The sequence below is a fragment of the Nitrosomonas sp. genome (genome assembly GCA_031316255.1).
Lineage (GTDB): Bacteria > Pseudomonadota > Gammaproteobacteria > Burkholderiales > Nitrosomonadaceae > Nitrosomonas.
Genome location: JALDQW010000001.1, coordinates 1 through 461,373, shown reverse-complemented (window position 1 = coordinate 461,373; position 461,373 = coordinate 1). Strand labels below are relative to the sequence as shown.

Below are 461,373 nucleotides of genomic sequence, written 5' to 3'. Positions count from 1 at the left end.
GCATTAATCATTTTCAAGCTTCATTTCGCACTCTACGCCGATAGAAATAAGGGGTCAATCTTTTTTGATTTAAATCAAGACAAATTCGAAAAAGTACTGATTTGCGACTTTCTGGCATCAAATGGTGAACGCAGTCGTCAAAACCAGGAGGGTTAATACGACCATAAATCAGTCAGTTAGACTTCATGTGAGTGATGATGTCTTTGGTTTCCGGTCTTATGCCTCTCCACAGATAAAACGATTCAGCCGCCTGTTCGACCAGCATGCCGATGCCGTCGGCCAGGTGCTTTGCACCCTGTTGTGAAGCATATTTTAGAAATCGTGTGGGATCGGCGCTGTACATCATGTCATAGGCAAGCGCGCCGGCTGCAAAAATTCCAGAGGGCAATTCAGGCAGTGCATTGTTAAGACTGGCCGATGTTGCGTTGATGATAATGTCAAAACTTTGACCGGAAAATTGATTGTAATCGCCGCCGGCGATTAGGCCATACTGGGTAAACTGGTTTTTTAAGTCCAGAGCTTTTTGCGGCGTACGGTTTGTAATGGCGAGGATGGCGGGTTTTTGTTGCAGCAGCGGCAATATGACACCGCGCGCAGCGCCGCCGGCGCCCATCAGCAGGATACGTTTTCCGGTAACCGTGACGTTTAGGTTAACGGTGATGTCTCGAACCAGTCCCGCGCCGTCAGTGTTGTCTCCCAGAATCCCGTTGTTTTCGAATTTGAGCGTATTGACCGCCTGGGCAATGTCGGCGCGTTCCGTCAGCTGTGTTGCGAGCTGGTAGGCTTCCAGTTTGAACGGTACGGTGACATTCATACCTTTGCCGCCTTGCCGAAAAAAATCGTTCACCGTTGCCTCAAAGCCATCCAATGACGCCAGAATTGCTTCGTATTGCAGATCTTGCCGGGTTTGTTCGGCGAATGCGGTGTGTATCAGCGGTGATTTGCTGTGCGCGATGGGGTTGCCGACGACGGCGTAACGGTCTGTCATTGTTGATAAAGAAGTTCGTTTATTGGCTGACCAGGGTATCTGAACGTGCGAAAACCCAGGTGCGGGTAATATGCAGAATATCCGTATCCCGGCTGATGTCCGGTGGGAACGGCGCAAAACCGTTTTTACCCGCGAGCCTGACTATGCGGATGGCGGCGTCGTCGAGAATTTTGAAGCCGGATGACCGGTTAATGCCAATGGATTCAAGACTGCCGTCGGCGCGAATGCCAACAGTCAACTGCAGGTTTCCATAAATTTTTTCTCTTTTGGCATCTTCCGGATAATTCAGGTTGCCAATACGCTCCACTTTGAGGCGCCAGTCTTCAACATAACGTGCAAAGCGGTATTCAGTGGTGCGCGCACCGACAAATCTGCGTTTAGGCCGTTTCTGATAGGCATCATGATCCTCTGCAATTTGTGCTTTCAGGCGCGCAATATCCAGGCTGCGCTGGAGTAAATCGGTTGAATTCAGGTCCGGTGTTGAGATTTGTTTCTCGGGTTGGTTCTGATTTGTGTCAGTCTGTTGAATACTTTCTTCACTTTGCAAAGCTGTCATTAGTTTTTGCGTTTCCTGTTCCAGTTGCTTGACCTTTTCTTCCGCTGCAATGGTATCCCTGACGGGTTTACTTTTTGGTATTAACGGGAAAGGTGTCTTGGCGCGACGGTCTTCGTCGATATTACCGCCGCCATCAAGATTTGCTTGCGCGAGTAACTGGGTGTCGGTTGGCGCCAGTTTGGTTTTACTGTTGATCAGCACAACTTCCAGTGATGTGGCGATTTTGTCGAAATCGGGTGTCGGGAATTTAAATGTTACGCCAAATAAAATGGTGAGATGCAGTATTAACGAAAACAGCATGGCGTTTACCAGACGGCGCGTTTGCTTGCGCTCAAAGCTGACCACCGATAATTCGTTGTGTATAGCGACTGACAAAGATTGAAACCTTGAAGGTGAATTTAAATCTGCACTATTTTAGGCAACAACTCAAAACTTGTCACATAAATTAACCAAAATCATACATGCTATTGGATACGATACTCATGATTCCAGCTTTTCGACAAATTTTGCGCGCAAGGTGCGATCCAGCAAGTCGATATTCTGGATTTCCAGTTTTACATAGGAATCCGGTGTCATGTTGGGCAGGGAAGGTATCCGCATTATCAACGGCATATGATCAAACTTGACGAGATTTTCTTTAATCACCAGTGCATTGATGGTCTGTATGTTTTCTTGTATTAACCAACGCAGACACCAATAGTGTTCCATTGAACGCTGGAAATCACCGTAAATGCTATGTGCATTTTCAAAATCCCGCATTGCGATTAGCAAATTTTCGCTGTCACGGGTATAAGGTGGCGCTTCTCCATTGATCATTGCGATGAGTTGCCACTGGTTGATTAAGTCTACATAACGGCGCATCGGTGAGCTGATCCATGCGTATTGTGCAACACCAAGCCCCTGATGCGGCGCCGGGGAAGTACTCATTTTTACCTTGCCGTTACTTTGATTGCGATAAATACCGGCGATCCCGGCTTCAGCAAGCTGCCTGCCCCATTCTGTGTTGGCGTAAATCATCAGCTCGGACACAACTTTGTCTATGGGCGAACCGCGCCTGCGTTCCTTAATGGTGACGTGGTCATTCTCGACATCGAAGCTGTAATCAGTTTTGTCATTATTGGAATCGTTGGCTTTGCCGCGTAATGCTTCCATTTTGCAGGCAAAATGCCATAAAATGCGCAACTCCGCTATAAATGGATGATTTGAATCATCTTGTGTCAGGGTATTTTCATTAAAATATGTTTCCAGTGTTTCATGACGCAGATTTTTCGCAATTTTTATTTTTTCGATACGGCTCTCAATGCGGGTGACGGTATAGTCATCCGCGACATCCAGATACAGTGAAACTGCTGGACAGATTCTATTCTCACTTAATGTGTAATGCTGAATGGCGGTGTCAGGCAACATGGTTATTTTCCTGCCGGGCACATAAACTGTTGACAAACGTTCGGATACAGTTTTGTCCAAGGGCGAATCCGGTTGTATGCCCAATGCGGGCGCTGCGATATGAATGCCGATACGGAAGCTGCCCAGTTTCAACGGTGTAATCGAGAAAGCGTCGTCGATTTCTGTGGTGGAAGCGTCATCGATACTGTAAGCGGAAACTTCGGCAACCGGCAAATCGTTCCAGTCATTTAAATCCTGTTGCTTATCCGCATCACTAAACCCGGTTCCGTTGGGAAAATGTTCCCAGAGAAATTGATTGAAATGATAGTCATGTGACGATGGGATTGCCCCGCATTTTTCGAGTAGTCCGGGTGGCGACAATTTCATTAGCGCGCATGCTTCTTCCAGCGCCTTCCACTCGATTGTGTTTTTATCGGGGTTGTACAGCAAATTGGTGATAATGGGATTGAATTCTTCCGGAAGGGTGGTGTTACTCAGTTGCTCGATATATCGCGCTTTAACTTCAGCCTGAGCGCGTTTTCTTTCCTGACTGGCAATAGCCGCCTTGAGCGCATCCGGCGGTGCGGCTTTGTATCGGCCTTTGCCTTTTTTGTAAAAATACATCGGCGCATTGTGCAGCAAGATCAATGTCGCTGCGGCCTCTACCGGATCAGGGTTGTGCCCGAAATATTCTGTTGCCAGAACGTCGCTTTCAAATTCGGTGTCTTGTACACAGCATTCCCAGAGAAAATCGGGATCCAGTTCATCCGCGATCTCATGGGCTTTCTCCATAAACTCGATCAATGCTGGCGTTTCAAATCGGAGCAGCACAGACGACGCCTTTATTTTTGAGCGTTTTCCATGTGCCGCCTCTACTTGTAATGAAGTGGTATTGTCAGCCAGGATTGTCCCGACCTTGAAACTACCGGATTCTTCATAAAAAACATTCATAAAATTAGATGATTTTTATAAATTAACTTGGATAGATAATTGTTCAAGAAGTTGCTTTACATTAAGCATGTTCAAAGCAGGGTAATAAATTTGAGTATTGCATTTGTTTTGAGAATCTGATGAAACCCTTTTATACTGATTATATACGAGTGAAATGAATTGGCATGGAAAAGACAACAAAACAATTTGTTATTTTCTGACGGTTGCTCATTGTAATGAATAAATCGGTGGAGGGGGTATGGATTTATATCGAGTAAGCTTGATATTGTTCTGTATTGCAGTGTTGTTGACCGGGTGCGCACAGCAGACCTTGCAGTCAACGCAGTCAGGCGATAACTTTTTACCACACACCCGAGAATGGGAGCAAGAAACCGGCGTTCCTTTGTTAAGCGGAATGGGAGCGTACCATCATGCGATTTCGACGCGGAATCCGGGTGCGCAACGTTATTTTAATCAGGCGCTTGTTTTGAGCTTTGCATATAACCATGCGGAATCCGTGCGTGCGTTTCACGCAGCGCAGAAACTCGACGACCGCTGTGCAATGTGTTATTGGGGAGAAGCGTTGGCATTGGGGCCGAATATCAATGTTACCCATCATGGCAAAGTTGTAATGGCAGATGAGGCGCGTGTGCAGGCTTTTGCCGCGATTCAAAAGGCGGTTGCGCTCAAACACCATGCCAGCGAAAAAGAAGGGGATTATATTGATGCGCTGGCGACGCGGTATAACGGTGATCTGTCGACGACACGCGATCAACTCGATCAAGCCTACATGGAAGCCATGCGCGATCTTTCCCGGAAATATCCGGTTGATGATGATGCGGCGAGCTTATACGCGGAGTCCATGATGAATTTAATGCCTTGGGATTACTGGCTCGACCCGGATACACCCAAGGCGCTGACCGCTGAATTGATCAAGGTTCTTGAAAATGTGCTCGAACGGTCGTCACGGCATCCACTCGGTATTCATCTTTATATTCATGCAGTTGAATCGTCATCGAATCCAGGCAGGGCTGAGCAGGCGGCGGATGTATTACTGGATCTGGTTCCGGGCGCTGGCCATCTCGTTCATATGCCTTCGCATACATATTGGCGCGTTGGGCGCTATAGCGATGCCGCAAAGGCGAATATGAAAGCTGCTGCCGTTGATGAGGCGTATATTGCAGCGTGCAATGCTGGCGGCTTCTATCCTGCGGCATATTATCCGCATAATCTTCATTTCTTGTGGGCGGCGTACAGCATGGAGGGGCGCAGCCGGGATGCATTTGAAACAGCGCACAAAGTGGCTGAAAGTATATCGGAAGAACTGGTTGATGAATTTCCGGTAGTCGAGTTTTATAAAACAATTCCTTTGCTTTCATTGACAGGTTTTGGTAAATGGCATGAGATTCTTGCCGAACCACAGCCGCCTGCCCATCGGGTTTTGTCCACTGCGATCTGGCATTACGCGCGTGCATTGGCCAATATTCGACTTGGCCGCATCGATGCCGCGCGTACAGAACATGCCAGACTGATTGAATTGAAAACGAATGCCAGCATTACTGCGCTGGATGCAATGGACTATCCAGCAAGCAGGCTATTGCAGATTGCCGATTTCTTGGTTGCGGGCGAGCAGTTCATGGCGCAGGGCAAGCAATTGCAGGCAATTTCTGCATTTGAGCATGCTGTCGCCATCCAGGACGGTTTGCCATATATGGAGCCGCCGTATTGGTATTATTCAACGCGTCATACATTGGGTAAAGCGCTGCTCACATCGGGAGACTTTGCGCGTGCAGAAGCGGTCTATCAGGAAAATTTAAAGAATTATCCAAAAAACGGCTGGGGTTTGTACGGGTTGATGCAAAGTCTCAATGCGCAGGGCAAGTCATCGGATGAGGTAATGAAAGCGTTTGAAAACGCATGGCGGCATGCCGATGTTGCGCTCACGGCTTCACAATTTTAAGTGGACTGATTGTGTTGCCGGTTCAATAAACTATATGACATTGATTTTGAATTAATCTAGAATTAAGGGATTAAATTGTCTACTGTCTGGATGAAGATTTGAAACCCGAAACAAACTGTCTATTAAACTTGATCTTTATGTTTAAGGAGTTGCTGGATACTGTGTTTGAGCTCCGAGTCCGGTAATGTATCGGCGAAACGGCTGAGGCTTGCGATGCCTCGGTGGCTGATTCCGGGTTTTCTGGATTTAAGCGCTTCTTTCTGACGCAATGCGGTATGATCGAGACAATCAGGTTTTTGAACCATAATTTTGATTGATGATACTTTCCATCCCTTATTTTGCATCTTAAGCAAGAGAGAAGGTGAAATATGCTTAAGTTTGGTGGCAACGGATGCGTTTTCGGCCAGCAGTGTTAGCTGTCCGTTTGAAAATGGGCCGAGTTTGTAATGTTTGCTTAAATGAGCGGGAATAATGGATGCCGCTGCGAACATTCGTTCCATTTTTTTGATTTGGCCGGCGCGATTAAATAAGTCCGCGTGTTCGGGATTTTTACCCAGGGCGCGCAGATATGTCTTTATATTTTGAGAGGTCATGGATTTTTAAAAAATTTCCATTGTTCACACTATGAATATTATTTTGATTTCCAGTCAATCGGTTCAGGCAAAGAAACTGGTATTGACTAAGGTACATCTTACAGTACTGGCTGGTGTATTTCTAATTTCCGTGCTGTTATTGGCGCTTGGTTTGAATTTTGTCTCATTGCGCTATGCGGATCGAATAGAATCGCCGGTATTAAAGGCCCTGCTTGTCAGTCCGCAGGAAGAAAGGCATCAGAAAATGCAATCGCATTTGCATGATGATCTAAATGTTATGGCGATTAAACTGGGTAAGATGCAGGCACAGTTGTTGCGCCTGGATGCGTTGGGTGCTCAGCTGCTCGAATCCTCCGGTGTGGAACCCGAAGGTTTTATGCTGGAACAGTCGCCGGGTCAGGGCGGCGCTTATGCCGATTTGCACACGGAATCCATTTCATTTGGCGAGTTCGATAGAAAACTGCATGAATTGTCCGATATGCTCGAAGAACGCTCTGACAGACTGGGTGCGCTGGAATCATTCATACGAGTCGAGAAATTGTCAAAAAGAGTATTGCCCACCGTAATGCCGGTTGATACCGATTGGTATTCATCCGGATTCGGGGTTAGGATCGATCCGTTTACGGGGAGACGCGCTTTTCATGAAGGCGTCGATTTTGCTGCAAAAAGGGGTACACCCATCCGTGCAGCGGCCGGTGGCGTAGTTGTTTATTCCGATAGGCATTCCGAGTATGGTAAGATGGTCGAAATAGATCACGGTGATGACATGATTAGCCGCTATGCCCATGCTTCAAAATTGCATGTTGAAGTGGGTCAGATTGTCACTCAAGGGCAGAAGATTGCAGAAGTAGGCAGTACCGGGCGTTCAACGGGGCCGCATTTGCATTTCGAGATCAGACATAAAGACGTGCCGCAAAATCCATCCCGATTTCTCAAAAAACCGGGTTGATATTTTGAAGCTGAAGCGAAATTAAACGCCCGCTACCCGACAAAGCACACTGTGTATGTTGATGAAAATGTTGATGTGCTCAAAGTCGAGCGAGTTGCTTGGATTTGTGTAGCGTATGTGTATGCGTTGTTTTTTCTAAAGAAGAGTGAGGCATCGTGTCTCGCTCTTTGTTTTTCCGGATATTAATTTTTATTACAGATTGTTATGTTAGGAAATCTACTTAAAAAGGTTTTTGGTAGCCGTAACGACCGTATTGTTAAGCAGTACTCCAAAACGGTTGATGTGATCAATTCACTTGAAGAGGAAATTGAAAAACTGTCGGATGCGCAATTGCGCGCCAAAACCGAAGAATTTAAACAACGTATCAATGACGGAGAGACACTGGATGAGATTTTGCCCGAGGCGTTTGCGGTAGTACGCGAAACGGGTAAGCGAGTGCTGAAAATGCGCCATTTTGACGTGCAATTGATTGGCGGTATGGTGTTGCATGATGGAAAAATTTCGGAAATGCGCACGGGTGAAGGTAAAACGCTCGTAGCGACGCTGCCGGCATATTTAAATGCACTGTCCGGTCACGGTGTTCATGTCGTGACGGTCAATGATTATCTGGCCAAACGCGATGCAGGCTGGATGGGCAAGATCTATGAATTTCTGGGTATGAGTGTCGGCGTCATTTATGGGCATATGCCGCATGACGAGAAAAAGAAGGCTTATGCCGCGGATATTACCTATGGCACTAATAACGAGTATGGTTTCGATTATTTGCGTGACAATATGGTTACGCATCAGGCTGAACGTGTTCAGCGTCACCTCAATTTCGCCATCGTGGATGAGGTCGATTCCATTCTGATTGATGAGGCGCGCACGCCGTTGATTATTTCCGGTCAGGCCGAAGGCGACACAGAAATCTATATACGTATCAACAAGCTGATTCCGAAATTAATCCGTCAGGAAACAGAAGACGGGCAGGGCGATTATAGTGTTGATGAAAAAGCGCATCAGGTGACATTGAGTGAAGAAGGCTTTGAGCATGCTGAAAAGCTGCTGGCAGAAGCCGGACTGCTTAAATCGGGTTCGAGTCTGTACGACCCGGCAAATGTCAGTTTGATACATCACTTGACAGCCGGTCTGCGCGCACATGCGCTGTATTTTCTGGACCAGCATTATGTGTTGCAGAATGGTGAAGTCGTAATTGTCGATGAGTTCACCGGGCGTTTGATGGCTGGCAGACGCTGGTCGGATGGGTTGCACCAGGCTGTTGAGGCAAAAGAAGGTGTGACCATTCAGAAGGAAAACCAGACACTGGCGTCGATTACGTTCCAGAATTATTTTCGCATGTATCATAAATTAGCGGGTATGACTGGAACCGCGGATACCGAAGCCGCCGAATTTCAGCAAATCTACGGTCTCGAGACTGTGATTATTCCAACGCATCGGGCAATGGTGCGGGATGATCGCATGGATCTGGTTTTTCGTACCATGGATGAAAAGTATACTGCTGTGATCGAAGGAATACGAGAATGTTATGACAGTGGACAGCCTGTACTGGTTGGTACAACATCCATTGAAAATAACATTTTGCTGTCCAAATTGCTGGATCGTGCAAAATTACCGCATCAGGTGCTGAACGCAAAGCAGCATGCCAGTGAAGCCAATATCATTGTTCAGGCCGGACGTCCAAAAATGATTACCATTGCGACCAATATGGCAGGGCGGGGGACGGATATTGTTTTAGGGGGGAATCCCGAGCCGGAAATTGAAAGTATACGAAATGACGAAAAACTGAGCGATGCCGAGAAAGAAAAGCGGATTAAGGATGTCTATGATAAATGGCAGGTGGTGCATGATGATGTGCTGCAAAAAGGCGGATTACATATTATCGCTACTGAGCGGCATGAGTCGCGCCGGGTTGACAATCAGTTAAGAGGCCGCTCAGGCAGACAAGGCGACCCAGGGTCAAGCCGGTTTTATTTGTCGCTTGAAGATCCTTTGTTGCGTATTTTTGCCTCTGATCGTGTTGCGAGTATCATGAATCGTCTCAAAATGCCCGAAGGTGAAGCGATTGAGCATCCCTGGGTTACGCGGGCGATCGAAAATGCGCAGCGCAAGGTAGAGGCGCGAAATTTTGATATCCGTAAACAGTTGTTGGATTACGATGATGTGGCCAACGATCAGCGTAGCGTTATTTATCAACAGCGCAATGAATTGCTGGAAACAGAACATGATATTACGGAAACCATTACTGCTGTCCGTGAAAGTGTGCTGACCGGCTTGTTCAGTCTGCATATCCCGCTGCAAAGCGTCGAGGAACAATGGGATGTGCCGGGACTGGAAAAAGCGCTGGCGTCCGAGTATCAATTGCATTTGCCAATACAGAAATGGCTGGATGAAGAAACGGACTTGCATGATGAAATATTGTGCGACCGGATTATTGATATTGCAGCACAACATTATCAGGGCAAGGTCGATCAGATCGGCGCGGGAATTATGCAGCAATATGAACGCGCGTTAATGTTGCAAATTATTGATGCGCACTGGCGTGAACATCTTGCCGCATTGGACCATTTGCGACACGGAATACATTTGCGTGGCTACGCACAAAAAAATCCTAAACAGGAGTATAAACGCGAAGCATTCGAACTGTTTACCAATATGCTTGAAGAAATCAAGGCTGAAGTAACTAGAATACTGATGACTGTTCAGATTAAAAACGAACAGCAAGTTGAAGCGGTCACCGAAACAATGAAGTCACCCGAGAAAGTTGAGTATCATCATGATGTTGCCGCAGATAGTGTGGGTGGTGACCAGGGTTCGGATGATAAAATACAGCCTTTTGTACGTGAGGGCGATAAAGTCGGGCGCAATCAACCGTGTCCTTGTGGTTCGGGCAAAAAATACAAGCATTGTCACGGCAAGATTAAGTAGTCATTTTCCATATCTGAATTTTGAATCGGTTGGATCCAAATTTGGGAGAAAGTTTTTTACTATTTCCCTATCATGCTTATGGTATAATTCCCAATTTATTTAACAGGCTGTCCTGAAAAACAAATTGCCTTGAATGAATCTGGAAAGAGAGGGCCGAAGCCCCTTTTCAGCAGGCCTTTAGTTAAGTACAAAACCAAAGATCATGAAATGTCTTGAGACAGTTTTAATAAATAATAAATAGTTGGGATGTCTGAGAAATGCATTTTTTTAAGATTCAATGTTTAGATATCTGAAGAAAAGTGCCGGGTAGGAATTTTTGTTAACGGTTTTGCATATACAATAAACTGATATTGCATGAAAAAATTAATTGATGGAATTTTAAAATATGGCAGATAGTTTCAGCATTAATAGTGAAATGAGTGGAAGAAGAAAGTTCTTGGTTGCTGCGACATCTGTAGCAGGAGGGGTAGCGTGTGTGGGAGTCGCAACGCCTTTTGTTAAAAGCATGATGCCGAGTGAACGTGCCAAAGCAGCGGGAGCACCGGTTGAGGTTGATATTTCCAGACTTGAACCAGGAATGTTGATGATGGTTGAATGGCGTGGGCGTGTAGTCTGGATTCTCGATCGTACACCGCAAATGTTGGATACGCTTGAGAAACTTGAACCACAGTTGGCAGATCCGAATTCAGATAAAGATCAGCAACCGGAGTACGCCAAGAACAGAACCCGATCAATCAAGCCTGCAATTTTGGTTGTGGAAGGTATTTGTACGCATTTGGGTTGTTCTCCGGTCTTCAGGAAAGATATTGCGCCGGAAGACCTGGGACCTGATTGGCTGGGCGGTTTCTTTTGTCCGTGTCATGGTTCGAAATTCGATTTGGCAGGCCGCGTATATAAGAGCGTTCCTGCACCAACGAATATGGTGGTTCCACCACATGTGTATTTAAGTGATAACGTCCTTTTAATCGGGGCAGAAAGCAAGGAATCTGCATAAATGAACGAACAAAAAAATTCTTTTCTTGGGTGGATCGATAAACGATTTCCAATGACAGTGACATGGAGAGCACATCTCTCTGAATATTATGCGCCAAAGAATTTTAATTTCTGGTATTTCTTTGGCTCATTGGCATTGTTGGTATTGGTCAACCAGTTGATTACTGGTATTTTCCTGACCATGAGTTACAAGCCTGACTCGAGTCTGGCATTTGCATCAGTCGAATATATCATGCGTGATGTTGAATATGGCTGGTTAATCCGCTATATGCACTCTACTGGAGCATCAATGTTCTTTGTGGTCGTTTATCTGCATATGTTCCGTGGCATGATCTACGGCTCATACCGGAAACCACGCGAATTGTTATGGCTGATTGGTATGGCTATTTTCTTCGTGTTAATGAGTCTCGCATTTACCGGTTATATTTTGCCATGGGGACAAATGTCTTACTGGGGTGCGCAGGTGATCGTGAGCATGTTTGAAGCCATCCCGGTTATTGGCGAAACATTGCATAACTGGATTCTGGGCGACTTTATGCTGTCGGATGCGGCGCTCAATCGTTTCTTTGCATATCATGTGGTGACCTTGCCCGTGCTCATTGTTGTATTGGTATTTGTACATGTCATCGCATTGCATGAAGTGGGTTCAAACAACCCTGATGGTATCGAAATCAAGGAAAACAAAAACCCTGAAACCAAAATCCCTGTCGATGGTATTCCATTCCATCCGTACTACACCGTGAAAGATATTTTCGGTGTTATTGGTTTTCTGATTGTGTTTTGTGGCATTATCTTTTTTGCACCGGAGATGGGTGGTTATTTTCTGGAATATAATAACTTCATCCCGGCAAATACATTGCAAACACCCGATCATATTGCACCAGTCTGGTATTTCACACCTTATTACTCAATGTTACGTGCGGTAACTGTCAATTTCCTGGGAATTGAAGCGAAGTTGTGGGGTGTGATTTTGATGGTTGCAGGTGTTGCCGTTTTCTGCTTCCTGCCATGGCTGGATAGAAGCCCAGTTAAGTCAATCCGTTACAAAGGACCAATTTTTAAGACATTTTTGACATTGTTTGTTATCAGTTTCTTCGTATTGGGCTGGCTGGGTACACAACCGCCAACTCCTTTTTATACGTTGTTAGCGCAAATCTTTTCGGTTATTTATTTTGCTTTCTTTGTTCTGATGCCAATATATAGCAAAATAGATAAGACAAAACCTGAGCCTAAAAGAGTAACCAAATGAATAAAATAAAAATATTTTTACTTGTCCTGTGTATGGTTCCGATGGCCCTATTTGCTGCAGAGCCTGGAATGCCATTAGATAAAGCGCCAATTGATTCCAGTGATAATGAATCGTTGCAGCGTGGTGCTGAAACATTTGTAAACTACTGTCTGACTTGTCATGGCGCCAGTTTCATGCGGTACAATCGTCATCGCGATATTGGGCTAGATAACGAAGCCGAGGTACTCAAGAAATTGATACTGACAGGGCAGAAAGCTGGTGATCTGATGTTGACAGCCATGCGTAAAAAAGAAGGGGAAGAATGGTTTGGTGTTGCCCCACCTGATCTATCTGTTATAGCCAGATCGAATGGTGCTGATTGGTTATATACCTATCTGCGTGCATTTTATCGCGATGATACGACAGTGCCTGGTTGGAATAATTTAGTCTTTGATCGAGCAGCAATGCCGCATGTGTTCTATGAACTTCAAGGCGAACAAAAGCTTGTAGTGCAAACCATCGGCGGAAAAGAAGTGAAAAGCCTGGAATTGGTTAAACCAGGAACAATGACAGTATCGGAATATGATAAATATGTTGCTGATTTAGTGAATTATCTGGTTTACCTGGGAGAACCAATCGCAAATGAACGCAAGCGCTTGGGAATGTTGGTAATGATTTTCCTGTTTGGTATGCTGGGTTTAACTTACCTGTTGTATAAAGAATATTGGAAAGACATTCATTGATTGAAAAGTTTTTCATAACTAAGAAAGTTTAGAGAATAATAGCTATGATGACTTTGTATTCAACGATCACATGCCCATATAGCCATCGTTGCAGAATCGTTTTGCACGAAAAGGATATGGACTTTGAAGTCATTGATGTTGATCCAAATAACAAGCCTGAAGACTTGGCAGTCATGAGTCCATACGGAAAAGCACCGATCCTGGTCGAACGGGATCTGGTGCTTTACGAATCAAATATTATTAATGAATATATTGATGATCGTTTTCCGCATCCTCAGCTCATGCCTGCCGATCCTGTGATGCGCGCGCGCGCCAGATTATTGCTGTATCGTTTTGAGCAGGAATTGTTTTGTTATATCGATTTGATTGAAAGTAATGATGCCAAAGCTGCGGAAAAAGCACGCACTTCTGTTGCTGAAAACTTAACAATGATTGCACCGATATTTGAGAAACAAAAATTCATGTTGGGTGACGAGTTCTCTATGCTGGATGTTGCTATCGCGCCGTTGTTATGGCGACTTGAGCATTATGGGATTAAATTACCCAAACAGGCTGCGCCTTTATTAAAATACTCGGAACGATTATTCAGTAGACCTCTCTTTATCGATGCGTTGTCTGCATCTGAGAAGGTCATGCGAAAATGAAACTTCCATCAACAAAGCCATACCTGGTTCGTTCGATCTATGAATGGTGCAACGAGTGCGGGTATACGCCATTACTATCGGTCAAGGCTACGCTGGAAATGAACTTTCCAGCGGATATTATTAAAAATGATGAAATCATTTTTAATATTGGTCTCGGTGCAGTACACAATCTTGTTATCGGTAATGATATAATCAGCTTCTCGGCAAGGTTTAATGGTGTTGCAAGAGAAATAATTTTTCCTACGGATGCCGTTAAAGGTATTTTCGCAAGAGAAGTTAATCAAGGCATAGCATTTCCCGAAGTTCAACTTGAAGCTGAACAAACGAAAGCAAGAACCATCGACGAAACGCTAGATAAGCAACTGAAGCCTGAGAAAAAAACGATTGGAAAAAAAGGCAATACCAAATTGCGCATAGTAAAGTAAACCTAAACCCTCAGTACAGTTTCAAGTAAGCCGGCATAGCTCAGATGGTAGAGCAGCTGATTTGTAATCAGAAGGTCCCGAGTTCGATTCTTGGTGTCGGCACCATAAAATCAATGGCTTGCAATCCATCCGCAAACCATTTTCGTTTCTGGGGTTACACGGGGGTTACATTGCAACAATATAGTAACCCTTACTGAGACCACTTTTTCCTTCTTTCCAAGCGGTCAAATTAGATATTTTGTACCTGACTTGTGCTGACGGGATACATTCATTGAGAATGGTGCTTTACCAGCAAACGAATAGCAGCTTTCGACCCTTATGAGTCACTCTCCCAATTTAGCAAAATGACAGCATAGCAAGAATAAGCGGTCGATTCTGTTGCAGCAATTCGATCTATTGCTGAACCTTTGAAAAATTGATGGTAATGTACAAACCCATGTCAACCTCATGCATTATTTCTCGGACTAGCGCAATAAAACTGGTTAACTATTGGATAAAAGTTAAGGAGTTTTAGTGTGTCACACTGTGCAAGCTCCAACAAAGGTGTGTGATGCGTCTTTCGCTATTGTAAAACTTCTTACATCACCTATCCTAACTTAACCCCTATTAATCCTTTCTGCTGCATGCCAATTATTTCCTAGCGACGTTTTTCTCAGAAACTCTATTACGACCTCAAATAGCCTTTTTGAACATATGTATCAGTTAAAATCTGTATCATCGGACACATCCCAATATTAGCTCACCCTGATAATGACTCCATTTGAAATCTGACATTGTGAATTAGCCTGAAAAACGCGATAATGCACTAACTTTATTATCTCTTGCAACAGAGCCATAATTATCTTAGGCGCCACCCCAAAATCTGAGAAGTGGTTCTTTCAATGGGAAGAACAAATGGTCAACAGTTTTATTTTATTTCCAGTTTGCCTAAAGCTGCATGTCTTGATAGCTGCAACAATTTTCAGTCTTTTTGTCAGTTCTTCGGCTATATCCTACAGCGAATGCGCCGAATATAATATTGCTAGTCCAGGAACAGTTCATGTACGACCTGCTGATAGCGTAACCGAGAAGGAGCTTGAAGCACTTCTTGGTAGGTTTGGTTTCTCTGCCATAAATGGTTCGCTACATGGCTCGGGTGTTAGTTATTGGATTGATGTCGAAGTTACACACGAAGAAGCGTGGATCGCTATTTTCAGAAAGTTGTCTGCTATCTCGGTCGCATGTAGGCAGTCACTAGTATTAGTGTCGGTGGATGCCGACGCATTAATTGGGAAAGCGATGTATGAAAACTCTCGGCCACGCGCTCCAACTGGAAGTGCAAACTTGCATATAGAACAACTAGATTTAGATTTTTTACTTGGCTATTTTACAAAAATCTTCGAGCAAAAGAGTGCCGATGTTAATATCTTAAAGAGAGACCAAAATCGCGCCCAACTAAGCATCAAGTCGCTCCGTGGCGAAGTGATAATAACCGAGAAATACTGGGAGCATCTGAAGTTAAATCTGATCTATGTGCCTCAACCTGAGGCGATGATGGTCTACCTCATCGTGGACGGGTATTATGCGACAGGAGCAGGAGACCGAATTCCTACCGATAGTGCATATCAGTCTATGGAAAGAGAATACTATCAACCGTTATTGAGATACACGCAAAATTTGATAACTAATTTGCAGGAGATAGCAAAAAAAGGGGGGGCAAGTGACACGAACTAAATTACGCATAACCTTAGGCATTTTTTTTATTATTGCACATACTTACATCCTTTTTATATTGTTTGTGGCTTTTTTATCGAACGGCTTCACGTATAACGAGTTTATTACGACTGGAGCCATTGTTCTGCCCGTATTTGCCGGTTACAGCATGGCGATTTTTAATTTCATTAGAGATCAGAAAAGTTCCGTAATCATGAATTCGAAACAATTGGATAGTTTGACATTGTTTGCGTATATCTTTGTGCCAATCACGTTCGTGTTGTATATCTCGATCATTGTCTATCTAAAAGCAACTAACACTGGAATCGCTAATTTCGATCAATTTCAAGGTCTGCTTGTGGTAGGTGAGACCGTGTATGCGATGACCACATCACATATCCTTTACACACTATTTGGCGGATTAGAAAAGAAATAGGGTTTCTCTCGGATGTGGAGGTTTTTTCCAAGCTACCACCGTTCTTGAGAGCGGGCTCAGTGCCTATACCTAAGCCGGACAAGCCGGAACCAAAAAAGTTAAAATCTGCGTAGCCAACCTATCAAGGAGACGTTGATCATGACACACCTGACCGAACGTTATCAATCAGACCTGCTTGGCGTGCTTTCCTGCTATGACAGAATGATTATAACTGGTGCCTTGCCGGGTGCTTGTTACGCAGGTGGCATGACCAGTTTTCTGAATTTCCGTCATATCAGGATATTCGATTACGCCAAGTTATTTGCCGATCCCTGGCGCGAACGCCTTCGTCAATGCGCACATGAAATAGCTGATGCACAGAATGTATCTATCGAGCATGTAAACAAATCGCATATTCGTAAAGAAGACCTGGTCGCTCAAGTGATCAAGCAGCGTGGTAAGCATCCCGGGTTGGTGCACATTCTTTCGGCGATGGAAGCGTGCTCTGCTTATAAACCCTGGCATGTGCATATTCTGGTCCAAACTGAACAGCCATTCTGGTTCAAAATGAACATTTCCACTAAATTTTTGTTAGCCTCTCAAATTATTTTTTCTTCCATCCCCATAAATTCAAGGATAAACCCTTCGGGTGTTTGCTTCGCATACATCCTTGAGTTTACGGGGATTGCAGAAGTCGTTTAGTATGAGGCTTAAGGTGAATAATGCTCAATATTGAATTCTTACGTTTGCCTTTTTCTATCCTTAATTATCGCGAAACAGATTTCCCGGAATTGGCGTTCAACCCGCCGGAATGGCTGTTCAATCTCACCGGAATACGCAGCATGACAAAAATACTCATAAGACCTTTCTTCGACCAACCTCTGGAAAATGTTTGCATTATTATTTTTACTTGTCAATCGGCATGTAAAACTTACCAGAATTTTGGATAAATCGGCGTTGAAAAGTTTCCACTCTGAGATGATAAATTACCGGCATTTTGCTGGAGAACTTTGGAGTGATAGAGATGGATATAATTGCCGAAATCAGAAGGCGACATTTTGTCAGTAAAGAAAAAATCAGTTCAATTGCCCGTTCATTGGGGCTGTCCCGTCCTACAGTCAGGAAACATTTAAAGACGGAGGCTGAACCGGAATATCGGCGTCAAACGCAATATGCGCCGAAGCTGGGTGAATTTAAAGCGTTATTGACCAGTTGGCTGGAAACAGAGGCATTACTACCGCAAAAGCAGCGTCGAACAGCAATGCGATTATATGAAGGTTTGATAATTGAAGGTTATACAGGCGCTTATGACAGTGTTCGGCGTTTTGTAAAGCAATGGAAAGCAGAGAACAAGGATACGCCGACGCCTAAGCAGGCGTTTGTTCCTTTGGCGTTTAAACCCGGCGAAGTCTGTCAATTTGACTGGAGTCAGGAAGTTGTTGAGCTGGTTGGGCTGGAACAAATCGTCAAAGTGGCGCATTTTCGTTTGTGTTACAGCCGCAAAATGTTTGTCGTCGCCTATCTCAGAGAGGCGCAGGAGATGCTGATGGATGCGCATAATCGTGCATTTGCTTTCTTTGGCGGCGTGCCGCTGCAGATGGTTTATGACAATCCCAAGACGATTGTGGATACGGTCTTGACCGGCAAGGAGAGGAAGTTCAACCGGCGGTTTATGGCGTTGGCGAATCATTATCTGTTTGAACCCGTTGCTTGCACACCGGCTGCTGGATGGGAGAAAGGCCAGGTAGAGAATCAGGTCGGTAATGTCAGAGAATGGCTGTTCACCCCACGCGTAAAGTTTGCAACGCTGGATGACTTGAACCGCTGGCTGGCGCAGCGTTGTCATGAGCTGTCTAACAGGAAGCATCCTGACTTTGCACAAACCATTGCGGAATGTTTTCAGTAGGAACAATCATTATTGCGTCAAATCACAACACCATTTGCCGGCTATGTTGAGCATCTGATGAAAGTCTCCAGAACCTGCCTGGTGCGTGTTGACCGGAATCAGTACAGTGTACCGGCCCAATGGTCTGGGCAAGTGGTTTCAGTCAGAATATTTGCCGATCACCTTGACATTGTGGCAGAAGGTAGAACGATTGCGACGCATCAACGCAGTTTCCTGCGCGATCAGTTGGTCTGCGACCCATGGCATTATCTACCTTTACTGGAGAAGAAGCCCGGCGCTATCCGGCACGGTGCGCCATTCCAGAACTGGGAATTGCCGGAGGCAATCCACCACGTACGAGAGAAACTTCGCAAGCAAGACAAAAATGAGCGTGCTTTTGTTGATCTGTTATTACTGACCCGTGAAGCGGGTCTTGATGCGCTCGAAACAGCCTGTGAGCTGGCATTGGAATCCGGTGTCGTCAATGCCAGTGCGCTGCAGAATGCAATCCGGCGTCTGATTGAGCCGGTTCGTCCCAAGGCACTGAATACCGGTGATACCTTACAATTAATCACTGAACCACTGGCTGATTTCCAGCGTTACGATCATTTACTGGGAAATCGCCATGTCCACTGATCTGCTCACCCAACTCAAAGCACTGCATCTGTACGGCATGGCGGAAGCCTGGTCTGAGTTAAGCGCTGAAATGCCGCAACGCAAGCCAGTATCGCCGCAAGCTGCGTTAAGCCAGCTGATCGACGCCGAAATAGCCGAACGCCAGCTACGCAGCCTTAAATACCAGATGAAGGCTGCAAAGTTTCCAATCCACCGCGACCTGGTGAAATTCGACTGGGATGAAACACCGCTCTCACGCCAACAGATAGAACAGCTCTCAACGGCTGCTTTTATGGATGATGCGCATAACCTCATCCTTATTGGTGGCACCGGTACCGGCAAAACCCATTTGGCCACTGCTCTGGGCGTTGCCGCTATTCATCACGGCAAACGCATACGATTCTATAACGTCGTGGATTTGGTCAACCTGCTGGAGCAGGAAAAACAGTTGAATAAAACCGGAAATCTGGCCAGAAGACTCATTCAGGTAGACGCCGTCATCCTCGATGAACTGGGTTATCTGCCTTTCCCGGAATCAGGTGGCGCCTTACTGTTTCATTTGATCAGCCAGCTTTATGAGCGTACGTCACTCATTATAACCACCAACCTGAAATTCAGTGAGTGGGTGCAGGTTTTCGGAGATGCCAAAATGACCACTGCACTGTTAGACCGCATTACACATCATTGCGACATCCTGGAAACCGGTAACGATTCGTACCGTTTCAAGCATCGAAAACAATGCATAGAGACCGATTAACCAACTAAGCAAGGTGGAAACTTTTCGACGCCGATGACTGGAAAATTTTCAATGCCGATTGACATTTTTACTTCATCGACGAAGAGGTGGGGCTGTGTTATCTGCGCGTACCCACCTGGTGTCCTTTCCGCTTGCAGTTTTATTGTAATGGTCATGCTTGGCTTGAGAACAAGCTGCTCGCAAACAATATTGGCTATGCGATGGCCGATAATGCATTCATTCGCATTGATGATTTTGCCAGAGCACAGTCTCTGTCAGACCAACTCAAACCTGATGATCTGCACCGCATTCTGGATCGTTATGCCAAAATGTGTTGCCCGGTACAAGAGGAATTCCAACAACTCTATCACTGGAGTCTCATGCAAACCGAATACGCAACCGACTTGGTATTTCGTTCTGATACCGTCCTGCAACCCCTTTTTGAAGACATATCCCGGCAAGCAGTCATCGCAGTGAAGGCCGAGCATGTATCCTCTTTCCTTGGCAAAAAGATTACACCGCAACTGGCGCAGGAACTTGGTTCTCGCTTGTCCACTCGCATTGAGGGAACCTGTATCAAGCACCGCATGGGCAGTGCATCAGTCAAAATATACGACAAGTTCAAACGTGTGTTGCGTATTGAAACAACAACCAACGACGTTTCCTTTTTTAAACACCACCGCAAGGTTGAACACCGGGACGGCTCTGTTACACGTGAGCTCGCCCCACTCAAAAAATCCATTTACAGCATCATTGATTTGCGCGAGATTCTTCTCGGCTGTAATCGCCGCTACCTTGATTTTCTACCCTCACTCCATGATTTCTCCAATGGACGCCGTGCCTTACGGCAACTGACCGAAACAAAAATAGATCATGGCACTCAGGTTCGTGGCTTCAATTTCTTCGATGCAACTGAACAAAATTTGTTACGTGCCATTCAACGGCCTGAGTTCAATATCCATGGTCTTCGCAGAGCTGACCTGAAGAAACATATTCCTTCAGTTTCAAATGGAAAACTATCTCGCTATCTCAAGCGCTTGCGCATCCTGGGTCTGATAAAACGTGTCGCCAAAACCTATCGATACTACTTGACTCGTATCGGCCGATCAGCTATCGCAGCCTGCGAAAAATTAACAGAATTCACCATCGTGCGAACACTTGCCGAGGCACGATAAATACAAAATTCTTATCATAATTTGAGATGATTTGACTGATAAGAGACTAAACAGATAAAACGAGTAACTTATTTTCCCGTGTTTACTATTGATAACATAATCTATCGAGAGTTAACGATCGTAGTACCTACTCTATTTTCCTAACATCTGAACCAATTTTTCCTAACATCTGAACCAATAAACTGGCTAACTTTTACCTAAAAGTTAGCCAGTTGCAAAAACCCTGAAAAACCATGCCCACTCAGCCATACAGCCTATTTTCGTGCCTCAAAATAAAAAATAGTGATTTTAATTTCATTAAGTTTCATGCTTATAAATATAAAAGTTAGGATTTACTGAATGCTCGCTTTTAAAGGTTGATCAGCCGTCCACTGGAAACAGGCCACAGACTGGTTTTGGCCGAATGGCGACAGTACGGTTTGATCGTGCTTTAAGCCCAAAAGTGTCAGGTCGCATGTAAACCCATACGCATTATCGGCACACTCTTTTGCTTTCTTTCCAGGCGATCAAATCAGATATTTTGTACCTGATCTTGCTGCCTATTTTATAGAAAGGAATGATTTCCTTCTTTGTGCAGCGCCATGAGGCAAGCGTATTCACTTTTACGCCGATAATTTGTGCGGCCACGACCGGATCAACCTCTTCCATATTTTCGCCGGACTTGATTATTTTGCTTAGGGTCAAATTTGTTTCACTCATCTCTCTAACTCCACTGCTTCTCGAGTAGTCATGAATTTTTATCTGCTCAATTACCGGTAGATGGCTAGTTGGTTGTTAGTTCAAGATCACAAAAACCAGCACAACCGAAATCAACACCAGAACTGCTGCCAGTAAATTCATGATGGCCGCTTGCCTGGAAATTCTGGTGAGATCGCGGAACTCATGATTGATGGCTATCCTGATTTTCTCGCTGATCAACTGCATGCATTGTTCGGCGGTCTGGTCATTTGAGTTGCTGGTCTTGTTTTGTTGCGCAGCGATCAATGCATTGGCTTTTTTGCTGGCGTATGACTGCCATTGATTAAAATTTTCCTGCAGAATAGCTTCGTACTGGTTTAACAGTTGTGCATGCGCTTGCTGATTTTGTTCCAGCAGCACTTTGTTCAAGGTATGCATCATCAACACCGGATCGTCCTGAGACAAGGCAATGCCGTGTTCTGATGCGATTCTTTTGATGAGCACGTCCAGTTCGTCATTCATGTCAATACGGCGGCAACGTTTTCGATGCTGGCAAAGAGCTGCTTTTTAATAATGTTCAAACGCTGGCGCACCATGATCGGGAGATTCTTGTCTTCCAGCGCTTCACTGAATGTCTGCTTGGATTGCAGGATTTCGCTCAAATCCTTGCCAAAGGTTTCGGCCTTGTAGTGCGGCACACGGATAATCGCGGATACACGTTTTTTGTTATCCTGGTATACCTTCATATCCTCAAACCGTTTGCCGTTCATGACAATCTCGCCCCAATAGGGATTAAGCCAGACAACAAACAATGCTTCTTCAGGAAACTGTTTCACCAGATGCGCAAAACCGTTGAGTGTATCGAGCATGGCCTGACTGCCGGTAATAACGGTATGAACAACCAGTTCATGCCCCATGTCCAGCAACAGTGCCGGAATCTGGTTGCTGATCAGGTAATGCGACATCGGCACAAACGTACTGGCACCGTTATCAATAATGACATCGTTTTCCGTATTGGCGATAAGCTCAATCAGATCATCAAACTTTCTGGGATCAATCTCATCATTGTTCATTACATTAATCCGGTGCACATTCAATTTCTTGAATCCATGAAACGTGGCATTGACCGGATCGGTGTCAATGCACAAAGGATTTTTCCCTTTGGCGAATTTATGTTGTGCGAGTGTAGAAGCAATAAACGATTTGCCCACACCGCCCTTGCCTTGCAGAATCATATGTATTTTAGCCATTAGATCAGATCCTCCTTGTTAATTGTTGAACTGAAAGTAAAGCTGTCTTCCTGAGAAACACCTGCCGGTGTTTTAACCGGCTTTACCGAATGATGCTGTTGTTGTGATGTGTCGTGTATGTGTTTCTGGCAAAGATTCCTGAACCAGACATATGAGCAAACCAGTTTTTGTTCTGCACGCAGTGTCGACCAGATTTGATACATCGACCACCCATCGGTCAGTGCTTGGTTGATTTCCCCCTTTAATGCCAGAAAGGTGGGCAAATGTTTATTCTTGCGGCCTGGTTTGTCCTGTTCTCTTTTGGATACCCGTTCAGACAATGAGAATTTCATAGCAGTTACCCTGATTTCATCTTTGGCGAAAATTTAATTTTAATTTTTTAAATTTTTTTTGCGCCACGCAAAAAATTTATTTTACTTACCAAATACTTTTCATTTGCTTTCTGTTTACTTATCAGATCATTACAAATAGTTGTTTTATTGTTAATTATTGTAACAATAAGTACGCATATAGTATCATTATAATGATTGTTATACGATTTGCAAACTATTTTTTTAGTGATACTATAACCCCAGTTTACTAAAAACGCAGGGCAGGATATGTGAAGTTAGCTAACTTCTGCCAAAGTTATCTGCTTCACCTGTCTTATTCGCACATGACTGTGCTCAACGAATCCTGCTCTGCGAGGCTAGAAAGAGAAACTGTATGAACGATAAGCGCAACAAACATCTGCGTGTTCCGGTAAGTTCACACGAAGAACAGGCAATTAAAAGCAAAGCCCGCAACACAGGTTTGCCGGTTGCGCGTTACATGCGCCAGGTATGCCTGGGCCATACCGTTCAGAGCACTATCGATCTAGTACAGGTCAAACATCTGCTAAAAATCAACGGCGATCTCGGCAGAGCTGGCGGGTTACTCAAATTCTGGTTAAGCGACGACAAGCGCGCAGTCGGCATGGACAGAAAGGAAATCTTTTCTGTATTAAGGGAAATCAAGGAAACCCAGGCACTCATGAGCCGGGTTTTAAAGAAACTAATCACCAGACAATAACATTTAGCCGCTAAACCTTATGATCGCAAAACATATACCCGTCAGAACCCAAAATGCCAGCCGGTTTGCCAGGCTTGTGAATTACATTACCGACAGCCAAAGCAAAACGGAGCGTGTCGGGGTTGTGCGTATCACAAATTGTGCGTTTGAGAATATGGATGATGCTGTCATTGAGATTCTAGCTACGCAGCGTATGAACATGCGCGCCACATCCGACAAAATCTATCATCTGATTATCAGCTTTCAACCGGATGATAGAGTGAACGATCAGAATCTCGCTGAAATCGAAGAAAGATTATGCGAAGGTCTTGGCTTTAAAGATCACCAGCGCATCAGTGTCGTGCACCACGACACCGACAACCTGCATATCCATGTTGCCATTAATAAAATTCATCCAGAGCGATTCACAATTCACAATCCCTACTTTGACTACGCAAAGATTGCCGGTCTGTGCGAACAACTGGAATCTGAATTCAATCTTGCGCACGATAATCATCAACGAGTCAATCGTCACATCGACATGGAATCCAAAGCCGGTGTCGAGAGTCTGCTGGGCTGGATTCGGCGCGAATGCCTTGATGACATCAAAAACACAAAAACCTGGCAGGATTTACACCAGGTACTTTACATCCATGGTCTGGAAATCAAGGAACGTGGTAATGGTCTGGTGCTTGTTTCTAGCAATGGTGTTGCCGTTAAAGCGAGTTCAGTTGACCGGTCTTTATCAAAACCCAATCTGATCAAACGGCTTGGCGCTTTTGAACTTGCAGCAGATAGCCTGGAAACATCACAGTCACAAGAGCACACACAAGTACAAGCGCAGACCAGAACCAAAACACAGAATGCCAAAACATCAAAAGTAAAAACCAAACACTATCAACCCAGACCGCTGCAAAACCATGTTGATACTTCCAGATTGTATGAGCGCTATCAGCAACAACAAACCAATGCAGCTTCTTGGCGCAAAGAACAATGGCTTATATTGCGGGAACAGCGCGATCTGTTGATTGAAGGCACCAAACAGAAAGCAAGATCCAAGCGCGGCATCATCAAACATGTGCAGACTGGGCCGCTTGGCAAGAAAGCCTTGTATGCAACCGTAAGTCTCCAATTCAAAACAACGCTGAATGAAATCAAACGCGATTACCGCGAAGCGTATACGCAATTAAAAGCCAATACTCGCAGAATGGCATGGCTTGACTGGCTAACGATTGAAGCTAAAAGAGGCAATACCGAAGCGCTAGCAATATTGCGCGCCAGAAGCAACAGACGCAACGGAACTAGCTCAGTTTTGCGTGATTCCATTGCTGGCAATAAATATAATAACGACAAGTCCAGAACAGATGGTATTGAGTCCGTGACCAAAGACGGTACGGTGTTTTACATAGCTGGTACTACGGCTGTGCGTGATGACGGCAAACGGTTGTTTGTTGCATCGAATGTTTTGAATGATTCCCTTGTTGACGTGTTGCAGTTTGCTATCAAAAAATACGGCAATCACCTGTCGGTTAATGGCTCTGATGATTTTAAAAAGTCTATTGTGCAGACTGCTGTTCAGAACAAAATTCGCGTTACGTTTGACGACCCTGAACTTGAACGGCACCGCAAACAATTATCGAAACAAGTTGTATTTCAGAAACGATCCAAAACTTCAACGCACCGAAGGAGTCTGTGATGAACAAATACAATTCCGGTTTCCAGGAAAACAGAAACGCAAAGAAAGATACTCTGATCGTCCGCTTGCTGGGTATTGTGTTTCTGATTGGAGGGTTTCAGGTTGCAACGCAATACTTTGCACACCAGTTCAATTATCAGGATCAGCTCGGATCACACTTTAATCAACTCTATGCACCCTGGTCGATTGTGGTGTGGAGTAATCAATGGTATGACCAGCATCCGGGTATCTTTGATCTGGCTGCCGGTTACGGCATTCTGTTCTCCAGTGTCGGGTTGATTCTGGTATTGATCGTCAAGATGATGCTTGCTAATTCTTCACGGGCAAACCGCAATCTGTATGGTTCAGCCCGATGGGCGGAAAAAAAGGATATCGAAGCCGCCGGATTGTTGTCTTCCCAAAAAAACAAAGGCGGTGAAGCGGTTTATGTCGGTGCCTGGCGTGATAAGTCCGGCAGAACGCATTATCTCAAACACAGCGGCCCGGAACATGTACTGTGTTTTGCACCGACTCGTTCGGGTAAAGGTGTGAGTCTCGTCATTCCAACTTTGTTGTCCTGGACACAAAGTACCGTCATTACCGATCTCAAAGGCGAGCTCTGGGCTTTGACTGCAGGGTGGCGCAAGTACTATGCAAACAACAATGTGTTGCGTTTTGACCCAGCATCTACTTCAAGTTGTCGCTGGAATCCACTCGATGAAATCATCATTGGCAGCGGTACCGAAGTGGCCGATGTGCAGAATCTCGTGAACCTGATCGTTGATCCTGATGGTAAGGGATTGGAAACGCACTGGCAAAAGACTGCACATGCACTTTTGGTTGGATTGATTCTGCATGTGCTGTATCAATCGGAAAGAGAAGGTGCGCCAGCCACACTACCGGCTGTCGATGCCTTATTGTCCGATCCAGACCGTGATATTCGTGAACTCTGGATGGAAATGATCATGCCGGAAGGTGATCACGCACATCCGGTTATCGCTGCCAGTGCCAAGGACATGTTGGATCGCCCTGAAGAAGAAGCCGGTTCCGTGTTATCAACTGCCAAATCGTATCTGGCTTTATACCGTGATCCGATTGTGGCAAACAATATCAGCGAATCGGATTTCTGTGTTCGTGATTTGATGCACCAGAATAATCCTGTCAGCCTCTATATTGTTTCACATCCGAACGACAAATCACGGTTGCGTCCGCTAATCCGCATCCTGATCAATATGATTGTTCGCAAGCTTGCTGGTCAGATGGTATTCCAGAATGGTGAACCGGTTACGCATTACAAACACCGGCTGCTGCTTATGCTCGATGAGTTTCCAAGTTTGGGTAAATTGGAAATCTTCCAGGAATCGTTGGCGTTTATTGCCGGTTACGGTATCAAGGCGTATCTGATCTGCCAGGATATCAATCAGCTTAAAAGCCGGGAATCCGGTTACGGCCATGATGAAGCGATTACTTCCAATTGTCATATCCAGACTGCATTCGCACCCAATCGTATTGAAACTGCAGAACACTTATCCAAACTTACCGGCCAGACTACGGTGATCAAGGAACAAATCACGACAAGTGGCCGACGCTCATCAATGATGCACGGTCATGTCACACGTACACTGCAGGAAACACAACGTGCTTTACTAACACCGGACGAATGCATGCGCCTGCCGGGTGCCACTAAAGATGCCAAAGGCAGAATTACCAAACCGGGTGACATGATCATCTATGTTGCCGGATACCCTGCCATTTATGGCGTACAGCCTTTGTACTTCCAGGATGAAACATTTGCCGCACGCGCAAAAGTTGACCCGCCGTTATCAAGCGACCGGCTGATCGGTTCTTATGAAGATACTGATTCTGGCACAGGTACTGGTGTTGGGACTTCAGGGTTGCTGCAATGAAAAAGCCAATCAAAGTCCTGGCTATTAGCATGCTGACACTCAGTATCGGTATGTTTGTGCTGAGCATTGTCTTGCGGTTTGGCGGATTTTATATCAACACCACACCAAGTCTGCCGGTTGGTTTGTACCGGATTGTCGATGAACCGGTTTTAAAAGGTGCATACGTTGCGTTCTGTCCACCGCAACGCGATGTGTTTGATTGGGCTGTCATCAGAGGCTATATCAATCCGGGTAATTGTCCCGGCGGTTACAGTCAATTGCTCAAACACGTACATGCCGTTGCCGGTGATGCGGTTTTGATTGATGAGACCGGTATTACGGTTAATGGTCAATGGTTGCCGAACAGCGCGCCGTTATCCACCGATGCCTATGGCGCCGCATTACCGCAATACCGTTTCAATGCGGCACTCGGTGAATCCGAATACCTGCTGTTATCCGATATGAATCCTCATTCATTTGATGCACGCTACTTTGGCGTCATCGACCGTGCACAGATTGTGCATGTTGTACGCCCCGTTTTTACCTTCAATCTTCAAGAGGAGTAATTGCCATGAATAATCCTGCAGATGATGACACGAAATCTGATATCGCTGATACCAGTCTGAGCGACTGGAAAATGAAACGTCAGGTGATAGCGCAAAAGCTGATTGATGCACAAACACCGGGATTTCAGGCTGAATTCGATCCCGATGAAGCGGAACTGCTTGGCGCATTCAAAGAAGATGCCTTGAGTGAATTTGAAGCGCTGGATAGCAGTATCGATCAACCGGAATCTACTGATGGAGGGCAATAACATGGACAAATCCAGAAAAGCCTACCATGAGCAGGTCGCCGAGAGTCTGATCGCACGACTAAAACAAGGCGCAGCCCCATGGCAAAAACCGTGGCAGCCGGGCGATCCGCTGTTATCGTTTCCGCATAATCCAACCACCCAAAAACGTTACCGGGGCATCAATGCCTTGTATTTGATGAGCCAGGCTTATGCCGATCCACGCTGGTTGACGTACAAGCAAGCTGCTAGTTTAGGTGCTCAGGTGCGTAAAGGTGAAAAGAGCACCTGGATTCAATATTGGAAGTTTACCGATGAGCGTATCAAAAAAGACGATAACGGCAAAACGATACTTAACAGTGAAAGCAAGCCCGTCAAGGAAACCGTCAAGCTTGAACGTCCGCGTGTGTTTTATGCCTCAGTATTCAATGCCGAACAGATCGACAATCTGCCGGAGTTGGTCATCGAACCACCGAGTTGGGATCCAATTGAGCGTGCAGAACTGATATTGCAGGCATCCAGCGCAGCAATTGAACACGGCGAATATGACCGGGCCTTTTACCGGTCAGTAACCGACCGGATACACCTGCCGCACAAACACCAGTTTGAAACACCGGATCGCTATTACGCTACCGCCTTGCATGAACTCGGCCACTGGACGGGCCATGAATTACGTTTGAACCGCGATCTAGCGCACCCCTTCGGCAGTGAAGGCTATGCACGCGAAGAGCTGCGTGCCGAGATTGCCAGCATGCTGCTCGGCCATGAACTGGGTATCGGACACGATCCCGGTCAGCATGCCGCGTATGTCGCATCATGGATTAAAGCTTTGGAAGAAGATCCCACAGAAATATTCCGCGCTGCAGCCGATGCAGAAAAAATCCAGGACTATGTGCTGGCATTTGCACGGCAGCAGGAATTACAAAGTCAGGAGGCCATCAAAATGGATGAAATCAGACAAAACATCGCAACGTATACCGCCAATCTCGCACCCGATCTTGCAACAATAGCACAGCAAAACAATCGGCAGTTACAAAAACTGATCAGGCACCTGCCGAGACAAGAGCAAAACGCCCTTTATCTGGTCGCCGACGCACTGAAATTCTGCAGAAACTTAAGCATCGATAATCTCGAGTTTGAGGAAACGTCACAGGACAAACTGGGATTGTCCATCCCCGCCGACTGGAACGGGCGTGTACAGGTTCAAGGTAACGTTTTGAAAGAGAATAAGAATGAAGATGGTGTTGGCACCAGTCATGTGATACCTGCAAAAGATTTGGGTATCGATCCTGAATTCTGGGGTGTTTATGCGCAGCATAACGATCAGACCTGGGCCTGGATGGCGGATTTCGATGTGGAACAACTTGCCATCAATACAGTGGAAAAGCTCGCACTGATCGATGCCATGTCCGAGCGCAACGAATATGAAAAGGGCGTAAAACTTGCCCGCATTGATGAATTGCGGATTCGTAACAATTCGAACAGCACCGAGGAAGAAATTGACGCAGCCAAAGAGCAACGTAAACATGCTGAAGCACTGGCAATGCAAAATGATGCAGGCTTTAACAGAAGGAGGCAGTCTATGGAAACCGATCCAACCAATGCCGTTCAACAAAATACGGATGAGTCGATTCAAAAAAATCAAATCCAACATGCTGTTAAAGAAAGTGTAAATCAATTACGCCAATACCTGGCTGTGCCGTACAGTGAAAAAGACCGGGCCAAAGCCGCCGGTGCGCGTTGGGATAAAGCAGCCAAAGCATGGTATGTGGGTGAAAATGCAGATATCCGCGCATTACAGCGCTGGATACCGGAAAATGTTCCAGTGCAGCAAAACCCTGCCATCGATGCGCAAGCTGAGTTTGCTTCTGTGCTTCGCGATAATGGGTGTATTGTGGACGGTAATCATCCCGTGATGGATGGGCTGTCACACCGTATAAAAGTTGACGGTGATCGACCCGGTGAAAAATCCGGATTTTATGTGGTGCATATGGATGGTCATCCTGCCGGATATTTTAATAATCACCGCACCAAAGCCGAGATACGCTGGAAGGCAAAAGGGTATTCATTAACCGAAGCGCAAAAGGCAGCCTATGCTGCACAGGTTGCGATCAAACAACAGGAACGTAAAGCCGAGCAGCATGCGCAGCATATCAAGGTTGCACAAGCCGTCAAAGAATTACTGGCCATTGCTTTGCCTGCCAATGCTGATCATCCTTACCTGCAGGATAAAAACGCAAGGCCAAATGGATTAAAAGTCGTGCCGCAAACACCGGATGGTCTACCACAAAATTCCATCATCAAAATCTGCCAGGATCGGCAGGATGTCAAAACGGTGCGTGATGACCATCCCGACAGTCTTGTCTTTGTCGCGGGTAATCTGTTGCTGCCGATTTATGATGTGAATGGAAACATCTGGAGTGCACAGACGATTCAACCGAACGGCACCAAGCTGTTTGTAGCAGGCAGTCAGAAGGAAGGCCACTTCCATGTAGTGGGTTGTAACAGCGAAGGATCTGCGGTATTAAAAGCGCTGGATAACGCCAAAGCCATCATCATCGCTGAAGGTTATTCCACTGCCGATACCGTATCGCAGGCCATGAATTGTCCTGTTGTGGCGGCATTCGATTCAGGCAATCTCATACCGGTTGCACAACAGTTACATGACAAGTATCCAGGCAAACCCATTGTTATTGCCGGTGATGACGATCAACACCTGGCCGCCCTCAACGGCAAAAATACCGGCAGGGAAAAAGCCCAGGAAGCTGCACAATCAGTTAACGGTGTTGTGGTGTTTCCGGTCTTTGCACTCAACGAACAAACATCGCAGAAACTCAGCGATTTTAACGATCTGGCTAAAAAAAGCGCATTGGGCATGCAAGCTGTCAAGCGCCAGGTAGGTGCAGCAATCGAGAAAGCAATTCAGCTTAATACAATTCAGAAGCATGCGATTCAAAAACACCAACCCCAATCTCAACACGTCAAAACCCAAAGCCAGCAACAGACCGAAACAAAAGCAAAATCACAAAAACGGGCATTGGTTTAATACTGACAGGAGGATTAATCATGCGTGCTAATCAACAAGCCATTCCTGTAAATTCATCCAGACCCAATACAGGTGATCTCTATGACAACATTGAAACTCGTCCCGATACCAGCGAAGCACAAAAAGAAATCGGTAGAAACGCTTACATCGAACTGCTCGAATCTCAAGCTCGATGGGCAGGTGGCGCCATACTGGGTTGTAATTTCCCGAAAGACTTTAAAGAACAGGGCGGAACCACGCTCTTAAACCGGCAAATCAAATCCGCTCATGAACTTGCCGTGATGGCGCAGATTCTTCGCGATCCACGCTTTGAAACTCTGCGTATATTTTATACGCGACGAAACCGTGTCATTCATCATACCGCCATCAGCTCACGATTACCTTCATCGGTTTATCTGGACAAGATTAATGGCACTGAACATCATCTGGGCAACTGGGTGAACAATACTCGATTTAAAGTACAGGCCGATGGCTACTGGCTGCTGCATAATCACCCCTCTGGGAATGCCACCGCATCCTGGCATGATGAACAATTTACCGCACAACTGGCATCCCTGGTACCGGGATTTAAAGGTCATGTCATTATCAACACCAACCAGTACAGCGTGATCAACCGGAAACTTGAAGTCAGCTTCTTCAACTGGATGGGCATCCAGGCCGGTGGTTACCAGGATACTGCTTACAAGCAGCACGACTGCCTGTTGGAAAACATCGCTACGCCGGATGATCTGGCAAGAATCGGCATGGCGTTTAAACACAAGGATCAATACTTCAGCCTGATTGGCACCAATGCTACCGGTGCCGTTCAGTCGATCAGCGAGTTGCCGGTATCGATTCTGGAGAAATCACCAAAAATGTTATTGGCAAGACTGCAGAAATTTACACGCAATTCCGGTGTGAGCTCGGTTTTTATAATCACCTCTGACAAACATTTCAATCATCCGGTATTGTTGAAAGCTTGTGAAATTGGGGTTTTACGTGATGTTATCGGTATCGACATCAATAATAACGGCGATTACCGTTCCCTCAGGGAAACAATCGTTATTGCAACAGGTATCAGCGATGAAATCAGTGCACTGTACAGAAAATCCAGAGCTTTGATTACGGAAGATGACAGTCTGCATGATCTCAAAAGCAAAACAAGTAAACCAAACATGACCATACAAAAAAACCGTCGTGTACGTGGCCGGTAAAAAAAGATAAAGCAGGATAAATCCAATGTGCGGTGGCATTGAAAACCATGCTGTCAAGATTTACTTCCCAAATCCGCAAGCACGTTTGCCGGTACGGTTGCGCAGTGGAAATGTAACCTGGGTTATCTGGGGTAACCGTAAAAAAGAAGCGATTCAGTTCGTACCGTTCTGACATTCGAGCATTAGCATGGGCTAGGGTAGCTTGGACATCATATAATGTTCCGCCATTGTTAATAATAAGAAAAGCCACGGTATGCCGAATTTCAAGACCTAAAAAAAGAAACAATATTTTGAATCTGAAATAAAGCTCCTAAGTTTGTAGCTCTTGAAGGAAACGAGAAGGTCGTTGTGGTTTGGCGCTACCCCAAGGCATTATTCTAAGCTGAGGATAGGTAATATAAATCCAACGTTTTGCCCTTGTAACCGCAACAAAAGCATTATTTCTCTCTTCATTTATTTCTTTAAGGGTAGTGGCCCGGTAATCAGGAAAAACACCCTCACACATACCCATAATAAAAACAATATCCTTCTCCAAGCCCTTCATGGTGTGAACAGTACTTAAAGTAAGCCCGACAGGATTATAGTCATCGACAAGCTGACCTAATGCTATAGCGTTACGGAACGCAGATAAAGAATCTCCCAGTCCTTTGCGCTTGAATATAGTCCAGCTCTTTCTGAAATCTTGCAGTTCTTGGAGAGAACGCTCGAGCTCCCCATCTTCCTTAAGTGATGGTTCAACAATTAGTTCTTCAATTAACTTTTTAAAAGTCTGATAAAATTTTGGGATGTTGGGCTGATCCAGATCAATATCCTGTATTGCTTCTAAAAGCTTTGCCTGAATTTCTGAGAATGGAATATCTGATGACCGAGCCGCTTTAGCAAATTCTCTCAAGATTTCAGCGCTTCCCCATGATGTGGGAGTCTGTATTTTCAAAACTGCACAAAGCTTTTTACCATCGACCCAGTCCTTAGGGTTAAGTCGAATACGAATTGCCAAATCAAGCACCTTACCAAAAATTGATGATGGCTCAGTTTGACGTTCTCCCTTTTTTAGGAAAAAGGGAATTTGCTTTTCATGAAGATGCTTTTCAAGTGACTGGAATACAAAACGATTGCGAGCGATAACAACCATATTCCCTAAGGAAATCTCACCCTCGATTTCATCATCGTATTTTTGCTGCATAAGCTCTTCGATTTTGTCGCATATCCATTGGGATTCCGTCTCCTCGTTCTGGAATACAAGGATTTCCTTTCTTCCATCCAGAACGAAATCTGATGCAACCTGAGAGTCTGGTTTCAACTTATTTGCGAGAGAGATTACTGCTTTTGAGCTACGATAATTTTCTTTTAGAACATATTTTGCTGGAGAAAAATCCTCGACAAACCTTTCGCATAGATATTCATGAGATGATCCATTGAACCCATAAATCATCTGGTCGGGATCACCCACCATCATTACACTTTTGATTTGGTCGCTACAAAGCGCCTTGATAAATTCGTATTGAGCTTTATTAAGGTCTTGAGCCTCATCCACACATATATGCTTGTATTTAGAGCGATAAATTTGCCCACACCAAGACTGTTCAAGAAGAATTCGGTGCGCATAAACTAATATGTCATCAAAATCTAAACCGCCGCTTTGAATGAGGGCAGATTGATATTCTTGGAAAATACGCCAGAATGATTCGTCACTTTCGTATTTCTCGCGGATTTCAGCTTCTGTCAATAGTTCACGCTTCGCTATCGAAAACTGATCGAGATAGTTTTGAATGATTCTCTCACGATCTCTTCTTGTTCGCTCGTCGCTAACGTTCAAGAAGGTATCAATATCAATTTCTTGATCGCGTAACGACTGGAGAAAAACAGCTTTCCTGTCTTGATCCCGCTCATAAATATGCAATTCTGACGGCAACCCAATAGTATGCCCATATTGATCGACAATTCTTTGGGCAACCGCGTGGATGGTAGCTATCCAGCAACGATCTTCAATCTCATCAAGGTCTTCCAAACGATTCTGCATTTCTTCAGCAGCTTTGTTTGTAAAAGTAAGAGCAATAACGCCGTCTTTACGGGTATTCTCCAATACATGCCGCACCCGTTCGGTTAAGACTCGAGTTTTACCAGACCCTGCTGAGGCTAGTACCTGCATTGCTTGACCAATTGGAGCTTTAACAATATTCGATTGCGCATCGGAAAGATGAGTCATTAAAACGCTCCTTTCCTAATATTTTCAAATAATTCTATGATCTTGGGTGGAATTTTATCTAACTCTAATTCGCATAATTTTAATGCTATGACAGGGGCGAATTTAGGTTTTTTTGAATCAAGAATGTCAGTAAGAGCCTTGTCATATCCATCTGCTGAGTTGTAATCGCGAAGGTCATCGGAGTAGATAGGCTGATTGCATGTCGAACAAGTAGGGCTATCAGTTTTTATTCTGCCTTGTGAAGTCCCATGCCGCTTTTTAATCCAGTTGGTTATTGCTTCATTTCCATCCACTTCTTTAATTGCTTCTTCTACGATATTCCTATAACCTGATGATATCAAATAACCTTCAAAGTCAGTATTATCAAGAATCGTGATATTTGGGCAAGTCATGATGTCAGTCTGACCAAACACATCTGTATAATGCTTTTTTAGGTCTTTAATTGTACTATCTTCGCCATCGCTGAAAATAAATGCCGGAACCAATAAGTCTTTAGAGAAGGACAAGAAAGGACGATATTTCTTACCAGACCCACCAACGCCAACAAAATTCACATCAAGCTGGAATGATTCATTTTTGAAATAGTGGTGAAACAACATTGGTAGTGCTTGTTCTTCGGTTTCTCCTTCACATAACACCAACGCCTTGGTGAATAAAATTTCCCCTCTGGAATGAATAACCTCTCTCTGCAAACGACGTAAATCCTCCGGATCTAGCTCAGAAGATAATTGTACTGATGCAACATTATCCTTATATCTTTTGAGTGATCGTAACTCTGTCGGTTTTGCCATTGCAGCCAGATATGGGGAGTGTGTGCTAACAATTAATTGGCCTTTAGATTCCGAAAGCTGGCGATATAGTGTTTTTTGAGCATTGGGGTGAAGATGCGCTTCTGGCTCTTCAGCCGCAAGAATTGGGAAAAAAGGCTCTGATTCTTCAAGATGTTTTGCTTCCGTCAAATCAACAAATGATTTTACGGCTAGCATTGATGCCCAACTCCTAGTACCCATCCCATGGTATTCCATTGAAAATGAATTGGCTGGATTTTCACCAAAGTGAATGGAGAAGTGCTTTGATAGGTCTCTAATTTTTTTGGGAAATGGCGTTACTTCGGCATTACCTGAATGACTAAATGATTGATTCAGATTTTCCAAATGTGCCTTGAGGCTCTTAAGTTCGTTGCTTTTGCTGACAGCCTCATCATTGACGTCTTTGATAAGTTTTTCAATAACAACAATGTCAGCGGAATCGTATTCAACACTCGAAAGGACTTTGCCCACGAACGAGGATTTTTCCTTTAATTCTTGATGGATATCTCTTTGTGCTTCAATTGATATGAAAGGAAGACTAACTAAGCGAGTGGCTAATTTTGATTCCTTAACCTTTTCTGATTGCCAATTGCTCTTATCTGGCCATGTTTCCAAGGTAAAACGAAGAGTGTCATAACCTCCTTTTGTTAAATTCTGTTTTGAACGAGTGCGAATGGCAACAAACTGGTTTCCATTGGGTTCAGCCTTGATTTTATCCCCAAACTCAGTTGCCCACATTTCATTAAAAATCTGTGTTCTATTACCATTACCCTCAACCGGAACAATTCTAATATCAACGAGTATTTCATTTACTCTTTGATCGTTTGTATCAATATAAAAGTCTTCTTCAGACAGAAACCTTGCATAGTCGCCAATAGCAAGCTGAAGAGCTTTTATTAACGAAGTTTTACCAGAATTATTGGTACCAATTAGTACTGTTATTCTTGGTAATGAAACTTCAAGATTCTTAATGCCTCTAAATCCCGCAATTCGTATTGCATCAATGAGAATACTCATAAAAACCTCGCTCAACTTTCATCTTATAGCACCACTTTGTCCATAAACGATTCAAAGTTATCCGCTACAGTAAAACCAACCGTTTCACCAAGTGCTTTGAAGTGAGCGCGGCCACAGTCGATTTTTGCTTTTTCAACGGGACGTAGCATATCGCCTAGGATGGTTCCTTTGGTTTCCACGACAAAGTAGAGTTTTTCGCCATCGTCATGATCGACCAAAACTGCCCAATCGGGGTTATAGTTGCCAAGTGGCGTTTCAATCTTGAACCAGCTTGGCAGCTTAGCGTAAACCTTGACATCCTTGCTTTGCTCGAAGGATCGCGCGAATTCGGCTTCCACTTCGGAATCGTAAACCACATGGTCATAGACTGATTTTTGGGCTTCCAGCATGTTTTTGTTGAGGTAGCCGATCAGCTCCTTGTCCTCGAACAGCTCTTGCGCGTAATAGTGGGCATCGCCGATCTTTTCATATTTGATCCCGTCAACGATGAAGTGACGCATCTGCCGTTTGATGATGGCACTCACTTCATCGACAAATTTTTGCGGGTTGTTCTTGAAATCCTGCAAGCGTCCGCACTGGGTCAAAATGGCCACTAATGTTCGGCGGGTGAGATTGGTTTCGTTCTGAAGATAACTCACGATGTCCGGCAATTTGTAATCTTTGGCATCATAAATATGGTTGGTTTGACTGGTTTCCGCCGTGCCGATACCACCGCGCTCGATTTTCGTCAGGCCCTTTTCATAGATGAACTTGGTCTTCCCAACAATCAGGTGGTTTTTGATCTCTTCAACGCACTTGCCAATCAAGGCCTCAACATCGAATTCTACCCTGAAGGTGGTTTTATATTTGATGCGCTCCCAAAGCGCTTTGAATTCTTCGCCAACATAAACAGATTTGTTAAGTGCCACGGGCTTCTTGTCACCGGCGTTCTTGATATTGAGATTGCCCGCCACCTTTTTAAGCACGGTCGTAATCAGGCTGGCATGGCTTTGGAAATCTTCCGGCAAATCGACCGCGTTGTTTTTTATATCGGTGCGGAGTTTGTCCTTTACCTTGCCGCTTTTATCGACATATTCGGCATCGAACAGGTGGTTCCAGATTTTTTCAGACGCATCGGCCCCAAGGTAGGCCTGCTTTTGGTCTTCGGTTTCGATAACGATATTAGCGAAGAAATGTTTTTCGACGACGCCAAAACGAATACCTTCCTCTTCCTCGATCTCTCTTTGCAACTGGCTGACAAAATCCTCATAAGATTCATTAGCCATGACCGTGAGCGTATTGACCTCAAAGCCTTGCACCCTATCCCCGTCCTGATTGACCGCCAGACGCAAGCCACGGCCAATTTCCTGCCGTTTTTTGATTGCCGATTTGGTTTCGTTGAGCGTGCAAATCTGGAAGACGTTGGGATTGTCCCAACCCTCTTTGAGTGCGGTGTGTGAAAAAATGAACTTTAATTTGCAGCTAAAACCGAGCAGCCATTCCTTATTTTTCATTATCGTGTTGTACGTAGATTCGTCATCTGCGCTTGAACCACCTGTACCATCTTTCGACTCTTTACTGTCCTTAAAATGCCCTGACTTTTTATCGACCGAGAAATAGCCGTCATGCACGGCTTCCACCAAACTTTCGGTATCCACTTCCTTGAACAGGGAATTGTATTTCGGCTTCTTGATGAGCTGTCGATATTCTTCCTCGAAGATCAGCGCATATTTGCCTTTCTGCGGGTTGCCATCCTCGTCATAAAAGCGGTAATTGGCCACCTTGTCGATAAAGAACAGACTCAAAACCTTGATGCCTTGTGGCGTGAGTTTCAGCTCCTTGTCCAGATGCTCCTCAATGGTTTTGCGAATTTGCAGGCGTTTATATTCATCGGGATCGACATCGCCCGACACTTCGCCCAAACGTAAGATGTCGGGCTTGCTGGTGAAGTCGATATATTCATTGCCGGGCTCGCAATAAATATCGTTGACCACATAGCCGTCATACACATCACGGCCACCGGAAAGCGTGAGCAAATCATCGCCGCTGCGCACCTTCTTGGTGATGCGTTTGACCTGCCCGTTTTGCATGGCGTCAAATTCGATCTGGGCGGTGATCGGGCTTTTCTTGTGATCGACACTGAGCAGCCGGATATAGGCTTTATTGTGGCCATCCTTCACATCAATCGAAGCCACTTCAATCTGTTTAACCAATTTGCGCTCATAGGCATCAATCGAGTCCAGCTTGTACATCAGATTGTGTTTGTCCTTGTGCGTGGCTGAATAGCGGATCGTGCATAAGGGATTGAGCGAGGTAATGGCCTCCTTGGATTTCGGGGTGGTATCGACGCTTTGCGGTTCGTCAATAATGACAATCGGGTGGGTATCGCGGATAAACTCAATCGGCTTCATGCCGTTCATCCTGTCATTCGGCCGGTGAATGATATTGGCTTTGTTCTCCTTGTCCGGATCGGTAAAGCTTTTGCGGAACGCATCAATGTTGATGACCATGATCTGGATGGTGTCATTGGTCGCAAAGCTGCGAACTGGGCTTAAGTCGCTAGAATCGTAGACAAAGTAATCGCAAGGCGTGTTGTCGTAATATTCTTTGAAGTGCTGCTCGGTCATTTCCAGCGATTTGTGAACACCTTCCTTGATCGCCACGGACGGCACGACGATGATGAATTTGGTAAAACCAAAGCGCTTGTTGAGCTCAAACACCGTGCGCAAATACACGTAGGTTTTGCCGGTGCCGGTTTCCATCTCGATGGTGAAATCCTTCGCGGACAGTGTATCGGTTTGTTTCAAACCGTTTTTAAGCTGGATGGTGCGGATGTTTTCCAGCAACTCGTCATCGAGAAGGCCAAGCTTGTTACCGATACCCAATTCGGTCTGGGTGGCAAACATATCGCTTTGCGGCCCCTGACTGACCTGTGACACGGTAAAGTTGGTTTGAAGTGTATCCTGCCCATCGAAGATGTCGGCCACGGCCTGAATGGCGTCTTGTTGGTAGTCCAGATCGGCGCTGAATTTGATTTTCATAGCTGTCCGTCCTCCCTTACAGACTTTTCACGTCATCGATGCCGTGTTTCTTTAAAATCTGGATCGCATTGGTTTTGACCACATCATCCTTGAAGCCTGCATCCTTGAACACCACACGCATGACTTCCGGATCGAGTTCGGCTTTCAGGCTGCCAATGCCTTCAACAACATCCAAAGTGATGTCATCGTCCAGACAAATGACCAAAGCTCCGAAACCGATGGAGTAGACGGTTTTGCCGCCTATTTCGCGCTGTTCAATCGGAATCGTGAGATCAAGGCCGTATTTGAGCAGGATTTCATAGAGCACATCCTCTTCGCTACGGTCGTCCTTGATGTTGTCCACGGATGAGAGCAGGGTGTCTTCCAGATTGTCGAAGTTCGCGTCCCACGGCTTGATATTGGTTGAACCCAGTTTGAAGACCTTGAAACCGATGTCGAGATTTTCAATGCCATCTTTATCGGCGTTATCCGCCTTAATCTTGTCACCGGCACGGCGGATACGCTCTTTGCCGATGTCGGCGATGGTTTTATAACCGGCTTTGTAGGCTTCTGTGTTCTCATCGCAAGGTTCTGGCAGTTGCACCATAATGAATTTGCGACTGCCATTGTCTTGGGCATTCAAGTCAATAACGGCATGAGCTGTAGTGCAAGAACCTGAGAAAAAATCTAAAAATATTTCATCTCGTTCCTCCTTATTTTCGGCCATTGTAATTATTCTCTTAATAAGAGTTGTTGGCTTAGGAGTATCGAACAATCCAGTAGTATCATGAAAAATTGCCCTGACTTCTGACTTTGCTCCTATATTATGTCCAGCATCATGATGGCTCCATATTGTGGTTGGAACGACGCCATCTTGAACTTCTGATAAAAAACCCTTGAGATATGGTCTCGATGTTCCATCTTTCCCAAACCAAATCCTATTATCATTTAAGAGTTCTTGAAATTTTTCTTTTGTAACAGACCAGCATCTACTAGGCGGAGGTGAAAACTCTAAACCCGCGGGGGATTTAATAACATAGTCATTCTTCGCTGAATACGTCTTTACTGATAAGTTGGTTGAATACCAGTCCCCACGAGGATCGTTATCTGGATTAGAGTATTTAGCATTTAGTTCTTCAGGCCTCGGAAATAAATTTGGAGTCCACAAAATCTTATTCTTACAATAGAGAAGTATGTGATCGTGCATGTCAGAAAGATATTTTGCGTCATTTGCAGCACCATATTTTTTTTGCCAAATAATATTATTTACAAAATTCTCCTCCCCAAAAATCTCATCACACAATTTCCGGAGATTGGCGACCTCATTGTCATCAATCGAAATAAAAATCACCCCATCATCGCGCAACAGGTTTCTGGCCAACTTCAAACGCGGATACATCATATTCAGCCAGTTGGTGTGATAGCGGCCTGATGTTTCGGCATTGGTGCCGAATTTGCGGCCTTCGCTGTCTTTCTGGCCGGTATATTCCAGATAGGTGTCGAGATTGTCCTGATAATTGTCGGGATAGATGAATTCTTTGCCGGTGTTGTAAGGCGGGTCGATATAGATCATCTTGACCTGCTTGTGATAAGACTTTTGCAGCAGTTTCAGAACTTCCAGATTGTCGCCTTCAATGAACAGATTTTGGGTGGTGTCCCAGTTTTTGCTTTCTTCCTTGCAAGGGCGCAGCGTGCCAGTCGATGGCGTTTGCGCAATGCGGCGGGCTGCCGCCTTACCGTGCCAAGTGAAGTTGTAACGCTCATCGCCCGCTTCCACGGCGTCGCCCATAATGGTCCGTAAGGCGTCAAAGTCGATCTTGCCTTCACTGAAGATATCGGGAAACAGGGTTTTGAGTTGTTCGATATTGTCCTGTACGATGTTCAGGCTACTGCCGTCGCTGTCCCGATCCAGTTTTTTCATGCTGTTTTCCATCTGTTCAAACCTTTGCTTTGTCATGTTCTAATTCTTCCGCCAGCTTCTTGATCTGTACGTTCAGTTGTACCTTCCGGTTAAACTGGCTCTCGTTTTTCAAGGCCGCCCGCAGTTCGGCCAGTTGTTGTTGTGCTTGCCGAATGCGACATAACAATTCGATCCGCTCTTCTCTGGAAAGCGCATTTTCAAGGGTATAAGTCCCATTCAAATGGGCGCAATTCAAGGCGATAATCCGCGCGGTCAAATCGCCATAGAATTCATAAAAATTGTTAAAGGAGAAGCGGGTCATGGCGCAACTGTCCACAAAGGCCTGTTCGGCCTCGGTCAAATTGGCTAGGTCCATCCACTCGGTTTCATAAAAAGCTTCCACCGTGATTTTCTCGCGGTCGGCCCGATTGATGCGTTTATCGGCAATACTCAAGGCGATGCGGGAACCGTCCACAAAGACCAGCAGAATAGGGTAGGGGATGGCCCGTTGCATCACATGCGCAATGCGCTTGTAGGCTCTTGGATTTTTGAGATTGATCTGAAGAATGGCCACTTCCTGATAATCATGCTCATCATCCTGATAGCGGGCAATATTGATCGTTTCCGGCTTCAAGGTGTAAAGCCAGTGGATATCGTCAATGTCTTCGGTGAACGCCTTTTTATCGGCGGCATTCAGCGGCGCATTCTCATAAAACAGCTTTTTGTAAACCCGCTTGCCCAGATGGCAGGCTTCCGGAATGGCCAATTTCTGATAGAAGCCGTCGATCATGCGGCCTCTTTGATAATCAGGTAGCTGACGACTTCAAAATCCTCGATGCCTTTGAAGCTGTCTTTGGTCAAAACCGTACCACCACGGCTGAACAGGCTTTCCACGCCTTTTTCTTCGGCTTTGCCGATGATGCTGCCGACCGCCAGTTCCAGAGCATGGCGATATTGTGCCATGTCCTTGCCGTCCCGCGTTGCATCACGGAAACTGTTCAGCGCCTTGGTATTGGGCCGATGCCAGCCCAAGCCCTGTTTTTTCAGAATATCGAGTATCTTTTTGGCCTGCACAAAGTTGTATTTGATCTGGCCGGCCTCCGTGACATACACCAGATAATAGGGAGAAAGCGCATAAGAATCGTCATGCGTGACCTTGCCAGTAATGTTTTTCAGGCAAAAGATCACACCCGCTTCAATGTCCGGATCGCGCAAGGCGGGATCAATGGATGTTACAGCAAAAAGGCCGGTCGGGGCGGATTCCAATGTCGCCATCTGGTCTTTCATGTAGGCCGATAAATCCATTCGAAAATCGTTCAGGGTCAAATCGGTAATGGATACGCCGCCGGTCATATCTTCCAGATCGACCACATTATCCTGAAGCTGCTGAAGCTGTTTGCGGCGGTATTCCAAATCATTCATGCGTTTTTTGTCATCATACTCGATGACGTTTTCCTCGCCGGTCGCCGAAATATCCAACAGCACCATGCGTCCGCTGACCCGTGCTTCCAAATTGATATATTCGTCGAGCTCCATGTTCGGCCAGAAATTGACCAACTGAATGGCCTTGTTTTTCGAGCCCAGCCGGTCCACCCGTCCGAACCGCTGAATAATCCGAACCGGATTCCAGTGAATGTCGTAGTTAATCAAGAAATCACAATCTTGAAGGTTTTGGCCTTCGGAAATACAGTCTGTGGCAATGAGTAAATCAATCTCATGCGTGGCTTTTTCGTCAATCTTGTGACGCTCCTTGGCCACCGGCGAAAAGGTGGTCAAGATACTGTTCAGGTCTTTGTTGAGGTCTTTCAGGGTCGTTTTATTGGTGCCGGTTCCCGTGACCAAGGCGGCATGAATGCTGTGGGTTGCTCTCGCCCATTCGGCCAGATGCTCGTAAAGGTACAGAGCCGTATCGGCAAAGGCGGTAAAGACAATGACCTTTTTATTACCTAGGTTGACCGGATTTTGGCATTTATGTGCAATGATCTCTTTAAGCCTATGCAACTTGGCATCCCGCTCGGCCTCAATCATGCGAGCTTCGTGGAGCAATGTGGTCAGACGGTTTTGATCTTCTTGTAAATCCTGTTTCCACCGGACTGCATCAATGTCTTGTATTAGCACCTTGACCTTGCGCCCAATCAGGAAGGCCTCGAATTCTTCGGCCTCGATCTCAACATTTTCGATGTTGAGTTCTTCAATATCGTCGCCTTCATGGTTGTCAATTTTCTGAATCAGGAAATTGATCTCGTTCAAAAGCTTTTCCAAGGTCATGGCAAAGGAATTGATCGAGCTTTCCATGCGTTTGAGCAAATTTACCCGCATCAGGTGGATAAGGCTTTGCTCCCGATCCACCTGTTTGAAAACGGACGCACCGTCTTTGACCTTCATGTCGTATTTACGGCTGTATTCCTCGCGTTTTTCCATGCGCACGTATTTCAGCGGTGCATAGGCGCTCAAATGCAGCCGTCGGATGGTGCGGTTGATCTCTTTCAGGGGCGGAAACTGGCCATCGCGGTCAATATCGGCCTTGATGTTGAGTGGCTTCAGGCGATCCGGAAATACTCCGATTTCGGCAATGTTGTAGTATTTTTCGATGTGCTTGCGGGAACGGGCAATCGTAATCAAATCCAGCAATTTGAAATAGTCGAAGTTCATCCGTTCGAGCAGAATATCGACCTTGCGCTCGGTTTCGTCCAGTTCCAGCCATTGGTTAAAGCGGGTCTGGGCCTTTTTAAGCGTCTGCTCGATACTGGCAATCCCTAAAGACAAAAATGCATCATCTATGCCTTCCGTGATGAAAGCGACCTGATTTTTCAAGTCGTTCATCCGGTTATTCACCGGCGTGGCCGATAGCATCAGGACTTTAGTTTTAACTCCAGAACGGATGATTTCATCCATCATGCGAGAATAGCGGGTCAAACCTTCTTTACGGGAATTGTTGTTCCGGAAGTTGTGGGATTCATCAATGACCACAAGGTCGTAATTGCCCCAATTCAGGGTTTCCAGATTGATCTCGCCGGACTTGCCGTTCAAACGGGTCAAATCCGTGTGGTTGAGCACATCGTAATTGAACCGATCCCCTGACAGAATATTCCGCTTGTCATTGACGGTGTAAATCGTCCAATTCTCCCGAAGCTTCTTCGGACAAAGTACCAAAGCCCGATCATTACGCAATTCATAGTATTTGATGATCGCCAAAGCCTCGAATGTCTTCCCAAGGCCTACGCTGTCGGCAATAATGCAGCCATTGTATTTTTCCAGCTTGTCGATGGCTCCCATCACACCATCGCGCTGAAACTTGTAGAGTTTGTTCCAGACCAGTGTTTCCTTGAATCCGGTCTTTGTCTTGATGATGCGCTCTTCGTCCAGCTCTTCGAGAAAATCCTTGAAGATATTAAACAGCGTCAGGAAATAGATGAATTCAGGCGACTGGTCTTCAATCAAGCGACTTAATTCGGCCAAAAGATGTTCTTTGATGTCATTGACCGTCGCGGGGTTGTCCCAAATCGAGTTAAACCACTCCAACAAGGCGGCTGTGCCGCTTGCTTCCGTCAGGCACGTATTCATGTCGTACTTGTCGGATTCCGAGAAACCTAGACCAGAGGTCGTGAAATGTGAACTACCCTGAATAGCGAGAGATGGGGCATTGTCTATTTGAATATGAAATAAATTCTGATTGAGGATGTGCGGATTGTTAACGACTTTGATCTCCGCCTTTTTGTCTAACCAATCGGCACACTCCTTGGCAATTTGGGTTTGATTAAGGCGGTTTTTGAAGCGGCGTTCAAAGGCATCTCCATTGAGGCTCTGAAAATTTAAAGTTCCTTCTTTGGTAGCTTCAATTTTCGAGAATAAGAGCCTAACTTTTTCAACGCGAGAAAGCTCATTTTTCAGAGCTTCAAAGCCGTAAATCGAAAACAGGCCAGAAATGACAGAAAGGCGGGCTCCAATTTTGAGGTTGTTTTTAAGAGCATCCCCGACCTTTCCATTTTTTTTATTATCTAATAGCATCAATAATCTCTAAAGGGCGACAAAAGTTTTGAAGTCTAAACTTCACAATGCGTTATTCAATTCGGCTCAAAATAAGCACCTGTGCTCAACGAATTGGTATCTACTCCGTTGCCTGTTTCTTCTTATCTTCGATCCAGCGTTCAATGTCTGCGGCCTTGAAATGCCAACTGCCTTCGACTTCAAAACTCGCTAATTTGCCTTCAGCAGCCAGCCTATAGGCCGTCTTTTCCTATAATTTCAATAATCGACCACTTCTTTCAAGGTCAGAATTTTATCTTTCATGGTTGCTTCAACTAAATCTCACCTTGAGAGAATAAGCGAAAATTACAAAGTCAACAACCGCGAAAAACACCTTGCATCAAATGGTTATTCTCTCGTTTGCTGGCATAAATGCGCCAAATTCAAAATTGAAATGCAACCAAGGACACCTCGTTGGCCGTCATCCACTGGCGAAACAGTGGTCGTGATTGAGCGGCGAAATGCTCACGGCATCCAATCGGTGGACGGTTGGTCAAGGTTTCCAAAGGGCATTGAAAGCTCTTTGGTCGATGGGGGTTCAGCGAAGTCTCCCATTGACCATGGGGGTCTTGGGGGCAGCTTGGAGGCTACCCCAAATGGTGATTGAACGGCCACACGTTCTCTGGTGCATGAAGGCTCGATGCCGACAATGCACCACATCAGCGCTTACCTGAAAATTTTGCAGTGCAATATTTGATGTTTAGCGTGACCGAGAGGAATGCAACGGGAGAGCGGCAACGTCTCCCTTGCCAAGATGGCGCTGAGCTAAAAAATGGAACGTTTTGTAGTACAGTGCACATCTTGCATGCGTGTAACAGGCAGCATTCAAGTGTAGTAGCGTAAATCTAAACTGATAGACACCTTGAAAAACGGGTAACTGTCAGATTAAGTTTGAGTTAACTCAGGTGTATTGATACCAGACTTCCATTTTCAGATAAATAGCTCATCTAACTCTTGATGATTTTCACTTCTGATCCTTCGCGATATTGTATTGTTACAATCTTACCTATAGGCGGTTTTTTACCGAAAAATCGAGCATCATGCTTTACATATCCTTGCCCAGTATTTTGATAAATAATATTTTCTTTTTTATCTATAAAAAGTAACAGTCCTTCATAGGACTGGTTCTCCTGTGCTAATTCTGAAAGGAATAGATGGTAAATCCCAGGTTTTATATCGCCTTCAACTCTTTTAATTAAGCCAGTTGTTTTCCATTCCTGATCATATTTCTGAAGGACTCTACATCCGTTCATAACAATAAGGCGATACATATTACGGTTCTCTTTTCGTATAAAAAAGCTCTTCCAACCAATCTGCCCATTTAGCAGCCTTGGCAATCAGATCGATGCGATACCGGTTGTTATATTCTGGCGTTCTTGAATGATAATTTGCTGCCTTTGTCCAGATATCACCTTTGTCATTTTTGATATGCTGACGAACGCGCCAGGCGGCTAAGTCATAGGTATAACATCCAGCCTGTGCAACATGATCGGCGGTGATGCCGTATCTGGATAAATCTTGAAGATACGCGGTATTGAATTGCATTGTTCCGACATCATGCGTGCCATTACTGTTTTCTACCCATTGGCCGGGTTTGCCACCTTCTTTTTCCGCGATGGCCAACAAAATGTTGGCTGGAATTTCATATTTTACCGCAGCAATGATGGAACAGACGACGCGTTCCTGCATATCTGGCGGCAAATCAACCATATCTCAATAATAGCGTGGTTGTGGTGGATAATTCACCGGCTGTTGCTGGGGATATTGCGGTGGTGTCTGCTGTATCGGTTGTTGCGGATACGGTGATTGCGGGGCTTGCGCTTGCGATACTTCAAACATGTAGATTTCCACACGCCGGTTACGTGCGCGGCCTTCAGCCGTATCGTTCGATGCAATTGGTTCGTACTCGCCCCGCCCATCGATATGAATGCGGTTTACAGCAATGCCTTGACTCACAAGATAATTGCGCGTACTGGCTGCACGATTAACCGACAGCGGATTATTGATCGCATCGGTGCCGGTGCTGTCGGTATGACCGATGATTCTGGCTTGAGCTGCAGGATTGCTCATCATTCCAGCGACCAGGCTATTCAATACAGGACGCATTTCCGGTTTGATGTCAGCTCGCCCTGTGTCAAACGAAAAGTCCCCCGGTACGTTCATCTTAAGTTCATTGCCGGGTGTTTGGGTGACTTCAATACCGGTTCCTTCAGTTACCTGTTCCATTTGCTGGCGCTGTTTTTCCATATGCGATGACCAGACATAACCGCCCAATGCACCAACGCCTGCGCCAATACCCGCACCCAGTGCCGGATCACCGGCAATAGCACCAATGATGGCGCCAGCGGCAGCACCGATACCGGTACCCGCCGCCGTGCCTTGTGCAGTCCTTCTTTGTGAGTCTGTCATGCTGGCGCAGCCAGCCAACAGCACTGCTATTAGAACAATTAAAATCGATTTCTTCAAGAACATGTTAGAACCCCAGCTGTCTGCCATATTGGTTGTTGATCATATGCGGCCAGTTCCCAGCCGTTGCGCACTTGCCCAGAAACTTGCCGCGTGCGCTAAAAGTCTTGTTCAGGCTAATGCCGCCATGACTGTTGAATTTGATGATATCGAAGTAATCCTGAACAAAACCTTTACAACCGGAAACAACGCCGGAGCCTTGCAGCATTCCGGCCATGCAAAGCACTGTGCTGCAGGAATCTTTAGCCTTTACAGGCGCGGCAAACAAAAACATCAACATAAAAATCGTGAGAATCTTTTTCATCTATCGGCCTCCTCTGGAAATGTAATTGCCGCTACTCTCGGCATTCTGCCCGGCTTTAACCGCATTCATCAGTGGCTCAATTCCCTTGATAGGACTGTTTCTGCGTAATGCCGATACACCATAAGCGGTTATTGCTGCAGACGTTCCCGCTGCCGCTACCAACCCGCCAGCGCTGTAACTGCCAATTCCGGCAGTCGAACCGATACTGCTGCCGGTCACGATTCCTGAAATCAGTGGAGGGAGTTTGGAAATCAACACCCATAGCGCAATGGTAAAAACCAGCATGACTGCGAGTTCTTCATAATTCAACACATTCTTGCCCATTTTGGAATAAAAACTGGATAATAGATCGCTGCCAATGCCCACTATAAGCAACATGACTAGTAACTGGATACCGACACCGAGAACTGTTTTAAAGTAATTGATAGCAATGTCTGTTGTCCATCGGGCACCACCAAAGCCTAATAGGAAAATTCCGGCATATAACAATACCCATGCAGAAATCAATAAAAGCAGCATATTGACAGCAATTACTGCAATAATGACAAGAATTGCTAGCGAAACGATAAGTGCTATCAAACTATCGATTGGTTGCAAAACAGTTAGATTACTGGTTGCCTGGTTCCAGATTAAAATGCCGATATTCATAACGCTAGTGTGACTAGTGTTTCCCGGTAGCCCTGCAGCAATGTTTCCTAATTGCTGCATTGAACTGATGATGGTTCCTGCAATGTTATGCCCGGATACCGCATTGGTCAGCAACCAGAAAAAGAATCCGGTAAAAATGATAAACCGTGTGAATTCCGCAAAAAACTCACCGATATCGGCTCTGCGTAACAGCATCATACCGAATGTCCACACCATCGAAATCAAAACCAGTGTCCAAAATAAGCGCTCGGCTGCACCCTGAATGACGTTTTGCCAGGTTTTAACTTTGCCGTGAAACTTTTCGACAACCTGATCAAGCACACTCTGATTGGTCACTGGATCGATATAGGCCAATTCCGCAAACGCCGCAGAAGAAAACCCTAACAACACAAAAGCAATTACTAAAGCCACGCCTGGATTTTTTGACATTACACTATCTCTTTATAATGTTTATAACAGTTACTCGGTGTTATCTTCATGGTTAAGAAACAAATTCGGATCAGATAACCAATCTTTGCCTTGAGGCATTTCACTCAATTCTTTCTTCGGTTCTTTCAACTCAAGCTGGCCGTCTCCATCCTTAGAGCAACCAGGCAGCGCTACCAAAGAAAACAAACAAACCACCAAGCTGATTATGCGAATATTTTTCATGACACTCTCCTTGAAATGAGAAATTAGAATGCATCCCTGACCAGCCAGTTTCGCCCAGTCGGTAATGTTTGCGGACTCAATCGTTTTGTAGCTGTTTCCCGCGACGCCTGCCACATGGCTTCCTGATCGACTTTGGCTTGGTTCTGGGCATTGATGGCGTTATGTTGCGCGATCAGCAAATGACGGATTTGCAGCAACTGGTTGGCCTGATGGGCTGCAAGCTGATTGGCATATTGCAATGCTTCCATTTGTCCTTCAGCGGTTTGGGTGCGTTGCTGCAGGATTTGCAGTTGGGCGGCATCGAGTGGTATCTGTTGCGAATGATGATCAAGGCCACGTAGTACAGCGTCATTCGCACTCTTTTGCGCATCAGTGCTGGCTTCCTGTCCCTGCTTTAATATGCCCCACGCTGATTCGGTGCAATTGCCGTCGAGATTGAAACACGGTGAACTGCGGTAGTAATTGACATTACGGAATCGTTGCAGATAACCGTCCAATCCGCCATAACGCTGACCGTAATAGCGGATGGTGTCGGTCATATGCATGAGCTTGTTCATCGTATACTGCGCCTGTGCCCAGACATACGCCGGTGGCGCCAGGGTATTGCGGATCATGTTTTCGTATTGCTGCAATTGCGTTTGGTACTGTTGTATCTGTTTCAAGGTCTGCGATACATTTTCTATCGCGGCAACTGTGGTTTGCTGGATGTTGGCCGCATCGATAACGGGAATGCCGCCAGCATTGGCGTTTGTGTTAAACATAGCTAAGAGAGTTACAATGATTCCTGCAATTTTTTTGCAAAGAGAGAAATGGTTGGATTGGCTTCTACTGATTGTCATTAGTGATTACTCCTTGCATAGTCAAATGATTGATAAGGCTTGTTGAACACCATGTCCTTGGTCACGATGATGTTGAACCGGTATCCGGGTCTGATTTCAAGCGTTGGTGAAATATTCATGTTTTTGCGAATCAGATTGGCGGTAACCAGTCCAAGTTGCTGACCGAGCGACTGGCTCATGATGCTGCCCGCATTCTGCCGCCCGAATGCACCGCCCGAATCGCGCTGGCTATAGGCAGTACCGGCTACAATCGCGGACATGATCAGCGCTGATCCGAAGATGCGCAGATAATGGTTGTTAACCTGATCCTTGAATCCGGCATAACCGATACCATCGGCCCCGGGCATCGCACCGATATCCATCGTCTTGCCATCCGGAAAGATAATGCGCTGCCAGGCCACCAGCACGCGAGCCTGACCGAACTCGACTTCACTCGAATAAGTACCCACGAGGCGCGAGCCTTGCGGAATCAAACGGTATTTGCCGACCGGCGAGTCATAAATATGCTGACTCACCTGTGCCATGATTTGTCCGGGCAATTCGGAATTAATGCCGGAAATCAAGGTTGCCGGAATCACAAAGCCGGTTTGCAGGATATAAGGCGATTGCGGTTTTTTAACGTCGCTGTCGAGTTTCCAGCGTTCATCGCCATTGGCTGAATCGAAACGCGCATAATCATTCACATTGCCGGTTACCGGATCGTTTAGCAGCATCGGCGCTGTATCATCATAGTCATCACCGATACCGGCGCCACCACCAGCACCCAATCCGCTTTGACCTTGCCGCAAATGCGCAAGCCGTGCATGATATGCAGCGGTTGGGTCTTCACGCAGATTCGCATCGATCTGCTGGCGTACTCTGGCCATTTCAGCCAGTGCTTCCTCACGAGATGGTGAGCCGCCGGTATTAGTGTATTGCGGTGCGGAAGCAGCACTTCTGGGTGCAATTACATTGACGCTGGTTTTGGCTTTGATTGCTTCTTCAAGCTGTTGACGCTTGAGCAGGCGGATATGTTCAAGTTCGGCATTGTGCGAAGCATTGGAATGATCCAGAGACGGCGGCGCTGGCGGCAAATCCAGATCGGCTGGACGCTCAATAATAATTGCCTCGCGCCAATCTTTGATAAACCGGTCATCTGGTATATCTGAAGTTTCCTGCTGAACTTTGGGCTCGATAATGCCGCCGATATAATCCTTGGCAATCAGGTTTGCAAAATTACTGCTCGACTGGGCATCATGATTACTGTCGAAATCATAGGCACTGTTACGGTCAGTTGCGCGGTTCATCGCCACAATGCCCATGAGCAACATAAAAATCAGCATGATGGCGCCAAAGATATACAGCGGCAGATTGTTGACGCGGCGCACGCCAACGCTTTTGGAAACCACATCTGGCGATGATTCAGGTGACAGCAGTTTGGAATGATTTGTCATGATGTCTATATCCCAGGCTTTCCGTTACCGTTTATTCCTTGCGTACCCACAATCCCGCCGGTTGAATCTGTTCGGACTGGGCAATAAATGCGCGTGTCAATTGCTGATCTTCAATCAGAATGCTGACATGATACAAATCACTCGATTGATCGATGATGTAACCGAGTGCCAAGCCATTATTCCGTGTGGATTCATCAAATGTTGGTGTGCTATTTGAATTCTCGGATTCTTCTGGTGAATGAATTGCGGCCAAAAAGGAATTTGCCGGGCTGGTGCTTTCCAGGACAGCAAACCCATCGCTGCGTAGCTTATCGATTAACACCTGCCCGAACAGATCATTGGCGTTATGGCGTAAATTAAACTGTGTGGTTGCCGCCGGATAAAGCCGTCCAATCTGGTCGGCCACATCGTCGGCCATGACTTTGCTGTATTGACTGAATGCCGGTGACGGATTCTGTATGAAACTGCCATAGGGTTGTGTTGTTGCACAGCCACCCAGTAATAGCAGAATAACTGTACAAATCAGAACAGATTTGTTGATGGAGCATCTACTGGGTTTGGCAACATGAAATTGTGGCAACATGATCAATTCCCCCGTGTAATCGTGATACGGTTTTGATTGTCGCCGACACCGGCCACCAGAATTGCCTTGTCAAACACCGCATCGACGATGTAGCGGTCGCCTTGTAGACGATAATTGACCATGACGGTGTCGTCTTTTTTGAACAGGCCGCCTTCTTTATTCAGCAGCAATAACGTCGGCGCTTCTGTCTGCGCCATGACCTTGGGCATCTGGATGATGGTTTTCTGACCGTCGTTATACACACGCACCGGTTTCCATACCGCATTGCCGGATACTGAATACGCAAAATCGAGATTGCCGAGATACTCTCCGGTTTCCGGTATTACGCGAGACTGTCGGATTTCAAGTGCGCGGTTCTCTTGGGCTTTGATCGCATCCCATTTAGCCAATGCGTCTTCGGGGTAAATGAAACCGACACGCGGCATGAATTCGCGCCGGTGTGAACGCAGTCGTATGTGGTAGGTTCTGCGATTGGTGGTAACCACAAGTGAAGTCTCCAATCCCACATCCATTGGCTTGACGATCAAGTGTTGCACTTCGTTGGATCCTTGCCCGGTAATCGCCGGTTCTATGAGCCAGCGCGCCTGATCGCCCAGGTGGATGGAATTGACCTGCTCACCCGGTTGTAATTCAATATCGCACACCTGTAATACCGCACAGACGATGCTCGGTTGTTGCGCACCGAACAGGAAACGGATTGAACCATCAGTACCTGCAACCGGCTTAATGCCCTGAGCGCTGTTTGCCTGCCATTTCTTTGCCATCGCGATGGCTTCACGCTCCTGCTGCGTTAACTGCGGATTCTTGCCGCTGAAATAGGCTTCAGTCAGGTTGCTGGCGGAAACGGAAGCAACATCTGTAATGATTAAAAAAATGGTGACTAAAGTGATTATGCGTTTCATGATGGAACCTCATTACGATTGCCGCGACCAGGAGAAATCCTGGATGTAAATACCCAGCGGATTGTTGCGGATTTGTTCTTCAGTGGTACTTTGCGTTGGTGGACGGTGATAGACTCGTAACAGTGCACGCATCTTAAACGGTGCTTCCAGTTGGTGACCTTGTCGGTCATACACCTTTTCCAGCCAGTCAACCTGCCAGGTTTCTGGCGATTGTGGAATCACGGAAATGATTTCCACACTCACGGTTTGTGTTTCCGCACGTTTGAACGGACTGCTGGATTCGGTGCCGTTAAACCATTCATTCGCTTTGGCCATTGCCGGATCGTTGGTTTTAAGCATGGCGTATGCTCTGAAGATGGCCTTGCGCTGTAATGCGATATCCGGTGTCACCATCCTGACATCGTTAATGAACGATGCGAGAGATGCATGTACCACTCGCTGATCGGCAACGGCTGCAACATCAGCACGAGAGACCGCAATTGCTTCGCCGAGTTTATTGACCTGAACGACATACGGAATAAACTTCGATTGGCTGCCAATATAAATCATGCCGCCAACACCGGCCAGTGCAATCATCAAACAGAGAATCGCGAGCATCTGCCACATGTTTCTCGACGATTGAACAGAACGCATATGATCGTTCCAGGTACGCCGGGCTGACAGATACGGATTCTCCGATTCACCAGTACGGCGTCCGCCTTTAATGAAAGATGATGAATCGATCTCATCATCGGCGCGGATTGGTTCACCGGATTTGCCAGTAAGGCTGAATTTTCGCTTTTTGATTTTTTCGGTCAAATCACTGATGGTACTCATGCAGCCACCCCATAATCCGATAGTTTGAGTCCTTTCATTGCCAGCCACTGATTCACCCAGCCATCGCCGTATTTGGCACAGAGATTTCTAATCGTAGCTATCGATTCCTTGTCGGTCGAACCGACGAACGCGAGTGCCAGTGGGCCAAGTGCGAGTTCATACAAGCGTCTGCCGTTTTCCGATACGGTGTAATAGTGTTGTTTGGGTACGGCAGTCGCGAGGATTTCAATCTGGCGAGTATTCAATCCCATGCGCCGGTACAGTGCTGCCGCTTCTTCATCACGCGCGAATACGTTGGGCAAAAATATTTTGGTGGCAGTCGATTCGACAATAACATCGAGTATGCCGCTGTTGGCGGCATCCGATAAACTCTGTGTTGCCATCAATACCAGGCAATTGTTTTTACGCATGACCTTGAGCCATTCACGAATCTTTGCGCGAAATACCGGGTGACCCAGCATGAGCCATGCTTCATCAAGCAGGATGGCAGCAGGCTGGCCTTGCAGGCTGCGTTCAATGCGCCGGAACAGATACAGCAGTGTTGGCAGTGCATATTTCTCACCGAGATTCATGAGTTCTTCAATCTCGAATGTGGTAAAACTCGATAAATGCAACCCGTCTTCCTCGGCATCGAGCAGATGGCCCATCATGCCGTCGATGGTGTATTGCTTGAGTGCCTCGCGTATGGCTTCATCCTGGATCGTTACCAGAAAGTCGGATAATGTGTGCGAGCCACTCTGGTGCATGTTGGTAATCGCGAGACTGATTTCGTTACGCTGCTGGGGTGAGACAGTAATTCCGTTTAATTCCACCATCGTGCAAATCCACTCCAGCGCCCAGGCACGGTCGCCTTTGGAGTCGAGAAACTGTAACGGACAAAACGCGAGTGCTTCATCATCTCCGGCCACAGTAAAATGCTGCCCACCAACGGCTTTGGTCAACGGATACATCGACAATCCCTTGTCAAAGCAGTAAACTGACATGTTCTTATAACGTCTAAGCTGTGCGGCAATCAGTGCCAGGTGCGTAGACTTGCCCGCACCGGTCGGACCAAACATGAAGGTGTGGCCGAGATCACGTACATGCAGGTTTAATCGGAATGGGGTGGCGCCCTGTGTGACGCAATGCATGAGTGGAGGTGAGCTCGGCGGATACATCGGACACGGTGCCTGGGATTTGCCCGTCCAGATGGTATTGACCGGCAGCAGATCGGCGAGATTCATCGTGTTGATCAACGGACGGCGTACATTCTCAACGCCATGGCCGGGCAGACTGCCGAGATACGCTTCCATGGTATTGATGGTTTCTATTCTTGCGGCAAAGCCCAGATGATTGATGGCTTTTTCCACTTTGCGTGCGGCATCTTCCAAAGCGGCACGGTCTTCCATCATTAAAACAACGACACTGGTATAGTAGCCTTGCGCAACAAAACCGCTGTTGGTTTCCGCAATTGCCGATTGCGCATCTTCAGTCATATTGAGTGCATCCTCATCCACATGACTGCTTTGCAGGTTGAATACCTGATCGAAGAAACCGCGTATCTTTTGTTTCCACTTTTTGCGGTATTGATCCAGATGCGCCACCGCTTCATGCGTATCCATAAAAATGTAGCGTGATGACCAGCGGTAGACACCGGGTAGCTCCGACAAGATATTAAGCATTCCGGGCGTTGATTCCAGCGGAAAACCTTCAATCGATACCGTTTGTATAAAGTTGCGCCCAACTTTGGGTACGACACCGCCCCACATTTCCTGACCGCCGAGGATAGTATCGAGATACATCGGATTGGATGGCAAAACCATCGGTTGATCGTTGCCGGTAATGCACAGTTGCAGCCATGACAGGAAATCATCCAATGTGGTTGTCGTGCCGTCTTCATTGACTTGGCTTTTGCTTTTTAAACGCGTCAATTCAAACGAGGAGGACAACCGCGATTCAAAGTTGGCGCATTCGCGCTCAAAATACTGCAACAGACTGTTGGTGCGTGATTTGAAATCTGGATTATCCGTGTCGTCATCAAACATGAGTTCGACAAACTTGCGCTGCGCGAGCATCGGTGGCAGGAATGTCAATGTGACGACAAAGCAGCTCTCGTACAATTCACCGATTCGCTCAAACAATTCACGGCGTTCCTGATCAATCGCTGCCGTTACCGGATCGGGATAATTCGACAGGCCTTTGTCCGAATACCCGAGTACGGGCTTGCGAATGGCATCTACATGAATCATCCAACCGTTACCCAACCGTGATAACGCCTGATTGATGTGTAATGACACCTGTTCACGCTCGACATCCGTGCTGCTAGCGGTATCGGCGCCGCAGAATTGCCAGGCAGCCATCAATGCACCGTTTTTGCCGACAATGACACCGTCTTCCACAACAGCGGCATACACCAGCAAATCGGCAAAGCCGGTATCTTTGGAACGGTATTTGTCGAGTTTGAATGTTTGCTCCGTCTCACGGATGCGCATGAATAGCATCAACAGCAGTAATGCGCCCAGTACAGCAATCAGTATGGTTATCGCGGTGATCATTGGAACTGCTTTTCCATATGTGGCGGGTTGACGGTAAATGGCGTGCTTCTGGCCGGATAATATTTTTTGTAGCGCAGCTGGCGAAGATACACATGGCGCAGTTGTGGGTCATGTTTGGCCATCAAGCGAAGCGCAAACAATGCGAAGATCCACAATGCAATACCAAACAGCGTGGTCTTGATTTCCATTGCCGCAAAAATGGATGTGGCGGCAATCAGGATTGAGAACATTACCAGTTCCCGGTCACCGCCCATGAAGAGATTTGGACGGTTACCCGATTGTCTGATCGGTATGGTTCGTAACGCCATGTCATACCTCCTGGATACAGGAATTCATCACTGCCTGATAGAGTTCAGGCGATTTTTATTGCTGCTACACTTGCAAACTGTTGTGCTGTTTTATTGCTTTGTTGTTCAGTTCCTTGGGTTCTCCAATGCATCAGGTGCTGTCAGAGAATCTGCACGATTTATTTCATAAACCTCATCAACCGGAATCACAGCACCCTGGAACAGATTGGTCATGATATTGTTGGCGCCTACCAACAACGCCATGACTAGTACGATAAAAATCAGCGTGCGGAAGAATGCGTTCAATTCACCGCCAAAGATTAAAATGCCACCGGCAACAACAATGCCGACGATAGATAAAGTGAATGCAACCGGGCCGGTTACGGAATTGCGCAGATTTACCAGCCACGATTCATACGGTAATGCACCACCGGCGCCAACGGCTGCCAGGGTGTTATTGGCGAACAGGAGCAAACCCAGAAACATGAGAGTCAATAGTGCGTAAAACAAAAAGGGATTATGGTTGTTCTGAATCAGCTTCATGATTAACTCCTCAAACAGTATTACAATCGCCGGGTCTGGTAATTCCCTCTTTTAAAACCGTAGACTTCAAGTATTTCGTGCACCTGTCTGCCATGCTTTGTACGAGCGATATGGATTACCACATCGACCGCTTCTGCGATGAGCGGCTTGATTTCAGCAGGTGCGTGGTTGTTTCTTGAAATGAGTGATTCCAGGCGCGTCAGGCCGGACAAAGCATCATTCGCATGCAACGTGGCAGCACCGCCTTCATGACCTGTATTCCAGGCATCGAGCAAATCAAGGGCTTCAGCACCTCGGACTTCACCGACGAGTATGCGATCAGGGCGCATGCGCAGTGTTGTTTTGAGTAACTGCGTCATGTCGACATCGAGTGTGGTGTGATACTGCACAAAATTCCGGGCAGCACATTGAATCTCGCCGGTATCTTCCAGAATAAAAATACGCTCATCCGGATCGTTGAGCACCATCTCAAAGATGATGGCGTTGATCAATGTCGTCTTGCCCGAACCGGTGCCTCCAATTACTAGGATATTGCGATGTTCGTGAACAGCTTGTTTGATGACATTGCTGTGTTTGGGAGACAGCACGCTGTTTTCGACATATTGATCAAGCGTAAATATGGCAACCGCTTTTTTACGGATGGCGAAAGTGGGGGAGGTAACGACCGGTGGCAGTTGTCCGGCAAAACGGGAATTGTCGAGTGGAAATTCGCCTTCGATAATCGGATTGAACCGGGTGACTTCCTTGCCGTGATATCCGGCAACGGTCTTGATAACCGCCTCAGCCTGTGCAGGCTGAAGATTGCCGATACAGGTGATCTTTTGGCCGAGCTTCTCCTGCCAGATACGCCCGTCGGCATTGACCATGATTTCCACCGTATCCGGGTCTTGCAGGGCAGATACGATTTCACGGGCATCGCGCTCTAACTTGCGTTTGGCGCGTTCCTTGACCGACATCGCCGACATGGACGATGAGGGTGCATTTTGAGAATCGGATATCGTTGATACTGATGTGTCTTGCATGGCTATATTTACACCGTTCAGTACATATTATGTGTAACAATATAACCATTCCAATGATATTGCAAGTATTATTTTATCGTTTTTTTTATTTTTTGTATCATTTTTTTGTTTGCCGTATCCCACTGCTTGACCTGAAACGCCTGAAAATCATTGAGTACAGCATGTATTCTCTGATATCCATTGGGCAGATCAGAAAATTTGTATTTTGAAGACGGCAGCAATGCCGCCAATTCCTCGTCACTTTCCTCGTTAACTTCCAGAAGAAGCGGCAACGGTGTTTCCAGCGCATCGGCAATGGATTCCATAATCCTGAGAGACGGATTGCCTCTATCCAGGGTGAGATCTTGCATGAACGATAAAGAAATACCCGATTTCTCAGCCAGTTGTTTTTTGGTCATCCCCTTTTCATCGAGAATGCGCAAAATATTTGTCAGTAGAATTTGATTGTACAAAGATACTCCAAAGTGTTTGTGTCAGTACGTTTAGCCGCTAATTGGCAGCCTAAGCATTTACATAAATGATACAATAAACCATTATGCTATAGGTGGTATACTCATTGCTTAATCAAACAGGATTTAGTCATACTATAATTCTCAAAATCTGATTTTATAATTATAAGGACAAAATGTCTGATTCATCACACGCCGCAAAACCATCGGAATTACCCATTAACCTCATCGATGAAGACACGGAGCAGCCCAGAACCATTTTTGATGAAAAAACCCTCAATGAACTTGCAGCTACCATCAAGCTTCGCGGCGTAAAAACGCCGATATCTGTACGTCCCAATCCCGCCAAAAAGGGTCGCTACCTCATCAATCATGGTGCAAGACGTTACCGCGCATCGAAGATTGCAGGCAAAAAAACAATACCGGCTTTTATTGATTCCGACTATACCCACGCCGATCAGGTTATTGAAAATATTCAACGTGACAACCTGACTTCACGTGAGATTGCGGATTTTATCGGGCGCGAACTTGCCGGTGGAAAATCCTATGGAGAAATTTCTGCACAAATTGGCAAATCCAAATCGTATATTTCCCAGCATGTCACTTTACTGGATTTGCCACCGCTGATCTCTGATCTGGTGAATAGCGGCAGAATTAAAGACATCACCGTCATCAACGAACTCGTCAAGGTTTACCGAAAACATCCCCAGGAAATCGCTTTATGGTTAAAAAACGAAGATCAGGAGATTACACGGAGTACAATTAAACTGATTCGAGAATGCTTGATAAGTATAGAAGGTGTTAAAAAAAACAAGCCGGATGATTCCGGAACACACTCCGATGGAACTCTCACATCCAGGCAGGATTTAAATGAAGCACCCAAAAAGGAAGTTCTGTTAGGAAGAACCGATTCCCTGGAAATGCTGTTCAACCAGTTTTATCAAAATTTCAGAAAAAGTACGAATACAGAAAAGATATTTAATCAGCTAACAATGACAGAAAGAAAGCAGTTGGGTACGTTACTCAACAAAATCCTCCGCCTTGCCAATGATTACCGCGGATGATTGACATGAAACAGAGATTGCTTGTAATGAATGGACAAAAACTCGTACAGAACGAAGCCGATGGGGAATGGAAAACAATTAAAGTAACCAAGGCTCCTAACTTAAAAGCTGGTATCTACAATATCTATTTGGCGAAAGAAGCTGAAACAACAAACCACAGCTATGAAGGTTTGATAGTACACATTGACAAAGACTTCTTTTACCAAAAATCCGGAAGTGAATTTATAAGACACCCATCCAAATATTTTTTAAAACTGCCGGAAATCGGTAAAAATATTACTGTTCAGTATGACAATGAAGCTACACAAACTAACGAAACTATGTCCACCAAAACTAGAAAACTTTCTCATTAAGGACATAATTTAATTGTACGGATGACGAGTTGTAGCGCTTGATGTCTGCTTGTCAATTAGTGTTGAATTTTAGCCAGTTTTATTGATAAATCAGCATCATATATTATCATTATTGCTCTGTAAGTTATTGTTGATAAGGATAATGATTCTTATGATCTAGGGTTTGAATTGGAAATTTAACATGCTGCTTGATAAAGTAGGACATCCATTTAGTTCAAAAATAGGTAAATTTTCGGCGCTTTATTTTGACACTAGCGAGTGAGGGATGAGGGATGATGGATTATTGGGGGACATAAACTATGCTAGAATTCCCGATGGAATAAAGATTCGGATTTTTCTGGATATTTGATGACTGAAGGAAAAGTTTGCCAGTTGTTACATTGATACTATCAAGATTACTTAAGTTAAGCTTAATTAGTATTTATCCAAGACTGAATATAAAAATAAATTTTTGAATATAAAGGTAATTTAGTGTTATGGATTTTATAAGTGTCGATGAGGCAAAGTCTCGAACACTGATGTCTTGTGTGAGGAATTTTCCTGTTGCTCTTCTTTGGTCGGCAACTGTCATGCTTGGTATCCTCAGCGCTGAGTATATCCAAGAATTGTTTGAGTTAGCAGAAGTTTTTTTAACTGGTTCGGAAGAAAAAAATGATGGCCTCGCAGAATTTCTGCAAAGAAAAGTAGAACTGGCATCAATTAGTTTCTTGTCACTATTACTTTTGATTGAGCTAGTATCTTGCTTTGATCATATTCCTAAAAGTTTACGAAGATTCCTGGTTGCCTTTTCTCTTGTAGGGATATTTATGAGTGGGGCGGCATTAAAAGCTCCAGAATTAGTTATTCCTAATATTTTTGTTATTTTTTTTATCGTCCCTTTAACGCTTTATCGGGTGATTATATTGATAAGTGTTGATCGCAGATAACTTTTTTATGGCGCTAGGTGTTGATGATAATATAGTGTTTAAATATTTGAGATAAATTTTTTTAAACATAAGGCTGGTTGAGGAATTCGGGTTTTTTAATAAATATGATATATACTACCTCTTTATAGGTTTTATTGTTGTTTTTATGCCACAGATTTTGTTTATAATTTATAAAGTGGTATTTCACACAAGTTATATATCTACGTTTTTGTAATAATTGTGTTTTTGGTTTTGGGTGAATTTCATTCTTTTCTTGAATTCAAGACGAGAAGTAATTTGTTTTACAATAAATTGAACTTTTGATAGCGAGTGATCTACTCGCTGAGACATGGAATAAACTATGTTGACAATTCTTGAACTATTTTTGCTCATTATCGCTATCGGTAGTATAGCGTTTATCATGCTATATCATGTATATATCAAAGGGCATTTTGAGTTAAAAAATGGAAAATTTCTTAATATTTACAGTGCTCCAGTTTTTTTAAAAGCAAATTGTGGTGTTTTTAAGCAACAAAAAAATGGAGTTTCTGTGGATCCAGTAACTTGGGATGATGTCTCTAAAGCAAATGAGAAAAATATAAATGATGCAGATATTCGCAAATTCATTAGCAAACATCCTCACAAATATGTGTTTGTCCCCGAAGAAATAAATGAAGAGAATGCTTCCAATTATCAGCTTGTTATGGCAGATGGTGATTCAATGAAGAGCAAAGGCATAAACGATTGCGATATGGTTTGGATAAAAAAACGCCCGGAAACACCATACGAGATTGGAGATATTGTACTTATAGCTCGAAAAAACAATGGCAACATAGAATTTAAAATGAGGGAGTTGCTGAAAAATAAAGGGGCGGGAGATTGGGAAACATGTTGTGGACTTAATAACGATAAGAACACTCATAAAGAACAATATTTTTTAGGTAAGGCATTGTTGCAATAAGTCGCACAGATTGCTAATTCTAGAATACTTAAAAGCCAAACATAATCACCTGGTTTTTCGGTGGCCGCCCATCGCCAACAGGTTATATTTGGCATTCTTGGGCTTATGCATTGTTGTATAAATTCAAAAGAGGGAAAGTGGTTTGTTGTCGGAAGGAGGACGATCAAGAAGCGTATGCGAACCCAACTTCTAGAGATCAAGCATTCGCCTCGTAAGCGTTTCACATGCCAATACCTGAAACTGACGTATGGTTAAGGCGAATCCTTACGGGTCACTTGAACTACTGCGCTGTTCCAGGAAATGGCGGCAGTTTATACAGTAGTGTATACATGGACACCTACGGTATGACGAGCTTTCAATTAATGTTTGAGCAGGTAAAGATTGCAGCCTTACATCCGGATTTGATGTGAAGTATATTGCTTCTGTTCCTAATGGAATACGCTGGTCGGGGTTCTACCTTTTTTGCGCACTAAGTGTGCTTGTCACACTCCGAACTTTCCCAACCGCGGTCTAACCAATTTCGCCAACATGTCATGATTGTCCGTGCAATCTGCAGTAGTTTATCTCCTTAAACTCGTTTTCGATGTGACATTACCAATACACTTTTATTTGGCCACCTTGATCAGGCTTTAGCAGCGGATGCTGCCGAAGTGTGATTGGGGTGGTATTTAGTGTTTCTGGCAAGTAACTCCTAAATATTGCGAGCATTTTTGTTCGCCGGGCAAAAACCTTGCCATACCATTCCGGCGCAATTGTTTGCGCAACACAATTTTACTGCGGTCATCAAGGCCGTGAATCTGAAACACTTCTTTCTAGACCAATGCCAATTGTTGTAATCCTCATGTGGGACGCTCCTTTCTTATTTAGTCGACCCTTAAATACTCCCAAGCATTTGATATCAATCACAAATATATTTTCTTGTACTGATCAAATCAACCGAAAAATGTTACAATAAGCACTTATTTCTGGTTGAAATCACTAGTGTCCCGTTAACCGAAGCCAATATTTGTTGCAACATATTGATATAAAATGTCATTTTTATTCAAAAAATCGCTTGAGACATGGAAATGTTTTTCTTTTCTATATCAATTGGTTAATGCCCTTAACGGGACAGCAGTGGGTTGAAATGGTGATTTATCGATGCTCACACCCAGTAAAACTTTTCATAAACCGAGTTTGTTTGAAACTGACCTGTCAATGCGTCACTACTTTGGCACTTTGATGCCGTTTAGGGTGGTTGGCGTCCAATCCATTACTTTTAGTGCACTATTTGGTGCATTTTTGCTCTGTTATAGACATTTGAGGCTAATTTATATATTATTGTTAAGCGAATCTTGTGGAATTAGAAAAACTAATTGTGAATATAAGAATGCTAACTCCTCGCTTGTTATTGATGCCTGTTGTCAACAATCGATACCTACAGCCAAATCACATTGGCTAAATTTTATACGACAAAAACACCGATTACAGCAGCCGATATGCTTAACGATAAAGTCTTGTCGTTCTTTGAGCAGTATGAGCTTCCCTTGTTACGTGTGCTAACCGATCGAGGGACTGAATACTGTGGCACAACAGAACGCCATGATTATCAACTATACCTGGTGCTCAACGATATCGACCATACCAAAATAAAAGTCAAATCACCACAAACTAACGGTATCTGTGAACGTTTCCATAAAACCGTTCTGCTGGAATTTTATCAGATTGCATTACTATAATAATGAACGCACGCACACACCAAGGCAAAATGTGTTGCGGAAGAACACCGATGGATACGCCCATTGATGGCAAAAAATTTGGTAAGAAATTTTACTGAATTGGCCTGACAGTCACTTCCGATAAATCGGTAACTTTCAGACAGATTTGAATTGCTACAATTTATTAGAAGCTAACAAATTAGTGTCCCTTTCGGGGATGGTTGAAACCCCTCGCCTTATAAGCGAGGGTTGTTTAGTTTACAATGAATTGTTTTTAATGAGTTTTATGATGCTAGAGGTTTTGCAAAGGTCTCGGTTATTTCTTTTTCTTAAATTGCACAATTTCACCTGGTTTTGTTAGCCCGCCAGCTGCAAGCATAGCGCTTGTGGCCGTATTCACCGAGTTTCTAACCGGATCAAGATCAAGTCGCGCATAAATCGCCGTTGTGTTTTGATTCTTATGATTAAGAGATTTGCCAATAATCGCCAGTGATGCGCCGGTCTTTGCTTGCCAGCTTCCCAGTGTGCGCCTTAAGTCATGAAGTCGCAAATCTTTTATTCCTGCACGTTTTAATATGCGCTCCCATCCTTTTCTTGGTTCCTGAAGATGTCCTGATTTGCCGATACCGGGGAAAACAAATTCACTATCATCTGATTTTCGGTTTTGCAAAACCTCAGCCGCTTCAGGTGAAAGTGTTACCGTTTGGGGTGTATTGTTTTTTGTTGCTTCTATACGCCATTCAGCTCGGTCAAAGTTAATATCACTCCATCTCATCGAGCAGACATTTGATCTGCGTGCACCGGTTAATAGCGAAATTAAAACATAATCTCTAATCGTTCCATTTGGCTCTTCTGAAAGCGCCTGAAAGAATCTTGGCAGTTCATCACTTTGAATGAATCGGTCTCGACTTTTTTCTTTGTTACGCCTGATCCCAATAGCAGGGTTGTTTTCCCAAAGTCCTGCTGATATTGCCCATCCAAAAACACTTGAAATTAAGGCCAATATTCTGTTGGCAGCAATTGGTCCTGATTTTGTTGTTATATTGTTATGAAGTAGCGACACTGTTGCTCGACTAATTTCTGACAACTTTTTTTTGCCCAAATGTTTTTCAACATGTTTTTTATAATTATCCAGATCATCCGCCCACGTTTTTTTCTTTGGTTTGGAGTGTCTTTCTAAATATTCGGTAAATAAATCACAGAAATGAAATTCTGATTTCAATTTGCGTTTAGCTTCGGCCGGGCTTTTGCCATCAGCTATAATCAAATTGATTTCCATGGTTTTTCGCCTTGCTTGATCAATCGTCATGTCGGGGTGGCGTCCCAGCGTTATACGTTCAGGATTGCCACTTTTTATACGTTTAAAGACGCTGAAAGTTTTTATGCCCGTCGATGATATGCGTAAGTGCAAACCGCTCACCTTTGTGTCATGATACGTGTCGCGCTTGCCTTTTTGTGGTAAGGGTAGGGTATCAATCTCCGCTTTTGTAAAGTTGAATTTTTTGGTCATGGTAAATTGGGGTTACACCGGGGTTACATTCCAGGTGCATTTTAGTGCATTTATATCAATATGTGCAAATGCTAAATTTGCCCTTAACGCCTTGTTGCATAAAGATTCGCATATTTATATAAATTTTCATAAATACAGATAAATACAAAGAATTGGTGATTTGTAATCAGAAGGTCCCGAGTTCGATTCTTGGTGTCGGCACCAATAAATTCAATAAGTTACACAAAATAACAAAAAAATAATTTATTTGTGTAGACGCTATGTAGACAGAAGATTGAAATAAGTTACGGAAAGAAAATTACTACTGAGAAATTGGTTATTGAGTCAATTAAATTTGTAACCAGGTGCATCAAAAATCAGTATCTTGGCATCGGAATCATAATTCGTATTTTCAGCTTTCTGCAAAGCTTTATTGAAATGACTTTATATTTATTAATTACAGTTAGCTGTAGACAATTTGTTGGTAGATCTCTTAAGTACTTTTTATTCGTTTAACTACCTGATTCATTGTATAGTGAACGAATTGAGATCCTAGCTCTGTAAGCTGATACTGCTTAGTGTCTTCAAACGCCGATTCCATAGTCCTTGAACTATTATTTCTATTTTTGCCTTTCGTGCTTTGTTTGACAAAATGGCCATCATATGTTGTTTCACGATATTGACGAATAACGCCACCAGTACTCAAGTCACGGATCAACAACTTAAATAGATCAGCTTCGGCACTATCTTCGCGTGGAACAATTTTGCTAACTGATTGCCAAATACCAAGACGTGTAACGCCTGGATGCTGATAAATCGCACGAATAACTTTAAAATGAATTTCATGATATTGATCCAACCAATCATTGAAAAGTCTTACTTGATCGTCAGGGCAAAGATGCGAAGCGGCGGCATTAGATATTAGATTAACTACATATTCTCTTTTTTCTTTAGTTTCCGCATTATCCCAAGAGTGAAATGCTCTACGAACAAGACTCAAATATTTTTCAGATTGAATGCGCTCGTCAAATTCTTCTGGAATTGATTCAAGTCTTCCAGCCATTTCGTCTAATGCAATCATAAGTTGCTCTATCTTAGATTTATGAACTTTTAGCCATTCTTCATATAATTGGTTTACATTTCCTTGTTCATTTTCGCCATGAGTTGCTGATCCAGAGGTTAAAAGACTTCCAATCCATGGAATGGCGCTCATTGCATTAGCAACAACACGACAATATTTTTGCCACTTATTCCTGTTCTTTATTAACTCTAAGTCGTATGCAATGAACTCTTCTGATCTAATTATATTAAAATGTTTTTCTCCCATACTTTAACCATAAATTTGTAGCATTAAATAAACATAACCTAACACAAAATATTAAATTAGGAGTTGAGATTATAAGCTTGATTTCTAAAATCTTTTTACTGTTAGCACAATATTGCCATCAAATGTAAAATACAAATCATAGGTTTTTGTAATCTTTGAATAACAGAACTCTTCACTTTACCTAAATGCAAAAATGAAATAGCAGTTATTTTATGTCGTTGTATTAATTTTTTTAAAAATGACTACAAACTTGTGAAGAAAATACCCAGGAAACTACAGAATTACTTAAAAAAGAAAAATAAAAGTATTCTAAGAAAAATAAAGCTTGAATCAAATTATTTAAAATCTATAGCTTATAGAAAGAAGCGTATTGAAAAAAAATTTATATACGATACTTCTATTCAGGCCTTAAGAAAAAAGAAGAAAAAATTTCAAACGAAGTTTTATAAAAAAATAAAATTTGATTCTAAATTTTTGCCAATTGTAATTGATGGACATTTTGGTTTAGAAAAAAATTTTGATGAATTTATTAAAATATCTTCTTCTTTTATTGATTCTCAATCAAAATTGATACTTTTCAATTTAGATAAATGCACACGGATTTGGCCGACTGCGGTAACTTTATTATGTTCCTTCAAACAATGGACAGAAATAACAGCAAAAGAGGGCTATATACCGTCTTTATCATCGACTGAGCCACAAGATGAAACTGTTAATTCATATCTACAACATTGTGGATTTTACGATTATGTTAATGTAGAAGAAGATGTGAGTAAAAATAATGCAATAGCATATGATGATGAAATAGTCAAAATAAAAAGGGAAAAAAAACCATCAGAAATTAAATCCAGAGAAGATGCAATTTGTCGTGTACTTGAGAAATATAGTTTATTAACAGAAGACCAAATTGAGATTTTTGATTGTATTGTATTGATTGAGGCCTTTAATAATGTAACTGAACATGGACATAGCCATAAGGATGATGGTTGGTGGACACTTACCCAATATCATAAAAGAACTGGAATAATTTCTTTATGTCTCGCTGATAATGGTATAGGTATTAAAAATTCATTACAAACAGGGCCGCAAGGAATTGAAATAAAGAAAGAAATTAGAAGCGATGATGACGGAAAATATATTTTAATGGCATTAAAAGAAAATATAAGTGGTGCAATAAGAGCTTCAATTAAAGACGCTAAAGGAAAACTACCGTTTACAAAACGCTTTTCAAAAGGTTCGCGTAGAGGAAATGGTTTAAATAGGATAGTAGAAGCCTGCTTAGAGTGTGGAATAGGGATTAATCTTCTATCACAAAGAGGCTATTTAAGTATTAATTCACAAGGAAAAATAATGAAATCTGGAACTGCAAATTCACGTATTTTTGCTGGAACACTATATCATTTTGTTATTCCAGCAAAAAAGATACTTGAGAATTAGACATGAAGTATGTTGATGTAGGTAAAGAATTTTCTTCCAGCCTAACTAATAGAGATGAATATCAAAGAGATGGAAAATTTACTGGGCTAGATTTTCGAACAAAATTTCTAAATGGACTAGATGATAAAGAACAATGGGAAAATGATAATGTATTCATTACATTAGATTTTGGAAATGTGAAAAGAGTTGGGCCCTCCTGGTCTAATGAAGTATTTGCATATTTCACAAAATTTGGAAAAAAAGAACATATTCTTAAAAAAATAAAATTAGAGAATATAAGTCGAGTGAAATTAGCAATAATTATGAAAGAAATAGAAACTGGTTATAACCAATAATTACGTTTTTACAAAATTGACAAAATCCGAGGGTGTTCAAAATTCTGTGTCAGTTTGCCAATCACCTAACGCGCTTCGCTTGTTGACCACTGAAACCGGTGACCGATCGACACAATTCGTGTCGATACGCTAACCAGTTTCAGCGGTGACATAAAAATCTGTATTAAATTCATAAATCCAACGCCGCATCCAAACGACCCTCAAAATATATCGCTAACTGGGATAATGTCAAATTCCAGTTCTGTATCGGCATCGTCCATTTCTTGCTGGCATTTTTAATTCCGACATACAGTAGCTTTAGTAGACTGTTTTCATTCGGAAATCCACCTTTGGTTTTTGTCAGTTTGCGAAATTGGCGATGTACGGCCTCAATGGTGTTGGTTGTATAAATCACACGGCGTATCGGTTCAGGATATTTGAAGTATACCGATAAATTTTCCCATTTGTTGCGCCAGGATTGAATCACGATGGGATACTGTTTTCCCCATTTGGCTTCCAATGCATCAAGCGCATCTTCAGCTGCATCAATGGTCGGCGCTTTGTATACCGGTTTCAGGTCAGCCATGAATGCTTTTTGATTTTTTGACGCCACATATTTCATCGAATTGCGGATTTGATGAATAATGCATAACTGAACCTCGGTTTCTGGAAAAATACTGTTGATTGCCTCAGGAAAACCCACGAGTCCATCAACGGCGGCAATAAGGATATCCTGTACGCCACGGTTATTTAAATCTGTCAGTACGGAAAGCCAAAACCGGGCGCCTTCGCTTTCCGATACATACAACCCTAGTACTTCCTTCTTTCCTTCAATGTTTAAGCCAAGTACGGTATAAACTGCCTTGCTGACATACCGGCCATCGTCTTTCACTTTGTGATGTATGGCATCCAGCCACACGAACGGATAGTGACTATCCAATGGCCGTTGCTGCCATTCCCTAAGCTCCGGAATAAGCTTGTCAGTGACTGCACTGATCGTCGCCGATGAAACGTCAATGCCGTATATCTCGGCAATATGCCCAGAGATATCCTGATAGCTGGAGCCCAACGCAAATAACGATAGAATTTTGCGTTCGATTTCATCGGTAAGATGAGTCTGATGCTTTTTAACCAACTGAGGTTCAAATGTACCGTTGCGGTCTCTGGGTGTTTCCAGTTGAAAACTACCTGATGCTGATTTTACAGTCTTTGGCGTCGTGCCATTCTTCCGGTTCTGTTCATCCCCGGATTTGATATGCTGTTCAAGTTCCGCCGCCAATGCAGCTTCAGTGAGTTGTTTGATCAATGGCGTTAATATGCCATCTTTTCCATTCAAATTCCGCCCCGCTTTCAAGGATTCCAAGGCTTCTTCAAAATCAAATTGCACTGTAGTCTTGTTCATTCGTCACTCCTATAAAATTTAATACTAAAGGAATGACACAGAATTTCTAATACTCCCCAAAATCCAAAACTATAGCATTATCAGTTCTTTTAATTATTTTTTTGCAGATATTATTTATTTTTTTTATTGGCTATCTTTATTCTATACATACCTGCAAGAAAATATCTGTATTTACATTAACTGAGTGGCAACAAATAGCAATTATTTCTTATGGTGGTATTGGAATTACTCTTGGATTTTTATATTTTGTATTAAAGATAATTATCGATACAGAAAATGCCAAGAAAGATAGGATTAGGAATAGGTTATTATATATTCACGAAGAATTAATTCAGACTGACAAGTTAATTGAACAGATATTAAATTTTCAAATAAATGATGAAAATGAGCTAAAAAAAATTCGATTTGAAATCAATAAAAAATTTTCCTTATTAATAAATAATTATATTGAAAATAATGATAAATTAATAGGTTTTACAAATGAAGAGCTTGATAGCATCATTGCTGTTCATTCATTTGTTGATAAAAGCAAAATCATATCCAATGAAGAATTAAATTCACTCAAAGAATCAAACGTATCAGCTGAGCGTCTAGATTACTTAGATGTATTTTTAGAAGCAACAACTATGTGCATGCAAAAATTAGAAAATTTATAAAAAAATAATCACTTAGAACATCTATCACGTACAGTTATTAACAGAACTCCAAGGCGGCTGCGCCGCAAATGTGTCCTCGCGGTCGCTGACGCTCCCACTCGGACTCTTTGCGGCATGCCGATTCATTGATTCAGTACCCACTGAACATCTTTCAATGCGCCATTGATGCAAGCGTGTCGGCAGTTGAATGGAGTCGGTTTCTACGCCACAGATTTTTTGTCCTATCGGATCGCCATACTTGCCTGGTTCCATGCAATCTTCTTTCATTAGCCGGATCGGGTTATCTTTTCGTTTGGCAGATGTGCCGCCCATTAACTGTATAAACTTCCACCATTCGTTTTCGTCGGCTGCCTGCTGTGCTTGTAGCAGGATGCCTTCAGGTGCACTGTTAATTCTGCGCAATTCTCGCCAAATACTGACCGGTGCGCCGCCAATTTGCTGAAATTGCCGGATTCCCCAGGTGGACGCCCAGGCTTCAACCCGTTCGGCTGCTTCCTGTATCGGGTTGCCGTCAATGTCTTTTTCAAGGCCGTGGCCGTCGATATTTTTTGATATGTATTTGGCGATATAGCCTACTGCTGTGCCTTTGCTTTTATCAATAGTAACAGCTTTGAATCGGTGCTCACTTGCGCCGGGTTCGTTGCCATCGGTTTGCAGTGCGTAACGACAGATAATTTCTCGAACTTTTGCTGTATGTTCAGGTGGCATAAATAGCAGGATGTGCCAGTGTGGTGTGCCGTCATGTTGCGGCTTTGCAATTCGAAAGCCATAGGGTTGTATATTCTCACGATCCAGTTTTGCACGGATTCTGGCCCAGACCTTATTGAGATGTTCTTGTGCCTGTTCCGGTGTGGTGCCGTCGTATTTGGGATTTTGTTCGCAGCTTTTGGATAACTGTCAAATTTCACCCTAATGGAGCCACCCGTTTTCGGCCCAGACTGTGTGAAAACCCAATTGGTTATATAATTATACTTTCCAGTTAATTGGAGTATTCCATGAGTAGGTTCATTGAGGGCGAAGCACGGACTCAAGCTACTTTGTTTCCAGAAATACTCGACGATTACATTGCAGAAGAAAATGCCGTTCGAGTAATTGATGTATTTATTGACAGCATTGATCTGTCAGGCATGGGCTTCAAAACGGAACCCAAATTCACCGGTCGACCGTCTTATCATCCGGCAACCATGCTAAAGCTCTATGTCTACGGCTATCTTAACCGAATTCAATCAACTCGTCGCCTGGAACGTGAAGCTGGACGCAATGTTGAGCTGATGTGGCTACTTGGTCGTTTGGCACCTGACTTCAAAACCATTTCTGATTTTCGTAAAAACAATACTAGAGAGTGTCGTCACGAGATACTAGCCCAAATAGCGATGCATCGTATATGGACAGCCGCCAGAAACGATGCAGCATTCTTCGCATATCGTGTTGCAATGCCTCTCCAACGCTTTAGATGTAAGAATGCATTTTCCACTAAATGTCGATATTGGTATAAGTTTTTATCATGATTACGCGGGCGAATACGATTTTTCTTCGATGGAATTACTGGTTCTATTTGTTTAGTCTCACAGTGTTCAACTATCTCATTGGTATCATAAGCCCGATCAGCCAACAAATAGTCGGCATTGATGCCTCTGATTAATTCAACAGCTTGTGTACAATCCGCTGTGGTACCGTCTGTAATAAACATTCGGACCGGCATACCATGCGCATCCACGGCCAGGTGTAATTTCGTGTTGAGCCCCCTTTTGTGCGATTCATCGCTTGGTTCCCGCCTTTCGCGCCAGATGCATGCGGATGTACTTTAATATGACTGGCATCAATCATTAACCATTCGTAGTCCGGATCATTGACCAGTAATTCCAGTAACTTTTCCCAAACCCCTTTGTCCCGCCATCGGCAAAATCGTCGATGCGTGTTCTTCCAGTCGCCGTAATCCGGCGGCAAATCCCGCCAGGGTGCGCCCGTACGTAAAATCCAGAATACCGCGTTGATAAACTGACGATTATCTTTTGCAACACCTCCCCACGATCGCCCTGGCAAATGGGGTTCCAGTAACGACCAGACATGATCTGACAGATCATGTCTACGATGAGCTTCTGACATATTATTACCATTTATAATAATCACTTACAGCATAATTATATAGTAATTTCTAACTTGTGACGACACTATCTAAGGCGATACGTTTAGTCTGCCGTGATTTTGTGATGGTTTGCCGCAAACTGGATTTATTTAGCGACGCATTTGTTGCCATTGATGGTAGTAAGTTCAAAGCCGTGAACAATTGTGACCGAAACTTTACTCGCGCCAAATTAAAGCGCCGACTGGAACAGATTGATGAGAGCATTGACCGGTATCTGGCTCAGATGAATAGTGTTGATCGACAGGAAACCACTATAGCAAAAGACAAAACTGAGCGGCTTGAAAATAAGATAACCAAGCTCAAGAAAGAAATACAACGACTCAATAAAATCGAAGAGCAGCTGCTCGCTACACCCGATAAACAAATATCACTGACTGATCCAGATGCACGCTCCATGATAACGCGTGGGTCTGGCATAGTGGGCTACAACGTACAGACTGCAGTAGATACAAAACATCATCTAATCGTTGCGCATGAGGTAACCAATGTCGGCAATGATCGTGCGCAATTGGCGAATATGGCTATGCAGGCAAAAGAAGCAATGGCAACTGATGAACTGGCCGTTGTCGCCGATCGAGGTTACTTTAACGGTAAAGAAATAAAGGCGTGTGAAGACGCCGGTATTCAAATTTATCTCCCAAAATGTGAAACATCTGGCAATCAAGCCAAAGGTCTTTTCGGTAAGCGTGACTTTATTTATAAACCTGAAGATGATGAGTATGAGTGTCCTGCCGGTGAACGCGCCATCTATCGATTTTCATGCGAAGATAAAGGAAAGTTGATCAGGCGATATTGGTCATCGGCATGTATTAATTGTTCGATAAAATCACAATGTACAACTGGGGAAAATCGGCGCATCAGTCGATGGGAGCATGAGGCTGTACTTGATACTGTCGAGGATCGAATTAACAAAGAGCCCGAACGAATGACGGCAAGAAGAAATACAGCCGAACATCCATTTGGGACAATAAAATTATGGATGGGCTATACACATTTTCAGACGAGAACCCTAGAACGTGTCAGTGCGGAGATGAGTCTGCATGTTCTGGCTTATAATTTGAAGCGCGTGATTAATATTATGGGAATCGGAACATTAATCAAGGCATTGCAGGCGTAATGCCTGTATTTGCCTATAAAAAGGTCTTCGCTCAATGTTTTACAGAGACTTCTGACGAAATGTCTTCAAAGAATGCATAGCCGCAAAATAATGATGATGGCTGGTTCTAACCGCTTAGATCATTTTTAAGCACCACTATGATTGCAAGATTGGCTACAAAAACACGGATTTTGAGTTTTCACACAGTCTGGGCCAAAACCGGTCAGTTATTTTCTTTTAATAAATTACTTATGAGAAATGATCAGAAACCTTAAGTGAGGTTTTGTGCTTATTGGCATGAATCTAGCTGAAATGAGTATTCAGTTTGGTTGCAAGTTAAAACCTGTAAGTGAAGATACCTTTACTTACTATAAAAGAGCTAAATTAGAAACGTATGATGCTATTCTTTAGCAGTGACGGATAAGACATTTGTAGTTTGGTATAATCGTGCTTAAAAGAGGTAATCTTAAAACCTAATTCTGTTTATTTTAAAGAAATTTTTATGGTTAATTTTTATAAATTGAACAATGCTTTAATGTTGAAGCATAAAATAATTTTTTTTGGCTTAGGATTGCTGCTGTTATATAGCGTCAATTTATCAGCCGATGCATCATCCTTGGTTAGTAAAACCGAGAAAGAGCAGTTGAGGGAGATTGTGAGGCATGTACTCGAATCCAATGAAGTCTTTGTGGAAAGACTGCCAAAAGATTATTTCAAGGATTTGATTCACGGACAAAAACCAATTGCAACTATGGTTACATGCGCTGATTCTCGGTTGCATACACACGCACTTGATATTCATCCTGACGGCGATATCTTTCTGGTACGTAATATCGGCAATCAGGTTACTACTTCCGAGGGCTCGATTGAGTACGGTGTACGGCATTTGCATACCCCGGTATTATTTATTATCGGACATTCGTCTTGTGGCGCGGTCGAAGCAGCAATGTCCAGACCCTCGAATCTTGAGCCATCGATTTGGCGCGAGCTTGAAACAATCAAGGTTGCAGGCAATAGAGCGGATGACCATGTTGAAGTTAAAGTAAGCGTGGAAACAAATGTTCACCATCAGGTCGCATCGGCACTGAAAAAATACGAAAAGGAAGTAGAAGACGGTCATTTAACCGTTTTTGGCGGTGTATATGACTTCCGTAATGATTATGGCCGTGGCAGTGGCCGCCTGGTAATCATTAATGTTAACGGGGAAACCAATCCCTTTGAAATTGAGAAGATGAGGCTGTATGACTTCAAGAAAAGCTCCAACAAGCACGAGCAGAATAAAGGACTGGTTACCGTTCACCATTAGGAATCGCAAATCTGTTTCTGTCCCTTTCGTTTGACGGTGCCTCAATAGTCACTCCATTGTTTGCTTATAGCAAGCCTTGGAGAGTATCCAGTAACACAGAGCAGCTCGATGGAAACAATGGGTTATTGCTATCACCTCTTATCGCTAAGCTATTTGACCAAGGCTGTATTTCTTTTTAGCTAATGGTGATTTAATTTTTACAAATAATGAAGTGGTTATAATGTTGAACCTCTGGGGAATAAATCTGCCTATAAATGTAGAAAGTTTTAGTAATAAGCAGATTGAATATCTTCAGTATCACAATCAAAATGTTTACAAGGGTTAACGGATTACTCAAAAGGAGCACGTTTAAATTCGCCTACTAGTTCAAGTTTTAAAAATTAATCCTCCACTATCTAGTCGGCCGCTTCGGGTTGAAAGCTGACTGTACTATTTATTTGTGCTTTTGGTCGAAATACCAGGCCGTGCGTAAGATCATATAAATAGATTATTGGCGAGAATTACATCGCTATTTCCTTTAATACATCGGGGTGACGCTCCGCGATTTCGATAAGTTTCTTAGCTGCGCCACTCGGTTTACGGCGGCCTTGTTCCCATTCCTGTAATGTTCTAACGGATACACCCAGAAGCTGGGCAAATTCAGCCTGAGAAAGTCCTGATTTTTTGCGTGCGGATATGACAGGAGACATGACAACACGTCCTTTTCCGGCTTTCATCTGACGGACAGATTCCAGTAATTCTGCGCCTATGTCTCGATTTTTTTCAAACTCTTCCAGTTCTTTGTCAGTCAATGGTTTTTTCGATTTCATGCTTTATTTCCTTTAAAAGGTATTGCCAAGTTAACTTTCCGGTACGACCGAAACACTGTGATTGCAGGCTTTAAGCTACTGTTACTTTTTTCCAAGACGCAAAAGCACATTGTCTTAAATCCCGATAATCACTGGCAGATACCAGATGACGGCCAAGATTAAATAGATTGTACACAGCAGCATGGACCCCCAAGAATCGCTGCGCCTGCACCATCGATTTGAACTGGCGCATACCTCGTTCTCATACCCGAGTTGGCTGGTGCGAAAGCTCAGCGCGATTGTTGGCGTATTGAGAAGTATCGTGAATTGTGTCGGGGACAAGTTCTCGGTGGGCAACGCCATAGCTTCTCAACTTATCAGTGACGATTTTCCTCGGTTCATCTTGGTGTTTCTTGAGAAACCGTTTGAAGAATCGCTTGGCAGCTTTTCCATCCCGACGCGCCTGAAGCAATATATCGACCACTTCACCGTCTTGATCCACCGCACGCCACAAATACATTTGTTTACCTCGAATCTTTACGAATACTTCATCAAGGAAAAACGTATCACCGTACCCTTGATGACGATTCTTCAGCTTCCTGGCATAAACCATGCCAAATTTGTTGCACCATAAACGAATCGATTCATGGGTTACAGTTATCCCCCTTTCAGCCAACAAATCTTCTATATCACGATGACTTAAATTAAAACGATGATAAAGCCATACTGTGTATTGAATGATTTCTGCTGGAAATCTGTAGCGTTTGTATAGTGCCGTTGTATTCTTCATCCCGTAATTATCACTCAGGTGAAGTTAATTTGGTGTTGTCAACAAATAGAATTGTCCGGTTTTATAGCAAATAAACTGTCCGCTTTGCAATTAAACGCAGTGAACTCCTCTCGATGTTCATTGCGAAGCTGTGGCGGCGGATTTACGCAACAGCTTTTCATCATGTTTTATTTCCTGGCCTGCTTTATCGTACTGGGCAATTTTCCGCGGCCCATGCAAGATCGCTAACTTGCCGTCGGGATAGCGCAGTACTGTCACCTTGGCCTTCACGTAATGACACCGATGTTGATTGGCAGGAATTTGCAGCTTCAAGTTGTTGAAGCTGACGCAATTGTCATGACCCACGACACGCTCATGACGCTCGCACAGGAAATCCTCAATTTCTCCACCGATCCAGGGTACAAATGCTGATCCATCTACCGCAGCAGGCTGCTTGAATTCATCGTTAAAAGCAGGCATATAGACTTCCTGCAGATAACGGTTTGCCGTTTCCATGTCGGCGATGCCTGCCAGCGCCAGTTCCTTGGGTAAACGTTCTTGATGGGTGCGGAACATGCGCTCACTGCGTCCACGCGCCTGTGGCGAGTAGGCCGCGATCATTTCAATTCCGAGCCGCTTCATGGCTTGTCCAAACTGCGTAAGATTATGTTTGTCTACTTTGCCACCAGCCTCTGGTGTATGCCAGTAGTGACTGCCTCGGTCTGAATAAAAGGAACAGAACAATCCTTGCTTCTCTATCACCGCCTGAACGCCTCTGAAGCTGCTGGCAGTGCCTTCTTCCTGAACAAAAAACATCGAGTAATGTTCACTGGTTGCATCGTCCATAGTGACGATTAAATCCCATTTCTGATTGGCTACCCATTCATGGGTGCTGCCATCCTGATGAATCATCATTCCGGTCAGTGGTGAGCGTTCACGACGTTTTCGATGCGCGCCACGCTTTGATGTACGTTTGATCAACCCAGCTTCTTGTAACCGGCTCTTAACCCACGTATAACTGCGTGTGCCACCGTCCTTGCAATACCATGCATGAAAATGCCTGGCATTCCAGCCAGAATAACGGTTGCGATACTGTTCCGTTAAACGCATCACTTCATCCACTGGCGCACAGCGGTGCGATGCCTGGGTCAGCCGCTTGTCCAATAACGCATCCAGACCACCTTCGTCGTATTTGTTCATGTAGCGCCGAAATGTGCGATCACATACACCAAGCAGCTTTGCTGCTTCGTCTTGCGTGATACTCCCACTTTTATAATTCCCATAGGCTTCCTCAAATCTCATCTTCCGTGTCTCCTGTAGCCATTCTGTCCGTTTCATCCTTGTCCCTCCTGGGACTAAGATAATCCGGACAAATCATTTGCTACATACCCGGACAGTTTATTTGTTCTCTACAGTGAAGTTAATTTGGCAGTACCAAACTAAAGAGTTAGTGACCAAACAACCGGGCAAGTTCAGCACCCGGGTCTTCGGCGCGCATAAAGGCTTCGCCGACCAGGAAGGTGTTGACATTGTTTTGACGCATTAATGCGACATCATCAGGTGTGTGAATGCCGCTTTCAGTGACGATGATGCGCCCTTCGGGTATTTTTTCCAGGAGGTGCAAGGTTGTGTCGAGGCGTGTTTCAAAGGTGCGCAGATTGCGATTGTTGATGCCGATCAACGGTGTTTTTAACTGGAGGGCCAGCGCCAGTTCTTCGGCATCGTGCACTTCCACCAACACCGACATGCCGAGTTCGTATGCCAGCACTTCAAGTTTGCGCATATACTCGAGCGGATTTTGGTCAAGATTTTCTGCGCCAAAATCGTTTTCCATGGTGAAAGAAGCAACAATCAGTAAAATACAGTCCGCGCCCATTGCGCGTGCTTCGGCAACCTGGTACTCATCCATAATGAAGTCCTTGCGGATGACGGGCAATTGACAGGCGTTGCGTGCCTGCTGCAGGTATTCCGGGGTGCCCATAAAATAGTCCCGGTCGGTCAGTACCGATAAGCATGCAGCACCATGTTTTTCGTAAGATTTGGCAATGTCGGATGGCGTGAAACTCAGATGAGGGGCATGCTTGGCTTTGGGGCCGCGCAAAACGCCTTTACTTGGACTGGCCTGTTTGATTTCTGCAATCACGGCTGGCGCTTCAGCGATCAATTTGTTTTGAATTGCGGCGACGAAATCGCGGGTGGGCGTTGCGGATTCTGCTTCTGCCATCAGTGCTGTAAATGGTTTTTCAGCTTTGGCGGCGGCTATTTCCTGAACTTTGGTGGTAAGAATCTTTTTTAAAATATCTGACATGCTGTTTCTTCGGTTAAGCGGTTATCGGATTTTGATTGGAAAATGCGATCAGTTCATGCATTTTTTGCAAAGCTGCTCCGCTTTCAATTGCGCGCTGTGCGGAATAAACACCGCGTTCAAGCGAATTCGCTATGCCGGAGACGTAAATGGCTGCGCCGGCATTCAATAAGACGATATCGCGCGCCGGTCCCTTTCTGTTTTCCAAAACGGAAACCAGCATTGTTTTTGCCTGATCGCTGTCACTGACTTGTATTGACGAAATGGGTGCGGATTGCAGGCCGAAATCTTCGGGTTTTACCGCATATTCGGTTACCTGTCCTTGTTTCAGTTCCCCGACACGGGTTTCCCCGCTGATTGTGATTTCATCCAGGCCATCGTCCACGCCGTTGACTATCATGACATGTTCGCTGCCAAGTTGCTGCAAGACATGCGCGAGCTGTGAGACCAGTTTGGCGTCGAACACACCCAGAACCTGGTTTTTTGCGCCGGCCGGGTTGGTCAGCGGGCCGAGAATATTGAAAATGGTTTTGATGCCCAGTTCGCGCCGAACCGGGGCGGCATGTTTCATGGCACTATGATAATTGGGCGCAAACATAAAACCAACGCCGATTTTACGGATACTGTCGGCGACTTGTTCCGGTGTTTGATTCAAGTTGACGCCAAGTGCTTCAAGTACATCCGCGCTGCCTGATTTGCTCGAAACGGAACGCCCGCCATGTTTGGCCACACGAACGCCAGCCGCTGCGCTGACAAAAGCGGCTGCGGTGGAAATGTTGAAAGTATGCGCCGTATCGCCGCCTGTGCCGCAGGTGTCAACCAAATGTTGACAGTCGCCCACATTAACCGGGGTGGCAAATTCGCGCATGACTGTTGCAGCAGCGGTTATTTCGCCAATGGTTTCTTTTTTGACACGCAACCCAGTGATGATTGCGGAAATCAGAATGGGAGAGACTTCTCCCTGCATGATTTGACGCATGAGTGACAACATGTCGTCGTGCTGAATTTCTTCATGAGCGATAATTTTGTTTAAAGCTTCTTGCAGTTTCATAGAATGGGTTTAATCAATGTTGCGTTTGCGTTAAAAAATTTCTCAGTATGTCATGACCATGTTCGCTCAATATCGATTCGGGGTGGAACTGAATGCCTTCGATCATTAAAGTTTTATGTTTTACGCCCATAATTTCGTCATCTTCGGTCCAGGCGGTTATTTCCAGACAATCCGGGAGTGTAGCCCGGTCTATGACGAGCGAATGGTAACGCGTTGCCGTTAAGGGATTGGGCAAATCGCGGAAAACACCTGTGTTTTTATGATAAATAGGTGAGGTTTTGCCATGCATGAGTTTTTTTGCATGGATAATTTTTCCGCCGAATGCCTGGCCTATACTTTGATGGCCCAGGCAAACGCCAAGCACAGGCGTTTTTTCACAGAATTGTTGAATGACCGATAAAGAAATGCCCGCTTCATTCGGCGTGCAGGGGCCGGGCGAGATAACAATGCGATCCGGGGACAATTGAGAAATCCTGTCCACGGTAATTTCATCATTACGGTATACCTCAACGTCTTCACCGAGTTCCGAAAAATATTGCACCAAGTTGTAGGTAAAAGAATCGTAATTATCAATCATTAATAACATGTTTTTTAACTTTATATTTATAGATATTATTATGTGTGAATTATAATCGCTGGCTCGGCTCTACTGTTTTATCCTGTTGAACAGGCAGATTTTAGCAGTTCGACCGGTATTTATGGTGTTGATTTTTAGTGTGAATGAAAAAATTACTAGCAATCATTCAGTAGTGGCTGGAAAATCAAGACTGTTACGCAAATGGTATTATGTTGCGATAAAACTTATTTTTATCCGGAGTGTCAGTATCAGATTAATCGTATCTTAATCGCAGTAGTTCTTTGGAATTACCGCTGAATGAATTTTTTAACAGGTCATATAAATGTCGAATCTACCGCAACGCACGCATATATATCAGAATCACCATATGGACAGTACACGCTGGGATTATTTTGAACCCCGGGATAATGATATTGTTATTGCCACATCGTATAAGGCGGGCACAACATGGACGCAGGCCATTGTTGCGCATTTGCTTTATCCAGATGGCGACTTTCCCGCAGCGCCGTTTGAAATGTCGCCCTGGCTGGATATGCGTATTTTTCCGCTTGAAGTGGTGCTGAATAAATTGAAAGCCCAGCAGCACCGCCGGTTTATCAAAACCCATCTACCATTGGACGGACTGGTTTACAATGAAAATATTAAATATCTCTACATCGCCCGCGATGCGCGTGACGTTTTTATGTCGCTATGGAATCATTATCGGGGGATGAAAGATGAAGCATTCCTGTTAATGAACAATCTGCCGGGCCGGGAAGGTGACGAACTGCCGCCTTCCCCGGAAGATATTCATGTGTTCTGGAAAAACTGGATAACGCGCGGCGCGTTTGCATGGGAAAGTGATGGCTGGCCGTACTGGTCGCATCTGTCAAACGTTCAGTCCTGGTGGAATTTCCGCCATTTGCCTAATATCGAATTGTTTCATTATGGTGATATGCTGGCGGATACCGAAGGCGAAATCCGCCGCATGGCCGCATTTCTTGAGATAGAAGTGCCTGACAATGCCTGGGAGGGTATCGTCAAGGCTGTATCTTTTGCCGAGATGAAACAGCAGGGTGAATTATATGCGCCGGGGGGTGGACAGCTCTGGAAGGGTGGGGCGAATACCTTTATGCACAAAGGTACTAACGAGCGCTGGCGTGATGTGCTTGCCGATGATGAGTTGGCGCAGTACGACGCGGCTTGTGACAGGGCGCTGACCGCTGAATGCAGGCAATGGCTTGAACATGGCGGCCGGATTTGACGCGCTGAAATTACACCAAATTGTGCGAATCTTTCGATATGAATGATACCGCAAGCGACCCGGCGCTTCATGTTCCCTTGCCGGAAGGGCAGCCGGTATTGCGCATGGTGCCGATGCCGTCGGATACCAATCATGCCGGTGATATTTTCGGCGGCTGGATCATGTCGCAGGTCGATATTGCAGGCAGTATTTCCGCGATCCGGCGTGCGCGCGGACGGATCGCGACAGTGGCCGTCAATTCGTTTGTGTTCAAGCAACCTGTGATGGTCGGCGACCTTGTCAGTTTTTATGCCGATATCCTTAAAGTGGGGCGTACTTCAATTACCGTCAATGTGACTGTTTATGCGCAGCGCGGCGTGCGTGAAGGCGGCGAAGAAATCTGCATTAAAGTGACGGAAGCGGTATTGACCTATGTGGCCATCGATGACAACCGGCGGCCCAGAGTCATGCCGGAAGCCTGATGACTATTATGAAACGATCAAGGCCAGATGCCGCGCATCAGGGTCGCATTCGCAACACGCTCGATGGCGGTCGCTAAAGCCACTGTGCGAAAATCCGGGCAACCGAGTGGTTCACCGGTAATTTTATCCAGGCATTTTTCCTCGCCAACGACAAAACCCTGCCAGCGTTTGAATACCGTATCCACACAATCATACATTTTCCGGTTCAGCTTGCCGTTGACTGTTTCCAGGTCCCATTGTTCGTTGGCGTGATTTTGCACCCATTCAAAATAGCTGACCGCCACGCCGCCAGCATTGGCAATGATATCCGGGATCAAATAGACGCCGTTTTTGTGCAGGATTTCGTCGGCGGTCGGTGTTGTCGGATTATTGGCGGCTTCGACAATCAGTCTGGCTTTGATTTTGTGGGCGTTGCCCGCATGAATCTGGTTGCTGACTGCTGCGGGAATCAGGATGTCGCAATCCAGTTCGATCAGTTCTTCGTTGGTCAGGGTCATGGTGTCCGGTACGCCAACCAGGCTACCATGTTCTTTTTTGAATTGCAGGACTTCATCCAGGTTAAGGCCGGATTCGGCATAAATACAGCCGCTGCTATCGCTTAACGCCACAATCCTGGCGCCTCTCCGGCAGAATTCCTGCGCCGCAACCTGGCCGACATTGCCAAATCCCTGAATGGCAACGCGCGTTCCCGCAATTTCGGCAATTTCCGGAATAAGCTGTTTCGACAGAAAGCGTTCAGTGACATACAGACAGCCGAGGCCGGTCGCTTCCTTGCGGCCGAATGATCCGCCCAGTTCGATGGGTTTGCCGGTTACCACCGGAAGATTGTTGCGACCCGGATTCAATACATCGTAGGTGTCATAAATCCAGGCCATGGTTTGTTCGTTGGTATACATATCGGGCGCGGGAATATCGGTATACGGCCCGATCACTTCCAGCAATTCGGAAGTAAACCGCCGGGTAATGCGCCGCAACTCGTTCTGGCTGAGTGCCTTGACATCACAACAAACCCCGCCCTTGGCGCCGCCGAATGGAATATTGATCAATGCACATTTCCAGGTCATCAGCTTGGCCAGAGAAATGACTTCTTCTTCGGTGACCTCCGGGTGATACCGTATCCCGCCCTTTCCCGGCCCAAAAACAAGGTTATGAATCACGCGGTAACAGCGGAATGTTCGCACCGAGCAGTCATCCATTTCAATGGGAAAATGAATAATATGAACCCGCTTGGGTTGCTTCAGAAAATCAACCAGCCCGCTTTGCAAATGATGGATATACTGACGCGCCCGGTCAAACTGCTGCTCGCTGATAATCAGCGGATCGAGAATTTCTTCGGCCATGGTGAGTATCGTACTGACATGTGTTGATGATTTTATGCATCATATCATGTTGATTATTGCGGTATCGATACACAGCAAAAGGTTGCTGCAAAGCCAGTGGTTTTTTATTTGTACAGAAGCTGGTGGGTTAATGAGAACAGCAAATATCGATTTATTAAGATCGTGTTATTACGCGGATATCATGTCTATTTTTATGAGCTGGATGCGATATCTTCTGGGCTGTACACAACTTATTTGTTAACGGACGACTGTGCCTCAAGGCGCTCTGCCAGCCATATTTTGATAATTGCCTGACGTGTAACGCCCAAACGACTTGCTTCTTTATCCAGGGATTCAATCATCCAGGCGGGAAAATCTACATTAACTCGCCTGTGCGCTCGAAGCGGCCGCTGTGCTTTTGAAAGATCAAGTGTAGCGATGATATCTTTATCATTATAAAAATCAGAATCAAATTTCTTGGCTTTCATATATTGCGACCTCTTCAACGCGTGATCGACGAACAGAAATGATCCGAATGCTATGACCTCTCGGTGGTTTCAATCAAATCGGAATCTTTCCAGAGCGCCTGAGCATCGACAAAATTGATACCATGCTTTTTCTGGTTGTTCAGACTTTTTCGCTCATCATTTTCAAAAATGAACATAGTATAAAAATTATACCATTATCCTATTGATGAGAATTGCAGTAGCTACTCTATTTGCTCAAGGGTCATTGGATTGGTGGGGTGATTGGAATGTATTGTTTACAGCGATGAAGTTGGTAGATTTAATCTTGACTACTTTTCTAGCCCTGGCCCCTGTGTCGGACGAGCGTCTCATTCTTGGACAAAAACTATAAATTATAGCCCCACATTTCGTGCGCATTTCGGAAGGTTGAATGTGGCTCTTTCTCAATCAAATATCGGCGCCATCCCGTACGACACTCCGGATGATGCAGGAGGGCGGGGATGGCATTCAAGTCTAGCTAACCAGACTCCAGCCGCTGATCCCATGAGCCACATTTCCATCCGATTTCAAGATTAACTTATGGTTTTATGGCGTCATCCTGCAAAATACGATGATAGGCCCCAGGATTTCCTATTGTGGTATTTCGCAGATTGTATTGTTTCTATCTTCTACGCAGGTGCCTCCAAAACCCACAATACTTTTAACCATGTCATCGCAAGCGGGGCCAAACTCATGAGGACAGACAAAAACTGAATTTTGTGCGCGCGGTACTTCATCAATCAGTACCAACTCATAAGAAGAACTCGATCTTTGTAATTTGAAATTTTTGTTTCCTGGATTAGCTGGCCAGCCATTAATACACGCATCCAAGTCTTCTGGTTCGGCGGTAGTTAAACAAAACTTGAACCATGGGTCGTCTAATGGGCCAACGGTATTGCTTTTACTTACAATTTCTTTTGATAACAATGGTTCTGCGTTAACCATTGCAGCTGGCTGCAGAAAAAACAGGGTGATTAACAGTGTAGTCATAAAACCAGCAAATGTTTTTGAAATTTTAGTAGAGGTGTTTTTTAAAATTAATCTCATGATATGTCTCCTGAATTGATTAAAATAAAAACGCTTCTTGAATTATCGAAGCATGCAAACAATATAAATTTTTTATCATAATTAATCTGTGGCAAATAACACCTAAGTCAACATAAAACAAAATCAGCGCACAAAAAGGGGTTACGCACAAAAAGCAAAAAGGAGGCTTGTATTGCTACAAAAGTATGTTCAGGATCAGGTCGCGAAAACCAATGAAAGGAATTTGTGGCTGTTCAATGGGATTTCATACTCCGGTGATAAACCTGGCGATTGTCTAAATGTCGACGAATACCCGTGCATACAAGCAGTTTTGTTGATAGATTTTCAGCGTGGGCTGAAACAATCATTGTTTCCAACCAACTGTGCATATTTCAACCAGTTAAAGGTTGGCCCGGGGTCTGTTTTTCGTCCCGGCGCAATATCTGCATGCCCGGCGATGTCCGTGATCGGATAGTGCTTCTGCAGGCAACGGGTCAAAGCGGTTAATGCGCTATACTGCGCGTCGGTGAACGGCGTTGAATCGCTGCCTTCGAGTTCGATGCCGATGGAAAAGTCATTGCATTGATCTTTGCCGCGCCAGCATGAAGCGCCTGCATGCCAGGCACGCTTGCTGCAGGGGACGAATTGAATGATTTCGCCTTCGCGGCGGATGAAAAAATGACAGGATACTTTCAGGCTGGCGATGGTCGCGTAATACGGGTGTGTTTCCGGATCGAGCCGGTTGGTGAACAATTCAATCACGCCATCGCCGCAAAATTCATCGGGCGGCAGGCTGATGCTGTGAATGACCAGCAGGGTGATTTCAACACCTTCTGGACGGTCGTCGCAGTTGGGAGAAACAATAAACCGGAAGCTGTTGTCTCGGTGAAGACAGCCGTCAGCATCAATTTTCATGGAATGGTTTAAACTAATCCGTGTATGATCATAGAAATTTGATTGCATGATACCCGATAACAACACATACTCCAATTTGAGATCAGGCAGATTTATTACGCTCGAAGGCATAGACGGCGCCGGCAAGTCTACGCAACTTGAATTTCTTGCCACGGCGTTACGCGCCAGAGGTTTAACGGTTATTGTGACCCGGGAACCGGGCGGCACGCCGCTCGGTGAACGATTGCGGGACTTGTTGCTCGACCAGTCGTCCGCCATGCATCCGGAAACGGAAACGTTGCTGATGTTCGCAGCCCGGCGCGAGCATATCGACAAAGTGATTATGCCGGCGCTGGTTGACGGCAGTTGGGTAATCTCGGACCGCTTTACCGATGCGAGTTTTGCCTATCAGGGCGGCGGAAGGGGACTGGCTTGGGAGAAATTGGCGCTATTGGAACAGTGGGTGCAGGATACGCTGCAACCCGATTTAACCTTTTATTTTGATGTGCCGGTCGAGCTGGGCAGGGAGCGTGTCAGTACGGTGAAAACGCTCGACCGTTTTGAACGGGAACAGCAGGATTTTTTTCAGCGGGTGCGTGACGCTTATCTGGCGCGTGCGCAGCAATTTCCCGCGCGTATCCAGGTTATCGACGCCCGTCAATCCGTTAACGCAGTCAAGGCGGCGGTTGAAAAAGCACTTGAGCCGTTGTTTTCGCAGGATTCGCGATGAGTCAGCAACTGGTCTGGCAACAGCAAATCTGGCAAAAATTAATGCACAACCGGGCATTCCGGGGACATGCGTTGTTGCTCAAGGGCAAAAAAGGTATCGGCAAATTCACATTTGCCCGGTTGATGGCCAAATCGTTACTCTGTCTGAATCCAGGCGCAGGAAATACCGCATGTGAAAACTGTGCCAGTTGCAGCTGGTTTGAGCAGCGCACGCATCCCGATTTTAGGGTGCTTCTGCCGGAGGCGTTGTCTGAAGCGCTGAATGTGCAGACGAGTTCTGTTGATCATTCGCTGCATGAAACGGGCGACCAACAAGCTGCTGCGAACAAAACGGCAAAGAAACCCGGTCAACAGATCGGCATCGATCAGATCCGCAAATTGAATGAACTGGTATATCTATCCGGCCACCAGCACGGTTATAAAATTGTACTGATTTATCCTGCAGAAACGATGAATACAGCAGCGGCCAGTGCGTTATTAAAAAAACTGGAAGAACCGCCTGAAAACACTTTGTTTATTCTGGTTTCGCATCAGCCTCAACGGTTGCTGCCGACGATACGAAGCCGTTGCCAGCAAATTGCCATGCCGGTACCGGATACGGCGACGGCAAGCCAGTGGCTTGAACAGCAATTGCAGCAGACCGGGTGCAGTGAACCGAAAGATGGCCTGATGTTACTGGCGTTGTCCGGTTTTTCGCCGCTGTCTGCGCTGTCGTTTCAGGATAAAATATTGCAACACCGGAAATTTATAGAAGAAATCAGCACGCCACAGCGTTTTGACCCGCTGACAATGGCTGAAATGGTGCAGAATCAGGATTTGGCTGTGACAGTCGATTGGCTGCAGAAATGGTGTTACGATCTCGTGTGTTTCCATGCTGCCGGGAAAGTGCGCTATCACGCGCATCTGGAAACACGTATTCAGCGCATTTGCGGGCAGTTGAATCGACAGGCATGCATGGCGTATCTCCGGTTCTTGAATACGCGCCAGCCATTGTCCCGTCATCCGGTCAACGCTCGCCTGTTTCTCGAGGAAATTTTTATCCATTACGGCAAACTGCTCACCGCTTCATCGACCTTTCCCGTTTTTGCAGATTGAGTTGCCAGACTAAGCTGCGATTGGCAAACCGGCTGACTACGAATTTAATCGATATAAAACAATCCCCGGTGACGCATCATTTGCCAGTCTGATTCATTATTCTGGCGGCATATTCCAAATATGAAAGACGGCGGCAGTACCGGGAATTTGAAACGCAGGTCATAAAACCAGTAGCACAGTGCGTCGTCAGCCTGGTCAATGCGTTCCAGTAACGGGAACTGGGCAAATGTGCGGAAAGGTTCAAACGCCGGGTGCAACCAGGCTTGCCGTATGTCAGACGCGTGTGCTGAGTCTGTCCCGAATTGGTTTAACAACTGCCAGCTTTTCTCTGAGACCGGACGATAGGCCGCAGCCATTTGTGGCAACAACCACAGATCTGCATCGTTCTGTCGTGGATCGTCTTTTTTGATGAGATTGACGCGCGCGATATGGTAATTTTCATTTTGCCGGATGATGATTTTCCAGTGAAAGGGCGATAACGGCTGTGGCAACACGCTGATGCGCGCATGAGGCAGGGTGCGGGCATAGGTATTAGCGATGCCGACGGCGTGCGAATGCAACATCCATAAAAAGAAAACATATCCCGTCAATCCGGTCAGCGCGACTATTGCAGCGGTTTTTTTGTCCGGATAAAACCATGAAGCCAGCAGACCCGCGATAATGATCAGGCTGAACCAGGGATCGATGACAAAAGCCAGTGACAGTGAATAGCGTTCGGTTGAAAGCGGCGCAAACAGCATGAGTCCGTACGACGTGATTAAATCTCCGGCAATGTGAATGGCCAGACCCAGACATGCCGGTAAAAAAAATTGCCGCCATGAATATTCACGGAATAACCATGCGCACAGATATGCGATCAGCAACGCCCATAACGGCAGCATCAACAGCGAATGCGTCGGACCCTGGTGCCAGTTCAAATAGGTCAGGGTATCGATTAGGCGTAACGCAAAATCGATGTCTGGGAAAGCCGCCGCAGCAAAGCCGGTGGCAACCTGCAAACGCACCGGTAAACGGGGCGTGCCATGCGGGTGTGAACATTGACGCTGCTTTGCGGGCGCCGCCGCCCTTGCCAGCAGCGCGCCGCTCAACGCATGCGTGAGCGGATCCATTGTCTAGCCGGATTTCGAGTGCATCTGGACTGTTGCATTTTCGGCTGGCGTGTTGGCTGGTTCGACGGATACGGTTCGATCCGTATTCATGCTGTTCACGGCCATTTCCGGGATCGGTTTGGGTTTTTCCGGTGATGCGGGTTCAGTTGATGGACGGGTTTTTTTCTGCGTCTGAGCGAATACCGTATGATCGAGTATTTCCGCCATTTGTAATTGATACGTCAGAAATGAGCGTGTGCGTTGCGATTGATCCGATTCGTCAAACATCCAGTGGGTAAATGTCGCCAGATAGAGCGTAGTCAGCGCTGTTTCTTCCAGCGCGCGGCGTAAAAAAGTGGCGTCACGCTGTGCTGCTTCACGCATCCACTGTACCGTGCGGCTGATGCGCATAATGGCGGGTATCTGGATATGAATATGGCCGGGTTCGAGCTTGGCGCCTATCATCTGCCGCGTTACGGCGCGATGCGCAGCCATCGCGTCAAGCCATGTCATGATTAACCGGTGCAACTGTTTTTGCGTACACAAGGAAAGAAATTCTTCCTGCTCGGCCACTTTGAGCATAGCGCCGTCGGCACGGTCAAACCAGGCGTCGATCAGCTCTTCCTTCTCGCGAAAATAGCATCGGATGTCGTCCAATGTGATATTCAGTTCAGCAGCAATATCAAAAAACCTGACCGCCTCCCAGGACGAATGCTCGGCGATTTCTACCGCCTTGTCGACAATGGCTTCGCGAATGTCGCAATAATCGGTCATGGCTTGGTTCTCCTAAAAAAAGATGCTGTCAACCAACTTGACAGGGGGTGTTCGTGAACAGAAACAATTCACTCTTTCTTTGTTAATACCCTCTTGTGACTATAGCATAAACGCTGGTGTAATGAATGTTCGGCGGCTGTGTTTAGTACGCTTTCAACTTGATATTGCCGGGTACAGCTACTGTGGTGTTATGCAACAGGGTGCACAGTACACAGGGAAGGGTTATTCCCCATACAAGTGCTGTAACGCGGTTGCAGGTTGCCACGGTATCGTTCTGTGGGTGAGCTTTTCAACGCCCATGGACTACGTTTTGTCTTTGATAGCATGCGATTTTGGTCTTCGATCTTTTTCCAAATGAGCCTAAAGTTCGCTTATACTATCTATTCACTATTGTATTCATATATTAATTCATGCGCATGTCACAATACGCTGATGCTATTCGCATACAACTGTCTCGCGGGCCGTTATCTGCGCAACAACTCATTGTAAATATTGGTGTAAGTCAGCCGACTATTTCTCGCGCGCTGAACAGGCTTGGTGGTGAAATCGTTCGTATCGGAGCCGCACGATCTATTCAATACACTCTACGTGATAACACGCGCGGACTATCGGATATTCCGATTTATCGGGTTGATACAAAAGGCTTGCTCCGGCAACTGGGAATCCTGATTCCAGTTCGCCCGGAAGGGTTCGTCATGCGCCAGGAAGACGGTGTGGCCCTGCACAGCAACGGCCTGCCATGGTGGTTGTTTGACATGCGTCCCCAGGGATATCTCGGCCGGACGTACGCCGCTCGTCATGGCGCTGAACTTGGACTTCCGGTGCGGCTTAAAGATTGGAACGATACTCATGCTTTGCGGGCGCTGCTTGTGCACGGTCATGATGTGGTAGGGAATCTACTTTTAGGCGAAATCGCAAAAGACCGCTTTCTCGCTGCTCCCGTTCCTGATTCAATTCTGGAGGGTCAGAAGGCCGCGGAATATGTTCGATTGGCAGCCGTTCACGGTGAAATTCCCGGATCGTCAGCCGGGGGCGAGCAGCCAAAATTCACCGCCTATGTCATGACGCCAGATGGGCCACGGTACGTTATCGTAAAGTTCAGCGAACTGACGGATGAGTCTGTGAGCGAGCGCTGGCGGGATCTTCTGCTGGCCGAACATCTCGCGCTTGAGACGCTGCGAGAAGCCAACATTCCTGCTGCCAAAACACGGATAGTCGACCATGGCGGGCAGCGTTTCCTCGAGGTTGAACGTTTTGACCGCATTGGCAGCCTGGGTCGCTGTGCGCTGTACTCTCTGGCTGCGCTGGATGCCGAGTTCGCCGGAGCGGAAGGTGACTGGCCCGTCATGGCCAGACGTTTGGCGGTTGGCGGCCATATTAGCCAAGAAGCAGTGGACTGTGCAGATATCTTGTGGGCTTATGGTACGCTGATCGGCAACTCGGATATGCACAGCGGCAACCTGTCATTCGTCTCCGAACATGGTCGGCCATATTGCATTGCGCCAGCCTACGACATGACGCCAATGGCTTTTGCGCCCAACACTGGTGGTAGGCTACTTGAAACCATCCCCGAAGCGACTTTTCGCGTCAATGTGCCCAACGAAACCTGGCGTCGGGTTGAAGGCCTTGCGCGCGCGTTCCTCGCCCGGGTCATGGTGGCAACAGGGTTTAGCCGCCGCTTTGATCCGTGCATCGCCGCGCTGAAGCAGCACATCGAAACGACCAGCGCGAAGATCGAACGGCTGGGGTGAATCTGTAACATCATCACTAAACGGCCGTTTGATGTGTGTTTAAGGCCGCCTGGATAGTGTCAAAGACAATCTGATTGGCGTTGATTATTCGGGGGGTTTGGGCGGCAACTTCTTTTCCATTGCGGTCAGAATGCCACGAAGGATATTGATTTCTTCTTTTTCAAGCTGTGTGCGTGAAAATAATCGGCGTATGCGCTGCATCAGTTTTTTGGGTTGTTGTGGATTCAGAAAATCAATTTGAATCATTACTTTTTCGAGATGCTGGTGGAACAACGCGATTTCATCCAGTGTGGCTGGCGTGTCCTGAGGTTTTTTACACGGTTCCACGTCCGGCAGCGCCATGCGCAGCTCATAAGCCATCACTTGCACTGCGCTGGCGAGATTAAGCGATGCATAATCGGGATTGGTCGGGATGAAGATTTTTAATGGGCATTGACTGACTTCGGCTGCCGTCAGCCCTGATGTTTCGGCGCCAAAAACCAGCGCTACCGGGTGGTGCTGCGCTTGTTCCAGCAAAACCCTGGCGCCTGCCCGGGCGTCAAATTTTTCATGCGGAAGTTCACGTGACCGGGATGTCAGTGCGGCAGCGAGTACCGTATCCTGCAACGCAATATCAAGACTGCTGCATACTTGTGCCTGACTGAGCAGATCCCGGGCGCTGACTGCGCGAATGTCGGCTTCCTTGTCTGGAAAGGACAGGGGATTTACCAGATATAACGATTTCAGCCCCATGGTTTTCATCGCACGAGCAGTTGCGCCAATATTGCCTGCATGGCTGGTATGACTGAGTACGATGCGGATGTTGTCTAACGGGGATTTGGACATTTTTCTGAAACGGTAGCCTGATAGTTTCGATTCTTGCGAACAATAGCGCCGATTGTTGTTGGATGCAATTGATAAAATTCCCCGATTTCCCGCTGGCTGTATGCGCCTGTTTTGTACGCCGCAATAATTGCTGTGTTGCGGTAACTGGCAATGGCAATCAATCTTTGGATTAAGGTGAATTTCCAAGAGAACATCTTTGACTAACGACAGGTGGTCTTTTAACTGAAATAGCTCCAGACCTTTACACGCATCAATACGATCATTCTTGGCTGCAGCCGGAAATATTTCTTTAAAGTGTGCCGGCTTCAAATTGTTAATGTTATACAGCTGACCCCGGGCCCCGTGAGCCTCATTCCCGTCCAATGTCTATATATACTGACTGCTTGAGATGTGACTTGTCATCCTGAAAAATACAATGGTAGGCCCTGACTTGCGTTTTGACTCTGACTTGCGTTTTGACTCTGACTTGAGTGCCTGTGCGGTGGATTGTCGAGCGAACCTTTGCCGGCTCGGGATTCAGACGTTTGTCCAAAGATTATAAAATACCTACCAATTCCGCTGAAAATATGGTACATATCGCCATTCTGGTGTCCAACTTTCCAGGGCTACTTCTCCCGGCGTCTTTCAAAGCATTATTCATTCTTTTGAAGCATCTTCATGTTTATTCGTTTCTTCGGGTACATTTTTCTCTCTGACCAGAAAATATGTAACCGAAACCGTAATAAATGAGGTCACTGCGGCGAGCGGGCTGGTGATAAAGCCTAACAAGATGCACATCACCAAAAGCCAGATTAATACTTCCAATGTTTTGTTCATTGCTTACATCCTTATATTCTGTGGTTTTTATGCGTCCTAAGAATTCGTTATTTTCTCTGCCAAAAGACGAATGAATCAAATCTTGATACTGTAACATTAAAATAATCGAGAATTTTATAAAACCGCATAAAAAACTTTTTTTCTAATTTCACAAAGAATTCACATTTTAATCACAAAATCTTTATGTCACTTGAAATAAAATCTTTCCAAACGATAATTGGTAAAATTTTATTGGGGAGGATTTCTTACTTTTTTGTGGATACTAGATCAATCTATATAAACATTGGCGGCATATAAAATCATAGTCGTCTATTCAGTGTTTATATATATTCATAATGTAGTTGCCACACATCTTTTTTCAACTTTTCTTAATCATTAAGATGCCCGTAACGGACATCATTTTTTACAGTAAAGCACTCAAGCTTCAGCTGAATAATTCTTTTACCTCAGAAGTTAGTCAGTTTTTTTTAAAGCTTGAGTTATCAAAATATTAATTATTCTAATTCTTATTTTCACTCTTATTAACTATTAGAAGGAATCACCATGACATTGTTACTAAGAAATTTGCAAACGACTTGTTTGTTTCTTTTTTTGATAAGTGTAAGTATTTTATGGGCGAACAGCGTAACTGCAGAAGTGAGTAATGCAACAAAATTTAAAAAATCAGCGGTAAGCGCAAATAAAGAAGTCTTAATGGCCCAGAAAAGCGCCGGTAAAGCTGAGAATAAAGATTTCGTAATTGGCGATACCGGGCACTTCCTAGGTGACTTCGATAACTTAACCCGGCTAATGGAAAATCACGAAACGCCACTAACTGCCTATACACCTGATTGGTTAGAATTGGCCGTAGAGCACCGTACACGTTTTGAAGGATATGATCATGGTTTTACTAGGGCAATTTCTAACGGCGATGATAACCAGCAGGTTCATCAACGAACACGGTTTTTGCTAGGTATTAACCGGAAAGAACCACTAGGATTCACGTTTGAGCTGACCGATATACGTGCGCCGCTGGCGCATTACGGACAGGCGAGTTCGCCAGTTTTTGCAAACCATTTCGATTTCACTCAGCTTCATGTCAATATGCGAACTGACAATTTTTTCAGGACAGGCTTGCCTGGAAAACTTGAAGTGGGCCGTATGGTGATGGACTTCGGGGAAGGTCGCCTGATTGCAGGGCACCGTTTTGGTACCTTAACACCGACATTTGATGGTGTTCAATTAACTGTTGGTGAAGGTGACAAAGGCTGGGGGCTGAGGATGTTTGGTACGTCACCCGTCAACCGAAAAGCAAACGAACTGGATGATTTTTCACCGGTAACCTACTTTTCTGGTGCACAGATTACCAATCGCAATTACCCATGGGCGAATTTTGATGTGTACTGGTTTCAGTTAAATGAGGGACACAAAGCCAGACAACGCGATATTTCGACTCCGGGTTTCAGGCTTTTTGCTCAGCCAACAATGAATCGTATCGACTATGAAATTGAATCGACATATCAATTTGGCAGTGTTCAAAATAAACATTTTTTTGCTCATCGGCATCACGGGGAGATAGGTTATAGTTTCGAAGTAGCAAAAATGCCTGCCAGGATCCTTTACCTCATCGACTATGTGTCAGGGGACCCCGATCCGAACAAACAGTTTGACTTCCTGTTTGCAAAACGCCGTGTTGAGTATGGGCCTACCGGTATTCTGGGCGTGTTTTTCCCGTCAAACATTTTCTCACCTGCGGGTTTCCGTGCCACACTCCAGCCCACGCCTACAGTCAGGCTGATGATGTCTCACCGCGCATTCTGGCTTGCGGATAAACGAGGCGTATTTGTCGGTTCCGGATTACAGGACGTAACGGGTAATTCAGGAAGCTTCCTGGGCAATCTGTTCGACATCAATTTAAGATGGGATCCGAAATTCAGCTACCTGAAACGTATGTCTTTTGACTTCGGGTACACGCATTTGTTTAAAGGCGATTACTTCGATAAAGTACAAAATGGCGTAGCAGGTGGCAGCGATACCAATTACGGGTACACACAAGTTACTTTTAAGTTTTAACGTACAAGCAACTAACTGGCTGTTTCCGAAAACAATTGCAGTCCCTTGCCAAAAAATGGCGAGGGATTGCCAGGTAACAGCATAGATCATCTAAACTATCTGCAATAACATAATTTTAAGAGAGTGTAGATCGCTGCCAGAGCATCGTGCATAAATTCAAAGTCTTTATTAATTGTCTCCAAATCAGCACCCTTCCGAATGCAATTTCACTCGTTTCTCCCCAAGTGATCCCGGTAAATCCAGGTCGCGAAAATCAGTTCACAGAGGAACAAACTGTCACAGTTGGACAACTATGCCATCGTCATGGTGACAAGTTATGACGATCGGGTTGCGGAATGAAAAGCCCGTCCTGTATGATGACAAATCAATAATCAGAGACTCAAATTCATGTTTCCGAACAAATCTCAGAATTTGGGAAAGGATTGTATTACAATGTGTTCCAGCCTTATTTTTCAATCCTATTCAACAAGTTATTGGCAATCCTATGGTAACAATTCTGGTTAAATCAGGCCTCTTTGCTGGCCAGTCAATGGAGCAGCTGTAGAGAATATTAGGTGAATTCATTTAATACGCCATGCATTTATCCAAAAAAGTCAAACACCGGTTAAATCAACTCAAAAATGATACTTACGCGCTATATCTGGCTGCACAAGATCCTCGAACGCCCTGGTACGTCAAAATCATGATTGCCGCTATTGTTGGATATGCATTAAGCCCCGTTGATTTGATCCCTGACTTTATACCTTTCTTCGGTTATCTGGATGACTTGATCGTATTGCCGATTGGCATTGCATTTGCGATCAGGCTTATACCGCATCAAGTAATGGCGGATTGCAGGGCACGTGCACTTGCACTTGAGGTCGAGAATAGTCAATTACCAGTCAGCTGGACAGCCGGAATCGTGGTTATTCTGCTCTGGGTTTTTATAATGGTTATTTTTAGTGCGTGGCTCTATACCTTGTTCGCTGAATGAAGAATGCTTTCAATCTGATATAACTCATACCCGATCATGTGACTGATTTTTATTTTCTCTTTTTTGCAGCGTATTTTGCTGCCATAGTTTCAGGTCTTGCCGGTTTTGGTGGCGCATTGCTGCTGCTGCCGGTACTGATCGAAACTGTGGGCATCAACCATGCGGTGCCATTGCTCAGCATTATTCAATTGACCGGGAATTTTGCAAGAATCGGTTTCAATTTTGATGTGATTCAATGGAAACCGGTTGGATTTTTTCTGTTAGGCGCAATTCCTTCAAGCATATTAGGTGCGCTGTCATTTATAGCGTTGTCTCATGATTGGGCTATTCGTTGTATCGGCTTTGCGATTCTGTTTTTTGTATTGTTCAAGTTCCAGAGTGTTGTTGATATAAAGACAGGGCCATTTGTAATGGTCGCTGGTGGCATGATAACAGGGTTTTTATCCGGTATCGTTGGTAGCGCCGGACCGCTTGGAGCGGCTGTGTTTTTGTCCCTCGGATTGCCGCCGGCAGCGTATATTGCCAGTGAGAGTTTATCTGCTTTGGTGATACATAGCGTTAAATTGATAACCTATCATCATTATATTATGCTTGACTCAAGCATATGGGTGCTTGCTGTTTTGATGGGACTGGCTGTGATCTTGGGAACATGGACTGCAAAAAGAGTGATAGATCACATTCCTCGAAAATTGTTTGAACGAGGCGTTGCCTTATTGTTGCTATTGTTGTCAGTGTCAATGATTTTTCAGCCCTGGTAACATGACTACTGCATTAACTGACTGAATATCACCACAAAGGATCACCTGTCCGCCATATCTAAAAATCAAGTGCCCCATCATATCCGAATCAACCAGAATTAAATGGATAACAAAAGATGGAATTATCAAGCAAATGCCGCCTCGCCTGCGTCCCGTCGTTGCGTCCGGGTGCTCTGAGCCTTAATTTCTTAGACTTTCTACCATCAGAACGGAGTCACTATTAGCCGTCCTGAGTCAAATCTTTCATTGCAATACCCGCCATATGCGCACACACAAAAACGCGCAGAACGACACTCATATTTCATAGGCAAGATCTCATTGAGAATCAATTCACTATCAATAGTCGTCAATAGTCAATAGCAAAATCTTTGCCATCAAAATTCATTCCTGGATGACGAAAACTTATCCGGGCTACCCGCTTGCTTGCGACTTGCTGTTTGACCCCGGCTTGCTGTGTAAGCGTTTAGTCCCACCATCTGGAAAGCAAATTTCATAATGGTTAACTTCAAATATTTTATGGAGGATAACCAATGACAACCCAAGAGCAACAGATACGTTATATCAAAGCATGGCAGGCGAGCGGTTTGTCGCAAGTGGCTTATTGCCGTGATCATGGATTGAACAGTAAGACATTTGGGAATTGGCTGTGGGCTTATCGTGTTGGGGCAGAACACAATCAATCGGCTACGCTGATACCGGTGAAGATCACGTCAACTGCACCGGTTTCAGATTATCTGAAACTGCGTTGTTCAGGCGGTCATACACTCGAACTGCCGTCAGATGTATCACCACAATGGCTCGGTGAATTGTTGAGATGTCTGGATTGATTGCGCATTCTGGACAAATCTGCACAACAGGGTCAAGTCTTGCATTACCACAATTAACGCTATAACCTGAGAACAATGGTCATTTTTTTAACTGCTTTAATACGCGGTCGATCAGCAACTTGCCAATCATCCAGAATCTGTACAGCCCAGGCTTAGGGTCTTTCCACGACCAATAGGCGTAACTTCGGCATATTGGTAAGGACCTAATCCATTCTAATTTACCTATTTCTCGTGAGGCCAATTTATCTTGAAAAGACCACAGATCAAGCAGTAAATCCACCCAGTATTTACGTTCTAATTGGGGCCTGGTTTCAATACCGCTTAGGTCATCAGCAATTAAATTTTGATAGGCCAGATGAGGTAAGTTGAGTCCACAAGACTGTAGGTGACTTATTGAGGTAAAAGGTCTGGCATTGAAATCGATGAGATAAAAAATACCTGTATTTTTATCTTCTAGCCATTCTATGCCGAATATACCATGGTTGTCAATCGGCATTGAAAATTTTCCAGTCATCGGCGTCGAAAAGTTTCCACCTTGTTTAGTTGGTTAATTGGTTTTTATACATTGTTTTCGATGTTTGAAACGGTAAGAATCATTGCCGGTTTCCAGGATGTCGCAATGATGTGTAATACGGTCTAACAATGCAGTGGTCATTTTGGCATCGCCAAAAACCTGCACCCATTCACTGAATTTCAGGTTGGTCGTTATAATGAGTGAAGTGCGCTCATACAGCTGGCTGATCAAGTGAAACAGGAGTGCGCCACCTGATTCCGGGAAAGGCAGATAGCCCAGTTCATCAAGGATGACTGCGTCAATCTGAATGAGCCTTCTGGCCAGGTGTCCGGTTTTATTCAGTTGTTTTTCCTGCTCCAGCAGGTTAACCAAGTCCACAGCGTTGAAGAATCGAATGCGTTTGCCATGATGAATAGCGGCAACGCCCAGTGCTGTGGCCAAATGGGTTTTGCCGGTACCGGTGCCACCGACCAGGATGAGGTTATGTGCATCATCCATAAAAGCAGCCGTTGAGAGCTGTTCTATCTGTTGGCGTGAGAGTGGCGTTTCATTCCAGTCGAATTTCACCAGGTCGCGGTGGATTGGAAACTTTGCAGCCTTCATCTGGTATTTCAGGCTGCGTAGCTGGCGTTCGGCTATTTCGGCATTGATCAGTTGGCTTAATACGGTTTCCGGCGATATTTGCTTGCGTTGCGGCATTTCAGCGCTTAACTCAGACCAGGCGTCGCTCATGCCATACAGATGCAATGCTTTGAGTTGGGTAAGCAAGTCAGTGGACATGGCGGCTTCCAAGCAAATGATCGTAACGCTGGAAATCGGCCAGCGGTTCAGTGGTTAGTTGTAAGGTATCGCCGGTATTCAATGTCTTGGAACGAACTGGTTCAATCAAACGCCGTATAGCATTCTGCAACACACTGGCATTGACAACACCGGATTCCAACGCCAGTTCACAGGCTGTCTCAAGTGCATCAAGACCGGCTTCGCGGGTCAATAACAACAGATCAACAAAAGCGCGTTCATTTTTATCTTGCTTCTGAAGTTTCTCACGTACGTGACGGATCGATTCCGGTAGTTCCCAGTTCTGGAATGGCGCGCCGTGACGGATAGCACCGGGTTTCTTCTCCAGCACGGGCAAATAATGCCATGGATTACAGATCAGCTGATCGCGCAGGAAATTGCGTTGATGCGTCGCAATCGCTTTTCCCTCCGCCACAATATCAAGATGACCGGCAAATACTCTGACCGAAACCACCTTCCCGGACCATTGGGCCGGTACACTGTACTGATTCCGGTCAACACGCACCAGGCAGGTTCTGGAGACTTTCATCAGGTGCTCAACATAACCGGCAAATGGTGTTGTGATTTGCCGCAATAACGGTTGTTCCTGCTGAAAACATTCCGCAATGGTTTGTGCAAAATCAGGATGCTTCCTGTTTGACAGCTCATGACAACGCTGCGCCAGCCAGCGGTTTAAGTCATCCAGCGTTGCAAACTTTATGCGCGGCGTGAACAGCCATTCTCTGACATTACCCACCTGATTCTCTATCTGACCTTTCTCCCAGCCGGCCGCCGGCGTGCAGGCAACCGGTTCAAACAAATAGTGATTCGCCAATGCCATAAACCGCCGATTAAACTTTCTCTCTTTGCCCATCAAAACCGCATCCACAATTGTCTTGGGATTGTCTAAACCATCTGCAGCGGCACGCCACCAAAGAACGCAAATGCACGATTATGCGCATCCATCAGCATCTCCTGCGCTTCCCTGAAATAAGCGACGACAAACATCTTGCGGCTGTAACACAAACGAAAATGCGCCACCTTGACGACTTGTTCCCGCCCACCCAGATCAACAACTTCCTGACTCCAGTCAAATTGACAGACTTCACCGGGTTTAAACGCTAAAGGAACAAACGTTTGCCTGGGTGCCGGGGTATCCTTGTTCTCTGCTTTCCACTGCTTTACAAAACGCCGAACGCTGTCATAAGCGCCTGTATAACCTTCAATTATCAAACCTTCATATAATCGCATTGCTGTTCGACGCTGCTTTTGCGGTAGCAATGCCTCTGTTTCCAGCCAACTGGTCAATAACGCTTTAAATTCTCCTAGCTTCGGCGCACATTGCGTTTGACGCCGATATTCCGGTTCAGCCTCCGTCTTTAAATGTTTCCTGACTGTAGGACGGGACAGCCCCAATGAACGGGCAATTGAACTGATTTTTTCTTTACTGACAAAATGTCGCCTTCTGATTTCGGCAATTATATCCATCTCTATCACTCCAAAGTTCTCCAGCAAAATGCCGGTAATTTATCATCTCAGAGTGGAAACTTTTCAACGCCGATTTTCCGAAAATTCTGGTAAGTTTTACATGCCGATTTACACTAAGATCAAGTTTTTCTGATTTAGGCTGCTATGTTTATTGCCCTCATAGAAGGGCTTTAAAAAATAAGGTGCATTATTTTCTGGCACCCACACAGATAATTGCTCTTTGTCTGGCTCGCTTATCGACGGGATAATTGGAACGTCGGCTTCTTTGGCAACTGCATAAAGTTGATTTTTATTTATAATCTGCAATAACGCATCGTGACTATTATTCCAAAATATGTAGTGTGGACGTAATAATTGACGGTTTTCAGCGAGCAAAAGCGCATGCTCATCACTCGTTGGGAATAATATCAGTTGTGAAGTTTGTTGTTTGCCATAGTCAATCAACCAATCTAACAAATCATTACTGGCTCGAATATGACAAAGGTCAATTAATTCACAGCATGATGAATATCTAACTGGCTCTTCTTTTTTAAAAATCGCTGCAATAACCTTTACGCCGCCCGCAGCAAGGCCGCGGATTGTCGCCAGTCCGGTTCCAGTTTTACTCAACACAAGCGCTTTGGGGATATTGTTTTGCTTTTTCATGCGTTTCGATATCCTATATTGCTCCGCCAACTTACCAATTGCTTAAAATTCGTTATATTGTCGCGCACAATGCAATGGCGAGAGTAGAAGGGGTTACGTAGAAGAACTGTAGAAGGGGTCAAGTCTTGCATTCTTGCAATTAATGCTATAATCTGTATTTCTTTCAAACCTTGAAATGAACCATGTCAAGACCATTAAGAATTGAATTAGCCGGTGGTGTGTATCATGTGACTTCGCGAGGGGATCGCCGGGAGGAGATTTATCTGGATGACGCTGACCGGATCAATTGGCTGACATTGTTTGGTCATGTCTGTAAACGGTTTAACTGGGTTTGTCATGCGTATTGTTTGATGGACAACCACTATCATATAGTTGTTGAAACGGTTGAGGGGAATTTGTCCAAGGGGATGCGGCAGCTCAATGGTGTTTATACGCAGAACTTTAATCGTGCGCACAATCGTGTTGGACATGTTTTTCAAGGGCGTTATAAAGCCATTTTGGTGGAGAAGGACAATTACTTGCTTGAACTGTCGCGCTATGTTGTATTGAATCCTGTGCGGGCGGGACTGGTAAAAAATGTTGAACAGTGGCCCTGGAGCAGTTATGTAGCCATGATCGCGAAAAACAGTAGTCCTGAGTGGTTGCAGACGGACTGGATACTGGGGCAGTTTGGCAAGCAACGCAAGCGGGCAATTGCAGCGTATATCGATTTTGTGCGTTCGGGTGTGGGGTTGCCGAGTATTTGGGCAGATTTGTGTGGGCAGATTTATCTTGGCAAAGAAGAATTTGTCAAAAAAATGCAGCAACATGCGCAATCCGATCAAAACATCAGTGAAGTTCCCCGTGCACAGAGAAGGGCGCTGGCCAGGCCGCTTTCATATTATTCATCGTTTAGTGACAGGAATGAGGGGATTACAGCCGCATATCAAACAGGTGATTACACAATGAAGGCTATAGCGGATGAATTTGGCGTGCATTATGCAACTGTCAGCCGGGTTGTTAAAAAAGCGGAATATTTGCATGCTTCACTTGACGAACAGGAATCGTAAAGCGCATCATAAAATTCAATTAAAAGTCCAAGACTATTCTAATCGCTTGCCGGTCTGACAATATCAGAAATACGGTTATGTTTTCAACAGAGATCAACCAATGAAAGATAAATTCTGAATGAAAAAACCTGCCTCCGATATCAGGCTTTTTACAAACTTGCTATGCCGTTTGGTGCTCGAACCATTACGCAAGTTTGTGTTAATACCCATTATTGCGGCGGTGATCAGTATCGTTCTTATAGGCCGGGTCACTGACTGGTGGACCGGTGCTAACAGTTATTATATTTATCTGGTGGGTGATTACAAAAATGAACAGGCAATTGCTGATGTATTTGAAGGGTTTCGGAAATCATCATGTAAAAATGATGATTCTCAAACCATTATCAAAGTTATAAACACCATACCTGTTAAATCCAGGTGCATTGATGATCAAGGCGATCCTGACAAAGCGCGCCAAATTTCGTCTGATCTAGCAACGCGCAACGATACACTTATGGTAATCGGTCATGTTAAAAGCACACAAACAAAAGCGGCATTATCAAGTTATCTTATCGATGCAAACCCTCCGATTCCGGTAATCCTGACCATGGAAACCAACCCGCAATTGATTCCCAACAATTACATCGATAGTGAATTTTCTGATGATTATCCTCCGGTTTTTCGTCTGTGGCCGACAGACGATGAGCAGGCAGCCAAAGCAGGGCAATTTGCAATTGACAATAATCATTCTGTATTGTGGGTTGTGGAGGATGAACATAATCCGGTTTATTCCAAGTATCTGGCATCCCGGTTTGTTCAATGGGTCCAGGAAAATAATGGCAAAGTAGTATTATGGTCGACTAACATGTCGGTGCCGCCTGCAGAAACACTCAGAAAGCTTGAGATTGATTTTGTTTTCTTTGCCGGAGACTGGTCAAATGCATTGATACTGATCAATCAGATCAAACATATATTTCCACATCATCAAAGGCCAACTTTATTTCTGAGCGATGCTTCAGTCAATCAGCAACTTATCACTTATGGCAAGAATGATCTGGACGGATTGAATATTTATCTGACTTTTCCACTCCCTTCAACTGAGTATTTTGAGAATGGCTTCAAGGTAATCGGAGAAGATGCCAGATCGATTGTTAACACGTTAATTGATGAAACAAACGAGCATTTCATTGCCGACCGTCGTGAGAATGCCGCACTTAAATACTGGGCTTTGCATCTCCTGAACAGACACGAGGTTGAAGATGCGCGCATTGTACTCAAATCAAGAATGGAAAATGCTGTACGTGACGATAAGATATTCGACTTTAAGAATGCTGTAGACAAGTACCAGTTCGCAAGTGATAATGGCAAAAATCTTCTGGCGCAATGGCATATCTGGAGTGTGGAAAAAACACAGAAAGAGGGTGGAGTGCATTATCAGTTCATCGATTTCAAATAAGGGTACCTCTAAAAATTCAGAGTTTTAAACAAGACGAGGCGAGAACAAAAAATATTGACGCAGCATATGATTGATATGTAAGGAGATATTTTTTGTGAACAACAAAGTATTGTGACAAAATATGGATTTTTAGAGATGCCCATAAGTATATCGCCCAATCAACCCAGAAAACTCAATCCGAATTCAAAAGTAAACCGATCTCGCGCAGTTTTTTATGTCGGTTGTAATAACTGGATAAGCCCATAATATCATTCATCTTTTTAAGATGAAATAATAGGATTACATTTCACGGGTAATGTAAAAGTTCGGGGTTTATCCTATGGTCCTTCAAACCATCCCTGATCTGATCTCGCATATTTATCGTGATTAATATACGGATTTATTGCGAATATTTGTATTCCGCACAGTACACGTTCAGAAATAGCAGAGAAATCTAAAGATTTAACTTTTACGATCGTATAACTCCTAACGAAAATTACAGGAGATGAACATGGAAAGTTGGATCGAGACAAGCAGCGGCATGACACCAATCCTGGACGCCGATGGTATAACCGTAATCGGTTACGAAACAACCGACGAATGGGGTACAACCACTTTCTATGATCTGCAAGGTGCGATGACAGGTTATCAAACTGTTTCGAGTTACAGCGACGGTTTGGGTTATACCTCGACGGATACCTTTACTTACGATGCAAGCGGGAACCTGGCAGGCTCGTCACATAGCGACAGCAATGGCTTCAGTTCAAGTAACAGCACAGCCACCCTGAAGGATGAGTTCGGCAACATTACAGGCTATGTCGACAGCGGTAGCTGGTCAGACGGCATCATGTCGGAAAGCTGGGAATACAACTACGACAGCAACTGGATGTTCCAGGGCGGCACGCGTTCCGATGGCACCACCACCTGGACTTACGATAACAACTGGAACATCATTAGCCAGAGTATGGATGTCAGCGGCATGACACCAACCCTGGGTGCCGATGGTGCAACCGTCATCGGTTACGAGACAACCGACGAATGGGGTATCACCACTTTCTATGATCTGCAAGGTGCGATGACAGGTTATCAAACTGTTTCGAATTACAGCGACGGTTTGGGTTATACCTCGACGGATACCTTCACTTACGATGCAAACGGGAACCTGACAGGCTCGTCACATAGCGACAGCAATGGCTTCAGTTCAAGTAACAGCACAGTTACCCTGAAGGATGAGTTCGGTAACATTACAGGCTATGTCGACAGCGGTAGCTGGTCAGACGGCATCATGTCGGAAAGCTGGGAATACAACTACGACAGCAACTGGATGTTCCAGGGCGGCACACGCTCCGATGGCACCACCACCTGGACTTACGATAACAACTGGAACATCATTAGCCAGAGTATGGATGCCAGCGGCATGACGCCAATCCTGGGTGCCGATGGGGTAACCGTCATCGGTTACGAAACAACCGACGAATTCGGTACCACCACTTTCTATGATCTGCAAGGTGCGATGACAGGTTATCAAACTGTTTCGAGTTACAGCGACGGTTTGGGTTATACCTCGACGGATACCTTCACTTACGATGCAAACGGGAACCTGACAGGATCGTCACATAGCGACAGCAATGGCTTCAGTTCAAGTAACAGCACAGTCACCCTGAAGGATGACTTCGGCAACATTACAGGCTATGTCGACAGCGGTAGCTGGTCAGACGGCATCATGTCGGAAAGCTGGGAATACAACTACGACAGCAACTGGATGTTCCAGGGCGGCACACGCTCCGATGGCGCCACCACCTGGACTTACGACAACAACTGGAACATCATTGGCCAGAGTATGGATGTCAGCGGCATGACGCCAACCCTGGACACCGATGGTATTACCGTCATTGGTTACGAATCAACCGACGAATGGGGCACAACCACTTTTTATGACCTGATGGGCGCAATGACCGGATACCAGACTGTCTCAAGTTACGATAATGGATATGGCTCTATTTCAACGGACATCTTCACTTACGATGCAAACGGAAACCAGATAAATTCATTCCATAGCTATAGTGACGGCTCAGGTTATGCCTCAACCAGTACACAAACCACCCTAAGGGATGGCTTCGGTAACATCAGGGGCTATGTCGATAACGGTAGCTGGTCAGATGGCATCATGTCGGAAAGCTGGGAATACAACTACGACAGCAACTGGATGTTCCAGGGCGGCACACGTTCTGATGGCGCCACCACCTGGACTTACGATAACAACTGGAACATCGTTAGCCAGAGTATGGATGTCAGCGGCATGACGCCAACTCTGGGCGCCGATGGCGTAACCGTTATTGGTTACGAAACAAGCGACGAATTCGGTACAACCACTTTCTATGACCTGATGGGCGCAATGACCGGATATCAGACTGTCTCGAGTTACGACAATGGTTATGGCTCTATTTCAATGGATACCTTCACTTACGATGCAAACGGGAACTTGCTAAGCTCAACCTATAGCTATAGTGACGGCTCAGGTTACACCTCAACCAGTACGCAAATCACGTTAAGGGATGAGTTCGGCAACATCACGGGCTATGTCGACAGCGGTAGCTGGTCGGACGGCGTCATCTCGGAAAGCTGGGAATACAACTACGACAGCAACTGGATGTTCCAGGGCGGCACACGCTCCGATGGCGCTACCACCTGGACTTACGACAGCAACTGGAACATCATTAGCCAGAGTATGGATGCCAGCGGCATGACGCCAACCCTGGGTGCCGATGGCGTGACCGTCATCGGTTACGAAACAACCGACGAATTCGGTACAACCACTTTCTATGATCTGCAAGGTGCGATGACAGGTTATCAAACTGTTTCGAGTTACAGCGACGGTTTGGGTTATACCTCGACGGATACCTTCACTTACGATGCAAACGGGAACCTGACAGGATCGTCACATAGCGACAGCAATGGCTTCAGTTCAAGTAACAGCACAGTCACCCTGAAGGATGAGTTCGGCAACATCACGGGCTATGTCGACAGCGGTAGCTGGTCAGACGGCATCATATCGGAAAGCTGGGAATACAACTACGACAGCAACTGGATGTTCCAGGGCGGCACACGCTCCGATGGCGCGACCACCTGGACTTACGACAGCAACTGGAACATCATTGGCCAGAGTATGGATGTCAGCGGCATGACGCCAATCCTGGACACCGATGGTATTACTGTCATTGGTTACGAAACAACCGACGAATTTGGTACAACCACTTTCTATGACTTGCTGGGCGCAATGACCGGATACCAGACTGTCTCGAGTTTCGACAATGGTTATGGCTCTATTTCAACGGATACATTCACTTACGACGCAAACGGGAACCAGATAAGTTCATTCCATAGCTATAGTGACGGCTCAGGTTACACCTCAACCAGTACGCAAATCACGTTAAGGGATGAGTTCGGCAACATCACGGGCTATGTCGACAGCGGTAGCTGGTCAGACGGCATCATGTCGGAAAGCTGGGAATACAATTACGACAGCAACTGGATGTTCCAGGGCGGCACACGTTCTGATGGCGCCACCACCTGGGCTTACGATAGCAACTGGAATGTTATTGGCAGTTCTATTTCTGACACCATCGCACCGAGTAACTTGGGTAATGGTATTTTGCTCCAGAATGATGGCGGATTTAATGGAACAGCCGATGTCGGCGACACGCTGGTATTTGACTTTAGCGAGGCAATTGGTAATAAGAACACTATCGAATCTTTTTTTAGCAGCAATAGTACATTTGGTAATGGCGTTATATTGGATTGGTTACCTACTGATTCGACATTAAACGTTACTTTGGGTATGGATGAAACTTATAATGCAGGTACCGAGATCGTGATTACTGGCGTTGAGGATATTGCCGGTAATAGTGCAGATATTACTTTCTCGTTTATATAATTAAATCAAACTGACTTTATTTGAGGTGAGTTTATGACAGCGTTGAAACAATTTGATTCGGATACAGTTCTAAAACGCCAATCTGCCCAGCTAGAAGCTATGCAACAGCAACATAAAATACAGCTTGATAATGTACGGAAACAGCAGGAAATGCAGTTGGAAAGCCTAAAGCGTCAACACAAAATGGAGCTTCGGGCTTTCTCGGCTCAGCATCAACCAAAGATTTAGTGACAAGGAAAAGCCACTGGCAATAACGTGGCAAATTGAAGTGATGGCAAATCGTCGGAGCGGCGTAGGTTATTTGGTCTTAATGACAGGTTTTATGCTCAGATACATACACAGCAAAGCCGCTACGCCGATTTGAAGGGAGTATTAGAAATTCTGTGTCATTCCTTTAGTATTAAATTTTATAGGAGTGACGAATGAACAAGACTACAGTGCAATTTGATTTTGAAGAAGCCTTGGAATCCTTGAAAGCGGGGCGGAATTTGAATGGAAAAGATGGCATATTAACGCCATTGATCAAACAACTCACTGAAGCTGCATTGGCGGCGGAACTTGAACAGCATATCAAATCCGGGGATGAACAGAACCGGAAGAATGGCACGACGCCAAAGACTGTAAAATCAGCATCAGGTAGTTTTCAACTGGAAACACCCAGAGACCGCAACGGTACATTTGAACCTCAGTTGGTTAAAAAGCATCAGACTCATCTTACCGATGAAATCGAACGCAAAATTCTATCGTTATTTGCGTTGGGCTCCAGCTATCAGGATATCTCTGGGCATATTGCCGAGATATACGGCATTGACGTTTCATCGGCGACGATCAGTGCAGTCACTGACAAGCTTATTCCGGAGCTTAGGGAATGGCAGCAACGGCCATTGGATAGTCACTATCCGTTCGTGTGGCTGGATGCCATACATCACAAAGTGAAAGACGATGGCCGGTATGTCAGCAAGGCAGTTTATACCGTACTTGGCTTAAACATTGAAGGAAAGAAGGAAGTACTAGGGTTGTATGTATCGGAAAGCGAAGGCGCCCGGTTTTGGCTTTCCGTACTGACAGATTTAAATAACCGTGGCGTACAGGATATCCTTATTGCCGCCGTTGATGGACTCGTGGGTTTTCCTGAGGCAATCAACAGTATTTTTCCAGAAACCGAGGTTCAGTTATGCATTATTCATCAAATCCGCAATTCGATGAAATATGTGGCGTCAAAAAATCAAAAAGCATTCATGGCTGACCTGAAACCGGTATACAAAGCGCCGACCATTGATGCAGCTGAAGATGCGCTTGATGCATTGGAAGCCAAATGGGGAAAACAGTATCCCATCGTGATTCAATCCTGGCGCAACAAATGGGAAAATTTATCGGTATACTTCAAATATCCTGAACCGATACGCCGTGTGATTTATACAACCAACACCATTGAGGCCGTACATCGCCAATTTCGCAAACTGACAAAAACCAAAGGTGGATTTCCGAATGAAAACAGTCTACTAAAGCTACTGTATGTCGGAATTAAAAATGCCAGCAAGAAATGGACGATGCCGATACAGAACTGGAATTTGACATTATCCCAGTTAGCGATATATTTTGAGGGTCGTTTGGATGCGGCGTTGGATTTATGAATTTAATACAGATTTTTATGTCACCGCTGAAACTGGTTAGCGTATCGACACGAATTGTGTCGATCGGTCACCGGTTTCAGTGGTCAACAAGCGAAGCGCGTTAGGTGATTGGCAAACTGACACAGAATTTTGAACACCCTCGATTTGAACCGTACCCGCGAAATCCATCATGACCCGAAACTGTCCAACGGGAAACCGGGTATACGGAAGCAGTTATGCCTTCAAGTCAACATAAATTCTGCTTGCTAAACTGGAGAAATCCAAATGCGGGCGGGGTTGGTGAAACCCCGGAAATTAAGCTTGTCCCGGGCAAAATTACGCTCCAAACTGATACTGATCAAACTTGTCGTTATTTGCACACCCCAATTCAACGAATAAACCGTTTTCGCAAAAAAACGGTGGAGGCATGAATAAGGATTCCTAAAAAACGTGTACGAGTCGCCTGTGATTCTCATGTGTGCTTGATTATGGACCTGACCCGGACCTGGTTAGCGCCTCTTTATGTTATTAATTGCATGGGTAACATAATCGATTGAAACCGCTTCTCCGAAACCTACATTTAGATACCGATTAAATTGATTCAATGTGATACCAACATGATCGGTTAACGTAAGCATAAGTCTAGCTATTGAGCCAGTAATCTCCTTTCCTGTGGTTTTCTCACTTGAGCGTTGGCCGTTTTCTTTGAAAGCATTAGCCAAATCTTGAAGTTGAGTGAAATCTATATCTACCAGTCGTGTTGCTATCACTCCGACGACAATAGGATTACCGTCTTTCAGGATAATGCACGGACCACCAGAATTGCCTCTATTTATTGATGCATCAATTTGAAATGAATAACGTCCGTTTATTATATCTTTCGCGGATATCATGCCTTTGTGTGTTACGTGATATCCAAGTCCTAACGGAAATCCACACATCAAAGCATCATCACCCTCTGCTGCGTCATCATATGCACCTAGCTCTAACCCAAAGTTGTAGTCAAATACATCATCTGAAAGTTCACAGATTGCGACATCCCAGGAGCGGTCTTTAAAAACTGGGATTAACTTGACCTTCTTTCCGTTTATTTCAACGATAGGTTCTTCCGAATTTTCAACTACATGAGCACATGTAATGACATGTTTCGATTTGCAAATAAAACAAGTTCCAATTATTTCTTCTTTTGAATAAACAGGAAAAATTGCTGGCTTAATCGAAGCTATGACTTTTCGCATGGTATTTCTTAGACATCCAAAATGGCACAATATATTACGTCAATTATGAAATCAAACACGATAAACTGCGCGCAATCTCATTGTTCTTTGACAACTCGTCAATTCGGCTTCCATCATAACAAATCCAGATTATTAGTGAATTATTGAAAATAGTGACTGCTCGGTTTTGGTCGTTAGCGGTTATTTCAACATGCCATGCTGATTGTCAGTACAAGTACATGCTCAGTTCTCTTTTTGAATACACAGGTTTAAACTCAAACTTTCACACATAACAATACCTACTCAACTGAAATAATCGCCAGCATCTGCCCCGTTGTCACATAGGCGCCTTCCTGACAAAAAATTTGCTGGACTGTGCCATCTGCGCAGGCTTCAACGGTAAATTCCATTTTCATCGATTCAATCACGATCAGCGGCGTACCTGGTGTTACTTGCTGTCCTTCCTGAGCGAGTATTTTCCAGACAGTTCCCGTAATATGTGATGCTACGACGTGCGTGCCTTCAGGTAAATCCAGTTCGCTTTGCGCATCCGCGTCATCGAGCATGTCTTCGTTCGAATACGCCTGCTGACCGTTTTGCCGCCAACGGTCGCGCTCCGCTTCAAATGCAGCCTGCTGATTAACCTTGAACGCCTGGATGGATGCGCTGTTTTCCTGCAGGAACTGGTTGTAGTGTTTCAAACTGAACGTCGTTTCTTCAATTCTCAACCTGAATTTTCCACTGATAAAGTCTTTACGCAACTGCAAAAGCTCGTTTTCACTGACTGGATAAAAGCGGATTTGATCGAAAAAGTGCAGCAACCACGGCTTTCCGTGCTTAAAATCAATTGTCTGACGATACCGATTCCACATTTGCACCGTGCGGCCAACGAATTGATACCCGCCTGGCCCCTCCATGCCATATATGCATAAATAGGCGCCGCCGATGCCGACGGCGTTTTCCGGCGTCCAGGTTCTTGCCGGGTTATATTTTGTCGTGACCAGACGATGGCGCGGGTCAATCGGTGTTGCGACCGGCGCGCCAAGGTAGACATCGCCCAGACCCAGCACCAGATAACTCGCTTCAAACACGATGCGTTGCACATCCTCGACACTGTCCAGGCCGTTGATGCGGCGAATGAATTCGATATTACTCGGACACCAGGGCGCATCTTTGCGGACGGATTGCATATACTTATCAATCGCCTGCCTTGTAGCGCTATCGTCCCACGATAACGGCAGATGCACGATCCGTGCGGGCACTTCCACTTCCTCAATCGCAGGCAATTCCGCTTCAGTGCTAATCAAGAAGTCGAGCAGCCGTTCGCGCGGCAAGGCGTGTGAATCAAAGTGAATCTGAAGCGATCGTATCCCCGGCGTCAAATCGACGATGCCTTTGAGAACGCCAGCATCCCGCGCACGCTGTATGCAGTTCATCATCACATGTGCACGCAGTCTCAGATTGAAATCAAGCTCCACAGGCCCATATTCAATCAACAGGTATTTGTCGCCTGCCTGACGGTAAACCACTTCGGGCGTATGCCCATGCCCTTCGATCCTGTGCAGCACGGGGTTGTCCGGTAAAAACGATGTGATTGGTTCCGCCGTATTTTCCGGGAAGCGCAGCTGTTCAATGGCGGTATTCAGATTTTGTTCCATAGCCGCCGCCTGTTTTATCGACAGCGGAATAAAATGTATCGTATCACCCGGTTTCAATTGCCCCAGCTTCCATAATTCGGCATGGGCCACGGTTGCGGGACAAACAAAACCGCCCAGACTCGGACCATCCGGTCCCAGAATGACCGGCATATCGCCGGTAAAATCGACTGCGCCAATCGCATACGCATTGTCATGAATATTGGAGGGATGCAAACCGGCCTCACCGCCATCGCTGCGCGCCCATTGCGGCTTCGGTCCCAGTAATCGCACGCCGGTACGATTGGAATTATGATGCACGGTCCATTCGGTGTTAAAAAACATCTGGATATCTTCATCGGTAAAAAAATCCGGCGCACCGTGCGGACCGTATAAAACACCGATTTCCCAGCGATCTGTATAAAACGGATGACTATCCTGCGTCAGCAAACGCTGTTTATGATGATGCGTTTCCTGAATGTGCAACACATCGCCGCTACGCAATGCGCGTCCGGCATGCCCGCCAAACTGTCCCAATGTAAAAGTGGATTGACTGCCCAGGTATTCAGCAACCTGAATCCCGCCCTGCACTGCAAGATAAGTACGGCAACCATGCGCTGTGGTTTTTCCAAACTGCAGCACCGCCCCGGCTTTAACTGCATGTGACCGCCAAAGCGGCAAGGCTTCACCATCAAGCTGCACCGCAACAGGCGCACCGGTGATTGCGATGACACTGTCGCAGTTAAACCTGAGCGTCGGGCCGGAGAATGTTATTTCAAGTCCGGCCCGATCTTCCGTATTATTCACCAGGCGGTTCGCCAGCCGAAAAGCGAGCGCGTCCATCGGGCCTGAAGGCGGCACGCCGATATGCCAGTAACCCAGCCGGCCGGGATAGTCCTGTACCGTCGTTTGCACACCCGGACTGAGAACATCGACGGACTGCGCATGATAGTGAAAACCGTTTAAATAACGCGTGCCGTAGCGCCCTTCATAAAATGCAGTGCTGCCGATTATTTGCCGAAGATAATCCAGGTTGGTTTCAATCCCGTGTAAAGCAGTATTATCGAGCGCTTGTGACAAAGCGGTAATCGCCTGCTCGCGGGTGGATTCATGCACGATGATTTTCGCCAGCATCGGGTCGTAATACGGCGTCACTTCAGTGCCGCTGTCTACCCAGGTTTCAATACGCACGTTAGACGGAAACCGCACGGCGGTCAGCATGCCGCTTGACGGTTGAAAATCCTGGGCGGGATTTTCAGCGTAAATACGCACCTGAATTGCTGACCCTGTCGGTTTTATTTCAAACGAATCAAGCGGCGGTAAATCTCCCGAAGCCTGACGCACCATCCATTCAACCAGATCAATCCCGGTAACCGCTTCGGTAATCCCATGTTCCACCTGAAGACGGGTATTCACCTCAAGAAAGTAGAATTCGCCGCTGGCCGCATCGACAATATATTCTACGGTGCCGGCAGATTGATAGTGAACGGATTCACCCAGACGAACCGCCGCTTCACTCAATGCATTCCGTAATTGCGTTGTCAGGTTGGCCGCCGGCGTTTCTTCAACGACTTTCTGATTACGCCGCTGCATGGAACAGTCGCGTTCGCCAAGTGCGATGACCTTGCCCTTGCCGTCGCCAAAAATCTGTACCTCGATATGCCGCGCATTTTCGATATACTTCTCCAGGAAAACACCCGCATCGCTGAAGTTCTGTTGCGCCAGAAATTTAACAGCATCGTAAGCATCGGTTAATTCTTGCGTGTTCCAGCATAACCGCATGCCAATGCCGCCGCCACCGGCGGTGCTCTTCAGCATCACCGGATAACCGATATGCGCCGCGGCATGCAACGCTTCATCCAAACCGCTTAACAATCCGGTTCCCGGCAACAACGGCACTTTGTTTTCCAGTGCCAGCTCACGGGCGGTATGCTTGAGTCCGAAAACGCGCATCTGTTGCGCGGTAGGCCCGATAAAGCGAATATGTTGCAGCGCACACTGATCGGCAAAATCCGCATTTTCACTCAAGAAACCGTAACCGGGGTGGACAGCCTGAACTTTCGCCTGTTGCGCCACAGCCAGTATTTTGTCGGCACGCAAATAGCTGTCGGCCGCCGGGCCGTCGCCGATGCAATACGCTTCATCGGCCTCGCTCACATGACGAGACATTGCATCCGCCTCAGTATAAACCGCCACACTGTTAATTCCGATACGACGCAGGGTGCGTATAATCCGGCAGGCAATCGCGCCGCGATTGGCGATTAAAATCTTTTCAAACATCATCTGCTCCTCGATTCACTTTTCTCGCTGTAGACCACTGAAATTCGATCAATTCCAGATCAACAGGCGCACCGGCGTCGGGTTATAGGCATTACACGGGTTATTCAGTTGCGGACAATTTGATATCAGCACCATGACGTCCATTTCGGCACGCATTTCAACATACTTGCCGGGCGCAGAAATGCCGTCATCAAATTCGAGTTCTCCCGCTTCGGTGACCGGAACATTCATGAAAAAATTGATATTGCTCGGCAAATCACGCTTGTTCATGCCGAGCTGCCCGCACTGCGGGTCATGCGCCAGCGCGTGCAGGAAATTATCACGGCAATTGTGCATGGGATATTTTTCCAGCGCGTAACGCACCGTATTGCTTTCCGCCGCACAAGCGCCGCCCAGTGTGTCATGCCGCCCGCACGTATCTGCAACTAGCGTCAACATGACATTACCGAAATTGGAAAAAAGTCTGCTGCCCGTTGTCAGATAAATTTTGTGCTGACGGCGTAGGGTATCGGTGACACTGTAGCGCTCCAACGCGTCATGCGCATTGAAAAAAAGCGTATCGACAGCCTGGTTGCCTTCCAGATCCACAATTCGCAAGACCTGCCCGGCATTCACCCGTTTGACCCAGGGTTCGCCTGCCGAACAGATTTCATCCACAACAGCATCTGCGGGATCCAACCCACTTTCAGTTAAACCGTGTAATTGGTTATGCGCATTCATGCATCACCTCCGCAGCATGCGTAAAACCGTTGGGTATTTTGACTCGCCCGCTGGTTTTCGGCGATTTGCATACATTCAGTTGCTGCACCGGCCGGTTTTGCAAACAATGCCAGACTGACCGAACCCGGCTGATAGGACTCAGCCGGATCCAACGGATGCGGTGCGGTTGAGAGCACCATCAGCGTATTCATCTCGAATGTCAGATCGATAAAATCGCCTGTTGTGCTGTGGCCTGAGTGGAAAGCCAACTCGCCTGCTGCATCGGCGGTCACTTTGCTGAAAAAATTAATGTTGGACACGATATCACGGCGTCCCAGCCCCCACTTGCCCAATTCGATCAATAGGTTGTCAAGTCCGTTGCGATACATGTTATTGCGATGTTGCTGATAGCGCGCAACGCCATATTTTTCCCGTATCAATTCCGCATCGCTCAAACCGCAGACAGTATCATGCCAGCCCGCCGTATCTTCGGTGATACAGCAGAATATCCTTCCCATATCGGAATGGCAGGCATGACCCCTGGTTAAATAAAAAGTATGCTGCGACTTGAGTGTATCGGCCATGTTATAGCGTTCCAGTTTTTCTTCCTGGTTATAAAACAGTACCGCCGCGTTTGCGCCGCCATTAATATCCGTCAAACGCAACGTCATTCCCCGGCGCACAATGCCGGACCAGTGGCAGCCGCCCGGAATGGTTTCTTGCCATACACTATGTTGATGTTGATCCATTGTTGACTCCTAATTGAATGTCAATGAAATGCCTGGAAATCAGAGTGTTCTTCTGACTCATAAGCAAAGCTATGAAGTTTATGTACTTTCGAATTTAATTACAGCGCACCTTCTGAATCAGAAGGTATAACGTCGTGATGCCCAGAATGCCGCCCAGCACCAACGGTATCGCCCACAACTGCCACCAGGGCGCATCCGGTGAAACCGCATAAGTGCGCGGCCATGCGATATTGATCAATTCAAATACCGACCAGACAAAAGCCACGGTATTAATCACCAGCCCCCATGCACCGAGTTTGAGTTCACCCAACGATGGATCCCATCGTCCACTGAGCCTTGCGAACAGAGCAACCCCCGTCGTCATCGCAAACATGGCGTAAAGTCCGCCCGTTCCAAAGGCAATCACTGTTGCAACCGCGCCATCGTTAAGTCCGAGCAGCAAACCCAGACTGGACAGCGTGACAGTAAAAAGAATGGCATTACGCGGCGTCCTGTCGGCGGTAACGGTGCTCAGCATGGCGGGCATATTGCCTTCACGCGCCATCGAGAAAACGATACGTGACGTGTATTTAACGACAGATGCGCCACAGGCCAGAAAAGCGATCATCACAATTCCGGAAAAGGGTTTTTCAACCCAGTCTCCAAAACTGCTTGCGATCAGCGGCGTCACCGGATCAGCCGTTTTACTGGCATTAGCCAACGCATTATGATCAAAAGCCAGAATCAAAGCCGCTGAATTGAATAATACGACAGCGCCAACGGCACTCAAGGCAAGAAATATGGCGCGCGGCACCATGCGCTTGGGTTGGTGCGTTTCCTCGGCTGTCGTGGAACACGCGTCAAAACCGATAAATGCCCATCCCGCAATAGCCAGCGCGGCAAGAAAAGCCGCTGTTTCTGTGGGTGCAGTGCCGGTTCCCATATGTTGAAACAACTCCGAAAAACCGTGCTGGCGGAAAAAGAAGAATAACAACAGGGCAATACCGAATGAGCCTACGATCTCGGCATAAACACCCATCGCGATCAACGTCTTGAACAGATTGACATGCGCCAGATTGAGCAGCATGCAGAGCAATAGAAAAACCGCGCCCCAGAACACCATCGATGACCCGCTGCCATCAAGCGCGCCCCAGAAGGTCGCCAGCCAGATCCCGCCGGTATACGCCGTTGTGGTTAACATGGCAATCGTCGAACTGACGTAAATAACGCCTGCGTATTTCCCTGTCGTTACACCGCCCAGTTGCCGCGCCCATTTATAGGCGCCGCCCGCAATCGGATACTGCGAAGAGAGTTCGGCATAAACCGTCGCCACCAGTAACTGCATGACCAGACAAATAATCAGAGCCGCAAACCAGCCGCCACCCGTAACTACGGTTTGCACGCCCATAATGGCATAAAGACCGACTACGGGCGACACGACCGCAAACCCCATGGTGAAGCTATTCCAGACACTCATGCTGCGGTTGAGTGTTCCCGCCGCAGCTTGTGCTTCGTCAGTTGGTAAAAGGTTCTTTTGCGATGAAACAGACATAACGATGACTCCTATTCAACGGATATAAAGCCCGGGCACAGACCGAGAAAATATGCATGCACGTATGCATACGTTTATCTCCCGGGCTTTTATCCCTCCGTGGAATCTCGTTATCTAGGTAGATAAAATTGACGAGACCGGAAACTCTCGAACCAGCCACCCCATCAATTTAATTCATTCAAAACTTTTAAATTGACAAGGCCGGAACCCTAGTTTCCCATTAATTATGACTTTTTAGGATAGCAAGGTTATTGGAAGAAATCAATTGTCGTAAATATCCAGCGCTTGTAAAATAGAAAAATATGTTGTCAAACAATGATCTCAGACCACACCCGCCTCATGCGCCTGTTGGTCGGCATGATAACTGGAACGCACCATCGGACCGCATGCTGCATGGGTAAAGCCCATATCGGTTGCCGCCTGTTCAAATTCCTTGAATCCTTTCGGGGTAACGTAACGCAAGACCGGCAAATGGCCGATACTCGGCTGCAGATATTGCCCAATAGTCAGCATCTCGACTTGGTGCGCTCGTAAATCCTGCATAACACCCAGAATTTCTTCGTCAGTTTCACCAAGCCCTACCATCAATCCGGATTTTGTCGGAATTTCAGGAAACCGCTTTTTAAAATCCTGCAAAAGCTTGAGCGAATGGGTGTAATCCGCACCGGGACGGCATTGCTTATAAAGCCGCGGAACGGTTTCCAGGTTATGATTCAACACATCCGGCGGGCAACTGGCGAGCTTTTCAAGCGCAACGTCCAATCTGCCCCTGAAATCCGGCACCAGTATTTCAATTTTCGTCTGCGGCGCATGCTGACGTATTTCGCGTATGCAATCCGCAAAATGCTGTGCACCGCCATCGCGTAGATCATCCCGGTCAACGCTGGTTATGACGACATATCTGAGCCTCATCGCCGCAATCGATTGCGCCAGATGCAGGGGTTCTTCAGGATCCGGCGGCTTTGGCCTGCCATGCGCCACATCGCAGAACGGACAACGCCGCGTACACAAATCGCCCAGAATCATGAAGGTCGCTGTTCCTTTGCCAAAACATTCTCCGATGTTGGGACAAGAGGCCTCTTCGCAAACGGTGTGCAGCTTTTTCTCCCGAAGAATGCGTTTGACCTCATAAAATGCCTGGCTGTTTGAAGACCGCACGCGAATCCAGGAAGGCTTGCGCAAAATGTCTGCTCGCGTTTGCGGATCGATTTTGACAGGATTACGTGCTGTTTTGTCTGCGCCTTTCTGGCGTATTTCTGAAGTCATAGTAAAGATTTATTTCCTTTCTTTAATTTGGAATGTTAACAACCAGTTCCTTTTGCAAATGATCCGACAATTTAAGGCCGAGTACTTCCAGTCCATCCGCAATTCCCAGATCTTTGGTCTGTGTCACCTGCAATCCGGCGTAACCACAGGGATTGATTGCCGAAAATGGCCGCAAATCCATGTCGATATTCAATGCAACACCGTGATAACAGAAGTTTCTTTTTATTTTCAAGCCAAGTGAAGCGATTTTTGCATTGCCCACATAAACACCTGGTGCATCAACACGACCGTGCGCTTTGACATGATATTCGTCCAGCAACGCGATCACAGCGTTTTCCATGCGCCTGACCAGTTCACGCACGCCCAGTTTCAAACGCCGAATATCCAAAAGCAGGTAGGCAATAAGCTGTCCCGGGCCATGGTAGGTAATTTGACCACCGCGGTCCGACTTTATCACGGGTAGCTCATTGCTAACCAATAAATGTTCTGGCTTGCCGGCAATGCCTTGCGTATAAACTGCCGGATGCTGTAGCAGCCATATTTCGTCAACTGTCTGCGATGTCCGCTTGTCGGTAAAATCCTTCATTGACTGCCATGCGGATTGATAATTGACCGTACCCAATTGCCTGATTATAAACCGGTGACTCAACGCATCATGATCATTCAGCTGCAAAATATGATTTACCTGCCATCAAAGCACAACCGATACTTTCGGATGTCCCGTTAACGCCCGATAGAGGTCATCCAGTTGACGACGCGAAGTCGCGCGAATCGTGCAGGTAATACTGAGATAATTCCCGCCTTTGCTCGAACGAATCTCCATGGTTTTTTCATCAAAATCCGGCGCATGGTGTTTTACGATCGTCAACGCGACTTCAGTAAAATCCTGTTCAGCTTTGCCCATGATCTTAATCGGGAAATCACACGGGTATTCAATTAAAGAATCTTCAGACATGTCATGGAACTGCTGCTTAAAATTATCAAATGTGAAGCGGTTAACTGACTACGCCGCCACGCATATGCGTTGCTTTATATTGCTGATAAAGCTGGTGTAATAGCGTAAATTTTGCACCGGGCCTGCCTGTGCCGACCGGCTTGTCATTTAAACGCGTTACCGGCATAACTTCCCGGGTTGAAGAAGTCAGCATGATTTCTTCTGCGGCAAACATTTCGTCTTCAGTGATTTCCCTTACTTCATAAATGACATTATTGTTGGCAGCCAGTTCAAGCACAACATCGTAGGTAATTCCAGGCAGCATTAGATGACTTTTGGGCGGGGCAAGTAACACCTGATCCTTCACAATAAAAATATTGCTTGCCGAGCCTTCGGTCAGGTAACCGTCCCTGATCAGAATCGTCTCTGAAGCGTCAGCGTCCACAGCAATTTGCCGCAACAACACATTTGGCAGCAGCGAGATGGATTTAATATCACAACGCACCCAGCGATTATCGCTGGCAGTAACTGCCGCAGCGCCATTTTCCAGTAATTCCGGTGATGGCGGCAGCAATGGATTACTCATCATAAAAATCGTTGGCGGCACTGGCGGAAAAGCGTGGTCGCGCTTGGCCACGCCTCGGGTGATATGCAGATAAACGGACTGGTCTTCGCCATCATTCTTGGCAATAACCTGTTCGATGAGATCGCCCCATTTGTCATTTGTATACGGGTTTTTCAATCGAATACCGTCAAGGCTATGTTGCAGGCGATGCAAATGTTCTGTCAATCGGAAAGGTCTGCGTGAATAGACGGGGATTACTTCGTAAACGCCATCACCAAAAATAAAGCCTCTGTCCAATACAGAAATACAGGCTTTTTCGATTGGCATAAATTGCCCGTTCAGAAATATCATATGGATAGCGTTCTAATTAAAAAGCAGCATGAAGCTGTCCCACGCGCGGCCAAAAAAATTTCCCAGGCTCACATCTTCCAGCGCAACCAAAGGATAACTTTCTACCAGCTGACCATTCAAGGTGAATTTGACTGTTCCTACTTCCTGACCTGCACTGACCGGTGCAATCAAAGGCTGTTTATATTCCATTGTTGCCTTGAGATTGTCCGCCTGTCCTTTTGGAATTGAGAAGTACACATCACTGTTAAAGCCTGCTTTTAACATATCCTGAGATCCCTTCCACAGTTCGATCGATGTCAGGACTTCACCTTTTTTGTATAAATGCACGGTATCGTAAAACTGGAAACCATAATTTAATAAGCGCTGGCTTTCCATACTCCGCGCATTTGCAGACTTGGCGCCCATAACGACTGAGATCAGGCGTCTTTTGTCACGTTTGGCCGATGTGATCAGGCAATATCCGGCAGATTTTGTCCATCCGGTTTTCATTCCGTCAACATGCGGATCCAGCCATAACAAGCGGTTACGGTTTGGCTGGGTAATACTATTGTAGGTATATTCCTTAAGTGAATACAGCGGATAGTATTCCGGGAAATCGCGAATGATTGCCGCTGCGAGCAATGTCAAATCATGAACGGAAGTATAATGATTGGGATCAGGCAGGCCCGTCGTGTTCATAAAATGCGTATTTTTCATGCCGAGTCGCAATGCTTCCTGGTTCATCATTTGCACAAATATTTCCTCGGAACCGGCTATAATTTCCGCCAATGCTATGCAGGCATCATTACCGGACTGCACGATCATTCCACGAATCAATTCATTAACGGTTACTTCTTTATTTGGCTCAATAAACATGCGTGACCCGATCATGCGCCAGGCTTTTTCCGAAACCGGGACAGCCTGATTCAGTTGTATACTGTTTTGTTTAAGTGCAGAAAAAACAATATAGGCCGTCATCAATTTGGTCAAAGATGCCGGTTCAACACGTTCATGTACATTCTGGCTGGCCAATATCTGACCGGATTGATAATCCGATAACATATATGCCTTGGCAGCAATCGATATTGAAGGTTGTTGCGCTAACACTTGTGCTGGTATGAATGGCAGTAATATGGCCAGAAATATCAATAAGGGAAGAAAGCGTTTCATGAATTTATACGCAAAATTTTTATTATAGCCTGCTCTGGGTATTTCATAAACCAACCTTTACGTAAAAAGATTGAACTCCAAATACTACTCCTCGAGATTCAACGGCAGAATGGCAAAACACTTCCATTGATCTCTGCTGCGCAAAGACTGGCCATAATACAAATCTCTAGGAATTGCCGAATCATACAGCATTTGGTTGAATGCATGTTAAATGACAATGTCAATTTTATTCAACTTGTGCTAATCTACTTCATTGATTTTCAACATAAATTAATTCCTATGAAAAAAACAGCTGTATTATTTCATGGACTTGGCGGCTCAGAATCGAGCTTCTGGATTCCTTGGCTGAAAACTGCACTGGAACGGGAGAGATTTGACGTATGGACGCCATCGTTGTCTGAGTGTGATAGATTTGATGATTTGGATAATTGGGTTCAGGAAGTCATTAACAAGTCGCGCTGTCGCGATTATGATTTAATGGTGGGTCATTCTGCGGGTGGTTCGTTGATTCTGAGGCTTCTTTCGCGTTCGGATTTTACTGCAAGACATGCGATTTCTGTAGCCGGATTTATCAAACCGCTTTCCGACAAACTGCCATATGATTTAACGTATCCTGCCGGGTTTGACATTGACGCGATTAAAGCAAATTGCCACAAATTGACATTCATCCACTCAGACAACGATCCCTGGGACTGCGGCCAGGAGCAAGGCGAATTGATGCGTCAAGGTCTCGGCGGGACGCTGGTTGTCATGACAGGAGAGGGGCACTTCGGTTCGGAATATATGAAACAACCGTATGAGTCTTTTCCTTTTTTACTCGGTCAGTGTTTGCTTGGCGATGCGTAAACCTATGAATCGACCCTGGCAGCTTGTCTGAGCGAGTATTAGTTCAGACTAACCGGAATCTCGGTAACCTTGTCAGATTCATGAGACATAATCATAATGGATACTCTCCGATTGCGCATTCTTCCTTCGATTGTATCATTGGTATCCACCGGCCGGTTTTCTCCATACCCGAGTGCTGTCATTCTGTGTCCATCAACGCCATTTTCTATAAATAATCTGATTACACTGCTCGCCCGGGCAGTTGACAATTCCCAATTGGATGGGAAAAAAGTTGTATTAATCGGCTGGTTATCGGTATGCCCTTCGACTTGGATTTCATGGTCATGATTCATTAATACCTGCGCAACAGCCCTGAGTGTTTCACTGGAGTGATCAGACAATAATGCTTCTCCAGGAGAAAAAAGAACGCTCGCATTAATTTCTATCGTAATTCCCAAGTTACTCTGTGTAACTCTAACTTTACCGTTACTAACAAGCGGTTCCAATACCTGCAAAATACTTTTTGCAATTGACTGCATTTTTTCCTGTTTTTGGATACGTTGTATCTTATTCTCTTCAATGATTTTTATCATCCCGTCTTGTTGTTCTTCTTTTTTAATAATGGGTTCCAAATGGGTTGGCTGGGCGGCGCCAGCACTGGCGGTTGTATTTTTAAATGCAGTTATTAGAGAACCGCTCAGTATTTTATATTTACCCTCATTAATGGAGGAAACTGCATACATAACAACAAAAAATGCAAATAACAGCGTAATAAAGTCTGCATAAGACACCAACCAGCGCTCATGATTCTCATGCACTTCTTCGTCTTTGAACGTTTTTCTCGCCATAGCAGGTAATCAATACTTTAAAATATCAACCCGAACAAATCCTATTCATCGTTCACGCAGTAACTCATTAAACGATTTTCTATCAGCCTCGGGTTCTCACCATGTGCAATGGCAACCAGGCCGTCAATCAGGATTTCTCGCATTACAAGCTGTTCATTGATAATGCTTTTTAGCTTATTTGCTACAGGCAGGAAAAACAGGTTGGCCAAGCCGACGCCATAAATTGTCGCTACAAATGCAACCGCAATACCGCTACCCAGAAGACTCGGATCAGACAAGTTTTCCATGACATGAATCAGCCCAAGGACTGCGCCCAGAATGCCTATGGTTGGTGCGTAACCTCCCGCTGCCTCCCATATTTTTGCCGATTGCCGCTGATATGAAATCTCCGCTTCAACTTCAATTTCCAGTATTTCCTTAAGCTTTTCTGGTTTGCTGCCATCGGCGAGTAGTTGCAGTCCTTTTCTGGTCAATGGATCTGTTGCAGATTCAGCATGGCTTTCAAGTACCAGGAGGCCTTCTTTACGCGACAAGTACGACCAGTTGACCAATTGTTTGATCAAAATCTGCGAATATCTTTTAGGTGGAAAGAACACCCACTTGGACATCTTCATTCCATTCATTAAAATCTTGACGGGGCTTTGCAATAAAACGGCGCCTACCGTGCCACCCATAACTATAATGAAAGCAGCAAGCTGCATTAATGCACCGATGTGACCGCCTTCTAAAATCTGGCCGCCCATAATAGCGGCTAATGCAAAGATAATTCCCGCAATACTGCTAAAATCGATTCTTGCTTTATCATTCATTTCGTTGCCAGTCATCAGCGAAAGATTTCACATTTCAGAGATTTCTTAAACGACTGCGCAGACGTGCAATTGCCTGAGTATGAAGCTGGCAAACACGTGATTCACTCACACCTAAAACTTCGCCGATTTCCCGCAGATTCATTTCCTGCTCATAGTGCATGCCCATTACCATTTTTTCACGTTCGGGCAAATTGTCGATCGCCTGGACCAATAGTACTCTTAGGTTCTCATCGATTAATGTATTTAAAGGATTGCCTTCCTCATCAATAAATAATCGATCCAGGAAGGGTTCTTCGTCCTCCTGCTGAAAATCCTCATAATAAATGAGTTGCGCACCACGCGCACTTTGCAATGTTGATCGATATTCTTCCAATGATATTTTCAATTCTTCAGCAAGATCTTGTTCACTGGGCGCACAACCATTCTTCTGCTCAAGTGTATTGACTGCTGCTTCAATTTGTCTCATTTTTTTTCGTATACTGCGTGGCAGCCAATCTGCATCGCGCAGTTCATCCAGTATTGAACCGCGGATACGTTGTGCTGCATAACTTTCAAACTGTCGACCATAAGAGCCTTCATAGCGACTGATTGCATCCAGCAAACCAATCATCCCTGCTTGTATAAGATCATCCACCTGGACACTGGCAGGTAGCTTTGCCATCATATGATAAGCAATACGTTTGACCAGCGGCGCAAATTCATCAACAAATTCTTCTTTACTCTTAATTCCAGTCGCTGTATACATAATCATTAAACCGTAAAATTAGCCATACTCAGATGGCTTGTGTGAATAAGTCGCTGCATAAAACTATCAACCTCTCCGTCAAAATGGTCCATGCAAGTGGAATAAATCACATTATCAGCAAGTTGCCTGAAATCGTTGGCAGCCTCGGATGCCGGAAAAACATTAAATACAGGTTGGCAAAGTCGGTTTGCTTGATACATTTTCTCACTCATTACGGTGAAACCAACGAATTCAAGTGAAACCGAAAGATACTGGTGCACGATGCGAGAGAAACTATCGAAAACAGCGCGTGAAGCAGGTGCTGTATCGGCTTTATTGACAAAAACCAGAAAATGTTTCTTGGCATATTCCTTGCTCATCATCTTGATCAATGCATAAGAACCCATTAACGAAGTTACCGAGCCCGACAACACAACCATGACTTGCTCTGAGGCTAGACTTAGCGGTAAAACATGTGTCTCTCCGCCCAATGCGGTATCAATTAAAATGACATCGATCGAATCGGACAGTTGACTAAAGCTTTTAACAAGCTCTTGCTGACCCGCCAGATCCAGCTTGGGCAGCGCGTGAATCCCCCTCAATGCGGATAAAACAAAAATATTTTCAGGTCCCCTTAAAATTACCTGATCCAATCTTCTGTCCAGATTAATGGCATGTATCAGATCAAAGCGAGCTTTTAACCCGAGCTTGGCGCAAATATTATTCGGACAAGCATTTTCATCTATCAGCAAAACGCGTTTACCTTTTTCAGCTAATGCTGATGCCAGATTAATCGTCACTGCTGTTTTGCCGACACCTTTGGCGCTACCCGTTACCGTGATAACGCGTGTCGAGGTATTTGTCCGTAAAGACATCAAATCGCGCAAACCAGTTGCTTGATCCTTTAAAAATCTAGTCATGGCCGACTCCAGCATAAATTCTTGAGTCCGGTTCATCCACGTTATTATTTCTTGCCATAATGAGTGCAAATTCGGCATCTTGTAACGTAAATGCCGTATCACTGGGCTTTGCGCTGAAAATTCGATGAAGTAAGTAACGCGGATTGGCTGAATGAATATCCTCTGGCACTTTCTGACCATTCGTTACATAGTGCAGTACCAATTTGCGCCGTATTACCGCATCCAGCGCAACACCCATGCCAGCAGCCTCGTCCAGCTTGGTGATGATGCATCCGTATATGCCGTACTTCCGATAAGCTGTGATAATTTCATCCAGAGTTCGGTCGCTTGACGCAGCACTCATAACCAGCATTTTTTTTACGTCTACATCAGCTTTACTCAACATTGCAATTTGTTCGCCCACCATCTGATCACGATGGCTCATGCCTACTGTATCAATGAGAACAATATGTTTGTTTTTAAGCGCTGATAATGTCAGCTGCAAATCATCTGCATCTTGGATATTTCTGACAGGCAAGCCTAATAACCGGCCGTAGATTCGTAACTGTTCATGTCCTCCAATCCGGTAACTGTCTGTTGTCAGTAAAGCCACTTTCTCGGCGCCATGTCTGATGACGCATTTTGCCGCTAATTTGGCAATTGTCGTTGTCTTGCCCACCCCTGTGGCACCGACCAGCGCGTACACGCCACCTTTTTTAATCATTTCATCATCCGGGGCGGCATGTAAATTAAATTCTAATGCGGATATTGCCTGTTTCATGCTTTGTGCATAATTCGATCCTTCCGATAACTTGTCGACCAATCGGCGCGACAGTAACGGGCTAAACCCAACATTCAGTAAAGTGCGCAGAATCTTCATTTTTTCTGGACTACGTTGCGCAGTGTTTCCCCATGCGACCGTTGCCAATTGCTCTTCAAGCGTATTTTTCATTGCATGAATTTCTTTCATCAGGCTGTGCACAAACTCTTCGGAAACTACATTTTCCGGAATGCGTTCAGTTAATCTCTGATTCGTGCCAGTTGATGCAGATTGAGCGGTATAAACATGATTATCATCAACCGGATCACTATGGCGATGCTCTGGTTCGCTTTTATTCTGTTCTTTCGAGTGGTCGGTTTGCTGCGTATCAACCAGGTTTGACATATCTGTATCGGCCAGCGCCATAATTTCCACTCCAGCCGGAGTCTGCCTGTTTGATAGAATAATCGCCTCGGCTCCAAGATCTTCTTTAACCTTACGCAGCGCCTCCCGCGAGGTTGCGGCTATATAGCGCTTAACTTTCATGATTGACCTCCAATAATGGAAGTGATTTTGATTTTTCTGGTTTCTGGTATTTCTGAATGTGCAAGAACTCTAAGCTGCGGCACTGCACGGCGCAGAAACTGCGAAAGCAGGCTGCGAATCGCGCCTGGCACCAGCAGTACAGCAGGCAGTCCCAATTTTTCCTGCTGTGTAACTGCCGCTTTTGCTTCTTTCAACAACATATCCGCCAGACCCGGCTCCATGCCGCCACCTTCTTTACCACCTGTTTGCACAACCTGCATCAGAATATTTTCCAATTCATGGTGCATGCTCATGACTTGCAATTCTGCTCCAGCTGGAAAAAATTGTTCAACAATGGCGCGCCCAAGTGCATTGCGCACGAGTGCGGTCAATTGCTCGGTATCCTGTGTGGTTGCAGCATGTTCTGTCAGCACATCGATAATCGTGCGCATATCTCGTATGTGCACACTTTCCACGAGCAGGTTTTGCAGAATTTTTTGAACAACTGCAAGCGGCAGCAGCTTGGGCACCAGATCTTCGATTAATTTTGGTGTTTTAACGCTTAAATGATCCAGTAACTGTTGAAGCTCTTGCCTGCCCAACAACTCGGATGCATGTGAGTGAATCAAATGATTAATATGCGTTGTGACGACGGTGCTTGCATCAACAACGGTATAGCCATTGGCCTGTGCCTGTTCTTTCAATGAGGCCTCAATCCAGACTGCAGGCAGTCCAAATGCCGGATCCGTGGTTGCCGTGCCAGGCAGTTTCATAGTTACTCTACCGGGATTAATCGCCAGATACATGCCATTGTACGACTCACCCTGTCCAATAACTGACCCTTTCAGTGTAATTTGATACGCGTTGGGGCGAAGTTCAAGATTATCCCGAATATGGACAACCGGTGGGAGAAAACCGATTTCCTGCGCGAATTTGCGGCGAATACCATTGATCCGTTTGAGCAAATCGCCTTGTTGCGCCTTGTCAACGAGCGGAATAAGGCGATAACCAACTTCCAGACCCAGCATATCAATGGGCGCCACATCGTTCCAGCTTGCTTCTTGTTGTTCAGTAACGGGTGCAACTTCGGTAACAGACTGTTCAGCTTCCTTGGCGGCGGCATTCGTTATCATAAAATACGCGCCCAGGCCCAGAATGCTGGCCAGTAGCAGAAATACAAAATGCGGCATACCGGGCACCAATCCCATGACACCCAGAATACCCGCTGTTATGATTAATACCTGGGGTTGATTGAAGAGTTGACCCAGGACCTGTTCGCTGAGATCCTCCTCGGTCGTCACCCGGCTGACCACTAAACCGGCAGCTGTTGAGATAACCAACGCAGGAATTTGCGCAACTAGTCCATCACCAATCGTCAACAGCGTGTAATTTCGTGCAGCCGTATCCAGGTCAAGATCATGCTGCAACATTCCAACCACCAACCCGCCAACAATGGTAATCAACATCACCATAACACCTGCAATAGCATCACCACGAACAAACTTGCTGGCACCGTCCATCGAGCCAAAGAAATCCGCTTCTTTGGAAATAGCGGCACGACGATTACGCGCTTCTTCCTCCCCGATAAGACCAGCATTCAGATCTGCATCTATCGCCATCTGCTTGCCCGGCATCGCATCAAGGGTAAAACGCGCGCTTACTTCCGCAATCCGCCCCGCACCTTTGGTAATTACAACAAAATTGATCACTACAAGAATAATAAAAACAACCAGGCCAACCGCATAATTGCCGCCAACAAGAAAATGTCCGAAAGCTTCGATGACTTTGCCGGCAGCATCCGGGCCTGTGTGACCTTCTAATAATACAACTCGTGTAGAGGCAACGTTTAAAGACAAACGCAACAGTGTCGTTATCAATAAAACCGTCGGAAATACGGCAAATTCAAGCGGATTCTTGGTGTACAGACTGACCATTAATACAATAACCGCAAGTGCAATATTGAATGTAAATAAAATATCCAGAACAAACGGCGGTAGAGGAAGCACCATCATGCCAAGAATCATGATGATCAAAACTGGACCAGCCAGCGCTTTAAGATTATTTCCAGTCATCAAACCGGAAAATGTCATTGTGTCATTCATAGTATAAAATTACACCAAAAGTCCAGAGCAGCATTGCTCAATAAAACCATCGAATTCCTTTCTTATTCCTCATTACCTGGTGAGGCTATCTCCAATTCTTGTGGTATGGCGATTTTTCCCAATGGCTCCGGAATATCGCCACCATAATCCTGATATCGTTTAAGCTGAAAAACATATGCCAGGACTTCTGCTACAGCGGTATATAGTTTCTCAGGGATCTCGGTATCCAGTTCGGCGTGGTGATACAGCGCACGTGCCAACGGCGGTGCCTCAAGTATAGGCACATGATGTTCCTCACCGACCTCCCTGATTTTCGCTGCCAGCAAATGCACGCCTTTGGCGACTACTATAGGGGCACGCATCGAATTGCTTTTATAACGTAGCGCAACTGAATAGTGTGTTGGGTTCGTCACAATGACATCCGCTTCGGGTACTTCAGACATCATCCGCCGCCGGGCGGCTTCACGTTGCAGACTGCGGATGCGGCCTTTAACGAGAGGATCACCTTCACTTTCTTTAAATTCCCGGCGGATTTCCTCTTTTGTCATTCGCAGTTTTTTGGCATGGCTCCACAACTGAAAGGGCACATCAATCGCTACAATCAGAATCATTGCACCGGTAATCAGTAAAAAGCTCAGCACCAACAATTCACCCGTACGTGTGATGCCAGAACTAACCGGGACCGCGATCAATGCCAGTACAGCATCCTTATTACCCCAGATAACGAGCGCTGCTACACTGCCGACAACCAGGGTTTTGGCAACGGCTTTCAGCAACTCCGTCAAACCGTGCGCTGAAAAAATCCGGCTAAACCCCGAAATCGGGTTGAGCCGTTTAAAATCCGGGATTAGTGCTTTAGTACTGAATAACCAGCCACTGAGTAGCATCGGCGAAAAAAAAGCCACGATAATCAGCAAGATCAACAAAGGTCCTAAGGACAATAGGCCTTCAACTGCCAATTGAAAAAAACGATTAATCATCAAGTCCGTATGGAACGCCAACTGCCGTTCCATTTGCATACCTTCGCGCATGATGTTCAGCAGCTTTTCAATCAGACTGTTGCCCATAAAGATTAAACCCGAAGCCGCCGTTATCAATAAGGTAAACGTTGTCAATTCCTGAGAACGCGCAACCTGGCCATCCTCTCGCGCTTTCTGTATTCGCTGGGGCGTCGCCTCTTCGGTACGTTCTAAATCACTGTCTTCAGCCATTACACTTCCAAATTTTTATTGACGCATTATCAGTGTGTCGTGATGAATTCAATGTAGAAAAAAAACAACTTTTCTACCCGTTAATTTGGCAAGCAATCATTTTAAAAATATCAACTAATTGATTATAAATAGGTTTAATCGATGATGGCTTTTATTGAAATGCCTTGCACTAGAGAATGTTTTGACTTGGCTGGTGTGGAAGTTAATGTTGATGACTATGATGTGGAAAGCAGTGTTGCGACATAAATGGTTGTATAGGTCGCCTGATTATCGTGAGAGCGTATGCGGCTTCTTTTTAGGACATTCCGGTCAGTAATTTTAGGCAGTGGGTTAATCCACAGGTTTGCGGGTAGATTTGTATTTTTTTAAATGAATAACATTTTCAGTATTATTATTTTTTCGCGATAGCAATATTTTTTCAGGCGCTTGTAGTGCAGTTAATAATCCATTTTCTCCATAAACGCTATCCCACATTTTTTGCGAAATCTGTTTACAGGCAGCCAATGGATTTTCCGCCTGCTTGCATATTTGATCTATTTGCCACTGTTGTTGTGTAATGCGTTGCTTGAGGTGATCCGGGACTTGCGCTAACAAATCATCAATTAATTGCTGGCGCATCAATTCAAATTTTTCTGGATCAGTTTTTGCAATATGAGACCATTTTTCAAAATCGAAGTCTGTTATAGACTCGCCGGGTGGATGTTCGTTATTTTTCATTTTCTTTAGGTGTTGTACGCTATAAACTTGATCGGAAAAACTGTGGTAATTAACTTACTCGGCAAGACAGCCGTAATGATTGAGGAAATAAAATAACATACAGAACTATTATCAATAGTTCGCCGGTGAATGAAGACGCCAAATCCAGAGAATCCGGAAATTAATGTGCAAGAATATTGATAACGCATTACCCAAATTCTAATTTCGCTCAAAATCGTTGTTGACCGGTTTGACTGCGCTTGAACAAACTATTCAATTTCATACGCCATGCAACGCTTTTGTCTACAATATTGAGTCATGTGCATGCTGTTTGGCAGTCAGTTCCTGTGCAAAAGCCTGTTTGATTCGTTCAATCAAAGTGATGTAACAGTTTCCCAAACAACGCTTCATTCAAGCTATAGGGCTTATTTTCATTCATGCGGGCAAGATTGGAGCGTGCCAGTTTTGCGCTGCCAAGAAGATAAAGACGGCGTGCTTGTGCACTCATGCTTCCAACAATTTCGCGTAAGCTGAGACGGCCTGATAACTGTGCCATTGCCTGATTATGCAATCTTATTCAATAAGTTATCGAAAAAATCGTATTGTAACAATTTTGGTTGAATCGGGCCTCCTTGTTCATCAGTTAACGGGTCAGCAGTGATATCAAATATAACAGCTGAAGTCGATACCACGAAAACTAAGCTTTTTATATAAACCGAGATTGTCAATAAAAATCTTTGCTAAAATTTGTTATGACACATTACAACTATTTTTTTGTAATCCCTAGAAAACCACATGAATAATTCAGAACCTATGACACCTCTCAAGCCACATTTGACTTTGCGCGTAGGCATTACTGGACATCGTCATACAAGCAAAAAAAGTAAAGATGATGACAAGAATAATGATGTATTAAGATATCCTTTATGCGAAATAAAGAGAGTAAGTCAACAAATCAGAGAAACACTAGAAGCACTTCAAGGAATAATTATCGAAGATATTTATCCAGAATTTGATATGTTCTATAGCAAATCTCCACCACAATTTCGCTTTTTTTCCGCACTTGCAGAAGGAGTCGATCAGGAAGCTGCAAAAATAGCGATTCAATTAGATAAAAACCCAGAAAACAGTAAGAAGCTCACTCCCTACACCCTAGAATGCATCTTACCTTTTTCCAAAGATGAATATAGAAAGGATTTTTCTGAAGAATCACTCACAGAATTTAACAATCTTCTGGATAATGAAAATGTAGCAGCGGTTTTCGAGCTAGATGGACCTAAGGATAATCGCGCAATAGCGTATGAATCTGCAGGGGTTTTAATGCTTGAAAATATAGATATTTTAATTGCAGTTTGGGACGGTAATCCGTGCTCACGCGGTGGTACTTGCGCTATTGTGGAAAAGGCGCAAGCTAGAGGCATACCTATCGTTTGGATTCAATCCGACACGGACAACTATCCAAGCTTCTGGTGCTATGAATATGGCCTGGCCAAAGGTTTTGTTCCTATTACTGAAGAATCGATTTATGATTTCAAAAAATTAAATGATGAAATTAGACGGCTTATCGCGCCACCAGGATTAAAAGAAGAAATAGACAAAGAGGCGAACAAACTTCTCAAAAGGTTTTTTAAAGAAGAGCATTTGGAGAATACTGATCAAAGTAAAGTTGATAAGATTTTCTGTAATTTTGGAAAGTTGTATAAAAAATTTCGAGACGTAATTGCTAATAAGGAATGCCCTTATAAATCAAATACAGAAGAGCCTGATGAAACAGATGATTGGAAACGTTTTTTTGATTGCCCTGAAACTGGTCTTTTAAAAAGTCAGGTAAAGGATCGCCTACATTTAAATCATAATATCATTGATGCTGAAGCTGTTTTCTGTGCAAATCAATATCGAAGTTCCTATATAGCAATGTTCTTAATGGCTGGCGTTGCAATAGCTGTTGGTTTGTTGGCTATTTTTTCATCTGACTGGTTCTTAAAGGGCGTATGGACCATAATAGAATTATTGATAATTTTATCAATAACGCAAATCTTGAATAAGGGCAATAAGAATCATTGGCATCAACGGTTTTTAGATGCACGAATGATTGCTGAGCAACTTCGCCATGCTCGTTTTCTCACTTTAGCTGGCCGTTCAGCAGGAGGTGTCCGGCGCTCTGTTACAGGAGAGACTCCGTCAGAGCGAATGACAGAGTGGTACATACGTGCCATACTCCGAGAGTTAGCCATTCCAAACATAAGAGTCGACAAAAATTATATTAAAGAAATTAAAAAGACCATGACGGAAAGTGAACTGAAGGGACCCAATGGTCAGATATTCTATAACGAATACAATTATGTTAAGTTAAATAGTCTAGACCATAGGCTGCACAAATGTGGTGAGGGGCTGTTCTGGGCTACTTTTTGGATATGTGGCATATATCTGATTTTTTTGTTTCTATATTGGCAATTCCTATCTGATATCCCTGAACATTATGCGTCTTTGCTTAAAAATCTTAAAAACACGTTTACGTATTTTGCGGCTGTTTGTCCTTCATTCGCTGCTGCTTTAAGTGGTATACGATATCAAGGAGATTTTAAGGCTTTTGCCGCACGTTCTCTTGCTACCAAATCACAACTGGAAGAAATTTGTAAAATTTTGGATAATGAAAATCGTGTTATAAATCTATCTGCTGTAGGCAATCGATTTAAAACATGCGCGGATATTATGGCGCATGACATTGGAGCTTGGAGGATGATCTATAACCATCGCCCCCTAGAGACACCCGGATAAAAACGAATTATTTTGTTCAAGACAACAAAATTAGATTAACACAGTTAAGCAACTATAAATTTGGATAGTTCATAATTACGATATTAATAAATCATATTATTTGATGTCCTTTATGGGACTAAACTTTGCAAGATATCAAATGCTATCACCCAGTTCTTATTTTATGTAAAAAGAATCAATCAACTATTTCTATGTGATTTACACTCAATCCGTAGTGTGGGAAAAATACAGCTCTATTTAATAAACAATACTTAGTCTGGCGGAAACAAGAATGGATGATCGGAAACAAAATAGATTCTGGAATCAGCTGCTTGCGCTCATTTCAAAAGGAAATGTTGTTCCTATTGTGGGTGAAGATCTGTTGTTCTTATCGCCTCCTACAGAAAACTATCTTTATAACGAACTTGCTTTACGTTATGCGAACTATAATGGATTAGACAAACAGTCTTTAGACTTAAGTTCCACGGTGCGAAGTCACCCAGAGTTTCGGAGTAACCCATACGACATATACCAAGAAATAGGAGATGAGTATGAGTCCTTAAATCCTGCTATTCCTAATGTACTGAGTGAGCTTGCAAAAATCAAACATTTCAATTTATTTGTAAGCACTACTTTCGACAACTTGTTAGAGCGGGCACTCAATCAGGAGCGATTTGACGGCCGAAACCTGACGCGGGTAATTATCTATTCGCCGAAAAATATTCCAAATGACCAAGAAATCTCAGACGCTTTAAAAAGTGGCTATCCTGTTGTATTACAATTATTTGGCAGTTACAAGTGTCCCCTTCAATTTGCACTGACTGAAGGAGACAAAGTTGAGTATATGCATGCGCTTCAATCATCCGAATATTGCCCAAAGCGAATTCTACAGGAATTACAGGACCGACCATTGATCATGATTGGAAACAAATTTCCAGACTGGCTCACTCGTATTTTTTTACGGATGATGCGTCGAGTTTCACTGGATCACCGGGATATACCCAAACAATATTTTGCAGGCCATGAAATAACCGACAACCCTATCCTAAATTTCTTTTTACGTCGGTTCACCACTAATTCAGAATTAGTAGAAGAACAAGATCCAATACAATTTACTCTTGATCTATCTGAAAAATGGCAAGAAAAGTATCGCGAGGATAACTCGTCACATAGCACATCAAACCCAAGCCTCATTGACACACCCATGCCACGAAATGCGGTGTTTATAAGTTACTGCGCCAGCAAAATTGATGGCAGTATTTCACAGGATTGTTCATCGGCAATATCATTAAAGAAAGCACTTGAAAATGCTGGAATCAGTGTTTGGCTTGATCATGATCAACTCCAGGCTGGTGATGAATACCAACGAAAAATAGAACGATATATCAACACCTGTTCCCTCTTCATTCCTTTAATCTCGGTTACAACAGAATCCCGCAATGAGGGATTTTTCAGAAAAGAATGGAGTCTGGCAATAAAAAGGTTGCCCGACTTTACTGGCTCGGATCGCAATTTTTTGTTACCTGTTGTGCTGGGAGACATCGACCCTTATAAAGCAGCCGTACCAGATGAATTTAAGCGTTATCAATTTTATCGCTTGTCCAGCGATGAATCAATTGAAGAATTCATTGAAATTGTTAGAGACATTTATGATAAGGCTCACAGTTTCATGGCATAAAACAGTTAATGATGAAATAGACAATACAAATGGATTCGACCAACACTGATTTAAATCGGGATCATCCGTGGCCCGGATTGAAAGCATTTACTGAAGACAACGCTGCATACTTTTTTGGCAGAAGGCAAGAAATTGAAGATTTATCTCGTATAGTACGACAAGAAACACTCACAGTATTGTATGGAAAATCTGGCCTGGGAAAAACCTCGATTCTTCGGGCTGGCGTATCACCGATGTTACGCAAATCAGGTTTTCTTCCAGTTTATATTCGTCTAAATCACTATGAAGAAACGCTCCCCTTAGAAGATCAGGTAGAAGTTTTCATAGAAAAGGCTATAGCATCAGATGGTATTGAAGCTCCTTATCCGATTCGAGAAGAAACCTTATGGGAATATTTCCATAAAAAAAATAACGACTGGTGGGATCAAGACAATCAATTGCTAAAACCAGTTCTGATATTTGATCAGTTTGAGGAGATTCTTACAGTTGGGCAGGAAAACCCAGTGCGGACTTCGCGTTGTTTAAGTTTTCTGACTGAACTGGAAGACTTAATCGAGAATAGACCCCCAGCGACTTTGCGCGAGCGTTTCAGAGCTGAAAAGGGCTTGGCAAAGAACTACGATCTGGATCGGATAGATTATCGGGTTATTCTTTCGCTCAGAGAAGACTACTTGGTGGACCTGGAAGGCTTACGGGAAAAACTAAGATCCATTATGCTTAATCGGTTCCGTCTATTGCCGATGACTGCCGAACAAGCCATGAGCGTCATCCTAGAACCTGGCGGCCACTTGATCGATACTGATGTTGCTTTTCAAGTTATTGATTTTATTTCTTCTGCACAAAAAATATCTCCGATCGGTATTCAAAACCCGTTTTTTAGAATACAACAGATTGAACCCACCCTTCTTAGCGTTATATTGCAGGAATTAAATAATCATCGGATTCATGCAAATAACGACAAGATTACTTCGGAGCTACTGTTGCAGTATCGTCCGGAAGATATTCTCTCGGAATTTTATGAGTCTGGATTAAAAGGGTTGGATTCGAATATTCGTCGTTTCATTGAGAAACACTTTATTACAGCATCCGGCGCCCGGAATCGCATAGCCGAAGAAGATGCTATTGAACGCCATGGAATATCCAGAAATGCAATTTCAACGTTGATTAACAGAAGAATTATCCAACGGGATAAAATCGATGAAATTACATGGCTGGAACTCAGCCATGATGCACTAACCCCGGTTGTCCAGCGTCATGCAGAATCATATCGTCGGCAGCAGCGTTTTCGTAAAGCCATGCTACGGATAGGTGCTGTCATAGTGGTTGTCGTCGGACTTGGTGCGAGTGCGTATCTTTATCAATCATTCGAGCAAGAATTACAAACCAGAAAAGCTGCTACATTAGCAGTGGATATCGCTACTGAGCTTGAAAATACTGGTAATATGTCAATAACCAGCAAGCAGTATCTTATAGACCGGTTGGAAGAAAGCTTCGATGAATTGAAAGGCTATGCCAAGAATTCCGATTTTTTGCAACAGCAGGAAGCACTTTTTTTAGCAAAAAGCGCCATTATCCAGTTTGAACAGGGATATTTTGAACGCGCCACTAAAAGCACTGTTGCTGCGAAAAAGTTATTGTTTGCCAAAAATTCTTTAAAAGAGGAAAACAGCGAACCGACACTCATAAAAATTCAGGTGATGCTTCTTGAAGCAGAGGCCATGTTTTATAGAGCCGACTATGTCAAAGCACACCAATCACTTGACCAAGCAAAACAGCTTATTGATTTTTATAATCCTATAGATGATGTAGACAAAACATCGTTAACGCTATTAGCGCAACGCCTGAGCCGTATTCGCATTCAAACTTTCTACTCTGAAAATAAAATAGACGATTTTTTAAAACTTCTAGCTTCCGCGCAAAACCAGATTAGAACATTATTAACACGCACTGCTTTAACAAAATACCCTGAAATTAAACGAGGCTTATATACCGAACTTTTTAATCTGAATATTCTGGATCGCAATTTGGCATCACAACTTAAGATTTCTAATTCAAAAGAAGTGTATATGAGATTCAGAAGCGATCTCGAACAAGCATTACCATTTTTTCAAAATAATAATGACCAGCACTGGCGGTTCTATAACGCCTTGAGTCATCAAATCAAAGCAGACATGCACGAGGATGCAAATGAAATAAATGAAGTTCGGGCTTCATACAACATTGCGGTTAACATTCTCTCCGGCTTGGTACAAAAAAATCAAGACAATCTGCTATATCGATTTCATTTGGGAAGAATTCTGCTGTCACGCGCTCAATTCTCAGAAGAAAGAGACAGCCTTCAGGCCAAGTTTGATTTAAAGACGGCCCGGTCTTTGAGTTTAACCTTGAGACGAGATACACCGCACCCTTATCTTCCACTTACGTTAGCGCTACGGGCAGATTCAGTTCAACTCCGGCTTGAACGGTTTGCAAAGGAAAGAAATGCGTTTGATACCGCTTTTGCAAGATTGATGGCTAGGATAGATGCTTACCGTTCGCAGTTTACTCGACACAACGATTTAGATGACAGAATAATATTAGCTTATTACTGGAAAATAAGTGAGTTAAAAGATAATACCAATCTGGAAACGATTACCGAAGCGTTATCGATGGTTGAGCAAATTTTGTCACTGCTTGACGAACTGGGGGCTAACGGTGCGGATAGTGCTTATCTCTCAATTCAGCGGTATTGGATATACCAGGCCGCATTATTTTTGACAACGAACAATTCTGAAGTAAATGACAAATTAATCTCCTATTCCTACGCTGCTGAGGAACAGTTTGATAATCTCAACAATTCAGCGTTAATAAGTGTCAAAACCTGGCTATTAGCACAACGGGGTAATCTCTACTCTCAGTCTGATCGTCATAAAGAAGCAATTGGGACATACAAAAACCTTGTGCAGTTCGGTCTGCAACAGGCTAAACTGTATCCAGACAATAAGAGCAATATCATCAATACAATTTACGGCATTACTCGTCTGATTAAACTGCAAAACATACTTTCGGACTGGCCTGGAGTAATTGAGTCGGCAGAATTACTTTTTTCGGTTTTTGATCCTGAAACCGGGAAACAATCTGTAACATATCCTGAAGATATATTGCGATTCTGGAAAGACAGTCATGATGCATTAAAAGCTGCAAAAAAAGCTATGGAAGAAGTTCTCGCCAGTAACGGCCTATCTGATGAAAATGAGAATCATAGTATTAGTCTCGATACGCCGAATTCAGAATTATACTTGTCACAAAAACAGCTCAACAATATATTAGAGTTATCTTCAAAAGCAATGGAAGAACTCAGTGCTATGACCGTTTCTAATAACAGTGGCGATTATTCCCTTTCAACATATTTTCCTGACCTGAAATCGCTCGACATTAGCGCTCCGTCCAGGAGAGACAATGACAATCGTCAAAGTAATATACCGTTTGGTTGGCAAGCCACTCCCATTTATAGCGCCCCATGGTCTTATACGCTTGAAAATGAACAAGTTCAGCCTTATTCAAAGCGCCTTAATGCGCAAGTTTTGCGTATACGTTACACGCAACTGCCCTTTTACTCTTCAGGGAAACTGCTAACGATAGAGTCCTTAGACAAGGAAGATCGTTTACGCACCAGTTATTTTCTGGAATCAGAGCAAACAGATAAGTTATTAGAGCTTGATGGTACGTCACCCCCCATCCATGAAGCAAATGCAATTTTTCCAGTACAACTGAATACGATTGACGAGGTAGCAGCTTACTTGCGTTTTTTTACAACCTTTGTACATGGCGATGAGGGTTCTTTCCTCCTGGTAGAATCTATTGACGAAATCCCCTGGTCCCAAGAAGTGCCTGCAGAGGAAAAAATTCGGGCGGCCAGCAACCTGATACGCCCTGTTTTCATCTGGCGTGAAGAAAACACGGACAATTGGTACGCAACTGCAACGGTTAATTATTCAAATGCGCTTTTTCATGCCAAATTTAAAATTGAAAATACGGGAAAGATTGATATGCTAGGTGATCGTCCCGTTGCGGCAAATCTTCCTTTAGACATCTTTAAGATTGCGCGTAATAGTGGTCGATTTAATCATTTCGTCGAGAATCTTTATCTCGAAATAATTCAGGCTATTAACATAGAAAATGTCGATGATGAAGTTAACCAATTGCTTGCATTACTTGAAGAAACCTCTAAGATGAATGAAGCGCATAGTATAAGCATTGCAGAAGAATTAATATCGTTGGCACAGGTAACGTCATCTGCCACATTTAAATTCTACGAAACAATTCACTCGATATTTGAACGACTGCCAGATGTCCCTTCTCGAATTACAGCAAAGGCTCACCAAATTATTCTTGAAATTGTCACTCAACAAAAGAATAAAATTACAGAATTAGCACAACATAAAAAATCCAATATTCATAAATTACCCGGTGAGTACGTTAGTCTGTCTTTCTATCAATTGTTTGCCGGTGACTTTCAAGGTGCGCTAACTTCATCTCAGAAAGGACTGGAACTCGATTCAAACTACTTGCCGCTTTATACGAACTATGCACATGCATTATTATTTCTGGGTTATGAAAATGAAGCCACTGCTGTTTATCGCGAACACAAAGGCAAAATTATTAAAAATACAGGAAAAACCTGGAATGAAATTATAATAAACGATTTTAATCGACTTGAACGTGCAGGTATCTCTCACCCTGAAATGAAACAAATCCGCAAAGAATTACAAGTCATTTAAATGTATGATATTTTTCTGTGGCCTCGATAATACCAGTGAAATCTGTGTCAATTATTGCATCTGCTTAGTCGGCCCTTAAAGTATCGTCAAGTATATGATATTCATAGTGATTATCTGGGTTTTTGCTGTCCAAGACGACCAGAAAATGTAAGAATGAGTACTTGTTTCCCGGTTTGACTGCGCTTGAACACACTGTTCAATTTCATACGCCATGCAACGTCTTTGGTTTGTATGCGTCCGGCATGGGCAATCAATCCAGACATTTCAACAATTCACCGAGCCATTGCGGGGATACATCTGTTGGTAATTCAAGTATATGACCGCCTGAACAGTAAGCGTTTAGCCCTACCATCTAGAAAGCAGATCTCATTCTGGTTAACTTCAAATATTTATTGGAGGATAACCAATGACAACCCAAGAACAACAGATACGTCATATCAAAGCGTGGCAGGCGAGCGGTTTGTCGCAAGTGGCTTATTGCCGTGATCATGGATTGAACAGCAAGACATTTGGGAATTGGCTACGGGTTTATCGTGATGTGCAAAAAGACAATCAACGAACTTCGTTGATACCGGTGACGATCAGAACAACCACAACACCATCGGATTATCTGAAACTGCGTTGTTCAGGCGGTCATACACTCGAACTGCCGGCAGATGTATCGTAAGCGTTTAGCCCTACCATCTAGAAAGCAGATCTCATTCTGGTTAACTTCAAATATTTATTGGAGGATAACCAATGACAACCCAAGAACAACAGATACGTCATATCAAAGCGTGGCAGGCGAGCGGTTTGTCGCAAGTGGCTTATTGCCGTGATCATGGATTGAACAGCAAGACATTTGGGAATTGGCTACGGGTTTATCGTGATGTGCAAAAAGACAATCAACGAACTTCGTTGATACCGGTGACGATCAGAACAACCACAACACCATCGGATTATCTGAAACTGCGTTGTTCAGGCGGTCATACACTCGAACTGCCGGCAGATGTATCACCACAATGGCTCGGTGAATTGTTGAGATGTCTGGATTGATTGCGCATTCTGGACAAATCTGGATGGTTGTGGAGCCTGTGGATATGCGCCGGGGTATTGACGGATTGTCGCTTATTGTCCAACAGGCATTGGGGCATTCACCCTGTGCGGGTTCAGCTTTTGTATTTTGCAACCGCGCACGCAACCGGATGAAGGTGTTGTTGTGGGATGGCACTGGCGTTTGGTTATGTCAGCGCCGTTTGCATCAGGGCTGGTTTGTGTGGCCGAAGCTGGGAGATCGTTGTTTTGAATTGAGTCAATCACAGTGGCAATGGCTGACAGCAGGTGTGGACTGGCAGCGTTTATCGGCATTGCCACCTGCTCATTTGCGCGCATAAAATCAGTCTGATAATTCAATATTTACAGCAAGTTAGGCTGGTTTTTTGGTATAATAACAGCCATGAAATCACTGGCGCAGCTTGATCAATTAAACCTTGATGCGGATACCAAACAACAGGTCACCGGTATTGTTCAAGCATTACTTGATCAGGCGCAACAAGAGATTCGTGCACAGGCATGCAAGATCGAGGCATTGACCATGGAGCTGGCGCATTTGCGCCGCATCCGTTTCGGCAAGAAGAATGAATCGTTGTCAGTGGTGCAGCTCAGTTTATTTGAAGAATCGGTGCTGGCTGATATTGCAGCCGTTGATACCGAAATCGAGCAGATTGAACCGGCTGTAAAAACAACACCGGCAAAACCGCCGCGTTCCCGTGCAGGCCGCCAACCGTTGCCTGATCATCTGCCACGCATCGAACACCGCCATGAACCGGAATCCTGCCAATGCGGACAGTGCGGCAACACGCTGCTCAAAATCGGTGAAGACGTCACCGAACAACTCGACGTAGAACCGGCCAAATTCTTTGTCCATCGTCACATTCGTCCGCAATATGCATGTAAGGCCTGCGAAACCGTCACCGCAGAACCGGTGCCACCGGCAGTCATTGACGGCGGCATAGCGTCACCGGGGTTATTGGCCTGGGTGATCAGCAACAAATACCTTAATCACCTGCCGCTCTATCGCCTGGAACAGATGGCTGCACGTGAACAAGTTATACTTTCGCGTTCCACATTGGCCGAATGGGTCGGCCGTACCGGTGTTGCGCTGCAACCCTTGGCAGACCAACTGAAATGGCATCTTTTGCAAGGAAACACCCTTCACGCCGATGAGACACCGGTTGCGCAACTGGAACCCGGCAACGGTAAAACCCGCAAAGCCTACCTGTGGGTCTACCGCAGCAATGACCTCGATCCCGGGCCGCGCATTGTTGTCTTTGATTATCAAATAAGTCGCAGTGGCCGGCATACGCAAGACTTTCTGCAAAACTGGCAAGGTCATTTGCTGGTCGACGACTATGGCGGGTACAAAGCCTTGTTCTCTCGAGAAGAGTCGCCTTGCATTGAACTGGCATGCTGGGCACACGCCAGGCGCAAATTCTTCGACCTGCATCAGGCCAATGACAGTCCGATGGCATTTGAAGCATTGCAGCGTATCGGCGAACTGTACGCAATCGAGGCCGAAGGCAAACAGCTGACCATCGAAGCGCGTCAACAGCTGAGAAAACAGAAAAGTCTGCCGGCACTCGATGCCTTGTACGACTGGCTGATGCAAACTCGAATGCAAACTGCCAACGGCGGCGCATCCGCCAAAGCACTCGACTACACACTCAAACGCTGGCCTACTCTAGTACGCTACGTACACACCGGCCACCTACCGATCGACAACAACCCGGCGGAAAATGTCATTCGTCCCATAGCTGTCGGCAAGAAAAACTGGCTCTTTGTCGGTTCTGAACGTGCCGGTCAACGCGCTGCCACTATTCAAACCCTGCTTGGCACCGCACAACTCAACGGCCTCAACCCAGCCGCATGGCTCAAAGAAACACTCGACAAACTTCCAGCCTGGCCTAATAGCCGTATCGATGAGTTGTTGCCACTCGCGCCGGAATTTATCGAGGCATTAAAACGAGAAAAATTCTAGATGGCCGTGCCGGACGCATACCCTGAACAACGCAGTTTCAAATGATCTAATGCCGGCACTGTTGTCTTGATCGTTACCGGTATCAACGAAGTCCGTTGATTGTGTTTCTGCACATCACGAAAAGTCCGCAACCAATTTCCAAATGTTTTGCTGTTCAATCCATGATCACGGCAATAAGCCACTTGCGACAAACCGCTCGCCTGCCATGCTTTGATATGACGTATCTGTTGTTCTTGGGTTGTCATTGGTTATCCTCCAATAAATATTTGAAGTTAACCAGAATGTGATCTGCTTTCTAGATGGTAGGGCTAAACGCTTACTTTGGTTTGTCAGTCGGTTTCTGTGCAAAAGCCTGTTCAGAGTTCTCTTCTACGTCGGGCAGTAACTCGGCGGATATAAGCGCTACAGTGCTCAGGATTGATCGCCGGGTTTTCTGAAATTTCCCAAGCGGATGGATAGCTATAGTGTTTAATGTACGGCTGAAACAGAGGGCGAAAGAAATCACAATCTTCTTTAACAAACCAATGCCGCCAATTGCCGTAGTGCTTTGTTCTTGGAACGTGGCTGTATACTTCTGGAACGATTGCTTCTCCTTTACTGGTCAGGCCAAGGTATTGATCCATTTCACCGAGGGTATCATCAACCAGATCTTCATAACGGACAACAAGATAATCTTCCAACAATAATTCGAATGAGAGTAACCATGCAAACCGATCTTCAAGATACTTCATTGTATGCATGAGAGGCGGAAAGTTGCCTGTAGTTATCACTGCTTCCAGTAATGAACGCACTGAAATAGCGTGAGGATTTTTTTCCTTTTCTTCAAACAAGCCGATCAAATAATTTAGATTGGCATCGTTTGCCCAAATGTTTCTTTCTTGTTGAATAAGAAATAAAAGACTGCTGATTAACCAATCCCGTGGGTCTCTTATCAATAATAATTTTTTATCAAAACAAAAAAAAGAATAATAATCAGGATTGAAGTCGGGCGTTGGTAAGCCCAGAATTGTTTTGGCTAATACATAACGATTGTTATCGCCTGATTCTTCTTTATACACTGTTTGCTCAAAGAGCTCCCGACAGTTTTCTGGAAGCGACGGGCGGATCTTGTAAAAAAGAGCGGTGGTTCCAGTTTTATATTGTCCAAAGATAACAATCTTGATAGGGTTTTTCATAAAAAGATGTCAGAAAGCAAAAGATTAAACTTTTCAATCTAGCATAAAAGACTCGGGAGTCAAAGGGGATAGAGCTAGGGGGCGTTCTCAATTAAGTCAGATAATGGTGACCGCCAAGCTCTGACAGTCACCATGCCAGTCACATTGGTATTATTGAAAGGTATATGCTAGGTCATACTCTACACCGACACTGCCGCCACCCTCAACACTAACTGTGAACCCCAGGAATGACCCATCATCTGGATTCCACCAGAAAACCACACTTCCACCAACTCCTGCGGTGGCTTGTAAAGCAACACCATGTGAGGGTCCGCCGATTTTATCATAGTCAACACCCCAATAACTGAAACCTAGTTCCCCATCCAAGCCTATCGACGGCCCAAGAGATAATCCTACAGATAAGAAGGGCTTACTTGGAGGCGCACCAGGACCGTCAGTTTGATCAATATTTATCCCAACCGATCCGTTAGCTCCACGATAATAGGATGCATCTGCACCCAATGAAATTGAGAAAGATCTTAGCCAAGGCCAGGTACTGTTTGAGCCGCGTAACTCAGACATGCCTGTTTCCTGCATGACATGATTCTGGAGAGGGCGGTTGGCATTGTATGCGTTCTTAATCTCATTTTGATACCCAAGCTGCTTAAAGTTATTGAGAATTTCCATGGCTTTGTTGATCAGTTCTGCATTTTCCTTCAACAGTCTTTGTGCCTCCTCAAGGTGAGATGCAAGGAAAAGACCTTCCGTATTTAATTCGCAGGCGTTCGGGTCATTTTCTAAATCGCCAGCAAGATTAATAGAGGTACTTCTGTTGTAATTTTCTGGGCAGGAATAACAGGAGTTGCTGAGAAAATGTTGAAAAGATCCTTCCTGACAGCCTGGCGCCCCCCTTTTTGTGGCAGCTGTATAAAGGGGACTTCTTTCGCAGGCCTGGGGTGAATCAACTGCAAAAACCGTTCTATTGTATGAAGCAGGACAGGAATAACAAAAGCCGTCACCAATATTCCAGAATTGACCGCTGGGACAGTCTGTACCTATAAGTCCGGTGGCTCTGCTATGTTTAGTGGCAGTCGCATAGATATTTGTATCAGCACAAGCTCCTGAACCTTCTACATTCGGATCAGCTGTTCTATTGTAATTCTCCGGGCATGAGTAGCAGGTGTTATTAAATATATGAAGAAACGATTCACCCAGTCCATTCCCCATCGGATATTTGCTGGGGCAGGTTACCGTGCCGGTCTTTGTTGCTTTGACATTGCGATCCAAATTGTTTGCTTTGGCATAATCAGTAATTGTTTGTGAGGTGGAAAAATCTTGTATACCTGTTGCTACGGACTGTTCCACACTTGATAATGTTGCTTTGAATGTTTCAGTCGCAGGATTGTTAAATTCATTACTTTCTGCTTCGGAAGTGAGGAATTTTTCAACGCCAAGCAAGAAAAACTGATTGTGATCCGGATCGAATTTAAGCCGTACGTTGACATAAACGCCATTACCATTGATCCTAACCCGTGGTAAAAGCAGTATGTTGTCATTATTCTTGTTAAATACAGCAATATTTGTTACAGACTGTGCAAGGTGAGTTGCATTTTTAAGCTGGAATATGTTTTCAGAAGGAATATGTTCCAGACAGACATCAAACAGTTCCGGCTCTTCAAACATGGCCTCAACTGGAAAACAAACAATTCCACTTGTGGGTTCATAAGTGGTACTTTCGCTGACTAGCGTATTTAGATATTCTAGTGGAACAACATCATCTTTTGCTTGGAGCGCGGATGAAGCCAGTAGAGCAAAAACGAGTACAAGAATATTAGTCACAATTGACCCCTTTTATTATTGTTATTTATGGGTAATATTTTTTAAGCAAGTTCTTTCGGGGAATTGTACCATTCTAAATGAAATATGTAGAGTCTATTGCACGGTAAAAATGGTGTCAGACAAGTATGTATAAATATTATTTATATTCATAATGTTACTTTTCATTGGTTTGGGGCTGGTCGACAGTTTTGTGACACGCCGAACACGCAAAGACAATTTTCTGAATCAAATTGCTCCGTTGATAGATTGAGCGCCAGTTCAAACATGATTAGGTGACTACTCGTGTCAATAACAGCAGCTACTCGTATATTCAAATTGCTGTCTTTTGTTTCCACTGATCTGCATTAATTTGATACACCGTTATTTTGCAGATATCACCAGTTTATTACTGCTTATTCTGGTTAATGGCAGTTGCCCGGAAACTTTATAATTCGTTGCATTGGTTCCAATTCGAATATGGCGACGCAGATCTAAAAATTTAAATTGAACTGAGCCATAAAAATTGGAAAACAATGTGGAAATTGATAGCGACTTAGACAATGCCATAATGCATCAAATACTTAAACGTTATCAATTCAGACAACTCCTAAACAGCGTTATTCCTTAACCACTCTGTCTGTCGAAAAACGGCTAATACGAAAACGTGATATTTCGAGAAATCAGGCCTAAACATATTCTGGAGGATAAAGCCCATGTCTAGCGACGGCAATCAAATGGATTTTCTTGCGTGTATAGACTCACTTCCCGCCATGCCGGCGATTGCGCAAAAAATACTTGCGCTACCGCTCAATACTGATCATGGCGAGGCTGAACTGCTTAAGCTAATTGCGCAGGACCCGCAAACCTCCGCAAAAATTATCGGGCTGTCTAACACAGCGTTGTTTGGAGCGCCGGGTAGTATCAATTCTGTGAGAGATGCCACCATGAGGCTGGGTATGACACAGGTCAAAGCAATTGCTGTCAGCATGGCAACCTTATCGTCATTGACAAAGCAATCCGAGGGTAAGTTAAAATCTGCGGATTTATGGGTACACAGTTTGGCCGTCGCGAATGCTATGCGCATTATTACACGGTATATGCTGCCACGTAAGCGGCCAATGGAAGAAAAAATATTTCTTGCCGGACTATTACATGATATTGGATATTACGTGCTAAATTATATCGATATCGGTATCAGCAATGCGCTTTATGAAAAACTGAATGCGGATACAAGCATGCCCCTGCTGGATATCGAGAACAATTTACTTGGCACACATCATGGTGAAATCGGCGCCCAGCTTGGCAAGCATTGGGGATTGCCAGAAGAGATTATTGCCGTAATGCGTTTCCACCACATGCCGGAAAATGAGCAGGCGCAAATCGGTCAACCGCTTGTCAGTCTGGTTAATATTGCCGAAAAATTGCTTCCAAACTTCGGTATTACGGAGCATACGGCTCAGGAAGTTACCGAACAGGAATGGAAAAGTATCCATGTCGATCTGGATAAGGTCAATACAATTGTCGAAGAAATTGGTCATGTTGCCGAAAAAACCAGACAACTTGCTGATGCCGCCTAATCATTCGGGCTAACCGCATGAATGTAACTCGCGGCACTTCCAATTTCGATACTTAAATGCAATCGATGATCTATAAACACCGGTTAACAGAAGAGGAAAGGATTTTGGATCGGAGATAATGCAGGTTAAATTACCAAGCATTTATGCGATCAGATCAAGCAATTTTCCCGATTGATTCTGTTCAAAATTGTTGGCGTATGCTTCGTTAACCTGATTGATAATGCGTTGATTATCAGGTGAATGACCGTTACTTGCTTTGTCATGGTTGTTTCTTTCTGAATTTTGGCTGGATATTTCTGCACGAGCTTCAGCCGCCATTGCAGCTGCGGCCACCGCTACTGAACGATCCTGGGAAGATGGCTGAGCAGGGGCGAGTGCTGCGCGCTGGATTTGTTCCGCTTTTTGTAATGTGGCTTCGGGATCTCCAGGTACCCCAGAAGTATCGATTTGTACTTCGCCGCCTACCGCGTAAAGTTTGCCATCAGGTCCGCGTTGGTAGTCAAACGTTGGGCCGCCTTTTGCAATTCCGCCAGCAGCAGCCAAATGAGCAAGTTCGTGTGTACGTACTTCCTGGTCGCGAGTTCGTAATTCACTGATCTGTTGAAGAATTTCTGGATTCTGCTGCGCAGCGGAAGTTGCGGCAGTTCCGTTTGGGGTGGCTTCGTTGGCGACATCCTGCTCCGGCCGAGGCTTTTCGTCGCTATGATTTCGTGATGGATTGCTGGCAACGCTGTTAAAAGCAAAAGATTGATGAAAGGCGTTGTGTGCGTGATTAATTTCCATCGGTTTACGAATCTGATTTTATTATGGATACTGCAAAATCGGCGGATAGCTTGTTTTTCTTTAGAGTCAGTTTTGAAGATGGTCTGATCGGTTAACTGTTTTGCGTATTCTGAACACCTTGACATGCTATTCCGATTCCGGGTTTTTTCTACATTTTACTGGGCGGTCTGGCAGGAGCGATCTGAATTTTCTAAAATGACCAATGCTGGTCAGCAATGAACACGATGCAATCGTGACCGCCATTTATCACTCAAATCACACTCTGGGCAACGTGGTGCCGGTTCTGGTTTGAGCTTGATGGCAAGTGCTATACCCAGAAAAATGTGTCAGGGCTTTGACTTTACTGATACTGAGAAAACATTTGCGCAGATAGCATTGATTGTTATTTTCCTGCCCCCGATAAAGCCGAATCTATAGGTTCCGGTTTATGCAATAGGAACCCTTGAGCATAGTCGATGCCGAGTTCGCGCACACGCGTTAATACTTCCGGTTTATCTACAAATTCTGCGACTGTTTTCAATCCAACTATGCGGGCTACATCAATAAAGCAGCGAACTGCAACGTCGTCCAGTGGATTGCTCACTATGTCTTTAATATACTGACCATCGATTTTCAAGATATCAATGGGAAAGTGTTTTAGATAACCAAAGGACGAAGCACCGGCGCCAAAATCATCGAGCGCTACACGTACGCCTAACCGGCCAACTTGTTCTATGAATAGCGAGGCATCGGCCATGTTGGTTACGGCGGCGGTTTCGGTAATTTCCAGGCAGATTTTTGAGCATATGGCCTGCTTGGCTTTATTCAACATTTCTATTGCCTGGCGATGAAAAATGCGATCGCCGATGGATTGTCCAGACAGGTTGATGCTGAGCATGTTGATAGCGCTAGCCGCTTTAGCGCGCCTGGAAAGCCAGTTGATAACTTGATGTAAAACCCAGCGATCGATACGGGAAGCCAAATGGTATCTTTCCGCAGCGGGGAAAAAAGCGCCGGGTAGCGCCAGGGTGCCGTCAGGGTTCTCCATGCGGAGCAATACTTCTGCATGAATTCCGTTGTTCGCATCGGATAAATCGTCGAGACGTTGCACATACAATTGAAAACGATTTTCATCAAGCGCGCACTCGATACGACTGGCCCATTGTACTTCAACCTGTCGCGCCTGCATGACTTGATCGCTATCGAACCAGATGTGTACGCGGTTGCGTCCGGCTTCTTTTGCAGCGTAACATGATGTGTCTGCCGCCTGCATGAGTTCTGCGGCAGTCTGCCAGCAACTGTCTACCGTGACCAATCCGATACTGGTGCCGATGCGGAATCGATGGGAAGTGTATTGAAAACGGAAATCTTCCATTTTGTCGCATATTTGCTGGGCTACACGTTGCGCCTGTATGGCGGTGCAGTGTTCCAGAATGACTGCGAATTCGTCACCGCCCAGTCTTGCCAAGGTATCGTTGGCGCGCACGGTTTTTTTTAATAACAGGCTTATTTGTTGCAGTAATACATCGCCGGCCGTATGGCCGCAAGTATCATTGACCACTTTAAATTGATCTAAATCGATATACATCAGCGCGTGTTGCATCTTATTTTTATGCGTGCTTTGTAATAGAAGATGCAGGCGAGTTTCAAATTCTGCGCGATTAATCAATCCGGTTAGTGTATCGTGCGTAGCCCGGTAGCTGATTTCACTATTTAAGCGGCGCTTTTCAGTAACGTCTCGAAATACGAGTACCGCTCCGAGCAATTCGCCTCGCGCATTACATATAGGCGCAGCGGAATCTTCAATACCGTATTCATTTCCATTACGCGAAATCAATACCGTGGAATCGGTAAAATTAGTCACTTCTCGTTCTGCTATACAAAGAGTAACGGAGCTTTTCATAGGTAGACGAGTTTCTTCGTTGATGATACGAAAAACCTGAGTGATTGGAAGTCTTTTTGCTTCTTCATTGGTCCAGCCGGTCATGCGCTCGGCAATGGGATTCATCCATTCAGTATTGCCTTGAACATTGGTTGTAATGACGGCGTCGCCGATAGACTTCAGTGTTATATGCAACAATTCGCGTTGTTCGGCCAACTCCTCAGTCAGTATGCGCAGCCGGCTCACGTCCCAACTGACGCCAATCATTTTCAGCGTCTTGGTTTGCTGACCGCGCTTTATCCGTGCAGCAGCGCGGAGGTGGCGGATGCTGCCGTCATTTAAAACGATTCTGAACTCGGTATTGAATGGTGTAATACCGACAATCGCTTTCTCGATAGCTTTCTCCGCATTGGCCCGATCATCCGGATGGACATGCTTTACCCATAAATCATAGGCTGCAGTCTGGTTGGTTGGAAGTAGGCCGTAGAGTTTATACATCCACTCATCCCATTTTAAAGTGCCTTCGGTAATGTTATATTCCCAAATGCCAATTTCCCCGCTATCGGTGGCAAGTGCTATGCGGTTATGGGCTTCTTCAATTTCCAAGCGCTGATTTACCCGCTCGGTAATGTCTATGCGGATGGAAATATAGCGGTCTATTTTACTCGTAGCATTCACGAATGGTGTGATAACGCTATCCACCCAGTAAAGTGATCCATCTTTTGCGCGATTGCAAATTTCACCCCGCCAGGATTTGCCTGCGGAAATATCCCGCCACATTTCGGTAAAGAATTCACGTGAATGAAAACCTGAATTGATAATACGGTGGTTCGAGCCTATGAGTTCTTCGCGACTGTACTGGCTGATTGCACAGAAGCTTTCGTTGACTTCTGTAATTTCTCCTTTTGCATTGGTGATGGACATAATAAACTGTGTGCGAATCGTATTAAGCAATGCATTATTTTCTTGCATCAGAATTTTGTGCTCAGTGACATCTTCCAATGAACCAACAAATCCCGTGATGATCGACTCGGCCGAGATAATCGGTTTTGCCCGGGCGTGCACGAATCGGACCACACCTTTTTTATTGATAATGCGAAATTCAAGATCAAATTCCATTCCCATGTTTGCATGGGACTTCCATACAGAAAAAACATGCGCCTTATCGTCAGGATGGATTCCATCCTGCCAACTGTCGCCCAGACTTTGTTCAAGTGTGAAATCATAAATTTCTTGCCAGCGGGCATTGGTGTAAGTGCAGCTGCCGTGTACATCAGTAGAAAAGATGCCTATCGGTAACGCTTCGCAGAGTTCACGAAAACGGGTCTCGCTTTCGGATTGTTGACTGGCCAGATGCGCATGTTTCAAGGCAATCGCTTGAGCCAATTGTGCCCGTCGTTGGTTCAGGATTGTTGTTGCTGTTTCGGCCAGATTGAAGAGTATCTTGCGTTGCTTGGCGTTCAGTCGGCGTGGTTTATTGTCAATAACGCAAAGTGTGCCAACATTGGCGCTCTCGCTAAGACGCAGAATAATGCCGGTATAAAATCGGAAATCATGGTTCGAGTAAACGATAGGGTTTTCGCGAAATCGAGGATCATTGGTGATATCTTCCACTTCAAGAATGCCGCCATCATGGATGCCATGGGTGATAAGGGCCATTTTGTGCAATACATCGGCATCGCAAGCGAATTCGACATTAGCCTTAAACCACTGTAGTTCGGAATCAACAAGGTTTATCAGCGAGAAAGGTGTTTCGCATACCAACGATGCGGTATGAAGCAATGCATCCAGTTCGGAATCCAGCGGTCTGCCCGATTGTTCAAAATTGATCAGTGCCCTCAGAGGAATCGATTCGTTCCCGGAGAAAGATTGGGTATCCATGATAAACAGCAACCAATTGAATTAGAATATATGGTTCATCCGTGTTTGGGTCTGCTTGAAATATAAAAGTAATTGAATGACGCGCAAGGAAACTGTATTAAACATTTTAAAAGTGTTCGTCATTGCGCCCTGTCTGCTTGGTGTCGCGATCAATTCTATGCTGAAGATATGTTATTGTACCAGTCAGTTGTATGCTTACCCAGCCGGTTTCTTCAGATGTGGCATGGAATACGATGCCGGATGCTTTCCTGTTCAAAATCCGCTTTGGCAAAGACGCCGCAATTGAGTATCCAACGAGTCACCAATTCTGCTGGTGTTACGTCAAAAGCGGGGTTGTAAACCGGTGAGTCCGGCGCGGCCCATAATATTTGACCGAACACACCTTTGACCCCAGATACTTCGCTTGCGTTCCGTTGTTCAATCGGTATCTGATTACCATCTGCACAATGCCAGTCCATGGTGGTATAGGGGCCGGCAACATAAAAGGGTATGGTGTGGTATTGCGCAAGAACGGCCAGCGCATAGGTGCCAATTTTGTTCGCGAAATCGCCATTTGCCGCAATCCGGTCGCAACCGACAATGATTTTCTGCACCTTATTCAACTGCATCAAGTGTCCGGCCATGTTGTCGGTAATGAGTGTATAAGGGATGTCCAGTTTTTTTAATTCCCATGTGGTCAATCGGGCGCCTTGCAGTAGTGGACGGGTTTCGTCCACGTATACATGAATCGTTTTGCCTTGCTGGTGACATTTTCTGATAACGCCGAGTGCTGTGCCGATGCCTGCTGTGGCTAGACTGCCGGTATTGCAATGCGTCAGGATATTATCTCCATCTTGAATCAATGCAGCGCCGTTACTCGCAATATCCTCACAGAGTTGAACGTCTTCATTATAAATTTCAATGGCAATGTCCAGTATCGCCCCGGACGTTTTCTTTGACTGTATGCCTGCGATCATACGATTCATGCACAGCATCAGATTGACAGCCGTCGGTCGCGCGTTATATAGCGCATGCGCCTCATCTTGCAATTGTTTTAGCGTAGATCCTTTTACTGCCGATTGTCCCAGGCTTAGTGCCGCGACAACGCCGATCAAAGGTGCGCCACGCACTTTTAGGGCTTTGATGGCGGCAATGGTTTCATGCACTGTATCAAGAAGAATCCAATCTTCCTTCAAAGGCAGTACAGTCTGATCCAGAACCCATAATTCTGTCTTATCTGGGGTATGGGTAAAACGCAGTGCTAACGATTCCAGGTGGGTCACGGTTTAATTCTCCTGAGCTGATAAACAGTAAATGCGGAAACAGGTTTTGACAATTTCAGCCTTGTCAATTTTTCAGGCAACCTTTTTATCATGAGCAATGTCACAGTAACTGATTTCCGATATGTTTACGCATTGTTCTGAGCGCGGAAATTTCGTCGTCAGGAAGATAGGTTAATGTTCCCAATGTATTTGCTTTCCAGAGAATCTCCGAGGAATGTTCAATGCGTTCCATGCCTCTCCAGGCTTCTTCAAGACTTTCTCCCCAAGCCAGTGCACCGTGCCGTGATAGAATCAGTGCCCGGTACTGTGGGAGAAAGTGTTTTAAATTGTCGCCCATGGCCTGTGTTCCTGGTCGTGCATAAGGGACGAAAGGGATGTCGCCACAACTGAGAATGACTTCACTCATTGCGTGAGAGGGCAAAAATTCCAAATCGGGCCTGGCAATAGACCAGGCAATCGCTGTCGGTGGATGCGCGTGGACGACCGCTTTGGCTTCAGGGCATTGTTGATAGACTTCCAAATGCATGAATTTTTCCGAGGAAGCCTTTCCTTGCAGGGTTTGACTGTCCAGGGTTATCAGTGCCATATCCTCAGGTTTCATAAAAGCTTTTGCAACACCTGAAGGCGTTATTAATACCATATTTTCATTCACGCGACAGGAAATGTTGCCATCGGCAGCAGCAAGCATGTTACGTTGGTGAAGGCGCTGCGCGATGGCAATGATAGTTTCACAAATCGAATGGTATTGATTTATTTTTGTCGTTTCATGCATATGCAGTTAGGCTTTGCTATTCGGTTTCGGCAATGATATACGTATTGAGTTGCTATACGTTTCCACTTGATAGGCTTCAGTGTACTCGATTGTTCTGAAAAATTTAGCTAAACTGGTCATTCAATCAAGTGAAAAAGGTTAACCATTATTGTATTCCCTTTGGATAAGTCATGTACGCTGCTCTGTTACGATTAAACAGAATAATTTTTAGTTATCTGATTATTAACATTATTTGCCAGACTTTAACATTTATAACGATTAATTATGAACGTTTTCAAATCAAAAATTGACAAGTGGCTGTTATTTTGTCTGATTCTATCCATTATTGCCTGTCTGCTGGGCGCATCAGTGATGCTAAAAATAGGAGGAACATTCAATTATGCATTTGCCACGACCATATTAATTTTCGGTGCTGGCTTTCCGTTATGGCTACTGGTTTCAACCCGGTACAGTGTGAACTCGGAAAATCTTAAAATAGTAAGTGGTCCGTTTTCCTGGGACATTCCAATTCAATCGATTATGTCTGTGGAAGAAAGTCAGAACGCAGTGGCGAGTCCGGCACTGTCATTTGACCGCCTGGAAATAAAATATGGCGAAGATAAAGCCATATATGTTTCGCCGGTTGATAAGGCAGCGTTTATCCAGAAACTGGGCAGTTGGAAATTAAACGTTGCTGATCAGGGCGATCAGCAACGGACAGGCGGAAAAACTTCACAATCCCAGAAGAAGAAAAAACAGCGAAAACCCATAAAGCAGGGTGGTGTCAATAAATAATGCGTGTCTCCAGTTCTGCTGTTTGAGTTTTTCGGATTCACGCCGTTCGTGTTTTATCCTAGAATAGGCCATACACATTTTTCCGCTAATAACTTGAAAAAATAAAAAGACACAATGAGAAAAAGTTTATTTGCTGTGCTTTTGATAGGGTTTTTTGGTGTTTGTGAACCTGTTTATGCTGAATGGGTGATGATCAATTCTAATCCAGACAAAGGTGAGAAGCATTATTTTGATCCGACAACAGTCCGCAACAGTGGTGATCATTATAAAAAAGTATGGGTTTTGTCGAGCTATGATGAAAAGCAAAGGGGCGGGTATCAATCGTTAAAGACTTTCTACGAATTTGATTGTGAGATTGAACGAGCGCGTTCTTATACCATGCTGCTTTATTCAGGTGTCATGGCAGCGGGAAACACAATTGGTGCACATCATGATGAATTAAAAGAATGGTTTCAATACCCCGAGACTTCATTTTTTAAACGAATTTCCACAAATATCTGTAATCAGTGAATTTGCCGAAATTTGATGGCTGAATAATAATCTAATTTCAAATATCCATTGGAATTGCCGTTGAATGTTAAGTTTTTATGTCTATAACCTGCTTAACTCAATTACTGGGGGTTTATGTGAAAAGGAAACAATTAATGCGTTTGTCGGTTTTAATTATGCTGTTGCCTCTTTTATCGGGATGCTGGATGGCTGCAGCAGCAGGTGCGGGCGCATATGGTGGTTATAAAATGAAAGAAAAAGGCTATACCGTGCAAAGCCCGATAACCAAAAAGAAAGAATCAGAAAAAAATGCCCAATAGTTTTTAAAGTTTTCCGATTTTTTCTTTTCTTTCTGCTTTAGTTTTGGTATCTGCTTGAGCGTTTTCTTTATTACTGAAGCTTTCATAAATAAGCAAAGCGGCGCCAATGAAAATGGCGGAATCAGCGATGTTGAATGCCGGCCAGTGATAATCGCCGACATAGAAATCAAGAAAATCGACGACATGCCCCAGTGTTATGCGGTCCCAGAGGTTGCCGAGAGCGCCGCCAAGAATTAAGCTCAGGGATAAACAAAACAGTTTTTCCGTGTTGTATTTATTCAGTAGATAAATAATGACAACTGATGCGACCAAAGCTATCGCGCTTAAGAACCAGCGCTGCCAGCCCGAAGCTTCACTTAGAAAGCTGAATGCAGCACCAGCGTTGTAGGTTAATACCAGATTAAAAAATCCTGTTACCGGAATCTGTTGACCGTAGGTCATGACCGATTCCACCCAGTACTTTGTTGCCAGGTCCAATGCCAATACAATCAGGGCGATAGTCAATGAATAGTGTAGTTTCATTTTGGTATTAGCGATCAGTTTCTCAGATAATTTTTGATGTTCAGGGCTGTTAAAACGTATTGTATATTCAAGCGTATTGTCTTTCTTCGCCCGTGTTATAGAGATTGGATATGCAACGTCCACATAAAGTTGTATGCTCAGTATCTTGACCAACATCTATTCGATAATGCCAGCAACGCTCACATTTCTGATGGCTGCTCGGGGTAACGCGCACACTGATCGTTTGCAATTCATTACTCTGTACCAGGGACGATTCCGAAGTGATTAAAACAAATCTCAAATCGTCTCCAAGTGATTGAAGTAAGGTGTAATCGTCTCCGCTTGCTTGGATTTCAACAGTGGCAGCCAGTGATGAACCAATTTCGCCTTGCGCTCTGGCGTCTTCCAGTTTTTTGAGCACATTCGCGCGCAGCGAACGTATCCTGGTCCAACGCTCAAGCGTCTGTTGTGAATCTGCTTGTTCGGGAAAACGATGCCAGGTGTGCAGCAAAACACTATCATCCGGTTGTCCGGTCAGGTGTTCCCAGACTTCTTCTGCAGTAAAGCTAAGAATAGGTGCAAACAAACGCACCAGACTATGAGCGATATGATGGAGCGTACTTTGCGCCGCGCGGCGCGGCTTTCCATTTTTTGCGGCGGTATAAAGACGGTCTTTGAGAATATCCAGATAGAAACCACCGAGGTCTTCGGAACAGAAATTATGCAGCTTGTGCACGGCCTGATGAAATTCATACTGGTCATAGATTTGTGTGAGCTCGTTTTGGAAAGCATTAGTCAATGCCAGCATGTAGCGGTCAATTTCCAGCCAGTCTTCAATAGCCAGCATGTCTTTTTCCGCGTCGAAGTCTGCCAGGTTGGCCAATAAAAAACGCAAGGTATTACGTACACGACGGTAGCTCTCAACGACGCGCTTGAGAATTTCTTCTGAGATGGACAGTTCTCCGGAATAATCGGTGGATGCAACCCACAAGCGTAGGATGTCGGCGCCATAGGTATCCATTACTTTTTGAGGCGCAATAACATTTCCTTTGGATTTGCTCATTTTATGGCCATTGCCGTCAACCACAAAACCGTGCGTGAGCAATGCGCGATAGGGTGCATGACCATCTATGGCGCAACCGGTTAGTAGCGAGGACTGGAACCAGCCGCGATGTTGATCCGAACCTTCGAGATATAAATCAGCCGGATACTGAAGCAGCGAATTGGACTTGACGACAGTATGATGTGTTGTGCCTGAGTCAAACCAGACATCGAGTGTATCCGGAAGTTTCTGATAATCTTTGGCATCGTCTCCCAGCAGTTCTGCTTCATCTAGCGAGAACCAGGCTTCTATGCCCTGCTTTTCTATTTTCAGGGCAACCTGCTCGAACAATTCCTGAGTGCGCGGATGTGGTTGATGCGTAACCTTATGAACAAAGAGCGCCATCGGCACCCCCCAATTACGTTGACGGGAAACACACCAGTCCGGGCGGTTTCTGATCATGGCCTCGAGACGCGCTCGTCCCCATGCCGGGTAGAACCGGGTATTGTCCACGGCATCTGTGGCAAGATCACGCAATGTTTTTTGCTGCTCAGCAGAACCAGCGTTTTGTTTCAGGTTCATACCAATAAACCACTGCGGCGTTGAGCGAAAAATAATTGGTGTTTTATGCCGCCAGCAGTGCGGATAACTGTGTTTGATTTTTTCCAGGCAAAGTAAGTGTTTGCTGGATTGCAGCGTATCAATGACGACATCATTTGCCTTCCAAACGAATAGGCTGCCGACAATCGGTTTGTCTGCTGCAAATTTACCAGCACCGTCAACCGGACTGTCACTGGGTAAGTCATATTGCTGGCCAATAAAATAGTCATCCAGACCATGCGCGGGTGCAGTATGAACCAGGCCGGTACCGGCTTCAAGGGTAACATGCTTTCCGCAAATGATTTTGACGCTGCGGTCTTCAAATGGATGTTGTAACGCCAAATGCTCTAGTGCTTTTCCCTTGCACTGACCTAATGTTTTGTCATTCAAGCCATATCGCTCCAGGCAGGCTTGCTTGAGTTCTGTTGCCAGTATCAGCATTCCTTGCGCTGTTTCAACAAGATCATAGTCAAAGTCAGGGTGAACGCAAACGGCCTGGTTGGCCGGCAGTGTCCAGGGGGTGGTTGTCCAGATCACGGCCATGACTGAATTATTGGATGGGATATTGGTGTTGAAGATAGTATTCAGAGCATCGTTCGATTGGATGACCTTAAATCCAACATCAATTGCCGGAGATGTTTTGTCTTCGTATTCGACTTCAGCTTCTGCCAACGCCGAGCCGCAATCAATACACCAGTTAACAGGCTTTTGTCCCAGGTAAAGATAACCGTTTTGATAAATGCTTCCCAGTGCTCGGATAATACCTGCCTCAGTCTGGAAATTCATGGTGAGATAGGCCTGGTCCCAGTCGCCGAGGACGCCTAAACGGATAAAATCCGCTTTCTGGCGTGCAACTTGCTCCGTTGCGAAAGCACGGCAAAGTTCACGGATTTTATCTGCGGATAGCTGCTTGCCATGCTTTTTCTCGATTTGGTGCTCGATGGGTAAGCCATGACAATCCCAGCCCGGAATATAGGGCGCATCGTAGCCTGCCAGTGTTTTGCTTTTGATAATGATATCTTTAAGAATTTTATTGACGGCATGTCCAATATGGATATCACCGTTGGCGTATGGTGGGCCGTCATGCAACGTAAATTTGGGACGCCCTTTGCTGGCGGTACGGATTTTTTGGTATAGGTTTTTTTTCTGCCAGGATTCCAGCATGGTGGGCTCGCGTTTGGCAAGATTGCCCCGCATGGGAAATGGTGTATCGAGTAAATGAAGTGTTGTTTTATAATCAGTCATGAAAATGTTCAATATCGTTGGCTGCGCACGAATCTTGGTGTCTTATATTGCAATCGAATAATATACGAATAAGTATGAACTGTTGCTATTTTATGACATGCTGTTGTTTTTTGTATGAATTAAGTGTGTTCATTTGCGAGTTTCAGTGTTTAAATCGTTTATTCTGTCTTGACATTCATTTGATTAAAATAGTTTTTTGCTTCGAGGATATCTTTTTTTATCTGTTGAATGAGTAGCTCCAAGCTGGGATATTTTTCTTCATCGCGCAGTTTGTGAAGAAAATCAACCTGCAAGTGATAACCGTAAATGGTTTGGTCAAAATCAAACAAATGGACTTCCAGAACCGGCTTGCCGTCATTGTGTATAGTTGGTCTGACTCCAAGACTGGCTACGCCGGGAAGCGCCAGAGAGGGTGCGGATTTAACTGCGCCATAAACGTTTACAACAAAAATACCGGTTAAAGGCGGCTGGTTATGTTTGATCTGGAGATTTGCGGTCGGAAAACCCAGTTTTCTTCCTAATTTGTCGCCATCGATTACACGACCGCTCATGCTATAGGGTCTACCTAAAAAACGACTGGCTTTTTGCAGGTTACCTTCGTTGAGTACTTGTCTGATATAGCTGCTTGATACGCGCTGGCCATCAATTAAAAAGCTTGGCATTTCATCCACTTCATATCCATACTGCTTGGATAAAGCGTTGAGCATGCTGAAATCTCCCGCGCGCCGCGCACCAAAACGAAAGTCGTCACCCACGAGCAACCATCGGACTGAAAGCTCTTTTTGCAGGAGTCCGGCAATAAATTCTTCGGGATTAATTTTTGCGAAATCATAATTGAACCGGTATACTCGAACATAATCAACATCGGATTTGGCCAGTTGTTCAAGTTTTTCTCTGAAGCTGGTTAAACGAGTGGGTGCTTGGTCGGGCGCGAAAAATTCGCGCGGATGCGGTTCAAAAGTCATGACACAAGCAGCTAATCCAAGTTTGTTAGCGGCATGCTTCAAACGAGATAGCATTGCTTGGTGGCCTAAATGTACGCCGTCAAAATTGCCTATAGTCAGCGCAAGCGGTGTCTTTTTATTTGGTGAAGGTTTGCTTCGCCAGATTTGCATGTAAAGTTACCTGAAAATTAACAATTTTAGCTTGGTTTTGCCAAACTGGTCTAGGTCGTCGTCAAATTACAATCATTTGACAACAATTGATGCTGGTTTTAATCCGGTGTTTTGTGTTGCTGCTAGGGAACGATAGGGCAGTAGTGTTTTTGCACGAATACTTACGGAGACAGAAGAGATGAATGCTTCATTAACTCAACAGGATTACGGGTCAGATCCGGTATCTGTTCGTGAAACCGATCAATACCGTGCCGAATATGTGCACGCGTTTGTTCAAAAATGGGATTCGCTGATTGACTGGAATGCGCGAATCCAATCTGAAGGTTCTTTTTTTATTGATCTGCTCAAAGAAAGAGGTTGCCGGCAAGTTCTCGATGTTGCAACTGGAACCGGTTTTCACTCTGTCCGGTTGCTGGAAGCCGGATTTGAAGTGGTCAGTGCGGATGGAAGCGCGGAAATGCTATCCAGGGCATTTGATAATGGGCGTTCACGTGGACATGTTTTACGCACTGTGCAGGCTGACTGGCGCTGGCTTAACCGGGATGTTCACCAGAAATTTGACGCGATTATTTGTCTGGGTAATTCTTTTACGCATTTATTTGATGAAAATGACCGCCGCAAAGCACTGGCAGAATTTTACGCCGCGCTGCGTCATGATGGCGTGCTGATACTGGATCAACGTAATTATGACGCATTATTGGATCATGGCTTTTCAAGCACCCATACTTACTATTATTGTGGAACAGATGTTTCAGTAAAGCCGGTACATACTGACAAAGGGCTAGCGCGGTTCGAATATCGATTTTCCGATGGTGAAAAATTTTATTTGAATATGTTTCCACTCAGAAAAAGTTATACGACGCGTTTGATGCACGAAGTCGGTTTTCAGCAAGTAGAAACGTTCGGAGATTTTCAGGAAACCTATCGTGAAAACGAGCCTGATTTCTTTGTCCATATCGCCGATAAAGCCTATCAAACAACGGATGAATAGCACAATGAATTCAACAACTCAGTCTGCAGCCGTCAATACGGCGCGGGCATATTATAACAGCGAAGATGCCGATCATTTCTACAGCACAATATGGGGTGGCGAGGATATCCATATCGGTTTATATGAAACGGCGAATGAATCAATTAGCGCTGCAAGCCAAAGAACAATACAAACCATGGCAAGCTACTTGCCGTCATTGAAGGCCGGGGATTGGGTTCTTGACTTGGGATCCGGATATTGCGGTGCCGCCCGCTATCTGGCAAAAACCTATGGTGTGTGTGTAAAAGCATTGAATTTAAGTGAAGTCGAAAATCAGCGTGCTCGCGAATTAAACTCATCTGTAGATTTGTCCGAAAAAATTCAGGTGATTGATGGCAGTTTTGAAATGCTGCCGTTTACAACAGCAGACCGGGATAAAGGTTTTGATGTGATTTGGTCTCAAGATGCGATTTTGCACAGCGGACAACGTGAACACGTGATGGCTGAGGCGTTTCGTGTATTAAAGCCGGGTGGATATTTTGTTTTTACTGATCCGATGCAGGCAGATGATTGTCCGCAAGGCGTGCTGCAACCCATACTGGATCGCATTCATTTGAGTTCGCTGGGTTCGCCCGGGTTTTATCGCCAGGCTGGTGGCAATATTGGGTTTGACGTGGTCAAATTTGACGATTTTACCGATCAGTTGATCAACCATTATCAGCGTGTACTTGAAGAAACTGAAAAGTACTCGGATGATCTGGCTGATAAAGTTGATCCGGCCTATATTCAACGCATGAAAACCGGGTTGGGTTACTGGATAGAAGGCGGCAAAAACGGTTATTTAGCGTGGGGGATTTTCCTGTTGCAAAAACCTGAGACTGTTGTCGGCGTATAAGTTTAAATCGCACATGCAATGGTGAAGGCAGGTATTTGGCTCAATCTTCTTTTTTGTTTTCATTAATGTTATCGGCAAACCATGCAGGCAGAATCCTTGTGCAGTTTTATTGTGCGCCAGTTCATGGTCAGTCCATTCAGCAATTGAATCCGGCCGCTGAGCGTAACACCAATATTTAACAGAATTTTTATTGTTTCGGCAGCCTGTATGCTGCCAATAATGCCTGTCAACGGAGAAAAGACGCCCATTATTGAACAGGGCATATCTTCGGTCTCACCCTCTTCGGGATAAAGGCAGTGATAGCAGGGGCTGCCTGGTCGGCGCAAATCAAAGACTGAAACCTGTGCTTCAAAACGAACAACTGCACCGGAAATCAGTGGTTTCTGATGGATAACACAGGCTTTGTTGACACTGTGGCGTGTTGCGAAGTTATCACTGGCATCGACTACTGCATCAACTTCGGCTACCAGTTGAGTCAGTTCTGTATCTTGTACAAATTTTTCAAGCGCAGTAATCTGAACTTCCGGGTTGATGCCGGTTAATGTCCTTTTGGCGGACTGAGCCTTGGAAAGGCCAATTGATGCTGTATTATGGATGATTTGACGCTGAAGATTGGTTAAATCCACTGCGTCGCCGTCGCACAGGGTGAGTTTACCAACGCCGCTGGCAGCCAGATAAAGCGCTGCCGGCGAACCCAAACCACCTGCGCCGAGGATAAGCACATGTGAATCGAGTAATCTTTCCTGGCCTGAAATATCAATTTCAGGCAATAAAATATGGCGGCTGTAACGGAGCAGTTGATGATCGTTCAAAACATAATTGCCCCGGTGTGATTACATTTAGGAACGGCTTTGAAGCTATACTAACTGTCGGATTTATCTCCATTTTTTTCAAGTGATTCGGTAGTAATGCCTTTAAAGTAATTCATCGCCTGGGTTAACAATTGATCCTCTTCGGAACCGAATTCAATTGGCCCGGTTTGCTTTTTAGTCGTTTCTTTTTTTGGCTTGCTTTCTGATTCTTCAGTTGTTTTTCCGGTTTCCGGTTTTTTCTTGCTTTCTTTCTTGCCATTGGTGATATGACGATTCAAATCAGCTTCGCGCAAACGCCGATCGTCACTTTCTGATTCGTCCAGGATATCAGGGGTAATGCCAGTTGCCTGAATGGAATGACCATTTGGCGTATAGTAAAGTGCGGTTGTTAATTTGATTGCAGTATCATTTCCTAACGGCAAAACAGTTTGCACTGATCCTTTTCCAAAGGTTTGTGAGCCCATGACAACGGATCGCTTATGATCCTGCAGGGCACCAGCAACAATTTCAGAAGCTGATGCGGAGCCGCCGTTGACCAGTGTGATCATGGGTACTGTTTTGACTTGGGGAGGTAAATCTTGCAGATAATCCCTGCCATGTCCGCGCAAATAATACTCTGGATTGGCATGCAACCTCATTTTTGCATCCGCTGTGCGGCCTTCCGTGTAAACGACCAGCGCATTTTCAGGCAGAAAAGCGGATGATACGGCAACAGCGCCATTTAATAAGCCGCCTGGATCATTGCGTAAATCAAGTATAAGCCCTTTCATGGATTCTTCTGTATTTTCAGCAAAAAGGGTTTTAATGGCCTTGGCCAGATTCTCGCCAGTATGTTCCTGAAACTGTGTAATACGTATATACGCATAACCCGGTTCGATCAATTTGGATTTGACGCTTTGAATTTTGATAATGTCGCGTACTAACGTGAAAATCAAAGGCTCTTTTTCGCCTTCCCGTATAATTGTAATGGTGATGGAAGTTTTAGGTTTTCCACGCATCAGTTTAATCGCTTCGGTCAATGACATGCCTTTTACAGCAGTATCGTCCAGTTTGACAATCAAGTCATTTGTTTGGATGCCGGCCCGGAACGCAGGGGTGTCTTCAATGGGGGAGATGACTTTAACGAGTCCGTCTTCCATCGTGACCTGGATACCCAGTCCACCAAATTCGCCATGGGTTCCGATTTGCAGTTCTTTGTATTCATCCTTGTCGAGATAGGATGAATGCGGGTCAAGGCCGACCAGCATCCCGTTGATGGCTTCGGTGATCAGACGCTTGTCTTCAACAGATTCTACATAGTCACTTTTAATACGCCCGAACACTTGGGCGAAGGTGCGCAATTCTTCGATAGGTAGCGGATGTATGACTTCTGCTGAATCTCTTTTGGCAATAGCGGAAAAATTCAAGCTGAGCATCACGCCCGTGACCGCGCCAACGAAAACTAAACCTGCTTTTTTAACTATGTTACTCATGATGCTGTCTCCGCACTTAACGAATAAATTCAAGTGATTGTAATTTCAATTTTTAAAACGATTTAACGCATAATGTATACTATTGATGTTACTGATCATACAATAAAAATGCGTGAAAAGTATTCATTATTCATTTCTGAACAATATATTCTTGCTTGTTTTTAATGATCTTGGCAGTATTTGACCAGAACTATTGTCAGTAGTTTTAGTATTTCATTCTATTTTTATCCAGGTCAATGGGTCAAATGCTTTACCTTTGTGCCGCAGTTCAAAGTACAAGCCGGAATCTGGGTTGCCGCCACTATTTCCGACGATGGCAATGGAGTCGCCGCTGTGTACGCTATCGCCGACTTGCTTTAAGAGGGCTTCGTTATTGCCATATAAACTCAGATAATCATGTGAGTGGTCGATTATCATCAGATTTCCAAAACCGCGCAACCAGTCGGCAAAGACAACGCGTCCAGAGGCAATAGCCTTTACACTGTCGCCTTGTGGCGAGCGGATAAATAGCCCTTTCCATGTGATATGTTTTCCGGAACGTTGACTGCCAAAACGGTTGGTGAGCTTTCCGCGTACTGGAAGACTCAATTTGCCTTTAAGGGTCTGAAAGGGTGCATGGCGGTGTGCTGGGTCCGGAAGGTCTGTGTTATAGTGCGTGCTGCTCTTGTCATGTTTAAGTATTTGATTGATCTCATGAATTAATCTCGCGACACGCTTCTCATCCTGTGTAAGCTTGTCAATTTCGTTTTGCTGTTGAGTAATTGCTTTGGAAACGCGTGCTAAGATTGCTTGATGGTTTAATTTTTCTTGGCTGAGTTTTTTCTTTTGTTGGGTATGCTCGGTTTGTATGGTGGCTATTTCATCTCTTTTCTCGTGAGCGATACGGGCGAGTTCTTGAAGTTGGTTTAGTTTATCATGAAGGTTGTTGATATTCTCAGTACTGGACCTGGATAATTGTCGGTAGTAATACATGTCGCGCGCGGCCTGATTTGGATCGTTCTGATTTAATAGCGCGCGGAAATAGTTTTTCTCATATCCCAGGTATTGCTGATACAGTAACGCGCTCAATTGGCCCCGTTCCGACTCTAACTCATTGTGAAGTTGTTTGTGCTTTTTCAAAACCTGCTTCAGTTCATCATCAATTTTTTGTTGATTAATTTTTAACTCAACCAATTTACGATTTAGGTTGCTGATAGATTGTTCTGTAAATTGCAGTGCGTCCGCCGCATTTTGCTTTGTTCTTTCATGCGCGGTCATTTCCATTTGTAGCGCGTTGATACTTTTGCGCAGTGTTTCCAGTTGTTTCTGATTATCAGCTGCTGCAACGGGCGAGCAGAGCAGCATTATGATGCCTAATAGAACCGATTTATGGCGTTGACGAGTGTTAACGGGCTGAGCTGATTTCAAGTATGAATGCGCGCTATTTGAACGGCAGAGTGTAAATTAACGGTTTGGTATAAACAGGTGACAGATTTTGAGAATGTCAATTATCCGGTAGATTTTCCTTGATTGGCAACTTTTTCCATGGCTTCTTGTATTTCGGATTGATCGCCGAGGTAGTAGTTGCGGATCGGGTTTAACTGGTCATCAAGCTCGTATATTAATGGAATTCCTGTCGGTATGTTGCGCTTCAAAATCTCCTGATCCGAAATGTTGTCAAGATATTTTACGAGTGCACGCAAGGAATTGCCATGCGCGGTAATGATGATATTTTTTCCAGATAGAACTTGTGGCGCTATGATTTCTTTCCAGTAGGGTAGGAATCGAGCAACAGTATCTTCGAGACACTCTGTGCGGGGTAATTCTGCTTGGGTAAGGTTCTTGTAACGTCGGTCTGTACCAGGAAAACGCTCATCATCGACAGACAATTCTGGTGGCCGGGTGTCATAACTGCGCCGCCAGATCAAAACCTGTTCATCGCCGTATTTGGCGGCCGTTTCGGCTTTGTTCAGGCCCTGCAGTGCGCCATAGTGCCGTTCATTGAGACGCCAAGTATTGTGAATGGGCAGCCACATCAAATCCATTTCGTCGAGTGTGATCCATAACGTGCGTATGGCGCGTTTGAGCACCGAAGTATATGCGATATCGAAGGTAAACTTATTTTCGCGGAGTACTTTTCCTGCGTTCCGGGCTTCTTCAATACCTTTAGGTGTTAAATCAACATCTGTCCAGCCAGTAAACCGATTTTCTCTATTCCAAATACTTTCTCCATGACGAAGAAGGACGATTTTTTTCATGTTGTGTTGTTGTTTTGCGTTCTTTCTTTTTAAAAAAGGAGCTGCACATTGTACTATATTTCGCCTTTTTAAGCAGCATCTGTCTGATTCCCGGTGTGAAATAATTTTCTGTGCAGAATCGATTGTATGTTCAATACAACACGATTCAATCATTAACCGGAAAAATGTAAAAATGTATTTTTTATAGTCCGATGAGACATATTCAATAAAAGAAAAACTATTTGTAACAAAAAAAGAAACGAGAAAGAAGGATGAAAATAAGCGCTTGATGTTAATATGCGACCGTATGTTAATTCTGCTTGAGCATTGCGAACAAAGCGGCCTTTGTGAGTTTCTGATAAAATTGGCCCATTACACCAAAGCATAGGGAATAAAAGCGAACTTATGGAAGAATCATCACTATTTCAACAATATTTTTTACTCAGAATTGAGAACATATTTTTTGTTATTGCTGCAATTGTCAGTGCGGCGATGCTGATATGGCCTGCATTTACAAAACGAGGCACAAAAGAAATCGATACACGCAAGGCCATTGAGTTGATAAATTATGAAGATGCAATTGTGCTGGATGTGAGAGATGACAGTGAATTTGCAACAGGCCACTTGCCTAATTCAAGACATATACCCACCGAAAAGATTGAAGATCGCTGGGTTGAATTGGAGAAATTCAAGGAAAAGCCAATCGTCGTAATCTATAAAAGTGGTATACGCTCCAATCATGCGAGTAATGTGCTGAATAAAAATGGATTTGCCAAGGTGCATAATCTAATGGGCGGTATAGATGCCTGGAAGCGCGCAAGTTTGCCAATTGTCAAGAGGTAAAAATGGTCAAAGTCGTTATGTACACTACAGGTTTTTGCCCCTATTGCAAAATGGCTGAAAATTTGTTGCGCGCCAGGGGTGTGGGAGAAATTGAAAAAATACGGATTGATTTAGATCCAGGACAGCGTAATCAGATGATGGGAAAAACGGGCCGCAGAACAGTTCCGCAGATTTATATTGGGGAAAGGCATATCGGTGGATACGATGATTTGGCGCAATTGGATCATCAAGGCGAGCTAGTGTCCTTACTGACGCCGTAATCGCATGATTTTGATTTGAAACTATAAGGTGAGAATAGAGAAGCTATGAGCGAACAACAGCAACCGGCCTTCAATATAGAAAAAATTTATGTAAAAGACTTGTCACTTGAAATACCGAATGCGCCTAGTATTTTTCTTGAACGCGAAGCGCCGCAGGTTAATCTGCAACTAAACACAAAAAGTGAAGTGATCAAGGATGACCTCTACCAGGTTCAGGTGATGGTGACAGTTACGGCCAAAGTTAAAGATAGCGTCATGTTTTTGGTAGAGGTACACCAGGCGGGTATTTTTAGGATACAGAATGTGCCTGAAAATGAAATCGCGCCAGTATTGGGTATTGGATGTCCGAATATAATCTTTCCCTATTTAAGGGAAACGGTTTCAGATATAGTCAGTCGGGCTGGATTCCCGCCGGTTATCCTGAACCCGGTCAATTTTGAAGCAATTTATACCCAGAGCCAGCAGCGGGCTGAATCAGGATCAACTGAAACAAAACAATAAAGTATCATTCAGATTACATCATGAATAATTTGAAAAATGAACAGCGTATATTCCTCCCGGGACGGAAACGAGCCGATATTTTCAAGTATTGCTTGGGTATCTGTCTGACGGTCACTGTTTTTGTATCACCGCATCAAGCAAATGCAGGGATAGATTTTTTTTCGATTGCTGAGAATGCAACCGTTATGTTTGACGCGCCTTCTGTAAAATCCGGTAAATTGTTCGTGGCCAGCGCAAATTTACCGGTTGAAGCGGTTGTTAATGTTGAAGGCTGGGTTAAAGTTCGCGATAGTAGCGGTGGCCTGGCTTGGGTTGAGAGGGCAGCATTGAGTGATCAACGTTTTGTTATCGTGACAGTGCCTATGGCTGATGTCTATCAAATGGCTGACGAGCATACTGAATTGATTTTTCAAGCTCAGGAAAATGTTGTGATGGAATGGTTGAATGCAGATACCCCGGGGTGGGTACGAGTGCGTCACCGCGATGGACAAAGTGGATATGTTAAAGCCAATCAGGTTTGGGGTTCATGAAAATCGCCATCTTGGGCGCGGGTGCCTGGGGGACGGCGCTGGCTATCCATCTGTCGGCAAGGCATGAGGTTACGTTATGGACAATCGATTCAAATCATTTATCAGAACTGGCGTTAAATCGTGTAAATTTGAGTTTTTTTCCGGATTTTCCATTGCCGGAAGGTATACATCTTACTGATGCGTTAGATGAAGCGCTGGATGCAGCAGATCTTGCTTTGGTCGTTGTGCCTATAGCAGGTTTTCGTGGGGTGTTGCAGGGTATTGCTAAGATCAGCGAGAATGTGCCTGTTATCTGGGGGTGTAAGGGGTTTGAATCTGCAACATCCAAGTTACCGCATCAGGTTGTTGCAGAAGCGTATTCTGGCCGTATGCCATGTGGCGTTATATCTGGTCCGAGTTTTGCGCAAGAAGTGGCGCAAGGACTACCAACTGCTTTGACGTTGGCTTCGGAGGATGATCGTTTTGCTCATCAAATGGCCAGTCAGCTCCATAGTACGAACTTGCGGATTTATACCAGTCAAGATGTGGCCGGCGTAGAAACAGGTGGCGCTATCAAGAACGTGATTACCATCGCTGCTGGGATATCCGATGGAATGGGCTTCGGACATAATGCCCGCGCGGCATTGATTACGCGTGGTTTGATGGAAATTACCCGGTTGGGATTGGCTCTTGGCGGGAAAATGGAAACATTTATGGGATTGGCTGGAGTTGGTGATTTGTTACTTACCTGTACCGGAGATTTGTCAAGGAATCGACGCGTCGGATTATTTCTAGCCGAAGGTAAGTCTTTGCAAGATATTTTAAGTGAACTGGGTCATGTTGCCGAAGGTGTTTATACAGCGCAGGCCGTCCTGGATTTAAGTAGAAAACTAAATGTCGATATGCCGATAACGGAAGCGGTTTGCAGCATACTACACGAAGGTACACCGGCAAGAACGGTTGTAGAAAGACTGTTGAACCGCGAGCCCAAGGCGGAAATTTGTTGAATATTGGCTTTTAGAATAAAGCTAAAGAATTGTTTGTATATTTATACTATCTCTTTATTTATTAGAATGGACGGGATATATTAAGAAATGTGTATTAGTGCGATAGTTCAGTTTTAGGGAATTTATTTTGCTGTGATAGTGATGTAAATCTCTTGACCAAGTGCAGATGGCTTGATATAAGAGCGTTTGTGCAGTAATTGCTTGTGATTTAATGACCAATAAACTTAGAAGGGGAATTATATGAACAAATCCGAACTCGTAGAAGCAATAGCAAAATCTGCTGACATTTCAAAAGCTACTGCCGGTAGCGCTTTGGATGGCGCATTATCTGCAATAACGTCTGCACTAAAAAAGAATGACACGGTTACTTTAGTCGGATTTGGAACTTTTAAGGTGGGTAAAAGGGCAGCCCGTACCGGCCGGAATCCTCGTACTGGGGCTGCCATTAAAATCAAGGCGGCCAAGGTTCCTAAATTTAGTGCTGGTAAAGCACTTAAAGATGCAGTAAACTAGCGGCCGATTAAGAAACAGGGTGCTTAGCTCAGCTGGTAGAGCGTCGCCCTTACAAGGCGAATGTCGGCGGTTCGATCCCGTCAGCACCCACCAGTTTAAAAAAATTGAGTTAGGAGTGGTAGTTCAGTTGGTTAGAATACCGGCCTGTCACGCCGGGGGTCGCGGGTTCGAGTCCCGTCCACTCCGCCAGTGTTTTCCGATGCACTTCATTGCGGACCAAATTGGTTTAACTGAAGTGCATTTTTAACATTTGCGCAATGAACGTCAATCTGAAACAATTAGACATCCTGTCTAATTTTCCATTTTTTATCATATCGGGTTTTTAAAACTGTGTTTGATTTTGTCAACCGAAAAAAACGTATTGTCCAGGTGGTTCTGTTGATAGCTGTGTTGCCATTCATGTTTTGGGGCGTGCAGTCCTATCGCAGTGATGGCAAGGAAGGTTATGTTGCGATTGTGGAAGGTGAAGAAATTCAACGGCGAGAGTTTGAACAAGCTTTACGTGACCACCAGGCGCGACTTCGCGCCATGTTCGGCGGTAGTTTTGACAGCGCGATGCTTGATAGTTACGAAGTTAGAGATGCCGTACTTGAGCGATTGATTCAACAACGTTTGTTATTTCGAGAAGCAGTGACGAATGGCTTTACGGTACTGGATTCGCAATTAATCAATGAGATCAGCCAGATACCAGAGTTTCAACGAGATAACAAGTTTTCAAAAAAGCAGTATGAGATTTTTTTGCGTAATGAAGGCTTGAATCCTGTTGGATTCGAGTCACGTGTGCGTCAGGATTTGCTGTTGCAACAACTTCTTGATGGATATAGTGATAATGGCTTTGTTTCAGATAAGGCGGTCAGTCGTGTCATGTATTTGAGCGAGGTGCAGCGCGAAATCAACCAAGTACAAATTAAACCCGATGACTTTCTGTCGCAGATCGAACCCTCGGCTGACGAGATTGAGGCCTATTATGATGCGCATCGTCACGAATACTTTCTGCCTGAACGTGTACGTGTTGAATATTTAGTATTATCCTTTGACGCGTTAGCTGAAAATGAACCTGTGAGTGATGAGGCTGTTCGTAATTATTACGATGAACATCTAGAAGAATACGGTCAACCTGAAGAACGCAAAGCAAGCCATATCTTAGTGGCTGTTTCAGCAATTGCTGAAGATGAAGTAAAACAGGAAGCGCGTGAGAAAGCTGAGGGTATTCTGGAACAGGTATTACAAGATCCCGGGCGATTTGGTGAACTTGCCGAGGAATATTCAGATGATCCGGGTTCGGCCGCTCGAGGCGGTGATTTGGGATTCTTTGGCCGGGGCGTTATGGTCAAGGCGTTTGAAGATGAGATTTTTCAAATGCATCCGGAAGAAATTCGTGGTTTGGTGGAGACTGATTTTGGTTTTCACATTATTCAGCTCACTGAGATCAAGGAAGCAAAAACAGCTGATCTGGAAGAAGTGCGTGGAAAGATTGAAAGAATATTGAAACTGCAGATGGTCAGTAGCATCTTTGGCGAGGCAGCAGAAGATTTCAGTAATATCGTCTATGAAGAAAGTGACAGTCTTGAGCCCGCTGCAGCAAAATTTGAATTGAAGCTTCAGCAAAGTGACTGGATTAACAGGCATTCAAAAGAACCAGCCATACTAGCCAACGAAAGATTATTGAGCGCTATTTTCTCTGAAGAAGCAGTACTTGACGGACGGAATACAGAAGCGATTGAAGTGATGCCGGATACTTTGGTGTCTGCGCGCGTATTAGAGCATCGTCAAGAATCAGCGCAATCATTATCCGTTGTCCGTGATGAAATTGTCGAACGTTTAAAACAACAGCTTGCTGCTGAGATGGCTATTGAGGCGGGTCGTGAAAAACTCGAAAACCTGCTTGCAGGAAATGAAGATACGATAGATTGGGATGAATCCAAACAAGTATCCTATATGCAATCCCAGGGTTTAGGTCACGAAGCCGTACGTGCAATATTTAAAGCTGATGTTGATACCCTGCCGACATATACCGGTGTAGAGGATTCGCAAGGCGGTTACAGTTTGATACGTATCACTCAAGTTATTGAGCCGGAAATGGCCGATGAAGAAAAACGTAAAAACTTTAGTAATCAGTTGCAACAAATGCTCGCCCAAGAAGAGGTGTCATCGTATTTGGGTGGCATCAGGCAGCGTTACGATGTAACAATCAAGCAAGACAGTTATTAATGAAATATATCAGGTATCATGTTGTGTCATGATACCTGAATATTCCAGTATATTTTTTCTGTATTTAATCGTTAAGTGAAAAAGCCACGGTGTTAAATCCGGCGTCGACATAGGTGATTTCACCGGTGATTCCACTGGCCAGATCACTGCATAAAAAAGCCGCTGCATTGCCGACTTCTTCAATAGTAATATTGCGTCGCAAGGGAGCAACTTTTTCGGTATATCCTAATAATTTTCCGAAATTTCCAATTCCAGCTGCTGCCAGTGTTTTGATGGGACCGGCAGATATTGCATTAACGCGAATTCCTTTAGGACCCAGGCTCGAAGCCATAAAGCGTACATTGGCTTCAAGACTGGCTTTGGCCAATCCCATGACATTATAATTCGGCATTACTCGCACTGCACCCAAATAGCTCAAAGTCAATAATGAAGCATTTCTGTTTTGCATAAGTGGTAATGCGGCTTTTGCAAGTGCGGAGAAACTATAGGCGCTGACATCATGTGCGATGCGAAATGCTTCGCGGTTGACGCTTTCCAGATAGTCTCCCGTGAGTGCTTCCCGTGGTGCAAAAGCAACGGAATGGACGATGCAGTCCAGGCCATCCCAGTGTTTCTGCAAGTCTTCAAAACATTTTTCAATCTCACTGTCACTGGTTACATCGCAGGGAAATAATAAACTACTGTCAAATTCAACGGCCAATTTTTCAATTCTGCTACGCAGATCTTCACCCTGATAAGTAAACGCCAATTTTGCACCTTCGCGTTGCATGGCTTTGGCAATACCGTAAGCGATTGATCGATTGCTAAGTAGTCCGGTAATAAGGACGCGTTTGTTATTGAGAAATCCCATGAAACTTCCTTGTAAATTTTTTGTAAGGGTAAATTATAGCCGAAGCTGACTGCCGGTTGAATGTGCTAGTCTGAATTTGAGAACGTGAAAATTTATATTGATTCTGTTCAAAAACCTGATACTTTACTTTATATACGTTTTATACTTTCTTACACTTTCTTAAACGGGTATTGTTTTGTCTGAAAAGCCAGTCAAAAAATTTATATCATGAGGCTGCGTATTAATGAAATTAGGACTGCGGTTTTCTATCCGGCAGTTGTTATTTTAGTCTTGTTAACTGCATGTGGTCAGATCTGGAACAACCCTTATCCAGCTTCTGATGAAGGAAAGAACATTCTTTATAATGTTTTTACGGAACGACCCAAGCACCTTGATCCGGTGCAGTCATACAGTTCCAACGAAATACAATTTACTGCACAGATCTATCAGCCACCACTCCAATATCATTATTTGAAGCGGCCATTTACTTTAATTCCGTATACTGCCGCAGAAATGCCGGTGGTTACTTATTACGACCATGATGACTATCCGTTACCGAATGATATCGAAGTGGGCGATATAGCCTATACACAGTATGAGATTACCATTAAGCCGGGAATTATTTATCAACCGCATCCGGCATTTGCGACTAACGAACACAATGAATGGCTTTATCATCAACTGGATGATCAAGCACTCGCAACAATCTATAAATTATCCGATTTTCCAGAAACGGGATCGCGTGAATTAAGGGCGCAAGATTATGTTTACCAAATAAAACGGCTCGCTCATCCGAAGTTACACTCGCCAATTTACGGGTTGATGGCAGACTACATAATGGGGCTTCGCGATTACGCCGTTGTTCTTAGAAGTGCACAAAGCAATTTGCAGGAAAATGAGCATTTCTTAAATCTTGATGAGTATACGCTCGACGGAGTGGATGTCGTGGATGACTATACTTACAGAATCAAAATAAACGGTAAATACCCGCAGTTTATCTATTGGCTGGCAATGCCTTTTTTTGCGCCCATGCCGTGGGAAGCGGATTCATTTTATTCGCAAGCAGGTTTGATCCAGAAAAATATTACGTTGGACTGGTATCCAGTAGGAACAGGACCGTATATGCTGACCGAAAATAATCCAAATTTGCGTATGGTGCTGAAAAAAAATCCCAATTTCTACGGAGAAATTTATCCCGAAGAAGGTATGCCGGCCGATTATGAAAATGGACTGCTGGTCGATGCAGGCAAGCCCGTTCCTTTTATCGACAAGATTATTTATTCGCGGGAGCGGGAGGGTATTCCGCGCTGGAATAAATTTTTACAGGGATATTATGATGCATCCGGGATTGGTTCTGATAGTTTTGATCAGGCAGTACAATTGGTCGGACAGGGTGAAGCGACTGTAACCGACGCGATGGCGCAACAAGGTATACGACTTGAAGCGACTGTGGCGGTTTCCACGTTTTATATCGGATTTAATATGCTTGATCCAGTTGTGGGGGGAGGCAGAACCGAAGAATCGCGTAACGCGGCACGAAAACTCAGGCAGGCGATATCGATAGCAGTGGATTATGAAGAGTTTATTTCAATTTTTGCCAATGGCAGAGGTTTGCCGGCTCATGGCCCGATTGCACCGGGTGTGCCTGGTTATCGGGGGGGTGAAGTGGGTATGAATCACTTGGTTTATGACTGGAGCAACGGTGCGCCGCATCGCAAATCAATAGAAGTTGCGCGATATTTACTTGCTGAAGCGGGTTATCCAAATGGCATAGACAGAGAAACAGGTGCGCCGCTTGTATTGTATTATGATGTAACTGCCCGCAGTACAGAAGATCGATCAATACTTGATTGGATGCGTAAGCAGTTCCAGAAATTAAATATTCAACTGGTTGTAAGAAGCACGGATTATAATCGTTTTCAGGATAAGATTCGTAAAGGAAATGCACAAATTTTCGAGTGGGGATGGCATGCAGATTATCCTGATCCTGAAAATTTTCTTTTTTTGCTCTACGGTCCGCAGCGGAAAGTTGGGAATAGCAGTGGAAGTGCTTCGAATAATGCAGCCAACTATGATAACCCGGAATATGATCAATTATTTGAACAAATGAAAGATATGGACAACGGGCCCGCACGTCAGGAAATCATAGATCGAATGGTTGAAATTCTGCGGTTTGATGCACCTTGGCTATGGGGATACCACCCCAAAGAATACGGGTTGTATCATGAATGGTATCAAAACGTAAAACCGAACAGAATTTCGAATAATAATGTGAAATATTATCGTATTGATGCTGATTTAAGAGAGCAAAAGCGGCGAGAATGGAATAAGCCGGTACTATGGCCTATCGTAGTTGGATTGGTGTTGGTAATTGTAATTTTAGTGCCTGGTATTTCCGCTTATCGGCGGCATGAGCGTAGTATGGGAATTAAGAACTTAAGGTCTGGAACAAGCTAGTTTTCGTTTATGCTGAGCTATATTATTCGTCGCATTTTATATGCAGTGCCAATTCTTATCGGGGTAAATCTTCTGACTTTTACCTTATTCTTTGTGGTGAACACGCCTGATGATATGGCGCGCATGCAGCTTGGAATAAAATATGTAACACCCGAAGCAATTGAAAAATGGAAAGTTGAACGCGGTTATGACAAGCCTCTGTTGTTTAATCAAGCGCAGAGTGGTTTAGACCAATTGACACAAACCATTTTTTTTGAAAAATCGATAGCTATGTTTGCGTTTGATTTTGGAAGATCGGATGAAGGGCGGGATATTGGTCACGAAATCAAATCACGCATGTTGCCAAGCTTTGCAATTGCGCTGCCGGTATTTGTTTTGGGATTATTCTCCTATATTACATTCGCCCTAATCATGGTTTTCTTCAGGGCGACATATATCGATTTTTGGGGTGTGGTTTTATGTGTGGCTTTAATGTCAGTTTCAAGTCTTTTTTATATCATCGGGGGGCAGTTCTTGGTGAGTAAATTATGGCATCTGGTGCCTATTTCGGGATTTGCATCCGGCCTGGATGCCGGTAAATTTTTAATTCTACCGGTAATTATTGGAGTTATCAGTAGTGCTGGCGCCAATACGCGATGGTACCGCACTATTTTTCTCGAGGAAATGGAGAAAGAATATGTGCGTACTGCGCGCGCCAAAGGATTGTCCGAGCATTTGGTGTTATTCAAGCATGTACTCAAGAATGCCATGATACCCATATTAACGGGTGCGGTTGTTATCGTGCCATTGTTGTTTTTGGGTAGTCTGATTGTAGAATCGTTTTTTGGCATCCCTGGTCTGGGGAGTTATACCATTGATGCAATTAATTCTCAGGATTTTGCGGTCGTCAGGGCAATGGTTTTTCTGGGTTCTGTGTTGTACATCGTCGGTCTAATATTAACCGATATTTCATATACTTTAGTAGATCCAAGAATACGCTTTAACTGAAAATCAGGTTACAGGTTAATCGTTAGATTGAAGTTTGCTTTCATTACACGTAGCGTTTTAAATTTGCACAATTTTTTACAATAAGTAATTGACTTATTGTCGTGATATATTCATAATCACCGGTTTCGTTTGGAGGGGTTCCCGAGCGGTCAAAGGGATCAGACTGTAAATCTGACGGCTCAGCCTTCGAAGGTTCGAATCCTTCCCCCTCCACCAAATGGGAATCAATAGTAGAGCGATAAAATAAAGAATGGGGGTCGCATGCCATTTGTATTTGGGTGGCTAGAATTAGCTCCTTTTTGAATGTATGCGGGTGTAGCTCAATGGTAGAGCAGAAGCCTTCCAAGCTTACGATGAGGGTTCGATTCCCTTCACCCGCTCCAAAATGGAGTTATGGGTAATTAGGATTAGGTAATACGCAATTGCCCATGTAGCTCAGTGGTAGAGCACTCCCTTGGTAAGGGAGAGGTCGCCAGTTCAATTCTGGTCATGGGCTCCAGAGATTGTATTAATATTAGTTTAGACAGTAAGCTTAGAGGGAACAGGTCATGGCAAAAAGCAAGTTTGAACGTTCGAAGCCGCACGTAAATGTGGGAACGATAGGGCATGTGGATCATGGTAAGACGACGCTGACGGCGGCGATTACGACGATATTGACAGCAAAGTTTGGCGGAGAGGCGAAGAGTTATGATCAGATAGATTCGGCGCCGGAAGAACGTTCAAGGGGTATTACCATCAATACGGCGCATGTGGAGTATGAGACGGATAAACGTCATTATGCGCATGTTGACTGTCCTGGGCATGCTGACTACGTTAAGAACATGATTACTGGAGCCGCGCAAATGGATGGTGCGATACTTGTAGTATCTGCAGCGGATGGACCGATGCCGCAAACGCGAGAGCACATACTGCTTGCGCGTCAGGTTGGTGTTCCCTATATCATTGTTTACATGAACAAGGCGGATATGGTGGATGATGCCGAGTTGGTGGAATTGGTTGAAATGGAAATCCGTGAGTTGCTGTCGAAGTATGATTTTCCTGGGGATGATACGCCGATCATAGTTGGATCTGCGCTGAAGGCGCTGGAAGGCGACCAGAGCGAGATAGGCGAGCCGTCTATTCTTAAGTTGGCGGAAGCATTGGATACTTATATTCCTGAGCCGGAAAGGGCGATTGATGGCGCATTTATTATGCCTGTTGAAGACGTTTTTTCGATATCGGGCCGTGGCACTGTGGTAACAGGCCGTGTTGAAAGAGGGATCATTAAAGTTGGCGAAGAGATTGAAATTGTAGGGTTGAAGCCAACGCTGAAAACGGTTTGTACAGGTGTTGAGATGTTCAGGAAGCTGCTTGATCAGGGTCAGGCGGGAGATAATGTTGGCGTATTGTTGCGAGGCACCAAACGCGAAGAAGTTGAACGTGGGCAGGTTCTGGCGAAGCCGGGAAGCATATCGCCGCATACCAAGTTTACGGCCGAGATATATGTATTAAGTAAAGAAGAGGGTGGCAGGCATACACCGTTTTTTCCTGGTTATCGTCCGCAGTTTTATTTCCGGACGACGGATGTGACAGGCGCGATTGAGTTGCCGGCGGGCACAGAAATGGTGATGCCGGGTGACAATGTGTCGGTGACAGTCAATCTGATCGCACCGATTGCAATGGAGGATGGTCTGCGTTTTGCGATCCGTGAAGGAGGCAGAACGGTAGGTGCCGGTGTGGTTGCTAAGATAATTGAGTAAAATTTTAGTAAATTAGGTATTTGGTTGGTGGTAAGATTTGAAGGACTGGTTTAAAACCCTAACCAGAACCCTATGGTAAATAAGTTTTCCGTGTTTAAAAAGGCCAGTAGCTCAATTGGCAGAGCGTCGGTCTCCAAAACCGAAGGTTGGGGGTTCGATGCCCTCCTGGCCTGCCAAGTATTTTCAAAATATTCTCTCTATAATTAGAAGAGTGTGAGGGATTTTAGAACGTGAACAAATTAAAGCTTGGGCTGGTATTTATTTTCATTTTGACTGGTGTTGTCGGTTTCACTTATTTGAGTGAAAGCGCAATGGTCATACGTGTATTGTCTGTACTTGTGGGACTTTTGCTGGCCGCATTTGTGGCCCGATATACAACCCAAGGTCAAGATTTCTATGCATTCTGTAGAGAGTCGTCTGAAGAAACAAAAAAGGTAGTGTGGCCAAACCGTAAGGAAACACTACAGACGTCAGGTCTGGTTTTTGCATTTGTGGTTGCAATGGCATTGTTCTTGTGGCTTGTTGATGCGGCATTGATGTCAATTGTTAAGCTTATGATGAATCAGGATGTTTGATCGCATTCTTCAGAGAAAAAGATGAGCAAAAAATGGTATGTAGTACATGCATATTCTGGTTTTGAGAAAAGCGTACAACGTGCATTGATTGACCGCATTAACAGAGCGGGTATGCAGGATAAATTTGGGCGCATACTTGTTCCTGTTGAAGAAGTTGTTGAAATGAAGGGTGGTCAAAAAAATATTAGCGAGAGAAAGTTTTTTCCTGGCTATGTGCTAGTTGAAATGGAAATGTCTGATGAAACATGGCACTTAGTCAAAAATACCGATAAGGTTACAGGTTTTGTAGGTGGCACTGTGATGAAACCAACGCCTATCAGTCAAAAAGAAGTGGATACCATACTTCATCAAATTCAAGAAGGTATAGAAAAACCCAAACCAAAAATACTGTTTGAGATGGGTGAAGCGGTACGTGTCAAAGATGGTCCGTTTACTGATTTCCACGGTAATGTGGAAGACGTGAATTATGAAAAAAATAAACTCAGAGTGTCTGTGTCTATTTTTGGAAGACCTACGCCTGTAGAGTTGGATTTTAATCAGGTGGAAAAATCTTGACAGGCCATGACAATCGATGATGCTAATTAATACCAGCTTGTATCCAAACTTATAGAAACGCATTGGTTGCATCAAAATCAGGGGAGAGTTTAAAACTCGCAATTACCCAATAGGAGAAAATGTAGTGGCAAAAAAAATAATTGGTTATATTAAATTGCAAGTACCTGCGGGTAAAGCTAACCCAAGTCCGCCTATAGGTCCTGCGCTTGGGCAACGTCAATTGAATATCATGGAGTTCTGCAAGGCTTTTAATGCAGCAACTCAAAAAATTGAACCGGGACTGCCGGTTCCGGTTGTAATAACAGCATATGCAGACAAAAGCTTTACTTTTGTAATGAAGACAACACCGGCTTCGGTGCTTATCAAAAAAGCGGCTGGTGTTGGAAAAGGAAGCGCCAAACCGCATGTGGATAAAGTCGGGAAACTGAGCAGAAGTCAAGCTGAGGAAATTGCTAAAACGAAAATGCCTGATCTGACCGCAGCAGACATGGATGCCGCTGTACGAACTATTGCGGGTAGTGCGAGAAGTATGGGTATTGAAGTCGAGGGTATATAAATGGCGCATTTATCGAATCGTTATAAAGCTATTGCAGCTAAAATAGACCGTAATAAGACGTACTTGATTGAAGAAGCATTGGGCATGATTAAAGAAACAGCCAATGCCAAATTTGATGAATCGATTGACGTTGCAGTCAATCTGGGAATTGATGCAAAAAAATCTGATCAGGCGGTTCGCGGTTCAGTCGTATTGCCGGCAGGAACGGGAAAGACTGTCAGAGTCGCCGTGTTTGCGCAAGGAGATAAAGCTAAGGAAGCCGAAGAAGCCGGCGCAGATATCGTAGGGTTTGAAGACCTGGCGGCAGAAGTAAAAGCAGGAAATATCAATTTTGATGTGACCATTGCAAGTCCAGACGCCATGCGAGTGGTCGGGCAACTTGGTCAAATTCTGGGGCCGCGAAGTTTAATGCCGAATCCAAAAGTAGGTACTGTAACAACGGATATAGCGACTGCAGTAAAGAATGCAAAAGCAGGACAGGTGCAATTCAGGGCGGACAAGACCGGAATCATACATTGTACAATTGGCCGTGCATCGTTTGAAGTTGATGCATTAAAGAAAAATCTGGCAGCATTAATTGAGGCGCTGAATAAAGCCAAGCCAGCGGCGTCCAAAGGTGTCTATCTTAGGCGCGTGTCAGTGTCGAGTACTATGGGTGTTGGCGTACGCGTCGATCAAACAAGTATATTGCAGCAATAATGAACTTTGGGCCGCCGAGTTGTGTTAGGAAGATATGATTCGGTGGATTATCAAAGACCGCTGGGGTAACCTTTAGCTATAGAATGGCTAATATTTAAAGTAAAGTTCTTAAACTCAATGCGTTTGTGATGTTAACTGTAATAAATGAGTCAACTTCTAGAGCGTATAGAACCCAGCGTAGATGGTGTCCCCAAAACAGGAATTGTTTTTCCTGGTAAAAGGTCGCCAGTGTACAGTGCAGATGATGTTTGTTGTAAGCATTGTTGAATCATCTGTGCTGAGATTACTGATGGAGAATGAACCTTGAGTCTTAATCTTGAAGAGAAAAAAGCCATAGTGGCTGAAGTCAGCGCGCAGGTTGCAAATGCGCAGGCCATTATCATGGCTGAATACAGAGGAATGGAAGTCGGCCAGATGACACAACTGCGGGCGAAAGCGCGCGAAGCAGGTATATATTTTCGTGTCATTAAAAACTCATTGGTGCGGCGTGCAGTTGCAGATACAGCCTATGCTGGTCTTGCCGAGCATATGGTGGGTCCACTTGCTTATGGTATCAGCTCGGATCCTGTGGCAGCAGCAAAAGTCCTGCATGAGTTTTCAAAAGATAATGAAAAATTCGTGATTAAATTGGGTGCGATGGGTGAGAGCGTGATGTCTCGAGAAGATGTTATGGCCCTTGCCGTGCTTCCAAGTCGCGATGAATTATTATCTAAGTTGCTGGGAACAATGCAAGCGCCAGTGGCAAAATTTGTACAAACACTCAATGAAGTGCCAACAAAATTTGTGCGTGGTCTGGCAGCAGTTCGCGATAGCAAATAACGTCGCGTTTCTATTCGACAAACCTCTCATCGTTAAAAATATTTCAGAAATAACCAGGAGAAAAAATAATGGCAGTATCCAAAGATGAAATTTTAGATGCAATTGCGAATATGACAGTGCTTGAATTGTCAGAACTTATCAAAGAAATGGAAGAAAAATTCGGTGTTTCAGCTGCAGCAGCAGCTGTTGCAGTTGCTGCACCAAGTGGTGCGGGTGGAGGCGGCGGAGCGGCCGCAGCCGAGCAAACCGAATTTACAGTTATGTTAACTTCCGCAGGTTCAAGCAAAGTAAATGTTATTAAAGTGGTAAGAGCAGTAACTGGCCTCGGATTAAAAGAAGCAAAGGATTTGGTAGATGGTGCGCCAAAACCAGTTAAAGAAGGTGTTTCAAAAGAAGATGCGGAATCGATTCAGAAACAGTTAACAGAAGCTGGTGCTACCTGCGAAGTTAAATAGTTTTATTGTTAACTGTGATGAGGCTGGCAAGCAAAAATTTTGTTGCCAGCCTTTGATATTTCATTCGGTCGATTTATTTTTGTAAAATAATTGATCAGTTTTTTTATTTTTCATAATTCGTCCTTCTTATCTCCCGGAGAAAATTAATGGGTTATTCGTTTACTGAGAAAAAACGTATCCGTAAAAGTTTTGCAAAGCGGGATAGTGTTTTACCTATTCCATTTCTTCTCTCTACTCAGCTCGAATCCTACGCTTCTTTCTTGCAAGCAGATACCCCGCCCAATAAACGTAAAGACCAAGGTTTGCAGGCTGCCTTTAATTCAATTTTTCCAATTGAAAGTCATACTAAAAATGCACGCCTGGATTTTATCAGTTATGAACTTGGCGCGCCTGTGTTCGACGTTAAAGAATGTCAACAACGGGGATTGACTTATGCGTCATCAATGCGTGCAAAAGTAAGATTGACGATTCTGGATAAAGAAATATCCAAACCGACTGTTAAGGAAGTAAAAGAACAGGAAGTGTATATGGGGGAGATTCCGTTAATGACAAATACGGGATCTTTTGTAATCAATGGTACCGAACGCGTTATTGTTTCTCAGTTACATCGTTCTCCAGGCGTGTTTTTTGAGCATGACCGTGGCAAAACGCATTCTTCTGGAAAACTGCTGTTTTCTGCACGTATTATTCCTTATCGTGGCTCGTGGCTTGACTTCGAATTCGATCCGAAAGATTGCTTGTATTTTAGGATCGATCGCCGCCGTAAAATGCCCGTTACGACATTGCTTAAAGCGATTGGCTATACGGTCGAGCAAATTCTTGAAGAATTCTTTATTTTTGATGGTTTTTCATTTAAAAAGAATACGATTCTATTCGATCTTGTGCCTGAGCGGTTGCGAGGCGATGTATCCAGCTTTGATATTAAAACAAATGACGGCACAGTTATCGTTCAAAAGGATAAAAGAATAACGGCCAGACATATCAAGGAATTGCAGGATGCCAACATTAGTCAGCTTGAAGTGCCGGAAGATTTTTTACTGGGCAGAATTCTTGCACATAATGTGATTGACAAGGAAACAGGAGAAGTTCTGGCTTCTGTTAATGATGAGATTACAGATGCCATGCTGACTCGATTCGGTGAAGCGGGTATCAGTAAAATTAAGACATTGTATGTCAATGATCTTAACTATGGCCCGTATATTTCGCAGACACTTAAAATAGACGAGACGGTTGACGAAACATCGGCACAGGTTGCGATATATAGAATGATGCGGCCAGGTGAACCACCTACTGAAGAAGCTGTAAAAGCATTGTTTAGCAGTTTGTTTTATTCCGCCGATCGCTATGACTTGTCCGTCGTGGGTAGAATGAAGTTTAACCGTCGGGTTGGACGTGAAGAACTGACGGGTTCTCAGACTTTATCCAATGAAGATATTATCGCAGTGATAAAAATTTTGGTAGAACTGCGAAATGGGCGTGGAGAAATTGATGATATCGATCATTTGGGCAATCGTCGCGTTCGTTCAGTCGGTGAATTGGCCGAGAACCAGTTTAGATCCGGCTTGGTTCGTGTTGAGCGTGCCGTCAAAGAGCGGTTGAGTCAGGCCGAGTCTGAAAACCTAATGCCGCATGATTTGATTAACGCGAAACCGGTATCTGCTGCAGCCCGTGAGTTTTTCGGTTCCAGTCAGCTGTCCCAGTTTATGGATCAAACCAATCCGTTATCCGAAATCACGCATAAACGTCGTATATCCGCTCTGGGCCCTGGTGGTTTGACGCGGGAACGCGCCGGTTTTGAAGTGCGCGATGTCCATCCAACACATTATGGTCGAGTCTGTCCGATTGAAACACCTGAAGGCCCAAATATTGGTTTGATCAATTCGCTGGCTTTATATGCGCGTACCAATGAGTACGGTTTTATCGAGACTCCGTATAGAAAAGTAAATGAAAGTAGTGTAACCGATGAGATAGACTATCTTTCTGCGATTGAGGAAGGCAATTTCATGATTGCCCAAGCAAATGCGGAACTGGACGGCGATGGACAATTTGTTAGTGAAATCGTATCTTGCAGGCATAAAAACGAGTTCGCACTTTCATCTCCTGAGCGTATTGAATATGTAGATGTGGCGCCAGCCCAAATTGTTTCTGTAGCTGCATCGTTAATCCCCTTTCTGGAGCATGATGATGCAAACCGGGCATTGATGGGGTCGAATATGCAGCGTCAGGCGGTACCCTGTTTGCGGGCTGAAAAGCCGCTTGTCGGTACGGGTATTGAACGTGTTGTGGCTGTTCATTCAGGAACAACCGTGCGTGCAGAGCGTGGCGGGATCGTGGATTACGTCGATGCAAGTCGTATAGTGGTACGTGTTCATGACGCTGAAACGAGTGTTGGAGAAGTCGGTGTCGATATCTATAATCTGATTAAATATACGCGTTCAAATCAGAATACCAATATTAATCAGCGCCCTTTGGTCAATATAGGCGATCAAATTGAAAAAGGTGATGTAATAGCGGATGGCGCTTCTACAGATCTGGGTGAACTGGCGCTGGGTCAGAATATGCTCGTCGCATTCATGCCCTGGAATGGTTACAATTTTGAAGACTCGATTCTGATCTCGGAACGAATTGTTTCTGAAGACCGTTTTACCTCTATTCATATCGAAGAACTCTCTGTCGTCAGTAGAGATACCAAACTGGGTACTGAAGAGATAACAGCCGACATTCCAAATTTATCTGAACAGCAGCTCAGCCGTTTGGATGAATCCGGTATCGTATATATCGGTGCAGAAGTGGAAGCAGGGGATGTACTGGTTGGTAAAGTAACGCCAAAAGGAGAGACACAATTAACGCCAGAAGAAAAGTTGTTACGTGCGATTTTTGGCGAAAAGGCTTCTGATGTAAAGGATACCTCTTTGCGGGTGCCATCTGGTATTTCGGGTACGGTTATTGACGTGCAAGTATTTACACGGGAAGGTATTGAGCGTGATAAGCGGGCCCAGCAAATTATTGATGAAGAACTGGATCGCTATAAAAAAGATCTGGCGGACCAGATGCGTATTGTAGAAGAGGACGCTTTTGAGCGGATAGAACGTTTGTTAACCGGTAAAGTTGCTACAGGCGGTCCGCAAAAGATTAAAAAAGGAACAGCGATTACCACTGAATACTTGCAAGGTATTGATCCGCATTTCTGGTTTGATATTCGTTTGTCGGACGAAGATGCAAGTACTCAACTTGAACAAATGCGTGAAAGCATGGTTTTGAAACGCAAGGCGTTTGATGACGCATTTGAAGAGAAAAAGAAAAAACTTACTCAAGGCGATGAATTACCACCAGGTGTTCAGAAAATGGTGAAGATTTACATCGCTGTTAAAAGGCGTCTGCAGCCTGGGGATAAAATGGCTGGGCGGCATGGTAACAAAGGGGTGATTTCAAAAATAGTACCTTTGGAAGATATGCCGTACATGGCGGATGGCACACCCGTGGATGTTGTGTTAAATCCGCTGGGCGTACCGTCGCGTATGAATGTCGGTCAGATTCTTGAAGTTCATCTGGGTTGGGCGGCAAAAGGTCTGGGTAAAAAGATTGACAGAATGTTAAATGAACAGAAGAAAGCCGCTGAGTTAAGGACGTTTTTGGATAGGATCTATAATAACAGCGGGAAAAAAGAAGATGTTAATTCATTGACTGATGATGAAATTTTTTCATTGGCAAGAAATCTGACAAAAGGTGTTCCATTTGCAACACCTGTTTTTGATGGCGCCACTGAAAGTGAGATTAAAGACATGTTGGAACTGGCTGACATACCCAGATCAGGTCAAATTACACTCTATGATGGTCGTACTGGCGAGGCATTTGATCGTCCCGTAACAGTGGGTTATATGCACGTGTTGAAACTGCATCATTTGGTTGACGATAAAATGCATGCGCGTTCAACAGGGCCCTATAGTCTTGTTACGCAACAACCACTGGGCGGTAAAGCTCAGTTTGGTGGGCAACGGTTCGGTGAAATGGAAGTCTGGGCGCTGGAGGCATATGGCGCTGCTTATACATTGCAAGAAATGTTAACCGTTAAATCTGACGATGTGACGGGACGGACAAAAGTTTACGAAAGTATTGTTAAGGGCGATCACAAAATTGATGCGGGTATGCCGGAATCATTCAATGTACTGGTAAAAGAAATACGTTCTCTGGGTATGGATATTGATCTGGAACAAGATTAATTATCTAAAACAACAACAAGCACTTATTCTGCAAATACCAGCAATAGCACGTTAATTACATTACTGGAATTTTGCTTAACCCTAAATTTTCTGTTCCCTGATAAACAGGAGTGACAAATGAAAGCACTGTTAGATTTATTTAAACAGGTTACCCATAAAGAAGAATTTGATGCAATTCGGATTGGCTTAGCATCACCTGAAAAAATTCGTTCATGGTCATATGGCGAAGTTAAGAAACCTGAAACGATTAACTATAGGACATTTAAACCGGAAAGAGACGGCCTTTTCTGCGCCAAGATTTTTGGTCCGGTGAAAGATTACGAATGCTTATGCGGGAAGTATAAACGACTGAAGCATCGTGGCGTAATTTGTGAAAAATGTGGTGTTGAAGTCACATTATCAAAAGTTCGCCGCGAACGCATGGGTCATATTGAGCTGGCTTCGCCAGTAGCACATATCTGGTTCCTGAAATCTTTGCCATCACGATTAGGTATGGTGTTGGATATGACACTGCGTGATATTGAACGCATTCTTTATTTTGAAGCCTATGTTGTAACTGACCCCGGCATGACGCCGCTCACGCGTTGTCAGTTATTGACCGAAGATGACTATTTGGCAAAAACCGAGGAATATGGCGATGATTTCAGCGCCAGTATGGGTGCCGAAGCCGTTCGGGATTTACTTGGAAATCTTGATATTAATGAAGAAATAGAGAGCTTGCGCCGTGAAATGGAAAGCACAGGCTCCGAAACAAAAATCAAAAAAATTTCCAAACGTTTGAAAGTTCTGGAAGCGTTTAATAAGTCAGGAATTAAGCCGCAATGGATGATACTCTCGGTGCTACCCGTGTTGCCGCCTGACTTGCGCCCATTGGTTCCCTTGGATGGCGGGCGATTTGCAACCTCGGATTTGAATGATCTCTATCGCCGCGTCATAAATCGAAATAATCGATTAAAGCGTTTATTGGAATTGAAGGCGCCTGATATTATTGTACGTAATGAAAAGCGCATGCTGCAGGAATCGGTCGATTCATTGTTGGATAATGGACGGCGCGGTAAAGCGATGACCGGTGCAAATAAGCGTGCATTGAAGTCACTTGCAGATATGATTAAAGGCAAGGGCGGACGTTTCCGGCAGAATTTACTGGGCAAGCGCGTTGATTATTCAGGTCGTTCTGTCATTGTGGTGGGGCCGCAACTTAAATTGCATCAGTGTGGTTTGCCAAAAAAAATGGCGCTCGAATTATTCAAGCCCTTTATCTTTAATAAACTCGAGGTAATGGGTATTGCCAGTACCATAAAGGCTGCCAAGCGCGAGGTGGAAAGTGAGAGTCCGGTTGTTTGGGATATTCTGGAAGAAGTGATTCGCGAACATCCCGTGATGCTCAATCGTGCCCCGACACTTCATCGCCTTGGTATTCAGGCATTTGAACCTGTACTCATTGAGGGCAAGGCTATTCAATTGCATCCATTGGTTTGTGCTGCGTTTAATGCTGACTTTGATGGTGACCAAATGGCGGTTCATGTGCCATTGTCGCTCGAAGCGCAGATGGAATGCCGTACGCTAATGATGTCAACCAATAACATTTTGTCTCCGGCGAACGGTGAACCGATTATTGTTCCTTCTCAGGATATTGTGCTGGGGTTGTATTACACGACGCGAGAGAAAATGGGCGCGCGTGGTGAGGGTATGTTTTTTGCGGATATCAGGGAAGTTTCGCGTGCTTATGAAAGCCGTCAGGTTGAATTAAATGCCCGAATTACTGTACGTATTAAAGAAACTGATACCGATGCTGATGGTGAGCAGCGTGAAAAAATAACCCGCTATGAAACAACAGTAGGGCGTACCCTGTTATTTGAAAATTTTCCGCCAGGTTTGCCTTTTTCGTTACTGAATAAGACACTCAAGAAAAAGGAAATCTCGAAATTGATTAATGCGGGTTTTCGTCGATGTGGGTTACGTGAGACGGTGATTTTTGCTGATAGACTCATGTATGCCGGCTTTAGTTATGCAACTAAGGCGGGTATTTCAATCTGCTCGGATGACATGCTGATTCCTAAACAGAAAAGCGATTTGATTGCAGCTGCAGAAAAGGAAGTGAAAGAAATTGAAGGACAGTATACGTCAGGTTTAGTAACGCAGGGCGAGCGGTATAACAAAGTTGTCGATATTTGGGGACGTGCTGGTGATCAGGTGGCCAAAGCAATGATGGAGCAGCTTGGCGTCGAGCATGTGCTGGATACAGACACTGGTGAGGTGAAACTCAATGAATCCGGCAAGGAAGTATTGCAAGAATCTTTTAACTCAATTTATATGATGGCTGATTCCGGTGCGCGTGGTTCCGCTGCCCAGATCAGGCAGTTATCCGGTATGCGTGGATTAATGGCCAAACCGGATGGCTCGATTATTGAAACGCCCATTACAGCGAATTTCCGTGAGGGCTTGAATGTCTTGCAATATTTTATTTCAACGCATGGTGCGCGTAAGGGTCTGGCAGATACCGCGCTCAAAACAGCGAATTCAGGTTATTTAACGCGCCGCTTGGTTGATGTTACGCAGGATCTTGTCGTCACTGAAAACGATTGTAATACCGGTGAGGGTGTCAACATGAAGGCGCTGATTGAAGGTGGTGAGATTATTGAGGCACTACGTGAACGTATTCTTGGCCGTGTTATTGTCAATGACGTTGTCAATCCGGAAAATCAAGAATTAATTTATCCCGCCGGAACATTACTTGATGAAACGGCTGTTGATCTTATTGAGTCCTATGGAATTGACGAAGTAAAAGTACGCACGCCATTAACCTGCGACACGCGATATGGTCTCTGTGCAAAATGCTATGGTAGGGATTTGGGTCGCGGATCGCTTGTAAACGTTGGTGAAGCTGTCGGAGTAATTGCAGCGCAATCAATTGGCGAACCCGGCACACAGTTGACCATGCGTACCTTCCATATTGGTGGTGCTGCATCGAGAACTGCGGTTGCGAGCCAAGTGGAAAGTAAGTCCAGTGGTGTCGTTCAGTATTCATCTACAATGCGATATGTAACTAACGCGCAAAATGAGTTAATTGCCATCTCACGCAGTGGTGAGGTCATTATTACGGATGAAAATGGTCGTGAACGTGAACGGCATAAAGCACCTTACGGGGCAACTTTACTAGTCCGTGACGGCGAACATGTTAAGGCCGGTCAAATTTTAACGACGTGGGACCCGCATACGCGCCCGATTATTACAGAGTATACTGGCAAAGTGCGCTTTGAGAACGTTGAGGAAGGTGTAACCGTCGCCAAACAAATTGATGAAGTGACTGGTTTGTCCACACTGGTTGTCATTGATCCAAAGCGGCGGGGTGTCGTTCAATCTAAAGGATTACGTCCTTTAGTGAAGTTTCTCGATGACGACGGTCAGGAAATCAAAATCCCGGGTAGTAATCAGCCGGTCAGTATCACCTTCCAAATCGGTTGTATTATTACCGTGCGAGATGACCAACAAGTGAGTGTCGGTGAGGTGCTTGCGCGGATACCGCAAGAAACATCAAAAACAAGAGATATTACTGGTGGTCTGCCACGTGTTGCAGAGTTGTTCGAAGCACGTTCGCCAAAAGATGCGGGGATGTTGGCAGAGGTTACCGGAAATGTTTCTTTCGGTAAGGATACCAAGGGTAAACAGCGTTTGGTTATAACAGACATGGAAGGTATTGCGCATGAATACCTTATTCCCAAGGATAAACATGTCATGGCGCATGATGGACAGGTTGTGAATAAAGGTGAGGTCATTGTCGATGGTCCGGCCGATCCGCGTGATATTCTGCGTTTGCAAGGTGTTGAGGCGCTGGCGCGCTATATTACTGACGAAGTGCAGGATGTTTATCGCTTACAAGGTGTTAAAATTAACGATAAACATATTGAAGTGATCGTGCGTCAGATGTTAAGAAGAGTCCAGGTAATTAATGCAGGTGACTCATCGTTTATTCCCGGTGAGCAGGTTGAACGCGCAGATTTGCTTAATGAGAATGAACGCTTAATCGCAGAGAAAAAAATGCCCGCAACCTATGAATATATGCTTTTGGGTATTACCAAAGCATCGCTGTCGACAGATTCATTTATATCTGCAGCGTCTTTCCAGGAAACAACGAGGGTATTAACAGAAGCAGCCATTATGGGTAAGAAAGACGAACTGAGAGGACTCAAGGAAAATGTTATTGTTGGTAGATTGGTTCCTGCAGGCACCGGTTTGTCATTTCACAACACAAGAAAAAAACAGAATGTATTATCTGATTTAAATCAGGATGTAAGTATTGCAAGTGAAAGCAACGAACAGACTATTTGATCCGATTGTGTCTGTTGGATGCGACAAACTTCTTGACAGTGTTAAGGTGACTGAGTAGTCTAGGGGAGCGAAGGAAGGTAGGGCAAGTGCGTTGAATTGGGGTTCGGATACTGGAAGGGAATTTGCATATTTATGCGTGGGATTGGGAGGTATGCGCGAGGTATGTTGGGTATTTGGAAGCGCAATTGTTGCACTGAAGAGAAGAAGAAAGAAGTAAAAATAAAACTGGAAATAACAGAAAGACAAAGGAGAGAGAGATGATTTCCAAGGTATGGCTAAGATTGGTCATGTTTGTAAGTGCATTTGCGCTGGCGGGTGCGGTACAGGCGATACCAAGTGTTCCTGACGTGACGTATGAAGCACTGGGTATAGACAGAGGTGCGAGTCCGAAGGAGTTGCATGAAGCATTGGTGAAGCGTTATAAGGATCCTGAGCAAGGCGCGGGCAAGGGCACGATGGGTGATTACTGGGAGCCGATTCCGTTGAGCAGATACATGGATCCTGCGACATTTTATGAGCCGCCGACCTCGATGAGAGACAAAGCGGATCGTAAAGAGTGTGTGGAATGTCACTCGGACGAATCGCCGGTATGGGTCAACGCATGGAAGAAGAGTACCCATGCGAATCTGGACAAAGTGCGTGCATTAAAGCCAAGCGATCCGACATTTTACAAGAAAGGCAAGCTTGAAGACGTAGAGAAGAATCTGCGTTCGATGGGTTACCTGAAGGAAGGCGAGCAGCTGAAGGAAGTGAGTTGTATAGATTGCCATGCTGGGATCAACGAGCAGGGCAAGATAGATCACAGCAAAGACCTGATCATGCCGACGGCGGATGTATGCGGCAAATGTCACTTGCAGGAATTTGCGGAACGCGAATCAGAGCGTGACACGCTGATCTGGCCGAACGGACAGTGGCCAGATGGACGTCCATCGCATGCGCTGGACTACAAGGCGAACGTAGAGACCACGGTATGGGCGGCGATGCCACAACGTGAAGTAGCCGAAGGCTGTACCATGTGTCACATGAACCAGAACAAATGCGACACCTGTCATACCCGTCATGAATTCTCAGCGGCGGAATCTCGTAAGCCGGAAGCCTGCGCGACCTGTCACAGTGGTGTAGACCACAACAACTGGGAAGCGTATTCCATGTCCAAGCACGGCAAGATGGTAGCGATGCTGGGCAATAGCTGGAACTGGGAAGTTCAACTCTCGGATGCATACAGCAAAGGTGGCCAGACAGCACCGACCTGTGCGGGCTGTCACATGGAATTTGAAGGCGAATACGCGCACAACATGGTGAGAAAGATTCGCTGGGCGAACTATCCATTTGTACCTGGGATAGCAGAGAACATCAACAGCGAATGGTCAGAAGAGAGACTGGATGCATGGGTAGTAACCTGTACTCAGTGTCACTCAGAGCGTTTTGCACGTTCGTATCTGGATCTGATGGACAAAGGCACCTTGCAAGGTCTGGCGAAATACCAGGATGCACATGCAGTAGTCGAGAAGCTGTACAACGAAGGTTTGCTGGCAGGACAGAAGACCAACCGTCCGAATCCACCGGCACCGGAGAAACCGGGATTCATGATCTTCACGCAATTATTCTGGTCGCAAGACAACAACCCGGCCTCGATGGAGTTGAAAGTGCTCGAGATGGGTGAAAACGACCTGGCTAAAATGCACGTTGGTCTTGCACACGTCAATCCAGGCGGTTGGACCTACACCGAAGGCTGGGGACCGATGAACCGGGCGTACGTTGAAGTACAAGACGAAAACTTCCGGATTCGGGAAATGGTCGCGTTAAAAGAACGTGTTGCCAAACTCGAAGGCAAACGCACCAGCTTACTGGATCTGGACGGTACAGCAGAGAAAATCTCGTTGGGCGGTTTAGGTGGCGGCATGCTGCTGGCAGGCACATTAGCCTTGGCAGGATGGCGTAAACGTAAGCAAAGCGAAGCTTGATACCCGCAGAGACGACCGGCCGCGACACGCAAGTGAAGCGGTCGGGGGATAAACTACTCCCGTCATTAGGCATACTCCTGGTGACGGGAGGTTTGGTTTTTCTGGGGTGGTTTGCGTACTTATGGTTTGAACCGGTAGCAGCACCGTATCAGTACCAGAAGCAATCCTCAGGGAATCCGCAGCAGTATCCCGAACTGGAACTGGATGCGTGGCCTGAACTTAAAATCAGCCGGTATGACGTCATCGTTCCGGATGTTGAGAAACCCATAGCGCAGGCAACAGTAGCACAACGGGACGGCGCAGCGCCGGTGCTGGTCAAATGGGAGAACCACAGCAAAGAAATCCTGCACGCATTAGACTGGAAATCATCCGAACTGAGTGCGCTGGCCAAAGCCATTGGCCAATACGCAGAAAAAGATGCGCTTATTTTAGCCTGGTGGGACATCTCGCAACAGATCAACCTGTTGAGCGGACACGAAACCCTGTTCACCAGCCACCTGAACGAGCCGTTAATCATACCGCAGCACTGGTATGAATATATGGACACCATAGATGCGTATGAACAGGCGTTCTGGCAAAGCAAACCCAGCCAAAGCGAACTGGAGCAATTCGAGCGATTTAGCCGGGCATTAACGGCCAAAGCGGAAGAAGGCGTAGCCCAACTTCGCAGCCTTGTTGGAACGGACCGGGAAGCCTACATCATCGTTCATGTCACAGACCTGTATAAACTGGGTCTCATGTACCCGGATAAAATTGGTGTTGCCTACCAGAACTTTCCAATGACGGGCAACATCCATGGCATGATCAACCACATGAAAGTACAACTGAAGGAAAACGACTTTGACACCTATACCCTACAATCGATAACCGATACGCAAATCAGAGTCTACTTTCTGAGCGACGCACAAAGCAGTGAAACCCTGCTGGCGCGAATGCTGCCGTTCACAGACAAAGACGCGCCGATGGAGCTGGAAGCACTGCAACTGGTATACCAGCAGGGCGGTTACTGGGTATACAAAATTCCGGGCAACGAAAGCGATGGATTGATACAATAAAGACAGCGTAGACAGAGACAGCTAAAATAAGCAACAACAAGAACAAAAAAAGCACGCGGCATCCATATAAGCATTTACACAAACGGGTGATCGCGTACAATACGCGGCTTAAGAACTTGAAATAAGAAAAGTACAAGGAGGAAGGATGAAACACCCAATAACGTACGTACTGGCTATACTCGCGACATTTGTGTTTTTCACGGGGACAGCGGTAGCGGATTTTGAGGGGCGGCAGAAATGCAGCTCATGCCACAAATCACAAGGTAAATCATGGCGCGAGACAGCGCATGCCAAAGCGATGGAATCGCTGAAGGCAGGCGAGCGCAAGGAAGCGAAAGAAAAAGCAGGCCTTGACCCAGACAAGGACTACACCAAAGACAAAGACTGCGTAGGCTGCCATGTTGATGGCTGGGAGCAGAGAGGAGGATACACCATAGAGCGGCCGAGACGTCAACTGGCGGCAGTAGGGTGTGAATCCTGCCATGGTGCTGGCAAAAGATACAGGGGCGATCACCGAAAAGGCGGGCAGCAATTTGAAAGAACAGGCAGGACCACCGAGCGCAAGCGACTGGCGGACAGAGGTCAGGACTTTCATTTTGAAGAAGCGTGTGCGGGGTGTCACCTGAACTATGAAGGTTCGGGCTGGAAAGGCACGAAAGCACCCTATACGCCATTCACACCAGAAGTTGATGAGAAATACCGGTTTGACTTTGACAAAATGGTAAAAGACGACAGTGCGATGCATGCGCACTACAAACTGGATGGTGCATTTGTCGGCGAACCGAAATTCAAGTTTCACGATGAATTCCAGGCCAACGCCCAAGAGGGTGAGAAAGGCGACGAAGACGACGATGACGATGATGATTAACAGGAGACCTGAATGACTGCATTACAAAAAGGAGCGATAGGCACCCTGTTAACGGGGGCGTTACTGGGGATCGTTCTGGTGGGTATAGTATTTGGCGGAGAGGCGGCGTTATCGACAGAAGAATTCTGTACGAGCTGTCACTCGATGACGTATACCCAGGACGAGCTGAGAGAATCGACCCACTATGGGGCATTGGGAGTCAATCCTGGGTGTAAGGACTGTCATATACCGCAGGGATTCAAGAACTTTCATTTGGCGGTTTATACTCATGTAGTAGATGGTGCGCGGGAATTATGGCTGGAGCTGGTGAATGATTACTCGACGTTGGAGAAGTTTAACGAACGTCGGTTAATCATGGCGCATGATGCGCGGATGAACCTGAAGAAATGGGACAGTGTGACGTGTCGTGATTGTCATAAGAATCCGGATCCACCTGGAGAGGATGCACAGGCTGCGCATAAGAAGATGGAAACAGAGGGAGCGACGTGTATAGATTGTCATCAGAACCTGGTGCATGAAGAAGCCCCGATGACGGATCTTGATGCGAGTCTTGCTCAGGGCAAGATGGTATTGAAGGCCGATGAAGATGATGACTGGGATGACGACGACGATGACGATGATGACTGGGATGATGATTATTAAATTGATATAGTCAAAAATCTTAGTTTTAATTGAATAGTCTGCTAGACTATTCAGTGGGTTATATAAGAAAAATAAATAACAAATCGTTCTGTAAAAATGTAATTTTAGGATGTGCTGATTTTAATTTTAAATACAAAACACCTAAAATTACATTGAGTTTGGGCTGTTTGACATGCAGCTATATACGAAAAAAAATTTGAAAGAGTGTGCAGATTCAAATTTTATAACCCGCCGCAGGCGGGTTTTTTTATTTTGTTGAGGTTTAAAAGAAATGTTGGATCATTTTCCAAAAGCCGGTATTAATTATCCACATAGGGTGCGTGATTATTCTATACCGGCTTTTACTTTCTTTTGTTGCGCAGTGAGCTTAGTTATTGATGGCAGCGGTAGTATGACCATGCAAAATACATTAGGTGTTATTGCGTGGGTATTTCTTGTCATACTTTTAGTGGGTGAGAATAAAGAAATTAGAATGCAGGTCGCTGTGGCTGTTGCCTTTGCTACTGTTGGCGAGTATTTCGCTTCTATTTATATGGAAGGGTATACCTATCGCTTTGAGAATGTTCCATTATATGTGCCCCCGGGCCATGGCATGGTATATTTGACGGCGGTCAAGCTTGCACGCTCTGGGTTTTTTCAAATGTATGCGCGTAAAATTGCTGTATTTGTATTTGTCACTGGTGGATTGTGGGCGTTGTGGGGTGTCAGCGGTATTCCAGAGCAGGGAGACCAAGTCGGTGCGTTTTTATTTGTTATTTTTGTTATTTGCGTTCTTAAGGGTCGATCGCCCTTGGTTTATCTTGGTGCTTTTTTTATTTGCACGTGGCTTGAAATTATAGGCACAGCAGCCGGGACCTGGAAATGGGCGTCTATTGAACCTGTTTTCGACTGGACTCAAGGCAATCCACCCAGTGGTGTCGCCGCCTGGTATTGTCTGGTGGATGCCGTTGCAATAGGATTATCACCCAAGCTTTTAAATGGATTGCAAAAAATAAATATGTGGTATAAAACTACAATCGCGAACCGGATATGACGGGCCGAACACAGGTTTGATTATCAACTATCTTAAAATTACCAATTAAATTAACTGAGGAAAGTTTGTGACAGTTATTCGATTACCGGATGGTTCGGAACGGGTTTTTGATGACCCTGTAACCGTTTATGATGTGGCTTCTTCGATAGGATCTGGTCTTGCGCGCGCGGCGATCGCGGGTAAGATTAATGGCAAACTTGTTGACATTGACAGCCCTATAGAGTGCGATAGCTCACTGGCCATTGTCACGGATAAGGATGCAGAAGGATTGGAAATTATTCGGCATTCAAGTGCACATTTGCTGGCACATGCTGTTAAGGAATTGTTTCCTGATGCACAAGTGACAATCGGTCCGGTCATCGAAGATGGCTTCTACTATGACTTTTCTTACAAACGGCCATTTACGCCTGAAGATCTTCAAGCCATAGAAACCAGAATGCTGGAAATAAGTAAGCGCGACATCAAGATAAAAAGAACGATCTGGGAACGATCGGATGCGATCAATTTTTTCAAACAACAGGGCGAGCATTATAAAGCTCAAATTATAGAATCCATTCCCGGCGATGAAGATTTGTCGCTATATTCACAAGGGAATTTTACTGATTTATGTCGTGGCCCGCATGTACCGACAACCGCCAAATTAAAAGTGTTCAAATTGATGAAAGTGGCGGGTGCATACTGGCGTGGTGATTCCAATAATGAAATGCTGCAACGAATTTATGGAACAGCATGGCCGACAAAGGAGGACCAAAAGCAGTATCTGCATCGATTGGAGGAAGCTGAAAAAAGAGATCATCGTAAAATTGGGAAGCAACTGAATCTGTTCCATACACAGGAAGATGCGCCAGGCATGGTGTTCTGGCATCCAAAAGGCTGGGCGCTTTGGCAGCAGATCGAACAATATATGCGAAATATTCAGAATAGCAATGATTATTTGGAGATACGAACACCACAGGTCATCGATAAGGCATTATGGATACAATCTGGCCATTGGGATAATTTTCGCGAGAATATGTTTATTACTGATGCAGATGAACGTAGTTTTGCGATTAAACCAATGAATTGCCCGGGTCATGTGCAGATATTTAAACAAGGATTAAGAAGCTATCGGGATTTGCCAATCAGATTGGCGGAATTTGGTTCATGTCATCGTAATGAAGCTTCTGGTGCATTGCATGGGATAATGCGTGTAAGAGCATTTACGCAGGACGATGCGCATATTTTTTGTACTGAAGATCAAATTCAGGGAGAAGTTGTAAAATTTATTGATTTACTAAAACTTGTTTATGCTGATTTTGGGTTTACAGACCTGTTAGTTAAATTGTCGACAAGACCGGATAAACGAGTCGGTTCAGATGCTCAATGGGATAGATCAGAAGCCGCATTGGAAGCTGCTCTTGAAGAAGCCGATCTCGATTGGGAGCTGCAGCCGGGCGAAGGGGCGTTTTATGGACCTAAAATAGAATTCTCATTAAAAGATTGTATCGGGCGCATTTGGCAGTGCGGTACATTGCAGCTGGATTTTTCTATGCCGGAGAGACTCGGGGCTGAGTATGTTGCTGAAGACAACTCAAGGCAGGTGCCAGTAATGTTGCATCGGGCGATCCTTGGATCGCTTGAGCGGTTTATCGGGATACTCATTGAGAATTATGCGGGTGCATTTCCGCTTTGGCTTGCACCGGTGCAAGCTGTTGTACTCAATATATCGATGGGTCAGATCGAATATGCTAAAAAAATAACTGATGAACTTAACAGTAATGGGTTCAGAGTCAGTCAAGACTTGAGAAATGAGAAAATAACCTATAAAATCCGTGAACATAGTATACAGAAGCTTCCGTATCAGATCATTGTGGGCGATGCAGAAGTGAAAACAGGTCAAGTTTCGGTTCGAGATCGTGCAGGGCAGGATTTGGGGCAAATGACTGTGTCAAAATTGATAGAACGCCTTAAAGAAGAAGTCATTTTAAAGGTATAATGTTTTCTTTTTAATTTATTGGAGAATTGCCATAGCACAAGAAAAATCAGTGCGCATTAATGACGAAATAGATGTGCCAGAAGTGCGTGTAATCGGTGTTGATGGAGAACAAATAGGTATAGTCAAGCTTGCCGATGCGAATGAATTGGCTGAAGAAGCAGGTGTCGACTTGGTTGAGATTGCACCCACGGCGCAGCCGCCTGTATGCAGGTTAATGGATTATGGTAAGTTTCGTTATCAGGAAAGTAAACGAAAACATGACGCGAAACTGAAGCAAAAACAGGTACATATTAAGGAAATCAAGTTTAGACCCAATACAGATGAAGGTGATTATCGTATCAAATTGCGTAATTTGATCAATTTCCTAAATGATGGGGATAAAGTTAAAGTGACGCTGCGGTTTCGAGGTCGGGAAATGGCGCATCAAGAATTTGGTGTCCGGTTGCTTGAGCGGATCAGAGACGATCTGGAGTCGCATGCGGTTGTAGAGCAGTTTCCAAAGATGGAAGGACGTCAGATGGTCATGGTGTTATCTCCCAAGAAAAAAGATACAAAACCAAGTAAGGCAAAATCAGATACGACTGATGCTACAACACCATCGTAGTTTTTTTCATGAATTTATTTCGTGCATTTGGGTTGAAAGGCCCGTAGTACATAAAATGCTTGCGTGCGAGTGTAGTGTTGTAAAAACGGAAAGTTGAAAACAACATGATATAAACAAGTGATACTGGGTTTGAAAGTTTTCCAGTATGGAAGCACCCAGAGTCATATTAAAAGGAGGGTTATATGCCTAAAATGAAAACCAAAAGTAGTGCTGCGAAGCGTTTTAAAATACGTTCAAGTGGAAGTATTAAGCGTGCCCAGGCTTTTAAACGACATATTTTAACTAAAAAAACAACTAAAAATAAACGCCAACTCAGAGGAATTGCCACGATTCATCCAAGCGATGCAGCGTCAGTTCATTCGATGTTGCCATACGCATAAAGGAGTTAAAGATGCCTAGAGTAAAGCGTGGCGTTACAGCACATGCACGACATAAAAAAATTCTGAATTTGGCCAAGGGCTATCGTGGGCGCCGAAAAAATGTATATCGGGTTGCCAAGCAGGCGGTCATGAAAGCTGGGCAATATGCCTATCGAGACAGACGCCAGCGTAAGAGACAATTTAGAGCATTATGGATAGCACGTATTAATGCTGCAGCACGTGAATGTGGATTATCCTATAGCGTATTCATTAATGGCTTGAAAAAAGCAAAAATTGAAATTGACAGAAAGGTTTTGGCTGACCTTGCTGTATTTGATAAACCCGCTTTCGAGAAAATTGCCGAACAGGCAAGAACTGGCCTGGCAGCTTAATCAATTGAGACCTTACAGAACAGGGAGGTTGGGATTTTGCCCATACCTCCCTTTTTCTTATATGATCAGATTGATATCAGCAAAAATTTTGGGTTCATTTTTATGAATAATGTAGATGAAATCGTAGGAGAAGCTAGCCGCTTATTCAATGCAATTGAAGATGAAGTTGAATTGGAACAAGTCAAGGCGCGTTATCTAGGCAAGAACGGCGAATTGACTAATTTGTTAAAAGGGCTGGGTAAGTTACCTTCTGAACAGCGTCCTGTCGTGGGTGCGCAAATTAATCAGGCCAAAAATCAATTAGAAACACTCCTAAAGGAGCGCCGGCTGTTTTTGCAGGAAAAAAGACTTGAGCAAAAACTGAAAGAAGAAGCACTTGATGTCACAATGCCGGGACGTGGACAGGGGAAAGGAGGACTGCATCCCGTAACCCAAACGTTAATGCGGATTGAATCCTTATTTCATTCTATCGGATATGAAGTAGCTTCCGGTCCAGAAATAGAAACCGACTTTTATAACTTTACTGCGCTCAATATTCCTGAAAACCATCCTGCAAGAGCAATGCACGATACGTTTTATATCGATAATGGGGACTTGTTGCGCACGCATACGTCGCCGGTTCAGATACACTTTATGCTGGAAAATAAACCGCCAATAAAATTGATTGCGCCCGGCCGTGTCTATCGTTGTGATTCAGATGTAACGCATACACCTATGTTTCATCAGGTTGAAGGATTATGGATCGATGAACAGGCAAATTTTGCATCACTTAAAGGCGTATTGGCAAATTTTATGGAACACTTTTTTGAGCGAGACGATTTGTCAGTTAGATTTCGGCCATCATTTTTCCCATTTACAGAACCCTCTGCTGAAATGGACATCAGCTGTGTTAAATGCAACGGAAAAGGATGTCGAATCTGCAGCCATACGGGTTGGCTGGAAGTTTTAGGATGTGGGATGGTACATCCCAATGTACTCAAACATGTCAACATTGATCATGAGCGCTATGTTGGTTTTGCTTTTGGTATGGGCGTGGAGAGGCTCGCAATGTTGCGGTATGGTGTCAGTGATTTAAGATTGTTTTTTGAAAATGACTTGCGTTTTTTAAAGCAATTTAATTAATCAATTTTTTTTGTACCGTTTTTTAATAGCAGAATGTCATGAAATTTTCAGAAAACTGGCTGCGTACTTTTGTAAATCCGGATTATTCCAGTGATGAGCTGGCACATGTTTTAACCATGGCCGGACTGGAAGTCGAAAATATTGAACCTGTTGCGTTGCCGTTTGAAAGCGTCGTTGTTGCCGAAGTGCTCCACGTTGAAAAACATCCGGATGCAGATCGATTGAATGTTTGTCAGGTTAATGTCGGTGATCATGCAGATAAACCGTTGCAGATTGTTTGTGGCGCCTCGAATGTTGAGGCGGGAATTAAAGTGCCATGCGCATTAGTCGGTGCACAACTGCCGGATTTTACAATTAAAAAAGCAAAACTACGTGGTGTAGAATCATCCGGTATGCTTTGTTCAGCACGTGAGCTGGGTATCAGAGATGTTGCCGACGGATTGTTATTATTGCCTGCCAATGCGCCGGTAGGGCAGGATTTTCGTGCGTACTATGAACTGGATGACAAAGCTATTACGTTAAGCCTTACACCGAACAGAGCTGATTGCTTAGGTGTTTATGGTGTCGCGAGAGAAGTTTCGGCGTTGACTGATACAGAACTAGTATCTTTCAAAACCGAGCCTGTAGACGATGAAATCGATGATAAACATGAAATCCATATTCATGCCCCGGATGCATGTTCGCTCTATTGTGGTCGAATTGTCAGGGGCATTGACCCTGACGCGGAAACGCCGCTGTGGATGAAGCAACGGCTGGAGCGCAGTGGTCTGCGTTCGATTAATGCTGTGGTTGATATCACAAATTATGTGTTGCTCGAAACAGGCCAACCGATGCATGCTTTTGATCTGGCGAAACTTGATGGCGATATTCATGTGCGCTATGCGAAATCTGGTGAAACAATCCAGTTGCTCAATGAGAACCGTTTAGAATTGACTGCTGATATGCTGGTCATTGCCGATGATCATAAACCGCTTGCACTTGCGGGTATTATGGGCGGATTAGGCAGCGGTGTTGTTGACAGTACAGTTGATGTTTTCCTGGAATGTGCTTTTTTCAGTCCAGATGTGATTTCCGGTAAATCTTTTCGGCTCGGATTTGGTTCTGACTCTGCGCATCGATTTGAGCGCGGGGTTGATTTTGCACAGACCCGTAATGTGCTAGAACATGCAACAACACTCATTCAGTCGATTTGCGGTGGAAAAGTAGGCCCGGTAACTGAGGCTCGATTCCAACTTCCCCAACGGCTGCCGGTTGCAGTCAGAGTTGACCGGGTGCAGCGTATTCTGGGCATTACTTTGGATAACGATCAGATAACAGCGTATTTTACACGTCAGCAACTCGATTTTTCTGAAAAAAATAATGTGTTTACGGTCACGCCGCCGAGTTATCGCTTTGATCTGGCGATTGAAGAGGATTTTATCGAAGAATTGGCCAGGATGCATGGTTATGACGAAATACCTGCACAATCTCCTAAAGCCGGGCTGGCTATGCTATCAGCACCCGAAACGGTTCGCACACCAGCACAAGTCAAGCAGATGCTTGTGATGCGTGATTATCAGGAAGTCATTAATTATGCTTTTGTTGATAAAGCATGGGAGACCGATCTAATCCAGAACAAGGCGCCTATTGCCTTAAAAAATCCTATTGCAAGCCATTTAAACGTGATGCGCAGCAGTTTAATGGGCGGCCTAATTGCTAATCTGCAATTTAATATAAATCGTAAGCAAGACAGGGTGCGTTTGTTTGAACTGGGTTGCTGTTTTGAAACCAGTGCAACTGGACAGCGCTGCTTGCAAATTGATAAGCTCGCAGGATTAGGCTATGGAAATATTCATGCGGAGCAGTGGGGTGAGCCATCCCGAACATTGGATTTCTTTGATGTAAAATCGGATATCGAAATGATTTATCAGTTGCAGAAAATAGAATTTAAAGCAATTGCTCATCCTGCATTTCATCCCGGCAAGTCGGCTCAAATCATGATGGGTGCCAAGCCTGTTGGATGGTTAGGGGAACTACATCCGCACTGGCAGAAAAAACATGATTTCTCGAAGCCGGTGATCTTATTTGAATTACTATTAGACAGTCTCTTGCCGGTTCCGCTTGCACAGGTGAGAGAAATGTCGAAATTCCCACCGATCAGGCGAGATGTTGCGGTAATTGTTGATAATCATATTAATGTACAGACGATCATTTCCGGTTTATATGAAAAGAAGCCGGCGATTGTTACCGAAATTGTATTATTTGATATTTATCGTGGGAGCACCGTTGGCGAAAATAAAAAAAGCCTGACGTTCAAGGTAATGTTGCAAGATACGGAAAAAACATTAACTGATGAAGAAGCAGATAGTGCTATTTCCAGTTTGCTTGGAGTTCTGGAAACGAAGTACGATGCAACACTTAGGAGTTAAATGCGCTATTTTATCTGAGACCAACGATTAACTAAAACAATTGTAACGGTTAATCATTTTAATCGTAGTTGTTATACTATGCTGATTTCAATCAAGTATATTAAATAGCGAAAAGCTGTGATGCTGTGATGGTGACGTGGATAGAAAATATCTTAATGACGGTTAAGTCAAACATAGTAAACACTATTATTCAAGAATCTTTGTTTAATAATTTCGTGGAGAAAAATATGGCTCTTACAAAAGCTGAGCTTGCTGATTTGTTATTTGAAAATGTAGGACTGAATAAACGCGAAGCCAAGGATATGGTGGAGTCCTTTTACGAAGAGGTACGAGCAGCTCTTGAGAGGGGGGAAGGTGTAAAATTGTCTGGGTTTGGGAATTTTCATTTACGAACAAAACCTCAACGCCCCGGAAGAAATCCTAAAACAGGAGAAGAAATACCGATAACAGCACGTCGTGTTGTAACGTTTCATGCCAGTCAGAAACTAAAAAGCATGGTTGAGCAGAACTATCATGGACAACAAAAAGACAAATAATCATTTTCCGCCTATTCCGGCAAAACGCTATTTCACAATTGGTGAAGTGGGTATATTGTGTGGCGTCAAACCGCATGTGCTCCGTTACTGGGAGCAGGAATTCACTCAGTTAAAACCGGTCAAGCGTCGGGGTAATCGGCGCTATTATCAGCATCAGGAAGTTCTCCTCATTCGTAGAATCAGAGAACTTCTTTATGACCAGGGGTTTACCATTAACGGCGCACGGAATCGTCTCGGACAGTACGAGGTACAGTCACAACCGTATCGGGAATCAACTGAAGATTCTTCTTCAGAATCCTCAGTTGACTTGAATTATGTCCGGAATGAGATTAAAAATATCCGGTCTATTCTGCTTTCTTCACCATAACGGTAAATGAACCTAAAGTTTTTTTAGTCTGGCTTGTTTGCTATAATTCCCAATTGACGGGGCGTAGCGCAGCCTGGTAGCGTACTTGCATGGGGTGCAAGTGGTCGGAGGTTCAAATCCTCTCGCCCCGACCAATATCTGAATGGACTTTGAACATATTTTCAGGATTTATTACTGAAGAATTTCTAGTTTTACAGCTTTCTTTGAGATTGCTTTATATTTTGTTAAAACAGCTTTATTTACGTTTGGCGCGTATTTTTTTGTCGCTTAAATTATTTGCTCATTCATTAGACTTATAGAAAATGCGCATTTTGCTTAGTAATGATGATGGCTATTTTGCACCCGGGCTAGCATGTCTGGCTGAAACATTGGCCAGTGTAGCAGAGATTATTGTGGTAGCGCCTGAACGTGATAGAAGTGGTTCGAGCAACTCTTTAACGCTTGATAGGCCGTTGTGCTTACATTGTTCACATAATGGGTTTTATTATGTGAACGGTACACCCACAGATTGTGTACATTTGGCGGTGACGGGCATGCTTGATATCTTGCCGGACATGGTTATCTCGGGCATTAATAATGGCGCGAATATGGGTGACGATACTATTTATTCCGGTACTGTCGCTGCCGCGACTGAAGGATTCTTGTTGGGTGTGCCTTCATTAGCGGTGTCTTTGGCTGATGTAAATGGTGGTCATTACGCGTCAGCAGCACGTATCGTGGTTGACCTGGTCAGGCGTTTCAATAGAAACAAATTAAATATACCCATCTTGCTGAACATTAACGTTCCTGATATTGAATATGAACAAATCAACGGTATTCATGTGACTCGGCTTGGCCGCAGGCACAAGGCTGAACCAGTCATAAAATCTTCAAGCCCACGCGGGGATACAGTGTATTGGGTCGGCGCTGCCGGCGCAGCACAAGACGCAGGCGAGGGAACGGATTTTTTTGCTGTACAGCATAACCATGTTTCCATAACGCCACTGCAGATTGATTTAACACGATTTGATCAGATGGAATTTGTGACGCAATGGCTGAAAGACTAGTACGCTATCCATCTGATATCGTCAGGTACAGCGTTGCCGTGGTGTTATGCGCTAAGGCGCAGTACGCAGTAATGCGTTGTTCCCTAGCCACGTGCTGTAACACGGCTGCAGGATGTCACGATAAAGTCTATTGGGTGAGCTTTTTAGCCACTCATAGCTGTATTGTGCTTCTTGGTGATAGAGCGCTCTTTCCTGCTAGGCACGTCTTGCTCTTTATACTGAGAAGTTCACTGAACCGGGCATATTGTATCGATAAATCTCCAGTAGACACGTACTTTGTATCCCGTTAACGCGGCCTTAAAATTTGAAATGAGCAAGAGAATACTTGGTATATACAGGTATTTTAAGAATGTGTATGTATGTGCGTTATTAAAAAATTCGTAATTCTGATGAATAGTAATCTGTGAGTACGCATCTTTCTGGAATTGGCATGACTTCACAGCGAACGCGTATGCGGATGATTGAGCGTTTGCGTAATCAGGGTATTGCTGATGAAGTCGTTTTGTCGGTGATGGGCACTATTCCACGTCATCTTTTTATCGAAGAGGCGCTGGCGAGTCGAGCATATGAAGATGTTTCTTTGCCCATCAATTATGGTCAAACAATTTCTAGTCCATGGATAGTTGCGCGTATGAGCGAATTGTTGCGCGCCAATATACACATGGATAAAGTACTGGAAATTGGTACGGGTTGCGGTTACCAGACAGCCATCCTGGCACAACTTGCGCAGCAAGTTTATTCCATTGAACGAATTGGTCCATTATTGACACGTACACGAATACGCTTACACAAATTACACATTCGAAATATTAACTTGAAACACGCGGATGGATTGCGTGGATTGCCTGAAGCGGGTCCTTTTGATGGTATTATTATGACTGCGGTTACGACGCATATACCGCAAGACCTGTTGGAACAATTGGTTGTGGGTGGGAGAATGGTGTTTCCAGAGGGAAGCCAGAAACAAAATTTGTGTGTAATTGAGCGAAATGTGCAGGGATATACAAAAACCACATTGGAAGAAGTGAATTTTGTGCCTATACTGTCCGGTATCATAAAAAAATAGTGATGCTGAGAAAATTGCCATGAATAATGATCATCAAACACAATTGAAAAATTTTGCTGGTTGTAAGAAAGTAGTGCAGCGCACCTGCTGGCTGTTATTATTTTTACTTATTGGGTGTGAGACGACGAAAGGGCCTGCGCCTGTAGTCGAGCGAACCGTTAAGCCAGAAAAGATGGCTGGGATCTCCGATGAAAGGCATTCAAATGAAAAGCAAATAGATCAATTTTATATCGTACAAAAAGGCGATACTTTTTACAGTATTGCGCTTAATCATGGTATTGATCAGAAAGCGTTGGCTGAGTGGAATAATATCACCGATCCAGGTAATATCAGGCCCGGTCAACGAATCAATTTATCCGTACCTTCAAAAGAAGCGGAACCGGTATTGTTTGCTGTTCCGCAACATGAAACTCTGCCGATGGTTGATTCAACACCAGATTTATCTGCCGATAAAAGTCCTGCCGCTGGTGTAGCCTATGAGCCCGATATACAGCAAAAAGTAAAAACATATCCCAAGGCATTAAAATTGCCCTACTCTGAACAAAATGTGGCTCGATTGCAATATTCTGTAAATCCGGCCTTTAATCAGCAACGTACTGATTACGCATCAGCTGCGGCAACATCAAGTACACGGATAGAAGATGCTTCAAAATTTGTTCAGCAAAACACGGAATCATTAAATGTGCCTAGTGCGGAGTGGGTCTGGCCTGCAACGGGAAAAATACTGTCCTCATTTTCAAGTAATTCAAAAGGACTGAAAATAGGGGGTCATATAGGCCAGTCGATATTGGCGACGGCTGCAGGTGAAGTCGTCTATAGTGGTAATGGTTTGCGCGGTTACGGTAACCTTATCATTATCAAGCATAACGACGCACTGCTTAGTGCTTATGCACATAATAGCCAATTACTTGTAAAAGAAGGCGAGGTTGTCGTGCAAGGTCAGAAAATAGCGGAAATGGGTAATACTGATGCCGATACTCCGCAGCTGCATTTTGAAATCAGGCGGCATGGCAAACCCATGGATCCGTTGAAATTTTTGCCGCCTGATCCGGGTTAAATTCATTTTCGGTAATTTTCTGGAAGTATAAATAGGGCCTGATCAGCCTGCCAGTTTTGCTTCTTTTATGTTCGTTGATGTCTTCGCTGACCATTCATCTCAAGCCTTCCAGACAACTGGTGAGTATACTCATTGTGGCACACTGTTCAGCTGCTTTATTAGTATGCACATTATCACTATCATCCGATATCAAATTGATCGGTTTCCTGTCTCTGATTATCAGTTTGTATTTTTATTTAAAACATGATGCACTTTTGGATTCTGCAAATTCTGTGACGTCGCTTAGTTTTTCTGACACAGTCGACTGTAAGTTAAAAATGGTCAGTGGACAAACAGTGGAATGCAGCGTATCAGGTTCGACGTTTGTATCATCCTATTTGACAGTACTCATTCTTCATTCAAAACAATGGCGGCTTGCGCGCAGCGTGGTTATACTGAACGATGCTATCAACAGGGAAGAATTCAGGCGTCTAAGAGTGATGCTGCGTTGGAAATGGAAGCAAGTTTCAAAATAACAGGCATGAAATAACCGGCGGGTTATTTCATGCCTGTAATAATTTTGCAGAGTATCAGCGGTGTTTAGCGCATTTGCCACGCCGTATAAGTGGTTTCACGTTCAAAATTGTCCCAGATGTATGGGGGCCTGATGATCGGAGTCGTTGGTATTAGAAAGGTTGCGATGTCAACCGCTCCGATAACGCTGCGTCCAACACTGTGAAACAGGCCGGTAAAAAATCCGGCTGTCATTCCATAAGTGGCGCCGTGCCTTCGGCCCGTAATTATCATGGTCTTTGGGATTTCTACGACCCCTGTCACCGCATTCGCTATTCCGATGCCGAGTTTTTCGCCAACTTTTGTCGGATAATTTTGTGCCATCGCCAAATTTGGTAAAGAAAATAATGCACTCAGCAGGATGAGTGTGTTGATTGTTTTTTTCATGAGTCAGCCTTTTAATTGTATATAGAATTGCAATTTTATAATGTCTTGAGATGGATTAGAAAGATTCTAGGCGTTCAATACTGTTAAAGAACAATCCCGGTTTGATACTATTATTTTCTGGAAAAAAACAGTTCTCCATTCGATTAATCCGGTTTTTGTTTCAAGAAACGCATTATCCTTTCGACTTCCGAGCCGATTTGATGGGATGGATAATTTTTATTTTCCAGTTCAGTTCTAATTAAAAAGGCCATTTCCAGAATCAAAAGCTCCATTGTATTTTTATCGCCTTTTTGTAAGGCATGCTGGTATTCTTTTTGAAATCGGTCGATGGCGTTCATCATCTTGGTATTGTTTTCGTCTCTTTCTAAAATGGACGCGAGTTCATATTTTAAGTTGCTTGACAGCACAACAGTGGGCGCTTCTTGTGCTTGAATGGTTTCAACCGGGGACAGTTTCTGAATATTAATTGAAACCATAATGAGCGCTATGCCTGAAATAATTGAGGTAAATACAAAGCGTCCAAACCGATATTCTTTTCTAAAAAATTTGACTGTTGTGGAATATTTAAATCCACGGCGGATTAATACTGATAATCCAATGATAAACAGAATGGCACCAATTGCCATAATAAAGGGTACAATCGGATTCACGTTTCATTACTCCCTGAATAAGCTAGATTCTTGATCAAATACAGTATATTGAAATTCAAATACCTGTTTTTTTTATTATAAATAAATATGGCTAGTGTTATTGTCAAACTATAGCCTGGCATCAATGCTGTATTTTAGCTCAAAACACGTGCCGGAAGTGGTGTTAGTTTTTTTATGATGTATACAACGGGTTGCTTCATGCACGGAATGAACTGACGAGAAGCAACCCAAGTACATTTATTGCGGGGGTGGTGGAGGCGGGCTACCGGGTGGCGGTGGTGGCGGTGTAAACCCGGACGGTGTTGGTGAAATTTTAATCGGTTGTTGACTGGCAGGCGGTAACTCACTGGTGATTTTTCCTGATACAGGAACGCGATGGCCTTTGGCATACATGCACTGAATGTAGCCGATATCGTAGCGGTATTGGCTTTCGTAACCGGAAGTTCTGGCAGAACCTGTACCAACCAGTCCACCAGCCAATAATCCTGTTCCTGCGCCTATCCCAGCGCCTTCGCCACCGCCAATAGCGGCTCCAGCGGCGGCGCCTAAGCCAGTGCCAACTGCGGCACTTGCCATTCCGCTGGACACCGAAGCATCTCTTGGGCTGGTGTAACCAATTTGCGCATAAGCATAACGTCTGCAATCATAGTCGTCAGCACGAAATTGCTCAAAGCTCTTGCTGGAACCTGGCAATACCATTACGCTAGGGCCGGTCGGCATACTGGCACACGCAGTCAATGCGACAATCGGTGGCAGAAGTAGAAATTTTCTAATGTTATACATATCGTACCTCATGATATTTATTGTGCAGGCGGTTGAGGATTTACACGCAGCCAGCCACCAGGGCATTGCTTAACATATGGATAATAGCCATCTGTGTCTTGGCAGTAATACCAGTATTGAGTGTGTTGTTGAGACGCAGTCGAATCCTGTTGTTGCTGAATATAAACCGGGGGTGTTGAAGGCACGATGACGGGCTGTGTCATGGGCACAATAACAGGTGGATAGCTATAGTATGGTGGATAAAAGAACGGGTCGTAATAACCGAATCCATAGTAACCCGGATAACCCAGTTGTATGCCAAAGTTAAACCGGTCAATCCGCCCGCCATGTGCTGATGCCAGATGACTGAACAGTGCACCAGATAGCCCAAATGCGATTAAGATTAGAATCGATTTTTTCATAGAGTGATTCTCATGTCGCGTGTAATAAATTCGTGTATGTGTATAAGAAAAAATACAACCAACTTGCCGTGCTGAAAGAATCTTAAAACAAACACATCATTCGTACAATAACAGTTACGCCGGAAGCAAATATTAATACCGCGGCGGTGGATAACCAGGCGGCGGTGGCGGGGGTGTTGAAGACGGGTAGCCGCTAGTGTAAGGCTGTGGATTGTTTCTGATATTGCCTGAAACCGGAACATGATGACCTTTTGCATACATGCATTGTATGTAAGCGTTATCATAACGTTCTTGAGCGATATACCCGGATGTTCTTGCGGTACCTGAACCGGCGAGTCCGCCTGCCAACAGGCCCGTTCCCGCGCCAATGGCAGCGCCTTCACCGCCACCAAGTGCAACACCGGCTATTGCACCTAGTCCCGCACCTATAGCCGCGCTGTTTAAACCACTGCTGACCGCAGCATCTCGTGTTGTGGCTCCGCCGACCTGTTCATATGCATATTGTCTGCATTCGTAATCATCACTTCGAAATAGATCAAAATTTTTACCCGCGCCGGGTAAAACCATGACGCTAGGACCCGTGGGCATGGCGACACAACCAGTCAGTGTGAACAGGATTAACACCATGGATAATTTGGGATTAAGGAATTTTGATTTCATGTTCTTTTTCCGTATTTGATGCTTATTGTGGTGCTGGTTGGGGGGCTACTTGAAGCCATCCCTCTGGGCATTGCTTGACATAAGGATAATACCCTTCAGGATTGCGACAGTAATGCCAGTAATTGGTTTGAGGTTGCGTGGATGTGGCTACGGGCATTTCTCTTTGAATATATACAGGAGGCGATGCGGCAATTGCAGATGAGGGGTAGCCATATGAACGGGGATAATAGTAACGGTTGCCGTATCCATAGTTGTAGGGATAGCCATAAAACCGAGCGCCATAAAAGGCGGGACCATAAAAGCCTGGTCCATAAAACCCTGGTCCATAAAACCCGCCGTAACCAATTCCAAAATTAAAGCGATTGTGGCGATGTCCGAAATGGCTATGTCCCCCCCCAAAATGACTGTGTCCACCACCACCTCTAAAGTGCCCACCACCGCCGCCACCGAAGCTGCCTATGCTGCTTCCATGTCCACCACCACGCGCCCAAACGGTACTGTTTGCGGTGAATCCTATCGCAATTAAAACCAATATTATTCCTGTCAGCCTTTTCATTGTTATCCACCGTCTGAGGGTTATTTAAGTATTCCACAAAATATGGTTAAGTCATCAATAAAAATTTCTTCGTAAAAATTGTAGAGTGCTCAGCCTGAATGAAAACTGAACGTAGCTACTCAATCTGCCCAATAGTACGGAAAGAAGGTATCATATTAGAGTAAAATTGCTGTTGATAGTTTTAATCAGTATTGGAAAAAACTTTTATTTACTATGAGGAGAAATTTAATATGTCGCAGAAATACCCGGTTATTGCTGTTACCGGATCATCTGGCGCAGGTACGTCAACCGTTAAAAATAGCTTTGAGCATATTTTTAGGCGGGAAAAGTTAAAAGCTGCTGTTGTTGAAGGTGACAGTTTTCACCGTTATGATCGTGAAGCCATGAAGCAGGCGGTCGCAGATTCAGAAAGAGATAATGGTCGTGCAATCAGCCATTTTGGTCCTGAAGCAAATGAATTTGAAAAACTGGAAGCATTATTCAGAGAATATGGAGAAAGTGGTTCGGGGCAGACGCGATTATATCTGCATAATGAAGAGGAAGCTGAGCCCTGGAATCAGAAACCTGGCACATTTACACCATGGTCACCGATTCCACCCGGTTCGGATTTGCTTTTTTATGAGGGATTGCATGGCGGCGTAAAAAGCGATACTGCGGATGTTGCAAAATATGTAGATTTGTTGGTGGGTGTTGTACCGATTGTAAATCTGGAATGGATACAAAAGATCTTTCGCGATACCAATGCGCGTGGTTATTCTGCAGAAGCTGTTACGCACACCATCTTGCGACGCATGCATGACTATGTGCATTACATTACTCCGCAGTTTTCACGTACACATATCAATTTCCAACGCGTTCCAACAGTGGATACTTCCAACCCATTCATCGCACGCGAGATCCCAACTTTGGATGAAAGCATGGTTGTGATCCGTTTTCGTGACCCGGGTAGTGTAGATTTTACAAATCTGCTGTCAATGATTCATGATTCATTTATGTCCCGCCGCAATACAATTGTCGTTCCAGGCGGGAAAATGGGGATGGCGATAGAATTGATATTGACGCCATTAATATTGGAGATTGTAGCGAAAAGCAAGGCGTAGTTTTGCCAAATTCGCCGTGGTTAATTTATGGATCAGGTTTGAATGGCTATGCGGTCGATTGAGCCATTGATCTGATTCAGAATTAATCAGTATTTTAAAATTCTATACCTGTCACTTTTGTAGATACTCAGTCTGACAGTTTTGTGAAAGTCACATTTACCCATGACTTCAACCCTGCTCGCCGATTTGAATCCTCAGCAACTGGAAGCAATTACCTTGCCGTATCAATCTGTGCTTGTTTTGGCAGGCGCTGGCAGCGGTAAGACACGGGTATTAACCACGCGGATTGCTCATTTGATTCAAACAGGCCAAGCCAGTCCTTACAGCATACTGGCAGTTACTTTTACCAATAAGGCCTCCAAGGAAATGCTCACCCGTATTAATGCCATGTTGTCGGTCAATACACGCGGCATGTGGATAGGAACATTTCATGGGCTATGTAATCGTTTGTTGCGGGCGCACTACCAGGAAGCTGGATTACCTCAGGCATTTCAGATTCTCGATGTGGCCGATCAGTTGGCCTTGATTAAACGTATTCTGAAAACATTGTCGGCTGATGACAAACGGTTTCCACCACGTCAGGTACAGTGGTTTATCAATAACGCAAAGGAGTCCGGTTTGCGTGCGGCTAATGTAACTGTGGATGATCCATTTTCAAGACGTTTACTGGAGTTTTATTTGGCTTACGAACAACAAAGCAACCAGGAAGGCGTGGTGGATTTTGCCGAGCTATTGTTGCGCAGCTATGAATTGCTGAGCCGGAATGAGATATTGCGTGATCATTACCGGGAACGTTTTAAACATATACTGGTCGACGAATTTCAAGATACGAACCGGCTTCAGTATAACTGGCTTAAGTTGTTGGCGGGTGTCGGCACGGAGAATGCCGCAGCCGTTTTTGTCGTGGGTGACGACGATCAGAGTATATATGCATTCCGTGGAGCCGACACCAGTAACATGAGAGACTTTGAAAGCGATTTTGGTATATCGAAAGTCATCAGACTGGAACAGAACTATCGTTCACATGGCAATATACTCGATGCTGCGAATGCATTGATTGAAAATAATACTGAGCGTCTAGGAAAAAATCTTTGGACAGCACAAGGCCAGGGAGAGCCCATACGGGTTTATCGTGCATTTAACGATTTTGACGAAGCCAGCTTTATTGTAGATGAAGTCAAAGCATTACATGCAGAAGGCATTGCGCTTTCACAAATTGCGATGTTATACCGCTCCAATGCACAATCAAGGGTGCTGGAGCATAGCCTGTTCAATGCTTCGTTATCGTACCGTGTTTATGGTGGACTGCGTTTCTTTGAACGTATGGAAATCAAACATGCGCTGGCTTATTTAAGGCTCATCGCTAATCCTGAAGATGATAATGCATTACTGCGCGTTATTAATTTCCCTGCACGTGGCATCGGTGCACGCAGCCTTGAACAATTACAGGATCTTGCGCGCCAGCAAAATGGTAGCCTGTGGGTAGCCGCACTGCAGAAATGCGGTGGAGAGGCGATTGTTGCTGATAATCGTGAAGTCACTGAAAAAAATCAGAAGGGTGTGGCGGGATTCGTTAGATTGATTCAAGTGATGCGTCAGGAGTGTGAGAACCTGCCGCTGCCGCAAATAGCAGAACGGATGCTGATTCACAGTGGACTGGTGACGCATTACAAATCGGAAAAGGAAGGTGCAGACAGGCTGGAAAATCTGCATGAGCTTGTCAATGCCGCAGTCAGTTTCGTTCATGAAGCTGAAGATGATAGTTTGACAGCATTTCTTGCACATGCTTCCCTGGAGGCAGGCGAGCATCAGGCGGGCAGCGGTCAGGATGCACTGCAATTAATGACTGTTCATGCGGCTAAAGGCCTTGAGTTTCATTCTGTTTTTTTGAGTGGACTGGAAGAAGGATTGTTTCCGCATGATAACAGCTTGAACGAAACAAACGGTGTTGAAGAAGAACGGCGCTTGATGTATGTTGCCATGACGCGCGCGCGTCGCCGTTTGTATCTGAGCCTGGCGCAAAGCCGCATGTTGCATGGACAAACACGTTACAATATTCCATCCCGCTTTTTGGATGAAATTCCTGACACTTTTTTAAAATGGATCAAACCACCCGCTGAAACCAGTTTCCATTTTAATCATTCAAAAAATGTCAATAAGCCGTCAAGCGCCAAATCGTTGTCCGGAGCGAAAAATTTCGAGTCGATCAAACAGCAGGCAACAGTTGGTGGACAATGGCAAATTGGTCAGGCAGTGATGCATGCCAAGTTTGGCGAAGGTGTGATTCTTGATTACGAAGGCAGTGGCAGCGATGCACGAGTTCAGGTGAATTTTGATCGGACTGGCACCAAGTGGCTGATGCTGGAATATGCAAAATTGACACCAGTCTGACGTGCATCGCTAATTTTTCCAATTTACAAATGAAATCTGAGATGGCGGGGTATTGGCTATATTAGCACGCAACAACCTGTATATCCGGTTCTATTGTTTTGAGCATATGCTCTATACCGCGCAGCGTTCCAGTAATCGCACTTGGGCAAGTCCCGCACGCGCCCTGATAATGTATCTTTAAAACGTTACCTTCCAGACCCAGTACATGCAAGTCTCCGCCATCGTGCTGCAGATAAGGTCGTATTTCCTCGTCGAGTAAAATATTGATTTTTTCAAGCCGTTGTTGATCTTCAGGGCTTAATTGGGCGAGCATATCATTGGCGGTGGCGACGGTATCCGCGGACTGTTCACTTGCGGCGGGTGCGGCGCGAATCGGATCGGCTACTTCCCGAGCCAAGTCCTGCCAGTTCGCTTCTCCGTCTTGAGTGACAGTGATCCAGTGATCGATATAAAAGACATTGGTCACATGATCTATTTCAAACAATGCAGATGCCAGCGGGTCATCTTGGGCAGCTTCGGCATTGTCATACGAGCGCGCAATTCCCCAGGTTAAGGGTTCTTTAAGAATAAACTTGAGTGCGTTTTTATTCGGGGTACCTTCAATATCAGCAATTTTTGGCATATTGTCTAATTACGGCTAAATGTTATTTTAATAACAACTGTATTAAAAAATAATGATGAAAGACTGCCTGGTATTGATTAAGCTTTTCCAGGGACACTCTGAGCAGGATCATTGCCTGATTCTGTTGAAACGCTGGATATGGCATTCAGGGCAGCATGTAGCGTATGCCAAGGCAAGATCGCGCATTTTACGCGTGTCGGTAAATCTCTGATTCCGGAGAATACAGTTAATCGACCAAGATGATGCGGATGGTCTGGGTCGAGTTTTCCTGTCGCCATTTCGCGAAATTCATGAATCAGGGTTTCGGCGTCAGAACAGGTTTTGCCCTTGACTGCTGTAGTCATCATTGAAGCTGAAGCCTTGCAGATTGCACAGGATTCACCCTGAAAAGCGATATGGTTGATGTGATTGTTTTCAATTTGCAGGGCGATATCCAGCCGGTCACCGCATAAAGGATTATGTCCGACGGCGTGATGACTGGGGTGGTCAAGAGTGCCGTAATTCCGGGGTTTTCGATTATGATCGAGAATAACTTCCTGGTAAAGTGATTTAGAATTCATTGTTATAGAAAAACTTTTTGTACGTTTCGAATGCCCGTCATAAGCGCATCGACTTCTGATTTCGTATTGTAAAAAGCAAACGAGGCCCGGGATGTTGCTGGCACATTGTAGCGTTGCATTATAGGTTGCGCACAATGGTGTCCAGTGCGCACAGCTACGCCGTCTTCGTTCAATAGCGTGCCAATATCGTGCGGATGAATGCCGTCGAGCGTGAATGAGAGTACGGCGGTTTTCTGTGCAGCGGTGCCGATGATTTTTGCACCTTTTATTTCGTTGATGCAATCAGTGGCGTAGGTTAATAATTCCAACTCGTGCGCTGCAATCTGATCCATACCAATTGTACATAAATAATCAATGGCTTCACCAAAGCCGATTGCAGCAGCAATGGGTGGTGTGCCGGCTTCAAATTTATGTGGAGTGGCAGCGTATGTTGTTTCCTCAAAGGTAACTGATTCAATCATGTCGCCACCGCCTTTGAATGGCTGCATGGCTTCAAGCAGTTTTGCCTTGCCGTAGAGCATACCGATTCCCGTTGGGCCGCACAGTTTATGAGCAGAGAAAACATAGAAGTCACAGTCCAGTTCCTGTACGTCAACCGTCATATGCGGTGCAGCCTGTGCGCCATCAACCAGAATCGGTACGTCATGTTGACGGGCGTAGGCTATCAACTGTTTAACTGGAGTGATAGTGCCTAATGCATTGGAAACATGAATCAAGCTGACAAATCGCGTGCGTTCATTAAAAAGTTTTTTATATGCATCGATATCGAGTTCACCGGCGTCATTAATCGGCACCACGCGGATAATAGCGCCTTTCTCTTGAGCCAGCATCTGCCATGGCACAATATTGGAATGATGCTCAAGCGTGGTCAGGATGATCTCGTCGCCGGCTTTAATGAATTTGCGGCCATAACCGTGCATCACCAGATTAATAGAATCTGTGGTGCCACTTGTAAAGACAATTTCCCGGTCTTCACGTGCATTGACAAACTGCTGTATTTTGCGGCGCGCTTTTTCGTATTCCAGAGTGGCCACTTCAGATAGATAATGAACTGCTCTGTTAATATTTGCATGTTGCGCGGTCTGGTAATAAACGAGCCGATCGATAACCTGTTGAGGCATTTGACAAGATGCGGCATTATCCAGATAAACGAGGGGCTTGTTACCTACTTTAATGTTGAGAATCGGAAAATCTGAGCGAATTCTCTCTACATCCAAAATAGCATTCATCCCGGGTTTGATAAGGGGGGTTGCTTTGGCCATGATTTAGCTACTTTGTGTTTGATTGAGTACTATCTGTTCGAGTTTGTGCTTGAGTGATTTCACAGGTATATGATCAAGGATTTCCGCCCCGAATGCATACGTTAACAGATTGCGCGCAACTAATTCAGGCAATCCGCGGCTTTTCAAATAGAAAATCTCTTCATTGTCCAGTTGACCCACTGTGGCGCCATGCGCGCATTTAACATCATCTGCAAAAATTTCCAGCTGAGGTTTGGTGTCAATTTGGGCCTTCCCACTGAGCAAGAGATTGCGGCTTGATTGGGAGGAGTTAGTGCGCTGAGCATTTGGGCTAACAATAATTTTTCCATTGAAAACAGCACGGGACGAATCGTCGGCAATGCATTTATGTTGTTGACGGCTGGTGCAATTGGGTTTTAAATGATCAATGCAGGTGTGTGTGTCGGCTAATTGCGTATTTGCAACCATAGTCAGACCATGGACAGCGCATTCTGCTGCTTCTGATATAAAACTGATGTTCAGGTCGTATCGTGAAATCTGTGCACCCAGCGTGATGCTAGTTGCTTGATACCGGCTGGCATGATCAAGAGAGACAGCACTGTTAGCCAGATGAAAAGCATTGGGATTTTCGCGCTGAATCCGAATATGTTGAACCTGTGCATTGGCGGCGAGATTCAGTTCGACAACCGAATTGGTGATATATGAGTCATTTGCTGCACTATCCTGTAGCGCAACATAATCTTCAATAATGGTGATTTCACTGTTTTCTTTGCCAACAACGAGAACGCGAGGATAATTGGTCGTTTCTTTTTGTGTAGCAATGAATAGCAAATGAATCGGTTTGCTGACTGTGATATTTTTGGGCGCCACGATGAATGCACCGTCCTGTAAAAATGCTGTATTCAAGGCGGTAAAAATATTATTTTTCAACTGAATTTGTTGCCCCAAATGGTGCTTGATTTCGGTGACAGGATGAGTTGTGAGTGACGAAAGGTTGCCAATAATGAGCTGATCCTTACCCAAAATATTGGAAAGATCCGGTGCAAAATAACCGTCAACAAATACCAGGCGATTATTTGCTTCTTCAATGAGAAATGGCTGAATATCATTTAATTCAAGTGCGGAATAAGCCTTGGCGGGTTTGAATGGTAATTTCGCCAGCGGCGAAATATCCGTAAAACGCCATTCTTCATCTTTTGTCGTTGGCAGCGTTAGTTGCCCGGCTTGATCAATTGCTTCTGCACGTAATTGCTTTAGCCAGGATAATTTCTCATTTTGCTGTGATTCATGCGACAAAATGTCAACGGACTGAGCAGTGAATGAGTTTAAAAGGCAAGTGAGGTAGTCGTTTTTTGCAATTTCGTTCATACAGAAGCTCCTGCACTGTTTTCTGTATTGTTATGCAGCCAGTCATAGCCATGGGTTTCCAGTTCCAGCGCCAGTTCTTTTCCACCGGTTCGGATAATGCGCCCAGCCTCCATAACATGGACATAGTCGGGCACAATATGTTCCAGCAAACGTTGGTAATGGGTAATCAAAATGATGGCGTTGTCTTTGTTGCTGAGGTGATTTACACCCTTGGCAACTATTTTAAGGGCATCAATATCTAGACCTGAGTCGGTTTCGTCAAGAATACCGAGCCTGGGCTCAAGCAATGCCATTTGCAGGATTTCATTACGTTTCTTTTCACCACCGGAGAATCCTTCGTTCACACTGCGGTCGAGAAAATCGGGTTTCATTTCCAGCAGTTTCATTTTTTCACGGACAAAATCGTCAAATTCAAGCGGATCGAGTTCCTCCTTGCCGCGTTTGACTTGTACAGTATTGTAGGCAAGGCGTAGGAACTGGCTATTAGCAACGCCTGGAATTTCTATGGGATACTGGAAGGCTAGAAATATACCCGCTTGCGCACGTTCTTCTGAACTCAACGCCAACAAATCGTGTTGTTCAAACTGAATGGCGCCTTGTGTAACCTCGTAATCGGGATGACCCGCCAATACTTTGGCAAAAGTACTTTTTCCTGAACCATTTAACCCCATAATGGCATGTATCTCGCCACTTTTAACGGTCAAGTTGATGCCTTTGAGTATTTCAGTGCCCTGTGTGCTGGCATGCAAGTTTTGTACATCCAGTATGGTTTGACTGTCTTTATTGATCATCCGACGCTACCCTCAAGTTTGAAGCTCAGAAGTTTTGTGGCTTCTACAGCAAATTCCATCGGTAACTGCTGAAAGACTTCCTTACAGAATCCATTGACAATCATGGAAACTGCTTCTTCAGCATCTATACCACGCTGGGCAAAATAAAATAACTGATCTTCACCAATTTTTGACGTAGATGCTTCGTGCTCTACTTTGGCGCTGTTATTGCGTACCTGTATATAAGGGAAAGTATGCGCGCCACACAGATTACCGACCAACATGGAATCACACTGGGAAAAGTTACGTGCATTTTCTGCGGTCGGTGCGATCCGTACAAGTCCACGGTAACTGCTGTTTGATTTGCCAGCGGAAATTCCTTTACTGATGATTGTGCTCCGGGTGTTTTTTCCAAGATGTATCATCTTGGTTCCAGTATCGGCCTGTTGATGATGATTGGTCACTGCAACTGAATAAAATTCACCAACCGAATTATCACCACGCAAAATGCAGGATGGATACTTCCAAGTAATGGCGGCGCCTGTTTCGACTTGTGTCCAGGAAATTCTTGAATTCACACCTTTGGCCAGACCCCGCTTGGTGACAAAGTTATAGATGCCGCCAATTCCGTTTTCATCACCGGCGTACCAGTTTTGCACGGTAGAGTATTTGATATTTGCATTATCCATGGCGATCAGTTCAACAACTGCGGCATGCAGTTGGTTGGTGTCAAACTGGGGCGCCGTACAACCTTCCAGATACGAAACCGATGCGCCTTCCTCTGCGATAACAAGTGTGCGCTCAAACTGTCCTGATCCTTCGGTATTAATACGAAAATAGGTGGACAAATCCATCGGGCATTTAACTCCCTTGGGGATGAAGCAGAAAGATCCATCGGTAAAAACCGCTGAATTCAGTGCCGCATAAAAATTGTCGCCTACAGGTACAACGGTGCCGATATATTCCCGCACCAGGTCAGGATGTTTTTGCACGGCTTCCGAGATGGAGCAAAAAATAATACCGAGCTCGGCGAGTTTTTCCTTGTAGGTTGTTGCGACAGATACGCTATCAAAGACAACATCCACAGCGACACCTGCAAGCGCCGCGCGCTCATGCATCGGTACACCCAGTTTTTCAAAAGTGCGTAACAGCTCTGGGTCAACTTCATCCATGCTGGCCAATTTTTTCTTCGGCTTGGGGGCAGCATAATAGCTGATCTCCTGGAAATCTATTTTTGGATAATGAACATTTTGCCAGCTTGGTTCGGACATCGTTAGCCATTTCTGGTAGGCCTTCAAACGAAAATCCAGAAGCCAATCGGGTTCATTTTTCTTGGCTGAAATTAAACGAATAGTCTCTTCATTGAGTCCTTTGGGTGCAATCTCCGACTCAATGTCTGTAACGAAGCCATGTTTGTATGGTTGATTAACCAGATTTTGTAATACAGCACTCATCGAGTTGTTTCCTTTATTGATTATTTCTGCAGGCTATAGTCTGTGTAGAATTTAATTTGCTGTAATAACAGATAAAATTGGATCATTGTTTTATTTATGTTTTCTCAGATTCCTTTAGGCTGAAGCTTTCACCGCAACCACACGCATGATCTATATTGGGATTGTTTAACTTGTAAAAACTGCTCAGGCCCTCATGGACATAATCAATTTCAGATCCGTTAACAAATGGCAAGTCGTTCTCATTTACGACAACTTGTGTGTCTTGCGATAGAAAGAGCCTGTCATCTTTCTTAATTTCGTCGGCCAAGTCATATGCATAGGAAAAACCAGAGCAGCCCGATTTTTTGATACCGATGCGTAATGCAATGCCGCTGCCGCGTTTTACGATTTGTTGCCGGATCTGTCTGGCAGCGCGTTCAGTTAATGTAATTGTCATAATAATTATTACTATTTTTGTGTTTCGGTGATGAATTTATAATTATAAAATCCGTCGGTTTTTTAACTGTGGTGAATAATTGATTAACAATTTATTCTCCTCACAGTTTGCTGCCGAGTTTTTTTGCTATTTAGCGTATGACAAGCTTTAACTTCAACTGTTCTGGGACAGTGATCAAAATATCATGCCAGTTTGAATCGCAATTCTGAATTAAATTTAAAAGATAATGACTTAAGCTGCCGTTGAGCCGCGCATATCAAAAAGTGGCACAACCTCTTCTTTTTGCAGTTTCTTTTGGTTGTCAACCAGTTCCTTAAGTGTGACCGCGCCTAAATACTCGAAAATCAGATCGTTCAGTTTTGCCCATAGATCATGTGTCATACATTTGCTATCGTTATGACAGTTTTCTTTGCCGCCGCACTGTGTGGCGTCTATAGGTTCGTCAACAGCGAGAATGATATCTGCGACCGAAACTTGCTCGAGCTCCTTGGCCAGGCAGTAGCCGCCGCCAGGACCGCGCACGCTGTCGACAAGTTCAGATTGGCGCAGCTTGGCAAATAACTGCTCAAGATAGGATAATGAAATTTTTTGGCGCTGACTGATATCCGCCAGTGTTACGGGGTTGTTGCTTTGTTGCATGGCAAGGTCTAAAAGGGCTGTGACAGCAAATCTGCCTTTTGTGGTTAGTCGCATAATTAATGCTCCTTGGTTGTTTGGGGATGGATTAATAATGAAAAAGCACTAAATAAAATTTCCAAGTGGCAAGTACTTGATCAATTTTGTCAACTATACAATTCCTGATTGAATTAGTCAACTATATTTTATGATAATCAACCCGCAGTAAATTAGGAGCGTATTAGCTTTTTTCACCCCATCGCGGGATTAATTGATGTTCGATAGCCAAGTGGTCAAGTATACGCGCCACAATAAAGTCGACCATATCCTGTATCGTTTGAGGATGGTGATAAAAGCCAGGATTGGCGGGTAGGATTATGGCGCCGGCATGGGACAGTTTGAGCATGTTTTCCAAGTGTAGGGTGGAAAAGGGTGTTTCACGTGGGACCAGGATCAATTTTCGTTTTTCTTTTAGCATGACATCCGCTGCGCGTTCAATCAAATTTTGGCTGATCCCTGCTGCAATAGCGGCCATTGTACCCATGGTGCAAGGACAGACAACCATTGCATCGGCGGGGTTTGTGCCTGAAGCTACTGGTGAAAACCAGGCGTCGCGTCCAAAAACCCGTAACTGTCCGGTTGAGACGTTAAAAAAATGTTTAAAAAATGCTTCGGCTTCCTTGGGTTGAGAAGGCAGCGTGATATTCATTTCCTGCTGCGCAACAATTTGGGCGACTTTGGAATAAAGCAGATAAACATGTAATTCATGCTGCAATAGCTTTTCCAATAATCGTATGCCATAGGGCATGCCGGATGCGCCTGTTAAGGCAAGGGTGACAGTGCGAGGCTTGTTCATTTGCTGAATCTTAACCCGGTTGTATAGCAGAGATTTCTGATTAAATTATATTTCTAGCGTAATACTGGATTCATTATAGTGTTCATTTGACTTGCAATTAAATTTAGTCGTTAGATTATGCACGTCAAGTTATCAGACAGGGCTCGGGAAGACCTATAGCTTATCATCATCAGGACTGTTGGCCATTTCCTGTTCATGCCGTTCAATAAAATCTTTGGTGCCGTCTATTCCACGTAATTGCAAAACATAATTACGGACGGCCGCTTCAACCAGCACTGCAAGATTACGACCGGCGGCAACAGGAATAATGACTTTAGGGATATCTACATTCATTATTGTTTCATTCAGATTGCTGATCGGTAATCTTTCGAGTTGATACGCTTCGGTACTGGTTGTATTTTGCAAGTGGACAATCAATTTCATGTTTTTGTGACGACGGACGGCTGTTTCGCCAAAGATGGTGCGTATATTCAGCATTCCAAGACCACGGACTTCGAGGTAATCACGTAAAATTGGCGGACAACGTCCTTCAAGTGTTTCTGGCGCTATGCGACGAAGTTCGACGACATCGTCAGCAACAAGACCATGACCCCGACTGATGAGTTCAAGTGCCAGTTCACTTTTTCCGACACCACTTTCGCCGGTAATCATCACGCCCATTCCCAATACATCGAGTAGTACGCCATGCAAACAGCATGATGGCGCCAGTACACGTCCTAGATGAGAACGTAGTAACCAGATAACTTCAACGCTGGGAAATGGCGAACCCAAAAGTGGTGTTTTGGTTGTGTCAGCCATATTGCGGATGGACTCGGGCGCAGTTGCGTTATCCGCAATGACGATGCAGACGAGGTTGCTTTGTTTTAAAAGGTCCAGTTTTTTGTCGAGATTAAGAGCGTCCAGTTTGTTGATATAATCAACCTCGTTGCTACTAAGCACTTGTATCCAGTTGGGATGTATAAAGTTAAGATGGCCGATCATCCCTTGATTGGATTGTGAAATCCGATCGGCACTCAGAATTTTTACTCCTTCATCACGACCGGCTATCCAAGTTAGTTCAAGTTTCTCTTTCTTGTTTTTATAAAGTTCGGAAATACTAATTTGAGACATTCGGCATCCACTCTGCAATCAGTTTATGAATTTCCGCAGCATCTTTGGTTTTTAATATTTTTTCACGAAACTGCTTGTCACTGAACATTTGCGCCAGTTCGCTTAAGATTTGTAAGTGTTTGTCAGTTGCTTTTTCCGGAACCAATAAGATGCAAGCAATATTAACAGGTTGACCATCGGGTGCATCAAATGGAATGGCTTCTTTCATTGTGACCAATGCTGCCACTGCTTCACGCAGTCCTTTAATACGCCCATGAGGTATTGCAACACCTTGTCCCAAGCCGGTCGAGCCCAATTTTTCCCGTGCAAAAAGACTGTCAAAAACTTGGTTTCGTGCGATATGGATGGTGTTTTCAAACAATAAACCGGCTTGTTCAAATACCCGTTTTTTGCTTGCCACGTCCAGGTCAATTATTACGTTTGTCTGGGGTAGTAATTGTGAAATTAGATTCATGAATTTTTACGAAAAGATAAAATTTACAGTCTTCAAGGTTTTGATCCGGTTTATTCAGGCTCTTGATCTTTCAAATTGCGATGGTTTCTTTTTTCTAGGTTTTTTTCTTTGTATTTGAGAACCTGTCGATCAAGTTTGTCTATCAAGCTGTCGATTGATGCGTACATGTCGGTGCCATCCGCTTCGACGAAGATATCTTTTCCGCGAATATGCACATTGGCTTCTGCTTTTTGTTTATGTTTCTCAACGGATAAAATCACACTCACATCAATAACATGATCAAAATGGCGGGTAATTTTGCTGATCTTGGAATTGACATAGTCACGCATCGCTGGGGTTACTTCGACATGGTTACCTGTAAGTTTTAGATTCATGTTGTTTCCTTTAAATTATTTAAAATGTCTTACGAAGGTTTGCTGGCGGTATTTGCATGGATTCGCGATATTTGGCGATCGTTCTGCGTGCTACAACGATGCCCTGTTCTTCCAATACACCTGCAATCTTGTTGTCACTCAGTGGTTTCTTTGTATTTTCTTTTTGAATAAGTTGCTTGATTAATGCTCTTATAGCTGTTGCTGAACAGGCGCCACCTGTATCGGTTGAAACGCTACTGCCGAAAAAATATTTAAGCTCGAAAATGCCGCGTGGTGTGTGCATGAATTTCTGCGTTGTAACACGAGACACTGTTGACTCATGGAGTCCTAGGGATTCGGCGATTTCACGTAATATCAGTGGTCTCATAGCGATTTCGCCATGCTCAAAAAACTGCTGCTGTCTTTCAACGATGGCATTTGATACTTTTAGAATGGTGCTTGAGCGTTGTTGAATATTTTTGATGAGCCACTTTGCTTCATTTAATTGGCTTGTAAGAACCTGTGATGATTCATCATGTTTTTGTTTGAGAATATTCGCATAAAAATGATTAATATTTAATCGTGGAATCGCACCCATATTCAGACTGGCAGTCCAAACGCCATGAACTTTGCTCACGATGATGTCCGGTATAATATACCGCGTGCTGGTGGAATCAAAATCCGAGCCGGGTTTGGGATTTAGGTTGGTGATCAATTTTTGAATCGCGCGTAAACATTTGTCATCACACTTTAAAAGCTTTTTGATTAAGGTGAAATCATGTGAAGCCAGTTCATCCAGATATTGCGTGACTATTCTAATCGCTTGATTGCGATGCGGCGTATCCTCAGGCAGGTTTTTTAATTGTAATAGCAGGCATTCTTGAAGATTGCGCGCACCCACTCCAACTGGATCCAGGTCTTGTAGAGATGTAAGCGCCTGATTAAGATCATCAATACTAATACCTAATTCTTCTGGCAAAATTTCATGTAACTCATCTAAATCCAGCTTCAGGTAGCCATCATCATCCAAGCTGTCGATTAACAAACTGACGATTTTTTTTTCTCTATCTGATATTTGGCTAAGAGAGATTTGCTGATTAAGATACTCTCTTAAGTTAAGTGGATTGGCAGCCAACTGGGGCATTTCATATTCTTCATTTTGCACATTATGAAGGGGGCTGCCGTTTTCAGGCCAGTCCAAACTATGATCCTGATCTGTTTGGAGCGTATTATTTTCTTGTGATGTTGTATCTTGTTGTGAATCATCTTCAGATTCCTGTGATTCAAACGGTTTTGTATTCCAGCTTTCACTCAATTCCAGCAAAGGGTTTTCCTGGATCATGCGATCTATTTCCTGGTTTAATTCAAGTGTTGATAATTGCAGCAATCGTATAGATTGCTGCAGCTGCGGAGTTAGATTAAGTTGTTGTGATAATTTTAACTGCAGCGTTGGTTTCATAATTTTAGGAAACAGCTTGCCTGAATAATTAAAGTAAAAAAAGTTTTGCGTATCACAACTGAAAATGCTCCCCCAAATAAACCTTTCTTACATGTTCATTATAAATGATTTCATCTGGCTTGCCTTGTGCCAAGACTTTTCCGTCGCTGATGATATAAGCGCGATCACAAATTCCTAACGTTTCTCGAACGTTATGATCTGTTATGAGCACACCGATATTACGTTCTTTCAGGAAATTGATCACTTTTTGGATATCCATAACGGCAATAGGATCAACGCCTGCGAAAGGTTCGTCCAAGAGAATAAACCGGGGATGAGAGGCAAGTGCGCGTGCAATTTCAACCCGTCGGCGTTCTCCGCCGGATAAACTGATCGCTGGACTGTTACGTATATGGCTGATATGTAAGTCATGCAATAAATCATCAAGTTGCTGTTGTAATTGTTCATCGCTCAAGCGATTTAATTCAAGAATAGCGAGAATGTTTTCTTCAACAGTAAGCCGTCTGAAAATAGAGGGTTCTTGAGGTAAGTAACTTAAACCCATATGCGCTCTTTTGTGCATTGCAAGTTGGCTTAAGTTGCTGCTATCCAGGTAAATATTTCCATTATCTAGGGGAACCAGTCCTACCATCATATAAAAACAGGTGGTTTTTCCAGCACCGTTAGGACCTAATAAGCCGATTACTTCTCCGCTTTTAAGTGAGAAAGAAACGTCGCGAATCACTGTGCGTGATTTGTAACGTTTTCTTAAATTTTCAGCCTTTAGTATACTCATAGTCCCATCGATAAGGTTATAAACAATTATTCTGGGGACAGTTCGGTTTTGGGTTTTTCTGATTTGTTCTTTGGCTGAATGGTAATGCGTACGCGGTTATCGGTGCCTGTTTCGACACCACGCTCTTGACTACCCATTACCTGGAAAAACTCGTTACTCATATTGTATGAAATATAATCACCTTTAACTTCGTCCTTTCCGCGTTTTAGACGGGCTTGTCTGAATAATTCTATTTTGTCTGTTTTACTATCATATTCGACACGCTTGCTCCATCCTTCAATATATTCATCGACATCATCACGTTTTTGGCGAAAGCTGACCAGATTGCCTGTCGCGGTGGCATGGCGAAATCCATTAACGTCTTCTTTCATGATAACTTTGTCAGCGCTGATGTGAAGTGTGCCCTGTGTCAAAATAACATTGCCTGTAAAAATACTGACGCGGGTGGAGTCCTTACGATTAATATCCTCAACAGTCGCACGATCTGCCTCAAGATAAATCGGCTTGTCACGATCGGCGCGTTCGGCCAATGCGTAGAATGAGTAAGTTGAAAACAAGCAAATAATAATGAGATATTTCATGGGTTTAAATATTATTGATTGACTGCACGTACGCGTGACAAAAGTTCAATCATTCCTGTTTGGTTATCGAGTTCTAAGCCAATTGCATTTATTGTCGTGTTAAGTCTCGAGATTATGACTTCTTTATCAGTTTTTACGATATCCTGGCCAGGAATGAGATGGAGCATGTCTGTTTTTAGTGTTATTTTCTTTTTGTCTTTATCAAATCCCCTCATTGCAGTTACATTACCGGTTAAGAAAATATTTTCTCCATTGTTATGTATTGCGGCATAATCGGCAAATACAAGAAAAGGTTGTTTTTCTGGCTTGGAATGAACAAAGCGAATATGTTCCAACTCTGTGAGATCCCGGTTCAGGTAATGGAGCATTTTTTTAGCATGAAAAGTACTATGCGTGTTTTTGTCGTGTTCAATGCGCAGGCCAGAGATATTTTCAATAATGTAATCCGGTTCGTCGTAAAAATCGGCGTCAGTAGTTGGCGATAGCGGCTTGGTTACTTCATCCAGCCATAGCGTTAATGCAACCAGACCGATCAATAGAATAGTGGAAAAACTGAAATATGGGCGCCGAAACATGGAAATATGAACTCAGATCATAATTGTTGATATACAATTTTCAGGAAATTATGCAGTTCAAATCTGAGTTTGAATTGAGTCGTTTTGAGGAGGAAATAGTCACAATTAAATACAAAATGATTCAAATCTGAATTATATCAGAACTTACTTTTATTAATGTATGTCCTTATGATAAGAAAATTTATTCCTGGGAATGCTAACAATCAACAAACTTTTGTTGCTCCCCTGGCATATTCTTATGAGCATACCTTAAGTGAATTAAAGTGAGTTATTTCAATAGAAGATAACGATTGAGTTGAAATCTTTGAAGTCGCCTTTTCTATATTACGCAGTGTCTTTTATCGTTTAATTGAACAGAATATAAAATGTAATGCATGCAGAAGCTATAAATTTTGAAAGTTTTGATCATATACAAGATGAAGTATGTGCGCAGCGTATTGAAGCTGCAAGGCGTATTTTAGGTAAACGCCTGGTTATTTTGTCACATCATTATCAACGCGCGGATGTGTATCGCCACGCAGATTTGACTGGCGATTCACTGAAACTGTCTTATCAGGCCTCGCAGACCGATTCGGATTATCTGGTATTTTGTGGCGTACATTTCATGGCTGAAGTCGCTGATATTTTATCAAGTGATGAACAGACCGTAATACTGCCTGATATGGCTGCGGGTTGTTCTATGGCTGATATGGCGAATCTGGCAAAAGTGGAACGTGCGTGGCGCGAACTTGCTGAAATTTTTCTGCCAGATGAAAAAGTAACGCCAGTTACCTATATCAACTCTGCTGCCGACCTGAAAGCTTTTTGTGGAGAGCACGGCGGAATTGTTTGTACTTCCAGTAATGCGGGTAAAATTCTTGAGTGGTCGTTTCAGCAACGCGAAAAGGTATTGTTTTTTCCTGATCAGCATTTGGGCCGGTGGAGTGGTCACCAACTGGGTATCCCGCTGGACGAGATGGTAGTATGGGATTTCGATGAACCCATGGGCGGCTTGACGCCAGAGCAAATCAGGCAGGCCAAAATTTTATTATGGAAAGGGCATTGCTCGGTGCATCAAATGTTCCAGCCACAGCATATACTTCGTTTTCGTAATCAGCATCCTGATGGAATAGTCATCTCTCATCCCGAGTGCAGTTTTGAAGTATGCAGCGCATCGGATTACGTCGGTTCGACTGAATATATCATCAAAACAATTGCGAATGCCAAGGAGGGCACGCGCTGGTTGGTGGGGACGGAATTGAATCTGGTGAGCAGGATTGCCGAAGAATTTAAAGCGCAGAATAAAATCGTACAATTCATGTCTCCGCTGGTGTGCATGTGCTCGACGATGGCGCGAATTGATCCGCAACATTTGACATGGGCATTGGAGAATCTAGTCAACGGTACTGTTGTGAATCGCATTCAAGTACCGGAAGCTGAATCAAAACTGGCAAAACTGGCGCTTGACCGGATGCTTGCTATTTCCTAGCGGGTTGGTCAATCAGTTGCTTCAGCGTGCTTTTAAATTGCACGAACAGTATTGAAACGAGGCGGGCATGCAGCCGATCCGCGATACGAATGCCCGCAAAACTGGGTTTTTAGAGATCATCAAAAGCAAGTAACTGGTGAAGTAAACCGTTAAACCGGTTCCTAAATGAGAACAATTTTTACATTGGCGAGTGGACGCTCGGGTACCCGCTATCTAGCCTATTTTTTTAAAGACAATGTAAAAAATTGCTATAGTACCCATGAACCCTATCTAACCTTCGGTAACCCCGTTCTTTTTGGTAAACCGATTGCCTGGAATACGTATTTTGAAGACGAAAAGTTATTGCCGCTTTTGCAGCAAAAAAGCGCTTTCATAGCAGGGGTAAAACAGCCTGTTTATTTCGAGTCGAATCATGCTTTTTTAAAGAGTTGTCAGCGATACGCATCGATTCTGGTTGACGAGCCGGGTTTTATTCATTTAGTGCGAGACCCGCGTTATGTGGCAAAAAGTGAATTTATACGCGAGCAGTTGATTCAACGCATGCATACGCCCTTTGCATACTACAAAATGAATGGAGAATATTATTTTCGCTGGGCCTTAACGGGTAAAGAAACAATTTTCGATTATTATAAAGGCATGTATATCAGCCGTTTCCAGTTTTATTTGCTGCAATGGATTGAAATTGAGTTCAGAGCGATGCGGTTACTTGAGGAAAACGGCTGGCGGGACTGTGTTTTCTTTGTCGAAGTTGAAAAAGATTTGAAAAATGAATCTGCTATGCGCTCGATGCTGGATTTTTTTGGTCTTGAGACAAATCGTGTTGAACTGAATATGAATCATAGAACCAACAAAACGCCTTTCCTCGGCAAGACCGCATTGACTGCTGAAGATATTGAAGCGTGTAAACAGGTTATGTCGAGATTGCCGCAGCAATATTTGTCCATGTTAATGCAAGCGCCATATAAAAACTGTGGATGGACAGACCTATTCCTGAGCTCCGATTAAAGTGGATAGAGTACTGAGTGTTATTTCACAAACGCATATTTTGAAATAGGTTGAATATGGGTTGTGATACCTGCCGGACAAGGGATTACGTTGGGTTGTGTGATTTTGCCGATGGTTATATGGACATTGTGGAGGGTGGCATGATAAACCGGTTTTTAACGGATTAAGCGATCAAGCAGGATATCTTCAATATTACGTCGGGAGCAATCACCGCCAGGTCCAGATGGGCAGTTTTTGTCCAAATTACCTCAAGTTCTGGTGTCATCAGATAAACCGGTTAACTGCCCCAGATTCGCAAAGACTTCATCCTGGGAAATCGTGTGCCCGCTTTGGATATCTTCTTCACCCTGAGCAATCAGCTTGAGCAAACCTATAGCGTTGCGCATGTTTTCAAAACTTTCGGGATCTTGCAGCACAGCCCTGGGTTCGCCGTTCTGGGTGATGATAATGGGGCGGTGCGTTTCGTTAATCTAATTCAACAGCTCTGCCGCGCGGGATTTTAATTGTGTTACCGGTTTGATATCAGTCGATATTTTCATGGTTTTTTTAGTGTGGTACGTTATTCAGTCCGTAAATGGTACCGTATTTTTCGTGTTTGGCGTATAGAAAACAGTGCCATATGGGTTTTCTTAACAAACGTTTGCGTTGGAAAAGAGGGGTCAAATAGGGGTGGAATGTGTATTCGCATCAAAAACAAAAGTTTTTTCTTGATGTGCGACCCTGGCTAGTGTACTTTTTAATGGTCACTGGGGTCTTTAAATTTAAGCCCTGACCTGCGCGATGTGTGGAACAGCGTGAATGTATGATTGCAAGACCTTGTGTCATTGGTACAGTGTCATTGGTACATATGGTGGAGCTTAACGCTTACGAAATATGAAACACTCCGGCTCATTTAATTTGAGTCTAACCAGACAATATCAGGATTTTTCATAAAGCCGGCGTGGTACTCGTGGCTTCGAAGTAAAAGTGTCGAGGCTTCGGGCCATGCCGTCCATTATCCTGTCCCATCTATCATCGAGTAGCTGCGATCGGACAATATGTGTCTTCTCATCAGAGTCCAAAAACAGCCTTCGAGTTCTATGGGTGTCGTTTACTTCAGATAGGAATATTCGTAACCGGTCTTGCAGCGCGTCCCGGCGCGAGCCGGAACGATTTGTCTCAGATAATATTAATTGTTTATCCAGTGTGATGCCGGATTGTTTCAAGGCCGCCAAATATGTCTTGTTCAGTGGCGCACGCAGCGCTCTGAGCGCTTGAATTTCATCTCCGGCAACCAGGGCATTATGACTGATTGCGCTACGCTGCTTGAGTATATGACTTGCCAATGAGTTTGGGTCGTGACCACCTGAACGAAGCGCCAGCCTGGCGCCGGTCAGTCGCTCAATGGACGTGAGCATTGCATGAAGCGCAGCAACGAGGTTTTTATGCGATGAGCGGAAAGCGTTCCAAATGTTATCGTAATCTGCGTTTGCTGAAATTGGCTGTGGGTTTCGAGTAACCCTGGTAGCAATGTGGAAGTCGGTTCGTGGAGGATCATTAGCCAGTTCAACATACGCGATGTATTCTTCGTTTAACATCATCGCAAAATCACAAATCCCGGCGTCATCAAGCTGCAGTTCCTGAAAATGATTACACCAGGCCCAGTATTGATCGGCTCTCTCGCGAAAGTACTCGGCGGCATAGTAATACGTTTCCTTCAAGTCAAGCATTGCGGTTTAGTCCTTTGCATCCGAGGATTGGGCATTGATGAATCTTGCGAGCGTACTGAGGGGCGCTAGATCGTATTCTGAGTCCGGCAGATTGTTGGGCGAGAATTCCGCTTCGACATTGCTTCCCCCGAATTTGGCCAGCGCCGACAAAGATAAACCGCTTCGGGCAACGGACACAGCGGCTGACGGGGGTAGGCGATTGTTTCCAATGAGGTCTGCTACATCGTCCCATGGAATATCCTCTCCATTAGTACTGTCATCCTCGACGACTATAGACGCTAACAAATCTGAAATAACCTGCTCCGACAGACGTTCATTCGCGTTAGCGCCAGTGGCATTCCAGAGGTGTTCGAAGCGAGTGGTGAGGTCAGACGCAATACGAGCAGACCGGACATAAATCGCAAGTTCTTCTGAATTGAAAGCACTCGTCGCCGACCAGCTATTTGAGCCACAAACTACGTGACTATCATCTATCAACAGTGTTCTTGAATGCAGTCTGGATTTAAGCGGATAGGCATGACACGAAATGCCGTGCGCCCGCAGAAATGCGATATCGTCGCTGCCGCCTTCAACCGGAAAGTATCGTCCGTCGAACATCACTCGAACATCCACAGCGCGTCGATGTGCCTCAACCAGGGTTGAGAGCAAGGGAAAAAGGGAGGAAATATGCATCACATTGATGGATGGAGCCTGTAGCCAGGCCCGCCGTTCGGCCTTTTGCACCAGTCGAAGCACAAGCCGGACATATCCGGCGCTCGTCAATAATGAGACAGGCGTCGTCTCCTCCATATCCAGGATTGCCTGATCGGACCGATAAAGGCGTGCCGGATCTCCGGGGCGACGTATATTTCCATTCGAACTGGTTCTGGACACACTCTCAATTGCGGTACGAAACTCTTGCACAGCAAGTTGGTTGATATCCGTGCCGGGTGCCAGTGCGTCAAGGAGGCGGATCCATCCCCGGAAATTTTTCGGCCGCGCGGCTGTTACGGGTAACGCATCCGGATTGTCGTCTTCAATGAAAGGTCGCGCCAACGCCGCCGATTTTTCCGACACTATGCCAAGCGCGGTCAGTTTTTCCAGAGTAGGCATTCGATTGACCTGACGCGCCGCAACGATGACTTTGGCTGTAGCGGCGCCTATGCCAGGAACCTGCCTAAGCTCGTCTTCAGAGGCGGTTGAAAGAAGCAATTTCTGCCGGTAGCTGTAACGACGCAGTCCCGTGATCGGGTCCCGCGAAGCCGCGTCTGCGATCAGAACCAACGGGGAAAGATGCTCCCCATTTATCACACTCGCGATTCGACGATTCGCCCATCTGTCGACCTTCGTGAGTAGCAAGGCAATCTCTGACTGCGACTTCCCTCGAATAGTCTCATAAAACGGTGCGTGCTTCTGTGGATCGTCCAATACGTCATTAAGCCACATCTCCGTTACGTTGTCTGTTCCTCTGACAGTGCTCATATAGATCCGCTTCCCAATTCCCAAAGGTGGTCAAAACGATCCGCAAAAATACGCGCTGCAGACGGCGAAGATATCGCCAGTGACGTTTCCTCATTAAGTCGAAAGGCTGCAGGCGTCCAATTGTGACTCCCGACTATGACAACATCATCGAGAAGGATTGCCTTTGCATGTTGTTGTTGGCCGCAGGGGTCGCACAGTTGCCTGACGCGAACATCGCGACGCCGCAGATATGTTGCCGCGACTTCGTTCAGATCTCTCGGTGTTGGATGATCCACAAGAATCTGCGCCAGGAGAACGCGAACATCCAGGCCATCTGCTGACGCTTCAGCAATCGAGTTCAATAGGTATCGCACCTCACCAAACGTGTCCTCCTGGGGTCGCACGTCCACAAGAAACTGAAGTACTAAAACGCGCGACTTAGCATTCTCTAGTGACTGACGCAGAAATCGAATATATTGAGAATTCTGAAGCAGTCGAACTTGTTGGGCATCGACGAGCATCTTTCCCTATCAGTCTTCGGCAATTTCCACGGCGCTACGCGCCGCTTTGATTCTTGCATGCATCGCAAACAGCTTCCTTGATGTCTTGTTGAACTGTTTATGGAGATTCTCGATTTCCCAGATAGTGTACGTTTCGAGATCGAGCGCCAAATCGTCGCCAAGTAATTCCCTGAGTCGCCGAATAATAGCACCGCGCCTTGAAGCGATATCTAAAAATTCGAGCTCGGAGATCTCTAACTTATCTTTCTCAAACACTGAGTAGAACTCCTGACGTGAGGTTGCGGCGCCAAGTGATCTGACTAGAATGAAAAGAGACCTCCAGGCGCTCTGAAGATCCCCTCCTTTTTTTCGTTTGCCGGGTGTAGTTACACCTGACTTTTTAATTATAGTCATCATTCTGCGCCCTTACAAAAAAATTTTCTTCTGCCCAGGTTTTCCATTAAAACTCAATTTTTAATCAAACTGTAACGGTTTGGTTACTTGTTTTAGTGTAAGCGTTTAGCCCTACCATCTAGAAAGCAGATCTCATTCTGGTTAACTTCAAATATTTATTGGAGGATAACCAATGACAACCCAAGAACAACAGATACGTCATATCAAAGCGTGGCAGGCGAGCGGTTTGTCGCAAGTGGCTTATTGCCGTGATCATGGATTGAACAGCAAGACATTTGGGAATTGGCTACGGGTTTATCGTGATGTGCAAAAAGACAATCAACGAACTTCGTTGATACCGGTGACGATCAGAACAACCACAACACCATCGGATTATCTGAAACTGCGTTGTTCAGGCGGTCATACACTCGAACTGCCGGCAGATGTATCACCACAATGGCTCGGTGAATTGTTGAGATGTCTGGATTGATTGCGCATTCTGGACAAATCTGGATGGTTGTGGAGCCTGTGGATATGCGCCGGGGTATTGACGGATTGTCGCTTATTGTCCAACAGGCATTGGGGCATTCACCCTGTGCGGGTTCAGCTTTTGTATTTTGCAACCGCGCACGCAACCGGATGAAGGTGTTGTTGTGGGATGGCACTGGCGTTTGGTTATGTCAGCGCCGTTTGCATCAGGGCTGGTTTGTGTGGCCGAAGCTGGGAGATCGTTGTTTTGAATTGAGTCAATCACAGTGGCAATGGCTGACAGCAGGTGTGGACTGGCAGCGTTTATCGGCATTGCCACCTGCTCATTTGCGCGCATAAAATCAGTCTGATAATTCAATATTTACAGCAAGTTAGGCTGGTTTTTTGGTATAATAACAGCCATGAAATCACTGGCGCAGCTTGATCAATTAAACCTTGATGCGGATACCAAACAACAGGTCACCGGTATTGTTCAAGCATTACTTGATCAGGCGCAACAAGAGATTCGTGCACAGGCATGCAAGATCGAGGCATTGACCATGGAGCTGGCGCATTTGCGCCGCATCCGTTTCGGCAAGAAGAATGAATCGTTGTCAGTGGTGCAGCTCAGTTTATTTGAAGAATCGGTGCTGGCTGATATTGCAGCCGTTGATACCGAAATCGAGCAGATTGAACCGGCTGTAAAAACAACACCGGCAAAACCGCCGCGTTCCCGTGCAGGCCGCCAACCGTTGCCTGATCATCTGCCACGCATCGAACACCGCCATGAACCGGAATCCTGCCAATGCGGACAGTGCGGCAACACGCTGCTCAAAATCGGTGAAGACGTCACCGAACAACTCGACGTAGAACCGGCCAAATTCTTTGTCCATCGTCACATTCGTCCGCAATATGCATGTAAGGCCTGCGAAACCGTCACCGCAGAACCGGTGCCACCGGCAGTCATTGACGGCGGCATAGCGTCACCGGGGTTATTGGCCTGGGTGATCAGCAACAAATACCTTAATCACCTGCCGCTCTATCGCCTGGAACAGATGGCTGCACGTGAACAAGTTATACTTTCGCGTTCCACATTGGCCGAATGGGTCGGCCGTACCGGTGTTGCGCTGCAACCCTTGGCAGACCAACTGAAATGGCATCTTTTGCAAGGAAACACCCTTCACGCCGATGAGACACCGGTTGCGCAACTGGAACCCGGCAACGGTAAAACCCGCAAAGCCTACCTGTGGGTCTACCGCAGCAATGACCTCGATCCCGGGCCGCGCATTGTTGTCTTTGATTATCAAATAAGTCGCAGTGGCCGGCATACGCAAGACTTTCTGCAAAACTGGCAAGGTCATTTGCTGGTCGACGACTATGGCGGGTACAAAGCCTTGTTCTCTCGAGAAGAGTCGCCTTGCATTGAACTGGCATGCTGGGCACACGCCAGGCGCAAATTCTTCGACCTGCATCAGGCCAATGACAGTCCGATGGCATTTGAAGCATTGCAGCGTATCGGCGAACTGTACGCAATCGAGGCCGAAGGCAAACAGCTGACCATCGAAGCGCGTCAACAGCTGAGAAAACAGAAAAGTCTGCCGGCACTCGATGCCTTGTACGACTGGCTGATGCAAACTCGAATGCAAACTGCCAACGGCGGCGCATCCGCCAAAGCACTCGACTACACACTCAAACGCTGGCCTACTCTAGTACGCTACGTACACACCGGCCACCTACCGATCGACAACAACCCGGCGGAAAATGTCATTCGTCCCATAGCTGTCGGCAAGAAAAACTGGCTCTTTGTCGGTTCTGAACGTGCCGGTCAACGCGCTGCCACTATTCAAACCCTGCTTGGCACCGCACAACTCAACGGCCTCAACCCAGCCGCATGGCTCAAAGAAACACTCGACAAACTTCCAGCCTGGCCTAATAGCCGTATCGATGAGTTGTTGCCACTCGCGCCGGAATTTATCGAGGCATTAAAACGAGAAAAATTCTAGATGGCCGTGCCGGACGCATACCCTGAACAACGCAGTTTCAAATGATCTAATGCCGGCACTGTTGTCTTGATCGTTACCGGTATCAACGAAGTCCGTTGATTGTGTTTCTGCACATCACGAAAAGTCCGCAACCAATTTCCAAATGTTTTGCTGTTCAATCCATGATCACGGCAATAAGCCACTTGCGACAAACCGCTCGCCTGCCATGCTTTGATATGACGTATCTGTTGTTCTTGGGTTGTCATTGGTTATCCTCCAATAAATATTTGAAGTTAACCAGAATGTGATCTGCTTTCTAGATGGTAGGGCTAAACGCTTACGTTTTAGTGAGTGTTTGCCGGATTGATTTGCAGTATTACTTGGATTTCGTTCAGATCCCTTGCGTCGTCGCTGGTTACGATTTTTGAAACATGCTGTGGTTCAAAATACATAAAAACAAGTGCACACTGGCATCCAGACCAGAAACTCAGTAATCTGAATCTGGACGCATTGATTGGCTTTTGGCCGTAATTGGATATTGTGTTTAATGCTCAAATCCCCTATCTTTAGCGCCTTAAATTAAAATTTGTTCAAGGAATAACGATGAATCCATTACACTCAGTCAAAAGCACGATAGCCATCGGTTTTTTTCTAGCAATTGCTATTGCTTTCGGATTAGGAAACGGTTTGGGCGGATTAAATTTAACGGTCTGGCTGCATGTTCTGGCGGGCGTCTGCTGGATTGGTCTGCTGTATTACTTTAATTTCGTTCAGGTTCCTGGCGTCAGCGCTGCATTGGCGAACCCTAACGGCCCGCAACCCGCCGCAATCAATAAATACATTGCGCCCAGAGCGCTGTTATGGTTCCGTATGGCGGCAGCGGTCACCTGGTTAACCGGAATGAGCGCACTGGCGCAAATTGGGGGTGGTGTGCAGGGCATTATTAATGCATTCACGCTGACAAATGGCATGGCGGTTATTGGTCTGGGTTCGTGGTTGGGCACCATCATGTTGTTTAACGTCTGGGTGCTGATCTGGCCGAACCAGAAGAAAATTCTTGGTCTGGATGGCAAGAATCATAGCGCCGAGGTTATTGCCAGTGCTAAAAAAACAGCGCTTCTGGCGTCACGCACCAACACGGCGTTGTCGGTTCCGATGCTGCTTTGCATGGTGGGATATGGCCATGGATTAGTGTTCTTTTGATGCTTGCGATAGGTTATAGTTTGAATTTGATAACTTTTTCCCGCAATATGGCTGGATTGATTGCGTCATGAATCAAGTCAATCGTGTCTGATTTTTTGATCGAGCATTCGTTTCATTTTTTTACCCACTGCTTTTTAACCCCGAGCCTGCTGGATTAAAGAAATCTGATGCATTCCTTACCTTACTGGCGTCTGTCAGGCTTTTATTTTTTTCATTTTGCAGTGATTGGCGCGTTCGTGCCGTACTGGAGCCTGTATCTTCAATCGCTTTCCTTTAGTGCGCTGCAAATTGGCATTTTAATGTCGCTGTTGCTGGTGACGCGGATTTTTGCGCCTACTGCGTGGGGCTGGCTGGCGGATCATACCGGCCGGCGCGTGATGGTGGTGCAACTTGCCGCGCTGGGTGGTTTTGTCTGTTTCATCGGTTTTTTCTTCGGTCAGTCTTTTGCCTGGATTTTTCTGGCGATGCTGCTGATGAGCTTTTGCTGGAGCGCGGCATTGCCGTTGATCGAAGCGGTGACATTGTCGCACCTGGGCGATAAAACCGACCGCTACGGTCAGATTCGCTCCTGGGGTTCGGTGGGGTTTATTCTGGCGGTGGTGGGTATGGGCTATCTGCTGGATGCCGCTGAAATTATCTGGTTGCTTTGGGTGGTGCTGGCATTAAAACTGGGGATACTGGTTTTTTCACGCAGCATCCCGGAAACCGAGGTCATCGGCGGCAGCGTGGATCAGGACTCAATCCGGCAGGTTTGTCAGCGCCCGGAAGTACTGGCGTTTCTGGTATCGAGTTTATTAATGGTTTTTGCGCATGGCGTTTATTACACGTTTTACTCGATATATCTGGTGGAACAGGGTTATGACAAGGGGTTTGTCGGCTGGCTCTGGGCAATCGGGGTAATTTGTGAAATCGGCGTGTTTTTTATCATGCCCTGGTTGATGCAGCGTTTTAGTCTGAAGCTAATCCTGGTTTTCAGTTTTGCATGTGCCAGTGTGCGATTCCTGATGATCGGCTGGGGCGTTGAATGGGTGGCGGTGATTATATTTGCACAGGTGTTGCATGCAATAACGTATGGCGCGCATCACGTGGCCGCTATCATGGTGGTGCATCATTTCTTTCACGGACGGCATCAAGCGAAAGGGCAGACGATTTATACCAGTGTTGCCTACGGTATGGGAGGAACTTTGGGCGCTGTGTTAAGCGGTTATACCTGGGATGGCCTCGGCGCTGAAATTACGTTTACGATCAGCGCGGTTTCAGCTTTGCTGGGGATGATGCTGGTGGTATGGAAAATGAATGGGGTAAAGCGTTAGCTTACCGACTATTTTGGAGTGTCGTCATGTGTAATGTTGAATTCCGTGTATGTCCGCAACCCTGATAAGGGCTGTGAAGGAAAAATATCTTGACTTTCTTCTTTTCTCTTCCAATATTGCTCTCTAAACCCAGGACGAATGAATTTGTTACAATTCGATTATTATGTGATAGTCAGTCTGTTTTAATTTTTGATCGTTAGTGTGATTCTGATGTCAGCAATATTTATTAATTACCGCCGTGAAGATAGTGAAGCTTATGCCGGACGAATTTACGACCGGCTGAAGGTTCATTTTGGCAGCGAAAAAATATTCAAGGATATAGAACATATTGCACCAGGGGATATTTTTGCAGAAGTCATCCAGGAAAAACTCGATACAGTCAAAGTTGCCCTTGTTTTGATTGGAAAAGACTGGCTGGATACCAGGGACAAGAACGGACAGCGCCGTCTGGATGATCCGGATGATTGGGTCAGGCTTGAAATTGCCACCTTATTGTCACGCAATATTCGCATTATACCAATACAGGTCGGCGGAGCGGTGTTACCTGAAATAGAAGAATTACCAGAACCCATTGTGGCGCTAAGAAAACGTAGTGCGCTTGAAATTAGTGGCGCTCGATTTGACGATGATATTGTCAAATTAATCAAGGTATTAGAAATAAAGGAAGGCATAAAAGCATTGCCCAAACCGAAGAAAGCAAACTCAAATGCTTATATATTGGCGGGCGGTCTTTTCGCAGCAGTAATTGCAGTTGTAGTAGTCATGAGGACTTTTCTGGATAATCCCATTAATCAAATGACAAATGGCGGCGATGAGTTTGTTCATTCAGATGAAGGTGATAACGTTACCGTTAACGCTGATATTTTTCATGGCAATGGTGACATTAATGTTCGTGATACGGATATCTCTACTATAAAAAGTGAGGGTATTACTCACGAAAAATATCAGTATGCATCAAAAATCCAAGAAACAGAAACTTATGCGAAACTGAATCAGGATCAATCACCCTTTAGAGACTGTAGTGTATGCCCAGAAATGGTGAAACTAGAATTTGAGCCATTTCATATGGGAAGTAATACTGGAAATCATAACGAAAGTCCAATGCGGAAAGTAAATCTTTCCGGTCAATTTGCCTTGTCTATTAATGAAGTTACTTGGTCAGAATGGAATTTATGTGTTGCAGATGGTTATTGTTCACAGTTATCTGCCGAACAATCAGATTCCAAAAAGCCTGTTTCTGGTGTATCTTGGAAAGAGGCTAATTCATATACACGTTGGCTAAGCTATAAAACAAATTATACCTATCGGTTGCCAAGTGAAGTAGAGTGGGAATTTGCCGCGAGGACTGATGATGATTCAAGTGGTCTACAGCATATGATTGGCAATGTTTGGGAATGGGTGGCAGATTGTGGCCTTCCTTATGAAGGTGAGGTCCAGACCACTTCCCCTGTCAAAGATCCAGAAGGATGTGTTCAAAGGGTATTAAGAGGCGGAAGTTGGAAAAATAATTTGATGGAAGTGACTGCTTCTTCACGAAAGATAGTGCCATTAACTGCACGTGCTAGTGATTATGGTTTTCGTGTGGCACGGTCAATGTAATCGTCAACTTATAGGAATGGGGGAAAAATGAAAATTATCACAAAAACTCACTTTTCAATGGCTGTTTTATTTTTAACCGTTTTACTATTAACTCAACATGTTGCTGCAGAAAATATAATTGAAGAAGAAAATATTGCAACTACTCTCAATCAAAGCAAAAAAGGCGGCATTATCATTATCGATGGTTCAGGAAGTATGTGGGGACAAAGAAACGGTGAGGCCAAAATTACTACAGTAAAAAAATCACTAATAGATCTCTTTAAAAACAAATTAACTGATAACGCTAGAGTAGGGCTGATGTCTTATGGACATAATAGAGAGGCGGATTGTGAGGATATTGAGGTACTTGTGTCACTTCAGTCAAGCAAGCTGGATCGTGAGAATTTGATAAAAGCTGTTGTGAATTTAAAACCACGAGGGAAAACGCCATTATCTGCTTCGATAAAACAAGCAGTTGAAAGCCTAAAAGGTCGTAAGGGTGAAGGTTTGGGCACTTCAATTTTTCTTTTTAGTGATGGCCAAGAGAGCTGCAATCAAAATCCTTGCGCTATTGCACACTCACTCAAAGAGCTTAATCCTGCTATAACAATTAGCACTGTCGCTTTTACCATTGCTGAAGAAGAAGGCAAAGAGCAGCTTAAATGTATCGCTGAAGAAACAGGTGGTTCATATTTTGAGTCTGATATTCCCGAGCAACTTCAAAAAGCGATGAATGTTGTGGCAGCTGAACTTGACTCAGATTCAGTGTTTGGTTTGCAGCTTAAAGTAGAGGGTGGAGAGCTCCGGGGTACTGAACTTGAATGGACAATTCTGTCTGTAAAAACAGAAACGCCTAGATTTGAAGAGAATTATTCGGGTGGTGTCATCGATGATATTGAGCCTGGTGAATATGAAATTTACGTGCGTGGACTTGATGCTGATGTGTTTGGCAGTGTACGAGTCGAGGTTAAACCGGATAAATTGACGATCGCAACGGTTCCCTTAAAACGTGACGAGAAGGAGATCAATGTCATTGGTGAGGGTGATATTCCTGCAGGAAGTAAGATTAAGTTTACATGGGATTTTATCGGTAATGATGGTGACCTTATATATATTATGACGCTTAGCGCACCAGACTTGGAAATAGAAACAGACGAGAAAAAAATTTTTCGTGTGAACGTTAGTGATAAAAAACAGTTGTCGGTACCGATAAATCCGCGAGAATATGAATTGCGTTATTATGACATCGAGAAAAAAAGAGTTATTGCGCGAAAAAAATTTACAGTAGGTCCACCTGGCATTAAATTAACAGTTCCAGAAAAAGTCATTGTTGGTGCCGATGTGAAGGTTGAATGGTCAGGCCCAAGCTCACCTGAAGATATTTTATTTGTTGCTCCCCGAGATTTACCAACATACATAAAACCAAGCGATTTATCCTATACTGCGAGTGCAGAAGAAGGCGAAACGCTTACATTGCCAACGCCTGCCAAAGAAGGATTATGGGAAGTCCGATACTTCAGCTGGGATAATGAGGTTTCCATTAGCTTTGCTGAATTCGAAACTGTTCTGCCCGAAGTAACACTAAACGGGCCACATCGGGTACCGGCTGGCAGTCCAATCGAAGTTGAATTTACGGGGCGAGGTGGTAAAGGAGATATCGTCTTTTGGTCAGAGCCTAATGAACCTGTTGACCTATACTATAAATATGAACATGAAGGACGGCAGGATGCACTTGAAGATGATATTGAAGATGGTTCACCTTTATTGATGGTAGCTCCAACAAAACCAGGTGACTATGAGATCAGGTTTTTTAATGTTAAATATGGTGGCTTATTGGCGCGACATTCTATTGAAGTTACACTACCTAATGTTATTCTTGATATTCCTGAAAGTATGCAGGTGGGAACACGTTTCGAGGTTGTGATTAAAAATAGCCCAAATGCGCCGGGCGATATCGTTTTTTTGGCTTCAACTGAATGGGAGAAAAATACGATACCTAAAGATATATCATATCATCACGCATCTAATGATAAATCAATTGTTATAACCGCGCCTCGGCAACCGGGTAAATATGAAATTCGATATTACAGTTACAGTAACGGAACTGCTCTTGTTACAAAGCAATTCGAAGTGTATTGAGATAAATGCACTCGTCATTTCTGAGTTGTTGGTGTGCTAATGTGATGAAATTGTATAGCGTTGGTGAGAGATAATGCTGTTGTTACAGATCGAGTCGTTGCGAGAGGATGTCAGTTGTTTAGTAGGGACATCATATTGAAGCGTGGCAGGCGATTACAGGCTGCTGTATTATCGTTGCATGGATTGAACAGCAAACATTTGAGAATTGGTTGCGTGTTTACTGATGTCAATTCACATTCATACTTAAGATTGCGATTCCATAAAATTCCTCGCCATACACAAATCCTTCCAGGCCTTGGCTTTTTCGGGCAGTGCGCGTAATAAATACGCCGGATGATACGTTACAATCAATGGAATGCCTGAATAGTCATGGATTTTGCCGCGCAGATTGGCGATGCTGTCGTTGCTGTTCAGTAGATTCTGTGCGGCGACTTTACCCAGTGCGACGATCAGCTTTGGCCTGATTAATTCAATTTGTCTTGTGAGATAGGGGGCGCACTGCCGCGCTTCATCGTCGCTGGGATTTCTGTTATTGGGCGGGCGGCATTTGACGATGTTGGTGATATACACATTTTGCCCGCGTTTGAGCCCGATGGCGGCCAGCATGTTGTCGAGCAGTTTTCCGGCTTGACCGACAAACGGTTCGCCCAGTGTGTCTTCTCGTGCGCCGGGGCCTTCGCCGATATAGAGCCAGTCCGCGTTTTGATCGCCTACGCCAAAAACCGTTTGCGTGCAGGTTTGCCGTAATGCGCAAGCTGTGCAACCGGCTACCGTTGACGCCAGTTGCGTCCAGTCCATTTGTCCGATTTCGGAATTCTGTTTACCGGGCTGTTCCGAAGCATGCTGCCGAGTTATCGCAGCATTGGTTGTTTCCGGCGGTGAATCCAGTGCTGCTGCATTTTGTCTCAAACGCCATAGCGGCGTCAGTCCCAGTTCGCGGAGAATGATTTTGCGCCGTGTATTCATTGTAACCAGGGCACCTTTAAAAATTCATAGTTTTAAACAAGACAAGGCGCGAGCAAAAAATGTTGACGCAGCATATGATAGATATGTAAGGAAACATTTTTTGTGAGTAACGAAGTATGGATTTTTAGAGGTGCCCTTCATAGCATCAAGCGCATCACCAATGCATCCTCGCGTCCGCACATGGCCGGATAATAACCCTTGCGCGTGGCGATTTGCTCGAAACCGAGTTGTTTATAGAGTTTGGCGGCGCCATGATTGGATTCGCGGACATCGAGCAGCATCGACTTCGCGTTGTTTTCGCGGGCAAGCTCGAACAGGTAGTTTAACAGCTTTCTGCCCAAACCTTTGTTTTGCCACTGGGGGTTTATGCCGAGTGTCAGGATATGCGCTTCATCCGGCCCTATCATCATGATGCTGTAGCCGAGAATGGCGTTGTTGTCTTCCATGACCCTGCAAAGATAGCCCGATTGAATCGAGTCGGCGAAATTTGCCGGTGACCACGGAAAAAGAAAGATTTCGCGTTCGATCAATATGATCCGGGTCAAATCCGATTCACGCATTTCCCTGACACTTGGATTCAATTGCGTGGTTGCAGTCATCGCTCGCTTTCCTTGAGTGCTACTTTGTTACGAATATAAACCGGTGCGGCTTGCGCGGGATCGGTATTAAACGCTTCAAGCGGTCTGGCGGCAGCAAGTTGCGCGATTTCCTGGGCATGGGGATAGCGGCCATAATCGATTTTTAAAAGATCCGGTGCATAGCGTTCCGATAATACGCGATCGTACTTGTCAAATCCACTGCCGCAGCCGATCCATTGTGCGCCGGATACTGCCGGTGCATGTTCTGGCGCGCATAACATCGGTTCGCTCACAGCTTGCCAGTTATTCGCGTGTCTGATGTACGCGGCGTGATAAATTTCGCCCATGCGCGCATCGAGGGCCACAATGACTTTATCGTGTGTGCTTTGCTGCGCGACCGCTTCAAGCGTGCTGATGCCAATAACCGGTAAATTTGTAGCAAATGAGAGTCCCTGCGCCACGCCGCAGGCGATTCTGAGTCCGGTAAAAGAACCGGGGCCCGCGCCGAAGGCAATGCCATCGATACCGGTTATTTCAAGTCCCGTTTCGTCGAGGATTCTCTGAACCATGGGCAGCAATAATTCTGAATGACGCTGTCCGGCGTGCGTTTCTGTTTTGATGATTTTCCCATCCAGAAAAAGTGCAACAGAACAGTATTCAGTGGAAGTGTCGAAAGCAAGGATCTTCAATATTGTGAATAACGTAACAAGAACATAGGAAACTCTAGTGAAGTGGCCACCGGCCAAGGGTAGTATAGCGGATACCCTGGTCAGTTTGCTTCGATTGCATCAGCAGCCATTCCTTGACATGCCATTGTATGGGCTGCTGGAAATCAACCGGCGTGTGACAGGTCACTTTTCTGGCAAGCGTAATATGGGGTTTGAATGCGCGGCTGTCAAATTCAAACCCCGCATTTTGCACCGCATTTTTTATCGCATCGACTAACGTAAAGAGTTCCGGCGGATAAATGTCTGCGTGCGCATAAATGATCTGGTTGCGCTTCCAGAATCGGGTTTTTCCGATTGTCAGATTAAACGTTTTAGCCGTTATATTTCCGACCGCGGTTTTAAGTGCCGTTATTTTATCGATATCGGTTTTGCCGAGGAATAACAATGTCAGATGAATGTTTTCCGGTTTTATCAGCCGTCCGCCATCGTGTTGAATCAGTTTTTCCACGACCTGGCCAAGCGTCTTTTGTATTTTCTTTGAAGACTGTAGGGCGAAAAACAGGCGTGCGTATTTCTCGTTCTTGTTGTTAACGATATTATTCATGGTGTCAATCGTCACTGCTGGCCGGCTCGCTTGGTTAGTTCGCTTAATCAGATCGCTTAATCAGTTCGATTAATCAGGCAGACGGCTTCGGCCATAATGCCTTCCTTGCGCCCAATTGCGCCCAGGTGTTCGGCAGTCTTGGCCTTGATGTTGATGCTGCTTTCAGGCATGCCGAGATCCTGTGCAATATTTACAATCATAAGCGGAATATGGGGCGCCATTTTTGGCGCCTGCGCGATAATGGTTGCATCGATATTGATGATGTCATAACCGCGTTCTCGCAATAACTGGTTAACTTTGCGCAATAATTCGCGGCTGTCGGCATTCTTATATTGTGCGTCCGTGTCAGAGAAATGCCTTCCGATGTCACCCAAGGCGGCAGCGCCCAGCAATGCGTCGCACAGCGCATGAAGCAGCACGTCGGCATCGGAATGACCCAGCAAACCCTTTTCATGCGGAATGGTGACGCCGCCGATGATCAATTTCCGGTTTTCAACCAGCTGGTGCACATCGGAGCCTTGTCCTATTCTTATGGCGTTCATTGTTTTTCCTTTTTTTGTAGAATGAGTTCGGCGAGTTCCAAGTCCTGGGGATAGGTGATTTTGAAGTTGTAGGCTTTGGTGTGTACAAGCTTCGGTTGAAATCCCATGGCTTCGATAGCGCTGGCGTCATCGGTGATATTCATGGTGACTGTATTGCTCAGCGCATCCATGAGCATGGCGTATCGAAACATTTGCGGCGTTTGCGCCTGCCACAGATTTTCCCGGGGTTCTGTGTGTATGACACGGGTGCTTGTGTCGCTGCGTTTGAGTGTGTCGGCTACCGGTATCGCCAGCAGTCCACCGACAGCATCGTCTGCAATCTCACTGATCAGCTGATTGAGTTGATCGTGTGTGAGTAACGGCCGCGCCGCATCATGCACCAGAATCCAGTCATTGGATTGCAGGGAAAACTGTCCGGAAGCGGTGCTTAATCCATTCAGTACACTGTCGGCACGCGTTTCCCCGCCGCAATAAAAAACACTCAGCTTGTCTGAAAATGCAGCCCAGTCGTATTTTTGCCATTCGGGATCATTCGGTGACAGCACAATAAAAACACGCACAATGTGATGCGACGTGCACAATGTCTGGATTGCATGATAAATCATTGGCTTGCCGGCCAGGTTTAAATACTGTTTGGGCAACTGATTTCCCATCCGCGAACCATATCCGGCAGCCGGGATAAGGGCAAAGTAATTCGGCATTAAATCGATAGTCAGAATTGAAGAAATGAATACATCCCGGTATTTTAATAAAGAAACGCTGTCCACGAAATGAAAACAGTCATTTTGCAGCAATAAATGGCCTGTAAATGGTACGGACGTGAAGATTTGTCTTAGATTACTTTACAATATATCTTTTAGAATAATTACCGGGAACAAGTGTAATGGAAGCCGAACAAATTAATGCATTAGCAGATCAGCTAGACGAACTTGATACGCGTAGGAATGACTTGCGGAGGTATCTTTGACTACGAGGACAAGAAAACAAAGCTGGACGAGTTAAACCGCTTGCTTGAAGATCCGGCGATCTGGAACGACGCCAAGCAGGCGGAACAGGTTGGCCGTGACAAGAAAGCGTTGGAGGATGTGGTGCTGACGCTGGAATCCATTGATCACCAGTTGAGCGATGCGCGTGAGTTATTTGCGCTTGCAAAAGAAGAATCCGATGAAGAAACGCTCAACAGTGTTGCTGCGGATACAAAAACATTGGAGGAGATTGTTGCAAAGCTGGAATTTCACCGGATGTTCTCCGATCCCATGGATCCGAACAACTGTTTTGTGGATGTGCAGTCAGGGTCGGGTGGCACGGAAGCACAGGACTGGGCGGCAATGTTGGAGCGCATGTATTTACGCTATTGTGAACGGCAGGGGCTGCAGGTTGAAGTGCTCGAGGAATCGCCGGGCGATGTGGCGGGAATTAAAAGCGCCAGTCTGAAAGTGACCGGTGAATACGCGTATGGTTTTTTGAGAACCGAAACCGGGATACACCGGCTGGTCAGAAAGTCGCCGTTTGACTCGGGCAACCGCCGTCATACCTCATTTGCCAGTATTTTCGTTTATCCAGAGGTCGATGAGTCTTTTGAGGTGGATATCAATCCTGCGGATTTGCGTATTGATACCTTTCGCGCCTCGGGTGCAGGCGGGCAGCATATCAATAAAACCGATTCTGCGGTGCGCATCACGCATAATCCGTCAGGCATTGTGGTGCAATGCCAGAGTGGCCGTTCCCAACACAAGAACAAGGCGGAAGCGATGTCGATGTTAAAATCCAGACTCTATGAAGCCGAACTGCGCAAACGCAACGAAGAAAAACAAAGCATAGAAGATACCAAAACGGATATCGGCTGGGGGCATCAAATCCGCTCCTACGTGCTCGACCAGTCGCGCATCAAGGATTTGAGAACGAATGTGGAGGTCGGCAATACCCAGGCGGTTCTGGATGGCGATCTCAATCAGTTTATTATGGCGAGTTTGAAGGAAGGGGTGAAATAAAAAGCACGATTTGGACACTATAATCATTGTGAAATCTCGGTGGCCTTGTTTGTTTCTTAGATCGAAATAAATGGTAGCGGTGTATAAGGCCCTGGATTTTATATATGCGTGACATGGATTCTTTAATAATCTGAAAAAAATTTTTACAGTAGAGATATAAAATGAACAATAAATTCTATCAATGGCGCTTTTTCCGGTCGGGCGGGTTCGATCAGGTTTGTCTAGATTGTGCGGATGATTTGAAATCGCTCGAAACGCTTGATCAAAAATTGTGGGCTGCGCTAAGTTGTCCTACGAATAATCTCGAAATCGATAGCAAAACACTCGAATTAATCGATACAGATGGCGATGGCCATATCAGGGTGCCAGAAATAATAGCTGCGGTTAATTGGACGACCACTGTATTGAAAAACCCGGAAGATATGATGCACGGGAGTGAAGTGTTGCCGCTCGCAGCCATTAATGAGAACGATCCAGAGGGTGCTGTGCTATTAGCGTCCGCACAACAAATATTAAGTAGTTTGAATAAAGCAGATGCTATTGAAATAACTATTGCGGATACAGAAGATTTAAACAAAATTTTTTCCAATACGCACTTTAATGGCGATGGCATTATTACACCTTCTGCAACACCCGATATTGATTCTGGAACAGCTATCAAAGAAATCATTGAATGCGTAGGGTATGAAGAAGATCGTTCAGGGCAACCGGGTGTCTCGCTGGAGAAAGTTAACCACTTTTTTACGGAAGCTCATGCTTATGTACAGTGGTGGCACGAAGCGGAAAGCCAGGCTTCTCTAATCCTGCCCCTCGGTAGTGCAACAGCTGCCGGAAAAGCCGTTTTCGATCAAGTCAAGGACAAAGTAGACGACTATTTTACTCGTTGCCGGTTAGCTGCTTAAGATCAGCGCGCGGATGAGCCGTTGAATCCTGCGATAAAAGAATATGAGGCATTGGCCAATACGAATGTTTCTGAAGCAAATGGTCAAATTGCTGCACTGCCGCTTTCCAAGATAGCTGCAAACCGACCACTTTTACTTGAATCCGGTATTAATCCTGCCTGGTCACAGACAATGCAGGTGTTTTGGGATGAAGTGGGCAAACCGCTGTTGGGAGAAAAAGATAGTCTGGAGCATGAAGAATGGGTGCAGATCCGACAAAAATTTGCGGCCTATGAAGCCTGGATGGATGCTAAACAAGGACAGGTGGTTGAATCTCTGGGAATAAACCGGGTGCGCACCATGCTCGATAGCGGCCTTCAGGGGAAAATTACAGCGCTAATAGAGCAGGATAAAGCATTGGAGAGTACATTTGACGCGATTATTTCTGTAAACAGATTAATTCGTTATCATCGGGATTTATTCCGTCTTTTGAACAACTTCGTTTCGTTCAGTGATTTTTATGCGCCAGGCTATCAGGCTATTTTTCAGGCAGGCTCCTTGTATATTGATGGTCGTAGTTGTGAATTCTGTCTTAAGATCTCCGATATGGACAAGCACAGCACGATGGCCAACTTGAGTGGCACTTATCTGGCATATTGTGAATGCAACCGTCGGCAGGGTACAGACAAAATGATCATAGTCGCCGCTTTTACCAATGGCGATGCCGACAATTTAATGGTTGGCCGTAATGGTGTTTTTTATGATCGCCAGGGAAATGATTGGGACGCTACCATCATCAAAATTATTGAACATCCGATCAGTGTCAAACAGGCGTTCTGGTATCCTTATAAACGAATCGGAAAAATGATTAGCCAGCAGATCGAAAAAATGGCCAGCGCCGGAGAAAAGGCTGTTCAGGATAAAGCGTCAGCAGGTTTGTCTGAGGTCGTCCAAACTGGAGAATCCGGTAAATCAAATGCGGTGCCGTTTGATGTCGGTAAGTTTGCCGGTATTTTTGCTGCGATTGGTTTGGCCATTGGAGCAATTGGTACGGCCATTGCCGCTGTAATTACCGGTTTTCTAAGTTTGACCTTGTGGCAAATGCCGCTTGCAATAGCCGGCTTGCTTTTGCTTGTTTCCGGTCCATCGGTGATCATTGCATATTTAAAACTGCGTAAACGTAATCTTGCGCCTTTACTGGATGGAAACGGATGGGCTGTTAATACGCGCGCTATTATTAACATTCCGTTTGGCGCTTCCCTGACAAAGATAGCGGCATTACCGCCTGGCGCCGAACACTCATCAGTTGACCCATTTGAAGAAAAGAAAAGTCCCTGGAAGTTGTATTTATTTATTTTAATTGTGCTGGGAAGTTTGTTTTATGTATGGGATAAAGGTTATGTTCACAAAGGCCATATTGAACGACTTCAAAAACACATTATGGGTGATGCTTCTAACGGAGAAGCAGATAAACCATCATTGGATGACTTAACATCCAAGTCTATTGCCCAATCAGAAAATTTACCGGAAGCTGAGCCGACGGCTATAGTGAATGAAAATGAACAGGCTCATGTCGCCGGGGAAGTGCTATCTGATAATCCGGATAAAATACCATCTGCATCAGTTGTTCCTATGGAAAAACCCGCGCAGAAATGATCTGATCAATAGTCGATAAAATACAGACTGGTGGGTGGTTTCAGCCGGTCTGTAATGTGTCATAACATGTGAAGAAAATGAAATTGAGAAATGCGCATCGGCATTGATCTGGGGGGCACCAAAATCGAAGGCGTGGTGCTGGATGATAGCGGCAATGCGCTGTTGAGAAAACGTGTGGCCACACCGCAGGCTGAAGGTTATCGGGCAATTCTGAATGCGGTGGCGCAACTGGTTGAACGGCTTGAAACAGAGATTGGCAGGCGTTGTCCGGTGGGTATCGGCACACCTGGAGCGATTTCTGCGGTAACGGATTGCATGAAAAATTCCAATACGGTCTGCCTGAACGGGCAGCCATTGCTGGCAGATCTGCAAACGCTGTTAAACCGGCCGCTGCGTATCGCCAATGATGCCAATTGTTTTACCCTGAGCGAAGCGCTCGACGGCGCCGGAAAAGGCTATGGCGTGGTATTTGGCGTGATTATGGGAACCGGCGTGGGTGGCGGCGTGGTGTTCAGCGGCCAACTGCATCAGGGCTGTCAGCATATCGGCGGGGAGTGGGGGCATAATATCCTTGAGCGCGATGGGCCGGATTGCTATTGCGGCCATAAAGGCTGTGTTGAAACGCTGATTTCCGGGCCGGGCCTGGCGGCTGACTATCATCGTCATGGCGGAGACAGTGCATTGACTGCCGGGGATATCGTGGAACTGGCGGCGCAAGGTGATGTATTGGCCGAAGTCGCCATGCAGCGGTTTTTTGACCGGTATGGCCGCGCGCTGGCGATGGTGGTCAATATACTCGATCCGGATGCCATTGTTCTTGGCGGCGGCTTGTCGAATGTGCAAAGACTCTATTCAGAGGGGCGTGAACGCCTGGCGCACTATGTGTTTAATGACGAATTCATCACGCCTGTATTGAAGAACGTGCATGGCGACAGTTCCGGCGTACGCGGCGCCGCACAGCTCTGGCGTCCGCATGAAATGGATTATCAGGCTCGGTAATTTCCCGCTCAGGATTTTTCCGCATGATGCAGCGTCAATAGATAAACGCTCTCTACCAGCCGGGTCAATCCGCGCTGCTGAAAACGCGGATTGTCCGCGAGCACGTCAATCTGTGTCAACAGGCGCACTTCGGCGCTCGGCTGGTACAATGCGGCGACTTCTTTGGGTGGCACTGCATAGGGCGGCCCCTGCATTTCAGACTGCGGATAGTCGAGACCGACAAGCAGAACTTTGCTGCCGGGCGGCACGATGCTGCAGAGTTTGTTTGCATAGCGGCAGCGTGTTTCAGACGGCAGTGCAACCAATGATGCACGATCATAGATGGCGCATATATTTCCTAAATCCTGTTTATTCAGATCAAAAAAATCGCCGAGGAGGATATGGATGTCGCTGGCCGCGTAATGGTCAAAGCGTTTATCGGATGTGCCGTCATGATTTGGAATCAATTGATTTTCTCTGAAGAACGCCTGCACGGCGCGCGCGCTCAATTCAACGCCTAAAACGGAATGTCCCTGCGCGCGCAGCCATAACATGTCACGCGTTTTTCCGCAAAGCGGCACAAATACCCGGCTGCCAGCAGCAAGTTGCAATGTTTTCCAATATTCAAGCAAATACGGGTTAACACTATCCTGATGAAAACCAATCTCGTTATGCTCCCATCGCTTTAGCCAGTAATCTTTGTTCATATCTGAACAATTCGTCTGTTCATAATGTAATCTGTCAATTAAAGCCAAATTTCTCTTTGTCGTTACCGAAAAGATTCTTGAGTGCTGGAACTATAATCTGCATTCTTATTTATTCGTTCGATAATACAAAAAGTTACGAGGTAGTGATGGAAGCGACAATGACGATGGAAAAACAGCCTTCTTCGATCAAATCCAAATTTAAAGCGGCAGGAATACATTTGGCGATCAGTGCCATCATATTTCTGATACTCGCTTATTATATTATTTTTGAATGGTATCCATTACCCTACTTTACCGCGGACGGCGGCTGGCAGGGTATCCGCATTATAGCCTTGATCGATCTGGTGCTGGGCCCCTTGATGACGCTGATCATTTTTAATCCCAAAAAATCCAGACGGGAGATCCGTTTTGATCTGGGCGCGATTGCGCTTGTTCAGGCAAGCGTTCTTGCCTGGGGTATATATACCGTGCATAACGAACGGCCAGTCGCCATAGTCCACTGGGATGGCGAGTTTTTCAGCATGCCCGCTAAAAGTTATCATGAGCAGGGTATTGCCTTGGCACAACTGACACAATTTGGCGCGGAAAAACCCGTATTGATTCATGCCCGTCGCCCGGTTGAAATTGAAAAAATACATCAAATCCTGACATTGAGTACCGAAAAACAGCTTGCGCCGTTTGAACAGTTCCAGCTTTATCGCCCGTTTAAAGAAAGTCGCCGCGCGATTTTTATTGACCAGCTAAATATCGACGAGATTATTTCTCACAATGAAGCAATGCGTCAGGAACTGGATGCTTTTTTAGCCAGAACGGGTTATGAGAAAAATGATTTCGTTTATATGCCGCTCAACGCCCGTTATCATAATGTGATCCTGATCTTCTCACAGGAAGGAGATGTCATGGGTACCTTGAATGCACCCTACAAGGGTGAAAAAGGGCGTTAGCAGCTGAGGTCAATTATTTTAAACAATGCTGTTTCTGATCTATCTATAGGGCGACTCTAAAAATTCAGAGTTTTAAACAAGACGAGGCGAGAACAAAAAATATTGATGCAGCATATAATTGATATGTAAGGAAATATTTTTTGTGAACAACGACGTATTGTGACGAAATATGGATTTTTAGAGATGCCCTTTATTGAGGCAAGCCATGAATACACGAAAAGAAAAAGAGCTGGTTGAAATTAAAAAAAGTATTATCAAGACACAATTTGTCAGTATGATTGCAGTAACCCTGATCGGGCTTGGGGTTTACGGCATTTTTGTCGCGAAGGGCAATGCTTTCCATCCCGTCCTAAACAATCAGGAAATACTGAATGTCATGTTGGCTGTTGGCATCATTTTGGAGATTCGACATATTTTTCAGCTGATACCGCTGCTGAAACGGCATGCAGAATTGAAGCGCGGCGTTGGTGTATAACAGAGGTTATGATTGGTTATGGCGAAGCATGTATACAATGGCGTGACGATTGAATGTGTTCAAGGAAATATTGTTGACCAACCGGATATGGGTGCAATCGTCAACGCAGCGAATGCCGAACTCAGAACTGGGGGTGGCGTGGCGGGCACTATCCACCGTAGTGCGGGGCCAGAACTTGAAGCTGAATGCCGGCAATTTGCACCGATTCGGCCAGGAGAAGCGGTGATAAGCGGCGCGCATTATCTGCCCAATCGCTATATCATTCATTGTCTTGGGCCGGTTTACGGTGTTGACGAGCCATCCGACAAGCTATTGGGCGACTGTTATCGATACGCGTTACGGCTGGCCGATGAAAATGGCGTTCAATCCATTGCTTTTCCGGCAATTTCTACGGGGATATTCGGCTACCCGCTGGAGCCAGCCGCCAGCATTGCGATTAAAACAACGATTGACACTCTCCCGGGTCTGATAAACGTTAAGCATGTCCGTTTTGTTTTGTTCAGCGACGCCGATCATCAGTGCTTCACGCGGATAATCAAAACGATTGCCGAAACGGGGTGACAGCGCGTTGACAATTAAAAGCGCGCGTGGCTGGGTGGTGTGGAAAACAGCCTGATAATGATAATTACTATTTCAACTTGACAGCTCACTTGTCGTTAATAATAATGACAATCGAGTTGTCATTATTATTTTGAGCGTGCCTAAAATGCCGGAAAGAACCGAAAAGGAGATTTACCAGATTATCTGGCTGATACGCAGGCTTTTTCGCGCTTTTGCCCAGAAATCAGGTGAAAATCTTGAAACATTTGGTATTTCTGTTGCGGACAGGGCGGTGATGGAATTTCTTTATCCCGAGAAAAAACTCTCAGTTCCGGAAATCGCGAAGCAATATAACGTGTCCCGGCAGCATGTTCAGGCCACCGTGAATTCGCTGCTAAACCAGGAGCTGGTGATAAGCCAGGAAAATCCGTGTCACAAACGCTCTCCTCACATAATGCTCAACGAGAACGGACGTATGTTATTTGAATCCGTTTTACGGAAAGATGAAGAAACGATCGAGGTGTTGTTTTCTCATCTGGAAAAAAATGACGTGCAAATTACCCTTAAAACGCTGCAATCTTTACTTGCAAAATTGAATTGAGGAGTCGGTGATGTCAAACATTCATTTGAAACAGGTTTTTTATACGGTTGGTTTGTTTCTAGCGGCCTCCATTGCCGGGTTATGGTCATGGAATACATTGTCGGAATTATTTAATTGGCCGCCTGTAGCGTATAAACATGTTCTTGCGATTTTTATTTTGCTCATGATTGTGAGGTGGAGCCTCTTTACGGGGCGTCGCAACTTTAAACCGTTATCCGCGGATAATCCCGAACATTTGCATCAATAATCAGACTGTTTGAGTGCGGTGACTGTTTGGTTGCTGCACTTTTAAACAGGTGATCGAGGACTATGACAAAAGTACAACTCAAACACCGTTATGCCGGCTTGGTAGTGCTGTTAACGATACTGGTTACGTTATCGGGTTGTATGCATCAGCAGTTTGTCAGCGAATCCTATCCGCGTTGGGGGGAAGAGCATCGCATTGCCCGTTCTGAAAGCAGCGAACCTTTGATTTTGCGGGTTCTTGCGCCGCAGGAACCCGTTCAGCCAGCCGCATGCATTTTGCTTGTACATGGCATGAATGAGTATATTGGGCGTTACCGCGATGTTGCGCTTCATTTTTCCAGGAAATTCCTAGTTGCCGGTTTCGATTATTATGCGCATGGTTTGTCTAATCCGGTGTTGCAACAGGCGGATAAGGCATTGGTTGCAGGTGCCGGCAAACAGGACGTTAGTCAGGCTTATTTGTCGCAAACAGATTTATACGATCTCGATCCCATGCGCCGAGATTTTGGCCGCGCACTTGAAAAAACGATTCAGCGATGTGATGCTGAAGGCGGGTCTGAAAAACCGGTATTTATTATTTCGCACAGCCTCGGTGCTTTGGTGACTGCAACATACTTGATGCAGTTACACAGTGATACGGATTGGGCCGAGCGGATACAAGGTGCGGTTTTTCTCGGGCCTGGTTTTGCTGTCAGTGAATTACCGGGTTGGCGAGGCTGGCTGGCCAATCCATTGATCAAATTGTCTTTTCATGCCAAAACGCATTTTCTGAACCCCGGTGACGAAGCTTTGCCGATGTTGTTGTTCAATCAAACACTGTCGCTGGTGATAGTGCCTGTATTAGATGGTTTATTAGAGGTATTGTCATGGCCGGTGCTGCGGAATATTGCGACACCTTCGACGCCCGTGTGGATTGTGGACTATCTCACAGACAGCGAAGCAGAGAAGCAACACCTGAGAACCGATGGCTGGATTATCCGGCGCACCCTGTTGCGGTATGTCAAAGGGGTGGAAAAGGAAATTGTCGAATTTCACCGTCGGATGGCTTCATTTAGCGTCCCGTATTATTTGATTTATTCCGGACATGATCCCGTTACCGCGTTCTGGGGCGGTGCGGCGTTTATCGATGCAACAATACGCAATCATCCGGATAATGCGCATTTGCTATTGGCTGATTTGCCGTATCATCAGCATTTATTCTTGAAAGAACCGCGCAGAAGTGAAATTTTACAGCATATTGGACAGTGGCTGGATCGGCGCATTGATGCCCAACGGCAGAGAGAAACAGAAGACTTCAATCAAAAATAATTGCTAACGCATCCCTGGTCACAAAATCTTTTTCTCTGAAACATTCTGTGTTCAGACCGCAATTCATTAAACAGACCGGTCAAGATGCGGTAGCATACTGCTTTTGTTAACACCGAGTAAATCGATGGATTGCCATGCCTGTTAATATTCCCAATTTATCTTCAGAACATTTATTGCCGGTGCCGGGTATTACGCTGGGCATTGCAGAAGCGGGTATAAAAAAAAGCCGCCATAGAGATTTGCTGGTCATTGCGCTTGATCGCAATGCCCGGGTGGCAGGTGTTTTTACACAGAATCGTTTTTGTGCTGCACCAGTCGTTGTTGCAAAAGAACATTTGGCATCCCATTGCACTCATGCGCTGGTAGTGAATACGGGAAATGCCAACGCCGGTACCGGACAATCCGGACTTTACCATGCCCGGACAACATGTGAGGCGCTGGCTGGTTTGCTCGACTGTCAGCCGCAGCAGATTCTGCCATTTTCGACCGGGGTGATCATGGAACCTTTGCCGATTGACGCCATTGTCAACGGTTTGCCGGCTGCAGTGGCAGACCTTAAAGTGGATAACTGGTTTGCAGCAGCACAGGCGATCATGACGACAGATATGGTACCCAAAGGTGTGTCGAAGCAAATCGAACTCAACGGCGAAACAGTGACCATCACGGGTATTGCCAAAGGTTCGGGCATGATTCGTCCGAATATGGCGACCATGCTTGGCTTTATTGCGACAGACGCCAGGATCAGTCATTCGCTGCTGCAGGAAATGGTGCGGTATGTTGCGGACCATTCGTTTAATTGCATTACGGTCGACGGAGACACGTCTACCAATGATGCGTTGATGTTGATTGCAACCGGCTGTGCAGGAAATGCCGAGATTTGCGAGCCAGAGCGTGTTGAGTTTGAGCGGTTGCAGGAGGCGGTTACTTCGGTTGCGCGCTCGCTGGCGCAAATGATTGTGCGCGATGGAGAAGGCGCGACCAAATTCATCACCGTACAGGTGGAAGCGGGTGTGAATGCGGTGGAATGTAAACAGGTTGCGTATGCCATTGCACATTCACCATTGGTGAAAACCGCGTTTTTCGCATCCGATCCAAATCTGGGAAGAATTCTAGCGGCAATAGGGTATGCGGGTATTGATAATCTTGATGTCAATGACATTCAGCTCTATCTCGATGATGTGATGGTCGCCGAAAAAGGCGGCCGAGCGCCGGGATACCAGGAAGAAGACGGACAGCGCGTGATGAAACAGTCCGAGATTACTGTGCGGGTCGTATTGAATCGCGGCGGCGCAGCTGCTACCGTATGGACCTGTGATTTTTCCTATGATTATGTGAAGATAAATTCGGATTATCGAAGCTGAGTCGTTACATCGAAACGCGTTGTATGCCAATGAATGAGCTGGAAAAACTTTGCAGTCGTGCAGAAATACTGCTAAACCGTCTGGAGCGGCTGCTGCCGGTTGAGCAACCTGAAACAAACTGGCAGTCCGGCGTTGCTTTTCGATGGCGAAGACAAGGTGATCATGGATTTATTCAACCGGTTATAAATCCGCACGGCATTACGCTGAATGCCTTGCACGGTATCGAGGCCCAGAAGCGGCAGATTGACCAGAATACCCGTCAGTTCGTACAGGGTTTTTCTGCCAATAATGTGTTGTTGACGGGTGCGCGCGGCACAGGCAAGTCATCTTTGATCAAGGCGTTGCTGAATCGCTATGCTGATGATGGGTTGCGCCTGATTGAGGTTGAGAAACAGCATCTGGTTGATTTGCACGATATTGTGGAAATGATTTATCGTCGACCCGAACGCTTTATTTTATTTTGCGACGATCTGTCTTTCGAGAAGGATGAACCGGGATATAAAGCGCTGAAAGTCGTGCTGGATGGTTCGGTTTCCACAGTTTCCGATAATGTGCTGATTTATGCGACTTCAAACCGGCGCCATATGGTGCCTGAGTATATGCGGGATAATCTTGATACCCGCCATCTGGGTGAGGAAGTGCACCCGAGTGAAACAATCGAAGAAAAAATTTCCTTGTCGGAACGTTTTGGTTTGTGGGTATCCTTCTATCCGTTCGATCAGGAACAGTATCTGGGTATTGTGCGTCATTGGCTTGCCGATTTTGGCATAGAGAAAATGACTGCCGAAATACGTTTGCAGGCATTGCAATGGGCGCTGGGGCGTGGTTCACGCAGCGGGCGGGTGGCCTGGCAGTTTGCGCGCGATTTTGCGGGGCAGCAGCAATCAAGCGATTCCGAAAGCCAATGTTCGTAAATCATGAAGTCTGACTCAACGGCCATAGTAGAGGTTGCGGCGGCAGTGATTATGCAGCAAGACGGCAGTTTTTTGCTAACATGCCGTCCCGAGGGAAAGCCGTATGCCGGATACTGGGAATTTCCCGGCGGAAAAGTGGAGGCCGATGAAGCGCCACTACAAGCGCTCGACCGGGAGTTGCAGGAAGAGCTTGGCATACAGGTGCTGCAGGCCGTCCCCTGGATTACGCGTATTTTTACGTATACGCATGCCACCGTTCGTCTACATTTCTACCGCATCCTGCAATGGCACGGAAATCCCTGGGGACGTGAAAACCAGCAACTGGCCTGGCAATCGCCGCAAAAAACGACGGTTTCGCCCATGTTACCGGCGAATGAGCCGGTTCTGCGGGCCTTGTCGCTGCCGCCGGTTTATGCGATTACACAGGCATCCCGGATCGGTATAGAAACTGCTTTGCAGCAAATCGAGCAAGCGTTACATCATGGATTACGCATGATTCAGATTCGCGAAAAGGATATGGACAGTGAAACATTGTCCGCGTTTTCAAATAAAGTCATTGCACGGGCACACGAAATGGAAGCACAGGTTTTGATGAACAGCGATATGGCGTTGTCCGGTCAGTTAGGCGCCGATGGCGTGCATTTGACCGCTTCGCAATTAATGAACTTGTCTGAACGTCCTGATGCTCAAGCAGGCTGGTGCGGTGCTTCCTGCCACAATAGCGAGGAACTATATCAGGCGGAAATTTTGGGACTTGATTTTGTTGTACTGGGACCGGTTCTGCCGACTTTAAGCCACCCGGAAACGGCCGCGCTTGGGTGGCGCAAGTTTGCAGCCCTGATCCGTCATTATCCACTACCTGTATTTGCATTGGGGGGGTTGGGGCTGGATGATCTGGCAATTGCCCAGGAACTGGGTGCGCATGGTATTGCCCTGATGCGCGGTATCAGCGAACTGTAGATTCACGCTGGTGCTATAATTGCACTCGCAGAATTTGACAACATATTATTGTTTGTCAGCCGCTTGCCGTTCGTTCTCTTCGCGCTCTTCGTTGGACGGTTCCGAGTCAGGTATACGGTACGATTCCATTGCCCATTGCGCCAGATCCATCGTTTTGCAACGCTCGGAGCAGAAGGGACGGAAAGGGTTGTCTTGATTCCACTGTGCTGATTTGCCGCATTGTGGACAATTGACGGTACGTTGTTTCATAGCAAAATATTGTAAGCGATATTCGAATCATAGCCAAATAAAACGACTCAATAGACGCCCCGATCTACGAAACAAGAGACATGTCTGAAAAAAATCATTTGCCGCCCGCCATATTTCTGATGGGGCCAACGGCCAGCGGGAAAAGTCAGATTGCGCTGGAAATCGCCGAGCGGTTTCCGGTTGAAATTGTCAGTGTTGATTCTGCACAAGTGTATCGTTTTATGGATATCGGCACCGCAAAGCCCGACCAGGTGGCGCTGGCCAGGGCGCCGCATCATCTTATCGACTTGATTGATCCAACTGAGCATTATTCCGCAGCGCGATTTCGCAGTGATGCACTGAATGTCATGCATGACATCACCAGTCGCGGCAGAATTCCCTTGCTGGTTGGCGGCACCATGCTTTATTTTCAGGCATTGTTGAACGGCCTTTCAGTTTTGCCGGAAGCAGACGAAGAATTGCGCGCTGTAATTGAAGATGAAGCCAGATTATCGGGATGGCCGGCGATGCATGCGAAACTCAATGAACTGGATGCAGAAAGCGCCATGCGTATAAAACCCACCGACAGTCAGCGTATCCAACGTGCGTTGGAAGTCTGCATGCTTACCCGTCGGCCCATGTCTGAAATCCTTAAAGCGCCGAAAAAAACCGTTTTGCCTTATCGTACCATTATGCTGGCTTTGCAGCCTTCAGACCGCAGTCAACTGCATCACCGTATCGCAACGCGTTTCGAAAATATGCTGCGCCAGGGTTTTGTCGATGAGGTGTTAACTATTCGCAAACGGTTTGATGTCAGTCCAGAATTGCCGTCAATGCGCTGTGTCGGTTACCGGCAGGCGTGGCTTTACCTGGATCGGCAGATCAATTTTAAGGAACTGAATGACATGGGCATAGCGGCAACGCGGCAACTGGCAAAGCGACAACTGACCTGGTTACGCAGTATAATACGTGCACATGAAGTTGCCGGGTTTGACTGTATGGCAGGTGATTTGTTTGGTCAGGTGTATAAATTCATAAATACATTTGATTTTAATAAAAATTGATCTATATTTCATTAGGTTATAGTGCGAAGCAGGATTGGTTGACGAGCGTTAATATTGATAAATGTCAATATGCTCATTTGGGTTTTTGAGACAATCCCGGATTAACCGGCAATCAGCTACTGTTTCTTGAACTGATTTTATTTTAATAATTAAAAAGGAGAGACAATATGAAATATGCAGCTTTGGTTCTTGTTCTGGCGGCGTTTACATTGAGTGCATGTGGGGAGCCCAGAAGAACACCCGATGGACATTTGATGGATAGACCAACACCGTCAGCGTATGATGCCGCTGATTTTGATACCAGTCCAAGGGAATCAGATGATTAATACGCGACAGAAATGAAAGAATACTAGGTTTTTCCGGTGCTATGTTTAGCGCCTGGTTATCAGTTAATGAATCCATAGCTGGCCATTGTGTGTTGTTGTGTGTACGCATGGGTTCATTAGCTTGATTTCGGCAATGTGTTCAATAAATTACTCCTCAGTCCATATCCTTATCCTAGTACTCCTTCAACTTAATATCTGCGAGTACAGCGCTCACAAGATATTTTGTCACAAGGCACAGCACGCAGCGAATGGTTGTTCCATTGGTAAGTGCTGTAACACAGTGACAGGATATCTTGTGCGCGCCCTGCGGGTTAACTTTTCAGTGCCACTGACTGTGTTAGGGCTCTTGACAAGGGAATAACCATTGCCTGCAAGCCCTGCCTTGCCAGTAACACTGAAAAGCTAACTGTATCCGTAGATATTAAGTTGAAGGAGTACTAGATTCATCGTTAAATCTATTGAGTCTGCTCGTTGTTGTTTAACTTTTAAGCCTGCCAGCTTTTCAGTATTTTCTTGTTTGCAACTGTGTAGCAGCGCTATGATATGTTGTAGTATATTTGCTATTATTTTATTGACTCAATAATGGTAAGTTTACTTTGATGTTTGGTATTACCGTCAGTGCAAGGACTGGTGGCGTGGGTGTGCTTTTTGTACCCTGTGCATTGCACATAGCACTACGACAGCGCTGTATCCGGCAATATCAAGTTGAAAGAGTACTAGAGGCATTAGCTAAAGCATTTAAAATATAGATAACTTCATTAGGAACTCAGTCTATGTATTATCGTTATAAACTACCAATACTTTTTATGATCATCGGTTTGTTCTTGCTGGCAGGTTGCGAAAATTATGCTGAAAGAACGCATGAGTCGTGGATTCAAAAACCGGCAGGTATAACCTACGATGATTCGTTTATTCATGCCAGAATTTCCTATGCAGTCCACACCGACCCGGATTTGCAGGGCAGTGATGTCGAGGTTAAAGTTGATGATGGCAATGTGCTGTTGACAGGGACAGTTGCAAATAACAACCAGATTACAAAAATCAACATGATTTCCTGGATGGTTGACGGTGTCAAGGATGTTGATAATCAAGTGGTTGTCAGATAAGCGGGATGAAATCTACATAACACGTCCACAAAAAATATTCAAAAAAAGCCCCGCCAGACTAAACGTTTACCGGGGTTTTTTGGATTTTCAGATCAAATAGATTCAATTGAGCGCAGGCATTGTATATGACTGTATCAAATGCCGCGCAGTAATTCATTGATTCCGGTCTTGGAACGGGTTTTTGCATCGACCTGTTTGACTATTACTGCGCAATAAAGGCTGTATTCCTTGTTAGCCGACGGCAGGCTACCGGATACTACGACAGATCCAGGTGGAACGCGTCCATAGGTAACTTCTCCAGTTTCACGGTTATATATCTTGGTGCTCTGGCCAATATAAACACCCATCGAAATCACAGAATTTTCACCAACAATAACGCCTTCGACGATTTCAGAGCGCGCACCGATAAAGCAATTATCTTCGATAACAGTGGGATTGGCCTGTACGGGTTCGAGTACGCCTCCAATGCCTACCCCGCCGGACAAATGCACATTCTTGCCAATTTGGGCGCACGAACCGACAGTTGCCCAGGTGTCGACCATCGTGCCTTCATCCACGTAAGCGCCGATATTGACATAGGATGGCATGAGCACAACATTGCTGGCAATAAACGCACCCTTGCGCACCGCGGCGGGTGGAACGACGCGAAAGCCGCCATCACGAAAATCGCGTGAACTGTAATCGGCGAATTTTGACGGGACTTTGTCAAAATAATTTGAAAATCCGCCTTTGATAAAGCTATTGTCCTCAATGCGAAAGGAAAGCAGCACAGCTTTCTTGATCCACTGATGCGTGACCCAGTTATCGTCAATTTTCTCCGCAACGCGAAGTTTGCCACTATCCAGCATGTTTAAAACCTGTGCAACGGATTCCTTGAGATTAGCGCCCACATTGCGCGGCGTGATTTCGGCGCGGCGGTCAAATGCTTCTTCGATAGTGCTCTGTAATTCTTTCATAATTTTTCCTAGGTTAGATATTAAGATTTCTAATTTGGATGTGCTTAATGCGAGTACGCCAGATTTTCCAACAGGCTTTTTATCCGATTACCCGCTTCGATACATTCTGCCAATGTTGCAACAAGCGCAATACGTACATAATTTTCGCCCGGATTGATGCCCTGAAATTCCCGGCCCAGATAACTGCCCGGTAAAACGGTAACATTATAATCGCGATGCAGCAGTCTGGTGAATTCAGTGTCGCTGACAGGCGTTTTGTACCAAAGATAAAAACCGGCATCCGGCATGTTTACAGTGGTGGATTGTTGTGATGACGTCTCAGCAAGCATGGCGGTAACTTTGGAGAATTTTTCCAGATACATGCGGCGGTTTTCCTTGACATGCGTTTCGTCATTCCAGGCGGCAGTGCTGGCTGCCTGTGATGCCGGATTCATGGCGCAACCATGATAAGTGCGATATAACAGATACTTGTCCAGGATCTGTGCGTCGCCGGCCACAAATCCCGAGCGCAAACCCGGCACATTGGAGCGTTTGGATAGACTGTTGAAAACGACAAGTCGCGGAAACCCTGTGCGTCCCAGCTGTTGTGCTGCATCAAGTGCGCCAAGCGGCGGCTTGTTCTCGTCGAAATAAATTTCCGAATAGCATTCGTCGGCAGCGATGACAAAGCCATGCCGGTCGGACAATTCAAACAGCTTGCGCCATTCATCCAGCGTCATGACGCCACCCGTCGGATTGTTGGGGGTGCAAACGTAAACAAGCTGCGTGCGCGACCAGATATCGTCCGACAGTTGTGCAAAGTCCAGTCTGAAGTTGTTTTCCGGGGTTGTATTGATAAACTGCGGTAAGGCTCCGGCCAATAATGCTGCGCCTTCATAGATTTGATAAAACGGATTGGGGCAGACGACAAAGGGTTTTTCAGTTGCAGATGTGTCAATTACGGTTTGCGCAAAGGAAAAAAGTGCTTCACGGCTGCCGTTTACGGGGATGACTTCAGTATCCGGATTGATTGCGGGTATCTGAAAGCGGCGCATAATCCAGTCTGCAATACTCTGGCGTAATCGCAGTGTGCCTTGTGTCGTTGGATAATTGGCAAGCCCGTCCAGATTGTCAATAACGGCCTGTCGTATAAAATCAGGTGTTGCATGTTTGGGTTCGCCGATATGCAAGTCGATTGTGTCTAATGCGGTGTTGCGCGTCACGCCATCGAATAATTTACGCAGTTTCTGAAACGGATACGGTTGCAGGTGATTAAGGTTTGAATTCATGCGTGTTGCAGGCTTTTTTTATTTATTGTTCAGATTTGGTCAAAGACATTAGGATAGTTTTGACTCGGTTTTATTTGTTTTTATTCAGATTATAAAACGTGCGTGTTTGAAAGGCCAATTTCTATTAACCTGCGGTTGTGAGAAATCACAACCGACAACGGCTTAGTTCTACTTTGTCAGATTCAAATGACCCCAAAAGTGTATCAAACTGATGTATAATAACACTTTGTTTAATAATTATTAATCACGATCATGTCGTGAAAATACTAAACGGTCACTCCAATTTGCCCTTCAGGGGCTTCCAGAAGCGCTTAGCGCACATTTATCGTTATTTTCATCATTTTTTGTATCGGCGACGCGCGATGCGTCAGCGACATTCTATGGCTACCTGCGTGGACTGTTTCAATCTGAACGAGCAAATATGTTACGCATGGGCGAAGTCAATGAAGTTGACCACCAGGCGATGCAACACATGCTGACATCAGACGCGATTGACTGGAATGGATTTGGCGAGCAGATTGCGATTGAGACGGATGCGTTGTTGGGTGGTTCTGCTGCTGTTTTGATTATCGATGAAAGCGCTTTTGCGAAGAAAGGCGAATCATCAGCAGGTGTTTCCCGACAATGGAATGGCCGTCTTGGTAAGGTAGACAATTGTCAGGTTGGTGTATTTGCCAGTTTGTGCCAAAACAGCATGGCCAGTTTGATTGATGCGCGCCTGTATTTGCCACAACATTGGATGAGCGATTCGGATCGTTGCAAGAAAGCAGCAATACCTGAGGCATGCCAGTATTATCAAAGCAAATGCGAGATTGCATTATCAATGATCGAAACAGCCAAACAACGCGGTGTGCGTTTTGGTTATGTCGGCATTGATGGCGGCTATGGCAAGGATCCTGCTTTCTTGCGTGGTGTTGATAAACTTGGCTGCACATTTGTCGCTGATGTTCACTGTCGGCAGATGGTTTATCTTGAAGACCCAAAACCGGGCATTCCTGCCTGGAATAGCCGTGGCAGGCAACCGAAACGCCTGAAAGCACAATCTGAGGCGATACGTGTTGATCAATGGGTATCAGAGCAGCCGGATGCAGTATGGCGGCGCATTAAACTGCGCGAAGGCGAGAAAGGTATGCTGGAAGCGGAATATCTTCATGCATTTGTATGGGTATGGGATGGCAGCGAGAAACAAGCGCATCGCTGGCACTTGCTGGCAAAGCGGGAGGTTGGCGCTAGCGAAATATCGCATTATAGCTTATCCAACGCGTCACTTGAAACACCGTTACAGCAACTGGCGCAAGTACAGGCGCAGCGTTTCTTCATTGAGCACAGCTTTCATGAAGCAAAAAGCGAATGTGGCATGGCTGATTATCAAGTGCGCCGGTGGGATGCATGGCATCATCACATGGCGCTAGTCATGCTGGCAACGCTATTCTTGGTCAAGCAAAAGATGCTTGGGCGCAAGCAATGGCCGATGTTATCCTTCAATGACCTGGTGACCGCATTAGCGCACATGCTGCCAAAAAGACAACTTACCACCGAGGATCTGGCAGATGTTATTCATAAGCGGCACCGGCGACGGCTCAGCGCTAAAAAGTCTTTTGCTAGGCGAAAAGTGGCTTTTGGGTAATCTGACAAAGTAGAATTAGGGATGATGCATATTCTTGCATGTGTAATAGTGAAATTAAAACTCTGTTGGCGCTGAGTGTGATATGATAATAATGTTGTAATGGAATATTGTTTTAAGTCAATCAGTTACGTTTTTTGTTATAACTGTATATGCTTAATTCAAGAAATGTCATATAACAGAAGATAGGCCCTACGAATTTGTTTACCCTTTACGAATAATGTCCCGGCAGTCATCATCAGATTTCCTTTAAAAATAAAATGTTGCAATAAATAAAAACCAAAATTTTATGGACAAACGGTATACATAATTCATCTGGTCAATATTAATTAATATACATTCCTATGGAGGAAATGCTATGAAAAAATTTTTTTATGTGCTTTTAATTTCCGCAGTATTGCTGTTTTTTGGTTGCGAAAAGGCTCAAGAGACTGCAAGTAAAGTAGCAGAAGATGTCAGTGAATTTGCATCTGAGGCAGTTGAGGCAACTAAAGAGGCGGCCTCCGATGCGGCTGAACTTATATCAGACGCTGTAGAATCAACATCTGAAGCTGTTTCTGATGCATATGATGCGACATCCGATGCTGTATCAGAAGCTGCTGAAAGTTCAGAAGAAACAATTGATGAAGCAGCCGATGCCATTGAAGATGCCGCTGATGATGCCGGAGAGACCATCGATGATGCCATTGATGATGCCGGTGAAGCCATTGATGAAGCCATTGACGATGCCGGTGAAGCTATTGACGAAGAAGATGAAGAATAATTAATCGATACATTTGTAACGTGTTGGATGACGTGGCTTTGCATAAGCGCCACATCATCCGATAAGTGCCATTATCATTCGCTCATGGGAGGCTGCGTTACCTCAGTGAAAGCGGGAGTATTAGAAATTCTGTGTCATTCCTTTAGTATTAAATTTTATAGGAGTGACGAATGAACAAGACTACAGTGCAATTTGATTTTGAAGAAGCCTTGGAATCCTTGAAAGCGGGGCGGAATTTGAATGGAAAAGATGGCATATTAACGCCATTGATCAAACAACTCACTGAAGCTGCATTGGCGGCGGAACTTGAACAGCATATCAAATCCGGGGATGAACAGAACCGGAAGAATGGCACGACGCCAAAGACTGTAAAATCAGCATCAGGTAGTTTTCAACTGGAAACACCCAGAGACCGCAACGGTACATTTGAACCTCAGTTGGTTAAAAAGCATCAGACTCATCTTACCGATGAAATCGAACGCAAAATTCTATCGTTATTTGCGTTGGGCTCCAGCTATCAGGATATCTCTGGGCATATTGCCGAGATATACGGCATTGACGTTTCATCGGCGACGATCAGTGCAGTCACTGACAAGCTTATTCCGGAGCTTAGGGAATGGCAGCAACGGCCATTGGATAGTCACTATCCGTTCGTGTGGCTGGATGCCATACATCACAAAGTGAAAGACGATGGCCGGTATGTCAGCAAGGCAGTTTATACCGTACTTGGCTTAAACATTGAAGGAAAGAAGGAAGTACTAGGGTTGTATGTATCGGAAAGCGAAGGCGCCCGGTTTTGGCTTTCCGTACTGACAGATTTAAATAACCGTGGCGTACAGGATATCCTTATTGCCGCCGTTGATGGACTCGTGGGTTTTCCTGAGGCAATCAACAGTATTTTTCCAGAAACCGAGGTTCAGTTATGCATTATTCATCAAATCCGCAATTCGATGAAATATGTGGCGTCAAAAAATCAAAAAGCATTCATGGCTGACCTGAAACCGGTATACAAAGCGCCGACCATTGATGCAGCTGAAGATGCGCTTGATGCATTGGAAGCCAAATGGGGAAAACAGTATCCCATCGTGATTCAATCCTGGCGCAACAAATGGGAAAATTTATCGGTATACTTCAAATATCCTGAACCGATACGCCGTGTGATTTATACAACCAACACCATTGAGGCCGTACATCGCCAATTTCGCAAACTGACAAAAACCAAAGGTGGATTTCCGAATGAAAACAGTCTACTAAAGCTACTGTATGTCGGAATTAAAAATGCCAGCAAGAAATGGACGATGCCGATACAGAACTGGAATTTGACATTATCCCAGTTAGCGATATATTTTGAGGGTCGTTTGGATGCGGCGTTGGATTTATGAATTTAATACAGATTTTTATGTCACCGCTGAAACTGGTTAGCGTATCGACACGAATTGTGTCGATCGGTCACCGGTTTCAGTGGTCAACAAGCGAAGCGCGTTAGGTGATTGGCAAACTGACACAGAATTTTGAACACCCTCGTGAAAGCTCGCCCACAAAACCTATGATACTTTCGCGGACATGACTTATCATCGTTTTATCGGCCAAAGCGTGATGCAGTTAGTGTTACATCAGCCTGAGACCAGGCTTTTTTGAAGCGCGCCTCGACTAATTCTGCATCTTGTGTTTTCTGTTGCGCACGCAGTGACTGCATTAAACCGAATAAGGCCCAGCCATTTTCCCGTCTGTGACGTAAATCGTCCCAGTACACCGTTTCTGCTTCCACGGCGCGTCCGGCTTCCAGCAAAATTGCGCCCAACGCCAACCGGGGCGAAAAATGCCACTCGGCAGGTTCTGTATAAACCAGCGCATCTTCCAAATGCACCGCCTTTTCAAGATGCGCAACAGCGGAATCGAATTTTCCCTGTGCTGACGCTATTTCACCTGCCAGAACTTCAGGAGCGATTTTTAAAATTGTTCGCGGTGTGTTTTTAGAAAATAGTGGGCCGTCGAGTTTTTCGTCCCGCAAAATAGTTTGCACTGCCTGCAGGGATTCCTGTGCCTGTTCGAGTTGACCGGATGCGACAAACGCCAGGCCACGCACATAGTGCCAGGTGCCTCTCAGAAAGGCGTTGGCAGCAGGAGGCGCAGGTTCTTCCAGTACTTTATCCCACAGCCCGAAACGAGCGTATGTCCAATAGGGAACCATACGAAACACGGCTGTGAATGGGTATTCTTCCAGAGTAGTATCGTCGATTTTTTCGGCCAGTTTTAATGCGGATTCAATGGCCATTTGGCTTTGTCCACCTGCTGTTGCGGAAAACCATAAAAAATGTATATTGTGCGGATAATAGCCGATTGTATACAATCCCTCGGCCTGGCTTTGCCTGATATAGTCTTCATCGGCAGCCACGGCAAGCTGGTTGCTTCTGACCGCGTCTGCATACCGTCCGACCCGATGATAAATATGTGACGACATATGCACCATATGGCCAGCTTCTGGCATCAAAGTGAGCAATGTATCAGCTGCCTTTTCAGCTTTCTCCGGCGTTGATGTCGGCTCCATCAGGTGTATATATAGATGCAATGCTGCAGGGTGATTTGGGTGAAGCTGCAAAACCTTTTCAGTTAACGCCACTATCTCAGCTGTACCGGCGTATGGCTTCCCATCAGGCATCCAATAGCTCCAGGGGCGCAGATCCATAACCGATTCTACATAGAGCATTGCGATATCCGGATCATCAGGATACTGCTGATGAACGGCTAGCATGGCTTGAGCATATGCTTTATCGTTTTCTGACCGCTGCTCCGGATTGCCTGTATAACGCAGTTCAAGTGCCTGAATTAGCGCCAGTTCCCTGGGTGTCGCATATTCTGCAAGAGATTTGGCTTGATTGATCAGTTTTTTCGCTAGGGGCTCATCATCAGGATTCATCGGAGCATTGATATTGGGTCCAAGTACCAGCGCTTGTCCCCAATAAGCCATTGCAAGCGTTGGATCAAGCCGTGCAGCTTCGCGAAATGCCCGGCTCGCTTCGGCATGGTTAAAGCCGTAGGTCAGATTGACGCCTTGGTTAATGAAAAATTGTGCTTCTTTGTTTTTTGTATTGACAGGAAATGTATGCGCGCCCAGGTTTTGCAATTTTGGTTTAATTTGATCGCCTGATGTCGCCGCAAATAAACCCGCCGACATTGCTACAATCAAAAGTATTCCAGCCAGGTAAATGAATGTTCTGAATTGCATGATACGCTCCTTGATAAATAAAGCGGTTTCTGATAAACCCGCGGAACACTTGATACGGCAACCGCAGATTCATTTCAGCCGTGATTGGAAAAGCACTTAAAACCTGTTCAAGATTTTGGTTAATGGATATAGTGGAAAGCTAAAATGGGCGAGAAAACGCAGTTTATACGTCATAAATGAGTATTCTGAGACCATTTTTAACACAGTAGAACCAACCAATTAGTGAATTCTTGAACAGATTGTTAATTCATTGTTCCGCTGTAGTCGGATCGATTACCGTTTTGATGCGGGATATTCTGTCAGCAGGAAACTCGCCTTGTTCCGCATGTGCGCGGATAGCGGCCTCATCAGGTGCAATGTAGACACAATACACCTTGTCATCGGTAACAAAGCTTTCCAGCCATTGCACGCTTGGCCCCATCTGATTCAAAATACCGCATGATTTTTGTGAAATTGCCTGCAAATCTGCAGTAGTTAACAAGCCTGCGCCGGTAATATTGCGTTCTATAATATATTTTGGCATTTGTTTTCTCCTTATAAAAAAGCGACCGGTCGTCTTTACAAAAGACGATTCTTAAACATACTTGATCTTTTGTTTAGTTATGAAGTCTTAACGAAAATCGAGCTATATCATGCTCTAAAAAAATCACCCAGCAACGCCTGACAGCACTGCAACAAAGGATCTGAGGTTTTCTCTATCTTGGCTCTGAGTAAAGCGCCCTGCCAAGTATTGATTAAAAGATCCGCCATGTCCCTGGCGGGCTTGTCTTTTCTGACAGCACCCTGATCCTGAGCCTTTTCCAGACCTGATTGGAGCAGATCTCGATAACGGTTAACCGCGGTCTGCAATGACTTTTGGCAAATATCGCTTGTGTCGCCAATTTCACCCATTAAATTGCCCAACAAACAACCACCCATGAAGTCTTTACTCTCCAGCTCTGCGATCAATTCATCAAAATAGCGCTGTATCGCTTCTAGTGCATTTGTATTTGAATTTTTTAAATGTGCAGCTAATTGCTCAAGAAACGGATCGATATAATGCTGAATCACTTCAGCACCGAAACGCTCCTTGCTTTCAAAGTAACTATAAAATGAACCCTTGGGAATATTGACTGCATCAAGTACTTTCTGTAGACCGGTGCCATGATATCCCTGATCCATCAACATCATAACACCTTGATTCAGTAAATTATCCTTGTTGATATCTTTTTTCATTGATTTACGCATAAATTAATAATACGACCGGTCGTCTATTTTGTCAAACAAAAATTTGTAACTATTTACGGGAAAAGGGAAGCGACTCTCTTTATCGTATCTGAGCTGATTATCAGTTTTGAATAATATTTCATATGGGGATGTTGACACCGATCGAAAATTGACCAGGTAATTCACGTATTCAGCTTAAATTTTGTTGCTGCCAAGTTAATTGTACTTGAGTGATAATAGTAGAATGAAAAATTCAGCGACCCTATACAAACGACATTGATTTCGACCAGAAATCATTCAATACACCGTGTGGCTCCATCATCTGTTTAATTTAAGTATCGTGATATAGAAGCCTTGTTAGTTGAAAAGGGAGTCGTGGTAACTGGTGAATCAATTTGTTTGGGATACATCAAGTTTTGCTCCAAATAGAGTATATAGTTTGTTATGGGATGATTTATATCCATGTCGGTGCCAGATATTGGTTTTGCCATAGATCAAGTATTTTCATCGATGCTGTGTAATTTCGCTGTGTAACTGTCCCGTTCCTGTCAAGCTTCTTAAATAGACTGGAAGATCACTTTGGGCAGTAGCTGCATATTCCGACTAAAGTTGAACAGCCATTCTGGTTTTAAATGAACACGTATTCTGGCATAACTGAACAACCATTCCGGTTAGCCTCAAAAAATATTTTTTCTTCCATCCCCATAAATTCAAGGATAAACCCTTCGGGTGTTTGCTTAGCAAACATCCTTGAGTTTACGGGGATTACAGAAGCTGTTTATTATGAGGCTTAAGGATAAGAATCCCCAATAATGAATTCTCATGTTCGCTGTTTCTTACTCTTATTTGGTAAGGAGACATGTTTCCCGGAATTTGCGTTCAACACACCGGAATGACTGTTCATTCTCACCGGAATACGCAGCAGCATCAGATGGATGCTTGGTGCATGGTTGATCGTTACGCCAAGTTTGCCACATAAAAATATTGGCGTTTGCTGCATCCAGAATTGGGTTGACCCGTAACAGCAAAGCAATATTACGATTCTGTCACGTTACGAATTCGGGAAATACTGCTGAATCTGATTTTTTCGATTACTCTGAGAAATTTTCGACTCACCGACCCCCAACCATAAAGTCCGGCGATCAGTGTCATCAGTGGTAAGTCCAAGAAAAGTATGGCTCGCCAAAACGGATAAATCTGGGCACTGGATTATGCAAGTTCGTATTTGAAGCTTTTTAATCAAATTTAGAGTCACAAAAAAACTTGGAATGCCGTGTGTGTTCTACATTCCTGTAAGTTTCAGCAGCTAGACCTCATGAGATTTAGATTTAGATTTATTCCAATTGTCCCAGAAAAACCATAGAAGGCCTCCGGGTAACAGTACAGCTGCTAACAATATTTCTATTAAGTAGTCTTTGAAAAACAAATATATGCGTTGACTCAAAGTTACTTCGACATCGATTTTTTTGTCGAAAACTCTAATAGATCTCCGTGTAGTTTCTCCATAGACATCTATCAATGCCGCTAGAGTTAAATGTAGCTCCTGTTGTCCTCCTGATTTTGGTTTAATTTCCCATTTCCACTTAGTAATTTCTGTTCGTGTGATACCTTGTTCTTCCGGCGTTATAGCTAAAATATTAAAATTTAAGCCGGTCAAACGAGCTTCCATTCGATCAGAAACACGAATTCTATCGCCATCTTTTATACCTTTTTCTTCAATCATCTGCTTTAATTGTTCGATTGTTTCTTTCATGCCCAGTAAGAGTTGGATTTGGCGTGTTTCATCAATATTCATTTTTTCGGGGGGGTTAAAAACGATATTTCCAAATTCTAGTGTCGCAAGGATTTGATCGATCACGGTTAGGTCTCTATCGTAACTCTGCTTTTTAATAGATTCTGGATTCATATCTATAACGATGACACCGCCATCTTCATCTTGTATTACTATTTTGTGGTTTTCTGAATTAGTGTGTATAGGTGATGATGGGCTTCCTCCGCAAGCAGCCAGCGTAAATAACAGCGCTAGAATCGATAAAATATACTCAAACTTCATCTTTTATAAACCTTTATTAAGCAAGATACTGAATAAGCTTGAAGCAGTTAGTCCCGTTCAAGTAACACGGGGGGCTACAAATACATCTATAGGAAAATTAACAGATTTTTGAAATCATAGCTACAGAAAAATAGTTAATGATTTTTTAATAACAAAAGCCACAGTTTTCCGTTACGGTTTTTAGAATCCTGCTGCCCTCCGGAGCCATGCGTCGCTCTCACTACGGCTTGAGTGACGACAGGGCTTCGGAGGGCAGCAGGATTAGAGCCTGTCCTCTGGTGAATGCTGAGCTCGCTTTTGTTCCCGCCTTTCTTCCCTGTCTTAATAACTTGCTAAAAGTTGCGTGCTAGCGCGGCTGCACCTGCGTGAGCGGGGGCAGCGCAGCGCTTTAGGTTACTGTCTACGTTCAAATTTGACATTTCATGAATCTTGTATAACAATATCAATAACATTCAAATGAAGTGTGTATGAAATGTTTATAAGTTTTATGGGATTATGAAATGAAAGCAAGTGACTTAGTAGCTTCTTGGACAAAACGAGATAACAAGCGCCTAACGCAGCGACAATTCTCAATTCGATTGCCAGTGCATATTGCGGCACGTATTGCCGGTTTGTGCGATATGTTTCCCACCAAAACGCGTACCGACATCATGGCTGACTTACTCGATTCTGCACTGGAAGAACTGGAAAAATCTTTAACACACGACCATTCCCCAGAAGATTGCGAAATTGATGTGATTGATGGCATGGGAGTTTATCCTGATACTGGTTCTTATGGTCAATACGCGCAGGCGGTCAATAAACACTATGAAGAGCTTGAAAGAGAATTGGGCAATGAACATCCTTCAAGCCTGCTGGCTTATTGTGTACTTAGACCCATGAGACACCAAGATGAAGAAGACTGCTAAATTCCTTCTGTATGGTTTTGACACCATAGAATGTGTGTATTACCTGCGCAAAAACTATGATTCAAGCCTGAATTTTGAGCAGTTGGCCATTGAAAAAGAAGCCTTGCGTCAATTGAAACGCTCTGAGCCCAAAGTTATCAATCTTGGTGGTATTGATTTTCTACTGCAACCTTATGGCAGTTCATCTGGATTTCCTTTTGTAATTTCTAACCCGGATTTCAAGGTTTCATTCGGTGAATTCAATAGTCCTTCGTTTTCCGTCAAGTTTTCCAGTCTCGCGTTATGGCGTGAAGGTGCGTTTGCATTGCACCAACGCTTCATGCAATGGGCGAAAGGTTTGGGCTTAATTGCTGTTAGGCAAGAAGGGCTTTCACGTGTTGATTTTAGCTTTGATTACCATTTGCCGGTTATTGATTTTGATGAAGATAGTTTTATATCACTTAACGACAAAGATACAAAGCATCGGAATAAACGAAAGAATCAGACTTTCATGCTGGGTAAATCCGATATTGTGCTGAGAGTTTACGACAAAATTGCTGAAATAGAGGAACAAAGCGGCAAATCATGGTTTTTTGAATTATGGGGGATTGCTGAAAATGTTTGGCGCATTGAATGGCAAGTCAGGAAAGACATTCTGAAACGATTTGGTATCCGAACCTTTGCCGATCTGCGTGATAATCAAGGCGATATATTGCGCTACCTGACGAATGAACATACTACCTTGCGTGAAAAGAATGATGACAGTAACCGCTCTCGCTGGCCTTTGCATCCATTATGGCAAGATCTGCAAGCACAAATTGAAGAATTAAACTGTACCGGTGTATATCGGGAAATCGATCAGCAGGCCATGCTCAATGAACGGTTGATGCGGATAACGATTAGTATGTACGGCTATTTAAAACGGATTGCCGCTATCCACTGTCTGCAAACCGGTGAGGACATGATTTCGGATGCTGAAGCCATGAATCGATTGGAAAATCTGATTGCTCGTGTTCATGAACCGATGACATGGAGAAACGATGTTTCCAAGCGCATGGATTCAATCAGAATGGGGCAATGGTAATGACAACGCTCTTACAGATCATTATCGATTTAATCAATATTCGTAAAAACCGAATATTGAATGCTGCCCAATTATGCATGTCTGAATTTCAGTTTAAAGTATTCAGAAAAACATTGTTAGACGAACTCGGTAGAAGCGGTTTGGAAAAGGATTTGGCAAGGGCATTAGCCGAGAAGCAGCGCAAGGAACGGTAAGGCATGGGCAGGAATAGACTATGCAAAAAAGGAGGTGCCATCATGAATGAGCATCGAACACGATTTAGATGTATCTCTAACTTTTGATTCAAACTATGATGAAGATACCATCATGGAAAATGAATTGGTTCTGATTCAATCAATTTTGCCTGAGTTGCTGCAGGATATTATGATTCAGACAGAAATCAACAAGGAGTAAACACAATGCGGATTGCGCTCTATGCTCGCGTTTCCACGGTAAAGCAAGCGGAAAAAGACTTGTCCATTCCCGATCAGTTGCGGCAAATGCGCGACTGGTGCAAAGCCAACGGTTACACTGTAATCATGGAATACGTCGAGCCGGGCGCATCCGCTACCGATGATAAAAGGCCGGAGTTTCAGCAAATGATCGCTGAGGCAACACTGAAACCCAGCCCTTATGATGCGGTTGTTGTACATAGCTTGTCACGTTTCTTTCGGGATTCGCTGGAATTTGGCCTATATGAGCGCAAACTTAACAAAGCCGATGTCAAACTGATTTCCATTACCCAACAGACCAGTGACGATCCCAGCGGAGAAATGGCGCGAAAGATATTCAGCATCTTTGACGAATACCAGAGCAAGGAAAACAGCAAACACACTCTACGCGCGATGAAGGAAAATGCCCGTCAAGGTTATTTCAATGGTTCGCGTCCGCCGTTTGGCTATAAAACTATAGAAGTTGAAACCATCAGCAACAAAACCAAAAGAAAGAAACGCCTTGCCATTGATGAACAGGAAGCGGCGACAGTCCGCAACATCTTTGATCTGTATCTGAATGGCTATCGCGGTCAGTCGATGGGATCAAAACAGATTGCGGTTCATTTGAATGAACGCGAACTTACGTTGCGCGGTACGCAATGGGCGCGTAATCGTATCCATGAAATCCTTTCTAATCCGGCCTACAAAGGCGAATTCATTTTTAACAAGCGCGATTCAAAAAACCAAAAGAATAAACCCGAAAGCGAATGGGTACGCATGGCGGTTGAGCCGATCATTGAGCAATCCATCTTTGAAGCTGTGCAGGCTAGAAAAGCAAGTCGTGCGCCATCCAAAATACCGCCCAGAATCGTTAATTCGCCGACACTGCTAACCGGCCTGCTTAAATGCGGTGAATGTGGCGCTGCCATGACACTGGCAACCGGAAAAGGTGGTCGTTACCGTTATTACAAATGCAATACCAGAATCAGCAAGGGCAACACTTTATGCGATAGCCGCAGCTTTCCAATGGATAAGATTGATGCGCTTGTTCTCAATGCGCTGGCTGACAAGGTATTTGATCCCACGCGAGTTAAAGCAATGCTATCCGACATGAAAAAGCAGATCAAGGCCGCACAGGAAAATCAGGATGACGGATTAAATAAGCTGAAAAAAGAACTGGAAGAAATCAAAACCGCAACAGAACGGCTTTATGAAGCAGTAGAAAAAGGGTATTTGCCGCTGGATGCTTCGTTACAGGAACGCTCCCATAAATTGCATGCCAGAAAACAAGAACTATTGATACAAGTTGCAGGTTATCGCCGTCAGCAACAATTACCCGAAATCAAGCACAATCAGCTAGAAGCGTTTACCAAAGCGCTTAGGAATAAGCTGCTGGACAAATCAAGTGGTTTCGGCAAGGAATACTTGAAACTGCTGGTCAGCGAAATTCGTATCAAAGATAATCAGGCGGAAATTACCGGCAGTTATTCGGCGCTTGCACATGCTATTGCTGAATCAAACAACACCCTTCAAAGAGTGCCCAGTTTTGCACCAAATTGGCTCCCCGACCAGGGCTCGAACCTGGGACTTGCGGATTAACAGAAGCAGGAAATAGTGAATGTTTTATGGTTATGGCAAAGCCTCAATGTGCCATTTTTCTGGACTGCTTGGGTGATTCAATAGTGGACGATGTAAACCAAATTTCTTGAGATATTCATCTAATGTTCCGGCTTTTTTCGCTGTTAGTTTTAGTGTTAATCTATCTAAATGGCCGCTATTAAGGTCTGCTGCTACACCGTCTAAATGCTTTGAACGACCAGCGCCACATTTACACGGCTCGCCACACGGTGCTAAACCTGCAGAAACCATGGCTTTTCCTGAATTACCAATTTTTGCTGCAACTAATAATGATTTTACATTTTTTTCGGTAGCGGCTTGGTCGGGTTCAAACCCTTTTTTCCACTCAATTCCCTGTTTTATCGGAATACCATTGGCTTTTGTGCGTAGAAAATCACTAAAAACAATTGTGTTCCATGTAGTTTTAGCACTTGAAAAATGTGTCCATGAAATGGTTCTTTTACCTGCATCAACATTGGCTGGCTTGGTACTTTTATAAGCATTGTAGAGGAACATGTGGGCAACATGATGTTTTTGTTGCCATGCAACTGTTCTACCATTGTCTTTTGAAATTGTGATGCCGTATGTTTTTGAAGCATCGTCTAAAAATGCTTTTAAGCGTTGTTCGAATGTTTTTCCTTTAGGTTCGAACACTGTTACAGGTGTAGCAGTTCCCGTTGGTATTTGTGCCATAGTAAATCTTCCTATGCTGATTTCAATTAATGTAAATAGCGCGTAGTTTATTTGTTTCTTTGCTCAGGCCCATTAATATAATATGTTCAACATCACCTTCGCCACGTTTGAACAGGACAAGATTTAAGTCATTCCAGTTGCTTGATTGCTTTCCCAGTTCATCGGTAAATATGTCTAACGTAATACCCTCTGAAATGGATTCTTGACCTTCGATCACTATATTTTTCAATAATGGTGTCATATAGGTTGAGAACTCATATTTCGTTGACAAGACAATTTGATTGACTTTACCTAAAATAAATCCTCTGCCGTCATCAGCTGATTGCCATTCCTGCTCGCGCACTATCAGTGGTAGGCTGGTTAAGGTATACAAATTTTCCACCTTATTATCATTAATCGATGTACGAATCTTTAGTGCCTGTTCATTTACCGAAACGGTGCTATTGGAATTGCATGAAGTTGTTAAGATAGAAAATAGAAATAGAAAAATACAAGCTGTTGAAGATGAGATTTTAGACATTCTATTTTTTCCTTTATTTTAAAAGCAGAGTCCGTTTAACTTTACGAAGCAATATTGAATCGACCCGGTTTTTCTGGAGATTTTTAAGCTTGAGTCAGACCACATAAACCGACAACTTCAGTTGGTAATAATATGTCATTTCAAATTCTGCCGGTGGAATATTTCCGATCGATTCCAGTAAACGATGATTGTTGAACCAGCCAACCTATTCCAAGGCAACAAATTCAACTTCATCAATATTGCGCTAGGGTTCGCGATAATGAATGATCTCTGTTTTATATAGTCCATTAATCGTTTCTGTCAGTGCATTGTCATAAGCATCACCAGCTCAGTTCTCAGTGGCGTTGTCACGATTCTGTCACGTTACGAATTCGGGGAATACGACTGGGTCTGACTTATTCGATTACTCTGAGATGGCCTACCATCCAACCGACCCCCAACCATGAAGTCCGGCGATCAGTGGCATCAGCGGTAAGTCCAAGAAAAGTATGGCTCCCCGACCAGGGCTCGAGCCTGGGACCTGCGGATTAATAACCCTAATTTAGCACTGTTTCAAACTGCGCCCGGTTAATCTCAATTATTTATAAATAAAAGTTGTGATAATCTGATCTATATAATCTTTTAATAGTCACTGTAATTTCCTTAAATTTTATGGAATTAACTAATTTTCTCAGTCGTATAATTGGCGCGGTTGGTACGCTTATTACTGGGTGGTATGTGATTGACCCTACAAAACAACCAATTTTTGAAGTGATCTTACTAGTAGTAATTCTAGGTTTTGTGGCATTAATTATGTTTTACGATGCTTGGAATGTTTTTAGACATCTCAGAAAAACATATAAACAGAATAGTCCCAGAATTACAGCTGATTTATGTGAGAAAATAAAAGAAGCAGGTCGCATAGCAATATTTTCTAGAGATATTAGCTGGGTTATTCCCGGCAATCGAGAGTGGAGGTGTCAGGTCCATAATCAATAATTTCTGTTTTTGCGAGAGTGGAGGTGTCAGGTCCATAATCAATAATTTCTGTTTTTGTGAACAATAGTCCCAAAAGTAGTTCTTATTTTCTTCATTAGCGATTCCAAGTCCTGCTAGTTCTGTTGCATTGAATAAGGATGCAATCACCGTATTGGAAGAACAGGTCGGAAAGCATCAGCAATACTGTTTTACGTAGCGCGGCAATCCTATCCGTTGGGACTTGACCAATGTGGCCTGGGTTAACGCGATAACCTTAATCATAAATTACATTTGCATTGAGCATTTCTTATAATGTTTTTGTGGTTATTGTGGTCATGTTTCTTGAGTTTGAAGAATTTAAATGATGCTGATTTTGAAATCCAGGAAGCCTGATTTTTAAATTGACTGCAAGGTGACTACACTACTTTCATTCTGCCATGCTGAGGCCCAAAATGGGTGCAACTGAAACAGAATTTTGAACACCCTCTTCACGCATTGACAGTTCCTGGAACCGACGTTCTTTCTTATGGGCGCCTCTAAAAATTCAGAGTTTTAAACAAGACGAGGTCAGTTTTTGTTGATAGCAAAAAATATTGTCGCAGCATATGATTGATATGTAAGGAGATATTTTTTGTGAACAACAAGGTATTGTGACAAAATATGAATTTTTAGAGATGCTCTTATTACCCTTGAGGAAAGAGTTTCCCAGGGTTCAGAATATTATTGGGATCGAACAACGATTTAATATCCTTCATCAGTCCGAGTGTCGATGGATCAATTTCCTTGGCAATAAAATCGCGCTTTTCGCTGCCAATCCCATGCTCGCCGGACAGGGTGCCATTCAAACGAATCACCAGATCAAAAATTTTGTCCAGGCACTGCGCTGCGCGGGCGGCTTCATCGGTATCATCGGGATTGATCAGCAGGTTTACATGGATATTGCCGTTGCCGGCATGGCCAAAGTTGACATTGGCGATTTGGTACTGGTGACTGAGTTGCGCCAATGTATTTAAAAACTCGGGCAGTGTATTGACGGGCACCACCACGTCCTCGTTAATTTTTTTTGGCGCAATTTCGCGTAACAGGGGCGATAGCGCTTTGCGTGCTTTCCAGAGTGCCGCGATGTTTTCGGCCCGGCTGGCTTGTATCAGGCCGTCCGTTTTGCAGGCATCAAGGATGGCGGAAATGGTTGCAGCAAGCTCATTTTCAGAGCCATCCGCTTCAATCATGAGCATGGCATTCGCCTGTTGCGGCAGCATATCGGGATAACGGTTGCGTATCAGGTTTAGTGATCCGGTATCCAGAAATTCCAGTGCGCTCGGAAGCTGAGGCAGTGACATGATTTGTACAATTGCCTGAGTGCAACTGTTTAAATCATGAAAATAAGCGGTTATCCCTGCAACAGCGCCAGGTAACGCAGTGAGCTTTAGCGTTGCTTCTGTGATTACGGCCAGGGTGCCTTCCGAGCCAATGAGCAGGCGTGTCAGATCGTAACCGACAACGCCTTTGGTGGTATAACATCCCGTTCTGATGATATTACCCGCAGCTGTTACGGCCTTGAGTCCCAGCACGTGGTCGCGCGTTGTACCGTATTTTACGGCGTGCGGGCCACCGGCGCTGGTGGCAATATTGCCGCCGATACTGGAATACATGGCGCTTGATGGATCCGGTGGCCAGAAAAAACCATAAGGTTTGGCAGTGTCTTGTACGGTCTGATTTAGCACGCCTGGTTCCGCAACAAGGACGCGATTGGCGATGTCAACGGAAATGATTTTGAGCATGCGCTCCAATGACAAGGCGATTCCACCCTGTTCAGGAATGCTGCCGCCAGCGGTGCCTGTTCCGCGTCCACGGGGTACCAGCGGTACTTTGTATTGATTGCACAGGGAAACTATCGCCTGGACTTCGCTTGTGCTGAGTGGAAAGACAACAGCCTGAGGCGGGAAAACTTTGCGGCTGTTGTCGTAGCCATAGGTATAGCAATCCACGGGATCGGTATAAAGCCGGTCAGGCGGCAACATTTTTTTTAGCGCGGATACGAATTCGGCGGACAACATGCTTTTTATTTGCGTACGATTCTTGTAAATTCAAATTTTCCGCTAATTACTACTTGTTTACTGCCTGTCCCTAGTTGATATACTCGAAAACTCTGACGACTTTTGCAACGCCAGAAGTTGAACTTGCAATTTCCGTAGCGCTATCGGCTTCTTCGCGTTTTACCATGCCAAGCAGGAATACGATGCCTTTTTCAGTGACGATTTTGACGTGATTGATCTGGAACTTACCCGAAGCAAGAAAACGGCTTTTGACTTTTGAAGTAATGTAAGTGTCCTTGCTGCGGGAGGCCAATGTGCTTTTTTCGCCGATTGTAATCTCATTGATTATATTGCGGACGTTTTCGATACTCCTGACCAGTCTGCCTGCTTCTTCCTTCATTGCTTCATTGGGTGCTTCTCCGGTGAGTAGCACGATACGATTAAAACTGGTCACGTTGACATGAAGCTGATTACCCAGTTGTTCGTAAATGCGCCGCGAACTTTTTAATTCGATCGATTCATCTTCGATGAAGATGCCACTGGTTCTGCGGTCTTCTGTAACCATTGCCGTTGTACCGGCACCCGTGCCAACACCGACAGCAACCAGAGGCGCGCAACCGGCGAGCAATGGAAGCAAAAAAACCAGAAAAAAACATTTGTTTTTGTAGATAAATTGCATTACGTCGTCTCCTGACATTTCTATGATTTTATGTTTGATAATACAATAAAATGAACTGAAGCAATAAACTAAAGCATGATGGGAAAGACTGTGAATGACAGCCAATTTTAAATCCGGTTTGCGATTGTTTCAGCCGGATTGAGATATTGATGTTTCTGATAAATAAGTGACTTCGTGATCAATCGGAGTGCGTCAACGGCATTCTAAATTTATGGAAGCGCCCTCTATTTTTTAAAGGCGCCATGCCGCTATAAATTTCTTGTGGTGGAAATCTTGGAATCTCTTTTATTGGAAACGCCAGCATGTTTATTGAAGAAACGGGATAAATTCATTTGTGTATGTTATTGAACCCGTCTAATAAATATGGCAACATGCGCGGTAAATACTTAAAATAAATTAACACTATGACATATCTTGCAAAATTAAAAATCATTTCGCTGCTGTCACTGGGCATTTTTCTTACGGGTTGCGCTTCCATGAATAGTCAGGAGAACCCGGATCCGTTTGAATCGATGAATCGTGCTGTTTTCGATTTCAATGAAATGGTCGATGACAATGTGATCGAGCCGGTAGCCAGAAACTATAAACGTTTTGTACCTCAACCCATACAACTGGTTGTCGGTAATGCATTCTCAAACGCGAACGACGTGGTAGTGACTGCAAATTCGATTTTGCAACTGAATTTTGAAAGTGCTGCAGCGAGTGCAACACGCTTCGTGATTAATACGACGTTTGGTTTGTTTGGTGCGATTGATATTGCCAGCGATATAAGTGCGGCAAGCGATATTAACCTGAACAAACGAAATGAAGATTTTGGCCAAACGATGGGGCATTATGGTGTAGCTACGGGACCTTACCTGGTGATTCCATTAATGGGGCCGAGTACGATTAGAGATGCCGTTGGCATGGGTGTCGATAGTCTAGTTGCGCATCCTGTTACGACAATTGTCTATCTAAACAGTGTCGATGTGCTCGATGCTGCGGTTAGAACGCCGGTTGCGGTTGGTATGTCGCTTGATGCGCGTGCGAAGTTACTCGACGTTGATAAAACGATGGAAGAAGCCGCGCTGGATAAGTATGAGTTTGTTCGGGATGCTTATTTGCAGCGCCGGGACAGTCTGGTTAAAAACGAAGACATTGAATTAAAAGATTAAATTATAAGATCAGATTGAATAATGATCGTTTGTTTCCGCTTGCCGATTATAGTATTCATGTGAACCGAAAAAACAAGGCACGCTCAGATAAGGAAATTTTCTGAGCGTGCTTTTTTATTCAAATTTTGCATTATTGGTTTTTGGGCGGATTCATGTGGAAATATCAACATCGGTAGAAAGCAATCGCTATCAATTGTTTTGATAAAAAAATGGTCTGAGACGCAAGTTTAGAGATGGAAGAATGAAAAAATATCAATGCAACATATGTGGTTATATGTACGATGAAGCGGTTGGTGACCCCGCGCATGGCATTTTGGCAGGTACACGCTGGGAGGATATTCCTGAGAGCTGGACTTGTCCTGAATGCGGTGTTTATAAAGCAGATTTCGAGATGGTGGAGATTTAGGGTATGGGTCATTCAGTGATCATTATTGGAAGTGGACTTGCCGGTTACGCAGTGGCGCGAGAACTAAGAAGATTGACCGTCGATCAACCAGTTATACTGCTTTCAGCCGATCATGCCGGCTTTTATTCCAAGCCGATGTTGTCCAATGCACTGACAACAGGGAAGACACCCGAGTCTATCATCAATAGTGATGCGGAGAAAATGGCTGCTCAGTTAAATATAACGATACGGTCAAATACGCATGTCACAGGAATTGATAAGGCGAATCGATCGATTCTACTGGCGAATCAGGAACAGTTGTTGTATAGCAAACTTGTATTAGCCATAGGCGCAGACCAGGTGCGTCTTCCTTTTCAGGGAAGTGGTGCAGATAAAATTCTAACGGTTAATGATGTTGACGATTACCGGCATTTCCGTGATGTGCTGATTGATAAGAAAAAGGTTGCCATTATTGGGGCTGGGTTGATTGGCTGTGAGTTTGCCAATGATTTGGCGTCTGCGGGTTATCAGGTTGATGTGATTGATATTGCAGCGCAGCCTCTGGGGCGGCTACTGCCGCCTGAAGCGGGTGCTTATCTGAAGAAAAAACTGGAAGCTGTCGGCGTGGTGTTTCATCTGGATGCCAAAACTCAGTGTGTTGAGCAAACTGATGACCGGCTGTGCCTGGTTTTGGCAAGTGGTGAAAAAATAACAGCAGATATCGTGTTGTCTTCAGTGGGATTGACGCCGCGTATCAAGATGGCGCAAGAAGCCGGATTAAGTGTTAATCGTGGTATTGTGGTTGATCAAATGTTGCAGTCAAGCGATGAATATATCTATGCTCTGGGCGATTGCGCAGAAGTGTGCGGCAAGGTGCTGCCGTTTGTGATGCCCATAACGCATGCGGCGCGCGCCCTTGCAGCGACGCTGGCGGGTAATCCCACAGCGGTCAAATATCCTGCCATGCCGGTTCTGGTTAAAACACCGGCCTGCCCAACCATTGTGTCACCGCCCGAGGCTGGCTCAGCAGGCAAATGGCAGGTTGAACAGGATGAGGACGGCGTAAAGGCGCTTTTTCTGGATGATTCAGGCGGCCTGTTGGGATTTGCGCTGCTGGGTAAAGCAACACAAGAGAAAAACGATCTGGTTGCCAAATTGCCCTCCGTTCTGGATTGATTACGTTTTTAAAATTTTGGCGATATGAAATTCTTATTTGATTTATTCCCGGTTATACTGTTTTTTATCGCGTTTAAAACCCATGATATTTTTGTAGCAACAGCTGTTGCCATAGGGGCGACTTTTGTCCAGATCGGCTGGGTCTGGTATCGACATCGCAAAGTGGATAACATGCTGTGGATCAGTTTGGTTCTGATCATCTTATTTGGTGGCGCTACACTGCTTTTTCAGGATGAAACATTTATAAAATGGAAACCGACCGTACTGTACTGGTTGTTTGCCATTATTTTGTGGGTGTCCAGTCTGGTGTTTGGCAAGAATCTTATTCGTATCATGCTGGGAAAACAAATTGAGTTGCCATCTATGGTGTGGCAAAAGCTGAATATGAGCTGGGTTGTTTTTTTTATATTTATGGGATGTGTTAATCTATACATCGCGTTCAGCTTTTCGGTGGATACCTGGGTGACATTCAAACTGTTTGGCTCGACGGGGTTGATGCTGGTTTTTGTGGTATTGCAAATTGCTATGTTGAGAAAACATCTGAATACAGCGGTACCATCAATGCCCGAAGATCGCGTTATGGAAGAAAAACCGCTTCAAGAGAATATTGAAAATAAAATAAACAAAGATTAACATGCTATACGTTATTTATGGTCAGGATGTGCCTGACAGTCTTGAGCGCAGGATGACAGCGCGGCCTGCTCATCTTGAACGGTTGAGGGATTTGCAGGATGCCGGGCGATTGGTGCTTGCCGGTCCTTTTCCTGCAATAGATAATGCTGACCCGGGGCCGGCAGGTTTTTCCGGTAGTCTTATTGTGGCAGAATTCGAGTCATTGGAGGCGGCAAAAACATGGGCCAACGCGGATCCCTATGTAGCAGCAGGTGTTTATCGTGCTGTTTCAGTCAGTCCTTTCAAGAAAGTGTTCCCCGAGTAAAAAAATCAGGTTTGTGATGTATTTATCGTCTTAAAAGCGTATACTTAGCGACATTATATTATCCAAATTATACATAAAGGAAATTTCATGCGTTTGACCAAATTTTCCCAAATTTTAATGATTGGTTCTTTTGCTTTAACAGCCATGACGGTTCAAGCACAGTCGGCTGGAACAATGGCGACGGTGAATGGTGTGAACATACCACAATCACGTCTCGATTTAATGGTCAAGGCGAGCGCCATGCAGGGACAGGAAGATGGTCCTGAATTGAGAAAAGCATTGCGAGAAAATCTGATTACAGAAGAAATACTGGCCCAGGAAGCGGTGAGAAAAGGGCTCGATAAAAAACCGGATGTCATGGCGCAAGTTGAAATTGCCAAACAGGCGGCATTGATTCGTGCATTCCAGGCGGACTATATCGAAAACAACAAGGTAGGCGATGATACCTTGAAAAGGGAATACGATATGCTAAAAGTCCAAATGGGGGACAGGGAATACAGAGCACGCCATATCCTTGTGGAAAAAGAAAGTGAGGCCAGGGATATTATCGCGAACTTAAAAAAAGGCGGTGATTTTGCCAAGATTGCTGCCGAGAAATCAATCGATGAAGGCAGTAAAATGAGTGGCGGTGATCTTAACTGGAGTCCTTCCGCAGCCTATGTCAGACCATTTGCTGAAGCTTTGGCAGGGCTTGAAAAAGGAAAATTGACCAACGATCCTGTGCATACCTCTTTTGGATGGCATGTTATTGAATTAATCGATACGCGTCCGATGGATGTTCCACCATTTGAAGAAGTAAAACAGAACATTCAACAACGTGTTTTGCAGCGTGAATTTGCAGCATATGTTCAGGAATTGCGCAGCAAAGCAAGAGTTGAGTAGTTTTCTGGATAATTTGTTAAAGGGCACCTCTAAAAATTCAGCCTTTTAAACAAGACGAGGCCAGTTCTTGTTGATAGCAAAAAATATTGACGCAGCATATGATTGATATGTGAGGTGATATTTTTTGTGAACAACGACGTATTGTGACGAAAGGGGTAAGCAGGCAATCCGCTTTGCGGATGCTCGCAAATATGGATTTTTAGAGTTGCCCTAAAGCTGAATAGGGGTGGGGTGGTCCTGATAGTTTTTTTTCGATACGACCATTTCCACTCGCGTTGATAGCGAACTGAGCAGTTCATAGCTGATTGTTTCAGCAGCACCTGCAATTTTTTCTACGGGCAAACCCTGCCCCCATAGTATTACCGGGCTTCCAACCCGGACATTATCTGTATCTGTCAAATCGACTGCAAGCATATCCATAGATACTTTACCGATTAATCGGCATATTTGATTATTTACAAGTACTGGTGCGCCGGTAGGTGCATGGCGCGGATAACCGTCTGCGTAGCCGCAAGCAACAATTCCAATTCGCATGGGCTTTTCTGCCTGAAAACTGCCGCTATAACCTACGATGTCGCCTGTTTTAAGATGATGGGTTGCAATAATTTTGCTGACTAGCGTCATTACAGGTTTTAATTTGAAATCGGCGGCTGAATATGTTGCGAAAGGTGATGCGCCGTACAACATCAACCCCGGACGTATCCAATCCCGGTGCGCCTTTGGGTAACGAATAATTGCAGCTGAATTGGCTAGAGAACAGGGCCTTAGCATTTGCCGGGTGACCTGATCAAATCGCTGCAATTGATGACGGAAACGCGCATTGTTTACTGTGCCATCGGCTGTTGCAAAATGCGTCATTACGGTTATTTGCGATATGGCTGGATTGTTGGAGAGTTTATTAAAAATATCGAAAAACTGCTCTGGAGAAAATCCCAGGCGGTTCATTCCGGTATTGATTTTCAGAAAAACCCCCAGCCCGCGATGCTTGCAGTTTGATAACATGGCAATCTGTTCATGATGATGAATGACAGCACTCAATCTGTATTTCTCAAACAAAGCAAGTTCCTGCGTAGAAAAGAAGCCTTCAAGCAGCAAAATTGGATGACTAAAACCTGCTTCTCGCAAACATATTGCTGCTTCCAGTTCAAGCAATGCGAAACCGTCCACATTTTTCAAGGCGTGTGCCGTATGCAACAACCCGTGTCCGTAGGCATTAGCTTTGACGACAGCCATGATTCGTGCATTGGGTGCATATTGGCGGGTGATTGACAGGTTATGCCTTAAGGCTTCTAGGTCGATATAAGCTTGAATGGGGCGAGGCATCATGTTTTTTGGTTTCGGGAAATTTGAAGAAATATTTTTTTGGCAAGGATCGCGTCGAGTCAATTCATAAGCTGAGCAAAATGAACGTATGGGCATATGCCCACAAAGTCCTGTTTGCCGAGTCTGTTCGAATTGATATATCTGCAATAATCATGACACAAAAGAACATTATGATAATCCATATTCCTATTTTTTCGAATTTTTGATGATTTATGTTTTACGACTTTACACTGTTTCATGGTATAAACCACTTCTAGTGATCAGCTTATTACATATTTTAAAAAAACAATAAGATTAGTAGAGGAACAATTTGAACCGCGGTTTTTATACCATTATGGCTGCGCAATTTTTCTCTTCCCTTGCGGATAATGCGCTGCTGGTTGTTGCCATTGCTTTATTGATCGATTTGCATGCACCCGACTTTCTCACACCGTTGCTCAAATTTGTTTTTGTATTGTTTTACGTTATTCTCGCGCCATTTGTTGGCGCATTTGCTGATTCCATGCCCAAGGGACGGGTCATGTTCATCAGCAATTCCATCAAAATTATAGGGTGTGGCTTATTATTTGTTGCGATGCATCAATATTCTGCACTGGCTGCATATGCCGTGGTTGGACTCGGTGCCGCCGCCTATTCTCCGGCCAAATACGGCATATTAACCGAACTGCTGCCGCCGGAAAAACTGGTCATAGCGAATGGCTGGATAGAAGGATTAACCGTTGCATCAATTGTGCTAGGTACCATGTTGGGGGGTATTTTAATTACGCCGGTTGTTTCTCAGGTGTTGCTTTCGACAAATTTACCTTTTGTACATACAGCGACAGAAGTCAGCATTTTAATTGTGGCTGTAATTTACCTGATTGCAGCAATTTTCAATCTATTTATTCCGAATACCGGTATTGATCATCGTATTCCCAACAAAAATCCGTTTTATCTGATACATGAATTTGCTCACTGTGTGAAATTGCTGTGGACAGACAAACTGGGACAGATTTCATTGGCGGTTACCACATTATTTTGGGGTGCAGGTGCGACACTGCAGTTTATTGTCATAAAGTGGGCGGAAGTGGCATTGGATTTTCCGTTGAATAAAGCGGCGCAGTTGCAGGGCGTTGTTGCATTGGGAATCGCCATTGGCGCTGTTATGGCAGCACGCGCAGTGTCGTTGAAGAAATCCTTGTCTGTTCTTCCACTTGGCTTTGCAACAGGATTGGTGGTTGTGATTATGATATTTGTTCATGATCTGTGGACGGCAATCTTTCTCTTAATTTTGATTGGGGGTATGGCCGGATTTTTTGTGGTGCCCATGAATGCCTTGTTACAGCATCGGGGTTATATTTTAATGGGGGCGGGCCATTCTATCGCGGTACAAAATTTCAATGAAAATCTGGGCATAATGATGATGCTAACGTTCTATGCGTTATTGATTTTTTTCGATGTACATATCGATGTCGTCATTGTGTTGTTTGGACTGTTCATGTCGGGCACTATGGCACTGATCCGCAAATGGCATGCATACAATCAGAGTATTGAAGATTCGCTGCATTTGATTGGTACACGGAAGCTGCACAGGCGCTGAGTATTTCGAAGACCAAGTCTTTCAATAACGATCAAGAAAATGATTGTGCTGATGAGAGAAAAACCGTCTGTATAAGGATGGGTTGAAATTTTAGCGTATTCCCCCACGTAGTGTTCAGTGACCTACTTTGGGAGAAATCAATGCGTTTTGACAAATTAACTACAAAATTTCAGCAGGCGCTGGCCGATGCGCAGAGTATTGCAGTCGGGCAGGATCATGCCTATATTGAACCCAGCCACCTGTTGCTCGCATTATTGCAGCAGGATGATGGCGCAACAGTATCGTTATTGCAGCGTTGTGGGACAAATGTTGCCCCGTTACGCGAAGCCCTGAAAGAAAACATTCAACGCTTACCCAAGATTGAAGGAACTGGCGGTGAAGTCAATCTGTCGCGGAATTTGGCCAGCCTGCTCAATCTGGCGGATAAAGAAGCGCAAAAACGCGGAGACCAGTTTATTGCTTCGGAAATGTTTTTGCTGGCATCACTCAAGGATAAGGGCGAAGCCGGTGCGTTGCTAAAAGAACATGGCGCCAGTTACGAAGCATTGGATCGGGCGATTATTGCAGTGCGAGGCGGCGAACAGGTTAATAGTGCGGAAGCAGAAAGCAGTCGGGAAGCGCTCAAAAAGTATACGCTTGATCTGACCGAACGCGCCCGCCAGGGGAAACTGGACCCCGTTATTGGTCGTGACGATGAAATTCGTCGCGCCATACAGGTATTACAGCGGCGCACGAAAAACAATCCGGTTTTAATCGGTGAACCCGGTGTTGGGAAAACCGCCATAGTGGAAGGCCTTGCACAGCGGATTATTAATGGCGAAGTACCTGAAAACCTTAAAAACAAACGCGTGCTGTCGCTGGATATGGCCGCATTGCTTGCGGGCGCCAAATATCGTGGAGAATTTGAAGAGCGACTGAAGTCCGTGCTGAAGGAGTTGGCGCAGGATGAGGGAAACACAATCGTTTTTATCGATGAGTTGCATACCATGGTGGGCGCTGGCAAGGCTGAAGGCGCCATAGATGCTGGCAATATGCTCAAGCCTGCCTTGGCGCGTGGCGAACTGCATTGTGTGGGTGCAACGACGCTGGATGAGTATCGCAAATATATTGAGAAAGATGCTGCATTGGAAAGAAGATTCCAGAAAGTTCTGGTAGCGGAGCCGACTGTTGATGCGACCATCGCCATTTTGCGTGGCTTGCAGGAAAAATATGAAGTTCATCACGGGGTCGATATCACCGATCCTGCTATTGTTGCTGCAGCCGAATTATCCAATCGTTATATCACGGACCGTTTTCTCCCTGACAAGGCGATAGACCTGATCGACGAGGCGGCTGCGCGTATCCGTATGGAAATTGACTCCAAGCCGGAAGCGATGGACAAGCTCGACAGGCGTCTGATACAACTCAAGATTGAACGTGAAGCGATTAAGAGAGAACAAGACGAAGCGTCACTTAAACGGCTTCAACTGCTTGAGGAAGAAATTGCGCAAAAGGAACGCGAATATGCTGATCTGGAGGAAATCTGGAAAACGGAAAAATCCCAGATTCAGGGCTCCCAGCATGTCAAGGAGGAAATCGAAAAGGTTAAGCTGGAGATAGACGCAGCTACGCGTAAAGGCGACTGGCAAAAAGTATCAGAACTGCAATATGGGCGGCTACCGCAATTGGAATCGCAGTTGAGGTCACAGGAGGGTTCAAAGCAAAAAACCGAAACTGAGAAACCCAAGTTGCTGCGGACACAAGTCGGTGCCGAGGAAATTGCGGAAGTCGTTTCCCGGGCGACGGGAATACCGGTTTCCAAGATGATGCAGGGTGAACGTGAAAAACTGTTGTTTATGGAAAGCAAACTGCATGAGCGGGTTGTTGGTCAGGATGAAGCCGTGCGCTTGATTTCGGACGCGATACGCCGTTCACGCGCCGGTCTGGCCGATCCAAACCGTCCCTATGGCTCGTTCTTGTTTCTTGGGCCCACCGGTGTCGGCAAGACTGAGTTATGCAAGGCGCTGGCCGGCTTTCTGTTTGATTCTGAAGACCACCTGATTCGTGTGGATATGTCCGAGTTCATGGAAAAGCATTCCGTGGCGCGCTTGATTGGCGCACCGCCCGGCTATGTGGGGTACGAGGAGGGCGGCTATCTGACGGAAATTGTGCGCAGAAAACCTTATGCAGTCATTCTTCTGGATGAGGTTGAAAAAGCGCATCCGGATGTGTTCAATGTGTTGCTACAAGTGCTTGACGATGGCCGCATGACCGACGGTCAGGGCAGAACCGTCGATTTCAAGAATACGGTTATCGTCATGACGTCTAATCTGGGTTCACATATGATTCAGGAAATGCATGGACAGGATTACCGGATGATTAAGGATGCGGTAATGGGTGAAGTGAAGACACATTTCCGTCCGGAATTTGTCAATCGTATTGACGAAGTGGTCGTGTTTCACGCGCTTGATGAGAAACATATCAAATCGATCGCACAGATACAGTTACAGTATCTTGAAAAAAGACTGGCTGCTTTGGATATGCAGTTACGGGTCAGTGAAGCTGCGCTTGCCGAACTGTCGCAAGTCGGTTTTGACCCTGTTTTTGGTGCGCGCCCGCTTAAACGTGCGATTCAGGCGCAAATTGAAAATCCGCTGGCCAAGGAAATTCTTGAAGGGCATTTTGCGGCCAAAGACGCAATTAAGGTTGATTATGTGGATGATGCCATGAAGTTTTCCAAGTCGAACCAGAACACGCGTTCATAGCCTGCTTCTGAAAAAAAGTGTTCTACACTTGATGCAATGACATAATCGATAATTTGTGTTTAAAAGAAATGATGATATTCAGGGAAAGCATATCTGCATGGTCAGTTTCAGGTAAAATATATGATTTTCACTGGATAGATAGTCATGTTTAAAGGTAGCTTGGTTGCCATCGTGACGCCGATGTTTGAAGATGGCAAATTAGACCTGGAAAGCTTTCGTGCCCTTATCGACTTCCATATAGAGCAGGGCACTGACGGCATTGTTGTTGTCGGTACGACCGGTGAATCACCTACTGTAGACTTTGAAGAACATCATCTGTTGATGCAAACTGCAGTTGATCATTCAGCCGGGCGTATTCCCATTATTGCCGGTACAGGTGCAAATTCAACGCGGGAAGCTATCGATTTGTCTGTTTATGCAAAAGATTCAGGCGTTGATGCCTGTCTGTCCGTAGCGCCCTATTACAACAAGCCGACCCAGGAAGGGTTGTATCAGCATTTCAAGGCGATTGCTGAAGCGGTTGATATTCAGCACATTCTATACAACGTGCCGGGTAGAACCGTGGCCGATATCGCCAATGAAACCACCCTGCGGTTGGCGCAAATTCCGAATATAATCGGCATCAAGGATGCAACCGGCGATATCGGGCGTGGAAGCGATCTACTGCGCCGGGCACCGGCGGGTTTTTTGATATTGAGTGGCGATGATATCAGTGCATTGGCGTTAATGTTGCTTGGCGGGCATGGCGTTATTTCCGTGACCGCTAATGTTGCACCGAGGCAGATGCACGACATGTGCCAGGCGGCGGTAACAGGCGATTTTAAAACAGCGCGGACGATTAATAACAAACTTATGCGCTTGCATACGGACTTGTTTGTTGAGGCGAATCCGATTCCGGTTAAATGGGCGGTAGCTGAAATGGGACTTATCGGCAAGGGAATTCGTTTGCCGTTAACCCCATTTTCTGACCAGCACCATCAACTTGTCCGGGATGCCATGCGTTTGGCCCAGATACAGGATTGAAAGGAATAAAATGTCAAATATACGGCGGCTAAATGTAATCATGTTCTCTATGGTAATGACGTTTTTAATGACGGTTTCGGGTTGCACGTTATTTCCGGAGCAAAAACAGATCGATTACAAATCTGCCGGCAGAATGCCGCCACTGGATGTGCCGCCCGATTTGATAGCTCCCACGGCTGACGAACGCTTTTCCATACCGGATTCAGGAACGACATTTTCCACATACAGCAATGAACGTGGTATTAGGCCAGATGCCGGTACTTCTTCCTTATTGCCGATGTCGGTACAGGACGTTCATATAGAGCGGTCGGGAACACAGCGTTGGCTGGTTATTCCGCAACCGCCTGAGTCGGTCTGGCCTGTCGTCAAAGAATTCTGGCAGGAGCTGGGTTTTCTCATCAAACAGGAAATACCGGAAGCTGGAATCATGGAAACGGACTGGGCGGAAAACCGTGCCAAAATACCGCAGGATCCGATCCGCAACGTTCTTTCGAAATTTCTGGATTTTATTTACTCGACGGCCGAGCGCGATAAATTCAGAACGCGACTAGAGCGTACCGAAATGGGAACGACAGAGATCTATATCAGCCACCGTGGCATGGATGAGGTGCTGGAAGGGGGCGCCACAAATCGCTCCGTCTGGCAGCCGCGACGATCCGACCCGGAACTCGAAGCCGAAATGCTGGCGCGTTTGATGATGCGTTTTGGTGTAGAAGAAGAGCGTGCTAGATTTGAGTTAGCCACTTCGGGTGGCAGTGTTCAGGAAAGAGCCTTTATCGACAGAGAAGCAGGCAATACATTGATTGTCAATGAGGCATTTGATCGCTCATGGCGGCGTGTTGGCCTTGCACTGGACCGCATTGGTTTTACGGTCGAAGATCGAAACCGCCTGGACGGCGTTTATTTTGTTCGATATGTTAATCCCGATACTGACAGCTTCAAAAAGGGCGATGATGAAGGCCTTTTGTCAGGAATCATGTTTTGGAGAAGCAAAGATAATACTGATGCCAGGGCCGCCAAGTATCATATTCGGGTCAAGGAAATAGGCACCAGTAGCAGCCACGTTTCCATATTGAATGAAGACGATACACCTGTTAGTCAATCTGTTGCGAGCAGCATTCTTAAATTGTTGCATGAGCAGTTGAGATAACCAGGGTTTTGGCAACGCGACCTTAAACTACAGCCTGAAACTAAAAAACCGCCGATAGGCGGTTTTGAAAGGCTTCATATAAAATATGAGATACTTTCTTATTTGTTTTCAGCTTCAGCAATTGCTTTTTCAAAGTTTTCTTGTTCAGTAACAGGCAGCGCTTGTCCACCTGGGCCACCACATGCTGCTAAAAAGAAAGATGCCAAAACCAATGCTAGAAGAATTTGTTTCATTATTGAATTTTCCTTATTAAAATTAAAAGTTCGAGAACAAAGCAGCATATCGACTTAATTCCAAATACTCAAGCAGTTTAAACAATAATATCTTTCATTAATGATCGATATATTAATGCTACCCTGCCTAGTATAAATCTTTTAGGAGCAATATACTAGCCAGAAGTAGACCCCAATTTTTGGGCAGATAGCTTAGGAATTATTTTCCATGTACCAAACTATCTCTTGTCGCTTCACTGTTGCGAATATTAGGCGCGATATCTTCAAGTGTATTGGTGTGCATTTTTAATGCAATAATCGATATGACAGTGTGAGTCAATTCAGATTTGAGCCAGTTCTTTCCATGATTTCGCAAGGACCATCCGAGTGGCTTGCTTATGACTGAGTAAGCGAAAAACCCAAGTTATCCATGATTAATACGCCATGATCCGTTTTATTGAAAATAAATTTTATCGAATGAAGCTTACCGAATTTCTCGATGTCACCATCAAAATCAGTCAATGGGTATTCGAATGATTCTAGCGATGGCTCCCAGCTGTCACCCCAATATTTGTTCAAAGATTTTAATTTCATAAAATTGATTTTCAGCCTCGGGGCAATTTTCTTGACTGCATCGGAAGAAATACTTAACCGGTTATTCCGCGCATCTGTCAATTGAATGGTAAAGTTAAGCTCACCTTTACTATCATCATTGAGATCATTTTCCCCAGTATAATTACCTTTATTGTTAACTCCCAGTTCTCCAGGGTTCCCGGCCGCCATGGATAACAGTAACGATTCAACTTTCTGAAGGTCCATGGGGTTGTCCAGGATTATTTCGTAACTCTTATCATGCTTGTTAGTATCTGCTCTTGAATCCCAGCCCAGAATCAGGGCGTTATTCTCCTGGGTATTCATATCTCTGAATTGCAGCGGTTCTTCTCGCCATATTTCCAGATTCAGCGCCTTAATAATTCCCAGTTTTGCGGTAGTCAAATCAATATCTTCCTCAAAATCAGCGATAATTAGATTTTTCGAATCTTTGAAATTATTAAGATAAATCGTTGGCGGCACCCAGTCCCGGATAACGGATGCGTTTTTGAATATCGGTAAATATTCCTTCTTCCGATTAAAAATCGTTTCTGCAAACGCTGAAATATATACTTTTGCTATCTGCCTTTGTTCTTCGGCTGCGATCACCGAATTGACATCGAGTAACCAGCTAAAGGGCAGCTTGAGGTCTTTGTCTCCCCATACGGTATTGAATTGACTATGGTTCGCCCGATGTATATACAAACCGGCGTTGAACCAGTAATTATTGTCTGTAAATTCAATGCGTTGATACTGGCGGAAACCGAAAAAACTGGCTTGATCACTGTCATGCGATCCATGCAAGCTTAAATAGTTGATATTTTTCAGCGCCATTCGCCTGAAATACCGTGTGTCTGTCGGCGCGATCTCGACAATTCCTATAATGTTGAAATTAAAATCAAACTCCAGATTAGCATTATCCGGAAAAAAGGAAAGTGTGTTAAACGATGCCGCTATAGCAACGGCCTCGCCACCTCTGCTATGTCCGATTAAAATAATTTCGTCTATTTTTATTTTTCCGAATAAATCATGAAATTTGTCTTGATTCCAGCTTCTCCATTGTTCCAGATGTTTCAGTAATAACCATCCTCGCACCGGCATTTCCTGTCCTTTGAAATCACCCGACCAGGTTGCATTAACAAAATTCTGATCGACAGAAACGACAATGAATCCCCGGCTCGCAAGTAATTCTCCCAGATAAGCGTAGCCTTGATCCGAGAATTTCTCCATACTGCTGTTGCCATGAACAATAAGAATTAATGGAAACGGTCCATCGCCTTCCGGCATCCATACGCTCCCATTGATCGGAAATTCATCCAGACCGAATCCCCAGAATTTTTCACGCCATTTTGCTTTCGATCCGTGCCAGGCATAAAGAATCGATGAAGCATCGACGGGTTCTGTACGATACTGGACATTACCCCGAAATTCGAATCTTTGCTTGTCCGTACCGCTGCCATAGGTAAAATTCTTGACGGAAGAATCCCCGGCCAAGGATGGGTTTTCGATATTCGTTAATTGAGAAACATTTATTTGTTGAAAGTCCGTATCAGACTGATTATTCCCTGTCGATGTCATCCAGTGAATGCCGAAGATATTAATTCCCATTCCCACAACAAACATCATGGCGTAGGGCCAGGCAAGCCGAAATGGTTTTTTGAGCGGCCTGTTGTTAATGAAATAATTCAGCGATCCAAAAATAAAAACCTGTGCGATAACACCCAAGCCTATTACGGGATAATATACCGATTCCGGAAAGAAAAATCCGCCTTCCGGAAATAAAAATCCACCTAGTCTGATGAGATGAAAAGAAGCAAAAGCGGCGAGTAGAATTGCAAATAGCGAGACGGGAATTTTGTTGAGACCAAGTCGCAGACCGGTAAACAGGAAACGGAAGAATATAAACAACAGGAATGATGCAAGCGCAAAAGCGGCGCCCATCAGATACGAATTGATCGCGGTATCAAAAAAGTAGCCGGCCAGAAAGGCTATGAATAGAATCAGAACAACAATTCCATTCAACGCGCCAACCCAGAACACGTTATCAGGATGACTTTGCAAATGAGTATGTTTCAGAAAACTTTTCACTACTATATATTTTTATTTAATAAGTCATTTAATATTTACTAGCCCGTGACCATAATCCACTTTTGCGAGTAGTATATGGCAGGACGCATGGCGCGCAGGATACGAGAAAACAAACAATGCAAGACTCGGTACAACCAGAAACCGCAAAATTTCACAGCCCCTAGTACGCTATTAATTTGATATTGCCGGCTTCAGTGTGCATGGCAAGGTGTGCCTTCCAGGAAATGGTCGTTCTATTGCCAAAAGGCACACCGTATTTGGGCGATTATTAGCTCATGGGTGGGCAAAGTGCTACGGACCGGCGACCATTCAGGTACTACGCAACTTGCCGAGCGGCGTGGTGGGGCATAATTACAATGCCAATGATTTTGTCAAAAGATCTACTTTCTGTCTCTCTACGAGACACGCTTGAATTCAATTGCCCGTACTATTTCACATGGCGACGGAATTGTACTGAAGAGAATTACTCCTGGTGTTAATCCTGAATAAAAACGGCTCCTGATAACTGGCAGGAGCCGTTTGATGGTTAATTAACCAATTATTGTTTGCCGGCGGGAGCGCCCAGTCTTTCGCCTGAATCAGGATCTTCATACAAGCTTGGTGGATATTGACCTGGTTTTCCTTCACCGCCACCGCAACCGACTAAAAACAGCGCAAATATTGCTGCAATAAACAAAGAGTATTTCATGTTTAAAATCTCCTATTTTTAAAAAATTTATGACGAATTAAATTTGTGTTAAACAGCTCTTCTGTCCTTCTCATATTGAAAGACCATAAACTTAATACCAGATTAAAATAACGCTGTCTAGTATCTTTTGATAAAAGTTGAGTGGAAATTTTTCTGAACCAAATGTTGTTAAATGGAATCTGTGATAACTACATAGCCATTAACATACCATTGATAAAGGATTTTTTCCGTTTCTTCATCCACCTGGTTTTTGGAAAATCGATTCTGGCGATAAACGAGTCCGGATAAAATTTTTTTTACAGCTGGAGAAACTTTGTACGCTTCTCCGTTAAGATAAATATGATGGCGGCTCGTCAACATTCGGCTTTTTAGACTGAACTGAATATTTTTCTGTTGAATCGTTTTTCTGAACGTTTTGTATGGAATTGGATGCACGGGACGGTCGAAAAAAATATGCGCTTTGGGTTCCGTCAAGTAGACACCCAGGAATTCTAAGATATCCGATTTGTTCCATTTGATTTTTTTCAGAATTGCGCCAGCTTGCTGCTGCATTTCGCGGCTGATTTCCAATGGATTGTTTTGTTGTTTCAAATCGCGGTCTGTATACCAGCCGTCAGTTTCCAGAGCATCCTGGAGGTAGTTTAAAAACTGAGCCATCAATTCATGATGACTGGGTGCACGAAACCCGATGGAATAAGTCATGCAGGGATCCACGGCGATGCCGTGATGCGCGTAATTGGGCGGAAGATAAAGCATGTCGCCAGGTTCCAATAGCCATGTTTGCTCTGCCTTAAAATTTTGCAGAATTTTAAGGGGTGCGTTGGATAGCAGCTTCTTGTCATAATCTGCAGCAATTTCCCAACGCCGGCGGCCTGGTCCTTGCAACAGGAACACGTCATAGGAGTCATAGTGAGGTCCGATGCCACCGCCAGCAGGAGCGTAACTCACCATCAAATCATCCATGCGGGCGAAGGGAATAAAGCTGAATTTCAGTAATAAATCATAGGCCGAAGGCAAAAAATGATTGACATCCTGCACCAGTAATGACCACTTGTCCTCAGGTAAGCGGGAAAAATCCCGGCCTGTCAACGGTCCATGTTTTAATTGCCATTGTCTGTTGTTATTGATGACCAGGCGTGACGGTACTTCATCATTTTTGGCGAGTTGAACGAGTTCCTGGCGGGTGAGTAATCCTTTAAAACCGGGCAAGGCCTTGCGCACCAGCAGTGGTTTTTTTTGCCAGTACTTCTGTAGAAATTCATCAGGCGTGAGATTGCCCAGAGAAATATAAGGTATGGGCGTGTTAATGATCTGTCCCCCAGAGCTGTTGCAGGCGTTCATCGCGTCCGCAGTTATTGCGATAATAGCTGTAACGCAATGGATTCTTGAGGTAATAATCCTGATGGTAATCCTCGGCCGCATAAAACTCGGTCGCCGGTAAAATCACGGTGGCGATCGGTTGGTCAAAACGCCCGGATGCCTGCAGGGCCGCTTTCGACGCTTCTGCGAGTGTTTTTTGCTCGGGGTTCAGATAAAAGATAGCGCTTCGGTATTGCGGGCCGATATCGCAAAACTGGCCGCCTTCGAATACTGGGTCAATTGTCGGCCAGAATGCGTCCAGTAACTCGGCATAACTGATCTGCGTCTTGTCGAATTGAATTTTTACCGCTTCTATATGCCCGGTTTTACCGGATACAACCTGTTTATACGTTGGATTGACAACGCTGCCGCCGATATATCCCGAGGTTGTTTCAATAACGCCGGGTAGCTTGTCAAAATCTGACTCGGTACACCAGAAGCATCCGCCGGCAAAAATGGCAACGTCCAGATTTTCATCTGAAACCGTCTGTTTGTCCAATCGGTTTACTGTGTTCTGCGGTTGCTGGCATGCCGAAACCAAAAGCACAAAACCTGTTATCAGGGTAAGGATAAAATTGGAACGATGAAATGACATCATGGATTTCAACCTCTCAATGGCGGTAATGATTCGGGATGAGCGATAAATTTAAGTGCAAGACCGTTATTGCACCAACGTTCTCCGCGCGGCTTGGGGCCGTCATTAAACACATGGCCCTGGTGTCCGCCGCATCGAGCGCAGTGATACTCGGTTCTTAAAATAATTAACTTGAAATCGCGCTTGGTGCCGATATGTCCCGGGATGGGTTGCGTAAAACTCGGCCATCCGGTGCTGCTATCGTATTTATACAGGCTTTCAAACAGCGGTAAATAACAGGCCGCGCAAAGATAAGTGCCTTCACGGTATTCACTGTTCAATTCGCTGCTACCCGGTGCTTCAGTGTGCTCTTCAAATAAAATTTTATAGGCATCCGGTGAAACCAGTTCCCGCCATGCCTTGCGCGGCTTTTTCAACCGTTCGACGATGACCGGACTGTTGGCAGCCAGCGCCTGCTCCGGGCGGTAAAAAACAGCAAGCGGTGAAGCTGCTGTTATCCCCAAACTCATTAAAAACGTTCTTCTTTTCATATCGCCTCCTTGCGACTTGTCGGTACCTGAAAAATGTTAATCTAAAAAGATAGACAAAACCTGAAGAAATCAATTCATGCCTGCAGAATTTCACTTAAATCCTGTATCATCACATCTTTGGGTTTTATTTATTTTACTGTTTACATGAAAATCACTTTTCTAGATTTTGAGCAAAATATTGCGGAATTTGAAACGAAAATAGAGGAGCTGCGTTTTGCACAGGGCGATTCCGCACTGGATATTTCTGCGGAAATTGAACGTTTAAAGGCCAAAAGTGAGGCATTGACCAAAAGCGTCTACGCAAAATTGACACCCTGGCAGATATCACAAGTTGCGAGGCATCCACAACGCCCGTATACGCTGGATTATGTCGAACATATCTTTACCGATTTCGAAGAATTGCACGGTGACCGCAATTTTGCTGATGATCATGCCATAGTCGGCGGATTGGCGCGGTTTAATGGGCAGACTGTGATGATCATTGGCCATCAAAAAGGGCGCGATACCCGTGAAAAGATACATCGTAATTTTGGTATGCCCAAACCCGAGGGTTATCGCAAAGCGTTGCGTTTAATGCGGTTGGCCGAGAAATTTTCAATACCGTTGATCACCTTTATCGATACGCCGGGCGCCTATCCCGGCATAGATGCAGAAGAGCGCGGACAGTCTGAGGCGATTGGAAAAAATCTTTACGTGCTGTCGGAGTTAAGAGTGCCCATCGTCTGTATTGTGATCGGTGAGGGCGGATCGGGCGGCGCTTTGGCGATAGCCGTCGGTGATATGGTGCATATGCTGCAATTTGCCACGTATTCGGTTATTTCACCCGAAGGCTGCGCATCCATATTATGGAAGAGCGCCGACAAGGCGCCCGAAGCCGCTGAAATCATGGGAATTACTGCTGAACGATTGAAAACAATCGAGTTGATTGACAGCATTATCAATGAACCGATAGGTGGCGCGCACAGGGACTATTCGGCAATGATGCAATCGGTTAAAGCGGTCATCCAGGAATCGCTCAGAAAGCTGCAAGATCACTCTGCCGACACATTAATAGAAAAACGTCTGGAACGGTTGATGAAGTATGGCGCATACAAGGAGGCTAAAGTCGAATAATCCGGACGCTATTATTGATGATGTGCGTGAAGTATTGCAGGCGTATGTAAAGCGGGACAATAATCTTGTTGTAGGCCTTAGCGGCGGAGTGGATTCCGTTGTTTTACTGGATGTATTGGCAACGCTGTCTGGCCAGATGGCATTCAAGCTGTCTGCGGTTCATGTGAATCACGGAATCAGCAGTAATGCCGCCGATTGGAGTCATTCTTGCTGTCAGTTGTGTTATGCATACGGTGTACCGATTTCTGTTTTCTACCTTAAGATAAAAAAAGCACCTGGGACGAGCCTGGAAGCGCTTGCGCGGGACGAACGTTACCGGATCTTTGACCGTTTGTATGGCGATTATTTGGTTCTGGCCCAGCACCAGGATGATCAGGCGGAAACAGTGCTGTTGCAATTATTCCGCGGCGCGGGCGTTAAAGGTCTAAGCGCAATGCCGGTCGTGCGAAAACAGACTGCCAAGACAGCACCTGCGATTTTAAGGCCGCTGCTATCACTTTCCCGCAGTGCGATAGAACATTACGCCCGGCAGCGTCGGTTAAACTGGATTCATGATGAAAGCAATGACGATATCGCCTTCAATCGAAATTTTCTGCGTCATAAAATCCTGCCGGTGCTCAGTCAGCGTTACCCGAACTATGCCAGAACGTTGCAACGCACGAGTGAACATATGGCCGAAGCAGTTCAATTACTTGACGAATTGGCTGAGGCAGATGCAATGCGTTGTGTTATTTTCGGTAAGCTGAACACTGCGGCAGTGCGTGAATTAAGTCTTCCGCGCGCAAAAAATCTTTTGCGATATGTTCTGCGGCAACACGCTGTAAAACTTCCCAGTGCAGAGAAGCTTAACGAAATTCTGAATCAGTTGCGTACTGCCAGAAGAGACGCGCAGTTGCATCTGACGTTTGGCGATACTGAAATCCGCGCTTTCAAGGAATTGATTTATATTTTACCCAGGCGTAAATTACCGCCAAATCCTGTGCAGATTAGCTGGCAGGGCGAGTCTTGCTTGAAGCTCAAAGCACTGGACGGAAACCTTTGCTTTGAACAGATTGTGGGCCAGGGTATCAGTGAAGAAAAATTAAGACGTGCGCCGGTATTGATCAAGCTGCGCGAAGGCGGGGAGCGCTTTTCTCCCGATTGTAACCGGCCGCGGCGGAGCCTCAAGAATTTGATGCAGGAAGCTGCTATTCTGCCTTGGGAACGATTTGCATTGCCTCTGCTGTATTGTGGCGAGCGGCTGGTATGGGTTCCGGGTATCGGTATCGAATGTGAATTTCAGGCTGAGCCTGAGGAAAAAGGAATTGTTCCTGAATGGCGGCCTGAACAGTATAAACAGAAAACGTTTTAAATTTCATTGTAGCAAAATATTTTTATGATTTTAGTGACTGGCGGGGCGGGGTTTATCGGATCGAATTTTATTCTGGACTGGCTTGAACGGTCTGATGAAGCCATTATCAATCTGGACAGATTGACGTATGCGGGAAATCTGCAAAATCTGACGGCTCTGATGAATGACGTCCGGCATGTTTTTGTTCAGGGTGATATTGGCGACTCGGAACAGGTGTCAAAACTGATCATGCAATATCGGCCGAGGGCGATCATCAATTTTGCCGCTGAAAGCCATGTTGATCGTTCTATCCATGGGCCTGCGCCATTCGTACAGACCAATATCGTCGGGACTTTCCAATTGCTGGAAACGGTTTTAGCATACTGGAAAACGCTGGATCAACCGTCGAAAAACAATTTCCGTTTTTTGCATGTCTCGACCGATGAAGTGTATGGTTCTCTGGATGCGGGCGATGCCGCGTTTACCGAAATGCACCGCTATCAGCCGAGTAGTCCTTATTCCGCCAGTAAGGCGTCCAGTGACCATCTGGTTAATGCGTATCACAAGACTTACGGCTTGCCGGTGTTGATTACCAATTGTTCCAATAATTACGGCCCTTATCAATTTCCTGAAAAACTGATTCCGTTAATGATCGCCAATGCGCTGGCGGGCAAGCCGCTGCCAATTTATGGCGATGGCAGGCAGATACGTGACTGGCTTTATGTTGCCGATCATTGCAGCGCGTTATGCCGCGTACTGGAGGCTGGGAAGCCCGGAGAGACGTATAATATCGGCGGTTGGAATGAGAAAGCCAATATCGAGATCGTGCAAACGATTTGCGGATTACTGCAGGAATTGGCGGAACCGTCTTCAGGTACGAGTTATCTCGACCTGATTACCTATGTAAAAGACCGGCCCGGTCATGACCGCCGATATGCCATCGATGCCCGAAAGATTGAGCAAGAACTCGGCTGGACGCCCGGAGAAACATTTGAAACCGGCATCCGCAAAACGCTGCAATGGTATCTGGACAATCAGGATTGGGTAGCCAGCGTTCAGACTGGTGCATATCGGGAATGGATTGAAACAAATTATGGTCAGCAACGACAATGAAGATACTGTTATTCGGAAAAAATGGCCAGGTCGGCTGGGAACTGCAGCGCAGTCTGGCGCCGCTGGCGTCAACGGGCGAGCTGATTGCTTTGGGTACGGACAGTCAGGAAATATGCGGCAATCTTGCTGACCCTGAGGGTATTCGGAAAACGGTGCAAACCGTCAAACCGGATATGATTATCAATGCAGCCGCATATACTGCCGTCGATAAAGCAGAAAAGGAATTCCAGTTGGCGCAAACTATCAATGCGCATGCGCCAGCCGTTCTGGCGGAAGAGGCCAAGCGTCTGAACGCATGGTTGATCCACTATTCGACCGACTATGTTTTTGACGGCAGCGGCGATCAACCGCGTACAGAGACCGAAGCCGCCAATCCGCTGAATGTCTATGGCAAAACAAAGCTGGCGGGGGAACAGAACATCATTGAATCGAATTGCCGTCATATCATTTTGCGCACCAGTTGGGTTTACGCCACCTATGGCAATAATTTTATTAAAACGATACTCAAGCTGGCGCAGGAACGCGATCATTTGCAGATTGTCGACGACCAGATTGGCGCGCCAACGGGCGCTGAGCTGATTGCGGACGTCACGGCACATATTGTTCGATCTTTGAGGAATCATGCAGACAGTCCATCTGTCAGCGGCCTCTATCATTTGACAGCACAAGGCTGTACGTCCTGGCATGGTTTTGCGAATTTTATTCTCAGACAGGCTGCAACGGCAGATGTTTCCCTGAAAACCACACCGGGAAATCTGCATCCTATTGCCAGCGCAGATTATCCGACGCCGGCAATACGTCCGCTTAATTCACGTTTGAATTCGAAAAAGCTGCAACAGACGTTTAGTCTCTGCCTGCCCGAATGGCAGGATGGCGTGTTAAGAACGTTAACCGAGATACTCGCGAATCGTTTGTCTGTCGTTCGATAACCAGATCTCCACCCATTCCGGTTCCCGGTGAATTTAATTATTAATGTAATAAAACTGTAACAATAATGTAATAACCTCTCCTTCAGCGTTTTCAATGGAGTAAAAATGAGACTGTTTGGAGAAAAGAGAAAAAAGTATTTGCCTAAAATCGGGCAAAGAATTAACGCATTAAGTTACGGATTCATCGCAGCTGCTTTGCTGCTGATCAGTGCTACACAGGTGCAATCCGCCCTGACACTGTATGTCGATCCGGAAACCAACCAGGTGTATACGACGCCCGGCAAGAATCGGGTAAAACTTGGTGATTTTGAGCCGGTGAAACAGGCTGAAAAAGCACCTGCCGAGCAATCCGCCTCTCAGGAAGATTCCAGAGTGCTTGAGACAAGAATCGACCAGAAAATGGAAGAACTCAAGGCCATGGAAGCCCGGCTGGAAGCACAGCAGCAGGCGATACAGGCAGCCGCTGATCAATCTCAACCTGCAATGGCGGCTGCCGCCGTCCCTGAGCCTGAAAAAGAGAAAACCGCCGCCAAAGAAGAAAAAAAATGGTATGACAAAATCAGAATTGGCGGTTATACCCAGTTCCGTCAAAGTGCGGGTTTAGGTGGAGATCTGGAGAATCTAACTTCTCCGGGTGATAAATCTATAGAGCCGGATACCAACTTTTTTATCCGTCGTGCGCGTCTGGTATTTCAGGGAGATATTACCGATCATTTGTCGCTCTACATGCAGACAGAGTTTGCGGGCGGTGATGTTTCGGTCAGGGATATGTACGGCGATATATTTTTCGACAAGAAAAAGGAATTCCGTATCCGTCCGGGCTTGTCCAAAATACCGAACAGCTTTGAGTTATTGCAGTCTAGCCGCGACCGTGTGGCTTTCGAACGCGCAGATGCGCTCAGTACCGGGGTTCGGAATGAACGGGATACCGGTATTTTCTTTTACTGGACGCCTGAACATATCCAGAAACGGTTCAGTTTCCTGAGAAGAGGGCTAAAAGGCTCGGGTGACTACGGGGTTATTGGCTTTGGCGCATATACCGGCCAGGGGCTTAATGAAAGGGACAAAAACGATAACGTACACATTGCCGCCAGGGTGACCTATCCGTTCCAGTTCAGTAACGGCCAGATTTTTGAGGCCGGTGTATTTGGCTATACCGGAAAATTTGTCCCAGATGTGGCGGTAAATTCAGGCGCCGGTATTCTTGCTGCGCCAGCCTTCAATAAAAAGGGCCACCGGGATGCGCGTATCGGGCTGCACGCCGTTCTATATCCGCAGCCATTCGGCCTCCAGGCGGAATGGAACTGGGGTAAATCGCCGCAGTTGAGTGCCGATTTTACGCAAATTGAATCGGGTAAAATCAATGGCGGTTATGTTCAGGCGATGTATAAATACGACAGCCCTTGGGGCGCGTGGATACCTTATGTGAAGTGGCAGAAATACAGAGGCGCCGAAAAATTCCAGGCCAACTCGCCATTTGTCAGGCTCAATGAAATTGAGGCCGGCATTGAATGGCAAGTCCGTCCTGAGGTCGAATTTGTTGTCGCGTATGCGCATATGGACAGAACCAACGTCAAGAACCTGATTCATGTCAAGGATGCGAATCTGTTACGGTTCCAGTTGCAGTGGAATTATTAGAAGCATGAACCTGTTGGGTGGATGAGCGGTTATAAACCGCGTCATCCGCCTTGTTATACTTTATCAATATTCATCAAACTTTCCACATCCGCCAGTCGGCAGGATGTGCCGGCAAGGCGCATCTAGTCGTGAACGATGTGCTACATTCTTGGTTCATTTCCAACACAATGGTGAATAATGTCGGTGGACGGCGTTTAACAGGGTTAAACTTGTCGCACCCTACAAACATAGCAAGGCCAGCAATTCGTGGGTCAGCGGAATGGTGTCAGTTTTGATCATGCCCGAATATATGCCGGATTACACCGGAATGAATGAAGCGTACGGCGCATGGTGGCCGGCGACACAGCTTTGTAGGGTGGACAAGTGAAACGCCGTCCACCAACATCATTTATTACCCAGTTTTTTAGGGTGGATAAGCAAAGCGTCATCCACCGGTTGTCATGGTGGAAGGCGCTACGCTTTTCCACCCTACTTTTTAATAAGGTGTATTCAAACAGTTATAATCACGCGTATTACAGATTATGTACGCGGAATTTTCTGGAAGATGAGCGATATTTTTTTATGTTACTCGAGGACGGATGCAACGATTGCCAATCGGCTGGTGGAGCGGTTGCAGGCGGAAGGCTGGTCGGTGTTTATCGACCGCAATACGCATGTCGGCCGCCGCTGGCATAAGGAAATCGAGCGGGAACTGCATGCAGCCAGAGCTGTGGTGGTACTCTGGTCGGTTACATCTCGTGACAGCGATTACGTGCTTGAGGAAGCGGAGTATGGCAAGCGCAAGGACATTCTTTTTCCCGCTTTTATAGAGAATGTCGAGTTTCCTTACGGATTCGGCCGCATCCAGACGGCCGATCTGGTCGGCTGGGAGAACGGCCAAGACCATGACGGATTAGTGCAACTGCTGATTCCGTTGCGGCTGCATTTGAATAATTCTGCACCCGTTTCGGCTACCATTGCTGCCGAACCCAAACAAATTATTGCGCCATCCCTATCAGTGCCAGGTCAAACATTCCGCGACAAGCTGAAAATTGGCGGCGATGGACCTTTGATGATGGTCATTCCCGACGGGCGTTTTTTGATGGGGTCGCCAGAGGATGAACAGTACCGATCTGATGTTGAAGGGCCACAGCATGAAGTACACATCGCGCAACCATTTGCGATAGGTGTGTATGCGGTGACGTTTGACGATTACGACCGATTTTGCCAGCATGCCGGTAAGGAGAAACCAGATGATAGGCATTGGGGACGGGAAAACCGGCCTGTAATCAATGTTTCCTGGCGCGATGCGCAGGATTACTGTGCATGGCTGTCAGAACAGACGGGACGTGATTACCGGCTGCCGAGTGAGGCCGAATGGGAATATGCCTGTCGTGCGGGTAAGAAAACACCGTATCATACCGGAGCAAACATTAACCGGGATCAGGCGAACTTTGACGAGAACATAGGCAAGACAATACCGGTAGGCAGCTATCCCCCGAATGATTTCGGCTTGTACGATATGCATGGTAATGTCTGGGAATGGTGCGAGGATATATGGCATGAAAACTATAAAGGTGCGCCATCCGATGGCTCGTCCTGGGAAAAAGGAGACGGTGATATTCGTGTGGTGCGCGGCGGTTCCTGGTTCTATCTTCCAGGCCTCGTGCGCGCCTCGGTGCGCAACTTCGCCCCTCCCGACTCCCGGCTCGACTATCTCGGTTTTCGGGTGTTGTGTTCGTCCCCCATCGATTAGCGGTGCGCTGGTGCGCTGAACACTGAAACGCCGAATTGCTGTTCACCGTTAGCACGTAGGTTTGGGTAAGGAATGAACCCAATACCCCACTCAGTCGGTAGGATGTGCCGGCAAGGCGCATCAAATCGTGAATGATGCGCTTCATTTTATTCAGCACATCCTACATAATAAGGTGTATTCAGGCGGTTATAATACTGTGCACTACGGATAGTAGTACGCGGAATGCGCTGAAATATGGAAGATAAGTTCAGTATTCATGTCTCGGGGTTTCTGTTAGAATTTTTTTGGAAAAAAATGATTCTAATTTGATGGGAAGCATAAATATTTTGGGCTTGCCACATAAACTTGCTTTCTACAGCATTAAGGGAGCAAATTGCATTTAAAACATGAAACTGAGATAATTTTTTACCCAATATCACAACGGACATTTTTGTGGATAAGATTTTTATATTTGGACTTGCCCGGTCAGGAACGAGTTGGTTAGGCAGTATTTTTGATGCTCATCCTGATACGATTTACAGATTTGAACCGGATGCTTCACTGTTCGACCAGAATCTCCCATATATATTCAGCGATGAAGAAGTGCCGGAATATTTGGAACGGGCAAGAAAATATGCGCTTAAACTTCACGATGTCAAAGATGTGAGGACGAACGGGCGTCCTCCTTTTTTTAGAAAAACCTATCGGCCTGCTTTATTGCATTTTCTGCGCATTTTATGGTCCTACATGGCCAGATCGTTCGGCCGCCTGGCTGGAACGCGCATAGCCCGAAAAATTATAGTTCCGGACTTTATTGCAAATAGACAGAACATGGTTTCTGTTGTCAAGTGTGTTGATAGCCCAGGCCGCCTGTTTCTTATGGCGTCGACTTTGCCGGAGTGCAAGTTTGTCTTTATTATTCGTCACCCCTGTGGCGTTGTGAATTCCTGGCTTCGTGGTGCCGAGCAAGGAAAAATTACAAAACCAAAGGCATATGATGATTGGTTAAAAATCAATGGCGCTAGAAGAAGAGGTCTAGGTAAAACCGACCTTGCCGCGCTCTCGCAACTGGAAATAGGCAGTTGGTCATGGTTGCTGCACAACGAAAGTGTGCTGGAACGAACAAGTCAATTGCAAAATGTTCGTTTGGTCAACTATGACGATTTATGCCGGGACCCGGTGTCTAAAACGAAAGAGTTGTTTGAATGGTGTGGACTGGATTTTAATGAGCAGGTTCGTGGTTATCTGAACAAATCACTTTCTAATACTGATACCCAGCAAGATTATTATGCTTTGGTTCAACAACCGGAAATAGCCGCCAATAAATGGAGAACCCAGCTCACTGATGAAGAAAAAATGCGAATCAAGGAAATTGTTGCTGACTCGGAAGCGGGGAAAATCTTTTATCAGACTTGAATGACAGAACAGCTTCTAGGTCAGACCGACGTAAGTCACCCAGTCTTATCCGTTGGCTCCCTGTCCAGTGCATCAACAAGGCAAAGCCGCTAGGGCGTTTTAACCTTACGCGCGAAATCCATCATGGAAGCAATTGCACATTAAAATCATCCATTTTGCCTGCAAAACTGGACGGAGGGAGGCGAACCCCAACACATAATCGTTGGCGTTGCTGCGTCACACCAATCCGCTGTTCGCCAGATCAATGTAACGTGAGGTAGCTGCGCAAAGCGCCATTTTCCCGTGATGTTTAACGGAAACAAGTTTCAGCCATGAGTTTCAAAGCTCTGCGTTCCGCCTTACTGTAAATCAATCCGTATTTATCCTTGACATGCTGCCAGCGGCGGCCGTATTCGCACCAGAAATCCTTATTGGGCGGTAGCCATTCATGCGGGGCCTTGTCGGATTTGGCCTGGTTGGTGGCGTCATCGACAACGAGCAGGTTGTCAAAATCGTTGGCGAAGGTGCGGCGCAGCGCGCGTGTCCATTTGGCTGCGCCATGCCGGTGCGCATGCGCAAGCGGCACGATATGATCGATGTCGACGTCGGATGCTGTAGTGAATTTTCGTCCGGTGTACGGGCCGATCCACAGGCCGGTTTTCACCGTGCAGCGTTTGGCGTTTTTAAATGTTACCGGAATTCTACTGCTTGCGATGAGCAGTTCCTGGCGGGTGTTCTGACAGTCTTTGTCCGCATCGATCCAGTGCGGCCAGTCCTTGCGCTGGTAGGGTGTTTCGGGTGTGGGAAGACTGTCGGGATAACTGTCCTGCTTGCTGAGTTGCTGACACCCCGACAACGTAATCAGCGTGAGAAAAATAACAAGAATGCTGATTTTCAATGGCATATTTGCGTGTGCTGGGTTTCCGGGCATATGACTAGGGACGTGTTCTTTTTCAGGCGATTGGATTTGGAATGGTATATGCGGTATTCTTCGTAAACGCTACGCCAAGTGAGCATCAATGCGGTGGGCAGCCGATAAAAGCAGTTGAAAAATGACTTGACCCGCAGCAGTGAAACAGCCAGTTTCCCGATTAAAATTTTCCCGAGCATTTTGAGTCAATGAATGTACAAAAAACAATAAAAATTAGTCTGATAACCGTCTTTATTTTTATTTGCCTGAGCTTTAGCCTGATAGCATCCGGCGGCAATGACACGATCCATCACCGGATGGATGTGACCATCGTGCCGGAAACTTCCGAAATCAGGGTTGTTGATCAGATAAAAATGCCGCAACACTATCAGAATAATGGCGCAACCGCCATTCGTTTCAGCCTGCATGCGCACTTGAGCATCGATGCCGTGGAAGGTGGACGGGTTACGGCAGCAAATTCGGGCGCACTAAAACGCGCACCCGTGCCGCTGAAACACTATCTATTGACGCCAGACGCCTGGACTGAACCGGTAACGCTACGCTACAGCGGCAAAATCGATCATGCCGTGCAGGGGCCGGGGCAGGAGTATGCGCGCAGTTTCAGTTATACGCCCGGCGTGATTTCATCCGAAGGCGTTTTTCTGGCCAATTCGAGCGCCTGGTATCCGCAGTTTGAAGATCCGATGGTGTCGTTTCGTATGACTGTTCGTATGCCTGAAGGGTGGGATGTCGTCAGTCAGGGGTCACTGGTCAGCGAACAGCGGGACGAGCCGGGCGCTACAATTACATGGCAGGAATTGAATCCACAGGACGATATTTATCTGGTCGCGGGGCGGTATTACCGCTATACCCAGTCGGCGGGTTCAGTAACTGCGCTGGTTTATCTGCGTGAAGACGATGCTGCGCTGGCGCAGAAATATCTCGATACCACTGCGCAGTATATCGGTATGTATAACAAGCTGATCGGACCTTATCCTTATGACAAATTCGCGCTGGTTGAGAATTTCTGGGAAACCGGATACGGCATGCCATCGTTTACTTTGCTGGGGCCCAAGGTCGTCCGCTTTCCATTTATTCTGCATTCGTCGTATCCGCATGAAATTCTGCACAATTACTGGGGCAACGGCGTGTTTGTCGATTACGCCAGCGGCAACTGGGCGGAAGGATTGACGGCGTATCTGGCCGATCATCTGGTCAACGAGCAGCGGGGCAAAGGCGAGGAATACCGGCGCGATGTGCTGCAGAAATACGCCGATTTTGTCGGCAAGGAAAAGGATTTTCCGATTGCACGGTTTGTCTCGCGCCACAGTTCGAGTTCGGAAGCCGTCGGATATGGCAAGACCATGATGTTTTTCCATATGCTGAGAAGACAGGTTGGCGATGACGATTTTGTCAAAGTGCTGCGGCGATTTTACAGCCATTACATGTTCAAACAGGCATCCTTTGAAGATGTACAGGTACAATTCAGTCAAGTCACTGGTCGGGATTTTTCCGCGTTGTTTGACCAGTGGGTGCAACGCACTGGTGCGCCGCAATTGGTGCTTCAGGAAGCCATGGCAGAAAAAACGCCGCAGGGCTACAAACTCAAAGGCGTTTTCAGTCAGGTGCAGGACGGCGAGCTTTATCAGTTGCAAGTTCCGATCGCCGTGTACCTGCAGGGTGAAGCGCAGGCCTATCAGACACAAGTGACGATGAATCAACGCACACAGACTTTCGAAATGGATTTTGAGGCGCGCCCCTTGCGCGTGGAAGTCGATCCGCAATTTGATGTGTTCCGGCGACTGGACAGCCGTGAGATTCCGTCAGCATTGTCACAGGGGTTTGGTGCTGAAAAACCGCTGCTGGTCTTGCCCACTGATCATGATACGCAAATGCAAAAGGCATATGAACAACTCGCTGAATACTGGCAAAAAACGCAACCCGGCGCGTTTGAAGTAAAACATGACCGTCAATTGGACAGACTGCCCAAGAACCGGACTATCTGGATCATGGGTTGGCAGAATCGGTTTGCCGGAGATGTCGCGAAGGCATTGGCGGATCATTCGGTTCAGGTTGGCGAACAGGGGCTTGCATTGAATGGTCAGACGTTCACCGAGCATGCCCATTCGGTCGTGTTGACCGCACGGCAGCCGTCCAATGCGGATGAAACGCTGTTGTGGGTTGCGGCTGACAGTCCTCAGGCGGTGGCTGAGCTGGCCAGAAAACTGCCGCATTACCGCAAATACAGTTACCTGGCATTTCAGGACGATGGGGGCGATGATCTGGTCAATATCCACAAGGGCCAATGGCCGGTGATTGCCTCGCCGTTGTCGCGGATTGTTGAACAGCAGGATGCAGAATCAATCGAACCGGTGGATTCGCAGGCGATGGGCGCATTGCAAAAACGCGCAGCGCTTGCGCAATTGCCGCCCGTATTTTCAGAGCACCGGATGATGGCCGATATTGCGCATCTGGCGAGTGAAACTTTCAAGGGACGGGAACTCGGCAGTACGGAACTCGATGAAGCCGCTGATTATATAGCGCAGCAGTTTCAGCAGGCAGGCTTGCAGCCCGGCGGTGATGACGGCAGTTACTTCCAGGTCTGGCGACAGGATGTCGGCGCGCCGAAGGGCAACATTACCCTGCGCAATGTCATCGGTTTGCTGCCCGGCAAAAATCCGCAACTGACGACGGAAAGTCTGGTCATTGGCGCGCATTACGATCATCTGGGTACGGGCTGGCCCGATGTGCGCGAAGGGAATCAGGGAAAAATTCATTACGGGGCGGACGATAATGCCAGTGGCGTGGCGGTTATGCTGGAACTGGCGCGGCAGGCCGGGGCAACATGGCAACCGGAACGCAGTATAGTATTTGTCGCCTTTACCGGCGAGGAAGCTGAATTGCTCGGCGCAAGACATTATGTCGGCAATGCAAAACAATTTCCCGCAGACAAAATAGCCGCCATGCTCAATCTCGATACCGTGGGCCGTCTGGGTGAAAACCCGGTAACGGTTTTCGGTGCCGGCAGTGCGCGTGAACTTGTGCATGTTTTCCGCGGGGCGGGTTTTGTCACGGGTATTCCGGTCAATTCCGTGATGGACGATTTTGGTTCGAGCGATCAGGCCGCGTTTATCGAAGCCGGTATTCCGGCGGTACAGTTTTTCGCCAGCGCGCATGAAGACTATCACGCGCCCGGCGACACCATAGACAAAATCGATTCCTCCGGTCTGGTCAAGGTGGCGTCGATTCTCAAGGAAGCCGCAGAATATCTGGCCAACCGCATTGAGCCATTGACTGTGACTTTACCCTCCGCTAATGCGCGCAGCGCACAACAAACAAACGAACCCAAAACCAGACGCCGCGCCAGCCTAGGCACTGTGCCCGATTTTTCCTATCAGGACGGGGGCGTGCGCATAGACAGCGTAATCGCCGATTCGCCCGCGCATCGCGCCCAACTGCAATCAGGGGATGTTCTGGTGCAACTCGCCGATCAGCCGATTAGCGATCTGGCGTCATATTCCGAGATTCTGAAAACGCTTGAGGCAGGGCAGACAGTCGAACTGCATTATCACCGCGAGGGGCGGCTGCATAGAGTCGAGGTGATCTTGGGTGTGCGCTAACTTGTTGTTTTGACGACCGTAACTATCAGTGAACTTTCATGAAACAAATATGTTCTCATGGTTAGGCTAGAACAGAACAAGTGATGTGGAAATGTGCTTTTTTTGCAAGAAACGACTTGACATGTAAACTGACAAGCTCACTGAACACGACAATATCAAATTGAAAAGTCCTGGCTGTATAAAAGTAAGTTAGAATCAATTAAAATAAAAACCGCTGTGGAAAGGTTATGTGTGGTTTCGAATCGGTGATATCTGTACGCTTTTTATAATTTTGAATCGTATCCTTGGATTTTCCATGAAAACAAACATCATTCTTGTTCTCTTATTGACGCTTGGCCTTGGCGCATGTGCGCAGTTTCCTTCTCAACAGGGGGATGGAAAAACAGGGAAGTCCATGACGCCTGCAAAAACTGCTGAATCCGGCGATTCCGGAAATGCCGGTGATGAAGAAGAAATCAGTGAATCCAAGTTGCCGAAGCTGGAATTAACCGCACCGATTTTATTTGATTTTTTACTCGGTGAAACTGCGCTGCAGCGCGGCAATCTCGATATTGCGGTCAGCCGTTATCTGAAATTGGCGCAAACGACGCGCGATCCGCGTATCGCCAAACGTGCCAGCGAGATTGCGCTGCATGCGCGCCATGCATTTGCTGCGGAAAGGGCAGCTTCCATGTGGGTTGAATTTGATCCGGATTCGCTTGATGCACGTCAGACACTGGCGGCTATGCTGGTCAATCTTGGCAAGCTGGATGCAGCCTTTCCGCATCTGGAGAAATTGCTGGCTTCGGACCGGGAGAATGCCGGCAGTGCCTTTATGCAGCTCAATCAATTGTTATCCCGCAATTCAAATAAAGCGGAAACACTGCGATTGATACAAAAACTGGCGGCGCCGTATCCGAAATTTCCGGAAGTACACTTTGCGATCTCTCAGGCCGCCTGGTTCGCGGGTGAATATGATACGGCGCTGGTGGAAATGGATGAAGCGCTTTCATTACGGCCGGATTGGGAAATCGCCGCTGTTCAAAGTGGCAGAATGCTTCAGCGGCAGTCCAACATCGATGCCGCCAATTTTTATCGCGATTACCTGAAAAAATATCCAGAATCGAATGAGGTGCGCATCGCCTATACCCGGCTGCTGGTTGAATTGAACGAAAAGGATCTGGCGCGCGAACAGTTACGGATTCTGTTCGACAATAATCAGGATGACGCAGAAATCATGGTGGCAATCGGCTTGATTTCAACTGAACTGTATGATTTCGATATGACTGAAATCAGTTTGAAAAGGGCGCTTGCATTAGGGTATGAGGACACCAATGCGATTCATTTTCATCTGGCCAGAGTTTACGAAGAAATGAAACAAACAGATCTGGCCATGGATTTTTACCGTCAGGTAAAAAGAGGCGGACGTTATCTGCCTGCCCAGATTCGTTATGCCGATTTACTCGCACAGAAAGGGCAGCTGAGTGAAGCGCGATTGCATATTCAACAACTGCCGGCGGCAAACGATCAGCAATCTGCACATTTGATTCTGGCCGAGGCACAGATTTTGCGCCGGGTGGGTTCGCACCAGGAAGTGTTCAAGATTCTTGATGCCGGACTGGAGAAACTGCCTGACTATCCCGAGCTGCTCTACGACCGTGCGCTGGCTGCTGACAAAATTGGCAAATTTGATATTCTTGAAAAGGACTTGCGGAAATTGATCAAGCTTCGGCCCGATAATGCACATGCGTATAATGCGCTTGGTTACAGTTTTGCCGAGCGCGGCATGCATTTGCCGGAAGCCTTGATGCTGATTAAGAAAGCGGTCGAGCTCTCTCCGGATGACCCGTATATCATGGACAGTCTGGGGTGGGTTTACTATCGCATGGGCAATATGATGGATGGTTTGAATTATCTGAACCGTGCATTTTCCATCAGTCAGGACTCGGAAATAGCAGCGCATCTGGGAGAAGTGCTCTGGGTTCAGGGCGCGCACGATGATGCGGAGGATATCTGGAACTCGGCGCTGGAAAAAGACCCGGACAATGAGGTGTTGATGGAAACGATAAAACGCTTGAAACAATAATGCGCTGTATCGTTTTGAGTGCTGAAATAAATATTTTTTTGAATCTTGGCGATTTATTATCGTAAAAAAGCAAGCGCTTCCACGCGCCGCTCAATTTTTTCCATCATCTGAAAATAAGCGGGCGAATCAAAATTGCCATACTGCTGTCTGAAAACAGGTCTGGACAGGAATTCAGGGAGGTCAGCCCACATTGGCATGAGATCCTTGTCGTCTAATCCCTGAACGATCAACTGTTGTATCCAAAGCGCATCCTGCTGGCTGGCGGTTGCGCGCTCGCCAAATCGTGTTCCGGCACGGTCCGCAGCGATATCGTTGAAGGAAAAACCGCTGCCGCTGCGTTTGTCTTCAATTTCTTTATAAAGACCTATGGCATCGGATAACGCGGTATCCGAATATGCGGTGATGGCGGCTGAAACGATAAAATGCTGCGCAAAATCCTGCCGGCCATCCAGCGTTACGGTGTGGCCTTTGTGGTGAGGCCGGCCGGCCGCTTCGGGCACGATGTATTTCAGCGGTAACCCCAACACATAAAATGTGGCGGCCAGGATGGCCGCACGGTTTTCTATTTGCGCCTGCCGATTGGTTGAATGTTGCATGGCCATTTGCATTAACGGTTGCAGAATCTGGGACAGTGTTTGTTTTTCACCTTGTCGGTTGTTCTGTAACAGCAGTGTATAGTAGCGATGGACTTTTTCCTGTTCCGATTTGTTGAGAAGCGGTAAGGCGTGATCAGATTGTTTGGATTGACCTTGCCACAGATACGAGACATTAATCGTGGTGGGTGTGATCTCTACACCTTTGATTGCCTTGATTCCATCGCTATATTTTGGATGGCGCTGCAACCACTGGATACTTTGAGCGACCAGGAATTGGCTGATGAAATCCGGTATTTGAATTTGTCCGATGTTGACTGATTGCAGTTGTGGCAATACATCGGCTTCGATCAAAGTGGCCTCAAGATTGATATAGCCCGTTATTGCCTGCAGGGGCAATGGCAGACTTGTTTGAATATGCATTTTCTGATTGACTGTTTTGATGCGTGCCCGACCATTTGTGAAATGCTTGGCCAGGTAATTAGCGGCAATATCGATATCATCCGAACGGATGCTGACGGTTGACAGTAGCTTTTTATGCGCATGATGACGGTGCCGGTCGAATGTTTTTTTTGCGCGTTCGATATGTTCGGGTGTAACCCTGATTTGGCGTTCCACGCGGGGCTGGCCGTCGATTATCAGAAACAGGAAAATGCCCAGTAACAGTGGGAGCGCAAGCAGAAAAACAGTCATTAACAAAATCAGTTTCCGGATCATTTTATGATGTAACTTGAAGATAAAATTGACAGTGTTGTGAGTAAAAACGCTTTTATTGGCTAATGTGCACGATTAGAAAATATTACAGTTATAATCGTTATCTCATTTCTGTCGAGCATGTGTTACCTGTATACTATACGGACTGCAACGATTTAGATGGAGTTTTCTGCATTCAATTGAGAACATAATTAAGCGATAATGACGCGCTGTTTGAATTTTGAAAATGTTTTGATAACGGTATGAATTTTATCAATACTAATCTATCTGTATAATTACAACAACCAACCGATCAACAGATGTCGACGAGACTACATGAAAATGTCAAATACATCGTCTGTTCTTGAATTCAAGAGTAGTACTTTTTTTACGCCCATCTTAATTCTTTTCAGCAATGAAATCGCGGCTATAGAACAAACCCTACAAAAAAAAATCAGTTTGGCCCCCGATTTTTTCAAAAATTCCCCGCTAATAATTGATGTGCGGGAGTTAAATAAATCGGCTCTGGATTTTAATGTTGCTGAGATTGTTGACATGTTGCGCAAGATTGGTTTGTTTCCAATTGGATTGCGCGGAGGGAATGATCAGCAAAACAAGCAGGCGCAAAAACTGTCGATACCCATTGACGCAGGACGCGATCTTGAAAACAATCATGCTGTGCATGAGAAAAAACCATCCAAAGAATCCGATGATCAATCGGCCGGTCCTGTTTCAGTCAAGCTTGAAGGGGAACAGGAAAAGCACGAAGAAAATGATGCATCAAAAATTGCTGACGAGTCGAAGAAACAGGAATCACCGGCTGCACCTGTCAGAGCAATGATTATTACCCAACCGGTTCGTTCAGGACAGCGGATTTATGCTCACGGTGATTTGGTGGTGATGTCGCAGGTCAGTGCCGGGGCTGAGTTGATGGCTGAAGGCAATATTCATGTTTATAATACATTGCGTGGCCGGGCGTTGGCAGGGGTGCGAGGGAATAAAAGTGCGCGGATATTCTGTCTGGATTTGCAGGCTGAGCTTGTTTCAATCGCGGGAGATTATAAAACAAGTGAGCATATGACCAAACAATTACAAAAAAAACCGATGCAGATTTATTTGCAGGATCATGCGTTAATCATTAAGGAGATTGTCTAGGGAATGTTAACAATAAGTGAAGTCTTACACGCAGTGTTAACATCCTCTGGTTATTTTAGCTAAGGAGACTCAATTGGCGAGAATTATTGTTGTGACATCAGGAAAAGGCGGCGTTGGTAAAACGACAACGAGTGCTGCAATTGCTATGGGGCTGGCAAAAAGAGGGTATAAGACGGCGGTGATTGATTTTGATGTCGGGCTGCGCAATCTTGATTTGATTATGGGATGCGAACGCCGTGTTGTTTATGACTTTATCAATGTGATTAATGGTGAGGCAAGTCTTAACCAGGCTTTGATTCGTGATAAAAACTGCAACCTGCTTTATATTTTGCCCGCGTCTCAAACGCGTGACAAAGATGCTTTGACGCTGGAAGGTGTTGGCAGAGTACTGGACGAGTTATCCAAGGACTTCAATTATATCGTTTGCGATTCGCCTGCGGGTATCGAAAAAGGTGCAAATCTGGCGCTTTATTATGCGGATGATGCGTTTGTGGTCACCAATCCTGAGGTTTCGTCGGTGAGAGATTCGGATCGCATGCTGGGGATTCTGGCCAGTAAATCGCGCCGGGCTGAGAACAATGAGGAGCCGATTAAAGAGTATCTGTTGCTGACACGTTATGATCCCAGTCGGGTGAGGTCAGGTGAAATGTTGGGGCTGGAAGATGTGCAGGATATTCTGTCATTGCAATTGCTGGGGATCATTCCCGAGTCAAAATCGGTGTTGACAGCTTCAAATGCAGGGGTACCCGTAATACTCGATGAAAAAAGCGAAGCGGGTCAGGCCTACGAAGATGTTATTGCGCGTTATCTAGGAGAAGACCGTCCGCATCGCTTTATAGAAGACAACAGAGGATTCTTCAGGAAGCTTTTTGGAGGTAGATCATGAGTTTATTGGACTATTTCAGAGCATCCAAGCCTAAATCTGCGGCCATTGCAAAAGAGAGATTGCAGATTCTGGTTGCGCATGAGCGAACTACGCGTAATCGGCCATCATATTTGCCGGAATTGCAAAAAGAACTGCTCGAAGTGATTCGTAAATATGTGCATGTCGATCAGGAGGCCATTTCAGTAAAATTTGAACAGGATGAAAATCAGGAAACGCTGGAACTGAATATTGTTTTGCCTGATTTTACACAGGAAAATAAAAGTCTAAATATCTGATATGAAATTGGTCATAATAAGTAACTGGCTGCCGGGGCGGTGATTGTTCAGGATTCGTGATCAATTTGAATTCAGTCTCATTCTTAAAATTTACCTCGATTGATCGGACTGGGGTGTTGGATTAATGTTTGTGTTTGACCGTTATCCGATAGAAGGTCAGTGGTGGAAGCTGTTGATTATTATTCTGCCGATACTCGCTGGCTGTTCCACATTAAAAACGCAACCAAGCATTGCTGTACGCACGGTTATTTTTGAACCGGTGACAGATTCGAGAGATGCGGCGGCTGCGGATTTCAAGCTGCTCGGCAGAGTCGCGGTACGCAATGCGCAGCAACGGTTCTCCGGTAATGTACACTGGCATCACGCAAGACTGGAAGATACAATCTTGTTATTAACGCCACTGGGTCAAGCGGTTGCCGAGATCAAAAGGGATGGCCATGGCGTGAGTCTGGTGACTTCAAAACAGGAAACATTTCATGCCCGGGATGTGGAAGAATTGACCGTTGAGATATTAGGGTGGCGTTTGCCTCTGGACGGATTGCAGTATTGGATTCAGGGTTTTTATTCGCCATTCAGTACGGCGTCTGTTGATTTTGACAACGATGACCGGATTATTTCAATCCGCCAGGATGGATGGGAAATTCTTTTTACACGTTACGCGGCTGAATCTACAGATCACTCCGGAAGGGTTCAAATACGCCCCAGAATTGTCGAATTGCGATTCGATGATTTAAACATACGGATGGTGATCGATAACTGGGTTGAGGTTTGACAGGCCTAAAGCATTATCGATAGACTCTATTTTGCTTATGGGCATCTCTAAAAATCCATATTTCGTCACAATACGTCGTTGTTCACAAAAAATATCTCCTCACATATCAATCTATATGCTGCGTCAAGATTTTTTGTTCTCGCCTCGTCTTGTTTAAAACTCTGAATTTTTAGAGGTGCCCTTATGACAGTGTTGACATTTCCCGCGCCCGCCAAGCTGAATCTTTTTCTGCATGTCGTAGGCCAGAGACCGGACGGTTACCATTTGTTACAGACCGTTTTTCGCCTGCTGGATTTTTCGGATGAATTAAGTTTCAGACTGCGTGATGATGGTCTGGTTAGACTGGTTACGCCAGTGGATGGGATTTCTGAAGACCAGGATTTATGCGTACGGGCAGCGAAGCTGTTGCAACATGAAAGCGGTACCGCAATGGGTGTCGATATTGCGTTAAAGAAACGGATTCCCATGGGCGGTGGGTTGGGTGGCGGTAGCTCTGATGCGGCGACTACACTCATGGCGCTCAATCGGTTATGGAACCTGGGATTGAACAAGGCAAAACTGCTGGAATTGGGGTTGCAATTAGGCGCAGATGTTCCAATATTCATTTTTGGGCAAAATGCATTTGCCGAAGGTGTTGGTGAGAGATTATCTGCGGTACAATTGCCGGCAGCATGGTATTTGGTGCTTATACCGCCTGTTCATGTATCCACCGCAGAAATTTTTTCGAATAAGGAATTGACACGAAACACAATTCCTATCAAAATACCGCCCTTTTCCATCTGGCAAGGACATAACGATCTGGAGCCGGTGGTTTGTAGCCTTTATCCGGAAGTGCTAAGCAGTTTAAAGTGGCTAAAGCAGCTGGAAAATACTACAATAGCGGCAATGAGTGGATCAGGTGCTTGTGTGTTTGCGGAATTTGCATCAGAATCTGAAGCAAATGACGCGCATGAACGTATTCCAGCTGATATGACAGGTTTTGTGGCGCGCGGATTGGATCATCATCCGATGTATAAGCCTGAGAAAAAAAACTGGGGAGTCGCCAAGTGGTAAGGCACCGGATTTTGATTCCGGCATTCGTAGGTTCGATCCCTACCTCCCCAGCCATTTTTATCATTTATCATATTTGAGGCTATTCGGTGAATAGCCAGAATATAAATAATTTTCAGTGAGTTGAAGCAACACCAACAAATTAAATAGACTGATTTTGTACAGTGTTTTCGTTTCTTCGTATGACCGAAGAACGATAAGCGATCCTGAGTTTCCAGCCAAACATATATCAAATAGATAACAATGTCTTACGACAGCTTGATGGTTTTTACCGGTACCGCCAATCCTAAATTGGCGCACGATGTAGTGAAACATCTCAATATTCGTCTTGGGCGTGCGACGGTTGGACGCTTTAGCGACGGTGAAATTATGGTCGAGATCCTCGAGAATGTGCGCGGTAAAGATGTTTTTGTCTTGCAGTCCACATGCGCGCCCACCAATGACAGCTTAATGGAAATATTGGTCATGGTGGATGCGCTTCGGCGCGCTTCGGCAAGCCGGATAACTGCCGCTATTCCCTATTTCGGGTATGCACGTCAAGACAGACGGCCGCGCTCGGTAAGAGTGCCGATTACCGCCAAGGTTGTCGCCAATATGCTGACAACAATTGGCGTGGATCGCGTGCTGACAATGGATTTGCATTCTGACCAGATCCAAGGTTTTTTTGATATTCCTGTCGATAATATTTATGGCATGCCTATATTGTTAGGAGATGTCTGGAAACACAATTATCAGAATCTAGTCGTGGTTTCCCCGGATGTGGGGGGCGTTGTGCGGGCGAGACATATGGCAAAACGTCTGGAATGCGATCTTGCGATTATCGATAAACGTCGTCCCAAGCCCAATGAAGCCAAAGTAATGAACATTATTGGTGAAGTCCAAGGAAGAACCTGCGTCATCATTGACGATCTGGTCGATACAGCCAATACGCTCTGTAAGGCCGCAGATGCCTTGAAAGAGGAAGGCGCGGAAGCGGTGATTGCCTATTCAACGCACCCGGTATTGTCAGGTAAAGCTGCAGAGCGTATTAGAAATTCCAACCTGGATAAGCTGGTGGTGACGGATACCATACCGCTGAATGAAGATTCAATCGCATGTGAAAAAATCTGTCAGTTGAGTATTGCGAGCCTGTTGGCTGAAACAATGGTACGCATCAGTAATGAAAGCTCTCTGAGCTCATTATTTATGGAGTAGCGAAATTTACGCTTTTTTTAATCGATTTGTTTGGTCGCGGACAAATCACTTTTGTGGAGAAATAGAATGAAAATAGAAGTCGGCGCGGAAAAGCGCACGTTGCAGGGAAAAGGTGCGAGCCGCCGCCTGCGTGGTTCTGGCAAGGTGCCGGGAATCATTTATGGTGGAAATGGCGAGCCTCTATCCATTGAAATGGACCATAACGATATGTTCCATAAACTCAAGATGGAAGCTTTTCATGCTTCGATTTTGACTTTGAACATAAGCGGCAGTAAAGAACAGGTATTGTTGCGGGATGTGCAGATGCATCCCTACAAACCCGTCGTGTTGCATGTTGATTTTCAGCGTGTTGATCCGAAAAAGAAAATTCATATGAAAGTGCCATTGCACTTTATCAATGCTGAAGTTGCGCCGGGTGTTAAACTATCGGGCGGAATAGTCAGTCATGTTCTGACTGAAGTAGATGTCAGTTGTTTACCTAAAGATTTGCCTGAATTTATTACAGTTGATTTGATTGATCTTGTTGCAGGACATACCTTGCATTTAAGTGATATAACACTTCCTGAAAATGTTGAAATTACTGCTTTGGCAAAAGGCGATGATCAGGCAGTAGCAACTATTGTTATTCCGCGTTCAGTATTGGCTGATGAGAAAGCGGCAGAAGAAGCTGGAGAAGCAGCAGCAAAAGAAGAGTAGTATTCTGATCCTATTGGATAACAACAAAAATCTGCTGGTCTTGATTGCCCAGCAGATTTTTGTTTTATGTAACGCTGTAAATCGTGGTTATGCGCATGAAACTGATAGTTGGTCTTGGTAATCCCGGAAAAGAATATGAAAGCACACGTCATAATGCCGGTTTTCACTGGATAGATTGCCTTGCGGATGAACTGAAGATAGCACTTAAACCCGAAGCACGTTTTCAAGGCTTATGCGCACGCATAACACTGGAGAATAAGGATTTATGGCTGCTTGAACCACAAACCTATATGAACCGCAGTGGCCAGTCTGTAGCGGCATTATGCCGGTTTTATAAAATTTTGCCTGAAGAAATTGTGGTTGTTCATGATGAACTGGATTTGTTGCCCGGTGTGGCTAAATTGAAACAGGGCGGGGGGCTTGGTGGACATAACGGGCTTAAAGATATTGTAGCCCAGCTCGGTACCCGGGATTTTTGGCGATTGAGAATTGGTATCGGACACCCGGGTGATCGTGACGCCGTTGTCCGGTATGTTTTACATTCACCGAGGAAGGAGGAAGTCCCATTGATTAATGAAGCGATTGATCGAAGCCTACAGGTCTGGCAGTTGATTGCGCAAGGTGATTTCCAGTCCGCAATGTTGAAACTGCATACCAAATAAACAGTTAATGGTTGTAATACACCAACAGAATGAATTTCAAATGAGAATACAATTATGAGTCTGAAATGCGGAATTGTAGGTCTTCCCAATGTAGGAAAATCGACTTTATTTAACGCGTTGACCAAAGCGGGTATCGCTGCGGAAAATTATCCATTTTGCACGATTGATCCCAATGTAGGTATCGTTGAAGTTCCCGATCCGCGTATGGAAAAACTGGCTGATATTGTCAAGCCACAAAAAATTCAATCTGCAATTGTTGAATTTGTCGACATCGCCGGGCTGGTTGCCGGCGCATCCAAGGGCGAAGGGCTTGGCAACAAGTTTCTGGCGAATATTCGCGAAACGGATGGTATTGTGAATATGGTGCGCTGTTTCTCCAATGATAATGTCGTGCATGTTGCTGGCAGGGTAGATCCCGTTTCGGATATTGAAGTGATACAGACCGAACTGATCCTGGCCGATCTGGCGACTGTCGAGAAGGCGTTGTTACGCGAGTCCAAGGTTGCCAAATCCGGGAACAAAGACGCGATAAAATTATGTAGTTTTCTTGAAATGGTGCGCGATCATCTCGATCAGGAGAAACCGGCACGTTCACTTGAACTTGACAAGGACCAGCAACAATTGCTCAAACCGTTATGCTTGTTAACCGCCAAGCCGGCAATTTATGTGGCCAACGTTGACGACAACGGCTTTGAAAATAATCCGCTGCTGGATCAAGTAAAAGCATTTGCGGCAAATGAAGGCGCGCCGGTTGTGGCGATATGCGCGGCACTGGAATCCGAAATTGCGGATTTGTCAGATGAAGACAAGACAGTCTTTCTGGCGGATATCGGTCTTGAAGAGCCGGGGCTGAATCGCTTGGTGAGAGCCGCCTATGATCTGCTGGGACTGCAAACCTATTTTACGGCAGGTGTGAAAGAAGTGAGAGCCTGGACCATACATAAAGGCGATACCGCGCCGCAGGCTGCCGGCGTAATTCATACCGATTTTGAAAAAGGCTTTATCCGTGCAGAAGTAATCGGTTATGACGATTTTGTTGCCTTTAATGGTGAACAGGGTGCAAAAGAAGCGGGAAAGACGAGACTGGAAGGAAAGGAATATATCGTTAAAGATGGCGATGTAATGCATTTCCGGTTTAATGTTTAACAGGGCTGAAGGCTGATGGCTTTACCGCATCAGTAGCTCAGCTAATGATGATGCAATTGCGCTTTTTCTTGGCTTCGTACAACGCGGTATCTGCAGCCAGATAAAGCGTTTCAGGCTGTATATTTCTGGCATTGGGACAGATTTTACAGCCTATTGTTATTGTTAAATATTCATGTACTTGATTGCGCTCATGCCTGATGTTCAGTGCGATGATATCGCTCTGTATTTGGTATAATATGTCTTCAATTTGTTTTGTATCCATATTGCTGAAAATGATGCCAAATTCCTCTCCGCCTAGTCTGAAAATAAAGTCGTTTGGACGTTTGAGTTTTTGTTTAATCGCGTGCGCCACTTCAGTCAATGCGTGATCGCCGGCCTGGTGGCCGTAAAAGTCGTTATAGCTTTTAAAGAAATCGATATCAAGAACACATAGTGAAATTGATGTCCCTGCCCGTTGAGCAAGCTTGAGTTGCTGTTCCAGGATCTGATCAAAGTGGCGGCGATTAAATAGCGAAGTCAGTTTGTCGGTAATGGACAGCTCTTCCAGATGTTTTTTGTCGGTAATATTTTGCAAAATATTGGTGTAACCGGAGTTGTTGGAATCTTCCAGAGTCGGAATCAGCTTGGAATGAAGCCAAATTTTTTCGTTAGGATGATTAACTATTTCTATTTCTCCTTCCCATAATTCTTCGGTCTGGATAACTTTGGTAATCGTTGCGTAACGTGGATCTTTTTCTTGAGCAGGTAAAAAATAATAACTTTGTTTGCCTACAAAATCTGCTTTTTTACCGTTCAAAACGCGGCACAATGAGTTGCTAATGTCTTTGACATAACCGTTTTTATCCAGATAGGCAATCATAATATTTTGATCGATTAACGCAGCTCGCTGATCGATGGTCTTTTGTATGGCATAAGATTTGAGACTAATAATGATGCCGAGCCACATTGCGATCAGAATGGCAAGAAATGTTAACAGTAAGAGTTTGTTCTTGAAATTATCAATAGATTCAGCCATTAAATTGTTGTCTGACAGGAGTTGGTCGCGTTGATAGATAGTCATCTGATTGAGTAATTCGATAATTTGCTGACTCATGGGAATAGCGAGTGTTCTCAACAAATGATTGGCGCGATTCCAGTCTTCGCTTTGCCTGATTGCGAATACTTCGTTGGCAAGCAATGTGAATTCTTTTCTATTTTTGGTCAGTTCGGCGAGTATCTGTTGTTGCGGTGGCAACAATTGATTTTGCATTGAAACGAGCGCATTAAATTGTTGTTCATTATCCAGTAAGACTTGATTGAAATCGTGAATGAAATGTATTTGCTCGGTCAGAACATATGAGCGGATATGCGCGAGCGCTTTTCCCAAAGTATGACGAAATTTGAATAGTGTTACGAGAATCATTTGGTGTTGCTGGTTGATAGTGGCGCTTTCTTCTGTATCAATTATATCCATGACTTTATCGGTCATTGACAGTGTAAGCGGCGTAATTTTCTCGGAAAGCAACTGATTCGCCGGCAGATTGGTATCCATATGGGAAATTTCAAGAATTTTAAGTTGAATATCTTCAAGTTGACTGAGAGAGTCTTTCAGTTCCGTCAGGCGAGTCTTTTTTCCGGGCAGATTTCCTTCCTTAGAAAGCTGCATCATTTGTTCTTCAGCAATACGTATTTTTACCCACGTCTTGAGTAATTCATTTTTGAAGTGTTCTTCCTTGAGTAACATTCCGCCACGTAATGACCCTAGTGTCTGATTGATATAATTTTCCATGGATATGCTCAGATAAACCGTTGGCAGGCGTTTCTGAGCAATGGCTTTGGAAGTTTTCTGCAATGTAATGATCTCATTTAGACTGATTATGCTGATCAAAACGAAAATCAGGACGATCAGGCCAAAGCCCATAGCGATCAGTTTGTTTGTGGAGTGGTGTTTCGGCATGGGGCGTGCGGGTTAAAAATAAAATGTGTATATGTATTAAATTAAGTTTGAGTTTGCTTTATGCACAACCCGCTTTTTGATTATATGGACTATATGAGAAATTTCGACAGTTATGCTATGAGGATAGAGCCAGAAAAGATTGTGTCTGAATAGACTATCCATTTTTCTGGGCGGCAAGACATATAAAAGCATATAAAAAATGTGTTTTTTTCGATTCTGAAATGCGGTAACAAGTGAGTGATATTTTACCTCAGGTAGTGATGTATGGTTTTGATATTTGCTTTGAAGCCTGTTTTATGATTTAAAAGTAAGCTTCACAAAATTTGATCAGGAAGTTCATTTTCGACAAGTTTTGCCCAGTATGCGGCGCCGAGCGGTAAAATCTCATCGTTAAAATCGTAGTTTGGATTATGCAGCAGGCAGTTGCCCTCTGAACTGCCATTGCCAATCCAGATATAACAGCCGGGTATTTGCTGAAGCATAAACGCAAAGTCCTCAGAACCCATGCTCGGGGTGGGTTGGGTGTTAATGTTGCTTTTACCTGCAACATCGGCAGCAGCACGAATCGCACTGGCCGTTTCGTCGGGACTGTTCATCGTTACCGGATAGCCCGGATTCTCGGGATTAAAGCGGATTTTTGCATTCATGTTGAAACTGTCTGCGACTGTCCGGGCAAGATGGTCGATTTTCTGTTCCAATTGAGCGCGAATAGTGTTCTTGAAGCAGCGGAATGTTCCCCGTATCACCGCCGAATCAGGTAGCGCGTTCCAGGTGTCGCCACCATGAATCTGGGTGATGCTGACGACAGCGGCTTCGGCAGGGTCAATCTGACGGCTGACAATGGTTTGTAACAGGGTAACTAAATGTGCGGCGGCAACAAGAGTATCGTTACCTAGGTGCGGCATGGCGGCGTGGGTGCCCTGACCGACAAGGTTGATTTCAAAACAATCAAAAGAAGCCATCATGGCGCCGGTTTTGACTGCAAAATGACCGGCCGGGATATCCGGAAAATTGTGCATGCCGAAAATCCGTTGTGCTGGAAATTGTTTGAACAGACCGTCGCTGATCATTTGGTGAGCGCCGGCCCGGGCCTCTTCTGCCGGTTGGAAGATAAAATAAACCGTTCCATCAAAACTGCCGTGACTGGCCAGGTAACAAGCGGCGCCGAGCAACATGGCGCAGTGACCATCATGACCGCAGGCATGCATTTTGCCGTTATGGCGGGAGGCATAGTCAAACGTGTTTTGCTCTTGAATAAACAGCGCATCCATATCGGCGCGCAGGGCGATGCTGTTGGTACTGCCGCCGCGGCGTAAAATCCCGACAACACCCGTTTTGGCCAGGCCTTGATGTGTTTCAATACCGAATTGTTGCAATTGCTCGCAGATCAGGTGTGCTGTGCCGGTTTCTTCAAATGCTGTTTCCGGGTATTGATGGAACTGTCTTCGCCATTGGCGCATTTCGGTGTGTAATGCAAGGATTTCGGATTCAATATTCATGACCAAAGTCAGAGAGTGATTAGGCCGACTATCATAAAACCAAACAGGGGTGAAGGAAAGGGAGAACGCTGTAACAAATTGTTATAAATCTATAGTTTGTATAGCCTGCAGTAGCTGGTCATGGTGTTGTGCTACTTATGATCATCATTCATTTTTCTCGAGTTAAATCAATAAGCCAGCGTTCGTTGTAATGAAGATAATTCTCAAAGCGGGATAGATTAAGCGCAATTTTAGTGTTGTCGCATCATAAATAATCGGCAATGACGGTATATAATCGCGTATTTCTTAATGTGTTTCCGGTAAATATAATTTTTATCGAAGCAAGCGTCGTTTCTCCATCTAAACAGGCATGTTGGCACTAACGTTCAGACTATGCTCCATACATCCGGGCTGATTGCATGAGAGTTCAGGATTTTGATTTTGACTTGCCGGCTGAATTGATTGCGCAATATCCTGTCCATAAACGTGTCGACAGCCGTTTGTTGTATCTGGATGGCATTGGCAACCGCTATCATGATGCGCTGTTTGCCGATCTCCCGGAGTATCTGCGCGCCGGTGATGTGATTGTGTTTAATGACACCCGTGTGATCAAGGCGCGGTTATTTGGACAGAAAGACAGCGGCGGGAAAATTGAGGTCATGATTGAACGCGTACTCGACGATCATCATGCGCTGGCTGTGATTCGGGCAAGCCATGCACCTAAGCCGGATAGTGGATTATTGCTGGCGGGATGTGTTCCGGTAACTGTTTTGGCGCGTAATGACGGTTTTTATACATTGCGGTTTGAACATGAAACAACGGTACTTGAACTACTTGAATATCATGGACAGATGCCATTGCCACCTTACATTGATCGTGAGGCTTTGGCGGCAGATGAATCGCGTTATCAAACCGTATATGCAAAAAATGCCGGCGCAGTGGCTGCGCCAACCGCTGGTCTTCATTTTGATGAAACCATGCTTGACCGGTTGCGTGCAATGGGGGTAATTATCGCTTATGTGACGTTACATGTCGGCGCGGGCACTTTTCAACCGGTACGTGTGGACAATATCGCTGATCACACCATGCACAACGAGTTGTTTGAAATTCCAAAAGAAACGGTAAATGCCATAGGTCATGCCAAGTTGAATAACGGCCGAATAATGGCTGTTGGCACGACTTCGCTGCGCGCGCTTGAAGCCTCGGCGCAGGTGAATCAGGGACAGGTTGCCGCAGGGTGCGGTGAAACCAACATTTTTATCACGCCGGGTTATTGTTTTCAGGTCGTTGACCGGCTATTGACCAATTTCCATTTGCCGCGCTCCACACTGCTGATGCTGGTTTCGGCGTTCGGCGGTTTGGAAAATATCCATGCCGCCTACCAGCATGCTATCGCCAGTCAATACCGTTTTTTCAGCTATGGTGACGCCATGCTTATAGAGAGAAAGTCATGAAATTTGAATTGCACTGTAGCGATCAGGCCGCGCGCCGTGGTACTTTGACGCTTGCACATGGTCAGGTGGAAACGCCTGCATTTATGCCGGTAGGCACTTATGGCGCAGTCAAGGGCATGTCGCCCGAGACGCTGCTGCAGATCAATGCACAAATCGTACTCGGCAATACCTTTCATTTATGGCTGCGGCCCGGTCTGGAAGTCATCGCAGCGCACGGCGGACTGCATGCATTCATGAACTGGCATGGACCGATATTGACGGATTCCGGCGGTTTTCAGGTATACAGTCTTGGTGAATTACGAAAAATTACCGAAGATGGCGTGAAATTCAGGTCGCCAGTCAATGGCGACCGGTGTTTTCTGACGCCTGAAGAATCCATGCATATCCAGCGCATATTGAATTCGGATATTGTAATGATTTTTGATGAATGCACGCCATTTCCCGCCGATGAAAGCACGACAAAAGCATCGATGGAGCTCAGTCTGCGCTGGGCTGAACGCTCAAAAATAGCGCATGGCGATAACCCGAATGCGCTATTCGGCATTGTTCAGGGCGGCATGTATGAGAATCTGCGCGATCAGTCGCTGGACGGATTGACAGCCATTGGCTTTGATGGCTACGCGATTGGCGGATTATCGGTCGGCGAACCCAAGACGGATATGCGGCGAATTCTTGAACATACCGCACCATTATTACCCGTCGACCAGCCGCGATACCTGATGGGTGTCGGTACGCCCGAAGATATTGTTCATGCAGTTGCCCAGGGGATTGACATGTTCGATTGTGTGTTGCCGACACGCAATGCCCGTAATGGCTGGCTATATACGCGCCAGGGAATTATCAAGTTGCGTAACAGCCGTTACCGGCTTGATACAACGCCACCCGACGAACACTGCACATGTTATACCTGCCGCAATTTTACACGTTCATATCTGCATCATTTGCAGCGTATTAATGAGATACTCGGCGCACATCTGAACACCGTGCACAATCTGTTTTATTACCAGCAGTTAATGACGGAAATACGAAGTGCAATCGAAACAGGCTGTTTTGAGCAGTTTGTTGAAAAATTTACTCGGGAATTTCAAGGATAAGCGCGCATCATGCTAATATGTGGGTTTTTTTATTAATTTGTTTTCCGGAGAAATATCATGCTGATTAGTGAAGCATACGCGCAAGCAGCCGAATCTGGAGCTTCTGAAGCAGGTTGGGCTAATCTTATTTTGTTAATAGGTATTTTTGTCATATTCTGGCTTTTACTTATCCGTCCGCAAGCCAGACGCGCCAAAGAACATAAGCAAATGGTCGAAGCCCTCCAAAGAGGCGACGAAGTCATTACCAATGGCGGGATACTCGGCTTAATCCTCAATGTCAGCGAAAGCTATGTTGTTGTTGAAATTGCGCCTAATGTTGAAGTGATTGTATATAAAACTTCCGTGCAGACACTGCTGCCCAAAGGCACGCTGAAAAGTATCGAACCCTCCAAAGGCGGAAAACAATCCAGAAAAACTGCAAAAGGCGCTTCTGCACCTGCTCAGGAAGATAAAGCTTCTGAAAACACCGATACGCAGGACAGCAATACTGACGAATCAACCAAATCTGGCGATAAAAACTAAAAATTTATTTATTGCTATACGACAGGATGGCTTCAGCTGATTCCGAGCGGCCATCTGTTTCAAAATGTTTCACTTTTTTTCTACTCATATACTGAATAATCATGAACCGCTACCCGCTTTGGAAATATCTGATTATTGCGGTTTCCTTATTACTTGGACTGCTCTATACGCTGCCGAATTTTTTTGGCGAATCGCCTGCTGTACAAATATCCCCGCTCAGAATGACATCCCAGGCAGACACAACTTTGCTGCATCAGGTTGAAGATACCCTGAAAAGAGCGAATATCCCCAGTGATGGTCTTTTTCTTGAAGAAGGCAGCATCAAGGTGCGTTTTGAAGATACTGACACACAAATCAAGGCAAAAGATTTGTTGCAATCAGCATTAGGCGACGAGTATATGGTCGCACTCAATCTGCTGCCGAATTCTCCGCAATGGTTGACGAATCTGGGTGCATTGCCCATGTATCTCGGGCTGGATTTGCGTGGCGGCGTACATTTCATGCTTGAAGTTGATATGGAAGGTGCAATCAGCAAATCGCTTGACCGGCATAGTAATGATATCCGCAGTGCATTGCGTGAAAAAAGAATTCCCTATGCGGGTGTTGAAAAACTGGGAGAAACGTTAACCATCAAGTTCCGTGATGCTGAATCACGTGCTCAGGCTTTGGAAGAATTAAAATCCGCATATGAGGATCTGCATTTTAGAGAGGAACGGGTTGGCAATCGTTTCCATCTGATTGCTTCGATCAGGCCGGATGCATTGATTCATATGCAGGATTCAACGGTCCAACAGAACATCACGACATTGCGTAATCGCGTCAATGAACTGGGGGTGGCAGAGCCGATCATTCAGAAAGCCGGTGCAGACCGGGTTATTGTGCAGTTACCCGGGGTTCAGGACACTGCCAAAGCCAAGGAAATACTTGGCCGCACGGCGACACTTGAAATTCGCATGGTCGATGATGAACGCGATCTGGATTCTGCATTACGGGGGCAGATACCGTTTGGCACAGAGCTTTATCAGGAACGCGGTGGCGGACCGATACTCGTGAAAAAACAGGTGCTGTTAACCGGTGACCGTATTACCGACGCACAACCCGGCTTTAATGAAGATAACCAGGCCGCGGTGCATATCCGGCTCGACAATAATGGGGCACAAATTTTCAAGAATCTAACCCGTGAAAATGTCGGCAGACGTATGGCGATACTGCTGATTGAACGCAACCAGACCGAAGTCGTCACTGCGCCGGTTATACGCGAGGAAATCGGCGGTGGCCGTGTCCAGATCAGCGGAAGCATGAATACTTTAGAAGCGCGTGATATCGCACTGTTGTTACGTGCCGGCGCACTGGCTGCGCCGATGGATATTATCGAAGAACGCACCGTCGGGCCGAGCCTCGGTGCAGACAATATTGCCAGAGGATTTAATTCGACGCTGTACGGTTTTCTTGCGGTGGCGATTTTTATCATGATGTATTACATGGCGTTCGGTGTCATTTCGGTACTCGCGTTAAGCCTTAATCTGCTGCTGTTGGTCGGCTTGTTGTCCATTTTGCAGGCGACACTGACCTTGCCGGGTATGGCTGCACTTGCCCTGACTGTTGGCATGGCGATCGATGCCAACGTACTGATTAACGAGCGGATACGCGATGAATTACGTGCTGGTATATCGCCGCAACTGGCAATCAATGCCGGTTATGAACGTGCAACGGGGACCATTATGGATTCGAATATCACGACACTGATTGCCGGTATCGCCTTGTTTGCATTTGGATCGGGTCCGGTTAAAGGATTTGCCGTGGTACTTTGTCTGGGTATTTTGACATCGGTGTTTACCGCTGTCTTCGTATCACGCGGCCTGGTTAATTTCATGTATGGCAGCCGCCGTAAGCTTGAGGTTGTACCCATTGGTAAAATCTGGATCCCGGATACTGAAAACGCAAGAAACCGTTTCAAATATGAATTGCCTGTGGAACCGACTGCTGCTTCTGCAGGGGACGTGGTGGGCTCATCAGAAAGCGGGGATAGTGATGTACAAAGCCGTACTGATAAACCTGTGATACGGAAAAAAGCAGATGAAGTGCCTGAGAATCGAGAAACGGAAGTCGTTCAGGAAGAAGTTGTGCGTGAGAAAGTAACCTCAGCAGCACAGGTACCGCCACAAAATACATCAGCCAATTCACGCGGTAAACGAAAAACGTCTGCCCGGAAAGCAAAAAAGAAGTAATTTGCCCGAAAGAATTTAATAAAGGAATCAACAATGGAGTTTTTTAGGTTTAGCCGTGATATCCCCTTCATGAGCTGGAGGCGGATCGCTGCTGCTATTTCAATATTGACATTTATTCTTTCAGTCTTCTTTATTGCTACAAGAGGACTGAATCTGGGCGTTGATTTCACGGGGGGCACGGTGCTCGAGGTCAGCTATGAACAAACTGCTGATTTGACCAAAATAAGAGCTGTGCTGGCTGAACTCAACATGACGGATGTGACGGTGCAGAATTTTGGTACCTCCCGCGATGTCATGATACGTTTGCCAGTGATGCCGGAATACTCAAGTGCACAATTGTCGGAAACCGTTCTGGATGCGCTACGCGCGGCTGACAGTACGGTTGAAATGCGCCGTGTTGAATTTGTCGGGCCGCAAGTCGGTAAGGAGTTGCTGGAAAACGGCGCATTGGCCCTGCTATTCGTTTCGCTCGGTATTGTGGCCTATCTGGCGGTACGTTTTGAATGGAAGTTCGGTATAGCAGGTATTGTCGCCAACCTGCACGATGTGATTATTATTCTGGGATTCTTTTCGTTTTTCCAATGGGAATTTTCATTGACAGTGCTGGCCGCAGTACTCGCCATACTGGGTTATTCAGTGAATGAATCCGTGGTTATTTTTGACCGGATACGTGAAAATTTCCGTAAGCTTCGCAAGGTGCCGGTAGAAAATGTTATCAATAATGCCATTACCAGAACGATGGCACGGACAATTATTACGCATGGCAGCACTCAAATGGTTGTCATCACCATGCTATTGTTTGGCGGTGAAGTATTGTTCTACTTTGCTCTGGCCTTAACCATCGGTATTTGGTTTGGCATTTATTCGTCCATAATGGTTGCCAGTCCGATTCTGATGCTGTTGGGGGTCAAGCGTGAAGACCTGGTAAAACCGGAAGAAAAGAAACCGGAAAACGACGGTGCTGTTGTCTAGATCCACATATAATCCGGCAAATTAATCTGTTTTACAGGAAGAGCGAATTTGATTGCGGAAATTATTGAATGGATCGTGAATACTGTGGGTAGCCTGGGCTATCCCGGAATCTTTCTCCTCATGTTACTGGAATCGAGTTTCGTACCTTTTCCAAGCGAAGTGATCATGATTCCCGCCGGTTACCTCGCCTCAAAGGGTGAGATGCACATTATTATTGTTATTCTGTGCGGTGTATTCGGCAGTCTTCTCGGCGCCCTGGTTAATTATTATCTGGCGGTATGGCTGGGACGGCCTTTTCTATTGCATTATGGCAAATATGTCATGTTCAATGAGACCCATTTGCAAAAAATGGAAACCTTCTTTAAGCGGCACGGGCATATTTCCACGTTTACCGGCCGGCTGATTCCGATGGTGCGTCAGTATATTTCGATACCCGCAGGGCTCGCGCGCATGAATCTTTCAGTATTCTGTTTTTATACCAGTCTTGGCGCGGGTATTTGGGTAGTTATTCTGACGTTGCTTGGCTATTTTATTGGTGAAAACGAAGCGCTGATCAAGGAATATCTGCGGGATATCATCGTTACGCTGTTTGTTGCCTGTGTCGTTGGCGTGGGAATTTACTGGCAGCTTCAGCGCCGCTCCAGCTAATCTCCTTTTAATTATGAAACCAAGCTCTCCTAAGTCGACTTTAGTCAAGAAGTCCGGGCGTCTGACGATCCGTAATGCAACATTGAAAGATGTTCCTGCACTGGCAACACTGGTCAGAAAGGTATATGAAGGTTCCAGTATTCCTGTGTACACCGAGGCGGCGTTGAGAGGGCAAATTAATAACTTCCCGGATGGTCAGCTGGTTGCTGTTTATGACCAGGAAGTGGTTGGGTATTGCGCCAGTTTTCGTATTTCAGGAAAGATTGCACTCAAGCCACATACCTGGATTGAAATAACCGGTAACGGCTTTGCCTCGCGGCATAATCCTGAAGGAGAGTATTTGTACGGCATGGAGGTTTGCGTTGATCCGGGTTACAGGGGATATCGGATAGGACAGCGACTTTATTTTGCACGTAAACAGCTTTGCCAGGAATTCGGGTTAAAAGGAATTATTTTTGCAGGGAGACTACCCAGTTACGAAAAAAAAGCCAAGCGCTATCCTGATGTAGAGGATTATGTACAACAAATCGTACAGAAACAACTGAACGATCAGGTACTTTCGTTTCAATTGCATAACAATTTCGAAGTGCTTGGCGTGATAAAAAATTATCTGCCGGAGGATCGCGCCTCAATGGGATATGGCGTGCATCTTATCTGGCGCAATCCCAGTGTTCCGGAAGAGTCTGAAATCAAACGCCATAAGAATTTTGGCGGACGGGTGCAGGAGACAGTGCGCGTCGGTACTGTGCAATACTTGATGCGAAAAGTGAGTTCATTTGAAGAATTCATCAGTTTTGTCGAGTATTTTGTGGATGTGATCGCCGACTACAATGGTGATTTTGTCGTTTTCCCCGAGCTTTTTACTTTGCAGTTGCTGTCCATCGAAGATCAGCACCTGTCGCCGGCTGAATCTATCGAAGCATTGACTAAATATACCGATCGTTTTACCAAAGCAATGCGCGATATGGCGCTACGCTACAATGTCAATATTATCGGTGGATCGCACCCTACGAGTATGCCATCGGGGCGCGTTGAAAATATTTCCTATATTTTCCTGCGGGACGGTTCTATCCATAAACAGCCCAAAATTCATCCGACACCCGACGAAGTCTACTGGTGGAATATTGAAGGCGGCGATACGCTGAATGCAATCGAAACAGACTGTGGGCCTATCGGTGTTTTGATCTGCTACGATGCCGAATTTCCGGAACTATCGCGATATCTTGTTGATCAAGGGGTTTATATGATTTTTGTGCCATTTTGTACGGCTGTTCGCCAGGGATATTTGCGTGTCCGTTATTGCAGTCAGGCGCGTGCGGTCGAGAATCAAGTTTATGTGATTTTGTCCGGCAATGTAGGGAATCTCCCTAATGTCGCCAATATGGATGTTCAGTATGCGCAGAGCTGTATTTTGACGCCATGTGATTTTCCGTTTGACAGGGACGGTATTGCTGCCGATACCACACCGAACGTGGAAACGATCGCCATTGCCGATTTGCGTTTTGATTCACTGCGCACCGCCCGCAATGCGGGAACCGTGCAAAACTTGAAAGACAGACGCCACGATCTGTATTCCGTGCACTGGCGCGGCAAATAACATCTATCAGATTTCGGTACTGATTTTCAGAGTCCTCCGGCATTTGAAACTGTCGGGTCCTTTCGCTTTCCAACCGCGTTAGGGCGTGTTTTTTTCACGTGCTATCGCACGCTTTAGTTCTTCAATCTCCGGCTGATTAAGTGTCTCTGTTTTTAATAGTTCTTCAGCAGACTTGTTCAGCAATGTTCTGTTGGTTTGCAGAATTTTGATAGATCGTTCCAAAGCATTGTCAACGAGTTCGCGTATGGCACTATCCACTTTGTTGGCGGTTTCCTCGCTGTAGCTACGGGGCTGGGGGATGACAGCATTTGGCTGCAAAAAAGGAGATTGTTCACGATCATAAGCCACATGCCCCAAAGCTTCACTCATGCCATAACGCAACACCATGGCCCGTGCAATATCGGTGGCGCGCGCCAGATCATCCGCAGCGCCGGTTGATACTTCATTAAACACAATCTGTTCAGCAGCGCGCCCGCCTAATAATACCGACATTTTGTTTTTTAACTCTTCTTTTGTCATGAGATAACGGTCCTCGGTCGGTCGCTGGATAGTATAGCCAAGCGCGCCAATGCCACGTGGAATGATGGAAATCTTGTGTACTTCATCCGAACCCGGCAATGCCAAAGCGACCATTGCATGTCCAAGCTCATGAAACGCCACTACACGGCGCTCTTCAGGATTGAGCAGACGATTACGTTTTTCAAGGCCTGCAACAATACGTTCGATGGCATTGTTAAAATCATCCATTGTCACCGTAATCGCATTGCGCCGTGTCGCGAGCAAAGCGGCCTCATTGACCAGATTAGCCAGATCCGCACCTGTGAAACCGGGGGTCAACGCCGCAATCTGCTCAATTTGCACATCGTTATCCAGTTTCACTTTTTTGATATGCACTTCGAGAATCTGCTTACGGCCCAGTTTGTCCGGACGGTCTACCAGTACCTGTCGGTCAAAGCGTCCGGCGCGCAGCAGCGCCGGATCAAGAATTTCCGGCCGGTTGGTGGCTGCCAGCAATACGATGCCACTGGTGGAATCGAAGCCATCAAGTTCGGCAAGCAACTGGTTTAACGTTTGTTCTTTCTCATCCTGTCCACCGCCCAGCCCAAAAGCGCCGCGAACACGGCCCAATGCATCGAGTTCGTCAATAAATATAATCGCAGGCGCCATTTCCCTCGCATGCTCAAAAAGATCGCGTACACGCGCAGCGCCCACACCGACAAACATCTCAACAAATTCGGAACCGGAGATGGAGAAAAAAGGTACGCCCGCCTCGCCGGCCACTGCGCGCGCGAGTAATGTTTTACCGGTTCCGGGCGGCCCAACCAGCAAAATGCCTTTCGGCGCGCGTCCGCCAAGCCGGCCATATTCGGCCGGATTCTTGAGGAAATTGATAATTTCAACCAGTTCTTCCTTGGCCTCATCCACGCCTGCAACATCATCAAAGGTCACTTTGGTTTCTTTCTCGACAAATACTTTGGCGCGGCTCTTACCAATTGACATCATGCTCCCGCTCGCGCCACCAGTCATATGACGGATGACAAAAAGCCAGAGGCCGACAAATATCAGCATTGGCAGCAGCCAGGACAACAGATCGCGAATCCAGGTGCTTTTTACAATACCCGAATACTCAACATTGTATTTTTCCAGCTCTTCTGCGAATTCAGGTTCTACACGTGTGGTGACAAAGTCTTTGAAACCATCCGCGTGTTGTGTCTTGAGCGAACCATAAATGTACTGGTCAGTAATCGAAATCTTCTCTACCTGACCTTGTTCCAGAAAATGCTGGAAACGGCTGTATGAAATCGGTTCAACCTGGGTGTATTGAATGTAAAGGCTTTGTAGAAACAATACACCGAGCACCGCGGCGATGACATACCAGAAATTGATTTGATCGTTTTTGTCCATAGAAGTGTTTATAGTCTCGCGGGCTCATGTTCTAATAATAAGTTTATGCTACTTTCCCGACATGCGCTTCTTACCTTGATATATTGTAGTATGTCCCCTTCACAAAAGCCCTATTTTGTACAAAGCCATATACATACTTGAAACTTTTGATCGCCAGAGTTAACGGGATTTTATTTCGGATGTGGATCAAAGCGCTGCAGGACATGCTGCATCATGCTTTTGGTGAGTTCTTCCTTTCCATAAAACACGATCCCAAGATTTTCTTTGTGCAACAATGCAGATTCGTCTTCATTATCGGTGCGCAGCACCACTTCGATATCAGGATTCAGCGTGCGCGCTGTTGTTACCATTTGACGCACATTGAGTAGATCAGGTACAGCGACAACAAGCATCGCAGCATTAGCAATATGCGCTTGAACAAGCACTTCAGGTTCGACCGCATCGCCTGAAACGGCTGCAAGTTCCTGATTGCGTAGATCCTGAATCAGTTCGCGATTCTGGTCAACAACGATATACGGGATATCCTTTTCACTCAGCACATCCGCAATGCGTTTGCCAACTTGCCCGTAACCGACCAGCACCACCTGGCCTTTAAGGTAACGGCGCTCAGTACTCATCGGCAACTCAGCAAATGGATCGTCACGCGAGGCCAGACGGCGCGCCAGTCTGGAATGCTGGAACAACCAACGGCTGACGGGAGCTATAACTGCAAAGGCAATCGGATTAAAAGCGATGGAAATCAGTGCTCCAGCAAGCACCAGACTGAATCCTTCGGCAGGCAACAATCCCAGCGATAAGCCCAGGCCAGCGAGAATGAACGAGAATTCGCCAATCTGGCCAAGGCTGGCGGCAACGGTTAATGCTGTATTCAGCGGATAGCGGAATATCAGCACCAGAAGTAAAGCTGCAATAGACTTGCCGACTACGATAATGGCAACCACACCGAGCACATGAAATGGCTTGTCAATAAGTATGACAGGATCAAACAACATGCCAACCGAGACAAAAAACAACACGGCAAACGCATCACGCAAAGGCAGGCTTTCCTCAGCGGCACGGTGACTGAATTGCGACTCGCGCATTACCATCCCTGCAAAAAAAGCGCCGAGCGCAAACGATACATGGAAAAATGTCGCGGCGCCATACGCAATGCAAATGGCGAAAGCGACAACCGCCAAAGTAAATAATTCACGTGAGCCCGTCTGTGCAACCTGCCACAACAACCATGGCAGCAGCCGGCGCCCAACAACCAGCATCAGCGCTATAAAAACAGCAACTTGTAATAATGTTAATGCAACTGTCTGCCAAAGTGGAGTATGCGCATCGATATCATTTCCTGCGCCGCCCAGCAAACCCGCGAGAGAAGGCAGCAAAACCAGAATAAGCACAGTGACCAGGTCTTCTACAATCAACCATCCTACTGCAATACGGCCATTCATGGTTTCCAAAAAACCACGCGATTCAAGTGCTCTTAACAATACGACAGTACTGGCGCAGGATAACGACAGTCCCAGAACCAACCCAGCGCCCATGTTCCACCCCCACCACGATGCAAGCATCATGCCCAGCAGGGTAGCAACAGTCATTTGTACCACTGCGCCTGGCAGCGCGATGCGTTTAACGGCAAGTAAATCTGCCAGGGAAAAATGCAGACCGACTCCGAACATCAACAGCATCACACCAATTTCAGCCAGTTCAGTAGCGATTGCCGCATCTGCGGTTATTCCGGGTATTGTGGGGCCAAGTACGATACCGGCGAGTAGATAACCGACTAATGCCGGTATTTTGAGTCTTTCTGCGATAAAACCGAACACCAGCGCCAAGCCGAAACCAGTAGCAATGGTTGTGATTAAGAGAAGGCTATGATCCATACATACTCCATTGGTAGATGGCCGTTCTTGGAAATAAAATTATTTGCTTTAATTTGGATTTTTACGTATTCCGGTTACTTTATCACGCATTGATATTTGATTTCATAGAAAGCTTCGGTTGCAGCATTACGTCCTTTATAATGGAGCGCGTACAATAATTCTTGATGTCAATCGATCATGTGAAAACAACCGACACGCAGCAACCCGAGCTTATCCAGTCACTTCTTAGGGCGAATGTTTATGACCATCCGGTAAAAAAAATTCGGCTCATCGAAACGCATATCTCGTGGGTTATCCTAACCGGAGATTATGCCTACAAAATAAAAAAACCCTGCAATCTTGGGTTTCTTGATTTTTCAACATTGGAAAAACGCCTGTTTTACTGTAAAGAGGAATTGCGACTGAACAGCAGACTGGCCGCACCCATTTATCTCGGTATTGTGAAGATAACAGGAAGCCCTAAACACCCTGCCATTCAGGAAACAGGCGATGCAATTGAATACGCTATCAAACTGATCCAGTTTCCTCAACAGGCACAGCTCGATAATATGCTGACTGATGGCAAGCTCGAGAACCGGCACATTGATGCATTCGCGCACCTAATAGCCAGGTTCCATAAAAATGCCGAGATTGCTCATCCGGATACCTGCTTCGGCAATCTGGAGCATGTCTATCAGCCTGTTGAGAGAGTCTTCAGCACTATCAGAGACTGTCCGGATGCGAGACAATATGACAGACAACTTTCCAGGCTGAAAGAGTGGAGTCAATCGTTTTTTGAAATAAGCAAACCGCTTTTTGGACAGCGCAAATGCGAAGGTTATATTCGTGAGTGTCATGGAGACATGCATTTGCGTAATCTTTTATGGCTGAATAACCAGCCATTGGCGTTTGATTGTCTTGAATTTGATCCGGATTTGCGCTGGATAGATACTTTGTCTGAAGTCGCGTTTCTGATTATGGATCTACAAAACAGAAGACAGCCGAAATTGGCGCAACGTTTTCTAAACAGCTATCTGGAACTCTGTGGCGATTATTCAGGTCTCGGGATATTTCGTTTTTATCTGGTCTATCGTGCGCTTGTCCGTGCTATGGTAGACATAATCAGGGCAGGGCAGCCGGGTGTTTCTGTAGCTGAGAAGCAAGAAGCTGTAACCGAATTTTATACTTACATAAAACTTGCACTATTTTATATTCACTCCAAGAAGCCTGTATTGATCATTACGCATGGCTTGTCTGGCTCAGGAAAAAGCACACTATCGCTGCCTCTGCTCGAGCAAATCGGAGCTATACGTATTCGTTCCGACGTAGAACGAAAAAGAATGTTTGGATTGTTCGATGGATTGAACAGCACTGCAGATACGCAACGTAATGTTGACGGGGGCGGTGTCAGCCAGGAAATCTACTCTGTTGAAGCAAACATCAAAACCTATAAAAAACTGAAAGCACTTGCTGATGCTGTATTGGATTCCGGGTTTCCTGTGATTGTCGATGCAGCTTTTCTCAAATACGAAGAACGACATGCTTTTTTGAAATTAGCGCGTGACAGACAAACCCCATTTATTATTCTGAAATATACCGCATCTGCAAATACATTGCGTCAACGGATTTCCGCAAGAAAGTGTGATGTTTCCGATGCGGACATTGCTGTGCTTGAGCATCAGCTGGCCACATTTGAACCGTTGCGATGCGATGAGTTGCCTTATCAAATTACAATTGATACAGAAAAAGAGTCAAACATTGAAAAGCTTATTCTCGATATCAAGGAAAAAAGCCGTTAGTACAGCCCCTAACACATCAACCATATTACTTTGACGGATGAAAGTATATTTTAATGAGGTGTATCGATACCAGCTAAGAAATATATTGCCCGTTTGAGCAAGGAAGAACATAAAGCACTTACGAAATTGGTAAAAACGGGAATCAGAAAAAAGCAGGATGTTGATGATATGACTTACAGAAAGTCGCATAAGGGCACCTCTAAAAATTCAGCGTTTTAAACAAGACGAGGCCAGTTCTTGTTGATAGCAAAAAATATTGACACAGCATATGATTGATATGTAAGGAGATATTTTTTGTGAACAACAAAGTATCGTGAAAAATATGGATTTTTAGAGATGCCCATAAGTACGAACAGATTTGTTAGTCTTTAAATTAAATACTAATCGCCATTGAAATTTTTCGGCGATCTTCTGGCGATGCTATGTGATAAAGCACGTTTGGAAATTCTAAACGAAGTGGTCTTGGCATAGACAGAACGGGTTGATAGGATGTGGTCAGATTCGGGATTATAATTTCCAGGATATGAGTCCAACTTGAGGCGCATCACGATGAATTCAGAAACGGCTGGAACGCTTACTTCAAAAGCTGAGATCATCCATATTCCCAGTCATGGTGTAGGGCTGTTGGCCGGCGACAAGGAATTGTTTATGCCGTACGCCGACTTCCCATGGTTTAAAGATGCGTTCGTTGGCAAAGTACTCAATGTGACAGAGCCGACACTGGATCATTTTTTCTGGCCTGATCTGGATGTGGATTTGGACATCAAATCGATTGAGAACCCGGAAGAGTTTCCGTAGGTTGTGAAATCTTAGGGTAAAGGGAATTCGAATCTGTTGGGTATGTGAATGTTGTATTGCAAGACCTGGTGCCGTCTTCGCTGAGTCTTACCCAGTGATTATTGGGATCAAGTATCATACCCGGTGGTGTGTCAAATCCTGGGAGGGTGGGCTGGTTTTGGCCTGAATAACGAATCATAGTGCACGGTTTTTGGCAGTATTTCATCAAATTACGTGCATTTTTTTACCAAATTACAGAGTATTATTCAATATAATCATGTTGTTAGTGTTTGTGAGTGAGCTCTAATTAGGTGTGTAAAAAAACACTTTCTTCTTCGGTCAAATCATTTAATTTATATCCTTCCATTATTTTAGGTAAAAACTTTACATCCGATGATTCCATTGAAATGCATTAGAAAAACCATTCCCTAAAACTGATGTGGTACTGTATTGAAATCATGCTATTGAATTTATAAGCAAAGATCAATAGTGGAAAAACTAATTCTTGAATTTGAATTTATCCAATTGAAATACCCAAGATTAAATAAAAAATTATGAATATACTTTTCATTGAAGATCATGTGCTTGTAAGAGAATCGCTAATTTATGTATTTAAACAGTTGCGTGAAGATGTATTTGTGATTGAATCATCCAATATTTCTGATGCGATACAGTTGATTCAGAAAGTAAAATCATTGGATATGGTCATACTTGATATTGGATTGCCTGGAATAGATGGCTTATCGGCCTTGCCAAATCTACGCGAGATATTGGAATCTTGGGTCCCGATAATAGTGTTAACTGGGTCCGATGAATCGGATATATTCAGAAAATCAAAAGAAAAAGGAGCGACAGATTGTATTCATAAAAACTGTAATAGACATGAATTAATTAATCGATTAAGTATTTTTGTTGATGTTTCCACGGTTCAAATGCGTGCAAATTTTTCAGAATCATCCGTGAACTCAGTGCCCTCAGAGCAAATTCATGAGTCGATTGAATCTTTGACGCTACGTGAAAAAGAAGTCTTAGAATTAGTCGCAAAAGGAGATCAAGATAAAGTCATTGCCTACAAATTAGGAATTTCTGTTGGTACAACAAAAAACCATATTAGCAAGATCCTGCTTAAATTAAGTGTACCAAATAGAATGTGTGCTGTGCTAAAAGCAGTAGAAATGAAATTACTCTCTTCTCTAGTTTAAGCTTCTTTTTATTGAATTTTTGGTTAAGAGGTTTTGCATAGTAGAACGCAATTCTGGTATTTGAACAGGCTTATGTAACAATTGAAAACCACTGGAAACAGCTTCCTGCAATCTGTCTGGCGAAGTATCTCCTGTAAGCAATATGACTGGTAACTGGAATGAAAATTGATTTTGTATTTTTCTCGCAATCTCAATACCTGATTCATTCTCAGCAAGTCTGTAATCAATTATTAATAAATTCGGTTTTATTCGATCAATTTGAATTCGCCTTAAAACTTCAACTGAAGTTGTTGATGTAATTACCTTACATCCCCAGTAAGTTAATAATCCACGCATACCTTCCAATATCGATGTATCGTCATCCAATATTAGGATCATGTTTCCTTGAAAGAAAAACTCAACAGCATGATCAATGTAAGGTGTTGTAGCTGTTTTCCGTGTGAAGCACACACGTGGTACAGTAATCGAGAAACAACTCCCATGACCCAACTTTGACGTTACTTTTATTTCATGATTCAGAAGATTTGCAAGCCGCTTGACAATGGCAAGTCCTAGACCAAGACCCTGCCTTCTATCTCTTTCCGGATTATCTATCTGATGAAATTCAACAAAAATCTCTTCAAGTTGATTCTTAGGAATACCGATGCCAGTGTCACAGATCAGCATTAGAATATTATCTCCGTATGGTCGAGCTGCGACCAGCACGCGCCCATTTTTGGTATATCGAAGCGCATTGTTGATCAGATTGCGCATGATACGTTCTAGCATTAATGGGTCACTAAGTGTCGTTTCTCGCGTATGGCGTATTCGTAAAGTGTTGTGGTTTTCTTTTGCAATAGTAGAAAATTCTGATTCTAAGCGCATAAACATTTCAGTTAATTCAATCGGTTCAATGTTTGGTTTGATGATATCCGCATCTAATTTCGAAACATCAAGCAATGCACTAAGCATGGAATTGACGGCATTAATGGATTCGCCCATCTGAACGATCAATTTCTGATTATCTTTATGTGCACGACCGGAAAGCTCGGCAAAAAATAAATTGAGAGCGTGAATAGGTTGGCGTAAATCATGACTGGCTGCAGCAAAAAAGCGGGTTTTAGCAATACTGGCCTGTTCGGCCAGTTTGCGTGCTTGGTCATGTTTCTGGCTTAGTGTTATATTTTCGAGATTCAATTTTAGCGTGGTTGAGTAAATTTTTCTGAGTCTAAAACAAGCAACTACACCACAGGCCACTGAAACTAAAATGATGAGTCCAAAGCCAACGACATTTTCGTTTTTCTGGAGGATGAGTGGTGTTATCAGTGTTATTCCCGCAGGAGTCATGAAGGCAGTAACTGCGGGTAAATAATTAAACCATAAAAACATTATACCCATTGCACCAAAATAAGTTGTCAGTGACATGGCTAGCAACGTAAAGGGTTGCTCGGGATCTATGAACAACAGATTGCCCATTCCCAAAGAAAGTCCTGTAATAAGTCCATCAATGAGAAAAATGAGCTTTATTCTAGAAATACCTGCCGTGCTTATTGTTTTCAATTGCCGTTTAAAGTGTCTATAGATCAATAACCTAACGCTACCGACAATATTAGAAGTGATAAACCAGAGTATGAGTACAGAATAAGATTCATAACTCCATAGCGCCAAAACAACCACAGAAGTAGCAGAGAACCAGGCGAAGAAAATAAAGAAGCCATGATCCATGATTGTTTTTATTTGTGTGATTTGTATCTCATCTTGGATGCTTCGAGTTTTTTGTTCAATATTCTTCATGTGTAATTTGAATTCATTAGAAGGACTAAAATTCATCGTGAGCATATTCTACTGAATAAAGAATTCAATGTAATATTTCCAAGGACATGTGTTGCATGACATATTTCCGGAAAAGATGAGTACCCGCCTGATAACAATAAAATTCAGATTTGAAGGTAAAACAATTTATTGAGCATCAATTTTCAATTCTTCACGTTATTTTGCGTATATTGATCAAACACATACTTTTGTAATGTGTCTAATTCACTATTTTTAAAAGATTATTTTTGTTGAATACTGATATGCAATATTCGGAAAATATCTATCGGTAAACGAATATTTGGGTACATAAATTATTACTAAAAATAATTTATTAGTTAATTCATATCTTAGTATTCTGGAGAAATATCATGACAATACATTACACAACATGCAGCAAACCAACACTTCAATCAGGGATGCATTTTTTACCTTCGACTGAACGCGTTCTGTCTCTTTATTTAAGACGCGTTGAATGCCTTGATGAGACCGAGCATGAAGGAATTTGGCCGTTCGTAGGCGAAGGAATTGCCAACGATGCCATGCGATTGCGAGTACTTCTTACTTGGCAACGAGGCGCGGAGGCTCCTCAAGCACAATGTATGTTGCCCGTCTTGGATCTGGGTAGCAATTATCAGGATGGAACAGTCGTTAGTTTTAATGAGCGCCTAGCTAGCTACCCCGTATCATATGGTCACCAAAAGTTTCCACATAGATTTCCTTTGACAGTAAATGCGAGTCTTGTCTTGCTCGAAGAAGACTGGGGAGGACAGATGGACGAGGTAACTGAGAAAGTTCTTCATGATATTGGTAGTTTCGTTAAAGGAGAAGTAGCAACTGCAACATCTACTGCGGTTGGTGGCGCGGTCGGTGGCGCAATTGGCACGGCACTAGGGCCCTTGGGTACTGCAGTCGGTACGGGTGTTGGCGCCGCAGTAGGTTGGATCGTACAACAAATTGGTGCTAGTCTCGATTCACTTAAAACAGATGCTTTTCCCCCACAGGATGTGTCGATCATTTTAGCTAAACCGAGTTCAAGATTTACAGGTGGTTCACGTCTTCCTCAACAGGTTATCTTTGAAGGTCATGGGGGGAAATATAAACTTAATTTGGAATGGAGGTTTGGTTATCCTGATCGTCGTGTCGCGTTAAAAACGTACTCGGGAAATTATGTGATGGCGATCAATGGAGGAGGTGGGCTTGTAAATGCAGTGAGCCATCAAACTACGCCGAAAGAATGGGAAACTTTTGTTCTTGAGGATGTTTCGGCTGGTCAAGTGTCGCTTAGAGCTTGGGGTGGACAAGTACTAAGTGCCGAGCACGGAGGAGGTGGTGCCGTTTTCGCAAATAGAAATCTTGTCAGTTCCTGGGAAAGCCTTAGAATATATCATTTTGGTAACGGAAGAGTTGCATTGCGTGCAGCAAATGGGAAATATCTTTGTGCTGAGAATGGCGGAGGTAGTGACCTTCTGTTTAATCGTGACAGAGTAGCTGAATGGGAAACTTTCACGCTTCAAACTCTATAGGAAGTTTTTATTGAAATATAATGTTTTGGTTTATAGTAATTTAGACTTGACCTGACAGTTACCGGTTGGTCGAAGAAGCTGTCAGGTCAAGTTCAGTTCAGTAGGTTCTCTCGCCAGTTTTTTGCCATCAAAAAAAAGGTCACCCATTAGCCGTCCTGAGTCAATAGTCCGAAAAAAAACCGGCGTACTTTTCGCCTGACTGCTCAAAGTGCGATTCCGCTTCCTGTTGCCATTGCGCGGTCATGGTATTGAGCCTTTGATTCTTGGCGATGCCAACAATGTAACCGACATCATGGCGCTCGCACCATGTCAGCATCCTGTGGCGGCAAAAGCCGCTGTCGCCACGAAAAATAATGCGAACCTCCGGCCATGCTTTCTTTAACCGCTTCACCAGCAATGAAAGAATGCCCCAGGCATGTTTGGCGCCGTCTGTCAGTTTTCACCCCAATAAAGCCAGTCCAATTTCACCATAATGGAACCAGTGAAATTTCACTGTAATAGAGCCATTTAATTTTCACCATAATGAAGCCATTTGATTTGGCTGTATTGACCGGATTTAGGGTTCGGATTTTTTGTCACTGCTGGTTATTCTTTTAGTTTTTTTATCAAAGGATAGCCATGAGCAACAGGAGATTCGAAATGTTTGAATATCGTCAAATCATAGTCCGCATGCGTCTCGGAGATTCCGACCGGGCATTGGCCAGAGCTGGGCTGATAGGCCGGTCCAAAGCCAAGGCGCTGCGGCAAATTGCCTTGCAACAGGGTTGGCTGGATACGAACCGGCAGCTACCGGACGATGAAGTACTGGCGCAGTTCTTGAGTCAACCGACACAACAGTCATCTGCAACGACAGGTTCCTGCGTTGAACCTTACCGTGATACTGTCGCGCAGCGTAACCGGGGCCACAGCGTAACCGGGGCCAGGTCGCGAATCAAGAAAAAAAAGTGTGCCTTACAAACTCTATCAAAACCACCCCGTATAGAATTTCCGATCACGCTTTATCAGGTGACATTGTGTGGAGATCGACGTGAAATATTAATGAGAATGATGGCCGACTAAGGTCTCTAGAAATCCTTGGAGCAGTATTGATGATTATAACCGTTTTGACATGGGTATTGTGCATCTGACCTCGATTGTTTTCTTGGAAATTGAATGCGGGTTTTTCATCGTGGCAGTGGAGCATCTGCCGCATGAGGCCAGACATGTGGTGCAGCAGGTGCAAGGGCGGGTAAAACCGACAATGCAAATGGCAGGGCAGCAGGTGAATGATGATCATGGGTTGGAAAGTGAAGCCAATTTGATGGAAATGAAGGCGGCGCAGCTTGTTACGCAGGAAAATGTTGAAGTGTTAGACCAGACCCATTCCTCGCGGAATCTGACTGGAAAAAGCGACCATGTAAGTGAGTTTATATCTGCTGGAAAAAAACTTGCAGCGTCAGGAGGGGCAGCTGCAATTCTGCAACGCAAAAGTATTGAATCGAGCCTTCCCGTCCAGCTTGCAGGTGAATTTGCTGCAGCTAAACAAAAGGTGAAAAGCAAGCAGTCACTGACTCAAGACGACATAAAGCTTGCCGTGACAGATATCATAAAGGAGCTGATCGCCGGTAAAGATTACCGGGATTCGGACAATGAAAAGGTGGAGGATCATGTCAATGCCGGATTGAATTTTCAATTTGATGCCGACTATGTGGCAGCCCTGTCAACCCCATTTGCGGCCCATTGTCAGAGGAAAGCTTGGCAAGTCGGTGGAATTTGGTGCAAAAATCAGCGTCAGCCTGACCGACGACAAACTGGCGCATGTGGACAAACTGCATTGGGATGCCTGTCATGAAGGCCATGATCTTCAGAAACAGGTGGAAGCCTACAAAAATCGCTACGGCTATTACCCCGAGGTCGTTATCGCCGACAGACTCTATGGATCGCGCGATAATCGCAGCTATCTGGAGAAACACAATATCCGTTTCTCAGGCAAACCGCTGGGACGTCCACCCAAAGCTACCACCGAAAACCAGAGTGAGCTGAAATGACTCAAAGGTAAGCGTTTAGCCCTACCATCTAGAAAGCAGATCTCATTCTGGTTAACTTCAAATATTTATTGGAGGATAACCAATGACAACCCAAGAACAACAGATACGTCATATCAAAGCGTGGCAGGCGAGCGGTTTGTCGCAAGTGGCTTATTGCCGTGATCATGGATTGAACAGCAAGACATTTGGGAATTGGCTACGGGTTTATCGTGATGTGCAAAAAGACAATCAACGAACTTCGTTGATACCGGTGACGATCAGAACAACCACAACACCATCGGATTATCTGAAACTGCGTTGTTCAGGCGGTCATACACTCGAACTGCCGGCAGATGTATCACCACAATGGCTCGGTGAATTGTTGAGATGTCTGGATTGATTGCGCATTCTGGACAAATCTGGATGGTTGTGGAGCCTGTGGATATGCGCCGGGGTATTGACGGATTGTCGCTTATTGTCCAACAGGCATTGGGGCATTCACCCTGTGCGGGTTCAGCTTTTGTATTTTGCAACCGCGCACGCAACCGGATGAAGGTGTTGTTGTGGGATGGCACTGGCGTTTGGTTATGTCAGCGCCGTTTGCATCAGGGCTGGTTTGTGTGGCCGAAGCTGGGAGATCGTTGTTTTGAATTGAGTCAATCACAGTGGCAATGGCTGACAGCAGGTGTGGACTGGCAGCGTTTATCGGCATTGCCACCTGCTCATTTGCGCGCATAAAATCAGTCTGATAATTCAATATTTACAGCAAGTTAGGCTGGTTTTTTGGTATAATAACAGCCATGAAATCACTGGCGCAGCTTGATCAATTAAACCTTGATGCGGATACCAAACAACAGGTCACCGGTATTGTTCAAGCATTACTTGATCAGGCGCAACAAGAGATTCGTGCACAGGCATGCAAGATCGAGGCATTGACCATGGAGCTGGCGCATTTGCGCCGCATCCGTTTCGGCAAGAAGAATGAATCGTTGTCAGTGGTGCAGCTCAGTTTATTTGAAGAATCGGTGCTGGCTGATATTGCAGCCGTTGATACCGAAATCGAGCAGATTGAACCGGCTGTAAAAACAACACCGGCAAAACCGCCGCGTTCCCGTGCAGGCCGCCAACCGTTGCCTGATCATCTGCCACGCATCGAACACCGCCATGAACCGGAATCCTGCCAATGCGGACAGTGCGGCAACACGCTGCTCAAAATCGGTGAAGACGTCACCGAACAACTCGACGTAGAACCGGCCAAATTCTTTGTCCATCGTCACATTCGTCCGCAATATGCATGTAAGGCCTGCGAAACCGTCACCGCAGAACCGGTGCCACCGGCAGTCATTGACGGCGGCATAGCGTCACCGGGGTTATTGGCCTGGGTGATCAGCAACAAATACCTTAATCACCTGCCGCTCTATCGCCTGGAACAGATGGCTGCACGTGAACAAGTTATACTTTCGCGTTCCACATTGGCCGAATGGGTCGGCCGTACCGGTGTTGCGCTGCAACCCTTGGCAGACCAACTGAAATGGCATCTTTTGCAAGGAAACACCCTTCACGCCGATGAGACACCGGTTGCGCAACTGGAACCCGGCAACGGTAAAACCCGCAAAGCCTACCTGTGGGTCTACCGCAGCAATGACCTCGATCCCGGGCCGCGCATTGTTGTCTTTGATTATCAAATAAGTCGCAGTGGCCGGCATACGCAAGACTTTCTGCAAAACTGGCAAGGTCATTTGCTGGTCGACGACTATGGCGGGTACAAAGCCTTGTTCTCTCGAGAAGAGTCGCCTTGCATTGAACTGGCATGCTGGGCACACGCCAGGCGCAAATTCTTCGACCTGCATCAGGCCAATGACAGTCCGATGGCATTTGAAGCATTGCAGCGTATCGGCGAACTGTACGCAATCGAGGCCGAAGGCAAACAGCTGACCATCGAAGCGCGTCAACAGCTGAGAAAACAGAAAAGTCTGCCGGCACTCGATGCCTTGTACGACTGGCTGATGCAAACTCGAATGCAAACTGCCAACGGCGGCGCATCCGCCAAAGCACTCGACTACACACTCAAACGCTGGCCTACTCTAGTACGCTACGTACACACCGGCCACCTACCGATCGACAACAACCCGGCGGAAAATGTCATTCGTCCCATAGCTGTCGGCAAGAAAAACTGGCTCTTTGTCGGTTCTGAACGTGCCGGTCAACGCGCTGCCACTATTCAAACCCTGCTTGGCACCGCACAACTCAACGGCCTCAACCCAGCCGCATGGCTCAAAGAAACACTCGACAAACTTCCAGCCTGGCCTAATAGCCGTATCGATGAGTTGTTGCCACTCGCGCCGGAATTTATCGAGGCATTAAAACGAGAAAAATTCTAGATGGCCGTGCCGGACGCATACACTCAAAGCGCAACGACGACAGGAATATCGGGAGAGAATTCCGATTGAGGGCAAGTTCGGACAAGGCAAATACGGCTACCGCCTCAACAATATCCGGGCCAGACGTGCCGATATGTCGGTTGCCTGGATAAATGCCATCTTTCTGGTCATGAACCTGCTGGTACTGATGCAGGTTTTTCTTCGACTCAAGAAATCTGCCCCTAAAATGATGTGCCGGGTGACAAATTTCTCCATCCTCAGGAAAATTGAACCGGCATGCCGTCCTCAGTTTATCTCAAGACGAAATTATTGTCTGCCTGGACAGGTGGCTTTGATGAATTTCTGAGTAAACTCCAAATATGCAATCAATCCTGCTGCTAGCAGTGTAATCGTTTTCTTCATCAACACACTGTTGTAAAAGAGATGAACTGGGGGAAATTAAAGTTCCGTAAATACTGGTGACGCATTTTTGAATTATGTTTCCGAATAAGTAGTCGACCCTGAAAAAGGATATTTTGAAAAATTATCTACACAAAAATTCAGTCAGGAGTTGTTTATCTTGCCTGTACACCTTTTTTTCAGAAATTTCCAGCGGCAATGCTTATTTTTGCCTTATGTTTTGCTGCAAAAAACAGCCAAAAAATGGCCAACAGCCATTGTTTCAGATTCCAGGTGCAAGCAGCCATCAGCAGGTTGATCTGATCACCGATGGCGCCTTTCAAATAGTTTCTTGCCATTCGATAGTCCGATTTCAAGTGGCCAATAATGGACTCAATCGCTGCACGCCTTCTGCATTGTTTACGCTTCTTGTCTCTCTGGTAGCGACTGTCTCGTTTGAGTGCTTTTCCCGGTAGAATGATTGTTGTTCCATTGACTTCACTTTTGCCGCAATAACCGCGATCACATACCGCTTGGCTGGCCGCTTTGCCACGCGATGTTTCAACATGCTGAAGTATTTCCGGCAACGTATGGCTGTCATGCAGGTTTTGTTCATGGTTGACCACGCCGACGATGATATTGTTTCGCGCCGTACAGGCGATTGATGCCTTGCTGCCATATTCGTATTGTTTATGGTCTTTTCCTTTGGCAACACAGTAGACCTGTGGTTCATGCAGGGAATAGATTTTGTTTGTGTCTTTGGGTTGCTGTTTCAAAATACGCTCATACAGCAGAAAATCCTGTTGGTAGCGTTCAAACAAGCAGTACTGCGGCAGCTTCCTTCTGAGCTCCCGTATCAAAATGCCCGCAATGGTTCGCAACCGTTTCAGCGCACGCTTGGCCTTGGCTCTTTTCTTGGCATGGCGAAAATGCCGAATATCCAGGCGCAGGGATTTGACTTCCTTGACGAAGGTGCGCCGCTGGGGAATGCCATGCGCTTTGGCAAGCTTGTTCAAGCGATTGATGATTTTGATTGCAAGCTTGCTGTCTGTCGGATAGGTGATGTTCTTTTCCTGTACTGTGGTGTCAATATGAACCGCATCTTCCTGCGCCGCTTTGCCATGCAAACCAACGCTCATCCGGAATATCCGTTCAACACCTTCAGCGCCAATCCGCTTGCGAAAATGAACCAGCTCCGTGCTGTGGCAAGGCAATCTGCGTTGGAATTCTTTCATGCCGCAAAAAGCCTGGTAGTACGGATTGCGCTTCCACTGCAATACTACCGCTTCATCGCTCAAGTTCTCCAGTTGCTTCAGGATCAACAATCCTACCATCAGGCGAATGGGTTTGCTGGGCGCGCCGATGCCTTCGGTGTAATGAACGCTAAACGCTTCGTCAAACACGTGCCAGGGGATAACGGTTGATAGTTTGAGCAACGGATCGGAAGGATCAAGTTGTAATAACAGGTCAGTTTCAAACAAACTGGGTTGATGAAAAGTTTTGCTGGGTGTGAGCATCTATAAATCACCATTTCGACCAGAAACAAGTGCTTATTTTAGCATTTTCTGGTCGTTTTGAACAGCAAAAACCCTAATAATCGCTATTAATATCATGCACTTGAGGATATTTTAAGGGCCGACTAAGTATTCGTGGGTGTGGCCATATCTAATCTGTCTCCTTTAAAATCCCGAACCGCTTTTCCAGCGCAATATGGTCGTTCATCTGAATAATGGTCTTGAAAGTTTCGAATGACAATCGCTGATTGATATGCTGTGTGCCGCTGTCTCTTTTTAACGCGCCAAAGCAGTCGATAAAAGCCTGCGTAGCAGAGAACAGGCCGGACAGGGCATAGGCCACGAATTTGTAACCCATGTCTTCCAGTTCATCGAGTGACAAATTCGGCGTTTTGCCGCCTTCGATGATATTGGCGAATAGAGGAACGCCCTGGAAATGACATGCAATGTCGGCTAATTCTTCCCGCGATTGCGGTGCTTCGATAAACAGTACATCCGCGCCTGCCGCGAGATAACGTTCGCCACGCTTCATCGCGCCGTTGAGTCCTTCTGTCGCGCGGGCGTCCGTTCGTCGGACAATGACAAGCCCGGAATCGCCGCGGGCGTAAACTGCTGCTTTTGTTTTTTCCACCTGTTCGGCAGCCGGGATAATCTGCTTACCTTCGAAATGACCGCATTTCTTGGGCCACATCTGATCTTCCAGAATAATTCCGGCGACATCGGTCTGTACGATTTCTTCAACGGTGCGGATGACATTCAATGGGTTGCCGTAACCTGTGTCCATGTCGGCGATCAACGGAATGGACACGCTGTGCGCGATACGTTTGGTTGAGTCGATCATTTCACTGGCGGTTAAATAGCCAAAATCCGGCTTACCCAAGAGCGATGCGGCAATCCCAAATCCGCTGGAAAAGATATAGTCAAATCCCGCCTGTTCGGCGGCCATGGCGCCGATACAATCGTAAACGGCTGGTGCCGCATGAATACCAGGTTGTTCGATCAATGTGCGCAGTTTGTTTTTCACTCTGATTGTGGATGTTCACTTAATGATTGAATCAAGTTTTGAATCCGTAAAACCCGGTTCCTGATTTCAGGTATCTGCACCTGTACCTTAAGCCGATCCGGGCCGGCGAGGGAATATTCGCGGCTGCTTTGTATCAATTGAATTATTTTTGCGGGATCGACCGGCGGTTCGGGTGTGAACTGTATTTGTATGCTTTCGGTGCTGGCATCGATACGGATAATGCCGAGCGGTTTTGCGGCGATGCGCAAGCGGTGGCAGTCAAGCAATGCCTTGGTTGCGTCGGGTAACAAACCGAAACGGTCAATGAGCTCGCTTTGCATGTCATCAAGCTGGTCACTGTCCGTGCAATTGGCCATGCGTTTGTAGAGCACCAGACGTTCGTGGATATCGTGGCAGTAACTGTCGGGTAGCAGGGCAGGCACATGCAGGTTGATCTCAGTCGCAACACCCAGTGGGTGTTGCATATCGGGTTCATGGCCTTCCTTAAGTGATTTGATCGCCGTATCCAGCATAGCGCTGTATAAACTGAAACCCACTTCCTGCATTTCGCCGCTTTGCGATTCGCTTAATACGGCGCCTGCGCCGCGGATTTCCAGATCATGCATGGCCAGGAAAAAGCCCGAGCCGAGTTCTTCCATTGCCTGGATGGCTTCAAGCCTTTTTTTTGCCTGTGCGTTGAGCGCCTGTTCATCCGGCGTCAGTAGATAGGCGTAGGCTTGATGATGAGAACGGCCGACGCGCCCGCGCAGCTGATGCAGTTGCGCGAGGCCGAATTTGTTGGCGTTGTTGATAATAATGGTATTGGCGCTGGGCACATCAATACCGGTTTCAATAATGGTGGTGCACAACAGAATGTTAAAGCGCTGCTGGTAAAAATCACGCATCACATGTTCGAGTTCACGTTCGCGCATCTGGCCGTGCGCGATACGGATACGCGCTTCGGGTAGCAATCCGACCAGTTTTTCATACATGAGCGCGATGGTATTCACTTCATTATGCAGAAAATAAATCTGTCCACCGCGTTTCAATTCACGCAGACAGGCTTCACGAATGAGTCCCAGAGAAAAATTGTTGACAAAAGTCCTGATTGCCAGGCGTCTTTGCGGGGCGGTGGCGATGATGGAAAAGTCACGCAAGCCTTCGAGTGACATGGCCAGAGTCCGTGGAATCGGCGTGGCTGTCAGCGTCAATACATCGACTTCCGCGCGGAGTTTTTTGAGTTGCTCTTTCTGGCGCACACCAAAACGGTGTTCTTCATCGATAATGACCAGGCCCAGGTTCTTGAATCTGACGCTTTTCTGTATCAGTTTGTGTGTGCCGATGACGATATCGAGCTGGCCTTGAGCCAGTTCCAGTAGTGTTTTGGTTTGTTCCTTGGAAGTTCGAAAACGTGACAATTCGGCAATTTTTACCGGCCATTGATCTGCAATCAGGCCAAAGCGGTCGGAGAAATTCTGGAAATGCTGCTCGGCCAGCAATGTGGTCGGAACCAGAACCGCAACCTGTTTGCCGTCGGCAACGGCTACAAAGGCTGCTCGCAGCGCGACCTCTGTTTTGCCAAATCCGACATCGCCGCAGATCAGCCGGTCCATCGGTTTATCTGAAATCAGGTCATCGATAACTGCATTGATGGCTACGGCCTGATCGGCCGTTTCCTCAAATCCGAAACCTGCGGTAAACGCTTCGTAATCATGCTGGTTCAAAGTGAAAGCATGTCCTTTGCGCGCGGCGCGTTGTGCGTACAAATTGAGCAATTCGGCTGCGGTATCGCGTACCTGCTGCATGGCTTTGCGCTTGGCTTTTTCCCATTGGCTGCTGCCCAGCTTGTGCAGTGGCGCGGATTCCGGCGATGCGCCACTGTAACGCCCGATCAGGTACAGTTGTGAAACAGGTACATAGAGTTTGTCGCCGCCTTCATACTCGAGCGACAGAAATTCACTCAGTTCGCCCTGTTCTCCTTCACCGAGATCCATGCTGACCAATCCGAGATAACGGCCAATGCCATGTTGTTCATGGACAACCGGATCGCCTGGCTTGATTTCAGACAGATCGCGCAGAATATTGTCGGTTGAAGTTGCCCTGCGGGATTCTCTTTCGCGACGACCGTGTACATGTGTTGCGGCGTAGAGCTCATTTTCGGTAACAAAAGCGAGTTTTTCATACGCAAGAATAAATCCACTGTGCAGCGGCGCGGTGCATAGCATGAACGGTTGCGTGCTTGCCAAAAACTGTGCGTAATTTTCACAGGCCGTTGGCTGCAAATTATGCTGAAAGAGATAATCAGCAATTAGCTCACGTCTGCCCATACTTTCAGCGACGATCAGAACGCGCCCATTGGTATCCGTAAATGTACCGACAAAAGCGCTGAGCTGCTCTAACGGATTATCCGCGTAACGATTCACCTGAACAGGCGGCAAAGCAGTCGTTGGAATAGTCAATTCATTTTTATTTGCTTCATTTTCAGACAACAGTTCGATGCGGCCGTAAGGCTTTAATTTGCCGAAAAAGACGTCTGCAGGTAGAAATAAGTCCTCGGGGGGCAGTAATGGCCGGTCAAGGTCGGCGCGTAGCAATTGGTAACGGGATTGTGTATCGCGCCAGAAATCGTCAAGCACGGGACGGATGTCTTGGTGCAGACAGATTAATGTCTCTTCAGGCAAGTAATCAAAAAGCGTTGCAGTTTGATCAAAAAACAAAGGCAGGTAATATTCAATACCCGCGGGCGCAATTCCTTTGCTGACATCTTTGTAGATTTGTTTTTTTGTCGGATCGCCTTCAAATTTCTCGCGAAACTTTCCACGAAAGCAGGCACGTCCATCCTCGTCGAGCGGAAATTCACGTGCCGGTAAAAGGCGGATTTCTGTGACGGGATAGATGCTGCGTTGGGTATCAACGTCAAAAGTGCGAATACTATCAATTTCATTGTCCAGCAAATCAATCCGATAGGGTACGGCGCTGCCCATTGGAAAAAGATCAATCAGACTGCCGCGTACGCTGTACTCTCCGGGCGAGAAAACCTGAGTGACATGCGAATAACCCGCCAAGGTCATCTGGCTGCGTAGTGCAGCCATGTCGAGTAATTCGCCTTTTGTGATAAAGAAAGTATGGGCTGCCAGATATTCGCAGGGCAGGATGCGGTACAACGCTGTCGTTAGTGGTGCAATCAATACATCGCAGGTTTTGTTCATGACCTGGTAAAGTGTTGCAAGACGTTCCGATACCAGATCATGGTGTGGTGAAAAAGTATCGTACGGCAATGTTTCCCAGTCGGGTAACAGATGTATTTGCAGTTCAGGTGCAAAAAACGGAATTTCTTCTAGTAACCGCTGCGCGTCTAGTGCGCTGGTTGTTATTACCGTAACAGGCTTTGCTTGTTGTGCCAGCTGTGCCAGAAAAAGCGCATCGCTGGAACCTGCAAAATCAGAATAACGTGAAATTGATCCGGAAGTTGGTGGCTTAAATTGGTGTTGCATATTTTGAAATACTGTACGCAGCGCATTGCATTAATAATTGCAACGCACTCAAGGTTTACTATTATAGGCTAATTTTGTTGTTGCTCTGATGTTGTTTTCTTGCGACCTAACCGTATATCCCAAATACATATGAGAGAAAATTTTTGTTTATAGCTTGTTTTACTAAATTATTTCTTATTTAGCCGTAAATAATTAATACTGGCTTCAGAATTTGTCCGGTGGCGGTCTGTTATTAAGTGTATCTTCAAAAATTCAGCGTCTTAAACAAGGTGAGGCGGGAACAAGAAGTATATGATTGATATGTAAGGAAAGATTTTTGTGTGTAACTATGTGTTTTCACAAAATTGAATTTCTAGGGATATTCTTAAGAAGACTGCATTTTTTTAATTAAATCTATGTCAATGAATAATATAAATAACGCTACGATGGAATCACCCGATGAAAATGAAACCCTGTCAATTAAAGATAAGCTGATTGACATGATACAGAATAATCCAGACTTCCCAGCGCTTGGCAGTTCCATATCAAAGGTGATCCAGTTGACGTCTTCAGAGGATAAGTCACTGGAACAACTAACCAATTTTATCTTGTCGGATCCGTCACTTTCATTGAAAATTCTGCGTTTGTCCAATTCACTTTCTTACCGTTCAACTTCTCCAATGGTGACCAGTATTTCCAAAGCGGTCCAGTTGTTGGGATTGGACACCATTAAAACATGCGCGTTGGCGATGATACTCGTTGACGGTATGCCGGGCAAAAATGCCAGAGCAGTACGTGCGGAACTGATGCTCGCATTGTCGGCAAGTCTGATCGGTCGCAATCTGGCAAAACGCAGTGCATTTCCTAACGCCGAAGAAGTTGCAATCGCGGCATTGTTTAAAAATATGGGCAGGCTTATTCTTGCCGCTCATAATGATCAATTGTATTGGGAAACGATGTCGCTTGCCAGGGAAAAAGGTTATTCAGAAGGACGTGCGTCTCTGGAGCAACTTGGCTGCACTTTTAACTGGTTGACAGAGTTTGCTTTGAAGGCATGGCATATTCCTGAATCGATTATACTGGCAATGAAAATTATGCCTGGCAAAGTTCTGCGATCCCCCAAGAATCGTAGCGAATGGATGCAACAGGTTGCAGAGTTCAGTAATAATGCTGCTTTGATGACATTGAGAGAAGGAAACGAAATACCATTAGTTGATGACTTGTTGAATCGCTTTGGTGACGCATTGGATCTGGACAAACAAAAGTTAAATGCGCTGATCAGGGATTCTTCCGAACAAATTCAGAGTATATGCCGATATGCTGAAAAAATAACTGATAGCGAGAATAATCAAGCCGGTCAGAATCAAACTGCTGGCGATTTTGTAGACTGTTTGACTGATGAATTGAGCGATGTGAATGCATGTTTTGATCAGACAGAAGACTGTTATGCCAGCGGCAAGCCGTATAATTCGACTGACCGGTTGTTGACAGGGATTCAGGAAGTCTCTGAAATGCTTGCTTCCGGTCGTTCAGATATCAATTCTTTATTGGTGCTTGTTTTGGAAACGTTATATCGCAGTTTGGGTTTCCGATTCGTGACCGTTTGTTTGAAGGATGTTCGTACGAATCAATTCAGGGCTAGAAATTTTGTCGGCCAAAACCGAAACGGATTGCAGAAAAGTTTTGTTTTTGCGGATACAGCTTCATCTGATATATTCAGTATGGCAATAAAACGGAATGTGGATTTGGCAATATCGGATACGACCGATACTAAAATAAGCAACGCATTACCATGTTGGCATAAACAATTATTACCTGATACCTTGAGTTTCATGATCTTGCCATTGGTGATACAAGATAAGCCAATCGGATTGATTTATGCGGACCGGAGTGCAATCGCGAGTGAAGGCATTACCGCCAATGAAATGAAACTGATTAAATCACTTAAAGCACAGATTCTGATGGCAATGAGTTTGTAACGGTAATTGTTTGTCAGGCATCCGATTTGGAATGCGATGCCTGACAGGCGAAACGGAAGTCGATCAACGTTTTTTCTGCATGGCCAAGCACTGTTTTTGCAGGGTATTTCTTGATTTTCCTCTTATCAGACATCCCGGATGGAATGTCTGTCAATAATTCAATGCCTTCAGTTACATGCTTCATAGTATATATATGAAATAGTCCTTTTCGTACAGCCTCAATAACGTTGTAGTTGAGCATCAGACGCGGTTTGTTCTGGTGTGGAATCAAAACACCCTGTTCTCCGTTTAGGCCAGTTTTTTCGCAGAGACTAAAGAATCCTTCAATTTTGTCATTAATGCCGCCAACTGGCAGGACTTCTCCGTATTGATTCATGGCACCCGTAATGGCGATACTCTGTTTGATGGGAACTCTGGATAAAGCGGAGAGCAGTGCAAAAAATTCCGCACAGGATGCCGAATCGCCTTCAATGCCCGAATATTCCTGTTCAAAAACAATGGATGCATTCATTGCAAGTGGCGCAAGATGGGCAAATAAAGCGGATAAATAGTTTTGGAGAATCAATACACCTTTGTCATGGATGGGGCCGGACATATCAACTTCATGCGCGATGTTCATTAGACCATTTTCCCCGGCAAACACGCGTGCGGTTACACGTACCGGCGTGCCAAAACTATGATCACCCATTTCAATCAAGGTAATCGCATTCAGTTGACCTGTTTTTCTCTCTTGTAAAGCAATCAAAATGTCTCCATCCGTAATTGATTCCTGTAACTGCTGATCCGGATAGTTATGGCGCAATATACGTGCTTGCAGTGCTGCGGTTATGTCTTCAGTTTCAACCAACTTTCCTTTCCGAGCGCGACAGATTGAGGCGCTCTCCAGAGTAAGTACTTCCGTACGTGCAAAAATAGCGCTTTGACGTGCCTGGTCATCGACTTCGCGGTGCGATTCCTCGAGCAGTCGTGATACTGCCGCAGCTGAAAAGTGAGGAAGATTTTTTGCATTGCAGATATGTGCGACCAGAATGGAAGAGGCGTGGTAGGTTTTCGGACTGGATCTGAAACTGTTGGCAAAATCGACCTTGACACGAAAGCGACGAATAAATTCGGGGTCTTCTTCCTGTAAAATATAGTAATCCTCACGGGAACCGATTAGAACAATTTTAATATTGATATCTATAGCTTCCGGTTCTATGATCGCGGGTATATTTGCAGCAAATGTGGAAAATGGTTCTTCAATTTGAAGTCGGTTGCTGCGTAATAGACGCCGCAGCCTGGTCCACACCATCAAGTCCGTCAGCAGATCACTCAAATGCAACATGATGAACCCACCATGCGCTTTATGCAGACTACCTGCGCGGATACGCATGAAATCACTTTTCATTCTGCCGTCTTCTAACTGATAATCAATGCTTCCGAACAATGAATGAATGAGGGGATTGTCTTCAATCATGACCGGTGCACCTTTTAATTCGTAATTATCCACAACCAGATTGATTTGGTAGCGCGACAATACTTGCTCCAGAGCATCACGCTGCTTTTCGTCAGCAATTTGACTTGCGGTTTCAAAAAGGGACAGGTTGTCCAGAATATTTTGGGCAATATGATCCAGGAATGTATTCAGTTTGGCGTTTTGTTTGAGTTTCGGGTGCAATTTGCTCCGTAAGGCTTTAAAGCTGTTATTCAGAACGGGTTTTATCGTATTTTGCTGCAAAGTGGCGAGTGATTTGTTTTTGTCAATTTCGATACGCTTAATCGCTTCAAAATATCGAATAATTGCCACATGTAATTCTTGTTCAGCTTGATCGATTTCGGCTCTGCGTGATTTGGGCAGTTTAAACAAGTGGTCTTCAGTTAAGACTTTTCCATTTTGATCGAGTAATGTGAAAACGATTTGTTCGGTTTCGCGGCGGATCGAAAAATGACGCTTTTCGGCAAATGTATCAAGTTCGGCATATAGTCGGGTTTCTGTTTTCTTGAATGTTTTGAGTTGCTGCTCCTGCCTGATTTTAAAGTCCTGTCCATTCAGGCATTGTGCTATCTCGTCGGGGAGTGATTTTGTCAGATGCGTTAATGCCTGGCGTAACGCGCGGCCCTGTCCAGCGGGCAGGTGAATAGCAACAGGTGTTTCAGGCGTAGTGAAGTTATGGATATAACATAAATCTGGCGGCACAGCACTTTTTGCTGCGGTGGCGAGCATTGCCTGATGCAACAATGATGATCTGCCACTACCGACTTCGCCTAATACAAATAAATGATAATCAGGTTGCTGCATAGCCAGTCCAAAACGTGCTGCAATTTCAGCGCGTTCTTGACCGATCCAGGAAAGCGGGGATTGAACGAGCTCCGAAGTGTCTGTGAATTCAAGTGTGTCAGGATCAATTTGAATTCGTAGTTCGGAAGGATTCAGCGGTGTTATAGACATATTGGTGAACCAGATAGTTGTTCTGAAAAGCAGTTGTTAAAGATTATTCAAGCCCCAAAAAACCGCCAGACTGATGATTCCAGAGCTGTGCGTAAAGCTGATTGTTGGCAATCAGCATGGCATGGCTGCCTTGTTCAACGATACGGCCTTTATCCAAAACAATCAACCTGTCCATGGCGGCAATCGTGGATAACCGATGCGCAATGGCAATTACTGTTTTATCCCGCATCAGCTGATAAAGGCTTAGCTGGATACTGGCTTCGACTTCTGAATCCAGTGCGGAAGTCGCTTCGTCCAGCACAAGGATGGGCGCATCTTTGAGCAGAACGCGGGCAATGGCAATACGTTGACGCTGACCACCGGATAATGTTACGCCACGTTCACCCACATGTGCATCATAGCCGGTACGGCCTTTGACATCTTTTAATGTCATGATAAATTCATGTGCTCGCGCCTTTTTGGCTGCGGCAATCATTTGCGCTTCTGTTGCGTGTGGCTTTCCAAACAAAATGTTGTCACGGACCGAACGGTGTAAAAGCGAGATATCCTGTGTGACCATGGCAATATTGCTGCGTAGACTATCCTGACTGATGTTTCTGATATCCTGCCCATCAATGGTGATTGAGCCTTGTTGAATATCGTAAAAGCGTAATAGCAGGCTAACAAATGTAGACTTGCCTGCTCCGGAGCGACCGACAATACCTACTTTCTCGTTGCGTTCTATTCTTAGGCTTAGATTATGAAAAATCCAGTATGAAGCCGGGTTATTTGGTGCCATGCTTAATTTATCTGCTGTGGAATGATATGAAAAGCAGACATGATCAAACTGTATCGTACCCTGTGATACGAGGAGTGTGTTTGTATCTGACTCATCTTTTACGCTTTGCGGGTTTGACAATGTGTTGATTCCATCCTGTACCGTACCGATATTCTCAAATAAATGATTGACTTCCCACATCACCCAGTGAGACATGCCTGTCAGGCGAATTGCCAGGCTCAGAACAATTGCGATGGCTCCCGGCCCGAGTGCTGAACCCTGCCAAAGATAGATGCCCAATGTGCAAGTAGAGAAGACAAGCAACATATTGATCGACCAGACACAAATATTCAGCCATGTTGCCAGGCGCATTTGCGGGTGCACGGTTGCCATGAATTCCTGCATGCCGGTTTTTGCATAGGCTGATTCACGTTCACTATGGGAGAACAGTTTCAGCGTAATAATATTGGTGTAGCTGTCGACAATACGGCCGGTCATCAGCGAACGTGCGTCCGCTTGCAAGGTTGAGATACGCTTCAGTTTCGGCACAAAATAAGACAGAGTGCCGATATAGGCAATAAGCCAAATCAGCAGCGGTATACATAAACGTGGATCGGCATCTGCAACCAGTAACAGTGTCGTGATCAGGTAAACCGTTACAAAAAGAATAACATCAAGCAGTTTCATGACAGTCTCGCGAACCGCAAGCGCTGTCTGCATGACTTTGGTTGCGATGCGTCCACTGAATTCATGCTGAAAAAAAGCGTAGCTCTGGTTTAACAGGTAGCGATGCGCCAGCCAGCGGACCCGCATCGGGAAATTTCCCATCAGTGCCTGATGAATAACCAGAGAATGCAATAAAACAATAATGGGTATAAATACCAGTATAAAGACTGACATTGCCAGCAAAAGCGGCCATTCGGAATCAAGAAACTGTTGTGAGTTTTTTTCTGAGAGCCAATCAACCATTTGCCCTAGAATGCCATACAACATGGCTTCGCTGATTGCCAGGCAGGTGGTTAGAAAAGCCATTAAGAATAGATAGGGCTCGATTCCGCGGATGTAGTGACGGCAGAATTGATAAATCCCTTTGGGCGGTTCGGCTGGATGCTCGGGTGGGAAAGGGTTGACCAGCCGTTCAAAAAAACCAAATAAGGTTTTCATGACGCTTAGCCGCTGCTTAATCGCTCAAGAATACGAAAACCTGCGACATAAGTGCCAATTGCTGAACCCATTGTGGATAAGATAAAGATTAATAAAATACGCGTGACCTGATTGTTCCACCAGCCTTTCAGGCTGGTTGCATCGCTGCGCAGGCGATTAAAGTCGCCCACTTTGGGTTTGCGTAAATATGTCTCGGCGGCGGCAACAACCATACCTGCACCGATAGTCGGATTGAGCGAAGTCAACGGCGCGGCGAAAAAGGCAGTCATGATTGTTAGCGGATGTGCGAAAGCAATCGCGGCGCCTAAAGCAGAAAGTCCGCCATTGATGAGCACCCAGTCAAGAATCATGGCTGTGCCGATCTCCGGACTACGTATAAATCCAATAATAAAACCGGTCAGAATCAGTAAAACGATTGCCCACGGTAAATATTTAAACCAGTTTGATGAGGTGGGTTGGGTATCCAGTCTGGCGATGGTTTCATCGGGTTGTGTAATACATTTGTTTTCGATCTGGTGTTGCATTCCATTCATATGACCGGCGCCGACAACGGCAAGAATATGCTGATAATTATTTTCTTGACTTTCTTTAATCAGGCGGGCGGACATATACTCATCACGTTCGCTGATCAGCGGCTTGAACAAATCTTTTTCATCTTCTGCAAACTGTGAGAAAGTACTTTCCAGAACATCACCTTCCTTCAGTTTTTCAATTTCAGCGGCGCTGACTTCTTCCTTGCTGACCACACTGCTGATCAAACCCGCGAATAGGCCGATTCGTTTCCACCAGGGGACATTATGGTATATGCGCTTGAGTGTGGTTCCGATTTCACGATCGATCAATATAACGGGCAATCCGGCTGCCTGGGCATCTTTGATAGCCACGCGCATTTCTGCCCCGGGTTCTATGCCAAATTGCTCTGCCATGCGTTGTTGAAATGCACCCAATGCAAGACTGGCTGCTACCATGCTGGCCTGACCGCTTTTGATGACCTGAAACAAATCCATTTTGGCCATTGCGTCCGGGTTAACTATGGCACGGTGTCGGCTCGGACATAATTCGATGGCTACCGCATCATATTTTCCCGTGGCAATGAGTTCCTGGACTTTGTCCGCACTGGCTTTTGATACATGTGCAGTACCCAGCATTGTAATATTTCGGTTGTCTATTTGAAGCATTTTGATCGGTTCAGTAGCTAAGCTATCATTGTTAGAAATTACTGGACCGCATGAATCTTTGTTGGTCATGGATAAATAGATTCCAGGTTATGCTGTACGTTAATAAAACAGTTAATCATGATCGTGTTTTTGTCTGTATTTGACAAAATATATCAATAGGCTTGTATTGATTCAAATGACAGCAAATTAAAATTAAATTATTGAATTCTGGTATTTTTTGGGTGCGATGTGATTAAAAACACAATTAAAAAAAAGAAATAGTGGTAGTTTATGTGCTTACTTTTTCCTTTGGACTTGTTTTATACGTATTATAGTTTAACCCGAGTGATGACAATCACTTCGAATCGAGAATCAAACGATGTATAGTTGTTGCAATATTACTACTGAAGACGTTTAATTTATTTGATTTGTGGTTAATGGTTTTATGACGAGGCCCTTTAATCCCTACATTTGTAGGGATTTTTTTTGTGATTTACAACTGTAATTACTGTCGTTTCGACTGATTTGACTTTAGTCTGTGACGATCAAAGGTCTGATGGATAGCCTTTGCGTAATTGTATTTGCAGCACGTTGGGCGATCATTTGATTGGCATAAGGACCGGCATGTACTTTGAACAGGCCATTGTGTTCTGTGATGCCAACAGCTCTGCTTAGCCAGGGGAGTGCTTCCTGGATATGGGAGAGATAATCATGTGCATTGTTTGAGGTGCCGAATGCGCCGAGCTGTAGATAAGCAACGGGGCCATTTATTTGACTGTCAATAGCTGATGGTGCTTGTTTGTTCGCTGAAGCGAGCTGATAGATTTCATCGGGTAAAATAGACTCAACAATCACTTCACCGCTGCCGGCTTCAATAATGTCCAGTTTATAGGCAGCTGTATACGAAAGATCAATCAGACGGTCAGAAAGAAACGGACCGCGATCATTAATACGAACAATCACCGATTTGCCGTTACTGACACTGGTAACACGCGCATAGCTGGGTAGTGGTAATGTCGGATGCGCCGCAGTCATTGCATACATGTCATACACTTCGCCCGATGCGGTGTCATTGCCATGATACCGTCGCCCATACCATGAAGCCATGCCACGTTTCTTGTATGGCTCGAGCGCTGTCATGGGTTCGTACAACTGTCCTAAGGCTTCATAGGGGCGCATATTTACTTCACGAAGCGTTTCCAGTTTGGGAACAGCATCCGGAATGAGATGAATATCATGTGGCGGATTATCGCCTGGCCCGTCGTCCAGATAATAGCCGCCACCTTTCTGTAAAGAGATATTTGTTTGTGCTGTATTTGACTGACTCACTTCATCCAGTGAATTGTATTGTGAGGTACTGGCGCAGCCTGATATGGACAACAAGACTATCAGTACAAGAATTTTGATGGCCAATGTTGATGTTGAAGGAAAATTTCTACAAATGTTCTTAAAAATTAATTGAGTGTTTGTCATGTTTTTACGAGTTTGGGGTGAGTTTGTATACTCATTAAAATACCGAAGCCGAGTAACATGGTTACCAAAGCTGTGCCGCCGTAACTGATGAGTGGCAATGGGACACCGACAACCGGTAAAATTCCGCTTACCATGCCCATATTTACAAATATGTACGTGCAAAATGTCAGTGTAATTGAACCTGCTATCAGCCGTGTAAATTGCGTTGATGCATTTGCGGTGATAACCATGCAGCGACCAATGATTATTAAATAGAGTAATAATAATAGAGAATTGCCGATTAAGCCAAATTCTTCTGAAAAAACTGCAAAAATAAAATCAGTGCTTTGTTCCGGTAAAAAGTCCAGTTGGGTTTGTGTACCGTTTTGCCAGCCCTTGCCTATGAGGCCGCCTGACCCGATGGCAATTGATGATTGAATCGTATGATAACCTGAACCGAGTGCGTCTTGTGATGGATCCATCAGTGTTAAAACACGTTGACGCTGATAGTCATGCATGAGTGACCAGAGTACTGGAATACTGCCAATGATGGCAATAATCAGTCCACCTATAATGCGCCATGACAAGCCAGCTAGAAACAGCACATAAAAACCGCTTGCCGCGATCAATAGTGCTGTGCCCAGATCGGGCTGGCGTAATATTAACAAGACAGGAAGTAACAGGATGATCGTGGCGCCCAGATAGTCTCTGAGGCGCAAGGTGATCTCATATTTATCAAAATACCAGGCCATCATCAACGGCACCGCTATTTTCATGATTTCAGAAGGTTGTATACGGGTTACCCCTAAATTAAGCCAGCGGCGCGCGCCATTGTTAATTTCACCAAAAAGCGCAACACCGATTAATAACGCAAATCCAATCAGATACAAGGGTAATGCAAGCCGCATGATTTGTTGTAAGGGAACATTGGCGACCAGCCACATTACAGACAACGCGATGACCATATGGATTGCTTGTTTGCCGACTTTGTCGATATCGCCACCCGTGGCGCTATAAAGCGTGAACAAACCAATAATCATTAGAATCAGAATGCTTGTCAAAAGAAAACTGTCGATATAGCGTGTAAGAAAGTACCAAAGTGTTCTGAATTCAATCATTGGCATTTTCAATTTTGTACGGGTTAAATGCGACATGTTGATAACTAATGATCATGTATATGTTCAGAGACTGCTACGATTTCTGCTTCTTTTGATGCCGGCAGTTCGTCAAGCAGGAAATAATCCAGAACCTGACGAGCAATCGGCGCCGCAGTTGCGCCGCCACTACCGCCATTTTCTACTAAAATAGCCAGAGTTATGGTCGGGTTTTCAGCGGGTGCGTAGGCGACAAACATGGCATGATCGCGGTGACGTTCAGCAACAAGTTCTTCTCTATAACGCTCATTCTGTTTGATGCCGATTACCTGTGATGTGCCGGTTTTGCCTGCAAACGAATATTTTGCACCGGCTGCGGCATTGGCAGCGGTGCCGCCTGGCCGTGTGACATCTACCATGGCCTTTCGTACGAGCGCCATATTCTGAGGTTGATGATTGATTGTGTATAACTCATGTTTGGGAAGTTCGCGTGTAGCGCCCGTCTGGCTGTTTGTGACCTGTTTGACGAAATGCGGCCGATAGGCTGTGCCATGGTTGGCAATAATCCCGGTTGCAAATGCCAGTTGCAGCGGTGTTGTCAGTACATAACCCTGACCAATACCCACAGAGATTGTGTCGCCGGCGTACCATCTTTGGTTATGTCTGCGCATTTTCCAATCCTGTGAAGGCAGAAGGCCTTCCACTTCGCCAAAAATATCAATCCCGGTTTTGTCGCCCAATCCAAACTGTTTAATATAGCTATGTATGCGATCGATGCCCATATCATGGGCAAGGCCGTAATAGTATGTATCGCAGGAAACAACCAGTGATTTATGTAAATCGACACGACCGTGTCCGCCTACTTTCCAGTCACGATAGCGACGATCCGAACCAGGTAGGCTGAAGTAACCGATATCGCTGATAGCGTATCCGGGTGAACGGAGTCCTAATTCAAGCGCGGCAAGTGCCATAAATGGCTTGAATGTGGAGCCAGGCGGGTAAACACCGCGCAGCGCACGGTTGTTCAGTGGTCTGTCTATTGAATTGTTCAATAAGTTCCAGTTCTTATGATCGATTCCCCCGACAAACAGGTTTGCATCAAAACCGGGTTTACTGACGAATGCAAGTATCTCGCCATTATTGGGGTCAATTGCAACCAATGCACCGCGGCGGTCGCCAAAAGCCTCGTCGGCAACGCGCTGCAAATCAATGTCGAGTGAGAGTACCAGATTATTGCCGGATACTGGCGGTGTGCGTGACAAAACCTGGATTGAGCGACCGGCGGCATCGGTTTCCACCTCATCAAAGCCTGTAATGCCATGGAGCTCGTTTTCATAGCTCTGTTCGATTCCGATACGGCCAATAAAATGAGAACCCCGGTAATTATCAAGATTGCCTGACTCTTCCAGTTGTTCAAGGTCCTTGTCGCTGATTCGACTAATATAGCCGACAACATGGGCGGCCAACTCGCCATACGGATAATAGCGCAAAATTCTAGCCTGGATTTCGATGCCAGGGAATCGATATCGATTGGCTGCAAAACGGGCCACTTCCTCGTCGGTTAACCGGTTTCGAATTGGAAGGCTCTTGAAGCGCCTGTTTTCACGCAGTAATTTTCTGAATTGCTCAAGGTCGTTGGGCGTGATTTCAATAATGGTTGCAAGTTCTTCCAACGCGGTCTCAAGATCGGAAATTTTATTCGGGGTGATTTCCAGTGTATACGTGGAATAATTTTGTGCGAGTATTTTTCCGTTTCGATCAAGAATCAAACCACGATTTGGCACCAGTGGTGCAATCGAAATACGATTTGCTTCAGCCAGTGTATGGTAATGTTCGCCTTGTGTAACCTGCAAATAAAAAAAACGTGCAAAGAGGGTTAGAAACAAAAGCAACACAAAACCAGCACTGAATGCTAGCCGTCTATGAAATTTAAACAGTTCGAGCGGATGATTTCTTAATTCTACAAACGGTTTCATAGGTCATCTGAATCGGCTTTGTGTCTTAATGGAAAACTCAAAAAGTAAGATATTATTGGCCAGAATATTGTACCAGTTAACGAAGCCAGGAAATATTGCCACTCTGGCAAGACCGATCCGCTGATTAGTGCGACTAAAACGAGAATTCCCTGCATCACTAATAGTACAAAACCGATTTGGGGTATTTGCTGCATCAAACTGAAGATTTTTAGTCGGCGGCGAAAAATTGATGCAAAATAAACAATGACACAATAAGCCAATGCATGATGACCCAAAATTCCGGCATTATGAACATCCATCATCAGGCCGATACAAAAGGCAAGACTCATTCCCATGCGCTGCGGTTGATTGATGGTCCAGAAAAGTATGGTCAGCGCCACAAAGTCAGGGCGAATTGTCAATGCAATTGACTGGAGTGGGATAAAATTCAGACATAGGGCCACAGCGAGACTAAACAGTACATACCATAATTTTGCAGGTGCGAGCATATCTTTACTAATATACTTGCTGGCGTCTATTCTGGATTCATCAATTATTTTTAGACTCACCGTTTGGTTCCTTGGCAATATTTTCTGGTGTGTCGGGCAATGTCGGAGAGAGTGACAGTATTAACACTTGCCGATTGCGATCAACACCGGCAACCGGGGTGCCAGTTATCTGTGCAAAATGATCTGCCGGGTGGCGTTTGATTTCTGTCACAATTGCTGCAGGAAGTCCGCGCGGATACACGCCGCCTATACCTGAAGTAGCCAGCAAGTCACCTTCCCTGATATCCGTATTTACGGATAAGTAACGTAATTCGATTTCATTGTTTTTTCCGGTTCCTGAGATTACCGTACGGATATTGTTGCGCACAATCTGTATTGGAACAGAATGATCCTTGTCAGTAATCAGGGTAACTTCGGACACCAACGGATAGACCTGCGTAATTTGCCCAATAATTCCCTTGTTATCAATAACGATTTGACCGGCTTGAATGTGATGCAGGCTACCTTTGTTCAGAGTGATTTTATGACTGAACGGATCGCGCGGTGTATAAAGAATTTCAGCCATGACTGCTTTGGCTGTTGTTTTGGACTCAATTGTGTTAACTGCGCCCAGGAGTTTTCGTAAGTGTGCGTTTTCTGCTTCCAGCGCATTTAAGCGCAATAGTTTTTCACTGTTGCGAAGATAACGTTCCCTAAGATAGGTATTTTCTTCAATAATGTGCAGGTTGCTGATCAGTTCCTTGATCACATCACTTGTTGCGGCAGGCAGAAGCGCTGCTTTTTGAAATGGATAAATAATCATGGCAATGGTCTGACGCAGTTCGGGCAATAATTTGAAGCGTAGGTCTTCCGCCATGAGCAGGCAAGACAACAGCATAAAAAGAACAAGCCGCGCTAACGGGCCGGGTCCATGTCTGAAAAACTGGGGCGTTGAGTCCATTTCATTCAGTGATGCAAAAATGCGTTTCAGGAAGTTTTGTGAATGAAGATAGCATCGTTACGTGTGTCCTCTTGATTCGGCCAATTAAAGTATTAACAACAGTATAGATTAAAGGCAATAGATCAATGCGCTAACATTATAAATATTGTGTTATCCTCAAACTTCTTGTGGCCGGATCAATACACTAATGCAAAAAACCTCCTGCTGTTGAGTCGATGATGAGCATTAGTCGTTGGCAAAAATACCAATAGATTGATCCATGTTTTCAAGTGCGATTCCAGCTCCTCGGGCTACGCACGACAGAGGATCGTCCGCAACAATGACTGACAGGCCGGTTTCTTCCATCAGCAAGCGATCAATATCTCGCAGCAAAGCACCGCCCCCGGTCATGACCATACCTTTTTCAGCAATATCCGCGCCGAGTTCAGGTGGGGTGTGCTCGAGCGCTGTTTTGACGGCGCTGGCTATACTGTTAAGCGGTTCGTTTAGAGCTTCCAGGATTTCGTTACTCGAGATGGTGAAGCTGCGGGGAATTCCTTCAGCCAGATTACGTCCCTTGACTTCTATTTCGCGTACTTCGGAGCCGGGAAACGCTGAGCCGATTTCTTTTTTTATGAATTCTGCAGTCACTTCGCCTATCAGCATGCCATAGTTACGGCGGATGTAGTTGATAATGGATTCGTCAAATTTGTCGCCACCAACACGTACCGAGTTTGAGTAAACAATACCGCCCAGGGAAATAATGCCGACTTCTGTAGTGCCACCGCCAATGTCGACAACCATAGAGCCTGTTGGAGACTCCACTGGCAGATCGGCGCCGAGAGCCGCTGCCATAGGCTCTTCTATTAATTCCACTTTGCGTGCGCCTGCCCCGTATGCCGCTTCACGTATGGCACGGCGTTCAACCTGGGTAGAACCGTAAGGAACGCAAATGACGATGCGTGGGTTGGCGGAGAACAACCGTGGCGGGTTGACTTTACGGATGAACATTTTGAGCATTTGCTCGGTAACTGTAAAATCGGCGATAACCCCATCTTTCATCGGGCGAATGGCGGTGATGTTTCCGGGAGTCCGGCCCAGCATTTGTTTTGCTGCCAGACCCACTTGCTGAATCATTTTTTTTCCGCTGGCACCACTTTCTTCACGAATGGCCACTACAGACGGCTCATCAAGTACAACACCCTGACCGCGTACGTAAATCAGTGTATTAGCTGTACCTAGATCGATAGCCATGTCCGTTGAAAAATAGCTACCCAGAAAATTGTTGCTCAGAAAATTAAACATGGTGGCAATATCCGTTATTAAGAGTGATGATGGACGTATAATACTAAAAAATGTTTAAAAAATTGGTACGCTAAATAAACGGCGTCATGATACCCTATAACTACTTTTAATATAAGATTCTCGCTTCATATGACTTTATCCATTCATGATGTAAAACAAATTGCTGAACTTGCCTATATCGAGGTCAGTGATGATGAGGTTAAATCAACATTGACCCAGTTATCCGACATTTTTAAATTGATTGAAACCATGCAAGCGACCGATACATCCAAGGTTGAGCCAATGTCTCATGCTCAAGACCTGATGCAGCGGCTGCGAGATGATCAAGTGACCGAATCGGATCAGCGTGAACTGTGCCAATCGATCGCGCCGCAAGTTGAAGAAGGTCTTTATCTTGTACCAAAAGTAATTGAGTAATTTGCTGAAGATGCCTTGAATAGTATTATCTTGCCCGGACAATCCGGTTAGAAATGCTACTTAATCACAAGCGCCTGCCATAACGCTTCGTTTAGGTAATAAAAACTTTCAGCCCATAGTAGAATTATAACAACAATCACGAAACCCACAACATTATACATCCCAATTAGTTAGTACCATGTTTAATGACAGTCTTAAACAGCTATCCAAACGTCTAGCGACTAGAGAGATCTCGAGTGTCGAGCTGACAACTGAATTTCTTCAACGCATCAAACAGCTAAACCCGCAATATAATGCTTTTATTTCCGTTGATGAGGAAAAAGCACTGGCGCAGGCCCGAAATGCGGACAAAGACATCGCTGCAGGTGAAGCTGGACCGTTAACGGGTATACCGGTCGCACAGAAAGATATTTTTTGCGCCAAGGGATGGCTGACGACATGTGGATCGAAGATGTTGTCAAATTTTGTTTCACCCTATGATGCCGGTGTGATTGAGCGCTTTAATGCGGCTGGCGCTGTCAATATCGGCAAAACCAATATGGATGAATTCGCCATGGGTTCGAGTAATGAAACGTCATTTTATGGACCGGTCAAAAATCCTTGGGATGTTGCAGCTGTCCCGGGAGGCAGTTCGGGGGGGTCAGCCTGTGCTGTTGCCGCGCGCATGGCGCCTGTGGCGACGGGCACCGATACCGGCGGTTCTATCCGGCAACCTGCTGCATTATGCGGCATATCGGGTATTAAACCCACGTATGGCACAGTATCACGTTATGGCATGATCGCTTTTGCATCCAGCCTTGACCAAGGCGGCCCAATGGCGAAGTCTGCCGAGGATCTGGCAGTCATGCTCAATGTGATGACCGGCTTCGATGCGCGTGATTCAACCAGTTTGCAACGTGAAACCGAAGATTATTCGCGTGATCTGGAAAAACCGTTATCGGGTCTGCGTATCGGCTTGCCCAAAGAGTATTTTGCCAAGGGTATGAGCAGCGATGTTGAAAAAGCAGTCATGCAGGCACTGGATGAATATCGCCAGCTCGGCGCAAAAACGATCGAAGTATCGCTGCCAAATTCACCGTTGTCCATTCCTGTTTACTATGTCCTGGCGCCTGCCGAAGCATCCAGCAATCTGTCGCGTTTTGATGGTGTTCGATATGGCTATCGTGCCAAGTCCTATCAGGACCTGGCGGATATGTACCGTAAAAGCCGTGCCGAGGGATTTGGCGCCGAAGTCAAACGCCGTATCCTCATCGGTACCTATGTGTTATCGCATGGTTATTATGATGCCTATTACATCAAGGCACAGAAAGCGCGCCGTTTGATTGCGCAGGACTTCAAAGACGCATTTAAGCAATGTGATTTAATTATGGGCCCGACGGCGCCGACAGTTGCATTTGATATTGGTGAAAAAAGCAGTGATCCGGTACAAATGTATTTGTCCGATATTTATACCAGTGCGGCCAGTTTGGCGGGTCTTCCTGGAATGTCGATCCCGATTGGATTTGGCGAAAAAGAAAGACCTGTGGGTTTGCATGTTATCGGTAATTATTTTGCCGAAGCGTGTATGCTCAATGTTGCGCATCAATATCAACAGGTTACCGACTGGCACTGGAAAATGCCGAATATTTAAGTGCGAAATCCTATTCTCCTAATCAATTTCATCGAGTTGGAAAATCAAACATGCAGTGGGAAATTGTTATTGGGCTTGAAGTACATGCTCAACTGTCAACGCAATCCAAGATTTTTTCAGGGGCATCGATAGCATATGGTGCGATGCCGAATACGCAGGCCTGTATTGTTGATCTGGCGCTGCCGGGAGTTTTGCCGGTTTTAAACCGTGGCGCAGTTGAACGTGCCATTAAATTCGGTCTTGCAGTCGATGCAAAAATTAATTCGCCTTCGATTTTTGCACGTAAAAATTATTTTTATCCCGATTTGCCTAAAGGCTATCAAATCAGTCAGTATGAACTGCCAATTGTGGAAGGTGGCACTATTCGTATTCAGGTGGGCGAATCGGAAAAAACGATTCGTCTGACACGTGCGCATTTGGAAGAAGATGCCGGTAAATCATTGCATGAAGATTTTCACGGCATGAGCGGTATTGATCTCAATCGGGCCGGTACTCCGCTGCTGGAGATCGTTTCCGAACCCGATCTGCGCAGCAGCGCGGAAGCGGTAGCTTACGCGAAAACATTGCACGCACTGGTGCGTTGGGTTGGCATATGCGACGGCAATATGCAAGAGGGTTCTTTTCGCTGCGATGCAAATGTTTCCGTGCGTCCTCTTGGCAGTGAAAAATTTGGAACACGGTGTGAGATTAAGAATCTGAATTCGTTCCGTTTTCTGGAAAAAGCGATTGAATTTGAAGTTGAGCGGCAAATTGATATCCTGGAAGAGGGCGGTACAATCCGGCAGGAAACGCGGTTGTTTGATGCCAACAAAGGTGAAACACGCACCATGCGCAGCAAGGAAGACGCCAATGACTATCGTTATTTTCCTGATCCGGATTTGTTGCCGGTAGAAATTGAGCCAGACCTGATTGTGCAGTTAAAGGCGGCATTGCCCGAATTGCCGCAAGCAAGGCATCAACGCTATAGGTCTGATTTTGGCTTGTCGGCCTACGATGCGGCTGTGCTGACGAGTTCACGTGAAATGGCGGATTATTTTGAAGCTGCGGTTAAGCAGCTGCCAGCACAAGCCAAACTCTGCGCCAACTGGATTATGGGTGAGATCAGTGCACGCTTGAATAAGGCCGATATTGAAATCACCGCTTGTCCGGTAACACCGGAAAAACTGGTTGCATTATTAGCGCGTATTCAGGACGGCACTATTTCCGGAAAAGCTGCAAAAACGGTTTTTGAAAGTATGTGGCAAGGGGAAATGGATCAGAATGTCGATGCCATTATCGAGGCCAAAGGCCTGAAGCAGATTTCGGATGACTGTGCGATTGAGCAACTGGTGGGTGAAGTGCTGGCGGCGAATGCGCAGCAGGTTGCCGACTATCGCAATGGCAAGGAAAAGGCATTCAATTCGCTGGTTGGCCAAGTTATGAAAGCCACTAAAGGCAAAGCCAATCCGGCACAAGTTAATGCCATACTGATGAAAAAATTGACAGGTCGTTAACTCCCGCATTGTTCATGCCAAATTTAACAACCTGTATCGATCGACTGCGTATTTGTCGCCCCTAACCTGCTCAAACAAACAATCAATCAATTGAGTTTGGCGCGCAGGTTGTTCAATTTGGGTGATCCAGGCAGAAGATTTTCTGCACGTCGCAGATAAACCCTGGCAGTGTTTAACTGGTTGTCAGTAATTGCTTTTTCGGAAAAATGAACATACATATCGACCATTTTTTCTATGCCGGCACGGGCTTCGGCGTTATTGGGGTCGATCGCCAGAACCGACTGGTAATGTTCATAGGCATTATCGCCTGCGGGTGTAGTCATGCGCAATGCTTTGATGGCTTTTTCAGCAGCGGCCAGATGTTGTGAAATTTTCGATGAAGTAGCGGCATGAACCGGCGTTTCTTCGGCTTCTGCATGCTCAACCGCACGCGCCAGCGATGTATCAACAGTCACTTCTATCGGGGCGGATTTTTCTGCAATTGTTTTCTCTATCGACTGCACCGCGGTTTCTGTCGGTGCTGCAGCAACGCTCTCAGCTTTTGCCGCTTGGGTGTTGTCGATTGGCAAACTGGTAGTCAGCATTTCTTCGGCGTTGTCCGCTGCATCTATTGTCGGCTCGCTTTGCTGGCTTTCTGCTATCGCGGCGACATTTGCCTGTGGATTGTCCAGATTAACAATCAAATCCGATGCAAATTCGGATTCCGTTTCAAATTGAAAGCCAGGCTCAACGGATTCCGCAAGTGCAGTTTCATTGCCGGGCGCCTCTGCACTGCCGGTAGCAATCTGGCCAGCGTCAAATTGTGGTGAAACGGGTGATGTGGAACCGGCAACTGTATCATTGTCAATTGACTTGCTGGCACTTTCTTCTTTGGTTGACATTAATTCGACCGCTGTTAAAGCAGCCACGATAACAATTGCGCCAATCCAGAGTGCATTATTCGAGCTTGCCATAATAAACTCCCTTTATCCTAGTTAATTAAACCGATCTCCGGCATTATAATGGAGTGACTGATATCTTCAGATATTCAAGTAAATGTGAAATAATCGTTCTCTTTCGTATGGTATTCTGCCCGGTTATCCGATTTAAGGCAATAAAACTGGTCAGTGCCTATTAAGTCCAGAATTTGTATTAGAAAAAACGCTAATGCCACTTCGCCGGAATACTTCAAAGTTTTGATCGAGGATTGTTTTGTGCTGAATCGCCGCCGGTATACTCAATCGGTCTGATTTGTCGTGACCGGTAACAGGTCTGCAAATATGAAATTATCTCGATGTATGATTTCACCGACTGAAACCTGAATTGGCTTGCTGAACATCGGGCCATCGTATACAAAGCTGTGAAACTCTCCATTTTCTCCACATGGATCTGCGGATTCTGGTAGAGATTCCAGAAATTTTTCATTGAATTCCTGGCCAATAAATTCCTGTGGAATTTGCTTTGGGTCTATACATGTGATTATGGTTTTTAACCCGTTATTTATCATTTCCTTAGCAAGCGTATCTGTCTGTGATCCCCAGATTGGAAAAATTGGTTTTATGCCGCAGTTGTTGAGTTTTTGCTCTCGATAACTGCGAATGTCCTCGAGGAACAAATCGCCAAATGCAAAATGTTCAATATGATTATTTTTCACTTTTTTTACAAATTGTTCCATAATTTTTTCGTATTCTTCATTGTTGCAAGGGTAGGGTATCTCGATCAATTCAATAGGAAGACCGATACGCTTTGCCTGCTGCAGTAATAACTCGACGCTGACCCCGTGCATAGCTACGCGCTTAAATTCGCGATTGACCGTGCAAAACAAGCCAACGACTTCTATTTCCGGATTTTGTAACAATTTGTAAAACGCCCATGCACTGTCTTTGCCGCTACTCCAGGACATCAGTGTTTTCTTTTTTGTCATTATTTTGTACTCACATATAACTTAAGAGCACCACAATATATACAGTGTCTTGTTTAAGAATCTGTCATGAGTGGCGCTGATTTCTGACAAGCCGAGAGCATGAATCCTGGGGCCTGCTTTTTTCCTGTTTACCGTGCTGATAGAAAAACGATGGATGCCATTTACAGTTTAATTTTTGAAAACTATGACCAAAGGGTAATTTTTTTACTAATGAATTTGAAATAAAGTTCATTAAACACGAGAAATTGAAATCAACAAGATGAAATTTCATGAATTTTGAGTATTGTTTAAAATCGGATCAATGGAGATTATTATGGAAAAAATTGTGAGTGCTGCAAATAATAAAGTGGTAACTAGCACACGAATTATCGCAAAACATTTTGGCCGTAACCACAACGAGATTGTGCATGCATTACGTTATTTGATGAGTGATTGTGGTGCCGCATTTAGCGAAGAAAACTTTTTCACACAGGAACAAAATAATTCGTACTGGGTAACAAGCGCCGGATTTATGGTTTTGTCAGGGTTGTTTCTGGGTGCGCGCAATGCACGCATCAAGATTACATTTATCGACGCGTTTAATAAAGCGCAAAGAGAAATGAACACCAATATGTTAATTAGAAACGAGTATTTTCCTGTCTCCAGCCTGGAAAAATACCCATCTGCACTGGCGGGATAAGTTGTTCTTAGTTACCGGTACTGAGAGTATTTTATGTGAATATGTGCCTAAATCGATATCAAAGCACATCAAAAAATACTATCTTCACTTTTTAATACAATATGTTATTTTTATTTTGACGGATTCTGCAAATAAAATCTTTTCAACTGTAACGCAGTAAGATCAGTTGTTTGACCAAAAATCATCATGCTGGTGGATCAAATACCGCAATCGATTCCACATGCGCTGTATGCGGAAACATGTTGACCACACCTGCTGCACGCAGTTGCCAGCCGCCTTCGTTCACAAGCAAAGCGGTATCCCGCGCCAGTGTTTCTGGATTGCACGAGACATAAACCATGCGCTTGGGCGGTGTTTTGGTTGTCGCAAGTACCTTGGATACGGCGAGTGCGCCTGCGCGCGGCGGATCGATCAGTACCCGGTCGATACGACGGGTTATCCCGCCATAGGTATTTACTAAGGTGTCCCAGTCTTGCGCATCCCACTCAAATAAATTTCGTGCGGCAAATACTGTTTTTTGCGCTAAGTCATTGTACTGTGCGGCCTGTTCGGCGCGTTCTACCAACGTGGATGATCCTTCGAGTCCGATCACCCGCTGTGCACGGGTTGCCAGCGGGAGCGTGAAGTTACCGAGCCCGCAGAAAAAATCAACGACGATATCTTCGGGTTCCGGCGCCAGCAGTTCAATGGTGCGTTTCACCAGCAGCGTATTGAGCTGATGATTAACCTGAGTAAAATCGGTGGGTGAAAAAGGGATGTCGATGCCAAATTCCGGTAATGCCAGTGACAATCCATTTGAATTGCTGTCAAGTGGCGCGGCTGTTTCGGGACCACGGGATTGCAGCCATATCGAAACATCATGCGTGCGGCCAAAAAGTTGCAGCTTTTCGCGATCGTCCGAACTGGGTGCGTCGAGTACGCGCAAAACCAGAACTGTAACATGAGCGCCAACCGCCACTTCAATCTGTGGTAACCGTTCGCGTATCGATAACTCCTGGATCAACTCGCGTAACGGCATCAGTAAAGCGGAAACCTTTTCTGGTAATATCGCGCAAGATTGCATATCAGCCACAAAACTCCGGGTACGTTCATGAAATCCAACCAGAATGGCGCCTCTGCGCTTGACGTAACGTACCGACAATCGTGCACGGTGGCGATAACCCCAAATGGGACCTTCAATGGGTGATAACAGATTTTGCGGACGCACGTTTGCCGCCTGCCACAGGGCATTTTCAAGTGTTTGCTGCTTGACAGCAATTTGCGTTGATATGTTCAGATGTTGCAAGGCGCACCCGCTGCAAGCACCCTGAAAATAACCAAAGTGCGTACAGCGCGGTATTACCCGGTCGGCGCTGAGGCGCAGCAAAGCTACAGCCTGGCCGCTTTGTTGGTGTTTTCTCGATTTTACAGGTTTGTAGCGTACCCGCTCACCGGGTAATACACCATTGATTTGTACTGTCTTGCCGTCATGGTATGCGATACCTTTTCCGTCAAGTTTTAGCGACTTGATGTTGACATCATGATATTCAGTCATAAGTCCGGGATATTATCGGTCAGTTTCAAAAACGGTAATGGTCGACTGACTCCATTGCAGCAACCAGACCAAAGGAACTCGTGGATCGGGGTTATCTGAGAGTTGATCCAGCAATTTCCGTTTGCTGTGTCCGGTGACAACCAAAGCAATCTTCTCGCTACGGGCAAGTACATCAAGCGACAGACTTATCCGCGGCGTGGGTGATATGGGGGGATAAATTGCCAGACAATGAGATGGCATCGCGTTTTGTTGTGGTTCGTGAAGTTGCAAACCAAGAAACAATGATGCGATATGGCCGTCTTCGCCCAGGCCAAGTACAGTGAGAGTAAACGGCAGCGTGATTTTTCCGAGACGCTGGTCGATTTCAGGGATGGCTTCATCAGGTGTGTCATGCCATGTTTTGAGGCCGACGAAATGCGCTTTTTGCGGTAACTGATTCAGCATGAATTTTTTCACAAGATATTCGTTCGAGTCTTCCGATTCGATATCGACCCAGCGCTCATCACTCAATGTTATGGTAACGCGGTTCCAGGGTAACGGTTTTGCGGCAAGCGCAGGCAGATAGGAGCGTGGTGTATTGCCGCCGGGAACGACAAGGCTGGCGGATTGTTGTTTTTCGAGCGCTAAGGATAATATTTCTGCGGCATAATCTGCAAATCCATGCGCGAGAGTATCGATATTCGAAAAAACGTTTCTTTTAATCCGACTGTGCATATTACCGGTCATGTTACCAGTGTGCTTAAATCAGGGACGACATGCGTTCCGGGTGGGAACGGATTTTCGTCACCGGGTTTCACGCGGCCAAGGAATGCGGTGCCGTTTGCCTGTGCGCCTTCATAATCAGCCATGGCGTCACCGATCATCAATACCGATTCAGGTTTGAGGTTATGTTCGGCTAGGATTTCCGCAATCAGTGTTTTTTTTGGCTTGGGTGCACCGCGCACCTGTTTGAAATAAGGCGATAAACCGCGCCGCTCGACGATAACCTTGAGTTCGATTTCCGGTGTGCCGGACGCAACGAAGAGCGGGATTCTTTCGGCCTGTTGACGGATAAGTTCAGTTGCACCGGCAACGGCGTCGGCGGCAATCACGGCCTCGACGACAAGTTCTGAAAATCGCCGGTCCAGTTCTTTTTCTTCTTCTGGTGTTAATGGCGGTTTGCTTAGTAAATGCTGCTGATAGTAGCGGAATTTGTTGTAACGCGACAGGCCGCCGTTTTGGGTATGATATTGAACAACTTCGGTAACCACGGCATCGCCATAGGCGCGGTACAATTCTGCAAAAGCCTGTGTCTTGATTTCTCCGGATTCTGCTACGACGCCGTCAAAATCGAAAATAATCGCCTGGAAAAATGCTAAATCAGGCATGAACATTAGGCCCGGTTGTCGGATGACGAGGGCGATGCGTTATCATTTTCATCCTCATGTTCCAGGTATTGATGAATTTCCCGGATGCAGTCGAGCAGACCTTGCCCAAGGTCGACATGCTCGTTAATCACCAGTTTGCGGCCGATGCGCGGTTGAAACGCATAGGGTGTGATTTCGTAATGATGCACGACATTTGCGTTATCGAAATTAAGCGTTATCGGCCACGGCATGATTTCGGAAATCATGGTCATGACATCGTGGATGCGCATTTTCTCCTGCCCGGTCAGAATGAGGTGCCGGTTGGCATACTCCGGTGCGAGTACTTGTACACTGAGACGTGCGGCGTCTTCCACATGAATATATTCACGCATGGCGTTTCCACTGCCTTTGTAGGTGATTGAGCGGTGCGTAATGGCTTCGTGCAGCATGCGGTAGATGCCGTTGCGCTGGTCGCTTCGACGCCCGTACAGTGAACCGTAACGCAAAATGTTGTATTCGAGTCCGTAACGGTCATGGTAGGTTTCGGTAAAGCGCTCTGAAGCTTGTTTGCTGGCGCGGTAAAACGAACCGGATTCCGAATAGACATACACGCTGCTGGCAAAAACAAAACGGCGTACGTTGGCGAGACGCGCAGCTTCAAGCACATGTGTATTGCCGAGCACATTGATGGTGACGGTCTCGATCGGCTTGTTGTGTGCTTCGTCGATGTCGGCGATGGCGGCGAAGTTATAGACGATGTCCGCGCCTTTAACTGCGTCGACGACTTGTTGCAAGTCCATGATGTCGCCGACGATCATTTCTTGATCTTTTCTAAGATGCGGGGAAGGGCTGCGGTCAAATAAACGCACTTTGTAGCCGGCGTTGGAAAGCGCATCGGCAACATGGCTGCCCAGGAAGCCGCTAGCGCCGAAAACGATAACAGTGTGATTTGAAAGTGATGAATCTATTGAAGTGTTGCTATGTGTCATTAATTACGCCTGCTTCGATGAGTCCCTTGAGTAAATTGTCTGCGGCTTCCAGTTCCATGCGCTGACGTGCCTCTCTGGCCAGAGAACCGACGTGTGAGGATAAGATCAGATTTTTACATTCGAGCAGCGGCCCTTGATAAGGTTCCTGCTCGAACGTATCTAGCGCTGCCGCACCCAATTTGCCGCAATCCAGCGCATCTTTGAGTGCTTGCTCATCAATCAATCCGCCGCGCGCGGCATTAATCAGCAGCGCACTGGGTTTTATGCGCACGAGTGCCTGTGTATCGATCAGATGATGCAATTCGGGGCTGTAAAATGTATGTAGGCTGATGATGTCGGCTGTCTCAAGAAGTTGATCCAGCGGCATGAGTGTGATGTTCTCTGGCACCTGTTTGACTAGCGGATCGCAGGCGATTACACGGGCTTCAAAAGCCTGACACAATCTGGCCACACGTTTGCCGATGTGGCCCAGGCCAATGATACCGACGGTTTGTGCGGCCAGCAGGCCGCCCTGTGTGCGTGGCCATTCGCCGTTGCGAATTAACTGATCCGTTTGGGGTATTTGACGCAAACCGGCCAGCATGAGTCCCATCGTGAGTTCGGCGACGGCCTGCGCAGGCGCTTCAGGGGTATTGAGTACTGTGACGCCATGATTTTTCGCGGCGGTTTGATCCACACTGTCCATGCCGGTACCGCAACGTGAAATGACTTTCAGGTTTTTTGCGGATTGAATCACACGGGCCGTGAGCGGTTCAATACCTGCAATCATGCCGACAACACCGTCTTCCAGCAAAGATCCGGCTTCATCCTCGGTCAATCGCCGGCCAAATGGATTGGTAACCGGTTGCAGGCCTGCCTGAATGAGCCGCTGGATTGCCGGGTTATTGTCGGTGTCGAATGACGAGGTGGAAATGACAAATTTGTACATAAAATTTTTTACAATGTTTTGCGTATCTGTTGCAGGTGATTGCGGCAGATGGAATCCAGAATGCGGATATCCAGACTGTAACCCAGAAAATTGAATCCGGATTGTATACGCTGCTGCAATGCTTCGGGATCGGGTTCGATAACATGGATGCCGCCGGGTTTTTGAGCGTGTTTTCCCGCGTCGAGTATGCGGGCGATGGCGTTTTGCACGTCAGGGTGATTCAGATCGCCAGGTCGGCCCATGGAACCCGAAAGATCATAAGGGCCGATGATATAGGCATCGATACCCGGCACAGCCAGAATTGAGTCAATTGCATTTACTGCGTCGATATGCTCGATCATGGCGACAATGACGGCATTGTGTTCCAGCCACTGTTGGTATGCGGGAAAGCTTGCTCCAAAGCCTTGCGCCCGTGCGAGACCAACGCCGCGCTGCCCGCGTGGCGGGTAATAGACCGCATCAACGGCAGCCTGAGCATCGGCTGCGGATTTGATCATTGGCACCATGACACCGGTTGCGCCGGCATCCATAACGCGTTTGATCTGATCGGGATGATTGGATGTGAGTCGAACAATCGCCGGGCACTGTTTGCCATCGAGTACCTGGATGATAGTTTGGACTTCGCTCAGTTCCAGGACGCTGTGTTCCATGTCGAGCACCAGCCAGTCGAAGCCGGCTTCGGCCATGATTTCGGCAATCGCCGTATGGCCCAATGTGATCCAAGAGCCAATGGTTACCGCGGAGTGCGAAAGTTTTGATTTTAGCTGCATTTTAATTGGTTATAGGGATCAATAACGGGATAGCAATGGATCGTTCTCCATCAGTCTGGCAACACGCGCCAGGTCTGCTTCGGTATCAACCGCCTGGGTGTTGAATTCGGTCGGTACCATTTTGACCGTGTATCCATGTTCCAGCAAACGCATCATGTCGACAGATTCAAGTTGTTCGAGTGGTGTGGGTGACAGGTTAGTGTAACGGAAAAGCAAGTCACGGCGAAATGGAATAATGCATACCTGTTTGTGCGCAATTGTTTGTGCAAAGCCTGCTTTTGCCAATGTCGGGATAGGCTGGCGCGACATATAAAGCGCATTGCTGGATTGATCCATGACAACTTTGATCGTATTGGGATCACGAAAATCGGATTCCTGGTCAATGCGGCGCACCAGATTGACGCAACCCAGTTCGGGGTCATCCTTGAACGGCGCGACTGCAGCATCGATCATGTCCGGATGTGTCATGGGTTCGTCGCCTTGCACCATGACAATCAAATCAGCGTCCAGATCAACCACCGCTTCAGCGACACGGTCACTCGCGCGTTCATGTGTATCGGCCGTCATAATGACTGTTGCGCCGAAACCTTCCGCAACTTCGCGAATTTCCTCGTCACAGGTGGCGATATAGGTGGCGTCAAGCGCTTTGCTTAGCGCGACGCGTTTATAAATATGCTCAATCATCGGACGACCCAATAACGGCGCGATCGGTTTACCTGGATAACGTGTTGAACCCATGCGTGCAGGGATGACAGCAATTGTTTTCATGTTGAATCGTTTAAATTATTGATTATTTGATTGAGAAATCTCAATATGTCGTTTTGCATAACTGGCTATTATCCAATTTATCAGTCAGTCAGGGCAAATTTATTCGGGGGGTTCGTGGCTAAATCAGCAACCAGTGCTGCGCAGTTGCTTGATTGCGACAGTTTTGTAGCAAGAATTGTGCTTTTCTGGGGTTTTCTGGCAAAGTCATGACCGGGCGTGTAGAATTAACCGGCTTGTTAGGTGTGCATGTGGTATGTGGTATGTGTATAGAGTACATCTGCGCTGGCAGTCGCAGACAATTGGTCCGCGCCGGATGAGCCCTTAATGTTTAAGATTGTTTTCGATTTCAATTAATTTACGTTCATATTCTCAGGGATGAGAGCCCTTTTTTTTCTTCGTCATTATAATGATATAGACCATATCACACCGGTGATTTACAAGTGGGCTGATTCGGGACACCAATGCGATGTAGTGCTGCTTGGATCGGCAAAGTTTCGTCGTGATTACCGGATACAGTTTTTAAAACAGCTTTCTGGTGTACGCGTTGCGCATATGCGCGAGGTATTGGGTTGGTTGCATTTCTTAAAGTGGCGTTTGCAAATGTACATGCTAACCGGCAATGTCAGGCGTATACCCGTGCTGGGTTTGTTGGCGAAGCGGTTATCCGAGCGCTATGATGAATCTCGGCGCGAGCAAGTCTGGCGGCAAACAAACGAAACACTGTTCCGGCGATGTTTTGAAAACAGCAACGGTGGTGTGATTACCTTTGACTGGGTGGAGCGAAATTCAGTCATCAGTGTTGAATGGATAAAAATCCTGATTGAAATGGCGCATGCCAGAAAACTCAGCGTCATCTCGCTGCCGCATGGGGACAGTCCGCATGTCAATCAGTTGATTCGCCGTGGAGAACGGAAACTCGGGCCGGATACGGTCTTTTCCAACGCAGATGTTTTTGATTGTCTGGTCGTTCCCAATGAACTATGCGCAAAGCGTTTTCGCCCTTACCTCGGTGAACAAAAAATAGCGGTACTGGGCTCGCCGCGCTTTTGTGAAGAATGGCTGTCAAAACTGGTTGAAATTCTGCCGCCATCGCCAATAACGCCGTCGGACAGCCGGCTTAAAATAGTGATCTTTCTCAGAAAGGCCAATTTTACGACTTTCTGGGAAGAAGTCGGCGAAGTGGTACATATGATTGCAGAATTTCCCGGGATTGAAATTATGATTAAGCCGCATACGCGCAGCGGATGGAAGCAATCGCTGACAAAAGACAAAGCAATCAAAAAGCTGCCGAATGTCAGTATTGCCGATGATAAAGCGCATTCAGTGCATTTGATGAACTGGGCGGATGTCATTATCGATCTGGCTACTTCGGTTATTTTTGAAGCTGTCAGGACCAGAAAGCCGGTGCTGGCTGCCGATTATCTGATCGCAGGGCGTTCTACCGTAGCCCATTACATGCCGGAAACAGAGCTCAGGTGCCGGGATGATGTGTACGAAAAAATCAATCATTTTTTAACACTTGGCTGTGATGACTTTTATGTCGATGCACATCGTCTGGAATTCTTGACAGAAATGCTCGATGTACCGGATGACAAGGTACTGGAGCATTACGTGGAGTTGCTGGAAGAATCGTCCGGGAAAATAAAAACAGCTGAATGAACCAAACCAAGGATGTGCTTTGATGATCAGTTTTTTAAATAACTGCGTTGCAGCGTTTTACCAGTTAATAGGTGGTTCTATCCGTGTCACGGTCAGAGGCCTGCAGATTCGTATCGCTGTTGATCACTGGCGCGTTCTCAGACGAGCGAAGACTTATTCAGTTAAAGAACCCGATACACTGGATTGGCTCGATCAGCTCAAGCCCGGGACATGTTATTTCGATATTGGCGCTAATATTGGACAGTATTCTTTGTATCCGGCAAAAAAATATGGGAAGTCCGTTCAGGTCTTTGCATTCGAGCCGCAAAGCAATAATTATTATTCGCTTAACAAGAATATTTTTATCAATAATCTTACCGATAGTATTGCCGCATATTGTGTGGCGGTCTCGGGTAAAACCGAATTTTCCAAACTCTATATTCCTAAATTCATACCGGGTGGAAATCGCTCCCAATTCGGCCAGGAAGATATCCGCAACATGAGAGTTCCTACATCGCATACTCAGGGCATGTTTGGTGTAACACTGGATGATTTGTGCAGCAGTTGGGGTTTCCCTTGCCCCAATTATATGAAGATCGATGTGGACGGTATCGAAATTTCCATTTTAAAAGGTGCGGCGCATGTGCTCAACAATCCGCAACTGATATCTGTCATTGTCGAACTCGGTACCGACGAGGAACAGCAAGAAGCTGTGCAGTTAATGCATGCTGCAGGGTTTAAGGTCAAACATAAAACAACCCGGAACTGGGGAGAAACCTGTTTCATATTTGAACGCGGTTGATTATCTGAATTCTGGTCTTTATTTGCTGAACGATTTTGTTGGATGTGGAAAAATTAAACGTACCTCAGCGCGAAATCCTAATCAGGATTTCCCTTGTCTGCTTTTGTGTGGGCCTGTGGTTTAGTGTCCTGTATATATTCATAGTCGTTTTTCTCGTATGTGCATGGTTGATCGACGATAGCCGTGCGCCATCATTTGGAAGAATCATTAAGGAACCACTGGTTCAGGCAATATTTGTATTATGCGCTGTTTTGTTGCTGGGTTTGTTTTGGAGTGATGCGTCATTGGAAGGCCGGCACAAATGGACGAAATATTTCTTGCTGCTGGTCTATGTACCTTTTTTGGCACTACTGAATAAACAGCGGTTACCGTGGGTTATTGGTGCCGTGCTCGCGGGGTATTGTCTGGTGTTGTTTACCGGATTATATGTCTGGATGGTTGAGGAAGAACAGGGCATTCCCGTATTCAATATGACGTATCTGACTTTTTCCGCTATGCTGGGCGTGGGCAGCGTACTTGCAAGCTGCTTGGCCTGTATGAGCCGCAATATTGTTGTTCAGATTTGCCTGGTTGTACTATCGCTGATTTTGCTGTACCTTCAGTTTCATCAGGGTGCGCGCGGTTTTTTGCTGGCAACGGTATTAACACAGTTGGTCCTGATCGTCATTTATTTCAGGGTGACATTATCTGCGCTGGTTGGGATAGCCATAATGCTGCTACTGGCCGCCGTTTTTTTTGCAAATTCCAGCCCTGTTGCCCAGGAAAGATGGAAGCAGGCCGGAATTGATTTTGAGAGAATGCAGCAAGGTGATTACAGCAGCAGTATCGGTTATCGCATCGGGATTTGGGATGTGGGTCTTCACGGAATTGCAGAGAAACCCCTTGTGGGTCACGGTACGGGGATGCCGGAACATTATTTTGACCAGACAGTGACACAATATAAGAGTGGAATTTACAAGGATCTGCCGAAATTTCTTCGAACCTCGCATTACCACAATGACTGGATAGAAATCGGCATGCAATTGGGTGCGCTGGGTATTATGGCGTTACTGTTTCTGTTATGGGCATGGTTTCAGACGTTTAGGCGAAGCCAACTGACCTTGCTGGGTATTGGTATAATGAGTTTTATAGGTTTATCGGGATTGACCGAGACATTTATGATTTTTGGCAGAATACCGGTATTGTTGCTGGTGATAACTGCGATAATTATTTGCTGGCAGCGCGAAGTATTCGATGTGGTTCGTCATACCGGAACGACCTTGACGCCGGATTAAGGAAACAATGGGGGTTGCTATGGATAAAATACTCACGCCAACATCAGAGAATCCGAGTGTAATTATTCCTGTACATCCGGCAATCGAAGGATATATGCGTGGCCTAGTCGATAAAACGGATCATCCCGTATTGATTGAAATGGAAGAGCTTGCCAAACAGAAAAGCTTTCCGATCATTCAAAGACTGGTCGGACTCTTTCTGGAGACACAGGCAAAAATGATTAATGCGAAGCGTGTTTTTGAATTTGGCAGTGGCTACGGTTATTCTGCTTACTGGTTTGCGCGCGCTGTTGGTGAGGAAGGGCAAGTTATCTGCAGTGACGGTAACAGTGAAAACAGAGATGGCGCGGAGAAATTTTTGTCATCGGCCGGTTTATGGGGTCGTATTGACTTCAGAGTGGGTATGGCGCAGGATATTTTTGCTCAGACTGACGGCTTTTTTGATATCTGTTATAACGATGTCGATAAAGGCGGTTATCCGGAAGTGTGGCAAATGGCGAAAGACAGGATTCGTCCTGGTGGACTCTATATTGCAGACAATGTCCTGTGGCATGGCCGCGTAGCCGCAGAAACCTATACCGATATCGTGCTCGGCTGGACCGAAGCGATTGTTGAGCACAATCAAATGATTTTCAATGACCCTGACTTTGATGCGTTTATCAATCCAACACGTGACGGTGTTATGGTCGCGCGCAAAAAAGATGCATAGAAGAGGCGAGGCCAAAGACTTTCTTATGCTTCGAAAACAGTTGGTACATTTGACAGGTCTGGGGATATAAGAAAAATTTCAGCCTTCCATTCTGGCAATCCGGGTTAAATAAGTATCTCTCGTTATCCAGATTTTTCAAAAATTTGACACAACTCAATTTTGTGCTGTCATTTTATTCTTATTCTTGCCGAAGCGGATGCGGCGCAAATGCGCCAGCTCCATGGTCAATGCCTCGATCTTGAATGCCTGTGCACGAATCTCTTGTTGCGCCTGATCAAGTAATGCTTGAACAATACCGGCGACCTGTTGTTTGGTATCCGCATCAAGGTTTAATTGGTCGAGCTGCGCCAGTGATTTCATGGCTGTTATTATACCAAAAGTCAGCCTAACTTGCTGTAAATATTTAATTATCAGACTGCTTCTATGCCCGCAAATGCGCCAGGCGGCGATGCCGATAAACGCTGCCAGTCCACGCCTCTAGAAGGGATCTCATCTAACATGCCGTTAAAGATATGTATTTTTGTGTTGTGGTATAAATACTTCAAGCTATTTATTACGTTAGCTTTATCTTGCAGCTCAGTTTTTTCTACCAGTCAGATTTAGGAGTATTGTGTTACGGTGTACAGCTACTAACATTTTGTAAACTGCCAGAATTGAATACAGAGCATGGGATAAAGACATGATGATAAATGAAATTAAGGACCGTGCTATGGGGGCAATCATGGGCGCATTCATTGGAGATGCGCTAGGCTTGGGTCCTCATTGGTACTATGACCTTAACGAGCTTCGTCGCGATTATGGTGATTGGATAGATGACTATACCGATCCAAAGCCCAGTCGCTATCATATCGGTTGTAAAGCTGGCCAATTATCTCAGGCGGGTTTTATTTTGACACTGACTATTCGTTCACTTATTGAATGTAGTGGATATGATGAAGATGATTTTTGTCGACGAATGGACGAGGAACTTTTTCCATTGCTTGATGGCACTCCTGTTAGTGGACCTGGCAATTACACAAGCCAATCGATCCGTGAAGCATGGCGACGTCGCGTCGAACAGAAATTTCCTTGGAAACAAACAGGAGGGCATGCTGATACGATTGAGGCGATTGAACGCACGCTTGCAATTGCTGTTCGCTATGCATTCCAACCTGATTATATGGCTGCAGCTATTACTAACAATACAATGCTGACCCAGACTGACCATATTGTTGTTTCAATGACGGTTGCTTTTGGAGCTGTTCTTGGGCATTTGGTACAAGGACATATTCTCGACACCGAGTTGTCGAAAAAACTCATGAAATTAGTAAAAAATGGCAAGCTACCTTTTCATGCAGTGACTGCTGATGATTTAAAACCACCCAAACCTGGAGACCCGGATCCGCCACGTGCCGGTCGTTTTTCTTCTCCTGATGCCTTGCTTACACCCTCTTATATGGCAGCTGCGGCAACAGATCCGGATATTCGACTAGAGCCTGCGTGGAAAGTATCCATTATGTATGGGATGCCTTGTGCAATCTATCATCAGATACCGGCGGCTTATTATTTATCGGCACGGTTTCATAACGATTTTGAATCAGCTATTCTTCATGCAATCAATGGTGGCGGACAGAATCAGGCGCGAGCGATACTCACTGGGGCACTTACGGGTGCCCAAATCGGTTTATCAGGTATTCCTAGTTCTACTTTGTCAGATTCAAATGACCCCAAAAGTGTATCAAACTGATGTATAATAACACTTTGTTTAATAATTATTAATCACGATCATGTCGTGAAAATACTAAACGGTCACTCCAATTTGCCCTTCAGGGGCTTCCAGAAGCGCTTAGCGCACATTTATCGTTATTTTCATCATTTTTTGTATCGGCGACGCGCGATGCGTCAGCGACATTCTATGGCTACCTGCGTGGACTGTTTCAATCTGAACGAGCAAATATGTTACGCATGGGCGAAGTCAATGAAGTTGACCACCAGGCGATGCAACACATGCTGACATCAGACGCGATTGACTGGAATGGATTTGGCGAGCAGATTGCGATTGAGACGGATGCGTTGTTGGGTGGTTCTGCTGCTGTTTTGATTATCGATGAAAGCGCTTTTGCGAAGAAAGGCGAATCATCAGCAGGTGTTTCCCGACAATGGAATGGCCGTCTTGGTAAGGTAGACAATTGTCAGGTTGGTGTATTTGCCAGTTTGTGCCAAAACAGCATGGCCAGTTTGATTGATGCGCGCCTGTATTTGCCACAACATTGGATGAGCGATTCGGATCGTTGCAAGAAAGCAGCAATACCTGAGGCATGCCAGTATTATCAAAGCAAATGCGAGATTGCATTATCAATGATCGAAACAGCCAAACAACGCGGTGTGCGTTTTGGTTATGTCGGCATTGATGGCGGCTATGGCAAGGATCCTGCTTTCTTGCGTGGTGTTGATAAACTTGGCTGCACATTTGTCGCTGATGTTCACTGTCGGCAGATGGTTTATCTTGAAGACCCAAAACCGGGCATTCCTGCCTGGAATAGCCGTGGCAGGCAACCGAAACGCCTGAAAGCACAATCTGAGGCGATACGTGTTGATCAATGGGTATCAGAGCAGCCGGATGCAGTATGGCGGCGCATTAAACTGCGCGAAGGCGAGAAAGGTATGCTGGAAGCGGAATATCTTCATGCATTTGTATGGGTATGGGATGGCAGCGAGAAACAAGCGCATCGCTGGCACTTGCTGGCAAAGCGGGAGGTTGGCGCTAGCGAAATATCGCATTATAGCTTATCCAACGCGTCACTTGAAACACCGTTACAGCAACTGGCGCAAGTACAGGCGCAGCGTTTCTTCATTGAGCACAGCTTTCATGAAGCAAAAAGCGAATGTGGCATGGCTGATTATCAAGTGCGCCGGTGGGATGCATGGCATCATCACATGGCGCTAGTCATGCTGGCAACGCTATTCTTGGTCAAGCAAAAGATGCTTGGGCGCAAGCAATGGCCGATGTTATCCTTCAATGACCTGGTGACCGCATTAGCGCACATGCTGCCAAAAAGACAACTTACCACCGAGGATCTGGCAGATGTTATTCATAAGCGGCACCGGCGACGGCTCAGCGCTAAAAAGTCTTTTGCTAGGCGAAAAGTGGCTTTTGGGTAATCTGACAAAGTAGAACTAGGCGCTTCATTGATGGGCTTGAAAAGGCAAACACACTCGAGAAACTGGCCACAGATCTTGCCGCAGGTATAGAGAAAGCTTAACTGTAGTCAAGTTTTTCTGCACGACACTTATCCAAGATGTGGATATATGCCTATGATCCTGCGATCTTCAAAGCTGGCACCTAATATCGCACGGAATATACAAAGTATTAAGGTTTGATGCCTGTAACTGTCAATCGGCATTGAAAATTTTCCAGTCATCGGCGTCGAAAAGTTTCCACCTTGTTTAGTTGGTTAATTGGTTTTTATACATTGTTTTCGATGTTTGAAACGGTAAGAATCATTGCCGGTTTCCAGGATGTCGCAATGATGTGTAATACGGTCTAACAATGCAGTGGTCATTTTGGCATCGCCAAAAACCTGCACCCATTCACTGAATTTCAGGTTGGTCGTTATAATGAGTGAAGTGCGCTCATACAGCTGGCTGATCAAGTGAAACAGGAGTGCGCCACCTGATTCCGGGAAAGGCAGATAGCCCAGTTCATCAAGGATGACTGCGTCAATCTGAATGAGCCTTCTGGCCAGGTGTCCGGTTTTATTCAGTTGTTTTTCCTGCTCCAGCAGGTTAACCAAGTCCACAGCGTTGAAGAATCGAATGCGTTTGCCATGATGAATAGCGGCAACGCCCAGTGCTGTGGCCAAATGGGTTTTGCCGGTACCGGTGCCACCGACCAGGATGAGGTTATGTGCATCATCCATAAAAGCAGCCGTTGAGAGCTGTTCTATCTGTTGGCGTGAGAGTGGCGTTTCATTCCAGTCGAATTTCACCAGGTCGCGGTGGATTGGAAACTTTGCAGCCTTCATCTGGTATTTCAGGCTGCGTAGCTGGCGTTCGGCTATTTCGGCATTGATCAGTTGGCTTAATACGGTTTCCGGCGATATTTGCTTGCGTTGCGGCATTTCAGCGCTTAACTCAGACCAGGCGTCGCTCATGCCATACAGATGCAATGCTTTGAGTTGGGTAAGCAAGTCAGTGGACATGGCGGCTTCCAAGCAAATGATCGTAACGCTGGAAATCGGCCAGCGGTTCAGTGGTTAGTTGTAAGGTATCGCCGGTATTCAATGTCTTGGAACGAACTGGTTCAATCAAACGCCGTATAGCATTCTGCAACACACTGGCATTGACAACACCGGATTCCAACGCCAGTTCACAGGCTGTCTCAAGTGCATCAAGACCGGCTTCGCGGGTCAATAACAACAGATCAACAAAAGCGCGTTCATTTTTATCTTGCTTCTGAAGTTTCTCACGTACGTGACGGATCGATTCCGGTAGTTCCCAGTTCTGGAATGGCGCGCCGTGACGGATAGCACCGGGTTTCTTCTCCAGCACGGGCAAATAATGCCATGGATTACAGATCAGCTGATCGCGCAGGAAATTGCGTTGATGCGTCGCAATCGCTTTTCCCTCCGCCACAATATCAAGATGACCGGCAAATACTCTGACCGAAACCACCTTCCCGGACCATTGGGCCGGTACACTGTACTGATTCCGGTCAACACGCACCAGGCAGGTTCTGGAGACTTTCATCAGGTGCTCAACATAACCGGCAAATGGTGTTGTGATTTGCCGCAATAACGGTTGTTCCTGCTGAAAACATTCCGCAATGGTTTGTGCAAAATCAGGATGCTTCCTGTTTGACAGCTCATGACAACGCTGCGCCAGCCAGCGGTTTAAGTCATCCAGCGTTGCAAACTTTATGCGCGGCGTGAACAGCCATTCTCTGACATTACCCACCTGATTCTCTATCTGACCTTTCTCCCAGCCGGCCGCCGGCGTGCAGGCAACCGGTTCAAACAAATAGTGATTCGCCAATGCCATAAACCGCCGATTAAACTTTCTCTCTTTGCCCATCAAAACCGCATCCACAATTGTCTTGGGATTGTCTAAACCATCTGCAGCGGCACGCCACCAAAGAACGCAAATGCACGATTATGCGCATCCATCAGCATCTCCTGCGCTTCCCTGAAATAAGCGACGACAAACATCTTGCGGCTGTAACACAAACGAAAATGCGCCACCTTGACGACTTGTTCCCGCCCACCCAGATCAACAACTTCCTGACTCCAGTCAAATTGACAGACTTCACCGGGTTTAAACGCTAAAGGAACAAACGTTTGCCTGGGTGCCGGGGTATCCTTGTTCTCTGCTTTCCACTGCTTTACAAAACGCCGAACGCTGTCATAAGCGCCTGTATAACCTTCAATTATCAAACCTTCATATAATCGCATTGCTGTTCGACGCTGCTTTTGCGGTAGCAATGCCTCTGTTTCCAGCCAACTGGTCAATAACGCTTTAAATTCTCCTAGCTTCGGCGCACATTGCGTTTGACGCCGATATTCCGGTTCAGCCTCCGTCTTTAAATGTTTCCTGACTGTAGGACGGGACAGCCCCAATGAACGGGCAATTGAACTGATTTTTTCTTTACTGACAAAATGTCGCCTTCTGATTTCGGCAATTATATCCATCTCTATCACTCCAAAGTTCTCCAGCAAAATGCCGGTAATTTATCATCTCAGAGTGGAAACTTTTCAACGCCGATTTTCCAGAAAATTCTGGTAAGTTTTACATGCCGATTTACACCTAAAATAGGAAAAACGAGAGGATAACAACCCAAAACGCCTTGAACTGAGCAATAATCAAATTCTTGAACAGAAAAATATCGGGAATCGAACTAATCGTTCCCCGGCTTGGAAAAATTCTCTTTATATAAGGTATTTTTAGAGATGCCCTTAAGAAATAAAGATCGCACTTGACTCCGAGAACTTTATAGAGGCAAGGCATTTTGTCATACCCATTTTTCAAGGAGCGAACCTTGCATACAATCGAAGTTGATTTGTGTACAAACGGCTTGCCGTCCAAAATTCACCCAGATTTTATGGCGAAGTTTTATCAAAAAGATTGCTTTCTACACAGCGATGCCATAAACTGATAATTCTCTGCTAATTATCAGTCTAACTATCATGTTTAAAATGGATGCCATACACCCCGTTTCAGATTTTAGCCGCAAACCTGCCGAGCATATCAAACGGTTAAAAAAGACCGGATTACCTGAAATCTTGACGGTGAACGGTAAAGCTGAAATCGTTATCCAGGATGCCAAAGCCTATGAAAAAATGGTTGAGTTATTAGACTCACTGGAAAAAATAGCGCGTGCAGCCAAATCTCATGACGAAGGCAGGGGTATTCCCGCCAATGAGTTCTTTAAGGAATTTGAAAAGAGGCATGGATTAAAGCGTGATTCGGTACAAGATTAATATCGCGCCAGAAGCAGCAAAAGAAATAGAAGATATTTATCTTTATATTGCCGATGATTCTCCGAATAATGCGGCAAAGTGGTATTTTGCTATCCATGAAAAAATACACGCACTAACAGATTTCCCTGAGAGTTGTCCTGTCGCATATGAAGATCGGTTCTATGATTTCCAGATACGAAATCTTATTTTCGGGAATTACCGTGTCATTTATCGTATACAGGAAGACATTATCCAGATTTTGCATGTCAAGCATACTGCCCAGCAACGAAACCCATTTTAATTGCCACAGTGGAATAATTGGCCATATTAGACACTGCCCTGAATTTGAAACTCGACTCGAAGCTGCTTTTGCCGGAGCTATTCACTGCCACAAGCGGAATGATCATTCTTCTGCGGTTTTAAGGGAAAATGCAATATGAAATAAATATTACAAAAAAAGAATGCAGGCTGTTACTCGATATTCTCTATCTCGGAGATTGGATGTTAATGACACATGATGATCGGGAAATATCTGAAAAGTTCTTCGAGGAAATTAGGCAAATTTAAACGATATGACACAAGCAGTCATGTGCAAGGCAATTGCAAATTCTGCACCAGAATTTAGCATCTTTTTTAAAGGGTAATTTCTCGGGTGACAATACGCTGAATTCACATTCGGCCATTTTCAACCAACTACCATGCTTTGGGGTATATATAAATTCCAATTTTTTCCATCAATCTGTTCGCGATCTCTGGCTCAAAGGCCTTTATACAGCGATGTCCTTGTGTGTATTCAGATTATCCATGCAAGTGTAATCTTCTTGGCATCCGGAAAATTCCGTTCCCGTCAGTAAAAGTCAGGTACAAAATATCTGATTTGATCACTTGGAAAGAAAGTAAAAGAGTGTCCCAATAATTGTTGTCACACTGTTACAATGTAACCCCGGTGTAACCCCCGATATAAAAATGGCTTGCGGAAAAATTTCAAGTCATTGATTATATGGTGCTGTTGCGCGGAATCGAACCGCGGACCTACTGATTACGAAGCATATCTGCAAGATATAGACTTTTATAAATCAAACACTTACAATGCTTGCCACAGCTAAAATCAGTGTCATCCAACCTCAAATAACGGTATTTCAGTCGCGGTCTGACACAAATTTGACACAGTCAATTTTGGAGTGCCCTAAAATATTCACAACTGATGTAACGAGTTGTTGAACCACCATGCAGATATAAAAAATCTGTGCATCAATATTTGGAACGATTAATTAATTCATTAGTCTGACAGCGTTTTTTTTGCAAAGTCTAAAGCTGCCGTACTAATTTTCTGCGTTTGTTCTAATTCTTGGTAAGTTCTTCTGATATTTGTGCTTCTTTCATCAAGGACAATAATGCCTTATTCACCGCTTCTTCGCTTGGAAATGCCTTGGCTACTTCCGGATCAAGTAGAACTATATTATGTGCTTCAGCATATGCCGTGGCATACTTGCCACGAACGCCTTTCCCCAGGTCTTCACGCTTATATTCAGATCTCAATTCATCTTTTATCTTAGCCTTCTTCATAAATTTTTTTCTCTTGCTTTGTCATTAGACGTGCACTGATGATTCGTATCGTTGTATCCAGTTCAGTATGAGACACTACAACATACTTCCCAGTTCGTGTTACTCCGAAAGTCAGCAACCGGTGCTCATCTATGGAATGATCTGGGTCATTGAACGTTAGCGCTAACTTGTCACCAAATACCGTAGCTGCCTCTTGAAACGATACGCCATGTTTCTTGAGATTAATTTCAGCCTTGCTCTTATTCCACTCAAAATCCACAAAAAATTAACTTCCCGCGCTTGAATGATTGCCTAACATCGTAAATAAATAATGTATCGTAATGTGCAGCAATTTTAACTCGTTTTGTTGAGTAGAATCGATTCATTCTTTACAGGTCGTGTTTCATTAGTACTTTATCACGGAACTTCTGTGATAGATCACCCTACGTGTCAGGATACCTTTCGCCTCATTTAAAACTTAAAAACCTGAAGGGCGAAGCGAGAGGATACGATGCAAAAATGTTATTCGAAAGAATTTAAAGATTCAGTAATCAAAAGAATGATGCCGCCCAACCCGGTGTCTGCCCCGCAATTGTGTAAAGAAACCGGCGTATCTGATGTTACGCTTTACAAATGGAGAAAAGAATATCGGAATGGAGGAATCGCAGTGCCGGGAGATCACAGCAAATCGGAGAATTGGACGGCGGAAGATAAATTAGCGGTTGTAATTGAAACGGCTGGCTTGAACAGTGCGCAACTGAGTGAGTATTGCCGCAGCAAAGGTCTTTATCCGGAGCAGGTTCAGCAGTGGAAAACGGCTGCTTTGTCAGGCTATCAACGTAACGCTCAGGTTGAGAAAGAGAAAAGTCGCTGCCGCCATGAAGACAAGAAACAGATAAAACGTCTTGAGTCTGAACTCAAACGTAAGGAAAAAGCGCTGGCAGAAGCAGCTGCGCTATTGGTATTGTCAAAAAAGTGCGAGGCCATCTGGGGAATAAGCGAGGAAGACTAATATCTTCGCAGGATCGCCAGATGGCCATAAAACTGATAGCAGAAGCAGTGGACCAAGGTGTGCGACAGCACCTGGCCTGTGAAGTCGTCAGCATCAGCTGTCGCACGTTACAACACTGGCGGGTTACAGGCACAGAAGATCGTCGGCAGACAATCAGGAAAACGCCCGCTAACAAACTCAGTGAGCAGGAAAGAAAACACATTCTCGCCGTTTGTAACAGCGAAGAATTCTGCAACCGGACACCCAAACAGATTGTGCCTGCATTAGCGGATAAAGCGATTTATCTGGCATCGGAGAGCAGCTTCTATCGTATTTTGCGTGACGCCGGTCAGTTACATCACCGGGGGCGTTCAGCTAATCCAGCCACAATAAAGAAACCGGCAGCTTATATTGCAGATGGGGCCAACCAGGTGTGGTCATGGGACATCACCTACCTGGCCAGCACGCTTAAAGGCGTGTTCTTTTACCTGTATCTGTTTATGGATATTTATAGTCGTAAAATCGTTGGCTGGGAAGTCTATGAGAATGAGTCGTCAGAGCAGGCAGCAGAGGTCTTGCGAAAGGCGCGCCTGACTGAGATATTACCTGCGGGTCATGAGGTCGTATTACATTCCGATAATGGCAGTCCGATGAAAGGTGCAACCATGCTGGCAACAATGCAAAAACTCGGCGTTGTTCCCTCATTCAGCCGTCCATCGGTGAGTAATGACAATCCTTATTCAGAGGCGCTGTTCAGAACCATGAAATATGCGCCAACTTATCCATCAAAACCTTTTGAAAACCTTGATGAAGCACGTCAGTGGGTGCTTCGTTTTGTTGACTGGTATAACGATTGTCATCGCCATAGCGGTATAAAATATGTAACGCCAGCGCAACGCCATAATGGTGAGGATATCACTATTCTGGAACAACGAAAACGCGTGTATGAGAAAGCAAAAAGGAAACATCCGGAACGTTGGTCAGGTAAAACCAGAAACTGGGCACACGAGCCTGTTGTGAAGCTTAATCCCGGTAATGAGCAACCCACCGGAAGTTGCGAGAAAAAAGTTGCTTAAATGATGTATTCAGGCGAAAAGTATGTTGACACCTACCGATCACTTGGTGTTAGTAAATGATTTAAGCGCCCAGTGGGTCTTGTAATTCGATTTCTAATCCCCCAAGATTGAACAGTGTTGTATTGGAAAGAGTGTCAGCCAATAAGAAGAGGGGATTAAAAAAGTATTGATATAACTTAATATTGTCTATTATTGTACCTTCCCGTCTGTTTCATACAAAATACAAGAGATTAATTAAATCCTAATATGGATGAACAACTGCTTTTTACTGCTGCTGTAAATTTTGAAGCTGCCAGGCGAGTTTTGCTTTTGCCAGAGAATCATCGATCACGACGACTCCATGGCCACAGTTTTTTAGCAAAAATTCGCTGCACTTTGCCTGAGAGGGAAACAAATTTTACTGGAAGTAAGGTTGATGAACTTAGAAAAAAACTTGCTGATACCATTTCACCACTTGATTACAGTGAACTTAATTGCGAATTGGAACAACCCACGGACGAAAATCTTGCACGATGGATAAGGTCTCGTATTGACATACAAAGAATTGAAAGTGTTGGCGTTCAAAGTACATTGTATGAAGGAGTCGATCTAGATCTAACGGAGCATGCTCACATTTGGCGTCGCTATATTTTTGAATCAGCGCATCAACTGCCAAATGTTCCAGCAGGCCACAAGTGTGGACGCATGCATGGCCATGGTTTTGAGGTAATCCTCCATGTAAACCAAGATTTGGGGATTCGTGAAATTGGCATTGACTACGATTATCTAGATACTTTATGGGCACCTATTTTTTACCAGTTGGATCATGCATGTCTCAATGACATACCAGGATTGGAGAATCCAACGAGTGAAATCATATCAAGCTGGATTTGGCAACGTATTAAGCCTCTGTTGCCAGAACTTTCATGGATCACCGTTTACGAGACGGCAAGTTGTGGAGCACATTTTGATGGACAAAATTACCGTATTTGGAAAGAAATGACGTTTGATAGCGCTGTTCAGTTCCTTTGTGCTCCCGATGGTGATCGTCGGAGGCGGATTCATGGTCACACGTATACTTTACGTTTACACCTTAATGCACCATTGGACGATGTTATGGGATGGACTATTGATTTTGGTGATGTAAAGGAATTGTTTGATCCGATTTTTAAACAACTGGATCATCACCCGTTGCACGAAATACCAGGACTTATTAGTGCGGATATAACAAACCTGATCCATTGGATTAGGGACCAGACTGTGCCGATTCTACCTCAACTTGATCGTATAGATCTGTACGAAACAAGGGGATGCGGCGCTATATTGAGTTGGGGAAATGATGGCCCAGCCTTGCCTATCTAAATGGCTTATACAATGAAAAATAATTTATATATCCCGAGAGGAGAAATCTCCGATATAGAACGGACAACAGTATTACCTCGGTTCTCTGATTGTGATCTTTATGAGCAAATCAAGTAGGAGATATACTTTTAACGCTTGCACTGGGTGAACTTGTACTTCAAATGAATGTGGGGTTAGTAAACGTATTTTACAACCATGGATTAAAAGTAGATGCTGAAAACAGTGAAGCTTTGCCCGCGCCTGAAGAGATAGACTGGATATACGTAAGTTTAAAGATTGGCGCAAAGCTAGTAATCAGGGATGGACCCGATTAAGAGAAACGCACAAAACAAGTAATTAAGTTTATAAAGCGATTCACAGTGGAGATTTGGCATCTAAGTTAACAAGATTATCAGTATTAGAAAAAGCGCTGGGAGAAAACATTTGTTCTGCATTGTAAAAGGTCTTGAATCTCTTGGGTATGGAAAAGCTATTGAAGTTAAGGGTGATATCTGTAGAGTCGAATACTTTGACTCGCCTGCTCAAACACAAAGAGAAGTTCGAGAAATTAGGAAAGAAATTGTGGTTTCTAAGAAACTTGGCGCTAATACTCGAATATATACAAAGCATAAGTTAACGGGGCAATGGTTAGTGGGTCGCGTTCTACAAGATTTTGGAGATGGTCTTGAAGTCCGATTTACAGATAAAAAGGACATTTTTATTGACTACGAACATGTTTTTGTACGTTGTAGAAAGCCGATTATTGATCCAACTGATTACTTAGCGAATGTAATCACAGAAACTCCTCAGTATGCAGAGGCTAGAAGTGATTTCATGAAATCTTATATTTCTCAGAGAGGAGCGGTCTGGGGAATTTCAGCGTTACTTTCATCTGTTATCGAACTTGAGTCACATCAGATCAACATAATAAGACGTATTCTAAATGATCCATCACAACGATATCTATTGGCCGATGAAGTCGGATTAGGAAAAACTATTGAAGCAGGGGTAATTATTCGCCAAGCAGTATTAGATGACCCTGTGAATCATTTTGTGACTGTACTTGTACCTGCTCCCTTAGTACAGCAATGGCGTCAAGAATTAATACATCGTTTCGGATTAGTTGGCTTCCTCGATATATCAGTTTTTGTCATCCCATTTAATTTATTAGACGAAGTCGAATCGTATTTAAAAAGTACAAATCTACTGGTTATCGATGAAGCTCATCACCTGACTTCTGGAATTGATGAAGATTCGATGCGACTTTATAAATTCATTCAACATCATTCAAGTAGAATTGAACGGATATTGCTTTTATCAGCCACCCCCGTATTGCGGAATGAACGAGGCTTCTTGCGTATGCTGCATCTGCTTGATCCCATTGTCTATAACCTCACCGATGAAGATGGTTTTCGTACAAAGATTCTTCATAGACAAGTACTCGCTGAGGCTGTTGCTTCATTAGACCCACAAAATGTTCTGTATCTAGATTCAATTTTGGATGAATTGGTTGAAAAGTTGCCAAGTGATGAGCAACTTAGTGAACTGGTAGGCGCCTTGAAACAAAAGTTGATTGGTTTGCCTGATGAAAATGATCCTGATCTTATTGAAGCTATTCGTATCTTGCGAGCCCATTTGTCAGAAACCTATCGCCTGCTGCATATTCCGGCCCAACCTGAACAGCTATTCTGGCTCAACGTGAACACGTATTCTGGTCGAATGTGAACAGCCATTCCGGTTGAAGGTGAACATTTTCACTGATTTTCCGGAATAGGCGTTCAACATGACCGGAATTTTTTCAACGCATTGTTTTTATTTAGTTTGCTAAGCTGTCTGCCTTTTGGGAGGCAGACGTTGGCAGCCAGGAGAATAACAATGCGAAATATCAGAGAAGTTTTACGCTTGCGACTGAGCGCCGGGTTGAAGTACCGGCAGATCAGTCAAAGCACGAAAGTAAGTATGGGCAGCATCAAGAAGCTGCTGTCTCGTGCCGACGAACTGGGCCTATCCTGGCCTTTGCCTGATGACCTGGATGATTCCGACTTGGCCCGTCTGTTTTATCCATCGTCTGACACCACGGTATCATCACGATATTTCAAGCCTGATTGGTCAGCCGTTCATCAGGAGCTCAAACGCAAAGGCATGACCAAGCAGTTGCTGTGGGAAGAATATACGGCCGCCCATCCCAACCGTTGCTACAGTTACTCACAATACTGCGACCGTTACCGTCACTGGCTGAAAAAACAAAAGCGTTCCATGCGCCAGACGCACAAAGCCGGTGAAAAATGTTTTGTTGATTATTGCGGGCAAACCGTGCCGGTCATTGATGCGGCCAGTGGTGAAATCCATCAGGCCCAGATTTTTGTCGGCACACTGGGCGCATCAAACTATACCTACGCTGAAGCCACGACTGGACAGACGCTGCCGGAGTGGTTGGCCAGCCAAAGCTGTATGCTGGAATTCTTTGGCGGTCGTCCTGAAATCATTGTGCCCGACAACCTGAAGTCCGGCGTCAGCAAACCTTGCCGCTATGATCCTGATTTAAATCCCAGCTACCAGCAATGGGCGGCTCATTACCAGGTTGCAGTGATTCCGGCACGGCCTTACAAACCCAAGGATAAGGCAAAGGTTGAAGTGGGTGTGCAAATTGTTGAACGCTGGATACTGGCAAAGCTGCGCAGACAAACCTTCTTCAGCCTGGCTGAACTTAATCGTTGTATTGCCAGTCTGCTCGATGATTTAAACCGCAGGCCTTTTAAACAATTGCCCGGCAATCGCCAACAGGCTTTTGAGCAACTCGAAAAGCCAGCCTTGCAACCATTGCCAACAAAGCCTTATACCTATGTCGATATCAAAACCGTCAAGGTCAACATCGATTACCATATTCAGTACCGGCAACACCAATACTCGGTACCACACCAGTATGTCGGCGAACATCTGCAACTGCACGCCAGTGAAACGCTGATCAGCCTGTTCTTTAATGGGCGGCCGATTGCTTCACATCCTCGAGCGCATCGCCCCGGAACCACAACGTTACCGGCACATATGCCAGTCCGGCATCAGAAACACCAGCAATGGACACCGGGACGGTTAAAAAACTGGGCCAAAGATATCGGCAGCGAAGTACTGGCGTGGGTGGATTATCAACTGAGCAGCAAAGCGCACCCCGAGCAGGCCTATCGTGTCTGTCTAGGGCTGCTCAATCTCAGCCGGGAATATCCTTTGGCGCGCCTGGACAAAGCCTGCAAAATCGCCAATGTACAGCGGCTTTATCGGCTCAAACAGATCAAGTCCATCCTGCAAAGCAACCGCGACCGATTGCCACAACAACTGGATATCGATATTCAATTGCCACAGGCCCATGAAAATATCCGTGGCCCCAGGGACTACCATTAACAGGACGGCATCATGACCCATACACAGGCTTTACAACAACTGCGCCAGCTAAAACTCTCTGGCATGGCCGATGCTCTGGTACGCCAATTGGAACAAACCGGCACCTATGACAATCTGCCGTTTACCGAACGCCTGCAACTGCTGCTCGACGAAGAAAACCTCACGCGCACAAACCGCAAGCAAGACCGCTTGGTTCGCCAGGCTCACTTTAAACTCAAAGCCAACGTGCAAGATATCGACTACCAGCATCCGCGTAATATTACCCGGTCACAGATCGCACGATTGGCACAGGCTGACTGGATTGAGAAGGGACAAAACCTATTGATCACCGGCCCTTGTGGTAGCGGCAAAACCTATCTGGCCTGCGCCATCGGACACAATGCTTGTCTGCATGAAATAACTGTTCGATATTATCGCCTGTCGCGTTTATTACTGATGCTGACACAAGCAAAGGCCGATGGTTCTTATCACAAACAACTGAAACTATTGGCGAAACTACAACTGCTGATCATTGATGACTGGGGACTCGAGCCCTTAAAACCAGCGCATCGTAACGATCTGTTGGAAATCATGGATGACCGCCATGGCGCTACATCCACAATACTCATCAGTCAGTTGCCTACCGATCAATGGTATACCGGTATCGGTGACAACACACTTGCCGATGCCATTCTTGATAGATTAATGCATAACGCACACCGACTACAACTGAAAGGAGAATCTATGCGAAAACGAAATAGTTTGTTGACTCAAGATGAACAAATAAAGTAAAAATACAAATCGTCATGCGTTGGAAAAATCTGTGTTCATATTCACCCGGAATGAGTGTTCAACTTCGCCGGAATATGCACCTGCATCGTAGGATCTTAAGAAATAGACGTAAACAGGTAAGAGGGTTAACTCCAAATAGGACAGGAGTTCACACAGTTTTTGTTACAGAAACTCAATTGGAGAGGATAGAATCACTAATAGAACAGTGGCGTGTCGGAGCAACTTTGATGTCCGATCCCGAGCAATATCAAGTGCCAATAGTTGAAAGAATCAATTTTTTTTGGCAATTGATAAGTGCCCTCTTTACTAATCCAGGTGATGTTACTTCAATAACTGAGACGCGCCTGACATCTATTCGTAACACTCCCGAACTTTCATTCGAGGGCGAAAAACAATTACTTCAAGACTTAGCAAGATTGACTGATAGACATCAGTGGTTAAACTGTCGGCTTGATTGCCTTACTCGTGAACTATCGACATTGTTATCAAGTAAGGTAAAAATTGTAATTTTTTGTTCTCATAAAATGACTGCCGATGAGGTATTTGATCGATTAACCAGTGAGTTTAATGACATTATTGTACGGCATGAAGGGGGTATTGTTGATGATGCCGATGTTGATGATGAACAAACATCCTGCGCTAAGTTCATTTTTGATAATTCAACAAGGGTAATTGTTTGTGATCAAGCAGCTGAGGAAGGTATAAATCTCCAAGGTGGAAAAAAAATAATGATTCACTTTGATTTCCCAATTGAACCCAATCGAATTGAACAGCGAATTGGCCGTGTTGATCGATATGGATCAGGTGATGGAATTCAATCACTTGTGTTTCTTGATGAAGGATCAAAATATCAGAAGAATTGGTTGTCATTACTTGATAGTGCACTAGGTGTATTTGATCGGTCTATATCTAGTTTGCAGTATTTGGTTGATGATCAATTGCAGCAGATTAGGAGTGTAATTTTTTCAGAGGGCGTTGAAGCCATCGAATCTTGGGTAACTCAACTAAAAGGGAAAGATGGGATTGTTGAAAAAGAGTTAAAACTCATTGACCAACAAGATGGATTGGATGAGTTGTCTCCGGTAATTGAAAGTGATTTTGAAAGCCTTTTTGATATCGACTCAGAATGGAAAGATATTCGTCGCTCAACGCTTTATTGGGCTTGTGATACATTACGATTTAACCAACTACCTGAATCCAGAAAAAACCTGGAAGAAAGACTAGATCTTCCATTTAGGTTTCAGTATCAAGTCCCAGGTCATGGTGGACAAGCTACTTTGATTCCACTATCGGGTTTTATGGATAGTTTTTTAGGGGGCCTTGATTATGAGGACCATCGTTCGACTCCTTCGCAACCACTAACATTTCCCCATTGTTCGCGACGTTCTTCAGCAGTTAAAACTGGTACCCGATTATTACGATACGGAGATGATTTTATCGAAACCTTAAAATCATTTTCGGACCTTGACGATCGTGGCCGGAGTTTTGCTATGTGGCGGCAGTTTCAAAAAGGTCTAACTAAAATTGAGAGTAGGATGTATTTTTGCTTCGATTTTTTAGTTGAGGGAGAACTTGACGAAGCCAAATCGATTCTTGCATCTGCGCCTATAACATTAACTGATACTGCTCGCGCAGCCATTTCTAGACGGATGGACTCACTTTTTTCTCCAATTATTGTAAAGATATGGATTGATGAGGAAGGTGATGAACCACCAAAAGAGTTTATTGAAAAGTATCTGGAACTGCCGTATGACAAATTTGGAAAAGATGATCATTATATAGATACTAATCTTAAAACATTGAGATTCCTTTCTTTAATGGAAGCTTTGCCTGACACTTTTGCAAATTGGGCAGAACGTTGTGCCCGTATGCGTGACCACGCAAAAGCAATTCTGTTGGCTAGACCAAGTTTGGCTGAAACAAAGAAAATTGCAATCGAACGGGCCCGAATAGAAGACGAGATTCGGGAAGCCCAATTAGCGACCCGTATTCGCATGCTTGATGGCATTGAAGCAGAGTCTGAGCGTAGTCAGTTAGAGCTAGAAACCAAGCTTAACCAGGCACTGTATCAGGGGATTAAGAATCCGATTGTGAAAATAGACGTGGTGGGTGTCGTGATTTTATCCGACAAATCGTTTCCTATGTCAGCTAATTATCCATAGTGACATATGATTTTTGATTTCTCTAAACTCCAAGAAGTTGTTTTGCAGTGGCCATCACCACAAGTTTCTGAATTGACCACTAACGATGCCCTCATGGAGAGAATCCTTCAGATCCTAAAAGTGTTTGTCAGCACGGAAATGTTGCAAAAATCTGATCTTCAGCCATTGATCCGACATATTTTGCTTAGAGAATCTATCAACTCGGGATGTGAAAAGAGCTTACGTGTTCCTGCGGATTCAGTTTGGCCTTCAGAAGCAGAATGGGGTTCACACGGTATTTCAGCTATGAGAGTGGAAAATTCTTTCTTACTCTCTGCAGCATTATGGAACCCAACATGGTTGGATGGTGGGAGCGTTGGAGTGTTTACCGATGCATTTTCGAATAAAACTGTCAGGGAAGATGGAAGTTGTCTAGCTGATCCTTTTATCACTGACGTAACGGGATATGAATATTACTCAAGTCCTGGGCAGCGCGAAGCAATTCGTGCCGCATTTTTGATTCCTCCTGGTGACACTTTAATCGTCAATCTGCCTACGGGTTCGGGAAAGAGTTTAGTTGGACAAGCGCCCGCTTTGATTCATCATCAAGATGGGCATTTAACCTTATTTGTTGTGCCGACAGTTGCTCTTGCTATAGATCAAGAAAGGCAGATGAAACAATATTTCTTGAAATCAAAAACATTTACTCAAGCATGGCCTCTAGCATGGTATGGGGGTATGCCGGAAAGTGATCGCTCCGAGATACGCCGCCGTATGCTCGAGGGGACGCAAAGAATATTATTTACCTCACCGGAGGCGCTAACGACATCGCTGCTAAGAACGGTTTTTGAAGTAACCCAAACTGGTATGCTTAGTTATATTGTTATAGATGAGGCCCATTTAATTACACAGTGGGGAGATGAATTCCGCCCCGAATTTCAAGTCTTAGCAGGCTTACGCAATAGTTTGCGTCGAAAACTAAACCAAGCAAAACTCCCGCTTTTTCGTACCTTACTGTTAAGTGCCACATTCACTCCAGAAACCATTGACACGCTAACAAAACTTTTTGGTCCTCCTGAACGAGTTCAAATGGTTGCAGCTGTGCATTTGCGACCTGAACCGCAATATTGGTTTTATAAAGCACAATCTCGATCAGAGAAACACGAATACATTTTAGAAGCCTTAAGGCATGCACCTCGTCCATTTATTCTTTATGTGACTACTCGAGAAGACGCGACCTTATGGCATCAGACCTTACAAAATGCTGGGTTAAAGAGGATTCAGAGGTTTGATGGTGGCACACATGGCCAGGACCGCAAGAACATTATTGCGGACTGGGTCAGCAATAAATTGGACGGTATTGTCGCCACATCTGCTTTTGGCGTCGGCATCGATAAATCAGATGTTCGTACCATTATTCATGCCACGATACCCGAAACATTAGACCGTTTTTATCAGGAGGTGGGTCGTGGCGGGCGTGATGGTATGCCTTCGATTAGCTTACTTGTTTATGAGGACGTAGACTGGGTATTAACCGAGAACATGGCAAATCCAAGACTTATTTCTAATGAACTTGGACTGGCTCGTTGGCATGCACTTTACGAAAGCAGAAAAAATTACACAAGCCAAGGCGACCTTATTAGGATAGATCTTACAGCATTAAGACAGGGAATGAGCAGCGGTTTTGGAGAGAATCTGAAATGGAATTTGCGGACGCTAATACTCATGTCTCGTGCCGGGTTTCTGGAGCTTGATGTCGAGCCAAACAGTATGCAAAGTGTAGAAAATGATGCTGACTCCTATACATCTGCAATAACTGATCTTGCGATTATGCGAATTCGTCTTTTTCGAAATGATCATTGTTTGGAAAGCGTATGGGAAGATGTTGTTTCAAACTCTCGTCAGAAAACCTTAAATGCAGGTATTAGAAATCTTAAGTTAATGCAATCTCTTCTCAATGGAGAGAAGGAAGTTTCTGAGATTCTTAATGATTTGTATCGTAATAATTCCGCGTATTGGCCAGTTAGTGTGACTCAAGTCTGTGGTGGTTGTCCCGTTGACCGTTTCAGCGATAGCAGGAAAGACCAATATCACGTTCCTATTGCTGTACCCATCTACAATCTATCTCAGCTTGATTTATCAAGTTGGAAATCAACATTCCCGCACCTTGACCCTAAATTTCTTGCCGTGTTCTATGAACCCGGAACACCATTGTCTTCCTTTGTGATCTTAGTTAAATGGTTGGTCATTGAATGCAACGTTAACGAACTTAGTGTGGATCAATCTTCCGATCTTGCCAAACTTGCTGATTGGAGGAAGTTATATCAGCATGCGCGTAGTGGCTTAGTTATTCATCGCGAACTTGGACAATTGGATGAAGAACCCTACTCGCCTTTGGCAAGAGTGACTGTTTTTGATGAACGCGTGACATCACAACAAATAAATAAATTATTGTTTATGCAACGTCCAGCACACTGGGTATTCTATCCATCAAATACACCAGACCCAAACTATTCACATCGTTTAATTGCCGATACGGCGACAAACTCGGCACGACTCGAACAACTTCTTGCAGTAATTACACAATGACCATTCTCAATAACACTAGTGACGGATTGCATCCTGAGTTGATTGTTTTATTTCGTACTGTGGCTTATCTAGGCAAGGTTGATGCTGATGATCTTTTGCAGATATGCTTCCCTGACATAATCTCTGATACGTCAGTTTCAACCCGATTACGTGGAGCATTGTTACGTTGGACTCAACTAGGACTCTTCACAGAGAAGGATAACTGTATTTCTTTAGATGATAGATTTGCGAAATTTAAAAAGGACGATTTAGATAACTTTACCTCTAAGCTACCCACATTTTGCCGTAGTTTAATCCTAGAAGAGAAGAATGCTTTTCCATTCTGGGGGGAGTCTGCAGCACCTGCAGGTGATTTTGTTAGGGGCATTGCCTGGTTGCTCGCACAAGATTTATACACGCTTCCAACGACATGGAGTGGTGGTGCAGAAAACCTTGAAAACCTACAGGTAACTGGAGACAAAAAGATCGTCCAAAATGATACTCGCTGGACGAATTTACGTTTCTGGGCAAGGTATTTAGGTTTTGCTTCTGGCGATAGCGCTTCTTTTCAGATTGACCCGACGGTAGCCATTAGGGATGAACTCCCTTTAATTTTTGAAACACAACACGAATTATCTGCAAACGATTTTTTAACTGCGCTTAGCACACAGTTACCGATCTTCGATAAGGGCGTTTATCGCAGTGAGATTGAAAGCAACTTGAATACGGCGAATTGGCGAAAACCGAGCGATGGGCATTTATCAATGTCGCTCTCTTTTGCTTTACGGCGCCTAGATTTAAATGGTGAGATCAAGTTGAAAGGTCGGGCTGACACCGGTAGCAGTTTGCGGTTAACTGGCCGAATGTACCGTACGTGGATAGGTTTCGAATCCGTTGTCTGGAATGGAGTGCGTGCATGAGTCTCGTGAATTATTGGCCTTCTTTAGATGAAATTAATAGATGTATTAAGGCTGAAGCTGAGAACTCTTCTGACGAAGTGTTGCTTGCTGTACATCAGCAGTTTCCTTTGTCGTATTCAAGAGTTGGTCCGGATGGCAAAGTCATGCCTGGTAGCAAAACACCAGCTACAGAAAATGAACTCATCAGTTATTTTGTTGCCGATGCTCCTTCCGGAAGTCATGTCCTACCCATTACCGGGGCTTCGGGCGTCGGTAAATCACACCTTATCCGCATACTCGACGCCCGTTTGCGTCGCCTGCCAGACGCACACCGTTATCTAATTATTCGGATACCTAAGAGCGCAAGTCTACGGCGTATTGTGGAGTTAATTCTCGAGGCGGACCCACTCCAAGACCCAAAATATGACGGAGTGAAGAGGGAATTTACTAAGGCTTTGGCAGATGTGCCATTGCATGAAGCAGTTATACGGTTTCAAGCTGAATTGGCGATCGTTCTAAATGAGTATGCTTTAAACTTAAGGCAAAGCCTTGCTCATGATACGTCAAATACTTTGCTTAAAGAACGCTTTGCTCATGCAGTGGACTTGCCAAAACTGATGGCTGATGCTGAAACAGTAAGGCATTTTACTGAGAAAGTGTTTCCCCGGATCATTCAGCGATCAGTCAGAGGCGTAGCGGCGGAAGTGGGAGAGATGAAAGAGATTGATCCGACAGACTCACAATTTAAGGAGGATGATCTCGATCTGAGTGGCATTGACCTTGGGCAGGCTAACAAACAAGTTGCAAGGTACTGTCAACTAAATCTTAATGCACAAGAAGGGCGAGGAAAGTCTGTCGCTGTCAGCGTGCTAAATGAAGTAGTTGATAAAGCAACCCGACAACTCTATCAATTAAACCAGTCTCTGGGGGGCATGACCCTTGCTGAAGTTATTTTGGAGATCCGGCGTCTGCTTTTGATAGGCAACAGGGAGTTGGTTATTTTGGTGGAAGATTTTGCCGCCTTGGTAGGAATTCAAGATACTCTTGCCAAAGTGCTGATCCAGGAAGGCGAAACCAGTAAAGGTAAAGAGTTTGCCACGATACGTTCTGCCATTGCCGTAACTGATGGCTATCTGGCGGGCAGAGATACATTGGCTACCCGTGCAGGGCGCGAATGGGTGGTTGAGAGTCAACTTGAGTCGGAAGCCGAAACCTTAAGGCGCATAAAGGCACTTGTAGCATCATATTTAAATGCAGCGCGACACGGTGAGACTACATTAAAAAAATACTATCAACAAGCAAACATAACGGATGAATCAGGCAATTTGCTCTGGTCGCCAGGTGTTTATTCTGATGGAAGTGATGAAGACAACAAGACGCTAAATGCTTTCGGCTATATCGAGAACGTACCGCTTTTTCCGTTCACTGAAGCGGCTATTGAATTTCTTGCACGCATCACTTTGACTTCAGGTAATGTCTTAATCTTCAATCCACGCTATGTCATCAAAAATATTATTCGGGAGGTCTTAATGGTGGGCCGAGATGCCTTTGTTAATGGACAATTTCCGCCCCCTGGTATCAAAACAAGGAGGGCTTCTGCGGATGTTGCCCAATGGTTGGCATCATTGCATGAAACTGAAGACCGAAAAAATCGCTATGAGCGTTTAGTGACTATCTGGGGAAATGACCCCAAAACTCGATCTGAAATAGGGTGTATTCCTAAGGAGGTTTTTGAGATTTTTGGCTTGCCTCAACCCGATATTGATTACATTCCACCGATTTCAAACCCGATCGATACCACAGAAAAAACAACCGAGACGACTACTCACGAGACCACTTCCGATCAGGAACAAAAAATCCATGCTTATAAGACGGCGTTGGAAGAATGGGTTCAGGATGGTAAAAGATTGGATCAAAAAGTTGCTAATGAAATCCGAAAGGCACTGGCAACTTTGATCAATCAGCGTATCGACTGGAATGCTGAGCGATGCCTAAAACTTAACGAAATTAAACCTAATACATTTTCAATTCCTAATGCAGGTGGTGAGGGCAATGTTTCAGCTAACGCCATTAAGATAGCTATGAGTAGTGACGACCCTGATGGTCGTTTACGTGGTGAGTTACTGGCACTTTTGCGCTATATCGAAGTATATAAATGCAGTACAGGCTATGAAGGTATGGATGAAGACCTTGCCCGTATTTCCAATTTAGTCGAGCGTCTTATGTCGGATGCACTTGAAATTGTCCGTACTTCAGTAAAAAAACACAACCAGTCTGCAATACTCATCTTGGCAGCAAATAGTCGGTTACTAGGAATCAGTGAGCGAGGGAGCACGCCAGCGGCGCTTTCTTCTTTTCTGTTCGGCTATTTTGAAGGGATTGAAAGCGTGTCAAATACTGCTCCTGGGTCGTTTAAAGAATGGCTAACTTTACAAAATAAAGCCACCGAAATCAGGCCACAATTACGGCAATTCCTACTTGATACAAACGGGTGCTTTCAGGGAACGGGGAAGACAGCGTATGGGATTGATATGGTCCGCTTAGTGGAAGATTACCCCCGGGATGGTGACAGTATTGTTTATGACAATATTCAAGGTTTTTCATCTGAGTTAAAGACAGTTTTGCAAAACATGAGTGATGCAAAAGTTGGGGCTCGGCTTAACCTATTGCTACAAGATGCTAACAAAATCCAAAGCTCAATTTTTACTGAACTTGGAAATGAATTTGATAAACAGACTCTGCTAAGTACATTTAAGGAGTTGGCGACAACACTCAAGGAAATGGGGGCATGGTCTTCTAACGAGATTGGAATGTCACCAATGGACTTTATGAATTTGTGTGAGGAGTTCCGTGCTGCCGCAATTAAGAGCAGTCTTTCTGGTTTACATGAATTTGAGAAAAAAGAAGATGATGATCTATCGCATACGAAGAAGATTATGCGTACAGCGAAACTCCAACTTTCGCCATTGCTGACTGCAGACCGTTTTTTGAATGCCGCAAGTAAAGTCATGCGAGCAGCAGATAGCTATGCACAGGTTCTCGAGTCGCAATATCAAGGAATCAGTCCTAATGAAAAGGCAAAGGAATTGACAGAGACATTTGATTGCTTAATTGCAGACTTACTTATCTTGAAGGAAGGAGGAAAGTAAATGGTGATGCTAGTTAAGGCTCGAGCGATAGTGAATCGATTAAAGAAGGTTCGAGAAGCAAGGGAAGGAGTGGATGAAGCAATGACTTTGGATGGACTTCGAAAGGAAATTGATCAACTGGCCAATCCAATAAAGCAACTCGCATCGAATGCCCAACTACTATCCAGCCAAGGAGTTAAACTATCTACAGTGTCTGATGTTAACTCTGCGGTTGAAACGGTTAGAAATGTCTTGAAGAGTTTTCAAGAAGCACCCAAATCAAATACGTTAAAGGGCATACGGTGGACTAGCCTAAAAAAGAAGTTGGAAGTAGTTACAACAAAAATTGGTGAAGCACAGGTCAATGATTGGAGAGCTTTCTTCGCAAGTAATTTTTTCGGCGGATTACCACCAAATCAGCGTGGTGTACAATTGGCACCAACTCCAGAAAACAATAAGGCCTTAGAAAGGTATAAAACGCTGTATAAAGAATTCATTGAATATCGTTCAAACATTCCGAGTAATTCAGAAGAATTTAAAGATCTTAGGGAACTATCTGAACAATTAGCTCAAATAGAGTTTCAGGAAGATGTGCCAAGTACTGTCAGTAAATTCTTTCAAGCAATTGGGACTGGCGGTGCTAGTCTCGAAATGCTTACCCCCGACGTTATTGATTGGTTGCGTAGTAACAACTCACTAGTGAATTATGTAGTCCGCGCTAAACAAATTTAATTAACCATGCCTGAATTACGCCAAACTTTCCTGTCCAACGTTTTAGATTGCATCGAACAAAAAGAATCCAAACTATTAGTATGGGGTATTGTTGATGGTTTATTTCAGCGTGATGAATTATCAGATCTTATTTCCCCGCTAATTGATTCGGCGCTTGAATCAGGGTTTGACGAGTTTCTTGACACGGACGAAGTTATAACTGCACTTCTTAAATGTAAGCTATTGGTAGAGGTTGAAAATCCTGCTAGTGAGATTGGATATCGATCACGTATGGCGGAAACTGTTCGCCTTCTCCAAAGATTGCGTCAATTGTTTCCAAAACACGGTCGTAGTCCAAATGGTTGGCAGGAAGCTCCTACGTTGGTTGCGGACTTTCGTTTTCAGCGACGTCGTAGGCAATATCCTAAGCGGGATGTTACTCGAAATGAAATTTTGGAACGAATAAAGTTAGTTGCTGATAATGTGTCGATCTTGACTGGCATTAAAGCGATACTTGAGACAGGTAAAAAAGATATTTTGCTTTCTGGATTTCAGGTCAGGGCGGCGGAAAGGATTCTGCGAGGTATAGAAAATAAGGCAGCATTAGCAACAATTGTTTGCTCTGGAACCGGTAGCGGAAAAACTTTGGCGTTCTATTTGCCCGCGCTTGCTTCGATTGTTCGACATCATCTCAGCGGGGACGCATTAACCTGGGTAAAAACGGTTGCACTTTATCCACGTTCAGAACTCCTTAAAGATCAACTACGCGAGGTTATTGGCCGATCGATTGGTATAACCAAATCTTTAAAAGATGTTGCTGTTCGAGTTGGTGCACTATACAGCGATACCCCAGTTGACATTCGATGGTGCAACTGGAAAAAGACTGGCAATAACTTTATTTGTCCTTCTCTGCAATGCGTGATGTGTAATGGTGAAATGCATTGGCAAGAAGCTGATTATAGCCTTGGCAAAGAGCGACTGAAGTGTAAAGACTGCGGGTGGGATATTAAGGGAGACGTGTTTCCGTTGACACGAAAGTCGCTTAAGCAATGTCCACCAGACATTTTGTTTACGACAACCGAAATGCTGAACCAGCGTCTGTCTGATAACTCACTGAATCACCTATTTGGAATAGGTGCAAAGGCACAAAGACCACCTGAATTAGTACTTTTAGACGAAGTACATACTTATGAAGGTAGGCACGGGGCTCAAGTTGCTTATTTGATGAGGCGTTGGGCTCATTTGGTTGAACAACCTTTACGGTTTGTCGGGCTTTCAGCTACATTGCGAGAGGCTCCGGCATTCTTCGCATCTCTGACAGGCGTTTGGGAGACTAATGTTGAAGAAATTTCGCCGCGTACCAATGAAATCGAATCAGAAGGTGCTGAATACATGATAGCCTTGAGAGGTGATCCTGTCTCGCGTACTGCTCTGCTATCTACTACCATTCAAACTTCGATGTTATTGCAGCGTTGTCTTGACCCAAGGACTGCAAGTGTAAAAGACTCAGTGAGTGGAGGTTTATTTGGTCAACGATCATTTGTGTTTACTGACGATCTTGATGTGACGAACCGACTTTACTTTGATTTACTCAGTGCTGAAGGTAGAGCCAGTAACCAACACCCTGATATGCGGAATGCTCCTAATGGTGGACTGGCAGTACTTCGGCGACTTGGAATATCATTGTCGCGATATCGAGATGGCCAGGATTGGCGAATGTGTGAGGGATTGGGGCATGAACTCGGCAATCGATTATTTATCGAGCGCGTCAGTTCGCAAGATAGAGGTGTTGATCAAAGAGCAGATATCGTAGTGGCTACTGCTGCGTTAGAAGTGGGGTTTGATGATCCCAGTGTCGGAGCAGTAGTTCAACACAAGGCACCTAGAGGAATGGCGGGATTCCTTCAGCGTAAAGGCCGAGCTGGTCGTACTCGTGGAATGCGACCGTGGACTGCAATTGTATTGTCAGATTACGGTCGCGACAGAATCGCTTATCAGGGCTACGATATACTTTTCGATCCTGAATTGCCGGCGAGGACGCTGCCACTTTCTAACCGATATATCACAAGGATGCAAGCAGTCTATTCTACAATCGACTATTTAGGGCAAAAACTTCAGGATGCTTCATCGGGAAGCGTTTGGAGAGACTTGTCGGAACCCACAAAAGATAATAGGGTTAGTCGGTTAATAAAGGAACTGAGGTCCATCCTTGAGTCAGAAAACAGTACCAAAAAACTTGAAACTCATCTGCGTTTTGCTTTGAAAATGCAAAGTGATGAGATTTCTGCCCTTTTATGGGAATACCCTCGTCCAATTATGACAATGGTCATACCAACCGCACTTCGCAGATTGTCGTCAGAGTGGAGTTTTAAAGGTCAATTAGGGCAAGATTTCCAGATCCGCAATAACCCATTGCCTGATTTTATTCCTGCGACTTTATTCGCTGATCTTAATTTGGCAGAGGTTAAAATCGAGCTTCCACGAAGTAATCAAGAAGATCAGGGTGCAATGCCAGTTTTTGCGGCTTTGCGCGAATTTGCGCCGGGACGCGTCAGTAGAAGGTTTGGGGTTCGGTATCGTACTGAGCGATATTGGATTTCTCCGTCACAAGAAGCTCTTTCCGGACTAGCGTATTCAACCCTAGCAATCGCTGATTTTGGCCAATATATCCCACTCGGAAAATATGCTTACTGGAAGGGTAGTGCCAAAATCGAAGTTCCTGTTTTCAGGCCTACGGTTCTGAGACCCTCCACTCCTACCGAAAACATTGCAGACAGTTCTCAAGCTCACCTTAATTGGGTTTCTCAATTTGTTCCGTTCGGTCAGGCAATTTGGTTGAAGCCACCTAGTGGTAGTGTGTGGAATACGCTCATTCCTCAATTGGGATTTTTTACTCATTCCCGCCATGCACCTATTGAAGTACGGCGTTTCGCAACGGGTTCATCGACTGAGGTAGGGATTGGGCCTGGGGAAAAGATTAGATTAAATCTTGATTTTACATTTGAGGAGGAGTCAGTTGCACTTGGTGCTGCGTTCTATGCGGATGGTGTGGTATTTCAGGTAGTCTTACCAGATCGTCTTTATTCCATTGCCGAAGGTTCTTCTGCTAAGTGGCGTGCATTAAGAACTACTCGATACTTTGATGCCACATGGCGTGGCAAAGTCTTAGCCAATATAGGTAGCCCATTCATGCGTGAGTGGTTAGCACAGGTTTTTTTATCAGCAATTACATACGAGGCGATAGAGACGAATAGTGATCTTTCCGTTGCAATTCAATCAGTGCTTTCGGGAACTGCCAATATTAACCTATCTCAAGTTTTAGCAATTCTTTTTCAGTCTCAGGTAATCGATACCGAGGAGGGTTCCGAAACCTGGGGCCAAGATCGCTTACGACAGGATATTGATGAATTGCTTACTCGCGCTGACATTCTTAAGGAATTGGAAAAATTAGCGAGATATCTTTGGGAACCTATTTCTGAAGAATGGGAACCATGGTTGCGAGATGTCTATCATTGCACTCTAGGTTCTGCTCTGATGAAAACTATAGGAGATCTTTGTCCAACTATCAATTTAGATGATCTATCAATCGATCTAGACAGAGGGCCTGAAGTTCATGGACATTTTGCTCCTCTCAATAATTTTAAAGAAATATGGATTACAGAGAAAAGTCCTGGAGGGTGCGGGCATGTTGAAGAGTTCATGCGTCGATATGCAGAAGACCCTCGTCACTTCTTTTCAATGGTTCGTGTTTCGCTTGAGATGGGAGAATTCGAATTAATTGACTACCAATTGACCAAGTTGATTCATCTTCTGGCAAACGATGATTCAGTTTCCGAAACGCGGAGTATGGTTAGGAAAGTTAGGGAAATATCAAACCATGAACAATTAACCAAAGCAGTACATAAATTAAGGCTAACTCTAGTAAATGATGGATTCTCACCATTTCACGGTTTCTTAGTTTCAATGGGAAACCGTATTTTAAGACCCGGAGCGAGTTCAGCATCTGATGATTATCTATCGTCTGCTATTCAACGATGGCAAGAGGAAGAGGCGCGATTAGGTCTGGAAATTGATTCAAGAGTGCTTTGTTATTGGCTAAGTCAAACAGCAGATATTGACCACGTTGTTAATGAAATTGGTATTTTACCTGGTCAGGACAGATCGGCTTGGCGAATGAGTGCCATTTGTGGATTGTTATGGCCCCGAGGCAGAGCGATTAGACAATCCGCATTACAAATTTGGAATCAGTTTGTCGAATTGCCACCAATAGAACGCCTATTAGTTATAGATACTATTAAAGATGATCGTGAATTGGTGTCAGTAGATAATGACAATAACTGGTTGGAAAAGGCTATCGAGTTTTTGGTTCAAGGCCGATTAGTCACTTTGACATGCCTTGACGTAAATCGCGTCAAATTAGGTTCAGCTCTTCATACATTCATTACAAATCCGATTGATTCTGGTTATTTGAAAGCATTTGCAAAATTACAAGGAATGAGGAAGACAAACGACCTACTGGAGGTTGATATAGAACTTCTTGAGGCAGTGCAATGAAAGTCCTTTATCGTCGTATTTTTAAGAGCCAGCATACAGGAGTAGCAGCACTTCGTGAATTGCTTCAAATGATGTTTGTGGGTGAAATGCTACGTGCAGGAGAAAAAATTTGGATCGTATCACCTTGGATTAGTAATGTCGTTCTAATTGATAATCGTTCTGGCAATTTTGATACGTTGAACCCCGAATGGAGTAGAAGAGAAATTCGCTTGATAGATGTATTGCTCGCACTAATGGCGAGGGGAAGCCAAGTGGTAATGGTTACTCGTGACACAGAAACAAATACACCTTTTATTAATAAATTAAAAGATATGACAGAACAATTCGCCCTTGAAAGTGAATTGACAATTAAATTACAAGAACAATTACATACGAAAGGAATATTGCTTTCTAATAGCCTGTTGACTGGGTCTATGAATCTTACTTATAACGGCCTTGAGATGAATGATGAATGGATTCAATTTTCTATTGATCCAGAAGACATTGCAAAGTCGCGGTTAGAATTTAATATCTATCTTGAAGACTTATGAGCATCACTATCCCTCCCCAAGAGTTGAAGTGGTTAACAAGGTTTTTTTCTGGAAAAAACCAACTGTCATGGCAAAGTATTGAATCTGGTCAAACTGCAATAGCAGATTTAGACAGGGTTATGCCTTGGATAAAACTTATAAACTCACCAGTAATTGATCGACCATTAGTACTGCCATTATATGGCCCTAATGGCCCCATAGCCTGGTATGGAATGGCCATCGACGATCAAATGTTTTGTCAATTAATAGATGAAATTAATAGTTTTATTGGGCCGAGTTATAGTGATTTCAGTGGTGAATCTTGGGAATTATCAGATACCAGTGAACCAGAGTTGGCATTAAAAGAACGTTTTGGTAATCGCGTTATACGGTTTAGTAGTGTGGAACCTAATAATTATCAAAAAATTGATCAGTCTTTGTCTCTGTATCGTGATCTTCTTTCTCGGCGTCCAACTATACCGAACAGGACGCAAAGGTCTTTTGGAAAAATAAGGCGCGACTTTGATTTGGCATTGTTAGCAGGGAACGCTAAACATGCTCAAGAATTTCTAGATGAGTTGATTGACTCAGGTCGTGTAGATGCTGAGCAAAAGAAATATCTTGAAGTGCGTTTCCTTGCTGGATTAGGTCGCAAGGAGGAATTAGCTAGAAGCCAATCATTGATTTCTTCCATTGTTGATCTGGATCTTCCGAGACAAACGTTAGTTGATGTGGTTGATTCACTTTATGAGACGTATATCAGACCGATTGAAACAAATCTTAACGTCGACGAGATTATTGCTGGGTTTAAACAAAATATTTCCCGTTCATTTGGTTCGCTGTTTAAAGATCGAAAGGGAATACGCCATACAACTGTCCTTAGGGCTTTTTTGTTGTTTGAGTTGGTAAAGGATGAACCGAATGTTAAAAAGTGTAATTCGGTTCTTGCTGCTTATCCGGAAAGTGCGGAGGGTCGTAATCTAATAGATCATTGGGTTGGCTTATTACAAGAAAAGGCGAACGATAAACCGACAGAAATTGAGGTAACCCCTCTAGAACGTGCACGTCAGGCGATTGCAGATGAGGATTATGTCACTGCATCTCAACTTTGTTTTGAATTACTTCCACAGTACTGGGCTTACAGTGCATTGCTTCGTTGTGCTACAGAGTTAGATTCTATCGATGTTAATCAAAAAGTTCTCGATGCATTGGATGCTATACCTGAAGATGTTTTAGCTAGATTCACTCCGAAGGACCATTCACGCTTTGAAAGTCTTCGACTGGCTATTGCTCAATCATCTAATTCATCAGAGATAGATTCGGGTTGGATTGGTTGGGCTCAAGAAGTAGCGAATGGCATGACATTAACTTCGGCAATTGCCGTTCTCGAAGAGAATGTTACCAAATGGAGTATTGATGACTATTGCAACGACAATGATCGATGTAACAAATTAGCGCAACTAATCGGTAATGCAAGTGGAGAACAAGAGGAAATTTATCGCCAGACATTCTCATATCTTGTTGAGTTTTTCATTGAGAGACAAAACCAAGCTTGTCGGGCGTTTACACCGATCTATGTAAACCTCATTAAAAGTCTCGGATGGAGTGGCGCACTTTCTCCAGATGAACTCGAGATTGTTTCGTCACTCGTCCTTGCACTATTTGCTACAGGGCCAGAGCTTCCAGTGTATCAAGAGAGCATTGAGGATTTATGCGAAATCATTTCAGCGAATAACTCCCCGATTCATCTTGATTGGGCACTTAATGCATCCGAACTTTTAGTATTGTATCCGGCTCAAGATGGCGGCAAATTGCGCTTGCAGTTTTTTTCGAAAGTACTTTCTATAGTTAGTTCATTTCCCCATCGAGTAACTGCAACACAGCGAGATGTCCTTGAGTTTCTTGCAAAGGACTACGGTTGCGTCAATATTCTCGAATCGTTACCGCCGCCTAGTGACAATGAAATTGATAGCCATAAGCATGCTATGTCGACTGAGTTTACGGGGTTAATTGGTATTTACACTCTTACGGAAGGCGCAGGTCAACGTGCTAAGCTTATCTTGCAAAAATACTTTCCGGGAGTTCGAGTTGAGACAAACAATGACGGTGTTGCAACTGATCGTCTGGTTTCACTTGCGAAGAATGCAGATTTGTTCGTATTTGCCTGGAAAAGCAGTAAACATCAAGCTTATTATTGCGTTAAGGATTCCCGTAAAGAACGCGACATAATTATGCCGACAGGGAAAGGCACCGCGAGTATTGTTAAGGGTGTACTAGATAGTCTTATGTTTTGTTGATGTGGAAAGATCATCGTGTTCTTAGTGAATCACGCATTATTCGCATTAAGTAATGCGCGAGGGCAGAAGCATCGCTAGGTGTATTCTGGATTGAATTCCAAGCTCTCTGATCACCTTGTCCAAAATTCCATATACCACTAGTCCAGGCTGTTTTTTCAACGATTGGTGCCAATCCTTTCTGGAAGTCTTCCCATGTTCGCGAACCAAGGTTGAGAGCAAGTAGTTCCATTACGTAGCCCATTGCAACAATACCGGCACCATGAACAAGTCTCGAGGTTTTTGGTTTATGTCCATCCCAAGCATCTTTAAAAACAAGACTGACTGCTCTATAGAATTCCGATATGATTCGGAAGCTCTTTTCAGCACCTTCAGGACTACGTATAAATTCTCGTAAAATTCCATCGTGAAGTGAGTTCATGACGACTTTCTGGATAGCGGTATCACTAATAATCCCACTGGGGTTGGTATGTTGGCGAATCATTCCTTTTAGAGATGATGACGAATCATAATTGAGGCGAGAAGTAAGGTCTGCAGCGAAAGAACGTGATGAAAAACGGTGTGGAAGTCCTTCTACAGTGGGTAAAAGTTCATAAATTAATGATTTTGGTAAAGGCCGTGTATTGTTTATCAGCACAAACTGACGACGTAATTCTGCATCGTTTTTGCATAATAATGCGGAGACAAAGATCTTAAAGTTTTTGTCAGGGATCAGCTTAAAAGCTGACAAGCGTTGCTGTCCATCTACGACCAACCCTGGAGGGCCGTTTTCGACATTAATAGTAATTTGTACAATATGATCGTTCATTTCTTGGACTTCTACATTATCTGTGAAAGCCACGACAATTGGGTTGGGCAATACTGCGTCATCCCGCGTCAGATAATCCTTAATCTCCTGAATGTGAGATGCAATTTGGGGGCGCTGGAATCCGCTTAAGTGTCCTTCGCTATCTCGGGCGATTCTCTCAATTGTAGCGAAAGTGTTGATTTCCAACGCAGTTGCCGTGAAACACATTACTATGTGCTCAGTACTTTGAGGAGCGCGAATAGCCGAGAAAGTGAGTTTAGACATCGATAATCCTTTTTATTTATTGCAGTTGCTGAATGCGTTTGTGATATACAAAAAGATTGTGCATGCCTCTACGACGATTGCGATTACTACCTCTAAAAATAATCACTTCGATCCCTATTTGTTTGCAGATTGGGCATTTACAGTCTTTCCACCCTTGGGCTTCGAGTGTATTGCGGTAAAGTGGCTCCAATTTCTTTGCCAGTTTTTCACGCTCTGTAGTGTTATCGTGAAAAGATGATTCGAGAAATATATTGTAAGAAATCACGGCTTCTAGAGTTTCATTAATTGAAACATGTCCACGATCAAAAGCTCGTAACATTGTCAAAGATTTTGCTTCAAGAATCTGTAACTCCTCTTGATTAATTTTGCCCTCCTTCACAGCTCTCTGGAGACGAGTGTTTTCTGTGGCCTGAGGAACGCGAATAGCGGTAGAATAATCTAATTCCCCTAATCCATTTAAAATATAGTAATTCTTCTTTTCATCCTTGAAGGCACGTATTAGAGGGGATGTTGTATCAAAACTCGTGATGTTGTAGGGAATAAATTCTGCAATTACGTCTGCCTTCGCAAAACCGAGAAGGTGGAGGCGAGTGCTTTGGGGTACTGAATCTCGAATTGACTGAACAATCTTATGGATTTGTGATGTATTCAGGGGAACCAGTCCTCCTACGGCCAGATAATCATATCCCATCGCACAGAGTTGACGCGATGCTTCAGCAATACTACCTGGAGACCACCCCTGAATAACCCCAAGTGGGACGAATTGGCTTTGTTGAGCACGATGGGCTTTTAAAAATGTGTTTGCATTTTCTAATGTAATATCAAACCTTAGTTTAGCATCCTCAGATCCGCCTTCAAGGCCAATATAATTTTCAGAATAATCAAAGATGATGTGATCAACTGAGCAACCGTGTGTAAAGTTACAGGAATTGTAGAACTCAACTATTTCTTCTGGTGAATATGGAGGAATTTCGGCTTGCGCATATGAAAATGCCCCACAGTCACCAAAGATAGGCATCGTGTCATATTTAGGTTTATTAAGGCGCAAATACTCACGTGCTCCTACACGGTAAAAACGCATTGCTTGAGATTCATTGTATTTTCCTTTGACTCGGTAGTCTCCCACGATTGCTTTGGAGACAAGCATGCCGTCATAAGGTGGGGTTCCAAAAAGTTCATGAGGATAGACATCGTCCCAATAGGGGTAACGATTAGGTGCGTATCGATCCTCAATAAAATTGAAGGCTGGATCGACCATATCCAAGCTATCACTAAATATGAATTTCATCTTGTTGGCCTTGACAGTTCTCTGTCGAGACGTATTAAATACTCACTTAAGCGTGAAATATGTTGAGTAGTACTTTGAATTTCGTTCCAGCGCCAGTTAAGTTCTTCCCAAATCCCTTCAGTCCATCTACAGTGGGGAACTAGACGGGCAAGTGAAGTGCGGATCTCTGCTTCGGGGTGAGATGTTGAATCGGCGCGTAGCATGATTTGATCCATTAAAGCCCCCATTACCTTAATTCCTGCTGAGTGCATAAGACGACTCTCAGTTGGTGGTTTACCCCACGCTTCATGAAAAGTATCTCGCACAGTTGACCAGTACATAAGTAGTGTTTGATACATAGCATCGGGATCTGAATAAAAAGAATTCTTATATTGGCTTAATGCACCCATGGGAGAGCGAAGATTTCTTTTGATGCTATCCAAAATAGCACTGTCAACTACAACACCATGCTCACTATGAGCGTTTGATTCGCGGCGAATAAGTTGGTAAAAGGGAGATTTTGGGTCTTTGTTAAGTAAGTTACATAATTCGCTAGGTAGTTTCCGACTTGCGAGATCTCGGGGAAGTAATGCATCTACTTCGGGCAAAAGTTCATTGATTAATCGCGTTGGTAGTGGCTTTGCTTTATTGACTAATATGAATTGTTCGCGCTGAGTTTCAATATCTGGAGAGATAAAAGCGATTACGGGAACTGGGATACGATTACTTTTTGCCTTGGATAGTGCTAGAGAGCGTTGTTGACCATCAACAATCCAAGCAACTCTTCGTCCTTCTGGGAGGATTGGTATAGTTAGATTGCCACTTTGAGCTACGTCCATGAGATTAGCTGGAGTTGGGCCTCTTGATTGTCGGAACTCCACACCTTTTCCGAGCGCAAGTATAATTGCATTTGGGAAAAGCACTTTTTCGCTATTTAAATAATTAATAATTGATTTGACGTGATTCTTAATCTCATTCCGTTGAAAACCTTTTAGTTCATCACCGTTATCACGAGTAATGCGGGTTATATCAGCAATTTTTGTTATTTCTGAGCCATAGGTAAAAAATGCGAAAACCTCAATTCCATTGCCCTGGTGAGTTCGTAGAGCACGAACTACTATTTCATTTTTATTGTTCTGTCTCTTCATGGTGTATTCTCCATCATTTTCTTAACAGAGTAATAGATATTTCGAAAGCGCGTTTGCTCACAAGCAATTCCTAATTCGCGTCGAATAATTCGCAATAACTTAGATGATTGTCCTTTTCCATTTTCCCAGTTCTCAAAAATTGCTTTATGGATTCCATTGTCATCAGTGCGCTGGCGTTTGGGAGATTTTTTTCTGGTTATCGGAGATAGAAAGTTCAAGACTAAAGATCGGTGTATATATGCGTCTTCATTCTCGTGTTGGCCAAGTATCTCAGTTACAAAATGACGAAGCGCGCGTTGAGCAAAATCAGTTTGTGTTCCACTGAAAGAAAATCCTACACTGTCTAATCTGTCATCGTAGGGCATCCAATTCTCAATAAGAGAATCAGGTAATCCGGTTGATGATTTTCCAAAAAAACGTAATTTCTTCTGTTGTTTGGTTGTTAAATTCATCAATTCTTCTTGTAGGAGTTCAATGTATTGACGTGGCAAAGCAACTAAAACTAGCCCTCCTGAATACTGCGCAAGAATGTCACCAAGAGAAGAACCAAACGGATTTTCTCTTGTTATTCTTGACCACCACGCTTTTGAAGAAGGATCATCTGTAATTTTAGTAAGAATTGAGCCGGTTGTTCCTGATATTGTCGTTAAGTTATACACAGGTATCAAATGATCAGAATTGACAATGCCAAGACCTGCAGAAACCACATATAGTGGACAATTAAGAATGGATGCACTTGCTTCAGCTTCCCGATAACTTCTGCCGCAATATACTTCTCTAGCATGATTCGCCGGAGATGTTTTTTTTAATAAACTAAGCCATTGCTCTGATACATAATCTACCGGGCCTGGAATAATGCTATTTATGGTTAATTTTGGTGTGGTCGTTCCTTTTTTTCTATTAGAACAGTTTGTTAGAACTATATTCATATCGTATATTTGCAGTTATTTGATAACTATTCTGCAAATACTACTACAGTTATTGATCTGTATTCAATTAAATATTTATAAATAACTGTAGGTGGTGTGTTAACGAAGTAAATGCGACGCAAAAGAATACTTAGCTATTCCATTCATTGGGTGTCTGTAACCCATGATATTAGAAAATAACCGAATTCACGATGTTTGAGTCGATCAGAAAGATTAAAATAAACGCTTATTTCTGATCGAAAGAGTGGTATGTAGGTGTTCGCACTTAGTGATTTTTCATCAACCCGGTTTGAAAAGATCTGATATTGCGACTTGATTCCATGGGTCTGTTGTTTAAGTTATCAATTAGCATGTAAACCTAACCTAGGTTGGCTGGAAAATAACATTGAAAAAGGTCCATGTGAAATGATAAATCACAGGCTTCTTGCCGGAGAGTTTTTTTGGGGGGCGGTAAGTTGATTTACTTGCCGTGTAAATAATTGCACTTATTACTTGAATCCAAGACTAAATTTTTAACGCTTTTTTGTTTTTAAGTATATTGATCTGGACCAAATGCACTTTCTCCCCATCATATTCAACAACCACATCCTTCCCGGCAACAGGCTTGCCATTGATTGCATTTAATTGATACACAATAAAATCTTTCCCGCTTTGCTGGTAAAAAACTTCGTTTTCCTTGTCGATGTATAAAATCTTGCCTTCATATTGCTTGTTGTTTTCAGGCATTTTGGCCAGGTAAATATTGTAAATTCCGGGCTTAATGCCTTCTTCCGCTTTTTTGATGGTTCCGGTTGTTTCCCATTCATTATTGATCAGAGCTTGAATGATTTTCTGGCCGTTCATTACAATCATGCGAAGTTTACGTGCTGTCATTTTTTATTTTCTGTTCTTTGATTGATTTGGGGATGAGCTCATGAATAAGTTTTTTAACTTGCTTCCTGATTGGCAAGTTCGTCAAGGATTTTGAACAGATCAAAGTTTGTTGATCTCTCTGCGCCATATAAAAAAGCGATCAATTGCAATGCACCACTGCCTTTGGCAGAGAAGCGCCCGTCCTGCAATGCATTGATGGTGTATTGAATCATATTCGAACAGTTCCTGCCTTCCTCAAAATAATCTTTAACCTTGGTTGTCAGCAGTTTCTGGTCATCTTTGGGTAACTCACGCACTAAATCTTTTGGGCTGCGCTTGTCTTTCTTGATCAGATGATAGATCGAATCGAGCAGGGTAATCTGTGCACTTTTTTGGTTTGGCTTTTGCTGATCGGCCATGGCATCGTTTTTTTCTTCAGCCTGTTGTGTTTGTTCATCCGAATCGATGGCGCCTTTTTGTTTTTTCTGCTCCAGGAATTTTCCGAAGTGTTTCACGTCCAGCCGGGATATTTCCTCCGGTGCACTTATGTTTATCCAGTTGATGACTTCCTCTTTGCTGACCTTGTAGTATCTGGTCAAATCATAGATGGCTGTCACATCGGTGCAACGACCTGACCGGTAGACTTCATCGATAGGATCAGGCAAATCGAGCAATGCTGCATGTGTGGTGATATACGGATTGGTTTTACCAAGCTGCCTTGCAATATCAGACTTGGTCTTACCGGCAGCCAGTTGTCGTCCGATAAAATCGGCAATTTCTCTTGATGTCAGATTATCCCGCTGCAGATTCTCAATGACCTGATCTGCTTCGCTGTAATCGGTATCGATAAATGCCGGTATGGTTTTCAATCCGGCATTGATACTGGCCCGATAGCGTCGGGCGCCATGATTGATAATATAGGTACCCGGTTTATCCGGATTGGGACGCACCGATATCGGTGATTTCACGCCGCGTAATTTTACGGTTTCCGTCAATTCGCGCAGTGTATCCTGATTAAACTCCTTTCTCGGTTGATGAATGTCTTCAATAATCAGATTAACATCGATTTCAGTTGCGCCTGTTGGTATCGTTGGTTGTGCTGGGTCTGCTGTTAGTATAGTTTTTTTAGGAGCCCCTCTTTTCTTGTCTGACATAAGATATCTGCTTATATTTTTAGTTGTATTTTTATTATGCTGCGAATGCTTTTGATGCACATTTAATCCCTTTGGCAAGACAGTAAATACCATTGGAATCATGTACGATTGAAAATGCATCAGTCAATCATTACTGACTGCATTTCTTGTATAACGAAATTATATCGTAGAACATTGCCATTCCCTCCCTGATAGCATTGTTTGAAAATTCTATATTCCTGCTTAACTTGTTCTCTTTATTTTCTGGCTGCTTTTTTTATGCTCTTCTTTTGGTGTTTGCTGGTTTAAAATAGCAGCATTAAAGCCTTAAAACAATGACAAATGCACTTTAAGCGGCTTAAACCACAAAAATAGCGCGGTTATTATATGTATAACTTGACTCTGATCACAAATATTTTACGTATCCTCGATGAAAAAGGCATGACCAAGTCGGAATTGGCCAAGAAAGCAGGCGTATCGATTGCCTTCTTCACCGACCTGACCAATGACAAAGCCAATCCCTCGCTCAGAATCATCGAAGCGATTGCCGAAGCACTAGAAACCCCGCTGCCGATGCTGCTCGACAGTTCCGATATGGAGCTTGCCGATCTTGAAGTGCTCGCCAAACGCAAACCCGGCAAATTACCAAAAGGCTTTGTCTGGAAAGGCGGCGTGTTGAGTGAATATGAGGCGTATCAGGTTGATCAGTGGGATAAAAAGAATCGTGCGCTTCTGACCAAAGAAGCCAAAAAGAGCAGGGCAGATTCAAAATCAAAGCAATAATTAGAATAAAAAATAAAGTCCAAAAATAAAAATCAGGAAATAACAAAAAATTTAAAAAAGTCTTGCGCAAATTTTAATTTCGTTATATTGTTATATTCAATCTGTACCGTATGGTGTGAATATGACAATGCAAAACACATCAGCATCACCGTTACCCGATCCTCAAACTGCACCAACGTCGACTATGTCAGCGATGTCGGTCAAGGAACGCGCCAAACGCAAGCTTGAACGCGACGCCCGCGATATAGTATTCGCCTTGCAAGACCCGGATACGGTGGAAATCATGGTCAATGCCGACGGTCGTATCTGGCAGGAGAAACTCGGTCAAAAGATCACCTGTATCGGCAACCTACAAGCTGCACAAGCTGAAGCGGTTATCAAAACGGTTGCCGGATATCACGGTAAGGAAGTCACCCGGTTTAATCCAATCATCGAAGGCGAATTTCCACTCGACAATTCCCGTTTTGCCGGTCAATTGCCACCGGTCGTTACCTCCCCGACTTTCGCTATCCGTAAAAAAGCGGTTGCCATTTTTACACTGGATCAATATGTCGAAAACGGCGTGCTATCCCCCAGACACTGCAATGTCATCAAACAAGCTGTTCACGAACATCGCAATATTCTGGTGATTGGCGGTACGGGTTCAGGCAAGACAACACTGATCAACGCGATCATTTTTGAGATGGTACTCAACGATCCAGATGAGCGTATTTTTATTCTGGAAGACACTGGCGAGATTCAATGCGCCGCTCAGAATTTTGTGCAGTATCACACCACCCTCGATGTTGATATGACGCAGTTGCTCAAAACAACGCTGCGCATGCGTCCCGACCGCATACTCGTTGGTGAAGTCAGAGGCGCTGAAGCGCTTGATCTGCTCGATGCCTGGAACACCGGCCATGAAGGTGGTGCCGCCACGTTGCATGCGAATGATGCACTGTCCGGACTGACACGTCTGGAATCGCTCATATCACGCAATAACCACGCACCGGCTGAAATCAAACCGCTGATCGCTGAAGCGGTGGATGTAGTGATCCATATCGCACGTACCAAACATGGCAGGCAGGTGCACGAAATACTCGAAGTCTACGGTTTTAAACGCGGCAATTACCAGACCTGGCGATTGTAATACTGTTTGAGGAGTCGATTATGAAGCTGAATCAGAACAACCATAACATCTTTTTGTTTTACACACTGTTGACTCTCATGTTTCTGGGTTTGCTTCTGTTTGCAAACAATGCCCTGGCAGCGGTTGGCGCCGGTGGCGCATTGCCGTATGAATCCTGGCTGGTAAATCTGCGCAATTCCGTAACCGGCCCGGTTGCATTTACCCTATCCATTGTCGGCATTGTTGTTGCCGGTGGCATTTTAATCTTTGGCGGTGAATTAAACGCATTCTTCCGCACACTGATTTTTATCGTACTGGTAATGGCGTTATTGGTGGGTGCCAACAATATCATGACCAATCTGTTCCAGGGAGCGGTGATTCCAGTTGATGCTATAACAGAAATGAGCACGACCAACGAACCGGAAACAGCGCCAGAAACAAAGCAGCAAACAAACTAAACAGCAAAGCAGCTCATAAGTGTAGCAATAAAAGTCGCCTGAACTTTATCAGGCAGTGATGAATTCCTGTATCCAGGAGGCATGACATGGCGTTACGAACCATACCGATCAGACAATCGGGCAACCGTCCAAATCTGTTCATGGGCGGTGACCGGGAACTGGTGATGTTCTCGATCCTGATTGCAGCCACATCCATCTTTGCAGCAATGGAAATCAAGACCACGTTATTCGGCATTGCATTGTGGATCTTCGCGTTGTTTGCACTTCGTCTGATGGCCAAACACGATCCGCAATTACGGCATGTGTATCTGCGCCAGCTGCGCTACAAAAAATATTATCCGGCCAGAAGTACGCCGTTTACCATCAATCCGCCGCATATGGAAAAGCAGTTCCAATGATTACCGCGATAACCATACTGATTGCTGTACTGGGTGCGTTACTGCTGTTGATGCTGTTTATGCGCATCCGTAAAACGGAACAGGCATTTAAACTTGACCGATATCGATCCAAAGATACCGGCTTTGCCGATCTGCTCGTGTATGCTGCCGTTGTTGAAGACGGCATCATCGTCGGCAAGAATGGCGCATTGATGGCGGCCTGGCAATTCTGTGGTGCTGATACCGCGAGCAGCACGGATGTGGAGCGCGAACAGGTGTCATTACACATCAATCAGGCGTTATCACGTTTGGGTAACGGTTGGATGATCCATGTGGATGCTATTCGTAAACCCGCACTCGGGTATTCGGACAAAGGATTGTCAAATTATCCCGATCCGGTAACGGCAGCAATTGACCAGGAACGCCGCGAATTGTTTGAACGTATCGGTGAGTTGTATGAAAGCTGTTTTGTCGTCACATTGACATTCCTGCCACCGATGCTCGCACAGCGCAAGTTTGTCGAACTCATGTTTGATGACGATACTGCGGACTTAAATCAGAAAGCGCGCACCAACAGTCTGCTGCAATACTTCGAGCGCGAATGCGCCAACCTTGAATCACGTTTGTCGTCCACGTTTGAATTGACACGCTTAAAAAGCAGACAACAGGACAACGAAGATAGTACGACCACTACACTTGATGATTTCCTGTCGTGGCTGCAACTGTGCATTACCGGCAATGATCAACCGATGGCACTACCTTCCAATCCGATGTATCTCGATACCATCCTGGGTGGACAGGAAATGTGGGGCGGTGTTGTACCCAAAGTCGGTCGTAACTTTATTCAGACGGTATCGATTGAAGGGTTTCCGCTGGAATCAACGCCCGGTATGCTCAATATCCTCTCAGAACTACCCGGTGTTTACCGCTGGTCGTCACGCTACATTTTTATGGATACGCATGAGGCGGTTGCACACCTGGATCAATACCGCAAGAAATGGAAACAAAAGATACGCGGTTTCGATCAGGTCTTCAATTTGCAAAGCAGTCATGTCGATGAAGATGCACTCAATATGACCGCACTGAAGATGCGCAATCGGCGATAGCGGAGACCAACAGTGGTTTTGTGGCGCAGGTTACTATACCAGTGTCGTGGTTTTTAATGATGGAAGACCGCGTAGCATTGGAAGATGCCGCAATTTCCCCAAGGTGGAAAAAGCCATCAACCATTTAGGCTTTGCCGCAAGGATTTGAAACCATCAATACACCACATGGAAGCGTATCTCGGCAGTCTACCTGGGCATGGCGTTGCGAATGCGCCGCTCCATGGATCAATACGATGAATCTCGCCGATCTGTTACCGGTCAATACTATCTGGACAGGAAAATCCCAGGTGCCGTGTCCGATGTATCCACCGAATTCGCCACCATTGATGCATTGTGTTACACAGGGTGCTACCCCATTCAGGCTGAACCTGCATGTACGCGATCTAGGCCACACGTTCATGTTCGGCCCGACCGGTGCGGTAAGTCTACGCACCTGGCACTCGTAGCAGCACAACTTCGCTACAAAAACATGTCGGTTTATTGCTTTGATAAGGGACCGTCGATGTATCCGCGCTAACTGTGCCGCTGGCGGACAGCATTTCACTGTCGCCGGTGACGATGAAGCACTCGCGTTTTGTCCGCTGCAGTTTCTCGACCCAAGGGAGATCGCGCCTGGGCGTTGGAATGCGGATTTGCACCATGGTGGAATTAAACGTGGTATTACCGTGTCACCGCAACAGCGTAACGAAATCGTCCGCAAATTACGAACATGATCAGAGCGGTTCTCACATTACTTGTCGGACTTTCTGGTGACGATCCATGGGGATGAAGCCATACGCGAAGCACTTAAGCAATACACGATTGACGGCATGATGAGCCATTTGCTCGATGCCGAGGAAGACGGAGACTGCATTTATCCAGTTTCACGCTTGAGATCGAGGAACTCATGAACCTCGGTGAGAAATATGCACTGCCGACATTGCTGGGATTCGTTTCGCAGCAGAATTGAGCGAAGTCTACACGGTCAGCCTGCCGCCATTCTGCTTGATGAAGCGTGGCTTATGCCTTCTCGGTCACCCGGTATTTCGCGCTAAAATCCAGGAATGGGCTCTCAAGGTGATGTGCGCAAGAACAATTGCCTGGTATTGATGGCAACACAGAAGTTTATTATCGGATGCCGCCAACAGCGGCATACTCGATGTCATTGTCGTGAACTGACTGCCACCAAAATCTTCCTGCCCAACGTATTCGCACGCGATGAAGAAGCCGCAGCACTGTACCGGCGCATGGGATTGAATACCCGCCAGATTGACTCTGGCGACCGCCGTACCCAAACAGCATTACTACACCGTATCGGAAAACGGCAGGCGCTTTGTACGAACTGCACTGGCCCACTGGCACTCGCATTTGTCGGTTCGACCGGAAGGAATCGGGATTGCCACGATTAGAAACCTTGCGCCAAATACGGTGATGGCTGGGTGAATCAAAGTGGCTGGCAATGAAAGGACTCAAACTATCGGATTATGGAGTGGCTTACGAGTACCATCAGTGATTTAACCGAAAAAATCAAAAACGCCGTTTCGGTCTGACCGGTAAATCTGGAGAACCGATGCCCAAGGACGATGAATACATCATCCTTTCCATCGAAGGCGACGCCGTACAGGTGAATCGGAGAATCCGTATTCTCTGCCCGGCGCACCTGGAACGATCATATGCGCTCTGTCCAGTCATCACGCAACATGGCAGGTGCTCGCCATTCTGTGTTTGATGATTGCGCTGGCCGGTGTTGGTGGCATGATTTATATCGGCAGCCAATCCGTTCATCCCGCATGTTGTGCAGGTCAACAAACTCGGTGAAGCGAGGGTGTCGCGTGCTGATGTCGCAGCGGTTGCCGATCAACGTGTCGTGCATGCCTCAATTTGCATCATTTATTAACGATGTCAGAACGGTCACACCGGATATCGCATTGCAGCGTAAAGCCATCTTCAGGGCATATGCGATGCTCAAACCAACGATCCGCAATGGCCAAAGCCAATGAATGGTTTAACGGCAACTGAATCCAGCAGTCCATTCAAACGGGCTGAAACACAAACGGTGAGTGTTGAAATCATCTCCGTGATTCCACAGTCACCTGAAACCTGGCAGGTGGATTGGTTTCGAGAAAGTCTATGACCGGCAAGGACATCAACTGGAAGCACCATTCAAAATGCGTGCATTGTTACGAGTCTATCACCGCCACCGACACAAAAAGTACCACCGAAGAACAAATCCGCAACAACCTGCTGGCATTTACATCCAGGATTTCTCCCTGGTCACGGCAATCAATGAGGTTCAATCATAAAAAACGTATATTCACTTTAGCCACCATTTTTTTACCATTACAGGTGTTACTCTCCGTTTTCCGCCAGCAACCTGACAGAAGCCTATTTCAGCGGCAAGAATCCGCAATTGACTCAGCAGGAACGCGAAGCCATCGCAATGGCGAAGAAGTGGCAAGCGAACAGCGCACAGGGTATCAAACCGGTTGCAGGTACTGACGGTTCAATCCGTTTCCTGTCTGGTGCGCAACAACCGAGTATTGTCTGTGCGGTACTGCAGGTGTGCGATATTGAAATTACACCAAGAACAGGTAACAATTCATCCATTCAAGGATCAGGCAAGATGGCTCATTGAACCTGCCATTACCGGGCGCCAATGAAGTGCAGCATTTGATCGTCAAGCTGATGGATGTGGGCTGGAAACATCACTCGTTGTGACGACTAACCGCAGAACCTGCACATATACGGTTACGTCACACCGGCGTGAATTCATGCCCAGAGTCGGTTTCCATTTATCCTGAAGATGCGCTTGCCAAATGGGATGCGATAAAGTCGCAGGAAACCGCGCGCTGGAAATCCGCAATCGCGCGTAATACCTGAAACAGGAGAATACCGGCAATCTCGATTTTGTATATTCGGTTTCCGGCAAGCCGTCTGGAAACCGGTGCGCGTGTATAACGATGGTCAGAAAACCATTATCCAGATGCCCAAAGTCATGGCAATGAAGCACCGACGTTATTACTGTTAAACCGCGAAGCCGCGGCCTGTTCAAAAAGGATGATACCGTCATGATCAATTACCGCCTGCAGGGTGATCAGTTATATCGTCGATGCAGTATTTGACAAGGCAATCCTGGTGGCCGGTGTCGGCAGCAATCAAACCGCATCACGATTACACGGGGGAATTGATCATGTCACTCACGATGCCAAACTTTTAAAACCAATTGCTGCTTTATCAATAAACCTGTTCTGATTTTTGCAGTTATTTTACTGCCGCTGGGCGGTTGTGCAATGAATCAACCCCATGGCAGTTTTATCCAGAATCCGCCACCGGCATTCGATCAGGTACAGCAAAGTCATGGCTGACGATGTGGCGGCAGATCAAATTCGACGGCTTTATCCTGCAGCATCAACACAGTTTAATTTACGCCATAACGCCAACGATCCATTTGGCCAGGCGTTGGATTGACAAGTTGGGTGCAGTGATGGGTTTGCTGTTCTCGAAAACGTCAGCCCGGCAAATTCCTTTACTATAATCCAATCACCAGAAAAACACCGAGAATAGTAACAATGTTCCAGTCCGTGAGGAAAGTGCCCAGAATCACGGCCTGACACTCGGTTACATCATCGATCAATCGGATGATTTATATCATGTCAGCATCCTGATTGAAGATCAGCGGCTGACACGCGCGCATTTATTGTCCAGTCCGGACAGATCAAACCTGCTGGTTTGTGGGTGCGCAGGCAACTGGAGGATTGAAGATGGCCACGGATAAGCTGTTATCGCCGGATACATCGCCCATTGTTTTAAAACTGTTGGCGTGCGCCGCGTCAACAATCTGCCGCTGTATATCTTTGGCGCCATCATGCTGATTTTTATGTTGCTCATGGGCATTGTGGCGATGAATCGCGCAACCGACCGGAATAACTTATCCGGTGCATGAGCATGATCATGACGCTGATCCGAGCAGTAACTTTGCGAACCTCATTGCCAAGGATTATCTAGGTGGAATCATTGAACCGTTGCAACCCGAGGTCAGTGATGAACCGCAGACAATTTCACTGCTTGATGGAATTATCATCGAGCGGCCGTCGATCGATTTTGCCGCCCGCGCCACCACCACTGGATCATTCCAATACTTCGCACGATGCCGAACTTGAACATATCCGTCTGCTCAAACGCCAACAGCTTGAAGAAGCGATCAAAGCCAAAACCAGCGTCAATGTAATTGCACCCAAAGTACAGCTTGCACCGCCAATACACCGCCAGGCACCAGTACCGGTAGTTCACCTTCACGCGAGTGAGCACGCCCTTCGGTAGATGCACAGAAACACGCCAGCAAATCGATGCGAATCTGCGTGAAGATCCAACTGCTGGCATCAGCGCACGCCTTACGCATCTACGGCAAGGACAAGGCGGTCTGGGAACCGGCGCTGGCATTGGTGATGACTATGACGACGATACAGCACCGATGCTGTTGGACGATCCGGTAACCAGCAATGCGAATGACTACTCGCGTTTTGATTCAGCCAATGGTGATGAACGTTAAAACTGGACAGCGACGTTAAAACCGCAATCGCCTTATATCCTGCAAACTGGCTTTAGGATGCCGGCAACGCTGATATCCGGTATCACCCTGAATTGCCCGGACAGATCATGGCGCAGGTCAGTCAGCATATTTATGACTCGCCGGTTGGCAAATACCGTTTGATTCCGCAAGGTTCTCGCTTGGTCGGCACGTATTCCAGTGAAGTCGAGTTCGGTCAAGCCCGCGTACTTGTAGCCTGGCAGCGGATTATCTTTCCGGATGGCAAGACGATGGATATTGGTGCTATGCCGGGCGCCGACGGTATCGGTTATGCCGGGTTCAAGGATCAGGTGAACAATCATTATCTGCGTATCTTCGGTTCAGCGCTGATCATGTCTGCGATTGTCGCCGGTACAGCCTACAGTCAACGCGATTCAGGCGGTGCATTCGGACGGCAAAATGCAGGCAGCATCATGAGTCAGTCGCTCGGCCAGCAATTGGGACTGGTCACTGCCAATCTCATCCGCAAAAACATGAATATCTCACCAACGCTAGAAATCAGGCCGGGGTATCGGTTCAACATCATCGTGACCAAGGACATGGTGTTCAACAAACCTTACCAATCATTTGACTATGCAAGGAGTAATCACCCATGACAAACATCAGATGGCATTTCAATCCATTCACGTACTGGAGAAAGATAGCAGGAATCGCTTCAATTCTAATTGCAATGTTTAGCGCTAACGCCAATGCTGGCGGCATCCCCGTTATCGATGCAGCCAATATCCAGCAAACCACGGTTGCCGCGATTGAAAATGTATCGCAGACGTTAAAGCAGATACAACAGTATCAGACACAGTTGCAGCAATACGAAAACATGATCCGCAATACGCTAGCACCTCCGGCGTATCTCTGGGCGCAGGCGCAATATACGATGAACAAGCTCATGCATATGACCAATACCATCCGCTATTACGGCCAGCAATACGGCGGACTGGACGGTTACTTGCAACGATTCCGTAATGTGAATTACTACCGCAGTTCACCCTGTTTCAATCTGGATGGCAATTGCACCGAATCAGCTTGGAGTATATTAAAACAGGGACAGGATGCCAGTACCGATGCACAAAAGAGCGCGAATGATGCAGTACTGCGTGGCCTTGATCATCACTCGCAACAGATTCCGCTCGATGCCGCTCAATTGCAAATCCTGCAACAACGCACCCAAACCGCACAAGGGCAAATGGAGGCGTTGCAATATGCCAACCAGCTCGCCGCTCACCAGGCAAACCAACTATTGCAAATCCGCCATTTACTCATAGCGCAACACAATGCCATTAATGCCCAGAACCAGGCCGATGTCGACCAGAAAGCGATGTGGCAGGCCGCGCGGGAAGCAGCCACAAAACGATTGAGCCCGCAAACATTGCCACCCGGAAAAAAATGGTCAGTTAGGGATGCATATTAAATTCTGTTTAAAGGAGATCATCATGAGAACGAAACACCTGATTATTTTCATCGTATGTTTATTACCTTTGTTTCTATTACCGGCTTGTTCCAAGGATGGTGATGGGGTTATCGAAACAAAGGAGCCAAAAAAAGAATTAAGCGAATTACCAGAAAGAAAAAGTTGGTCTGTAATGGATATCGAAGAATTTGGTGAATAAACAGGTTAGCAATTGATTTGTAATTTAATTAGCTAAGAGGATAAGCAAATGCGAAAGATAAGTCTTATTAATTTTACAATCCTGATAATCCTGGCAGCATTTTCTGTCAATGCATTTGCTGAATTAGCATATGTTGATCCCGTAAGCAATCAAAGCGTACTGGATCAAGTAATTCAAAAATTTGGTAGCAAAGTTAAATCCTGGCAAAGCGTTATACAAGGTGCAGCAGAAAGACTGTTTTGGACATTGGTATTGATTTCAATGGTGTGGACATTCGGCATGATGCTGTTACGCAGGGCTGATATTGGTGAATTCTTTGCCGAATTCACACGGTTCATTATTTTTACCGGATTCTTTTTTTGGTTGTTGACCAACGCTGTTTCTGGCCACAACATCGCTGGAACCATCATCTATTCCATGGAAGATTTGGGAAAAAGTGCTGCCGGATTACCGGGAGGCGCCAGTCACACAAGTATTGTGGATATTGGTTTCTTAATTCTCGAAAGATCCATAAACAACATTACCATTTTACAACCCCTCGATAGCTTTCTTGGTTTTATCATGTCCCTGGCAATCATTGTTATTTTGGCAGTAATAGCAGTCAATATGTTACTGCTATTGGTTGCGTCGTGGGTATTACTTTATGCCGGTATATTTTTGTTAGGCTTTGGGGGCGCCAAATGGACAACAGATATTGCCATCAACTACTTTAAAACGGTTCTCGGTGTTGGCGTTCAACTATTTGTAATGCTGTTAATTGTTGGAATTGGTGGTGAGTTGCTGTCAAGCTTCTACACCAAGATGTCCACGAATATTCTGAATTATGAAGAACTCGCCGTCATGCTGGTTTTTACCATAGCGCTATGGGTACTGATTTCCAAACTTCCTCCGCTGATTTCAGGGATCGTCACCGGCAGCAGTATCGGTTCGACTGCCGGAATCGGCAGTTATAGCGCCGGTGGTCTGGTTGCGGCAGCGGGAACGACTGCGGCAATAACCGCTTATGGTGTATCCGCATTACGCAGAAACAGCCCCATCAAAGGTATAGAACCGCTGATGAATGCGGTTAAAGCCGGGCAGAATGCTGAGAACAGCGGCAATTACATTTCCAGAGGAGGCCGATAGATGAAAAAACTACTTGGATTTTTAATATTGATGTTTTTGTTTGTCACACCTGCCAAGGCAAAAGATTCCTGCAGCACCGTACTGTGCATGGCCGGAATGCTGCAGGGCTCCGGCGTGGTTTCAGGTTGTAAAGGTTTTGTTCAGGATTATTTCGATATCATCAAGTTTAACAGTCATGGCGGCATCAGCCTGAACAAGACTTTTAGCGCACGCGGCAAGTTTCTGGGCAAATGTACAACGGCTGGAAACTGGCCGCATATGGTTAACAACCAATATGGCAGACAACTGGGGTTTTAACATGTTCTTGAAGAAACCGGTTTTAATTGTTCTAATAGCAGTGCTGTTAGCTGGCTGCGCCAGCATGACAGATTCACAAAGAAGAACTGCACAGGGTACAGCGGCGGGCACCGGTATCGGTGCTGCCGCTGGCGCCATCATCGGCGTAATTGCCGGTGATCCTGCACTGGGTGCGGGTATTGGTGCAGGCGTTGGCACATTGGGCGGTTATGTCTGGTCGTCGCATATGGAAAAGCAGCGCCAGCAGATGGAACAGGTAACTGAAGGAACCGGTATTGAAGTCACCCAAACACCCGGTAATGAGCTTAAGATGAATGTGCCGGGAGATTTTTCGTTTGACACGGGACGAGCCGACATCAAACCGGAAATGCGCCCCGTCTTGAACAGTCTGGTCGCTGGAATGATGAGCAATTCTGCAGCTCAGGCCAGAATCATCGGCCATACCGACAGTACCGGCACCGATGCAATCAATAATCCGCTGTCGGTCAATCGTGCAGCCAGCACCCGTAATTACCTGGTAAACCAGGATATTGCAGCGAACCGCATTCACATTGATGGCCGTGGCTCGTATGAGCCGATTGCATCCAATGACACTATGGCTGGCCGTGCACAAAACCGGCGTGTGGAAATTTACATGTTTGAAGTATCCCAAGCACAAACACCGCAATCACAGTATCCACAGCAACACCCGGTGAATTATCCACCACAACCCAGATATTACTGAAATGGTTGATTTGCCGCCAGATATGCAAGAACGAGTCGTCTGTTCCATTATTGCTGCGGTGAAATATGAAATTCCGGCCAACATTTTATTGGCCATCGCGGAAAAAGAAGGTGGAAAACCCGGTCAATGGGTAGAAAACAACAATGGCTCGCACGATGTTGGCACGATGCAATTTAATACGACGTACCTTCGGGATTTATCCAAATACGGCATTACTGCTGATCATGTTGCACAGACCGGATGTTATGCCTACGACCTGGCCGCTTGGCGTATTCGTCAGCACATCAAGTATGATAGAGGTGATATCTGGACGAAGGCAGCAAATTATCATTCAAGAATGCCGAAATATAATGCACGATATCGCTCCGACCTAATTGCTAAGGCGGCTAAATGGGCGCATTGACTTGAAGAACATTCTTTATGAAGATATCAAAAACACCTTGATTAGCAACATTCAGAAGAATATTGTATGGGAAGCTTATTTCATAGACAGTTAAATGCTGCAGCTGAACCACGAGACGTAGATTTTCACCGCTAATTACTGCATAATGTTGCACTAACGAATTTGATGTCGATTGATCAACCTCGAAAAAGTGCCTACAAAAATTTCCAGTAAAGTGAAATATGTTTGAATATGATAGTCTCATCTAGTTTCATCCTTGCGGCCCTTCCAGGGAGATATTTCGATTGATATTGCCGTTCTATTTGCACCTCCTCTGTTTTGATTCAATGAGATAAAATGTGCCGTTAACCATAATGATATGATGGAATATTAATTTGATCAATTCACAGCTATTTCTAGTTCAGCATACTTGGGCACAGAAATCAGAAAATCAGGATGAGCAAGATGGTTTTTCTTTTGAGAATTTCCACAACTTGCCCGCTTATGAGTTCATTGGCTGTCCTGATTCTGGTAAAACGCCAGCATTTAAACAATAGACGCAAGAAACTAGGACCTAGCATGTAGCATCACGTAATTTCATTACTTTCAATCAAGAAGAACATAAAAAATAAAATTTTGTTTATTGATGCGTAGGATTAAATACGCGCTAATAGTGCGAATGATAACGGACCGCTTGAGACTGGCTTGGCGAGAGCAAGTGACCAAGCATCAGAAGGGGATGTTCAACCTCAGCCAAGCCATGTAACCCTGGAAACGATTCGTTGCGTACATTTCATTTTGCCACTGTGCAATTAATATCGTTCCGGTCGGACTGTTGTAGATCACACTGGGGCCGATCGCAAGCACTTCACCTTTGCGCCCCGAGGACCAAGAACCGAGTGCTGGCGAAATTATCTGTCCACCGAGTTTGTCGTTGGTTGTCTGTTTTAGGTAGTAGCCCGAAAGCCCAATGCCCCACAAACCAAAACGCTTTCCGGCAAGAAAATCAATATGGAGTTCGTCACCGGATGCGTAGTCCATTTCCGGTTCGCCGATGGCCGTACGAAATTCCTTATTCGTACTCTTGATGTTATACATAAACTTACTAGATATCTCCCACCCATTTTCGGAGAGCCAGGTTACTGCAAAGAGTGGTTCGATACTCCAGTAGTTGGTGCCGATGCTCTTCTGCGGACTACCGGCTTTATACTTGCCGGTAGGTATGCGAATATCCAATGCTGCCACCCAGTGCCAGTTACTCAAATGCCAGGAGAAACCGACCGGACTGATAGTTATATCACCTAGTCCAGCAACTGAGGTACAGTCTCCGCAATTCATACTTTGATGCACTATTGGTATGACAATATGCGCACCGTAATTACCCCCCAGAATACGCGTATCGGTGATGCGAATAAAGCGAAATGCATTGAACCAAGCACTGAGTGTTGCTTCTGATACCTTATTGCCGTCGCCATTACGCAAGGAACCGCTGTAGTGACCGGAATAGTTAAGGAAGTAGTTACCCACAGGTGGCGCCGCACCCGCTAGCCAGTTCTCGGCACCGTTCGGATACTGGTCAGCACCTTCCTTGGCTACTGTATCTCTAACAGCTAAACTCAATAGAATCAAGGCAAGACCTAATAGCTTGATCCCCATGTTTCCTTTTTGATGCTTCCCTTGTTTTTCTTCATGATGATTTTCACATAAATTTCAGAGTGGAATTATCTACTGCTTCCTATGTAGAATAAATACTCCCTTTCGGATAACATTGCTCCATCAATGGAGCATTAACTATGGAATTTCTGAATGACATGGCCCTGTTTGTGGAAGTTGTTAAGGCCAAGAGCTTTCGCGGTGCTGCAGATATTATCGGAATGCCGAATTCAACCCTGTCGCGGCGAATCAGTATGCTGGAAAAGGCAATTGGGTTGCGCCTTTTGCACCGTACAACACGCAAGATTGAGTTAACCGAGGCTGGCCAGATTTACTATGAGCGTTGTAAGCGTATAGTCAATGAAGCCAAACTCGCGCATGAACAACTTGGTGAAATGCTCGCACAGCCCAGCGGCGTGCTACGCGCTTCGCTGCCTGTAGACTTTGCGGTGACCTACATGGCACCTTTGATCACCGAATTTGCAAAACTCTATCCGAGTATCGTCTTTGACTTCGATCTTACGTCACGGTGGGTCGATCTAGTAAGTGAGCCTTTCGATGTTGCAATCCGCATGGGAGAGCCAGAAAATTCGCAATTGATCGCGCGCCCACTAGCGGCGCTTCCTGCGTATCTTTACGCTTCACCTCGTTATCTTGACCGCTCTGGAGATCCTGTCAAGCCAGCCGATCTGGCGCATCATGAGTGTCTGAGCATCATGAAAGCCAATACGTGGACACTTCACGATGGAGTGAACACTACCAAAATTTCTATTAATAGTCGTTTCAAGCTCAACAGTATCGGTATGATTTGCCGCTTGGCAACTCTTGATATGGGCATCATCATGATGCTGGAAAAAATTGTCGCTGACGATCTCGCCAATGGACGATTGCAACGCGTACTCCCCCAATGGCATGGAACTCCGGTATCCGTTTATGCCGTTACGGAAACCCGGTTACTGCCTGCAAAAACACAGCACTTCATTAAGTTCTTACGGGAGCGCCTGGGCAAGGTGTAACAGAATGCCGAAATTTCCTCTTAGAGCCTGTTCTAGATTCAATCAATGGGTACAGTGCAAGGCAAAATTGGACGAAAAGGCGGAGCATTCTTGAAATATGTGAGTATTCTGAATTCTGTCAATCAACATGCAAAAATCCCACATGGGGATTGCTCCATTAATGGATCAATGTTATCTAGAAAACGGTATTTATTCTATATAGGAAGCAGTAGATAATTCCACTCTGAAAATTTTGTGGAAATTATCGTGAAGAAAAACAAAGGAAGTGTGAATATCAAGTTGTTCGACTTTATGTTCGCCTTGTCGGAGCCTGCTATTTATCCAACTGGCACACAATTGAACTGAACATACACATGTATCGCTGATCAGGCGCCCTTTTTGCAGGAGATTCAATACTTGCGTGAGACCTCGTTCGTTGTATCCCCCCGTCCGCCCCTTGAACAATCAGATAATTGATTTTCGGGCAGACACCATATGCAAATATTTCTATGAAGGCATATCTCTTCATGAGAATTCAATTATACCCACGGTAAGGTAATTATGAAACTTATAGGGAGTTATTTTATGATTCGTGTTAATGCGATTACTATTGCTCTGTCGGTTATGCTGATAACCGCGTGTGGTCGCCCTTCGGTGACGATTAATGAAAGAGAAAGGGAAAATTATGAAAAAAAAATTGCTGGTGAAAAAATAGAGTGTCCCTACGGATTGGATGCTAATGGATCGTGCCTGAAAGAAGGTGATGATGGCATCTGGAATTATTAGAAATTTTGTGTCATTCTCTTATCATTAATTTTATAAAAGTGACAAATGGAGCAAAACTTCACTGCAATCTGATTTTGGAGAAACCCTGGAAGCTTTGAAATGCGGAGTATGATTTGATTGAAAAAGATGGCTTATGCTTGAACAGCATATAAAATCCGGGATTGAACAGAATCGGAAGAACGACTCGACACCAAAGACGTAAAATTGACTTTTAGCGGTTTTCAACTGGGCACACCACGAGGCCGCAGCGATACATTTAAGTCCACCGATTAAAAATCCTGTTTTCAATTTTTTAATATTTACTCTGGTACAAATTTGGCACAATCAATTTCTTAACCAACTTTTTTATTTGAGCTGACTCTAAAACTGAAACCTGTTGATTAACAATTATCGTGGCAAGCTGTTTTTTCAGTGTCTCTTTTGGTGATGGTTGAAACCCCTCGTTAGACGAAACAAAGTTAAGTGGTATGTCCGAAGAACATACGCTAAATCATTATCCAAAAACTGTATTCAGTCGGCTTCGAGTCGACATGACCATAGATTTAAGAGCATAGTTTTGATTTTATAAAGTAATTGATTAAAACCATGAACCCCTCGACTTAAAGTCGAGGGGTTCAGTTTAATGCAAGTAACCGACAACTCGTCGATTTTACGATTAGCCTGTTTCAACCCCCACTCTTCTAATTTGTAGAGCCAAATAGCTTCCATATCACGGCGCGAATACTATCGATTAAAGAGATGAACATTCAGATGCTTGAGAGGTATCGGACAGTTAAATTAAACAAGTCGATACTGTACGATAACTACAAACTGTCAGATTAAGCCCATTCCAGAATCTCCGGCGAATACCTCACTTGTTTCTCATTACTCTATCCTCCCAAGAAATAGAATCTCCTGCAAACCCGGAGCGATTCAGATTGACCTTGAAAGGATCACTGCTTATCTAAAATTAACTTATGAAACAAATTAACAAACATACCGCAGATTCAGTAATGAATGACAGATATAAATCAGAATCCCATGCAAAAGACCAAAGAGACCGAAAATATGATCATGGATTACTATGCCAACTACTACGTGCATGAGTTAAGCCGAATTGGTAGTAGCGGGAGTTGATCGATCTGGGCACGTATTGTTTGGCGCGTGTATTGATCTTAATCCACATCAAATTGAGGCAGCGCTTTTACCGATTCGTCTTTTGATAATCTAAGTCAGGCCGTGTCAGTCAGGACAACCAAACTATTTTGCCCAGTTTGTGTTGACGGGATACAAATGTGAGTAATGGTTCTCAATCAAGAGGACGAAAATCTGCCAAGTTAATATTATGTTTTTTTAGTTTGGTGTAAATTGCACGTGATGAAATTCCCATATTTTCGGAAACTCTTTTTATATTTCCGTGATGTTGCTTCAGAGCTGATTCTAGAAATGATTTTTCAATTTTAGTAAGAGCATGTTCTTTTTCGTCTTTCCATTCACCAATGCTTTTTGTTTCAGTTCGAAGCTCTATATCCAGTTCAGTCATTTCTTTTCCACTAACAAACAAGATGCTACGCTCTAGAATGTTTTCCAACTCACGGACATTGCCTGGCCAATGATAGGCGCGGATTTTCTGCATAACTTCACGGCTTACTGATTTAACCTGTTTGTTATATCGCTTGTTCAATCGCTGAATGATCAATTGCACAAGATAAGGCAAGTCTTCTGATCGCTCGACCAAAGGAGGAATACTTAAACGCACTACATTGATGCGATAGTATAGGTCATTGCGGAACATATCCTGCTTAACAAGACTTTCCAAATTCTGATTTGTTGCTGAGATGATTCTCACATCAACCGCCAAAGTTTGCTTGCCGCCAACCCTCTCCAACTCTGCTTCCTGGATCACACGAAGCAATCTGGTTTGTGCTGCTGGCGACAGCGAATCGACTTCATCCAAAAACAAAGTACCGCCTTCAGATCGTTCAAAATAGCCTTGGTGTACTTCTATGGCTCCTGTGAAAGCGCCTTTTTCATGTCCAAACAAGGTACTTTCAATCAGGCTTTCTGGAATTGCGCCGCAATTAATGGCGATGAATGGTTTATGGGAACGATTGCTCATCGCATGAATGGCACGTGCTATCAGCTCTTTACCTACACCTGTTTGGCCTTGAATCAGAACCGTTGCCAAGGTAGGGGCAATAACCTCGATTGATTGCAGTATTTCCTGCATCATTGGTGATTTTGCGATAATTGCAGGAGGCTGATGTTTTTCTGATATTAGCCTATTTTGTTTCTGCCAAAGCCTTTGCATACTAGTTTCAATTCGGCACTGTAATTCATTTGCATCGTTAATTTCCTTGACTGGTGTTGTATCAGTATATTCCATGCCAGCATGCCCTTTTGCTGCCTGTGGATTGGTGTAAATACATACATCACATCTGCCATCCTGGCGAGCAATACTTTTTTTGATATCAACTTTGGCATAACCAAAGTTTCTGGCTGCGATGCCTCCAAATACGCTGGAAGTCATCCTGCATAATTCAGGAAACTTGGTGACTTGTTCGCCAAAAGGACAGCGAGAGTTGGTAACTGTAATACAGTCCTGATCACTGGAGACTAGTGAGAATTTCCCACCGATATTGTTTTTGATACCAAGTATCAGTTCGGTATAGCTCTCATTATCGAACTGTTCACTTTTATGAGTATTTTCTCGATAAGTTTCTTCAAAAAAGCATCCTACCGTTTGGGCTATATGCTCAATCAACTGTTCACAATGCTTTTGTCCCTGTTGTTCGCTGGCATGTATCAGTTCAAGAATGAAAGTTTGCAAAAAAAATATCGGCGTTAACTCAGAAAGAGGATTGTTGTTCATAGATTATGGATCATGCGTGAAGTTCATCTTCACTAATTGAAGCATAAGTTCACTAATAGAGCAACAAATAAAATCTAACTTATTGTAATTAAGAATAAATATTATTTTTAGCTCAGTGGCACGTTATTTGCATGTAATTTTATAGCATCTGAAAATAACTAGATGCATGGGTTAAATACTCTTAGAAATGAGCTATGATTATTTCTGGTGTATGACAAGGGAGGAGAAAGCGGTGTAACCTGTTGGTATAGATCTCGGCAGATCAACCAATAAAAAGAGGAAAACACCGCATGACAGATAATAATGTTTTTAAGCTGAATAAACCAGAACAAAATGATCCGTTACATGAAGTACTCCGGGAAGGCGCACGTAAAATGTTGGCGGCGGCGATAGAATCAGAGGTGGCAAGTTTTGTTGAGAGATATGGCGGTATAAAAACCGATGAGGGCCAAAAGGCGGTTGTCAGAAATGGCTATCTGCCTGAACGTACCATTCAAACGGGGCTTGGAGATATTGAAATCAAGGTACCGAAAGTACGAGACCGTTCCGGCACCGGCATCAAATTTAACAGCAGTCTGATACCTCCCTATTTGAAGCGTACTAAAAACATTGAAGAATTCTTACCCTGGTTATATCTGAGGGGTGTTTCTACGGGAGATTTTACTGAGACGCTAAAACACCTGCTGGGGCCGGATGCGCCGGGAATGTCGTCTGCGACGATTGGTCGTTTAAAGCAGAACTGGGAACAGGATTATCAAAACTGGACGCGCCGCGACCTGAGTGGCAAGCGGTATGTTTATGTCTGGGCTGATGGCATCTACAGCACGGTAAGAATGGATGACCGGTTATGTCTTCTGGTGATTATCGGCTCTGATGAAACGGGGCGTAAAGAATTGCTGGCATTGTCTGATGGTTATCGTGAGTCTGAAGCGAGTTGGACGGAAGTATTAATGGACCTGAAACAGCGTGGCCTTGAAAAAGCGCCCAGACTGGCTGTCGGTGACGGTGCACTGGGATTCTGGAAAGCTGTTGCCAAATGTTGGCCAGATACCGATCAGCAGCGTTGCTGGGTACATAAAACTGCCAATGTGCTGGAAAAACTGCCCAAGGCCATGCAACCCAAGGTTAAGGAAGCACTGCACAATATCTGGCAGGCAGAAACACGGGAAAAAGCGTATGCAGCATTTGATAACTGTATTGAGTGTTTCAGCCCGAAATATCCAAAAGCGATGCAGTGCCTGGAAAAGGATAAAGACTCCATGCTGGCCTTCTATGATTACCCTGCAGAAAACTGGCAACACATTAGAACAACCAACCCGGTCGAGTCTGTCTTTGCAACGGTTCGGCTGAGAACAGCCAAAACTAAAAACTGTGGAAGTCGGACGACAACTTTAACGATGGCGTTCAAACTGATGGAAGTAGCACAGAAAAAATGGTTCCGGCTGAGGGGTTATAAATTGTTAGCGGATGTCATCAAAGGTGCAAAATTCGTTGACGGCGTTAAACAAAATGGGGATCAAAAACAGCAGGCCACTTGATTCTCCATACACCAGATTTGACTATAGCTCCTTAGAAATCCCTCTAGGTTCTACTGTGAAACTAGATCGTTTTAGGAAGATTTAAATTGCAATCTATTAATGAGGAGACTCAAAATTGAAAACTCTCAAAGAAGAATTGGATACACGCTTAGCTGCATATGATCACTGGGCACAACGTCGTCGTCATGGGCCGGCCGGGCATAATAACCGGAAGTTGTGGGTGCTTGCGTGCATGGACGAACGCTTACCAATAGATGAAGCGCTCGGTATCCATGTCGATACCCCAGCAGGTCATGGCGATGCGCACTGCTTCCGTAATGCCGGAGGAATTGTCACCGACGATGCAATTCGCTCTGCGATGCTAACTTGTAATTTTTTTGGCACTAAGGAAATTGTCATTGTGCAGCATACTCAATGCGGCATGTTATCTGCAAATGCGACTGATCTGGAAAAGGTTTTCCGAGATAAAGGAATCGATCCGGATAATATCGTATTGGATCCTACGCTGCCAGAGCAGAAGCTGGAGAAGGGAGCTTTTGCCAAGTGGATCGGAATGATGGACGACGTGGATGAAACCTGCATGAAAACCATCGAAGCATTTAAAAATCATCCTCTCATTCCCAAGGATGTAATCATTAGCGGTTGGGTCTGGGAAGTTGAGACACGCCGGTTGAGAGCCCCAACGCGAGATGCCGATAAACGGGCCAGGACTGATGTTACTTCAGCGCAATTCGGTGTCAAAGGCCAACAGCCACCTCGTTGGAGCTAAGTTCAAGACAAAAAACTTAATAGTGTGACCACTTAGCATAACAAGTGGTCACACTTTAACGTTTCTGAGAAATCTCATTAATGTAAAAAATAAGGATGCCAAATGCCAACTTATGACTACTTGTGTATACAATGCAAACGCAAATTTGAAGCGCGCCATTCGATCAATGCACCCAAACCGTATTGTCCGGCATGTGGGAGCGCGGCAGAAAAAGTGATTCTTTCTGCTCCTGCGATGCATGGCAACATGACCCGTGGCCGTGATCTGGCAGTACGCTCGTTGCAACCAAAAACTGATCAGACAAGTCATGCACACGCACCTGGGTGCGAATGTCGACATCATTAACATTTTTAGATATCGGCCTTCATTGTATGCAATCGTCCCGATCTTGAAGAAGGCGGCACTTACCCAACCAGTTTGGAATTGGAAAATGCAACGCACATTCTTATTATTAATTTTATTTATTTACCCATTGGGATGGGCTCTCTTTCCATCAAAAAAATTAAGTCATTCTATGAGCAAAAAAACATCCTAAGACGAGAGAAGATTAGTCACAACAGCTTTTGGTTGGACCGGTGACGCAGCATGAATCGGCTTGACTGCCAGCCTCTTATATCGCAGATCCAGTATCATCAAAATTTAATAATCCAATCTTGTCAATTCACTACTTCTAGTATACTATGCTTCAAAAAAGAGAATGATTGGTCTACTTATTTCAAAGTGAACAACAGAAATAGTATCGAACGATCAAAATGTTCGATAAGAATGCAAGGAGCTTATTTCTTTAACTTGTTTGTCAAGGAGGTCCGATGATGGTTGACTTAAATATCAAAAATATCGTCAATGGAATTAATCTTGAGCAATCTCAAATCATATACGATCAAATTAAAATGGGAGGAGGCAATGACATTGCCAAACCTTACTGCCGGGCAACAATTGTTTGGGATAACGGTTACCACACTACCACGTGCGTAAATGGCAGTCAGATGATCATCGGCGATGAACCGGTCCGCTACGGTGGAGAGGGCATGGGTGTTACACCGCAGGATCTTCTACTTACCGCGGTTGGCCATTGTCTCACTGCCACTTACATCGGCGGATTATCTGCTGCCCGAGTCAATGTGGAATCACTCCGGTTGCATGTCTCAGGGCGGGTGAATTTCCGAGCGGCTTATGCGATAGAGTCTGGTAATCCTGGATTTGAAGAAATAAAAATTGTCGTGGAGATACAAACTGATGCACCACAGGAAGAAGTAACCACGCTTTTGAAGAAACTACAGCTAACGGCCCCTATACCAGACACCATCCTACGTCCGGTTCCGGTTCATGTCGAAATTCATCACCATTCGGAGTCAGCGATTTAATCTTCATAACAGGGAATCTATTATTAATTAGGGCAATCCTTCAGAACATATAAATCAATTAGTGCCCCTGATCGAAGATGTGAAAGGAAAAAATGAAAATCAGCAATGCTTATGATGTGACAGTAATCGGTGCAGGTCCGGCAGGATTATCGGCGGCATATGAATTGACAAAAGTGGGGCTAACGCCCTTGGTATTGGAACGCACTCCCGCTGTAGGTGATGTCTGGCGCAATCATTATGATGGTCTGCGCCTCAACACGGGCCGTTTCTTTTCGGGATTACCTGGCAGTAAATTTCCGCGGTCTGCCGGAGCATGGCCTACGCGCGAAGAGGTCGTGCATCTACTCGAAACTTTTCCTGCCCGAGGTGGTTTTACCGTACAGACTGGAATTAAAATCGATAGAGTCGACTATGATCGTAGCCATGATATCTGGCTGGTCACCAGCGATGATAATCGGCAATTTGAGTCACGTGCAATTGTTATGGCGATTGGCACTTGTCGCATTCCGGTGATTCCCGAATGGATAGGGAAAGAAACCTTTCCAGGAAAAATCATTCATTCTTCAAAATTCAAACGGGCGCAGGACTATGCAGGAAAGCGTGTGCTAGTAATCGGTAGCGGCAATTCCGCGGCTGAAATTGCCAGTAGGCTGACTGAACACGCAAGTTCGGTAACAATGTCTGTTAGAACAGCTCCATACCTTCTACCCAAAAGTATTTGTGGTATTCCGATCGTAGGGATAGGAATATGGTTAAGATATTTACCGGATAGACTGGTAGACACTTTGTTGAATTTCCTGCAACGCTGGATGGTAGGTGATTTGACACCGTATGGCTTACCCTATCCGGTCATGTCCCTTACTAAGCAATACGCTATAAATAACGTAGTACCGATTTTATACGGGCCTTTCGCAGATGATATCCGTGCTGGCCGGATCAAAATTGTCGGATCGATACAGAAAATTTCAGGGCGAACAGTACATGTTCTGAACACCGTTAGAGCAGCACGGAACAATGATAATACCATGACGACGCTGGAGCCAGATGTGATTGTTGCTGGAACCGGTTTTCATACCGGAATCCGTGAACTTGTTCAGATACATGGAATTGTTGACGAGAGGGGCAGGTCCAAAATTTCCGGTGATCAGGAATTTAAAGAAGCGCCTCGCCTTTATTTTATAGGTCAAATCAACCCTCTTAGTGGGCAATTGCGGGAAATTCGTATCGAAGCTGGCAGAATTGCCAGAAAGATCAGGAGGCAACTAGGAGTGAAGTAGGGTGACAATTGGATTTGAAGTGAATCACTTACTTCAATGGTTAAGAATTCATGGTTCTATTAGTTTGGAAACCAATATTATTATGCTCGATTAGCTTAAAAATGGTGTCTGAAAAGATTTCTGTAGAGGAAAAAATACTGCTGACGGCGCGCCGTTTGTTTTGCCGCATGGGCATTCATGCCACGGGGATTGCCAAAATCATCGAAGAATCAGGAGTTTCCCGGCGTAGCCTCTATACCCACTACGGTTCGAAGGAAAATTTGCTAAAGGCCGTATTTGAGGCGGAAGCAGAGATATGGTTCCGCTGGTTCGATTCTGAGCTTCCAGCAATGAAGTGTTCTTCGGTCGACCGTATTCTGGCACTGTTCGACTTGATGCGAGACTGGTTCGACAGTGAAGATTTCTATGGTTGTGTATTTATCAATGCTGTGGCTGAACATGAAAAGAGCAATGGCTGGGTACAAGAAGTTGCCAATAGCTATAGGGAGAAAATCAGCGCCAGATTTCAGACAATGGTTGCGGAATGTGGTGTGGAGGATCCGCAGACGGTAACGGAAAAGCTAAATCTGCTGATCGATGGCGCCATCGTGACGGCGATGGTTACCGGAAATAGCGACATTGCGCGCATAGGCCGCATGGCTGCAGAGGATATTCTGAACAATACAAAATGAATCTGTATTTTTATAGCAAAAATACAGAAGTGAAGGCAAACAAGATTGACAAGGTATGTCGACCTTATGATTATTTGGAATAATTCAAGGGAGTAAAAATGACCAAAATCTGGCAGAATTTCTCGGTACATAGACAACGCCTCTTAATTATTATGGTAATGTTAATGAGTATCGTTGTAATTGGTATGCAGTTTCACGTAAGTTCCCAAGGGGATATGTCAGAAACTTATCCCAAGGGTTTTCGTGGTGGTACCTGTACGATCGCATCCGATACATTGTTGATCGGCTATTCAGCTTATTTTATTCCCCATGATTACGAGATACCGACTGATGCGCTGAGCGCGATGTCCGTTCCCGTTCTGTGTGGCAAGGTGCCAAGTCCGGGCCTGCTTAGTATTACAATAGATCTGCTGCATCCCATATCTATGCGCGAACAACATGTAGCACTCAGCCTGTTTAAGGAAACCGATGGAGTGTCAGAGCAGGAACTGCTGTCGATTCCCGCCCAAAATTATCAATCCGGCATTATTTATCAGGACATCCACATCAATGAACTAGGGGAATATTTCATACGTCTCACAGGGGTAGACGAACACCGAACTGATTTCATGCTGGAAATCCCGATTACGGTCGGCACGAAATGGTATGAGCCTTTCGTTCAGTTCTGGCCTTTGCTTTTGCTGGGCGCAGTAGCGGCATTTTTCTATAACCTCAGACGAATACTCGATTAATTTTTCTAGTAATAACATATCGCGCTATTTAGATATTGATAATTGAACCCAGATAGATAATCAAATCTGGTTTTTATCTTTGTAATTAAAATTTACTGGAGAATTCAATGGCTGGCTATGTTGGTGATGTCGCAATTCCTTATGATCAAAATATTGGTCCAGTTTTGTTCGAACACTATGGATATGAAATTGCACGGCGTACCGCAGAAAGAGCACTCCGAGATGTACTCGAAGTTGCTGCTGGTACGGGTATAGTGACTCGTAAATTACGTAATGTCCTCGCCCAGGACACACAATTGACTGCAATCGATATTAGTGAATCCATGTTGGATGTTGCTCGGAAAAAATTCCATCCTCATGAGCAGGTAACATTTCAAAACGCTGACGCTACTGAGCTACCATTTAAAGATGAAATGTTCGATGCAATCGTCTGTCAGTTTGGGGTGATGTTCTTTGATAAAGCATCAGCTTTTCGTGAAACGTATCGAACGTTAAGACATGGGGGACGCTACCTGTTTAATGTCTGGGATTCGGAACATTATAATCCATTTGCCAGTTTAAGTTTTGAAGTTCTCAAACAATTCTTTCCGTCGGACACGCCCAAATTCCTGTTTGATCCCGTGTCCTGTCATGAAATCGACCCTATCAAAGAGATGCTCATTCGTTCAGGCTTTGAACGTATAGTGATTTCCATTCAGCAACGAGAACACGAAATTCCGGACGTTTTGGCCTTCGCGCGTGGATTGATATTCAGTCCTGTCATCTTTGAAATAAGAGAGCGTGGCGGCACTGATCCTGAGAAGATAGTCGAAACATTTGCAGAAGCCTTAATAAAAAAATATGGATCAAACCCTACTCGCTATCCGATGCAAGCAATATTATTTGAAGCGGAAAAAACATAGGAAAAATATTCTCGAGAACATTAATTTGATTATGGCGATATGTTATGACGGTATGAATCCATAATGTACTCGTGTCTACTTTAAACTGCGCTTGAAACTGCACTGTTGCATTAAATATCGTAAGAATAGTCAATGCATCACGAATTTCAATTGCAAATCAAGCAATATGATTAACGTCGTCAGAAGTAATGGTAAGTAAACTGTATTTATCAAAAAAGGAAAATTGATATGAAAGATAAACTTATTTTTTTGGAAATAAGCTTTGTTGCACTAGTAGCTATTCTGATCAATAACGTCTCTTACGCAATGCCGGGTATGCACGGATCAAGCGCTGGAGCAGTTACAGAGGCGCCGCGTGTCACACAAAGTATGGGAGAACCGATTAACTCGCCCGGCGCAGAACTCGAAATCACCTACAGTTCGGACGGTAAGACAGCCATTTTTGTATCTACCCGGGAAGGCAGTATCGAGTCGCCCGGCAATCCTTATAACTTTGATATCTGGATGTCCCACTATGAAAACGATACCTGGCAACCACCAATTCATCTGGGGCCGGGCATTGATCCGACTGTAGGACCGAACATCAATACTTCTGCCTGGGAATTGGAACCGAGTTTTTCGGATGACGGCAATGTTATTTATTTCACGCGATATGAACCAGGTAATATTCTGTCAGGCGATCTCTACGTGGTTCAGAAAGTCGATGGTATCTGGCAGTCCGCTAAAAACTGGAATGATGTGCCGGAACTACCAAACATCAACACGTCGACCGGGGAAGAGCATTGTCCGATAATTGTCTCCGACAGTTTGATTTACTTTAATTATAATCAACCGGGTGTAACGGAGGACAGCGATATCTGGAAAGTTGAAAAAAAAGATGGTGTATGGCAAAAGCCCGTAAGTTTAGGCACGAAAATCAACTCCCCTCAACGGGATCATATGCACTGGACCGGATTATCGAAGGATGGCAAGAGTTTGGTCATTACCAGTATGCGGACTGATCTAGGTTCCCGAGGCGGACATGATATGTGGATTTCGCATCAAGATGAAAATGGCGAATGGCAGGAACCGACAAACCTTGGCGACACCATCAATACAGGTGGCGAGGATATGTGTTGGACATTTACTCCGGATGGCAAGAAATTTACCGGCAGTTGGGGTCCGTACGGTACTTACGATATGGATATTCGCTGGATTTACAAGGACGATGTTCCGCTATTAAGAAACTTTGAGCCGATCGGCCCACCGCCAAATTTGCTACTTAACAGCAAGACAGTAACGCCCGTAGACTGATATCGTTATCCAATACCGAGTTTAAAATATCATCAAAAGCCTTCAGATTGGGGGCTTTTTTTGTTTCACGCTGAATCTGATTTGGGACTTTTTTAGCTACGACTGGGCACGATGCATATGTTTATGCATTCATTTTGGATAGGCAAATATATGCTATGCGTTGACACTTACTGAGTAATTTAGCACCATTAGCAATTGTTATTCTGCCTTCAACAATTTTAGCAATTATTTCAACGGTGAGTTGAGCTTTAGAATCCATCACAATCATCCTCAACATGCCTCCAGTATTCAAAAAAAGAACACTAACAAACATGTAAAAAAGAGACCGACAGTTTCCCTTGGTAATTAGCGATTACGACAGAATCGCTTGGTAATTAAGATACGAAAAAGTCGCTTGGTGTTAACAGCTATGTGTTTTCTATGTAAAGAAGTGATCGGACATCATGAAGTATTTTAGTTTAGACTTGATCTGACACTTGACTTGCAAGAACGAGAGTTACTAGTTCTGATCACTGCTGTCCCGCTAACTGACAAATGAGGAGGCCCGATTCGGCCAAAATTGTTACAATAGGATTTACGATAACTTATTGAATAAGATTGGAGAATCAGGCCGTGGCACATTGTAATACAATCCTCTCCCAAATTCTAAAATTTGTTTCGAGACATGAATTTGAGTCTTTGGCAAACCACCATCATGCGGGGCGATCTTTTCGTACCGCTACCCGTTGGTCCCAGTTTGTAGTCATGGTGATGGCACAGTTATCTGTGCCGTATCAGTTTGCGTGATATCGTAGGGAACGTGAATGCGCAGGCACACCGTCTGTATCATCTTGGCAGCGCAAAGCTAACACGCTCGAACCTTGCGCGCATGAATGAAAACAAGCCCTATAGCTTGCATGAAGCGTTGTTTGGAAAGTTGTTGCGCCATTGTCAACATCTGACGCCTGGCCACAAGTTCTGTTTCAAGAACGCCCTTTACTCGTTGGATGCCTCTACGATTGATCTGTGCCTGTCTGCTTTTCCTTGGACTGATTTTCGAACTACGAAAGGGGCTATCAAATTGCATGTCGGCCTCAATCACAGCGGTTATTTGCCTGAATTTGCCGTAAACACGGATGGAAAAGCAACTGATATTGAAGTTGGACGCACACTGGCATTTCCAACTGGCAGTATCATGGCAATGGATAGAGGCTACATGGATTACGCTTGGTTTAACCAGTTGACAAACAAAGGCATATATTTTGTTACCCGCCTTAAATCAAATGCCTGCTATAAAGTGATTGAGTACCAAGCTGTACAGAAAAACAAAGGAATAATCAGCGATCAGACGATAATGTTTACCGCTAATAATGCCGTGAAAAAATGTCCGATTCCATTACGCCGCATCGTCTATCGAGATATCGATACCGGCAAGCAATATATTTTTCTGACGAATCATTTCAAACTGGCGGCCAAAACCATTGCCGATGTCTATAAGGCGAGCTGGCAGGTGGAGCTTTTCTTCAAATGGATCAAACAGAACCTTAAAATCAAATCGTTTGTAGGAACCAGCAAAAATGCAGTTATGACTCAAATCTGGATCGCATTATGTGTCTATTTACTGATCGCGTTTATCAAATTTCAGTCAAAAATTCATATCAGTATGCAACAAATACTACGATTATTGCAGCTCAATCTTTTTGAAAAGCGCGATCTCATGGCACTGCTGCGAGGCGACCTTCCTATTGATCGTTACCCACTAGATAATCAACCAACATTGTTTTGAAAGCAAAAGTTAACGGGACAGCAGTGAGTTCCGATAGAATCGCACACTCTTATTAAAATCTATGACTACTTCTCGCCCAATCTGCGGAACAGTGTAGTGTGAGTGTTATCGATCTCTACCATAATAAGGTATTTCTCAGAATGAAAAACGTAAGAGCCTCACTTGAAGAGCACCAAGTTTTGATTTATTTCCTGGCCATTGCGAGTGGCGCACTACTAGGTATAATAGTTTCCGGCTCGGCATCTATCGAAACAGCAATCAATCCCGCTTTGGCCGTGATGCTATTTGCGACCTTCCTGCAAACACCGCTCGCTGAGATTGGAGTCGCGTTGCGCAACGTGCGGTTCATTGGAGCGCTAGTCGTGACCAATTTCGTCGCCATACCTGTGGTTGTTGCCGGATTGGTGCAATTACTTCCAAACGATCCAATGCTTCACTTAGCGGTTCTGTTCGTCCTTCTAACACCTTGCATCGACTACGTGATCACATTTACTCATCTCGGTCGAGGGAACGCACGCCTACTTTTGGCGATGACGCCGATTCTCCTTGTATTTCAGATATTATTGTTGCCCGTCTACCTGCAATTGATATTGAGTGGTGATGTATCGCAACTCGTCGACCCCGACCCTTTCCTTCATGCCTTCTGTTGGTTGATCGTCGCACCACTGATTCTGGCTGGAGTGATTCAAACATTCTTTCGACCACGGCATGCGCTCTGCTATTATGTCAACATCCTCCCGGTTCCTGCAACCGCACTTGTGCTCTTTGTTGTCCTGGCTTCTGTTACGCCACAGATCGGATTAGCACAAAGCTCCGCTTTGCGCGCTGTACCAATCTATCTGTCTTTTGCCATCGTAGCTCCTGTGATGGGGTATTTGATTGCGCGTGGATTTCGGCTTGAGTCGACGTCCGTGTGTGCCGTGTCATTTTCCTCTTCGTATCGGAACTCTCTCGTCATCTTGCCACTTGCCTTCGCTATACCTGGCGGCGTACCGATACTTCCAGCGGTCATCTTGATGCAAACGATCATCGAGCTTTGTTTTCTGCCTATATACGTTCGATGGATTCCGCGGATGGCTCTGGTTCAGACAGGTGGCTCGACAGGCATAGGTAACTAAGAATGAAACTCCGTCATCTGCACTATTTTCAGGCAATTTAGAGGAGTTTTACTTGATTTTCCAACCTGAAATTGCAGGTTTCTGGTAATGCGCGAATAACCACTGCATTGTTGGCTCGCATTACACATCAACATGATATCTTGAAAACTGGTAAAGATTCCTACCGTTTTAAATATCGGAAATAATGTATAAAAAACCAATTAAATCAGATGGGCAGTTTTTAATGCTAATTTACAGATGTAAATCGCTCATCCTTACGGAATGCGACGGTGTTCCCCGAGGAGTGATTATGCAGTAGCCATCGGCCTGTATTCTTTTAAATCGGGTATTATTAACCCAATCGCCCAGATGATAATCTGCACTGTTAATTTTTTCCAGATACACCTTCCTGGCAATCATGAACTGATGGCCGTGTGGTGGATGATGCGGTTTCTGCGTGTATAAAATATGCGTAGTGTTTCAAAGCGCGGATCGCGAAGAATCTGCGCCATTACGGCAAGTTCATGGGCGGATTTGATTTGCCGGTTTAAGAGCGTGATTCCACCTTGTTCTTTGAAGTCTTTCGGGAAATTACAACCCAGTATCGCGCCACCTGCCCATCGAGCTTGAGATTCGAGCAGTTCGATATAGGCATTTTTGCCAGTTTCTTTTTGTGCTTCGCTGGTATCGGGACGAGTTTCAATGTTGTCATAGGGATCACCTGTATTGGATCTGGTTTGATTTACCGGAATAGCTTGTTGATTGGCACGCATGATTAATCCTCCTGTCAGTATTAAACCAAGGCCCGTTTCTGGGTTTTTGCTTTTGTTTCGGTTTGTTGCTGGTTTTGGGTTTTTACATGCTGAAGCTGAGACTGGTGTTTTTGAATCGTATGTTTCGGAATCGCTTTCTCAATTCCAGCATCTACCTGTCGTTTGACGGCTTCTACTCCCAGTGTGCTCTTGTTGGCCAGATCGTTAAAATCACTGAGTTTCTGCGATGATTGCTCATTGAGTGCGAAGACCGGAAACACGGCAACGCCGTTGACTGATTGTGCAGCTTCCAGCGCTTTTTCCCGCCCGATGTTTTTACCGTTGAGTGCCACCAGGTGCTGATCGTCATCACCGGCAATAACAATGGGTTTGTTGGGATACTTGTCGCGCAACAGTTTTGCAACCGATATGAGATTGCCTGAATCGAATGCTGCCACAACCGGACAATTCATGGCCTGTGATACGGTATC

417 protein-coding genes, 9 tRNA genes, 17 pseudogenes and 1 riboswitch are annotated in these 461,373 nt (G+C 45.1%); of the genes and pseudogenes, 251 read left to right on the top strand and 192 right to left on the bottom strand.

Annotated elements, in window-relative coordinates; translation table 11 throughout:
• Positions 1–172 precede the first annotated feature (172 nt).
• The 3 genes from aroE to MRK00_02205 form a co-directional block, all read right to left on the bottom strand.
• A complete protein-coding gene (gene aroE, locus MRK00_02215; protein ID MDR4516195.1) occupies positions 173–988 on the bottom strand; it encodes a shikimate dehydrogenase in 816 nt (271 codons plus the stop codon).
• Positions 989–1,007: 19 nt separating this feature from the next.
• Positions 1,008–1,919, bottom strand: a complete 912-nt coding sequence (locus MRK00_02210; protein ID MDR4516194.1) for a TonB family protein — start codon at positions 1,917–1,919, stop codon at positions 1,008–1,010.
• Positions 1,920–2,024: 105 nt separating this feature from the next.
• Positions 2,025–3,881 (bottom strand): RNB domain-containing ribonuclease, encoded by a 1,857-nt coding sequence (locus MRK00_02205; GenBank protein MDR4516193.1) that lies wholly within the window; start codon positions 3,879–3,881, stop codon positions 2,025–2,027.
• A 238-nt stretch (positions 3,882–4,119) separates the two neighbouring features.
• Here MRK00_02205 and MRK00_02200 point away from each other — a divergent pair, with 238 nt between their 5' ends.
• Positions 4,120–5,820 (top strand): hypothetical protein, encoded by a 1,701-nt coding sequence (locus tag MRK00_02200; protein MDR4516192.1) that lies wholly within the window; start codon positions 4,120–4,122, stop codon positions 5,818–5,820.
• Between the two features lie 122 nt (positions 5,821–5,942).
• Here MRK00_02200 and MRK00_02195 read toward each other — a convergent pair whose 3' ends face one another.
• The gene (locus tag MRK00_02195) at positions 5,943–6,413 is read right to left on the bottom strand and encodes a DUF721 domain-containing protein (protein MDR4516191.1); all 471 of its coding nucleotides are present in this window, start codon (positions 6,411–6,413) and stop codon (positions 5,943–5,945) included.
• A gap of 31 nt (positions 6,414–6,444) precedes the next feature.
• On the opposite strand from MRK00_02195, the gene MRK00_02190 reads away from it, so the two are divergent.
• The 16 genes from MRK00_02190 (at position 6,445) to MRK00_02115 (ending at position 20,838) form a co-directional block, all read left to right on the top strand.
• A complete protein-coding gene (locus MRK00_02190; protein ID MDR4516190.1) occupies positions 6,445–7,362 on the top strand; it encodes a M23 family metallopeptidase in 918 nt (305 codons plus the stop codon).
• A gap of 204 nt (positions 7,363–7,566) precedes the next feature.
• Positions 7,567–10,287 carry a preprotein translocase subunit SecA gene (gene secA / locus MRK00_02185; GenBank protein ID MDR4516189.1) on the top strand — a complete coding sequence of 907 codons (2,721 nt, stop codon included), beginning with the start codon at positions 7,567–7,569 and terminating at the stop codon, positions 10,285–10,287.
• A gap of 385 nt (positions 10,288–10,672) precedes the next feature.
• The gene (petA, locus tag MRK00_02180; protein ID MDR4516188.1) at positions 10,673–11,281 is read left to right on the top strand and encodes a ubiquinol-cytochrome c reductase iron-sulfur subunit; all 609 of its coding nucleotides are present in this window, start codon (positions 10,673–10,675) and stop codon (positions 11,279–11,281) included.
• Complete coding sequence (locus MRK00_02175) at positions 11,282–12,529, top strand: cytochrome bc complex cytochrome b subunit (GenBank protein MDR4516187.1); 1,248 nt, start codon at positions 11,282–11,284, stop codon at positions 12,527–12,529.
• Positions 12,526–13,251, top strand: coding sequence for a cytochrome c1 (locus tag MRK00_02170; GenBank protein MDR4516186.1), 726 nt, complete (start codon positions 12,526–12,528; stop codon positions 13,249–13,251). The genes MRK00_02175 and MRK00_02170 overlap by 4 nt, the downstream gene beginning before the upstream one ends.
• Before the next feature lie 44 nt (positions 13,252–13,295).
• Entirely contained in the window at positions 13,296–13,895 is a 600-nt protein-coding gene (locus tag MRK00_02165) for a glutathione S-transferase N-terminal domain-containing protein (protein MDR4516185.1), read from the top strand.
• Entirely contained in the window at positions 13,892–14,320 is a 429-nt protein-coding gene (locus tag MRK00_02160; GenBank protein MDR4516184.1) for a ClpXP protease specificity-enhancing factor, read from the top strand. Before MRK00_02165 ends, MRK00_02160 begins: the two co-directional genes overlap by 4 nt.
• A gap of 29 nt (positions 14,321–14,349) precedes the next feature.
• Positions 14,350–14,425 (top strand) — tRNA-Thr (locus MRK00_02155).
• A gap of 789 nt (positions 14,426–15,214) precedes the next feature.
• Positions 15,215–16,033 carry a hypothetical protein gene (locus tag MRK00_02150; protein ID MDR4516183.1) on the top strand — a complete coding sequence of 273 codons (819 nt, stop codon included), beginning with the start codon at positions 15,215–15,217 and terminating at the stop codon, positions 16,031–16,033.
• Positions 16,020–16,448: a hypothetical protein gene (locus tag MRK00_02145; GenBank protein MDR4516182.1), complete on the top strand. Its 429-nt coding sequence runs from the start codon at positions 16,020–16,022 to the stop codon at positions 16,446–16,448. The genes MRK00_02150 and MRK00_02145 overlap by 14 nt, the downstream gene beginning before the upstream one ends.
• A gap of 138 nt (positions 16,449–16,586) precedes the next feature.
• A complete protein-coding gene (locus MRK00_02140) occupies positions 16,587–17,129 on the top strand; it encodes a hypothetical protein (GenBank protein ID MDR4516181.1) in 543 nt (180 codons plus the stop codon).
• A gap of 20 nt (positions 17,130–17,149) precedes the next feature.
• Positions 17,150–17,377 carry a hypothetical protein gene (locus tag MRK00_02135; protein ID MDR4516180.1) on the top strand — a complete coding sequence of 76 codons (228 nt, stop codon included), beginning with the start codon at positions 17,150–17,152 and terminating at the stop codon, positions 17,375–17,377.
• A gap of 74 nt (positions 17,378–17,451) precedes the next feature.
• Positions 17,452–18,333 carry an IS21 family transposase gene (gene istA, locus MRK00_02130; protein MDR4516179.1) on the top strand — a complete coding sequence of 294 codons (882 nt, stop codon included), beginning with the start codon at positions 17,452–17,454 and terminating at the stop codon, positions 18,331–18,333.
• Positions 18,334–18,345: 12 nt separating this feature from the next.
• Complete coding sequence (locus tag MRK00_02125; protein ID MDR4516178.1) at positions 18,346–18,948, top strand: hypothetical protein; 603 nt, start codon at positions 18,346–18,348, stop codon at positions 18,946–18,948.
• Positions 18,938–19,684, top strand: coding sequence for an IS21-like element helper ATPase IstB (istB, locus tag MRK00_02120; protein ID MDR4516177.1), 747 nt, complete (start codon positions 18,938–18,940; stop codon positions 19,682–19,684). The genes MRK00_02125 and istB (MRK00_02120) overlap by 11 nt, the downstream gene beginning before the upstream one ends.
• 86 nt (positions 19,685–19,770) lie before the next feature.
• Positions 19,771–20,838 (top strand): hypothetical protein, encoded by a 1,068-nt coding sequence (locus tag MRK00_02115; GenBank protein MDR4516176.1) that lies wholly within the window; start codon positions 19,771–19,773, stop codon positions 20,836–20,838.
• Between the two features lie 471 nt (positions 20,839–21,309).
• Here the strand turns inward: MRK00_02115 and MRK00_02110 are convergent, their stop codons facing one another.
• The 4 genes from MRK00_02110 to MRK00_02095 form a co-directional block, all read right to left on the bottom strand.
• Entirely contained in the window at positions 21,310–21,537 is a 228-nt protein-coding gene (locus MRK00_02110) for a helix-turn-helix domain-containing protein (GenBank protein ID MDR4516175.1), read from the bottom strand.
• A 75-nt stretch (positions 21,538–21,612) separates the two neighbouring features.
• Positions 21,613–22,038, bottom strand: a complete 426-nt coding sequence (locus MRK00_02105; GenBank protein MDR4516174.1) for a conjugal transfer protein TraM — start codon at positions 22,036–22,038, stop codon at positions 21,613–21,615.
• Positions 22,035–22,766, bottom strand: coding sequence for a conjugal transfer protein TraL (locus MRK00_02100; GenBank protein ID MDR4516173.1), 732 nt, complete (start codon positions 22,764–22,766; stop codon positions 22,035–22,037). The genes MRK00_02105 and MRK00_02100 overlap by 4 nt, the downstream gene beginning before the upstream one ends.
• On the bottom strand, positions 22,766–23,098 hold the full coding sequence (locus MRK00_02095) for a TraK family protein (GenBank protein MDR4516172.1): 333 nt from the start codon (positions 23,096–23,098) through the stop codon (positions 22,766–22,768). The genes MRK00_02100 and MRK00_02095 overlap by 1 nt, the downstream gene beginning before the upstream one ends.
• Before the next feature lie 373 nt (positions 23,099–23,471).
• Between MRK00_02095 and MRK00_02090 the strand changes: the two genes are divergently transcribed.
• Genes MRK00_02090 through MRK00_02055 form a run of 8 tightly spaced genes read left to right on the top strand, consistent with a single transcriptional unit; the run spans position 23,472 to position 32,557 of the window.
• Entirely contained in the window at positions 23,472–23,816 is a 345-nt protein-coding gene (locus MRK00_02090; protein ID MDR4516171.1) for a conjugal transfer protein TraJ, read from the top strand.
• A 19-nt stretch (positions 23,817–23,835) separates the two neighbouring features.
• On the top strand, positions 23,836–25,491 hold the full coding sequence (locus tag MRK00_02085; protein MDR4516170.1) for a relaxase/mobilization nuclease domain-containing protein: 1,656 nt from the start codon (positions 23,836–23,838) through the stop codon (positions 25,489–25,491).
• Positions 25,491–27,377: a type IV secretory system conjugative DNA transfer family protein gene (locus MRK00_02080; protein MDR4516169.1), complete on the top strand. Its 1,887-nt coding sequence runs from the start codon at positions 25,491–25,493 to the stop codon at positions 27,375–27,377. Before MRK00_02085 ends, MRK00_02080 begins: the two co-directional genes overlap by 1 nt.
• On the top strand, positions 27,374–27,922 hold the full coding sequence (gene traF, locus MRK00_02075) for a conjugative transfer signal peptidase TraF (protein MDR4516168.1): 549 nt from the start codon (positions 27,374–27,376) through the stop codon (positions 27,920–27,922). Before MRK00_02080 ends, traF begins: the two co-directional genes overlap by 4 nt.
• A 5-nt stretch (positions 27,923–27,927) precedes the next feature.
• Entirely contained in the window at positions 27,928–28,170 is a 243-nt protein-coding gene (locus tag MRK00_02070; protein MDR4516167.1) for a hypothetical protein, read from the top strand.
• Position 28,171: 1 nt separating this feature from the next.
• On the top strand, positions 28,172–31,192 hold the full coding sequence (locus tag MRK00_02065) for a zincin-like metallopeptidase domain-containing protein (GenBank protein ID MDR4516166.1): 3,021 nt from the start codon (positions 28,172–28,174) through the stop codon (positions 31,190–31,192).
• A gap of 20 nt (positions 31,193–31,212) precedes the next feature.
• The gene (locus MRK00_02060) at positions 31,213–32,385 is read left to right on the top strand and encodes a DNA repair protein RadC (GenBank protein MDR4516165.1); all 1,173 of its coding nucleotides are present in this window, start codon (positions 31,213–31,215) and stop codon (positions 32,383–32,385) included.
• A 25-nt stretch (positions 32,386–32,410) separates the two neighbouring features.
• On the top strand, positions 32,411–32,557 hold the full coding sequence (locus tag MRK00_02055) for a hypothetical protein (protein ID MDR4516164.1): 147 nt from the start codon (positions 32,411–32,413) through the stop codon (positions 32,555–32,557).
• Positions 32,558–32,695: 138 nt separating this feature from the next.
• Here the strand turns inward: MRK00_02055 and MRK00_02050 are convergent, their stop codons facing one another.
• From MRK00_02050 to MRK00_01945, 22 genes and pseudogenes are all read right to left on the bottom strand, one after another.
• Complete coding sequence (locus MRK00_02050; protein MDR4516163.1) at positions 32,696–34,591, bottom strand: ATP-dependent helicase; 1,896 nt, start codon at positions 34,589–34,591, stop codon at positions 32,696–32,698.
• On the bottom strand, positions 34,591–36,417 hold the full coding sequence (locus MRK00_02045) for an AAA family ATPase (protein ID MDR4516162.1): 1,827 nt from the start codon (positions 36,415–36,417) through the stop codon (positions 34,591–34,593). The genes MRK00_02050 and MRK00_02045 overlap by 1 nt, the downstream gene beginning before the upstream one ends.
• A gap of 23 nt (positions 36,418–36,440) precedes the next feature.
• Positions 36,441–39,437, bottom strand: a complete 2,997-nt coding sequence (locus MRK00_02040) for a DEAD/DEAH box helicase family protein (protein MDR4516161.1) — start codon at positions 39,435–39,437, stop codon at positions 36,441–36,443.
• A gap of 16 nt (positions 39,438–39,453) precedes the next feature.
• Positions 39,454–41,373, bottom strand: coding sequence for a site-specific DNA-methyltransferase (locus tag MRK00_02035; protein ID MDR4516160.1), 1,920 nt, complete (start codon positions 41,371–41,373; stop codon positions 39,454–39,456).
• Entirely contained in the window at positions 41,354–42,106 is a 753-nt protein-coding gene (locus tag MRK00_02030) for a DUF4391 domain-containing protein (protein ID MDR4516159.1), read from the bottom strand. Before MRK00_02030 ends, MRK00_02035 begins: the two co-directional genes overlap by 20 nt.
• Positions 42,103–45,324, bottom strand: a complete 3,222-nt coding sequence (locus MRK00_02025) for an SNF2-related protein (protein MDR4516158.1) — start codon at positions 45,322–45,324, stop codon at positions 42,103–42,105. Before MRK00_02025 ends, MRK00_02030 begins: the two co-directional genes overlap by 4 nt.
• A 965-nt stretch (positions 45,325–46,289) precedes the next feature.
• Positions 46,290–46,613, bottom strand: a complete 324-nt coding sequence (locus MRK00_02020) for a conjugal transfer protein TraO (GenBank protein ID MDR4516157.1) — start codon at positions 46,611–46,613, stop codon at positions 46,290–46,292.
• A 1-nt stretch (position 46,614) separates the two neighbouring features.
• Positions 46,615–47,052 (bottom strand): conjugal transfer protein TrbN, encoded by a 438-nt coding sequence (locus tag MRK00_02015; protein ID MDR4516156.1) that lies wholly within the window; start codon positions 47,050–47,052, stop codon positions 46,615–46,617.
• Between the two features lie 3 nt (positions 47,053–47,055).
• Positions 47,056–47,751: an OmpA family protein gene (locus MRK00_02010; protein ID MDR4516155.1), complete on the bottom strand. Its 696-nt coding sequence runs from the start codon at positions 47,749–47,751 to the stop codon at positions 47,056–47,058.
• A gap of 64 nt (positions 47,752–47,815) precedes the next feature.
• The gene (locus tag MRK00_02005; protein MDR4516154.1) at positions 47,816–48,112 is read right to left on the bottom strand and encodes a TrbM/KikA/MpfK family conjugal transfer protein; all 297 of its coding nucleotides are present in this window, start codon (positions 48,110–48,112) and stop codon (positions 47,816–47,818) included.
• Positions 48,113–49,189 carry a P-type conjugative transfer protein TrbL gene (trbL, locus tag MRK00_02000; protein MDR4516153.1) on the bottom strand — a complete coding sequence of 359 codons (1,077 nt, stop codon included), beginning with the start codon at positions 49,187–49,189 and terminating at the stop codon, positions 48,113–48,115. It abuts the gene before it with no gap.
• A gap of 30 nt (positions 49,190–49,219) precedes the next feature.
• Positions 49,220–49,411 carry a hypothetical protein gene (locus MRK00_01995; protein ID MDR4516152.1) on the bottom strand — a complete coding sequence of 64 codons (192 nt, stop codon included), beginning with the start codon at positions 49,409–49,411 and terminating at the stop codon, positions 49,220–49,222.
• A gap of 23 nt (positions 49,412–49,434) precedes the next feature.
• On the bottom strand, positions 49,435–50,172 hold the full coding sequence (trbJ, locus tag MRK00_01990) for a P-type conjugative transfer protein TrbJ (protein MDR4516151.1): 738 nt from the start codon (positions 50,170–50,172) through the stop codon (positions 49,435–49,437).
• Positions 50,173–50,249: 77 nt separating this feature from the next.
• Positions 50,250–51,683: a TrbI/VirB10 family protein gene (locus tag MRK00_01985; GenBank protein MDR4516150.1), complete on the bottom strand. Its 1,434-nt coding sequence runs from the start codon at positions 51,681–51,683 to the stop codon at positions 50,250–50,252.
• A gap of 31 nt (positions 51,684–51,714) precedes the next feature.
• Positions 51,715–52,266: a conjugal transfer protein TrbH gene (locus tag MRK00_01980; GenBank protein ID MDR4516149.1), complete on the bottom strand. Its 552-nt coding sequence runs from the start codon at positions 52,264–52,266 to the stop codon at positions 51,715–51,717.
• A gap of 2 nt (positions 52,267–52,268) precedes the next feature.
• On the bottom strand, positions 52,269–53,168 hold the full coding sequence (gene trbG / locus MRK00_01975; GenBank protein ID MDR4516148.1) for a P-type conjugative transfer protein TrbG: 900 nt from the start codon (positions 53,166–53,168) through the stop codon (positions 52,269–52,271).
• 12 nt (positions 53,169–53,180) lie between these two features.
• A complete protein-coding gene (locus tag MRK00_01970; protein ID MDR4516147.1) occupies positions 53,181–53,984 on the bottom strand; it encodes a VirB8/TrbF family protein in 804 nt (267 codons plus the stop codon).
• A complete protein-coding gene (locus MRK00_01965) occupies positions 53,981–56,518 on the bottom strand; it encodes a VirB4 family type IV secretion/conjugal transfer ATPase (GenBank protein ID MDR4516146.1) in 2,538 nt (845 codons plus the stop codon). The genes MRK00_01970 and MRK00_01965 overlap by 4 nt, the downstream gene beginning before the upstream one ends.
• Positions 56,515–56,826 (bottom strand): conjugal transfer protein TrbD, encoded by a 312-nt coding sequence (locus MRK00_01960; protein MDR4516145.1) that lies wholly within the window; start codon positions 56,824–56,826, stop codon positions 56,515–56,517. The genes MRK00_01965 and MRK00_01960 overlap by 4 nt, the downstream gene beginning before the upstream one ends.
• 189 nt (positions 56,827–57,015) lie before the next feature.
• A pseudogene (locus MRK00_01955) lies at positions 57,016–57,255 on the bottom strand (TrbC/VirB2 family protein).
• 113 nt (positions 57,256–57,368) lie between these two features.
• Positions 57,369–58,370 carry a P-type conjugative transfer ATPase TrbB gene (gene trbB / locus MRK00_01950; GenBank protein MDR4516144.1) on the bottom strand — a complete coding sequence of 334 codons (1,002 nt, stop codon included), beginning with the start codon at positions 58,368–58,370 and terminating at the stop codon, positions 57,369–57,371.
• 68 nt (positions 58,371–58,438) lie between these two features.
• Positions 58,439–58,822, bottom strand: coding sequence for a helix-turn-helix domain-containing protein (locus MRK00_01945; protein MDR4516143.1), 384 nt, complete (start codon positions 58,820–58,822; stop codon positions 58,439–58,441).
• A 173-nt stretch (positions 58,823–58,995) separates the two neighbouring features.
• On the opposite strand from MRK00_01945, the gene MRK00_01940 reads away from it, so the two are divergent.
• The 4 genes from MRK00_01940 to MRK00_01925 all read left to right on the top strand — a co-directional run bounded on the left by MRK00_01940 (position 58,996) and on the right by MRK00_01925 (position 62,102).
• Entirely contained in the window at positions 58,996–59,883 is an 888-nt protein-coding gene (locus tag MRK00_01940; protein ID MDR4516142.1) for a ParB/RepB/Spo0J family partition protein, read from the top strand.
• A 5-nt stretch (positions 59,884–59,888) separates the two neighbouring features.
• A complete protein-coding gene (locus MRK00_01935) occupies positions 59,889–60,236 on the top strand; it encodes a conjugal transfer protein TraO (protein MDR4516141.1) in 348 nt (115 codons plus the stop codon).
• 476 nt (positions 60,237–60,712) lie between these two features.
• Positions 60,713–61,162, top strand: coding sequence for a hypothetical protein (locus MRK00_01930; protein MDR4516140.1), 450 nt, complete (start codon positions 60,713–60,715; stop codon positions 61,160–61,162).
• Positions 61,163–61,502: 340 nt separating this feature from the next.
• Positions 61,503–62,102: a hypothetical protein gene (locus tag MRK00_01925; GenBank protein ID MDR4516139.1), complete on the top strand. Its 600-nt coding sequence runs from the start codon at positions 61,503–61,505 to the stop codon at positions 62,100–62,102.
• Between the two features lie 734 nt (positions 62,103–62,836).
• Here the strand turns inward: MRK00_01925 and MRK00_01920 are convergent.
• Positions 62,837–62,945, bottom strand: a pseudogene (locus MRK00_01920) (IS110 family transposase).
• 560 nt (positions 62,946–63,505) lie between these two features.
• On the opposite strand from MRK00_01920, the pseudogene MRK00_01915 reads away from it, so the two are divergent.
• Positions 63,506–63,918: pseudogene (locus tag MRK00_01915) on the top strand (IS481 family transposase).
• Positions 63,919–64,115: 197 nt separating this feature from the next.
• Here the strand turns inward: MRK00_01915 and MRK00_01910 are convergent.
• Positions 64,116–65,309, bottom strand: coding sequence for a tyrosine-type recombinase/integrase (locus MRK00_01910; GenBank protein MDR4516138.1), 1,194 nt, complete (start codon positions 65,307–65,309; stop codon positions 64,116–64,118).
• Between the two features lie 472 nt (positions 65,310–65,781).
• A complete protein-coding gene (locus MRK00_01905; protein MDR4516137.1) occupies positions 65,782–66,615 on the bottom strand; it encodes a hypothetical protein in 834 nt (277 codons plus the stop codon).
• A 252-nt stretch (positions 66,616–66,867) separates the two neighbouring features.
• On the opposite strand from MRK00_01905, the gene MRK00_01900 reads away from it, so the two are divergent.
• Both MRK00_01900 and MRK00_01895 read left to right on the top strand, forming a co-directional pair.
• Positions 66,868–68,052 carry a hypothetical protein gene (locus MRK00_01900; protein ID MDR4516136.1) on the top strand — a complete coding sequence of 395 codons (1,185 nt, stop codon included), beginning with the start codon at positions 66,868–66,870 and terminating at the stop codon, positions 68,050–68,052.
• Between the two features lie 2 nt (positions 68,053–68,054).
• Positions 68,055–68,387: an STAS-like domain-containing protein gene (locus MRK00_01895; protein ID MDR4516135.1), complete on the top strand. Its 333-nt coding sequence runs from the start codon at positions 68,055–68,057 to the stop codon at positions 68,385–68,387.
• A 169-nt stretch (positions 68,388–68,556) separates the two neighbouring features.
• On the opposite strand, the gene MRK00_01890 is transcribed toward MRK00_01895, so the two are convergent.
• Positions 68,557–69,768: an IS256 family transposase gene (locus MRK00_01890; GenBank protein ID MDR4516134.1), complete on the bottom strand. Its 1,212-nt coding sequence runs from the start codon at positions 69,766–69,768 to the stop codon at positions 68,557–68,559.
• Positions 69,769–69,869: 101 nt separating this feature from the next.
• Between MRK00_01890 and MRK00_01885 the strand changes: the two genes are divergently transcribed.
• Positions 69,870–70,424 (top strand): hypothetical protein, encoded by a 555-nt coding sequence (locus MRK00_01885; protein ID MDR4516133.1) that lies wholly within the window; start codon positions 69,870–69,872, stop codon positions 70,422–70,424.
• Between the two features lie 24 nt (positions 70,425–70,448).
• On the opposite strand, the pseudogene MRK00_01880 reads toward MRK00_01885, so the two are convergent.
• Positions 70,449–71,246, bottom strand: a pseudogene (locus MRK00_01880) (replication endonuclease).
• A gap of 173 nt (positions 71,247–71,419) precedes the next feature.
• Here MRK00_01880 and MRK00_01875 point away from each other — a divergent pair.
• Positions 71,420–71,758 (top strand): annotated as a pseudogene (locus MRK00_01875) (transposase).
• Between the two features lie 14 nt (positions 71,759–71,772).
• On the opposite strand, the gene MRK00_01870 reads toward MRK00_01875, so the two are convergent.
• Positions 71,773–72,530 (bottom strand): IS5 family transposase gene (locus MRK00_01870; GenBank protein ID MDR4516132.1). Its coding sequence is split into 2 segments (ribosomal slippage): positions 71,773–72,179 and positions 72,179–72,530, totalling 759 coding nucleotides; the frame shifts between segments, so codons are not numbered across the junction.
• Between the two features lie 71 nt (positions 72,531–72,601).
• On the opposite strand from MRK00_01870, the pseudogene MRK00_01865 reads away from it, so the two are divergent.
• A pseudogene (locus tag MRK00_01865) lies at positions 72,602–73,687 on the top strand (IS1182 family transposase).
• 514 nt (positions 73,688–74,201) lie between these two features.
• Positions 74,202–74,972, top strand: coding sequence for a carbonic anhydrase (locus MRK00_01860; GenBank protein ID MDR4516131.1), 771 nt, complete (start codon positions 74,202–74,204; stop codon positions 74,970–74,972).
• Between the two features lie 500 nt (positions 74,973–75,472).
• On the opposite strand, the gene MRK00_01855 is transcribed toward MRK00_01860, so the two are convergent.
• From MRK00_01855 to MRK00_01830, 6 genes and pseudogenes are all read right to left on the bottom strand, one after another.
• A complete protein-coding gene (locus MRK00_01855; protein ID MDR4516130.1) occupies positions 75,473–75,781 on the bottom strand; it encodes a type II toxin-antitoxin system MqsA family antitoxin in 309 nt (102 codons plus the stop codon).
• Between the two features lie 70 nt (positions 75,782–75,851).
• A pseudogene (locus MRK00_01850) lies at positions 75,852–76,550 on the bottom strand (IS6 family transposase).
• Between the two features lie 117 nt (positions 76,551–76,667).
• A complete protein-coding gene (locus MRK00_01845) occupies positions 76,668–77,867 on the bottom strand; it encodes an ISNCY family transposase (protein ID MDR4516129.1) in 1,200 nt (399 codons plus the stop codon).
• Positions 77,868–77,976: 109 nt separating this feature from the next.
• Complete coding sequence (gene trpC, locus MRK00_01840) at positions 77,977–78,837, bottom strand: indole-3-glycerol phosphate synthase TrpC (protein ID MDR4516128.1); 861 nt, start codon at positions 78,835–78,837, stop codon at positions 77,977–77,979.
• Positions 78,838–78,850: 13 nt separating this feature from the next.
• Complete coding sequence (trpD, locus tag MRK00_01835) at positions 78,851–79,885, bottom strand: anthranilate phosphoribosyltransferase (protein MDR4516127.1); 1,035 nt, start codon at positions 79,883–79,885, stop codon at positions 78,851–78,853.
• Positions 79,886–79,898: 13 nt separating this feature from the next.
• Positions 79,899–80,471: an aminodeoxychorismate/anthranilate synthase component II gene (locus MRK00_01830; protein MDR4516126.1), complete on the bottom strand. Its 573-nt coding sequence runs from the start codon at positions 80,469–80,471 to the stop codon at positions 79,899–79,901.
• A 313-nt stretch (positions 80,472–80,784) separates the two neighbouring features.
• Here MRK00_01830 and MRK00_01825 point away from each other — a divergent pair, with 313 nt between their 5' ends.
• On the top strand, positions 80,785–81,705 hold the full coding sequence (locus MRK00_01825) for a sulfotransferase domain-containing protein (protein ID MDR4516125.1): 921 nt from the start codon (positions 80,785–80,787) through the stop codon (positions 81,703–81,705).
• Positions 81,706–81,743: 38 nt separating this feature from the next.
• On the top strand, positions 81,744–82,166 hold the full coding sequence (locus MRK00_01820; GenBank protein ID MDR4516124.1) for an acyl-CoA thioesterase: 423 nt from the start codon (positions 81,744–81,746) through the stop codon (positions 82,164–82,166).
• 17 nt (positions 82,167–82,183) lie between these two features.
• Here the strand turns inward: MRK00_01820 and MRK00_01815 are convergent, their stop codons facing one another.
• The 4 genes from MRK00_01815 to ampD all read right to left on the bottom strand — a co-directional run bounded on the left by MRK00_01815 (position 82,184) and on the right by ampD (position 85,932).
• Positions 82,184–83,506, bottom strand: coding sequence for a Glu/Leu/Phe/Val dehydrogenase (locus MRK00_01815; GenBank protein ID MDR4516123.1), 1,323 nt, complete (start codon positions 83,504–83,506; stop codon positions 82,184–82,186).
• Positions 83,507–83,736: 230 nt separating this feature from the next.
• Complete coding sequence (locus tag MRK00_01810; protein MDR4516122.1) at positions 83,737–83,973, bottom strand: BrnA antitoxin family protein; 237 nt, start codon at positions 83,971–83,973, stop codon at positions 83,737–83,739.
• A gap of 609 nt (positions 83,974–84,582) precedes the next feature.
• The gene (locus tag MRK00_01805) at positions 84,583–85,038 is read right to left on the bottom strand and encodes a hypothetical protein (GenBank protein MDR4516121.1); all 456 of its coding nucleotides are present in this window, start codon (positions 85,036–85,038) and stop codon (positions 84,583–84,585) included.
• A gap of 324 nt (positions 85,039–85,362) precedes the next feature.
• Positions 85,363–85,932: a 1,6-anhydro-N-acetylmuramyl-L-alanine amidase AmpD gene (gene ampD, locus MRK00_01800; protein ID MDR4516120.1), complete on the bottom strand. Its 570-nt coding sequence runs from the start codon at positions 85,930–85,932 to the stop codon at positions 85,363–85,365.
• Between the two features lie 76 nt (positions 85,933–86,008).
• Here ampD and tmk point away from each other — a divergent pair, with 76 nt between their 5' ends.
• Together tmk and holB are read left to right on the top strand one after the other, a co-directional pair.
• Positions 86,009–86,641, top strand: coding sequence for a dTMP kinase (tmk, locus tag MRK00_01795; GenBank protein MDR4516119.1), 633 nt, complete (start codon positions 86,009–86,011; stop codon positions 86,639–86,641).
• A complete protein-coding gene (gene holB, locus MRK00_01790; GenBank protein ID MDR4516118.1) occupies positions 86,638–87,735 on the top strand; it encodes a DNA polymerase III subunit delta' in 1,098 nt (365 codons plus the stop codon). Before tmk ends, holB begins: the two co-directional genes overlap by 4 nt.
• 44 nt (positions 87,736–87,779) lie before the next feature.
• Here holB and MRK00_01785 read toward each other — a convergent pair whose 3' ends face one another.
• Both MRK00_01785 and MRK00_01780 read right to left on the bottom strand, forming a co-directional pair.
• Positions 87,780–88,844 carry a metal-dependent hydrolase gene (locus MRK00_01785; GenBank protein MDR4516117.1) on the bottom strand — a complete coding sequence of 355 codons (1,065 nt, stop codon included), beginning with the start codon at positions 88,842–88,844 and terminating at the stop codon, positions 87,780–87,782.
• A 3-nt stretch (positions 88,845–88,847) separates the two neighbouring features.
• Positions 88,848–89,597 (bottom strand): TetR/AcrR family transcriptional regulator, encoded by a 750-nt coding sequence (locus MRK00_01780; GenBank protein MDR4516116.1) that lies wholly within the window; start codon positions 89,595–89,597, stop codon positions 88,848–88,850.
• A gap of 416 nt (positions 89,598–90,013) precedes the next feature.
• Between MRK00_01780 and yjjJ the strand changes: the two genes are divergently transcribed.
• Complete coding sequence (gene yjjJ, locus MRK00_01775) at positions 90,014–91,348, top strand: type II toxin-antitoxin system HipA family toxin YjjJ (GenBank protein MDR4516115.1); 1,335 nt, start codon at positions 90,014–90,016, stop codon at positions 91,346–91,348.
• An 84-nt stretch (positions 91,349–91,432) separates the two neighbouring features.
• Here the strand turns inward: yjjJ and MRK00_01770 are convergent, their stop codons facing one another.
• Together MRK00_01770 and MRK00_01765 are read right to left on the bottom strand one after the other, a co-directional pair.
• On the bottom strand, positions 91,433–92,173 hold the full coding sequence (locus MRK00_01770; protein ID MDR4516114.1) for an RNA methyltransferase: 741 nt from the start codon (positions 92,171–92,173) through the stop codon (positions 91,433–91,435).
• Positions 92,174–92,809: 636 nt separating this feature from the next.
• Positions 92,810–92,989 carry a hypothetical protein gene (locus MRK00_01765; protein ID MDR4516113.1) on the bottom strand — a complete coding sequence of 60 codons (180 nt, stop codon included), beginning with the start codon at positions 92,987–92,989 and terminating at the stop codon, positions 92,810–92,812.
• Between the two features lie 543 nt (positions 92,990–93,532).
• Here MRK00_01765 and MRK00_01760 point away from each other — a divergent pair.
• The 4 genes from MRK00_01760 to MRK00_01745 all read left to right on the top strand — a co-directional run bounded on the left by MRK00_01760 (position 93,533) and on the right by MRK00_01745 (position 97,599).
• Positions 93,533–95,041: an alginate export family protein gene (locus tag MRK00_01760; protein MDR4516112.1), complete on the top strand. Its 1,509-nt coding sequence runs from the start codon at positions 93,533–93,535 to the stop codon at positions 95,039–95,041.
• Positions 95,042–95,615: 574 nt separating this feature from the next.
• Complete coding sequence (locus MRK00_01755; GenBank protein MDR4516111.1) at positions 95,616–96,014, top strand: YkvA family protein; 399 nt, start codon at positions 95,616–95,618, stop codon at positions 96,012–96,014.
• A gap of 38 nt (positions 96,015–96,052) precedes the next feature.
• A complete protein-coding gene (locus MRK00_01750; GenBank protein ID MDR4516110.1) occupies positions 96,053–96,772 on the top strand; it encodes a sulfite exporter TauE/SafE family protein in 720 nt (239 codons plus the stop codon).
• Between the two features lie 530 nt (positions 96,773–97,302).
• On the top strand, positions 97,303–97,599 hold the full coding sequence (locus MRK00_01745; protein ID MDR4516109.1) for an IS66 family insertion sequence element accessory protein TnpB: 297 nt from the start codon (positions 97,303–97,305) through the stop codon (positions 97,597–97,599).
• 79 nt (positions 97,600–97,678) lie between these two features.
• Here MRK00_01745 and MRK00_01740 read toward each other — a convergent pair whose 3' ends face one another.
• The 5 genes from MRK00_01740 to MRK00_01720 form a co-directional block, all read right to left on the bottom strand.
• On the bottom strand, positions 97,679–98,095 hold the full coding sequence (locus tag MRK00_01740) for a hypothetical protein (protein ID MDR4516108.1): 417 nt from the start codon (positions 98,093–98,095) through the stop codon (positions 97,679–97,681).
• Positions 98,096–98,146: 51 nt separating this feature from the next.
• Positions 98,147–98,893 (bottom strand): IS21-like element helper ATPase IstB, encoded by a 747-nt coding sequence (istB, locus tag MRK00_01735; protein ID MDR4516107.1) that lies wholly within the window; start codon positions 98,891–98,893, stop codon positions 98,147–98,149.
• Positions 98,883–99,779, bottom strand: a complete 897-nt coding sequence (locus MRK00_01730; GenBank protein ID MDR4516106.1) for a hypothetical protein — start codon at positions 99,777–99,779, stop codon at positions 98,883–98,885. The genes istB (MRK00_01735) and MRK00_01730 overlap by 11 nt, the downstream gene beginning before the upstream one ends.
• Positions 99,780–99,796: 17 nt before the next feature.
• Positions 99,797–100,378: an IS21 family transposase gene (gene istA / locus MRK00_01725; GenBank protein MDR4516105.1), complete on the bottom strand. Its 582-nt coding sequence runs from the start codon at positions 100,376–100,378 to the stop codon at positions 99,797–99,799.
• A gap of 108 nt (positions 100,379–100,486) precedes the next feature.
• The gene (locus MRK00_01720; GenBank protein ID MDR4516104.1) at positions 100,487–101,023 is read right to left on the bottom strand and encodes a hypothetical protein; all 537 of its coding nucleotides are present in this window, start codon (positions 101,021–101,023) and stop codon (positions 100,487–100,489) included.
• Positions 101,024–101,205: 182 nt separating this feature from the next.
• On the opposite strand from MRK00_01720, the gene MRK00_01715 reads away from it, so the two are divergent.
• The 5 genes from MRK00_01715 (at position 101,206) to MRK00_01695 (ending at position 109,054) form a co-directional block, all read left to right on the top strand.
• Positions 101,206–102,072: a transposase gene (locus MRK00_01715; protein ID MDR4516103.1), complete on the top strand. Its 867-nt coding sequence runs from the start codon at positions 101,206–101,208 to the stop codon at positions 102,070–102,072.
• Positions 102,073–102,190: 118 nt separating this feature from the next.
• A complete protein-coding gene (locus tag MRK00_01710; GenBank protein MDR4516102.1) occupies positions 102,191–103,507 on the top strand; it encodes an ABC transporter substrate-binding protein in 1,317 nt (438 codons plus the stop codon).
• 490 nt (positions 103,508–103,997) lie between these two features.
• Positions 103,998–107,420 carry a hypothetical protein gene (locus MRK00_01705; protein MDR4516101.1) on the top strand — a complete coding sequence of 1,141 codons (3,423 nt, stop codon included), beginning with the start codon at positions 103,998–104,000 and terminating at the stop codon, positions 107,418–107,420.
• Positions 107,421–107,453: 33 nt separating this feature from the next.
• Positions 107,454–107,648 (top strand): hypothetical protein, encoded by a 195-nt coding sequence (locus MRK00_01700; GenBank protein ID MDR4516100.1) that lies wholly within the window; start codon positions 107,454–107,456, stop codon positions 107,646–107,648.
• A 194-nt stretch (positions 107,649–107,842) separates the two neighbouring features.
• The gene (locus MRK00_01695; protein ID MDR4516099.1) at positions 107,843–109,054 is read left to right on the top strand and encodes an IS256 family transposase; all 1,212 of its coding nucleotides are present in this window, start codon (positions 107,843–107,845) and stop codon (positions 109,052–109,054) included.
• 791 nt (positions 109,055–109,845) lie between these two features.
• Here MRK00_01695 and MRK00_01690 read toward each other — a convergent pair.
• The 10 genes and pseudogenes from MRK00_01690 to MRK00_01645 all read right to left on the bottom strand — a co-directional run bounded on the left by MRK00_01690 (position 109,846) and on the right by MRK00_01645 (position 121,408).
• Positions 109,846–110,271 (bottom strand): annotated as a pseudogene (locus MRK00_01690) (serine protease).
• A gap of 278 nt (positions 110,272–110,549) precedes the next feature.
• Positions 110,550–114,164: an urea carboxylase gene (gene uca / locus MRK00_01685; protein ID MDR4516098.1), complete on the bottom strand. Its 3,615-nt coding sequence runs from the start codon at positions 114,162–114,164 to the stop codon at positions 110,550–110,552.
• A gap of 48 nt (positions 114,165–114,212) precedes the next feature.
• Positions 114,213–114,884, bottom strand: a complete 672-nt coding sequence (locus MRK00_01680; GenBank protein MDR4516097.1) for an urea carboxylase-associated family protein — start codon at positions 114,882–114,884, stop codon at positions 114,213–114,215.
• Positions 114,881–115,612 carry an urea carboxylase-associated family protein gene (locus MRK00_01675; protein ID MDR4516096.1) on the bottom strand — a complete coding sequence of 244 codons (732 nt, stop codon included), beginning with the start codon at positions 115,610–115,612 and terminating at the stop codon, positions 114,881–114,883. Before MRK00_01675 ends, MRK00_01680 begins: the two co-directional genes overlap by 4 nt.
• Before the next feature lie 94 nt (positions 115,613–115,706).
• Positions 115,707–117,143: an APC family permease gene (locus tag MRK00_01670; protein MDR4516095.1), complete on the bottom strand. Its 1,437-nt coding sequence runs from the start codon at positions 117,141–117,143 to the stop codon at positions 115,707–115,709.
• Between the two features lie 76 nt (positions 117,144–117,219).
• Positions 117,220–117,367, bottom strand: a riboswitch (guanidine-I (ykkC/yxkD leader).
• A gap of 97 nt (positions 117,368–117,464) precedes the next feature.
• Positions 117,465–118,409, bottom strand: coding sequence for a lipoyl synthase (gene lipA, locus MRK00_01665; protein MDR4516094.1), 945 nt, complete (start codon positions 118,407–118,409; stop codon positions 117,465–117,467).
• 22 nt (positions 118,410–118,431) lie between these two features.
• Positions 118,432–118,995 carry a lipoyl(octanoyl) transferase LipB gene (gene lipB, locus MRK00_01660; GenBank protein MDR4516093.1) on the bottom strand — a complete coding sequence of 188 codons (564 nt, stop codon included), beginning with the start codon at positions 118,993–118,995 and terminating at the stop codon, positions 118,432–118,434.
• Between the two features lie 105 nt (positions 118,996–119,100).
• Positions 119,101–119,364 (bottom strand): DUF493 family protein, encoded by a 264-nt coding sequence (locus MRK00_01655; GenBank protein ID MDR4516092.1) that lies wholly within the window; start codon positions 119,362–119,364, stop codon positions 119,101–119,103.
• Positions 119,365–119,404: 40 nt separating this feature from the next.
• A complete protein-coding gene (locus MRK00_01650; GenBank protein MDR4516091.1) occupies positions 119,405–120,259 on the bottom strand; it encodes a D-amino acid aminotransferase in 855 nt (284 codons plus the stop codon).
• A gap of 12 nt (positions 120,260–120,271) precedes the next feature.
• Positions 120,272–121,408 carry a D-alanyl-D-alanine carboxypeptidase gene (locus MRK00_01645; GenBank protein MDR4516090.1) on the bottom strand — a complete coding sequence of 379 codons (1,137 nt, stop codon included), beginning with the start codon at positions 121,406–121,408 and terminating at the stop codon, positions 120,272–120,274.
• Positions 121,409–121,687: 279 nt separating this feature from the next.
• Here MRK00_01645 and MRK00_01640 point away from each other — a divergent pair, with 279 nt between their 5' ends.
• Entirely contained in the window at positions 121,688–122,254 is a 567-nt protein-coding gene (locus MRK00_01640) for an alpha/beta fold hydrolase (protein ID MDR4516089.1), read from the top strand.
• Positions 122,255–122,292: 38 nt separating this feature from the next.
• On the opposite strand, the gene motD is transcribed toward MRK00_01640, so the two are convergent.
• The 9 genes from motD to MRK00_01595 all read right to left on the bottom strand — a co-directional run bounded on the left by motD (position 122,293) and on the right by MRK00_01595 (position 131,363).
• Positions 122,293–123,081, bottom strand: a complete 789-nt coding sequence (motD, locus tag MRK00_01635; GenBank protein MDR4516088.1) for a flagellar motor protein MotD — start codon at positions 123,079–123,081, stop codon at positions 122,293–122,295.
• Positions 123,082–123,122: 41 nt separating this feature from the next.
• Positions 123,123–123,890 carry a flagellar motor protein gene (locus MRK00_01630; protein ID MDR4516087.1) on the bottom strand — a complete coding sequence of 256 codons (768 nt, stop codon included), beginning with the start codon at positions 123,888–123,890 and terminating at the stop codon, positions 123,123–123,125.
• A gap of 34 nt (positions 123,891–123,924) precedes the next feature.
• A complete protein-coding gene (locus MRK00_01625) occupies positions 123,925–124,635 on the bottom strand; it encodes an RNA polymerase sigma factor FliA (protein MDR4516086.1) in 711 nt (236 codons plus the stop codon).
• A gap of 5 nt (positions 124,636–124,640) precedes the next feature.
• Positions 124,641–125,534, bottom strand: a complete 894-nt coding sequence (locus MRK00_01620; GenBank protein MDR4516085.1) for an AAA family ATPase — start codon at positions 125,532–125,534, stop codon at positions 124,641–124,643.
• The gene (gene flhF, locus MRK00_01615; GenBank protein MDR4516084.1) at positions 125,527–126,819 is read right to left on the bottom strand and encodes a flagellar biosynthesis protein FlhF; all 1,293 of its coding nucleotides are present in this window, start codon (positions 126,817–126,819) and stop codon (positions 125,527–125,529) included. The genes MRK00_01620 and flhF overlap by 8 nt, the downstream gene beginning before the upstream one ends.
• Entirely contained in the window at positions 126,816–128,900 is a 2,085-nt protein-coding gene (gene flhA / locus MRK00_01610) for a flagellar biosynthesis protein FlhA (GenBank protein MDR4516083.1), read from the bottom strand. The genes flhF and flhA overlap by 4 nt, the downstream gene beginning before the upstream one ends.
• 62 nt (positions 128,901–128,962) lie before the next feature.
• On the bottom strand, positions 128,963–130,111 hold the full coding sequence (gene flhB / locus MRK00_01605; GenBank protein ID MDR4516082.1) for a flagellar type III secretion system protein FlhB: 1,149 nt from the start codon (positions 130,109–130,111) through the stop codon (positions 128,963–128,965).
• Positions 130,112–130,441: 330 nt separating this feature from the next.
• Positions 130,442–130,828 (bottom strand): DUF3135 domain-containing protein, encoded by a 387-nt coding sequence (locus MRK00_01600; GenBank protein MDR4516081.1) that lies wholly within the window; start codon positions 130,826–130,828, stop codon positions 130,442–130,444.
• A 349-nt stretch (positions 130,829–131,177) separates the two neighbouring features.
• Positions 131,178–131,363: a DUF4372 domain-containing protein gene (locus MRK00_01595; GenBank protein ID MDR4516080.1), complete on the bottom strand. Its 186-nt coding sequence runs from the start codon at positions 131,361–131,363 to the stop codon at positions 131,178–131,180.
• Positions 131,364–131,602: 239 nt separating this feature from the next.
• Here MRK00_01595 and MRK00_01590 point away from each other — a divergent pair, with 239 nt between their 5' ends.
• From MRK00_01590 to MRK00_01580, 3 genes are all read left to right on the top strand, one after another.
• Positions 131,603–133,585 carry a hypothetical protein gene (locus MRK00_01590; GenBank protein ID MDR4516079.1) on the top strand — a complete coding sequence of 661 codons (1,983 nt, stop codon included), beginning with the start codon at positions 131,603–131,605 and terminating at the stop codon, positions 133,583–133,585.
• 271 nt (positions 133,586–133,856) lie between these two features.
• Positions 133,857–135,242, top strand: coding sequence for a TIR domain-containing protein (locus MRK00_01585; GenBank protein ID MDR4516078.1), 1,386 nt, complete (start codon positions 133,857–133,859; stop codon positions 135,240–135,242).
• Positions 135,243–135,271: 29 nt separating this feature from the next.
• Entirely contained in the window at positions 135,272–140,002 is a 4,731-nt protein-coding gene (locus MRK00_01580; protein ID MDR4516077.1) for a hypothetical protein, read from the top strand.
• Between the two features lie 110 nt (positions 140,003–140,112).
• On the opposite strand, the gene MRK00_01575 is transcribed toward MRK00_01580, so the two are convergent.
• Positions 140,113–140,265 (bottom strand): hypothetical protein, encoded by a 153-nt coding sequence (locus MRK00_01575; GenBank protein MDR4516076.1) that lies wholly within the window; start codon positions 140,263–140,265, stop codon positions 140,113–140,115.
• 143 nt (positions 140,266–140,408) lie between these two features.
• Between MRK00_01575 and MRK00_01570 the strand changes: the two genes are divergently transcribed.
• From MRK00_01570 to MRK00_01555, 4 genes are all read left to right on the top strand, one after another.
• Entirely contained in the window at positions 140,409–140,669 is a 261-nt protein-coding gene (locus tag MRK00_01570) for an IS66 family insertion sequence element accessory protein TnpB (GenBank protein MDR4516075.1), read from the top strand.
• A 71-nt stretch (positions 140,670–140,740) separates the two neighbouring features.
• Positions 140,741–141,037 carry an IS66 family insertion sequence element accessory protein TnpB gene (locus MRK00_01565; protein ID MDR4516074.1) on the top strand — a complete coding sequence of 99 codons (297 nt, stop codon included), beginning with the start codon at positions 140,741–140,743 and terminating at the stop codon, positions 141,035–141,037.
• Positions 141,025–141,375 (top strand): IS66 family insertion sequence element accessory protein TnpB, encoded by a 351-nt coding sequence (gene tnpB / locus MRK00_01560; GenBank protein ID MDR4516073.1) that lies wholly within the window; start codon positions 141,025–141,027, stop codon positions 141,373–141,375. Before MRK00_01565 ends, tnpB (MRK00_01560) begins: the two co-directional genes overlap by 13 nt.
• A 62-nt stretch (positions 141,376–141,437) precedes the next feature.
• Positions 141,438–143,018, top strand: coding sequence for an IS66 family transposase (locus MRK00_01555; GenBank protein ID MDR4516072.1), 1,581 nt, complete (start codon positions 141,438–141,440; stop codon positions 143,016–143,018).
• On the opposite strand, the gene MRK00_01550 is transcribed toward MRK00_01555, so the two are convergent.
• From MRK00_01550 to MRK00_01540, 3 genes are all read right to left on the bottom strand, one after another.
• Positions 143,015–143,263 (bottom strand): IS66 family insertion sequence element accessory protein TnpB, encoded by a 249-nt coding sequence (locus tag MRK00_01550; protein MDR4516071.1) that lies wholly within the window; start codon positions 143,261–143,263, stop codon positions 143,015–143,017. The two genes, MRK00_01555 and MRK00_01550, sit on opposite strands and share 4 nt — an antisense overlap.
• 111 nt (positions 143,264–143,374) lie before the next feature.
• On the bottom strand, positions 143,375–144,193 hold the full coding sequence (locus tag MRK00_01545) for a hypothetical protein (protein ID MDR4516070.1): 819 nt from the start codon (positions 144,191–144,193) through the stop codon (positions 143,375–143,377).
• 150 nt (positions 144,194–144,343) lie between these two features.
• Complete coding sequence (locus tag MRK00_01540) at positions 144,344–146,011, bottom strand: hypothetical protein (protein MDR4516069.1); 1,668 nt, start codon at positions 146,009–146,011, stop codon at positions 144,344–144,346.
• 692 nt (positions 146,012–146,703) lie between these two features.
• On the opposite strand from MRK00_01540, the gene MRK00_01535 reads away from it, so the two are divergent.
• Complete coding sequence (locus MRK00_01535) at positions 146,704–147,567, top strand: HDOD domain-containing protein (GenBank protein ID MDR4516068.1); 864 nt, start codon at positions 146,704–146,706, stop codon at positions 147,565–147,567.
• Between the two features lie 141 nt (positions 147,568–147,708).
• On the opposite strand, the gene MRK00_01530 is transcribed toward MRK00_01535, so the two are convergent.
• The 4 genes from MRK00_01530 to MRK00_01515 all read right to left on the bottom strand — a co-directional run bounded on the left by MRK00_01530 (position 147,709) and on the right by MRK00_01515 (position 154,126).
• Positions 147,709–148,350, bottom strand: a complete 642-nt coding sequence (locus MRK00_01530; protein ID MDR4516067.1) for a hypothetical protein — start codon at positions 148,348–148,350, stop codon at positions 147,709–147,711.
• A gap of 382 nt (positions 148,351–148,732) precedes the next feature.
• Positions 148,733–152,092, bottom strand: coding sequence for an EAL domain-containing protein (locus MRK00_01525; GenBank protein MDR4516066.1), 3,360 nt, complete (start codon positions 152,090–152,092; stop codon positions 148,733–148,735).
• Between the two features lie 212 nt (positions 152,093–152,304).
• Positions 152,305–153,354: an S-methyl-5-thioribose-1-phosphate isomerase gene (mtnA, locus tag MRK00_01520; GenBank protein MDR4516065.1), complete on the bottom strand. Its 1,050-nt coding sequence runs from the start codon at positions 153,352–153,354 to the stop codon at positions 152,305–152,307.
• A 100-nt stretch (positions 153,355–153,454) separates the two neighbouring features.
• Entirely contained in the window at positions 153,455–154,126 is a 672-nt protein-coding gene (locus MRK00_01515; protein MDR4516064.1) for a class II aldolase/adducin family protein, read from the bottom strand.
• A gap of 264 nt (positions 154,127–154,390) precedes the next feature.
• Here MRK00_01515 and MRK00_01510 point away from each other — a divergent pair, with 264 nt between their 5' ends.
• The 3 genes from MRK00_01510 to MRK00_01500 all read left to right on the top strand — a co-directional run bounded on the left by MRK00_01510 (position 154,391) and on the right by MRK00_01500 (position 155,709).
• Entirely contained in the window at positions 154,391–154,900 is a 510-nt protein-coding gene (locus tag MRK00_01510) for a PH domain-containing protein (GenBank protein ID MDR4516063.1), read from the top strand.
• Between the two features lie 114 nt (positions 154,901–155,014).
• Complete coding sequence (locus tag MRK00_01505) at positions 155,015–155,410, top strand: hypothetical protein (GenBank protein ID MDR4516062.1); 396 nt, start codon at positions 155,015–155,017, stop codon at positions 155,408–155,410.
• Positions 155,411–155,526: 116 nt separating this feature from the next.
• Positions 155,527–155,709, top strand: a complete 183-nt coding sequence (locus tag MRK00_01500; GenBank protein MDR4516061.1) for a hypothetical protein — start codon at positions 155,527–155,529, stop codon at positions 155,707–155,709.
• 3 nt (positions 155,710–155,712) lie between these two features.
• Here the strand turns inward: MRK00_01500 and lspA are convergent, their stop codons facing one another.
• From lspA to MRK00_01485, 3 genes are all read right to left on the bottom strand, one after another.
• A complete protein-coding gene (gene lspA, locus MRK00_01495; GenBank protein ID MDR4516060.1) occupies positions 155,713–156,231 on the bottom strand; it encodes a signal peptidase II in 519 nt (172 codons plus the stop codon).
• Between the two features lie 67 nt (positions 156,232–156,298).
• Positions 156,299–159,097 carry an isoleucine--tRNA ligase gene (gene ileS, locus MRK00_01490; protein ID MDR4516059.1) on the bottom strand — a complete coding sequence of 933 codons (2,799 nt, stop codon included), beginning with the start codon at positions 159,095–159,097 and terminating at the stop codon, positions 156,299–156,301.
• Between the two features lie 158 nt (positions 159,098–159,255).
• Positions 159,256–160,212, bottom strand: coding sequence for a bifunctional riboflavin kinase/FAD synthetase (locus MRK00_01485; protein MDR4516058.1), 957 nt, complete (start codon positions 160,210–160,212; stop codon positions 159,256–159,258).
• A gap of 178 nt (positions 160,213–160,390) precedes the next feature.
• On the opposite strand from MRK00_01485, the gene MRK00_01480 reads away from it, so the two are divergent.
• Both MRK00_01480 and MRK00_01475 read left to right on the top strand, forming a co-directional pair.
• On the top strand, positions 160,391–161,203 hold the full coding sequence (locus MRK00_01480; protein MDR4516057.1) for a class I SAM-dependent methyltransferase: 813 nt from the start codon (positions 160,391–160,393) through the stop codon (positions 161,201–161,203).
• A gap of 4 nt (positions 161,204–161,207) precedes the next feature.
• On the top strand, positions 161,208–162,077 hold the full coding sequence (locus MRK00_01475) for a methyltransferase domain-containing protein (GenBank protein ID MDR4516056.1): 870 nt from the start codon (positions 161,208–161,210) through the stop codon (positions 162,075–162,077).
• A 68-nt stretch (positions 162,078–162,145) separates the two neighbouring features.
• Here MRK00_01475 and MRK00_01470 read toward each other — a convergent pair whose 3' ends face one another.
• The 4 genes from MRK00_01470 to gpmA form a co-directional block, all read right to left on the bottom strand.
• The gene (locus MRK00_01470) at positions 162,146–162,889 is read right to left on the bottom strand and encodes a HesA/MoeB/ThiF family protein (GenBank protein ID MDR4516055.1); all 744 of its coding nucleotides are present in this window, start codon (positions 162,887–162,889) and stop codon (positions 162,146–162,148) included.
• Between the two features lie 50 nt (positions 162,890–162,939).
• Positions 162,940–164,304: a S41 family peptidase gene (locus tag MRK00_01465; protein MDR4516054.1), complete on the bottom strand. Its 1,365-nt coding sequence runs from the start codon at positions 164,302–164,304 to the stop codon at positions 162,940–162,942.
• A gap of 270 nt (positions 164,305–164,574) precedes the next feature.
• The gene (locus MRK00_01460) at positions 164,575–165,705 is read right to left on the bottom strand and encodes a peptidoglycan DD-metalloendopeptidase family protein (GenBank protein ID MDR4516053.1); all 1,131 of its coding nucleotides are present in this window, start codon (positions 165,703–165,705) and stop codon (positions 164,575–164,577) included.
• Between the two features lie 143 nt (positions 165,706–165,848).
• Positions 165,849–166,598, bottom strand: a complete 750-nt coding sequence (gene gpmA / locus MRK00_01455; protein ID MDR4516052.1) for a 2,3-diphosphoglycerate-dependent phosphoglycerate mutase — start codon at positions 166,596–166,598, stop codon at positions 165,849–165,851.
• Between the two features lie 384 nt (positions 166,599–166,982).
• On the opposite strand from gpmA, the gene MRK00_01450 reads away from it, so the two are divergent.
• The 9 genes from MRK00_01450 (at position 166,983) to MRK00_01410 (ending at position 172,421) form a co-directional block, all read left to right on the top strand.
• A complete protein-coding gene (locus MRK00_01450) occupies positions 166,983–167,420 on the top strand; it encodes a rhodanese-like domain-containing protein (protein MDR4516051.1) in 438 nt (145 codons plus the stop codon).
• A gap of 2 nt (positions 167,421–167,422) precedes the next feature.
• Entirely contained in the window at positions 167,423–167,680 is a 258-nt protein-coding gene (grxC, locus tag MRK00_01445) for a glutaredoxin 3 (GenBank protein MDR4516050.1), read from the top strand.
• Positions 167,681–167,725: 45 nt separating this feature from the next.
• Positions 167,726–168,181 (top strand): protein-export chaperone SecB, encoded by a 456-nt coding sequence (gene secB, locus MRK00_01440; GenBank protein MDR4516049.1) that lies wholly within the window; start codon positions 167,726–167,728, stop codon positions 168,179–168,181.
• A 20-nt stretch (positions 168,182–168,201) separates the two neighbouring features.
• Positions 168,202–168,711, top strand: a complete 510-nt coding sequence (locus tag MRK00_01435) for an SH3 domain-containing protein (GenBank protein ID MDR4516048.1) — start codon at positions 168,202–168,204, stop codon at positions 168,709–168,711.
• Positions 168,708–169,697, top strand: a complete 990-nt coding sequence (locus MRK00_01430; protein ID MDR4516047.1) for an NAD(P)-dependent glycerol-3-phosphate dehydrogenase — start codon at positions 168,708–168,710, stop codon at positions 169,695–169,697. Before MRK00_01435 ends, MRK00_01430 begins: the two co-directional genes overlap by 4 nt.
• A gap of 240 nt (positions 169,698–169,937) precedes the next feature.
• A complete protein-coding gene (locus MRK00_01425; GenBank protein MDR4516046.1) occupies positions 169,938–170,210 on the top strand; it encodes an HU family DNA-binding protein in 273 nt (90 codons plus the stop codon).
• Between the two features lie 17 nt (positions 170,211–170,227).
• Positions 170,228–170,303 (top strand) — tRNA-Val (locus tag MRK00_01420).
• Between the two features lie 19 nt (positions 170,304–170,322).
• Positions 170,323–170,399, top strand: a tRNA-Asp gene (locus MRK00_01415).
• A 141-nt stretch (positions 170,400–170,540) separates the two neighbouring features.
• Positions 170,541–172,421 carry a SurA N-terminal domain-containing protein gene (locus MRK00_01410; protein MDR4516045.1) on the top strand — a complete coding sequence of 627 codons (1,881 nt, stop codon included), beginning with the start codon at positions 170,541–170,543 and terminating at the stop codon, positions 172,419–172,421.
• A gap of 64 nt (positions 172,422–172,485) precedes the next feature.
• On the opposite strand, the gene fabI is transcribed toward MRK00_01410, so the two are convergent.
• Positions 172,486–173,271 carry an enoyl-ACP reductase FabI gene (gene fabI, locus MRK00_01405; GenBank protein ID MDR4516044.1) on the bottom strand — a complete coding sequence of 262 codons (786 nt, stop codon included), beginning with the start codon at positions 173,269–173,271 and terminating at the stop codon, positions 172,486–172,488.
• Between the two features lie 207 nt (positions 173,272–173,478).
• Here fabI and MRK00_01400 point away from each other — a divergent pair, with 207 nt between their 5' ends.
• The 32 genes from MRK00_01400 (at position 173,479) to MRK00_01245 (ending at position 207,135) form a co-directional block, all read left to right on the top strand.
• The gene (locus MRK00_01400; protein ID MDR4516043.1) at positions 173,479–175,707 is read left to right on the top strand and encodes an ABC transporter substrate-binding protein; all 2,229 of its coding nucleotides are present in this window, start codon (positions 173,479–173,481) and stop codon (positions 175,705–175,707) included.
• Positions 175,708–175,716: 9 nt separating this feature from the next.
• Positions 175,717–176,694, top strand: a complete 978-nt coding sequence (locus tag MRK00_01395; protein MDR4516042.1) for an ABC transporter permease — start codon at positions 175,717–175,719, stop codon at positions 176,692–176,694.
• A gap of 131 nt (positions 176,695–176,825) precedes the next feature.
• Positions 176,826–176,910: transfer RNA gene (locus tag MRK00_01390), tRNA-Tyr, on the top strand.
• Between the two features lie 93 nt (positions 176,911–177,003).
• A tRNA-Gly gene (locus tag MRK00_01385) sits at positions 177,004–177,077 on the top strand.
• A 41-nt stretch (positions 177,078–177,118) separates the two neighbouring features.
• Positions 177,119–177,193, top strand: a tRNA-Thr gene (locus tag MRK00_01380).
• Positions 177,194–177,242: 49 nt separating this feature from the next.
• A complete protein-coding gene (gene tuf / locus MRK00_01375) occupies positions 177,243–178,433 on the top strand; it encodes an elongation factor Tu (protein MDR4516041.1) in 1,191 nt (396 codons plus the stop codon).
• Between the two features lie 100 nt (positions 178,434–178,533).
• Positions 178,534–178,609 (top strand) — tRNA-Trp (locus MRK00_01370).
• 54 nt (positions 178,610–178,663) lie between these two features.
• Positions 178,664–179,008 carry a preprotein translocase subunit SecE gene (gene secE, locus MRK00_01365; protein ID MDR4516040.1) on the top strand — a complete coding sequence of 115 codons (345 nt, stop codon included), beginning with the start codon at positions 178,664–178,666 and terminating at the stop codon, positions 179,006–179,008.
• Between the two features lie 21 nt (positions 179,009–179,029).
• Complete coding sequence (nusG, locus tag MRK00_01360) at positions 179,030–179,563, top strand: transcription termination/antitermination protein NusG (GenBank protein MDR4516039.1); 534 nt, start codon at positions 179,030–179,032, stop codon at positions 179,561–179,563.
• A 124-nt stretch (positions 179,564–179,687) separates the two neighbouring features.
• Positions 179,688–180,119, top strand: coding sequence for a 50S ribosomal protein L11 (rplK, locus tag MRK00_01355; GenBank protein ID MDR4516038.1), 432 nt, complete (start codon positions 179,688–179,690; stop codon positions 180,117–180,119).
• On the top strand, positions 180,120–180,818 hold the full coding sequence (rplA, locus tag MRK00_01350) for a 50S ribosomal protein L1 (protein ID MDR4516037.1): 699 nt from the start codon (positions 180,120–180,122) through the stop codon (positions 180,816–180,818).
• A 303-nt stretch (positions 180,819–181,121) separates the two neighbouring features.
• Positions 181,122–181,637: a 50S ribosomal protein L10 gene (gene rplJ, locus MRK00_01345; protein MDR4516036.1), complete on the top strand. Its 516-nt coding sequence runs from the start codon at positions 181,122–181,124 to the stop codon at positions 181,635–181,637.
• Between the two features lie 68 nt (positions 181,638–181,705).
• A complete protein-coding gene (gene rplL, locus MRK00_01340; protein ID MDR4516035.1) occupies positions 181,706–182,092 on the top strand; it encodes a 50S ribosomal protein L7/L12 in 387 nt (128 codons plus the stop codon).
• Between the two features lie 146 nt (positions 182,093–182,238).
• Positions 182,239–186,312: a DNA-directed RNA polymerase subunit beta gene (rpoB, locus tag MRK00_01335; GenBank protein MDR4516034.1), complete on the top strand. Its 4,074-nt coding sequence runs from the start codon at positions 182,239–182,241 to the stop codon at positions 186,310–186,312.
• Positions 186,313–186,429: 117 nt separating this feature from the next.
• Positions 186,430–190,641, top strand: a complete 4,212-nt coding sequence (rpoC, locus tag MRK00_01330) for a DNA-directed RNA polymerase subunit beta' (GenBank protein MDR4516033.1) — start codon at positions 186,430–186,432, stop codon at positions 190,639–190,641.
• 257 nt (positions 190,642–190,898) lie between these two features.
• The gene (locus tag MRK00_01325) at positions 190,899–192,605 is read left to right on the top strand and encodes a hydroxylamine reductase (GenBank protein ID MDR4516032.1); all 1,707 of its coding nucleotides are present in this window, start codon (positions 190,899–190,901) and stop codon (positions 192,603–192,605) included.
• Entirely contained in the window at positions 192,602–193,660 is a 1,059-nt protein-coding gene (gene haoB, locus MRK00_01320; GenBank protein MDR4516031.1) for a hydroxylamine oxidation protein HaoB, read from the top strand. Before MRK00_01325 ends, haoB begins: the two co-directional genes overlap by 4 nt.
• 145 nt (positions 193,661–193,805) lie before the next feature.
• Positions 193,806–194,528 carry a cytochrome c family protein gene (locus MRK00_01315; GenBank protein ID MDR4516030.1) on the top strand — a complete coding sequence of 241 codons (723 nt, stop codon included), beginning with the start codon at positions 193,806–193,808 and terminating at the stop codon, positions 194,526–194,528.
• Between the two features lie 12 nt (positions 194,529–194,540).
• The gene (locus tag MRK00_01310) at positions 194,541–195,170 is read left to right on the top strand and encodes a NapC/NirT family cytochrome c (GenBank protein MDR4516029.1); all 630 of its coding nucleotides are present in this window, start codon (positions 194,541–194,543) and stop codon (positions 195,168–195,170) included.
• 271 nt (positions 195,171–195,441) lie between these two features.
• Entirely contained in the window at positions 195,442–196,203 is a 762-nt protein-coding gene (locus tag MRK00_01305; GenBank protein MDR4516028.1) for a hypothetical protein, read from the top strand.
• 67 nt (positions 196,204–196,270) lie between these two features.
• Positions 196,271–198,178 (top strand): threonine--tRNA ligase, encoded by a 1,908-nt coding sequence (gene thrS / locus MRK00_01300; GenBank protein ID MDR4516027.1) that lies wholly within the window; start codon positions 196,271–196,273, stop codon positions 198,176–198,178.
• A 49-nt stretch (positions 198,179–198,227) separates the two neighbouring features.
• Positions 198,228–198,782 carry a translation initiation factor IF-3 gene (infC, locus tag MRK00_01295; GenBank protein ID MDR4516026.1) on the top strand — a complete coding sequence of 185 codons (555 nt, stop codon included), beginning with the start codon at positions 198,228–198,230 and terminating at the stop codon, positions 198,780–198,782.
• Between the two features lie 182 nt (positions 198,783–198,964).
• Complete coding sequence (gene rpmI, locus MRK00_01290; GenBank protein ID MDR4516025.1) at positions 198,965–199,162, top strand: 50S ribosomal protein L35; 198 nt, start codon at positions 198,965–198,967, stop codon at positions 199,160–199,162.
• Between the two features lie 11 nt (positions 199,163–199,173).
• On the top strand, positions 199,174–199,533 hold the full coding sequence (gene rplT, locus MRK00_01285; protein MDR4516024.1) for a 50S ribosomal protein L20: 360 nt from the start codon (positions 199,174–199,176) through the stop codon (positions 199,531–199,533).
• A gap of 102 nt (positions 199,534–199,635) precedes the next feature.
• Complete coding sequence (gene pheS, locus MRK00_01280; GenBank protein MDR4516023.1) at positions 199,636–200,655, top strand: phenylalanine--tRNA ligase subunit alpha; 1,020 nt, start codon at positions 199,636–199,638, stop codon at positions 200,653–200,655.
• 38 nt (positions 200,656–200,693) lie between these two features.
• Positions 200,694–203,063, top strand: coding sequence for a phenylalanine--tRNA ligase subunit beta (gene pheT, locus MRK00_01275; protein MDR4516022.1), 2,370 nt, complete (start codon positions 200,694–200,696; stop codon positions 203,061–203,063).
• 227 nt (positions 203,064–203,290) lie between these two features.
• Positions 203,291–203,599 (top strand): integration host factor subunit alpha, encoded by a 309-nt coding sequence (locus MRK00_01270; protein ID MDR4516021.1) that lies wholly within the window; start codon positions 203,291–203,293, stop codon positions 203,597–203,599.
• On the top strand, positions 203,577–203,966 hold the full coding sequence (locus tag MRK00_01265) for a MerR family transcriptional regulator (GenBank protein MDR4516020.1): 390 nt from the start codon (positions 203,577–203,579) through the stop codon (positions 203,964–203,966). The genes MRK00_01270 and MRK00_01265 overlap by 23 nt, the downstream gene beginning before the upstream one ends.
• Before the next feature lie 57 nt (positions 203,967–204,023).
• Positions 204,024–204,100 (top strand) — tRNA-Pro (locus MRK00_01260).
• A gap of 168 nt (positions 204,101–204,268) precedes the next feature.
• Positions 204,269–205,012, top strand: a complete 744-nt coding sequence (gene surE / locus MRK00_01255) for a 5'/3'-nucleotidase SurE (protein MDR4516019.1) — start codon at positions 204,269–204,271, stop codon at positions 205,010–205,012.
• 403 nt (positions 205,013–205,415) lie between these two features.
• Positions 205,416–206,078, top strand: coding sequence for a protein-L-isoaspartate(D-aspartate) O-methyltransferase (locus MRK00_01250; GenBank protein ID MDR4516018.1), 663 nt, complete (start codon positions 205,416–205,418; stop codon positions 206,076–206,078).
• Positions 206,079–206,097: 19 nt separating this feature from the next.
• Positions 206,098–207,135 (top strand): peptidoglycan DD-metalloendopeptidase family protein, encoded by a 1,038-nt coding sequence (locus tag MRK00_01245; protein MDR4516017.1) that lies wholly within the window; start codon positions 206,098–206,100, stop codon positions 207,133–207,135.
• 579 nt (positions 207,136–207,714) lie between these two features.
• Here MRK00_01245 and MRK00_01240 read toward each other — a convergent pair.
• The 6 genes from MRK00_01240 to MRK00_01215 all read right to left on the bottom strand — a co-directional run bounded on the left by MRK00_01240 (position 207,715) and on the right by MRK00_01215 (position 211,124).
• Entirely contained in the window at positions 207,715–208,074 is a 360-nt protein-coding gene (locus tag MRK00_01240) for an exosortase system-associated protein, TIGR04073 family (GenBank protein ID MDR4516016.1), read from the bottom strand.
• A 143-nt stretch (positions 208,075–208,217) separates the two neighbouring features.
• Positions 208,218–208,724: a hypothetical protein gene (locus MRK00_01235; GenBank protein MDR4516015.1), complete on the bottom strand. Its 507-nt coding sequence runs from the start codon at positions 208,722–208,724 to the stop codon at positions 208,218–208,220.
• A 237-nt stretch (positions 208,725–208,961) separates the two neighbouring features.
• The gene (locus tag MRK00_01230; GenBank protein MDR4516014.1) at positions 208,962–209,507 is read right to left on the bottom strand and encodes a hypothetical protein; all 546 of its coding nucleotides are present in this window, start codon (positions 209,505–209,507) and stop codon (positions 208,962–208,964) included.
• 17 nt (positions 209,508–209,524) lie between these two features.
• Positions 209,525–209,908 carry a hypothetical protein gene (locus MRK00_01225; GenBank protein MDR4516013.1) on the bottom strand — a complete coding sequence of 128 codons (384 nt, stop codon included), beginning with the start codon at positions 209,906–209,908 and terminating at the stop codon, positions 209,525–209,527.
• 132 nt (positions 209,909–210,040) lie between these two features.
• Entirely contained in the window at positions 210,041–210,568 is a 528-nt protein-coding gene (locus tag MRK00_01220; protein MDR4516012.1) for a hypothetical protein, read from the bottom strand.
• Positions 210,569–210,590: 22 nt separating this feature from the next.
• Positions 210,591–211,124 (bottom strand): hypothetical protein, encoded by a 534-nt coding sequence (locus MRK00_01215; protein ID MDR4516011.1) that lies wholly within the window; start codon positions 211,122–211,124, stop codon positions 210,591–210,593.
• A 230-nt stretch (positions 211,125–211,354) separates the two neighbouring features.
• Between MRK00_01215 and MRK00_01210 the strand changes: the two genes are divergently transcribed.
• Entirely contained in the window at positions 211,355–212,224 is an 870-nt protein-coding gene (locus MRK00_01210; GenBank protein ID MDR4516010.1) for a phosphoribulokinase, read from the top strand.
• 162 nt (positions 212,225–212,386) lie between these two features.
• Positions 212,387–214,615: a UvrD-helicase domain-containing protein gene (locus MRK00_01205; protein ID MDR4516009.1), complete on the top strand. Its 2,229-nt coding sequence runs from the start codon at positions 212,387–212,389 to the stop codon at positions 214,613–214,615.
• A 61-nt stretch (positions 214,616–214,676) separates the two neighbouring features.
• On the opposite strand, the gene MRK00_01200 is transcribed toward MRK00_01205, so the two are convergent.
• The 16 genes from MRK00_01200 to lptC all read right to left on the bottom strand — a co-directional run bounded on the left by MRK00_01200 (position 214,677) and on the right by lptC (position 227,844).
• Positions 214,677–215,237, bottom strand: a complete 561-nt coding sequence (locus tag MRK00_01200; GenBank protein MDR4516008.1) for a NifU family protein — start codon at positions 215,235–215,237, stop codon at positions 214,677–214,679.
• Positions 215,238–215,314: 77 nt separating this feature from the next.
• Positions 215,315–215,797: an SUF system NifU family Fe-S cluster assembly protein gene (locus tag MRK00_01195; protein ID MDR4516007.1), complete on the bottom strand. Its 483-nt coding sequence runs from the start codon at positions 215,795–215,797 to the stop codon at positions 215,315–215,317.
• 2 nt (positions 215,798–215,799) lie between these two features.
• On the bottom strand, positions 215,800–217,059 hold the full coding sequence (locus MRK00_01190; GenBank protein ID MDR4516006.1) for a cysteine desulfurase: 1,260 nt from the start codon (positions 217,057–217,059) through the stop codon (positions 215,800–215,802).
• 3 nt (positions 217,060–217,062) lie between these two features.
• Complete coding sequence (sufD, locus tag MRK00_01185) at positions 217,063–218,406, bottom strand: Fe-S cluster assembly protein SufD (GenBank protein MDR4516005.1); 1,344 nt, start codon at positions 218,404–218,406, stop codon at positions 217,063–217,065.
• Entirely contained in the window at positions 218,403–219,197 is a 795-nt protein-coding gene (gene sufC, locus MRK00_01180; GenBank protein MDR4516004.1) for a Fe-S cluster assembly ATPase SufC, read from the bottom strand. The genes sufD and sufC overlap by 4 nt, the downstream gene beginning before the upstream one ends.
• Positions 219,194–220,630: a Fe-S cluster assembly protein SufB gene (sufB, locus tag MRK00_01175; GenBank protein ID MDR4516003.1), complete on the bottom strand. Its 1,437-nt coding sequence runs from the start codon at positions 220,628–220,630 to the stop codon at positions 219,194–219,196. The genes sufC and sufB overlap by 4 nt, the downstream gene beginning before the upstream one ends.
• A 94-nt stretch (positions 220,631–220,724) precedes the next feature.
• On the bottom strand, positions 220,725–221,066 hold the full coding sequence (locus MRK00_01170) for an iron-sulfur cluster assembly accessory protein (protein MDR4516002.1): 342 nt from the start codon (positions 221,064–221,066) through the stop codon (positions 220,725–220,727).
• 231 nt (positions 221,067–221,297) lie between these two features.
• Entirely contained in the window at positions 221,298–221,759 is a 462-nt protein-coding gene (gene iscR, locus MRK00_01165; GenBank protein ID MDR4516001.1) for a Fe-S cluster assembly transcriptional regulator IscR, read from the bottom strand.
• A gap of 163 nt (positions 221,760–221,922) precedes the next feature.
• Positions 221,923–222,537, bottom strand: a complete 615-nt coding sequence (locus MRK00_01160; GenBank protein ID MDR4516000.1) for a UbiX family flavin prenyltransferase — start codon at positions 222,535–222,537, stop codon at positions 221,923–221,925.
• Between the two features lie 153 nt (positions 222,538–222,690).
• Positions 222,691–223,647: an HPr(Ser) kinase/phosphatase gene (gene hprK / locus MRK00_01155; protein MDR4515999.1), complete on the bottom strand. Its 957-nt coding sequence runs from the start codon at positions 223,645–223,647 to the stop codon at positions 222,691–222,693.
• Complete coding sequence (locus MRK00_01150) at positions 223,634–224,101, bottom strand: PTS sugar transporter subunit IIA (protein ID MDR4515998.1); 468 nt, start codon at positions 224,099–224,101, stop codon at positions 223,634–223,636. Before MRK00_01150 ends, hprK begins: the two co-directional genes overlap by 14 nt.
• Positions 224,102–224,151: 50 nt before the next feature.
• On the bottom strand, positions 224,152–224,475 hold the full coding sequence (raiA, locus tag MRK00_01145) for a ribosome-associated translation inhibitor RaiA (GenBank protein ID MDR4515997.1): 324 nt from the start codon (positions 224,473–224,475) through the stop codon (positions 224,152–224,154).
• A 19-nt stretch (positions 224,476–224,494) separates the two neighbouring features.
• Complete coding sequence (locus MRK00_01140) at positions 224,495–225,913, bottom strand: RNA polymerase factor sigma-54 (GenBank protein ID MDR4515996.1); 1,419 nt, start codon at positions 225,911–225,913, stop codon at positions 224,495–224,497.
• A 52-nt stretch (positions 225,914–225,965) separates the two neighbouring features.
• On the bottom strand, positions 225,966–226,688 hold the full coding sequence (gene lptB / locus MRK00_01135; protein ID MDR4515995.1) for an LPS export ABC transporter ATP-binding protein: 723 nt from the start codon (positions 226,686–226,688) through the stop codon (positions 225,966–225,968).
• Positions 226,689–226,714: 26 nt separating this feature from the next.
• Positions 226,715–227,269: a lipopolysaccharide transport periplasmic protein LptA gene (gene lptA / locus MRK00_01130; protein ID MDR4515994.1), complete on the bottom strand. Its 555-nt coding sequence runs from the start codon at positions 227,267–227,269 to the stop codon at positions 226,715–226,717.
• A gap of 11 nt (positions 227,270–227,280) precedes the next feature.
• Entirely contained in the window at positions 227,281–227,844 is a 564-nt protein-coding gene (gene lptC / locus MRK00_01125; GenBank protein ID MDR4515993.1) for an LPS export ABC transporter periplasmic protein LptC, read from the bottom strand.
• A gap of 370 nt (positions 227,845–228,214) precedes the next feature.
• Here lptC and nadA point away from each other — a divergent pair, with 370 nt between their 5' ends.
• Both nadA and MRK00_01115 read left to right on the top strand, forming a co-directional pair.
• Entirely contained in the window at positions 228,215–229,312 is a 1,098-nt protein-coding gene (nadA, locus tag MRK00_01120; GenBank protein ID MDR4515992.1) for a quinolinate synthase NadA, read from the top strand.
• A gap of 165 nt (positions 229,313–229,477) precedes the next feature.
• Entirely contained in the window at positions 229,478–230,317 is an 840-nt protein-coding gene (locus MRK00_01115) for a hypothetical protein (protein MDR4515991.1), read from the top strand.
• A 248-nt stretch (positions 230,318–230,565) separates the two neighbouring features.
• Here MRK00_01115 and MRK00_01110 read toward each other — a convergent pair whose 3' ends face one another.
• The 5 genes from MRK00_01110 to MRK00_01090 form a co-directional block, all read right to left on the bottom strand.
• Positions 230,566–230,733 carry a hypothetical protein gene (locus MRK00_01110; GenBank protein ID MDR4515990.1) on the bottom strand — a complete coding sequence of 56 codons (168 nt, stop codon included), beginning with the start codon at positions 230,731–230,733 and terminating at the stop codon, positions 230,566–230,568.
• A 501-nt stretch (positions 230,734–231,234) separates the two neighbouring features.
• Positions 231,235–232,026, bottom strand: a complete 792-nt coding sequence (locus tag MRK00_01105; GenBank protein ID MDR4515989.1) for a hypothetical protein — start codon at positions 232,024–232,026, stop codon at positions 231,235–231,237.
• 6 nt (positions 232,027–232,032) lie between these two features.
• A complete protein-coding gene (locus MRK00_01100) occupies positions 232,033–233,487 on the bottom strand; it encodes a phospholipase D-like domain-containing protein (GenBank protein ID MDR4515988.1) in 1,455 nt (484 codons plus the stop codon).
• Positions 233,484–233,987 carry a phospholipase D family protein gene (locus MRK00_01095; protein ID MDR4515987.1) on the bottom strand — a complete coding sequence of 168 codons (504 nt, stop codon included), beginning with the start codon at positions 233,985–233,987 and terminating at the stop codon, positions 233,484–233,486. The genes MRK00_01100 and MRK00_01095 overlap by 4 nt, the downstream gene beginning before the upstream one ends.
• A gap of 9 nt (positions 233,988–233,996) precedes the next feature.
• The gene (locus MRK00_01090) at positions 233,997–234,383 is read right to left on the bottom strand and encodes a hypothetical protein (GenBank protein MDR4515986.1); all 387 of its coding nucleotides are present in this window, start codon (positions 234,381–234,383) and stop codon (positions 233,997–233,999) included.
• Positions 234,384–234,552: 169 nt separating this feature from the next.
• On the opposite strand from MRK00_01090, the gene MRK00_01085 reads away from it, so the two are divergent.
• The 3 genes from MRK00_01085 to MRK00_01075 all read left to right on the top strand — a co-directional run bounded on the left by MRK00_01085 (position 234,553) and on the right by MRK00_01075 (position 236,830).
• A complete protein-coding gene (locus MRK00_01085; protein MDR4515985.1) occupies positions 234,553–234,849 on the top strand; it encodes an IS66 family insertion sequence element accessory protein TnpB in 297 nt (98 codons plus the stop codon).
• Complete coding sequence (tnpB, locus tag MRK00_01080) at positions 234,837–235,187, top strand: IS66 family insertion sequence element accessory protein TnpB (protein ID MDR4515984.1); 351 nt, start codon at positions 234,837–234,839, stop codon at positions 235,185–235,187. The genes MRK00_01085 and tnpB (MRK00_01080) overlap by 13 nt, the downstream gene beginning before the upstream one ends.
• 62 nt (positions 235,188–235,249) lie before the next feature.
• Positions 235,250–236,830: an IS66 family transposase gene (locus MRK00_01075; GenBank protein ID MDR4515983.1), complete on the top strand. Its 1,581-nt coding sequence runs from the start codon at positions 235,250–235,252 to the stop codon at positions 236,828–236,830.
• Here the strand turns inward: MRK00_01075 and MRK00_01070 are convergent.
• Positions 236,827–237,075, bottom strand: a complete 249-nt coding sequence (locus MRK00_01070; GenBank protein ID MDR4515982.1) for an IS66 family insertion sequence element accessory protein TnpB — start codon at positions 237,073–237,075, stop codon at positions 236,827–236,829. The genes MRK00_01075 and MRK00_01070 overlap by 4 nt on opposite strands.
• Positions 237,076–237,412: 337 nt before the next feature.
• Between MRK00_01070 and MRK00_01065 the strand changes: the two genes are divergently transcribed.
• The 4 genes from MRK00_01065 to MRK00_01050 all read left to right on the top strand — a co-directional run bounded on the left by MRK00_01065 (position 237,413) and on the right by MRK00_01050 (position 243,042).
• Entirely contained in the window at positions 237,413–238,012 is a 600-nt protein-coding gene (locus MRK00_01065) for a urate hydroxylase PuuD (GenBank protein ID MDR4515981.1), read from the top strand.
• A 167-nt stretch (positions 238,013–238,179) separates the two neighbouring features.
• Positions 238,180–239,325, top strand: coding sequence for an MFS transporter (locus MRK00_01060; GenBank protein MDR4515980.1), 1,146 nt, complete (start codon positions 238,180–238,182; stop codon positions 239,323–239,325).
• A gap of 210 nt (positions 239,326–239,535) precedes the next feature.
• Positions 239,536–240,924: an SUMF1/EgtB/PvdO family nonheme iron enzyme gene (locus MRK00_01055; protein ID MDR4515979.1), complete on the top strand. Its 1,389-nt coding sequence runs from the start codon at positions 239,536–239,538 to the stop codon at positions 240,922–240,924.
• A 27-nt stretch (positions 240,925–240,951) separates the two neighbouring features.
• Positions 240,952–243,042, top strand: coding sequence for a VWA domain-containing protein (locus tag MRK00_01050; GenBank protein MDR4515978.1), 2,091 nt, complete (start codon positions 240,952–240,954; stop codon positions 243,040–243,042).
• 243 nt (positions 243,043–243,285) lie between these two features.
• Here the strand turns inward: MRK00_01050 and MRK00_01045 are convergent, their stop codons facing one another.
• The 6 genes from MRK00_01045 to ispD all read right to left on the bottom strand — a co-directional run bounded on the left by MRK00_01045 (position 243,286) and on the right by ispD (position 247,101).
• The gene (locus MRK00_01045; GenBank protein ID MDR4515977.1) at positions 243,286–244,008 is read right to left on the bottom strand and encodes a uracil-DNA glycosylase; all 723 of its coding nucleotides are present in this window, start codon (positions 244,006–244,008) and stop codon (positions 243,286–243,288) included.
• A gap of 137 nt (positions 244,009–244,145) precedes the next feature.
• Positions 244,146–244,607: a ribosomal protein S18-alanine N-acetyltransferase gene (gene rimI / locus MRK00_01040; protein MDR4515976.1), complete on the bottom strand. Its 462-nt coding sequence runs from the start codon at positions 244,605–244,607 to the stop codon at positions 244,146–244,148.
• A complete protein-coding gene (tsaB, locus tag MRK00_01035; protein ID MDR4515975.1) occupies positions 244,604–245,275 on the bottom strand; it encodes a tRNA (adenosine(37)-N6)-threonylcarbamoyltransferase complex dimerization subunit type 1 TsaB in 672 nt (223 codons plus the stop codon). The genes rimI and tsaB overlap by 4 nt, the downstream gene beginning before the upstream one ends.
• 34 nt (positions 245,276–245,309) lie before the next feature.
• Positions 245,310–245,858, bottom strand: a complete 549-nt coding sequence (thpR, locus tag MRK00_01030) for an RNA 2',3'-cyclic phosphodiesterase (protein MDR4515974.1) — start codon at positions 245,856–245,858, stop codon at positions 245,310–245,312.
• A gap of 56 nt (positions 245,859–245,914) precedes the next feature.
• Positions 245,915–246,400, bottom strand: coding sequence for a 2-C-methyl-D-erythritol 2,4-cyclodiphosphate synthase (ispF, locus tag MRK00_01025; GenBank protein ID MDR4515973.1), 486 nt, complete (start codon positions 246,398–246,400; stop codon positions 245,915–245,917).
• Complete coding sequence (gene ispD, locus MRK00_01020) at positions 246,397–247,101, bottom strand: 2-C-methyl-D-erythritol 4-phosphate cytidylyltransferase (GenBank protein MDR4515972.1); 705 nt, start codon at positions 247,099–247,101, stop codon at positions 246,397–246,399. Before ispD ends, ispF begins: the two co-directional genes overlap by 4 nt.
• Positions 247,102–247,283: 182 nt before the next feature.
• Between ispD and prfB the strand changes: the two genes are divergently transcribed.
• From prfB to MRK00_01000, 4 genes are all read left to right on the top strand, one after another.
• Positions 247,284–248,391, top strand: a protein-coding gene (prfB, locus tag MRK00_01015) for a peptide chain release factor 2 (GenBank protein ID MDR4515971.1) whose coding sequence is annotated in 2 segments (ribosomal slippage) — positions 247,284–247,364 and positions 247,366–248,391 — 1,107 coding nt in all. Because the reading frame shifts where the segments join, the coding sequence is not laid out codon by codon here.
• Between the two features lie 161 nt (positions 248,392–248,552).
• Positions 248,553–249,293 (top strand): hypothetical protein, encoded by a 741-nt coding sequence (locus MRK00_01010; protein ID MDR4515970.1) that lies wholly within the window; start codon positions 248,553–248,555, stop codon positions 249,291–249,293.
• 21 nt (positions 249,294–249,314) lie between these two features.
• The gene (locus MRK00_01005) at positions 249,315–250,928 is read left to right on the top strand and encodes a hypothetical protein (protein MDR4515969.1); all 1,614 of its coding nucleotides are present in this window, start codon (positions 249,315–249,317) and stop codon (positions 250,926–250,928) included.
• A gap of 90 nt (positions 250,929–251,018) precedes the next feature.
• Complete coding sequence (locus MRK00_01000) at positions 251,019–251,927, top strand: ROK family protein (protein ID MDR4515968.1); 909 nt, start codon at positions 251,019–251,021, stop codon at positions 251,925–251,927.
• Between the two features lie 8 nt (positions 251,928–251,935).
• Here MRK00_01000 and MRK00_00995 read toward each other — a convergent pair whose 3' ends face one another.
• Positions 251,936–252,613, bottom strand: coding sequence for a thiopurine S-methyltransferase (locus MRK00_00995; GenBank protein ID MDR4515967.1), 678 nt, complete (start codon positions 252,611–252,613; stop codon positions 251,936–251,938).
• 158 nt (positions 252,614–252,771) lie between these two features.
• Between MRK00_00995 and MRK00_00990 the strand changes: the two genes are divergently transcribed.
• The 9 genes from MRK00_00990 to MRK00_00950 all read left to right on the top strand — a co-directional run bounded on the left by MRK00_00990 (position 252,772) and on the right by MRK00_00950 (position 259,962).
• The gene (locus tag MRK00_00990; GenBank protein ID MDR4515966.1) at positions 252,772–253,557 is read left to right on the top strand and encodes a hypothetical protein; all 786 of its coding nucleotides are present in this window, start codon (positions 252,772–252,774) and stop codon (positions 253,555–253,557) included.
• Positions 253,558–253,762: 205 nt separating this feature from the next.
• The gene (locus MRK00_00985) at positions 253,763–254,032 is read left to right on the top strand and encodes a hypothetical protein (protein MDR4515965.1); all 270 of its coding nucleotides are present in this window, start codon (positions 253,763–253,765) and stop codon (positions 254,030–254,032) included.
• Positions 254,033–254,050: 18 nt separating this feature from the next.
• Positions 254,051–254,593 carry a macro domain-containing protein gene (locus MRK00_00980; GenBank protein ID MDR4515964.1) on the top strand — a complete coding sequence of 181 codons (543 nt, stop codon included), beginning with the start codon at positions 254,051–254,053 and terminating at the stop codon, positions 254,591–254,593.
• Positions 254,594–254,738: 145 nt separating this feature from the next.
• Positions 254,739–255,173, top strand: coding sequence for a MarR family winged helix-turn-helix transcriptional regulator (locus MRK00_00975; protein ID MDR4515963.1), 435 nt, complete (start codon positions 254,739–254,741; stop codon positions 255,171–255,173).
• Positions 255,174–255,183: 10 nt separating this feature from the next.
• Positions 255,184–255,420 (top strand): DUF4175 domain-containing protein, encoded by a 237-nt coding sequence (locus MRK00_00970; protein ID MDR4515962.1) that lies wholly within the window; start codon positions 255,184–255,186, stop codon positions 255,418–255,420.
• 62 nt (positions 255,421–255,482) lie between these two features.
• Positions 255,483–256,727, top strand: a complete 1,245-nt coding sequence (locus MRK00_00965; GenBank protein MDR4515961.1) for an alpha/beta hydrolase — start codon at positions 255,483–255,485, stop codon at positions 256,725–256,727.
• Positions 256,728–256,861: 134 nt separating this feature from the next.
• On the top strand, positions 256,862–258,088 hold the full coding sequence (argJ, locus tag MRK00_00960) for a bifunctional glutamate N-acetyltransferase/amino-acid acetyltransferase ArgJ (protein MDR4515960.1): 1,227 nt from the start codon (positions 256,862–256,864) through the stop codon (positions 258,086–258,088).
• Between the two features lie 29 nt (positions 258,089–258,117).
• The gene (locus tag MRK00_00955; protein MDR4515959.1) at positions 258,118–259,002 is read left to right on the top strand and encodes an ATP-binding protein; all 885 of its coding nucleotides are present in this window, start codon (positions 258,118–258,120) and stop codon (positions 259,000–259,002) included.
• A 3-nt stretch (positions 259,003–259,005) separates the two neighbouring features.
• The gene (locus tag MRK00_00950; protein ID MDR4515958.1) at positions 259,006–259,962 is read left to right on the top strand and encodes a Nudix family hydrolase; all 957 of its coding nucleotides are present in this window, start codon (positions 259,006–259,008) and stop codon (positions 259,960–259,962) included.
• Positions 259,963–260,007: 45 nt separating this feature from the next.
• On the opposite strand, the gene MRK00_00945 is transcribed toward MRK00_00950, so the two are convergent.
• Complete coding sequence (locus tag MRK00_00945) at positions 260,008–260,211, bottom strand: DNA gyrase inhibitor YacG (protein ID MDR4515957.1); 204 nt, start codon at positions 260,209–260,211, stop codon at positions 260,008–260,010.
• 80 nt (positions 260,212–260,291) lie between these two features.
• On the opposite strand from MRK00_00945, the gene miaA reads away from it, so the two are divergent.
• The 3 genes from miaA to MRK00_00930 all read left to right on the top strand — a co-directional run bounded on the left by miaA (position 260,292) and on the right by MRK00_00930 (position 262,686).
• Complete coding sequence (gene miaA, locus MRK00_00940; protein MDR4515956.1) at positions 260,292–261,254, top strand: tRNA (adenosine(37)-N6)-dimethylallyltransferase MiaA; 963 nt, start codon at positions 260,292–260,294, stop codon at positions 261,252–261,254.
• Positions 261,255–261,421: 167 nt separating this feature from the next.
• On the top strand, positions 261,422–261,580 hold the full coding sequence (locus MRK00_00935; GenBank protein ID MDR4515955.1) for a hypothetical protein: 159 nt from the start codon (positions 261,422–261,424) through the stop codon (positions 261,578–261,580).
• A gap of 773 nt (positions 261,581–262,353) precedes the next feature.
• Complete coding sequence (locus tag MRK00_00930) at positions 262,354–262,686, top strand: BON domain-containing protein (GenBank protein ID MDR4515954.1); 333 nt, start codon at positions 262,354–262,356, stop codon at positions 262,684–262,686.
• 134 nt (positions 262,687–262,820) lie between these two features.
• On the opposite strand, the gene dapD is transcribed toward MRK00_00930, so the two are convergent.
• Together dapD and dapC are read right to left on the bottom strand one after the other, a co-directional pair.
• On the bottom strand, positions 262,821–263,642 hold the full coding sequence (gene dapD / locus MRK00_00925) for a 2,3,4,5-tetrahydropyridine-2,6-dicarboxylate N-succinyltransferase (protein ID MDR4515953.1): 822 nt from the start codon (positions 263,640–263,642) through the stop codon (positions 262,821–262,823).
• Between the two features lie 44 nt (positions 263,643–263,686).
• Positions 263,687–264,910, bottom strand: a complete 1,224-nt coding sequence (dapC, locus tag MRK00_00920) for a succinyldiaminopimelate transaminase (protein MDR4515952.1) — start codon at positions 264,908–264,910, stop codon at positions 263,687–263,689.
• 397 nt (positions 264,911–265,307) lie between these two features.
• On the opposite strand from dapC, the gene MRK00_00915 reads away from it, so the two are divergent.
• From MRK00_00915 to MRK00_00905, 3 genes are all read left to right on the top strand, one after another.
• The gene (locus MRK00_00915) at positions 265,308–266,537 is read left to right on the top strand and encodes an IS701 family transposase (protein MDR4515951.1); all 1,230 of its coding nucleotides are present in this window, start codon (positions 265,308–265,310) and stop codon (positions 266,535–266,537) included.
• 355 nt (positions 266,538–266,892) lie between these two features.
• Complete coding sequence (locus tag MRK00_00910; GenBank protein MDR4515950.1) at positions 266,893–267,297, top strand: hypothetical protein; 405 nt, start codon at positions 266,893–266,895, stop codon at positions 267,295–267,297.
• A 170-nt stretch (positions 267,298–267,467) separates the two neighbouring features.
• Positions 267,468–268,679: an IS256 family transposase gene (locus tag MRK00_00905; protein MDR4515949.1), complete on the top strand. Its 1,212-nt coding sequence runs from the start codon at positions 267,468–267,470 to the stop codon at positions 268,677–268,679.
• Between the two features lie 197 nt (positions 268,680–268,876).
• Here the strand turns inward: MRK00_00905 and MRK00_00900 are convergent, their stop codons facing one another.
• The 4 genes from MRK00_00900 to MRK00_00885 all read right to left on the bottom strand — a co-directional run bounded on the left by MRK00_00900 (position 268,877) and on the right by MRK00_00885 (position 273,782).
• Positions 268,877–270,472, bottom strand: a complete 1,596-nt coding sequence (locus tag MRK00_00900) for a hypothetical protein (GenBank protein MDR4515948.1) — start codon at positions 270,470–270,472, stop codon at positions 268,877–268,879.
• Positions 270,473–270,770: 298 nt separating this feature from the next.
• The gene (locus MRK00_00895; GenBank protein MDR4515947.1) at positions 270,771–271,046 is read right to left on the bottom strand and encodes a DUF4242 domain-containing protein; all 276 of its coding nucleotides are present in this window, start codon (positions 271,044–271,046) and stop codon (positions 270,771–270,773) included.
• Positions 271,047–271,153: 107 nt separating this feature from the next.
• Positions 271,154–271,738: a TetR/AcrR family transcriptional regulator gene (locus MRK00_00890; GenBank protein ID MDR4515946.1), complete on the bottom strand. Its 585-nt coding sequence runs from the start codon at positions 271,736–271,738 to the stop codon at positions 271,154–271,156.
• 1,297 nt (positions 271,739–273,035) lie between these two features.
• Positions 273,036–273,782, bottom strand: coding sequence for a hypothetical protein (locus MRK00_00885; GenBank protein MDR4515945.1), 747 nt, complete (start codon positions 273,780–273,782; stop codon positions 273,036–273,038).
• A 500-nt stretch (positions 273,783–274,282) separates the two neighbouring features.
• Here MRK00_00885 and MRK00_00880 point away from each other — a divergent pair, with 500 nt between their 5' ends.
• The 5 genes from MRK00_00880 to MRK00_00860 are packed head-to-tail and all read left to right on the top strand — an operon-like array spanning position 274,283 to position 277,765.
• Complete coding sequence (locus MRK00_00880; protein MDR4515944.1) at positions 274,283–274,690, top strand: hypothetical protein; 408 nt, start codon at positions 274,283–274,285, stop codon at positions 274,688–274,690.
• Positions 274,674–275,753, top strand: coding sequence for a replication initiation factor domain-containing protein (locus MRK00_00875; protein ID MDR4515943.1), 1,080 nt, complete (start codon positions 274,674–274,676; stop codon positions 275,751–275,753). The genes MRK00_00880 and MRK00_00875 overlap by 17 nt, the downstream gene beginning before the upstream one ends.
• Positions 275,753–275,947: a hypothetical protein gene (locus MRK00_00870; protein MDR4515942.1), complete on the top strand. Its 195-nt coding sequence runs from the start codon at positions 275,753–275,755 to the stop codon at positions 275,945–275,947. The genes MRK00_00875 and MRK00_00870 overlap by 1 nt, the downstream gene beginning before the upstream one ends.
• Positions 275,948–275,993: 46 nt before the next feature.
• Complete coding sequence (locus MRK00_00865; GenBank protein MDR4515941.1) at positions 275,994–276,146, top strand: hypothetical protein; 153 nt, start codon at positions 275,994–275,996, stop codon at positions 276,144–276,146.
• A 5-nt stretch (positions 276,147–276,151) separates the two neighbouring features.
• Entirely contained in the window at positions 276,152–277,765 is a 1,614-nt protein-coding gene (locus MRK00_00860; protein MDR4515940.1) for a recombinase family protein, read from the top strand.
• Positions 277,766–277,795: 30 nt separating this feature from the next.
• On the opposite strand, the gene MRK00_00855 is transcribed toward MRK00_00860, so the two are convergent.
• The 3 genes and pseudogenes from MRK00_00855 to MRK00_00845 form a co-directional block, all read right to left on the bottom strand.
• Entirely contained in the window at positions 277,796–278,476 is a 681-nt protein-coding gene (locus tag MRK00_00855) for a hypothetical protein (protein MDR4515939.1), read from the bottom strand.
• Positions 278,477–278,498: 22 nt separating this feature from the next.
• Complete coding sequence (locus MRK00_00850; protein MDR4515938.1) at positions 278,499–278,996, bottom strand: hypothetical protein; 498 nt, start codon at positions 278,994–278,996, stop codon at positions 278,499–278,501.
• A 94-nt stretch (positions 278,997–279,090) separates the two neighbouring features.
• A pseudogene (locus MRK00_00845) lies at positions 279,091–279,321 on the bottom strand (integrase core domain-containing protein).
• Between the two features lie 326 nt (positions 279,322–279,647).
• On the opposite strand from MRK00_00845, the gene MRK00_00840 reads away from it, so the two are divergent.
• Positions 279,648–279,974, top strand: a complete 327-nt coding sequence (locus MRK00_00840; protein ID MDR4515937.1) for a hypothetical protein — start codon at positions 279,648–279,650, stop codon at positions 279,972–279,974.
• 662 nt (positions 279,975–280,636) lie between these two features.
• On the opposite strand, the gene MRK00_00835 is transcribed toward MRK00_00840, so the two are convergent.
• Entirely contained in the window at positions 280,637–282,010 is a 1,374-nt protein-coding gene (locus tag MRK00_00835; protein ID MDR4515936.1) for an FAD-binding protein, read from the bottom strand.
• A 70-nt stretch (positions 282,011–282,080) separates the two neighbouring features.
• On the bottom strand, positions 282,081–282,668 hold the full coding sequence (locus MRK00_00830; GenBank protein MDR4515935.1) for a BON domain-containing protein: 588 nt from the start codon (positions 282,666–282,668) through the stop codon (positions 282,081–282,083).
• 404 nt (positions 282,669–283,072) lie between these two features.
• Between MRK00_00830 and MRK00_00825 the strand changes: the two genes are divergently transcribed.
• The 6 genes from MRK00_00825 (at position 283,073) to MRK00_00800 (ending at position 287,202) form a co-directional block, all read left to right on the top strand.
• A complete protein-coding gene (locus MRK00_00825) occupies positions 283,073–283,822 on the top strand; it encodes a VacJ family lipoprotein (protein ID MDR4515934.1) in 750 nt (249 codons plus the stop codon).
• 241 nt (positions 283,823–284,063) lie between these two features.
• Positions 284,064–284,228 carry a rubredoxin gene (locus tag MRK00_00820; GenBank protein ID MDR4515933.1) on the top strand — a complete coding sequence of 55 codons (165 nt, stop codon included), beginning with the start codon at positions 284,064–284,066 and terminating at the stop codon, positions 284,226–284,228.
• Positions 284,229–284,231: 3 nt separating this feature from the next.
• Positions 284,232–285,383 carry an FAD-dependent oxidoreductase gene (locus MRK00_00815; GenBank protein ID MDR4515932.1) on the top strand — a complete coding sequence of 384 codons (1,152 nt, stop codon included), beginning with the start codon at positions 284,232–284,234 and terminating at the stop codon, positions 285,381–285,383.
• A gap of 24 nt (positions 285,384–285,407) precedes the next feature.
• On the top strand, positions 285,408–286,016 hold the full coding sequence (locus tag MRK00_00810; protein MDR4515931.1) for a septation protein A: 609 nt from the start codon (positions 285,408–285,410) through the stop codon (positions 286,014–286,016).
• A gap of 1 nt (position 286,017) precedes the next feature.
• Entirely contained in the window at positions 286,018–286,320 is a 303-nt protein-coding gene (locus MRK00_00805) for a YciI family protein (GenBank protein MDR4515930.1), read from the top strand.
• Between the two features lie 87 nt (positions 286,321–286,407).
• Positions 286,408–287,202 (top strand): peptidylprolyl isomerase, encoded by a 795-nt coding sequence (locus tag MRK00_00800; protein MDR4515929.1) that lies wholly within the window; start codon positions 286,408–286,410, stop codon positions 287,200–287,202.
• Between the two features lie 210 nt (positions 287,203–287,412).
• Here MRK00_00800 and alr read toward each other — a convergent pair whose 3' ends face one another.
• Entirely contained in the window at positions 287,413–288,525 is a 1,113-nt protein-coding gene (gene alr, locus MRK00_00795) for an alanine racemase (GenBank protein ID MDR4515928.1), read from the bottom strand.
• Between the two features lie 310 nt (positions 288,526–288,835).
• On the opposite strand from alr, the gene lplT reads away from it, so the two are divergent.
• The 4 genes from lplT to bamC all read left to right on the top strand — a co-directional run bounded on the left by lplT (position 288,836) and on the right by bamC (position 295,021).
• On the top strand, positions 288,836–290,104 hold the full coding sequence (gene lplT, locus MRK00_00790; protein MDR4515927.1) for a lysophospholipid transporter LplT: 1,269 nt from the start codon (positions 288,836–288,838) through the stop codon (positions 290,102–290,104).
• 140 nt (positions 290,105–290,244) lie between these two features.
• Positions 290,245–292,848 (top strand): ATP-dependent chaperone ClpB, encoded by a 2,604-nt coding sequence (gene clpB / locus MRK00_00785; GenBank protein MDR4515926.1) that lies wholly within the window; start codon positions 290,245–290,247, stop codon positions 292,846–292,848.
• A gap of 144 nt (positions 292,849–292,992) precedes the next feature.
• Positions 292,993–293,871, top strand: a complete 879-nt coding sequence (dapA, locus tag MRK00_00780; GenBank protein MDR4515925.1) for a 4-hydroxy-tetrahydrodipicolinate synthase — start codon at positions 292,993–292,995, stop codon at positions 293,869–293,871.
• Positions 293,872–293,881: 10 nt separating this feature from the next.
• Positions 293,882–295,021, top strand: a complete 1,140-nt coding sequence (bamC, locus tag MRK00_00775) for an outer membrane protein assembly factor BamC (protein MDR4515924.1) — start codon at positions 293,882–293,884, stop codon at positions 295,019–295,021.
• Between the two features lie 608 nt (positions 295,022–295,629).
• Here bamC and MRK00_00770 read toward each other — a convergent pair.
• From MRK00_00770 to msrB, 5 genes are all read right to left on the bottom strand, one after another.
• On the bottom strand, positions 295,630–297,912 hold the full coding sequence (locus MRK00_00770) for a hypothetical protein (GenBank protein ID MDR4515923.1): 2,283 nt from the start codon (positions 297,910–297,912) through the stop codon (positions 295,630–295,632).
• Positions 297,913–298,450: 538 nt separating this feature from the next.
• Positions 298,451–298,600, bottom strand: a complete 150-nt coding sequence (locus MRK00_00765; protein MDR4515922.1) for a hypothetical protein — start codon at positions 298,598–298,600, stop codon at positions 298,451–298,453.
• Positions 298,601–298,768: 168 nt separating this feature from the next.
• Positions 298,769–299,941 carry a cupin domain-containing protein gene (locus MRK00_00760; GenBank protein ID MDR4515921.1) on the bottom strand — a complete coding sequence of 391 codons (1,173 nt, stop codon included), beginning with the start codon at positions 299,939–299,941 and terminating at the stop codon, positions 298,769–298,771.
• A complete protein-coding gene (gene msrA / locus MRK00_00755; protein ID MDR4515920.1) occupies positions 299,904–300,557 on the bottom strand; it encodes a peptide-methionine (S)-S-oxide reductase MsrA in 654 nt (217 codons plus the stop codon). The genes MRK00_00760 and msrA overlap by 38 nt, the downstream gene beginning before the upstream one ends.
• Positions 300,558–300,562: 5 nt before the next feature.
• Positions 300,563–301,084 (bottom strand): peptide-methionine (R)-S-oxide reductase MsrB, encoded by a 522-nt coding sequence (gene msrB / locus MRK00_00750; GenBank protein MDR4515919.1) that lies wholly within the window; start codon positions 301,082–301,084, stop codon positions 300,563–300,565.
• A 144-nt stretch (positions 301,085–301,228) separates the two neighbouring features.
• On the opposite strand from msrB, the gene MRK00_00745 reads away from it, so the two are divergent.
• From MRK00_00745 to MRK00_00715, 7 genes are all read left to right on the top strand, one after another.
• Positions 301,229–302,197 carry an acetyl-CoA carboxylase carboxyltransferase subunit alpha gene (locus tag MRK00_00745; GenBank protein MDR4515918.1) on the top strand — a complete coding sequence of 323 codons (969 nt, stop codon included), beginning with the start codon at positions 301,229–301,231 and terminating at the stop codon, positions 302,195–302,197.
• Positions 302,166–303,548, top strand: coding sequence for a tRNA lysidine(34) synthetase TilS (gene tilS / locus MRK00_00740; protein MDR4515917.1), 1,383 nt, complete (start codon positions 302,166–302,168; stop codon positions 303,546–303,548). Before MRK00_00745 ends, tilS begins: the two co-directional genes overlap by 32 nt.
• A 24-nt stretch (positions 303,549–303,572) precedes the next feature.
• Complete coding sequence (gene rfbB, locus MRK00_00735; protein MDR4515916.1) at positions 303,573–304,640, top strand: dTDP-glucose 4,6-dehydratase; 1,068 nt, start codon at positions 303,573–303,575, stop codon at positions 304,638–304,640.
• The gene (gene rfbD, locus MRK00_00730; protein ID MDR4515915.1) at positions 304,637–305,569 is read left to right on the top strand and encodes a dTDP-4-dehydrorhamnose reductase; all 933 of its coding nucleotides are present in this window, start codon (positions 304,637–304,639) and stop codon (positions 305,567–305,569) included. The genes rfbB and rfbD overlap by 4 nt, the downstream gene beginning before the upstream one ends.
• 105 nt (positions 305,570–305,674) lie before the next feature.
• A complete protein-coding gene (locus MRK00_00725) occupies positions 305,675–307,207 on the top strand; it encodes an OprO/OprP family phosphate-selective porin (protein ID MDR4515914.1) in 1,533 nt (510 codons plus the stop codon).
• A gap of 544 nt (positions 307,208–307,751) precedes the next feature.
• Positions 307,752–308,942, top strand: a complete 1,191-nt coding sequence (locus MRK00_00720; GenBank protein ID MDR4515913.1) for an SUMF1/EgtB/PvdO family nonheme iron enzyme — start codon at positions 307,752–307,754, stop codon at positions 308,940–308,942.
• A gap of 432 nt (positions 308,943–309,374) precedes the next feature.
• Positions 309,375–310,337 carry a sulfotransferase gene (locus tag MRK00_00715; GenBank protein MDR4515912.1) on the top strand — a complete coding sequence of 321 codons (963 nt, stop codon included), beginning with the start codon at positions 309,375–309,377 and terminating at the stop codon, positions 310,335–310,337.
• 289 nt (positions 310,338–310,626) lie between these two features.
• On the opposite strand, the gene MRK00_00710 is transcribed toward MRK00_00715, so the two are convergent.
• The gene (locus MRK00_00710) at positions 310,627–311,247 is read right to left on the bottom strand and encodes an HNH endonuclease family protein (protein MDR4515911.1); all 621 of its coding nucleotides are present in this window, start codon (positions 311,245–311,247) and stop codon (positions 310,627–310,629) included.
• A 188-nt stretch (positions 311,248–311,435) separates the two neighbouring features.
• Between MRK00_00710 and MRK00_00705 the strand changes: the two genes are divergently transcribed.
• Both MRK00_00705 and MRK00_00700 read left to right on the top strand, forming a co-directional pair.
• Positions 311,436–314,846 carry a M20/M25/M40 family metallo-hydrolase gene (locus MRK00_00705; protein MDR4515910.1) on the top strand — a complete coding sequence of 1,137 codons (3,411 nt, stop codon included), beginning with the start codon at positions 311,436–311,438 and terminating at the stop codon, positions 314,844–314,846.
• A 295-nt stretch (positions 314,847–315,141) separates the two neighbouring features.
• Positions 315,142–316,911 carry a tetratricopeptide repeat protein gene (locus MRK00_00700; GenBank protein ID MDR4515909.1) on the top strand — a complete coding sequence of 590 codons (1,770 nt, stop codon included), beginning with the start codon at positions 315,142–315,144 and terminating at the stop codon, positions 316,909–316,911.
• Between the two features lie 56 nt (positions 316,912–316,967).
• Here the strand turns inward: MRK00_00700 and MRK00_00695 are convergent, their stop codons facing one another.
• Positions 316,968–318,221, bottom strand: a complete 1,254-nt coding sequence (locus MRK00_00695) for a hypothetical protein (GenBank protein MDR4515908.1) — start codon at positions 318,219–318,221, stop codon at positions 316,968–316,970.
• Positions 318,222–318,539: 318 nt separating this feature from the next.
• Here MRK00_00695 and minC point away from each other — a divergent pair, with 318 nt between their 5' ends.
• The 10 genes from minC (at position 318,540) to ychF (ending at position 326,033) form a co-directional block, all read left to right on the top strand.
• Positions 318,540–319,352 (top strand): septum site-determining protein MinC, encoded by an 813-nt coding sequence (gene minC / locus MRK00_00690; GenBank protein ID MDR4515907.1) that lies wholly within the window; start codon positions 318,540–318,542, stop codon positions 319,350–319,352.
• A 73-nt stretch (positions 319,353–319,425) separates the two neighbouring features.
• The gene (gene minD, locus MRK00_00685; protein MDR4515906.1) at positions 319,426–320,238 is read left to right on the top strand and encodes a septum site-determining protein MinD; all 813 of its coding nucleotides are present in this window, start codon (positions 319,426–319,428) and stop codon (positions 320,236–320,238) included.
• Complete coding sequence (gene minE, locus MRK00_00680) at positions 320,235–320,513, top strand: cell division topological specificity factor MinE (GenBank protein MDR4515905.1); 279 nt, start codon at positions 320,235–320,237, stop codon at positions 320,511–320,513. The genes minD and minE overlap by 4 nt, the downstream gene beginning before the upstream one ends.
• Positions 320,514–320,637: 124 nt before the next feature.
• The gene (gene lolB, locus MRK00_00675) at positions 320,638–321,285 is read left to right on the top strand and encodes a lipoprotein insertase outer membrane protein LolB (protein ID MDR4515904.1); all 648 of its coding nucleotides are present in this window, start codon (positions 320,638–320,640) and stop codon (positions 321,283–321,285) included.
• 183 nt (positions 321,286–321,468) lie between these two features.
• Entirely contained in the window at positions 321,469–322,338 is an 870-nt protein-coding gene (gene ispE, locus MRK00_00670) for a 4-(cytidine 5'-diphospho)-2-C-methyl-D-erythritol kinase (protein ID MDR4515903.1), read from the top strand.
• Positions 322,318–322,392 (top strand) — tRNA-Gln (locus tag MRK00_00665). Before ispE ends, MRK00_00665 begins: the two co-directional genes overlap by 21 nt.
• A 186-nt stretch (positions 322,393–322,578) precedes the next feature.
• Positions 322,579–323,529, top strand: coding sequence for a ribose-phosphate pyrophosphokinase (locus tag MRK00_00660; GenBank protein ID MDR4515902.1), 951 nt, complete (start codon positions 322,579–322,581; stop codon positions 323,527–323,529).
• Positions 323,530–323,595: 66 nt separating this feature from the next.
• Positions 323,596–324,225, top strand: a complete 630-nt coding sequence (locus MRK00_00655; protein ID MDR4515901.1) for a 50S ribosomal protein L25/general stress protein Ctc — start codon at positions 323,596–323,598, stop codon at positions 324,223–324,225.
• A gap of 83 nt (positions 324,226–324,308) precedes the next feature.
• Complete coding sequence (gene pth, locus MRK00_00650; protein MDR4515900.1) at positions 324,309–324,887, top strand: aminoacyl-tRNA hydrolase; 579 nt, start codon at positions 324,309–324,311, stop codon at positions 324,885–324,887.
• A gap of 54 nt (positions 324,888–324,941) precedes the next feature.
• Positions 324,942–326,033, top strand: a complete 1,092-nt coding sequence (gene ychF, locus MRK00_00645; GenBank protein ID MDR4515899.1) for a redox-regulated ATPase YchF — start codon at positions 324,942–324,944, stop codon at positions 326,031–326,033.
• 37 nt (positions 326,034–326,070) lie between these two features.
• On the opposite strand, the gene MRK00_00640 is transcribed toward ychF, so the two are convergent.
• Both MRK00_00640 and MRK00_00635 read right to left on the bottom strand, forming a co-directional pair.
• A complete protein-coding gene (locus tag MRK00_00640) occupies positions 326,071–327,969 on the bottom strand; it encodes a diguanylate cyclase (protein MDR4515898.1) in 1,899 nt (632 codons plus the stop codon).
• 314 nt (positions 327,970–328,283) lie between these two features.
• Positions 328,284–329,468 (bottom strand): M20 family metallopeptidase, encoded by a 1,185-nt coding sequence (locus tag MRK00_00635; protein ID MDR4515897.1) that lies wholly within the window; start codon positions 329,466–329,468, stop codon positions 328,284–328,286.
• A gap of 398 nt (positions 329,469–329,866) precedes the next feature.
• Here MRK00_00635 and queA point away from each other — a divergent pair, with 398 nt between their 5' ends.
• From queA to MRK00_00600, 7 genes are all read left to right on the top strand, one after another.
• On the top strand, positions 329,867–330,901 hold the full coding sequence (gene queA / locus MRK00_00630) for a tRNA preQ1(34) S-adenosylmethionine ribosyltransferase-isomerase QueA (GenBank protein ID MDR4515896.1): 1,035 nt from the start codon (positions 329,867–329,869) through the stop codon (positions 330,899–330,901).
• Positions 330,898–331,995, top strand: a complete 1,098-nt coding sequence (gene tgt, locus MRK00_00625; protein MDR4515895.1) for a tRNA guanosine(34) transglycosylase Tgt — start codon at positions 330,898–330,900, stop codon at positions 331,993–331,995. The genes queA and tgt overlap by 4 nt, the downstream gene beginning before the upstream one ends.
• Before the next feature lie 57 nt (positions 331,996–332,052).
• Positions 332,053–332,517 carry a preprotein translocase subunit YajC gene (gene yajC, locus MRK00_00620; GenBank protein ID MDR4515894.1) on the top strand — a complete coding sequence of 155 codons (465 nt, stop codon included), beginning with the start codon at positions 332,053–332,055 and terminating at the stop codon, positions 332,515–332,517.
• Positions 332,518–332,618: 101 nt separating this feature from the next.
• Entirely contained in the window at positions 332,619–334,745 is a 2,127-nt protein-coding gene (secD, locus tag MRK00_00615) for a protein translocase subunit SecD (GenBank protein MDR4515893.1), read from the top strand.
• A 33-nt stretch (positions 334,746–334,778) separates the two neighbouring features.
• Positions 334,779–335,717 carry a protein translocase subunit SecF gene (secF, locus tag MRK00_00610; GenBank protein MDR4515892.1) on the top strand — a complete coding sequence of 313 codons (939 nt, stop codon included), beginning with the start codon at positions 334,779–334,781 and terminating at the stop codon, positions 335,715–335,717.
• Between the two features lie 48 nt (positions 335,718–335,765).
• On the top strand, positions 335,766–336,365 hold the full coding sequence (locus MRK00_00605) for a DedA family protein (protein MDR4515891.1): 600 nt from the start codon (positions 335,766–335,768) through the stop codon (positions 336,363–336,365).
• 13 nt (positions 336,366–336,378) lie between these two features.
• Positions 336,379–337,962: a GNAT family N-acetyltransferase gene (locus MRK00_00600; protein ID MDR4515890.1), complete on the top strand. Its 1,584-nt coding sequence runs from the start codon at positions 336,379–336,381 to the stop codon at positions 337,960–337,962.
• Between the two features lie 78 nt (positions 337,963–338,040).
• Here MRK00_00600 and ftsH read toward each other — a convergent pair whose 3' ends face one another.
• On the bottom strand, positions 338,041–339,867 hold the full coding sequence (ftsH, locus tag MRK00_00595; protein ID MDR4515889.1) for an ATP-dependent zinc metalloprotease FtsH: 1,827 nt from the start codon (positions 339,865–339,867) through the stop codon (positions 338,041–338,043).
• A gap of 170 nt (positions 339,868–340,037) precedes the next feature.
• Complete coding sequence (locus MRK00_00590) at positions 340,038–341,738, bottom strand: Kef family K(+) transporter (GenBank protein ID MDR4515888.1); 1,701 nt, start codon at positions 341,736–341,738, stop codon at positions 340,038–340,040.
• Positions 341,739–341,902: 164 nt separating this feature from the next.
• Here MRK00_00590 and MRK00_00585 point away from each other — a divergent pair, with 164 nt between their 5' ends.
• From MRK00_00585 to MRK00_00575, 3 genes are all read left to right on the top strand, one after another.
• Entirely contained in the window at positions 341,903–343,516 is a 1,614-nt protein-coding gene (locus tag MRK00_00585) for an AAA family ATPase (protein ID MDR4515887.1), read from the top strand.
• A gap of 549 nt (positions 343,517–344,065) precedes the next feature.
• Positions 344,066–344,314 carry a DUF2442 domain-containing protein gene (locus MRK00_00580; GenBank protein MDR4515886.1) on the top strand — a complete coding sequence of 83 codons (249 nt, stop codon included), beginning with the start codon at positions 344,066–344,068 and terminating at the stop codon, positions 344,312–344,314.
• 533 nt (positions 344,315–344,847) lie between these two features.
• Entirely contained in the window at positions 344,848–345,495 is a 648-nt protein-coding gene (locus MRK00_00575) for a response regulator transcription factor (protein ID MDR4515885.1), read from the top strand.
• Here MRK00_00575 and MRK00_00570 read toward each other — a convergent pair.
• Positions 345,487–347,268, bottom strand: coding sequence for a hybrid sensor histidine kinase/response regulator (locus MRK00_00570; protein ID MDR4515884.1), 1,782 nt, complete (start codon positions 347,266–347,268; stop codon positions 345,487–345,489). The genes MRK00_00575 and MRK00_00570 overlap by 9 nt on opposite strands.
• A gap of 389 nt (positions 347,269–347,657) precedes the next feature.
• Here MRK00_00570 and MRK00_00565 point away from each other — a divergent pair, with 389 nt between their 5' ends.
• On the top strand, positions 347,658–348,812 hold the full coding sequence (locus tag MRK00_00565; protein MDR4515883.1) for a hypothetical protein: 1,155 nt from the start codon (positions 347,658–347,660) through the stop codon (positions 348,810–348,812).
• A gap of 238 nt (positions 348,813–349,050) precedes the next feature.
• Here MRK00_00565 and MRK00_00560 read toward each other — a convergent pair.
• Positions 349,051–349,242, bottom strand: a pseudogene (locus MRK00_00560) (transposase).
• A gap of 209 nt (positions 349,243–349,451) precedes the next feature.
• Between MRK00_00560 and MRK00_00555 the strand changes: the two are divergent.
• From MRK00_00555 to MRK00_00530, 6 genes and pseudogenes are all read left to right on the top strand, one after another.
• On the top strand, positions 349,452–349,871 hold the full coding sequence (locus MRK00_00555; protein ID MDR4515882.1) for a hypothetical protein: 420 nt from the start codon (positions 349,452–349,454) through the stop codon (positions 349,869–349,871).
• Positions 349,872–350,512: 641 nt separating this feature from the next.
• Positions 350,513–350,836, top strand: a pseudogene (locus tag MRK00_00550) (transposase).
• Between the two features lie 85 nt (positions 350,837–350,921).
• On the top strand, positions 350,922–351,218 hold the full coding sequence (locus MRK00_00545) for an IS66 family insertion sequence element accessory protein TnpB (GenBank protein ID MDR4515881.1): 297 nt from the start codon (positions 350,922–350,924) through the stop codon (positions 351,216–351,218).
• Positions 351,206–351,556 (top strand): IS66 family insertion sequence element accessory protein TnpB, encoded by a 351-nt coding sequence (gene tnpB, locus MRK00_00540; protein ID MDR4515880.1) that lies wholly within the window; start codon positions 351,206–351,208, stop codon positions 351,554–351,556. The genes MRK00_00545 and tnpB (MRK00_00540) overlap by 13 nt, the downstream gene beginning before the upstream one ends.
• A gap of 62 nt (positions 351,557–351,618) precedes the next feature.
• Entirely contained in the window at positions 351,619–353,199 is a 1,581-nt protein-coding gene (locus MRK00_00535) for an IS66 family transposase (GenBank protein ID MDR4515879.1), read from the top strand.
• 22 nt (positions 353,200–353,221) lie between these two features.
• Positions 353,222–353,419, top strand: a pseudogene (locus MRK00_00530) (transposase).
• 358 nt (positions 353,420–353,777) lie between these two features.
• On the opposite strand, the gene MRK00_00525 reads toward MRK00_00530, so the two are convergent.
• The 3 genes from MRK00_00525 to mfd all read right to left on the bottom strand — a co-directional run bounded on the left by MRK00_00525 (position 353,778) and on the right by mfd (position 359,588).
• On the bottom strand, positions 353,778–355,094 hold the full coding sequence (locus MRK00_00525) for an IS5 family transposase (GenBank protein ID MDR4515878.1): 1,317 nt from the start codon (positions 355,092–355,094) through the stop codon (positions 353,778–353,780).
• Between the two features lie 148 nt (positions 355,095–355,242).
• On the bottom strand, positions 355,243–356,115 hold the full coding sequence (locus tag MRK00_00520; protein ID MDR4515877.1) for an isocitrate lyase/PEP mutase family protein: 873 nt from the start codon (positions 356,113–356,115) through the stop codon (positions 355,243–355,245).
• On the bottom strand, positions 356,112–359,588 hold the full coding sequence (gene mfd, locus MRK00_00515; protein MDR4515876.1) for a transcription-repair coupling factor: 3,477 nt from the start codon (positions 359,586–359,588) through the stop codon (positions 356,112–356,114). The genes MRK00_00520 and mfd overlap by 4 nt, the downstream gene beginning before the upstream one ends.
• 401 nt (positions 359,589–359,989) lie before the next feature.
• Here mfd and MRK00_00510 point away from each other — a divergent pair, with 401 nt between their 5' ends.
• Entirely contained in the window at positions 359,990–361,546 is a 1,557-nt protein-coding gene (locus tag MRK00_00510; GenBank protein MDR4515875.1) for an HDOD domain-containing protein, read from the top strand.
• 13 nt (positions 361,547–361,559) lie between these two features.
• On the opposite strand, the gene MRK00_00505 is transcribed toward MRK00_00510, so the two are convergent.
• The 10 genes and pseudogenes from MRK00_00505 to MRK00_00460 form a co-directional block, all read right to left on the bottom strand.
• Entirely contained in the window at positions 361,560–363,974 is a 2,415-nt protein-coding gene (locus tag MRK00_00505) for an AAA family ATPase (GenBank protein ID MDR4515874.1), read from the bottom strand.
• 43 nt (positions 363,975–364,017) lie between these two features.
• On the bottom strand, positions 364,018–365,895 hold the full coding sequence (locus MRK00_00500; protein MDR4515873.1) for an ABC transporter ATP-binding protein/permease: 1,878 nt from the start codon (positions 365,893–365,895) through the stop codon (positions 364,018–364,020).
• Between the two features lie 5 nt (positions 365,896–365,900).
• Positions 365,901–367,073 (bottom strand): TraB/GumN family protein, encoded by a 1,173-nt coding sequence (locus MRK00_00495; GenBank protein MDR4515872.1) that lies wholly within the window; start codon positions 367,071–367,073, stop codon positions 365,901–365,903.
• Positions 367,074–367,583: 510 nt separating this feature from the next.
• Positions 367,584–367,907 (bottom strand): SPOR domain-containing protein, encoded by a 324-nt coding sequence (locus MRK00_00490; GenBank protein ID MDR4515871.1) that lies wholly within the window; start codon positions 367,905–367,907, stop codon positions 367,584–367,586.
• 3 nt (positions 367,908–367,910) lie between these two features.
• Positions 367,911–368,159, bottom strand: a pseudogene (locus MRK00_00485) (septal ring lytic transglycosylase RlpA family protein).
• A gap of 362 nt (positions 368,160–368,521) precedes the next feature.
• Positions 368,522–369,622: a rod shape-determining protein RodA gene (rodA, locus tag MRK00_00480; GenBank protein MDR4515870.1), complete on the bottom strand. Its 1,101-nt coding sequence runs from the start codon at positions 369,620–369,622 to the stop codon at positions 368,522–368,524.
• Between the two features lie 44 nt (positions 369,623–369,666).
• Positions 369,667–371,574 carry a penicillin-binding protein 2 gene (gene mrdA, locus MRK00_00475; protein MDR4515869.1) on the bottom strand — a complete coding sequence of 636 codons (1,908 nt, stop codon included), beginning with the start codon at positions 371,572–371,574 and terminating at the stop codon, positions 369,667–369,669.
• On the bottom strand, positions 371,571–372,122 hold the full coding sequence (gene mreD, locus MRK00_00470; protein MDR4515868.1) for a rod shape-determining protein MreD: 552 nt from the start codon (positions 372,120–372,122) through the stop codon (positions 371,571–371,573). The genes mrdA and mreD overlap by 4 nt, the downstream gene beginning before the upstream one ends.
• Positions 372,103–373,002: a rod shape-determining protein MreC gene (gene mreC, locus MRK00_00465; GenBank protein ID MDR4515867.1), complete on the bottom strand. Its 900-nt coding sequence runs from the start codon at positions 373,000–373,002 to the stop codon at positions 372,103–372,105. The genes mreD and mreC overlap by 20 nt, the downstream gene beginning before the upstream one ends.
• A 225-nt stretch (positions 373,003–373,227) precedes the next feature.
• Complete coding sequence (locus MRK00_00460) at positions 373,228–374,286, bottom strand: rod shape-determining protein (protein MDR4515866.1); 1,059 nt, start codon at positions 374,284–374,286, stop codon at positions 373,228–373,230.
• Between the two features lie 129 nt (positions 374,287–374,415).
• Between MRK00_00460 and gatC the strand changes: the two genes are divergently transcribed.
• From gatC to gatB, 3 genes are all read left to right on the top strand, one after another.
• Positions 374,416–374,703 carry an Asp-tRNA(Asn)/Glu-tRNA(Gln) amidotransferase subunit GatC gene (gene gatC / locus MRK00_00455; protein ID MDR4515865.1) on the top strand — a complete coding sequence of 96 codons (288 nt, stop codon included), beginning with the start codon at positions 374,416–374,418 and terminating at the stop codon, positions 374,701–374,703.
• 178 nt (positions 374,704–374,881) lie between these two features.
• Positions 374,882–376,333, top strand: coding sequence for an Asp-tRNA(Asn)/Glu-tRNA(Gln) amidotransferase subunit GatA (gene gatA, locus MRK00_00450; GenBank protein MDR4515864.1), 1,452 nt, complete (start codon positions 374,882–374,884; stop codon positions 376,331–376,333).
• Between the two features lie 50 nt (positions 376,334–376,383).
• On the top strand, positions 376,384–377,826 hold the full coding sequence (gene gatB / locus MRK00_00445) for an Asp-tRNA(Asn)/Glu-tRNA(Gln) amidotransferase subunit GatB (protein ID MDR4515863.1): 1,443 nt from the start codon (positions 376,384–376,386) through the stop codon (positions 377,824–377,826).
• Positions 377,827–377,912: 86 nt separating this feature from the next.
• Here the strand turns inward: gatB and MRK00_00440 are convergent, their stop codons facing one another.
• Positions 377,913–378,779, bottom strand: a complete 867-nt coding sequence (locus MRK00_00440) for a hypothetical protein (GenBank protein ID MDR4515862.1) — start codon at positions 378,777–378,779, stop codon at positions 377,913–377,915.
• A gap of 263 nt (positions 378,780–379,042) precedes the next feature.
• The gene (locus tag MRK00_00435) at positions 379,043–379,729 is read right to left on the bottom strand and encodes an adenine nucleotide alpha hydrolase (GenBank protein MDR4515861.1); all 687 of its coding nucleotides are present in this window, start codon (positions 379,727–379,729) and stop codon (positions 379,043–379,045) included.
• A gap of 313 nt (positions 379,730–380,042) precedes the next feature.
• Here MRK00_00435 and MRK00_00430 point away from each other — a divergent pair, with 313 nt between their 5' ends.
• On the top strand, positions 380,043–380,408 hold the full coding sequence (locus tag MRK00_00430) for a Rha family transcriptional regulator (protein ID MDR4515860.1): 366 nt from the start codon (positions 380,043–380,045) through the stop codon (positions 380,406–380,408).
• 184 nt (positions 380,409–380,592) lie between these two features.
• Here MRK00_00430 and rlmD read toward each other — a convergent pair whose 3' ends face one another.
• Genes rlmD through MRK00_00395 form a run of 7 tightly spaced genes read right to left on the bottom strand, consistent with a single transcriptional unit; the run spans position 380,593 to position 386,743 of the window.
• A complete protein-coding gene (gene rlmD / locus MRK00_00425) occupies positions 380,593–381,942 on the bottom strand; it encodes a 23S rRNA (uracil(1939)-C(5))-methyltransferase RlmD (GenBank protein MDR4515859.1) in 1,350 nt (449 codons plus the stop codon).
• Between the two features lie 12 nt (positions 381,943–381,954).
• Positions 381,955–382,668: a 6-phosphogluconolactonase gene (gene pgl, locus MRK00_00420; protein MDR4515858.1), complete on the bottom strand. Its 714-nt coding sequence runs from the start codon at positions 382,666–382,668 to the stop codon at positions 381,955–381,957.
• Complete coding sequence (locus tag MRK00_00415; GenBank protein ID MDR4515857.1) at positions 382,665–383,309, bottom strand: HAD-IA family hydrolase; 645 nt, start codon at positions 383,307–383,309, stop codon at positions 382,665–382,667. The genes pgl and MRK00_00415 overlap by 4 nt, the downstream gene beginning before the upstream one ends.
• A 5-nt stretch (positions 383,310–383,314) precedes the next feature.
• A complete protein-coding gene (locus MRK00_00410; protein MDR4515856.1) occupies positions 383,315–384,277 on the bottom strand; it encodes an NAD(P)-dependent oxidoreductase in 963 nt (320 codons plus the stop codon).
• Positions 384,267–385,205 (bottom strand): phosphoglycerate dehydrogenase, encoded by a 939-nt coding sequence (locus MRK00_00405; GenBank protein ID MDR4515855.1) that lies wholly within the window; start codon positions 385,203–385,205, stop codon positions 384,267–384,269. The genes MRK00_00410 and MRK00_00405 overlap by 11 nt, the downstream gene beginning before the upstream one ends.
• 8 nt (positions 385,206–385,213) lie before the next feature.
• Positions 385,214–385,975 carry an aldolase/citrate lyase family protein gene (locus MRK00_00400; protein MDR4515854.1) on the bottom strand — a complete coding sequence of 254 codons (762 nt, stop codon included), beginning with the start codon at positions 385,973–385,975 and terminating at the stop codon, positions 385,214–385,216.
• Positions 385,976–385,993: 18 nt separating this feature from the next.
• Positions 385,994–386,743 (bottom strand): 3-deoxy-manno-octulosonate cytidylyltransferase, encoded by a 750-nt coding sequence (locus MRK00_00395; protein MDR4515853.1) that lies wholly within the window; start codon positions 386,741–386,743, stop codon positions 385,994–385,996.
• A gap of 375 nt (positions 386,744–387,118) precedes the next feature.
• On the opposite strand from MRK00_00395, the gene MRK00_00390 reads away from it, so the two are divergent.
• The 4 genes from MRK00_00390 to MRK00_00375 all read left to right on the top strand — a co-directional run bounded on the left by MRK00_00390 (position 387,119) and on the right by MRK00_00375 (position 391,166).
• The gene (locus tag MRK00_00390; protein MDR4515852.1) at positions 387,119–388,402 is read left to right on the top strand and encodes a hypothetical protein; all 1,284 of its coding nucleotides are present in this window, start codon (positions 387,119–387,121) and stop codon (positions 388,400–388,402) included.
• A 22-nt stretch (positions 388,403–388,424) separates the two neighbouring features.
• Positions 388,425–389,183 (top strand): FkbM family methyltransferase, encoded by a 759-nt coding sequence (locus MRK00_00385; protein MDR4515851.1) that lies wholly within the window; start codon positions 388,425–388,427, stop codon positions 389,181–389,183.
• A 167-nt stretch (positions 389,184–389,350) separates the two neighbouring features.
• Positions 389,351–390,457 (top strand): O-antigen ligase family protein, encoded by a 1,107-nt coding sequence (locus MRK00_00380; GenBank protein ID MDR4515850.1) that lies wholly within the window; start codon positions 389,351–389,353, stop codon positions 390,455–390,457.
• 19 nt (positions 390,458–390,476) lie between these two features.
• Positions 390,477–391,166: an O-methyltransferase gene (locus MRK00_00375; protein ID MDR4515849.1), complete on the top strand. Its 690-nt coding sequence runs from the start codon at positions 390,477–390,479 to the stop codon at positions 391,164–391,166.
• A 153-nt stretch (positions 391,167–391,319) separates the two neighbouring features.
• Here the strand turns inward: MRK00_00375 and MRK00_00370 are convergent, their stop codons facing one another.
• A complete protein-coding gene (locus MRK00_00370; protein ID MDR4515848.1) occupies positions 391,320–391,526 on the bottom strand; it encodes a hypothetical protein in 207 nt (68 codons plus the stop codon).
• Between the two features lie 319 nt (positions 391,527–391,845).
• On the opposite strand from MRK00_00370, the gene MRK00_00365 reads away from it, so the two are divergent.
• Complete coding sequence (locus tag MRK00_00365) at positions 391,846–392,892, top strand: ADP-ribosylglycohydrolase family protein (GenBank protein ID MDR4515847.1); 1,047 nt, start codon at positions 391,846–391,848, stop codon at positions 392,890–392,892.
• A 185-nt stretch (positions 392,893–393,077) separates the two neighbouring features.
• Entirely contained in the window at positions 393,078–394,307 is a 1,230-nt protein-coding gene (locus MRK00_00360; GenBank protein ID MDR4515846.1) for an IS701 family transposase, read from the top strand.
• 293 nt (positions 394,308–394,600) lie between these two features.
• On the opposite strand, the gene istB (MRK00_00355) is transcribed toward MRK00_00360, so the two are convergent.
• The 3 genes from istB (MRK00_00355) to istA (MRK00_00345) are packed head-to-tail and all read right to left on the bottom strand — an operon-like array spanning position 394,601 to position 396,832.
• Positions 394,601–395,347: an IS21-like element helper ATPase IstB gene (gene istB, locus MRK00_00355; protein MDR4515845.1), complete on the bottom strand. Its 747-nt coding sequence runs from the start codon at positions 395,345–395,347 to the stop codon at positions 394,601–394,603.
• Positions 395,337–396,233, bottom strand: coding sequence for a hypothetical protein (locus MRK00_00350; protein ID MDR4515844.1), 897 nt, complete (start codon positions 396,231–396,233; stop codon positions 395,337–395,339). Before MRK00_00350 ends, istB (MRK00_00355) begins: the two co-directional genes overlap by 11 nt.
• Positions 396,234–396,250: 17 nt before the next feature.
• Complete coding sequence (istA, locus tag MRK00_00345; GenBank protein ID MDR4515843.1) at positions 396,251–396,832, bottom strand: IS21 family transposase; 582 nt, start codon at positions 396,830–396,832, stop codon at positions 396,251–396,253.
• A 495-nt stretch (positions 396,833–397,327) separates the two neighbouring features.
• Here istA (MRK00_00345) and MRK00_00340 point away from each other — a divergent pair, with 495 nt between their 5' ends.
• Together MRK00_00340 and MRK00_00335 are read left to right on the top strand one after the other, a co-directional pair.
• Positions 397,328–397,621 carry a type II toxin-antitoxin system Phd/YefM family antitoxin gene (locus MRK00_00340; protein ID MDR4515842.1) on the top strand — a complete coding sequence of 98 codons (294 nt, stop codon included), beginning with the start codon at positions 397,328–397,330 and terminating at the stop codon, positions 397,619–397,621.
• Positions 397,602–397,901, top strand: coding sequence for a type II toxin-antitoxin system RelE/ParE family toxin (locus tag MRK00_00335; GenBank protein ID MDR4515841.1), 300 nt, complete (start codon positions 397,602–397,604; stop codon positions 397,899–397,901). Before MRK00_00340 ends, MRK00_00335 begins: the two co-directional genes overlap by 20 nt.
• 340 nt (positions 397,902–398,241) lie before the next feature.
• On the opposite strand, the pseudogene MRK00_00330 reads toward MRK00_00335, so the two are convergent.
• The 3 genes and pseudogenes from MRK00_00330 to MRK00_00320 all read right to left on the bottom strand — a co-directional run bounded on the left by MRK00_00330 (position 398,242) and on the right by MRK00_00320 (position 399,425).
• A pseudogene (locus tag MRK00_00330) lies at positions 398,242–398,368 on the bottom strand (IS630 family transposase).
• A gap of 573 nt (positions 398,369–398,941) precedes the next feature.
• Positions 398,942–399,166 (bottom strand): hypothetical protein, encoded by a 225-nt coding sequence (locus tag MRK00_00325; protein ID MDR4515840.1) that lies wholly within the window; start codon positions 399,164–399,166, stop codon positions 398,942–398,944.
• Positions 399,153–399,425: a BrnT family toxin gene (locus MRK00_00320; protein MDR4515839.1), complete on the bottom strand. Its 273-nt coding sequence runs from the start codon at positions 399,423–399,425 to the stop codon at positions 399,153–399,155. The genes MRK00_00325 and MRK00_00320 overlap by 14 nt, the downstream gene beginning before the upstream one ends.
• Positions 399,426–399,656: 231 nt before the next feature.
• On the opposite strand from MRK00_00320, the gene MRK00_00315 reads away from it, so the two are divergent.
• The 13 genes from MRK00_00315 to MRK00_00255 all read left to right on the top strand — a co-directional run bounded on the left by MRK00_00315 (position 399,657) and on the right by MRK00_00255 (position 423,506).
• A protein-coding gene (locus MRK00_00315; protein MDR4515838.1) for an IS3 family transposase occupies positions 399,657–401,212 on the top strand; the annotation gives its coding sequence in 2 pieces (ribosomal slippage) (positions 399,657–400,113 and positions 400,113–401,212; 1,557 coding nt in all).
• Between the two features lie 246 nt (positions 401,213–401,458).
• Positions 401,459–402,553 (top strand): 6-carboxytetrahydropterin synthase, encoded by a 1,095-nt coding sequence (locus MRK00_00310; protein ID MDR4515837.1) that lies wholly within the window; start codon positions 401,459–401,461, stop codon positions 402,551–402,553.
• A gap of 423 nt (positions 402,554–402,976) precedes the next feature.
• Positions 402,977–404,257 carry a hypothetical protein gene (locus tag MRK00_00305; GenBank protein ID MDR4515836.1) on the top strand — a complete coding sequence of 427 codons (1,281 nt, stop codon included), beginning with the start codon at positions 402,977–402,979 and terminating at the stop codon, positions 404,255–404,257.
• A gap of 150 nt (positions 404,258–404,407) precedes the next feature.
• Positions 404,408–405,928 (top strand): IS21 family transposase, encoded by a 1,521-nt coding sequence (istA, locus tag MRK00_00300; GenBank protein MDR4515835.1) that lies wholly within the window; start codon positions 404,408–404,410, stop codon positions 405,926–405,928.
• A gap of 12 nt (positions 405,929–405,940) precedes the next feature.
• Positions 405,941–406,699, top strand: coding sequence for an IS21-like element helper ATPase IstB (gene istB / locus MRK00_00295; GenBank protein MDR4515834.1), 759 nt, complete (start codon positions 405,941–405,943; stop codon positions 406,697–406,699).
• Positions 406,700–406,926: 227 nt separating this feature from the next.
• Positions 406,927–408,861, top strand: coding sequence for an SWF/SNF helicase family protein (locus MRK00_00290; GenBank protein MDR4515833.1), 1,935 nt, complete (start codon positions 406,927–406,929; stop codon positions 408,859–408,861).
• A 6-nt stretch (positions 408,862–408,867) separates the two neighbouring features.
• The gene (locus MRK00_00285) at positions 408,868–411,429 is read left to right on the top strand and encodes a DEAD/DEAH box helicase (GenBank protein ID MDR4515832.1); all 2,562 of its coding nucleotides are present in this window, start codon (positions 408,868–408,870) and stop codon (positions 411,427–411,429) included.
• On the top strand, positions 411,426–412,328 hold the full coding sequence (locus MRK00_00280; GenBank protein ID MDR4515831.1) for a hypothetical protein: 903 nt from the start codon (positions 411,426–411,428) through the stop codon (positions 412,326–412,328). The genes MRK00_00285 and MRK00_00280 overlap by 4 nt, the downstream gene beginning before the upstream one ends.
• Entirely contained in the window at positions 412,325–415,456 is a 3,132-nt protein-coding gene (locus MRK00_00275) for an ATP-binding protein (GenBank protein ID MDR4515830.1), read from the top strand. The genes MRK00_00280 and MRK00_00275 overlap by 4 nt, the downstream gene beginning before the upstream one ends.
• On the top strand, positions 415,457–416,167 hold the full coding sequence (locus MRK00_00270) for a hypothetical protein (protein MDR4515829.1): 711 nt from the start codon (positions 415,457–415,459) through the stop codon (positions 416,165–416,167).
• Positions 416,168–416,173: 6 nt separating this feature from the next.
• Entirely contained in the window at positions 416,174–420,700 is a 4,527-nt protein-coding gene (locus tag MRK00_00265; protein MDR4515828.1) for a DEAD/DEAH box helicase, read from the top strand.
• Complete coding sequence (locus MRK00_00260; protein ID MDR4515827.1) at positions 420,697–421,230, top strand: phospholipase D family protein; 534 nt, start codon at positions 420,697–420,699, stop codon at positions 421,228–421,230. The genes MRK00_00265 and MRK00_00260 overlap by 4 nt, the downstream gene beginning before the upstream one ends.
• Complete coding sequence (locus MRK00_00255; protein MDR4515826.1) at positions 421,227–423,506, top strand: hypothetical protein; 2,280 nt, start codon at positions 421,227–421,229, stop codon at positions 423,504–423,506. The genes MRK00_00260 and MRK00_00255 overlap by 4 nt, the downstream gene beginning before the upstream one ends.
• A gap of 10 nt (positions 423,507–423,516) precedes the next feature.
• On the opposite strand, the gene MRK00_00250 is transcribed toward MRK00_00255, so the two are convergent.
• The 6 genes from MRK00_00250 to MRK00_00225 form a co-directional block, all read right to left on the bottom strand.
• On the bottom strand, positions 423,517–424,575 hold the full coding sequence (locus tag MRK00_00250; protein MDR4515825.1) for a DGQHR domain-containing protein: 1,059 nt from the start codon (positions 424,573–424,575) through the stop codon (positions 423,517–423,519).
• 16 nt (positions 424,576–424,591) lie between these two features.
• On the bottom strand, positions 424,592–425,863 hold the full coding sequence (locus tag MRK00_00245) for a hypothetical protein (protein MDR4515824.1): 1,272 nt from the start codon (positions 425,861–425,863) through the stop codon (positions 424,592–424,594).
• Positions 425,860–426,990 (bottom strand): DGQHR domain-containing protein, encoded by a 1,131-nt coding sequence (locus MRK00_00240; GenBank protein ID MDR4515823.1) that lies wholly within the window; start codon positions 426,988–426,990, stop codon positions 425,860–425,862. Before MRK00_00240 ends, MRK00_00245 begins: the two co-directional genes overlap by 4 nt.
• On the bottom strand, positions 426,987–427,919 hold the full coding sequence (locus MRK00_00235; GenBank protein MDR4515822.1) for a hypothetical protein: 933 nt from the start codon (positions 427,917–427,919) through the stop codon (positions 426,987–426,989). Before MRK00_00235 ends, MRK00_00240 begins: the two co-directional genes overlap by 4 nt.
• Positions 427,920–428,423: 504 nt before the next feature.
• Positions 428,424–428,792: a conjugal transfer protein TraO gene (locus MRK00_00230; protein ID MDR4515821.1), complete on the bottom strand. Its 369-nt coding sequence runs from the start codon at positions 428,790–428,792 to the stop codon at positions 428,424–428,426.
• A 53-nt stretch (positions 428,793–428,845) separates the two neighbouring features.
• Positions 428,846–429,925, bottom strand: a complete 1,080-nt coding sequence (locus tag MRK00_00225; GenBank protein MDR4515820.1) for a ParB/RepB/Spo0J family partition protein — start codon at positions 429,923–429,925, stop codon at positions 428,846–428,848.
• Positions 429,926–430,291: 366 nt separating this feature from the next.
• Between MRK00_00225 and MRK00_00220 the strand changes: the two genes are divergently transcribed.
• From MRK00_00220 to MRK00_00160, 13 genes and pseudogenes are all read left to right on the top strand, one after another.
• Positions 430,292–430,687, top strand: a complete 396-nt coding sequence (locus tag MRK00_00220) for a helix-turn-helix domain-containing protein (GenBank protein ID MDR4515819.1) — start codon at positions 430,292–430,294, stop codon at positions 430,685–430,687.
• A gap of 127 nt (positions 430,688–430,814) precedes the next feature.
• Positions 430,815–431,816 carry a P-type conjugative transfer ATPase TrbB gene (trbB, locus tag MRK00_00215; protein MDR4515818.1) on the top strand — a complete coding sequence of 334 codons (1,002 nt, stop codon included), beginning with the start codon at positions 430,815–430,817 and terminating at the stop codon, positions 431,814–431,816.
• A 101-nt stretch (positions 431,817–431,917) separates the two neighbouring features.
• Positions 431,918–432,151, top strand: a pseudogene (locus MRK00_00210) (TrbC/VirB2 family protein).
• A 188-nt stretch (positions 432,152–432,339) separates the two neighbouring features.
• Entirely contained in the window at positions 432,340–432,651 is a 312-nt protein-coding gene (locus tag MRK00_00205) for a conjugal transfer protein TrbD (GenBank protein ID MDR4515817.1), read from the top strand.
• The gene (locus tag MRK00_00200; protein MDR4515816.1) at positions 432,648–433,736 is read left to right on the top strand and encodes a hypothetical protein; all 1,089 of its coding nucleotides are present in this window, start codon (positions 432,648–432,650) and stop codon (positions 433,734–433,736) included. The genes MRK00_00205 and MRK00_00200 overlap by 4 nt, the downstream gene beginning before the upstream one ends.
• 84 nt (positions 433,737–433,820) lie before the next feature.
• Positions 433,821–433,973 carry a hypothetical protein gene (locus MRK00_00195; GenBank protein ID MDR4515815.1) on the top strand — a complete coding sequence of 51 codons (153 nt, stop codon included), beginning with the start codon at positions 433,821–433,823 and terminating at the stop codon, positions 433,971–433,973.
• Positions 433,970–434,182, top strand: a complete 213-nt coding sequence (locus tag MRK00_00190) for a hypothetical protein (GenBank protein MDR4515814.1) — start codon at positions 433,970–433,972, stop codon at positions 434,180–434,182. Before MRK00_00195 ends, MRK00_00190 begins: the two co-directional genes overlap by 4 nt.
• A gap of 39 nt (positions 434,183–434,221) precedes the next feature.
• Complete coding sequence (locus MRK00_00185) at positions 434,222–434,449, top strand: hypothetical protein (GenBank protein MDR4515813.1); 228 nt, start codon at positions 434,222–434,224, stop codon at positions 434,447–434,449.
• A 36-nt stretch (positions 434,450–434,485) separates the two neighbouring features.
• Positions 434,486–434,626, top strand: a complete 141-nt coding sequence (locus MRK00_00180) for a hypothetical protein (protein ID MDR4515812.1) — start codon at positions 434,486–434,488, stop codon at positions 434,624–434,626.
• 153 nt (positions 434,627–434,779) lie between these two features.
• Positions 434,780–435,124: a hypothetical protein gene (locus tag MRK00_00175; GenBank protein MDR4515811.1), complete on the top strand. Its 345-nt coding sequence runs from the start codon at positions 434,780–434,782 to the stop codon at positions 435,122–435,124.
• A gap of 161 nt (positions 435,125–435,285) precedes the next feature.
• Positions 435,286–435,444, top strand: a complete 159-nt coding sequence (locus MRK00_00170; protein MDR4515810.1) for a hypothetical protein — start codon at positions 435,286–435,288, stop codon at positions 435,442–435,444.
• A 267-nt stretch (positions 435,445–435,711) separates the two neighbouring features.
• The gene (locus tag MRK00_00165) at positions 435,712–435,849 is read left to right on the top strand and encodes a VirB8/TrbF family protein (GenBank protein MDR4515809.1); all 138 of its coding nucleotides are present in this window, start codon (positions 435,712–435,714) and stop codon (positions 435,847–435,849) included.
• A 276-nt stretch (positions 435,850–436,125) separates the two neighbouring features.
• A complete protein-coding gene (locus MRK00_00160) occupies positions 436,126–436,350 on the top strand; it encodes a hypothetical protein (protein ID MDR4515808.1) in 225 nt (74 codons plus the stop codon).
• 42 nt (positions 436,351–436,392) lie between these two features.
• On the opposite strand, the gene MRK00_00155 is transcribed toward MRK00_00160, so the two are convergent.
• Positions 436,393–436,785, bottom strand: a complete 393-nt coding sequence (locus MRK00_00155) for a hypothetical protein (GenBank protein ID MDR4515807.1) — start codon at positions 436,783–436,785, stop codon at positions 436,393–436,395.
• A gap of 20 nt (positions 436,786–436,805) precedes the next feature.
• Between MRK00_00155 and MRK00_00150 the strand changes: the two genes are divergently transcribed.
• Together MRK00_00150 and MRK00_00145 are read left to right on the top strand one after the other, a co-directional pair.
• Positions 436,806–436,967, top strand: a complete 162-nt coding sequence (locus tag MRK00_00150) for a hypothetical protein (protein MDR4515806.1) — start codon at positions 436,806–436,808, stop codon at positions 436,965–436,967.
• 51 nt (positions 436,968–437,018) lie between these two features.
• Positions 437,019–437,183, top strand: coding sequence for a hypothetical protein (locus tag MRK00_00145; protein ID MDR4515805.1), 165 nt, complete (start codon positions 437,019–437,021; stop codon positions 437,181–437,183).
• A 204-nt stretch (positions 437,184–437,387) separates the two neighbouring features.
• On the opposite strand, the gene MRK00_00140 is transcribed toward MRK00_00145, so the two are convergent.
• Positions 437,388–437,603, bottom strand: coding sequence for a hypothetical protein (locus MRK00_00140; GenBank protein MDR4515804.1), 216 nt, complete (start codon positions 437,601–437,603; stop codon positions 437,388–437,390).
• 153 nt (positions 437,604–437,756) lie between these two features.
• Here MRK00_00140 and MRK00_00135 point away from each other — a divergent pair, with 153 nt between their 5' ends.
• The 9 genes from MRK00_00135 (at position 437,757) to MRK00_00095 (ending at position 442,459) form a co-directional block, all read left to right on the top strand.
• Positions 437,757–438,035: a hypothetical protein gene (locus MRK00_00135; protein ID MDR4515803.1), complete on the top strand. Its 279-nt coding sequence runs from the start codon at positions 437,757–437,759 to the stop codon at positions 438,033–438,035.
• Complete coding sequence (locus tag MRK00_00130; GenBank protein ID MDR4515802.1) at positions 438,016–438,264, top strand: hypothetical protein; 249 nt, start codon at positions 438,016–438,018, stop codon at positions 438,262–438,264. The genes MRK00_00135 and MRK00_00130 overlap by 20 nt, the downstream gene beginning before the upstream one ends.
• Before the next feature lie 107 nt (positions 438,265–438,371).
• Positions 438,372–438,899, top strand: coding sequence for a hypothetical protein (locus MRK00_00125; GenBank protein MDR4515801.1), 528 nt, complete (start codon positions 438,372–438,374; stop codon positions 438,897–438,899).
• Positions 438,896–439,711: a P-type conjugative transfer protein TrbJ gene (gene trbJ / locus MRK00_00120; GenBank protein ID MDR4515800.1), complete on the top strand. Its 816-nt coding sequence runs from the start codon at positions 438,896–438,898 to the stop codon at positions 439,709–439,711. The genes MRK00_00125 and trbJ (MRK00_00120) overlap by 4 nt, the downstream gene beginning before the upstream one ends.
• Positions 439,712–439,733: 22 nt before the next feature.
• Positions 439,734–439,910 carry a hypothetical protein gene (locus MRK00_00115; protein ID MDR4515799.1) on the top strand — a complete coding sequence of 59 codons (177 nt, stop codon included), beginning with the start codon at positions 439,734–439,736 and terminating at the stop codon, positions 439,908–439,910.
• Between the two features lie 48 nt (positions 439,911–439,958).
• The gene (gene trbL, locus MRK00_00110; protein ID MDR4515798.1) at positions 439,959–441,035 is read left to right on the top strand and encodes a P-type conjugative transfer protein TrbL; all 1,077 of its coding nucleotides are present in this window, start codon (positions 439,959–439,961) and stop codon (positions 441,033–441,035) included.
• Positions 441,036–441,332, top strand: coding sequence for a TrbM/KikA/MpfK family conjugal transfer protein (locus MRK00_00105; GenBank protein ID MDR4515797.1), 297 nt, complete (start codon positions 441,036–441,038; stop codon positions 441,330–441,332).
• Entirely contained in the window at positions 441,310–442,056 is a 747-nt protein-coding gene (locus MRK00_00100) for an OmpA family protein (protein ID MDR4515796.1), read from the top strand. Before MRK00_00105 ends, MRK00_00100 begins: the two co-directional genes overlap by 23 nt.
• Before the next feature lie 22 nt (positions 442,057–442,078).
• Positions 442,079–442,459, top strand: a complete 381-nt coding sequence (locus MRK00_00095; GenBank protein ID MDR4515795.1) for a transglycosylase SLT domain-containing protein — start codon at positions 442,079–442,081, stop codon at positions 442,457–442,459.
• Between the two features lie 708 nt (positions 442,460–443,167).
• Here the strand turns inward: MRK00_00095 and MRK00_00090 are convergent.
• On the bottom strand, positions 443,168–444,094 hold the full coding sequence (locus MRK00_00090; protein ID MDR4515794.1) for a transporter: 927 nt from the start codon (positions 444,092–444,094) through the stop codon (positions 443,168–443,170).
• Between the two features lie 137 nt (positions 444,095–444,231).
• Here MRK00_00090 and MRK00_00085 point away from each other — a divergent pair, with 137 nt between their 5' ends.
• Together MRK00_00085 and MRK00_00080 are read left to right on the top strand one after the other, a co-directional pair.
• A complete protein-coding gene (locus tag MRK00_00085; GenBank protein ID MDR4515793.1) occupies positions 444,232–445,107 on the top strand; it encodes a LysR family transcriptional regulator in 876 nt (291 codons plus the stop codon).
• Between the two features lie 564 nt (positions 445,108–445,671).
• Positions 445,672–445,872: a hypothetical protein gene (locus MRK00_00080; GenBank protein ID MDR4515792.1), complete on the top strand. Its 201-nt coding sequence runs from the start codon at positions 445,672–445,674 to the stop codon at positions 445,870–445,872.
• Positions 445,873–447,160: 1,288 nt separating this feature from the next.
• Here MRK00_00080 and MRK00_00075 read toward each other — a convergent pair.
• Entirely contained in the window at positions 447,161–448,723 is a 1,563-nt protein-coding gene (locus tag MRK00_00075; protein MDR4515791.1) for a sigma 54-interacting transcriptional regulator, read from the bottom strand.
• 290 nt (positions 448,724–449,013) lie between these two features.
• Here MRK00_00075 and MRK00_00070 point away from each other — a divergent pair, with 290 nt between their 5' ends.
• The 12 genes and pseudogenes from MRK00_00070 to MRK00_00015 all read left to right on the top strand — a co-directional run bounded on the left by MRK00_00070 (position 449,014) and on the right by MRK00_00015 (position 460,336).
• Positions 449,014–450,261, top strand: a complete 1,248-nt coding sequence (locus tag MRK00_00070) for an IS256 family transposase (protein ID MDR4515790.1) — start codon at positions 449,014–449,016, stop codon at positions 450,259–450,261.
• 115 nt (positions 450,262–450,376) lie between these two features.
• On the top strand, positions 450,377–451,030 hold the full coding sequence (locus MRK00_00065; GenBank protein MDR4515789.1) for a carbonic anhydrase: 654 nt from the start codon (positions 450,377–450,379) through the stop codon (positions 451,028–451,030).
• Positions 451,031–451,132: 102 nt separating this feature from the next.
• Positions 451,133–451,375, top strand: a complete 243-nt coding sequence (locus MRK00_00060; protein ID MDR4515788.1) for a zinc ribbon domain-containing protein — start codon at positions 451,133–451,135, stop codon at positions 451,373–451,375.
• A 464-nt stretch (positions 451,376–451,839) separates the two neighbouring features.
• On the top strand, positions 451,840–452,394 hold the full coding sequence (locus MRK00_00055) for an OsmC family protein (GenBank protein MDR4515787.1): 555 nt from the start codon (positions 451,840–451,842) through the stop codon (positions 452,392–452,394).
• A gap of 92 nt (positions 452,395–452,486) precedes the next feature.
• A complete protein-coding gene (locus MRK00_00050; protein MDR4515786.1) occupies positions 452,487–453,671 on the top strand; it encodes an NAD(P)/FAD-dependent oxidoreductase in 1,185 nt (394 codons plus the stop codon).
• Between the two features lie 104 nt (positions 453,672–453,775).
• Positions 453,776–454,342 carry a TetR/AcrR family transcriptional regulator gene (locus MRK00_00045; GenBank protein MDR4515785.1) on the top strand — a complete coding sequence of 189 codons (567 nt, stop codon included), beginning with the start codon at positions 453,776–453,778 and terminating at the stop codon, positions 454,340–454,342.
• A 215-nt stretch (positions 454,343–454,557) separates the two neighbouring features.
• A complete protein-coding gene (locus MRK00_00040) occupies positions 454,558–455,073 on the top strand; it encodes a hypothetical protein (GenBank protein ID MDR4515784.1) in 516 nt (171 codons plus the stop codon).
• Positions 455,074–455,180: 107 nt separating this feature from the next.
• Entirely contained in the window at positions 455,181–455,975 is a 795-nt protein-coding gene (locus tag MRK00_00035; protein ID MDR4515783.1) for a methyltransferase domain-containing protein, read from the top strand.
• A gap of 228 nt (positions 455,976–456,203) precedes the next feature.
• A complete protein-coding gene (locus tag MRK00_00030) occupies positions 456,204–457,268 on the top strand; it encodes a hypothetical protein (GenBank protein ID MDR4515782.1) in 1,065 nt (354 codons plus the stop codon).
• A gap of 612 nt (positions 457,269–457,880) precedes the next feature.
• A pseudogene (locus tag MRK00_00025) lies at positions 457,881–459,033 on the top strand (IS4 family transposase).
• A gap of 98 nt (positions 459,034–459,131) precedes the next feature.
• Positions 459,132–460,151 (top strand): arsenic resistance protein, encoded by a 1,020-nt coding sequence (locus MRK00_00020; protein ID MDR4515781.1) that lies wholly within the window; start codon positions 459,132–459,134, stop codon positions 460,149–460,151.
• Between the two features lie 77 nt (positions 460,152–460,228).
• Positions 460,229–460,336 (top strand): annotated as a pseudogene (locus MRK00_00015) (ATP-binding protein).
• 210 nt (positions 460,337–460,546) lie between these two features.
• Here the strand turns inward: MRK00_00015 and MRK00_00010 are convergent.
• Both MRK00_00010 and MRK00_00005 read right to left on the bottom strand, forming a co-directional pair.
• On the bottom strand, positions 460,547–460,903 hold the full coding sequence (locus MRK00_00010; GenBank protein MDR4515780.1) for a hypothetical protein: 357 nt from the start codon (positions 460,901–460,903) through the stop codon (positions 460,547–460,549).
• 20 nt (positions 460,904–460,923) lie between these two features.
• A partial coding sequence (locus MRK00_00005) for a hypothetical protein (protein MDR4515779.1) occupies positions 460,924–461,373 on the bottom strand: 450 nt, incomplete at its 5' end.

Excerpts from the sequence above, each read along its gene's own strand:
- lipA (MDR4516094.1), bottom strand. The coding sequence starts at position 118,409 with ATGACTTCAGAAATACGCCAGAAAGGCGCAGACAAAACAGCACGTAAT.
- MRK00_01485 (MDR4516058.1), bottom strand. The coding sequence starts at position 160,212 with ATGCAAATCTGGCGAAGCAAACCTTCACCAAATAAAAAGACACCGCTT.
- pheT (MDR4516022.1), top strand. The coding sequence starts at position 200,694 with ATGAAATTTTCAGAAAACTGGCTGCGTACTTTTGTAAATCCGGATTAT.
- dapD (MDR4515953.1), bottom strand. The coding sequence starts at position 263,642 with ATGAAAGAATTACAGAGCACTATCGAAGAAGCATTTGACCGCCGCGCC.
- argJ (MDR4515960.1), top strand. The coding sequence starts at position 256,862 with ATGCCTGTTAATATTCCCAATTTATCTTCAGAACATTTATTGCCGGTG.
- MRK00_01925 (MDR4516139.1), top strand. The coding sequence starts at position 61,503 with ATGTTGACAATTCTTGAACTATTTTTGCTCATTATCGCTATCGGTAGT.
- MRK00_02175 (MDR4516187.1), top strand. The coding sequence starts at position 11,282 with ATGAACGAACAAAAAAATTCTTTTCTTGGGTGGATCGATAAACGATTT.
- MRK00_00935 (MDR4515955.1), top strand. The coding sequence starts at position 261,422 with ATGAAATATGCAGCTTTGGTTCTTGTTCTGGCGGCGTTTACATTGAGT.
- yajC (MDR4515894.1), top strand. The coding sequence starts at position 332,053 with ATGCTGATTAGTGAAGCATACGCGCAAGCAGCCGAATCTGGAGCTTCT.
- MRK00_00245 (MDR4515824.1), bottom strand. The coding sequence starts at position 425,863 with ATGAAATTCATATTTAGTGATAGCTTGGATATGGTCGATCCAGCCTTC.
- MRK00_00555 (MDR4515882.1), top strand. The coding sequence starts at position 349,452 with ATGTTTGAATATCGTCAAATCATAGTCCGCATGCGTCTCGGAGATTCC.
- MRK00_01210 (MDR4516010.1), top strand. The coding sequence starts at position 211,355 with ATGTCGCAGAAATACCCGGTTATTGCTGTTACCGGATCATCTGGCGCA.
- MRK00_01150 (MDR4515998.1), bottom strand. The coding sequence starts at position 224,101 with ATGAATCTAATTTCACAATTACTACCCCAGACAAACGTAATAATTGAC.
- MRK00_01770 (MDR4516114.1), bottom strand. The coding sequence starts at position 92,173 with ATGTCCAAATCCCCGTTAGACAACATCCGCATCGTACTCAGTCATACC.
- MRK00_01765 (MDR4516113.1), bottom strand. The coding sequence starts at position 92,989 with ATGAACAAAACATTGGAAGTATTAATCTGGCTTTTGGTGATGTGCATC.
- MRK00_00050 (MDR4515786.1), top strand. The coding sequence starts at position 452,487 with ATGAAAATCAGCAATGCTTATGATGTGACAGTAATCGGTGCAGGTCCG.
- MRK00_01090 (MDR4515986.1), bottom strand. The coding sequence starts at position 234,383 with ATGATGACTATAATTAAAAAGTCAGGTGTAACTACACCCGGCAAACGA.
- MRK00_00075 (MDR4515791.1), bottom strand. The coding sequence starts at position 448,723 with ATGAACAACAATCCTCTTTCTGAGTTAACGCCGATATTTTTTTTGCAA.
- lptC (MDR4515993.1), bottom strand. The coding sequence starts at position 227,844 with ATGTTTCGGCGCCCATATTTCAGTTTTTCCACTATTCTATTGATCGGT.
- MRK00_01675 (MDR4516096.1), bottom strand. The coding sequence starts at position 115,612 with ATGGATCAACATCAACATAGTGTATGGCAAGAAACCATTCCGGGCGGC.
- hprK (MDR4515999.1), bottom strand. The coding sequence starts at position 223,647 with ATGTCTCAAATTAGTATTTCCGAACTTTATAAAAACAAGAAAGAGAAA.
- MRK00_00375 (MDR4515849.1), top strand. The coding sequence starts at position 390,477 with ATGGATAAAATACTCACGCCAACATCAGAGAATCCGAGTGTAATTATT.
- dapA (MDR4515925.1), top strand. The coding sequence starts at position 292,993 with ATGTTTAAAGGTAGCTTGGTTGCCATCGTGACGCCGATGTTTGAAGAT.
- MRK00_01050 (MDR4515978.1), top strand. The coding sequence starts at position 240,952 with ATGAAAATTATCACAAAAACTCACTTTTCAATGGCTGTTTTATTTTTA.
- MRK00_01655 (MDR4516092.1), bottom strand. The coding sequence starts at position 119,364 with ATGTCTGAAGATTCTTTAATTGAATACCCGTGTGATTTCCCGATTAAG.
- MRK00_02090 (MDR4516171.1), top strand. The coding sequence starts at position 23,472 with ATGAACGATAAGCGCAACAAACATCTGCGTGTTCCGGTAAGTTCACAC.
- MRK00_00900 (MDR4515948.1), bottom strand. The coding sequence starts at position 270,472 with ATGTCGGCGGGTTTATTTGCGGCGACATCAGGCGATCAAATTAAACCA.
- MRK00_00145 (MDR4515805.1), top strand. The coding sequence starts at position 437,019 with ATGGCAGTTTTATCCAGAATCCGCCACCGGCATTCGATCAGGTACAGC.
- msrA (MDR4515920.1), bottom strand. The coding sequence starts at position 300,557 with ATGATGTCATTTCATCGTTCCAATTTTATCCTTACCCTGATAACAGGT.
- bamC (MDR4515924.1), top strand. The coding sequence starts at position 293,882 with ATGTCAAATATACGGCGGCTAAATGTAATCATGTTCTCTATGGTAATG.
- MRK00_01710 (MDR4516102.1), top strand. The coding sequence starts at position 102,191 with ATGAAAAAACCTGCCTCCGATATCAGGCTTTTTACAAACTTGCTATGC.
- MRK00_01855 (MDR4516130.1), bottom strand. The coding sequence starts at position 75,781 with ATGAAATCGAAAAAACCATTGACTGACAAAGAACTGGAAGAGTTTGAA.
- MRK00_00290 (MDR4515833.1), top strand. The coding sequence starts at position 406,927 with ATGTCCGATCCCGAGCAATATCAAGTGCCAATAGTTGAAAGAATCAAT.
- MRK00_01070 (MDR4515982.1), bottom strand. The coding sequence starts at position 237,075 with ATGACAACCCAAGAACAACAGATACGTCATATCAAAGCATGGCAGGCG.
- MRK00_01595 (MDR4516080.1), bottom strand. The coding sequence starts at position 131,363 with ATGGCACAGTTATCAGGCCGTCTCAGCTTACGCGAAATTGTTGGAAGC.
- MRK00_01465 (MDR4516054.1), bottom strand. The coding sequence starts at position 164,304 with ATGCTCAGCTTGAATTTTTCCGCTATTGCCAAAAGAGATTCAGCAGAA.
- MRK00_01435 (MDR4516048.1), top strand. The coding sequence starts at position 168,202 with ATGAATAATTTGAAAAATGAACAGCGTATATTCCTCCCGGGACGGAAA.
- MRK00_01555 (MDR4516072.1), top strand. The coding sequence starts at position 141,438 with ATGAAATCACTGGCGCAGCTTGATCAATTAAACCTTGATGCGGATACC.
- MRK00_02085 (MDR4516170.1), top strand. The coding sequence starts at position 23,836 with ATGATCGCAAAACATATACCCGTCAGAACCCAAAATGCCAGCCGGTTT.
- MRK00_02110 (MDR4516175.1), bottom strand. The coding sequence starts at position 21,537 with ATGAGTGAAACAAATTTGACCCTAAGCAAAATAATCAAGTCCGGCGAA.
- MRK00_00415 (MDR4515857.1), bottom strand. The coding sequence starts at position 383,309 with ATGCCTGATTTAGCATTTTTCCAGGCGATTATTTTCGATTTTGACGGC.
- MRK00_02020 (MDR4516157.1), bottom strand. The coding sequence starts at position 46,613 with ATGTATCGCCTTATTGTTATGAACGGATGTAGAGTCCTTCAGAAATAT.
- nadA (MDR4515992.1), top strand. The coding sequence starts at position 228,215 with ATGCATGCAGAAGCTATAAATTTTGAAAGTTTTGATCATATACAAGAT.
- istA (MDR4515835.1), top strand. The coding sequence starts at position 404,408 with ATGCGAAATATCAGAGAAGTTTTACGCTTGCGACTGAGCGCCGGGTTG.
- MRK00_02030 (MDR4516159.1), bottom strand. The coding sequence starts at position 42,106 with ATGATCGACGGCTTCTATCAGAAATTGGCCATTCCGGAAGCCTGCCAT.
- MRK00_00640 (MDR4515898.1), bottom strand. The coding sequence starts at position 327,969 with ATGCCGAAACACCACTCCACAAACAAACTGATCGCTATGGGCTTTGGC.
- trbL (MDR4516153.1), bottom strand. The coding sequence starts at position 49,189 with ATGTCAAAAAATCCAGGCGTGGCTTTAGTAATTGCTTTTGTGTTGTTA.
- MRK00_01715 (MDR4516103.1), top strand. The coding sequence starts at position 101,206 with ATGTCAAGACCATTAAGAATTGAATTAGCCGGTGGTGTGTATCATGTG.
- MRK00_01590 (MDR4516079.1), top strand. The coding sequence starts at position 131,603 with ATGAATAATTCAGAACCTATGACACCTCTCAAGCCACATTTGACTTTG.
- rpoC (MDR4516033.1), top strand. The coding sequence starts at position 186,430 with ATGAAAGCACTGTTAGATTTATTTAAACAGGTTACCCATAAAGAAGAA.
- MRK00_00810 (MDR4515931.1), top strand. The coding sequence starts at position 285,408 with ATGAAATTCTTATTTGATTTATTCCCGGTTATACTGTTTTTTATCGCG.
- MRK00_02140 (MDR4516181.1), top strand. The coding sequence starts at position 16,587 with ATGACACACCTGACCGAACGTTATCAATCAGACCTGCTTGGCGTGCTT.
- MRK00_01680 (MDR4516097.1), bottom strand. The coding sequence starts at position 114,884 with ATGAATGCGCATAACCAATTACACGGTTTAACTGAAAGTGGGTTGGAT.
- petA (MDR4516188.1), top strand. The coding sequence starts at position 10,673 with ATGGCAGATAGTTTCAGCATTAATAGTGAAATGAGTGGAAGAAGAAAG.
- MRK00_00990 (MDR4515966.1), top strand. The coding sequence starts at position 252,772 with ATGACGATGGAAAAACAGCCTTCTTCGATCAAATCCAAATTTAAAGCG.
- nusG (MDR4516039.1), top strand. The coding sequence starts at position 179,030 with ATGAGCAAAAAATGGTATGTAGTACATGCATATTCTGGTTTTGAGAAA.
- MRK00_00100 (MDR4515796.1), top strand. The coding sequence starts at position 441,310 with ATGGCAGACAACTGGGGTTTTAACATGTTCTTGAAGAAACCGGTTTTA.
- MRK00_01890 (MDR4516134.1), bottom strand. The coding sequence starts at position 69,768 with ATGAACAAGACTACAGTGCAATTTGATTTTGAAGAAGCCTTGGAATCC.
- MRK00_00095 (MDR4515795.1), top strand. The coding sequence starts at position 442,079 with ATGCAAGAACGAGTCGTCTGTTCCATTATTGCTGCGGTGAAATATGAA.
- MRK00_00575 (MDR4515885.1), top strand. The coding sequence starts at position 344,848 with ATGAATATACTTTTCATTGAAGATCATGTGCTTGTAAGAGAATCGCTA.
- MRK00_01745 (MDR4516109.1), top strand. The coding sequence starts at position 97,303 with ATGACAACCCAAGAGCAACAGATACGTTATATCAAAGCATGGCAGGCG.
- MRK00_01550 (MDR4516071.1), bottom strand. The coding sequence starts at position 143,263 with ATGACAACCCAAGAACAACAGATACGTCATATCAAAGCATGGCAGGCG.
- lolB (MDR4515904.1), top strand. The coding sequence starts at position 320,638 with ATGTTTGTGTTTGACCGTTATCCGATAGAAGGTCAGTGGTGGAAGCTG.
- rlmD (MDR4515859.1), bottom strand. The coding sequence starts at position 381,942 with ATGACTGAATATCATGATGTCAACATCAAGTCGCTAAAACTTGACGGA.
- MRK00_01565 (MDR4516074.1), top strand. The coding sequence starts at position 140,741 with ATGACAACCCAAGAACAACAGATACGTCATATCAAAGCGTGGCAGGCG.
- MRK00_01225 (MDR4516013.1), bottom strand. The coding sequence starts at position 209,908 with ATGAAAAAATCGATTCTAATCTTAATCGCATTTGGGCTATCTGGTGCA.
- MRK00_00270 (MDR4515829.1), top strand. The coding sequence starts at position 415,457 with ATGGTGATGCTAGTTAAGGCTCGAGCGATAGTGAATCGATTAAAGAAG.
- MRK00_00140 (MDR4515804.1), bottom strand. The coding sequence starts at position 437,603 with ATGAGCAACATAAAAATCAGCATGATGGCGCCAAAGATATACAGCGGC.
- MRK00_01220 (MDR4516012.1), bottom strand. The coding sequence starts at position 210,568 with ATGAAATCAAAATTCCTTAATCCCAAATTATCCATGGTGTTAATCCTG.
- tnpB (MDR4515984.1), top strand. The coding sequence starts at position 234,837 with ATGTCTGGATTGATTGCGCATTCTGGACAAATCTGGATGGTTGTGGAG.
- MRK00_01195 (MDR4516007.1), bottom strand. The coding sequence starts at position 215,797 with ATGAATTCTAAATCACTTTACCAGGAAGTTATTCTCGATCATAATCGA.
- MRK00_00895 (MDR4515947.1), bottom strand. The coding sequence starts at position 271,046 with ATGCCAAAATATATTATAGAACGCAATATTACCGGCGCAGGCTTGTTA.
- MRK00_00400 (MDR4515854.1), bottom strand. The coding sequence starts at position 385,975 with ATGCAGCTAAAATCAAAACTTTCGCACTCCGCGGTAACCATTGGCTCT.
- MRK00_00165 (MDR4515809.1), top strand. The coding sequence starts at position 435,712 with ATGAATGGTTTAACGGCAACTGAATCCAGCAGTCCATTCAAACGGGCT.
- MRK00_00070 (MDR4515790.1), top strand. The coding sequence starts at position 449,014 with ATGACAGATAATAATGTTTTTAAGCTGAATAAACCAGAACAAAATGAT.
- MRK00_01160 (MDR4516000.1), bottom strand. The coding sequence starts at position 222,537 with ATGAACAAGCCTCGCACTGTCACCCTTGCCTTAACAGGCGCATCCGGC.
- MRK00_01305 (MDR4516028.1), top strand. The coding sequence starts at position 195,442 with ATGTTGGATCATTTTCCAAAAGCCGGTATTAATTATCCACATAGGGTG.
- MRK00_01530 (MDR4516067.1), bottom strand. The coding sequence starts at position 148,350 with ATGGAAATTAATCACGCACACAACGCCTTTCATCAATCTTTTGCTTTT.
- MRK00_00565 (MDR4515883.1), top strand. The coding sequence starts at position 347,658 with ATGACAATACATTACACAACATGCAGCAAACCAACACTTCAATCAGGG.
- MRK00_00260 (MDR4515827.1), top strand. The coding sequence starts at position 420,697 with ATGAAAGTCCTTTATCGTCGTATTTTTAAGAGCCAGCATACAGGAGTA.
- MRK00_00395 (MDR4515853.1), bottom strand. The coding sequence starts at position 386,743 with ATGAAAACAATTGCTGTCATCCCTGCACGCATGGGTTCAACACGTTAT.
- MRK00_00585 (MDR4515887.1), top strand. The coding sequence starts at position 341,903 with ATGTCAATCGATCATGTGAAAACAACCGACACGCAGCAACCCGAGCTT.
- MRK00_00860 (MDR4515940.1), top strand. The coding sequence starts at position 276,152 with ATGCGGATTGCGCTCTATGCTCGCGTTTCCACGGTAAAGCAAGCGGAA.
- trbJ (MDR4516151.1), bottom strand. The coding sequence starts at position 50,172 with ATGTTTAACACAAACGCCAATGCTGGCGGCATTCCCGTTATCGATGCG.
- MRK00_01585 (MDR4516078.1), top strand. The coding sequence starts at position 133,857 with ATGGATGATCGGAAACAAAATAGATTCTGGAATCAGCTGCTTGCGCTC.
- rplL (MDR4516035.1), top strand. The coding sequence starts at position 181,706 with ATGGCAGTATCCAAAGATGAAATTTTAGATGCAATTGCGAATATGACA.
- minC (MDR4515907.1), top strand. The coding sequence starts at position 318,540 with ATGTCAAATACATCGTCTGTTCTTGAATTCAAGAGTAGTACTTTTTTT.
- fabI (MDR4516044.1), bottom strand. The coding sequence starts at position 173,271 with ATGGGATTTCTCAATAACAAACGCGTCCTTATTACCGGACTACTTAGC.
- iscR (MDR4516001.1), bottom strand. The coding sequence starts at position 221,759 with ATGCGACTAACCACAAAAGGCAGATTTGCTGTCACAGCCCTTTTAGAC.
- msrB (MDR4515919.1), bottom strand. The coding sequence starts at position 301,084 with ATGAAAAGAAGAACGTTTTTAATGAGTTTGGGGATAACAGCAGCTTCA.
- gatC (MDR4515865.1), top strand. The coding sequence starts at position 374,416 with ATGACTTTATCCATTCATGATGTAAAACAAATTGCTGAACTTGCCTAT.
- MRK00_01895 (MDR4516135.1), top strand. The coding sequence starts at position 68,055 with ATGAAGTATGTTGATGTAGGTAAAGAATTTTCTTCCAGCCTAACTAAT.
- MRK00_01190 (MDR4516006.1), bottom strand. The coding sequence starts at position 217,059 with ATGGCCAAAGCAACCCCCCTTATCAAACCCGGGATGAATGCTATTTTG.
- MRK00_00970 (MDR4515962.1), top strand. The coding sequence starts at position 255,184 with ATGTCAAACATTCATTTGAAACAGGTTTTTTATACGGTTGGTTTGTTT.
- istA (MDR4516105.1), bottom strand. The coding sequence starts at position 100,378 with ATGGATATAATTGCCGAAATCAGAAGGCGACATTTTGTCAGTAAAGAA.
- uca (MDR4516098.1), bottom strand. The coding sequence starts at position 114,164 with ATGTTTGAAAAGATTTTAATCGCCAATCGCGGCGCGATTGCCTGCCGG.
- MRK00_00125 (MDR4515801.1), top strand. The coding sequence starts at position 438,372 with ATGGCGCAGGTCAGTCAGCATATTTATGACTCGCCGGTTGGCAAATAC.
- MRK00_00085 (MDR4515793.1), top strand. The coding sequence starts at position 444,232 with ATGGAATTTCTGAATGACATGGCCCTGTTTGTGGAAGTTGTTAAGGCC.
- yjjJ (MDR4516115.1), top strand. The coding sequence starts at position 90,014 with ATGTCACAATACGCTGATGCTATTCGCATACAACTGTCTCGCGGGCCG.
- MRK00_01475 (MDR4516056.1), top strand. The coding sequence starts at position 161,208 with ATGAATTCAACAACTCAGTCTGCAGCCGTCAATACGGCGCGGGCATAT.
- pgl (MDR4515858.1), bottom strand. The coding sequence starts at position 382,668 with ATGACCGGTAATATGCACAGTCGGATTAAAAGAAACGTTTTTTCGAAT.
- rodA (MDR4515870.1), bottom strand. The coding sequence starts at position 369,622 with ATGATTGAATTCAGAACACTTTGGTACTTTCTTACACGCTATATCGAC.
- MRK00_01860 (MDR4516131.1), top strand. The coding sequence starts at position 74,202 with ATGTTGAAGCATAAAATAATTTTTTTTGGCTTAGGATTGCTGCTGTTA.
- MRK00_01705 (MDR4516101.1), top strand. The coding sequence starts at position 103,998 with ATGGAAAGTTGGATCGAGACAAGCAGCGGCATGACACCAATCCTGGAC.
- MRK00_00195 (MDR4515815.1), top strand. The coding sequence starts at position 433,821 with ATGCCGCAATTTCCCCAAGGTGGAAAAAGCCATCAACCATTTAGGCTT.
- rpmI (MDR4516025.1), top strand. The coding sequence starts at position 198,965 with ATGCCTAAAATGAAAACCAAAAGTAGTGCTGCGAAGCGTTTTAAAATA.
- MRK00_01810 (MDR4516122.1), bottom strand. The coding sequence starts at position 83,973 with ATGAAAGCCAAGAAATTTGATTCTGATTTTTATAATGATAAAGATATC.
- MRK00_00525 (MDR4515878.1), bottom strand. The coding sequence starts at position 355,094 with ATGCTCACACCCAGCAAAACTTTTCATCAACCCAGTTTGTTTGAAACT.
- MRK00_01395 (MDR4516042.1), top strand. The coding sequence starts at position 175,717 with ATGCTGAGCTATATTATTCGTCGCATTTTATATGCAGTGCCAATTCTT.
- mfd (MDR4515876.1), bottom strand. The coding sequence starts at position 359,588 with ATGCAACACCAATTTAAGCCACCAACTTCCGGATCAATTTCACGTTAT.
- MRK00_01755 (MDR4516111.1), top strand. The coding sequence starts at position 95,616 with ATGCATTTATCCAAAAAAGTCAAACACCGGTTAAATCAACTCAAAAAT.
- MRK00_01510 (MDR4516063.1), top strand. The coding sequence starts at position 154,391 with ATGAACGTTTTCAAATCAAAAATTGACAAGTGGCTGTTATTTTGTCTG.
- MRK00_00055 (MDR4515787.1), top strand. The coding sequence starts at position 451,840 with ATGATGGTTGACTTAAATATCAAAAATATCGTCAATGGAATTAATCTT.
- pheS (MDR4516023.1), top strand. The coding sequence starts at position 199,636 with ATGAATAATGTAGATGAAATCGTAGGAGAAGCTAGCCGCTTATTCAAT.
- rplA (MDR4516037.1), top strand. The coding sequence starts at position 180,120 with ATGGCGCATTTATCGAATCGTTATAAAGCTATTGCAGCTAAAATAGAC.
- MRK00_00220 (MDR4515819.1), top strand. The coding sequence starts at position 430,292 with ATGTATAACTTGACTCTGATCACAAATATTTTACGTATCCTCGATGAA.
- flhA (MDR4516083.1), bottom strand. The coding sequence starts at position 128,900 with ATGAATGACACAATGACATTTTCCGGTTTGATGACTGGAAATAATCTT.
- MRK00_00765 (MDR4515922.1), bottom strand. The coding sequence starts at position 298,600 with ATGAAATACTCTTTGTTTATTGCAGCAATATTTGCGCTGTTTTTAGTC.
- MRK00_00030 (MDR4515782.1), top strand. The coding sequence starts at position 456,204 with ATGAAAGATAAACTTATTTTTTTGGAAATAAGCTTTGTTGCACTAGTA.
- MRK00_01060 (MDR4515980.1), top strand. The coding sequence starts at position 238,180 with ATGCATTCCTTACCTTACTGGCGTCTGTCAGGCTTTTATTTTTTTCAT.
- ispD (MDR4515972.1), bottom strand. The coding sequence starts at position 247,101 with ATGCCGAATTACTTTGCCCTTATCCCGGCTGCCGGATATGGTTCGCGG.
- MRK00_00985 (MDR4515965.1), top strand. The coding sequence starts at position 253,763 with ATGAATACACGAAAAGAAAAAGAGCTGGTTGAAATTAAAAAAAGTATT.
- MRK00_00390 (MDR4515852.1), top strand. The coding sequence starts at position 387,119 with ATGAGAGCCCTTTTTTTTCTTCGTCATTATAATGATATAGACCATATC.
- MRK00_02205 (MDR4516193.1), bottom strand. The coding sequence starts at position 3,881 with ATGAATGTTTTTTATGAAGAATCCGGTAGTTTCAAGGTCGGGACAATC.
- trbJ (MDR4515800.1), top strand. The coding sequence starts at position 438,896 with ATGACAAACATCAGATGGCATTTCAATCCATTCACGTACTGGAGAAAG.
- MRK00_02200 (MDR4516192.1), top strand. The coding sequence starts at position 4,120 with ATGGATTTATATCGAGTAAGCTTGATATTGTTCTGTATTGCAGTGTTG.
- MRK00_01525 (MDR4516066.1), bottom strand. The coding sequence starts at position 152,092 with ATGGATACCCAATCTTTCTCCGGGAACGAATCGATTCCTCTGAGGGCA.
- MRK00_01505 (MDR4516062.1), top strand. The coding sequence starts at position 155,015 with ATGAGAAAAAGTTTATTTGCTGTGCTTTTGATAGGGTTTTTTGGTGTT.
- MRK00_01785 (MDR4516117.1), bottom strand. The coding sequence starts at position 88,844 with ATGGATCCGCTCACGCATGCGTTGAGCGGCGCGCTGCTGGCAAGGGCG.
- sufB (MDR4516003.1), bottom strand. The coding sequence starts at position 220,630 with ATGAGTGCTGTATTACAAAATCTGGTTAATCAACCATACAAACATGGC.
- MRK00_00430 (MDR4515860.1), top strand. The coding sequence starts at position 380,043 with ATGGAAAAAATTGTGAGTGCTGCAAATAATAAAGTGGTAACTAGCACA.
- MRK00_00695 (MDR4515908.1), bottom strand. The coding sequence starts at position 318,221 with ATGATCCGGAAACTGATTTTGTTAATGACTGTTTTTCTGCTTGCGCTC.
- secF (MDR4515892.1), top strand. The coding sequence starts at position 334,779 with ATGGAGTTTTTTAGGTTTAGCCGTGATATCCCCTTCATGAGCTGGAGG.
- MRK00_00385 (MDR4515851.1), top strand. The coding sequence starts at position 388,425 with ATGATCAGTTTTTTAAATAACTGCGTTGCAGCGTTTTACCAGTTAATA.
- MRK00_01140 (MDR4515996.1), bottom strand. The coding sequence starts at position 225,913 with ATGAAACCAACGCTGCAGTTAAAATTATCACAACAACTTAATCTAACT.
- MRK00_00660 (MDR4515902.1), top strand. The coding sequence starts at position 322,579 with ATGTCTTACGACAGCTTGATGGTTTTTACCGGTACCGCCAATCCTAAA.
- istB (MDR4516177.1), top strand. The coding sequence starts at position 18,938 with ATGTCCACTGATCTGCTCACCCAACTCAAAGCACTGCATCTGTACGGC.
- thpR (MDR4515974.1), bottom strand. The coding sequence starts at position 245,858 with ATGAATAATATCGTTAACAACAAGAACGAGAAATACGCACGCCTGTTT.
- tuf (MDR4516041.1), top strand. The coding sequence starts at position 177,243 with ATGGCAAAAAGCAAGTTTGAACGTTCGAAGCCGCACGTAAATGTGGGA.
- MRK00_00370 (MDR4515848.1), bottom strand. The coding sequence starts at position 391,526 with ATGAAATCACTGGCGCAGCTCGACCAATTAAACCTTGATGCGGATACC.
- queA (MDR4515896.1), top strand. The coding sequence starts at position 329,867 with ATGAGAGTTCAGGATTTTGATTTTGACTTGCCGGCTGAATTGATTGCG.
- MRK00_01625 (MDR4516086.1), bottom strand. The coding sequence starts at position 124,635 with ATGTATACAGCGACTGGAATTAAGAGTAAAGAAGAATTTGTTGATGAA.
- MRK00_00655 (MDR4515901.1), top strand. The coding sequence starts at position 323,596 with ATGAAAATAGAAGTCGGCGCGGAAAAGCGCACGTTGCAGGGAAAAGGT.
- MRK00_02135 (MDR4516180.1), top strand. The coding sequence starts at position 17,150 with ATGCTCAATATTGAATTCTTACGTTTGCCTTTTTCTATCCTTAATTAT.
- MRK00_02105 (MDR4516174.1), bottom strand. The coding sequence starts at position 22,038 with ATGAATGACGAACTGGACGTGCTCATCAAAAGAATCGCATCAGAACAC.
- minE (MDR4515905.1), top strand. The coding sequence starts at position 320,235 with ATGAGTTTATTGGACTATTTCAGAGCATCCAAGCCTAAATCTGCGGCC.
- MRK00_00950 (MDR4515958.1), top strand. The coding sequence starts at position 259,006 with ATGAAGTCTGACTCAACGGCCATAGTAGAGGTTGCGGCGGCAGTGATT.
- MRK00_01760 (MDR4516112.1), top strand. The coding sequence starts at position 93,533 with ATGACATTGTTACTAAGAAATTTGCAAACGACTTGTTTGTTTCTTTTT.
- MRK00_01535 (MDR4516068.1), top strand. The coding sequence starts at position 146,704 with ATGTCTAGCGACGGCAATCAAATGGATTTTCTTGCGTGTATAGACTCA.
- MRK00_01905 (MDR4516137.1), bottom strand. The coding sequence starts at position 66,615 with ATGGGAGAAAAACATTTTAATATAATTAGATCAGAAGAGTTCATTGCA.
- trbG (MDR4516148.1), bottom strand. The coding sequence starts at position 53,168 with ATGAAACGCATAATCACTTTAGTCACCATTTTTTTAATCATTACAGAT.
- miaA (MDR4515956.1), top strand. The coding sequence starts at position 260,292 with ATGTCTGAAAAAAATCATTTGCCGCCCGCCATATTTCTGATGGGGCCA.
- MRK00_01805 (MDR4516121.1), bottom strand. The coding sequence starts at position 85,038 with ATGAGATTAATTTTAAAAAACACCTCTACTAAAATTTCAAAAACATTT.
- MRK00_00835 (MDR4515936.1), bottom strand. The coding sequence starts at position 282,010 with ATGTTGTCCGCCGAATTCGTATCCGCGCTAAAAAAAATGTTGCCGCCT.
- MRK00_00235 (MDR4515822.1), bottom strand. The coding sequence starts at position 427,919 with ATGAATATAGTTCTAACAAACTGTTCTAATAGAAAAAAAGGAACGACC.
- MRK00_01910 (MDR4516138.1), bottom strand. The coding sequence starts at position 65,309 with ATGACCAAAAAATTCAACTTTACAAAAGCGGAGATTGATACCCTACCC.
- MRK00_02040 (MDR4516161.1), bottom strand. The coding sequence starts at position 39,437 with ATGAAAATCAAATTCAGCGCCGATCTGGACTACCAACAAGACGCCATT.
- MRK00_00570 (MDR4515884.1), bottom strand. The coding sequence starts at position 347,268 with ATGAAGAATATTGAACAAAAAACTCGAAGCATCCAAGATGAGATACAA.
- MRK00_02005 (MDR4516154.1), bottom strand. The coding sequence starts at position 48,112 with ATGAAAAAGATTCTCACGATTTTTATGTTGATGTTTTTGTTTGCCGCG.
- MRK00_01545 (MDR4516070.1), bottom strand. The coding sequence starts at position 144,193 with ATGAAAAACCCTATCAAGATTGTTATCTTTGGACAATATAAAACTGGA.
- MRK00_01600 (MDR4516081.1), bottom strand. The coding sequence starts at position 130,828 with ATGAAAAATAACGAACATCCACCCGGCGAGTCTATAACAGACTTCGAT.
- MRK00_00965 (MDR4515961.1), top strand. The coding sequence starts at position 255,483 with ATGACAAAAGTACAACTCAAACACCGTTATGCCGGCTTGGTAGTGCTG.
- MRK00_01960 (MDR4516145.1), bottom strand. The coding sequence starts at position 56,826 with ATGGCGTTACGAACCATACCGATCAGACAATCGGGTAACCGTCCAAAT.
- MRK00_00705 (MDR4515910.1), top strand. The coding sequence starts at position 311,436 with ATGAATGTACAAAAAACAATAAAAATTAGTCTGATAACCGTCTTTATT.
- secA (MDR4516189.1), top strand. The coding sequence starts at position 7,567 with ATGTTAGGAAATCTACTTAAAAAGGTTTTTGGTAGCCGTAACGACCGT.
- MRK00_00805 (MDR4515930.1), top strand. The coding sequence starts at position 286,018 with ATGCTATACGTTATTTATGGTCAGGATGTGCCTGACAGTCTTGAGCGC.
- MRK00_01480 (MDR4516057.1), top strand. The coding sequence starts at position 160,391 with ATGAATGCTTCATTAACTCAACAGGATTACGGGTCAGATCCGGTATCT.
- MRK00_00745 (MDR4515918.1), top strand. The coding sequence starts at position 301,229 with ATGAAAATCACTTTTCTAGATTTTGAGCAAAATATTGCGGAATTTGAA.
- MRK00_02065 (MDR4516166.1), top strand. The coding sequence starts at position 28,172 with ATGGACAAATCCAGAAAAGCCTACCATGAGCAGGTCGCCGAGAGTCTG.
- MRK00_01010 (MDR4515970.1), top strand. The coding sequence starts at position 248,553 with ATGAACAATAAATTCTATCAATGGCGCTTTTTCCGGTCGGGCGGGTTC.
- trpD (MDR4516127.1), bottom strand. The coding sequence starts at position 79,885 with ATGAAACTGCAAGAAGCTTTAAACAAAATTATCGCTCATGAAGAAATT.
- MRK00_01570 (MDR4516075.1), top strand. The coding sequence starts at position 140,409 with ATGACAACCCAAGAACAACAGATACGTCATATCAAAGCGTGGCAGGCG.
- MRK00_01240 (MDR4516016.1), bottom strand. The coding sequence starts at position 208,074 with ATGAAAAAAACAATCAACACACTCATCCTGCTGAGTGCATTATTTTCT.
- MRK00_01935 (MDR4516141.1), top strand. The coding sequence starts at position 59,889 with ATGAAACAGAGATTGCTTGTAATGAATGGACAAAAACTCGTACAGAAC.
- MRK00_00495 (MDR4515872.1), bottom strand. The coding sequence starts at position 367,073 with ATGCTTCAAATAGACAACCGAAATATTACAATGCTGGGTACTGCACAT.
- MRK00_00580 (MDR4515886.1), top strand. The coding sequence starts at position 344,066 with ATGAATTCAGAAACGGCTGGAACGCTTACTTCAAAAGCTGAGATCATC.
- MRK00_00995 (MDR4515967.1), bottom strand. The coding sequence starts at position 252,613 with ATGAACAAAGATTACTGGCTAAAGCGATGGGAGCATAACGAGATTGGT.
- MRK00_00815 (MDR4515932.1), top strand. The coding sequence starts at position 284,232 with ATGGGTCATTCAGTGATCATTATTGGAAGTGGACTTGCCGGTTACGCA.
- lipB (MDR4516093.1), bottom strand. The coding sequence starts at position 118,995 with ATGAAGGATTTTACCGACAAGCGGACATCGCAGACAGTTGACGAAATA.
- lptB (MDR4515995.1), bottom strand. The coding sequence starts at position 226,688 with ATGAGTATACTAAAGGCTGAAAATTTAAGAAAACGTTACAAATCACGC.
- MRK00_02045 (MDR4516162.1), bottom strand. The coding sequence starts at position 36,417 with ATGAGTATTCTCATTGATGCAATACGAATTGCGGGATTTAGAGGCATT.
- gatA (MDR4515864.1), top strand. The coding sequence starts at position 374,882 with ATGTTTAATGACAGTCTTAAACAGCTATCCAAACGTCTAGCGACTAGA.
- MRK00_01845 (MDR4516129.1), bottom strand. The coding sequence starts at position 77,867 with ATGAAACGGACAGAATGGCTACAGGAGACACGGAAGATGAGATTTGAG.
- MRK00_02195 (MDR4516191.1), bottom strand. The coding sequence starts at position 6,413 with ATGACCTCTCAAAATATAAAGACATATCTGCGCGCCCTGGGTAAAAAT.
- MRK00_01695 (MDR4516099.1), top strand. The coding sequence starts at position 107,843 with ATGAACAAGACTACAGTGCAATTTGATTTTGAAGAAGCCTTGGAATCC.
- MRK00_01265 (MDR4516020.1), top strand. The coding sequence starts at position 203,577 with ATGGACAACAAAAAGACAAATAATCATTTTCCGCCTATTCCGGCAAAA.
- MRK00_01965 (MDR4516146.1), bottom strand. The coding sequence starts at position 56,518 with ATGATCACCGCGATAACCATACTGATTGCTGTACTGGGCGCATTACTG.
- MRK00_00255 (MDR4515826.1), top strand. The coding sequence starts at position 421,227 with ATGAGCATCACTATCCCTCCCCAAGAGTTGAAGTGGTTAACAAGGTTT.
- MRK00_01215 (MDR4516011.1), bottom strand. The coding sequence starts at position 211,124 with ATGAAAAGGCTGACAGGAATAATATTGGTTTTAATTGCGATAGGATTC.
- clpB (MDR4515926.1), top strand. The coding sequence starts at position 290,245 with ATGCGTTTTGACAAATTAACTACAAAATTTCAGCAGGCGCTGGCCGAT.
- lptA (MDR4515994.1), bottom strand. The coding sequence starts at position 227,269 with ATGAAATATCTCATTATTATTTGCTTGTTTTCAACTTACTCATTCTAC.
- tgt (MDR4515895.1), top strand. The coding sequence starts at position 330,898 with ATGAAATTTGAATTGCACTGTAGCGATCAGGCCGCGCGCCGTGGTACT.
- tnpB (MDR4515880.1), top strand. The coding sequence starts at position 351,206 with ATGTCTGGATTGATTGCGCATTCTGGACAAATCTGGATGGTTGTGGAG.
- MRK00_01460 (MDR4516053.1), bottom strand. The coding sequence starts at position 165,705 with ATGCTGCTCTGCTCGCCCGTTGCAGCAGCTGATAATCAGAAACAACTG.
- sufD (MDR4516005.1), bottom strand. The coding sequence starts at position 218,406 with ATGAACGAAATTGCAAAAAACGACTACCTCACTTGCCTTTTAAACTCA.
- MRK00_00800 (MDR4515929.1), top strand. The coding sequence starts at position 286,408 with ATGCGTTTGACCAAATTTTCCCAAATTTTAATGATTGGTTCTTTTGCT.
- ampD (MDR4516120.1), bottom strand. The coding sequence starts at position 85,932 with ATGAAAATTGATGCTGACGGCTGTCTTCACCGAGACAACAGCTTCCGG.
- MRK00_00275 (MDR4515830.1), top strand. The coding sequence starts at position 412,325 with ATGAGTCTCGTGAATTATTGGCCTTCTTTAGATGAAATTAATAGATGT.
- MRK00_00700 (MDR4515909.1), top strand. The coding sequence starts at position 315,142 with ATGAAAACAAACATCATTCTTGTTCTCTTATTGACGCTTGGCCTTGGC.
- MRK00_01100 (MDR4515988.1), bottom strand. The coding sequence starts at position 233,487 with ATGAGCACTGTCAGAGGAACAGACAACGTAACGGAGATGTGGCTTAAT.
- MRK00_02100 (MDR4516173.1), bottom strand. The coding sequence starts at position 22,766 with ATGGCTAAAATACATATGATTCTGCAAGGCAAGGGCGGTGTGGGCAAA.
- MRK00_01650 (MDR4516091.1), bottom strand. The coding sequence starts at position 120,259 with ATGATATTTCTGAACGGGCAATTTATGCCAATCGAAAAAGCCTGTATT.
- MRK00_00500 (MDR4515873.1), bottom strand. The coding sequence starts at position 365,895 with ATGAAAACCTTATTTGGTTTTTTTGAACGGCTGGTCAACCCTTTCCCA.
- MRK00_02025 (MDR4516158.1), bottom strand. The coding sequence starts at position 45,324 with ATGCTATTAGATAATAAAAAAAATGGAAAGGTCGGGGATGCTCTTAAA.
- MRK00_00190 (MDR4515814.1), top strand. The coding sequence starts at position 433,970 with ATGAATCTCGCCGATCTGTTACCGGTCAATACTATCTGGACAGGAAAA.
- MRK00_00310 (MDR4515837.1), top strand. The coding sequence starts at position 401,459 with ATGGATGAACAACTGCTTTTTACTGCTGCTGTAAATTTTGAAGCTGCC.
- MRK00_01200 (MDR4516008.1), bottom strand. The coding sequence starts at position 215,237 with ATGCCAAAAATTGCTGATATTGAAGGTACCCCGAATAAAAACGCACTC.
- MRK00_01115 (MDR4515991.1), top strand. The coding sequence starts at position 229,478 with ATGAGAACAATTTTTACATTGGCGAGTGGACGCTCGGGTACCCGCTAT.
- MRK00_01940 (MDR4516142.1), top strand. The coding sequence starts at position 58,996 with ATGTCTGATTCATCACACGCCGCAAAACCATCGGAATTACCCATTAAC.
- MRK00_00200 (MDR4515816.1), top strand. The coding sequence starts at position 432,648 with ATGATTACCGCGATAACCATACTGATTGCTGTACTGGGTGCGTTACTG.
- MRK00_01325 (MDR4516032.1), top strand. The coding sequence starts at position 190,899 with ATGATTTCCAAGGTATGGCTAAGATTGGTCATGTTTGTAAGTGCATTT.
- MRK00_00225 (MDR4515820.1), bottom strand. The coding sequence starts at position 429,925 with ATGTCAGACAAGAAAAGAGGGGCTCCTAAAAAAACTATACTAACAGCA.
- ispF (MDR4515973.1), bottom strand. The coding sequence starts at position 246,400 with ATGAACGCCATAAGAATAGGACAAGGCTCCGATGTGCACCAGCTGGTT.
- rplT (MDR4516024.1), top strand. The coding sequence starts at position 199,174 with ATGCCTAGAGTAAAGCGTGGCGTTACAGCACATGCACGACATAAAAAA.
- MRK00_01205 (MDR4516009.1), top strand. The coding sequence starts at position 212,387 with ATGACTTCAACCCTGCTCGCCGATTTGAATCCTCAGCAACTGGAAGCA.
- MRK00_01575 (MDR4516076.1), bottom strand. The coding sequence starts at position 140,265 with ATGTCTGGATTGATTGCCCATGCCGGACGCATACAAACCAAAGACGTT.
- mrdA (MDR4515869.1), bottom strand. The coding sequence starts at position 371,574 with ATGAAACCGTTTGTAGAATTAAGAAATCATCCGCTCGAACTGTTTAAA.
- motD (MDR4516088.1), bottom strand. The coding sequence starts at position 123,081 with ATGGCGAGAAAAACGTTCAAAGACGAAGAAGTGCATGAGAATCATGAG.
- MRK00_00240 (MDR4515823.1), bottom strand. The coding sequence starts at position 426,990 with ATGAAGAGACAGAACAATAAAAATGAAATAGTAGTTCGTGCTCTACGA.
- MRK00_00280 (MDR4515831.1), top strand. The coding sequence starts at position 411,426 with ATGACCATTCTCAATAACACTAGTGACGGATTGCATCCTGAGTTGATT.
- MRK00_01310 (MDR4516029.1), top strand. The coding sequence starts at position 194,541 with ATGACTGCATTACAAAAAGGAGCGATAGGCACCCTGTTAACGGGGGCG.
- MRK00_01630 (MDR4516087.1), bottom strand. The coding sequence starts at position 123,890 with ATGAATGATAAAGCAAGAATCGATTTTAGCAGTATTGCGGGAATTATC.
- tilS (MDR4515917.1), top strand. The coding sequence starts at position 302,166 with ATGGCGCATACAAGGAGGCTAAAGTCGAATAATCCGGACGCTATTATT.
- MRK00_01740 (MDR4516108.1), bottom strand. The coding sequence starts at position 98,095 with ATGCCGATTGACAACCATGGTATATTCGGCATAGAATGGCTAGAAGAT.
- MRK00_02015 (MDR4516156.1), bottom strand. The coding sequence starts at position 47,052 with ATGGTTGATTTGCCGCCAGATATGCAGGAACGCGTCGTCTGTTCCATC.
- MRK00_01450 (MDR4516051.1), top strand. The coding sequence starts at position 166,983 with ATGGAAGAATCATCACTATTTCAACAATATTTTTTACTCAGAATTGAG.
- MRK00_00325 (MDR4515840.1), bottom strand. The coding sequence starts at position 399,166 with ATGAAGAAGGCTAAGATAAAAGATGAATTGAGATCTGAATATAAGCGT.
- MRK00_00880 (MDR4515944.1), top strand. The coding sequence starts at position 274,283 with ATGAAAGCAAGTGACTTAGTAGCTTCTTGGACAAAACGAGATAACAAG.
- MRK00_00855 (MDR4515939.1), bottom strand. The coding sequence starts at position 278,476 with ATGGCACAAATACCAACGGGAACTGCTACACCTGTAACAGTGTTCGAA.
- ychF (MDR4515899.1), top strand. The coding sequence starts at position 324,942 with ATGAGTCTGAAATGCGGAATTGTAGGTCTTCCCAATGTAGGAAAATCG.
- MRK00_01045 (MDR4515977.1), bottom strand. The coding sequence starts at position 244,008 with ATGAATACACGGCGCAAAATCATTCTCCGCGAACTGGGACTGACGCCG.
- istB (MDR4515845.1), bottom strand. The coding sequence starts at position 395,347 with ATGTCCACTGACTTGCTTACCCAACTCAAAGCATTGCATCTGTATGGC.
- MRK00_00040 (MDR4515784.1), top strand. The coding sequence starts at position 454,558 with ATGTCAGAAACTTATCCCAAGGGTTTTCGTGGTGGTACCTGTACGATC.
- istA (MDR4515843.1), bottom strand. The coding sequence starts at position 396,832 with ATGGATATAATTGCCGAAATCAGAAGGCGACATTTTGTCAGTAAAGAA.
- MRK00_00090 (MDR4515794.1), bottom strand. The coding sequence starts at position 444,094 with ATGGGGATCAAGCTATTAGGTCTTGCCTTGATTCTATTGAGTTTAGCT.
- MRK00_02050 (MDR4516163.1), bottom strand. The coding sequence starts at position 34,591 with ATGACTCATCTTTCCGATGCGCAATCGAATATTGTTAAAGCTCCAATT.
- MRK00_00760 (MDR4515921.1), bottom strand. The coding sequence starts at position 299,941 with ATGAACGCCTGCAACAGCTCTGGGGGACAGATCATTAACACGCCCATA.
- MRK00_01245 (MDR4516017.1), top strand. The coding sequence starts at position 206,098 with ATGAATAATGATCATCAAACACAATTGAAAAATTTTGCTGGTTGTAAG.
- MRK00_01970 (MDR4516147.1), bottom strand. The coding sequence starts at position 53,984 with ATGAGTACCATCAGTGATTTGACCGAAAAAATCAAAAAGCGAAAATTC.
- raiA (MDR4515997.1), bottom strand. The coding sequence starts at position 224,475 with ATGAATCTAAAACTTACAGGTAACCATGTCGAAGTAACCCCAGCGATG.
- gatB (MDR4515863.1), top strand. The coding sequence starts at position 376,384 with ATGCAGTGGGAAATTGTTATTGGGCTTGAAGTACATGCTCAACTGTCA.
- MRK00_01425 (MDR4516046.1), top strand. The coding sequence starts at position 169,938 with ATGAACAAATCCGAACTCGTAGAAGCAATAGCAAAATCTGCTGACATT.
- MRK00_00250 (MDR4515825.1), bottom strand. The coding sequence starts at position 424,575 with ATGTCTAAACTCACTTTCTCGGCTATTCGCGCTCCTCAAAGTACTGAG.
- trpC (MDR4516128.1), bottom strand. The coding sequence starts at position 78,837 with ATGTCAGATATTTTAAAAAAGATTCTTACCACCAAAGTTCAGGAAATA.
- MRK00_02055 (MDR4516164.1), top strand. The coding sequence starts at position 32,411 with ATGTGCGGTGGCATTGAAAACCATGCTGTCAAGATTTACTTCCCAAAT.
- MRK00_01620 (MDR4516085.1), bottom strand. The coding sequence starts at position 125,534 with ATGACTAGATTTTTAAAGGATCAAGCAACTGGTTTGCGCGATTTGATG.
- MRK00_00975 (MDR4515963.1), top strand. The coding sequence starts at position 254,739 with ATGCCGGAAAGAACCGAAAAGGAGATTTACCAGATTATCTGGCTGATA.
- MRK00_02070 (MDR4516167.1), top strand. The coding sequence starts at position 27,928 with ATGAATAATCCTGCAGATGATGACACGAAATCTGATATCGCTGATACC.
- rfbB (MDR4515916.1), top strand. The coding sequence starts at position 303,573 with ATGATTTTAGTGACTGGCGGGGCGGGGTTTATCGGATCGAATTTTATT.
- secB (MDR4516049.1), top strand. The coding sequence starts at position 167,726 with ATGAGCGAACAACAGCAACCGGCCTTCAATATAGAAAAAATTTATGTA.
- MRK00_02095 (MDR4516172.1), bottom strand. The coding sequence starts at position 23,098 with ATGAAATTCTCATTGTCTGAACGGGTATCCAAAAGAGAACAGGACAAA.
- MRK00_00170 (MDR4515810.1), top strand. The coding sequence starts at position 435,286 with ATGCCCAAGGACGATGAATACATCATCCTTTCCATCGAAGGCGACGCC.
- MRK00_00080 (MDR4515792.1), top strand. The coding sequence starts at position 445,672 with ATGATTCGTGTTAATGCGATTACTATTGCTCTGTCGGTTATGCTGATA.
- trbB (MDR4516144.1), bottom strand. The coding sequence starts at position 58,370 with ATGCAAGACACATCAGTATCAACGATATCCGATTCTCAAAATGCACCC.
- traF (MDR4516168.1), top strand. The coding sequence starts at position 27,374 with ATGAAAAAGCCAATCAAAGTCCTGGCTATTAGCATGCTGACACTCAGT.
- MRK00_01580 (MDR4516077.1), top strand. The coding sequence starts at position 135,272 with ATGGATTCGACCAACACTGATTTAAATCGGGATCATCCGTGGCCCGGA.
- MRK00_00910 (MDR4515950.1), top strand. The coding sequence starts at position 266,893 with ATGAAAAAATTTTTTTATGTGCTTTTAATTTCCGCAGTATTGCTGTTT.
- MRK00_01985 (MDR4516150.1), bottom strand. The coding sequence starts at position 51,683 with ATGACAAATCATTCCAAACTGCTGTCACCTGAATCATCGCCAGATGTG.
- MRK00_01515 (MDR4516064.1), bottom strand. The coding sequence starts at position 154,126 with ATGCATGAAACGACAAAAATAAATCAATACCATTCGATTTGTGAAACT.
- MRK00_00155 (MDR4515807.1), bottom strand. The coding sequence starts at position 436,785 with ATGACGGTATCATCCTTTTTGAACAGGCCGCGGCTTCGCGGTTTAACA.
- MRK00_00710 (MDR4515911.1), bottom strand. The coding sequence starts at position 311,247 with ATGCCCGGAAACCCAGCACACGCAAATATGCCATTGAAAATCAGCATT.
- MRK00_01000 (MDR4515968.1), top strand. The coding sequence starts at position 251,019 with ATGCGCATCGGCATTGATCTGGGGGGCACCAAAATCGAAGGCGTGGTG.
- MRK00_00535 (MDR4515879.1), top strand. The coding sequence starts at position 351,619 with ATGAAATCACTGGCGCAGCTTGATCAATTAAACCTTGATGCGGATACC.
- MRK00_01645 (MDR4516090.1), bottom strand. The coding sequence starts at position 121,408 with ATGAAACGCTTTCTTCCCTTATTGATATTTCTGGCCATATTACTGCCA.
- lspA (MDR4516060.1), bottom strand. The coding sequence starts at position 156,231 with ATGAAACTACACTATTCATTGACTATCGCCCTGATTGTATTGGCATTG.
- MRK00_00135 (MDR4515803.1), top strand. The coding sequence starts at position 437,757 with ATGAACCGCAGACAATTTCACTGCTTGATGGAATTATCATCGAGCGGC.
- MRK00_01230 (MDR4516014.1), bottom strand. The coding sequence starts at position 209,507 with ATGTATAACATTAGAAAATTTCTACTTCTGCCACCGATTGTCGCATTG.
- MRK00_00105 (MDR4515797.1), top strand. The coding sequence starts at position 441,036 with ATGAAAAAACTACTTGGATTTTTAATATTGATGTTTTTGTTTGTCACA.
- MRK00_00440 (MDR4515862.1), bottom strand. The coding sequence starts at position 378,779 with ATGGCAAGCTCGAATAATGCACTCTGGATTGGCGCAATTGTTATCGTG.
- MRK00_00945 (MDR4515957.1), bottom strand. The coding sequence starts at position 260,211 with ATGAAACAACGTACCGTCAATTGTCCACAATGCGGCAAATCAGCACAG.
- holB (MDR4516118.1), top strand. The coding sequence starts at position 86,638 with ATGAGTCAGCAACTGGTCTGGCAACAGCAAATCTGGCAAAAATTAATG.
- MRK00_00635 (MDR4515897.1), bottom strand. The coding sequence starts at position 329,468 with ATGAATATTGAATCCGAAATCCTTGCATTACACACCGAAATGCGCCAA.
- aroE (MDR4516195.1), bottom strand. The coding sequence starts at position 988 with ATGACAGACCGTTACGCCGTCGTCGGCAACCCCATCGCGCACAGCAAA.
- dapC (MDR4515952.1), bottom strand. The coding sequence starts at position 264,910 with ATGAATTCAAACCTTAATCACCTGCAACCGTATCCGTTTCAGAAACTG.
- MRK00_02190 (MDR4516190.1), top strand. The coding sequence starts at position 6,445 with ATGAATATTATTTTGATTTCCAGTCAATCGGTTCAGGCAAAGAAACTG.
- MRK00_02160 (MDR4516184.1), top strand. The coding sequence starts at position 13,892 with ATGAAACTTCCATCAACAAAGCCATACCTGGTTCGTTCGATCTATGAA.
- MRK00_00010 (MDR4515780.1), bottom strand. The coding sequence starts at position 460,903 with ATGCGTGCCAATCAACAAGCTATTCCGGTAAATCAAACCAGATCCAAT.
- trbL (MDR4515798.1), top strand. The coding sequence starts at position 439,959 with ATGCGAAAGATAAGTCTTATTAATTTTACAATCCTGATAATCCTGGCA.
- MRK00_01830 (MDR4516126.1), bottom strand. The coding sequence starts at position 80,471 with ATGTTATTAATGATTGATAATTACGATTCTTTTACCTACAACTTGGTG.
- trbB (MDR4515818.1), top strand. The coding sequence starts at position 430,815 with ATGCAAAACACATCAGCATCACCGTTACCCGATCCTCAAACTGCACCA.
- MRK00_01430 (MDR4516047.1), top strand. The coding sequence starts at position 168,708 with ATGAAAATCGCCATCTTGGGCGCGGGTGCCTGGGGGACGGCGCTGGCT.
- MRK00_01780 (MDR4516116.1), bottom strand. The coding sequence starts at position 89,597 with ATGACCGATTATTGCGACATTCGCGAAGCCATTGTCGACAAGGCGGTA.
- istA (MDR4516179.1), top strand. The coding sequence starts at position 17,452 with ATGGATATAATTGCCGAAATCAGAAGGCGACATTTTGTCAGTAAAGAA.
- rfbD (MDR4515915.1), top strand. The coding sequence starts at position 304,637 with ATGAAGATACTGTTATTCGGAAAAAATGGCCAGGTCGGCTGGGAACTG.
- surE (MDR4516019.1), top strand. The coding sequence starts at position 204,269 with ATGCGCATTTTGCTTAGTAATGATGATGGCTATTTTGCACCCGGGCTA.
- MRK00_00505 (MDR4515874.1), bottom strand. The coding sequence starts at position 363,974 with ATGTCTATAACACCGCTGAATCCTTCCGAACTACGAATTCAAATTGAT.
- MRK00_02010 (MDR4516155.1), bottom strand. The coding sequence starts at position 47,751 with ATGACAGACTCACAAAGAAGGACTGCACAAGGCACGGCGGCGGGTACC.
- mreC (MDR4515867.1), bottom strand. The coding sequence starts at position 373,002 with ATGGACTCAACGCCCCAGTTTTTCAGACATGGACCCGGCCCGTTAGCG.
- flhF (MDR4516084.1), bottom strand. The coding sequence starts at position 126,819 with ATGAAAGTTAAGCGCTATATAGCCGCAACCTCGCGGGAGGCGCTGCGT.
- MRK00_01315 (MDR4516030.1), top strand. The coding sequence starts at position 193,806 with ATGAAACACCCAATAACGTACGTACTGGCTATACTCGCGACATTTGTG.
- MRK00_00365 (MDR4515847.1), top strand. The coding sequence starts at position 391,846 with ATGATGATAAATGAAATTAAGGACCGTGCTATGGGGGCAATCATGGGC.
- MRK00_01930 (MDR4516140.1), top strand. The coding sequence starts at position 60,713 with ATGGATTTTATAAGTGTCGATGAGGCAAAGTCTCGAACACTGATGTCT.
- flhB (MDR4516082.1), bottom strand. The coding sequence starts at position 130,111 with ATGGCTGAAGACAGTGATTTAGAACGTACCGAAGAGGCGACGCCCCAG.
- MRK00_00230 (MDR4515821.1), bottom strand. The coding sequence starts at position 428,792 with ATGACAGCACGTAAACTTCGCATGATTGTAATGAACGGCCAGAAAATC.
- MRK00_01700 (MDR4516100.1), top strand. The coding sequence starts at position 107,454 with ATGACAGCGTTGAAACAATTTGATTCGGATACAGTTCTAAAACGCCAA.
- MRK00_01670 (MDR4516095.1), bottom strand. The coding sequence starts at position 117,143 with ATGTCTGTTTCATCGCAAAAGAACCTTTTACCAACTGACGAAGCACAA.
- MRK00_01055 (MDR4515979.1), top strand. The coding sequence starts at position 239,536 with ATGTCAGCAATATTTATTAATTACCGCCGTGAAGATAGTGAAGCTTAT.
- MRK00_00205 (MDR4515817.1), top strand. The coding sequence starts at position 432,340 with ATGGCGTTACGAACCATACCGATCAGACAATCGGGCAACCGTCCAAAT.
- MRK00_00840 (MDR4515937.1), top strand. The coding sequence starts at position 279,648 with ATGGAATTAACTAATTTTCTCAGTCGTATAATTGGCGCGGTTGGTACG.
- MRK00_00590 (MDR4515888.1), bottom strand. The coding sequence starts at position 341,738 with ATGGATCATAGCCTTCTCTTAATCACAACCATTGCTACTGGTTTCGGC.
- MRK00_01065 (MDR4515981.1), top strand. The coding sequence starts at position 237,413 with ATGAATCCATTACACTCAGTCAAAAGCACGATAGCCATCGGTTTTTTT.
- MRK00_01105 (MDR4515989.1), bottom strand. The coding sequence starts at position 232,026 with ATGCTTGACTTGAAGGAAACGTATTACTATGCCGCCGAGTACTTTCGC.
- gpmA (MDR4516052.1), bottom strand. The coding sequence starts at position 166,598 with ATGAAAAAAATCGTCCTTCTTCGTCATGGAGAAAGTATTTGGAATAGA.
- sufC (MDR4516004.1), bottom strand. The coding sequence starts at position 219,197 with ATGATCAATAAAGACAGTCAAACCATACTGGATGTACAAAACTTGCAT.
- MRK00_00955 (MDR4515959.1), top strand. The coding sequence starts at position 258,118 with ATGAATGAGCTGGAAAAACTTTGCAGTCGTGCAGAAATACTGCTAAAC.
- MRK00_00460 (MDR4515866.1), bottom strand. The coding sequence starts at position 374,286 with ATGTTTAATTTTCTGAGCAACAATTTTCTGGGTAGCTATTTTTCAACG.
- MRK00_01820 (MDR4516124.1), top strand. The coding sequence starts at position 81,744 with ATGAATGATACCGCAAGCGACCCGGCGCTTCATGTTCCCTTGCCGGAA.
- MRK00_02165 (MDR4516185.1), top strand. The coding sequence starts at position 13,296 with ATGATGACTTTGTATTCAACGATCACATGCCCATATAGCCATCGTTGC.
- ftsH (MDR4515889.1), bottom strand. The coding sequence starts at position 339,867 with ATGGACAAAAACGATCAAATCAATTTCTGGTATGTCATCGCCGCGGTG.
- MRK00_01825 (MDR4516125.1), top strand. The coding sequence starts at position 80,785 with ATGTCGAATCTACCGCAACGCACGCATATATATCAGAATCACCATATG.
- MRK00_00175 (MDR4515811.1), top strand. The coding sequence starts at position 434,780 with ATGGGCTCTCAAGGTGATGTGCGCAAGAACAATTGCCTGGTATTGATG.
- istB (MDR4516107.1), bottom strand. The coding sequence starts at position 98,893 with ATGTCCACTGACTTGCTTACCCAACTCAAAGCATTGCATCTGTATGGC.
- MRK00_00600 (MDR4515890.1), top strand. The coding sequence starts at position 336,379 with ATGAAACCAAGCTCTCCTAAGTCGACTTTAGTCAAGAAGTCCGGGCGT.
- MRK00_00930 (MDR4515954.1), top strand. The coding sequence starts at position 262,354 with ATGTATTATCGTTATAAACTACCAATACTTTTTATGATCATCGGTTTG.
- MRK00_00980 (MDR4515964.1), top strand. The coding sequence starts at position 254,051 with ATGGCGAAGCATGTATACAATGGCGTGACGATTGAATGTGTTCAAGGA.
- MRK00_00285 (MDR4515832.1), top strand. The coding sequence starts at position 408,868 with ATGATTTTTGATTTCTCTAAACTCCAAGAAGTTGTTTTGCAGTGGCCA.
- MRK00_02035 (MDR4516160.1), bottom strand. The coding sequence starts at position 41,373 with ATGACAAAGCAAAGGTTTGAACAGATGGAAAACAGCATGAAAAAACTG.
- secD (MDR4515893.1), top strand. The coding sequence starts at position 332,619 with ATGAACCGCTACCCGCTTTGGAAATATCTGATTATTGCGGTTTCCTTA.
- MRK00_00405 (MDR4515855.1), bottom strand. The coding sequence starts at position 385,205 with ATGTACAAATTTGTCATTTCCACCTCGTCATTCGACACCGACAATAAC.
- ileS (MDR4516059.1), bottom strand. The coding sequence starts at position 159,097 with ATGACTGATTATAAAACAACACTTCATTTACTCGATACACCATTTCCC.
- MRK00_00725 (MDR4515914.1), top strand. The coding sequence starts at position 305,675 with ATGAGACTGTTTGGAGAAAAGAGAAAAAAGTATTTGCCTAAAATCGGG.
- alr (MDR4515928.1), bottom strand. The coding sequence starts at position 288,525 with ATGCCTCGCCCCATTCAAGCTTATATCGACCTAGAAGCCTTAAGGCAT.
- MRK00_00410 (MDR4515856.1), bottom strand. The coding sequence starts at position 384,277 with ATGACACATAGCAACACTTCAATAGATTCATCACTTTCAAATCACACT.
- tnpB (MDR4516073.1), top strand. The coding sequence starts at position 141,025 with ATGTCTGGATTGATTGCGCATTCTGGACAAATCTGGATGGTTGTGGAG.
- MRK00_00870 (MDR4515942.1), top strand. The coding sequence starts at position 275,753 with ATGACAACGCTCTTACAGATCATTATCGATTTAATCAATATTCGTAAA.
- MRK00_01640 (MDR4516089.1), top strand. The coding sequence starts at position 121,688 with ATGAAAAAAACAGCTGTATTATTTCATGGACTTGGCGGCTCAGAATCG.
- MRK00_01170 (MDR4516002.1), bottom strand. The coding sequence starts at position 221,066 with ATGACAATTACATTAACTGAACGCGCTGCCAGACAGATCCGGCAACAA.
- MRK00_01815 (MDR4516123.1), bottom strand. The coding sequence starts at position 83,506 with ATGGCCGAAGAAATTCTCGATCCGCTGATTATCAGCGAGCAGCAGTTT.
- MRK00_00265 (MDR4515828.1), top strand. The coding sequence starts at position 416,174 with ATGCCTGAATTACGCCAAACTTTCCTGTCCAACGTTTTAGATTGCATC.
- grxC (MDR4516050.1), top strand. The coding sequence starts at position 167,423 with ATGGTCAAAGTCGTTATGTACACTACAGGTTTTTGCCCCTATTGCAAA.
- MRK00_00865 (MDR4515941.1), top strand. The coding sequence starts at position 275,994 with ATGAGCATCGAACACGATTTAGATGTATCTCTAACTTTTGATTCAAAC.
- MRK00_00825 (MDR4515934.1), top strand. The coding sequence starts at position 283,073 with ATGACATATCTTGCAAAATTAAAAATCATTTCGCTGCTGTCACTGGGC.
- MRK00_01085 (MDR4515985.1), top strand. The coding sequence starts at position 234,553 with ATGACAACCCAAGAACAACAGATACGTCATATCAAAGCGTGGCAGGCG.
- MRK00_01980 (MDR4516149.1), bottom strand. The coding sequence starts at position 52,266 with ATGTTGCCACAATTTCATGTTGCCAAACCCAGTAGATGCTCCATCAAC.
- MRK00_01400 (MDR4516043.1), top strand. The coding sequence starts at position 173,479 with ATGAGGCTGCGTATTAATGAAATTAGGACTGCGGTTTTCTATCCGGCA.
- MRK00_00820 (MDR4515933.1), top strand. The coding sequence starts at position 284,064 with ATGAAAAAATATCAATGCAACATATGTGGTTATATGTACGATGAAGCG.
- MRK00_00060 (MDR4515788.1), top strand. The coding sequence starts at position 451,133 with ATGCCAACTTATGACTACTTGTGTATACAATGCAAACGCAAATTTGAA.
- MRK00_00035 (MDR4515783.1), top strand. The coding sequence starts at position 455,181 with ATGGCTGGCTATGTTGGTGATGTCGCAATTCCTTATGATCAAAATATT.
- istB (MDR4515834.1), top strand. The coding sequence starts at position 405,941 with ATGACCCATACACAGGCTTTACAACAACTGCGCCAGCTAAAACTCTCT.
- MRK00_00545 (MDR4515881.1), top strand. The coding sequence starts at position 350,922 with ATGACAACCCAAGAACAACAGATACGTCATATCAAAGCGTGGCAGGCG.
- MRK00_00720 (MDR4515913.1), top strand. The coding sequence starts at position 307,752 with ATGAGCGATATTTTTTTATGTTACTCGAGGACGGATGCAACGATTGCC.
- MRK00_01095 (MDR4515987.1), bottom strand. The coding sequence starts at position 233,987 with ATGCTCGTCGATGCCCAACAAGTTCGACTGCTTCAGAATTCTCAATAT.
- rpoB (MDR4516034.1), top strand. The coding sequence starts at position 182,239 with ATGGGTTATTCGTTTACTGAGAAAAAACGTATCCGTAAAAGTTTTGCA.
- MRK00_00115 (MDR4515799.1), top strand. The coding sequence starts at position 439,734 with ATGAGAACGAAACACCTGATTATTTTCATCGTATGTTTATTACCTTTG.
- MRK00_02170 (MDR4516186.1), top strand. The coding sequence starts at position 12,526 with ATGAATAAAATAAAAATATTTTTACTTGTCCTGTGTATGGTTCCGATG.
- MRK00_00890 (MDR4515946.1), bottom strand. The coding sequence starts at position 271,738 with ATGAAAAAAGATATCAACAAGGATAATTTACTGAATCAAGGTGTTATG.
- MRK00_00510 (MDR4515875.1), top strand. The coding sequence starts at position 359,990 with ATGAATAATATAAATAACGCTACGATGGAATCACCCGATGAAAATGAA.
- MRK00_02080 (MDR4516169.1), top strand. The coding sequence starts at position 25,491 with ATGAACAAATACAATTCCGGTTTCCAGGAAAACAGAAACGCAAAGAAA.
- rimI (MDR4515976.1), bottom strand. The coding sequence starts at position 244,607 with ATGACTGCAACCACGCAATTGAATCCAAGTGTCAGGGAAATGCGTGAA.
- MRK00_01720 (MDR4516104.1), bottom strand. The coding sequence starts at position 101,023 with ATGAAAAAGCAAAACAATATCCCCAAAGCGCTTGTGTTGAGTAAAACT.
- MRK00_00850 (MDR4515938.1), bottom strand. The coding sequence starts at position 278,996 with ATGTCTAAAATCTCATCTTCAACAGCTTGTATTTTTCTATTTCTATTT.
- ispE (MDR4515903.1), top strand. The coding sequence starts at position 321,469 with ATGACAGTGTTGACATTTCCCGCGCCCGCCAAGCTGAATCTTTTTCTG.
- MRK00_00885 (MDR4515945.1), bottom strand. The coding sequence starts at position 273,782 with ATGAAGTTTGAGTATATTTTATCGATTCTAGCGCTGTTATTTACGCTG.
- MRK00_01075 (MDR4515983.1), top strand. The coding sequence starts at position 235,250 with ATGAAATCACTGGCGCAGCTTGATCAATTAAACCTTGATGCGGATACC.
- MRK00_00340 (MDR4515842.1), top strand. The coding sequence starts at position 397,328 with ATGTTTAAAATGGATGCCATACACCCCGTTTCAGATTTTAGCCGCAAA.
- MRK00_00830 (MDR4515935.1), bottom strand. The coding sequence starts at position 282,668 with ATGCAATTTATCTACAAAAACAAATGTTTTTTTCTGGTTTTTTTGCTT.
- MRK00_00905 (MDR4515949.1), top strand. The coding sequence starts at position 267,468 with ATGAACAAGACTACAGTGCAATTTGATTTTGAAGAAGCCTTGGAATCC.
- MRK00_02060 (MDR4516165.1), top strand. The coding sequence starts at position 31,213 with ATGCGTGCTAATCAACAAGCCATTCCTGTAAATTCATCCAGACCCAAT.
- MRK00_01270 (MDR4516021.1), top strand. The coding sequence starts at position 203,291 with ATGGCTCTTACAAAAGCTGAGCTTGCTGATTTGTTATTTGAAAATGTA.
- MRK00_01995 (MDR4516152.1), bottom strand. The coding sequence starts at position 49,411 with ATGAAAAATATTCGCATAATCAGCTTGGTGGTTTGTTTGTTTTCTTTG.
- MRK00_00435 (MDR4515861.1), bottom strand. The coding sequence starts at position 379,729 with ATGACAAAAAAGAAAACACTGATGTCCTGGAGTAGCGGCAAAGACAGT.
- MRK00_02150 (MDR4516183.1), top strand. The coding sequence starts at position 15,215 with ATGGTCAACAGTTTTATTTTATTTCCAGTTTGCCTAAAGCTGCATGTC.
- MRK00_00875 (MDR4515943.1), top strand. The coding sequence starts at position 274,674 with ATGAAGAAGACTGCTAAATTCCTTCTGTATGGTTTTGACACCATAGAA.